Genomic DNA, 456,501 nt, shown 5'->3' on the forward strand with positions numbered 1-456,501 from the left:
TCGGTGAGTCAGGGCCGAGGTCGACGCGCTCCATCCGACCTGGCACCTGAGCAGACGACAATCCATGCGCAACCTCGTCGAAGGAGAGCCCTGCGGCTTCCAGCATTGCCAGGGCCATGACCGCGTTGCGGACGTTGAACTCACCGGGCAGGGACAATTCGAGAGTGCGCTCCCCCGACGGGGTCGTGACCTCGAGGACGGCCCCGTGCGGTCCCGGATGCCACGACGTCACCTGATAGTCGGAGGGTTCGTGGATCGACGTCGTCACGGCTGTGACGCCACTGGCCTGCATCCTCTCGACGAGTTGACGTCCGCGCGGGTCGTCAACGTTGATGACGCCGAGCCGGGCCAGGTTCGAGGTGAACAGACGAGCCTTGGCCTCGAAGTAATCATCGAGGGTCTTGTGGAAGTCAAGATGATCGCGACCGAGGTTGGTGAAGGCAGCGACATCGAAACGGGTGGCGTCGACCCGTTGCAGGGCGAGGGCGTGGGAGGAGACCTCCATGACGACGTCGGTCGCTCCCCTCTCAGCCATGGCGCCGAAGAGACCTTGGAGATCCGGAGCTTCCGGGGTCGTCACTGTGGTACGAGCGCTCGGCAACTCGACACCGTCGAGCTGGAATCCAATCGTCCCGATCGTCCCGACGTGGCGTCCAGCAGCTCGCAGACCTGCCTCCACCAGGAAGGCCGTCGTCGTCTTGCCATTGGTACCAGTGACACCGAACATCGTCATGGCATCAGCGGGATGGCCGAAGATCTTGGCAGCCGCGACCGCCATCGCAGCCCGGGGATCCGGGACGACGATGATCGGCACACCGGCATCCGCAGCGAGGGTCGCACCCTCGTCGTCAGTGAGGACTGCCACCGCACCGGACTGTGCTGCCGAGCCAGCGAATCGAGCCCCATGGGCGTGGAGACCGTGCAGACCGACGTACAAGTCGCCGTGACGTACCTGACGGGAGTCCAGGGTGATCCCGCTGATCGCAGGACCGTTCTCATCAGCCCGACACCCGTCGAGCTCGGCCACCAGATCACCCCACGCAATGGAATTCACCTCCGAGGGCCGCAGGGCGGTGTCTGCAGGTGATGTGGGGGTGGGAGTGGGTTCAGGGCTCACGGCTGGTACTCCAAGGGTTCCTTGCGCGCTTTGTCGGTGGACGGTTGCACACCGTAGCGCGGCAGGGCGACGGACATCAGTTGCCGCGCCGCCGGCTGCGCCACCTCCGTACCTGTGTGTCCGTTGGTGGGCTGGTTGATGACGACATAGGTGAGAATACGCGGCTTCTCGATGGGAGCGACGGCGATGAATGAGGAGATGTAACCGCGATAGCAGTGGCATTGCGGGTCAACACGTTGCGCAGTACCCGTCTTTCCCCCCATTCGGTAATCCGGGATCGGTCGGTCCTTGGCCGTCGAGACGACGTTCTCCATCATGTCGCGGACCTGCTCGGAAGCCTGCTGGGAGATCACTCGGCGGGTCGTCGTGTCGGGGATCTCAGCAGGTTCACCGTGACCGTCGACAGCTGATTTGATGATCGTCGGGGAGTGGTATACACCACCGTTGACGATGCCAGCCACCGCAGCAGCCTCCTGGATCGCGGTCACCGACAACCCCTGGCCAAAGGCCACCTGGTCACGGGTGTAGTCGGGCATGTCCGGTTTGGGAATCTGGCCGTGGGCCTCGCCGGGAAGACCGATCCCGGTAGGTGCCCCTAGGCCGAAGGACTTGAGGTAGGAGGCCATGGTCCCCTTGTCGAGGTTTCGGGCGAAGAGGGTCGTCCCGATGTTCGAGGAGTGCACGAAAACACCGCGAGCGGTCAGGTGCTCGGTGCCGTGGGGCTCGGCATCCGTGATCTTGCCGCCCCCGGAGGACAAGGCCGGAGGAACGACGATGTGGGTATCGGGAGTGAGGACTCCCTGGTCGGTGAGGGCGGCCATCGTCAGTACCTTCTGGACCGACCCCGGCTCGTAGGCATCCTGGATGGTCCGATTGCGGGTCTGGCTCTCCTTGGCCTTCCCCGGCTTGTTCGAGTCGAAGGTGGGCATCGACACCATGGCGAGTACCTCGCCATTCGTCACGTCCATCATGATGATCTCGCCACTCTTGGCCTTGGCGTTCTTGATGGCCGTGCCCAGTGCCTGCTGGGCCATGAGCTGCAGCTGTGCGTCAAGGGTCAGGGCGTAACTGGTGCCATTGACGGCAGGAACGAGGGTGTTGGATCCCAGCGGGATGCGTCCCCACGTCGAAGCTTCGTAGGACTCCTTTCCGGGCACACCTGCCAAGGCCTTGTCGTGGCTGTGTTCGAAGCCGCCAGCGCCCTTGCCCTCGGCATTGACGAATCCGACGACATTGGACGCCACCTTCCCGGAGGGATAGGTGCGGATCGGGTCATTCGAGCTGAAGATCCCGTACCATTCCCCCTCCTTCATGTCCTTCTTGATGAGGTCGAAGGTGTAGCTGTCGACGTGGTGACGCACCACCGAGTAGCGGCTGAGATTGCCCTTGGAGTCGGTGGCCGTGAGAGCCTTGCGGTAATCCTCCGGACGTCCGCCGAGGTGCTTGGCCAGGATCTTGGCAATCGCCTTGGGGGCTGCAGCGGCTTTCTCCCGCTGGGTACGACTCATGGTGACCCGCTCGTCAACGCCATTGCGCGAGATCATGCGAGGGTCGACGAATACCAACACGGCCGGCTGAGTCTGCGCCATGACGGTGCCATTGCGATCAGTGAGCCGTCCGCGGTCGGGCTGCAGGTCGTATGTGTACTTCATCCGCGCGGCCGCCGAGGCCGCGTACGCAGGAGCCTCGATGGCCTGCAACTGCAGAGCGCGGCTGGCCAGACCGATCGCGAGCACGAGGAATGCCGCCATGATGATCGTCAGACGGCCTCGTTGGGAGGCCATCCGTGGGGCTGGCCTCGCGCTCGACGCAGGACGACCCGGACGGTAACCGGGGCGCAATGGCGCGGATCCACGCCCGGACGCAGGCGGTCGGGCGGAACCGGGACGCCGGGTCGGATCCGTGGAACGCCGGGAATCGCTCACGGCTGACCCAGCTCTGGCTTGGCCGTCTCACCGATGAGTCCTGGTGCTTCCTTGCCGTCAACCCTCGTCTGGGTTCCCATCACCTTGCCAGTGCGCAGGTCGATGTAAGAGCCGTAGGGATTCGGCCTCATGCCGAGCTTCTTGGCCTCTTCCTGCAGGTTCTGCGGTCCTCGCAAGTGGTCGACCTCAGCCCCGAGCACGGCCTGCTGGTGCTGCAGGACGTTGAGATTGCGCGTCTCCTGGGCAATCTGCATGGACTGTGCCTGGATTGTGGTGTTGAGCACCAGGAGACCGGCCAACCCGGCAGCCAGCATGACGACGATGAGGATGGCGAAGCCGAGCCGTCCCATCCTCTGCTGCTGAACCCGCCGTGGCAGGGCCCGCAGCACCGGACGTAACGGGGCGGTACGCGCTGCGGCAACCTTGGCCGGGTGGGGACGCGGTGCTGGTTCGGCGCTCATCGGCTCTCCTTCGTCGCATGCTGAGAACTGACGGATCCAGGGCGGATCCGCTCGATGATCCGCAACCGTGCTGACGCGGATCGTGGATTCGTGGACACCTCATCGGCGTCAGGACGTTCAGCTCCTCGAGTGACAGGGCTGAACTTGGCTGCCATTGATTCTGGAACCATCGGCAGACCCGCTGGAGCGGTGTCGGCGCAAGCGTCCCGGAAGACTTCCTTGACTGGCCGATCCTCCAGGGAGTGGTAGGCGAGAACTGCCATCCGGCCGCCGACGGCGAGCCGGTCGAGTGCTCGGGGAAGTACCGCTGGAAGGGTCTCCATCTCGCGGTTGACGGCAATACGCAGTGCCTGAAAGGTGCGCTTGGCGGGATGCCCCGAACGCTTGTGCCGAACAGCGGCGGGGATCGCCTCGAAGATGATGTCGACGAGGCGTCCGGAGGTCTCAATGGGTTGACGATCCCGCTCTGCGACGATGGCCCGCACGATGCGATCGGCGAACTTCTCCTCGCCGTACTCGCGCAGGATCCGCACCAGGTCGCCTGGGGCGGACGCGTTGACGATCTCGGCGGCAGTACGTCCACCAGACTGGTCCATGCGCATGTCCAGCCGGGAATCGACGGAGTATGAGAACCCGCGGCCCACCTCGTCAATCTGCAAGGAGGACAGCCCCAGATCGAGCAGCACCGAATTCACGTTTCCCAACCCAAGGTCATCGAGGACATCGGGGAGCTCGTCATGGACGGCATGGACGAGATGGACGCGATCCCCGAACGACTCGAGTCGCGCACCCGCCATGGCCAGGGCCTGCTTATCCCGGTCGATACCGACGAGCTGTACGCGAGGGAACCGGTTCAGAACAGCTTCGGCGTGACCTCCCATACCAAGGGTGCCATCAAGGTGAACGGGGTTCTCGCCCTCGAGGGCCGGGGAGAGAAGGTCGAGAATGCGGGTGCGCATGACAGGGATGTGAACGGCATCGCCGGCAATGGCATCGGTCGCCATGAGCATCCCCTCCCCGGCATGGTCTGCCAGCAACGTCTTCGACCGGTGTCGACGACCCGTGGTCCGGGGTTCCGTTCCGGCTGAACCACCTGGCACAGGGGAAGTTGTGTCAGGGGGCCCGGTCGGACCGGAGCCGCGGATCACGCGATCACTGTTCGGCGAAGACCTCCTCGTTCATGTCGGCGAAGATCTCCTCCTGGGCTTCGGAGTACTTCTCCCACTCGGTGGCGTCCCACACCTCGACACGGGTGATCGCACCCACCACGACGATCTCCTTGTCGAGACCGGCGTAGCGCCTCAGCATCGACGGAATCATGACCCGCCCTTGCTTGTCCGGAGTGGTGTCGCTGGCACCGGCTGCCAACATGCGCTGGTAGTCACGAACCTTCTTGACACTCACCGAACCCTTAGCGATCTCCCGGGTCGTCTCCACGAAGGTTTCGGTCGGGTAGATCGCCAGACACCTGTCCTGGCCCCTGGTGATGACCAACCCGTCGTCCAACTCGTCGCGGAACTTCGCCGGTAGGAAGAAGCGGCCTTTTTCGTCGAGCTTTGGAGTGTGCGTACCCAGGAACACCGGGCACCTCCTTGCTCCACGATCGGGGCGATCTCCTCCACTTGCCTCCACCATACTCCACAATGCTCCACTAAGTCACCATCCCGACTCCTCGACCTCCACTTCCCACCACTCCCACCGCGTGATGACGCGGTGAAGTGGGTGTCAGAAATGTCAATGTGAGTCCGAGAAGGTCGTTCGCCCCTGTTCGGAGGACCGCGACAGCGAGAGGGGCATCACCGTCAGAAGGCCCGGATAGCATGGGCTCCGGTCACTGCCGTGCACGCAAGGAGGATTCCGTTGAGCCACGAAGAACCGCAGCCGGTCCATCCGGCCCATGCCCAACCCCTCGGCGACGTCGCAGCCCCAACAGCGACGATTGACGACGTGGTGGCCGTCACGAATGCCATCCGCTCGGCTGTGGCCGGGGTCATCGAGGGCAAGGACGGACGCATCGACACCGCCCTCGTGGTGCTGCTCGCCCAAGGCCATCTCCTGGTGGAGGACGTACCCGGCGTCGGCAAGACGATGCTTGCCCGTGCGCTCGGCCGCGCCATTGACTGCACCGTGCACCGCATCCAGTTCACTCCGGACCTGCTGCCCTCCGACATCACCGGCGTCAGCGTCTATGACCAGGAGAAGAGGGAGTTCGTCTTCAAACCCGGCGGAATCTTCGCCAACATCGTCGTCGGTGACGAGATCAACCGGGCCTCCCCCAAGACCCAGTCCGCTCTCCTTGAGGCGATGGCCGAGCGTCAGGTCTCGGCGGATGGTCAGACTCACGTCCTTGACGCCCCCTTCATGGTGGTGGCCACCCAGAACCCCCTCGAGATGGAGGGCACCTACCGCCTGCCGGAGGCTCAGCGAGACCGCTTCATGGCCCGCATCACCATGGGCTACCCGACTCGCCCCGCCGAGCTCGCCATGCTCGAACACCACGGTGCAGCCTCACCTCTCGACGAGGTCACCCCGGTCACCGACGCCGTGACGGTTCGGGGTCTCATCTCGGCTGTTCTCGGAGTCCACGTGGCAACCGACATCCATGAGTACGTCCTGGACATTGTCACTGCGACCCGCAGTCACGAGTCCATTCGGTTGGGGGCGTCTCCACGCGCGGCCCTCCACCTGGTTCGGGCCTGTCGAGCTCGCGCTGCCATGAATGGTCGTGACTACGTCATTCCTGACGACGTCCAGGCCCTCGCCGCCCTGGTCCTGGCTCACCGTCTGGTGCTCTCAGGACGCAGCGGGGCTGCGAGCCACGACACTGCCCGGGCAGCCGAGTCCCTCGTCAACTCGATCATGCGTCAGGTGCCGTTGCCCGAGCGAACCCATCAGGACCGATGAATTCCTCGTCGGCGTCCAACTCCCCTCGCCGCCGGGGGATTCTCACTACACGGGGGCGTGCCGTCGGAATCGTCGGCATCGTCCTGGCGGTCATCGGCTTGAGCATTGATCAACGGGACCTGGTCCGGATCGGCATACTCCTCATCCTGCTGCTCTTGGTCGCCATTGCTGTCGTGGCATGGTTTTGTCCACGGATCCGAACCGCGCGGAGTCTGGCTCCGGTGCAGATACCGTTGGGGTCCGAGACCGTCGAGACGGTGACGGTGGAGCGTCGTGGAGGATTGCCGCTGGGAGCGGCACGATTCACTGACACTCTGCCCGCCGCCCTGGGCCAGGCTCGGTGGTCAGCCGGAATGATTCAGACGCCCGTCGTGCCCACCACTCGTGGCCGATTCACGATCGGGCCCGTCATGATGCGTACCGTCGACCCCTTCGGCATGGCCTGTCGCCACTCCGACCTCGGGGAGACAGCGGAAGTCGTCGTGACACCAAGAATCGTCGATCTGGGCCCTTCTGGAGAGCTCGGTAGCCAGGGCTTCGCCGCCAGATCCTCCGCCGTCAATGCCGGTAGGCGTGGTCCCGACGACGCCATGGTGCGCGATTGGCACACCGGGGACTCGGTGCGACGTATCCACTGGCGATCCACGGCACACCGCGGCGACCTCATGGTTCGTCGTGAGGAACAGGCCTGGAATCCGTCGGTGGTGGTCGTGCTGGACTCCCGTGCTCATCACCACGCCGGCGCCGGCCCCAACGCCTCCTTCGAGTGGGCCGTCAACTCAGTGGCGTCCATAACCACTCGGCTCAAGACGGACGGATACGTCACTCACGTCGTCGATTCGGCCGGTCCTCTCACCGGTAGTCTCCTCGAGGCACTCGTCGACGAACCGCTACGTCCTGACATCACTCTTGATGAGGCGGTCGAATCCTGCCGAGGAATTGACGGCCCAGCCATCGCGATCCTCGGCCGGCTGGAATCGGCTGACATCGCGGATCTCGTGGACCTGAGACGAGACCGCGTTGCTGGACTCGCTCTTGTCCTCGACGCCGACTCCTTCACGGCTCGACGGTTCCGAGGAACCGTCGAGCAGGCCGCGGAACACGAACGAGCCCTGACCGAGCTGTCCGACGCCGGGTGGACGGTTGTCCCCGTCAACTCCCACACCTCCGTCGAGACAGCATGGCGCCAGCTGCTCCACGACGGGAGGACGGCTATCTCATGAGCAATCCACGTCGCGCTGCCCAGCCTGAATCCCGGGTCTCGACATTCCTCGGACCGGTCGAGCAGCCACCCGAGTACTCCCACGGGGTGGCGATCCATCTTGCGGTCGCGCTAGCCATGATTCTGGCAACCCTGTCGCTGTCGGATCTCACCGCCGACCCCTGGTACTGGGTCGGACCGACGGCCATCATCGTCGTCATCGAAGCCGTAGCCCTGCTGTGCCGACGTCATCGTTGGGACCACGCCGAGGTGCAAGGCGTACAAGCCGTCCTCGTTCTCGTCATCGCCGCCGTGATGGGAGGAATCTGCGCATCCACTGCCGGTTCGTCAGGCAGTTTCCCGTTCAACTTCCTGCATCTCTACCGAGACACCATCACCCTCATCCAGACAACCGACGGCCCGCTGCCCCCGTCGATCGGCGTCATCTGGTTGGTGACGACAGTGGTCGGCGTCCTCACCGTCGTGACGGATCTGCTCACCATCACCTTGGAGAGCCCGGGCTGGTCCCTCGCCCCGCTGTTGGCAACACACCTCCCCGCTGTCCTGACAGCCACCAGCGATGCCCCGTGGTGGAGTTTCACCCTGGTCGCAGCCGGCTGGCTCCTCATCCTCGCCGTCGATCACGCACTGCGCGACGGCGGCCGACTGACCGGACCGTCAGCGGTCATCGTCGGAGCCATCACCATCGCCCTCGCGACGGTTCTCGCGACCATCGCCCCGGTGTGGGGCCACGTCGACCTGGCTCGCCCGTCAGGAGCCTCCTCGGCCCCGGTGCACATGAGTGATCCCACCATCGATCTGCGCCGAAACCTCCACAACAAGTCAACGGCGTCGGTGATCGACTACATCACCAACAGTCGTGACGGCGAGTACCTGCGCATGACCTCTCTGCCCAAGATGACGGATCGAGGGTGGGGACTCGTCCCGGTCAACCTGGAGCACTCTGCTCCCGGAAAGGTTCCGGGACTGACCGGTCATTCGCAGACCCGCACCGTCGACGTCACCGTCAACGGCTTCTCATCGCAGTACCTTCCGGCTCCTTACGGTCCGATCGATGCTGACGTCGACCAGACCTGGGCCTGGGACCCCGACAGTCTGACGATCGTCTCGACCTCTGCCGATCGCGACCACGCGACTGACGACATGCAGTACAGCATCTCCGCCCAGGAGCCGGACCCTGATCCAGCGACCTTCGACGAGGCGAAGGCCGGCATTCCTGACGGCACGGTCTACACCGATGTCCCAGACGCAGCGCCTACTGACATCAAGGAGCTGACACACCGAATCGTCAGGGGGAAGACCGCCCCGGTGGCCAAGGCCATCACCATCCAGAACTGGTTACGTGACGACTCCCGGTTCCATTACGACATCAACGCCCCCGAGGGCAACGGCTTCCAGGTGCTCGAGACCTTCTTGCTGCGGACCCACCGGGGATACTGCATTCACTTCGCCGCGTCGATGGCTCTCATGGCCCGCATCGAGGGGATTCCATCACGGGTTTCCATCGGATTCCTCCCCGGGAGTCACAAGGGCGACAGCTGGAAGGTGCGTGCCAACCAGATGCACGCGTGGCCGGAACTGTACTTCCAGGACTACGGATGGGTGAGGTTCGAGCCGACTGCCGCGGTGGCCCCGGCACCGGCCTGGACCCGTAAGGCCGCAGCCACACAGTCTCCCACTCCGACCCCGTCGACCAGCCCGACTCCCTCGGCCCAGTCATCCGCATCGACGTCATCGACGCCGCCTCCCACGGCGTCCAGCACCCCGACAGCGTCGAGCAGCCCGATTCCCGTCAGCAGCACTGAACACGGCGGCGTTAACTGGCCGCTCCTCCTCGGAGCGCTGATCGTTTTGCTCCTGCTCGTCCTGCCGATGCTCACCCGCATCCTCATCTCGCGGCGCCGAATCTCGAGCGGGTCGGCAGCCGACACCTGGCAGGAGCTACGCGGACTGTGGATTGACCATGGATTGCCCTGGCCCGACGGCACGCCTCGCCACCAGGCGACCGCCTTGACCCAGGACATGGACGAGTCCACTGCACAGGCGGTGAATCGGCTGGCCTTGGCCGAGGAAAGGGACCGCTGGTCGGGCAGGGAAGGTCGTTACGACTCGATGGCTTCCGACCTCATGACGGCCAAGGACTGGCTCGGAAAGATGCACACCCCCAAACCACACTGGTTGGCTGTCTGGATGCCGACATCCCTCTTCATGAGGTGAGAATCACCACGACTGACGACCGTGTCTCATCGCGACTGACGTCGACGCCACCTCTCCTCCATCCGAGCGGTGAAGGAGTCAGGATTGCTCTCACGGCCCCCACCACGCGGCCGAATTCCATTGCTGCCCGGCATCGTGCCTTGGCCCGTGGACAGCAGCACTCCGACCGCAACGGCCATGATCACGAAACCGACGACGGCGAGGAGGCCACTGCTCATCACGACCCCGCCGACGACCCCTGCCAGACCCAGCACCATCATGCCTGAGCCAAGGAGGATCTGACGGCGACGGGCTTGACGATGCCGTCTCCGCCGCTGCTCCAGGGCATCCCCGGCGGGATGGGGACGACGGGTCGCCGAGGCCTTCCGCGAGAACGATCGGGCAAAGTCAGGGTCGTCGGTGGACAGATATTCCTCGAGCTCGGCAAGGCGCCGCTGCTCCTCTGCTGACAAGGGCATCTCGAACTCCTACCTGACCGGCCACGGAGCTTGCGGGGTGAACTCCGTCGTACGTCACCAAGTCTACTTCCTCAGTTCTGGCTGCGGGCAAGCACGCGGTCCCGCGTCATGCCATACTTCCAAGCATGACCACGCTTCGACGTACACCACTGGCGGCCGTATACGAGAGTCTCGGAGCATCCTTCACCGATTTCGCGGGCTGGGACATGCCCGTGCGGTACTCCTCAGACCTGGCTGAACACCACGCCGTCCGCAAGAATGCCGGCATCTTCGACCTGTCTCACATGGGCGAGATCAGAGTCTCCGGGCCCGATGCCGGGGCAGCTCTCGACTACGCCCTGGCAGGCAAACTCTCAGCCGTCGCGGAGGGCCGCGCGAAGTACTCCCTCATGCTCACCGAGGACGGGGGCGTCGTCGATGACCTCGTGACCTACCACCTGCCTGACGGTGATTATCTCGTCGTTGCCAACGCTGCCAACACCGAAACCGATCTGACCGAGTTCTCCAAGAGGTGTGCCAGCTTCGACGTCACCGTCTCCGACGAGTCAGCTCAGACGGCCCTCGTCGCAGTGCAGGGACCCAAGGCCGTCGAGATCGTGCTGGCGGCCCTGGCGAAGGCCGACACCACCCTCGATTCCGACGAGGTCCGCGACGTCAAGTACTATCGCTGCCTGACCGGACAGCTTGACGGCTCCCCCACGCTCGTCGCCCGTACTGGATACACCGGTGAGGACGGTTACGAGCTCTACGTACCGGCCGAGGCCGCCGAACACCTCTGGAATCTTCTCATGGAGGCCGGCGGCGATGACCTCACCCCGTGTGGGCTCGCCTGTCGCGACACCCTGCGTCTGGAAGCCGGCATGCCCCTCTACGGGCATGAGCTGGGAACCGACATCCATCCCTCCCAGGTCGGCCTTGGGCGAGTCGTCAACTTCAAGAAGGAGGGTGACTTCGTCGGTCGCTCTGCCCTCGAGAACCGCGAGACGACTGATGACCGTGTTCTCGTCGGTCTGGCTGGCGAGGGACGGCGCGCGGCGCGCGCTGGCTACGCCGTCATGAATGAGGGCAAGGAGGTCGGGTCCATCACCTCCGGCATCCTCTCCCCCACCCTGGGCCACCCGATCGCAATGGCTTTCGTAGATCCCGGTGCCGCCGCGGTTGGCACTTCGCTCAGCGTCGACGTGCGAGGCAAGGCCCTCGACGTCACCGTCGTCGAGCTGCCCTTCTACAAGCGTTCCTGACACCGTCCACCAACCCGCCCCCAGACAACCCCTTAGGAGCAGACATGGAACTGTCCGATCTCAAGTACTCCGCCGAGCACGAGTGGGTCGCCGTTGACGGCGACACCGTAACCGTCGGCATCACCGACTACGCCGCCGAGGCCTTGGGCGACGTCGTCTTCGTCGACATTCCCGAGGCCGGCAACGAGGTCCAGGCCGGATCGGCCATCGGCGAGGTCGAGTCCACCAAATCGGTATCAGACCTCTTCAGCCCGGTGTCCGGTACCGTCTCCGAGGTCAACGAGGCCATCTCCGAGTCGCCCGAACTCGTCAACTCTGACCCCTTCGGCCAAGGATGGCTGTTCAAGGTCTCCGGCGGACAGCTCGCCGATGACCTCATGGACCGCGACGCCTACCTCAAGCTCACCACCAAGTGATGACGATGACAGACCACGCTGGGGATCGGCGCGGCCTCGAGGGGCCGCGCCCCTTCTCGAGCCGCCACGTCGGATCCGTTGTCGAGGACCTGCGTCACATCGCCGAGACGGTCGGTGTGACCAGCTGCGAACAGATCGTTCGCGACGCCATCCCGGCTTCCGTCCTCAACTCCGACAGGAATGGCTCCTCCGTCCACACCCCGAGCCTGCCGCCCTCCGCCGATGAGGCAACCGCCCGGGCCGAGCTCGTTGACATCGCAAAGGGTAACCGTGTCACCCGCGTCCTCATCGGACGTGGCTACTACGGAACCCTGACCCCGCCGGTCATCCGTCGAAACATCCTGGAGAACCCCTCCTGGTACACCGCCTACACCCCGTACCAGCCGGAAATCTCCCAGGGCCGTCTCGAGGTCCTGACGATCTACCAGCAGCTCATCACAGATCTCACCGGTCTGGCTCTGGCGAACTCCTCTTTGCTCGACGAGGCCACTGCGGCCTCCGAGGGAATGCTGTTGGCCCGCCGCGCGTCCCGCAAGGTGAAGTCCAACCGTTTCCTCGTCCACACCCACGTCTTCGACCAGGTTCGAGACGTCGTCCTCGGGCATGCTGAGGCGGCTGGCATTGAGGTCGTCGAGACGGACTTGCGCAACCCGGAGTCCTGGCGACCCGAGGTCGAGGCTGGCTGTTTTGGCGTGCTGGCCCCCTACCCGGACAGCACTGGTGCGCTGTGGAACCCCTCCGAGGTTTTCGAGGCCGTCCATCAGGCTGGCGGTATCGCCATCGCCGAGTGCGACGTGCTCGCTCTGACCCTCATGACCCCGCCCGGAGAACTCGGCGCAGACGTCGCCATCGGCTCTTCACAGCGCTTCGGCGTTCCGATGGGCAATGGCGGACCGCATGCGGCATACATGTCGGTGCGCGCCGGTCTGGAGCGTCAGATCCCCGGACGTTTGGTGGGTGTTTCCACAGACGCCGACGGCAATCCTGCCTACCGTCTGGCCCTCCAGACTCGCGAGCAGCACATCCGTCGCGACAAGGCCACCAGCAATATCTGTACCGCTCAGGTGCTCCTTGCCGTCACCGCTGCCGCCTTCGCCATTTGGCACGGGCCGAAGGGGCTCACCCGGATCGCCATGCAGGTACGCGATCGCGCTCACCAGCTCGCCTCCGCCCTGCGCGCCGGTGGCCTCGACGTCTCCGATGATCTGTTCTTCGACACCATCCGCATCACCGCCACGGGCGGCGCCAAGGAGCTGTGGCACAGGGCCCGCGAAGGCGGGTACACCCTGGATCTCGTCGACGGGGACACCCTCCAGATCGCCGTGGACGAGACGGTGACCCCTGACGAACTGCGCGAACTCGCCCAGCTACTGGGCGGCGACAGCGAGAGCCTCACGTCTCCGACTGACGAAGTTTGGCCGGAGGATCTGCGCCGCACGACCGATTTCATGACGCACCCGGTGTTCTCGAGCTACCACACCGAGACTGCCATGATGCGTTATCTCAAGAGGTTGGCGGACCGTGACTACGGCTTGGACCGCGGCATGATTCCGCTCGGCTCGTGCACCATGAAGCTCAACGCGGCAGCCGAGATGGAGGCCATGACCTGGCAGGAATTCGGCCAGATGCACCCCTTCGCCCCGGTGGAGGATCAGGCCGGAAGCCTGAGGCTCATCAGGGACCTCGAGATCTGGCTCGCCGAGCTCACCGGCTACGACACCGTCTCCCTGCAGCCCAATGCGGGTTCCCAAGGGGAGTACACCGGCTTGGCAGCCATCCGCGGCTACCACCTGTCTCGTGGGGACACCGAGCGCACCGTGTGCCTCGTTCCGGCCTCGGCCCACGGCACCAATGCGGCGTCGGCGGCCTTGGCCGGCCTCAAAGTCGTCGTGGTCAAGTCCAATGACGATGGCACCATCGACCGAGACGACTTGGCTGCCAAGATCGCCGAGAATGAGGGTCGCATCGCAGCGATCATGATCACCTACCCCTCGACCCACGGCGTCTACGAGGACGGCGTGCGTCAGGTCTGTGACATGGTCCATGAGGCTGGCGGGCAGGTCTACATCGACGGGGCGAACTTCAACGCCTTGGTCGGATGGGGACAGTTCGGCCACATCGGCGGCGACGTCAGCCACCTCAACCTGCACAAGACCTTCGCCATCCCCCATGGTGGTGGCGGTCCTGGTGTCGGCCCCGTGGCTGCCAAGTCGCACTTGGCCCCCTTCCTGCCTGGGCACCCGCTCAATCCGCGCAACGAGCATCCGCTCAATGGTGGCGGGACGGTCACCCACGACGGTCACGCGGTGTCCGCAGCCCCTTACGGATCGGTGTCCGTGCTGCCCATTTCGTGGGCGTACCTGCGACTCATGGGTCTTGAGGGCCTGCAGTTCGCAACGGAGGTGGCTGTCCTCAACGCCAATTACATTGCGCACCGTATTCAGGACAAGATCCCGGTCCTCTACACCGGTCAGAACGGTTACGTGGCTCATGAGTGCATCCTCGATCTGCGCCCGCTGACGGCCGAGACGGGTATCACCGTTGACGACGTCGCCAAGAGGCTCATCGACTATGGCTTCCACGCCCCGACGATGAGCTTCCCAGTTGCCGGAACCCTCATGGTCGAGCCGACCGAGTCGGAGGACCTCGCCGAGCTGGACCGCTTCTGCGACGCGATGCTAGCGATTGTCGAGGAGGCTCGAATGGTGCAATCAGGTCACTGGCCTGCCGACGACAACCCGCTCGTCAATGCTCCGCATCCGGCCGCCCGCCTAGTGGCCGTCGAGTGGAACCATCCTTACTCTCGCGAGTTGGGCTGCTATCCCGGCATGCGTCTGGGCGTGCAGCGCGATCAGGAACGCGGGCTGGACGTCAGCGCCTTCACCCGGATCCAGGCCAAGTACTGGCCTCCGGTGGGCCGAGTCGACAACACCTACGGAGACCGTCACCTGGTGTGCACCTGTCCGCCTCCCGAGGCATTTGAGGACTGATTCGTTGGAAGACTGATCAGAGTCAGAACTGGCCGGGGCCCGATCCGTGTGGATCGGGCCCCGGCCAGTTGTTCGTCAGGGTGGGGAGCAGCCTCGCGGCTCGGGATGGGTCAGAAAGCTGCCTGCGAGATGACCCTGTCACTCCCCAGGGCGAGGGCGCGGGTGGCACGCTCGGCAGCGTCGAGATCGCTCATCGTGATGGCATCAAGAATGTCACGATGCTGGACCAGGTTGGCGCGATCCTCCTCGGTCAGCTCTCGGTCCTCGTACTGCTCAGCAAGGTAGCTGAGCATCATCGGGACGTGAGCGACATACAACGGATTGCGAGTCGCCGCGAGAAGGCCACGGTGGAAAGCATGGTCGTGATGGGCGAGGCCCTTGGAATCACCATTACGAATGGCCTCTGTCATGCCGGACACGGCGTCCTGCAACAACTTGAGGTCGGCCCCGTCAGCACGTTCGGCCGCGAGTCGAGCCGCAGTGGGTTCCAGCGCAATACGCAGCTCGTTCGTCCAGGTCATCTCCTGCTCACGTTTGTTGCCAGACATGTGCCAGTGCACCACTTTGGGAGACAGCACGTCCCACTGATGGGGTGGCAGCACTGTCACACCAACGTGGCGCCGGGAGCGCACCAGGTTCAAGGACTCGAGAATCTTGACTGCTTCGCGGCAGACGGAACGAGATGCTCCTGACTCCTGCTCGATGTCCTCCAACCGCAGCACGTCACCAGCTTGAAGATCACCGTCGACGATGCGAGCGCCCAAGCGGCTCGCGACCGATGAAGCGAGGAATTCCTGAGGCATGAAAGGAACGATAACGCATGTCTCCCAACACGGCCCGATTCCCCTTGGGAAAGCTCACCAATTGGTATCGACAGTGCCGCGTAACAACGGTTTCATCCCCTCATAGGATGTTTACACCCCGCCGACGCGGGATTTCTTCGAGCTGTGCCTTTCCTGAGATCCTTTGAGGTTTTTCGAGGCAGCGATCACTGCGAACTCATTGCCTGGTGAGCCTCCGCGACGATCTCCCTCATGGCGTCCGCAGCAGCCTCTGGATCATGGGCAGCAACCGCATCCGCAATGTTGCGATGGAATCCAATCGCCTCTTGTCTAGGCTCGAAGGGCATGAGGTGAGTACGTCCTTTCAGGACGGCGGCGACAATATTGACGTGAGAGGCGACGAGCGGATTGTGAGAAGCCTGAAGTAGAGCGGTGTGAAAACCTATGTCGCAGTGCAGATACTCGTCAAGATCACCATCAGCGGCGGCCGCGATCATCCCAGTGACGGCCAGAGACATCGTCGCCGCTTCGTCTCGGGTGGCGCGCTTGGCGGCCAACTCGGCAGCCAGCGGCTCGACGGCCGACCTCAGCTCACTGATCCAGGTGATCTCCTCGTCCCTTCTGGGACCAGCCAGGAACCACTCAATGACGGCGGGGGAACTGACGTCCCACTCTGATTCATCCGTGACGACAATGCCAACCCGTCGCCGGGCACGCACCATGTGAAGAGCCTCGAGAAGCTTGACCGCTTCTCGGGTGACAGACCTGGAAACTCCGAATTCTGCGTCAAGTTCCTCGAGCCTCATCGCTGTTCCAGGAGCGACGTCGCCACTGACGATCCGAGCCCCGATGACGTTCGAGACCGTGATGGCCATAGAGGAATCTGACATGACCATAACCCTAGCGATACCAACCCGCCCACACCTGGCACACAACGACGTCATGACCCTCTTTTCGGGATGTGATTTCAAACCCTAATTCCCTGTACAGATCTGATCTCAACGCGTACACTCGGTCAGGTCAATGACGACTGAGACATCTGGGGAGGACCTTCATGAGTGTCATCCAATCGCGCCACCGCGTGCCACCAACCGTTGTCATGGGTGTGGCTGGAGCTGGCAAGACGGACATCGGCGCCATGCTCGCCCAACGCCTCGACGTGGACTTCATGGACGGCGACGACCTCCATCCTCAGGCCAACATCGACAAGATGGCTTCTGGACACTCCCTCAGCGACGACGACCGGCATCCCTGGTTGGCGAACATCGCAACCTGGCTCGGTGAGCGCACTGATGGCGGGGCCGTCGTGGCGTGCTCGGCCCTCAAGCGCATCTACCGCGATCAGCTCAGGCGTGCCTGCCCGGACCTCGTCTTCGTCCATCTGGCCGGCGATCGCGAGGTCGTCACCGAGCGAGTCAAGGCTCGCGCCGGCCACTTCATGCCAGCCAGCCTCGTTGATTCCCAGTACGCCACCCTCGAGCCCCTTGCCGCTGATGAGGTCGGCATCACCCTCAACTTCAACGCTACCCGAGAGGAACTCACCGACGAGGCAGCCACCTGGTTGGCCAACCTCGACTGACACCACACCCCGGACTCAAGGAGGAGTCAATGCCCGTCATCCTCGAGACAACGGCCGGCGCCGGCCAGTTGATCGCGGCAGCCATCATCGGATTCGCCCTCATCATCACTCTCATCACCAAGTTCGAGCTCCACCCCTTCCTCTCCCTGACGATCGGTGCGCTGACTGTCGGAGCCATCGCCCAGCTCTCCCTCACGGAAATGCTGGAGTCCTACTCCACGGGAGTGGGATCGACGGTCGCGTCGGTCGGCGTTCTCATCGCCCTAGGGGCGATCATCGGTAAATTACTCGCCGACTCCGGTGGCGCTGACGAGATCGTCGACACCTTGGTGTCTAAGGCCTCCGCCGCCACCCTGCCGTGGGCCATGGCCCTCATTGGTGCCGTCATCGGCCTGCCGATGTTCTTCGAGATCGGCCTCGTACTGCTGGTCCCCGTCATCCTGCTGGTGACCCGCCGGTCCAAGTTGCCCCTCATGAAGGTCGCCATCCCGGCCCTAGCAGGCTTGTCGACGATGCACGCCCTCGTTCCGCCGCATCCTGGCCCGCTGGCTGCCATCGGGCTGTTGAAGGCCGACCTCGGCGTGACCCTGGGTCTGGGCGTCCTCATCGCCATCCCGACGGTCGTCGTCGCCGGTCCGCTCTTCTCTCGGCTGGCTGCCCGCTGGGTGCCCGTCGATGCCCCTGACCTCTTCCTCAATTCCGATGAGAACGGACGCTCCGGTATTGCCCCCGGTCACCCGAAATTCTCGGTCACCCTCATGACCGTCTTGTTGCCCGTGATCCTCATGATGGGCAAGGCCCTCGCGGACATCCTTGCCGACAAGAGCACCGTCGTCCGCAACATCCTGGACTTCCTGGGCCAACCGATGTTCGCCCTGCTGCTGACCACCCTGCTGGCGATCTTCACCTTGGGCAAGGCATCCGGGATGGACAAGGAGGCCATCAGCGTCAGCATCGGAGCCTCCCTTCCTCCGATCGCCGGCATCCTCCTCATCGTCGCCGCCGGCGGCGGTTTCAAGCAGATCCTCGTCGACACCGGCATTGCCAAGCTACTGGCCAATGGCATCACCGGATCCTCCGTCTCGCCGCTGCTGATGGCCTGGTTGGTGGCTGTCGTCATTCGGTTGGCGACCGGGTCGGCAACCGTCGCAACCGTCACCGCCGCGGGCATCCTCGAGCCGGTGGCCGCCACCATGCCGTCCACCCATGCCGCCCTGCTGGTGCTCGCCATCGGCTGTGGTTCGGTCTTCTTCTCCCACGTCAATGACGCCGGCTTCTGGCTCATCAAGGAGTACTTCGGCATCTCCGTGGGCGAGAACATCAAGAGCTGGTCCCTCATGGAGACGGTGCTGTCGGTCTGTGGCCTGCTGCTCGTACTGCTGGTCTCCGTCATCATCTGACCACACCTGCGCGACAACACACGACGGCCGGCCCCCAACGCGGGAACCGGCCGCCGTGTCAGTCCTCGAGGACTCACTGCTCCTGATGATCACCCGAGCCGACCTGAGCCTGGTCGACCGCGGCGTCGATGGTGGTCGATCCATGCTTGACCTCCACCTTGCGCGGCTTGGCAGCTTCGGCGACCGGGATCGTCAAGGTCAGCACACCATCGGTGTACTCGGCCGTGATCTGATCAGTGGCCAATCCATGCCCAAGGGTGAGCTGGCGGGCGAAGGTGCCCATGGCGCGCTCTCGGGAGATCCACTGCACCTCCTGGGACACCTTGGCGGCGCGCTCGGCGCGGATGGTCAAGGTGCGATCGTCGACGTCGATGTCAATGGACGCCGGGTCCACTCCCGGAAGGTCCACAGCCACCATGTAGTTGTCGCCGTCTCGGTAAAGATCCATGGGAACCGCCACGGCCGCCGGCGTCCTGGTGACGTCGGAGAGCAGACGATCCATCTCACGGAACGGGTCAAAGGTACGAGCCATGTCAACACTCCTGTGGATTCAGCAGTTTCCTGCATCGACTCAGTCTGAGTCGTGATGACTCAAGTTTAACCATGAGTCACCCCGACTCAACAAGAGGGTTGCGTGTAGTTCGCTCAAGGCTCACATGTCCTGAACTCCGTTGTGCCTTCGATTGATGTGTCGACCGTTGGTGAGGAAGGGAACTGCGACGTCGCAGAACTCGTCCGCCTTGGTGATGTGGGTGCGGTGGCCTCCCTCAATGGTAGTCAATCTGGCATCCGGTAGAGCCTTCGCCACGTCCCGCAGCCTGTCCTGACGCAGGTATGACGACTTCCCTCCCCCGATGATGAGAACCGGCATCGCCATTCGGGCACATCCGTTCCACCACTGCGGATTGGGTTTGAGTAATTCGAGGCTGACCTTCCACACCATCTTGGGATCGAACTTCTTGCGTCCAGCCAGAGCCGCCACCTCCATGATCAGAGCGTCTGCGTATCTCCTCATGGGCGGAGGATCCTGTCGAACCCGTCGCAGCACCGGCATGTCCTCCAGCAGCACGCGATCGAATCGTTCAGGCTGACGTTGGGCAACCATTGACGCCACCAGAGCCCCCAGGGAGTGGCCAACCAGGGCACACCTTTCGATCTTGCGGGCGTCCATCTGCTCGATGATGTCGGTCGCGAAGGCCTCGAGAGGATAGTCAGTTCCCACTCCCCGACGAGTGTCGATGGGTCCGTGGCCCAGCAGGGACAACTGATGGACGGGAACTCTCTCGACGTTGAATGCCAGCACTAACCCGCCCCAGGTGGTTGGCGAACTGGTGATTCCATGGACAGCGACGACAGGAAGATCCGTGTTCACCTCTGGCACGATACCTGCGGCCGGTATTTCGACCCCACAACCACAGGAGGCACAGGCACATGGGAACGGTTCACATCCCCGGGGACGGACTCGTGGCTCTGGCCGCCGCCTTGAGATTGGCCCGGGTCGGACACGACGTCACCGTCGTCACCTCCTCACCGCGGTGGCGAGCTAACGCCGAACGTCCATTGGCGCCCGAGATTGGCGCCACCCTGGAGTTGCCCTCCGCGTGGCGGGACCTCTTCGCAAAATCTGGACGCGCGATGGAGGCAGAACTGGCTGGGATCGACATCGATCTGGTCGAGGAACCTGATCGCCACGTCCTGGCAGGAGATGAGACGGTGACGATGCCGACGGAACGGGGAGCGCAGATCCACACCGTCCGGGACCGTTACGGCGAGTGCACGGCGAACAAATGGCGTGAGGTCCTCGACCACGCCGATGACGTCTGGCAAGCTCGCCGTCGCAACGGAGTCGAGGACGCAGTGACCTCAAGACCCACCCCTCTCCCGGAGCCCATCCATGTCGATCTGTGCTCGCCTCTTGCCGAACTGTCCGCAGATGAGACCCAGCTCGCCGTCATGCGCGTCTTCGGATGCTGGAATCTCGTCGGCCCCCAGGGTCCCACCGACCTTCAGCCCTTGTTGGACCTCCTCGACCAGAGGCTGATCAGACGCGGAGTGAAGATCGATCCGGCCCCGACACCGACCCCGGACGCCATCATCGACACCATCCCCCCACCCCCTCGCCGTTCCTGGTGGCGTCGCGCGCCTCGTCCCTGGTCATCCCCCACCGTCACCGTCACCACCAATGACGAGCAGCCCGCTCACGACAACATGGATCACAGGATGGAGTGGCGGCCCGAGGGACTCGTCGAGACATGGACCTGGTGGGACGGCACCCAAACGCACCGGATCCGCCACGACCACACCCACCCGGTCGCCGACCCTGGCATGGGCACCGTGTGGTCGGCGTGGCGGGATCGTCCCCCCATGGCATGGAGTCTGCACGGATCAGTTCCAACCCTGCCCGCCTCTGCCGCCTCCCATGGCGGCCCGGAACCCTGGGCGCAACTGTTGACCGGGGCTCTGGCGGCCTATCTCACCCACGAACGTCTCACCGGAGAGGACATTCGCCCCACCAACAAGGTCATCGGTGCGGCGGGTCGTCCGCGGCGAGGGCATGGTTCCACCAATGGGGCCTCCGCGCGTAAACTTGCCCGTTAGCCCCGCGACACCGAGTCCGAGGCAGACTCTCGTGAAGGACGACTTTGACCGAACACGGCACTTCGACCACTGATCCTCGCGTTGTGAAAGCTGAGATCGCCAAGGAACAGGCCCATGTCGACCGGGTCCGCGCTCAACTGGAGATCGACGAGAACAAGGCTCGCATGCTGGCCACGGCTGGCCAGGACATGTACCGCTCCGATCGCACCAGTTGGGTCCGCGAAGAGGACGGTACGGCGATGTTCGAACGCGATGCCTTCTCCTACAACGCGGCCAAGAGGTTGGCAATCCTCGATGCCGAACACGAGGGTTTGGTCTTCGGTCGACTTGACCTCGCTGACGATGACGAGGTGCGTCACATTGGGCGCATCGGCGTGCGTGACGCTGATTACGAGCCCCTCGTCATCGACTGGCGCGCCCGCGCCGCCGAGCCCTTTTATCGCGCCACCCCGTCCGATCCGATGGGTGTGATCCGTCGTCGTGTGCTGCGCTGCCGGGACGACAAGGTCCTTGGCATCGAAGACGACCTGCTGGACTCCACCTCGCAGGCCGACCTGCCGATCGTCGGGGAGGGAGCCCTCATGGCCGCCCTCTCACGGGCTCGCGACACCCAGATGCACTCCATCGTCTCGACCATCCAGGCAGAACAGGATGAGGCCATTCGTGCCCCTTACCAGGGCGTGACGACGATCATGGGCGGGCCTGGAACCGGCAAGACGGTCGTCGCCCTGCATCGTGCCGCCTTCCTGCTGTACTCCCATCGAGCCCGGCTGGAGAACGGCGGGGTGCTCGTCATCGGACCGTCCTCGGTCTTCATGAGTTACATCGAGCGGGTGCTCCCCAGTCTCGGCGAGGACTCCGTCACCCTCCGCTCCGTCGGCCAGGTACCCTCTGACATCCTTAGGTTCTCCTCCGATCGCCTCGACGAGCCCCGCACGGCCAACATCAAGGGCAGCCTTGACATGGTCGATGTGCTCACCCGACTGGTCAATCTACCGATGTCGGCCGAACCGGATTCGATGCGCCTTCGAGTCACAGTCAAGGGTGAGGTGCTCACCCTGGGTTCTCACGCCCTGGCCGCCACCCGCCATCACATCCTCAAACGCAACCGATACAACGACGGTCGCGAAGCTGTTGAGGCCTCGCTCAAGGATCAGCTGTGGAACATCCTTCCTGAAGACGTCAGCTCCGCCCATGACCTGAGCAAGGAGCAATTCGACGACCTGGTCTCCTCCCAGGCGTCCTGGCGAATGTTCCTCAATGCCTGGTGGCCGACCCTGTCGGCCACGGACGTCCTAGCCCGGCTGGCTGACCCGGCGGTCGTCAAGGCGGTTGCTCCGGACTGGGATGACGAGACCTGTCAGCTCGTCGTCAACTCCATCCCCACCGAGGTGGACCGGCGTGGACGCCGTGACTGGTCGGTGGCAGACATGGCCCTGCTGGATGAACTGGCCGCTCTGCTGGGTCCAGTTCCGCCCGAGCCTGATGCGGAGGACCCAGTCTTCATCGAGGGCGGGGACGCCGAGGAGCTCGTCACCCTGAGCGACCGCCTCCATGATGCTCGTCAGATCGATGAGGACGAGCCGCGAGACACCTACGCCCACGTCCTCGTCGACGAGGCCCAGGACATCTCGCCGATGCAGTGGCGAATGATTGGGCGACGTGGCCCGCAAGCCTCCTGGACGATCGTCGGGGATCCGGCCCAGTCGGCCTTCCCCCACCCGGAGCAGACCCGGTCTGCCCTCGACGAACTGGTGGGCAATGCTCCCTCACGAACCTTCACGCTGACGAAGAACTACCGATCCCCGGCGGAGGTCTTCGACCTTGCCGCGGAGGTCGTCGTCACCGTCCAGCCCGATGCCGACCTTCCTCAGGCGGTGCGCTCGGTGGGGGTGCAGCCAACCGTGGTGCGTACCGATGCCCTGTGGGCCGAAGTGCGCTCCCAGCTCGACGATATGCTTCAGGAGGTTGACGGGACGATTGGTCTGGTCTGCCCGGCGAGTCTGGTCGACCAGGCTGGCGACCTCGCCACGGATCCACGCATCATCCCGGTGACGACGATGCAGGCCAAGGGACTCGAGTATGACGGCGCAGTCGTCGTCGATCCGGAACGCATCGTCTCCGAGACGGGGAACCCCACGAGCGGCGTCCGGGTGCTCTATGTCGCCCTCACCCGTCCGACCCAGCGTCTGGCAGTCGTCGGGCTCAAGCAGCTGGAGTCGCCTCGAAATCTGCAGGCAGATCAGCCAGTTGCGGCCGACGCCGGGCGAGCATGGTCCGAAGCTCTGTGGTCGCACGAGACCTGTTAAGCGTGTAGTAGTGCAGACCGGGAGCGCCGCTGTCGAGGAGCTCACAGCACATGTCGACGGCGGCCTCCAGACCAATGCGCCGCACGGCTGCCTTGTCCTCCTTGACGGCCTCGATCCTGGCCACCAGCTCAGCCGGGACGTCGGTGCCGGACAATTCGGCGAAGCGACGAATCTGGCCGTACGAGGTGATCGGCATGATTCCCGGGATGATCGGGATGTCACAGCCCATTGCGCGCACCCGATCCACGAGTCGCTGGTAGTGGGAGGGGAGGAAGAACAGCTGGGTGATGGCGAAGGATGCCCCCGCCTCGGCCTTGTCGACGAGGATGCGCGCGTCGAGGTCGATGTCGGCGGACTCCGGATGACCGTCCGGGAAGGCCCCGACTCCGACGCATGCCTCGGGGTGAACCCGTTTGACGAGCCGGACGAGCTCGGTGGCGTTGGGCAGGCCCTCGGGATGGGCGACCCAGGGCTGCCCTGCCCCACCGGGCATGTCTCCTCGGACGGCAAGGATGTGGTTGACCCCCGACTCGGCATAGTCAGCGACCATCTGCTCGAGGTCGGACACCGACTGGACGACACAGGTGAGGTGACCGACGGTTCGCAACCCCGTCGAGACCATGTGCTGGGTGCAGCGGAGAGTGCGATCACGTCGTGACCCGTTTGCCCCATAGGTCACCGAGATGAAGTCAGGAGCCATCGGGACGAGAGCGTCGGTGGCGCTCCAGAGCCGATAGACATCGTCCTCGCTGCGCGGTGGCATGAACTCAAACGAGTGCAGGGGGCGATCCCCCGCGGCCAGCAGGTCGGCAATGGTCGGCTTCTGGGTCTGCATGGCGTCAGGCTAGGCGGCGCGTCCATCCGATGAGCCTCCTGTCCAGCCTGCGGACTCGTCTGCAGCCGTCAGACCGCCCTATGCTGGCTTCATGTTCCCCTTTGACCCGTCCGCTCCGGTCAGCGCCGATTTCCGAGAGTCTGTGAGTGCGAGAATCGCCACCTTCCTCGACGGCGAGAAGGGGGTTGTCGACGCGATCGGTGCCGAGCTGTCCCCTGTTCTTGACGCTGCCCGCGACTATACCGGTGGCGGCAAGAGGCTTCGTCCCGCCTTCTGCTACTGGGGCCATGTGGCTGCCGCAGGACAGCCCGCGGAACCGAGCGGGCTGCTGCAGGCCGCCGCCAGCCTCGAGCTGCTGCACGTGTCGGCCCTGGTGCATGACGACCTCATGGACCACTCCGACACCCGGCGCGGTCTCCCGTCGGTGCATCGTCGCTTCGAGGCTGCTCATGCCGAAGCCAAGGGTGACGGCCCCTCCGAGCAATTCGGGTTCGACATCGCCATCCTGCTCGGTGACCTGCTGCTGATGTGGTCAGCCCAGATGTTCACCTCTGCATCCCTGGAGGCCAGCAAGCTCGTTGCCGCCACGCCTCTCCTGGACGCCATGCGCACCGAGGTCACCTGCGGCCAGGTCCTCGACGTCACCTCCCAGTCAGGAATGGCAGGGGCGGACTCCGAGTCAGCCCTTGATCTCGTCGGCCGGGTCGTGGAGTACAAGTGTGCCTCTTACACCGTGGTGCGTCCTTGCCAGATCGGGGTGGCCCTGGCGGGAGGTTCAGATCGCCTCCAGCAGACGATGGCCGATTTCGGCTCCCCCATCGGGCGGGCCTTCCAGTACCGCGATGACCTGCTCGGCATTTTTGGTGACGCCGTGCTCACCGGCAAGCCGGCCGGGGACGATCTGCGAGAAGGCAAGCGCACGGTACTCGTCGCCCATGCCCTCAACCAGGCTGACGCCAAGGACGCCGCCCGATTGGAAAGATTCCTCGGTCGCCCCGACCTCGACGACTCCGATGTCGCCACCGCCCGCCACATCATTGAGAGCAGCGGGGCCAAGGATGCCGTCGAATCCACCATCGACGAGTGCCACCGACGCGCTGTGGCAGCACTGGATGGCGCTGAGATGGCCGAGGCAGGTAGGACCGCTCTGCGCGAGCTGGCACGCCAGTGCGTCGAGCGTCGCTTCTGAGGTAACTGTCTCAGCCCAGCAAGAAGGCAAAGCCGTCGAGGTCGTCCTCGTCGAGACGTTGCCCGATGACGTCGACCAACCGTCCCCAGTCCTGGGGATTGCCGCGCTGGAAGGGCTGCCAGCCCGTCCACAACACGGCGGTGTCGCCCTCGACATCAGCCAGACAGTCACGCAACGCGTCGAGGTTGTGGCCGTACCAACTCGGAAAGGACAGAGTGTTCCCGAAGCCCGTCAGGACCGCGTCGAGGTCCGCCCCTCCGGCCATGTGGAAGATTCGCCATCCCGCGTTACGCCATACTCGTGCGACCTCGGATAGATCAGAAGCACTTGCCGGGTCGACGAGCATGATCCCGGGCCCAACGGGGCCTCCGGCCAGCGAACCTGCCTGGACGTCATTCTCGGTTGTCATCGGACGATCCTCCGGAACGTTGAGTAGTGGTCGGCGGTCCAGAAGCATGCCGCGTCAGAGCCACAGACGACGCGACGCGGGCCGCGACCGCTGACTCCCGGGGTGACGACGGTGTACTCGTGATACCACCCATCCTCGTGATGGGGCAACGCCCCGCTGTTGTTGTGATAGACGATGCCGTCACGTCGAAATGGGAACAGTCCGCCGGCATCGATGAGATTAAGGGTGTGCTGAGCCTCCGATGGGAGCTGGTCCTCCCTGATGGTGGGAAGACCGTCAGAGGACCGTGCGGTCGCCGAGATGGTCGCCCGCGAAGAGATTGGCGTGGAACTCACCGAAGCTGGACTGGAGGGGGCAGAACAGCCCATGACTACGGCAGACAGCAGAGCGACGAGCCAGACGGACCAACGGCAGGAACGAAGCCCATCCGCAACAGTCATGAGTTCAGCCTAAGGACTCGCCGGGTCATCCTCCGATCCCCTCATGGGGACTGCGCATACACTTCGAGGTGGGCCGCACCCCCTTCTTCCCCGACCGTGCGTGAGGCGTAATCGTGAGCATGACCATGAGCACTGACCCCTTGGTGGGTCACATCCTCGAGGGTCGCTACGAGATCGTGTCCAAAATCGCTCGTGGCGGGATGGCAACCGTTTATCGAGCCCAGGATTTGTGCCTTCCTCGCATTGTCGCGGTCAAGGTCATGCACGAGGGACTCGATGCGGAACTTGCGGAACGATTCGACTCCGAGGCCAAAGCGGCAGCCCGGCTCGTCAACCCTCATGTGGTGTCGGTCTTCGACCAGGGGATGGATGGGGATCGCCCGTTCATCGTCATGGAATACGTGCCTGGGTGCACCTTGCGCCACATCATCACCCAGGAGGCGCCCCTCACCCCAGTGCGGGCCCTTGATCTCCTCGAGCCGGTGGTGTCTGCCTTGGCCAGCGCCCATGAAGACGGGCTGGTGCATCGCGACGTCAAGCCCGAGAACGTCCTCATCTCCGACCGCGGCCAGATCAAGGTCGCTGACTTCGGTCTGGCACGTGCCGTCGGCAACCAGACGATGTCGGCGACCTCCGGGCAGCTGATCGGGACGGTGTCCTACATTCCTCCCGAAAGGGTGACGCGAGGCAGTTCCGACGAACGCTCGGACATCTACTCCGCCGGCATCGTGCTCTTCGAGATGCTCACCGGCCACAAACCCCATACCGGGGACTCCCCCATTCAGGTGGCATGGGCGCACGTCAACAAGGACGTGCCCGCCCCCTCCCAGTACCTGGCCAATGGCACCCGTGCTGAGCGAGACATCGCCTGGCTCATTCCGGGCTACCTCGACGGCTTGGTGCGGGCATGCACATCGCGCGACCCAGCCAAGCGTCCTTCCGATGGACGAGCCCTTCTCGACCTGATGCGTCGTGTTCGCCACACCCTCTCGACGGGGCGAAGTGACGACCCGGCTCTGGCTGCCCTGCAGGCACGCGCATCCCGGCCCAGTGTCGTCATCACCGATCCCGTGGCACATGCTCTCCAGGGATCCACTGATCGTTCCACCCGCCGTCGTGGTGAGCCGATTCACCCCGGGACGTCGTCGGTACCGCCGTGGTCACGCAGCAACGCCACACCGGTGTCCCCGCGCACTCCCGTCTCGACACCGGATTCTCCATCGTCACCGATGGATCGGCGCCCCGCTCCCCAACCAAGCCGGCCCGCCGCACTCGTCAACCGTGGTCGACCGCGTCCTGCACATCGACCAACCAACCAGCCAACCCCGCACTCCCGATTGGCGCAGGACGCCGTCCATCGCCGTCGTCGCGGGGTCATCGCCACCGTCTTCATCGTCCTGGTGGCGGTGCTGTGCGCATATCTGGTCTTCCACTTCGCGTCCTCCCAGTACTCCGCGAGCGGGCTTCCAGGAACAAATTCGGTCGCTCGAACAGCCGTTCACAACGAATCATCCGGAGTGCACACCGTCTCACAAAATATTTGACGTCATTTTGGGTTGCAGAGCGAAGATTATCCCGCGTATCATCTGATTCGTGGTTGGTTTTCGTTCTTCGCGCCTTGCTGTGCCCGCACTTCTTCTCATGGCTGCTCTCTGGGGATCGACCCTGGTCGTCATGAAGGGCGTCTACGCCCACATGAGCCCGGAGAACCTGCTCGCCTGTCGTTTTGCCCTCGCTGCGGCCGCCTTCGGGATTCTCTTTCCCAAGGCTTGGCACACGGACATGCGCACCATCACCAAGGGAGCCGTCCTCGGCGTCCTCTTCGCTTCCGGACAGCTGCTCCAGGCCATCGGACTGAGCAGCACCGAGGCCGCGACGAACGGATTCATCGCCAGCCTGTACGTCGTCTTCACCCCGCTGCTGGCAGCCGTCATCTTCCGCAGGAAGGCGTCCAATGCCGTGTGGGGAGCTGTTGCCCTGGCGACCGTCGGTATGGGAGTGCTGGCCCTTGACCCGTCCTCAATCGGGAGCGGGTTCGGTGGTGTCGGCCAGCTGTTGACCCTGGCGTCCGCCCTGGCCTACGCCGGCCACATCGTAGCGACCGGACGTTTCGCCAATCCGTCCAATGTCGCGTCGCTGGGACTCTACCAGACCATCACTGTCGCCGTCGTCTGTACCATTGCAGCCTTGCCCGGCGGCCTGAGTGCCCCCACTCACATGGAGGATTGGCTCGCCCTGACCTACCTCGCCGTCATCTGCGGCACCCTGACGACCTTCATGCAGAGCTGGGGCCAAGCCCGCGTCGAGTCCACCCGTGCCGCCGTCATCATGTGCACCGAGCCGCTGTGGGGAGCCATCTTCGCCATCGGCCTCGGCGGCGAGACCCTCACCGGTCGTATCACGATCGGCGGTATCGCCATCCTGGCCGCCATGGCCCTCGCCGTCCGCCCGCCTCGTCGGCGTCGCGGTGCACCTCAGCACCACACCGAGCCTCCGGCGTCCCAGGTCGATCCGGCCTGGGCTCCGAGGTTCGGCATGGACCGAATGCTCTGAATCCTTTAAAAATCAGTCCTCGGGAACTTCCCAGGGGTGGCCACCGCGTAGATCGTGGAAGATGGTCGGGACCATCTCCTGGTGACGATCGAAGGCCAGCTGCCAGCCTCGCTCGTTGAGCAAGCCGTCATGGATGAGGAATCCATGACGGGCCCCCACAGACCTTGCGAAGTCGAGGGTCTCCTTCATGGCCGCCCATGGACCATGGGCTGGGCAAGCCAGGACGTCGACTCCTCGCGGAGTCTCGTCCAGCTCGTCACCGGGATGGAAGAGGATCGTGCCGAGTCCCTCACCGATGAGGTACCCGACGTTGCCGATCGGCTCGAGATCCCGATGGATGATCGCGTGATGACCACCCACAGCCTCGATCCTTACCTCACCGAGCTGCAACACGTCACCTGGAGAGATGGGATCGGCGTCAAGGGCAGGGACCTCGTGGCACGCACCCTCCTCAGCACGGACGACGGCCCCGGAGTTGGCGTCGACCAGAGCACCAACGTGATCAGGATCAACGTGATCGGGGTGGCGATGGGTGACGAGGATGGCGTCCAGGCCGGTCAGCCCGTGCCAAGCCTGGCTGAAGTTGCCAGGGTCGACGAGGATCCGCTTCCCGGCTGCTTCGACGAGGATGCAGGAGTGCCCCAGATGCGTGATTCTCATGTCTCTAGTGTCCCGCCGCCACCAGCCGACGGCAACCAGTTCAGCGACATTCGCCGCTGAACTCGCCCACCTGACTCATCACAGATCGATGCCGCGGAACCTCGCCAGCGGGCTGACGGCATTGCGCTTGAGACGACCGTCAGCCAGCCTCTCGGCAATCATGAAAGCCAGTTCCAAGGACTGGTTTCGGTTCAGACGCGGGTCGCACGCGGTTTCGTACCGATTTGCCAGGTCAGCCTCGGCGAGCATGTCGATGCCGCCCAGACACTCCGTGACGTCGTCACCGGTCAACTCGATGTGCACGCCCCCTGGCCAGGTGCCCAGCTCTTCGTGGACGTCGAAGAAGCCATTGACCTCGTCGCAGACATCAGCGAACGACCGCGTCTTGTAACCGTTGTCGGTCTCGAAGGTGTTGCCGTGCATCGGGTCACAGCTCCACACCACCTTGCGGCCGGTGGTCTCGACCGCCTCGATGACCTTCGGCAGGTTGGTGCGTACTGCCTTGCTGCCCATCCGGGTGATGAAGGTGAGACGTCCGGGCTCGTGGTCCGGGTCAAGAGAATCTGCGATGGCGACGGCATCCTCCCATGTCGTCGTCGGGCCGAGCTTGATTCCCAATGGGTTGCGTACATGACGCAGGAACTCGACATGGGCGCCGTCGAGCTGACGGGTCCGCTCGCCGATCCACAGCAGGTGACCCGAGCAGTCGTAGGGCAGCTGGGAGCGTGAGTCGATCCTCGTCATGGCGTGCTCGTAGTCGAGCAGCAGGGCCTCGTGGCTGGCGTAGAAGTCGACGGTGGACAGCTGATCGTCCTCGACTCCACAGGCCATCATGAAGACCAGTGCCCGCTCAATCTCCGATGCCAACGCCTCGTACCGGGCCTCGACGTTGGAGTTACGCACGAAGTCGGCATTCCACGCATGGATGCCACGCAGGTCGGCGAAGCCACCGGTGGCAAACGCCCGCACCAGGTTCAGGGTCGCTGCTGACGCGTTGTACACCCCGACCAGACGTTTGGGATCGTGCACGCGTGCCTCCGGGGTGAACTCAAACCCATTGACGGCGTCACCCCGGTAGCTGGGCAGCGTGAGGCCGCGTCGGGTCTCGGTGTCCTTGGAGCGCGGCTTGGCGTACTGTCCGGCGATCCGGCCAACCTTGACCACCGGGAGCTGACCGGCATAGGTCATGACGACTGCCATGGACAGCAGCACACGGAGTTTTCCTTTGATATTGGCGGCATTGACGCCGGCGAAGGTCTCCGCGCAGTCGCCACCTTGCAGTAGGAAGGCCTCGCGATTGGCAACCGCTGCCAGATGGGCGCGAAGGTCATCGCACTCCCCTGCGAACACCAGTGGAGGCAGAGCGCGAAGCTGTTCGATCACCTCGCCAGTCGCCTGGGGATCGGGGTAACTCGGTTGCTGGACCCGGGGCAGGGCGTTAAGGGCCTCAAGACTGGGAACGCTCTGGGACATGGCCGGGAGTCTACTTCCCCTCACCGCCATCATTGCTTCCGTTCCGCACAGTGAGGGACTTGACAGTCTCACTCAGGCCCGTGCTCGACCCGGCTCTCACCGGCCCGGGTGAATGCCGTGTTCTGCCAACCGATCAGCCAGCGAGGCCTTGCGGGCCTGAAGCTGAGCAGCCAGTCGGGCCTTCTCCTCCTCGCGGGCAAGCTCCTCGGCGTCGCGGGCGTTCTCCTGGCTCAACTGTTCCTCCTCGGCCTGACGGCGCCTCTTGCGATCCCGCCTCAGCTTGTGCATACGTGAGATCCAGATGAGTGGGCGCGGCCGAAGATCTCCCCTCACCGCCGGATGGTCCTGGTAGGTCAGTCCCGTGAGATCACACAAAGCCAGAGCGATGTCGTCGGCAGCCGCTCTCAGGACCGCGTGGGAGTGCGGCGTGGCGGCATGGCGAGACAGGTCGACAGGATCACCGAGGACAAGCCCTCCGTCGGTGACCTGAGCTGGCACGACGAGGGCCCCGGCAGCAAGCGCCAACCGGGCAACCTCGACGTCAACCCGATGGATCTGCCCTGCCCAGCTGTGTACCCCCTCAGGTGCCATGACGACGACGCAACCCTGAGACAGGTGTTCTCGTGCCTCGCCATGGGATTGCTCGCCCCTGGACCGACGCCCGGACATCCGGTGGACCTTGCGTTTCGCTCCTGACAGGCACTGCTCGGCCGTCGCCAGATCTCCGCGACGACGCAGATGAACCGCAACGATCACTGGTTGAGCGGGCAAGGGTTGGCCTGTCACCTCGCCATGGGATCGACGCAACCAGTTCATACCATCAGGCCTTCGCCACGCGGGGCGGCGGCACGGGCTTACCGCCTGGTCGGGGTTTGACGAACTTCGAGACATCCTTGCCCCGGAGATTGCCGTGCTTCACCCGGAAGCCATACACGTCGACATATCCTTGGCCGGTGAGATCGCTGATCGCTCCCATCACCTCGTCGGTAACCCAGCGCAGTACCGCAGTCTCCTCGGTACGATCAGCCAGCACGTCGAAGTGCATGGGCTTGCCGAAGACGACGGTCGGGTGCTCCAGCAACGGGATGCCGAGAACCTTGCGCCTCACCGTGGTACCGCTGATGCCCACCGGCACGACCGGAGCTCCCGAGCCCAGGGTCATCCGGGCAACACCCGTCTTACCCTTGTAGAGTCGGCCATCAGGAGAGCGAGTTCCTTCCGGGAAGATGCCGACCAGGCCGCCCTCGGCGAGTCGGCGTTCCACCGGCCCCATGGCATTGACGCTGGTGCGGCCACCTGAGCGATCCAGCGGCACCTGATCAACCGCGCGCAGGAACCACGCAACCACCTTCGACCAGAATCCGCGGTCCCCGGCAAAGAGCTCCTTCTTGGCCGGGTAGGTGAGTTTCCGATCAATCATGGACGCCACGATGATGGGGTCCAGGGCCGCAATGTGGTTACAGGCCAGGATCACCCCACCCTCGGCGGGTATGTTTTCCTCACCGATGACACGGGGGTGCCACAGGGCTCGCACTCCTGGTCCGAAGAGCGCATACTTGAAGAACTCGTACCACATGGGGCCTCCTCGGCGACCAAGCCTAGCGGCACCTCGAGTTCCCTGACGGGTGGAGGGATAATGGACAGCGACGACAACGATGTCGATGCCGCATTCGAGGAGCTCATTGGTCGCGAATTCGGGGAGGTTGTCACCGCCCCGGGGCGCCCTCCTCCCCAGGACCGACCGGCACGGCGTGCCCCGGCTCCCATTCCCCCGGAGCCGGCACCCGATCCCGATGAGATCGATGGGCCATCACCCGTCGAATCACCATCCCCGACGAGCCCGGTCACAAAGGTCGGACTCATCCTGGTGGCAATCTGCATCGTCACGGTGTTGCTGTCCATGGGAGGGATCAACGTCCCCGATACAGCGCTCATTCTGGCGATGACGTCAGGAGGAGCCGGAGTGAGCCTACTCATCTGGCAAGCCATCACCCGACGGGAACGCGACGACGCCGGCCCGTGGGGCAATCATTCTCGGCTGTAGCCGCTCATCTGTCCCGGACGACGGGCCCGGTAAGGGTCTCAGTGAGACTTTGACGCAGTGTGCGACGTGGTTTGCGGACGGCAGTACGTCGACGCGGCCAGAAACCGCGCGCCAGGCCCGGAGGCTCATTGATGGAGTGCCGGGCGAGATCGGCAGCACCGATCAACCCTGCGTCATTGCCGAAATGAGCCTTTTGGATGTCGGCCATGGGCCGGAAACCGCGACCGGTGAGGGTGCGGGCGTACACCGTGCGGGCAGGCTCGAGCAGCAGGTCCCCGGCAGCACTGACGCCCCCGCCAACGACGAAGAGGTCAGGGTCGAGGGCAGCGGCAAGGTTGGCCATGCCACGACCCAGCCAGATACCGATGTCTGCAATGAGTTCGATGGCCAACCGGTCGCCGTCCACGGCCGCGCGGGTGACATCAGGGCCGACGAGGTTATCAGGATCGCGATCGGTGACATAGGACAACAGATCCTGAACCCCGGGAGCTCCTTCTGCCAGGAGGGCGCGAGCATCCCTCACGAGAGAGTTTCCGGACGCGTACTGCTCCCAGCAGCCACGGTTGCCGCACGGGCACCAGTGACCGTCTGGAACAACCGTCATGTGGCCGAATTCACCGGCCATGCCATAACGACCACGGAACATCCGCCCATTGATGACCAGCGCCCCACCGATGCCGGTTCCCAGGGTGAGACACACCATGACACGCGATCCCTTGCCAGCTCCGAAGCGGAACTCGGCCCAAGCGGCTGCGTTGGCGTCATTGTCGACGAGAACGGGGACGGTGATGCGCTCGGAAAGACGATCTCGCAGCGGCTCGTTACGCCATGCCAAGTGCGGGGAAAATCGCACGAGCGCCTGTTCGGTGTCTATCCACCCCGCAGCTCCGATGCCGACTGCGCATATCGGGAGGTCGTGGGACAGCTCGCGAACTGATTCGACGATCGCGTCCTCGACGGCCTCCGGACTGCGAGAGGGGGTCGGGCACTGGATACGCTGAACGATCTGGCCATTTTCATCCACGACACCAGCGGCGACTTTCGTGCCGCCGATGTCTATACCGACGCTAAGCAAGGAAGGTCAGCCGAAGCGGCGCGCACCCTGGTACGAGGTCTGGTACGTCAGGGTGGAGATCTTGATGCCGGTTCGCGGATTGGATGCGTGAACGAACTTGCCGCCACCGATGTACATGCCGACGTGGGTGATGCCCGGGTAGAAGAAGACGAGGTCACCCGGCTGCAAGTCGGATGTCGCCACTGGGCGACCTGCCGCGTACTGAGCGGCTGCGGTTCGCGGCAGACCGACGCCGGCCTTGCCCCACGCGGCCATCATGAGACCGGAGCAGTCATACCCGGACGGTCCAGTTCCACCCCAGATGTAAGGCTTGCCGAGCTGGGCCATCGCGAAACTGAGAGCGGCCTGAGCACGGGAAGAGACACTTTCCGAAGGAGCGGGGATCGAGACCTGATCACCCTTCGCGTTCTGAGCGGACTGGGGAGTTGACGGGGCAGCAGAACGTCCCGCAGCCCGGGACACGACGTTGGCGGTCGAAGCAGCCGCTTCGGCGGCCTGACGACGCTCGAGCTCGGCACGCTGCTGTGCGGAGAGGCGTTCGACGACCTCCTTGGCCTCTTGCTCCTTCTTCTTGGCGTCAGCCAGCAGCTTGGCCTGCTGGTCACGCTGAGCCTTGATGGTGGCTCGGTCAGCCTGGGCCTGCGACTCCAGGGAAGCCAACCGGGCCTGCTGAGCCTGAAAATCCTGGAACTGTTCAGTGGTGCGATCGGTGACGTTCTGGACGGTTGCCAGCTTGGACAGGAACTGGCCGGAGTCACCACTGGTCACGAGCTGGGTGGTCGTCGAGACGCCGCGACCGCTCTGGTAGTCGCTCAGAGCAACACGACCGAGGGCCTTGCGCATGGTCGCCACCTTGGCAGACTGTGCGCCGAGGTCCTTCTGCGAACGATTGAGATCCTTCTGAGTCTTGTCGAGAGCAGCCTGGGCCTTGGTGTAGTCCTCCTGCACCTTGGCGGTCTGCTCGTCGAGCTGAGCCAGGCGGGTCTTCGCCTGATCGATGGGGTCAGGAGCAGCCTGAGCTCCCAGCTCAACCGATGCCACCGTGCCGAGGATGATTGCTCCCGTCATCGCAGCTACTGCGACGCCCCGTCCACGTCGAGGGGTGCCACCACTCATCTGAGAAGCTCCAAATCTGCGCTCCACTGTCTACCCTTCACCATCACCTGACCAGTCCGACCGCACCATGACGCGGTGGGACCGAATCATCCGTCCAACTGTGATTTGGCCGTCGAGCCCGGACCATCCTTGCCGACTGAGAGAATCTTATGTGGTCCTCAGGAGCTGGGCAACTCCTCAGGGAAAACGCTCACACCAGTGCGCGTCCATCGTCAATATCCGTGCGCGCCACGGCTCTGACACGGCTGTTCTCCATCGGTCTCGCCCATGTCCAACACATCCTGTCACAGGGAGTGTCTACCGTCCCGATCATGAGTGCCGCACCTCTCCAGCCCTCCTTCGACGATCTGGGCACTCCTCTGCCCGACGTCACCTTCTGCGTCGTCGACCTCGAGACCACCGGCACTGGCGACAACGCCCAGATCACCGAGATCGGGGCGGTCAAGGTGTGCGGAGGTCACGTCGAAGGTGAGTTCCAGACCCTCGTCCGCCCGTCCGAGCCAATTCCGGCTTCCGTCCAGGTCCTCACCGGTATCACGGACACCATGGTCCGGCCTGCACCACCACTGGACGCCGTCCTGCCGAGTTGGTCAGAATTCAGTCGGGGCACGGTGCTGGTGGCCCACAACGCCCGCTTCGACGTCGGCTTCCTCAAGCGCGCCTATGCCGAGCATGACTACTCGTGGGAGAACCCTGCTGTCGTGGACACCCTCGCGCTGGCTCGCTCCGTGCTCCCCCGTGACGAGGTTCGCAACTACAGGTTGGGCACCCTGTCCCAGTTGTTTCGGACCACGACGACGCCGTCTCATCGCGCACTGGCTGATGCTCGGGCGACTGTCGACGTCCTGCACGGTCTCATCGAACGAGTGGGAAACCTCGGCGTCACCACCTTGGAAGACCTGCTGGAGATGACTCACCGGGTCCCTCAAGCTCGGCGACGCCGCCGGGTGTGGGCCAAGGGCCTCCCGGAAGGACCTGGCGTGTACTGGTTCTGCCTCGACAAACCAGCGCCCTCCCCGCCCGAGGTACTTTACGTGGGCACGTCGGTCAATATTCGACGACGGGTGTCGCAGTACTTCACAGCCTCCGAGACGCGGCGCCGGATGGACGAGATGGTCCGGGTCGCAACAGGGGTGAAAGCCCGAGAATGCTCGACTCGTCTTGAGGCGGGAGTGCGAGAGCTACGTCTCATTGACGCCCACCGGCCGCGGTACAACCGTCGTTCGCGTCGCCAAGGGTCGGTGTGGTGGGTCACCCTCACTGACGAAGCTCATCCCCGCCCCTCTGTGATGCAACGGGCCCATCGCGGTTCACAGCCGCCGTGGGGACCGTTCACGAGTCGTCGAGCGGCAACTCGCGCCGCCATCGTCCTCGCTGAAGCGTTTGGCCTTCGACAGTGCAGCGGATCACTGTCACGTCATCCTGACGGGTGCCCGTTGGCGGAGATGGGACGGTGCTCAGCCCCTTGCCTGAATCCTGCCACCGACTACTCAGCAATCGTCGACCGCACTCGCACGGCCATGACCTCGGACGTCCGTGATCTCACAGATCGGCTTGCGGAACGAATCGCCCACCTGTCCGACGCCGAGCGCTTCGAGGAGGCCGCAGAATACACCGAGGACGCCCGAGAAGCGCTGAGGGCAACCCGACGACGTGCCCGGTTGACGTCCTTGGCGTCCTGTCGCCAGATCGTGGCGGCTCGGCGGGAAGGCGCTTTCTGGGAGATTCACGTCGTCCGACATGGCCGACTGGCTGGAGCAGGACGATGCAGCACAGGAACCGACCCCATGCCCACCATCGATGCGATCTGCGCAACGGCGGAGAGCGTCGCCCCTCCCCCAGCAGGTCTACCGGCATGCACCATCGAGGAAGCCGAGTTGGTTGCATCATGGTTTGAAGAACCTGGGGTCCGGCTCGTTGACATCACCGGGGAATGGTCATGGCCAGCCCACTGTTGGATGTCCACGGAAGAACTCGCCGTGCGAGTAGCCGCCTCACACCACCCAGGTGACGACGAGGGCGGCGAGACAGACCGCGAGGATTGCCAATCCCGCCCCGAGCTGGCGACGGTGTGAGGACCACCGGGTCTGCAGCCATGCCCAGCCAGACACCGCTCCAACGACAACTGCGCCGATATCGGCGATCCAGGTGTACGACCCAATCACGATGGCCCAGATGATGAACATCGTCAGCAACACAACGTCCGCGCGAACGTCCTGTTTCTGGACGTACTTGACGACCGCCGATGCCGCCATCAAGCCAAACAAGCCACACAGGGATCCTTCGAAGCAGTACGACGCCCCCGCAAGGCTGATCGCCGTCGATCCACCGACCCCACACAGCAGGTACAGGAAGGCGAACTGCACCGAACCGGTCATCGGCTCGATCTGATGGCCGATGAGCACCAGGAGCAAACCGCTCAGGACGGCACCGAAGATGGACGACGTCGTCAAGGAGAAGACCAGCGGCCGCCAGATCTGGAAGTCATAGGCCTTCACGGCTCCAGAGGCCAACATCGACGACAAGGGGGTGAATCGTGCCGCAATAGTCACCAGCACGGTCACGACGGCCAAGGCCAGCGACGCCGGACACAGTGCCGGGGCGGGGCGGACGGGGTGCTCACTCCATCGGTCAGGCATAAATCTCCTCCGGTCCAGAGCCGTCGATGACGGGGAAAAGCGACAGTGGTGGAAATGCCCCGAGGTGCGGCCACCTCGGGGCAGGCACCCTGGTTCTCGCGAACAAGCCCGCGAGGACCAGGGCACAAGGCGTCAGGACAGCTCGACGCTCTCGATGACGACCGGCTCGACCGGACGATCCATACGGCCAGTACGAACCTGAGCGATCTCGTCGACGACCTTGCGGGACTCCTCGTTCGCGACCTCACCGAAGATGGTGTGACGACGGTTCAGGTGCGGGGTCGGGGCGACGGTGATGAAGAACTGGGAACCGTTGGTGCCCGGGCCCGCATTGGCCATGGCCAGCAGGTAGGGCTTGGAGAAGGCGAGCTCGGGGTGGAACTCGTCAGCGAACTGGTAGCCGGGGCCGCCAGTTCCGGTACCGAGGGGGCAACCGCCCTGGATCATGAACCCGTCGATGACACGGTGGAAGGTCAAGCCGTCGTAGAACTTGCCAGTGGTCGGCTGACCAGTGTGCGGGTCGACGTACTCTTTGGTGCCGCCAGCCAGGCCGACGAAATTCTCGACGGTCTTGGGAGCCTGATCGGCAAAGAGATTGAGGACGATGTCGCCGTGGTTGGTGTGCAGAGTCGCGGTAGAGGCCACCTGCCTGCCTTCCTATGAGAAACGATGTGGTCGATTCCAGACTACTGAGTCTCACACTGGACTGACCGGAATTGACCCTCCAGTGAACACCAGGAACTGCGGTTCCCTGGTCTGAGGGCCATTTGATGGATACCGTGGGGAGTGCTCGATCACGAGCTTTATCCCATACGAATTGGAGGAACCGTGTCCTGCAAGAAGAAGGCTTCCCGCAAGACCGCCGCCGCAAGCAGCCCCAGCACGCTCAAGGAGCAGCGTGCACAGGCGCTGGAGATCGCCGCCGCATACCTCACAGCCGCCCAGGACAAGGCTGCTCCGCTGGCCGCGCAGGTCAATGACAAGATCGGGCCGCTGACCGATCAGCTCTCGGACAAGATTGGCCCCATCTCCGAGAAGCTCGGACCCATTTCCGACCAGGCCGTCGAGGCTGGCAAGAAGGCCCTTGACGTCTCGAAGGAGTACACCCAGGAGAAGGTTGTCCCGGCTCTCCACCAGGCTTATGACACCTTCCAGAAAGACGTCCTGCCCGGACTCGAGGAGCGTGCCGAGAAGGTCACTGCCCTGCCCGCCGTCGAGGAGGCCACCCGTCGTGGACAGGCCGCCGTCTCCGCCCTCAAGGGCGAGTCGACTGAGCTGGCCACCAAGGCTGGCATCGAGACGAAGTCGGTCAAGAAGGCCAAGCGCCGCGGCAAGTTCGGCAAGGTGCTCGGCACTCTCGCCATTCTCGGCGGAATCTCAGCTGCTGCCATCGTCGCCAGCCGGCGCTTCATGAGCTCCTCCGACGATGGCTGGACGGCCCATGAGCCCAAGGCCACCTACTCCTGGACTCCAGGAGACAAGGATGAGGTGGCCGACAAGCCCGCTCCGAAGCCGGCCGCCAAAGCCGAGGAGAAGACTCAGGACAAGTCTGCCGAGAAGGCTGGGGCCAGCCACGGTTCCAAGCCGGTTGCCAAGCCCGAGTCAAAGAAGAAGGAGGACAAGTCGGTTCCGGCCGACCCTGTCGCCGCCATGGCTGACGAGGGTGGTCCCGCAGCCGCTGCTCCCGAGACGACCGCTGAGACCACCGTCTTCGTCGACGAGGGCGCTCGCTCTGAGACGACCACCAAGGACGGCGCCACCAAGGCTCCCGAGGAGAGCAAGAAGGACGAGGAGTCTAAGGTCACCTCGTACGTCGGTGAGAACCCGCCGGAAGGCTACGTCATCAAGGGCAATGACCGCTCGATGAAGTACCATGTCCCCGGTTCCGGCGGCTATGACCGCACCATCGCCGACGTGTGGTTCGCCACTGAGGAGGCCGCCCAGGCTGCCGGGTTCACCAAGGCCCAGCGCTGAGTTCTCACTCCACGATTTCAACGGGGCTCGTCACTCGACGGGCCCCGTTGTCGTGTGTATCGAACATTTCGCGGAGGTGAAACGGCTCCACTCACGTGCCCGATTCCCATTTGTGTAATCCAGTGTCGTTGTATGGTCCGCAATGTAACAGTCATGTAACAACACAGTTTTGATGTCACATTGGGCTTCTGTGGTGGCACTTATGCCCATTAGATGAGTGTTCAACACCCCTCGGGGCACCCCACCGACAGAAAGGCCTGTCACATGATTGGACCCGATCTACAGTCCTCGGCAACGTCGACAGCATGGGTCGACGCCCGCTACTTCTCCCTCCACGTCCGTTCCCTCGTTCATGAATGTCGTATCCCATGGCGAGTCATCGCCCTCCTCGCTCACGTCCCAAGCCAGACCGTCCGACGGCTCGCCGGGCAGGGTGACCGGCCCCTGAAACGGATTCGTGTTATCGATGCCATGCGTATCCTCACGGTCAGTGTCGACGATGTCGAGGCAGCACGCGACAGGGTCGTACCAGCCAGAAGTACCCAGACCAGGGCTCTCGCCCTTCAGAAAACTGGTTGTGACGTCGAGGACATCGCCGCCATGCTCGACGTGACGATCCCCCAGGCTCAGGCCCTCCTCGACGGAGAGGAAGACATGTGCACCGAGATGACGCGACTTGGGGGTCGAGCGGCATGCGAGGCCCGTGGTCTACTCGCCACCCCCGAGCCCATCACGTCCTTGTGAGCCATCCTCATGTGGGCCGTCATCGGGATTGCAATCTCCTGCGGGCTCGCGTTGTGGCATCTTCTCGTCACCGTCCCCCGGCTGGCAGAACCAACTGTCGAGGTGGTGGGTGACGAGATCCTGGCCATCAAGCCGCGATATGACTCCCTGGCCACACCGACCCGGACCCTCATCGTCACCGCAACAGCCGCCGTATGCGGATTATCCTCAACCCTTGCTCCACGGTGGAGCTGGGGACCCTGGTGGGTCTGGTCCGGATCGGTCGCGACCCTGGCGGCCGTCGATCAAGCAACCACCTTCCTGCCGGTGAAGTTGTGGCGTCGATGTGTCGCCGAATCAGCAGTCGCACTCGTCGCAGGTCTGGCTGTCACGGATCCACCGTACTTACCAGCCCTGGTCGGGTGCGTTGCCGTGGCAGCGGTATCAACAGGTTTCTTCTGGCTGATGTGGCGGCTGAGCTCCTCCCTTGGGTATGGGGACGTCAGGCTGTCAGCCGGGACGGGGTTTCTCGGTGCGACCACGGGCGCCCTTGCCCCTCACCCAGACATCTTCCAGGCTGGCATGACGACTTTACTTGCCTCAACCGTGCTGGGAGCGGTAATGGCGATCGTGACGACACTCATCCGCCGACGCCGACCCTCACCATGGGGATCAGCATTTGCATACGGCCCGGCCTTGTGGGCCGGGCCGTGGATAGCGCTTGCAATCAGTCTGAGGTAACAGCGATCCAGCGATCGAGGCGACCACTGGCAGCCCCGGAATCAATGGACTGGACCGCACGTTCCAGCTCCTGAGCCAGCTGCGGGACGAGCTCCTCGTCAATCGTCGGCCCGTCATGGGCCAGCAAGGCTACCGCCGCGTTCAGCAGGACGATGTCGCGCACCGGGCCGCGCTCCCCCGCCAAGACCTTGCGAACGACGCCAGCGTTGAACTGTGGATCCCCACCCACCAGGTCAGCCGGAGCAGCCGGAGTCAGGCCCAAGGCGGCCGGATCGATCGCGGTCTCGGCAACCTTGCCGTCGGAGATTACCCAGACCTGCGACGTCGTCGTGGTCGTCAGCTCATCGAGACCATCCTCGCCATGGAAGACCAGTCCGCGAGTGCCTCGCGCCGCCAAGGCGTCGGCGACCAGCGGAGCCATGGCACCATCTGCGATACCGATCGCCGCAGCGTGCGGGCGGGCCGGGTTCGTCAGCGGGCCGAGGAGGTTGAAGGTGGTCTGGATGCCGAGCTCCTTGCGGGCCGGAGCGGCGTGACGCAAGGAAGCGTGGTAGCGCGGGGCGAAGAGGAAGACCAGGCCCACCTCGTCAAGAACATCCGCCTGGCGCTCCGGATCAATGTCGACTCCAACGCCAAGAGCCTCCAAGCAGTCTGCCGTTCCGCAGGCGGAGCTGGCGGCGCGATTGCCGTGCTTGACGACCTTGGCCCCGGCGCCAGCGGCAACGAGGGCCGCCATCGTCGAGATGTTGACAGTATTGGCACGGTCGCCACCGGTACCGACGATGTCAACGGCATCGCGATCCAATTCCACCGGTGTGGCCTGGCCCATCATTCCCTCTGCCATACCCGCGATCTCATCGGCGGTTTCGCCCTTGGCCCGCAGTGCCACTGCGAAGCCCGCAACCTGTACTGGAGTCAGTTCTCCGGACAGGACCCTCTCCATCGCTGCGGCAGCGGTGCCACGATCCATGTCGCGCCTCGCGACCAGATCGGTCAGCAGGTCGGCCCAGGTGAATTCGTCGATGTGATCCTCGGACACAGAACTCCTTCGAGTCAGATGGTCTGTGCGGCGGGCTTCGCAGTCTCGCCACGGGAAACACGAACCACTGACGCCACCGTCTGGGGCAGGGCCACCGGATCGACAGGATGGGTGGCGACGGCGTCAGCATGGGACCAGGACGCCAACCACGCATCGGCGATACGAGCCACCAGGAGGACGACCGGGGGACAATCCTCAACCTCATCCTTAAGCTGATGACACACCCCCATCCCGCCGTACGGAGTCGATTCACCATCAGCGACCAGGACGTCATAGTGACCGCTGCTCACGGCATCGACGACCGAGGCCTGGGTAGCTGTCTCGATGACCTCGGCACGCGGAAGGTCCGAGGCGATCGTCCCGCTCAACGCGACCTTTACCTGCTCACGAACAGTGCGATCATCGGAGTAAACGAGAATCTTGAGAGCGCCCGACGGCTCCCCGTGCTTGTCACCCATGAGCGGCCCTTTCCCTCGACTGTGTGGGACTGACTGAGCTGCCGGCCACCAATAGGCCGGATGCAACATGGGTGATGCTACAGCCTGCGGCGCCTCATTGGGTCTGAGACCATCCTGACTACTGAGACGACCAGTATCACACCTTCGGACAAAGCGCTGCATTTTGCCATCTGACCCCAGAGAATCAACCTCGAATCGAACTGGAACGGCGAAACGACATGACCAATGACACATTTCCGGCCATAATGAGGCCGTGGCCACTTCAGCGCAAACTTCACAACGACCGACGGGCGCCATCCATCCGATCGCGCCGACGCGACTCAACGCGCCGGCAGGTCGTCCCGATGCCCTACCCATGGGTGTCTGGGTGTGGCTGGCGAGCGAGCTCATGTTCTTCGCCGCTCTCTTCGCGGCCTACTTCATGATTCGCCAGACGACGAGCGACTTGGCAACGGCTGGGCAGCAGACCCTCTGGCAGACCGAATCCGGTCACCTGGCCGTCGGTGCCGCCGCCATCAACACCCTCATCCTGGTGGTGTCGTCGGTGACCTGTCAGATGGGTGTTCACGCCGCGGAGCATGGCCAGGTCAAGCGGACCAAGGGCCTCGGCGCCATCACCTCCTGGGGCATGCGCGAGTGGTACACCCTGACCTTCATCATGGGCGCGGTGTTCATCGCTGGACAGGTCGCGGAGTACATCACCCTCATCGGCGAGGGTCACACCATCTCCTCGAGCGTCTATTTCTCGGCCTTCTTCTTGGCAACCGGCTTCCACGGCCTGCACGTGACCGGCGGCCTGGTCCTGTTCCTGTTCACCCTTGCCCGCACCTACATGGCTCGTCGGTTCACCCACGAGCAGGCGGTCACGGCAATGGTCGTTTCCTACTACTGGCACTTCGTTGACGTCGTGTGGATCATCCTGTTTTCGGTGATCTACATCGTGCGCTGACCCCCAACCCGAGAAAGGTGACTGTGGTGATGAGAGTCCTCTCCACGAAACGGCACAGCCGGGCAGCCAAACCCGTGCTGCTGCTCTTGGCCTTGGTCCTGGTGGGGTGTGTGTACGCCTTCGTCAGCCCCTCGGCTTCTGGGCAGGCTGACACCAATGCGTCGACCCAGATGGCCCAGGGCAAGGAGATCTTCCAGCAGAACTGCTCCTCCTGTCATGGCCTCAACGGCGAGGGAACCACCCAGGGGCCGTCCTTGGCCGGTGTCGGCGCGGCTGCGGTCGACTTCCAGATGGGCACCGGCCGCATGCCGATGGCTCGTCCCGAGGCTCAGGCCCCCTCCAAGAACACGAAGTTCACCGATGAGGAAATCGCTTCGGTCGGCGCCTACGTCGCCTCTCTGACCCCCGGTCCGGAGGTCCCCTCCTCCCAGACCCTCAACACCTCGGGATTGAGTGCTGGGGAGCTGGCTCGGGGCGCTGAGCTGTTCAAGACCAACTGCTCAGCCTGCCACAACATTGAGGGACGCGGTGGCGCGCTCCCGGAAGGTGCTTACGCGCCTTCCCTCATGAAGACGTCCGACAAGCACATCTACGAGGCCATGCGCACCGGCCCGCAGCAGATGCCGGTGTTCTCCAAGTCGGTCATCACCGACCAGGACGCCCGCGAGATCATTGGCTACCTCCAGACCGCACACTCTGAGCCCAACAACGGCGGATTCGCCCTCGGCGGCATCGGCCCGGTCACTGAGGGCCTGTTCGGTTGGATCATCGGCATTGGCGGCCTCGTCCTGGTCGCCGGATGGCTGGCACGGAAGGGGGCTCGCGCGAAGTGAGCGACAAGTACACCGAACGCAACGACCTGCCGGTCGAGAACCCGGGCGTCGAGCCCCACGTCGAGCGGTACACCGACGCCAATCCGAAGGCCGGAAACCGGGCCTACCTCCAGGCGATCACCCTGCTGGGACTGGTCCCCGTTCTCGCCATCGCCTTCGTCGTCTTCTACTTCGCGATCCCCCGCGACGCCACCATCGAGACCGGGCCGCTCCACATGAACGCCTCGACCTTCGCGCTGGGTCTGTGTGCCGGCCTCGCGGTGCTGTTCATCGGCATCGCCTGCATCCACTGGGCCAAGCAGATCATGGGCGACGAAGAGATCGTTCAGGAGCGGCACCCGGTCAATTCCGATACCGCTGATCGCGAGGAGTTCGCCAAGCAGTGGCGCATCGGCGCCGAGCAGTCCGGGCTCTCCCGACGCAAGCTCATCGGCAGCGCCCTTGGTGGTGCCATCGGCATCATGGCTGTCCCGGCCATCGTCACCCTTGCTGACCTCGGTCCGAAGCCCGGCCCCGGAATGCGTCGCGCCACCATCGAGCGCACCATCTGGGCCGAGGGCGTCCGACTCGTCAACGACATCACCTTCCAGCCGATCAAGGCCTCCGACCTCGAGATCGGCCAGCTGGTCAACGCGGAGCCCGAGAACCTCAAGGATCTCGAGGGCGCTGAGTTCCAGCGTCAGAAGGCCAAGGCCGCCATCCTCATCGTCAGGATGGATCCTGATTCCATCAAGATCCCCGAGTCCCGCAAGGACTGGCAGGTCGGCGGTATCCTGTCCTATTCCAAGATCTGCACCCACGTCGGTTGCCCCGTCAACCTGTGGGAGCAGCAGACCCACCATCTGCTGTGCCCCTGCCACCAGTCGACCTTCGATCTAGGTGACTCCGGTGTCGTCGTCTTCGGTCCCGCCGGACGCTCGCTGCCGCAGCTGCCCATCACCGTCGACGACAAGGGTTACCTGGTCGCTCGCAGCGACTTCACCGTTCCGGTGGGCCCGTCCTACTTCGAGCGAGATTCTCGTCACGACTACAAGAAGGGTGACAACTGATGGCCCGGCCAACTGGCATCGCCGAGGAATCACCCACCCTGCGCACTGCGACGGCTGACGACAAGCCCTCGGGCCGCGGGATGCGGATCGTCAACTGGCACGACGACCGTTTGGGTCTTGCCAAGATGGGCAAGGAGAACCTGCGCAAGGTCTTCCCTGACCACTGGTCCTTCCTGCTGGGCGAGATTGCTCTCTACTCCTTCGTCGTCCTACTGCTCACGGGTGTCTTCCTCACTATCTGGTTCAAGCCGTCGATGGCCGAGGTCGACTACAACGGTCCGTACCAGTTGCTCAAGGGAACGCCCATGTCGGAGGCGTTCGCCTCCACCCTGGACCTCTCCTTCGAGGTGCGTGGTGGCCTGCTGGTCCGCCAGATCCACCACTGGGCAGCCATCCTCTTCGTGGCAGCAGCCACCGTCCACATGCTGCGCATCTTCTTCACGGGTGCCTTCCGCAAGCCTCGTGAGATCAACTGGCTGATCGGCCTGGGGCTCTTCATGCTGGCCATGGTTGAGGGCTTCGCCGGATACTCGCTGCCTGACGACCTGCTCTCGGGCACCGGTCTCCGCTTCGCCGACGGCCTGATGCGTGCCATCCCGCTGGTGGGCACGTGGGTTGAGTTCTTCGTCTTCAACGGCGAGTTCCCCGGCACCGCGATCGTGCCCCGTCTCTACATGGTGCACATCCTGTTGATCCCGGCCCTGCTGCTGGGCCTGGTGGCCGCACACCTCGCCCTGGTCGTGTACCACAAACACACCCAGTACCCGGGACCCGGACGGACGGAGAAGAACGTCGTGGGCTACCCGCTGTTCCCGGTGTACGCCGCCAAGGCCGGTGGCTTCTTCTTCGTGGTCTTCGGCGTCCTGACCCTCATGGGCACCTTCATGCAGATCAACCCGGTCTGGAAGTTCGGCCCCTACAACCCGGGCGAGGTCACCGCTGGATCCCAGCCTGACTGGTACATGGGTTGGCTCGAGGGCGCTGTCCGTATCACACCGAACTGGGAGTGGCACATCGGTCACACCACCTGGAGCTGGAACATCTTCCTGCCCGGTGTGTGCCTCATGGGCGTGCTGTTCACCCTCTTGGTGGCATGGCCCTTCGTCGAGAAGTGGATCACCGGTGACGAGTCCGAGCATCACCTGCTCGACCGTCCGCGCAACGTCCCGACACGTACCGCCCTCGGTGTTGCTGCCATGAGCTGCTACGCCATGTTCTGGTTGTCGGGTGCCAACGACATCATCGCCACCCACTTCCACCCGTCGCTGAACTCGATCACGTACTTCATGCGTGGTGCGATCTTCATCGTCCCGATCATCACCTACCAGATCACCAAGCGGATCTGCGTGTCCCTGCAGCGTGCTGACCGTCAGCGCCTGCTGCACGGGTCGCCCTCGGGTGAGATCATCCGCGAGCCCGATGGCGCCTTCCACGAGGCTCACGTGCCGGTGAGCGAGGAGGAGGCCTGGACCCTCACCCAGCAGAAGACCTACCCGGTCCTCACCGCTGGTTCCATCGACGACCGCGGCCATCGCGTCAGCAAGAAGCGCGCTCGCTGGATGAAGTGGTTCCTCGGGGACAACGTTCCCAAGGTCACCCGCGAGGAGTTGGAGGCCGCTCGCCACCACACCGAGATCGGTTCCGGTCACTCCGCGGGCAATGCCGAGATCACCAACTGACCCCTTCTGAACCCGTACGAAGGCCCCTCGGTCGAGGGGCCTTCGTCATGCCTGGATACGCAATCTCTGCCAGTTGAGCTCCCACTCCTGCGGATCGGGGGCATGGGCGCGCAGCATATCGACTCCTCCACCCAACCCCTCGTCATCCCAGTGACGGCGAGCCTCTTCCATGAGGTGGTCGGGCAGGGTCCCACGCACATTGGTGACTCGCCACCACTCCACCTCATGACCGTGACCGGCCATGATCGTGCCGACCCGCCGTGGGGAGGTTCCGACGAGCTCGGCAAGGTCAGAGTAGGACACCACCGTTCTCGGCGGCAGGGCTTCCACCGCGGCCAATACGTCATCGACGATCGAGCTCATGACACCAGTGTGCCGCGACCCGTCAGGACATGACTGGAGAATGACGACGTGGGAGAATGGGAACGTGCGTTTTCTCAACGAGCAGCCGAACTACGACCTGACGTACAACGACGTCTTCATGGCCCCGAACCGTTCCTCGGTCGGGTCTCGGATGAATGTCGATCTGACGTCGACCGACGGGCTGGGCACTCCCCTACCCCTCGCTGTGGCCAACATGACCGCAATCTCCGGACGACGGATGGCCGAGACGATCGCCCGCCGCGGCGGCATCGCCATCCTGCCCCAGGACATCCCCGCTGACTTCGTCGCGAGGTCCATACGTCGGGTCAAGGGTGCCCACACCCGCTTCGACACCCCGGTCACCGTCAATCCCACGACGACCGTCGGCGAGGCCATGAATCTGCTCAACAAGCGCGCCCATGGCGTCGTCCTCGTCATCGAGGACCATCGCCCGGTCGGACTGGTCTCCCCTGCCGAGGCGGAGGGCGTCGACCGCTTCGCCCAGTGCCATGAGGTCATGACCACCGACCTCACCTTGGTCGGCCCTGACGCCAGCCCGGACGACGTCTTCCAGGCCCTCGCAGAGCGTCACCAGAAGGTCGCTGTGGCCGTCGACGAGACCGGCGTCCTCGTCGGCATCATGACGTCCCGTGGCGCGCTGCGCACCGAGATCTACCGCCCTGCCGTCGATCCTGACGGTCGCCTCATGATCGGCACTGCCATCGGCATCAACGGCGACGTCGCCGGTCGCGCTCGTAGCGCTCTGGACTCCGGTTCCGACGTCCTCGTCATGGACACCGCTCACGGCCACCAGGACCCCATGATCCGGGCCATTGGCGTGGCGGACAAGGTTCGCACTGCCTTCCAAGAGAAAACCGGACGCCGTATCCCTATCGTGGCTGGCAACATCGTCACCCGGCGCGGCACCCTGGACCTGCTGGAGGCCGGAGCGGACATCATCAAGGTCGGTGTTGGACCGGGCGCCATGTGCACCACCCGTATGCAGACCGGCGTCGGGCGCCCCCAGTTCTCGGCGGTGCTGGAGTGCGCTGAGGCAGCCGCCGAGGCCGACGGGGCCATCTGGGCTGATGGAGGCATCCGTCACCCCCGTGACGTCGCCCTCGCCCTGGCGGCCGGAGCCGGATCGGTCATGATCGGCTCGTGGTTCGCCGGCACCCACGAGTCCACCGGAGCCATGCTCGTCGATCACGATGGCCGCCTGTACAAGGAGTCCTTCGGGATGGCCTCGGCCCGTGCAGTTCGTCACCGCACCCGCCAGCGCAGCGCCTTCGAGAGGGCCCGCGCTGCCCTGTTCGAGGAAGGGATCTCCCAGTCGAAGATGTACCTGGATCCCCAGCGTCCTGGAGTTGAGGACCTCGTCGACTTCATCACCTCCGGAGTGCGATCCTCCTGCACCTACGCCGGCGCGGCCAACCTCGAGGAGTTCCACGAGAAGGCCGTCATCGGCGTGCAGTCCCCCTCGGGATATGAGGAGGGACGTCCCCTGCAGCGCAGCTGGACCTGAGCTGCTGGCGAACTGTCACCGTCGCTCGCCCTGGCCCGACCTTGTCAGTTCTAGGGTGAGAGGCATGACAGCAGATCGAATCCTCATCATTGGTGGCCATGGACACGTCGCCAGGCACTTCGCCCAGCACGCCAGTTCGAAGGGTCGTCACGTCGATTCCGTCATTCGGCGTGAAGACCAAGCTGCTGACGTCGTCAGGTGCGGCGGGAATCCCATCGTCGCTGATGTCACCTGTCTGCGCCCTTCTCAGTGGGACGACCTCGTCAACAGTCACGACGCTGTGGTGTGGTCGGCCGGAGCAGGTGGCAAGGGCAGCCCCGAGGACACCTACGCCGTCGACCGCGATGCCTGCAAGCACCTCGTCGACGCCATTGCGCGTTCCTCCCACGGACCGCGGTTCGTGCTCATCTCGTGGTGCGGCAGCCCCGACCACGGTGTCCCCTCCGACAACGACTTCTTCCCCTATGCCGACGCAAAGGCCGATGCCGACCGCCACACCATGCGCTCGACGGTTCAATGGACCATCCTCGGCCCGGTGACCCTCAGCCACGATCCCGCCACCGGCATCCATGTGTTGGAGGAGGGCGAGGACTACAAGGACGCCACCGTGTCCCGTGAGGCCGTCGCTCAGGCGGCTCTGGCCTGTCTGGACAACGAGACCACGGTTGGCCGGTTCATTCGCTTCCGTAACGGTTCTCGGCCCATTGCAGAGGCCATCTGAGCCAGGACCGCCAGCAGTATCCTCCGACGAAAAAGGCCGGGACCGTCATCATGACGGTCCCGGCCTTCACATTGTCGGTGAGACGCGGTCAGTGCTGGTAGTCCCCGCGGTAGTACTCGAATGCCCAACCCGAAGCAGCCCAGATTCCGATGCCCAGACCGAGCAGCGAGATCCACCACCCGAAGACCGGACCGAGGCACATGATTGCCACGACGAGAGCACACCAGAAGGGCCAGATGCTCTGCGGCGGGAAGAATCCCACTGGTCCAGCCCCGTCGATCACCTCAGCATCCTTCTCGTCGGAAGGACGCGGATTGATCTTCTTGGCGACGACCTGGACGTAGAAGAACACCATCAGGGCCATGGCCCCCGACAGCCCCAGCACCCAGGTGCCGGCGACCTCATGGGCGGTGAACCAGTAGACCGGGGTGACGACGAGGTAGAACAGACCAAGTCCGCCAAAGACCCAACGTTCCGGTTTCATCAGGCATCCTCCTTGCCGGAGTGGACGAGTTCACGCGGGTTAGCTTCCTCGGTCTCGGGAGCCAGGGCGGCCTCCGGATGGTTGATGTCAAAGGCCGGGGAAGTGGAACGAACGCGAATCATCTTGGTGAAGTTGTGGGCAGGCGGCGGACACGAGGTGGCCCACTCGAGGGTACGGCCCCAACCCCACGGATCATCGACCTCGATGTTCGGGTCATGACGGGTGATCCAGACGTTCCAGGCGAATGGCAGCATCGAGATGGCCAGCAGGAAGGCGCCGAAGGTCGACACCTGGTTCAAGAGGGTGAATCCCTCCCAGGAGCCATAGTCAGCGATACGACGCTGCATACCCTCGACACCGAGCCAGTGCTGGACGAGGAAGGTGGTGTGGAATCCGACGAAGAGGGTCCAGAAGTGAATCTTGCCCCAGGTCTCGTTGAGCATGTGCCCGGTGATCTTCGGCCACCAGTAGTAGAAGCCGGCGAACATCGCGAACACCACGGTGCCGAACAGCACGTAGTGGAAGTGGGCCACCACGAAGTAGGTGTCTGAGACGTTGAAGTCCATCGGCGGGCTGGCGAGCATGACGCCGGTCAGACCACCGAAGAGGAAGGTCGTCAGGAAGCCGATGGCGAAGAGCATCGGTGTGTCGAAACTCAACGACCCGCCCCACATCGTGCCAATCCAGTTGAAGAACTTCACGCCCGTCGGAACGGCAATGGTGAAGGTCATGAAGGAGAAGAATGGCAGAGAGACCGCACCGGTCACGAACATGTGGTGGGCCCACACAGACACCGACAGACCGCCGATGGCCAGGGTGGCGAACACCAGACCGACATAACCGAAAACCGGCTTGCGACTGAAGACCGGGAGGACCTCGGTGATGATGCCGAAAAACGGCAGGGCGATGACGTAAACCTCAGGGTGTCCGAAGAACCAGAAGAGGTGCTGCCACAGGATCGGTCCGCCATTCGCAGCATCGAAGATGTGGGCTCCCAGAGCTCGGTCAGCCTCGAGGACGAGCAGACCGGCGGACAGCACCGGGAAGACGACCAAGACCATGATCGAGGTGATGAGGATGTTCCAGGAGAAGATCGGCATCCGGAACATCGTCATACCCGGAGTACGCATGAGGATGATCGTCGTCACGAAGTTGACGGCACCGAGGATGGACGACAGACCCAGCAGGTACAGACCCATGACCCACAGATCACCACCGACTCCCGGGGAGTTGATGGCGTCCGAGAGCGGGGCGTAGGCGAACCAACCGAAGCTGGCAGCGCCACCAGGGGTGAGGAAGCCGCCACAGGCCATCAACGAGCCGAAGAGGTACAGCCAGTACGCGAACTGGTTGATACGGGGGAAGGCGACGTCGGGGGCACCGATCTGGAGAGGCATGAAGAAGTTCGCAAACCCGGAGAACAGCGGGGTGGCGAACATCAACAGCATGATCGTGCCGTGCATCGTGAAGAGCTGGTTGAAAGTCTCCTGGTGCATGAACTGCATGCCGGGATAGGCCAGCTCGGCTCGGATGAGCAGGGCGAGAATGCCACCAAAGGCGAAGAAGAACAGCGACGTGCCGAAGTACAGCCGTCCGATCTTCTTGTGGTCGGTGGTCGTCATGTAATCCCAGACGAGAGCGCCGAAGCTCGTCTTGCGACGCTCCTCGCGTGTCACCGCAGGACGCACCGCGGTTCGCTGGGCGATAGATGCGCTGGTCACTTCTTCTCCCCCTCCTTCGATTCGGCGGTGGTGAGGGCGGCGACGGAATTCGGAGGCTTGATCTCACCGATGTCGCCCTGAGCCTTGAGCTGCCGGAGGTGCTTGTTGTACTCCTCGACCGACACCACATGCACCTTGAAGATCATGTTGGCGTGGTAGGTACCACACAACTCGGCGCACTTGCCGTCGTAAACGCCGATCTTCGTCGGGGTGAGGTCGAACTGGTTGGGATGACCTGGGATGACGTCCATCTTGAAGTAGAAGGCCGGCACCCAGAAGGAGTGGATGACATCGGCGGAATTGAGGTGGAAGCGCACCGACTCGTTCACGGGAAGGTAGAGATCCGGGATCTTCTCGATGGTGCCCACCTCATGGGTGACGGCACCGCCGACATCCGGGTTCTTCTGTTCCATGTAGTTGAACGTCCAGGACCACTTCTGTCCGACGACGTTGACGACATGCTGAGGCTCGGGATTCTTCTCGAGCACCTTGTTCTCGGTACGGACGGTGTAGAAGAACAGCACGCCGATGACGAGGAACGGAACGATGGTGTACAGCACCTCAAGCGGAAGGTGGTACCGCGACTGCCGTGGAATCACCGGATCTCCGTCCTTACGACGGAACTTGAAGGCTGCGTATCCGATGAGGCCCCACACGAACACACCGATGACGAGCGCCGAAACCCATGCACCAATCCACATGTTTCCCATGTGCACGGCACGGTCGGACGCCGGATCGACGAGACCGAGACGAGCTGCACGTCCGGGTCCGGTGTCACCACAGCCGCTCAGTGCCAGTACCGCAATCATTGCGGCACAGGCACCACCGACCTTCCCGGCAACACCGCTGCCACTTCGGGGCACGTCCCGGTCAAGGTCGTGTCGCCAGCTGACTCTGCGTCCCACGGCTCACCCTTCCCCATTGCAAGCCCGGCCCCGACCCGACGGTGGGGACAGGTGACTGTTGTGTCTGTCACACCGAACAATAGCGAAAATAAGGCGCTCCGTCCGCCCAGCAGGACTGACGAAACGCCTCAATGACCCCAGAAGGTCTGTCGGGGAAGTGATCCCGGTAGTCAGAATCGGCTCAGTGGAAGGAATCCCCACAAGCGCAAGTGCTGGTCGCGTTGGGGTTGTCGATGGTGAACCCCTGCTTCTCGATGGTGTCCATGAAGTCGATCGTGGCACCGGCGAGGTAGGGAGCGCTCATTCGGTCGGTCACCACATTGACCCCGCCGTAGGTCTTGACGACGTCACCGTCGAGGTGGCGCTCGTCGAAGAAGAGCTGGTAACGCAGACCCGAGCAACCGCCGGGTTGCACGGCCAAACGCAGGGCGAGGTCGTCGCGTCCCTCCTGATCGAGCAGGGACTTCACCTTGGCCGCAGCGGCATCGGTGAGGACGATTCCATCGGTGGTGGGGGCGTTGACGGTGTCGGTCATGTGGACTCCAAGAACGTGTGATGGACGGTCCCGGGGGATGACCCGGGCGTTCGATCCTGGTGGATCGGGCGGGTATGTCGTCCCGTCGCATCGTCCACTGTATCCGCAGCGCCCCGTCGACATCGAACTGTGCCGATTAAGCGCGCAGCGGAACAGGGGTGCTTCACCTCTGTCAGCCGGGAATGAGACCGTCTCCGGCAGGGTTTTCCGAGAGCCAGACCGAGACCTCCTCGATCGTCGCCGAGACGTCGGGAACGATGAGGTCCGAGTCGACAATGTTGTCGTCGGCAATCGGGGTACCTATCGTGCGGACGGTCGTCACCAGCTCAGAGAGAGCCTCGGTGAGCTCACTCTGCGAGGTGGTCTCGATGGCGTGCTCGACGCGGGAATCAATACGGTTGAGATGGTTCATCTCGGTGTCGGGCACCTGCCACTGGCCCTCACCAACGATACGAATGATCATGACTGGCCCTCCTGACGTCGCACAGCACGCGATCCGGTTTCCGGGTTCATCCCCGTGCCGGAACCGGACTCAAGCTCCGGAGTGGAATTGTCGTGGCCGGTATCCAGCTGTGCCTTGAGGGCCGACAGCTCGGCATCGATGGAATGGTCACTGGCAAGGTTGTCGAGCTCGCGAGTGATGTCGTCGCCATAGCTACGGGTGGGATCCTCGATGGCTCCACTGACCATGAGTTCGTCAACGGCTCCTGCACGGGCCTGAAGCTCCATGGTCTTGTCCTCGGCACGCGTGATCGCCATGCCGATGTCGCCCATCTCCTCGTTCAGACCGGTGAAGGCCTCATTGATACGAGTCTGAGCCTCAGCCGCCGAGTAGGTGGCCTTGATGGTCTCCTTCCTCGTGCGGAAGGCATCCACACGAGCCTGGAGACGCTGGGAACCGCGGATGAGCTTCTCCTCCTCAGCCTGCAAGGTGGCGTGCTGAGTCTGCAGGTCGTTGAGCTGGGCCTGCAGGGTGGCTTTGCGGGTCAGGGCCTCACGAGCCAGATCCTCGCGGCCCTGCTCGAGGGCGCGAGCAGCCGCATTCTGCATCTTGTCGACGTCCGCCTGCAGCTGGTTCATCTGCAGCTCGACTCGCTTGCGGCTCGTGGCGACGTCGGCAACGCCCCTACGCACCTTTTGCAACATGTCGAGCTGACGCTGGTAGGAGTAGTCGAGGGTCTCGCGTGGGTCCTCAACCTTGTCGAGGGCCTTGTTCGCCTTGGAACGGAAAACCGTCGAAAGTCGTGCAAATATGCCAGCCATAGGTGGAGTCGTATCCTTCCCCTTCGGTGCTTGATGACTCCGGGAAGTCGTCAGCATTGCGGTTGCCTGACCATCAGAGTACGGGACCGCGCAACAACAACCCAGAGCAATACCCGTACAATCTTCTCAGCCCAGACAGGGTCGCCCCGGCTGGAACTGGTCACCGTGGGCACGAGTACGACACAAAAGAGGATGGATCGTGGGACTGTTCCGCCCCTACGAGCAGGGAGACAGCAAGAAAGCCGAATCGACGGACGAGACCGTCACGGCAGAGCCGGTGTCCAGCACCGAGTCCTCCCCGTCCTCGGCCACCGCTGCCCCAAGGCCCACCTCTGATGCGGCGAACACCAAGCAGGAGAAGCAGCCCGAGAAGAGGCGTCACGCTGACAAGAGCAACGGCGCTGCCAAGGAACACCGCGCAGCTGCACAGGCAACACCCGCGGCACAGCCCAAGCCTCGCCACATCGCGAAGAAGGGTCCGACCCCGACCCGCGCCAAGGCCGAGGCTGCCCGCCGTGAGCGCCTCAACCCGACCCTGAGCAAGAAGGAAGCCCGAAAGCGCGAGCGTCTGGCCAAGCGAGAGCGTCAGGCCGCCGCCATGGAGGCTGCCGAACGACGACCCGAGCGCGGTTACATCCGCGATTACGTCGACTCGCGCTGGACGTTCAGCGAGTTCATCATGCCGATCTTCCTGGCCGTCATGGTGATCTGGTTGGCCATGCTCTTCATCGCCCCCACCGCGGTCGGCGCCATCAACGCCATGTCCTTGGGCATGCTGATGGTCATGCTGTTGTGGCTGGTCGACTCCTGGCGACTGTGGCACGGGGTCAAGAAGGGCATCCGTGCCCGCTACCCCAACGCTCCTCTGCGCGGTCTGTGGGCCTATCTCAACAACCGGGCGATGACCGTGCGCCGGTGGCGCAACCCGGAACCGCGCATCGAGCGTGGTGAGAAGATCGACTGACACTGATCTCCAGACCAAACTCTGCGTCGTTGCCACGTCCGTATCCCTTCCGTGGCACGGACGTGGTTGTCTTGTAGGTATGAGTTACTCGTGGGTTTTCAAACAGTCTCGCGTCACCGTCAAGGGAGCTGAGCACCTCGGCGAAATTGGCGCTGGCCAGCAGTTCGAATCTCAGGAGGAAGCCGAGGCATGGCTCTCCGAGACCTGGCCCGAGCTGCAGGATGCCGGTGTCGACGAGGTCACTCTCATGCAGGACGAGGATGTCGTTTACGGCCCGATGGGGCTGTCCGAGGAGTGATCCTGGCGGCGGACCTTGACGGTCTGCCAGCTCATCACGACCCCGAAAACCGTTACTGCAACCCCAAGACCTGTGACCGTGGGGCGAGACTGGGCAATGGACTGACGTCGTTGCTCGTATGTCTGCACCGTGTCCGTGCGGGTGGCGGTGTAGGTGGCCTTGTGGCAGGTGTCTCCCGGATGCATCTCGACGCCACGGCACGAGATCGTCGGCGAGGCCATCACGACGATGCCCCACACGAGCAGGGCAATTCCGGCCATGACGGTGACGATGTCCAAGGCCATCCGCAACGTGGAATGGCTGGCACGACGAGAAGGCGCCGTGTCCTGGCTGGCCGGGGTGGTTGAGTTCACGAGCACACCATAACGGCGCGTCATTCGTACCGCACCGTCCCGCGCTCGACGCACCTCGACTAGGCTTCAGACGAGGCGTCGGCCCGAGTCTGACCGGGCCCATCCTGAACCGACCCCCCGAATGAGAGGAATCCTCGTGGCCAAGAGCACCGAGCTACCCATCCGTCCGCGTCCCGATCTCAAGGTCTCCCGCAATGCCAACGGCGCCGACGTCGTGATTGCCGGCCTGGTCGAGGGCTCCCAGGGCCCCGTCGTCCAGGGACTTGCACCGCGAGCCGTGAAGGAGGCCGAGGAGACCTTCGGCGCTTCACTGGCCGAGGTTGCCATTCGCGCTGGCGGCTCGACGAAGCTTGGGTCCACCGCGGTGCTGCCCTGGTCCGGGAACAACCTCGTTCTGGTCGGCTGCGGAGCTGAAGGATTTGACGGTGAGGCCCTACGCAAGGCTGCCGGTGCCGGCGCCCGTGCCGCCGCGGCCCTGTCGCACGGAACCAGCCTCAAGGTCGCCGTCGACATGGGAACCGGCTCGGCTGAGCAGGTTCGTATCGCTGCCGAGGGGGCCCTGCTCGGTTGCTACAAGGTGCCTGTCGTCACCGCGAACCCGGATGTCCCCGAGGTCTCCACCGTGACCATCGTCTCCAATGCTCGTGGCGCCAAGCCCGAGCTCGACAAGGCCCGGATCCTCGCCGATGCCGTCTATACCGCTCGTGACTGGGTGGATGCCCCGGCCAACCTGCTCTACCCGAAGACCTTCGCCGCCTCAGTGCAGTCGTGGTGCAAGGACCTCAAGGACGTCAACGTCGAGGTTCTCGACGAGAAGGCTCTCGTCCGTGGCGGATTCGGGGGCATCCTGGCCGTCGGCGGCGGCTCGGCCCGTTCCCCGCGTCTGGTCCGCGTCGAGTACGCCCCGGAAGGTGCCACCACCACCCTGGCCCTGGTGGGCAAGGGCATCACCTTCGACTCCGGCGGCCTCGACATCAAGACTGCTGCCGGCATGTACACCATGAAGTGCGACATGGGCGGTGCTGCTGCGGTGCTCGCCACCGTGGGCGCGGTCGCGCGTCTGGGCCTCAACGTCCGCGTCATCGCCTACGGCTGCATGGCTGAGAACATGCCGTCCGGATCGGCATGGCGCCCTTCCGACGTCGTCACCATGTATGGCGGCAAGACCGTCGAGAACGGCAACTCCGACGCCGAGGGCCGCATCGTCATGGCTGACGGCCTGGCTCGTGCCTGTGAGGACGAACCGGACTACCTCGTCGACATCTCCACCCTCACCGGCGCCTGCATGGTCGCCCTCGGCAACCACACTGCCGGAGTCATGACCTCCGGAGCACAGGCTGCCGACACCCTGCTGGACGCCTCCGAGGCCGCCGGCGAGGACTTCTGGGAACTTCCCATCACGGACGAGGTCCGCGAGCACCTGCACTCTGACGTCGCCGACGTCAAGTCCTCCGGTGGTCGCGAAGGTGGCGCGATGCTCGCCGCCGCCTTCCTGCAAAGCTTCGTGGCCCCTGGAATCGACTGGGCCCATCTCGACATCGCCGGCCCGGCCTACAACAACGCCACACCGCACGACTACACCCCGATCCAGGGAACCGGATTCGGGGTGCGCACCTTGGTGCAGCTCGCCGCCAATCTGGCTGACTGATCAACTCGATCGTCGGGAGGGCAGGGTCCACAGGCCCTGCCCTCCGCCACGTTCGGATGAGATTTTTCTGACTTCAGAAATGGGACCAACTGCACATTTGCCCATAGTCCGGCTAGGCTTGCAACGAATCCGTCGCGGCTTGCAAAGGAGCTCCAACACATGTCGACCGAAGTCACTCTTCCCGCCCTGGGCGAGTCCGTCACCGAAGGCACCGTGTCCCGCTGGCTCAAGGCCGTCGGAGACACCGTCGAGGCTGACGAGCCCCTACTCGAGGTGTCCACCGACAAGGTAGACACCGAGGTCCCCTCCCCCGCCTCCGGCACCCTGCTCGAGATCAAGGTCCCCGAGGACGAAGACGCCGAGGTCGGCGCCGTGCTGGCCATCATCGGCGACCCCTCCACCGCCGAGTCGACTCCAGCTGAGGCCCCCAGCGGAAATGACGAGACCCCCGAGTCGGAGCCTGAGCCCGAACCCGCCGCCGAGGAGAAGCTTGCTCCGGCTGCTGGTGGTGCGGCCAAGGGCGTTGAGGTCACCCTGCCGGCCCTGGGCGAGTCCGTCACCGAAGGCACCGTGTCCCGCTGGCTCAAGGCCGTCGGAGACACCGTCGAGGCTGACGAGCCCCTACTCGAGGTGTCCACCGACAAGGTAGACACCGAGGTCCCCTCCCCCGCCTCCGGCACCCTGCTCGAGATCAAGGTCCCCGAGGACGAAGACGCCGAGGTCGGCGCCGTGCTGGCCATCATCGGCGACCCCTCCACCGCCGAGTCGGCTCCTGAGCCCGCCGAGAAGGCCGAGCCCGAGCCGGTGAAGAGCAAGGCCGAGAAGGCCCCGGCCCCCGCCCCGGCTGCCCCGAAGCCCCCTGAGGCCCCGATGCCGACTGGCACCAACGAGGTCGCCCCGCGCGCCACCAACCCGTCCTCCGACGTCTATGTCACCCCGCTGGTCCGCAAGCTGGCCAAGGAGAACAACGTAGACCTGTCCACCATCACCGGAACCGGTGTCGGTGGTCGCATCCGCAAGCAGGACGTGCTGGCCGCTGCCAAGTCCGAGGAGGCCCCGGCCCCCGCTCCGGCTCCCTCCGCCACTCCGGCTCCGGCCTCCCCGAAGCCCGCTGGTTCGGCTCGCAAGGCCTCTCAGGAAGTCTCTCCGGAGGCTGCCGCCCTGCGTGGCACCACCGAGAAGATGAGCCGTCTTCGCAAGGTCATCGCCTCCCGCATGGTGGAGTCCCTGCAGGTGTCCGCCCAGCTCACTGCCACCGTCGAGGTGGACATGACCGCCATCTCCCGTATCCGCAAGGCCGAGAAGGCCGCCTTCAAGGCTCGCGAGGGAGTCGGCCTGTCCTACCTGCCGTTCATCACCAAGGCTGTCGTCGAGGCTCTCAAGGCCAACCCGAAGTTCAACGCGAACATTGACACCGAGGCCGGGACGATCACCTACGGCGCCTCCGAGAACATCGGCATCGCCGTCGACACCCCGCGTGGCCTGCTGGTTCCGGTCATCAAGAACGCCGGCGACCTCAACATCGCTGGACTGGCTCACCAGATCGGCGACCTCGCTGCTCGCACCCGTGACAACAAGGTCACTCCCGATGAGCTGGCCGGTGGCACCTTCACCATCACCAACTACGGTTCGGCCGGTGCTCTCTTCGACACCCCGATCGTCAATCAGCCCGAGGTTGCCATCCTCGGCACCGGTGCCCTGGTGAAGCGCCCGGTCGTCGTCACCAACGAGTTCGGTGAGGACACCATCGCCATTCGCGACATGATGTACCTGTCGCTGTCCTACGATCACCGCCTCATCGACGGTGCCGTGGCGGCCCGCTTCCTGTCGGGCATCAAGGCCCGTCTGGAGGAGGGTGACTTCGCCGGAGAGTTCTGATTCGAACCTCATGACGGGGTCCGGTGTGGAATTCCACACCGGACCCCGTCGCGTGTCCGGACTACCATGGGTCAGCGTGACAGACGCCCAGAATCACTCCTGCGATCGCGACGACGCCCAGGCGACCCCACGGCCCACCACACCCCAGGTCGTTGCCGGGGTGGCCCCGAAGGGATGGGTGGACCATCCCGCTGGCTTGGAATTCGAATATCTGGGCATCGCGGACAACCCCCCGGTACGCACCGAGTACAACGAGTGCTGGGCCCACCAGCGTGAGGTCCACGCCGAGGTCTCCAGCCATCAGCGTCCCAGCACGGTCATCTACGTCGAGCACGACCCCGTCTACACCGCCGGGCGACGGACCCGTCCGGAGGCCTACCCCTTCGATGGCACCCCTGTCGTCCCGGTAGATCGTGGCGGTGAGATCACCTGGCACGGTCCGGGACAGCTGGTCGGATACCCCATCGTCTTCCTGCAGCGCGGCATCGGTGTCGTGGACTACGTGCGTCGCGTCGAGGAATCGGTCATCCGCCTCGTCGCCGAGTACGGGTTGAAGGCCGGTCGCGTCCCCGGACGCACCGGAGTCTGGTTCCCCTCCGACGGCGTCGGACCGGAGCGCAAGGTCTGCGCCATCGGTATCCGGGTCTCTCGTCAGACGGCGATGCACGGATTCGCCCTCAACATCGACCCCGACACCGCAGGGTTCGACAACATCATCCCCTGTGGTATCTCCGATGCTGACGTCACCAGCATGGGACGCGAGCTGCGACGCCTGCATGGCCCCGACGCCGAGGTGCCGTCCATGCTGGAGGTGGCGGACAGGCTCGAGCCCATCCTCACCGAGATGATGTCCTTTCAGCCCTACGAGATGAGCCCGGACATCCCGCGTCGGGGGCACCCGGCGTTCCTCCACCCGATGTCGTGAGTCTGTCCGCCATCCCGGCTACAGTTCCCCCTACCCCACCCCAAAGGAGATGTTGGTGACGCATCCCACCCGTGCCCGCGCCACTGGACCGCTGCTGGCGGTCACGGGTGTCGTCATGACCGTCATCGCCGCCGTGACCGGTCGGCTCCGGACCCTGGAGCCTCGTCTGCTGGGTAGGGAAAATCCGGACGTCCTCACCAGCGTCCTCCATGCCGTCGTCGGGACCCTGTTCTGGACAGCTCTGGTGTGGACCCTGGCCGAACTCATTCGCGCCACCCTCTGCTCTCCCCACCGGGATGTCGTCGATCCCACCCATACCCGCGGGCGCCGGGCCTGGCTGGCAGCCCAGATGTGGGCGTTGCTGGCCCTGCTCATGATCCCGCTGGAGTCCGCCGACTCCGCCGGTCTGACCTTCGAACAGACCATCGTCGACCTGCCGACCTACATCACCTCGACCCCCTCTGTGACGGCCTGGCTCGTCGTCGCCGTGCTGGGCCTGGTGGTGGCGCTACTCGCCCTGCTCGCCACGCATCTTGGTGGCCTCGTCATGGCGACGTTGGTGACGGTTCTAGCTGCCCTGCCAATACCGGTGACCGGAGCCATCTCGGTGGGTCTCAACCACGACTTCGCCACCGACTCCGGGGCTCTTGCCGCCATCGGTATGACGATTGCAGCGGCGTGCGTTCTCGTCGAGGTCCTCGATGGGCCTGATTCCGCTGTCACCTGTCGGTTGTCCTGGCTGGAACGCGTCGGGGCCATCATCACCCTTGCCGGCGGAATCGTCGTCACCTGGCAGGGTCAGGCCAGGCATTCCTGGCTGTCGGACCGATGGGGGGTGGCCCGGGTCGTCCTGTTGATCGCATCAACGGTCTGGGTGATCCTCAGCTGGTTGCCTCAATCTCGGGTACGTGGGTGGCTTCGTCTCGGGATGGTCACCATCGTCCTGACCGTCCTGGGAGCCAGCAGCCAGCTGGTGCCCCCGCGCTACCTCATCGGGCAGACCCCCGCCGTCAACTACCTCGGTTACGAACTGCCACCGGCGCCCAGCACTGGTGTCCTGCTGGCCCCGGGCCGTCCCAACATCGGTTTCTGGACCCTGTCGATCCTGGGAATCGCGGGATACCTCTTCGCGGTGAGCATCATCAAGCGCCGCGGCGAAAAATGGTCCGGCGCTCGCATCGGGTCCTGGATCGGGGCATGGGTCGTCGTGATCTACCTGGCCAGCGTTGGCCTGTGGGAGTACTCCTCGATGCAGTTCAGCTGGCACATGTTGGTCCACATGACCTTCAACATGCTGATTCCCGCCTTGCTGGTCCTGGGAGCGCCGGTAACTCTCATGAGGGAGGTCTTCCGTACCGGCGATGGCATCGACGACGGCCTCAACGGCCCCCACGACTGCCTCGTGGCCGCTCTGGAATGGCGTCCCACCAAGATCCTATTCGGCCCATTCGCAGCATGGATTGTCTTCATCGCCAGCTTCTACGTGGTGTACTTCACCCCGATCTTTGGCTACCTGATGCGCTACCACTGGGGACACCAGTGGATGTTGCTGCACTTCCTGATGGCCGGGTTCATGCTCTTCGAGTACGTCATCGGCCTGGACGACCTGCCCGCCTCCCTGCCTCACATCGGTCGGCTGGGCTTCGTCATCACTGCGATGCCCTTCCACTCCTTCTTCGCCGTCATCACGATGAATGCCCACCAGATCATTGGCAAGGACTTCTATCAGGCCCTGTCGATCCCGTGGGTGACCAACCTGCGCGACGACCAGAACCTCGGCGGCCAGATCACCTGGGCAACCGGCGAGATTCCGATGGCCCTGGTGCTCATCGCCCTGTGCGTGCAGTGGTTCGTCTCCGATCGGCGGGACCAGCGCCGGGTCGACGCCTCCGAGGATGCCAGCCTCGACGAGTCCCTCGCCGCCTACAATGCCATGTTGGCTCGGATGGCTGGCCAGGAGATCAAGCCGCAGGACCCGGAGAACCGGTCATGACCGCGGTGACAACCGATGAGCAGGATGACGACGAGCCGGTCCTCCATTCCCCGGTCCAGCTCCAGATCAGCGGGATGACCTGCGCGGCGTGCGCCAACACCATCGAGAAGCGCCTGGCCCGTATTGACGGCGTGCATGCAAGCGTCAACTTCGCCTCCGAGCGAGCGACGGTCACTGGTATCGACGTCGAGGACGCCATCGCGGCCGTCAAGGATGTCGGCTACACCGCCGCTCCGCTGTCTGACGTCGATCTGGCCGTTGAGGCAGAGCGACGCATCACGATGCTGCGACGCCGTCTCATCGTCGCCGTCCTGCTGACGTTGCCCCTCATGGACATCGGGTTGGTACTGGCCCTCGAGCCACAGCTGCGCTTCCCCGCCTGGGACTGGCTGCTCGTCGTGCTCTCCCTGCCAGTGGTGTTCTGGTCGGCGTGGCCCTTTCACAAGGCGACATGGTCAAACCTGCGCCATGGCATGACCTCCATGGACACCCTGGTCTCACTGGGCGTGTTGTCCTCCTTCGGATGGTCCTTCGTCTCCATCCTCATCGGCGCCCAGGACGAGGAGGGGTACTGGCTGGGCTACGGCATCACCCCTGCTGGCGCCGACACCCTCTACCTCGACGTCGCTGCCGGGGTGACCTGTTTCCTGCTGGCCGGGCGCTATTTCGAAGCCCGGGCCAAGAGGTCGGCTCGCTCGGTGCTGACGGCCCTGGGCCAGTTGGCGGCCAGGAATGCGCGCGTGCTGCGCGACGGGGTCGAGACCCTCGTGCCCATCGAGAAGTTGCACAAGAGTGACCTCTTCGTCACCTTGGCTGGTGAAACCCTCGCCGCCGACGGGGAGATCGTCGAAGGGTCGTCGAGTGTTGACACCTCGATGATGACTGGCGAGCCGATGCCGGTCGACACCACCGTCGGATCGACGGTTCTGGGCGGAACGATGAACCTCACCGGACGCATCGTGGCGCGAGCCACCGGCGTGGGAGCCCACAGTCAACTCGCCCAGATGGCGGTCATGGCCGAGGAGGCCCAGGCCCGCAAAGCCAACGTCCAGCGTCTGGTCGACAAGGTCGTCGAGATCTTCGTGCCGGCCGTGCTAGCCGTGGTCGTCCTCACCTTCTTCGGGTGGTGGATCGCCGGGGCAGGCATCCGTCATGCCTTGTCAGCGGCTCTCTCCGTGCTCGTCATCGCCTGTCCCTGCGCCCTGGGTCTGGCCACCCCCACCGCGCTCATGGTCGGGGTGGGACGCGGCGGTCAACTGGGAATCCTCATCAAGGGCCCGGAAGCGCTGGAGGCGTCAGGACGCATCGACACCGTCGTCCTCGACAAGACCGGTACCGTCACCACCGGCGACATGACCCTGACCGAACGGATCGCCGCCGACGGAGAGGACATCGACCGAGCCCACCGCTACGCCGCCGCCCTGGATCAGCACTCCACCCACCCGGTGGCCACGGCCATCGTCGCCGCTGTCGAGGGCACGATTCCGGAGTGCCCCAGCCCGCTCACCGTCGCCGGTCGCGGCTCTGCGGGCGAGGTCGACGGGCACGACGTCATGGTCGGCAATCCCGTCTTCCTCACCGAGGCCGGCATCACCATTCCCGGCGAACTCACCGACGCCGTCGATCAGGCCGCCAGTACTGGTCGTTCCACCGTCCTCGTCGCGATCGATGGCCGGGCCACGGCAGCACTCGTCATTTCCGACACCGTCAAGCCCGAGGCTCCTGCGGTCATCGCTCAGCTCAAGGGGATGGGGCTGCGAACCGTCCTCCTCACCGGTGATTCGAAGGCCGCTGCGGACGCCGTCGCCTCCCAACTCGGTACCGACGAGGTACTCGCAGACGTCCTGCCCACCGAGAAGGCCAAGATCATCGACGAACTACGGGCCGGGGGACGCGTCGTCGCCATGGTCGGGGACGGCATCAACGACGCCGCAGCCCTGGCCAGCTCTGATCTCGGCCTGGCGATGGTCACCGGCACCGACATCGCGATGCGCAGCGCGGACATCATCTGTGTGCGTCACCATCTCGGGGTCGTCCCAGACGCCATCGGGCTGTCACGACGCACTCTGCGCACCATCCGTGGCAACCTCGCATGGGCCTTCATCTACAACATCGCAGCTATCCCGATCGCAGCCGCCGGGCTCCTCAACCCACTGATATCCGGGCTAGCCATGAGCCTGTCGAGCCTCTTCGTCGTCACCCATTCACTGAGACTTCGCAACTTCGGTGCACACAGTTAAACTGACCGACGTGAGTGTCGAAGCAGACGGTAGAAAGCTCCTCCGAGTCGAGGTCAAGAACTCCCAGACCCCCATCGAGGACAAACCCCGCTGGATCCGCACCCGGGCCACGATGGGCCCTGAGTACCGTGACATGCGACGCCGCATGATCGACGGTGATCTTCGCACGGTGTGCCAGGAGGCTGGTTGCCCCAACATCTTCGAGTGCTGGGAGGATCGCGAGGCCACCTTCCTCATCGGCGGTGACCACTGCACCCGTCGGTGCGACTTCTGCCAGATCGAGTCGGCCAAGCCGGAGGACTACGACCGGGACGAACCCCGCCGCGTCGCCGAGTCCGTCAAGCAGATGGGACTGCGCTATGCCACCGTCACCTCGGTCTGCCGTGACGACCTCGAAGACGAGGGAGCCTGGCTGTGCGCCGAGACCATCCGCCAGATCCACCAGGTGAATCCGGGAGTCGGCGTCGAGATGCTGGCTCAGGACTTCTCCGGCAAGCAGGATCTCCTCGACGTCGTCTTCGGGGCACGCCCGGAAGTCTTCGGGCACAACCTCGAGACGGTCCCCCGTATCTTCAAGCGCATCCGCCCCGGATTCCGCTACGACCGTTCGCTGGCCGTCCTCAACTCGGCCCACGAGGCGGGACTCATCACCAAGTCGAACCTCATACTCGGCATGGGAGAGACTCGTGAGGAGATCTCGGAGGCCATGCAGGCCCTGCATGACGCCAACACCGACCTGCTGACGATCACCCAGTACCTTCGTCCGAATGCCTACCTGCACCCCATCGACCGCTGGGTGACCCCGCAGGAGTTCGATGAGCTGGCCGAGGAGGCCCGCGAGATCGGATTCGTCGGTGTCATGAGTGGCCCGCTGGTGCGCTCCTCCTACCGCGCCGGACGTCTCTACCGTCAGGCCATGGAGGCTCGCGGGGAGAAGCCGGTCACCATCGTCACCGGGTACCGAGACGGGGAGAAGCCGGCTCCATTCGCGACCAAGGAATGATCAGGGACACCTGATCAGCTTGACGAGGAGGATTCCAGCGGCGCCCCGAGGTACATACACCGAAACCATGCCAAAGTAGGGCCACCGTCGCGAAACCGGTAGAATGCCGCGGAGTCCGTCCACTAACCTCGTCGGGAGCGTGTCAATGCCCAAGAGCCAGGCAGCCAAGGAACTCGCCGCCAAGCAGAAGGCGCAGGCCAAGGCCGAGAAGGAGCGTCGCAAGAACTCCGACAATCCCAAGGACTGGAGCACCGGCAAGCAGCTCGTCGAGACCTTCAAGCTGACTCGCCAGGTTGATCCCCAGCTCCTCTGGTGGGTCATTGGCGCCTTCGTCCTGGGCGTCGTGGTGTTCACCGTCCTCGGTCTCATCCTGACCGATCTGTGGTGGGCATGGCTCATCGTCGGCATCTTTGCCGGTGCTGCTGCCGCCATGTGGGTGTTCCAGTGGCGCGCCAAGCATTCCATGTACGCCCGGTTCAAGGGCCAGACCGGATCGGCCGAGGTCGCTCTCTCCCTGCTCGACAAGAAGAAGTGGACCTCCACCCCGGCGATTGCCTTCACCCGCCAGCAGGACGTCGTGCACCGCGCCGTCGGACCGGCCGGAATTGTCCTCATCGGCGAGGGACACGGCAACGGTCTGCGCAATCTGCTGGCCACCGAGACCAAGCGTCATGAGCAGGTCGCCTATGGCACTCCGGTGACCTCCATCATCATGGGCGACGGCAAGGGTGAGGTTCCGCTGGAGGACCTCGACAAGCACATCAAGAAGCTGCCCAAGGCTCTCAACACCGCCCAGGTGGACGAGGTCATCAACCGCCTCAAGGCCCTCGACGCGATGCGTCCGAAGGTGCCACTGCCCAAGGGCCCGATGCCCAGCTCCATGAAGGGCGCCCGCGCCGCCATGCGAGGACGCTGAGCCTCCGTTGGCCGGCACAAACCTCGTCAACGCCGATCACATCTCGAAGTCCTGGGGCACTCGGACGGTCCTCTCAGAGGTGTCCCTGGGACTCTTGACGGGAGATGTCATCGGCGTCGTGGGTCGCAACGGGGACGGAAAATCGACCCTCCTGGCCCTTCTCACGGGCTCGTTGGAGCCCGATTCCGGGGTCGTGACGCGCACCAATGGGGTTTCCATCGGGGTACTCGCCCAGGCCGAGACCCCCAAGGGTGACGAGACCGTCCGTGACCTCGTCGTCGGTGGCCGTCCCGATCATGTCTGGGCGGCGGATCGCGAAGCTCGCCCCATCGTCGAGGACATGCTCTCCGACATCGACCTCGATCGCCCCATGACCGATTTGTCCGGTGGTGAACGGCGACGTGCTGCCTTGGTCTCAATCATGCTGGCAGACCATGACCTGCTCGTCCTCGACGAGCCCACCAACCACCTTGACGTGGAGGCCGTCGCTTGGTTGGCAGGCCACCTCCGCCACCTCCAGGAGCGTGGCGTCGCAATGCTCGTCGTCTCCCACGACCGCTGGTTCCTCGACGAGATCTGCACCGACATCTGGGAGGTTCACGACGCCACCGTCGAGGCTTATGAGGGCGGATACTCCGCCTACACCCTCGCCCGGGTGGAACGCGCCCGCATCGCTGCCAGCAACGAGGCCAAGCGTCAGAACCTGGCGCGCAAGGAGTTGGCATGGCTGCGTCGCGGCGCCCCTGCCCGCAGCTCCAAGCCTCGTTACCGCGTCGAGGCCGCGAACGCCCTCATCACCAATGTCCCCGAGCCTCGCGACAAGTTGGAGTTGGCGCGCTTCTCCGCTACCCGTCTGGGCAAGGACGTGCTCGATCTCAAGGACGTCACCGTCACCGTGACCTCCGACGAGCTGGGTGAGCGCACCCTGCTTGACAAGGTGACATGGTCGATCGGCCCAGGTGACCGAATCGGTCTGGTCGGCGTCAATGGTGCCGGCAAGACGACCCTGCTCAATCTCTTCGATGGATCCCGGCAGCCCGACTCGGGCCGCGTTAAGCAGGGAAAGACCCTGCGACTTGCCCATCTGCGTCAGGAGGTTGACGACCTCGACACCACGGTGACGGTGCTGGAGTCAGTCAACGACGTCAAGGCCAGGACGAAACTGGCCACCGGCCGGGACGCCTCCGCCGCGGACCTGCTGGAAGGATTCGGATTCACCGGGCAGAAGCTCGTCACCCGTGTCGGCGATCTTTCCGGTGGGGAGCGTCGTCGTCTGCAGCTGTTGCGCCTCCTCATGGACGAGCCGAACGTGTTGTTGCTAGACGAGCCGACCAACGATCTCGACATCGACACCCTGCGCTTGCTCGAGGACTACCTCGACTCCTGGCCGGGGACGTTGATCGTCGTCTCGCACGACCGGTGGTTCCTGGAGCGGGTCTGCGACGTGGTGTGGGCCCTCGTGGGAGACGGCACGGTTGCCCTCCTGCCAGGAGGCATTTCCCAGTACCTGGAGCACCGTCGCAATCGTGAGACCGGTCCGTCGAAGTCGAGTCGAGTGGGCACCGAGGGGTCCCGGCAGAAGGTCAACACTGCGGCCCTGCGTCAGGCTCGCAAGGACATGGACCGGATTGACCGCCAGATGGGCAAGGTCCGCGACAAACTCGCCTCGTTGCACGAGGAGATGGCTGCCAAGGCCGACGACTACCAGGCCCTCGCCGATTTGCAGATGAAGGCCAATGACCTCGACGAACGGATGTCCGACCTCGAGGAGCAATGGCTGGAGGCCGCCGACATCGTGGAGAATTCGTGACACTGCAAGACGATGACACCAACGTTTCCCGGCCCCGCAGATCCTTGGCCATGCTGTGGCCAACGATTGCTACCCTCGTCATCACGGTCGCGTGGATGCTCATCATTCCCGACCCGATCGACCTCAGGATCTACCGGGACTGCGTGCGAGCGATGCTGCACGACCCGGAGACGCTGTACACCGCCACCTCGGTCATCGGTCTGGGATTCACCTATCCACCCTTCGCCGCGATCGCCCTCATCCCGCTGACCCTCCTGCCGTTGCGCGCCGCGACGATCCTTCACCATGCCGTCAGCGCGACTGCTCTCGTCGTCATGATCGACGTGGTGTGGCGCCGCTGCGGACGTCGACCTTCGGGCATCCTGACGGCTGTCGTCGCCGTGATCCTGGTGGCCAGCGAACCGATCGGCAAGAGCTTTGCCTGCGGCCAGGTCAATCTTCAGCTGGCTCTCCTGGTCGTCCTTGACGTCTTCGTTCTTCCCCGAAAGTGGCGCGGTGTCGGCGTTGGTGTAGCCACCGGGTTCAAGCTCACTCCCGGCATCTTCGCACTCTGGTACCTCGTCACCGGCCAGTTCAAAGCAGCCTTGCGAGCCGCTGGCACCGGAGTGGCAACGATTGCTCTCGGCTTCGCCATCGCACCCACGGCATCGTGGCAGTACTGGACCCATTACATGATCACCCCGAAGCGGCTGGGCGGACTCACCTGGGCCGGCAACCAATCCCTCTCGGGGATGTTGTTGCGACTGGGGCTGGGAGACCTCACGCTGATCTGGCTCGTTCTCGTCGCCGTCTGCTGCCTGTTCGCTGGGATTTCCTCACGTCGGCTGTGGCAGCAGGGCGATGCTGACCAGGTGTGGTCCCTGCTGTGTGCCGGACTCTGCGGATGTCTGGTGAGCCCGGTGTCATGGTCTCATCACTGGGTGTGGGCACCGCTACTCATCGTCGCAGGGTTGGCAGACCGACGCCACGGCCGGCACGTTCTCGCCCTGCTCTGGGCCTTCGCCACCCTGACATGGATGGTCTGGTGGTTCCCAGCAGGTAATGACCTAGAAATTGCTGCGCCGTGGTGGCAGAAAGTCCTCACCGACCCTTACGAGATCCTTGGTATCGGGTCTCTCCTCTCCTTGGCCCGAAACAACCATGCATCCGTCGCACGACATGAGGCGGGCGGACCGTCTCCGGCCCGCCCCATACCCGTAACGTTCAATCACGCCACCGTGAACAACTGATCACCGCTGTTCACCGACGTGCCGGCAGCGGCGACACCACCGAGCTTGTCAGGAGTCGTGTCAAGGATGATGATCGGGCAGACCGCACTGCGACCGCCTTCGGCAATACGGGCAGGGTTCCACGTGATGAGCTTGTCCCCGACGGAAACCTCTGCCCCCTCCTCGGTGTGGAGGGTGAATCCCTCCCCCTTCAGCTGGACGGTGTCGATGCCCAGATGCACCAGCACCCCGAAACCGTCCGCCTGAAGGACGAAGGCATGCGGGTGCAGCTTGACGATGCGTCCCGCCACCGGGGCCACGGCGGTGACATCACCGTCGCCGGTGGGCTGCAGGGCGACGCCGGGGCCCACCAGCCCCTGTGCAAACACCGGATCAGGAACCTCGGACAACGTCATCAGGGTGCCGTCGAGGGGGGAAAGGATCGAGGTCATCAGCGCAGGTCCTCGATGTCCTCGGCGAGGGTGTCAGCCTCGGGGCCGACGACCACCTGGACGGAAGTTCCCTGCTGTACGACGCCGAATGCACCGGCTGCCTTGAGGGCGGCCTCGTCGACGAGGTCGGGGTCGTCAACCTCGACGCGCAGCCGGGTGATGCAGGCCTCGAGGTCGTCAATGTTGTCGTCGCCACCGAGGGCCGCCAGGATCTGTTCTGCCTTGCTCATGATGTCTCCTTGTCCTGGTTCGAGATGAACTCCGCCATGGAGGATCCTCGAACAAATACTGGCCCACCTTCCAAGTGGTCCAGACAACTAACACTGAACTCCATCGGGCCGCCCGGTGTCAAGAGACGGTCAGGGTCAAGAAGCGGTCAGGTCTCGTGATCCTCTCCCCACAAATCCTCCAGGTCGGAGGCGAGCAGGTCCGCATCAGGCCCGACGATCACCTGCACGCTTTGCCCCTGCACCGTCACACCATGGACCCCAGCACGACGCAGAGCCTGCTCATCAACCTGCTCGCAGTTTCGGACCTGGCAGCGCAGGCGGGTCACGCACGGCTCGATCGACACCACGTTGTCGACTCCCCCCAACGCCGCCAAGATGTGTTCAACACGCTTCATCGCGAACCTCCTCGAGGTGGATACAGGGTCCTACGTGGCCCGGAGATCGGCACCCACAGTTTGTAACGGTCTCCCCGGTACCAGGACCGGGAGTACGAGACAGCAAGATCGTCGGCATAGGTACGGCGGTTGATGGCCAGCAGGGGAGATCCCACCGGGATGTGCAACAGCTCACAGATCACCGCATCGCCACTGAGGGCCTCGATGGCATCCTCCCCCCAGGTGGGGACCAGTCCAGCGTCAGCCAAAGCCCCGTAAATGCTCGTGGGTACGCCATTCGCCAGCAGATCCGGCATCACTCGCGTGGAGATCCAAGTCCTTTCGACTGCCATCGGAATCCCGTCGGCCAGCCGCACCCGGTAGATGAAGTGGACGGATTCACCAGGCTCAATCCCCAGCCAGACAGCCACGTCCGGGGTTGCCGGCAGTTCCTCTCCGCGCAGCACCCTGGTATCGGGAATCATCCCACGTTGACGCATCTCCTCGCTGAAGGACGAGATCCGAGACTGGACGTCAACCTTCGGAGCCCGGACATAGGTTCCACTCCCCCGGCGACGTTCCAGCCGTCCGCTACTGACCAGCGAGTCCACCGCCTGGCGGACCGTCATCCGCGAGACTCCGAAACGCTCGGCAAGCTCACGCTCACTGGGAACGACATCCCCGACCGACAGACGGGTGTCGATGAGCTCGACGAGATAGTCCCGCACGGTCACGTACTTCATGCGTGAATTATGCCCCGGGTGCAGGGCTGACCACCGGTTGGGGATCGAACCCGACCGGAATGTTCACGTTCACACATTCTGCGCGCCCTCTTGTGATGGCAGTACCGGTGACCTATACTTCCGCAAGTGGTCCATACCACCCCACGGACCACCTGATGCCGAACCGACGTGGGTGAAGGCGTCGGACATGAGAACTCACTGCGGAGGAACTCCATGGCGAAAGACGCTGTTGCCACCAGCACGAAGAAGAAACGGCAAATACCCGGGTTCTCCCAGATGCAACGCATCGGACGCTCCCTCATGCTGCCCATCGCATCCCTGCCGGTCGCGGCCCTGCTCATGCGATTCGGAGCGGCCGACGTGCTGGGCGCGGACGGCGTGGCCAAGCACGCATCCTGGATGCAGCCAGTCGCTGACGTACTCGCTGGCGCCGGTGGCGCGATCTTCGACAACCTGCCCCTCATCTTCGCCCTCGGCGTGGCCGTCGGTTACGCCAAGAAGGCCGACGGCTCCACCGCACTGGCCGCCCTCATCGGCTATCTCACCTTCACAGGCGCAGGCACCTCCGACAAGACCCAGGGTGGCGTCCTGCACGCACTGGCCCCGTACTTCGCCAAGGACACCGGAGTCATCAACTACGGCGTCCTCGGCGGCATCGTCATCGGCATCATCGCCGCCAAGATGTACGAGAAGTACCGCCGCACCAAGCTGCCGACCTACCTGGCCTTCTTCGGTGGACGTCGCTTCGTGCCGATCGTCACCGCTGCGGCCTCGGTGGTCGCCGGTGTGATCATGGCCCTCATCTACCCTGCCTTCGACTGGCTGTTCAACAAGCAGGTCGGCGGATTCATCATGGCCCACGGGTCGAACCCGGCCACCGGATTCGTCTTCGGCACCATCAACCGTCTGCTCATCCCCTTCGGCCTGCACCACCTGCTCAACTCCTTGCCGTGGTTCCAGCTCGGTAACTGCACCAACGCTGCTGGCGAGACCTTGCACGGCGACATCACCTGCTTCTTCAGCGGCACGGCCGGCACCAATGCCTGGACCGGCTCCTTCATGACCGGCTTCTTCCCGATCATGATGTTTGCCCTGCCCGGTGCTGCCCTGGCCATTTACCACACCGCCAAGCCGGAGCGTAAGAAGATCACCGGTGGCGTCATGCTCTCGGTCAGCCTGACCGCCTTCCTCACCGGTATCACCGAGCCCCTCGAGTACGCCTTCGCTTACGTGGCCTTCCCGCTGTACCTCGTGCACGCCCTGCTCACCGGCTCTTCCCTGGCCCTGTGCAACGCTCTGGGCATCAAGGACGGGTTCGGATTCTCGGCCGGTCTGACCGACTACATCATCAACTTCGGACGAGCTGCTGAGCTGTCCGGCGGTGCAGGAAAGGTCCTGCTGCTCCTCCTCATCGGTCTCGTCTATGCCGTCATCTACTACGTGGTGTTCCGATTCGTCATCACGAAGTGGAACCTGCGCACCCCTGGCCGCGAGGAGGAGGGTGACGAGTCCAACGCCGGGGCCAGCGTCTTCGACGAGGCTCAGCTCGCCGCCAACAAGTCCACCGGCAAGGAGAACGCCCAGAAGGAGGGCCGAGCCTGATCCCGCCCCTCCCCCACCTCATGACGGCGCCCCCGGCACAAGCAAGCCGGGGCGCCGTCCGCAATTGCCCTCAGTCGTTCTGCGGAGCGGGCATCACTCGCCGCAGAACCTGGTCCAGGATGACGCCGATGACAATTGCACCGATGATCCCGACCGTCGCGGCGAGGATGTGGTTGTTGCCCAGGAAACTTGCCGCACCGGCACCAATCCCAGTGGCATATCCAGCCCACAGGACCCCGGCCAACGCGTCGATGGGGAGGAAGACGCGATAGGAAAAGCGAGTGGCCCCCGCCATGGCGTTGACGATGACACGTCCGCCAGGGATGTATCGGGCGACCAGGATGCACAGCGGCCCGCGCACCAGCAACTGGTGAGTGGCCCAGGCGACGGTCTTCTGCCGTTTCGGTCCACCGTTGAAAAGCTTGGTGTGGCCGAGCTGATGCCCAATCCAATATGCGATGTTGTCCCCACACATCGCACCGAGTGCTGCCACCGGGACGATGATCCACCACGGCGGGTGTCCTACTGCTGCCAGGGCGACGACGAGGGATTCGCTGGGGACGGGCGGGAAGAACCCGTCGATGACGCATAGTCCCCCCAACGCCGCAACGACCCAGGGATGGGAGGCATTGGCCGCGATGACGCCGTTGACGCTCGCCATCCATGCGGTCAGATCCATACCTGCCAGTCTTCCACCCAGGCTCAACCGGTCGTCACATGGCTGGAGATCGCCTGTCGGTAGACCGTCTCCAACTGATCGACGACGGGCCCGGCCGCGAATCGGGAGCGAGCCTGCCATGCGATCGCCGCTCGGTCCCACGGCCGACCAAGCACCTGTTGCAGGCCATCTGCCAGCGCGTCGACGTCCCCCACCGGGACGACCATGCCGTTGCTGTCGTCGATGAACTCCTGTGGACCACCACACGCCGTCGTCAGGACTGGTAGGCCTGCCGTCAACGCTTCGGCGCAGACCACCCCGAAGGTCTCGGCGTGGGAGGCCAGGGCGAAGGCGTCGGCACCCGCGAGCTCCTCCGCGATGCGCTCACGCGGCTGGGTACCCAGCAGGACGATATTCGGGTTGTTGGCAGCGATGGTCTCCAACGACCCCCGTTGTGGTCCGTCCCCGATGATGCGCAGCTGAACTCCGGGCACCTGCTCGACGGCATGGGCCAGTTCGACCATTCCCTTGCCTGGGTTGAGGGTGGCGACGCTGACCACCACCGTTCCCTCATGACGGCGGGCAGGACGGTCAAAGAGATCGACGTCGACGATGTTGGGAATCACCGTCGAGGTGATCCCATGCCCTGCCAGCCGCGAACTCAGCCCCTGGGAGACACTGACGACCGCGTCGGCCCTGTCTCCGGCGACCGAGATGTCCTCGGTCAGGCGCCGATCAGGATTCGCCAGGTGGGAGTCATGCTCTGTCCACACCAGTGGCTCCGGAAACTCGGCGCGGGTCGCAGCGGCCGCGAATCGCGCGAAGTGAGCATGGATGACGTCAGGCGTTCCCCACTCGGAGGTCACGGTTCGATGGAGTCGTCGCGCAGCCCAGGCGTGAACACGATGATCAGTCCGCGCGGAAACGGCCCCCACCGGGACATCCAGTCTCACCACCGTGATGCCGTCATCGCGTTCCACGGCGTGCTCGACACGAGTTCCGAACTTCCGCCAGTGCCGGGCCGAGCGTGCGTCGAGGACGGCCAGTACCACCTCATGGGCCTGTTGGCGCAGCGCCACCGCCTGGTCGTACTCGAAGATCCCCCGCAGCGGAGCTTCCGGGCTCGGAGTACCCCGAGACAAAACCATGACGCGCATATCACTCACTTGCGATTGACGACGACGGTGCCCAGTACGAGATCGTCGAGACCTCGCCTTTCTGCACCGATGACGAGGGCCGGAATGACGAGGCACTTCATCGCTGTGCGGGCGGCCGCTCGCCACCATCCGATGGGGCCGAGGCCATCGAGTCGGACCACGGCCACTCGGGCGACGATCTGGCCGAAGGATCCGCCTGCCATCGCGGTGAAGAGGACCGACTCGACGAAGAAGACCGCCATCGGCATCCACATCTTCCAGCCTCCACTGCGGATCACTGCCGGCCCGACGATGGTGCTGGCCAGCACCATGGATGCTCCCCAGTCAATGATGAGAGCACCAATGCGTTTGCCCCAACTCGCCAGCGATCCGCGCCCTTCCGTGGGCAGCCCGATCGAGGTGCCTGGCGCTGCCTCGGTTCCACTCACCCAGGGAATCCTACCGGTAGTACCTGTTACACGCTCGAAACACAACGGTGACGGCTAAGCAACCCGCACGGACTACCGTGAACACATCACCAGCCGTGTTGATGGAGGAAAGATGTTCGAAGGTCCCGACGACCTGCTCGCCTATGTCAAGAAGGAAGGCATCGAGATGATCGATGTCCGCTTCTGCGACCTCATCGGTGTCATGCAGCACTTCACCGTCCCCGCCCGAGAGTTCGACAAGGACCAGTACGAGAACGGTCTGGCCTTCGACGGATCCTCCATCCGGGGCTTCCAGAAGATCAACGAGTCGGACATGGCCCTGCTGCCTGACCCGACGACCGCCTGGATCGACCCGTTCCGCGAGTGCAAGACGCTCATCGTGAACTTCAACGTCCACGACCCGATCACCAAGGAGGCCTACAGCCGCGACCCGCGCAACATCGCACGCAAGGCCGAGGCCTACCTCACCTCCACCGGCATCGGCGACACTGCCTTCTTCGCTCCCGAGGCCGAGTTCTACGTCTTCGACGACATTCGCTTCGACACTCGCCAGAACACCTCGTACTACTCCATCGACTCCGAGGCTGGTGCCTGGAACACCGGACGCACCGAGGACGGCGGCAACCGCGGTTACAAGGTGAAGTACAAGGGCGGTTACTTCCCGGTGGCCCCCACCGACCACTTCGGTGATCTGCGTGACGAGATCGTCACCATCATGGAGGGCCTCGACATGAAGGTCGAGCGGGCCCACCACGAGGTCGGCACCGCTGGCCAGGCCGAGATCAACTGGCGCTTCAATACCTTGTCCCGCGCAGCTGACGACGTCATGAAGTTCAAGTACATCGTCAAGAACGTTGCCTGGCAGCACGGCAAGACAGCGACCTTCATGCCGAAACCGATCTTTGGTGACAACGGTTCGGGCATGCACGTCCACTCCTCGCTGTGGAGGAACGGCGATCCACTCTTCTTTGACGAGTCCGGTTACGCACAGCTGTCCGACATGGCTCGTTACTACATCGGCGGCATCCTCAAGCACGCCCCGTCGCTGCTGGCCTTCACCAACCCGTCGGCCAACTCCTACCATCGTCTCGTTCCTGGCTTCGAGGCCCCGGTCAACCTGGTGTACTCCCAGCGCAACCGCTCCGCCTGCATGCGTATCCCGATCACCGGTCCGAACCCGAAGGCCAAGCGTGTCGAGTTCCGCTGCCCCGATCCCTCGGCCAACCCGTACATGGCCTTCGCTGCCCTGCTGCTCGCTGGCCTGGACGGCATCCAGAACAAGATTGAGCCGCCGGCCCCGGTCGACAAGGACATCTACGAGCTGCCCCCGGAGGAGCACGCCGCCATGGATCACGTTCCTGGCAGCCTCGGAGCCGTCCTCGACCACCTTGAGGACGATCATGAGTTCCTCCTTGCCGGTGACGTGTTCACCCCGGATCTCATCGAGACCTGGATCGAGCTCAAGCGTGGTGACCTGAATGCTCTGCAGCAGCGTCCGCATCCCTACGAGTTCGACCTGTACTACGACATCTGAGTCGATCTGACGTGATTCCGTGGGGGGGACGACTTCGGTCGTCCCCCTCGTCGCGTCGTGGCCAGTCGAGCGAGGAATGCGACGATTGTGTGAACTTGGGGCTGATTCGCCTCAATCCAGCAACCGCACGGCCGCCTCAGGTGTGGGCACGGCGTCAGAACCATCCGGCCCAGTGGAAGATTCGCCGGTCAGTGCATAGGAGCCTCCCAGATCCAGACACCCCTCCAGGGCGGCCGTCGTCGTCCCCTCTGTTGCGACAAGTCGTCGTGCTCCGCGGTGCTCGCAATCGCCATTGCTATGCCAGCTCAATTCCCAGCCGGAGAACCCTCCGGGGGCCAGACGCTTGGGTGTGGCCTTGGGGTCGTAGGGCTTCCAAGTCACCGACACGGGCACCCCAGACTCAGAACTCTGCTGGAGTTTCGGCATGACGGGCACCGTCGTCGTCGACGTGCCGCAGTTGCGGATCATGAGCCGGGCGACGCGTGCCCCCAGCGCTTCCTCGACGTCACCAAACCCCATCGCCACTTTCTCGCCTGGCCGGCACGTCAAGGCGCCCCGACCGCCGCCAACGCTGGTCACTCGCTGTGGGGACGTGCTCGGCTCGGGGCGAGGACGGGGCGTGTACCTCGGCGTCGCGGTCATTGAGGAGGTCGGTACGACAGCCTCGGGCACCGCTGGGATCGGCCGTGAACAACCGGACGCCATCGCTGTGGCTGCAATCGCAGCGGCAACCGCTCGCCGGCTCCTCACCCGAGCCACTGCCATGCCCGGCCGAAAGGTCGACAGGAGAGTCCCCATGATGCCGATGAGGAACGGACGACCATCATTCACGCGGTCCGCCGTCGCGTCCTTGCGGTGACTGGGAAAAGACATCATCCTGACCACACGACCGATCCTTGGATTGGTTTGGGAGATTCCAGCTGTTCGGGATTCTCGGCTTCCCCGGGCTTCGGCGTGGCCGATCGCTTCACCGTGGGGATGAAGCATCCTTCGTCGCTCACGACCCCTCCGGCAATCTCAACCGACATCACTTGAATGTGGGAACCACAACCACCTTGCCCAGGCCATGACAAGGTGACCTTGCGCCCCATTCCGCTGAGCAGTTCTCCCGGGACGACACCGCGCGATTCCCATGCGATCTTGACGGGCGAGCCTGCGGACGTCACCTTGATCGTCGGCACGGCAGGCAGGGTCAACGGTTTCTCGGTGCAGTTCCGGACGATCAGCTCGACAGAGCTACCCGCGTCTCCCGTCTTCATCGAAGACATCTCAAGGACCGGGGTCGACCCCTTGCACGTCGGCATGGCCGGAGTACTGGCACCAGAAGCACCTTTTGACGGTCTCGGCCGCACCGGCTGGGGCGGAACGGAATTGGCGATCGGAGTCGCCCCGGGCTGGTTCGCCATGTCGGCGACGGTCGGAGTCTTCTCGGCGCACCCTGCTGCGGCCACGACGGCAGCCAGGCACACAAACATCGTCACTGGTCGGCGAACAGTCATACCCTCAAGCTACCGTGAACCCATGGCAGCTGATACATCCCACACCGCCATCCCCTCACCCGCCGACGACCTCGTCACCGTCAGTCGGGTTCGCGACATCCTCGATGAGTGGTACCCGCCATCCCTGGCGGAGTCGTGGGATGCCCCGGGTCTGGTGTGCGGTGACCCTGACGACACCGTCAGTCACATCGTGTGCGCTCTGGAAGCCACCGACGACGTCGTCGACGCCGCGATCGCGGCGCACGCGGACATGCTCGTCGTCCACCACCCACTTCTCATGCGTGGGGTCAGCTCGGTGGCAGCTGACACCGCCAAGGGACGCATCATTCACCAGCTCATCCGTCATCGCATTGCCCTCATGAGTGCCCACACCAATGCCGACGCCGCGGTCGGTGGTGTCAATGACGTCCTCGCGAGGCTCCTGGGCGTCGTCGTCGAGCGTCCTCTCGAACCCGTCACCCAAGCCGTGGATCTGTGGGGAGTCCAGGTGCCCCTCGACTCCTCGGAGGCGCTTCGCAATGCCCTCTTCGATGCCGGGGCCGGACGGTTCGACGGTTATGACCAGTGCAGTTTCGAGACCGTCGGGCGCGGCCAGTTCCGGCCTCTCGATGGCTCCCATCCCACCATCGGCACAGCCCATGAGGTGGAGACCGTTGAGGAAGCGCGCATTCACGTCGTCGCCCCGACCTGGGCACGCTCCGCAGTGCGATCGGCTCTCGTCGCCGCCCATCCCTACGAGGTGCCCGCCTACGACGTGACGACCATTGACTCGGGAGCTCGCCCCGGCCCCACCACCCCGGGTATCGGTCGTGTCGGCCATCTCGACGAACCGATGACACTGCGGTCCTTCACCCGGCGAGTCTCCGAACGACTCCCCCGTACCGTCTGGGGAGTGCGGGCTGCTGGCGACCCGGACCAACCGATCAACACCGTCGCGCTGTGCTCCGGAGCCGGAGATTCCCTGCTGGATGCCGCAGCAGCCAGCAACGCCGACGTCTACCTCACCAGTGACCTGCGCCATCATCCTGCCGACGAACATCTTCGGGCCGGCGGACCAGCCCTCGTCGACACGGCTCACTGGGCCTCCGAATCACCCTGGTGTGCTGACGTGGCCCGCCGACTTCACGAGGAACTCGGTCTGCCCTGCCGAGATCTGGGCATCCGAACCGACCCGTGGACCCTCGGAGCTGCAGTGGCACAATAGCAGGACGTGACAAGCACTGATTCCGTGAATTCCGACGACGACCTGCGCCACGACCACGAATTCGTCAACGACACCGAGGCCGTCATCCGTCTGGGATCAATGCTGCTGTCGTCGGGTACCGGGTCCTATCGGGTGAAGAGGGCCATGACGGACACGGGGGATGCCCTCGGCATGGATCGCCTCGACGCCACCGTCGGTCTCACCGAGATCACGGTCACCGCGCACCGGGGCGACAACTTCCGCACCGTGGCCCGGGAGGTGTACCGAGTGCGCGTCGACTCCTCTCGCATCTCCGCTCTCGAGGAGCTTGCCCACAACCTTCCCGAGGGGATGACAGGCCGCGATGTCGAGGCCAGACTCGACAACATCTCCCGGACCGTCCGCCCACAGTGGAAGGAATGGCAGACCATTCTCGCCGGTGGTTTTGCCTGCGCCGGATTCGCCATCCTCAACAAGTTCTCGCTGGCCGACTCACTCGTCGTGCTGCTGGCGGCAAGTGCCGGCCAGTTCGTACGTGGTCGACTCAACCGTCGCTGGCTCAACCAGTTCGGTGTCGCGGCGCTCGCATCTGCAGCGGCCTGTCTCATCTACCTGGTGGTCGCCGACCTCCTTACGAACACTGGGCTTCACACGATCCACGGCCCCGGATACGTGGCCTCCCTGCTCTTCCTGGTACCTGGTTTTCCGATGATCACCTCCATCCTCGACATGGTCCGGATGGACTTCACAGCGGGTCTGAGCCGCGCAATGTACTCGGTTGGTCTCATCCTTGCCGCGACGTTGTCGGCCTGGGTGTTCTCGGTTGCCACCGGACTGTTACCACTACCCGCGCAGACGGTGCTGCCGAATCCCTGGGCGTGGCTGGCTTACGCCGCAGCGACGGCATGTGGGGTCGCCGGATTCGCCATCATCTTCAACTCGTCGCCGCGGATGCTGGCATGGGCGGTCGCTCTGGGAGTGGTGGGAAACCTCTGTCGCCTGGCCCTGGTCGGTGCCAACCTGCCAGCGCAGTTGGCAGCCGGGGTCGGCGGCCTCGCGATCGGATTCCTGGCCAGCCCGTTGTCGGTCAGGACCAAGCTGCCCCGCATCACCCTGACGGTCCCCGCCTGCGTCATCATGGTGCCCGGTGCCTCCATGTACCGCACTGTGTACTGGCTCAACGCCCAGGACATGACGAAGGCGCTGACCTTCGGTGCCGACGCCGTTCTCACCCTGGTCCTCATCGCCTGCGGATTGGCGGTGGCCCGGATGTGCACCGACCCGGCGTGGGCACACAACCTCCCCATCCCCAGCCCACACGCCTTCAAGTTCTCCGAGGAGGACTGATCACTGGTTCCAGAAGACGGCATCGACCACCTTGGAGGCACGTCGCCCGTGCCGCAGATGGTCCTCAATCAACTGCTCAGATGCCCCACGGCCCATCCCGAGGGCCCGGGCAATGACGTCAAGATCAATTGAGTCGGAGGGTATGACGTCACTGGGACGGCCCCGCACCACCATGATCACATTGCGCAGCCGGCTGGCAGCCAACCAGGAATCGCACAGCTCCTGGTGCTGTTCCTCGTCGACGTGATCGGCTGCCAGAGCAGCGTCAAGGGCCTTGATCGTCGAGGTCGTGCGCAGAGCGGGCTCCTTGCCGGCATGCTGCAACTGAATGACCTGGGCAGTCCATTCGATGTCGGACAGGCCTCCGGGCCCGAGCTTGAGATGACGCCTGGGATCGACACCGCGCGGAATTCGCTCGGACTCCATTCGTGCCTTGAGCATGCGGATCTCGGCCAACTGACCAGCCGTCAGGCCGTCGGCCGGGTAGCGCAGGTTGTCGACGCACTCGAGCAACGCAGTCGTCAGGTCTCGATCACCGGCTCCGTGGCTCGCCCGCAAGAGGGCCTGGGACTCCCAGGTGCTCGACCACTTCCCGTAGTACTTGCGATAACTCTCCAGGCTGCGCACCATCGGTCCCGATCGTCCTTCCGGACGCAGGTCGGCATCCAAGATCAGCGCGGGATCGGCACCGTTCCTGCCGAGCAGGTTCCGCAGCTTGGTGACGATGCGCGATGCCTTCTCACCGGCACCTGGTCCGTCACCGACGACGAAGAGACAGTCGGCGTCAGAACCGTAGGACAGCTCCTGGCCGCCCCATCGGCCCATCGCGACGATGCCAATTGGTGGGGCGTCCTCAACACCGCGCGACACTGCGGACAGCGCAGCGTCGATCGTCGCTCCTGTCAGGTCAGTGAGGGCCCGGCCGATGCGCAACGTGTCGGTGACATTGAGGATGTTCGCGACGAGGATCCGGAACAGTTCACGACGCCGCACCGCACGGATCGCCTCGACCGCCTCCTCGACGTCACGGTGCCGCCTGGCAACGGCGTACATCTGGCGAGTGAGGTCATCGCGGTCCAGCGGAGTCAGATCGTCGTCGACGAGGACCTGGACGGTCTCGGGGGCTCGGGTGAGGACGTCTACGGCATATCTCGACGTCGACAGCACCGTTGCCAGCCGCTGAGCCATGGTCCCCTCGTCACGCATCGCGCGCAGGTACCAAGGAGATTCCCCCAATGCCTCGGAGACCTGGCGGAAGGCCAGCAAACCATTGTCGGGGCTGGGGCCGTCGGCCAGCCAGGCGAGCATGGCCGGCATGAGAGCGGTCTGGATACGCACTGCTCGGCTGGTACCGCTGGTGAGGGCCTCGATGTGACGCAGGCCGGCGTCCTCGTCGTGGAATCCCAGCGCCCCGAGCCGAACCTTGGCTGCCTCCGGGCCCATCCGCAGGTCCTCGGTGGGGATGCGAGCCACAGCCTCGACCACAGGCGAGTAGAACACCTGGCCATGAGCCCGCAGGACGGCCTTCGAGGTCGCCGTCCACACACCTCGCACCTCGTCGGGGGTGTGCAGGCCCACTGCCCGTGCCAGCCTGCGCAAACCTGGCTCGTCGTCGGGAAGGAGGTGGGTACGACGCAACCGGAACATCTGCACCCGATGTTCCATCACTCGTTGCAGTCGATAGGCCTCCCCGAGACGTTCGGCCGCACCTCGGGAGATGTAACCGCCAGCAGCCAGCGCGCGCAGGGCCGGCAGAGTGGCTCGTACCCGCAGCGACTCGTCCTGGCGTCCGTGGACCAGCTGCAGCAACTGGGCGGTGAACTCGACGTCTCGCAACCCCCCGGCACCCAGCTTGATCTCACGGCCCTTCTCTCTGGTGGCGATGCAGGAGACGACCCGGGTTCGCATGGCGCGGGTTTCCGGGACGAAACCTTCTGCCTCCCCCACCTGCCACACCATGGGTGAGACCATCTCGACAAATCTCTGCCCCAAATCGAGGTCGCCAGCCATCGGACGAGCCTTGAGGAGGGCCTGGAACTCCCAGTTCTTCGCCCACTTCTCGTAGTAGGTGCGCATCGAGTCCATGGTTCGCACCAGTGGTCCGGCATTGCCCTCGGGACGCAGCGCGGCGTCGACCTGCCAGATGGACCCTGCCCCGGAGTGGGCCGAACAGATCCGCGCCACCGAGGCTGCCAATTTCGTGGCGATGTCGACAGCCCGAGCCGCTGAGACGTCTTCCCGGGCCGGCTCGGCGACATGGACGACGTCAACGTCGGAGATGTAGTTGAGTTCCTGAGCCCCGCACTTTCCCATTGCGATGACGGCGAGCCGTGCGTCGGCATGATCCGGACAGTCTGCGCGGGTCAGGGCCAGGGCAGCGGCGACGACGGCGTCGGCAAGGTCTGCCAGTTCTCCCGCGATGTCCTCGACGACCTCGGTCGGGTCGTCCGCCCCGACATCTCGGGAGGCGATCCGCACCAGATGACGCCGATTGGCCAACCTCAGCCGATCCGCTGCCGGACCGGTGGGCCTCTCGGCCACCAGGAACTCACCATCCTCATGAGCTCCGACGACCTCGAGCAGGTCGTCGCGAATCTCGTCACGGCTGCGACGCACGGGATCGTGGGCGATCTCGGCCAGGTCGTCGGGATGGGCAACAAGGTGACGGCCCAACTCGCTGGAAGCGCCCAGGAGCCGAACGAGCCGGCATGCCGAGTCCTCGTCACCGAGGAGATCGACGACGAGCTGGGGGGATCTCTGGGAGAGATCTGCCAAGGTGTCGAGGGCCAGATCAGGGTCACAGGACATTTCCAGGTGATGTTCCCACCCGGTCAGTCGGCTTGGGTCAGCCCCGATCGTCTCTGTAATCCGCTGATGGTGGGCCAGGGACGCTTCAGTGTCCATCACTCCCAGCCGCAGTAGGTCCACCGTGACGCTCGACTTGCGATCCACCGTGACCACCCCCTCGACGGCACATTAGCCGACGAGGGCCACCGACGTGTTGCTCAGTCGTCACGTCGGTGTCGAATGGGTGTACGGTCCCAGCAACTAGCTTCCCCTAGTGTTTTTGAGGTGACGATTATGGCGGCACGCGCAGAACGCGGCGTGAGGCGGTTGGCGACGACATGGGTGGCCACCGCTCGCTCGTTGCTGCCCCCGGCCAGGAACACCACCCTTGGGTCGGCCGATGCACGGTTGTGGGGACGCCACCACATCGCCCACCTCATGGTCATCCTCACCGACACCCTGCAGACCGTCACCGCCCCGACGACGATCAGACCGATGACCCTCGCCAGGGTGATCGATGAGCGCAGCAAGGCGACCGGGACCCTGGCGGCGATCGGCCACGAGGTCATCGCCGATGACACCGCCACCCGTCTGGCCAGCCAGGCGCAGCGTCTCCTCAGCGAGGTCGAGTCGGTCCTGCTGGCCACTCCGGGCCCCTCGGCGACGGTGGAATCCCTCATCGGTCCGGTTCGCATGACTGATCACCTTCGGGCAACCCTGCTCGCCATGGTGGCCATGGGTCTCCACGACGGCGTCGACGTTCCGTCGCCAGCCATCACTGAGAGCTGCCGGACACTGTCGGCCGTCCTTGACGATACCCATGGCGGACGCACCATCGAGCTGCGAGTGCCGCCCGCATGTGCAGTCCAGCTGGCAGCCACCGAGTCGGGACCCAGCCATCACCGTGGCATCCCGCCCAATGTGGCCGAGATGGATCCCGTCACCTTCCTGCAGCTGGCCACCGGCTTCTCCTCCTGGGAGGAGATGCGCGAGGCGGGATGGGTCCAGGCGTCTGGATCCCACGTCGACGACGTCGCCAACCTTCTGCCCGTGGTGGACATGGCAGGGGCCCTCCGCGAGATCCTCGCCGAGGACTGATCAGCTGGACCCGATCACCGCGATCATCGGGCTCGACTCCTTGTGCCCTGGCAAGGACGGCGATGGTGCTTTGGCACAGTCAGCTCGCACCAGTGGTCTCAGGGACTTGGCCGGTCGACCGCTCACAGATGGGGAAGGTAACGATCCAACTCGAACTGGCTGACCTGCCGGTTGTACTCCTCGAACTCCGCCCGCTTGTTGCGTAGGAAGAAGTCGTAGACGTGCTCGCCGAGGGTCTCGGCCACCAGCTCGGACTCCTCCATGCACCGGATGGCGGCACCCAGGCTCTGCGGCAGACGCTTGATACCGAGGGCGTGACGTTCCCGGGCCGACAGCTGCCACACGTCGTCGGAGGCCTCCTCAGGCAGCGGCAGCTCCTTCTCGATGCCGTCCAGACCAGCGGCCAGCACCAAGGAGTAGGCCAGGTATGGATTGGCAGCCGAGTCGATAGAACGCAGTTCCACCCGCGCTGACGAGGCCTTGTCCGGCTTGTACATCGGTATCCGGACAAGGGCCGAGCGGTTGTTGCGACCCCAGCAGATGTAGTTGGGGGCCTCCCCCCCGCCCGAGAGTCGTCGATACGAGTTCACCCACTGGTTCGTGACAGCGGTGATCTCCGGAGCGTGGTGAAGCAGGCCCGCCACGAAGTGCTTGGCCACCGGCGACATGCGAAACTCGTCAGCCACGTCGTAGAAGGCATTGGTGTCGCCCTCGAACAAGGAGACGTGGGCGTGCATTCCCGATCCGGCGTGGTTGGTGAAGGGCTTGGGCATGAAGGTGGCCTTGATGCCCTTGAGGGAGGCAATCTCCCGAATGACCACGCGGAAGGTCATGATGTTGTCGGCCATCGTCAACGCATCGGCGTAACGCAGGTCGATCTCGTGCTGGCCGGGGGCGGCCTCGTGGTGGCTGAACTCCACCGAGATACCCATCTGCTCCAGGACGTTGATGGCGTCACGACGGAAATCGGTACCCGCCCCCAGGGTGGTGTGGTCGAAGTAGCCGCCGTTGTCGAGGGAGACAGGTGCTCCACCGGGCTGGTGCTCCTCCTTGAGCAGGTAGAACTCGATCTCCGGGTGCACGTAGAAGGTGAACCCCATGTCAGCGGCTCGGGCCATCGTCTTCTTGAGGACGTGACGCGGATCTGCTGCCGAGGCCGTGCCGTCGGGATTGGTGATGTCGCAGAACATCCGAGCAGTGCCGGTGCCCGAGCGCCACGGCAGCACCTGGAAGGTGGCCGGGTCCGGATGGGCCACCATGTCTGCCTCGTAGACGCGGGCGTACCCCTCAATAGCCGAACCGTCGAAACCGACGCCTTCGGCAAAAGCACCCTCGACCTCAGCGGGGGCGATGGCGACGGACTTGAGTGATCCCAGGACGTCGGTGAACCACAGCCTCACGAAACGAATATTGCGTTCCTCCATGGAACGCAGGACAAAATCAGTCTGCCTGCTCACCCTTCCAGTGTGCATAGCGCGTGTTTCGAGCGAGTAACAAGCGCCCTGGATCGCCTCGGTAGACTGCGGACATGGCTTCGGGTCCTCAGGCAGGGTGGTATCCAGATCCCGACGACACACCGGACCGCTATCGCTGGTTCGACGGCGAGCGCTGGACGGACCGTACCGTCACCTCCCCAGAGCCCTCTCCACAGCGAGGTGGAAAGGGTCCTCGTGGCAACAACGGCGGCCACGGTTCCGGATGGGTGTGGGCGATCATCGCCGTGGTGCTCGTCGTCGCCGTCATCGCTGCTCTCGGCCTGCGCCAGCGCACCGCATCCGATCACCACGCGGAACCCGATCTCAACTCCTCCTCGCCGACCGTTTCTGCCTGGAACGAGAAATCGAGCACCCCGTCGGCCAGTTCATCGGCCATCAGGTGCCCGCAAGGCCAGCGTCCCGGCAACCTGGACACCGCTGACGACCGGTTGCATGGCGGTGGCGTCTCGGTGGAATCCATTCCCAACTGGCGCCGCCAGAACCTCACCTTGCCGTGGGTGATGGGTCAGTCGGCTCAGATTGACGACGTCTACCCCGGGTGGATGAGTGTGTCAGGAGTGGGTGGTCTTCCGGTCGCGGAAGGATTCTCCGATCCGCAGACCGCGGCATCGATGATGATGTCCTGCTTCGCCAGCTCCGACTATTACATGGGCTACACCGGCGAGAAGGAGATTCGCTCGGAGGCCCTCACCGTTGACGGGCATCCTGCCTGGTGGAAGCGCAGCGAGATCTACGTGACGCTGTCCAACCTGCCGAAGGTGCGTGGCGACGTCGTCGACGTCGTCGTGGTCAACACCGGGCAGACGGATTTCCTCGGGATGTACTTCAACTCCGCCACGATCGGGGACTCAGCACGTCAGACCCTCGTCGACCACGCGCGCGAATCCCTCAAGGTGGGCTGACGGCTCAGTCGTCGTCCTCCTCGTCATTGAAACGAGGATCGTTCTCCCAGAAGTCGTTGCGCGCGGCCACCGTGTCAAGAGCCTCCGCCGCTGACTGAGGAGACGGGTACGGGCCAAGGTGATCGGCCGCCTTGCAGTCATCGGCAGTCTCGACGGTGTGGTGTTTGAGACACCAGAAGTATTCGGTCTTGTCAGCCATGTGATCCCCCTCCGGTATCGTGACTCACATCCTAGATGTCAATGATCGTCCCGTTTTTCCATCCGCGCTGTGAAACCCTGCACCATGACTCTCAAGATCGCCGTCAACTCCGTCATTCGGGGCGCATCCTCCTGGCTCTCCCTCATCGTCGCCTCGGTCGTGCTCATGGTGGTGGTCACCCTGAGCATCGGTTTAATAGTCGCCGGGGTGTCTGCCGGCGGCGACGCGCAGCAGGCCTACGCGTCCATGGGCGGGGTGGCCCTGGGATTCACGGTGCTGACCGGATTCGCCTCCTTCCGGCTGGTCGTAGGCACCTGTGTGCGCCTGCAACGACGTGACGTCGCCTTGTGGCAGATCGTCGGTGTGCTGCCACGAACTGCCCTGTTGATCCTCATTGTCGAAATCCTCCTCGTCACAGCCCTGTCCGCACTGCTTGGGGCGCTTGTCTCGGAGGCCGTGTGGCCGTGGTACGCCGGTTTCGTGGCCACCAGCGGGCTGCCTCCCAGTGATGGGCTGACCCATCCGATTCCCGTCGTGGCGATGATCACGGGAGTCGCGACGACGGCCGTCGTCAGTCTGGTATCTGGTCTGGGTTCGGCACGACAGATCGCACGGGCTGACGTCGTCACTGCAGTCCGTCCATCGGAGACGACACAGTCCTCACCGCGCCACTCCCGCGTCCTCTTCGTGGTCGTCACAGTGCTTCTCATCGCGGGAACCGTGACCCTGTACCTCACCATTGGCCACGTCAGTCCAGTCACCGACGCAGACGACCTCGTCGGAGTCCTCTCCGCGTATCCGGGGATGGGGCTCCTCGTCTGTCTGGTTTTCGCAATGATCTGCGGGCCGGTCGTCCGTGGCCTTGTCGCGCTCATCAGAGCCATTGGCCTCGGCGGCACCCCTGGATTCCTGGCGAGCCGTGAGGCAGCGGCCAGGCCGCGATTGACCCAGGCCCTCGTCATGCCCATCAGTCTGGCAGCAGCCGCAATCGGAATGATGACGAGCTGGATCCACCTGGTGACGACGGTGATGGCAGCCCGCGCTCCCGGATCCGGATCGGTCTCGGCCCCGCCACGCCAGATGGCCTTGTTGCTGGGAGGTCCGGTCATTGTCGCCTGCGTGTGCGCATCCGCCATCGTGCTGGCCACTTCATCACACCGACGCGAGGACAATGCCCTGTTGCTGGTGTCGGGATCGACGCCGGGTCTGGTACGCGCCAAGACCGTTCTGGAGGCCCTGGTGTACGCAGCCGTCTGCCTGGTGTGTTCCTACACCATTGTCACGGTCAACGACCTGGCCATGGTGGCTGCGCTGTCGGCAGGACCGGTCCCCGACGTCAGAGCCACGCCACCTGGGTGGTCGGCCTGTGCAGTGGTCGGCTTTGGGTTCACCCTCACCTTGATCCTCCTTCTCGTCGTCACCCGCAGTGGCATGCGGAAGGATCCCATCACCATCGTCATGGGAGGTCGTTGATGTCGCCGTTGATCAGTGCCGTGGGGGTACGCAAGGGTTTCGGAAAGGGATCCCAACGGATCGAAGTGCTCAGGGGAGTCGATCTCGAGGTTGGTCCTGGCGAGTTCGTCGCCATCGTCGGGTCCTCGGGAGCAGGCAAGTCGACGCTGCTGTATTGCTTGTGCGGTCTCATCGCCGCCGATGGCGGGAGTATCGCCCTGGCCGGCAACGACCTCGGTTCGGCTAGTCGTTCTGAGCTCGCACGGATACGCCGCGATCACGTCGGGGTTGTCTTCCAGGACCTCAACCTCATCAGTTCCCTCAACGTCCGTGACAATGTCCGCCTGCCTGCGCGACTGGCAGGGATGAGGCCGCGCCGACGTGATGTCATGCACGCCCTGGAGACCGTCGGGCTGGCCTCCTGCGCCGACAAGTACCCGAACCACCTGTCCGGCGGACAGCGTCAACGGGTGGCGATAGCGCGGTCCCTGGTCCGGGCTCCCCAGGTACTCTTCGCTGACGAGCCGACCGGGTCTCTCGACGTCGCCTCTCGGGAGACCGTCCTCGATCTGCTTCGCGAGACCGTGACCGACAGCACCTCTTTGGTCATGATCACCCATGATCTGGACATCGCAGCCACCGCAGATCGCGTCATTGTTCTCGCGAATGGCCATCATGACCGGGTCCTGACCCACCCAACCTCCGAGGAACTCTTCGAGACCATGCACTGATCCGAACTGTTGCACATCGGCACACGAACGTGAACCAATCCGGCGTCGTGACACTGACGACCTAGACTAGGCCGACGTGAGTGCCATCAAGCCGTATCCCCAGAGTCCTCGTCGCCACGTCCCCGGCAGCATTGCTCGCCCTCCCTATGTCGGTTTGGGAGACGTCCCGGAGACCTACGATGGCTCCCACGTGCAGACTCCCGAGACGATTGCCGCCATGGAGGAGGCCGGTCGGATCGCGTGCGGTGCCATGCACGCGGCCGGCGAGGCTGTGGCACCTGGGGTCACCACCGACGAGATCGACCGCATCGCTCACGAGTACATGTGCGATCACGGCGCCTACCCGTCGACCCTCGACTATCGCAACTACCCCAAGTCCTGCTGCACCAGCGTCAACGAGGTCATCTGCCACGGCATCCCGGACGCTCGCCCACTGGAGGAGGGCGACATCGTCAAAATCGACGTCACCGCCTACAAGAACGGCGTGCACGGCGACAATTGCTACACCTTCCCGTGCGGAGACGTCGATCAGGAGTCCCTCGACCTCATCAAGCACACCGAGGAGTCCATGAACCGGGCCATCAAGGCCGTCAAGCCTGGTCGTTCGATCTCCATCATCGGACGCATCATCGAGAACTACGCCAAGCGATTCGGGTACGGCGTGGTGCGCGACTACACCGGGCACGGGGTCCACAGTGCCTTCCACTCCGGCCTTGTCGTCTTCCATTACGACGAGCCGCGTTATGACGTCACCCTCGAGGAGGGCATGACGCTGACCATCGAGCCGATGCTCACCCTCGGTGACCAGTCCAATCATCAGTGGGACGACGGCTGGACGGTCCTCACCAACGATGGTTCACGGTGTGCCCAGTTCGAGCAAACCCTCGTCATCGAGAAGGGCGGGGCGCGCATCATCACGACCCTGGACTGACAAGCCTCACCGTTGAGCGGCCGCCCAGGCTCGGCGGGTTCGCTGTATCGCCGGGTCAGGGATGGGACCGGCACTCACCAGAGCACGGGTGTATTCCTCCCGCGGATGCGAAAGCACCTCCGTCGTCGGCCCTTCCTCGACGATGCGACCTTTGCTGAGCACCACTGTTCGGGCTGCGATCTGCTCGATGACCGCCAGATCATGCGAGACGAACAGGCACGCAAACCCCAGTTCAGCTTGCAGACCCGTCAGGAGCCTGAGCACCTTGGTCTGGACCGACACATCGAGCGCGCTGGTGGGTTCATCGGCAACCACCAGCCGGGGGTCCAAGGCCAGGGCACGAGCGATAGCAACCCGCTGACGCTGACCACCGCTCATTTGATGTGGGTAACGATCAGCCATCGATTCCGGCAGCTCCACCTGCTCGAGGAGTTGACGCACCCTGGCGCGCCTCCGCGACGAGTCGAGGGGGGAATGCAGCATCAAGGGTTCAGCAATTGACGCACCGACAGTGCGCCTGGGATTAAGGGCTGAGGCCGGATTCTGATACACGACTCCGGTGTTACGCCGGACGGGGAGCATCGCACGCCGAGAGGCCCCGGCGACCTCGACCCCAGCCACTCGCACCGACCCGGAGGTCACCGGCACCAACCCTGTGAGGGTGCCAGCGATCGTGGATTTCCCCGACCCGGACTCCCCCACGAGTCCCAGAACCTCCCCCGGCGCGATGGCCAAACTCACGCCGCGGACCGCGTGCACAGACTTGCGTCGTCGCGCACGGTGGACGACGTCGAGGTCGGTAACCTCAACTAGTGGTGGGTCCGGCTCTCGGCTCGTCGCGTCAGGGATCGTCGGGCCGACGACCTCAACAGTTCCCGGCCCATCGCTGGTTTCGGACCTAGCGGCGCTCGCTCCGTCGGGATCGGTCTGCGGATCATCGAGTTCTCGTAGTGCATCGAGTTGGGGAACGGCGTCGAGGAGCTGGCGGGTGTAGGAGTGTTGCGGATCGTTGAAGATCGCGTCGACACTGCCCCGCTCGATGATGTGCCCTTTTCTCATGACGGCAACCTCGTCGGCGATGTCGGCCACGACGGCCATGTCATGCGTGATGAGCAGCACCGCCATGCCTTCATCGGTCAGCCGACGCAGAAGGTCGAGAATCCCGGCCTGCACTGTGACATCAAGGGCCGTGGTGGGCTCGTCAGCGATGATCACCTTCGGATTGCAGGCCAAGGCCAGGGCCATGCATGCTCGCTGCAACTGGCCTCCGGACAGCTGATGCGGGTAGGAGGCAGCGATCCGTTCAACGTCCGGCAGCCCGACGCGACCCAGGAGCTCATGTACTCGGTCGCGAATTCGAGAACGCGACCGAGCCTCGTCAGAGTGGGTCCTGATGACTTCACGGATCTGAGCGCCGATGGACAGAAGAGGGTCAAGCGCGCTGGAGGGCTCCTGAAAGATGGTGCCGACCAACCGACCTCGTACACCGTCGAGCACCGACTTATCAGCCCCAACCAGTTCCACGGCTGCCTCGGCGGCGTTTCTGCCCGGTTCATCTCGGCTCAGGAGCACCGATCCCGTCACCGTGGCGGCCTGGGGCAGCAAGCCGAGACCTCCCAGAGCTGTCACGGATTTCCCCGATCCCGACTCGCCCACCAGAGCCAGTACTCGTCCAGACACCAGGTCCAGATTGACTCCCTCCGAGGCCGCCATCGGCGACCCGGGGAATCTCACCGTGACATCTCGCAGGCTCAGGACTGCATCTGGCCGCCGATCCTGCTGTGCGGTCACCGGGGTGGGTGCGTCTGTCCGTCGGGGTTGGCCCCTCACTTCTGCACTCCCACGACGAGGTAGTTCGGGTAAGCCGGGAAGGGATTGACGAAGAAACCGCTCACACCTGATCCGTGCAGGAAGGCATTGCGCCGGAACACCAACGGAACGACGGGAACGTCCTGGGCGATGCGTCGATCAATGTTCGCCCATTTGTCCTTGGCCTCATCCATCGGCAGGGCGGCTGCTTCGGCGAGCATCCGATCCACCTCGGCATTGTGGTAGCGGCCAAGATTGAAGCCGCCTGATCCGATCTCGCTGGAGGCAAAAAGCGGCTGCAAATTGGCATTGGCCGACGGATAGTCGGGATTCCACGAAGCAATGGTCAAGTCGTAGTCGGAACCATCAGACTGGGTAGTTTTCTCAATCCAGGTTTCACTTTCGACGGGATTGATCTTGACGGAAATGTTGACCTTCTGAAGTGCCTGTTGGACGGCTTGAGCGAGCGCCAACGTTCCCTCATCGTTGCTTACCAGCAGTACGAGCTGGCCCACCGCTTTGCCCTTGAGGAGTTCTTGAGCCTTTGCGGTGGATTCAGGGTACAGGTTGTATTCCTGGCGTCCTGGGATGCCAGGAGTGATGTACGTCGTCGCTGGGGCTGCACCGATCTCTCCGCCCAGAGCGGTTGTTGAGGCCTTGCGATCCACCGCATAGGCGATGGCCTGGCGCACCTTGACGTCTTTGACGCGCTCAACGTTGATGGCCAAGTACTGCAGTGGTCCAGCGCTACCGACGGCTAGCCTGGACTTGGCCTGGGGTTGGACGTCACCTGAGGCAATTGGGCAGGGGGCACCATCTCCGCCCCAAATGCGTTGCGGTCATTGCCAGAGTCAGAGATGAGACGTTGAGCAACCACCGGGCTGTCCTGGCCCAAGGAAAACACGATCGTGTCAGGTAGCGCAGTACGCACCTCGTCAGAGGACGGTGTCCATTTCGGGTTGCGCTTGAGGGTTGCGGCCACACCCTGCTTGTATTCAGCCACACGATAAGGCCCAGATGCGACCGGTTTACGGGTGTAGGTCGTGGGGTTGTCACTTGAGGGGAACCGGAGCAAAGGCGGGCATAGAAACGATCCATGGCCAGTCGCCAAATGGAGCTTTTAGATGGAAGACAATCGTCTTGTCGTCTGGCGTCTCAATGGACTTCAAGTGCTTGCCTTTGTATGGGCCGGTATATCCGGAGGTCTCGGCAAGCAGCGTCTTGTGGTATCCGAGTCCGCCGGCCAAGGAGGCTGTGAAGGTGCGTTCGACCCCCTGGCGAATTTGCGTAGATGTGATCGGCGACCCGTCCTCGGCCACCAAACCGTCTTTGAGGGTGAAGGTCCAGGTCCGGCCACCATCCGAGGTTTTTCCGGTGTCGGTAGCGAGGTCGGGGACGACCTTGGCCTCCTTACCCTTGACGATCTGCCAACTGGTGAGACGGCGGTGAACGAGGGCCAACGAGGTGACGGCCATGCCCTGGCTGCGGCCCGGATCCCAGTTGATGTCAGTGTCTGACGCGAGGATCGTCAGCGTCCCGCCCTTGGTAGGCGTGACTGACCCAGCTGTCTGCGCGGAACGCTCATTGGCACCGCATGCGCTCAATGCCGCAACTGCAGTGGTGGCCCCTGCGCCAAGCAGGAAGCCGCGGCGGGACAACGACGAAATGGAGTATGTGCTGGTACCCATGACTTTCATCTTTCTTGTGAGCCGTTTTCAGTGGTGTGTGATGTGACTGTGGTGTGAATATGTGCTGTTGCGCTGCGCGGCGGCGTACCAGCGTCAAACCCGAGGATCGATGGCTGCTACGACGATGTCGGCCAACAGGTTCATTCCGATGATCGCGACTGCGGCCACCAATGTGACGCCCATCACGAGTTGGACATCAGTAGCTCCCACGGCATCCATGAGTAATGCTCCGAGACCCTGGATGGAGAACACTTTCTCGGTGATAACGGCACCGCCCAGCAATCCCCCCAGGTCGAGAGCGAAATAGGTGAGGATCGGCACGGAGATGCTGCGCAGGACGTGGTTTGCCAGGACGCGTCGTTCCGACAGACCCGCAGCACGAGCAGTGCGCACATAATCCTCATCAAGGGTCTCGAGCATTTCACTGCGGACCATCCGCGTATAGACCGCTGCCGAGAGGACGGCGAGCACGGTCCACGGCAGGGCCAGATGCCAGAGCCAGTCGACTGGACTCACAGAGAATGGCACATATCCGGACACCGGAACGATGTCAGCCTTGAATCCCAACAGCAGGATACCGAGCAGACCTACCAGATAGGCCGGTGAGGAAATTCCCAAAACTGTTCCGGTCATGATCGCACGGTCCACGACACCACCTCGATGAAGGGCCGAAATGATGCCGGTACTCACGCCAATAATCATCCACAACACGGCTGCCCCCAAAGCCACCGACATAGTGACTGGCAGCCGGTTTGCAATGAGTTCAGTGACCGGGGTCGACAAGCGGAACGAGTATCCCAGGCAGGGGCAGAACAGTGAATGGCATCAGCACCAGACCCATATGTAGCGCCTGCAACAATCCCAGAAAGATAGTTCCAGAATTGCTGGTACCACGGATCATTCAAACCCATGTAAGAACGTGCAAGGGCGAGATTCTGCGGAGTGCATGGCTTATCACAAGCTAATTGGGCTGGATCAGCAGGGAAGAACTCAAAGATGGCAAAGGTGATGAAGGTAATGACCACGAGCACGACGAGCGTCTGCAGCAGGCGAGAGACAAGGAAACGTAGACGGTTCATCGAGACTCACCTAGCCTCGGGTCAATGGCGTCACGAAGCCCGTCGCCAAAGAGGTTGAAAGCCAGGGTGACGAGGAATAACGCGCCACCGGGAAACAGCAAGTACCAGGGATCCGTGCTCACCCAGGTTACCGCCGAACCTATGGATCGACCCCACGAAGGCGTTGGTGGGGTGACGCCCACTCCCAGGAAAGACAGCGCCGCTTCCGCGCCAATCTTCCCAGGAATGGAGATAGTGGTGAAGATGATAATCGTGGCTACCAGATTGGGCAGCATCTGCCGCACCAAGATGTGCAGATGGCTCGCGCCCATTGCCTGTGACGCACGAATGAAGGTACGCGATCGCAACGACATCGCTTGACTACGCAGCACCCGCGCCGTAGAGGGCCACCCCAACAGACCAATGATGAGGACCATGACGGTCGCTCGTGGAGCGGTGGCCGGAATGACCGCTGAAATCGCGATCATGAACACCAGCTGTGAGAATCCCAGGATGACGTCAGTGCCACGAGACGCCAATCCGTCCCACCAGCCACCGAAGTACCCAGCCGTCACCCCCCACGATGATGGCAATGGCCATCGAAAGGATGGTCGCCCCCATGCCAATGAGGAATGAGGTCCGGGTGCCTTCGACGACGATGGCGAAGAGATCGCGACCGGTCTGAGGCTCGACACCGAAGGGATGGGCCGCGCTGATCCCTCCCATTGCGCCGGAGGGTAACCCGCTCGCGTTCAGGGCAGACAAGTCGTAGCTATAGGGGTCAAGGTCCATAGCCCGATTGATGGGCGTAGCCAGGATGGCTACGAGGATTGTCAGCACGACGACGACTGCGCCGAACATCGCTGACCCATTGTGCCGCAGACGGCTCCACACTCCGCCGGGAACGACCCGTCCGCTATCGGTATCGATGGCAGCCACCGGGGCCGAAGTGGTCTCGTCGCCGATCGAGGAGAGCCTATCGCCCGGCAGAAGATCACCGGCGACAGGGACATCAGGCGCGGCGTCCGTTTCGGACATGCTCACGGATACTCCTTGGTGGTTAGGAAGGGACAGGAACAGACCTGCGTGGGTAAGACATGCGTGGGTTGGAGTCGCGTCTCAGCGACAACAACACATTCGCATGCGCATGGGCCCTCTTCTCCAAGGTTTGATGCAGCCCGCACCTGCGAGCCTTAGCAGAACATACCACATTGTGAGATTGGGTCTCAAATGCCACCTTGTCTGAAGGCGCTCGCGGCCATGACACAGCGACGACGCCACCAGCTAGTTGTCGTTTCCAGTCCCGGAGTGACCCCGCGGTAGCAGAAGATGGTGGGCGTAGCCACGCCAACGGATGCGCCGAGCCAAGGGATAGGCGGCACTATCCTCACTCACCATCCCACGGCCTCGTCGCACGGTTTCACCGCATTGTCGCGCCGCGCGATCGGGCTGAATGACAACTGGAGGTCACCATGGGAACCGTCCCACCTCATCAACAATCAGATATTCCCGAAGGTATGCCAGCCGTCAGTCTGTCTGCCGAAGAGCGGTCACGCCAGCAGCAATGGACGCCACTACGCGTGGTCGTCTGGATTCTCATCTCTGCGATTGCCGGCCTCGGTTGGTGGATGCTAGCCGTGCGACGGGGTGAAACCGTCAACGGCATCTGGTTCGTCTTCGCCGCCGTCGGCTCGTACTTCATCGGCTACCGGTTCTACGCCACGTACATCCAGGACAAACTCGTCCATCCCGACGACGACCGGGCCACCCCGGCCGAGTATGACTACAACGGCCGGGATTTCGTGCCCACGGATCGCCGCATCCTCTACGGCCATCACTTCGCCGCCATCGCGGGCGCCGGCCCTCTCGTCGGGCCGGTGCTGTCGGCTCAGATGGGCTACCTGCCGAGCACGATCTGGATCATCGTGGGCGTCATCCTTGCTGGGGCTGTGCAGGACTACCTCGTCCTCGTCATCTCCATGCGACGGGGCGGACGATCCCTCGGTCAGATGGCCAAGGACGAACTGGGACGCTTCGGTGGCATCGCCGCCCTCGTCGCCACCCTGACGATCATGCTCATCATCGTGGCCATCCTGGCCATGGTCGTCGTCAACTCCCTGGCCGCCTCGTCCTGGGGAGTGTGGAGCGTCGGTCTGACGATTCCGATCGCGCTTCTCATGGGCTTCTACCTGCGTTACCTGCGCCCTGGCAAGGTGCTCGAGGTCTCCCTCATCGGCATCGTCCTGCTGGTGCTGGCCATCGCCTCGGGAGCCTGGATCGAGAACACCGCCATCTCCAGCGCACTCCATCTGAGCAAGCCGTTTCTGGCCTGGGCCATCATCCTTTACGGATTCATCGCCGCAGTGCTTCCCGTCTGGATGCTGCTGGCTCCCCGTGACTACCTGTCAACCTTCATGAAGGTTGGCGTCATCGCGATGCTGGCCGTCTCGATCGTCATCGTCCGTCCGGTCATCACCGTCCCGGCCATGACGGTCTACGCACACACCGGTACCGGTCCGGTCTTCTCCGGAAAGTTGTTCCCCTTCCTCTTCGTGACGATCGCATGTGGCGCCTTGTCGGGATTCCACGCGACGATCTCCTCGGGCACCACCCCGAAGCTCATCGAGAAGGAGTCCCAGGCCCGCCTCATCGGTTACGGCGGCATGCTCATGGAGTCCTTCGTCGCGATCATGGCTCTGGTGGCGGCCCTGTCAGTGGACCGTGGCATCTACTTCGCCATGAACTCCCCCGCCGGGGCGACGGGCAACACCGTCCAGAGCGCAGTGGCCTACGTCAACTCACTCGGTTTGTCCGGTGTGCACACCGATGCCAACGCCCTGACGACGACGGCCAAACTTGTCGGCGAGACGTCGATCATCAGCCGTACCGGTGGCGCACCAACCCTCGCCGTGGGCCTCGCGACGATCATGCATCAGCTCTTCGGTGGTCAGGCCATGATGAGCTTCTGGTACCACTTCGCGATCATGTTCGAGGCACTGTTCATCCTCACCTCGGTCGACGCGGGTACTCGCGTCGCCCGGTTCATGCTCTCGGACGCCCTGGGCAACTTCTGGCCCCGCCTCACGGACCACTCCTGGAAGGTCGGATCCTGGCTCACCACCGCGATCATGGTTGCCGGTTGGGGATCGATTCTGCTCATGGGTGTCAATGACCCGCTGGGCGGCATCAACACCCTCTTCCCGTTGTTCGGCATCGCGAACCAGTTGTTGGCAGCCGTCGCCCTGTCGATCTGCCTGGTGGTCTTCGCCCGAGCCGGTCACAAGTGGCGGTTGCTCATCATCTTCGTGCCGATGCTCTTCACCGCCGTCATCACGGTGTACGGCTCCTGGCTGAAGATCTTCTCCCCCGACCCGAAGATCGGTTACTGGGCCAACCACATGACGTACAAGCGGGCCATCTCCGCTGGCAAGACCTCGCTGGGTCAGGCCAAGGACATTGACGAGATGCACACCGTCGTCGGCAACACCGCCATCCAGGGGACGATGTCGATCATCTTCGTCGTCTGTGCCCTCATCGTCATGATCGCGGCCTGCATCCGCACCGTTCAGGCACTGCGAGGCCACAACATCATCAACACCGAGGATCCGGCCAAGCCGTCGCACCTCTTCGCCCCCAGTGGCCTCATCGCCAGCAAGGCCGAGAAGGACCTTCAGGCCGAGTGGGACGAGTTCTACGAGACTCATCCCGAGCTTGACCTGGAGCACGTTCACCAGGAACGCGCGTGAGCGCCGCACCACGGCATCTGCCCACCGATCCACTGTGGCGACGATGGTGGTCGTCACTGCGGTGGTGGGTGCGCGGCGTCACCGGAGCTGACGCCTACGACAACTACCTCGAGTGGTGTCGACGCACGGGTCATGAGCCGATGCCGGAGAAGGCATTCTGGCGCGACCAGTGCGACCGTCAGGACCGCAATCCCCAGGCACGATGCTGCTGACCCCTATCACCGGGTCTTCCCGTCAGTGACGGGAAGACCCGGTCAGTTCTGACACGATGCGGTCAAGGTTGTCCTCGGTCAACTGAATGCATCTGCCGTCCGGCCAGACCACGATGAGTGGGGCGTGGTTGCACGGATACATGCACCCCGTCACCGTGACGAGAACCTCTGTGTCCAAGGCGTGTGACTGCGCCAGCTTCTCCTGCAGGCGTGCATGCAGGTCGGCGGCGCCGGCTGCGCTGCAGCGAGGTCCTCGGCAGGTGAGCAGATGGTGTCGGAAGGAGGGGAATTCCTGCCAGGCAGGGTTGTGCAACGGCGCTTCGGCCCCGGTCACGATTCGCCACTCGCCGGTGAACTCCTGGTCAGGACGTACAACCCCGACATGCACGACGACGGTGGGTCCGTTCTCATGGACACGGACCCACTGGCCGGCGACGCGACGAAGCCAGGACAGCGGCACCGGTCCGTCATCGCAACTCCATCCGACGAGCTCGACCCGGTCGTCGTCAGCGGCGTCGAGGACATCTACGAGCGCCGGTCCAGGACCCTGCAGACATGCGTTCCGGTCGGCATCCACGTGACGGGCCACCGCTTCTGCGCTGACCGCGTCAGAGGAATCCTCCCAGCGCAGCGAGACCGCGATGCGCGTCGTCATAGCTGCAATCCCCGCCAGGTGAATCCACGTCTGAAATCTGACCAAACCTCGCCGTCGACCCCGAAATGCTCTCGGACGAGGTCAGGAGTCAGTACCTCGGCGGCCGATCCTGCTGCGACCATCCGGCCCGAGTCCAGCACGACGAGGTCATCCGCGTAAGCGGCGGCCAGGTCAAGATCATGGATGACGGTCACCGTTGTCAGACCAAGCCCACGCACTCTCTCCAACAGGTCAATCTGGTGACGCAGGTCGAGATGATTCGTGGGTTCGTCCAGGAGCAGGATCTCAGGATCCTGGGCGAGAGCTCGGGCCAACTGAACACGCTGCCTCTCCCCTCCCGAGAGGGACGACCATGCCCGGTCAGCAAGATCAGCAACTCCGGTTGACGCCATCGCGTTCTCGACGACATCTCCGTCACGCCCTCTTCGGCGACTGAGATTGCCGATCCCCCAGCCTCCCAGATGGGGAATGCGTCCGAGCTGGACGACGTCACGCACCGTCAGTTCCACGTGAGCCGAAGGACTCTGCTCGAGAAGGGCCATCACCCGGGAGCGCTCCTTGGCCCCGATCCCGGAGAGATCACGCTCCCCCAACCACACCCGCCCCGCGCTTGGCTTCCGCAACCCGGCCAGCAGGTGCAACAGGGTCGTCTTCCCGGATCCGTTCAGCCCGATGACCATCGTCATGACCTCTGGCCGAATCTCCACGTCGACCCCGGACAGGATCATCGTCCCGTCGACCGTCCAACCAAGATCCTCAGCTCGCAACGTTGCTGCTGTCCCGGCACTCATGATCGAGACGCCTGTCGACGCAGCAGGACGACCAGCACCGGGGCTCCGACGGCCGCAGTGATGACCCCGACGGGAATCTCGGTGTCAGGGCGCAGGCATCTCGCTGCGGTGTCAGACCACACCATGAGCAGGGCTCCGACGAGGGCCGACACCGGTAGCAGCCGGGCGTGTCGTGGCCCGGTCCAGAACCTCACGATGTGTGGGACCGTCAGCCCGACGAATCCGATGGGACCGACGAAGGCCACGCTGAGAGCGGTCAGCAGGGCGGTGCCAACCATGATCATCCAGCGCACGGTGTTGACCGGTACTCCCAGGGACATCGCGCTGACGTCACCGAAGGCGAAGGCGTCAAGGGTGTGGCACAATGCCATCCCGGCGATGAGGGCCGGAACGGTGGCGACGGCCAGGGTGATCGTCGATCCCCATCTCACACCGGTGAACGACCCGAGGGTCCACGACAGGGCTGATCGAGCGGCGTTCGACTCACCACACACCATGATCATCATGGACACCGCCGCGCCGCACAACTGTCCGACGGCCACCCCGGCCAGGATGGTCCGGCTGGCGGGTAACTCCCCGGACTTGCCAGTGGCCATGGCCAGCACCATGGTCAGGGCCCCGACCGCCCCACCGAAGGAGGCCAGTGTCATGAGGACGGACTGCCCCAGAGTGCTGGAGATTCCGATGATGAGGACGAAGACCGCACCCACCGAGGCTCCACTGGAGATGCCGAGCAGATAGGGATCGGCCAGGTCATTACCGGTCAGGGTCTGCAGTACCGCGCCGCACATCGCCAGCAAAGCGCCGACGGCCATCGATCCGATGACGCGCGGAGCCCGCAGCTGCCACACGATCTGATCATCGAGAACGGTGACGTCGGCGCCCTCGATGAGGCGGAATCGTCGGGCCACCACCCTCGCGACGTCATGGACAGGAACGTGTACCGCCCCGGTCCCGAGCACCACGAGGACACTGCCGACCAAGGCCATGGCGAGGATGCCGGTGATCAGCCAACTACGCTGACGACTCACTTGCCGGTGATCTTCGCCAGACCGTCATTGAGGGTCTTCGCACCGTCCACGAGTTCGGCACCAGGGGTGCTCTGGGAGAACGGCACGGTGACGAATTTGTTCTCCTTGACGGCCTTCATCTGGCTGAGGACGGGGTCCTTCCTCATGTAGTCGATCTTCGACGTCGCCGTGGACCAACTGGCATCGGCGACCACGATGACGTCAGGGTTGGATGCGACGATCTTCTCCCAGGAGCCGTCTGCCCAACCGCCGTCGAGATGGGCGAAGAGGTTCTTGGCACCGACAGCGTCCATGAGGAGCTGGGGTCCGCCATGTCCGGCGCCGATGAACGGGGTCTTGTCTCCCGAGTCGAACCAGACGATCGACGTCCCGGTGCCGTGCTTGTTCCCGGTGACCTCCTTGAGGGCATCGCGCTGCTCGGAAATGGCCTTGTCAGCCGCATCCTTGACGCCGATGAGAGTCCCCACCTCGGTCATTTCCTTCCAGACATTTTCCCAGGTGGTTTCGGCCGAGGGCGTGCCCTTGGGGCAGCCGAAGGGGCTGATGTAGGTGGCAATTCCCTGTTTCTTCAGCTCATCACGCGTGCCGACGGCCTTGTCCGTGAAAGCGCTGGAATACGAGGACAGCGCCAGATCAGGCTTGGCGGCCAGGAAGGTCTCCTTGGACGGGTACTCCTTGGAGAGCACCTTGACCGAGTCATAGGCCTTCTTCCACTTCGCCGGGATCCCACTGTCAAGGTAGGCGGTGCCGACGAGCTTGGACTCACCGCCGATGGCCAGCACGTCCTCAGTGGCTCCCTGATTGAGGGTCACTGCCCTCGTGGCTGGTTTGTCGAGGGTGACCTGCTGTCCGCAGTTGGTGATGGTGATCGGACCAGAAGCCGACGCTGAGACCGAGGGGGACGACGATGAGGCGGAGTCCTTGGGGGCACCGGCACAGCCGGCGAGCAGGACGGCGGGAACCACCGATGCCACGAGGACGCGGCGAAGGGATGACGGGGTGACGGGCATGAGGAAGCCAGCTTTCTGTGTTCGGCGTGCGCGACCGGGTACCGACAGGACGGCGTCAGGTGGTCTTCGGGCTCGACCTCGTCTCCGTTCCCGGCTCCTTCCCAGTGCTCATGGCACCAGTGGCGTTCGCCGGGGCAGATCAGTCATACCGCTGCGCGTCAGCTCCGGCTTCTCACCGGATTCCAGCGCTGGTGGGGTCACCAGCAACCTGACGTGAGCATGTTAGCATCCCCTTCGTATGTTTTCCTCCAAGGGGTTACCTCACTTGAACAGGTCACCGAAACGCATCGTCGTCTTCCGGTAAACCTTGTTGTAGGCGGCTCGACGTGGATCTCGCAGCCAGCCCATTCCCTTACGGCCGTAACCGGGGATGAGGGTGCGCTTGACGGTCCTCGTGACTCGACCACGCGTCCTGGCCGAGATGGTTCTGGACAGGCTGGGAGTACGAATTCCGAACTTCATGGACCTGATGATAGGAGGGACGAGCCATCCTGTAAGCCGGGTTCTGTGGCCCCTCAGGGCCGGTGATCATCCATCTGTGAACGCCATTGCTGGCATCCTCCAGCCTTTCGGCTGCGCAGCCTACCCGGACGCTCGGGCGAGCAGCCCTCGAACACGTCCGCGACCTCACGGTCTTCTTGGCCTTGCTCCAAGTGGGGTTTGCCGTGCCGTCACCGTCACCGATGACGCGGTGGGCCCTTACCCCGCCGTTTCACCCTCACCGGCCCGAAAGCCGGCAGTTTGTTTTCTGTGGCACTGTCCCGCGGGTCACCCCGGGTGGGCGTTACCCACCACCCTGCTCTGTGGAGCCCGGACTTTCCTCGACAGCTCAAGACTGCCGCGATCACCCGGATGGCTCGTCCGACCGTCGATTCTACGGTCATTGCCGCATCGTCGCCACACGGGCAACGGCGCAATTCTCAGAAGGACTCCTCGGTGCGCACCAAAATCCGGTCGCACTCCTCGCAACGCACGACATCGTCCTCGGCGGCTGCGGCATAGGTGCGCAGGTCGGCCGGATTCGCAGCAATGCCACATCCCTCACACACCCCGTGGACGAGCTTGGCACATCCCATCCCGGTGCGCTCGCGCAGCATCTCGTAGAGCTTGAGGAGATCAGCCGGGACACCACCCGCCTGGGTCTCGCGAGACCGGCACAACTCGACCAGCTCGTCGTCGATCCCCTTGAGACCGGCATCGCGAGACGCGAGGACGGTGCGGATGTGCCCATCCAGCTCGATACGACGACGATCCGCGTCGGAGTGAGCGGCTTCGGCGTCCTCGACGGCCTGCATGGCGTCGAGCTCGGCGTCCTCCAGCAGGCTGATGCGTCGCCCGAGATGCTCGATCTCCTCGGTCAGCCCCTTCAAGGCCTTGTGGTCGGTGACGGAACCGGAATCGACGGTCTTCTGATTGCGATCCATGCGGGCACGGGCCGGCTCGAGGTCACCCTCGATGCGCTCCTGTTCCATCTTGGCGTCCGACAGCGCGGTCGACTTGGCGACGACCTCCTCGGCAAGGGCCCTGCGCTGGACCGCGAGGTCCTTGAGCTCGGCCAGCTCGGGCAGGGTCTGACGACGGTGCTGGGCCCGGGCGATCAGACGGTCAGTCCGTGCAAGATCGAGAAGCTTCCACTGATCCTGTGCCGCGGCTTTCACGCTGACCTCCTGCGTTCCTGGCCCCGTTGAGCAGGCCCTGTTGACATGTGGGGTTCAGCCTACCTCCCGTCGGTAGGGTGATGCGCGTAGACGGCATCCTGCCTGATCGAACACACCGACATCGATCTCGTTCCCCTTCAAGGACATCACTGACGAGTACGCCCATGTCATCGACACCTACACTGGAAGTCACACCATCAACCAACGGAGGTCCCGACACATATGACCGAGACGAGGTCGTCAGATCTGAACGAACAGATGAAGCAGGCCGAGGAACAGAAGGTCCCCAAGCGTCAGACCCCGTTCTCCAAAGCCTTCGTCGAGTTCATCCCCACGGACTGGGCCCCCTACCCCGACGAGCTTCCTGAGCCGCTCGGCTCCGTGCCCTCGGCGACTGCCCACCGTGACGCCCTGGCCTCCCGCTTCGACGGGGACCGACTCGTCATTCCGGCTGGGCATCTCATGCGCCGCAACAACGACTGCGACTACCCCTTCCGTCCCAATACCGCCTTCGCCTACTACTCGGGCCTGGGCACCGACCGGGAACCCAATGCGGTGCTCGTCGTCGACACCACCGCCGAGACCCGCGACGTGCTGTACTTCAAGCCGCGTGCCCCGCGCACGGACCGAGAGTTCTACGCCGACCCGACCTACGGCGAGATGTGGGTCGGCAAGCGTGAGTCCTTGGAGGAGATGTCAGCCATGACAGGGCTCACCTGCCGCGACATCTCTCAGCTCAACAGCGCCTTGGCAGCCGGCGACGTGACGGTTCGTGTCATCCGTGACGCCGACGAGAACGTCACCGCGACCGTCGACTCCCTGCGCCCCGAGGGCTCCGAGGAGGCCGACGAGGAGCTCTACGAGTTTTCCTCAGCCGCGCGTTTCTGCAAGGACGACTGGGAGGTCGAGCAGCTGCGCGACGCCTGCCTCAAGTCCAAGGTCGGCTTCGAGTCCATGATCGCCGAGATCCCGGAGGCCGTGCGCAAGGGACGCGGTGAGCGCTGGATGGAGGGCACCTTCGGACGGGTCGCCCGTCACCTCGGCAATGAGGTCGGCTACGGCTCGATCTGTGCCGCCGGTGACCACGCCAACACCCTGCACTGGGTGCGCAACGACGGGGACCTGCGTCCCGGAGAGCTCATCCTCATCGATGCCGGTGTCGAGGTCGATTCCCTCTACACCGCCGACATCACGCGTACCCTGCCGATCTCGGGCACGTTCTCCCCGGCCCAGCGTCGGGTCTACCAAGCCGTCCTAGAGGCCCAGGACGCCGCCGCTGCCGTCGCCAAGGTCGGACACGACCACGCAGAGATCCACCAGGCGGCCATCCGCGTCATCTGCGAGTACCTGCACGAGTGGGGCATCCTGCCAGTCAGCGTCGAGGAATGCCTCTCCCCGGAGGGCGGCCAGCACCGTCGTTGGATGGTCCACGGCACCTCCCATCACCTCGGCATGGACGTCCACGACTGCAACCAGGCACGTCGTCAGGACTACTCCGGACCGCTCAAGAAGGGCATGTGCGTCTCCGACGAGCCGGGCATCTACTTCAAGGAGACGGACCTCTTGGTCCCCGAGGAGTTCCGTGGCATCGGTGTCCGCATCGAGGACGACCTGTGCATCACTGACGGTGAACCCGAGTGGCTGTCCAAGGACTGCCCACGTCAGATCGACGAGGTCGAGGCCTGGATGGCCGACATCTGGGGACGCACCTCCCACTGATCATCAGCACCCGCTGATCACAAGCACTGCCGATGCGCAGCGCCCGGGGGTTTCAGCCCCTGGCGCTGCGCATCGTCGCCGTCATGGTGAGGCACAGGATGAGGACGGTCGGGACGGCGTGCAGGGTTCCCAGGCCGTGGTTCGACCCATTGACGGCGATGAGGATCCCAGCGACGATCTCGATGACGATGAGCACGGCGCACAGGATGTCCCAACCATTGCGACGCCCCCAGCGAGCCAGCAGGAAGACGATGGCCAGGATCATCCCGATGCCCGCAATGGCCTGCTGAGCCACCCAGCCGGCCAACGGTCCATCGCCGGCACCGCGCACGAACATGGCCCAGCCCATGCAACGGGTGAGCGACCCGGGGCCAGCAACCTGGATGGCGAAGAAGTGACCGACGACGAGGAAGACCACGGCACCGACGCCGAGCTTGGTACGCCCATTCCAGATCCACGGGGAGCGCGACCTACGGGAGACGAAGAAGGCCCGCCACATCGCACCCATCGAGATGATGGCGGCCAGCAGGTCGAAGGACGCCTCGACGGCGTTGATCCCCCACTTGATCGTCATCATGCCGAAGATCCCGGAAGTCAGTGCGCCCAGCAGGGCGACGATCGGCAGGGCGACGAGCAGCTTGTCGGCCCGCCGATACACGATTCCGACAATGACGCTCGCGACCGCGAAGATGCCGACCGAGGCCGAGATGACGCGGTGAATGAACTCCACCCATGGCTGGGTCGCATCCATCGGAGTCAGGCGTCCGACATAGCAGCCGGGCCAGTTCGGGCAGGATGCTGACGCATCGGTGGCACACACCGTTGATCCCAGGGCCAGAGTGACAGTGATGACGACGGCGGTGATCCCGAAGAGGATCGTCACCCCTTTCGGCACGGCGTTTCTGGTGGCGACGGTGTTGGTCATGAAAATCCTCGCTGGTGGTGATTGCCGTCAGTCATGGACCTGGGCTCGAATGGCCACGATCCTGCCACCACCACCGCCCGGACTTGTCGGCGGGTCTACCCGGAGAGGATCAGCCCTGGAAAGCCTTGGCCCTCATGAAGGGCATCTCGGCAACCATCTCACGGGCCTTGGCAGCCACCTTGTGCTCAGCCAGCACCTCGTAATGGGTGGCGACAACCTGCTGGACAGAGTTGAAGTCGCGCTCCCCACCCGACATCGCATACGTGATGGCAGCCGTGATCATGCCGATGATGACGCCCACGAGCAGCCCTGTCAGCAACACCACGAAAATGGCCTCGCCGGTGGTGAAGAACATCATCATGAGGCCGACCAGCAGACCCATGCCGAGTCCGGAGACGGCCCCCTGGCCGAGCACCGAGCCCCAGGTACGACGACCGGTGACTCTCTCCATCGTCTTGAGGTCAGTTCCGACGATGCACAGGTTCTCGACCGGGAACTCCTTGTCGGACAGCTCGTCGACAATCTTCTGGGCCGTCTCGTAATCGTCGACCACAACGACTGACTGCGGGTACTCAAGATTGATCATGGCATCTGCCCTGCCCGGCATCACACTCATCGTCACGGCTACCTCCTTGGTCTGGACCACAGTATACGGACAGCCACCGACAGTCCTCCGTCATCGGTCACGGCATCGTTACTGGCCCTCCGGGTAGATTGTGCGAGGTGAACAGGTCCCAGTCGGTATTCATCTCCCGGATTCGTGGCCTTCCCGTCATGGATGCCAACGGCGATCAGGTCGGCAAGGTCAGGGACGTCGTCGTCCAGATGCGTACCCCCGGCCGCGCCCCACTCGTGCGCGGCCTCGTCGTCGAGCTCTTCGCACGTCGGCGGATATTCGTGCCCATGGTCCGGGTGCACGCCATCGACGCGGTGCAGATCATGATCTCGGGAACCGTCAACACCCAGGTGTTCTCCCGCCGCGTCTCCGAGACCCTCGTCGTCGAGGACCTCTTCGACCGTACCTTCACCCGCGATGGCAAGCAGGTGTGGGTGATGGACGTCTCGATGGCCCCGGTGCGCAGCCGCGAGTGGGAGATCAACGAGGTGGCCCTGGCCGAGTCCGGACGGGGCCGATTCATCCGCAAGACCCCCAGCAACCCGACCATCGTCGACTGGCGCGAAGTACCCTCCCTGGTGCTGGCCTCCCGGCAGTCCACCGAGCGCACCATCGCCGAGATGCACGAGATGAAACCGGCCGACATGGCCCGCGAGTTGCATGACATGAATCCCCATCGTCGCGCCGAGGTGGCCATGGCCCTTGACGACGACCAACTCGCCAACGCCATCGAGGAGCTGCCGGAGGGCGAGCAGGTCTCCCTCATCACCGTCCTCGATCCTGACCGCGCCGCCGACATCCTCGAGGAGATGGACCCCGACGACGCCGCGGACCTCATCAAGGAGTTGCCGGACACCACCGCCCATCAGCTGCTGGCCCGCATGGAGCCTGACGACGCCGCGGACGTCCGATCCCTGATGGCCTATGCCGAGTTCACTGCCGGTGCCATGATGACCCCGGAGCCCGTCATCGTCGCCCCCGATGCCACCGTCGCCGACGCGCTGGCCCTGGTCCGCAACGAGGACATCACCCCTGCCGAGGCCTCCATGGTCTTCGTGTGTCGTCCTCCCACCGAGACCCCGACCGGTCGATACCTGGGAGCGGTGCACGTCCAGCGTCTGCTGCGCGAACCGCCCTCGACGATGGTCTCGGCCATCATCGACACTGATCTCGAGCCCATGCGCACGGACGCCCCGGTGGGTGCGGTGAGCCGCTATTTCGCCACCTACAACCTCGTCGCGGTCCCGGTCGTCAATGAGGCGAACCAGCTCGTCGGGGCGGTGGCCGTTGACGACCTACTCGACCACCTGCTGCCCGCCGACTGGCGGGGCGACCAGATGGACGGCGAACTTCTGGAGGTGAACCATGGCTGACGGCGATCAGAGGATCCACGACGCCGATCGTCTCGACATCCCGGGACCGCGCAAGGCCAGACGCCCCAAGGTGCAGCTGGACTCCGAGAAGTTCGGCCAGTTCGCCGAGGCCACCGCCAGGTTCATGGGAACCGCGAAATTCCTCGCGTACATGACGGTCGTCGTTCTCGCCTGGATCATCTGGAACCTCGTCGCGATCTACAAGCTGCGCTTCGACCCGTACCCGTTCATCCTGCTCAACCTGTTCTTCTCCACCCAGGCCTCCTACTCGGCTCCCCTCATCCTGCTGGCCCAGAACCGTCAGGAAGACCGTGACCGGGTGTCGATGGCCGAGGACCGCCGAGTGGCTGCCCAGTCCCGTGCTGACATGGAGTTCCTGGCCAGGGAGGTCGCCTCCATCCGGATGCAGATGGGTGAACTGGCGACCCGTGACTACCTGCGCTCCGAGCTGCGAGACGAATTGCGCTCCCTTCTGGAGGAGATTGAGGCCTCTCCGGCGCCCTCCGGATCGCGCTGATCGGAGTCGGTTCGCGATCGGCGAGTTGTCCGAGGGGCCCAACGGTGTGTAGACAAGTCAGCATGAGCACCGATAACCCGTTGGTCGAGGCCGTTGCCGAAGCTCTCACGCACGTCAATGACCCCGAGATCAAACGCCCCATCACCGATCTCAACATGGTTGATGAGATCACCGTTGATGACCAGGGACGCGCCTTCGTCCGCGTCCTGCTGACCGTGTCCGGATGCCCCCTCAAGACTGAGTTGCGCGAGCAGGTGACCGAGGCCGTCCGCGGTGTCGATGGGGTCACCAGCGTTTCCGTCGAGCTCGGCACCATGACTGACGAGCAGCGTGATGCCCTCAAGGTGCAGCTGCGCGAGGGCGTCCCCGAACGCGTCATCCCCTTCGCCCAGCCCGGAAACACCACCAAGGTCATCGCGGTGTCCTCCGGCAAGGGTGGCGTCGGCAAGTCCTCGGTGACCGTCAACCTGGCTCTGGCCCTGGCTCAGTTGGGTCGCGAGGTCGGCCTGCTGGACGCTGACATCTACGGCCACTCGGTGCCTGACATGCTCGGCCTGGGTGACGCCCACCCCACTCCCCTCGATGACATGCTGTTGCCGGTCCCTGGTCTGGGCATCAAGTCGATCAGCATCGGCATGATGAAGCCCAACAAGTCCGACGTCATCGCCTGGCGCGGCCCGATCCTCGACCGTGCTCTCACCCAACTGCTGGCTGACGTCCACTGGGGCGACCTCGACTACCTCCTCATCGACCTTCCGCCCGGCACCGGCGACATCGCCATGAGCCTGGGCCAGAAGCTGCCCAACGCCGAGGTCCTCGTCGTCACCACCCCGCAGCAGGCTGCCTCCGAGGTCGCCGAGCGTGCCGGAACGATGGCCGGGATCATGCAGCAGCGTGTCATGGGCGTCGTCGAGAACATGTCGTGGCTGGAGGTCACCGCCCCGAAGTCGGGCGAGACCTTCCGCGTCGACCTCTTCGGCACTGGCGGTGGTCAGAAGGCCGCCGATGCCCTGTCAGAGCGCCTGGGCACCGAGATCCCGCTGCTGGGCCAGATCCCGCTGGACGCCGATCTGCGCAGCGGCGGCGACGAGGGGGACCCCATCGTCCTCGCCCACCCGGAGTCCCCGGCTGCCAAGGCCATCCACGCACTGGCGAGCACCATCGACTCCCGCCCGCGCGGACTGGCCGGGATGAACCTGGGAGTCTCCCCGGTCTGATCAACCATTACGAAGCACTGGTCCCCGGTCAGTACTGACCGGGGACCAGTGCTTCTCTGGATCGTCTGCGAGACGAATCAGGTCGCCTCGGTGTCGAAGGGCACCGGCTGGCTGGAGTCGTGCGCTGACTCCGGACTCGATTCCGACGGCACCTCCGGCAACCCTTCCGAGTTGCGGATGTCTGCCAGGCCCAGGTCGAGGTCGGATCGAACGTCGGACAGGTCAGACTTGATCTCGTCAATGTCATCCTGCAGACCATCCAGGACGTACTTCCGCACGAAGTTCTGCGGCTTGAGGTCCTGGTAGTCGAGATCAGCGAACTGCGGTCCCAGCTCGCTGCGGAGCTGGTCCCTCGTGTTGTTCGCGATGTTCTTGAGGTAGTGATAGACGCGCGCCGCCTTGCGGGCCATCTCGGGCAACTTGTCCGGCCCAAACATGAGCACAGCAATGATGATGAGTACCGCGATTTCCGCTGGACCTGCTGTGGACATGCCCCATATGCTACCCCGGAATTCGGCCTCCCCATGTCACTGCAGGGTTGTCACAGCTGAGTACGATCCAGCAGATCGAAGAAGGGCTCGGTGTGCTCGGGCGTCGGCATGGTTTGCGGAAGACGAACCCCGCCGACGTCAAATCCTTGGTGCGCCAGCCCGGCCTTGACCATGGTGACGCCCTGGGCGGCAAAGACTCCGGTGAGAACCGGCAGGATTTCGCGGTAGATCGCCAGGGCCTCGTCAATCCGCCCTTCGACGTAGGCGTCGATGACCTCATGCATTCGCCTGCCGGTGAAGTGGGTCGACGTCCCGATGAGTCCGACCCCACCGACCGACAACAGGGCCGGTGTGATGGCGTCATCGCCGGAGTAATAGGCCAGGGTGGTGTTGGCCATCACCGTGGCCGACTCGACAACCTGCCCCTTGGCGTCCTTGACGGCCACGATGTTGGGATGGTCGGCCAGCTCGATGAGGGTCTTCGTCTCGATCGGGGTTCCGCTGCGCCCGGGAATGTCGTAGAGCATGATCGGCAGATCGGTGGCATCGGCGACGGTGGTGAAGTGCTCGATCAAGCCAGCCTGAGAGGGCTTGGAGTAGTACGGGGTGACGACCAGCAGTCCGTCCGCCCCGGCATCGGCAGCCTGACGGGCCAGCTCGACGGTGTGGGCGGTGTCATTGGTCCCGACACCGGCGACGATCGCAGCGTCCGACCCGACGGCATCGACGGCGGCCCTGACCATGTCAACCTTCTCGGCATCAGTGGTCGTCGGGGACTCGCCGGTCGTGCCATTGACGACGATGCCGTCATTGCGCTGCTCATCGACGAGTCTGTGCGCCAATTCGCCGGCCCGACGCAGGTCGACCACCCCTTCGGACGTCATCGGAGTCACCATGGCCGTGAGCAAACGGCCGAAAACGGGAGCAGACATGCGAGACCTCCTTGTATACCTGGTGCCCATGGTAGCCACGAGATGCCCTCGGCGGGCTAGGCTGTCCGTGTGAGTCCAGCACAGCCCAGACATCAAGCCCCAGACGCCCGGTCGTGGGAGTACGCCGACGGCTTCGTCGCCCCCTCGCCGGCCCTGCAGGAGGCCCGCGAGGCCGCGCGTGCCGATCAGTGGGAGGTGCTCGGCAACGGCACCACTGCCCTGCTGACCTTCCTGGCACGCACCATGCAGGCCAGCAACGTCGTCACTGTTGGTACTGACGCGGGCGTCTCAGCCCTGGCCCTGTTGGAGGGCATGACCGACAAAGGCGTGCTGACCAGCATCGATCCCGATGCCGAGCGTCAGGCTGCCGCCCGCAAGGTCCTCTCCCTGGCACGAATCCGCTCCAACCGGGTGCGCCTCATCACCGGCACCCCACTGGACGTGCTGCCCAAGCTGCGCGACGACGCCTACGACATGGTCCTCATCAACGGTGACCGGCTGGAGTACGTCGAGTACGTCTCCCAGGCACTGCGTCTGCTGCGTCGGGGCGGAGTCGTCATCGCCAATGCCGCACTGGCCAACAACCACGTCGCGGACCCTGACAACGAGGACGACGACACCCTCATCATCCGCGAGACCCTCGACTCGGTGCTGGAGACCGAGGAGTTCACCCCCGTCCTGCTGCCGGTGGGCGACGGTCTGCTGCTGGCGACGAAGGGCTGATCCCGGCCAGCCACGACGAAGCGGCTCCCCGGTGACCCGGGGAGCCGCTTCGTGCGTCCTGTGAATCGTCCGATCAGTAGGGGACGGTGATTCCCTTGCCGACCACCGTCACACCGCCTGGAGAGACGGTGAATCCGCGAGCGCGGTCGTGGTCGTGGTCGACGCCCACCTGGGCCCCGTCGGGAACGACGACGTTCTTGTCAAGGATGGCGCGGTGGACGGTGGCGTTGGACCCGATCGTCACGTTGTTCATGACGATCGACTCGTCGACACGAGCCCACCTCTCGATGCGGGCGCGCGGACCCAGCACCGTGCGGTAAATGTCAGTTCCGGAGATGATGCACCCGGCCGAGACCAGGGTGTCATCGCAGGAGCCACGCATCACGAACTTGGCGCCAGGAGCCTGTTCCTGCATGGTCCAGATGGGCCAGTCAGAGTTGTACAGGTTGAACTCCGGCTCGACCGACACCAGGTCCATGTGCGCGTCGTGGTAGGCATCGATGGTGCCCACGTCTCGCCAGTAGTCAGCGTCCTTGTCGGTGTTGCCCGGAACCTCGTTGTCGCGGAAGTCGTAGACCTGGGCATCGGAGGCGTTGACGAACCTGGGGATGATGTCGCCGCCCATGTCATGGCGCGAATCGGCAGTGTGGGAGTCGTCGTGCAGGGCCTGTACCAGAGCCTCGCGGCTGAAGATGTAATTACCCATGGAAGCGAAGGACTCGTCCGGAGAATCCGGCAGGCCAGGCGGATCAGCGGGCTTCTCGAGGAACTCGGTGATCTTGTGGTTCTCGTCGGCATCGATGATTCCGAAGGCAGAGGCTTCCTTGCGAGGCACCCGGATCCCGGCGACGGTGCATCCCAGACCGGAATCGATGTGGTACTGCAGCATGGCGTCGACGTCCATCCGATAGATGTTGTCGGCACCAAACACCACGACGTAATCGGGGTTCTGGTCGTTGATGAGGTTGAGGGACTGGTAGATGGCGTCGGCGCTGCCCTGGTACCAACGGGGTCCGAGACGCTGCTGGGCCGGGACCGGGGTCACGTACGACCCCAGCATCGTCGACATCCTCCACGTGATGGAGATGTGACGGTCGAGGGAGTGCGACTTGTACTGGGTCAGCACCGCGATCTGGGTGAGGCCCGAGTTCGCCAAGTTCGACAGCACGAAGTCGATGAGCCGATAGGTACCGCCGAACGGAACGGCTGGTTTGGCACGGTCCATCGTGAGGGGCATGAGGCGTTTGCCCTCGCCGCCAGCGAGGACGATGGACAGAACCTTGGGACGCGTCTTTGCCATGGCCCTCAATCTACCGTCACCGAGCCTCTAAGGGGCGATGATTACGACCCCAAACGGTCACTGTCGTGGAGAGTTTCTGATTCGTTGACGACAAGGCCACCCTATTGACCTGTCGGCGCCGTCTTTGTGGGACGATCAAGCCATGTACGTGTCCGTCATGACCCGCGAATACCCTCCTACCATCTACGGAGGCGCCGGCGTCCACGTCGCGCAACTCGTCCCCCATCTCCGCAACCTCATCGACGTCGATGTGCAGTGCATGGGAGAGCCACGCGAGGGAGCCACCGCCCATGCCGAGAACTACCCGGAGGGCGCCAACGGCGCGCTGCGGGCCTTCGGAGCTGACCTGTCCATGGTCAATGCGATCCCTGACGAGATCGATCTCGTCCATTCCCACACCTGGTACGCCAATCTCGCTGGTCTACTGGCCGGCGTCTTCCATGACGTCCCGCATGTCATCAGCGCCCATTCCCTGGAACCCGACAGGCCGTGGAAGGCCGAACAACTCGGTGGCGGATACCGGCTGTCCTCATGGGCCGAGAAGACGGCCTACGATGCCGCCGACGCCATCATCGCGGTCTCAGATGGTATGCGGAAGGACGTGCTGCGCGCCTACCCGGAACTCGACCCGGACAAGGTACACGTGGTGCGCAACGGCGTGGACACCGGGGAGTTCCACCCCGTCACCGAGACCGACGTCTGCCGCGAGATCGGCATGGATCCGGAGCGCCCGTCGGTGGTCTTCGTGGGACGCATCACCCGTCAGAAGGGTCTGATTCATCTGGTGCGCGCCGCTGCCGACCTCGATCCCGACACTCAGCTCGTCCTGCTGGCAGGAGCGCCGGACACCCCCGAGATCGGTGAGGAGTTCAAGACGGCTTTCGACGAGGTGCGGGCTTCCCGCAAGGCCCCGGTCATCTGGGTTGAGGAGATGCTGCCGCGTCCGTCGGTCCGTCAGGTGCTCTCGGCCGCCACGGTCTTCGCATGTCCCTCGGTCTACGAGCCGCTGGGCATCGTCAATCTCGAGGCCATGGCCTGCGCCACCCCGGTGGTCGCCTCCCGAGTCGGTGGCATTCCGGAGGTCGTCGTCGACGGGACGACTGGCCATCTGGTCGGTGGGGTCCCGACCGACTCCTCGACCCCCGAGCAGGTGGCCGGCTTCGAGTCGGCCTTCGCCGCAGCGATCAACAACCTCACCCGCGATCCGGAGCGCGCCGAGGCCTTCGGAACCGCTGGTCGTCAACGCTGCATCGATGAGTTCTCCTGGGCACGGATCGCCGAGCAGACCGTTGAGGTCTACAAGGCTGCCATCAATCGTCACAACGCCTGAGAGATCCGTATGAATGCAGTCGTGTGAATGCAGTCGTGCCCAGCTCCTCGGAGCCGGGCACGACCGTCTCTCAGCCGTCTGCGTCAGCCAACGACACCCTGGAGGCACTCGAGCAGTTCCTGGGCTTCGTCAGCGTTGAGTTCAACAACCAGCCGACCGCCACCTTCGACTGGAACGCGCATGATGATGCCACGGCCCTCCTTCGTGACCTCCATGGGACCGTCTCCGGTACGGGGCTTCATAGCTGCCATGTCACTCTTCCTCAATCACTGGGCAGTGGTGCAACCCCCATTATTCCGTATCCGGGCCCTTTCCGTCAGTGGTGTACTCCGCAGTGTCCGCGAAATCCTCCTTTTGGGCTGCCTCCAACTGGGCTGCCATACGGTCGAGCAGCTGATCCACCTGGCGCATGGAATAGCCTCTCGGCACCACCGCGAAGTGGGCCGAACGCAGGTCATCGGCGCTCAGATCGCCCTCGGGCAGGTCAGGGACCGGACGATCATCGACGACCGCCGGCACCTGCCCGAACTTGCCAGAAGCTGCCAGCACCGCCAGTCCGATGATGACGATGACAAGCCCACACAACGCCCACACCATCAGTGATCTCCTTCCGAACGCTCACGAAGCCATGACTCCAGCGCTCGGGCGCAATCGTCGAGGCTGGACAACTTGCAACACTCATCGGCCTTGTGGGCGTACATCGCGTCGCCAGGCCCGAAATTGAGGGCTGGACGTCCCATCTCGAAGAACCGAGCCACATCCGTCCAGCCGTATTTCGGCATCGGGGTCGTGCCGACCGATCGGGCGAAGGACCGAGCCAGCGGCTTGTCGAGGCCCGGCCGCGCCGGGGAGGACAGATCGAGGATCTCCATCGTCCAGTCGGCGAACATGGTGCGCATCATCTGTTCGGCCTGCTGAGCGGTCTTGTCAGGGGCGAACCGGTAGTTGATCTGGACCGTGGCAGTTGGGGGGACGACGTTGCCGGCCAGTCCACCCTGCACCATCGTCGCGTTGAGTCCTTCATGGTAGGTCAGCCCATCGACCTCGACGAGGTGGTCGCCGTCAGCCTGCCAGTCCTGCAGGATCTGGAGGATCGGCAACAGGCCATGAATGGCATTGTGGCCAGCCCAGGATCGGGCGGAATGGGCAGCCTGCCCCTCGGTCGTCAGGGTGAACCTCATCGTCCCCTGACAGCCTCCCTCGATGATGGCATCGGTGGGCTCCATGAGGATGGCCAGGTCGCAGTCGAGCAAGCTCTCGTCGTGGGATCGCACCTTGAGCAGCCCGTTGTGTTCGGCGGCGATCTCCTCCGCTTCGTAGAACACCCAGGTGACGTCGCGGCTGGGCGCAGCCAGGGTCGCTGCCAGATGCAGTGCGACGGCCACTCCCCCCTTCATGTCGCAGGTTCCCCTGCCGACCAGGTAGTCACCGTCGTCGCGGGTCTCGACGTGGCTGGGGAGATTGTCAGCCACCGGAACGGTGTCCAGGTGACCAGCGACGAGGACACGGGAATCCCGGCCCAGGTTGGTGGCCGCCACGATCGAGTTTCCGATCCTCGTGACCGTCAGATGGCCACAACCTCGCAGGGACTCCTCGACGGTATCGGCGAGCTGATCCTCATGGAGACTTTCGGAGCGAATGTCCACGATGTCGCGAAACAGGTCATGGAGGTCACCAGCGAGGTCGAGTTGCATGATCTTCACTGTACTGAACCGTCTGGCACCAGGCTCTCGACCACCTCGATGCCGGTTCCACAGGGACTTGGCAGCTGCCCGCAGCAAAGGTCCTGGTCCCCACCTCGACCTGGTCCCTCGACAGGCACGAGGCCGTCACCGACTCATTGGAACCGTTCGTGAGAGCCACCGACGTGGCGTCCCAATCATCGATGGCTGAGCGGTATGGAGTGGGCGAGTCCGGTCGCCAGAGATACCAGGAAGAAAGCCAGGTACGCAATCAGCGCGATGACGGCAACGATGAGGGCGAATCGTCCACGTTGATGACGAATCTCTCGGAGGGCCAGGACATGGGCGGCACGTTTCCACGACCGCTCAACCTAGTGACGGCACCGACACCGTCAGGTCGTCCCAACCTGCAACTAGACTCGTGGTCATGACGCAGACGACGACTTCACAAACCGCCCCGACCGACCGTCAGGCCTGGGGTTGGGGACTGGCCACCGTCCATGAGGACGGCGATGTCCTGGACACCTGGTACCCCGAGCCCAAACTGGGCGCCCCCGATGAATCCGAAGTCCCTGACGACCTGTACCGGGTCACCGAAGCCGGTCGTGACGCCATCCGCAACGTGCACACCGAGGTGGTGCGCACCGTCATCAATCTCGACGAGGCACCAGGTGACGTCCCCGACGCCTACCTGCGTCTGCACCTGCTGTCATCGCGCATGGCTCAGCCCCGCACCATCAACCTCGACGGCATCTTCGGTGTGCTGCCCAACAACGCGTGGACGACCATCGGCCCGATCCGGATGGCCGATCTGGAGAAGGCACGCATGGAGGCGCGCATCGCCCATGCCCCCTTCACCGTCCTGCTCGTCGACAAGTTCCCGCGCATGGTCGACTTCGTCATTCCCACCGGGGTGCGCATTGGTGACGCCGATCGCGTCCGTCTGGGAGCCCATCTGGCCGAGGGAACCACCGTCATGCACGAGGGGTTCGTCAATTTCAATGCCGGCACCCTGGGGCACTCCATGGTCGAGGGACGCATCAGCCAGGGTGTCGTCGTCGGTGACGGCACCGACATCGGCGGCGGCGCCTCCATCATGGGGACCCTGTCAGGAGGCGGCAAGGAGCAGGTGACGATCGGAGAGGGCTGCCTGCTGGGCGCCGAGGCCGGAATCGGGATCTCCCTGGGCGACAACTGCGTCGTCGAGGCGGGCCTCTACGTCACTGCCGGCACCAAGGTGACCCTGCCCGACGGCAAGGTCGTCAAGGCCTCGGAGCTGTCCGGCGCCGACGACATCCTCTACATCCGCGACTCGACGACCGGTGTCGTCAAGGCTCTCGGACGTGGCGACCACAAGATCGAGCTCAACACGGATCTGCACCAGAACTGACATGACGAAGTCCTCATCCCACCGGGCCCGCCCTGCCACCACGCGACGACCCCAGGGTCGACGCAGGCGCCGTTCCACCAATCCCGCCAGGTCGATAGCTGCCCTCGTCGTGGTGTTGGCGATCCTGGCGGGGCTGGGCTGGGGAAGCTACAAGGTGTGGAAGACCGTCGACCCGTTCGGCACCGTCGAGCCGGAGGGTTGCCGGGTGACGGTGTCCGGTCAGTCTTACGACCTCGACCTGGAACAGTCCCAGAACGCCGCCATCATCACTGCCGAGTCGATTCGACGCGGCCTGTCGGCCCATGCAGCCACCGTCGCCCTGGCGACCGCCATGCAGGAGTCGAAGCTGCGCAACATCGACTATGGCGATCGTGACTCCTTGGGTCTCTTCCAGCAGCGCCCCTCCCAGGGATGGGGAACTTCCAAGCAGATCATGGACCCGTGGTACTCCTCCGGGAAGTTCTATGAGGAGCTGGTGAAGTTCGGAAACTGGAAGGACATCAGCGTCAACGACGCCGCCCAGCAGGTGCAGCGCTCCGGATACCCGGAGGCGTACCGCCAGCATGAGCCGCTGGCCCAGGCGTGGGCGTCAGCGCTGACCGGCCACTCCCCCTCGGCCTTGTCGTGTGTCAACAGGTCCTCCGAGACGACCACGATTGACAAGCTCACCCAGACGGTGCGCAAGGGGATGGCCGCCAAGATCTCCATCCAGACCACAGGGGCGACGGCGACCTTCACCGCCACGGACCTGGTCTCGACCCGGGCAGCGGTGGCCTTGACGATGGCGAGCACGAATCTGGGGCCGATCGATCGCGCCACCGTCGCGACGACGAGTTGGAGTGCTGACCCCGAGCACCACGCCTCATGGAGTGCAGCCTCCGGCCCGTCAGCGAGCCCTGCTGCCAGCGGAACAGGCCGAGTCACCGGCACCGTCACCGCCCGCAGCTGACTCTCAGTGAGACTCGGACAGCCTCTCGGCCGCGGTGTTGATCCTCTCGTCAGTGGCCGTCAGTCCAATGCGGACGTGGTCGGAGCCACCGTCGACGTAGAAATCCCCTGGTGAGCAGAGAATGCCCAGATCAGCCAGCCTGTCCAGGGTGGCTCGGCAGTCCTCGCCATGAGTCGCCCACAGGTAGAGAGATCCCTCGGAGTGATCGACCCGGAAACCAGCCTGCTCGAGGGCGGGCTTGAGGACGTCCCGGCGCAGCTGGTAGCGCTTCGCCTGTTCCAACACGTGGGATCGGTCCGACAGAGCAGCCTGCATGGCCTCGGCGACCGGGGCCGGAACCATGAGACCGGAGTGCTTGCGCAAGGTGAGCAACTCTTGGGTGAGGTCGGCGTCACCGACGACGAAGCCCGCACGGTATCCGGCCATGTTCGAGCGCTTGGACATCGACAGACAGGCGAGCAGACCGGTGACGTCACCGCCGTTGACTCTTTCGTCGAGGACGGAGATGGAATTCCTTTCCCAGACGAATTCGCCGTAGCACTCGTCGGAGGCCAGCACGGCTCCGGTGCTGCGAGCTAGTTCAACCCAGGCCTTCATCTCGTCGAGGTCGAGGATGCGACCCGACGGGTTGGCCGGCGAATTGATCCAGATGAGGTCAGGGGTGCCCTTGACCTCATCGGGCTCGTCAACGGCCTGAACGGTGGCACCGGCGAGCTGGGCACCAACCCGGTAGGTCGGGTAGGCGCAGGCTGGAATGACGACCCTCGAGTCCGGGCCCAAGCCAAGCTGGCTGGGCAGCGAGGCCACCAATTCCTTGGTTCCGACGACCGGCAGGACGCTGTTCTCGTCGAGATGTGCCGGCGCACCCCAGACCTGCTTCATGTGGTCCAGGATGCCGGCTCGCAGGGCAGGGGTCCCCCACACCTGCGGGTAACCGTGAGCGTCGCTGAACGCCGTCAGGGCCTCGGTGACGACCTGGGGAGTCGGGTCAACCGGGGTGCCCACCGACAGGTCGACGATGCCACCGGGGTGGGACTGTGCCTTGGCCTTGGCGTCAGCGATGGTGTCCCACGGGAAGGCGGGCAGACTGGCTGAGACGATACGGCGACTCATTCGCCCTGCGGGGGCAGGGCCTCGACGGCCGGGTGGTCCTTGTGGGTCGGGCCGAGGCGGGCGGCACCGCCCGGGGAACCCAGCTCGTTGAAGAACTCGGCGTTGATGTCGAGGAACTTCTCCTGATCGCCGGGCAGGTCATCCTCGTAGTAGATGGCCTCGACGGGGCAGACGGGCTCACATGCACCGCAGTCGACGCACTCCTCAGGATGGATGTAGAGGCTGCGCTCACCCTCGTAGATGCAGTCGACGGGGCACTCCTCGACGCAGGCACGATCCTTGACGTCCACGCAGGGCAGACCGATGACGTAGCTCACGTCTTCTCCTTGTTCCGGCCCTGACAAGGGGCCTGATAGACATTCACCGTCATCATAGTGCCGCGCCATGACATCCGTCTTCGGGGATGCACCGACGCCCATGACCGTCGGACGGTCATGGGCGTCGGAATCAGGGTGTCAGCGTGCCTCAGAGAGCGGCGACCAAGGCATCAACACTGGCCTTGGCATCACCGAAGAGCATCCGGGTGTTGTCGGCGAAGAACAGCGGGTTCTCGACGCCGGCGTAACCGGGCTTCATGGACCGCTTGAAGACGACGACCTCGTGGCCCTCCCACACGTGGAGAACCGGCATGCCCGAGATCGGGGTACCAGGATCCATGGCGGCCGGGTTGACGGTGTCGTTGGCTCCGATGACCAGGACGATGTCGGCGTCTGCGAAGTCGTCGTTGATCTCGTCCATCTCCATGACGATGTCGTAAGGCACATGGGCCTCGGCGAGCAGCACGTTCATGTGGCCGGGCAGACGACCGGCGACCGGGTGGATCGCGAACTTGACGTCCACTCCCTTGTCGCGCAGCTTCTTGGCCAGCTCGGCCACCGGGTACTGGGCCTGGGCCACGGCCATGCCGTATCCGGGAGCGATGATGACCGAGGACGCGTCGGACAGCTGGGAGGCCAGCTCATCAGCCTTGATCTCGGTTATCTCACCGTCCGGACCGTCACCCTCAACGGCCGGGGCATCGCCGAAGCCACCCAGGATGACCGACACGAAGGAGCGGTTCATGGCCTTGCACATGATGTAGGACAGGATGGCGCCGGAGAAGCCCACCAGGGCGCCCGTGACGATGAGCACCGGGATGTGGAGGCTGAATCCGGAGAAGGCGGCTGCCCAACCGGAGTAGCTGTTCAGCATCGAGATGACGACCGGCATGTCAGCACCACCGATGGCAGCAACCAGGTGGAAGCCGAGGAACAGGGAGGCCAGCGTCAGGAGGACCAGCGGCAGCCAGGCGATGCCTCCGGAAACGTTGGAGAACCAGATGCCGCAGCCGATGATAACGACCAACAGGCCGAGGTTGATCCAGTTGCGCCCGGGCAGGGTCAGCGGCTTCGAAGGAACCTTGCCCGACAGCTTGCCCCAGGCCACCAGGGACCCGGTGAAGGTCAGAGCACCGATGAAGATGCCGATCCAGATCTCGGAGAGCTGGAAGGTGCTGGCACCGGTCCCCTCCTCGGCGAAGGCGTTGAAACCGATGAGAACGGCAGCAAGACCGACGAAGGAGTGCAGCTGAGCGATGAGCTCAGGCATCCCGGTCATCTCGACCTTGAGGGCCTTCCACACACCGAAGGCGCCACCGATGAGCATCGGGATGAAGAGCAGGACCATGGACACCGGGGAGTATCCGGGCAGCTTCACCAGGGCGACGATCGTGGCGATGATCGCGATGACCATGCCGAGAATGCCGTAGGCGTTCCCCTTCTTCGAGGTTTCGAACTTGGACAGACCAGCGAGGGCGAAGATGAACAGCAGGCCCGAGATGATGAAGGAGGCGTTGACGAAGTTCACCAACGACCCGGCCATCGGGGCAATGAGAAGTGTTGACGTCATGGATCAGGCCTTCCTGAACATCTTGAGCATGCGCTGGGTGACCGTGAAACCGCCGAAGATGTTGATACTGGCGATGAGCACGGTCAACGCGGCGACGATCCGGATACCCCACGATTCACTGCCGAGCTGGGTGATGGCACCGACGATGATGATGCCGCTGATGGCGTTGGTGACACTCATCAGCGGGGTGTGGAGGGCATGGGTGACGTTCCACACCACGTAGTAGCCGACGACCACGGCGATCGCGAAGGTGCCGAAGAGGGCGACGAACTCCGTCGGGGAGAAGGTCAGCAGGGCGATGAGTGCGATCGACAGCACAGCGACGATGCCGAAGGTCTGGGGCCACGGACGCGGATTCTTCTCGGGGACAACCGGGGTCTCGGTTTCGGCCTTGGCGACCGGCTGGGGAGCAGCAGCGACCTGGACCGGTGGCGGCGGGAACGCCACCTGGCTCTCGTGGCACACCGTCATGGTGCGGATGACCTCGTCGTCGAAGTTGAGGACGAGCTCTCCGTTCTTCTCGGGGGTGGCCAGCTTCAGCAGGTTGACGAGGTTGGTGCCGTAGAGCTGACTGGCCTGACCCGGCAGACGGGACGGCAGGTCGGTGTAGCCGATGATCGTCACGCCGTTGTCGGTGACGTAGGACTCACCTGGACGGGTGAGCTCACAGTTGCCACCACCCAGGGCAGCGAGGTCGACGATGACGCTGCCGGGCTTCATGGCAGCGACCATCTCGGCGGTGATGAGCTTCGGGGACGGCTTGCCCGGGATGGCGGCCGTGGTGATGATGACGTCATCCTTACCCGCCTGCTCCATGTAGAGCTCAGCAGCGCGGGCGTTGTAATCGTCGCTGGCCTCCTTGGCGTAGCCATCGGAGCTGACGCCCTGATCGGAGTCACCGGTGCGCACGTGCAGGAAAGTGGCACCCATCGACTGCACCTGCTCGGCGGTCTCCGGACGGACGTCGGTGGCGTAGACCTCGGCCCCCATCGAGTTGGCGGCACCCAGCGCGGCCAGGCCGGCGACACCGGTACCGATGACGAAGACCTTGGCCGGCGCAACCTTGCCAGCAGCCGTGACCTGGCCGCCAAAGGTTCGACCGTACGCGAATGCAGCCTCCACGACAGCCCGGTAACCCGAGATGTTGGCCATCGAGGACAGAGCATCCATGGACTGAGCACGCGAGATACGCGGAACCATGTCCATACTCAGACCGGTGATGCCGGCGGCAGCCAGTTTCTCGGTGAGGGCAAGATCCTGACGCGGATGAAGGAAAGTGACGAGGACAGCGCCGGAACGCATGAGGGCGATCTGGTCGTCGGTGGGTTCATTGACGGCCAGCACGAGGTCGGCCTTCCACGCCTCCCCCAGTCCGACGATCCTGGCTCCGGCCTCTTCGTACGCGTGGTCAGGCAGAGCGGCGTGTTCGCCAGCTCCGGACTCGACGACCACCTCGTAGCCGAGTTTGAGTAGGGCGGGAACAGTCGTCGGAGTCGCGGCGACCCGATTCTCACCCGGGAGTGACTCCCGTGGGATTCCGATGATCATGATGGTGACTTTACGGCCAAACGTCCCTGACTACGACACCGGGGTTGCACGTTTCCCCACGTCCACCCACATCCATGAGAAAAACGGGACACTACCCGCGGTAACATCCCGCCCCGTCGTGAAACTGGACTCAGTTCCCCTGACGCGGGCCTTGCGGCGGTGTTTCCTCAGCCATCCTTCAACCTCGTTCCTGGTTGTCAGCAATCACCGAGAGCGGGGGCACGCCGGTGACCTTCATGGCGGCGTCCCACTGGGCAAACAGCCAACGGGAATCCCGCTCAAGGCTCGTTACTGTTCCGGTCATGGACGTCATCATCCGAGCGATGCAAGAACAGGATCTGCCGGCGGCAACGCGTGTCCACAATGACCACGCAGTGGGCACCCCGTCCTCATACACCGTGAGCCACTCACAGGTGTCCGACCGCCGTACCTGGTGGCGCAACCTGGTCGACGATGGCAGACCGGTCCTGGTGGCGGAGGTCGACGGGCTTTTCGGCGGATACGCGACCTACCATCACTTCCGAGACGGTGAGGGATACGACGTCACCGCGGAGGTGTCGATCTGGTTGGACACCCCTGCTCGCGGTCGAGGGGTCGGACGCAAACTCATGACCGAACTCATGCGGCAGGCTCGCCGCGACGGTCTGCACAGCCTGGTGTCAGTCATCGACTCCGACAACGTCGGCAGTCTCGGATTCCACTCCGCGATGGGATTCACCGAGGTGGGCCGGCTGCCTCACATCGCACACAAGATGGACAGCTGGCGCACTGCGATCATCATGCAGTTTGTGCTGGGCTGATCAGCCAGCCCCTCGACGGTCACGGGAGCGGGTGGACAGCCCACGCTGACCATGATGGCTCCTCCGGTCGAGTCCGCACCTTCAGCCTGTATTCGAACACAACCGATATGGGATTCACGAGGTCGCTAGTGTTGGCCCATGACCGCCTACCATGCTGACGCCAGTGGCCTTGAGGGCAAGGAAATCCTCACCTGGGAAACCTTCGGTGCCGCCACCGACGAACTCGCCACCCAGATCCACAATTCGGGCTTCGATCCCGAGATCGTGATCGCGGTGGCTCGCGGCGGCATGATCCCGGGCGGAGCCCTCACCTACTCCCTTGGCGTCAAGCTCACTGACGCCATCAACGTCGAGTTCTACACCGATGTCGAGGAGACCCTGCCTGATCCGGTGCTGCTGGCCCCGATGCTCGACACTGATTCCATCCGCGGCAAGCGAATCCTCGTCGTCGACGACGTCGCCGATTCCGGCCGCACCCTGGCACTCGTGCTCAAGCTGCTGCGCGGATTCGGTGCCGACGTTCGCTCGGCTGTGCTCTACGCCAAGCCCACCACTGTCATCAATCCGGACTTCGTCTGGAAGGCCACTGACAAGTGGATCGTGTTCCCGTGGAGTGCGAAGCCTCCCGTCGGTCAGCGCTGACTTACGGCAGCACCGACCCGACCGCGACGACCACGTCGTGGAAGGACACCGCTCCCGGATCGGGCGTGCCCAGGGACTTCTCACCCAACGGGCGGGCTCGACCGACCTTGGCAGTCATCTCAGAGGTTGCCCGAGTCCCTTTCTCCGCGGCCTGGCATGCTGATTCCCACGCCTGTAGCAACGGATCCGCTGACGATTCCAAGGTCGTCACGAAGGGATCCATGGCGTCAACCATGGTCTTGTCGCCGACCGTCGCCCCGCCCAGCCTGGTGACGGCATCGAGGGCAGCGCGGGCAGCCTTCCGAATGGCGTCGTCGCTGGCCGGGTCCTCGTCACCCAGTACCGCACCGAATGCGGTCAGCACCGCTCCCCACAACGCACCTGAGGTACCACCAGCCTGCTCGGACCAGGCTGAACCGGCGGCGTTGAGGGTGGTCGCCGCGCCGGCGCCGTCTCCTCTCACCCGCTTCGCCTCGGCGAGTGCAGCCTGGGATCCACGCGTCATGCCGATGCCATGGTCACCGTCACCTGCCACTGAGTCGAGTCGGCCGAGCTCATTGGCGCGCTCCGACAAGGTCTTCACCACTTCTTCCAACCCCCTGACGACGACGTCGGCAAGGTCCTGGGACGCTTGCGATCCGGTAGCGGCAACCGACACGTGTTCTGCCTCCTGGGGCAGCGGAGTGGTGTCGAGATCGACCTGACCGACAGCCCCACGACGGTAGGCGGGGGTGTCGCACGCAGCCAGCCACAGCGGTTCGATGACCTCGTCGAGCCACACCAGGGTCAGGGAGACGCCTGCCATGTCGAGACTAGTGACGAACTCCCCGACCTGCGGATCGACGATCGTCAGTCCAGCCGCCTCGAGACGACGGCTGATGTCATTCCACAGCACGAAGAGTTCCTCGTACTTGGTGGATCCGAGGCCGTTGACGATCGGGACGACCCGGGTTCCGGGGTTCTCGGGGCGGTCGGCCAGCAAGCCGTCGACGAGCATGGCGGCCACGTCGTCGGCCGTACCGAGTGCCTCGTCATGAATACCCGGCTCACCATGAATACCCATACCGACACCCACTTGTCCCGGCTCGACACGGAACAGCGGCTCGTCAGCTCCCGGCAAGGTACAACCTGCGAAGGCCACTCCGAAGGAGCGGGTACGTTCGTTGACGCGATCGAAGACCTTGACGACCTCGTCGATGTCGCAGCCTTCCTCGCATGCAGCTGCTGTCACCTTGAAGACCGGGAGATCTCCGGCGATGCCACGACGTTTGAGGTGCTCCCCCGGACCAGCCGAGGCGATGTCGTCGGTGACGAGCAGACAGCGGGTGTCGATGCCCTCGCTGCGCAACCGTTGGGCCGCTTGCCCGAAGTGCAGGACGTCGCCGGCATAGTTGCCGAATCCGATGAGGACTCCAGCTCCCCGATCCGCCGCCTTGCAGACTGAATAGGCCTGGGAGGCGGAGGGCGAGGAGAAGATGTTGCCGCAGACGGCACCGTCAGCGAATCCCGGGCCAACCCAGCCGGCGAAAGCCGGGTAGTGACCTGATCCACCGCCCACGACGAGGGCGACCTTGTGATCGGTGCGGGCGGCACGAACGACTCCACCGAACACCGGCCTCAGATGGTTCGGGAAGGCGCTGGCGAGCCCAGCGACTGCCTGGGACGGAAAATCATCCGGGCTGTTCACGAGTCGGGTCATGGCTGGGACTCTCCTGTCATCTCATCATCGTTGATGGTGTTATTCCCACATCCCATGATAATTGATGTCGCCACAGCGCACCCGGCGTGCCGAAAATGGGACACTGGAGCCGACGAAGGAGATCACATGACGCACACCATGTCAGCACTGGTCCTCAACGGCCCCGGAGACGTTCAGCTGGCCGAAAAACCCATTCCCGAGCCGGAGCCCGGCGAAGTGGTCCTGGCCGTCGAGGCGACGACGATTTGCGGCACCGATCTACGGATCATCTCCGGTGAGAAGACCACCGGGGTACACCCCGGCGTCACCCTCGGCCACGAGATCGCCGGACGGATCGCCTCCCTCGGCGAAGGAGTGGAAGGACTGACCGTCGGGCAGCAGGCGACCGTCTCCATCGTCGTCTCTTGCGGCACCTGCCGAGCCTGCCTGGCAGGCCGCGAGCATCTGTGCAGCCATTGCGAGCTCATCGGCTACGGGATTGACGGTGGACTGGCTCCCTGGTTGTGTGTGCCGGCCCGAGCCGTCGCTCACGGCAACGTCATCCCGGTGGCTTCCGAGATGCCGGCCAACCGGCTGGCTCTGGCCGAGCCCCTATCCTGCGTTCTCAACGGGCACCGTCGCCATGGCGGGGTGAATCCTGGGGAGACGGTCGTCATCATCGGCGGCGGGGCCATCGGCCTGCTTCACGCCCAGCTCAACCTGGCGTGCGGAGCCGGACAGGTCATCCTCTGCGAGAAGCACGCCGACCGACGCGACCGGGCCGCTGCGATGGGAGCCGTGACGACCTCCCCCGACCACTTGGTCGAGGTCGTCGCCGAACACACCGACGGTTTCGGTGCCGACCTCGTCATCGTCGCCATCGGACGCAATGAACTGGCCGAGCAGTCCCTCGACCTTGCCGCCCCCGGCGGACGGGTGAGCTGGTTTGCCGGCTTCCCCAAGGGATCGACGGCGACAATCACCCCCAATACTGTGCATTACCAGGAGCTCACCGTCTCGGGAGGATCGAACGCCCGTCGCGCGGAGGTCCACCGGGCAGTCGAGATGCTGGGACACGGGGACATCGACGAAATCCCGATCGTCACCCACACCTTCGGCCTGTCCCAGTGGACCGAGGCCGTCGACGCGGTGCGCAGCCACGCCGGGGTGAAGATCGCGATCGACCCCCGGCGCTGAGCCGCATCACCTCGCAGCTTCACCGGGAGAGGACCCCAGGAGAGAGGCTGGTGCCAGGGTTGCCGAATCGGCGAGCCGTCACCGGGACTGGCTGCTCACGCAGGAAGGGTGCCAGCCCTGAGGCGATTTATGCCCTCCGTTGAGGCTGTGCATTGGCTGTTTCTTTGGTCACCCTGCCTTGTTAATTCACAATACGGAGACGACAATGGTTCTCACTTGCGAACTGGAAAGGGAACACCACATGCATCGTCGCCTTCTGGCCATTGCAACCGTCAGCGCCTGTGCCCTGGGAATGGTTGGTTGCTCCGGCAACTCTGATTCCGGCTCCTCCGCCTCGGGTGCGTCCTCCGCCGCCGCTGCGACGGACAAGGTTGACGTCGTCGCCTCGACCAACGTCTGGGGCTCGGTCGCCGAGGCCATCGGTGGGGACAAGGTCAACGTCCACTCCGTCATCGACAGCCCCGATCAGGACCCGCACGACTACGAGGCCACCGCCAAGGACAAGCTCGCCTTCTCGAAGGCCAAGATCGCCATTGCCAACGGTGGCGGCTACGACGACTGGGCTCCGAAGCTCGTCAAGAGCACCGCTTCCAAGGCCACCCTCATCGACGCCGTCGAGACCTCCGGCCTCAAGAAGCCCGGTCAGGAGGAGTTCAACGAGCACGTCTTCTTCTCGATCGACAGTGCTCGCAAGGTTGCCAAGGTAGTCGAGTCCGATCTGGCCAAGGCCTCCCCGGACAACAAGGCCGCCTTCGAGTCGAACCTCAAGGACTTCGAGTCCAAGCTGGATGACCTCAAGGCCCACGCCGCCAAGGTCGGTGAGAAGCACCCGAACAGCACCGCCATTGCCACCGAGCCGGTGGTCGGCTACCTGCTCGAAGACATGAAGGTCAAGAACATCACCCCTGAGGAGTTCGTCGAGCAGTCCGAGACCGAGGCCGGCCCGTCGACCAAGGTCGTCCACGAGACCACCAAGCTGATCGCTGCCAAGAAGGCCTCCATCCTCCTCGTCAACGGCCAGACCAGTGACGCCGTCACCAAGGAGCTGCAGAAGGCTGCCAAGGGCGCCGGGATCAAGCAGGTCGGCGTGTGGGAAACCTTCCCGAAGGGTGTCGACACCTACCAGGACTTCATCGGCAAGGCCATCACCGACATTGACAATGGCCTGGCCTGACACTTGTGGCCTCACATTGCTCTGACAGCTCCGGGGCGACCACGAGGATCGATCCTGCCAGACTCACCAGCGCCAAGGTCGCCTTCGGGGACCGGGTGCTGTGGTCGGGGCTCGATCTCGTCGTGGAACCCGGCGAGTTCATCGCCGTTCTGGGACCCAACGGGGTGGGAAAGACCACCCTGCTGAGGGTCCTGCTCGGGCAGACTCCGCTGACGGCCGGCACCGCCATGGTGGCCGGCCGGCCGGTGCGTCGTGGCTCGACCCACATCGGTTACATCCCGCAGCAACGCTCCTTGGAGACGACGGCCCCGATTCGCGGCCGCGATCTGGTGGGCATGGGGATCGACGGTCACAAGTGGGGATTCGGCTTGTTCAGCCGCTCTCGACGTCGTCGCATTGACGAGGCCATCGCCTCCGTGGGTGCCACCGCCTTCGCCGACGCCCCGCTGACGATGACCTCCGGTGGTGAGCAGCAGCGCCTGCGCATCGCCCAAGCCCTCGTCACCGACCCTGAGTTGTTGCTGTGCGATGAGCCGTTGTCCAGCCTTGACCTGCGCCACCAGCAGGAGGTCACCAAGCTCATCGACACTGCACGTCGGACCCGAAATCTCGGGGTGCTCTTCGTCACCCACGAAATCAACCCGGTTCTGCCCTATGTCGATCGGGTGGTGTACGTCGCTGGCGGCAAGGTTCGCGTCGGCACCACCGACGAGGTGCTGCGTTCTGAGGTCCTCACCGATCTCTACGGGTCCCCCGTCGAGGTCTTCCGTCATGACGACCGGATCATCGTGCTGGCCGACGACGAGAGACCGTCGCATCTGCACGGCCCGCAGATCGCCGAGGGCGAGGAGATGGTCTGACATGGATTTCTCCACCATCATCAACTTCGACAGCTTCAGCCAGCTCGTTCCCCTGGTCCACGGCTCGATCATTGCCGGAATCATCCTCGGGGTTCTGGCAGGCCTCATCGGACCGATGGTCCATGCCCGCGACCTGGCCTTCGCGATTCACGGCACCTCGGAGCTCTCCTTCGCGGGTGCCGCAGTGGCCCTGTTCTTCGGTGCATCGGTCACCAGAGGGGCCGTCGTCGGATCTCTGGTGGCTGCCCTCATCCTGGGTCTGTTGGGCGTCAAGGCCGCCGAGCGCAACGCCTCCATCGGCATCATGCTGCCCTTCGGCATGGGAATCGGTGTGCTCTTCCTGAGCCTCTACAAGGGAAGATCGTCCAACAAGTTCGGCCTGCTGACCGGACAGATCGTCGCCGTCGACACCACCGAGCTGGGCACGCTGGTCGTCGTCTCGATCTTCGTCGCGGTATGTCTGGCCATCATATGGAGACCACTGTTCTTCGCGTCAGTGGATCCCGAGGCAGCCAAGGCTCGCGGGGTTCCGATGCGGTTCCTCTCAATTGTCTTCATGCTACTTCTCGGTCTGACCACGGCCATGGCTGTGCAGCTCGTCGGCGCCCTGCTGGTGCTGAGCCTGCTCATCACTCCGACGGCCGCCGCCGCCAAGGTGACGGCACATCCGCTGGCCATGTCCCTGCTGTCGATCATCTTCGCGACGGTCTCCGCGGTGGGCGGCATCCTGCTGTCCCTGGGGCCCGGCTTGCCGATCAGCCCCTACGTGACGACGGTGAGCTTCCTCATCTATCTGGTGTGCCTTGTCCTCGGCGCGATTCGTCAGCGCCGCGGTTGGAGCCGTCGGGTCTCCTGAACCGTCATTTCTCGCACAACGTCCTGTCGACGACTGTTGTCGACAGGACGTTGTGCTGTCATCTCGACGTCACCGGGATGTCAACTGGGCACTGTGAACTGGTGCGATACGCCGTTGAGAGGATGATTCATGCATCGCCACCTGACCCGAGGCCTGGCCGCCACCGCCTGTGCCGCTGCCCTGATCTGCCCGCTGGCACCAGGGGTTGCTTCCGCCGGACCGATCACGGACGCCATCGAGGTGTACACCGGAGGGGCTCCGGTGCTGTCCACCGCGCCGAATGGCGTCAAGATCACCGACAGCGGATTCGGTTCGGCCTTTGCCCATCGCAGCGGCGATCCTGACGACGTCTACTACGGTCTGACCGACCGCGGCCCGAACACTGACTCCGATGCCGACAACGAGAAGATCGAGCCGGTCAAGTTCCAGCCCTCGATTGCCAAGTTCCGTCTGGTCAACGGCCACTTGGACCCCGTCAAGAGGATTGGTCTGGTGACCAAGGACGGCACACCGATGAACGGTGCCGTCAATCCGGAGGCCTCCACCGGTGAGACGATCGTCGACATCAACGGCAAAACGATCGCGCCGTCGACGGCCGGCATCGACTCGGAGGGGCTCGTCGTCGCCCCTGACGGCACCTTCTGGGTCTCCGACGAATACGGCCCCTATGTCGTCCATTTCGACGCCCAGGGCCACGAGATCTCCCGCCTCAAGCCCTTCGACGGCACCCTCCCCCGCGAACTGGCCTTCCGCACCCCGAACCGTGGCATGGAAGGGCTCACCCTGACCCCGGACGGAAAGACCTTGGTCGGCATCATGCAGTCGGCGCTGGAGACCCCGGACCTGACGGGCAGCTCCAAGAAGGTCCCCTTCGTGCGCATCGTCACCATCGATGTCGAGAGCGGAAAGACCACCGGCCAGTACCTGTACCAGCTGCGTCTGAGCGAGGCCAAGACGTCGGTCTCCGAGATCACTGCCCTGGGCAACCACACCCTGCTTGTCGACGAGCGCGACGGCGACCCGGGCAAGGACACCTTCAAGCGTCTCTACAAGATCGACCTGTCCAAGGCCACCAACATCAATGACGAGAAGTCCGTGCCGGGAGCGACTTACGACGCCGAGAAAGGCGGTCTGCTCGTCGAGGGCAAATCCCTCGAGGGTCTCGTCTCGGCTGACAAGGCCGCCAAGAATGACGAGACGAAGGCCACCGAGATCCTCACCTCCCACGGCGTCAAACCAGCCATTGGTGAGCTGTACCTCGACGTCACCAAGCTGGTGTGGACCGCTGACCCGTCCGGCAACACCTTCCCCCACGACAAGGTCGAAGGGGTCGCAGTGACCCACGGCGGAGCGACCGTCGCGCTGTCGAACGACTCCGACTTCGGCATCAACGGCATCGTCAAGGGATCCAAGAACCCCTTCCAGCTCGTCTCCAAGCACTTCGGCACGGACGAGTCCCGCCAGGACATCGGCGAGTCACTGAAGGTGCGCATGAACTCCCTGCCCGCCGACCTGCGCGGTCCGGCATACCGTAAAGCTGAGTTCACCGCTGACGGCAATGTCGTGAACGGCAAGAACCTCGAACCTGACACCGGCTACGACGTGGCTGTTGACGGCACCAAGGTCGGTACCTTGATGACCGACGCCAACGGTTCGGGATCTCTCGACGTGTCAGCCCTGGCTGCTGGTGACCACGAGGTGACCCTGTCCTTGGCCGAGTCCACGGTTGCCTCGGTCACGGTGAAGGCGGGCCCGTCAGCCCCGACGACTCCGATCACGCCCGCCCCGAGCGCCGCCTCGTCGAGCCCCGCCGCGCCCAACAGCACTGCGCCCAACACCACTGCAGCTAACGCAACGGCACCGGGCACGTCAGCCTCGACTACCCACGCCGGTAGCGGTCTGCCGCACACCGGAGCCTGATCCCCCACGCCAAGCGCCCGGACGATTCGTCCGGGCGCTTGTTCTTGCGTACCCAAAGGCGCGCCAATTTGTGTTTATGCCCCGTAGTGCATAATTATTTACCTCGCGGTGTCACCCGGCGCCGCAGCAGCGAAGGAACACCACATGAAAACTCTGCGCCACGCCGCCGGTGCCACCCTGGCCGTTGTTGCCCTTGCCGTCAGCGGATGCACCTACGCTTCCGAGGAGTCTGAGACCCCCAAGGCGGACTCCAGCAAGGCCGATACTGCGTCGAATGCCCAGATCATCGACTCCATCAAGACTGACCCCACCATCGCCGCGATGGTTCCCGACGACATCAAGAAATCCGGCACCCTTCGCAACGGCGCAGCCGCCAATTACGCACCCGCCGAGTTCATCGATACTGACGGGTCAACCGTCGTGGGCTACGACGTCGACTACATCACCGCCGTCGGCAAGCTCATGGGGCTCAAGGTGACGACCGCCAATGCGGCCTTCCCCACCCTCATACCAGCGATCGGCTCCAAGTACGACGTCAGCGTCTCCTCCTTCACCACCACCCCGGAGCGTCAGAAGCAGGTCACCATGACCACCTACTTCAAGGCCGGGTTCTCGATGGCCGTCCCGAAGGGAAACCCCAAGAAAGTCTCCCCGGACGACCTGTGCGGACACTCCGTGGCGGTGCAGACCGGTACTGCCCAGGAGACTGCAGCCCAGCAGAAGTTGAAAGAGTGCACCAAGGCCGGCAAGAAACCCATTGACCTGCTGTCCTACGAGTCCCAGTCCGATGCCACGACGAACGTCGTCGGTGGCAAGGCTGACGTCCTCTACGCCGACTCGGTCATCACCGCCTACGCCATCAAGCAGACCTCCCAACTCGAGGCTCTCGGAGGAATTACTGACGCCTCCAAGCTCGGCGTCGTCACCGCCAAGAATGACGGCGGACTCTCGAAGGCCATCCAGGCCGCAACCCAGAAGCTCATCGACGACGGAACCATGAAGAAGCTGCTGGCCTCATGGGGCACCGAGGACGGTCTGGTCAAGACGTCCCAAATCAACCCTGAGTCGTGATCACACCTAACTGAAAGGCATTTACGGTGGCCAACCACCACGCCAACATCCCGAATCGCATCCGGGCCCGCGACGTCGCTCATCCGGGCACCTGGGTTGCGGCTGTCATCGTCGCCCTCCTGGTACTGATGTTCGTCCACGGGCTCGTCACGAACCCCAACTACCAGTGGTCGGTGGTGTGGCTGTACCTGCGTGACGTCAAGATCATCACCGGCATCGGCTACACCATCCTGCTGACCTTCGCAGCGATGCTGCTGGGAACGGCCGTGGCCCTGCTCATGGCCATCATGCGGCAATCGCGCAATCCGGTGCTACGCGGCGTCTCCTGGGCCTACATCTTCGTCTTCCGTGGCGTCCCGGTATACACCCAGTTGGTCTTCTGGGGACTGCTCGCCGTGCTGTACCCCACCCTGTCCTTCGGGGTGCCTTTCGGCGGTCCGCAACTGGCCAGCGTCGAGACCACGAAGGTCGTCACCGCCCTGGCGGCCGCGATCCTCGGCCTGGGCCTCAACGAGGGCGCCTATCTGGCCGAGATCATCCGCTCCGGGCTGGAGTCGGTCGACGCCGGCCAGACCGAGGCGGCGAAGGCCCTGGGCATGAAGCCGTCCCTCATCATGCGCCGCATCATCATCCCCCAGGCCATGAGGGTGATCATTCCGCCGCTGGGCAACGAGACCATCGGCATGCTCAAGACGACCTCCCTCGTGTTGGCCGTGCCCTTCACCCTCGACCTGCAGTACGCCACGAACGCCATCGCCAACCGCATCTACGCGCCGATTCCGCTGCTCATCGTCGCCGCCTTCTGGTACCTCGTCATGACGAGTGTCCTCATGATCGGGCAGCATTTCCTCGAGCAGTACTTTGGACGTGGTTTCAACGGAAAGTCCTCGTCGAAGCGACTGCGACGCCAGGCCGCCATCCAGGCAGCCGGCACCACGCACAAGAACATCGCCCTGGAGGTCGAGCAGTGAGCACATCCGCAGCAGAGTCTGCACGCACCGAGCCGATGGTGCGCATCAAGGGATTGCACAAGGAGTTCGGACCGCTCCACATCCTCAAGGGAATCGACCTCGACGTCGCCCCTGGCGAAGTGTGCGTCCTTCTCGGCCCCTCAGGCTCTGGAAAGTCCACGTTGTTGCGATGCATCAACCAGTTGGAGACCTTCGAGGCCGGTGAGATCTGGGTCGGCGGCGAGCGCGTGGGCTACGAGCACGATCCCTTGCCGGACGGACGCCTCAAGCGGCTTTCCGACAAGGAAATCGCCGCCCAGCGGGCACGAGTCGGCATGGTCTTCCAACGGTTCAATCTCTTTCCTCACATGACCGCCCTGGGCAACGTCATGGAAGCGCCGATCAAGGTATCGGGCTTGTCCAAGGAAGAGGCCGAGCCGCTGGCCGTGTCCTTGTTGGAGCGAGTTGGCATGGCTGACCGCGCCGACCACTACCCCGCCGAACTTTCCGGCGGCCAGCAGCAGCGCGTCGCCATCGCACGTGCGATGGCCATGAAACCCGAACTCATGCTCTTCGACGAGCCAACCTCAGCCCTCGACCCCGAACTCGTCGGGGAGGTGCTCAGCGTCCTCAAGGACCTCGCCCGCGAGGGCATGACGATGATCGTCGTCACCCACGAGATGGGATTTGCCCGCGAGGTCGCCGACCACGTCGTCTTCATGGACGGCGGCGTCGTCGTCGAGGCCGGTTCTCCCGATGACGTCATCAATCACCCGAAGTCGGAGCGGCTGCAGGGATTCATCAACTCCGTGCTGTGAGGTGTCGGGGCCAGGTGCCACACTGACCATGTGCATGACGACCAGATGATCCGGCTCGGCCAGTACCTCAAGTTCGCCAACCTCGCCGACACCGGTGGCCAGGCTCGCGAACTCATCGCGTCGGGGAAGGTCACCGTCAATGGAGAAGCCGAGACCCGACGCGGACGCCAGCTTCACCCCGGCGACGAGGTGACCGTGACCAGCGGCGGCCAGACCGTCACCGAGACTGTCGACCTCACTGAACCCGACGTCCTTTGGTGATCACGCCTCCAACACGGCACGTGGCCCGGACCACATGGTCCGGGCCACGTTCTGTTCTCAGTGGACGCTGAGGATCAGGCGTATCTGGCTGTCTGAACAGCCTTGCGGGCATCGACGATGCCGGTCCCACATCCTGAATAGCAGCGAGCCGGCTTCACCGACTGCTTGAGGATCGACTCAACCTGAGACGGGGTGAGGTTCGGGTTGGTGGACAGCATGAGGGCGGCGATCGCAGCCACGTGCGGGGTGGCCTGCGAGGTGCCCTCCATGTAACCGTAGGCTGGGGACTTCGGGGTCTTCGTGCCACTGTTGACCGTCGACAGGATCAGATCACCGGTGCGGTCGTCGCCACCGGGAGCGGAGACGTCAACGGTCGGACCGTAGTTCGAGAAGTAGGACTGGGCGCCAGTCTGGCCGGTCGCTCCCACGACGATGACGCCACGGCAGTTACCGGGGGTCGAACGGCTGGCATCCATCGACTCGTTACCAGCGGCGACAACGATCGTGGCACCACGAGACCTGGCGTTGTCAATGGCGCGCTGGTAGCTCGTCGGGCAGTAGGAGCTCGGGCCACCCAGGCTCATGTTGATGACCTTGGCCGGGTGGGTGTTGGTGGGAACGCCCGGAACCTGGCCACCCGAGGACCAGGTGATGGCGTCAGCGATGTCGGCGTCAGTTCCACCGCAGTGTCCCAGAGCGCGCACCGGAAGGACCTTGGAGTTAGGGGCGGCACCAGCGATTCCCCTGCCGTTATTCGTCGAAGCCCCGATAATTCCGGCAACGTGGCTGCCGTGCCAGGACGAGTCGCGGGCGCGGGGTCCGCACTGACCGGCGAGGGTCCAGTCGCCTTCGTCGGAAGGATCGTTGTCTCGGCCGTCTCCGTCACCCGCAATGCGACCGTCAGAGATGAAGTCGTAACCCGGCAGGATCTTGCCAGCCAGGTCAGGATGCTGGGTGATGCCGGAGTCGATGACGGCCACCGTCACCCCGGAACCGGTGCTGGTCGACCACGCTCCCGGGGCGTCGATGCCCTTCTCGGAGTTCAGGCCCCACTGACGGTTCCAGTACTCGTCGTTCGGGGCGGACGCCGCTGCAGTGGTGCGAACCTTCTTGCCGGTCTGCTCGTTGATCGTCATGTGGATGACCGGTTCGACGGACGCCACCTCGGGGTTGCTCTCAATCTCCGACATGAAGGCCTTGGCGGACTTCTCGTCGAGACCCTTGGAGACCTGAACCGACATCGAGTCATTGGCTCGAGCCAGGGAAGCCGTCACACGGGCACCACGTGCCTTGGCGGCATGATCGACGACTCCTCGCAGGGACGTCGAGCTCGCCCACATGGCGGAACTGGTACGAGCCGCACGAGACACACCCTGAGCGGAAGTCGAGTTGTCCTTGAAATGGACGACGAAGCCGCTGGTGGTCTGCGCGGATGCGGAAGTGCGCAGCGGTGAGGTGGTGAAACCAGGAGCGGCGTTGCAGGGGACGGCGGCCGCGGCAAGGGATGCGCCAGTGATCGCACAAAGCAGCAAGGTTGACGTACGACGTGATGCCATGTCCATTCCTCTCAGTTTGTTGAAGGTGGAATGAACCTAAGGTGGCAAGGGGTCACTTCCCGGCCACGACCTGGAAACTCTCACATGATGACTGAGAAATCTTCCTGAAACAAAGTCGTCTTAGCTTTTGCCTGGTATGGACCGTCGACCCGGGCATGACAAGGCCGGGAGCGCTTGGCACCCCCGGCCGGTCAATTCTGAGGCGACCTCAAATCACGAAGTGCTGGCCATCTCCCCCTGCGCCCACGGCAGACTGGGGACGGCATGGGCAAAGGCGCGCAGGATCTGCTCGGCGCCTTCCAAGGCGTTGGTGGCCTCGGTACCCAGTCCTGCCTCGATCTGCTCTGCGACCTGCTGGACGGAGGGATCGGTGTCCAAGGACTCGAGGATCTCGTTTCGGACCATGTTCCACAGCCACTCACGCTGCTGCTCGATACGGCGGACCTGCAAGGAGCCGTCCGTCTCGAGGTACGCACGATGGTCGACGATGGCCTGCCAGACGTCGTCGAGCCCCTCCTTGGTGTACGAGGAGCAGGTCAGCACCGGAACACGCCGCTTGTCGGCATCGGAGGAGACGAGCTTCATGGCGATGGACAGGTCACGAGCGGAGACACGCGCGTTGCCGGCATTGTCGCCATCGGCCTTGTTGACCGCAACGACGTCCGCCAGTTCCAGGATGCCCTTCTTGATGCCCTGCAGCTGGTCGCCGGTACCCGCGACGGAGAGCATGAGGAAGGTGTCGACCATGCCTGCCACGGCGACCTCGGACTGTCCGACACCGACGGTCTCGACGAGCACCACGTTGTAACCAGCTGCCTCCATGACGATCATGGCCTCGCGTGTGGCCCGGGCGACGCCACCCAGGTGACCGCCGGAGGGTGACGGGCGCACGAATGCCTCGTCACGGTTGCACAGATCCCCCATGCGGGTGCGGTCACCGAGGATCGAACCGCCGGTGCGAGTCGATGACGGATCGACGGCCAGAACGGCAACCTTGTAGTTGAACTCGTCGATGAGCTTGGTGCCCATGGCATTGATGAAGGTCGACTTACCGGCGCCGGGAACACCCGAAATACCGACACGGATGGCGTCACCAGTGTGAGGAGCCAGCAGGCGCAACATCTCGCGCGCCTTCTCGCGATGTGCCGGTTTGCTCGACTCCACCAGAGTCAGCGCTTTGGCAATGTGCTGGCGGCTCCCGGCCAGGACTTGCTCAACCAGTTCGGGGACGTCGATCGGCATGATCACCATTTCCTTCATCGGGTGGGTACGTCTACCGTACCGCCCACGGACAACGTTCATGGCTGAGGGCTCATACCCAGTGGCTTTCAGGTCCGTATGACGGTGGCCCCTGGAACCTCGCGGGGTTCCAGGGGCCAATCCTTCAGTCTCGTGGACCGATCCAGACTCAGTCGTCGCTGTGAGCGGCGAGGAGCTTCTCCATCAGCTCGATGGCAGCGTCCGGGATGACGGTGCCAGGCGGGTAGATGGCGGCTGCACCGTCATCCTTGAGCTCCTGGAAGTCCTGGGTCGGGATGACGCCACCGACAACGATCATGATGTCGGAGCGGCCGAGCTTGTCCAGTTCCTTGCGCAGGGCCGGCACCAGGGTGAGGTGTCCGGCGGCCAACGAGGAGACACCGACGACGTGGACGTCGCCCTCGACAGCCTGGCGAGCGGTCTCCTCAGGGGTCTGGAACAGCGGGCCGACGTCGACGTCCATGCCGAGGTCCGCGTAGGCGGTCGCGACGACCTTCTGGCCACGGTCGTGACCGTCCTGACCCATCTTCGCGATCATGATGCGAGGACGACGGCCTTCCTTCTCCTCGAACTTCTTGATGAGGTCGTGGACCTTCTTGGTCGACTCGGTGCTACCGGCTGCCTTGCTGTACACGCCCTCAATGGTACGGATCTGAGCGGTGTAGCGCCCGAAGACCTTCTCCATTGCGTCGGACATCTCGCCGACGGAGGCGTTGGCGCGACCGGCGTCGATGCACAGCTTGAGCAGGTTGCGGTCGGGATCGCTCGGGTCCGGGTTGGCAGCAGCCCAGGTGAGCTTCTCCAGAGCAGCCTGGCAGGCCTCCTCGTCACGGTTGGCGCGAAGCTGCTCGAGCTTGGCCTTCTGCTCCTTGAGCACCTGGGTGTTGTCGACCTTGAGGACCTCGAGATCCTCTTCCTCGTCGAGACGGTACTTGTTGACGCCGATGAGGGGCTGACGACCGGAGTCGATACGGGCCTGGGTACGAGCGGCGGCCTCCTCGATACGCATCTTCGGGATGCCCTTCTCGATGGCCTTGGCCATACCGCCGGCCTTCTCGACCTCCTGGATGTGGGCCCAGGCCTTGCGAGCCAGCTCGAGGGTGAGCTTCTCGACGTAGGCGGAACCGCTCCAGGGATCGATGACGCGGCAGGTGCCCGACTCCTGCTGGATGAACAGCTGGGTGTTTCGAGCGATACGAGCGGAGAAGTCTGTCGGCAGGGCGATGGCCTCGTCGAGGGAGTTGGTGTGCAGGGACTGGGTGTGTCCCTGGGTGGCTCCCATGGCCTCCACGCAGGTACGGATGACGTTGTTGTACACGTCCTGAGCGGTCAACGACCAGCCAGAGGTCTGCGAGTGGGTACGCAGGCTCATGGACTTCGGGTTCTTCGGTCCGAACTGGTTGACCAGCTTGGCCCACAGCATGCGGGCCGCGCGCATCTTGGCGACCTCCATGAAGAAGTTGGTGCCAATGGCCCAGAAGAAGGACAGACGCGGTGCGAACTGGTCGACCTTCAGGCCCACCGACTCGCCAGCGCGGATGTAGTCGACACCGTCGGCCAGGGTGTAGGCCATCTCGATGTCGGCGGTCGCGCCGGCCTCCTGCATGTGGTAGCCGGAGATGGAGATGGAGTTCCACTTCGGCATGTTCGCGCTGGTGAAGGCGAAGATGTCGGAGATGATCCGCATCGAGGGCAGCGGCGGGTAGATGTACGTGTTACGAACCATGAACTCCTTGAGGATGTCGTTCTGGATCGTTCCGGCGAGCTGCTCGGGCTTGGCGCCCTGCTCCTCGGCGGTCACGACGTACAGGGCGAGAATCGGCAGCACGGCGCCGTTCATCGTCATGGACACCGACATGCGGTCCAGCGGAATACCCGCGAAGAGCTCACGCATGTCCAGGATGGAGTCCACGGCCACACCGGCCATGCCGACGTCACCGGGAACACGCGGATTGTCGGAGTCGTAACCACGGTGGGTCGGCAGGTCGAAGGCGACCGACAGACCCTTCTGACCAGCGGCCAGGTTACGGCGGTAGAACGCGTTGGACTCCTTGGCGGTGGAGAATCCGGCGTACTGACGAATCGTCCACGGACGGAAGGCGTACATGGTGGCGTACGGGCCGTGAGTGAATGGCGGCAGACCGGCGTAGGTGTCCAGCCAGTCCATGTCGGCGTAGACGTCCTCCGAATACAGGTGGCCAACCGGAATCTGCTCCGGAGTGGTCCAGGGCTCCTGCTCACCAGCGGCGGCGGCCAGCTTGGCGAACTGCTCCTGCGCGTCCGCGGGGACCGGAGAGTCTCCGAGGTTGATGGAATCGAAACGAGGCAGGGTGGTCACTTGGCAACTCCCAACGTGTCCAGAGTGGTGGTCAGGACGTCAACGACGTCCATCCCGAGGTAGATGCGCCCGTCGATGACCTTCTCGGCCTCGGCAGCGTCATCACCGAATTCCTTGAAAGCACCCGACAGGTAGACCAGCTTGGCGCCAGCCTCCTTGAGGGCCTTGGCGACCTCGAGGCCCTGGGCCGCGTAGGTCTTGGCGTTCGAACACAGATCAGCGACCTCAGCACCGGACTCCTTGAAGGCCTTGACGACCTCTTCAGTGGTGCCTCCCTCGCACTCCGGGGTCTCCATGCCGGCGATGTGCCACACCGGGGCGGAGAATCCCTCGCGAGGACCGAAGTCACGACGGGTTCCCAGGCAAGCCAGGAAGACCTTCGGACGCTCGGAGCAGGTGGCGGAACGATCAACGAGGGCCTCGAAGATCTCGGCGTCGCGGCGCCACTCCAGCCCCTTGCGCTCGGCAGTTTCGGGGTACGGCTTGGTCTCGACGGTCTTGGCGTCGAGCAGTGGGAACTCGCTGACGGCCGTGATCGGCTGCTTGCGGGTCGCCAGACGCTTGGCGCGCTCGGCGTTCAGCTCGTCGAGCTCGGCGCGGACGTGGTCGCCGGTCAGGGCGGCGGCCATGCCACCGGCAGCCTCGACAGCCTGGAACTCGGCCCAGGCGGCCTCCTCCAGCTTCTTGGTCAGGGCCTCGACGTAGAAGGAGCCACCAGCCGGGTCATTAGCGCGACCAATGTTGGACTCCTCGGCGAGGATGATGCCGGTGTTGCGGGCGATACGACGCGAGAAGTCGCTCTTCGGCAGGCCGATGGCGGCGTCGAAGGGCAGGGTCGTGACGGCCTCGGCACCACCGACAGCAGCACCGAAGGTCGAGATGGTGCCTCGCAGGATGTTGACGTAGGGATCGTCACGGGTCAGCTCACGCCAGCTGGTGACGGCCTCCTGGCGGGCACCACGCTTGGCGGCCGGCACCTCGAAGACCTCACCGACGCGGTTCCACAGGGTGCGCAGGGCGCGTAGACGGCAGATGGTCAGGAACTGGTCGTGGGTGGCGGACACCCGGAAGTTGATGGCGTCGAACGCCTGCTCGGCGGTCAGTCCCTGCTCCATGAGAGCGCGGATGTACTCGACGCCGGTGGCGATGGCCCAGGCGAGCTCGTGCACGTCGCCGGCACCAGCGTTGTGGTAGATCGTGGCGTCAACGACGAAGGCGCGGGAGTTCTTGTACTTCTCGATCTTCCTGACCCACTCGCCCATGCCGGACAGATCCGGGGTGCCACCGTTGAGGGCGGCGAAACCGATCGGGTCCAGACCGAGGTTGAACGACAGTTTGTCGGGCTCGATCTTGGAATCGGCGTAGACCTTGAGGAGGGCCTCGGCGGCAGCCTCCTGGTCGTCGCGGCTGGAGACCTCGACCTTGGCCAGGTCCAGCAGCACGTCCTTGAGATCGCCGGCAATGTCCTCGGGGTTGATGGCGTCGGCACCGACCCGCAGCCACAGGGACGTCACGCCACGCTCGAGGTCAGCGATGACGGCCTTCTTGGTGAACTCGACGTCGGGATCCTCGTGAAGGGCTCGGACGTCCCACGCGTCCATGCTGCCGTCACGGATCGTCGTGCCGCGGGTAAAGGGCGGTACGCCCGGAGCGCCGAGCTTCTCGGAGGCATCCTGACGCCGGTACATCGGCTCGATCTGGATGCCGTCGACCGTGGTCGGCTCGAGGCGCTTCATTCCCTGCTCGATGTTGAGTTCCTTGCCCTCGGGGCGACCCCGGTTCAAGACTTTGAGGACCGCGTCCTCCCACTGTTCGTGGGTGACCTTCGGGAAGTCCCCGGCCAGGCTCAACTCCTCGGGCATCCTGTCCTCGACGGGCTTGGATGCGAGGTTGTCAGGATCAGTCATTCGTCAGACTCCTGCTCCGCTGTGGATGGTTGGACGACCTCGGCCGGCCCTCGAGACCTCGGACGCTGTGGCACACGCGGAGTGCACCACACGCTCTGGCAGGTATTCGGACTCATGGGCACCTCGTCTGCCGACGAGTCCTACGTCACCGCTTCCCAGACCGAAGCCCAGTGCTTGATCGACGTCCACCCGGTCCGAGAACCAGATGGGCGACGATGGTGATGTCGTTCCCACTCACCGCTGCGGGGCAGTTCCGGAGTTTCACCGGATTCCCTCTTACCGCCTTGAAACCCCGGATGGGATTCCTCGGCACCAGCACCTACGATACTAGGCTGCGCACAATCGCCTTCACGCAGCGGGGGTGCATGTGCACGATTGTGCGAAACGAACGTGAGCGGCCTTTCACCGTGCTTTCCGAACCTGCAAGGTCCGGGGCCGGGCAGCGACGGCATCAATCCAGTCGCGCAGGTGGGCGTGGACATGTCGACGGTTCACCTCATTGAGGATCTCGTGGCGCGCCCCGGGGTAGAGAACGAGGTCCACCTCACGCGAGCCCGAGTCGCGCAACTGACGCGCGACCTGGCGCACTCCCCTGCCGGAGTCCCCCACCGGGTCCTTGGCGCCCGACATCAGCAAAATGGGCAGTGCCGGTGGAGTCGCTCGGAAGATCTCGGTGGAGTTGGCGAGTTCGATGAGTCGGACGAGTTCGCGGTAGAAGGCTGCGGTGCAGACGAAACCGCACAGCGGGTCGTCGTTGTAGGCGTCCACGACGTGAGCGTCTCGGGACAACCAGTCATAGTCGGTGCGGGCCGGCAGGAAGGCTCGGTTGAAGGACCCAAAGGACAGCGTGTTGAGCAGCGGGCTGCGGGAGTCCTCCCCCACCATGAGCACCTGGGCCTGGGCCAGCCCGGTGGCGACAGTGCTCAACGGCCCCAGGGAGGAGCCGGTGCCGATGATGACCAGGCCGGCCATCTCGCGTCCCCGACGAACGGCCAGGACACGGGCAAGGAACGACCCCATCGAGTGTCCGACGAGGAACCACGGCTTCCCCTCCAGCTTGGCCATGAAGTGGTCAGCGACGGCGGACAGGTCGTCGAGCAGCTGGTGGTAGCCACGATCAGACGTGGTTCCGAGTTCTCCTATGGCAGCAGCACGCGGCCCGTGGCCACGGTGGTCGTTCGCCACGACGAGCCAGCCGTCGGCTGCAAGTACCCGGGCGACCTCGTCATAGCGAGCCGCGTACTCGGCCATACCGTGGCAGAACTGCACCAAGCCCTTGATGGGGCGCCCCGACGCAGCCTCGGGACGCCAGACAAGGACGTCGACGTCGGCTCCGTCATCAGCGGTGATGGTGATGGTGTCCATAGTTCCTCCCAGACAGCTCACCCCGGACAAAACCGTTTCAACCATACCGACGTCTTCATCGCGGCTATCACACAGCCTGGCCGCGAGAGAACGTACCGGAGCGCTCACCCGTCGCCCGGACGAGTCTGACACTGCATTGTGCCTTGCCGTAGAGGCGATCAACCCGCCAAGCATCCGCGATGGTCGCACCCCGGCAGGGGCGACCTCGCCAGGGACTGTCTCATGATATGAATGGCCCGGAATGACTTCAGCTTGAGAGTGCTCTCACATTCGAAAGGCACCGCTATTAGTACCGAAGTTGCCCGCAAGGCCGCCGGACGCCTTCACTGGCCGACGCGCATACGTTTCGGACTTACCCTCTCTGACGCGCTGGCGATAGCCGTAGCGCTCATCACAACGATATATATCCGTTGGCCAAGCCCAGACAGCCAGACGATTGCCGGCACCCGGCACATCACCTATTCGGCATTGGCAGTGGTCTTCGGCCTGGTGTGGCTCCTCATTCTTTCAACCAACGACAGCCATCGAATCCGGCTGTTGAGTTCGGGATTACAGGAGTATCAGCTCGTGGCGCGGGGGACTCTGTGGGCCTTCGGTTCTCTGGCAATTTTCAGTTATCTGTTCAAGCTGTCGGTCTCCCGATCCTTGTTCCTCGTCCAGGACCCCGGAAGAGTCGTGCTTTCTTTCTGTGGTGGTGGTGTGGTCAGAGTGTGAGGAGGAGTGTGCAGGTGGCGGGTGGGTCCCAGGCGGCGTGCCGGGTGGCTCTCGCGATGTTCGTGGCCCCGGCTAGGTGGTGGATACTGATGGCCAGATTCCTGATCGTGGCCATCACGTGGGGGCCGATGCGGTGCGGATCTGGCTACGATCCTCGTCGAGCGTGACGTCTCGGACCCAGTGGAGCCGGTTCTCTACACCCCAGTGGCCGCGGGTCCAGGCCGCGATCCGGGCCGCAGAGCCTTCAGGTAGCGTGACCGAGGTGATGAGGTAGACGATCTCGGTGGTCCTCTTCCCGGCCCGGGTGGCCACCCAGCGCCGGTGGACGATCTGCGCGGCGCCGGGGAATCCCAGGCCGGTGGGGGCCTGGAGGACTTTCAGGGTGCGCCGGGTGAGGCGGCCATGGGCCTTCTCCACGTCGACGTGGCCGGCGGGGACCTTCTTCTACGGCTGGCCGGCCAGGTTCTTGTGCAGGGTGGACTGGTTGGATTTGACGGTGAACACGTAGTCGACACCGGCGGCGAGGATCGCGGTAGCACTGGCGGTCTGAGTGTGGAGGGCGTCGGCGGTGATGACTGCACCGGCCGCGCGCTCGCCCAGCGCCTTGATCACGGCGGGCAGCGCCGGTATCTCGGTGGACTTGGCCTCGACCTCCGGTGGGGCCATCACCGTCCCCGACATGTGGTCGAGGCCGGCGACCAGGTGGCGGGCCCGCTCGGTGGCCGAGCGGGAGCCCGGTAGCGTTTTCCCGTCTACGGCGATCACGTGGCGCGCCGGCGAGGGTGGTGCGGGTCCAGGCGTACAGACACAGGTGCCCGTCCAGGGCGGCGGTGATGCGGGCGACGAGTTTCCGCAGGGTGGATTCGCCGGGGGCCGATCTCAGCGCGAATTCGTTCAGGTTCTTGTCGGTGAGTCTGGCTGCCCACTCGCCGGTGGCGGTGAAGCCCCGGCAGCCGGCCATCGCCGCCGAGACAGCGACCAGAAGCACCCCCGGCACGGGGTAACGCTTGCCTCGGGCCTGGCGGGGGTCGGGGACCCTGGACAGATGATCGGCCAGTCGGGCATCAGGTAGGGGCGTGTCAGGAATGGTCCTGGGCGGCGCGGTGGGGGAAGATGGCATCGCAGGCGGGGTCCTCGGGATCGGTAGATTGCATGGCTACTTCCATCCCATCCGGGACGGCCTCGCCCACCCATCTAACACGCTGGACCCGACTCAACCCCTAGCCACAGCACACTCCTACCGACTTTTCCGGGACCCTGCCACCACCATAGCCAGAAATATCGCTAATTCCGTCATCTCCGAATCATCCAAGCAGGTGAAAAGCCTCGAGGGAAAGAACTCTCCAGTACAGGTGGTCATGATGACCCCTGCTGATCTTTCCCAGGCGAAGAAGGCACCCTCGCCAGCGAAGTACATTATCGCGGGCCTCTTGGCAGGAATCATCCTGGGCTACGCCATAGCTCTCATCCGACACCTCGCTGATCGCCGCATTCACACCACAGACGACATTACTGACCGTATCGAAAAACCCATTTTCGCTACTATCCCCACGTCGTCGACCATCGAAACCCTTTCGACTGACTTGACCGATGATTTCAAGGCTGCTGAGGCCATCCGGAAGCTTCGCACGAATCTTCGCTATGCCCTGATTGACAGCACATCGAAAGTCATTCTTGTTACGTCGTCAGTAATGGGTGAGGGAAAGTCATCAGTGGCGGGGAATCTAGCCAAGGTGATGGCCCTCGCAGGAGACGACGTCATCCTCATCGATGCTGATCTACGACGGCCCAAGGTGCAGAAAAACTTCGATCTTGACGACGGTCTGGGGCTTCCAGAAGTCCTCATCGGAGCGGCGCCTCTGGACCAGGCACTGCGAACTACACCGACAACTGATCTGAGTGTTTTGCCCTGTACTGACACTCCTCCGAACCCCTCCGAACTGCTGGGTTCGGAGCACATGTCCGAACTGCTGTCGTTCTTGGCACAAGACCACGTCGTCATCGTGGATGCCCCGCCAGTGCTGCCCGTCACTGACTCCGTGATTCTCTCCCAGTTGGCAGACACCGTCATCGTTGTGGCCCAGGTCGGACACACGACCGTCGACCAGGTTGAAAGCGCAGTTTCCTCCATCGAGAACGCAGGAGGCATGGTCTCGGGCATCGTCCTGAACCGTGCCGACTCCTCAAAACTGTCACATCTGCGATACGGCGAATCGGCGTACGGCTACGGATACACGAAATACGACAGCGACTACTCGTCATCACCCGCCACAGCTTCACAGCCGACACCCCAGAAACAGGAGACGTCAGGGAGTAAGAGCATTCCTCGACGGGCAACCTCCAAACACCACAACGCACACGTCTAAGATGATGGTGGTCCATGTGCGACGGCCAGCATTCACGCCGTCGCACACAGCTACCTGGGAGTGCCCGTGAAAATCGCCGTCGCAGGACTGGGCTATGTCGGCATGGCCAATGCAGTGTTGCTCGCCCAGCACAACCGTGTCGTTGCAGTCGACATCGACGCCGAACGCGTCTCGATGGTCAACAACGGACAGACGACGATCGTCGATCCCCTGATCGCGGAGTACCTGGCTCACCACGACTTGGACCTGCGTGCCACCACTGATCCGCAGGACGCGTACCGGGGTGCGGACTTCGTCATCATCGCCACCCCGACGAACTATGACCCTGACCAGAATTATTTCGACACCTCGAGCGTCGACGGAGTCCTCGACCTGGTACAGGAACTCGCCCCCGAGGCGACGATCGTCATCAAGTCGACAATTCCGGTGGGATTCGTCGAGGGGGTTCGCAAGGAGCGCCCCGGACTCGACGTCATCTTCTCCCCTGAGTTCCTCCGCGAGGGCAAGGCTCTCTACGACAACGTCCATCCGTCACGGATCGTCGTCGGGTCGGACTCGGCCAAGGCCCACCTCTTCGCCGACCTCATGACTGCCGGGGCCGTCGACACCGACATCCCCGTACTCTTCGTCGGGGCCACCGAGGCAGAGGCCATCAAGCTGTTCGCCAACACCTACCTGGCGATGCGGGTCTCCTTCTTCAACGAGCTCGACACCTACGCCTCCCAGCGTGGGCTGTCCACCCGTCAGGTCATCGACGGGGTGTGCCTGGATCCGCGCATCGGCAACCACTACAACAACCCGTCCTTCGGTTACGGCGGTTACTGTCTGCCCAAGGACACCCGTCAGCTACTGGCCAACTACCAGGATGTCCCCCAGACCCTCATCCAAGCCATCGTCGACTCCAACACGGTGCGCAAGGACTTCATCGCCTCCGACATCATCGCCAGGAATCCGAAGCGGGTGGGTATCTTCCGGCTGGTTATGAAGGCCGGCTCGGACAACTTCCGCTCCTCCTCGATCCAAGGGGTCATGAAGCGCATCAAGGCCAAAGGCATCGAGGTCGTCGTCTACGAGCCAACCTTCGAGGGGGATGAGTTCTTCCGCTCGAAGGTCACCAGAGACCTTGACTCCTTCAAGGCTGACTGCGACGTCATCATCGCCAATCGGATGTCCCCCGAGCTGGCTGACGTCGCCGAGAAGGTCTACACCCGAGACCTCTTCGGCGGCGACTGAGTCTCAGGTCGGGCTGGACCAGATGACCTGACCGGCCTCGCGGATGAGGGCCGAGCATCCGTCGCGCACGTCGAGCTCGACGATGAGGGGCTCCACCCCGGGGACACCACTGCGGTAGACGTAGCGCTCGTTGGTCAGGTCGAGGGACTCGGTACGGGCGTCGACGAGCCAGGGGTGACGTCGCCGTAGACCGAGCAGATCCTGGTGAGTACGCAGAGTTTCGGCGCCCAGGTTGGACAGCTCCGCCGGGCTGGCCGGGAACACCGGACGGATGTCGTCGTCGCCCCCGAACCTCTCCTCCTTGATCCCGCGATATGCCAACTCATCCCCGTAGTAGATGAGCGGGACGCCGCCAATGGTGGCCAGCACCGCGGTCGCGACCATCGCACCATCCTGCCCCACCTTCGAGGCGATGCGGGTGACGTCGTGGTTGCCGACGAAGGTCATCGGGGTGAAGGCATCGGAGAACTCGTTGTGACGCCCCAAAGCGTGATCGAGCTCGAAGAAATTACGGGATTCGATGGACGACCAGATTGCCTTCCACAGTTCGTACTGGGTCACCGAGTCCATACCGGAGGCCTTGACGATTCCTGCATAATCGCCGTGGATGACCTCGCCGAAGACCCACACGTCGGGGTGCTCCGCACGCACCGAAGGCAGGACCGCAGCCCAGAACTCCGGATTGACGGAGTAGGCGGCGTCGAGTCGCCAACCGTCGACACCGCGGTCGGACCAGTGGTTCATGACCCGGGTGACGAGGTCACGAACGGCGGGGTCGTCATGGTTGAGGGAGACGAGGTCACCGTGGCCCTCGAAGACGTCGAGCTGACCGTCACGCCAGCGGACCATCCGTCCGGCATCGGTCTCCGGCCCGGCCGCCAGGGCATCCTGCACGACCTGGTTACGACTCGAGACGTGGTTGAACACCCCGTCAAGCAGTACCGAAAGGCCACGGGAGTGAGCGGCATGGACAAGGTGGTCGAAGTCGGTGTCGTCGCCGAGGCGAGGATCGACGGCGAAGTAGTCCAAGGTATCGTAACCATGGCTGGCCGAGGCGAAGATCGGCCCCAGTGCCAGGCCTGAGCACCCGAGGGAAACCGCGTGATCAAGCCAGGCCTCCAGATGTCCGAGGCGATGGCTGACCTCGCCGGATTCGAGCCGCTTGGGAGCTCCCACGAATCCCAGGGGATAGACGTGCCAACCGATGAGATGATCAACCCATCCCGGACGTCGAACCATGATGCCTCCTTTCACCGTCGCCACAGCCGTTCCGCTGCAACCCTTCCATCATGTCAGTCGTGGTCGAGGTTTGCGGTGGAAAGGTCCGCGGTAGAAAGGTCCGCACGAGGCGCCTTGGTGACGAGTTTGTGACCGAGCCACAGTGCCAGGAAGACCGGAATGGTGATGTACGCGACGACCATGCCGGTAACGTCACCGCTGAGAACGGCGTCACGGCCCTGCCCCAGGGTGACGATGACGCACAGGACGCCGGCCACGATTGGCCCGGCCGGGTACCAGCGCGCCCGATATGGCAATTCGGACAAATCATGCCCCTGTGTCAGGAAGGCGCGCCTGAACTGGATGTGACATATCGCAATGCCGATCCAGGCGATGAACCCACACAGTCCGGAGATGTTGACCAACCAGGTGTAGGCCTGGCCAGAACCGACCAAGGACGCGGCGAAGCAGGCTGCACCGACGAGGGTGGTGACGATGAGTGCCGGCACCGGGACACCGCGTCGGTTGGTGGTGCCGAGGATGCTGGGGGCCTTGCCCTCCCGCGCGAGGGCGTAGAGCATCCGGGTGGACGCGTAGAGACCTGAGTTGCCGGCTGAGAGCACCGAGGTGAGGATGACGGCATTCATGACGGCTGCGGCCGCGGCCACTCCGGCTCGCCTCAGGACCAGGGTGAAGGGACTGACGGCGACGTCGGTCACCTCGCCAGCAAGCAGGTTCGGGTCCGTGTAGGGCAACAACAGCCCGATGACCGCGATGGCGCCGATGTAGAAGATCATGATCCGCCAGAAGATCTGCTTGGTGGCCTTGGGAATGGCCGTGTCAGGATCCTTCGACTCCCCCGCCGCGATGCCGATGAGCTCGGTGCCCTGGAATGAGAATCCGGCGATGAGGAAGACCGTCATGATGCCGCCGAAGCCTTTGACGAAGGGAGCATCGCCGTGATGCCAGTTGGAGACCCCCGGGGAGCTGCCCATGATGCCAGCGATCATGAGGATGCCGAGGACCAGGAAGACGAGGACGGCAGCCACCTTGATGATGGCGAACCAGAACTCTCCCTCGCCATAGGCCCGCGCGGACAACACGTTCAGCAAGAACAGTAGGGCCAGGAATCCGGCTGACCATATCCATGACGGCACACTTGGCCACCAGTAGGCCATGACGATCGAGGCGGCAGCGAGCTCAGCGGCCACCGTGATGGCCCAGTTGAACCAATAATTCCAGCCCAGCGCGAAGCCGAAGGACGGGGAGACGAATCTGGTCGCGTAGGTTTCGAAGGCCCCCGGTACCGGGAGATAGGAGCTCATCTCCCCCAGGGACTGCATGAGCAGGAAGACCATGAGTCCCATGGCCAGGTAGGCCACCAGGGCTCCGCCTGGTCCGGCCTGGGAGATGGTGGCGCCGGATGCCACGAAGAGGCCGGTCCCGATGGCACCGCCGATCGCGATCATGTTCATGTGGCGCGAGGAGAGCCCGCGCTTCAATTCGCCGTCCATGGTGGTCCTCAGATAGGAGCGCCCCGCCCTTCTGGACGCGGTTCTGGTCACTCTACCGTCCCAGGACACCCCTCGCCCATACCCCGTATGTCAACCAGGGCAGAAGGCAGGGGCGCCCCGGCATGTCGTCGGAACGCCCCTGGAATGCGCTGTGAATCAGGCCTTCTTGACGGCCTCGAGAGCAGCGTCGTAGTCGGGCTCGGTGGTGATCTCGTCGACCAACTGGGTGTAGGTCACCTTGCCCTCGGCGTCCACGACGATGACGGCGCGAGCCAGCAGGTGCTGCATCGGGCCGTCGGCGAGGGTGACGCCGAGATCCTTGCCGAAGTGGGAGCGGAAGGCCGAGGCGACGACGACGTTCTCGATGCCCTCGGCGCCGCAGAAGCGGGCCTGAGCGAAGGGAAGGTCACGGGAAACGCACAGTACGGTGGTGTCGTCGAGTCCGGCAGCCTTCTCGTTGAAGGTGCGCACGCTCTTCGCGCAGACACCGGTGTCGAGGCTCGGGAAGATGTTGAGGACGAGCTTCTCACCCTTGAGCTCGTCGCTGGTCAGCTCCGACAGATCGGTCTTGACGAGGGTGAATGACGGAAGATCGGATCCAACCTGGGGCAGGTCGGCGACGGTGTTGACGGTTTGTCCCTTGAAAGCAGTAGTGGCCATATTCACACTTTATGCGGATACAGCCTCCAACCACGAGGATCTGGTCGGCTTTCAGTCGCGAGTGAACAGCTTCGAAGCCGCGTCCAGGGCACGCACCTCGTCATGGGACAAGGTCAGATCGGTGGCGGCGAGCAGCGGACCGAGCTGATCCACGGTGCGCGCCGAGGCGATCGGTGCAGTGACACCCTTGGCCATCAGCCACGCCAGCGAGACCGACGTCACCTCGACACCGTGGTCATCGGCGATCTCCCTCAGCTGGTCGAGAACCGTGAAGGCCGCCTTTTCGTGCTCGTCGTCAGGCAGGTACGCCGCCATCATCGATTCCCTGGCAACACCATGGAGGTCGTCACGGGTGGCGTACTTGCCGGTCAGGAAGCCCGATGCCAGCGAGAAGTACGGGAAGAGGGCCAGGTTGTACTCACTGGCCAGCTGGCCGTACCCCTGGGGATCCTCGACGTCGGCGCGGTGCAGCAGGTTGTACTGAGGCTGCAGGGCGATCGGACTCGCCAGCCCCTCGTGCTCGGCCACCTCGAGCCACTTCTGCTCCCGGGTCGCCGAGAAGTTCGACAGACCGACCCAACGCACCTTGCCTGCCTTGACGAGCTTGTCGAAAGCTACGGCCATGTCCTCGATCTGCTGGTTGTCGTCGTAATGGGCGTAGTAGAGATCGATGTGGTCGGTGTGGAGCCGTGCCAGGGAGGCATCGACAGCAGCCGAGATGTTCTCAGCGGACAGCCCCCTGAACTCGGGGTGGGTGGCCACCTTCGTCGCGATGAGGATGTCGTCGCGACGGCCGCCCTTCTCGAGCCATGATCCGATGATCGTCTCCGATTCACCGCCCACATTCCCCTCGGCCCAGTGGGAATAGCCGTCAGCGGTGTCGACCAGCGATCCCCCGGCGCCGAGGAAGGCGTCCAGGATGGCGTGGGAGTCGTGCTCGTCGGCAGTCCAGCCGAAGGTATTGGCTCCCAACACCAGCGGCCTGATGTCCAGATCGGTGCCAGGGATGCGCGTCATGAGGCCTCCTCGTCGGCCCCGGGATCAGGAACGGTCGACCAGATCGATGTCGACCATGATCTCGGTGGCAATGGATTCCAGTTCCGAGCGTAGATCCTCAAGGGTCGTCGCGTTCGTGATCCGGCACTGCACCTCGGCCTCGAAGAGGATGCCGTCACCCATCGGAGCCTCGCGTAGGCCGGTGGACAAGTCGTCGATGGTGACACCGAGACGGGCCATGGTGACCGTCACCCTGTGGATGATGCCGGGATGGTCGTGGCCAACGAGGTGGACCACGAGGACGGCCTCGTCCTCGTCATCCTGTGCGGTCGTGTCGGTGACGGTGACCCGCAGCCCCTTGGCCTCGAGGGTTCCGAGATCGTCCTTGAGAGCCTCGACCTTGAAGTCCTCGATGCCGACGAGGACGATTCCGGCGAAGGCACCGGCAAGCCGTGCCATGCGACTGTCAAGCCAGTTCGCGCCGTGACTGGCAATGATTCCGGACAAGTCGGAGACGAGTCCGGCGCGATCCGCGCCGACCGCGGTGAGCAAGAGCTGAGACATGGCACGAGTCTACGTGACCCGGGTCACCACCGTGCCCGGGTGGTCGCGGTGGGGCCATCAAATTCCGTGAACCCGGCATCGACGACCCTCACTCGAGCGATGTCGGCATCCCAGTGCGCGACGGTCGGGGTGACGACGCGAACACGGAAGCCGTCTCGACGCCAGTTCTCCAGCGCTCGTCGGTCATCGTCAGTGCCGGTGCTCATGGCCTCGTGGGCGAGCTGGGCGGCATGGCCGCATTGGGCGCAGGCCTTGCCGGTCGTCATGTTGGTGCGGGGATTGATCTCGATGGTGACGACGGAATCCGAGGTGGCGGACTGGCCGTCTGCGGGCAGATTCGTGCCGGCGACCTGCAGCTTGTCGATCTGTTTGGGCTGCGGATGGACAGGGGCCGGAACGAAGGCCCGAACCATTGCCGGCCCGGTTCCGGGAGCGGCATCGGCCGGTGGATACTGACTGACGGTGACGCCGTCGAGGGCCTGGGCGTCGTCCCATCTCTTCCCGGAAGCTCGCCGGACGATCTTACGGATGCGCTTGTCGGACCATTGCTGGACGGCGTCGTGCCACGGGCCGCCTGGTGCCGTCCGAGGGTCGTCAAGGAGAGAGACGACGGCGCGGGCAGCCGCCTCGCAGGCATCCACTTCGCGCGCCGGAAAACGTTTGTCACGAAGCAATACCAGCTGCATAGCCCAAGGGTCAGGTTCGCGGTCGGGTGTGGTCACTCGGGGCAGGCTACCCGCCTGCCCCGACGAGACGCGAGGATGGTTCGCTGCGACCGCCGCGCATCTGCAAGACTCGACGACGTGCGGAGCATTATCTGGGACATGGGCGGAACGCTGGTTGACACCTACCCGGAGGTCGATCAGACCCTCGCAGAGGCCGTGTGGCCTGAACCGACCGAGCAGCAGCTCTACGAAGTCGCGCATCTGAGGTCGGAGTCGATAGCTCACGCCATCGAGGTCTTGGCGAAACAATATGACGTCTCTTCCGGACTGCTCGACGACGCCTACACCTTGTTGAAGAAGAAGTGGGCGCACGATCCCGCTCCGCTGATGGCTGGAGCAGCGGAGGTCATGGCGGCCGTGCGGCGCGGTGGTGGCCTCAACCTCGTCGCCACCCATCGTGATCGCGCCAGCGCCGAGAACCTCTTCCACGCCCTGGGAGTACAGGTGGACGACCTCGTGTGCGCCCCTGATGGTTTCGCTCGCAAACCTGACCCCCAGATGAATCTGGTACTCATGGAGCGTCATGGGCTGGATCCGTCCGAGGTCATCGCAGTAGGCGACCGTCCCATCGACATCGACGCCGCGCGAGCCGCAGGAATTGAAGGGCTCCTGCTGTCCGATACACCCCGTGCAAACACCATCACCAAACTGACAGAGTTGCTCAACTGGCTGTAGAAGTGCCCCAGCGAGAGGAATCTGGCTCAGCCGCGAGCAGCCCTTCAGCAGGGAGCCCCGTCTCCGCCATCTGACGGAACGCTCTGGCGAGATCCGGGCCCCACGCACCCGACTTGCACAGAATGAGGACGGTGTCGTCACCGGCAACCGTGCCGAGAATGGCAGAACTACCCGATGTGTCGATGGCAGAACCCAAGTACTGAGCCGCCCCGGGCGGCGTCTTGACGACTACTGCACCGTCGTTGCAGCTCACCTCGGTACACAACGTATGGCATATTTTGGCGAGATGATTCCATGCCGGCAGTCCCGTCGTCACGTCGGACGGATGCTCACCCTCGGGAATGCTGTACTGGAAATTCCCCAGATGATCTCGGCCCCGTACCGCACCCGCATCCTTCAGATCGCGGGACAGCGTGCCCTGGCTGACAACAATTCCCTCACCGGCCAGTCTGCGCGCCAACTCGGCCTGGGACGAGATTTGCTCAGACCGGATCAAAGCTCTGATGCGAGACAGTCGTGCCGTCCGGGACGCGGGAACCGCTGTGTTATCACCACTGGTCAACAATACCGCCTCCTTACACACATCGCCGGCCCAATGCTCATCTCGTCCCATGCCAAACCCCGCCAGAAAACCGTAACCACGTCAACGGCTTTAATCCCAGTATGCCACCATGCTGGCGGGCCCATCGGGGAAGAACTCAGCGAACGATCGCCGTGCCGCAGGTGCCGTCAACAAGACCGCGAATGTCCTCAAGGGAACCAATGACGGCACGTTTCCCGGTCGCCAGGGCGAAGTTGCATGCTGCCCGAACCTTCGGACCCATGGACCCTGCCGCGAACTCCGCGTTAAGGGCATCCTCGGCGCGCATCTCCTTAATGAACGCCTGGCCAGGAGTGCCCCAGCCCTGGTAGACACCATCAACGTCCGTGGCGATGACCAGAAGATCAGCCCCAGCCCGCACCGCCAACTCAGCCGACGCCAAGTCCTTGTCGATAACAGCCTCAACACCATGAAGGCTGCCCTCGTCGTCGAACACGCACGGGACGCCACCGCCACCAGCACACACGACGAGGACACCGGAGTCGACCAGTTGACGGATGGCCTTCTGCTCGACGATGTTGCGAGGCTGCGGCGAAGCCACCACCCGGCGGTAGTACTCACCGTCAGCGGCGATGGACCACCCCTTCTCGACAGCCAACCTCTCTGCGGTCTTCTTGTCGTAGACCGGGCCGATCGGCTTGGTAGGATTGTCGAAGGCAGGATCATCAGCGTCAACGACCGTCATCGTGATCATGGTGACGATCTGCTGCTCCTTGGGCATGACATTACCCAGCTCCTGCTCGATCATGTAGCCGATCATGGCCTGGGACTCAGCCCCCAACACATCCAGCGGATAGATGCCGACTTCCTCGTACGCCGTCGACTGCAAGGCCAGCAGACCCACCTGCGGACCATTACCGTGGGCCACAACAACTTGATGGTCAACGGCGACCTCCTTGATCCGCTCAGCCGCGATCCTCACATTGGCACGCTGATTCCCCGCCGTCATCGGTTGACCGCGTCGCAGCAGAGCGTTGCCGCCCAATGCAACCAAAACTCTCATTGATCTTCCCTCCAGTCACTACCGTCAGGCCAAGGACGCGACCATGACCGCCTTGATGGTGTGCATACGATTCTCAGCCTGATCAAAAGCAATGCACGCCGGGGACTCGAACACCGACTCGGTGACCTCAATACCATTAGCCAACTGCGGGTAGGTCTCGGCGATTTCGGCGCCCACCGTCGTCTCACTGTTATGGAAGGCGGGCAGGCAGTGCATGACCTTGACGCGCGGGTTGTTGGCAGCCGCGACGAGGTCATCGTTGATCTGGAACGGCATGAGGGTGTCGATCCGCTCTCCCCAACTGTCCACCGGCTCGCCCATCGACACCCACACATCCGTGTGAATGAAGTCGACGTCGCGGACGGCTTCCTCAGCAGATGCCGTGACGAGCACCTTGCCGCCAGACTCTTCAGCCCACTTCCGGCACTGCTCGACGAGTTCGGCCTCGGGCTGCAGGCCCTCCGGAGCCCCAATCCTGACGTCCATGCCGAGCTTGGCACCCAGCAACAGCAGGGAACGGCCCATGTTGTTGCGGCCGTCGCCGACGTAGGCGAACGTGATCTGATGGAAGGGCTTGTGAGCGTGCTCCAGCATCGTCAAGGCATCGGCGAGCATCTGAGTAGGGTGGAACTCGTCGGTCAGGCCATTGAAAACCGGGACGCCAGCATACTCGGCCAACTCCTCCACAACCGACTGGTGGAATCCGCGGTACTCGATGCCGTCATACATGCGCCCCAACACTCGAGCAGTGTCCTTCATGGACTCCTTGTGACCGATGTGGGATCCGCTAGGGCCGAGATACGTCACATGCGCACCCTGATCATGGGCCGCCACCTCAAACGCACACCGAGTCCGCGTCGACGCCTTCTCAAAGATCAAAGCAATGTTCCTCCCCTCAAGCATAGGCCGCTCGACCCCGGAATACTTGGCCTCCTTAAGCCGCGCAGCAAGCCGGACAAGGAATTCAATCTCCTCGGTACTGTGATGCGCCAGCGACAACAAATGACGACTCTTCAAATTGAAAGCCATAATGTGATTCTCCTTTCATGGTGCGTCCCGTTGGACGCGTCTCTTGCGTTCTCGTCCGAAAACAGTTCAGTAATCCACCGGATCACGAGTGATCGGGCAGGTCATGCAGTGGCCGCCGCCACGTCCGCGCCCCAGTTCGGCAGCCTGGATCTCGATGACCTCCACACCGGCCTTGGAGAGGCGCGCGTTAGTCTCGGTGTTGCGGTCGTAGCCGATGACGACGCCAGGCTCGAGGGCCACCACGTTGTTGCCGTCGTCCCACTGCTCACGTTGGGCCTCCCAGCAGTCACCACCTGTCTCGACGGTACGCAAACCATCCAGACCGAGGCAGTCGGCAACGACAGCAGTGAAGTGACGGTCGTCGACGCGCACCGAGAAACACGCTTCCTGAGCACTCGGCTCCAGCACCAATGAGGTGATCGTATCGACGACTGGCTTGTAGAGGGTCACCAGATCGGTGTCACAGAAACTGAACACCGTATCGAGGTGCATGGAGGCACGATCCGGGGCCATGGCTGCAACGACAACCTTGCGTGCGGCGTGATGGGCGAACAGAGAACGAGCCACCTGGGTGATCGCCTGCCAGGAGGACCTCTCACCCATTCCGATGAGGACGGTGCCATTGCCGATAGGCATTATGTCCCCGCCCTCGAGGGTGGACATACCGTGATCGCCCTCGGCACAGCCGTACCAGACCTCGAAGTCGCGGGTGGTGAAGGCGGGGTGATGGTTGTAGATGGCGCTGGCCAGGACGGTCTCGTGTTGACGCGCCGGCCAACGCATCGGGTTGAGTGTAACGCCACCGAAGATCCATGCCGTGGTGTCACGAGTGAACTGGGTGTTGGGCAACGGCGGGATCAGAAACTGGTTCTCGTCATGGGCCTTGATGAGCGCCCCCAGGACATGCGTGCGCCTTTCGGCGGGAACTTCCCCGTACACGACTCCGCCGATGAGATGTTCAGCCAAGAGGTCGGAGGGCATGTCATCGAACCAGTCACGAACGTCCCTGTCGACGCCCATCCCCACGGCATTGGGGGACAGCTTGCGATCAAGCACCCACGAGCGCCCCTCAGGGATGTCGAGCACCTCGGACAACAGGGTGTGCATCTCGTGAACGACGACGCCACGCTCCTGCATCTTGGCGACGAAGTTCTGATGATCTTCTTGGGCCTTCTCAACCCACAGGACGTCATCAAAGAGCAGCTCACGACAATTGCTCGGAGTGAGTCGACGATGAGCAAGCCGAGGCTCGCACACCATGACCTCACGAAGCTTACCAACCTCGGACCACGCACCAATTGGAGTCGTCATTGATCAACCTTTCACGACGGAGGACCACGTCCTCCCACTTGGGACAATCAGCTTGGGACAATCAGCACAACATCGCAGGATTGCCATCCAACTTTTCCATTTCAAAACTTTTGGACAATTCACATATGATCGTTCGAGCTGGACACCATCCCTAAGTCAAGGACAATCGTCCGGTGACAATGAAGATTATGGCCATAATCGAAACCGCAACCAGCAAGACGAGGATGACCATCTCGTAGGGTTTGAACATCCGTAGTGCTCTCTGCTCCTTCTTGGCCCAGATGAACACTGCGGCCCCCGGGAGGTAAAGCAGGGCAGCAAGCATGAGGGCATCGGCTCCGGCGGCGACGACAAGCCATATGCCATACAACGTCGCTATACCTGTCACCACGGCATCGCGGCCCCGACGGGATCGTGAGCCGTTCTCGTACGTCTCACCTGTGATTACGAGTTTGAGGGCAAATGCGGCAGACAACAGGTAGGGCACCAGAATCAGGGCGGCAGCCAAGGTTGCCATGGCAAGGTAAGCCCCCTCCCACATCACCGTCAGCAGCAGACAGACCTGGGAGATGACGTTGGTGATCCACAGGGCAGGAGCCGGAGCCCCGCGCTTGTTGATCCGCCCGAACAGTCTCGGCATTGTGCCGTCCTCGCCCGGCACCTGCATGGTCTCGCCACACAGCAGAATCCATGCAAGCAGAGCTCCAAGGAGCGAGATGATGACGCCCACACTGACGAAGATCGAACCCCACGGCCCCACGACCGATGACAGGACATCAGCCATCGAGGTGTCGGGGAGCCCAGCCAGCGTGGCCCGACGCATGATTCCCATGCTCAACAGATTGACGCCGATCAAGAGGAGCAACACCGTGAGGAAGCCAACGATCGTCGCCTTGCCGACATCGGAACGCTTGCGGGCCCGCTTCGAATAGATCGAGGCTCCTTCAATCCCGATGAAGACCCACACCGTGACGAGCATCATGCTCTTGGTCTGACTGAGGACACCTCCCAGACCCAATTTGGTTCCCCAGAAGTCCTCGCTGAACACGCCCACATCGAAGGCGACCGCGCAAACAGCGATGAACGTCACCAACGGAACAATCTTGGCGATCGTGGTGATCGTGTTGACGAAAGCAGCGGTACGAATACCAGAGAGGACGAGAGCATGGGTCAGCCACAGCAGAACCGAAGCCCCCAATATCGCCCAGACAGTGTTCCCGCCCGAGAAGGCCGGCACAAACTTGCCAATGGTCGAGAAGAGCAGCACCAGATATCCGACGTTGCCAATAAGGGCGGAAAGCCAATAGCCCCACGCAGAGTTAAACCCCACGAAATCACCGAAACCCGCCTTGGCGTAAGCATAGATGCCATTGTCAAGATCCGGGCGACGAACCGCCAGTTTCTGGTAGACCATCGCCAGGCAGATCATACCCATCCCGGTAATGATCCAGCCAATGATCATCGCCCCTGGACTCGCGGCAGCGGCAATGTTCTGAGGAAGAGAGAAGATCCCTCCTCCAATCATGGAGCCAACGACAAGTGCCAACATCGCAGGAAGGGACAGCTTTTCAACATCGCCACCGCCCTCTACAGGAGTTCTCTCGCCCGCCGCGTCAGCGACTTGCGCAGCCATTTTATCCTCCATCATCTTTCGCCACATCATCATTGTTGCGACAGCCAGCGGGCGAACCGTCTGGCCATAAATGAAGAGTAAAGAGGATCCACAACGCCGTCAACCATCAACGAATTGACATCACTATACGACATTCACCGCCATTGAATGACTATTCAGACACGGATAAGTATATTTACCCATTTTCGCGGTCAGCCAATCCAGGCCATCAACCCATCTGCGTGTATTATGGATATTCTCATCTATCATTCAATCAATATTCATTTAGATTTGATCCACGCAGCGTCGTGTCCTTCGTGGCGGTGGGATCGATAGATGACATGGGGCCGAGGGAGCGGGCTCAACCTCGTCGCCACCCATCGTGATCGCGCCAGCGCCGAGAACCTCTTCCACGCCCTGGGAGTACAGGTGGACGACCTCGTGTGCGCCCCTGATGGTTTCGCTCGCAAACCTGACCCCCAGATGAATCTGGTACTCATGGAGCGTCATGGGCTGGATCCATCCGAGGTCATCGCAGTAGGCGACCGTCCCATCGACATCGACGCCGCGCGAGCCGCAGGAATTGAAGGGCTCCTGCTGTCCTCCGAGCCTTACCCGAACACTACGACGATCAGTAGCTTGACGGAGTTGCTGGATCGTCTGTGAACGCGAACGGATCACGGTCGGGGTCCGTCTGGACCTCCAGCTCGACCTCTCGAAGCACCCTTTCGGCAGTCTCCTTGCCCTCCAGATGTGCGATGAGGGCTGCGGTCATGTCCATACCTGCAGCAACCCCTGACGAGGTCCACCGGTCACGATCATGCACCCATCGTGCTCGTGGTTCCCACCTGACGTCCCGGCCGTGGGAGGACGCCCATGCGTAGGCCATCTTGTTCGAGGTCGCTCGGTATCCCTCCAGCAGGCCAGCTGCGGCCAACAAGGCAGACCCGGTGCACACCGAGGAAATGATGGATGCGGGAGTGGCCCATCCACGCAGCCGGGTCAGGAAGGAGTGATCGTCAACCAGGGATCGCGTCCCCATTCCACCTGGGATCAGGACGATGTCGTGACCGGCGGAGGCATCCATGTCCTCGGTGGCCATAACCGCCGCTCCCTGACTGCTGCGAACCGGACCAGGTTCGACGGCGCAGAACGTCACCTCGTACCGGTCCGACAACCGACTCCACAGTTCAACCGGGCCGAAGACGTCGAGGAGTTCGAAGCCGTCGAAAAGGAAGACACCAACCTGTCGACTCATGCGATAAGAATATCTTCACCGCAAGCGTGTCTTCGGTGACGTCATCTGTTGCTGAGGATTTCTTCCGCATCAGCGTGCACATCCATGCCGTTCCCAAAGCGGCCATGAGGACCAGTGTGACAGTAGGAAAGACCGGTACCAGCAGCACCTATGCTTGTTCGTAAGCTTCGCCTACGAGAGGATGATGCCATGCGTGTACTCATCATTGGTGGCACTGGAACTATTGGCTCCAAGGCAGCTGCAGCATTTGAGGAGCTAGGCGATGAGGTAATTACCGTCGGTCGTAGCACCGAAGTATCAGTAGATCTTGAAGATCCAGCCTCTATCACTGAGATGTTCAACAAAGTAGGTAGGGTTGATGCTGTTGTGACAACCATGGGATCGGCCCCGTTTGTTTCCATCGAGGATGCCACAGCGGACGATTTCCAGGCGGGAATCAGCAGCAAGATGCTTGCTCAACTCAATGCCGTGACCTATTGCCTCCCGTACCTCAATGACGGTGGCTCGATTACCGTGACGACAGGCATCTTGACCCAACACCCTGTCCCGGGGAGCTTGATTGCTACCGCGGCGAACGCAGGGGTTGAGGGTTTCGTCAGGGCTGCGGTGTCGTCCTTGCCGCGGGGCATCAGGATTAATGCTGTGAGTCCGACGATGCTCGAGGAAGCTCGTGAGGCATTCGGACCCTCTTTTGTCGGCTTTAAGCCAGTGCCTGGCACCGAGGTGGCTCAAGGTTACGTTCGTAGTGCTCATGGAATTGAAAGTGGGCAGATTTTCCAGATCTGGGGTTGAGTCTTTTTACCAACGTTGCCCAAGAACTATTCCACACCACCAGGTGTACTGACCAGAGACGCGATTTGAACCCTTTGCCGGCTCTTCAGGATCCAGGGTGTAGTCGGGGTCTGAATCCTCCGGTCTCCAGGAGGGATCTGGTGATGTAGTGGGTGAGGTTCCGGAAGCCCAGGGCGATGCCGCGGAGGTGTTCGAGTCTGCCGTTGATGGCCTCACTAGGGCCGTTCGAGGTCCCCGGGTGGTCGAAGTAGGTCAGGATGTCGGCGGCCCGTTTCTTCAAGGTGTGGCCCAGGGTGGCCACTTCGGGCAGTGCGGCGGGGACTTTGGTGGCGATCGCGTCGATCAGGTGGGCCATGATCGCCCGACCCTCGGCACGGTTTTCGGCGCGGTAGGCGGCCACGACCTCCTGGTAGACGGCCCAGGTCACCTGGACCGGGGCGTGGGCGTCATCGGCGAGCACAGCGTCGAGGCGGGCGGCCTGCCGGTCGGTGAGCAGGTCCCGGCCCGTGTGCAGGGTCAGCCTGACCCCGAACAGGGGGTCGCCCCTGCGGCCCCGATGGCCCGTGGTGTCCTGCTGGACGCGTTGGCGGGTGACATCGAGCTGGTCGCCGGCGAGCTGGACGACGTGGAAGGGGTCCATCACCTCGACCGCGGCTGGCAGTTCCTCGGCGGCTGCGGTCTTGAAGCCGGTGAACCCGTCCATGGCCACCACCTCGATGCGGTCGCGCCAGGCCTGGTCACGGCCGGCCAGCCAGGTTTTGAAGACCTTCTTGGAGCGGCCCGCCACCATGTCGAGCAGCCGGGAGGCCCCGGTGCCGTCGCGTAGCGGTGTCAGGTCGATGATCACGGTGACGTACTTGTCGCCGCCTCTGGTGTGGCGCCACACGTGCTCGTCGACCCCGATGACCTCCACGCCGTCGAAGCGGTGCGGGTCGTCGATGAGCCGACGGGTGCCCTCGGCCAGCACCGCATCATTGGCGGTGGTCCAGTCCACGCCCAGGGATGCGGCGATCCTCGAGACCGGCAGATGATCGAGTACCAGGCCCTCCAGTGCCCAGGCCAGCCCACCCCGCGACAGTTTCGCCCTCGCCTGGGCGGCAGCACTGGTGTCCTGGCGCCATACCCGCCCGCAGCCGGTGCACCGGTACCGGCGCACCCGCACAGCCAGGATCGTGGGCCGGTGCCCGAAAGGAGTATGGGCCAGGCGCCTGACCACCGTGTCACGAGGGATCCCCTGGCATCCGCACCGGTGGCACCACTCGTCGGTCTCGACGACCCGGCAGGCCAGGACCGCCTCCTCGGCACTGATCAGCTGACCGGTGACCTCCAGACCGAGTTCATCGAGACGGGCAAATGTGGTCAGGTCAGGAGCGCCGAAGGTAGCGTGGTTCATGGAGGACCTTGCGATTCACGAGGACAGATCTAGACACTCCGATCCTCGCGCAGGGTCCTCCCTCCACGCACCCCAGCCCCACAGGGCAACTACAGCAGACTCTCACACAGTCCAGCCACAACTACACCCTCAATCCTGAAGAGCCCCTTTGCCTGCTCGACAAATGCTCTGACAACGAGGCTCGGATTGACGTTGCCCCCGGCAAACTCGGTACGAGCAGGCATCCCGCCCACGGTGCTACCGCACGCCCTCGTCGTGGCCCGGAAACACTTAGCTTCCTGCAGCATCTCGAACGAGTTGTCATCTGGCTCCTTGCCGGCCTTCTCACTGGGGGCGGAACGATCCTGGGGATCTCATCAGAACTGGCCCAGGCTCGGCGATCTGGTCGGCACCTCTAAGAAGGAGACCGATCTTCGTGTCGTGAAGTCCATGGAGCTCAGGGGAGACGTCCTCCTGCTCGGCATGCGGACGCAGGGCCTCCTGCAGAAGGACCAGGCCAGCCCCTCGGTGGCCCTGAGACTTGGGGCACCACGAAGACCGCATTCATTCAGCATGACCATGACACTCACCTTCGTGTCGACGGCAAAGCTGTCGAGATCACGCGCGAGAGCCCCATCCCCGCCAAGGTGACGGTGTCCCCATTCAAGTTCATCAACCACAGCAACGAGAAGTTCTACCGCGGCATTGCGGAAGGTATTGACCCCAACATCAAGGTCGAGTTCGTGTACAAGGACGCCAGCTGACGGGTACTGACGTGGTGGATGGCGGCATCTTGGACGTTGACGTAGCCTTGAAGAATGTTCTGCAAGTGCGCACACAAATCCTCTGACAAGGCCACACACGCTCATCGCACCGCTCGTCTCCTGACGGCGCTGTGTGCTGGAGCGGGAACCTTGCACTTCCTCAAGCCGGAACCTTTCGACAGCATCATTCCGCCTGAAATCCCGGGTGAGCCACGCAACTGGACGTATGGGTCCGGCGCTGCCGAACTGACGACGGCGGCCCTGCTGGCATGTCCGCGGACCCGCCGCCTGGGCGGACGGGCTGCTGCAGCCCTGTTCGTCGCAGTGTTCCCCGGAAATCTGGAGATGGCGCGCCAGTGGCGTGACCGCGAGCCCAAGTGGCAAGTGATCTCCTTGGGCCGACTGCCACTGCAGGCCTTGTTGGTCAAGCAGGCCCGGGAAGTGGCGAAGAACTGCTGAGTTCTCACTCCTGCCATTGATCTCGGGGCCTGGAACATCGATGTCCCGGCCCCCAAGGTCGTTCAGCAGGCCGTCTACTCACAAACCTGAACTCGACCACGTTCCGAGGCCGATTGGCATGATGCAGCAGCCTCGCGATGCCCCGCCCGAGCGCAAATGTGTCCATCTGATCGACACATCGATGGAACGTGTCGAAATTCTTCACTTTCTTCGACACGTTCATTGGATCTGGTTACGCTGTGACCATGTGGAACCACCCTGATCGCCCGTATCAGGATTTGCCTGCGCTCCCACCATCGGGCGTTGTGGAGACGCCGGCGGTGCTCAAGGCGACGATCACGGCCAGTCGCGCGCTGGCACGTCTCGACGGCGCCTACAAGCGTCTCCCTGACCCGACGATGCTCATCAACCTGATCCCGCTCATGGAGGCACAGGCGTCCAGTGAGATCGAGAACATCGTCACGACCAACGATGAACTCTTCAAGGCGGCCAACGGGGCGCTTCCCGACGTCACTCCTCAGGTCAAGGAGGCCCTGCGCTACCGAGAGGCACTCCGTGCAGGCCACGAATCCCTCGCCACTCGCCCCATCACCACCAAGACCGCAGTCGAGGTCTGCTCCCACATTCACGCGCGAACGGCCATCATCCGCAACCAGCCCGGCACCTACATCGGCAATCCCACGACGGGGAACCGGATCTACACCCCGCCCGAAGGCAGGGACGTCATCCTCGACCACCTGTCAGCCTGGGAACGCTTCCTGCACAGCGACCACGGACTGGACCCGCTCGTCGTGATGGCGCTGTCCCACTATCAGTTCGAGGCAATCCACCCCTTCTTCGACGGCAACGGACGCACCGGACGAGTGCTCAACCTACTCATCCTCATCGAGACCGGCCTACTGCAGCTACCCATCCTGTACCTGTCCGGCCACATCATGCGCCACAAGGACACCTATTACGAACAACTGAACGCCGTGACACGCGAAGATGCCTGGGAACCGTGGATCCTGTTCATGCTGGACGGCGTGGAGTCGACAGCACGCTGGACCCTGGACCTAGTCGAGACCACCGACACGATGCGTGCCGCGATGGAAACCGAGATCCGTGCGCTGAATTCGAAGGTTCCGGCTGCCTCGCTCACCCGGCTCTTGTTCTCGCAGCCCTACCTCAGGATCGACAACGTCGTGGAGGCTGGCCTCGCCAAGCGCCAGACTGCTGCCCGGTGGCTCACCGAGATCTCTGACACGGGGCTGGTCGTCAAGGAGAAGGTCGGCCGAAACGTCGTGTTCATCAACACACGCCTGCTCCAGACGCTGTTCCAGACGCCCCTGCCCGACTGGTGCCCCACCGCACCACGGTGGGGCACCCCGAGTCCCTAGGCTCGGACCGGAGGGAGGCACACCGCCCCGTCCGATCGTCACATCCAACACAGCCAGACATTGAAGCGGAACTCCACCACGACAAGGAGTGACTTCTCCTGTCGCAGTAGGCCAAGATCCTCAGTAGAACATCGCGCACGGCGACCGGGATAAGGCGAATCAACTACCGGCTGGCGACGCCGGGGCTGCCTAAGAAGACCGTCATCATGTGCGCCGACAACTCGGTAAGGCACTCTCGAATCTCGCCGGTGCGGTCGAGTTCGCGCATGCGCTCCATCGTCTACAGCAGCGACGCGGCCATGTCCACCTGCTCGGATACCGGATCAACGAAGACGACATCGAGACCGCGCGCCGCCAACCCACTGGCTTGAACACTCGTGGCGCCGCCGATGTCCAAGACTCGGGCCTCGGGCGGAATGAAGCTCAGGTAGCGTCGCCTCGCCTCCAATTCCAGCAGCCCGACGGTGTGGCGGCCCTGCAGCCAGCCCGCCTCGGAGCAGTTCGCGCAAAAGGCGCGAAGCTTGGCGTCAAAGTCTTCTTCCTGAGCCATACAGCCATCCTCATAGACCTGAGAACCAAATACACAGCCAATTTCTTGGCCCCGTGGTCAGCGGGCGGCCTCAGAGCATGTAGACTGAAGTCATTGTTCGACAGTAGGGTTGATTTGCATTACGCAAGACGGGTTCTCACGGATCCGAGCAGTTCCTTCTGGCAAGTGTGAAGAGCAACATCCGGAAGCGGCCGAAAAGCGGTCGCTCCACAAACCGAAGGATTGCAACATGGCAACCGGCACCGTTAAGTGGTTCAACGCCGACAAGGGCTACGGCTTCATCCAGCCCGACGATGGCTCCGCCGACGTCTTCGCTCACTTCTCCGCTATCAACTCCTCGGGCTACCGCTCGCTGGACGAGGGCGACCAGGTTGAGTACGACGTCGAGCAGGGCCCCAAGGGCCCGCAGGCGTCCAACATCACCTTGAACCGCTAATATCACGTGATCTTCGGCGAGGCCGCTGCCCTTCGGGGCGGCGGCCTCGTGCTTTTCCCTCGGCAAGCAGATCGTCAACCGCCGGGACCTCGCGCCCGACCAGAGGCCGATGCGCTCCCTGTGACCAGCGAGTTCGACGAGCGCGCCCGCACCCAGGACGACGCAAGGAGGACCTACGCGCGACCGTGGTCATCATCCCTCAGCCATCCACGAAGTCCTGGAGATCGTGGCCGGCGCCAGGTTCGCCCCAGCCCCGCGTACGACCTGGTGATCACCCGCATGACGATGCACTACGTCGCCGACCTCGAGCACCTCATGGCCAGCGTGCGCACAATGCTCCGCCCGGGCGGCGCCTACCTCGCCATCGATCTGACGGACCGCAGCGCCGACTTCCACGACCACCCGACGCCTCCGGTCTCAATCTCATATTCACAGCAAGGGCGGACAGGTTCAGTTGGCGTCAGGATCAGCCACCACCGTTGACATACTCACTACAAGCAGGCCAGAGGTCCCAAGCCCAGCTCAGACACCATCTAAACGTGAAACGAAACTCAATTACACGTTGAAGCGGAATTCCACCAAGTTCCGAACAGGACCAACGTCTGTTTCCTCGGTGCCGACGGCTTCAGCGTGGGGAACTACGGAGCCACCAACGCCAGGGGCACGACGCCGATTCCATCTGCGCGTCGATATGCGTGGGGTCCCGTGTTGACGATGACAGCATCCAACATCCGATCCCCCGCCCTCTCCCTCAGCCAGCGAAGGTGCTTGCCGTCAGCGTCCTCGACAGTCGCCGCGAGTTTGACCTCAACGGCCAGGAAACGGCCATCCGGCCGAACCACAATCAGGTCAACCTCATGATCCCCATTGCGGGTGCGTAAGTGAAATACCTCGGCTTCGGCGGCTTGCGCCGGAACCCGAAGGCAAAGGGTGGCCAAGGACTCGAACAATGAGCCGAGCAGCCCTCCTGTCGCCGATGCCAACGGCTTGCCCTCACCATCGAGCAGCGCAGCAGCAGTCAGCCCGAGAAGCCGGACGGCGAGCGCAGGATCGGCAAGATGGTGTTTGGGGCTGGCCCCTAACCGCTTCATCAGGCTGCCCGTCGGACTCCACGCGGGGACTGGGTCCAACAGCCACAACGACGCCAAGGCGTCACGGTAGCTGTTGGCAGTGGACCGGGCAGGTTTCTCGCTCTCGCCAGGTGTGGCAGCATCCAGGATCTGGGAGTAGCTGGCGGTCGATGCGGTGGCGGCGGCATAGGCACGCAACCATGCCATCATCGCCTCTGGCCGACGTACCGCCAGTCCCTGCTCAGCAACTTCCCGGTCCACGGCATTGCGGAGGTAGGACTCCAGCTGGAACCGCAACGCACGAGCCCCAAGCCCTCGCAGGCCAGGGAAACCGGAAGCACAGATCTCCTCGACGTAGTCGGCCAAGGCGAAGGTGGTATCCCCGGCAAAGCGCACTTCCCCACCAGACAGGAGTCCGCCGAGACTGACAGTAGGTTCCACCACTCCTCGTTCAGAAAGCGTCATGGGCCGCATCCGCAGCCTTCCGATCCTTCCTGCGCCCGAATGCGCCGTGGCACCGCGTTGAGGGGAAGCACTGCCCGCGAATAGGAAACGCCCGCCGCGAGGATCCTCATCAGCCGTATGCCGCACCACGTCCCACACGGCGGGCAGTTTTTGCCACTCATCCAACAGAACGGGTTCAGGGCGGCGCAGGATGATCGACGGATCGGCTGCAACGGGTTCCGCCTCGGCACGACGATCGAGCTGGACCACGGTGCGTACTCTCTGGCGCGCGGTGGTGGTCTTGCCGACCGCCTTGGGGCCATCCAAGGCGAGAGCGGGAATCTCGCCGAACAGCTCATCCAGCTCGCCATCGACGATACGACGGGTGTATTCCATGGTCATGACCCTACCAGTGCCACTACCTGAATCAGCCACTTAGCCGAGTTAATATCAGTCAATCAGCAGGCTCTAGATCGGTCACTCAGCAGCAATTCTGCCAATCAGACCGCAGGCAGAACCACCGCAAAAGGCACCGCTGTACTTTTGCCCATACAGGCGTTCGCGCAGATGCGCACCCGCTGAGCAGTCCCCCGAAACCCGCGTTTCGTCGCGGCTCGGTTCATTGACCACACAACGGGGAAAGACAAACTGCGTATCAGGGAATTCATCATGACAACGGGACGACCAACGAAGATCGGCTCACACTTTGCACTGTCCGTCGAAGGGCAGGTGCGTGGCCTTGACCATCGACGAACAAGACCACTTCCTGGGCATCGTTCACTGGTCCTTGGAAAACAGACCCGAGCATGGGTACATCGACCCCCTTGGAGTACACCCGTAATCCCAAAGGCAAGGAGTCGGGCGCGCACTCATGGACCATGACCTGGGGATCGAGACGGGCGGAAATGAGTTCCACCCCGCTGCGCTGAGGCTCTACGAGCCATACACTGAAGCAAATCCCCGTGACCGTGTGCTCCGGCAGGATCTGACGCCGACGGGGGTGGACAATGCCCCGACTCACCATCCGGATACCCAAGAAGCAGTAGCGGAACTACACGTTAAACCGGAACTCCACCACGTCACCGTCCTGCATGACGTAGTCCTTGCCTTCCAGGCGCAACTTTCCAGCGGCCTGGGCCTCCTTCTCTCCACCGAACTCGACGAGGTCATCGAAGGACACCACCTGGGCCTTGATGAACCCCTTCTGGAAGTCGGTGTGGATGACGCCGGCAGCCTCGGGAGCAGTGTCACCCTTGCGGATCGTCCAAGCTCGGGACTCCTTGTCCCCAGCAGTCAGGAAGGTCTGCAGACCGAGGGTGTCGAAACCGACACGAGCGAGCTTGTCCAGACCGGGCTCCTCGATACCGGCGTCGGCGAGGAACTCGGCGGCATCCTCGGGCTCCATCTCGGCCAGCTCGGCCTCGAACTCGGCGTCCAGGAAGATCGCCTCGGCGGGAGCAACCAGCTCCTCCATCCTGGCCTGGAAATCGGCGTCACCCAGCTGATCCTGATCGCAGTTGAAGACGTAGATGAAAGGCTTTGTCGTCAACAGGAACAGATCATGCAGCGGCTCTGGATCAAGCCCGGCCGAGAAGATCGTCCTGCCTTCCTCGAGCACCTTCTTGGCCTGCTCCCACGCCTCGGCCTTAGGGCGCGACTCCTTCTTGATCGCGGCTTCCTTCTGCAGCTTGGGCAGCTGCTTCTCCATCGTCTGCAGGTCGGCAAGCACCAGCTCGGTGGTGATGGTCTCGATGTCGTCAGAAGGATCCACGTGACCATTGACGTGGGTGACGTCGTCGTCGTCGAAACACCTCGTCACCTGGCAGATGGCGTCGGCCTCACGAATGTTGAAGAGGAACTCGTTGCCCATCCCCTCGCCCTTGCTGGCGCCCTTGACGATTCCAGCAATGTCGACGAAGGACACCGTCGCCGGAATGGTCTTGGCGGAGTGGAACATCTCCGTCAGCACGTCCAGACGCTTGTCCGGAACCCCGACCACGCCGACATTCGGCTCAATGGTCGCAAACGGATAGTTCGCCGCCAGGACGTCATTCTTGGTCAGCGCGTTGAACAGGGTCGACTTGCCGGCGTTGGGAAGACCGACGATTCCAATCGTAAGTGCCACGTCGAGCCATGGTAGTCGCCGCCTCCGACAAGGGCGACGGCGACACCGCTGGCCTCAGGCTCCCTGCCAGTATGCCGCCAGGGCAGCCGTGATGTACTCCAGGTCCTTGACGCCGGCGAGCTCGCGGGTGGAGTGCATCGACATCAGCGGAACACCGACGTCAACCGTCAGCATGCCGAGCCTCGTCGCCGTCAGCGGGCCAATCGTCGAGCCGCACGGCACCGAATTGTTCGACACGAACTCCTGGGTCGGAACACCAGCCGTCGCACAAGCACGCTTCCACAGCGCCCCGCCGACACCATCAGTGGCGTACCGCTGGTTGGCATTGATCTTGAGCAGCGGGCCCTCGTTGAGCAGCGGGTGGTTGGCCGGATCGAACTTCTCGACGTAATTGGGATGCACGCCGTGGCCGGCATCCGAGGACACGCACGACGACCTCGCGATCATCGCCCGGTAAGCCGCACCCGTCATGCCAAGGCCCTCAGCAATCCGCACCAGGACGTCCTCGAGGAAGGGCCCACAGGCGCCGGATCGAGTCGACGAGCCGACCTCCTCATGATCGAAACACGCCATGAGCGCCACGTCATCAGTGGGCGTGACGTCGACGAAGGCGGCCATCGAGGAGTGCACCGAGGACAGGTTGTCCATGCGCTGGCTGGCCAGGAACTCCCCGTAAGGCCCGATGACGGCCGGGGACTGGGTCAGGTGGGCGAAGACGTCGTGGAAGGCGAGGTCGGAACGCTTGATGCCAGCCTCCGCACACAGCAGGTCCTCGACGTCGAGGTCGGGGCGACCCACCGACAGGATCGGCATGAGGTGACGCTGACGATCCAACGTGAGGTCGTCGTTGACGGTGCGGTCCAGGTGCGGGGCCAACTGGCTGATGCGCAGGATCGGGCCGGTGCTCACGAGATGCACCTGGCCGTCCTTGGTGACGAGACGGCCGGACAGGCCGAGATCACGGTCGAGCCAGGAGTTCAGCAGACCACCGCCGTAGACTTCCATGCCGACCTGCTGCCAGCCCTGATTGGTGACGGTGGCATTCGGCTTGAGCTTGAAGGACGGGGAGTCGGTGTGGGAGCCGACGATCCTGACGCCAACCTTGTCAGTGACCTTCTCCGGGGTGACCCAGGCAATGACCGCTCCGTCACGGACCACGTAGCAACGTCCCTCGACCGACGACCAGGACTCGGTCTCGTCAAGCTTCTGGAACCCGGCCCCGTCAAGCCGTCGCGCCAGCTCGGCGGCCGCATGATACGACGTGGGAGACGCCTCCACGAAGGAGATGATGTCGCGGATGTGATCCGAAGTCGCGGTGTCAACCATGACGACTATTCAACCATCACCCGTTGTTCTCCACGGTGGAACACGACCGTCGTCAACCATGTCGGAGGCGGCTGCGACCCTCGTGCCATGACGAACATCGTTGTCGGGCTCATTGGTCTGGTCATCGGGGTGGGTATCGGATGGCTCATCGCCCAGTTGAGGTCCTCCCAGCGGGTCGCCGAAGCCACCACGACGGCGCAGGTCGCCACCGAGCGTCTGGAAGCTGCCGAGAAAGTCACCGCCGACCGTGACGCCCTGGCCACACAGTTCCGGGCGCTGTCCGCCCAATCCATGGCCGATCAGGACGAACGCGCCACCCGTGCGGCCCAGCGGACGATGAATGACGCCCAACGCCTGCTTGCCCCCGTGTCCCTTGCCTTGGAACGGCTGGACCGGCGGCTGGCCGAGGTGGAACAGGAACGTACAGCCATGACGGCGAGCCTCCGCGAGCAGGTCGCCGGGGTGAGCAACGCCGGGGAGAACCTGCGCAAGGAGACCGCCAGCCTCGTCACCGCCCTACGCAAACCGCAGGTACGCGGTGCCTGGGGTGAGATGCAGTTGCAGCGTACCGCTGAGGTGGCCGGAATGCTGGAACACTGCGATTTCCAGACTCAACAGACGACCACCGCGCAAGGCACTCCTCAGCGTCCTGACATGACGGTGAGACTCTCGGGTGATCGGTGCATCCACATCGACGCCAAGACTCCACTAGCGGCCTTCCTCGACGCCGCCGAGTACGAGGATCCCGAGGAGTACGACGCCCAGATGGCCCGGTTCGCCCGCCACGTGCGAACCCACATCGACCAGTTGTCGGCCAAGGGGTACTGGCGCACGGACCTGGACTCCCCGGAGTTCGTGGTGTGCTTCCTGCCGTCCGATGCCTTCCTCCAGGCCGCCCTGCAGGAAATGCCTGATCTGCACGAGTACGCCAACCGTCGTGGAATCGTGCTCGCCAGCCCGTCAGTTCTCATCCCGATGCTGAGAACGGTCGCCCTGGCATGGCGTCAGGAAGCCGTCGCACGGTCTGCGGCGGAGGTCGCCGCGCTGGGACGCGACCTGCACAAGAGACTCGGAACCCTGGCCGGCAATCTCGACAAGATGGGACGATCCCTCAACTCGACGGTGCGCGCCTACAACACCCTGTTGGGTGGCATGGAGACGAGGGTTCTCGTCCAGGCCCGGCGGTTCGAGGATCTCGGGGTCACCGACGAGGACATTTCCTCACCTGCGCCGATCGAGGAGACAGTACGCCCCCTCACAGCGCCGGAACTGACGGAGCATCAGGGCGAGGACGACTCCCCTGCCTGAGGGGCTCAGCGGGCGGCCGTGCGGCGCTTGCGCAGCTGCGGAGGCAGGGCGAAGGACAGTGACTCCTCGATGAGGGTCTCCTCCTCGGCCTGCGGCCAACCCTTCGAGGTGAGCAGGTCGAGCACCCCCCGGACGAGGGTCTCCGGCACCGACGCACCCGAGGTGACACCGATGCTGTCGACCCCGTCGAGCCAGGACTCCTTGATCTCGCCGGCGTTGTCGACGCGGTAGGACGCCTTGGCCCCCGACTCGAGGGCGACCTCGACCAGGCGGCCGGTGTTCGACGAGTTCTTCGACCCCACCACGATGACGAGGTCGCACTTGGGAGCCATCTGCTTGACGGCATGCTGACGGTTCTGGGTGGCGTAGCAGATGTCGTCGGACGGCGGATTGATGAGCTGCGGGTGCAGCTGACGAATCCGGTCGACGGTCTCCACCGTCTCGTCGACGCTCAGGGTCGTCTGGGACAGCCACGCCACCGGACGATCAGGGTCCAACTGCAGACCGTCGACGTCCTCGGGGGTCTGCACAAGAGTGATGTTCTCGGGAGCCTCACCCGTCGTCCCCTCGACCTCCTCGTGGCCGGCGTGGCCGATGAGCAGGATCTGGGTGTCGTCGTTGGCGAACCTCTTGGCCTCGTGATGCACCTTCGTCACCAGCGGGCAAGTGGCATCAATGGTCCGCAGACCACGGTTGGCCGCCTCGTTCTTGACCTGGGGGGAGACGCCGTGGGCCGAGAAGACCACCAAGGCGTCGTCGGGCACCTCGTCGAGCTCGTCGACGAAGATGGCACCGCGCTCCTCCAAGGTCTCCACGACGTGACGGTTGTGCACGATCTGCTTGCGCACATACACCGGCGCACCGTAGGCCTCCAACGCCTTCTCGACGGTCACGACCGCACGATCAACGCCCGCGCAGTAACCGCGCGGTGCGGCGAGAAACAGCCTCTTGTCAGTGTCAGCCCCCGAAACAGCCATGGCTCCGAGTCTACGGGTACGCCGTCATCTGGCGAATCTCCTCGAGTTCGCCCATCGAGGACTCACCGTAGCCACGTTCACCCAAAATTCTTCGAAGGTGCACATTCACGGCCGTCATCTGCCACTTCGACTTCCTAAGTTCTGAACCATGAGTGATGACACACCCGCATCCGCAAGACTGCGTCGTGGCCTCGCCTCCGCGTGCGTCCTCCTCACCGCAATCGCAACGACCGTCACCTTCACGCCGGCCAACGCAGCCCCGAGCGACGAGAAGGCCGGCCCCACCTCGGGATCTACCGGCCGCACCACTGTCGGTCAGCTTCTGACCCCGGCCGGTCAGCTCACCACCCTCGGTGACCTCCCCCTCAACGAGGTCCTCTCCCCCGATGGCAAGTACCTCGTCATCAGCAACAACGGCCAGGGAACCCAGTCCTTGCAGGTCGTTGAAACTGCTTCCGGCAAGGTCGTACAGACCATCCCCTACAAGTCTCCCGAGAGCCTGTACATGGGCCTGGCCTTCAGCCCTGACGGCAAGCACCTGTTCGCCAGTGCCGCCGGCAACCACAAGATCCGCACGTACCACTTCGACTGCGGCAAGCTCGTGGAGACCACGGCCATCCAGATGCCGGTCATCAGCCCGAAGCGCAAGAAGGTCAACCTCTACCCGGCCGGCCTGGCCGTCACGAAGGACAGCAAGCGCCTCGTCGTGGCAGACCAACTTGCCGATGCGGTCTCGGTCATCGACCTGGCCACCAACAAGGTGCAGACCACCCACATCGGCCACCGTCCGGTCTGGGTCACCCTCTCCAAGGACTCCACCAAGGCCTTCGTCTCTTCCCAGGGCGGGTCGGACGTCGCCGAGGTCGACATCACGAAGTCCCAGCCCTTGGCCACCCACAAGATCGATGTGGGATTCCACCCCAACAAGTCGGTGCTGACGCCTGACGGCAAGACCCTCTACGTCGCCAACGGAGATGCCGACACCATCTCGGTCGTCGACGTGGCCTCCCATCACCAGACGGCCACCATTCCCGTCAACCGCAACGGCTCCAAGCTCGTCGGCGCCAATCCCACCGGCCTGACCCTCTCCAAGGATGGCAAGCGCCTCTACGTCACCAATTCCGGTCACAATGAGGTCGCCGTCATCAACACCGTGACCCACAAAGTCGCCGGAGACATCCCGACCGGCTGGTACCCGACCCAGATTGTCGACCATGACGGCAAACTAAGCATCATCTCGGCCAAGGGGCTGGGCGCCGGCCCGAACAACGGCCCAGGCCACCCGAACCCGACCGACCCCAACGGCACCTCGGAGGACCAGTACTCCGGGTCCATGATCAAGGGCCTTTTCTCGACCATCGCTGAGCCTGACGCCGCCACCCTGGCCAAGCAAACAGCCACCGTCGAGAGGAACAACACCGCCAATGATGCGGCTCGTAGCAGCGTCGTCCCCAACCAGATCGGCACGAAGTCGAGCAAGATCAAGCACGTCATCTACGTCGTTCGCGAGAACCGCACCTTCGATCAGGAGCTGGGCTCCAACGGCCGCGGCAACGGCGATCCCACCCTCAACCTCTTCGGCGAGGAATCAGCCCCGAACACCCGAGCCCTGGCACGTCAGTTCGTCACCTTCGACAACTTCTACGCTGACGCCGAGGTCTCGGCCAACGGCTGGAACTGGGTCTCCCAGGCCAACTCGAACCCTTGGTCGGAGGAGATGTGGCCGTCCAACTACTCCGGACGCGGCGCACCGTACCCCAGCGAACACAATGACCCGGAGGCCCGCGCCAAGGAGCATGACGCCTACTTCTGGGAGCACCTGTCGAAGAACAACATCAGCTTCCGCAACTACGGCTTCTACACCCAGCGTGACAAGAACGGAAAGGCTCACGCGGCCGACAAGGAGGTGCTCGACCCGAACACCGACCATGACTACATCGGCTGGTCCCTCGCCTGCCCTGACTCGGCAAACTCCTTCAAGCCGATGGCCAAGAACTGCGGTCCGAAGTCCCGCGTCGACGAGTGGAAGTCCGACTTCGACAAGCAGGTGGAGAACGGCACCGTTCCGACGGTCCAATTCATCCGGCTGGGCAATGACCACACCCAGGCCACCAAGGTTGGTGCCCCGACCCCGCAGGCCTATGTCGCCGACAACGACCAGGCCGTCGGTCAGCTCGTCGAAGCCGTCTCCAACTCCCCCATCTGGAAGGACACCGCGATCTTCCTCACCGAGGATGACGCCCAGAACGGCCCCGACCATGTCGACGCACACCGCACCATTGGTGAGGTCATCAGCCCGTACACCCGTACCGGCGGGGTCGATTCCACCTTCTACTCGACGGTGTCGATGCTGCGCACCATGGAGGGGATCCTCGGCATCGGGCCGCTGACCCAGTTCGACGCCTTCTCCACCCCGATGTCGGGTGCCTTCACCGACAAGCCCAACTTCAAGCCTTACACGGCTGTTCGTCCCTCCTACGACATGACGAAGGTCAACGGACCTGATGCCCCGTTGGCCAAGGAATCTGGTGAGCAGAGCACCGAGAAGGAGGACACCATTGACGAGCAGGTCTTCAACAAGGCCATTTGGAAGGCCGTCAAGGGTGCCGACTCCAAGATGCCCGAGCCCAAGCACTCCGTCATCCAGTCCGGTCCTCCGGCCTATGACGATGATGACGACGACGAGGGTGAGGAGGTCAAGCCCGGGGACGTCGACCTCGACGAGGTGGGCAGCTACTCGAAGGACTCCCGGGGATTCCCGGTGTGGACTCCGGACGGTGACGACGAGAGGTTCGACCCTGCCAAGGGCATCGACCCCTGCGCTCCGAAGCCTTCGCCGAAGCCGACGCCCACCCCGACTCCCAAGCCTGGCGCCCCTGTCCCGACCACAGCCGCTCCTTCTGCCAGCAACGGTGGGAACAACGGCGGAGGCCACGCTCTGCCACGCACCGGAGCCTGATCAGATGAGTTGATCCCATCCACCCACGTCGTCCGGGCCGTCTGCCATCATGGGAGGCGGCCCGGACAACGTGCGTACAGTGGATCACCATGTCATCAGGCCCAGAAGCCCTCAAGACACGCTGCCGTATGCGATTCCCGTCATACCTGTGTCACCTCTTCGCCGCGGGGTCGAGAGGACACCTCGCGCCCGGTCCACTCCCTGCAGACTGTCGTCCTCCTCGGATACCGTGTCGCCCATGGCAGAGCCGAACACCGCTGACAACCCTCGCTCCCTGGCGTGGGTGGTCAACGCCGTCAAGGGGTGGGTGGAACGCTGCGGGGCCATTTGGGTCCAGGCCCAGGTCATCGAGGTCACCCGTCGTTCCGGCCCCACTCAGTTCCTCACCCTGCGCGACCCCACCGAGGAGATCTCTGCCACCGCGACCTGCCATCGACGTGTCCTCGACGCCGCTGGGCCCATCGAGTCGGGCATGACGGTCACCGCCCTCATCCGCCCAACGGTCTGGTCACGCAGCGGCAGACTCTCCTTCGAGGTCTCCGAGATCACTCCCACCGGCGAGGGCCAGCTGCTCGCTCAGTTGGAGAGACGCAAGCGTCTGTTGGAGGCCGAGGGGCTCTTCGACGTCACCCTTCACAAGCCCATTCCTGCTCTGCCACGCAGTATCGGCCTCATCACGGGAGCCGGCTCGGACGCCGAGCGAGATGTTCAACGTCACGCCACCCTTCGTTGGTCCGCCGCCCGTTTCGTGGTGCGCAACACCTTGGTCCAGGGCCCCATGGCAGCCCAGCAGGTCATCGCAGCCCTGGCCGAGCTCGACGCCAACCCCGCCGTCGACGTCATCGTCATCGCCCGCGGCGGCGGTTCCCTCGAGGACCTCCTCCCCTTCAGCGACGAGGCCCTGGTACGAGCGGTCTACGCCACCAAGACTCCGGTCGTCTCGGCCATCGGCCACGAGCGCGACAACCCCATCCTCGACCTCGTCGCCGACCTGCGAGCCTCCACACCGACAGATGCCGGCAAACTCATCGTCCCGGACGCCGCGGAGGAGTCCCAGGCCATCGAGATGGCAAGAACCCGACTTCGCCAAGCCGTCACGAGGTTTGTCGACGTCGAGGCGGCCCATCTCGCCCAGGTGCGGTCCCGACCGGTGATGGTCAATCCCACGGCCACCCTCGACATCACCACCGAGAAACTCGACTCGGCCCTGCAGCGTCTTCGCCTCGCGACCAATCGAGCCCTGGACGCCGAGAGCCGCGACGTCGATCACATGCTCGAGAGAGTGCGCGCCATGTCTCCCAAGGCCACCTTGGATCGCGGCTACGCCATCCTTGCCGACTCCGAGGGCGACCCCATCACCTCCGTCGATGACACCGATCCGGGAGCGAATCTGTCGGTCTACCTGTCCGACGGCACCCTCGGCGTCACCGTCGATTCCCTCGACCGACGTACCCCCAACCGACCACCGTCCCAGGAGGATTCATGAGCGAGAAGAAGTCCGAGTCGGCACCCGAGAAGCCCACCTCCGAGGAGCCCGAGATCCCATACGAGGCCGCCCGCGACGAACTGGTTGGCATCGTCACCCGACTGGAGTCCGGCGGCATCTCCCTGGCCGAGACCATGAAGCTGTGGGAACGCGGCGAGAAGCTCGCCGACATCTGCCAGACCTGGCTCGACGGGGCTCGCGCCCGTATCGAAGCGGCACGCTCCGAGGCCGAGGACTCCCAGGCATGACGGGGGTCAAGACGTCTTCAGCATCCCCGCATAGTCAGTGAGAATCTGATAGTCAGCATCCGCGACGACGACAACCGCCGAGGAACCGATCTTCGTCACCAGGGCACGGGTGCGGCCGTCCGGGCTGACCATCTTCGTCCAGGTGTACTGACCCGCCTTGACCTTCCCATCCTCGGTGGCTGATCTCGTCACCGAGGCGACGTAAGCCTTGGCAGGCTCGTCGGACTGGTTCACGGCCAGGTAGATGTTCTCGCTGGTGAGGAATCCCAATTCCCACCTGTTCCCCGCGGAGATGGTGTTTCCCACCCATCGATCCCCCTTGTTGGCATACCTCGCCTTGGTGGGCCGCCAGTCCTCGGGCACCTCCTTGGGAGCCAGCACCGGGTACCCGGCATGGGTGCGCGCTGACGTCGCCACGGGCTTCCAGTCAACCTTCTGGATGTTCGGCTCGTCAGGGGTCCTGGTGAAGAACCACACGATGAGCAACACGGGGACGAGGATGACAGCCAAGGACAGGAACATATCCTTGATGCCGGCTCTGGGATTGGGTGCCACGCTCCCGATTGTTGCAGATGCGTCGCGTGGCGTCGCCTCAGCTGATCAACCGACCATGTCCTCCATCAGGCTGGTCACCAGCGCGGCGACGGGCGAACGCTCCGACCTGGTGAGGGTCACGTGGCCGAACAGATCGTGTCCTCGCAGCCTCTCGATGACGGCTGCCACACCGTCATAACGACCTACCCGAAGGTTGTCCCGCTGGGCGACGTCGTGGGTGAGCACCACCCGCGAGTTCTGCCCGATTCGCGAGAGCACCGTCAGCAGCACGTTGCGCTCCAGGGACTGGGCCTCGTCGACGATGACGAAGGCGTCATGGAGGGAACGGCCGCGGATGTGCGTCAGCGGCAGGATCTCCAGCATGCCACGCGACATGACCTCCTCGATGACGTAATTATTCGTCACGCTGGTGAGGGTATCCAGAACCGCCTGACCCCACGGGGCCATCTTCTCCCCCTCGTCACCGGGCAGGTAGCCCAGATCCTGGCCACCGACGGCATACAACGGCCGGAAGACCATGACCTTCTTGTGGAGTTGTCGCTCCAGCACCGCCTCGAGCCCTGCGCACAACGCCAACGCTGACTTTCCGGTACCGGCATGCCCTCCCATGGAGACGATGCCGACTTGAGGGTCCAGCAGCATGTCGAGGGCAACCCGCTGCTCAGCCGAGCGGCCACGGATCCCGAACGCCTCCTGGTCATTGGGGATGAGCCGAGCCGAGGCGTCCGGCATCCGTCGGGCCAGAGCACTGCCGTTCGGGCCGTCCAGCACGAGTCCGGCGTGCACTGGGATCTCGTCGAAGATCGAGTCGACGACGTGTCCCTCCTCGTAGAGGGCCGAGATCATCTCGTCAGGAACCTCGAGATTGACCATGCCGGTCCATCCGCTGTCCGGGACGAGTTCGTGCCGGTACTCCTCGGCTTCCAGGCCGATGGCCGAGGCCTTGACCCGCAACGGCAGGTCCTTCGTCACCAGTACGACGGAGTGCCCGGCCAGCCGGTAGTTCTGGGCAACCGCCAGGATCCGGGTGTCGTTGTCACCGAGACGGAAGCCGTCAGGCAAGCAATTCGGGTCGGAGTGGTTGAGCTCAACGAGCAGTTCGCCTCCCTCATCGTTGACCGGCACCGGCCCGACGAGGCCGCCGTTGTCGAGCCGCAACTTGTCGAGGATGCGCAACGCTGTGCGGGCGAAATGTCCCAATTCTGGATGGTGGCGTTTGCCCTCCAACTCGGTGATGACGACGATCGGCACCACCACGTGATGCTCGGCAAAGTTGAGCAGGGCACGAGGATCCGACAGCAGCACCGATGTGTCGATGACGTAGGTCCGCCTCCCCTCAGGTGCCGCCGGGATCGGGCTGTGGGCTCGCTCGGAGCCTTCTGGACGGACGGACACGAAAACCTCCCGTGACATGAGAGGTCGCATCGAGGAAGGAAACGTCGTCGAGGCGTCGGATGCGGCCCCTCTGACATCAAACCTAGAGCCCGACAGGTGGAACCGGAGTGTGCGATTCGGCCATTCGCCCAGAGTTCACCAGCCGGTCAGATGACGGCAAGACCGATGGCAACCGCATGACAGATCGCGGCCACCGCAGTGCAGCTGTGGAAGACCTCGTGGAAGCCGAACCAGGTGGGTGACGGATTGGGCTTCTGACGGGCGTAGGCGACAGCTCCGACGGTGTAGAACACCCCTCCGACGAGGATCAGGATGACGACTGCTGGCCCTCCCACGCGCCAGAACTGCGGCAGCCACCACAAGGCAGTCCACCCCATGAAGACGTAGAGGATCGTCGAGGCCCATCTGGGCACGCCGTTCCACACGAACCGGAAGGCCACTCCGAGCAGGGCGCAGGCCCAGATGATCGACAGCAGGATCACCCTGGAGGCACCCGTCGTCAGCGAGACGGCCAGCGGGGTGTACGTGCCAGCGATGAACACCGCGATGTTGGCGTGGTCGATGCGGCGCAGGACGTCCTTGATCTTCGCACCCCACGGCACCCGGTGATATATCGCCGAATTGCCAAAGAGCTCCAACCCGGTGAGCATCCAGATCGCGACGGCGAACCGGTTCCCCCACGTCGGCGTGACGATCATGAGACCAACCCCGGCCAGCAAGATCAGCGGTGCCATGACGGTGTGAACCCATCCGCGCAACCTCGGTTTGGGGAGCACAGTGCCGCGGTTCTCGCCGTTGTTGCCTTGACGCGACATAGCCCGCGGTCCTCCTCCTCGACAAAACCTACGGTTCGGTAGGTTCTGCCTCCAGCCTACCCTGCCGACGAGGTCTGCCCGCGACTCGATCTCGGCCTCACCGCGTGAATTGCTGACCGTTTGTACCGAGCACTGACTAATCTGGACCCATGAGCAGCCTGGACAACCGTCTGTCGAAGGTCAGTGAGACCCTCGACCGCATGCACCCGTCCGGACTGCTGTACACCACCTACGAAGCGAGACTGCTCGACCAGCTCGATCGCAGTCGACTGCCCCAGCACGTCGCCGTGCTGGCTGACGGCAACCGTCGTTGGGCTCGTCTCAACGCACCGGGACAGCCCTTGGTGGCCGGTTACGAGGCGGGCGCGGATCGCCTCCGAGAATTCTGCGCCTGGTGCGACGCCGTCGGTATCCCAATCATCACACTGTGGGTGTTGTCGACCGACAACCTGCAACGCGCGGAAACCGGCGAACTTGGACCACTTCTCAAGGTCATCGAGTCCCTCGTCGACTCCCTGGCAGAGAATCCACGCTGGCGGGTCCAGGCCGTCGGAGATCTCGATCTGCTACCCGCCGAGATGGCCGAGTCCCTCTGTCGTGCCGGCCGCAACTCGGCCGACCACGGCGTCATGCATATCAACGTCGCGGTGGCCTATGGCGGTCGTCACGAGCTGCGCGACGCCGTCCGCTCACTACTTGCCGAGGAGGCCGAGAAGGGCACCAGCCTGGCCGATCTCGCGGAGACCCTCGAGATCGACCAGATTGAGGACCACCTCTACACCCGCGGCCAACCCGATCCGGATCTCATCATTCGCACCTCGGGCGAGCAGCGATTGTCGGGCTTCCTCATGTGGCAAAGTGCCCACTCCGAGTTCTACTTCTGCGAGGCATTGTGGCCCGATTTCCGCAAGGTCGACTTCCTGCGAGCCCTCCGCTCCTTCACCCAGCGGGAGCGGCGCTACGGCCGCTGACCTGCCGGGTGCACGATCTCAAGCTCGCCGCCAGAGCGGGTCCTTGAGCTCCAGGTATTCGGTCACCGGCTCGAAGCACACCGTGCCACGGCACACCCAACACATCGGCTGACCGTCGCGCGGGGCGCGATCCTCGAACCATGTACCGAACCCGGATCCCTCACCAACTCGACGCATGATGACCGACCCGGCCGGAGCCATGCGCCACGCTGCTGCGGCCAGATCCGTGGGCTCCTCCTGGGTGTCGGCGATGACGACAGCAGCCGGCTTGAGACCACGACGGTCCTCATCGGCGATGAGGAAGTCGGCCAGTGCCCACCCCGCGAAGCGAGGAGTGGACGCCACCACCGGCAGCAGTGCGCCGGAGGCCTCGTCCGCACGCCTGACGAAGTCGTCACGCTCAGCCATGAGCCCCACCCGACGCAGGGCCATCACCATGGAGGCCGTTGCGCTGGGGCAGGCATCGTCGGTCAGGGTGTGGGCCGTCACCGTAAGCAGGTCCGACCCTTCGGCGTCAAGGAAGCTCCCATCGGGAGCACCGAACCGCGTCACAGCCTGGTCAAGCACCTCGACAGCACGGTCACACCACACCGGCTCCCCCGTGGCACCGGCCAGACCGGCGAAGGACAGGCCAACCCACGCGTAGTCCTCGCAGACCGCCGGGGCTCCCGGATGATCATGGAAGGAGGTGCGCAGCAGGTCACCGTCACTCCAATGGGCCGTCCACAGCGCCTCAGCCAGATCGCGGGCCTGCCTCACCCAGGACCACTCGCGCAGAATCATTCCGGCCTCGACGAGCCCGTCGATGAGCATGGCGTTCCACGCCGTGATGGCCTTCTCGTCGCGAGCAGGAGCGCTACGACGATCACGAGCCTCCAGCAGGGTGTCCATGTCGACGTTGATGCGCTCCCACTCGACCCGTCCGCGCATCTGGAGGGTACCCAGACCGTTCTCGTCGAAGGGCTCCAGATGCACCAGTGGACGCAGCCACTCGGTCTCCTCGGATCCCAGGGCGTCCGTGATGAGATCCTGGTTCCACAGGTAGTAAATCCCCTCCCGGGTGTGGCCGGCTGCGTCGTCGGAGTCGGCATCGAGTCCGGCGGCATACAGGCCGTTCGGCAGCTGCATCTCCCGGTTGAGCCAGGACACCGTGCGACGGGCGGCATGGGAGTAGAGATCTCGACGATCCGGGTCGTGATCGGCTGTACGACGCCAGCACCGAGCCATCGTCCCCAACAGCAGGGCATTGTCGTAAAGCATCTTCTCGAAGTGGGGCACCACCCACTGGGAATCCGTGGAATAACGGTGGAACCCGCCACCGACCTGATCGAAGATGCCGCCACGCACCAGGTGCTCACACGTGTTCTGCGCCATGTCGAGGCTGGTCGGGTCTCCCTTGACCAGCAGGGCGTCCAGCAGGGTGGCGTTAGGGAACTTCGTCGGTCCTCCAAACCCGCCATGCACGATGTCGTAGTCCGCTCCCACGGCGTCAATGAGCTCACCGGCAACCGGACGCGGGGTGTCAGGGGTCTTCTCGATAGGACGCAGATGCTCGACGATGGCCTCGGCCGAGGACACCACCTCATCGCGACGCTCTCGCCATGCGCCGCCAAGAGCCTCGACCAGCTCCACGAAGGCGGGCTGACCACCCCGGCGCACCGGTGGGAAATAGGTGCCGGCGAAGAAGGGCTTGCCGTCAGGAGTCAGGAAGACGGTGTTGGGCCAGCCACCCTGGCCAGTCATCGCCAGGGTCACCTGCATCAGCGCGGTGTCAACCTCTGGACGCTCCTCGCGATCGACCTTGACGGCCACGACATTGGCGTTGACAACCTCAGCCACTTCTGGATCGGAGAAGGACTCGAAAGCCATGACGTGGCACCAGTGGCAGCTCGAGTAGCCCACCGAGACCATGACCGGCACGTCGCGACGACGCGCTTCGGCGAATGCTTCCTCTCCCCACGGGAACCAGTCGACGGGGTTCGCGGCGTGTTGGAGCAGATACGGGCTGGTGGACTCACCAAGGTGGTTGGGCATGGTGGTCAGCCTACGAGCACAACCCCATACTGGGCCAGGCGGACCCTAGGCGGGACGTCAGTGCTTCGCCGAGTTCGTCGTGGACCCCTTGGCATCCTCCTGATGGTTCTCCTTGAGGGCAGGGCCGCAGGGAACCTCGTCGAAGTCGATGCCACGGATGTTGCGTCGGATGCTGATCCACGCGACGACACCGAAGACAGCAAGTGTTAGGCAGCACAAGAAGTTGGCGAGGCCGGTGCTCACGAGCTGGGCTGCAAGAACTGTCATGCTGACAGCCTACGCCCTAGGGCACAATGGGCCACGTGCCAACCCCAACCAGCAGCCAGGATCACGTCCTCACTGATGCGGACCGTGAACGCATCGCGGACCGCTACCCCAAACAGTGTCGAACCCCGTGGGTGATCCTCATCCTGGTGCTGGCTGCCGTCCTCGTCGGATGGACGGTGTGGGCGGGACTCCACCATGCCGAGCAGCCGATCCGGGCGAGCTTGCACGGATACCAAGCGATATCCGACACCCGCGTCGACGTCACGATCAACCTGCATCGGCCCGACCCCTCCGTCAAGGGTTCCTGCGTCCTGGTCGCCACCGGTGCTGACCACGTGCGCGTCGGGGAGACGACGGTGACGTTTCCGACAAGCTCGTCAAAGGACGAGACGATCCACACCAGCGTCAAGACCTTCTCGCGTGCTGTTACCGCTGAGCTGGAGAAGTGCGGACCCGTCGGGTGACAACGCGGTAGGATGAACAAATGCCTGAGTCCCAAGACACTGTGTGGCTGACCCAAGAGGCCTTCGACAAGCTCACCCAAGAGCTCGCGTACCTCAAGGGTGAGGGCCGCACCATCATTTCCAACAAGATTGCCGACGCTCGTTCCGAGGGCGACCTTTCCGAGAACGGCGGCTACCATGCCGCCCGTGAGGAGCAGGGGCAGGCCGAGGCCCGCATCCGTCAGCTGGAGCAGATGCTGCGCAACGCTGAGGTGGGCGAAGCCCCGTCCACTCCGGACGAGGTCGTGCCCGGTTCCAAGGTGACCGTCTGCTACTTCGACGACAAGTCCGACACTGACACCTTCCTGCTGGGATCGCGGCAGGTGATGGGGCTCGACGATTCCGTCGACATCTCCGTCTACTCCCCGCAATCCCCCCTTGGTGGTGCCGTTCTGGGCCATTCCAAGGGAGAATCGACCGAGTACAAGGCTCCCAATGGCAAGACGATCAAGGTGACGATCCTTGACGTCGAGCCGTTCCAGGAGTGACACGCTTCCACAAATGTGATGAGGGCGGGGTGCCATGGCACCCCGCCCTCATCACATTATGTCGCAGGCTCACATCGCGCGAACTGCGATCCTCCCGACCAAGCAGGTGAGGCCAAGACGGGCCGCTCCGTCACCCATGACGTACTCGTCGACATCTCCGCCTTCGGGCCAGGAGATCATGCCGGTCTGGGCCTTGCCACAAACCGAGACGTTGGATCCTTCGGCCAGCTTGACCAGCAGATTGCCCGACTCGACGCGGATCTGGGAGCGACCGCTGTCGATGCATCCGGTGATGGTGCCATTTCCGGCCTGGAAGAGACCGTCCTCCAGCTGGTGGACGCCTTCGATCTCAGTGACGCCAGCGGTGACACGCACCCTCCCGAGGTGCTCCACGCCAGTGGCACGCAACGAGCCACCTGACAGCTCGATGTCGACGGGCAGATCGGGATGCACACGAATCGTCACTTCCCGACCCAGACCAAGATCCTTGACCCCGTCCATGTCGGCCGGGAGTCGGAACCTCTTGAGGACCCCCAGATCAGGGGCGAGGTGACCGTCAACACCGACCTCAACGACTCCTCCGACGCGCCTGCGGGTGTGCTTGCCCTCGATCTGCAGGCCGGAGACCGAGCGGTCCCCGATGAGACGGATGCGACGTCCGGTGCAGTTCAGACGGACGCGATCCAGATCGCTCGCGACGTCGACGTGCTTTTGCGGTTCACTCTCGCCGCTGGCGCGACGCGGTCCGGGCGACATCGTCGAGGCGACTGTCTCACCGACGCTCTCTGCCACCCCGGACACCACGCGCCAGGCCGAGCGGAGCCCCTCCTTGGCTTCTGGAGGGATGGCGAAGCCGGCCAGAAGGCCCTTGTCGCCCCCGGAAGTCTCGTCCTCGGATGCCCCGCGGCGGGGGCCGGTCCCTTCGGCGGGGCCGCTCTGGCTCCCGGGTGCGGGCTGCTCCTGCCCCCGTGCATCAGCGATACGGCGGTTGGCCTCGGCGGTGTCGATCCTCCCGGCAGCAAGGTCCTCGAGGATGGCGGTGATATCAGCGCTCATGACATCAACTTTACGGGTGAACCCAACTCACGCGTGTTCGGCAGCGAGGTCGTCCTGACTTGGAGGAACCTCCTCTGCCGGGGTCTCGGGGCTCAGGGCCTTGATGAAGGCGACGCCGAAAGCGACGATCGGGATGGCGAACAGGGCGCCCACGATACCGGAGATGATGGCGCCGACAGCGATACCAACCAGCACGATGAGCGGGTGGATCGAGACTGCCTTACCCAGCAGGAAGGGTTGCAGGACGTGTCCTTCGATCTGCATGACGGCGACGAAGACGATCAGCATGATGACGGCCTTGAAGAAGCCCAGGGTCACCAGCACCACACCAACCGCGACGACGCCTGCCGTCAGCGCGCCGACGATCGGCACGAACGCGAGGATGAAGGTGAGGGCACCGATCGCGACCGACATGGATGAGCCAATGATGGCCGCGCCGATGCCGGCTCCCAGGCCGTCCACGAAGGCGACGATGACGGCGGCTCGCACATAGGCCACCAGGGCGACCCAGCCGCGCTTGGCAGCGTCAAGGATTTTGGCGCGATGCTCACGTGGGATGAGGACCGCCGACTTCTCAGCCAGTTTGTCTCCCTCGTACACGAAGAAGAAGGTGGCGAAGAGGGCCAGGACGAGCCCCGCTGCGAAACGGCCGATCTGGGTTCCGGCGGCAGCTGCGGTCGAGGCAATGCGTCCCTGGGATCCAGCCATGGCAGCCTCGGCCTTGTGCATGAGGTCATTGAGCTGGGCCTTGTCGGTGTGCAGGGGGCTGTTGGCCAGCCACGCCAGCGCCTGCTTGAAACTGGCAACCGCCTGGTTGCCCAGTTCCCGCCACTGCATCGCGATCTGGGCGCCGACGAGGGTGAATACGCCGCCGACCAGGATGATGAGCAGCAGCAGGCAGATTCCCGAGGCGATGCCACGGTGGATGTGATGGCGCGACAACCAGTTAGCCAGCGGCCACATGGCTGCCGTCAGCATGAGGGCCACCGCGACGGGCACTGACACCTCGGACGCAGCGTGAAGCACCTGGTAAAGCCCGTAGATGAAGGCTGCGATGACGATGAGCCGCCAGCACCATCCAGCCGCAGTACGGACAGCGCTGGGAACGTCTTCGGCGGGGGCGACCGTCGCCGTGATGGGCTGGGGAGTTGATGCTACCTCCTGGTCAGGAGCGGTGTCGATCGCCTCGCCCTCGGCGTCGGCACGCGGGGGAACCGGTGTCGAATCTGTGGTCTTCGTGCCCGAGCCGAATAGCTTCATGGCTTCCTTCCGGAATTGTGGGGCGGGGCCGAGGCCCCGGAACGCGTGTTCACAGGGTAGCGTCTAGCACGTCATCCGTATGTATCCATTTGGAGGTCACCGTGGTAGCTCGTCCCCTTGCCGAACTGACCGCCCCCGACTGGGCAGAGGCATTGGCGGAGGTGGAGCCACGCATCCATGAGATGGGGGACTTCCTGCGAGCCGAGACAGCTGCCGGACGAGGGTTCCTGCCTCACGGGGATCGCATTCTGCGCGCTTTTTCCCGTCCCATGGCGGATGTTCGAGTGCTCATCGTCGGCCAGGACCCTTACCCCACCCCAGGCCACCCCGTGGGCCTGAGTTTCTCGGTGGAGCGCGACGTGCGTCCGTTGCCCCGGTCCTTGCAGAACATCTACGCCGAATTGCAGTCCGACCTGGGAATTTCCCCTTGTGAACATGGCGATCTCACCGGCTGGTTCGAGCAGGGGGTGTTGCTCCTCAACAGGTGCCTCACCGTCCAGCCTGGTCGACCCGCCTCACATCGCGGCAAGGGATGGGAGGAGGTCACCCAGACCGCCATCGAAGCCCTCGTGGCACGTGGCGGCCCGCTGGTGGCCATTCTGTGGGGCCGCGACGCGCAATCCCTGGAACCCATGCTGGGCGGGGTTCCGATCGTCAAGTCCTCACACCCCTCCCCCATGTCAGCCCGATACGGCTTCTTCGGGTCCCGACCCTTCAGCCGCACCAACGACTTGCTGGTACAGCAGGGGGGCGACCCGATTAACTGGGACCTGTCCTCCCACTGATCGGGCCGGCCCCTCATGCCGGATGTGTGTCAGTCCTGCTCGGGATGACGGAACAGGGAGAAGGCCGATGCGGCCAATCCGCCCCACACCGTGACCATGGCGATGATCATCATGACGGTGGCGGATCCACTCATGACAACGCTCCTTCCTGAGATGCCTGGGCATTCGCTCGGGCGAGCTCTTCCTCGTGAGTGAGCTCGTGGTGAATGGCCGAGCGGTTCGGCCACGGGATGAGGGACAGCACGATTGCCAGCACGACGACGAGGATCGACATTCCCCATCCGAAGATTCCAACGAAGTTTCCGGGCATTCCGCCGTAGCCCTTGCTGGAGACGGTGACGATCTCGGTGATCCACAGGCCCAGCAGGACCAACGGGGCGACGACACCGACCAGGGCCATCCACACCTTGTTGACCTTGAACGAGGAGTACTCGTTGAGGTGGTCGCGCAGCACCGGGAGCTTGCGCAGTGCCCAGGTGATGACGAGGCAGGCCAGCAGGGCAACGCCGACGATGCCGATGTTGTTGATGAAGTGGTCGGTGACGTCGAGCAGGTTGAGGCCGGTCGTCGTCGGGAAGAGGATGATCGACGCGACGGCCGTCACTCCACCGACGACCCAGGTTGCGGCAACTCGGTGCATGCCGGTCTTCTCGCGGAAGGCTGCGATGACGACCTCCAGCAGGCTGATCATCGACGTGATGCCGGCAAAAACCAGGGAGACGAAGAAGAGCACGCCCATGATCGGTCCGACAGCACCCGCCTGACTGATGATCTGCGGGAAGGCGATGAAGGCCAGGCCGATACCCGAGCCAGCGACCTCGCTCACCGGCTTGCCGGAAGCAGTTGCCATGAAGCCCAGGGCGGCGAAGACGCCGAGGCCGGCCAGGATCTCGAATGAGGAGTTGGCGAACCCGACGACCAGGCCGGAACCTGTCAGGTCAGACTTCGGCTTGAGGTAGGAGGCATAGGTCACCATGATGCCGAATCCCACTGACAGGGAGAAGAAGATCTGGCCGTAGGCGGCCATCCACACCTGGTAGTTCCCCAACGCATTCCACGCCGGGGTGAACAGGGCGTCAAGGCCAGTCGATGCGCCGTCCAGGGTGAGGGCGACGATGACCAGCGCGATGAACATCACCGCGAGCATCGGCATGAAGACCCACGAGGCGCGGGTGATGCCCTTCTCGACGCCGGTGGCCATGATGGCCAACACGACGAGCCACAGGATCAGCAACGGCCAGAAGACTCCGGGCACGAAGTGGAATTCGACGTCAACGTTGTTGGCCACGTGCAGGAAGCTGCCTGTGAGGAATCCCTCGGGGTCGTCTCCCCATGCCTTCGTCACCGAGAATCCGACATAGCGAATGGCCCAGGCGATGATGGCGGCGTAGTAGATGACGATCACCCAACAGATGAGGGTCTGCCACCATCCGATGGCCTCCGTGTGCTTGTTGAGACGACGCAAGGCCATGGGCGGCGAGCCACGGAACTTGTGTCCGACGGCATAGTCGAGGAAGAGCAGCGGGATACCGGCGGTGAGCAGGGCGATCAGGTAGGGCACGATGAAGGCTCCGCCACCATTGCTGTAGGCGACGTAGGGGAACCTCCAGATATTTCCCAGCCCGACGGCGGAGCCAATCGCAGCAATGAGGAAGGCTCCCCGGCCGGTGAAACTCTCACGCCGCTGGGGCTTTCCAATACTGTTTCCGTCACCTGCAACGGTCGCGCCAGGCTGCGCGGGGTCAGACATGTTGATCCTTTCCACCGGTGAACTTCGACCCCCAGTCTCACATGGTGATGAGGTGGGACCAGATCATGGACCACACATTGAGATAACAGGAATTGATCCGAGCCGATGTCGGTTACACCCGTGTCGACGTCGTGAGGAAAGGGACGCATGAACAAGAACGAGATGGTCTCACCCGACAACGCCCTGCCCGGAGGCCGAACCCCGGTGTTGGAAATGCCGTTCTTCCACCGCGTGACTGGGGACCGGCTGGACCACTCCTTCCCCGGCTCCGAGACGATCTACCTGGCCATGGGGTGTTTCTGGGGAGCCGAGAAGCTGTTCTGGAACAATGACGGGGTGCTGCAAACCGCCGTTGGTTACATGGGCGGTTTCACTCCCAACCCCACCTACCGGGAGGTGTGTACCGGACGCACTGGGCACGCCGAAACCGTCCGGGTCACCTACGACCCGACCAGAATCTCCACCGAGGAGATCCTCACCCTCTTCATGGAGAACCACGACCCCACCCAGGGGATGCGTCAGGGCAACGACGTCGGTACCCAGTACCGCTCGGCGATCTGGTGCACCACCACCGAGCAGTTCATGACGGCCACCACCCTCAGGGGGTCCTTCCAGGCCAACCTGCTCAATGCCGGGTACGGGGAGATCACGACGACGATCTCGATGGCCAACGGCGTGGAGTTCTTCCTGGCTGAGGCCGAGCATCAGCAGTACCTCGAGGACAACCCCTTCGGCTACTGCCCTGTCCACGCAACCGGGGTGTGCCTCGCGCGAGCATGATGGACATGACCACCCCCTGAGGAGGATTGAACACATGAAGTACCGCAAGATTGGACCCTTCCGAACCTCTGCCATCGCTTACGGATCGATGCCGTTGTCGATCGAAGGTCGCCCGGACCGCGAGACCGCGATCAAGGTCCTCCATGACGTCCTGGACGCCGGGTGCACCCACATCGACACCGCATGGGCCTACTACGAGTCTGGCGGCGAGGAGCAGTACGGCGAGAAGCTCGTCGCTGATGCCCTGGAGTCCTGGAATGGTGACCGCTCGACGATCTCGGTGGCCACCAAGGTTGGCCACTTCCGCTGCTTCAACGACACCGGGGAGGCCGTCTGGGACGTCGACGGATCCCCGGAGCGGCTACGCCGTGACGCCAAGCTCTCGGCCGACGCCCTGCACACGGACCAGATCGACCTGCTCTACCTGCACCGTCCCGACCCGAAGGTCGAGTACGTGGAGATGGTGAGGACCCTGGCGGGCATCCTCGACGACGGCTTGGCCCGAACCGCTGGCATCTCGAACGCCAACCCCGACCAGATCCGGCTGGCCCAGAGCATTCTCGGTGATCGTCTGGTGGCCGTGCAGAACCAGTTCTCCCCCGGCTTCCTGTCCTCGCGGCCCGAGGTGGAGCTCTGCGGTGAGCTCGACCTGGCATTCGTCGCGTGGAGCCCGCTTGGCGGTTACCGTCGTCCCCTCGAGGAGGACGCCTTCGCCGCCTTCCAGCGCGTCGCTGATGCCCGTGGAGTCAGTCGGGCCCAAGTCATTCTGGCGTGGGAACTGGCCCAGGGCGATCACGTCATCCCGATCCCGGGATCCCACCGCTCGGAAACGATCCTTGACTCCTTCAAGGCCGTCGATCTTTCCCTGACCGACGAGGAGCTGGCTCGACTTCCCTGACGTCCGCCCTGCGGCAGATGTGCGCATGCACCCGGTAACCGTGACATGATCCCCGGGTGCATGACGACATCGAGGCAAGACGAGGACTGACGACCGGTATCGCCCTCTACCTCATGTGGGGATTCTTCCCCCTCTACTTCCGGTTGCTGGAGCGGTCCGGAGCCTTCGAGATCATTGCCCACCGGGTGGTGTGGTCCTTCGTCTTCTGCTCGATCCTGCTGACCATCAGCAAGGGGTGGCGTGACATCCGTGACCTCGCCCATCAGAGACGCAACCTGTGGGGTCTCGTGCTTGCGGGCCATCTTGTTCTGATCAACTGGACTCTTTACGTCTGGTCCGTCAACGCCGGTCACACCCTGGACGCCGCGATGGGGTACTTCATCAACCCGCTCGTCTCTGCCTTGCTGGGTGTGCTGGTACTGCGGGAACGCCTCAGCCCGACCCAGGGGGTCGCCTTCGGAATCGGCGTCGTGGCCGTCGTCGTCCTCATGCTCGGCCATTCCTCGAAGCCTCTCATCTCGCTGGGTCTGGCTGTGAGCTTCGGGCTCTACGGCCTGGTCAAGAAGGTGCTCGGGGTCAGTGTGAAGCCCCCCGTCGGACTCACTGTCGAGACCTTGGCGACCACTCCTCTGGCCCTGGTGTACATCGGCTGGGGCGCTGCCCATGGAAGGTCCACCTTCACGGGCTCCTACAGCCTGTTACTTGTCAGCGCCGGCATCCTGACCGCTGTTCCGCTGCTGATGTTCGCCTTCGCGGCCTCCCGCATCAGCCTGACGACGCTGGGAATCCTGCAGTACATCTCACCGCTCCTGCAGTTCTTGGTCGGGCTGCTCCTCTTCGGTGAGCAGATGCCATGGCAACGCTGGGCCGGGTTCTCCCTGGTCTGGGTTGCCGTCGTCATGTTCTCAGCAGAAGGGGTCATTCGTGTGGTGCGACGCACTCGATGACGCCGTCACACAATGACAAAGGGGCCACCGGCGAATCCCGGTGGCCCCACACGTCTTCCAGGTCACGCCTCGGCGCGCTCACGCGCCTCTCGCTTGGTCCACTGATACAGAATCGCAATGGCAGCCACGAAGATGATCATGCCGACGATTCCAGCGCCGCTGTCCCACGACTCCGGAGCGATGGCGATGGCGTCCTCGGAACCGGCGGCAGCAATGAGCGCCGCGTAGATGACACCGAAGATGGACTCACCGACGATGAGGCCGGTGGCCAGCAGGACTCCGGTGCGCTTCTTGCCGTCGACATCGCCTCCGGTGTGTGCAGCCCACTTGTCGAACAACCAACCGAGGGCGGCACCGATCGGGATGGTCAGCGACAGGGCCATCGGGAGGTACATGCCCATGCCGACAGCCAGAGGCGGAAGCGAGAACCTCTTGGTGGTGTGGGTGAGGATCTCGTCGACCGTGATGACGCCGACGCCGACCAGTGCGCCGATTCCCATCAGGCCCCAGTCCAGCGAGCCGCCGAAGACGCCGGTGGCCAGCGAGGAGATGAGGGTGGCCTGCGGGGCCTGCAGGGCGTTCGGTCCGGCACCGGGAGCACCCTGGAATCCGAAGGCGGTCTGCATGAGCTGCATGACGGGCGGGATGATCGCCGATCCGAAGACGACACCGATGATGAGGGCAACCTGCTGCTTCCACGGGGTGGATCCGACCAGCTGGCCGGTCTTGAGGTCCTGCAGGTTGTCATTCGAGATCGTGGCGATACCGAAGACGATCGACGCGGTGAACAGGGTGTAGGCCACCAGCTTCACCGTCTCGTCACCACCGACGGCACCGTAGGTGAGCTTGATGAGCAGGGCGGCCACCAGGACGACGAGGATGCCGACCCCGGAGATCGGGCTGTTCGATGCGCCGATGAGGCCAGCCATGTAGCCACAGACGGAGGCAACGGCCAGGCCGACGAGCAGGATGAAGACCAGGCTGACGATGATGACGCCGGTCATGGACTTCGACACCACCATGTCGCGGGCGAAGCCCCACAGCATGAAGCCGATCGGGATCATGGAGAGCAGTACGACGGTGAGGACGACCGACACCGGCAGGTCACGCTCGGTCAGCGGAACCTCGCCACCCTTGTGACGGGTCTTGGAGGACCGGACGGAGTCGCTGATGCCCCTGGTGATGGGGCCGATGACCTTGATGAGGGTCCAGATCGCCGCCACACCGATCGCGCCGGCGCCGACGAAGCGCACGTCGTTGCTGAAGACTTCCTGGATGACGTCGAGGTTGCCGCCAACCTTGCCGGACACTCGCCACGGCAGGATCGCGCCGTAAGAGATGACGATGCCGACGAGCATGGACGCGGCAACAGCGACGCCGACGAGGTGACCGACGCCGATGAGAGCCATCGACATGCTGACGCCGACCATCGAGCCAGAGCTGTCACCCACCTTGAATGGCTTGGTGAGGGCTGACTTGACCAGCTTGAGGTCAGACAGCAGGGCATATCCGGCCGACACCAGGGAGCCGACGATGATGACGCGCAGACCCACCTTGTTGGCCTCGGCCGCACCGGCGGAGTCACCAACCTTGAGGACCTCGGCACCCGCAACGCCCTCCGGGTAGGGAAGGTCGGAGCCGGTGACGAGAGCTCGTCGCAGTGGGATGGAGTACATGACGCCGAGGATGCCGCCAACCAGGCAGATTGCGAGGGTCGTCCAGTACGGGAATCCCTTCCACCAACCCACCATGATGAGGCCGGGCAGAACGAAGATGATGGCCGAAAGGGTTCCGGCGGCGGAGGCAATGGTCTGGACGATGTTGTTCTCTGCGACCGAGTGTCCCTTGAAGTGACGCAAGACGGCCATCGAGATGACCGCTGCCGGAATCGATGTGGCGAAGGTCAGGCCGACCTTGAGCCCGAGGTATACGTTCGCCGCGGTGAACACCAACGTCATGAGGCCGCCGAGGATGATGCCCCGGAGCGTCAATTCACGTATTGATGACCCCGACGGCTGGGCCGGCGCAGATGCGCTCGATAGGTCAGACATGTTCCTCTTCTTCCGTAGATTGACCTGACCACTATGCCACCGTCAGAGCCCGAAAGTATGCAGGCCGCGGCTAGTTACGCCAATTGCCGTCTTCCAGACTTCGGGAACACCCAAAGGCTCAACATGAAATAGACGTAAAGCCCCTCAACACACGCAGCGGTGAAGCGAGCAAGCTCGAAATGGACCCCTATGTGCTCCAAAAGGGATGAGAATCCCAGGGTGAGACAGACGTAATTGGTCACTATCGTGATGACGTAACGACCGCTCTGACGACCCAGATCGCCATGAGACTGAAAATTCAGCCACCTATTGACGAAGAAGGAGTAGATGGCCGACAACCCGTATCCCAGCGATACCGAAATGGGGTACGGCAGTCCGACGCCGCGAAAGAAAACGGCAAGCAGGCTCATGTCGATGAGGAACCCGAGCCCGTTGATGATGCAGTAGCCGATGAAGGTGACGGGGAGCCCTGACAGCGGGAACGGCAAAACGGAGTGGATCGTCAAACACCCTCTGGCAAAGACGCGAGGGGCAGAGCGTCGGGGAATCCTCCTACCCCGGATTCGCTTCACACTCGTCACCACGAATCCATTTTTGCAGCCGGGTCAAGGACCGTCGCCACCGGTCGATACCCTGACGCCATGGCCACAACACGACGCGCAACCACAACAGACCTGCCGTTCATGGTCCATGTGCTGCGGCATGCGGCCGGCGGGGAATCGGAACCACTCGACGTCGAGGAATGCCGAACCAATCCAGCCATCGCCCACTACATCGACGGCTGGACCCCAGACCAGATCGGGATGATCTGCCTCGTCGATGGCTCCCCCATCGGGGCTGCCTGGTTGCGTGACCTACCGGCCTCCGATCCCGGTTATGGTTTCGTCGCCCCGGGTATCCCAGAACTGACCATCGCCATTTCTCCTCAGCAACGCAGCCAGGGCCACGGCGGATATCTCTTGGACAGCCTCCTCGACGAATGCCGGCGTCACGGCATCCGTTCCGTGAGCCTCAACGTCGACACTGCGAATGAGCCAGCCATGGCGATTTATCGCAAGGCTGGATTCGTCGAAGTCTCCAGTGAGAGCAACCACCTGACAATGCTCCATGTCGACGGCAACCCAGCACTATCCCAGCCATACTGAATCAACATCTATCCAACGCAATACCGTCGGTATATCTCAACATTAACCGGCAGTGATACGGGTGTAAAAAAAGCGTGTGGAGACAAGGATCAACCTCGTCTCCACACGCACACACAAAAATATAATTCCGGCAGCGTCCTACTCTCCCACACGATCCCTCGTGCAGTACCATCGGCGCTGGAAGGCTTAACTACCGGGTTCGGTATGGGACCGGGTGTTTCCCTTCCGCTATGGCCACCGGAAAATATGGGGGGCCTGTGAAGGCCTGTATGTTGTGCTCCTCGGGTGGGGGTTGGGAGCCATATAGTGGATGCGAGTCAATACGAAAACGCTTTTGTGTACGCGTGCGAATGTTGTGTAAGTCCTCGGTCTATTAGTACCAGTCAGCTCCACACCTTACGATGCGTCCACGCCTGGCCTATCAACCCGGTCGTCTACCGGAGACCTTACCAGATTCATCTGCAGGAACCCTCATCTTGAAGCGTGCTTCCCGCTTAGATGCTTTCAGCGGTTATCACAACCCGACGTAGCCAACCAGCCATGCCCTTGGCAGAACAACTGGCACACCAGAGGTCAGTCCGTCCCGGTCCTCTCGTACTAAGGACAGCCCTTCTCAAGATTCCTCCGCGCGCAGCGGATAGGGACCGAACTGTCTCACGACGTTCTGAACCCAGCTCGCGTGCCGCTTTAATGGGCGAACAGCCCAACCCTTGGGACCGACTCCAGCCCCAGGATGCGACGAGCCGACATCGAGGTGCCAAACCATGCCGTCGCTATGAGCGCTCGGGCAAGATCAGCCTGTTATCCCCGGGGTACCTTTTATCCGTTGAGTGACGGCGCGTCCACAAGCCACCGTCAGATCACTAGTCCCGACTTTCGTCCCTGCTCGACCTGTCAGTCTCACAGTCAAGCCCCCTTGTGCACTTACACTCAACACCTGATTACCAACCAGGATGAGGGAACCTTTGGGCGCCTCCGTTACCTTTTAGGAGGCGACCGCCCCAGTCAAACTACCCATCAGGCACTGTCCCTGAACCGGATCACGGCCCAAAGTTAGATAACCAGAACGACCAGAGTGGTATTTCAACAATGACTCCACAACCACTAGCGTGGCCACTTCACAGTCTCCCACCTATCCTACACAAGTCGTCCCAATCACCAATACCAAACTATAGTAAAGGTCCCGGGGTCTTTCCGTCCTGCTGCGCGTAACGAGCATCTTTACTCGTACTGCAATTTCACCGAGTTCATGGTGGAGACAGTAGGGAAATCGTTACTCCATTCGTGCAGGTCGGAACTTACCCGACAAGGAATTTCGCTACCTTAGGATGGTTATAGTTACCACCGCCGTTTACTGGGGCTTAAGTTCACCGCTTCGCCAACGCTAACAGTTCCCCTTAACCTTCCAGCACCGGGCAGGAGTCAGTCCGTATACATCGTCTTACGACTTCGCACGGACCTGTGTTTTTGGTAAACAGTCGTTTCCCCCTGGTCTCTGCGCCCCTCACTGCTACCAGCCGTACAGGCCTTGACAGTTCAGGTCCCCCTTATCCCGAAGTTACGGGGGCATTTTGCCGAGTTCCTTCACCATGATGATCTCGATCGCCTCGGTATACTCTACCTATCCACCAGTGTCGGTTTAGGGTACGGGCGGACCAGCCACCTCGCTCACGAAGATTTTCTCGACAGTACAGGATCACTCACTCACCCACACACGTGGGCTCGCCATCATGCCTCAACCATATGCCCAGCGGATTTACCTACCAGACGGTCCACACATTTAGCCCCGGACAACCATCGCCGGGGATGAGCTACCTCCCTGCGTCCCTCCGCAGCTTGCCTACTACATGATCGGTTCACACACTCACCACACCACCACAACATCAAAGACATCACAATGGCAGGCTCGCACGCTTAGCATCACACACCTCGACACGGACGGTGACAAGCCGGTACCAGAATATCAACTGGTTATCCATCGACTACGCCTGTCGGCCTCGCCTTAGGCCCCGACTCACCCAGGGCAGATTAACTTGACCCTGGAACCCTTGGATAATCGGCGGACGGGTTTTTCACCCGTCATTCGCTACTCATGCCTGCATTCTCACTCCCGCACAATCCACCACACGGTCACCCGGCAGCTTCACCTCACACAGGACGCTCCCCTACCCAAACCCGCAAAACGGGTTTGCCACAGCTTCGGCGGATAACTTAAGCCCCGCTACATTGTCGGCGCGGAATCACTTGACCAGTGAGCTATTACGCACTCTTTCAAGGATGGCTGCTTCCAAGCCAACCTCCTGGCTGTCTGCGCAACTCCACATCCTTTTCCACTGAGCTACCACTTAGGGGCCTTAGCTGATGATCTGGGCTGTTTCCCTCTCGACGACGAAGCTTATCCCCCGCCGTCTCACTGCCACGCTCCACTTGCCGGCATTCGGAGTTTGGCTGATTTCGGTAAGCTGATAGGCCCCCTAGACCATCCAGTGCTCTACCTCCGACAAGAACCACGCAACGCTGCACCTAAATGCATTTCGGGGAGAACCAGCTATCACGGTGTTTGATTGGCCTTTCACCCCTATCCACAGCTCATCCCCTCCATTTTCAACTGAAGTGGGTTCGGACCTCCACGACGTCTTACCGACGCTTCATCCTGGCCATGGATAGATCACACCGCTTCGGGTCTAGAACACGCGACTCACGCCCTTATCAGACTCGCTTTCGCTACGACTCCCCCACACAGGTTAACCTCGCCACGCATCACTAACTCGCAGGCTCATTCTTCAAAAGGCACGCCATCACCCCACAAGGCTCTGACGGCTTGTATGCGACCGGTTTCAGGTACTATTTCACTCCCCTCCCGGGGTACTTTTCACCATTCCCTCACGGTACTAATCCACTATCGGTCACCAAGGAGTATTTAGGCTTGACGGGTGGTCCCGCCAGATTCACGCGAAATTCCACGAGTTCCACGCTACTTGGGGCAACCCTCACCAGTGCCACGCTTACAGTTACGGGACTCTCACCCACTCCGGTACGCCTTCCCAGACGCTTCACCTTCACGCAACATTTATCACTGGCCAATCCTGCGGCAGCAGAACCAAAAGGCCCCCACAACCCCGCACATGCAACACCTGCCGGCTTGAACACACACACGGTTTAGCCTCATCCACTTTCGCTCGCCACTACTCACGGAATCACGGTTGTTTTCTCTTCCTACGGGTACTAAGATGTTTCACTTCCCCGCGTTACCTCCCACACCCCTATACATTCAGGGCAGGGTCACCGGACACTACTCCGGACATTCCAGGTTTCCCCATTCGGACACCCCCGGATCACAGCTCGTTTACCAACTCCCCAGGGCTTATCGCAGGTTACAACGTCCTTCATCGGCTCTTGGTGCCAAGGCATCCACCGATCGCACTTAACAACTTGCACAACGCACAAGACACAAAAAATTAAGATGCTCGCATCCACTATACAGTTCTCAACCACCACACGAATCAACACACCACCGTCCACAACAGACAGATGACGCATCACCGCACCAGGCCACCACACACAGTGTGATACCCCAGAACCCCAACAGCATGCCCCCAACCCCATCACAACAACAGGACGCCAATGTTCCACAAGAAGCACGACACCATTACCATCACCCCACACGGGACGACTCGAACAATGCCACAACCAAAACTTGCTCCTTAGAAAGGAGGTGATCCAGCCGCACCTTCCGGTACGGCTACCTTGTTACGACTTAGTCCTAATTACCAGTCCCACCTTCGACGGCTCCCCCACACAGGTTAGGCCACCGGCTTCGGGTGTTACCGACTTTCATGACTTGACGGGCGGTGTGTACAAGCCCCGGGAACGTATTCACCGCAGCGTTGCTGATCTGCGATTACTAGCGACTCCGACTTCATGGGGTCGAGTTGCAGACCCCAATCCGAACTGAGACCGGCTTTCCGAGATTCGCTCACCCTCACAGGCTCGCAACTCTTTGTACCGGCCATTGTAGCATGCGTGAAGCCCTGGACATAAGGGGCATGATGACTTGACGTCATCCCCACCTTCCTCCGAGTTGACCCCGGCGGTCTCCACTGAGTCCCCACCATAACGTGCTGGCAACAGTGAACGAGGGTTGCGCTCGTTGCGGGACTTAACCCAACATCTCACGACACGAGCTGACGACAGCCATGCACCACCTGTGAACCAGCCCCACAAGGAGGCATACCCATCTCTGAGCACTCCCAGTCCATGTCAAACCCAGGTAAGGTTCTTCGCGTTGCATCGAATTAATCCGCATGCTCCGCCGCTTGTGCGGGGCCCCGTCAATTCCTTTGAGTTTTAGCCTTGCGGCCGTACTCCCCAGGCGGGGTACTTAATGCGTTAGCTACGGCACGGAATCCGTGGAATGGACCCCACACCTAGTACCCACCGTTTACAGCGTGGACTACCAGGGTATCTAAGCCTGTTCGCTCCCCACGCTTTCGCTCCTCAGCGTCAGGAAAGGTCCAGAGAACCGCCTTCGCCACTGGTGTTCCTCCTGATATCTGCGCATTCCACCGCTCCACCAGGAATTCCATTCTCCCCTACCTTCCTCAAGTCAACCCGTATCGAAAGCACGCTCAGGGTTAAGCCCCAAGTTTTCACTTCCGACGCAATCAACCACCTACGAGCTCTTTACGCCCAATAAATCCGGACAACGCTCGCACCCTACGTATCACCGCGGCTGCTGGCACGTAGTTAGCCGGTGCTTCTTCTGCAGGTACCGTCACCACAAGCTTCGCCCCTGCTGAAAGCGGTTTACAACCCGAAGGCCGTCATCCCGCACGCGGCGTTGCTGCATCAGGCTTCCGCCCATTGTGCAATATTCCCCACTGCTGCCTCCCGTAGGAGTCTGGGCCGTATCTCAGTCCCAATGTGGCCGGTCGCCCTCTCAGGCCGGCTACCCGTCAAAGCCTTGGTAAGCCACTACCCCACCAACAAGCTGATAAGCCGCGAGTCCATCCAAAACCGCCGAAGCTTTCCAACCCCCACCATGCAGCAAGGATTCCTATCCGGTATTAGCCCCAGTTTCCTGAAGTTATCCCGAAGTCAAGGGCAGGTTACTCACGTGTTACTCACCCGTTCGCCACTCGAGTACCCCCAAAGGGGCCTTTCCGTTCGACTTGCATGTGTTAAGCACGCCGCCAGCGTTCGTCCTGAGCCAGGATCAAACTCTCCAATGAAAAAATATCACCCACCCACACACAACAATGCAGGCAAACGATGTCACAAGAGAATCCAAAACACTAACCCCAAACACTGACCAAAAAAATCAGTCCATGTCCAGAATCACAAAGGAATTCATAAACAAATCCGACACATCCATAAATGCATCAAAAATCATTGACTATCAAAGACACACTGTTGAGTTCTCAAGCATCACACCCACCAGAACAACCCCACCCATCACAAGCAGGACCACCCCAAGGCGACCCGACCAACCCTACCACACCAACCCCAACCCCGCAAAACCCGCAGAATCAGAACCAGCCAGCAAAACCAGCCGAAACCAAACCACCACCCGAAAGCAGCGACCCGATCAACCTTACCAGATCAACCCAGGTTGTCAAATCCAAGAATCAACCCGCGAAACCACCCTCAAGAAAACCATCAGGCAATTCCAGCCCCCTCCTACAAGAAGGGAACCCGCAGAAGCATAAACACTCATCAAACAACCGTCAAATCGTGCCCCCAACAATCCCACAACAAGACCATCAGGACTCCCACCAGCCCACACCCACAAGGCCGTGAACCGAAAGAGAACACTGCCACAACAACACCCACCACGCAAATCGAGACGTACAGACCTGCATCTCGTCCCTCACATGCGTAGTTGTGAGAGGTACTCGCTACCAGTCGTCAGGCCGTCTGCCGCTGCTCATAGACTCACCCCGTGACGTTTCGAGGAAAAGGGTTTCGCCGAGTTGCCAGCGTGATCGCCAGCGCGGTCACGCTATGTCTGTGCGCATCGTGCCACTCGTCGTCCCCCACTGCTCCTTCAGACGAACCCAGCCGTACTGCTCTCGTCCCCTCCTCAAAGGTCACTCCGTCGACATCTCCCCTCGACGGCATCCACACCCGAGCGATCATGGACGAGCTGGTAGCGGCCTCGGACAATGGTCCTGTCACCAAGGTGGACATCACCAAGACGGCCCTGAGCATCACTGTCCAGGCTGGCGGTTCTCCCACGGTGTGGACCTGGCAGAACGGGAAGATCGATTCCTCCGCGACCCAGAGCACGCAGACGGCGTCGCGGCCCTTCCACCCTGACAACTTCGCCGTCGAGAAGATGCCGATGATCCTGCGCAAGGCAGCTGAGATCTCCGGATCTCACATGAACCAGAACTTGCAGATCGTCGAGTACAACGAAGGCACTGTCCTGATGACAGTCTCGACCAAGCCCGAGAGCCGGACGGTCTTCTTCCGACGCGACGGATCAGTCGTCAACCACATCGATTTCGCCACTCCCACCGGTATGACCGAAGCCTTGACCGACGCCGTCTCCGGGGCCAAGGAGGTCGGTCAGATCAGTTACCAGCCCGGCAAGGGAGTCATGGTCGACACCCCCACCGCCACGTCTGGCATCGTCATGCGTCGTACTCGGTCTGCCGACATGCCGGCATGGGCTGTCCAGCGAAGGGGGGATGTCACCGCGACCTTCTCCCCCGCACTCCTCGAACCGGATACCATCGTCGACGTCATGGGGCTGGCAGCAGTCGGAACCGGGGAGAAGCCGTCGGACATGGCATGGACCATCTCCTCGGACAAGAAGCTCGACACCCCCGTCATGCACATCAGCGTCAATGGCGTCTCGACCGCCTTTGACACCAACGGCGTCGACGTCACAGACAAGATCAGGTGACCCCCTCGAAATCCCCTGTGTGATTCAGCTCATCACGGAGCTGGACCGCTTCCTAGGGCCAAGGTGGTTGAATGAAAGTGTGCTCATCACCGCAGTCGGAACGCCAGGCAGTGGGCAGACCCATGCCTTCCGCGTCCGTCACGGTATGAATCCACACGTTGAACTGTGGCATCACGGCCTCGTCATCATGGAGTACTTGTCCGCTGATCGAGTGGACGACGAGATTGTCGTCACGGCCCATGTCGGGCCCAGGACGTCCACGTCCCAGCCGCCCCGCACCCGCGACGGCGTACCTGATTTGTCTGATGATCGCCAGGCCGGCGAATCGGTTCGTCCGTACCAACGCATTGCCGCCTACGCCGTCGTGCGGTCACGTCGAGGATTGCTGGGCACCGAGTGCTCTCCCCGTACCGCCGTCCCAGGTCTGTGGGCCCTGCCCGGCGGTGGTCTGGAACCTGGGGAGTCCCCCGCCCAAGCTGTTACCCGTGAGGTCATGGAGGAGTCCGGCCAGCGAGTCCGCCTCAACCGAATCATCGACTTGCAGTCCGACCACTGGATTGGGCGGTCTCCCTCCGGGGTGTTGGAAGACTTCCACGCACTGCGGATCATCTACTCGGCAACGAGTGAGGACCCGACTGATCCCTATGTCATCGACGTCGGCGGCACCACCCAGTCGGCCCAATGGATTCCTCTGTGGCGATGGCGTCGACTGTCCTGGGGAGCAGCCACCCGGATGTGCCTCGAGACCCATCTGCGCGACGTCCCCAGTACCTGAGCATGACGAAGGGGTCCGGTCATCATGACCGGACCCCTTCTGACGTTCACGTCACTCAGAACGGAAGTAGCTGAGGATCCGCAGAATCTCGGTGTAGAGCCACACCATCGTCACGGCGATGCCGAAGGCAGCTCGCCAAGACTCGGACACGGGAGCCTGGTTGCGCACCCCCTGCTCGGCGTAGTCGAAATCCACCACGAGGTTCATGGCAGCCAACACAACGCCCACGGCGGAGCACAGAATGCCGATGGGACCGAAGCTGGCCAGCCCGAGATGGATCCCGAAGAGCATCAGCACGATGTTGATGAGCATCGCGATGGCAAAGCCGAAGGTCGAGATGATGACGATCTGACGGAATCGCGGCGTCACCTGGATGTTGAAGAACTTGTAGGCGCCCAGGGTCACGCCAGCGGCGGCAAAGGTGCCCAGGACGGCCTGCACGACGATTCCCGGGTACATGGCTTCGAAAATGGCCGACATGGTACCCAGGACAAGGCCTTCGCACAGACAGTAGAAGATGACGCCCCCGACGGGGACCTTGCGGCGAGTACTCACGATCATGGCCGTGATGAATGCGGCGATTGAGCCCACCAACAGGGCAGCACCACTGGCCATGACGTTCGGCCCGATCAAGGTGAAGCTCACGGCACCGATGGCAGCGATGATAAGCAGTACCAAGCCGGTGCGACCCAAGACGTCGTCAAAGGTCATCGCACGCTCAGTGCGCTGCTCGTGCATGTCGTCGTGCGACAGAGCCCCCCACTCGGCACCGGGCTGTCCAGACATGCCGTACTGCGGCCCGTAGCCCTGGCCAGGGTTGGCTGGCTGACCATAGGGATTGCCATGCGGCTGGAAAGCCTCAGCTCGGCTGAAGACCGGGTTGGCCATGGGATCCTCCTGTGAAAATCGTGGTGACCTCTACTGTAAACAACGCCGCGAGGACGTGAAACCTTCCCCGTACTGCGGGACGACATTCGGACCACCCCGACGACTGGGGTCGTACACACCGCATAGCTGGTGCATCTTCGGGTACCCCCGACGGGATTCGAACCCGCACTGGGACGGGTTTAAGCCGTCTGCCTCTGCCGTTGGGCTACGGGGGCCAGGGAGAAGGTCACCTCCCCTGCGCCAGCATCGCCAGCGCCATGCCGTCAAGGATATCGGTCTCCGAGACGACGAGTTCCCCCGCCGTCGTCCGATGACACACCTCGTCGATGATGAGAGCACCGCCGCAGAGAACCTCGGCACGGCGTCGCCTCAATGGCCCCATCTGCTCAACCTCGTCGACCGTCGACGCAAGCAGTGTGTCTGCCAGGCCTGCCACCTGGTCTGCTGTCAACACCGAACGGTGAACCTTGGCTCGGTCGTACTCCGTCAGCCCCTGATTGATCGCCGAAAGACTCGTGACCGTTCCGGCGACCCCGACGACGGTGTGTGCGGTGGCCATGTCGACAGGGCATTCAGTGAGCATCTCCCGGACGTAGGTGCGTGCCTCGTCGATTTGTTCGGCGGTGGGCGGATCGTCGTGCAGGAAGCGTTCTCGCAGCCGCACGGAGCCGATGTTGAGGCTCACCTGGGAGTCGATCTTGGTTTCACGGCCCAGCACCAGCTCTGTGGAGCCGCCACCACAGTCGATGACGAGGACGGGCTCCTCACTCACCTCGATCCCCGACATCGCGCCGGCGAAGGACAGACCTGCCTCCTCGCTGCCCGCGATAACCTCCGCGTCGACACCAAGGGCCTTGCGTACCCCGGCGAAGAACTCATCCCGGTTGGAGACGTCGCGGGCGGCCGAGGTCGCGACGAAGCGAACGTCGTCGCAGTGGTGTTCGGTGATGGCCCGGGCGAAGGTTCGGCAGGCCACGAAGGTACGTTCCAGGGCGTCAGGATGGAAGGCTCCGGTGGTGTCGACCCCCTGGCCGAGTCTGACCAGCTCCAAATCCCTGGCCTGCTCGACGAGATGTCCGTCGGGGCCGGCCGAGGCAATCAGTAGGCGGATGGAATTCGTCCCGCAGTCAATGGCTGCGACGGTGCGATCACCAGTCATGTCGTCCTCCTGTCACTCCGGGTCGTGGTGTTCGGGCGAGCATGGGTTGCACCAGAACTCCCCCAGCTCCTCGACGACTTCGTCACCAAAGGGGTTGACGCCTGGGCCGGCAGCCAGGGCGTGTCCAGCCAGGGCATGAAGGCACTTGACGCGGGTCGGCATGCCGCCGGCGGAGACCCCATCGATCTCGGGGACGGGGTCCAGACCGGCCACCTCGCCAATCCGAGTGCGGTCGGCGAGGTAGGCCTGGTGGGCGCGTCGGTACTGCTCGGCGAGTCCCTCGTCCTCACCAAGTCGTTCGGTCATCTGGGTCATCAGCCCGGAGGACTCGAGGGTGCCGATGAGGGAGGCTGCACGCGGGCAAGTCAGGTAGTAGGTCGTCGGGAAGGGAGTGCCATTGGGCAGCCTGGGCTCGGTCGCAATGACCGCGGGCTTCCCGCAGCCACATCGCCAGGCCACGCCAGCGACGCCTCGTGGCTCGCGACCAAGCTGGTCCCGGACGGCCTGACGGTCGTCCTCGGTGAATTCTTCAAGCATGGTCACCTCATCGATGGGAGGGGCTCGGGGAGGACGACTTCGCCGAGGGAGTAGGTGTGATCATCGCTCTCGGGGTGGCCGTGGGCGGTGCGGGATGGTCAACGTCCTGGATCGATTCGGCGGCTTGCCTCCACCAGTGGACGTCAGCGCTGGCCTCGGTCGCGGGGTCCTTCTCATCCAGTGAGGTCGTCGATCCGATGACCTTGCCGTTCTCCGCGATGACCTGGTAGCCGGTCTCTCCCGGCATCACCCAACCGAGTTGGGCTCTCGCCTGTGCGCGTACATAGTCGGGATCATGCCACCTCCTGACCTCGTCCTGGAGGGTCGAGATGGAGGAACGCGCTTCGGCCTCGTCGTCCTGGATGCGGGAGATCTGGGAGCGCTGGGAGAAGTAAATACCCAAACTGGGCGTGATCATGACGAGCACCAGCAGGACCGCAGCTCCCATGACGACTGCCCGCAGCGTCAGGCCGAATCGACGAGGCTCTTCGTGCTTGGGAGCGTGGTTTCGCGGCGGCTCCGTACGAGTTGTGCGCTCATAGTTACCGCGGTTCCTCGTGCCGGAACGATTCGGGGAGGATGAGCGCGTCCGTCCTCCGTCCGGTCGCTGGGACCGTCCGGACGGGCGATTTCGGTTGCTCGGTGTGCTGGCCATCGTGGTCCATCATGACACGACCGCCCCGGAAACACCGGGCGGTCGTGTCATGTCAGGTGCCGGGATCAGCACCTTGTGACGTCAATCAGGCCTGAAAACACGGGAAGGCAGTAGCACCGGCGGACTCGGCAGGGTCACCCAGCTCCTCATCGATGCGCAGCAACTGGTCGTACTTGGCGATGCGCTGCGCCACGAGGGGGGTTCGACGTCGCGCTCCTGCGCACCCACCCCTGTGCTTCGGGGTCGGATACCGGGAGTCAGGAAGGCCCGCCATCGCCTCCATCATGACGCACACCAGCCGAAACGGGCGACAACCAACCACCCCCGCCCCGAGGAGGTGTCCTCACGGGGCGGGGGCGGTCCGCTGCGACAGGTGCGGCGTTCTCTCAGACCCCAGTGCGGGGAAGTGCGAGACGCATGCCGTGAGTCACACGGTGCGCACTCGTCGGGGCCATCGGCCGGTCGGCCGCCGTCACGGACGACACAGGAACCGAAGAGTGCGTCGCAGACGACACAGGGGCCGGATGCGTGGCCGTCACGGACGGAGCCGAGGGCGAGACCGAGCTGGACGCGCTCGGCCCAGGCGAGACCGGACTCGACACACTCGGCCCAGGCGAGGTGGTCGCCGGGCACGACGGCGTCCGACCAGCGCGGTGGGCGGCGATGGCCTCGTCACCCACGAGGAAGGTGAGGCACTCGGGCCGACTCGAGACCTCGTGGCCTCCCACACGGCTGGTGTAGCTCGCCTTGAGCAGGTAGGCACCCGGCTTGCTGAACGCCCATGAGGCGTGCGCGTGGGTCGGTTCCGGGATCGTCATGGACACTCGACCGTGCCGCGAATCGATGAGGTGGTCAAGACTTCCGGTCAGCGAATCGGCTGTGAAGACGTCGTAGGCACCCCCGGCCGGAAGCACGGCAGGCTCGAGTTTGAGGGTCGCCGGTCCCGCCCCGGTGCCGGCCAAGGCGTTCGTCGACCACCCGGGCCACACGTGGACGTTGTCATTGACCTGCGGCAGCATGTGGACGAGGCCGCCCTTCTTGCCGAGGAAGTCGAACCGCGGGTCAGCCATGAACCCGGCCGTCGGACGGCGTCGACGAGCCGAGTCGGGCACCGCCAGGGCGACCGAACCGATGGACCGGTCCACCGACTGCTTGGCGTGGCTGAGGGTGTCGTCACCCACGACCGCCCCGAGCCGACCGCCGTCAAAGGTCGCCTTGAGGTCGACGTGCCCATGCTCGAGCAGGACCGGCGCGGTGAGCACCGAGGAGGACGCAGAAGTGGACGCAGAGGGTGTCGGAGTCGGGGTGAGGCTCGGAGTCGGGGTCACGGTCGGGGCCGACGTGGGAGTCGCGGTGGGAGTCGCGGTCGCCCCCGCATCACTCATGGGGAGCTCACCGTTGCGATGCAGGGTCAACGAGTCCTTCGGCAACGGCACGGTGACGTCGATCGATCCTCCGGGGGCCTTGACAAGGGCGTGGGGAGCGATCTTGAGCTTGAGGTAGTAACCGCCACAGACGTCACCATCGTTCGAGACCGTCAACTCGCCGTGCTCGTCGGTCACCCCGTACACCTGACAGGTCGAGTACTTCGCGTCCGGCGCATCGTAATAGCCGCCGTCGATGTTCGCCCGGTACCGGGGGTCGGAGAGCTTGATTTTGGTGACGAAGGGCTTGTCGCTGTCCTCGTCGGGCTTGCCGGGAGTGACGTCGACACTCCACTTCACCGCCTTGGTCGGCATGTACTCCTTGAGGTCGAAGGCTGGCGCCGGATCCTGGGAGTGTGGCGTCGGCAGAGTATCCAGGCCCGTGGCCGACGTCGTCGAGGCGGATTTCTGACCAAACTGGTAGGCAAGCTGGCTGGAGGCCCACCGCGGAGCAGTGGACCCTGCGGCCGGCACGAAGACCGCCTGGAACTTGGAGGTTCCCGAACCGATCATCTCGCTCCAGGTGGCACGTCCTCCGTGGACCGGCACCTCGACCAGATGGAACCCGTCGATGAAGAAGGTCACCGTGCCCTCGGCTGCAGTGTCGCCGGCGTCAAAGACGAGGTCGGTGAGCTGGTCGTCGGCGGGCTTGTCACGGCCGGTGTGCGGCTTCATGGTGAAGGTGTACGGAGTGCTCGGCTTGCCCGAGTGCGCTGCGGCGAAGCGGTCCTCGAGCGGCGTCGTCGCCTTATCGGCCGGGCGAGTACCGCCGACCTGCCACACCAGGGTCGAGGTCTTCGAGGCGATGAGACGTCCGTCCTTGCCCCGAGCGGTCGTCCGGTAGTCGACGACGTAGCGACCGGGCTTGGTGAAGGCGGTGACGTTGTGCGTGTGGTTGCCAGGCGTGAGGTATGAGGACCGGTAGCTGGGGTCGTGGCTCGACAGCAGGCGATTCAGCGAGTGGTCCCAAGCGTTGAAGGCCTCCATCCGTCCGGGCCCGGAGAACCCGACGACATCGAGCGAGAAGGACCCGTCACGGAAGGTGTCGGCCGGAATCTTGTCGTCAGCGCCGAATCCGGCCCAGATCGGGGTGTTGTGGTCACCGGCGATGTGAGGGGCTGCGTACCAGCGTCGGCCATGGTCGGACAGGGGCGCGAAGGCCGGGTCATCGGGAACGGTGAACATGAACTTCTGCTCGGGACGCAACAGGGTGCTGTAGCCACGGCCGATCCAGTTGACAGTGCCGTCGAGCGGGACCGCCGTCATGTGCGCTTCGTTCTTGAGGACGAAATGGCCGTCCTCCCAGTACGTCTTGGGGGCGTCGACGTGGGCTTCGGTCGTGACAACCTTGCCGTCGTCGGGTCCGGCATGGCCGGCCGGTGCCCCGGCGAAGAGGACCGCAGCGGCCAAGGCCGCCGACAGCGCTCCGAGGGTGCGAGTGGGGTGCATCAGAGCTCCTTCCTAGTGAGCCCGTACAGGATACCCTAGAATGATTCTCGTTTGCATCTTCGGCGGCTGGCCCGGTCAAGGACATGGCTCGGCCCGGCCCCGTGGGAGCCGGGCCGAGCCGTCGTCAGTCGATCTCAGGCGTTGAAACGCGGGAAGGCAGAAGCGCCGGCGTACTCAGCGGAGTCGCCCAGCTCCTCCTCGATGCGCAGCAACTGGTTGTACTTGGCGATGCGCTCGCCGCGGGCCGGGGCACCGGACTTGATCTGGCCGGTCGACAGAGCGACGGCAAGATCGGCGATGGTGGTGTCCTCGGTCTCACCGGAACGGTGCGACATCATGCAGCGGTAGCCGTTACGGTGGGCCAGCTCGACGGCGTCGATGGTCTCCGAGAGGGAGCCGATCTGGTTGACCTTGACGAGCAGGGCGTTGGCGGCCTTGGTCTCGATGCCCTTGGCGAGGCGCTTCGGGTTGGTGACGAACAGGTCGTCGCCGACGATCTGGATCTTGTCGCCGAGCTTCTTGGTGAACTCGGCCCAGCCGTCCCAGTCCTCCTCGTCCAGCGGATCCTCGATGGAGACCAGCGGGTACTTGGCGACGAGACCCTCGTAGTACTCGATCATCTCGGCGGAGGACTTGGCCTGACCCTCGAAGCTGTATTTGCCGTCCTCGAAGAACTCGGAGGCAGCGACGTCGAGAGCGAGGGCGACATCCTTGCCGGGCTCGAAGCCGGCAGCCTTGATGGCGTCGAGGATGAGGTCCAGAGCGGCAGCGTTGCTGGGCAGGTTCGGGGCGAAGCCACCCTCGTCTCCCAGGCCGGTGGCCAGGCCCTTGTCCTTGAGGACCTTCTTGAGGGAGTGGTAGACGGCAGCACCCCACTCGTAAGCCTGCTTGAAGGACTCAGCGCCGATCGGAGCGATCATGAACTCCTGGATGTCGACGTCGGAGTCGGCGTGAGCGCCACCGTTGAGGATGTTCATCATCGGAACGGGGAGCACGTGGGAGTTCGGTCCGCCCAGGTATTGGTAGAGAGGAAGGTCAGCCGAGTCAGCGGCAGCGTGAGCGGCGGCCAGGGAGACACCGAGGATGGCGTTGGCGCCCAGCTCGCCCTTGTTGTCAGAGCCGTCGAGCTCGATCATGATCTGGTCGATGATGCGCTGCTCGCTGGCGTCGCAGCCGAGCACCTCCTCGGCGATCTTCTCGTTGACGTTCTCAACAGCCTTGAGAACGCCCTTGCCGGAGTAGCGCTCCTTGTCGCCGTCGCGCAGCTCAACGGCCTCGAACTGACCGGTCGACGCGCCGGAGGGAACCGCAGCGCGGGCCTCGGTGCCGTCGTCGAGGATCATCTCGACCTCAACGGTCGGGTTGCCGCGGGAGTCGAGGATCTCACGGGCTTCGATGAATTCGATGGTTGCCATGGACCAACCTTTCAGAGAGGATCTTTGCGTCCACCCCAAAGCGTATCGAAGCCTGCCAACCAGCGGTATTTCAGGGCGCCTCATCACTTGTCGCCGTGGCCGTCAGAGAGTTTTCGGTGATGACGAATTCGTAGGTGACGTCGGCAGGAGCCTCGATCAGCAGGTCGATCTTCTCGTTCTGTGTCCGCTTGCCGTAGCTGAGATGGGCGTAGCCCTCATGGCACGAGGTGGACTTGGCCGAGTCGTCGTTCTCGGTCACCGTGATTTGAGCGTCAGTGGTGTCGCACAGGAAGTAGTAGTCGGTGACAGTCCCGGCCTTGACGGTGATGGCCTGGGAGGTGTTCCCGGTGACGACGCGATCACTGACGATCCCGGTCAGGCCTGGCAGGTATCTGTTCATACCTCCCCTGCGCGGTGTTGCCGCCGCATCAGCGTTCGGATTGATCTCCTCCGGAGTTGGTTTTCGGCCCGAGGAGATCGGGGACACCGTAGATGCAGGAGCTTCCGGCACGTCCGAGACCTCGGTCAGACCAGCGGGGTCATTGTCGCTGCCCTTGCATCCGGTCAATACAGACATGGTGACGACGGCGACGAGCATCGTTGTCAGGGTTCGTCGCATCGTTCACCTCCTCCGTTTCTCGGTCAACGGTAGTGATGGTGGAACCTCAACACCACGTGAGGCCCGGCGTAGAGAGACCATCAGGTCTTGGTGGCCTTCCTGGCGATGCCGATTGTGTAGGTAATCTCGGGGGCGGCGTCGATACTCACGACGATCGTCTGGTCCTTGATGGGCAGAGGCTGCGCGGATCCATCGAGGTCTCCTCTCCTCATCACAAAGGATTTTCCCTCAGGTAATACCGCGTATGGTTCAGTGTCCCTCGGCGTCTCGGATGTCGCTCTCGAGCCTGCGCAATCGATCGCGCAGAGCTTGGTCGGCGTCGACGCCGCTAGCCTGGGCACGGGCGATGAGGGTCAGGAGTTCATCTCCGGTCTGCTCGGCGGTGATGGGTTCCTCATGCAGTTCGACGTCCACGCCCCGGCTGCGAGCCCGTGAGATGACCTTGGCGCTGCGGGCCACGCTCGACAGCGAGTGCGCGATGCCATCGAGGCTGGAGGTGCGTCCCTTGGCCGCTGCCTTGCGTGCCTCCCACGCGGCGTCGAGGTCCTCGGGGACGTCCTCGTCCGAGAAGACATAAGGATGACGGGTCACGAGTTTGGCAACGATCCCACCGACGACTTCGTCAATGTTGAAGACGCCCTCCCCCTCCGCGATGCGCGCGTGAAAGACCACTTGGAGCAATAGGTCGCCCAATTCCTCGACGAGGTCGTCGTCAGTGCCGGCCTCGATGGCATCGACGACCTCTCCGGTCTCCTCGACCAAATAGGTCACGAGGGAGCGATGGGTCTGGCTGCGATCCCACGGGCACTCGTCGCGCAACCTCGCCATGACGGCGACGAGGTCGGAGAAATCAGCCCTCGGCCGGGAGTCGTCCGACGCCATCAGGATCAGGAGCGAGAGGTGAAGGGGTCCGACAGTGAGGAGCTCCCGTGGACCGCAAGGTTCTTGGCGTCCCAGGTGCCCAACCGCGGATTCGTCTTGACCTCGACCGCAGCCAGGTCGGCCATGGCCTTCTTCTCACCCTCGCGGTCGAACAGATGGAACAGGCCGGCGAAGTCACGGACCATCGCATGGCAGACCGGGTCGGAGGTGAGTGCCGTCATGCCATTGCGGGCGATGACCTGGTCACGCTGGGCATTGGAGAGCTTCTCCCCGCTGTTGTCCAGGACCTCCTGGGCGACGGCACCACGAATGACCGTCGAGGAGATGACCTGGCGAGGGGTGAGCTCCGTGCTGGGATTGATGTACTTCGAGCAGTGATCCGCTGCCTCGTCGATCGACTTCATCGACACCGTTGTGTTCCCCACCGTGGCCGCGGTGTTGGGGGAGCTCGCGCACCCGGACAACCCTGCTATACCGAGGAATCCGGTCACTGCGACAGCGACCATGCGGATCGGCATGGGACGCGACAACGCCATGGGGCAACCCTCCTGAATTCGGTGCCGCGCCTTCGGCACGGCGAAGAAGCCTGTCAGCAGCATCCTACGACGGGACTCTCGGCTTCCGCGCCCGACCCGTTAGTGTGGCAACCGACCCGGCGACGACGGCCCCGAGGAACCACGCCGCTCCCACCGGACTCGCGCCAGAGCTGACAACCCAGTTCCACCACGCCTCGTGGCCGTATCCGCGTCCCGTTAGCACTCCAATCAGGAACATACTCACAGCAGGCATCGAGGCAAGCCCCCGCGACATGAAACGCGCACACAATAGGGTCAGTCCCATACCGATCATGACATTGCGCGAGGTCACCAAACCCACCTCGATGAGGCCGGGACACACGATGGTAGCCAGCAGCGGCAAGGCTGCGGCAACCATAAGCCCAACATCGGCCCAACGCACCGGACGCCGAGATCTCAACTCCAACTCGACCGGATTCCTGGCCACTGACCAGCCGTGAGCCACAATGACGACAAGGGAACCGAAGAACACCAGCGGCGCCCGCAGTGCGACCCCTCCGAAGATGACCGGAATATCACGAATCGACCTCCCGGTGAGGACCACCAGGACCGCCATACCGACCGAACACGCCAACACAATTGCGACGCCGCGGTTTTTGCACCACCAAATCATCGCACCTCACCGCCCACCGCCCCGACACCTTCACCGGCACGAGGACAGCCTAGTGGCAACAACGTTCACCGCCTTCGCCTGCTGGGCAGCAGGCTGTGTGAGGACTTCCTGCGCCCAATGCCACTGGTCTGTGGGAATACTCCCATCCCTCACGTCTTTCTCCGATAGCCCCAAGGCTCGTGCACCCGACAACTGCAGCCACGCTCGGTAACGCCCTTGGTCGACCGTGGCCCACGCCGGGGTCTCGACGTTCTCACGTTCCAGACATGGTGCCGTGGCAAGATCACTCGTCAAGGACCCCAGCAGGTCGTCCGGAGCTGGGGATGACCGCCCAAGATAGATGTACTCGATCCGGTCATCGCGCGAACCCGATGATGCGGAATCCGGGAGGCTCGCCTCGGTGATGACCTCGGGCAGTGTAACGCCTGCCTGCCGCCAGACCGGAAACACCGTGGCCACAACGGGCTTGAACCTGGCGGCGGCAGCCTCGTGCTCGGGCCACACACAGACCTTTGCCTTGGCCACCACGTCACAATGTAAACCATGGGTTCGCGGCGCGATGGGGTCGGGGCCCATCCCCCGAACCATGCTGGCACCACCCACCAGGCCACCCGCGACCAGAACGGCCACTAATCCGGCGACCATACGAGGACGGGGACCCATGGCACGACCACGTGTCCACAGCACGAGGAGACTTGCCGCCAGCACACTGGCGAGCACCGTCCACGTCGCCAAAATGGCACGCCACGACAGCGTACTGTTGACGCTGCAACACGAGGGCCAGCCTCCGGTCAAGTGTCGCAGCCACAAGGTCTGGCTGGCTGGAAGCATGATGAGCCACAAGACCGGAACCATGAGACTCAGTGGCACCGACAGCGCGGGACGCACAGCGACTCCGACCGCCATTCCGGCCAAGGCCCACACCCACGCAGTGGCGATGGTCGTCACGATGACGGGCACGGCGTCAATGCTGGTAAACGCCCCATCACGGATGAAGATCACTACGTCCAAGGCGGTGGGAACGACCACCGCAGAGGCCCATGGTGCTGCCATGATGGCGAACCGAGACCGACGCGCTACTCCGGAAAGCACCCCACCGGTTTGGAGCCGATGACCTTCCCAGGCACCGGCAGCACAAGAGAGCGCAGCAACGAGCAGCAGACTGTAGGCGTCGCGGGTGGCCGATGCGAGGGCGTATCCCTTGGCGGCCGGGACGTCGAAGTGTGTCATGGAGATGAGAGCCATGACCGGCGCCAGCCAGATGCCTGGTGAGACCCGGATGCGCGTCAACCAGGTTATGCCCGCACCGATTCGACGAGGCCAAGGTAGGAACGTTCGGCACGGTTGGGACCCGGTTTCGAAAGATTGATGAACTCATCGGGCGTTCCTGTGAAGATGACGCAGCCCTCATTCATGACGACCACATGGTCGTAGAGGTCCTCGATGTCGTCGACCAGATGTGTTGACACGACGACGACCTGGTCTTCAGATGGCACCGATTTGAGGACCTCTCGGAAGGAATGGCGTTGGGCTGGGTCGAGACCTGCGGTTGGCTCATCCAACAGGAGAACCTGCGGGTTCGCCACCAAGGCTTGGGCAAGACCGACACGGCGTAACTGTCCTCCTGATAGGCGCGACACCCGCGAGGACGCCTTGTCAGAGAGGTTGACCGCCGCCAGCACCTCCACAGCTCGGCTCTGCGCATCCCGACGCGACAGGCCCGCTAGCCAGCCGGAATAGGCCACCTGTTCATCGACACGGAGTCCGGGTATCGGTGGTACATCCTGGGGCATGAGTGCGACCTGCGACCACGAGGGCGACACCAGTCCCGGGGAATCAGGCAGGACTACCAGTCCAACAGATGGTTTAAGTATTCCTGCCATGATTCGAAACAGCGTCGACTTCCCAGCACCATTGGGGCCCAGAAGGACGGTTTTCCCACCATGAAACTCACAGTCGAAACCATGGAAAATTTTACCGTGTCGACCATAGGAAAAATAAACTCCTTCGATCTTCACCTCAGATTCCAACAGTCCGCGTTTCATAACATTCGGCCTTGGTGAAACATCAATAACTGATTGCCATCGAGGGGAGCGACACCACCGAGCTGCCATTAATCCCCTTCACCGTCAGGTGATGTTTACCAGCAGGCTGTACCCCCAACCCGTATGAGTAGCTGAATACTTGCGCATTAACACCTTGCTGTAATTCGACCATCGATCCGCATAGGAAAACGAACGCTTTGGCGTCTTGTCAACTCTTTGCACCTTGGGTTGGTGCCTCCTGCACCTCCAACACCCCCCTGACGAGTTCTCCCGCCCAGTTGAGCAGTTCCTGACCCGTCAGAGACTGCCCCCCGATCCGCGCGGTAGTCGGTTTGGGAACCATAACGATACCTGCCGCCTGCTTGACCACTGACCCCGGATACAGCCTCTTGAGTCGCATCACGCGCGACTCCGGCAGATGGACCGGGGAAAAGCGGATGTTGCGGCCGGACGGAACCACCTCATGGACACCTGCCCGACGACACAGCAGGCGGAACCGCGCCACCCCGAGGAGGGCCAGTACCGGCTCGGGCATCGGACCGTAGCGATCGACGAGCTCGGCGGCGATGGCGTCGACCTCCTCGTCTCTGCGCACCTCGGCCAACCTCTTGTACATCTCTAGACGAAGCCGCTCAGTCTCGACATACTCGACTGGCAGGTTGGCGTCAACCGGGAGTTCGATGCGCATTTCGGGTTCGTCGGCGGCACTGGCGTCACCACGGAACTCCGCGACGGCGTCACCCACCAGACGGATGTAGAGATCGAATCCGACGTCAGCGATGTGACCAGACTGCTCGCCGCCCAACAGGTTTCCGGCGCCGCGAATCTCGAGGTCCTTCATGGCGATGGCCATACCGGCCCCCAGATCGGTGTGGGCGGCCATTGTCGCCAGGCGATCGTGGGCGGTCTGGGAGAGCGGCTTGTCAGCCGGGTAGAGGAAGTAGGCATAGCCACGCTCACGGGAACGGCCGACACGCCCGCGCAACTGGTGTAGCTGGGACAGCCCCATGCGGTCCGCGCGGTCGATGAGCAGGGTGTTGGCCGTGGAGATGTCGATACCCGACTCGACGATGGTGGTGCAGACCAGCACATCGGCGCGACGCTCCCAGAAGTCCACCATGATCTGCTCGAGCTGCTTCTCGTTCATCTGGCCGTGGGCGGTGACGATCCGTGCCTCCGGGACGAGTTCGCGCAGTTTGGCCGCCGTCTTCTCGATGGACTGCACCCGGTTGTGGATGTAGAAGACCTGACCCTCACGAGCCAACTCGCGACGGATGGCCGCAACCACCTGACCCTCGTCGTAGGGGCCGGCGAAGGTGAGCACCGGATGACGCTCCTCCGGAGGCGTGGCGATCGTGCTCATCTCACGGATACCGGTCACCGCCATTTCCAGGGTGCGCGGGATCGGGGTGGCGCTCATCGCCAGCACGTCGACGTTAACCCTCATGCGCTTGAGGGCCTCCTTGTGCTCGACACCGAAGCGCTGTTCCTCGTCGACGATGACCAGGCCAAGGTCCTTGAACTCGACTTCCTTGGCCAGCAGACGATGGGTGCCGACGACGACGTCAACCGTGCCGCGCTTGATCCCCTCCAAGGTCTCGCGGGCCTCGGCGTCGGTCTGGAATCGAGACAGGGCTGCGACCTTGACCGGGAACCCTGCGTAGCGCTCGGTGAAGGTCTGGAAGTGCTGCTGCACCAAAAGGGTGGTTGGCACCAGCACGGCCACCTGTTTGCCGTCCTGGACGGCCTTGAAAGCAGCGCGCACCGCGATCTCAGTCTTGCCGTAACCGACGTCGCCACAGACCAGACGGTCCATCGGGACGACCTGTTCCATGTCATGCTTGACGTCGGCGATGGTGGTGAGCTGATCAGGGGTCTCGACGTAGGCGAAAGCGTCCTCCAGCTCCCGCTGCCAGGCGGTGTCGGGGCCGAAGGCGTGGCCCTTGGTGGCCTGCCGGGCAGCGTAGAGCTTGATGAGTTCAGCGGCGATCTCACGGACCGCCTTGCGGGCACGAGACTTGCGCTTGCGCCAGTCGGCGCCACCCATCCGGTCCAGGCTGGGGGCGTCACCACCGACGTAGCGGGTCACCTGGTCCAGGGAGTTGACGGGGACGAAGAGACGGTCGCCGGGCTGACCCTTCTTGGAGGGGGCGTACTCGATGACGAGGTACTCGCGGGTGGCACCACCGACGGTGCGCTGCACCATCTCCACGTATCGGCCCACACCGTGCTGCTCATGGACGACGAGGTCGCCGGACTTGAGCTCAAGCGGCTGGATCTGATTGCGACGGCGTCGGGGCATGCGCCGCTCGCCACTGACGGCTGGGTCCTGGGAGTCAGCGAGGTCTCCGGTGGAGGCCACGAGCAGTTTGAGGGAATCCGCGGCGAAACCATGACGCTGATGCAGCCGGACGACCTGGACGCTTGGCTCGGTGATGTCGGCGTCGACCTCGTCGACCAGCTTGGCCGCGACGTGATGTTCACCGAGCAGCTCCGCCATGCGCTTGGCGATGCCCTCACCCTCGGCGCACAGCACGACCGTCCAGCCCTCACCGAGTCTGGTGGTGAGATCCTTGACGGCCGCCTCCACGTCTCCGCGCCACGGCTCGACGGCCTCCAGATGCGGGTTGACGGTGCGTGGGGCGGTCGTGACGTCGTCGTCGGCAAGGGCATCCGTGGCAGGGGCGTCCAGGGCGAAGGAGGACATCGACCACCACGCCATGCCGCGCTCGAGGCAGTGGGCCCTCACATGGGCCAGGCTGCGGTATCCCGAGGCCGCCAGGTCGATCGGGGCCTGACCACCACCGGCGGCAGCCGCCCACCCGGCTCCCAGGAATTCTTCGGAGGTGCGGACCAGGTCCGCTGCCCGGGAGCGCACCATCTCGGGGTCCGAGAGGACGACCATGGCGTGCTCGGGAAGGACGTCGACGAGCAGCTCCATCTCGTCGACCAGGGCTGGCATGAGGGCTTCCATCCCTTCGACGGCCTGACCATCGGCGATCCGTTCCAGCATGTCCGCCAGTTCGGGGTGGTCCGGTAACAGGGTCCTGGCCCTGGAACGGACCTCGTCGGTGAGGGTGAGCTCACGACACGGAGCGCAGATGAGCTCCCGGTGGGTTTCGTCGGTGGATCGCTGATCGGCCACCGCGAAGGAGGTCATCTCCTCGATCTCGTCACCGAAGAAATCGATACGAACCGGGTGCTCCAGCACCGGCGGGAAGACATCGACGATGCCGCCGCGTACCGCGAATTCGCCTCGGCGTTCCACCATGTCGACCCGGCTGTAGGCGGCATTGACGAGTTCTGCCGCCAGATCGGTGAGATCGTGCTCCTCCCCCACAGCCAGACGGACGGGCTTGATGCGGCCCAGCCCGGCCACCTGGGGCTGAAGCAGGGATCGCACCGGGGCGACGACGACCTGCGGCACCTCTCCTTCTGTGCCGCACAATCGGCGCAACACCTCCATCCGCCGACCAACGGTGTCAGTGCGGGGACTCAACCTCTCGTGGGGCAGCGTCTCCCAGGATGGGTAGTAGCAGACGTCATCGGGGCCGAGCCACGTCTCCAGGGTAGCCACCGACTCCTCAGCCTCCCGGAAGGTGCTCGTCACCAACAGCACCGGCAACCGTCCGGAACCAGTGAGCGCCTGGCTGAGCACAGCAGCCACGGCCGGACGGGCAGACGGAGCCACCTGCAGGTCGAGAGTGGGGGTACGCCGGGTCAGAGCGTCCTCCACGGAATGGGAGAGCACCGGCTCGCGGGAAAGAAGGGAGGTCAATCCGCCAGAAGTCACCGAAATAGGGTACGTGATGGCACCGACGACTACCCGACCGTCACGTTCTGCGCTGGTCTCCCTGACTCGCCAACCCATAGCATGTCGACGTGAGCACCCCACCCATGCAGTACCCACTCGCCCCCAAACCAGTTCGACGCGGCGGAGTCCTGCCGATCGTCATCACCATTCTCGGAGCGTTCGTCATCCTCCTCATGGTGGCCGTCATCGGCGCCGGATCGCCACCATACTTCATCGTCGGCGCGATCCCGTCGACTGCAGCCCTCATCGTGTGCCTGCTGTGCTACCGATGGCTCGACAAGTGGGAGCCAGAACCCGCCCGTCTCACCGTGATGGCATTGATCTGGGGAGGGTCAGCAGCCGTCATCTTCTCCATGCTCGTCGAGGCAGCCGTTCCTGCCAGCGAATTCGGCACCGCCGCCGTCGTCGCGCCACTCGTCGAGGAGTTCGCCAAGGCCTCGGTCTTCGTGCTGCTCGTCACTGGACTGCGCAAGCTGGAGCTCACCTCTCTTACCGACCACATCTTCTACGCCGGGGTGTGCGCCCTGGGCTTCGCCTTCGTGGAGAACCTGGGATATTTCGCGACTGCTGAGGGGACGGGAGACATCGTCGTCATGGCCCTGGTGCGCACCGGGTTCGGTGTCTTCGGCCACCCGCTCTACACCACCGCGACGGCGGTCGGCGTCTGGGCATGGCGCAACAAGGGCGGATTCTGGAGGGTCGTTCTGGGTTATCTCGTCGCCTGCCTGATGCATGGTCTGTGGAACGGCGGTCCGACTCTGGTGGCAAGTGCCATGGGGCTGGGCGTCAACGGCCAGTTGACGGCGATGGTCCTCATCTACGTGGTGCTCTTCGTCCCGGTGTTCATCGGCACCGTCGTCATGACGACTCGTAACCGTCGCAAGGAGTCCGAGGCCGTGCGCTCCCAGCTTCCGCTCATGGTTGAGGCCGGCCTGGTGACTCCCGCCGAGGCGGACATGATCGCAGATCCGGGCAAGCGTCGCGCCGTGCTCGCTGATTCGGGCAAGCACGGCAGGGCTGCGAAGCGCAGTCAGGAACGGACCATCACTGCTGTCACGGAAGCCGCACTCGCGCAGCACCGCATCGCCAAGGGCGAGGGAGGCCCCGAGCTGGTGCGCCGACGTGATCAGCTCTCGGAATGGCTGCGGGCACGCCCCGACAAGTTGGGCCAGCTGCCCTTCATGCCGCAGTTTCCGCAGATCCAGCCTCCGTCGAGCTGGTGAGCGTCAGGAATTGAAACGGTTCTGGGCCACCGTCAGTCCGTGGGTGATGATCGTCTCGACGGCGTCGGCGGCCATGGCCACCTGAACGTCCATGTCAGCGCGCTGCTTGGCGGGAACGCGGGCCAGTACCCAGTCGGCAGGGTCCTGACGGCCCGGAGGACGACCTACACCAACCCGCACCCGAATGAAGTCACCGGTGTGCAGATGGGCTCGAATGGACTTCAACCCGTTGTGTCCGTTGTCCCCGCCTCCGCACTTGAGACGTAGACGGCCAGGGTCGAGATCGATCTCGTCATGGATGACGACGAGGTGATCAGGGGTGATACCTGCGAAGCCCGCGACCTTGCGGACGGCGATCCCCGACTCATTCATGTAGGTACGGCTGCGCATCAAGGTGACGATCTGGGCGTCCGCAGCCGGGACGCCGAGACCAGCCGAGCCGATGCGAGTGCGAGCCAGCTCAGCCCGCTGCCCACGGGCCGACGAGAGCTTCTCGTCGGCCCGACGGCACAACTCGGTGATGACGTCCACCCCGACGTTGTGTCGGGTGCCGTCATAGCGCGGGCCCGGGTTGCCGAGCCCGATCACGAGCCAGGAAGGGCTCACTCGTCCTCGGCCTTCATCTCGGACCCGCCCTCGGCGTCCTCACCCTCGGACTCCTCATCCTCGGCGTGCTCGGTCTCCGGGAAGGCGACGGTGGCAGCGACGGCCTCCGGGTCACCCTTGAAGGTGGTGCCCTCGGGGAGCTTGACGTCGCCGAGGTAGATGGTGGTGCCGGCTTCGAGGCCGGTGACGTCGATCTCGATGAGCTCCGGGATGTTGAGCAGGTCGGCCTCGACCTCGATCTCGTTGAACTCGGTCATGGCGATGGTGCCAGGAGCCGACTCACCGGTGATGCGCAGGGCGACGTTGACGTCAACCTTCTCGCCACGACGCACGGCCAGCAGGTCGACGTGACGGACGAAGCCCTTGAGAACGTCACGCTGGACGTCCTTCGGCAGGGCGAGCACGGGCTCCTTGCCCTCGATCTCGATCGACAGCAGCGGGTTCTCGGTACGCAGCGCGAGGAGGGTGGCGTGGCCCTCGAGGGTCACATGGATCGGGTCGTGGTCGCGACCGTACATGACGGCGGGAACCTTGTCGTCACGACGGATGCGACGAGCAGCGCCCTTACCGAACTCGGTACGCTCTTCGGCCTTGAGGTGAATGATGTCTGCCATGGTAGTTTCTCCTTCTCGTTGACGTGAAACGGCTCGACGAGAGGATGCCCAATCGGGCGGCCAGTCGATCACGGACCTTGCGGTCCCTCGCCAAGCAGGGCCACTGTACGGCACGACGACGTCGTCCCCCAAATGCAAAGCCGCCCACAGCACAAGCGGTGCCATGGGCGGCTGAGCTGTCGTGTCAGCGGAACAGGCTGGTGACCGACCCGTCCTCGAAGACCTCCTGAATCGCCTTCGCGATGAGCGGGGCGATGGACAACACCGTCATCGAGGGGATGTTGATGTCGTCACGGATCCTGAGCGTGTTGGTGACGATGAGCTCCTCGATCGGGGAATTGTTGATGCGCTCAGCAGCCGGATCCGACAGGATCGGGTGAGTGGCGGCCGCGATGACGCGCTTGGCACCGCGCTTCTTGAGGGCCGAGGCAGCCTGGCACATCGTGCCGGCGGTGTCGATCATGTCGTCGACGAGCAGACAGGTCTTGCCCTCGACCTCGCCGACGACCTCATGGGTGGTCGTCTCGTTGGCCTTGTTCGGATCGCGACGCTTGTGGATGATGGCCAGCTGACAACCGATCTTGTCGGTCCACATGTCGGCCAGACGCACACGACCGGCATCCGGGGAGACGACGACCATGTCGGAGCTGTCGTACTTGGAGGCGACGTAGTCGGCGAGCACCGGCAAGGCCCACAGGTGATCGACCGGCCCATCGAAGAACCCCTGGATCTGGGCGGCGTGCAGGTCCACCGACATGATCCGGTCAGCACCGGCAGCCTGGTAGAGGTCGGCCATGAGGCGAGCGGAGATGGGCTCGCGGCCCAGGTGCTTCTTGTCCTGGCGGGCGTAGGGGTAGAACGGGGAAACCACGGTGATGCGCTTGGCCGATGCCCTCTTGAGGGCGTCGATCATGATGAGCTGCTCCATCATGGCCTCGTTCACCGGGGCGCTGTGGGACTGGATGACGAAAGCGTCGCAACCACGCACGGACTCCTGGAACTGCACGTAGATCTCGGAGTTGGCGTAGGTGACCTGACGCGAGGGGACGAGGTCGACGCCGAGTTCGGCGGCGATCTGCTCGGCAAGTTCGGGATAGGCCCGTCCTGAGCAGATCATGAGGTGCTTGTTGTTCGGACGGGTGGTTCCACTCACTGGTCAGCCTCCGGGTTGAGGGTGTCGTCTTGGCTGTCGGACATGACATCCGAGTCGGTGGCGGGAGCGGCGCACTCCCGGGAGAGGACGGATCCGGCAACGACGGAGGATCCTGCGGTCACCTCGGAATCGCCGACGTAGGCCATGTGGGGTATGGCAGCCTCGGTTCCGACGTGGGTGTTCTTGGTCTCGACGAAGGCTCCGACCTTGGCGTCGCGGTCGAGGACGGAGCCGGGGCGGATGTTGGAGAACGGGCCGACGCGCACTCCCTCACCGACGACCGCGAGGGTGATCTCGGACCGAGTGATGGTGGCCCCTTCCCGAATCTCGGAGTCGGTGACGGTGACATCCGGTCCGATGGTGGCTCCGGAGGCGATCGTCGTGGCTCCGCTGAGGAAAACGTCGGGATACAGGGTGACGTCATTGGCGAGATCGACATCCGGCTGGATCCAGGTGGAGGACGGATCGATAACGGTGACCCCGGACCGCATCCATGCGGTGACGATGCGTCGGTTGACCTCGGCATTCATACGGGCCAGCTGTACCCGGTCATTGACTCCCTCGGTCTGCCAGACGTCGTCGGTACGGAAGGCGCCGACGCGACCGCGACCGGGAACCTCGACGGTGCCATCGGCAGCCATGGTGACGACGTCGGTGAGGTAATACTCGCCCTGAGCGTTGTCGTTGGACAGTTTGGAGACGCCGTCACGCAGGGCCTCGGCGTCAAAGACGTATATGCCGGAGTTGATCTCTCGAACGGCCCTCTGAGCCTCGTCGGCGTCCTTGTGCTCGACGATCCCGACGACGGTCTCTCCGTCGCGGAGGATGCGTCCATAGCCAGTGGGATCATCGACCTCGGCAGTGAGGACGGTGACGAGATTGCGACGCTCGCGGTGGACCTCGACCATCTGTTGGAGGGTTTCTCCGGTCAGCATCGGGACGTCACCATAGGTGACGACGACCTCGCCGTGAAGTTGTCCCAGCCCCTCGAGACCACAGGCGACGGCGTGGCCGGTGCCTTTCTGCTCGGCCTGAACAGCGGTGGTGACGTCGGGGGCGTCATCAGCTAGATGGGCCTCTACCTGATCGCGACGATGTCCGACGACCACGACGAGATGCTCTGGGCTGAGTCCGCGTGCCGCTCCAATGGCCCACGACAGCATGGGTCGACCGGCGACCTCGTGGAGCAGCTTGGACTTCGAGGACTTCATGCGGGTACCACCGCCGGCAGCCAGCACGATGACGGCGGCCACTCCGTCGTTCTCGGTTCGGTCAGTGGACGGGCTGGACGTCACGGTGCTCCCCCAGTTCGGATGCGGCATGCAGGGCCAACTGTAGCCGTCACGCGGTCGCACCGCACCGTGAGGAGGTGCGACAGGGTGGATGAGCTCCCCGGGCAGGAGTCGAACCTGCGTCGCTGATCCTGATTCAAAGTCAGGCGGGCCCTGCCGGCAGACCAACCGGGGAACGCTCGGCGAACCGAGTCCCCCCAACCCTAGAGCATGGACCGCGATTCGGCCACGCAACGGGCCTGAGTAGGCTCGATGCCATGACGTCGACGCCCGCATCCCGACCTTCCAGGCACCCCCGGGCCCGGATGACCAGCGGACAGCGCCGCGAGCAGCTCATCAGCGTGGCGCGTCGTCTCTTCGCCGACAACGGCGTCGCGGGCACCTCCGTCGAGGAGATCGCTGCCACCGCAGGAGTTTCGAAACCTGTCGTCTACGAGCACTTCGGGTCCAAGGACGGGCTCTACGCCGTCGTCGTCGATCGGGAGGTGCGCCTGCTGCAGGATTCCCTCAATGCCGCGATGACCCGCCCGAAGCAGGGACCACGTCGCACCCTGGAGTCCGCAGTGCTGGCCTTGCTGGACTACATCGATGATCGCCCCGATGGATTTCGCATCATCTCCCGAGATTCCTCGGTCGGATCAACGACCGGCTCCTACGCTTCGATCCTTTCTGACGTCGCTTCCTGGGCGGAAGGGATTCTCGCCGACAACTTCAACCGTCACGGCTTCGACGCCTCCTTCTCGCCCCTTTATGCCCCGGCACTCACCGGGATGGTGGGCATGGCAGGACAGGCCTGGATCGACACCCGGGAACCGGCCAAGGAGATCGTCGCCGCTCACCTCGTCGACCTGGCCTTCAACGGGCTGGCACGGGTGTCGGAAAATCCGCGTCTCACCCGCCACAGCGAGCGGGAAGAGGATCAGTCCAGCTCTTCCTGACGAGCCAGCACCGCGCGCAGTCCCCGGCCCAGTTGCTCGACGGCCTGCGGGTCCATCGAGTCGAGGAGACGTCCCTCGGATTCCAACAAGGCTGCCAGAGCTCCGTCGACCCGATCTCGTCCAGCATCGGTGAGCTCGACGATGACCCCGCGACCGTCCTTGGGGTGAGGCAGACGACACACCAGGCCACGGTCTGACAGTCTGGTGATCCGATTCGTCATCGTCCCCGAGGCGACCTCAAGCTCGCTGAGGAGCTGCCCGGGGCTGAGTTGGTATGGCTCCCCGGAGCGTCGCAGGGCTGCCAGGACGTCGAATTCCCAGCCCTCCAGGTCCCATTGCGAGAATGCCTTGGAGCGGTCTCGATCAAGGCGACGTGCCAGCCTGGTGACGCGCGACCACACCTCCATCACCTCGACGGGCAGGTCGGGTCGCTCCCTCGCCCATGCCGCGATGATGACATCGACGGCGTCCTTCGGGTCCTGGTGCCGGTGGGAGGTCGTCATGCGAAGCTCCCCACCGGCCCCGGCAACACCTGAGCACCGGAGGCCGGGCCGCGGGCCGTCCTGGTGCGATTGACCTGCGGTAGGGCGGACACGGCGGCGCTGACCTTCTTGGCCCCGGCGGCGTCGCGCACGAGGAAGGCGCAGGTGGGTCCGGAACCCGAGACGAGGGCGGTGAGAGCTCCAGCTTCCTTCCCGACTTCCAGCACCTCGCCGAGTTCGGGACGCAGGTCAACAGCGGGGGCCTGAAGATCATTGCTCATGGTGGCCGCGACCGCGTCGAGATCTCCCCGCGTGAGGGCTGAGATGAGGTCGTTGGGAACTGCCTCGCCCCCGGGGTTCCCGCCCATCTCATCGAAACGTCGGTAGACGGCTGGGGTGGACAGTCCCTGGTTCGAGGTGGCGATGACCCAGTGATGACGGCCACGGCAAATCACCGGAGCCAGACGGTCCCCTCGCCCTCGACCCAGCGCCACCCCGCCTATGAGACAGAAGGGCACGTCAGAGCCTAGCTGCGCGGCCAGCGGCTGCAGACTCTCAGGAGAATCGGGAAGACGACACAGGGCGGCTGCGGCGAGCAGGGCTCCGGCGGCGTCAGCGGACCCACCTGCCATGCCACCGGCGACAGGAATGGACTTGTCGATGTGAATATCGACGCCGTGATCGCGCTCCCCCCGCTCCAGGGCGAATTCCTCACGCACCATCTCCACGGCCCGCCAGGCGAGGTTGGTCTCGTCAGTGGGGACCTGGTCGGCATCCTCTCCCGAGACGGTGAGGGTGATGCGTTTGTCGTCACGACGGGTCACCGTCACTTCGTCGTGAATCCCGATCGCCTCGAAGACCGTTGCCAGCGGGTGGAAACTGTCAGGCGCGAGGCTGCCGACCCCCAACGCCAGATTGACCTTGGCGCTGACCCGCACCGTCACGGTCGTGGGACGGAGCAAGTCGAACGGATCGTCCATCATCATGTGCTTACCGTACCGGCAGAAGTTCACACCTGACCCGGATCGCCGAGGACGCCGGCCTGGGCCAACGCCTCCGCAACACGGGTCAAGTCCACGATGTCAAGGGCCTCTCCGCGCACCGTCGGGTCGATCCCTACAGCGCCGATGAGGTCGGAGGCAGCCGCCGAACCACCACACAGTCCAGCCAGTGCGGATCTCAGCATCTTGCGACGGGACGCGAAGGCCGCGTCAATCACGCGGAAGACCTGGGAGCGAGTGGTCTCAGGGGCTCGTCCGTCGATCTGAGGAGGACGTCTCCTCGTGATCCGGACCAACCCGGAATCCACGTTGGGCACCGGCCAGAAGACCGTCGGGGGGACATTTCCCACCCGGGTCGCCTCGGCATACCAGGCCAGCTTGGCGCTGGGAACCCCGTAGATCTTGGATCCGGGAGCGGCCACCAGACGGTCGGCCACCTCCGACTGCACCATGACGACACCCGTCGACCACTGCGGACAGATCGCCAGCATGTGCAGCAGCACCGGGACAGCGACGTTGTAGGGCAGGTTCGCCACCAGCGCGGTCGGATCGGAGCCGGGGATGGCATCGACGTCGAGGGCGTCGGAGAGGATGACCTCCAGCCTGTCGGCAGCCTCGGGCATCCGCTCGGCCACCGTGTCGGGAAGCTGGGTGGCCAGCACCTCGTCGATCTCGACAGCGACGACCTGGGCGCCGGTCTCAAGCAGGCCGAGGGTCAGTGATCCCAGGCCTGGGCCGACCTCGATGACACGGTCGTCGGGACCCACCTGGGCCAGGGAGACGATACGACGCACCGTGTTGGCGTCGTGGACGAAATTCTGCCCACGGGTCTTCGTCGGTCTCAGGCCGATCTGACCGGCAATGCGTCGGATCGACGCGGGATCGAGCAATCCGGTTTCGGTCACCAGGCACCTCCATAAGCGGAAAAGGCGTTGTCAGTGAGCTGTTGGCAGGCGCGCGTCTCATCCCACCCACGCTGCTGTGCCACGAAACGGGCGGTGTGCGGCAGCAGGTAAGGGCCGTTGCGCTTGCCGCGGCGTGGCACCGGGGTGAGGAACGGCGCGTCGGTCTCGACGAGGATGCGGTCGTCGGGAACGATCGCCAAGGCGTCACGCTGAGGGCCGGCAGAGTTGAAGGTGATCGTCCCGGAGAACGACAGGTATGCCCCGTGGCTCAGGCAGATCCGAGCCAGGTCGGCATCACCGGAATAGCAGTGCATGATGACCCGCTCCGGCCAACCTTCTGAGTCGAGAACGTCGACGACGTCGTCATGGGCCTGTCGGCCCTGGGTCGGACCGTCTCCCTCACCACCGTTGCGGGCATCACGCATGTGGATCGCAAGGGTGAGACCGTGCTCATGGGCCATGGCGATGTGGGCGGCGAAGACCTCTCGTTGGAGGGCTTGCCCCTCGTCGTCGGTCGTGCCGAAGTGGTCGATTCCAGTCTCTCCGATGGCCCGGACATGGTCGCCGGCGCTGGCGAGGTCATCGATGTGTTTGAGGGCAGCGCCGATCTTCTTGCGCCCCAGACGGGCGGCGTCATTGGGATGGATCGCCACCGCCGCAATGACGTTCTTATGGGTTCGCGCCAGTTCCTCGGCGAACTCGGACCCCTCCACGTCGCACCCGATTTGAGCAATGTGGGTCACCCCGACCTCACGGGCGGCGGCCAGGCTGATGGCGGTATCGAGGTGGACGATGTCGGCCACCGTGTCGAGGTGGGTGTGGGAGTCCACCAGAGGGGCGGCCAATGGCTCGGGCAGGGGCGGCAGGCCAGCCTCGGCCAGTACCTCACGGATGGCTTCGTTCACGATTCCTCCTGGTCAGTCGAGGCATTCTGGACGGCGTCGTAGAGCTCGTGTCGGTCGACACCGGTGGCCCGTGCCACCTGGGCGACGGCCTTGGACGGCTTGATGCCGTCGTCGATGAGGTCGGCGACCATCTCGACGGCCTCGTCAAGACTCACGGAGTTCCCCCTGGCTCCCTCGATGACGATGGTGATCTCGCCGCGGGCGTTCTCACGAGCCCATTCAGCCAGCTCTGCCAGACCGCCGCGACGAACCTCCTCGTAGGTCTTCGTCAACTCCCGGCACACCGCAGCGCGTCGGTCGGTGCCAAGGACCTCGGCGGCATCGTCGAGCAGATCGGCGAGCCGATGGGGAGCCTCGTAGAGGACAGTGGTGCGCGGTTCGTCGGCAAGTTCAGCCAGACGACGACGCCTCTCCCCCGACTTGCGCGGCAGGAATCCCTCGAAGCAAAACCGGTCAGTCGGCATTCCCGAGATGGCCAGGGCTGTCGTCACGGCGGTGGGTCCGGGGACCGAGGTGACGACGATGTCGTGCTCAATGGCGGCGGTGACGAGCCGGTATCCCGGGTCGGACACCGAGGGCATCCCCGCATCTGTGGCGACAACGACGTCGTCCCCGTCACGAAGACACTCAATGAGCTCGGAGGTTCGGACCGATTCATTGCCCTCAAAATAGGACACCACCCGGGCAGAGGTCTCGACGTCAAGGCGGCGCAGCAGATCGCGCAGTCGCCGGGTGTCCTCGGCAGCGATGATGCGGGCGTCACGCAAGGTCTCGACGAGGGCAGGTGAGGCGCTACGGCGGTCCCCGATGGGGGTGCCCGCAAGGATGACTCGTCCCGGTTGTGCCTGGTTCACCTGATCATCGTCCCACGCCGGACCGACGGTGACGTCTCCCCGACCCTCTACCATGGCGATGTGGCAGCAGCGAGAAGATCCTTGTCGACCATCGAGCGTCTCGACGACGGTCGAATGACCGATGAGTACACGAGCTGGGTCGTCACGGCCCTCATCACCGCAGTGGCTTTCCTGCTACGGGTGTGGAATGTCGGCTTCCCCAAGAACCTCGTCTTTGACGAGACCTACTACCCCAAGGACGCCTGGACGATGCTCCAGCAGGGGTACGAGGGCACTTGGCCTGACGCAGCGAAAGCCAACGCTGACATCGTCAAAGGACTCACGAACACCTGGACACCCGACGCCGAGTTCGTCGTCCATCCCCCGATGGGAAAGTGGCTCATCGCGATCGGGGAGCAACTGTTCGGTTTCAATTCCTTCGGTTGGCGATTCGCCTCCGTGGTCTTCGGGTCCCTGCTCGTCCTCATGACGATCCGGTTGGCTCGACGTCTTTCCCGGTCCACAATGGTGGGCGCCATTGCCGGCATCCTGCTCACCCTCGACGGCTTGGCCTTCGTCATGAGCCGGATCGGACTGCTCGACATCTTCCAGGCCTTCTTCCTGGTGGCAGGTGTGTCCGCGGTGGCGGCTGACCGGGACTGGTTCCGTCATCATCTGGCAGATCATCTGAGAGCCGTCGGCAAACCCCATCTCGACGGGATCTTCGGTCCAGCCCAGGGGTGGCGTCCGTGGCGTCTGGTGGCTGGAGTCATGTTCGGCCTGGCCTGCGCCACGAAGTGGAATTCCATGTTCGTGCTGGCGACGATGGGCATCATCTCGGTCATCTGGGACTGGTCGGCACGCCGGCTCGCCGGTGCGGGCACGAAGGCCTGGTGGTCCTTCCTGCGCGACGGGGTACCGGCCTTCCTCTACCTGGTCGTCGTGGCCGTGGGCATCTACATCGCCACGTGGGCACGGTGGCTCTCGATCTACCCACACATGGTTCTCGGAAAATCCTGGGCCGGTCCGAACCCTGATCCGGGCCTGTCCAAGGTGATCGGGAAACCCCTGGCCGCGCTGTGGGACTACCACCAGCAGATCTACGACTTCCACACCGGCTCGTACATGATGACGCAGACCCACGTCTACGCCTCGAATCCATCCGGATGGTTGATCAATCAGCGACCGCTCGGAATTGACGCAGTCAACGACATCAAGCCGGGCCAGCAGGGTTGCGAGGCCGTTGGTGACACCTGCCTGCGTGTCATCTCCGCGACCGGCACCCCCGTGCTGTGGTGGTTCGCAGCCATCGCCCTGGTGGCCGCGGTGATCTGGTGGATCTTCGCCCGTGACTGGCGGTTCACCCTGCCGATCGTCGCCATGATGTCGACGTGGATCCCGTGGTTCCGCTACGACGATCGTCCGCTGTTCTTCTTCTATGCCATCTGCATCATCCCATTCACGGTGACAATCCTGGCGATCTGGCTCGGTCAGATCCTCGGGCCGACCAAGGTCACCAGCCGACGCCGCATCGGTGCGATCGTCGTCGGGACCGTCATGGCCTTGGTTGCGGCTGATTTCGCCTTCATCTACCCCGTCCTCACCGACAGTCTCATGACCCGAAAGGCATGGCTGGCACGGATGTGGTTCCGCTCCTGGATCTGAGTCGGCCATTGGACGCCCGGCGGGGTCTGCTCGTCGGACCGATACGCTGAGGGTCCGGAAGGGAACCGACCCGGAAGGACGCCCATGATCTGGAAACTGCACAACGGCGGTGTACTGGAACCAGGTGAGGTGGTGGCTCCCGACGAGAGACTCGGATGGGGACGAACCATCGGGCTGGGAGCCCAGCACGTGGTGGCGATGTTCGGGGCGACCTTCGTCTTCCCCGTCCTCATGGGCCTCAACCCGCAGCTGGCAGTGATGATGTCGGGTATCGCGACCCTCGTCTTCATCTTCGTGACCAAGCATGAGGTGCCGTCCTACCTCGGCTCCTCGGCAGCCTTCCCCGGCGTGGCGGCGGCCATCTACGCATCCGGCGGCAAGCCGAACGACGTCTCGGGCGCACTGTTGTGCGTGGGCCTGACCCTCTTCATCTGCGGCATCATCATCCAGGCAGCTGGTTCGCGGGTGGTGCACAAGGTGCTGCCTCCGACGGTGACTGGCGCCGTCGTCATGCTCATCGGCTTCAACCTCGCTCCGGTGGTTGCCAAGACCTATTGGCCCACCGATCAGTGGACCGCGCTCATCGTCATGTTGCTCGTCATCGCACTGTCGGTGGGACCGCGCGGATTCATCTCCCGCATCGCCATTTTCCTGGCCCTGGTCATCGGTTACGTGTTGTCGTGGATCGAGGATCTGGTGTTCGGTCCGCTGCATCACGCCGATGGCACCGTCGCCCCACGAGTGGACTGGTCAGCCATGCATGACTCAGCATGGATCGGCCTGCCCCCGGTGACGAACCTGGACACCTGGAAGTACCTGCCCCAGGCCCAGAACGGATCCCATTACGCGGCCACCAACGTCGTTGGGTTCCACCTGCCTGCCTTCCACCTGGCCTTCATCCTGTTGGCCCTGCCGGTCGTCATCGCCCTCATCGCCGAGAACACCGGTCACGTCAAGGCCGTTGCCGAGATGACCGGCAAGGACCTTGATCATCAGGTCGGGCGGGCGGTCGCCGCTGACGGTGCGACCTCCATACTGGCCACCTTCCTCGGTGCGGGCCCGACGACGACCTACTCGGAGAACATCGGCGTCATGGCGGCAACGAGGGTGTACTCCACGGCCGCCTATGTGGTGGCTGCGATCGTGGCGATCCTGTTCGGCTTCTCCCCCAAGTTCGGTGCCGTCATCTCGGCGACTCCCGGTGGGGTACTGGGCGGCATCACCGTCGTCCTTTACGGCATGATTGGCCTTCTGGGCGCCAAGATCTGGAAGGAGAACAACGTCGATTTCGGCAATCCGGTGAACCTCGTCCCGGTGGCAGCCGGCATCATTATCGGCGTCGGTGACGTCTCGCTGAAGTTCAGCGACTCCTTCACCCTGGGCGGCATCGCCCTGGGCACCATCGTCACCGTCGGCGTCTATCACCTCGCCAAGTGGCTGGCACCCAACGAGCTGTCCGACGCGGCCGGAGGCACGAACATCATCCTCGACACTCCTGGCATGTACGTTGACGACGACACCCCCGACGACCGTCGTCGTCGCGAGGGAGATCGACGCCGTACGCAGTAGGCTTGCGGCCCAGATGACGGAGGAGGCGATCTATGGCAGCAACACCCCAGCCAAGGAACGGTGCCACGACGAGTGCGCGTACCCATGGTGGCGCATCACCATTGGCAACCAGACCAATCGCCGACACGAAACCCGGCATCGTCGACATCAAGTGGTTCGAGCAGGGAGTCCCGGCCGACCCGGAACACCCGGCTGACGTCGAGACGACGCTGTCCTGGTTGGACGGCCACCCCGAGCGTCTGGGAATCATCGTCGAGCAGAGTCCGAACCGGACCCAGATCAAGCGCCTCGTCGACCTCATGCGCCTCGATCCACTGCTGACCGAGGACTTGGTGGAAGGCCACCAGCGTCCCAAGCTGGAACGCCACGGGGATGCCCTGTTCCTGGTGTTGCACCCGCCGTTCTACATCGACTCGATGGAGGATGTGGCCTTCGTCGAGGCCGAGGTCATCAAGCAGCGCAACTGCGTCGTCGTCATCGTGCAGCGCATCCCTGACGAGTTGTCGAGCCTGAGGTGGACCCCGCGTCTTCCCAGTGACCCGGAGCTGCTGCGCCACGGTCCGGAGTCGGTGCTCTACACCATCCTCGACGGCGTCGTCGACCAGACCTTCCCCGTCATCAGCGGCATCCAGTTCGACATCGAACAGATCGAGAGGCAGGTCTTCAGTGGGGACTCCGCAGCCCCCGAACGTATCTACCGCCTGTCTCGTGAGGCCATCGACCTGCAGCACGCCACCAACCCGCTCATCCCGATCATCGCTGCCCTGCGCGCCGGGTCCGCCAAGCATCAGGTGCCACCCGAGCTGCAGGCCTATCTGGCTGACGTCGCCGACCACCTGGCCCGGATCTCCTCCCAGATCACTGACATTCGAGAACTGCTGACCCAGATCCTGACGGTCAATGCGACGCTGGTCGACCAACGCTCCAACGAGGACGTCAAGATCATCTCCGGATGGGCGGCCATCCTCGTCGTGCCCACCCTCATCGGTTCAATCTACGGCATGAACTTCGACTACATGCCAGAACTGCACTGGAGATACGGATACTTCTACTGTCTGCTCAGCATGGTGGCCAGCGGTGTGATCCTGTACGTGATCTTCCACAAGAAGAACTGGCTGTGATCTGACTTCTGCACGGGGTGTGACAAAGAGGAATGGGTCACACCCGGTGACGGTGAGATCCGACTCATTCGCCTCAACCTGAAGCGCAAAGCACCCACTGATCGGACGGAACTCTTCCCGTGGACTAAGGCACGCTTGAGCTGGAGTGCGCTCTAGATATTAGCGTCAACGCCGTGAGCGAGGACTGGATCAGCATAAGCGCGATGGCCGCCGAATCGGGCCTGAGTATGGACACCCTCCGGTGGTACGAGAAAGAAGGCATGTTGCCGCCCGTGGGGCGAGGCGTCGACGGACGGCGTCGGTACGCCCCGGCTGACCGCAACCTCGTTCTGCTGCTGGCCCGTCTGCGTGAGACCGGCATGACGACCCGCGCGATGAAGGAGTTCGTCGCACTCGTCGGCGAAGGGGCCGCCAGCCACGGCCGTCGGATTGCCCTGCTCACCGAGACCAGAGCCGGTCTGGAGGCGCGTCGCCGCGCACTTGACGACGCTCTCAGGGCACTCGACGCAAAAGTCGCCCACTACCAGGAACTCATCGACGCCGGTCGGGACTGCGACGGGGGCGCTGTCCCCGCCGAATTGCGCGACCGACAACATGACCAGCGACGGTGACCCGTCGATACCCCACTCCGAAAGGAACGCACATGACTCGACACATTCCCGCACTCGACCGTGACACCGCCGCGATCGGCCTTGGCTGCATGGGCATGAGCTGGGCCTACACCACCCCGGAGGACCGCGACGACGCCGACTCGATCGAGGTGATCCGCGCCGCATTGGATCGCGGAATCACACTCCTGGACACCAGCGATGCTTACAGTTCCGGCCACAATGAGACTCTGGTCGGGCGCGCCATTGCAGGGCGTCGCGACGAGGCGATCGTCACCACGAAGGGTGGGCTGGTCTCGTCCTATGTCGACGGGCGACCTCACCTCGAGCGCGACGGGCGGCCGGAACATCTGCGCGCTGCCATCGACGCGAGCCTCGCGCGACTTGGCGTGGAGACCATCGATCTGTACTACCTGCACCGCGTCGACACCGCTGTTCCGTTGGAGGACAGCTGGGGCACGCTCGCCGAGGCCGTCGCGCAGGGTAAAATCCGCGCACTGGGACTCAGCGAAGTGACCACTGACGAAGCCGAACGCGCCCACGCTTATACATCCAGTCGCCGCCATCCAGTCGGAGTTGTCGCTGTGGACCCGTGACGCCCTGGGAGTCGGCACGAACTCTGACGGAACGCCCGCGGGTGACGTCGTCGACTGGGCCGCCGCCCATGACGCGATCTTCGTGCCGTTTTCCCCGCTGGGACGCGGTTTCCTGACCGGCGCATTGGATACGCAGGCGTTGCCCGCCAACGATTTCCGGGCCCGACTGCCTCGGTTCACCGGGTCGGCAGCGAAGGCCAATCAGCGGATCGTCGACGTTGTACGCCACGTCGCGACCCGACACGAGACCACACCTGCAGCGGTGGCCCTTGCGTGGGTGCTGTCCCAAGGCGAGCACGTCATCCCTATTCCCGGCACCACGAAAATTGCTCGACTCGATGAGAATCTCACTGCCGCCGACCTCGTGCTCAGCCCCGATGACCGGCTCTTCGGACTTGAGGTGGGGCGGGTAGTCGTGGCTCGGTGTGGTGAGGGGTCGGGGTCTTCGGCAGGGTCAGCAGCGACCAAACTCGCTGTTCCAAGAAGACCCCGACTGTGTGTGAGCCTACCGACTACTGCCCGCGTTGTGATGCCCTGATCGACCTGTCTGGTCTGCACGTGACCGCCGTCGAGCGCGCCCCGACACGATCACCGTGGAGGTGGAGTCCGCCCCTGGCGAGGGATTCTGTCCCGACTGCGGCGTTCTCGCGCGGTCTCACGGCCGCCGTGCTCGGGTCCTGCACGATGTTCCCTTCGGCGACACGGCGGTCGTGATTGTGTGGCGCACCCGCACGTGGCGTTGCGCCGAACCCTTGTGCGCCAAGGGCTCGTTGACCGAGCAAGACCCGGCGGTCGCCGCGCCCAGGGCCCTGTTGACCCGGCGCGCCATCGGGTGGGTCTTGGCGCAACTGCGCCGAGAGCACGCTTCGGTGCTGGGACTCGCACGCCAGCTCGGCATCGACTGGAAGACCGCGTGGAGGGCGATCAAACCGGTCCTCCAGGCCGCTGACGCCGACCCGTCCCGGTTCACCGGGGTCCGTCGTCTGGGGGTTGATGAACACGTCTGGCATCACAAGAACCCACGAACCCGGGGTCTGAAGATGCTCACCGGCATGGTCGACTTCACCCCCGCCGCTGACGGCACACCCCGAACCCGGCTGCTGGACCTGGTCCCGGGACGCTCGGGAACCGCCTACTCAGCCTGGCTCCAGGAACGCGGCCCTGACTGGTTGCGGCAGGTCGAGGTCGCCTCCCTGGACCCCTTCCGGGGCTACAAGAACGCCATCGACGAGCACCTCGACGACGCGACAGCGGTGCTGGACGCCTTCCACGTCGTCGCCCTCGCCACGAAAGCAGTCGACGAGGTCCGCCGCCGCGTCCAACAAGCCACCCTCGGCCACCGAGGCCGCACCGGCGACCCGCTGTTCGGGATCCAGACGATCCTCAAAGCCTCAGCAGAGAACCTGTCCGACAAGCAGAAACACCGCCTCGCCACAGCGATCGACGCCCACCAAGCGCATGAAGAGGTATTCATTGCCTGGCAAGCCGCGCAACGCGTCCGCGAGGTCTACCACGCAAACTCACCAGCCGAGGGCCGGGCTCTGGCCGAGCACCTCGTCGAGGCTCTGCCGACCTGCCCGATCCCCGAAATCGCGTGTCTGGGCCGGACCCTGAAACAGTGGCGCGACGCGTTCCTGGCCTACTTCGACACCGGGGGCGCGTCCAACGGCCCCACCGAAGCGATAAACGGCCTGATCGAACTCCACCACCGCATCGCCCGCGGCTTCCGCAACCGCGACAACTACCGCCTCCACTGCCTGCTCATCGCCGACGGCCTCGACACGTGACCCCCACCTCAAGTCCGAAGAGACCATTATCTTGACCCCTCGCCCGCAAACACTACCGCCCGTCTGAGCATTGTCGGCTACTTACTGCTCGCACCTGCGCTCGTCACCACAGTGCTCGGCCTCACCCGCGTCGGTACTGCCCCGCACTGGTTTAGTTTCGGGCTCTTCTGCATTGGTGTGCTCTTGCTCGGGGGGTATCTGATCCAGGCAGTGCGAACCACCGAACCACTCATCGATGTGCGCCTTTTCCGCCGCGGCACCTTCACGTCGGCGTGGACAACACTCGCACTCGCGAGCATTGTGTTTTATGGTGGGCTTTTCCTTATCCCCCTGCATTATCAGCAGAACGCTGGCACGTCAGCATTGATCGCCGGCTTGTTGCTGGCAGTGCAGAGCCTCGGCGCGTTTGGGAGCCGTTCGCTCGCACCCACGCTCACAACTCGGTGAGGTACGCGCACCTGCGCATATCTATATATCGGAAGCACCGTGCTCGGCACACTGCCATTTGCGTTCTCAAGCGGCAGCGCGCCACTCTTGCTCGTCTCACAAGTGGCTGGCCTATTGTTGCGGGGCGGCGGGCTCGGAGCGCTCACCGTGCTCTGTATGTCCGCGGCCTACCACCAGCTCGACGCCGACGAGATCGTCCACGCGAGTACTGCTGGACGACTCGCCACCCAGTTCGGTAGTGCGGCTGGCGTCGCGGTTTGTGCGTTACTCGTCGCGGTAACTGACGGAATCCACCCGGTCACCTTCGCCGCGCTCACGGCCGTCACCGCTCTCATGACGGTCACGGCCGTGAGACTGCCGGACGGTGAAGTCGTACGGAACTAGCTCAGGCCCGTAACTTACTTAGCCCCAACGACCTTGACGTGGTCTCCTTCGGACCTCTCCAGCAAGCATTAGAGCGTTTGAAGGCACGACGCTCACCGCTGCCCATGATGGATTATTCACACACTGTTCCGACCACTCCCTCATCTTTGGGGGCAGATGGAGACATCTACAAACCAGCGATCCACGTGGGATGAGGCCCGCGTCGTTGCAGAGAAGAAGTAGAGCGATGCCTACACAGATCGGTCCGGAAGAGGCGGGCGCGTCACGCAGACTGCGTCCCCTGACGGGACGGCAGAAACTCGGGGCCTGGGTCAGCCACCCATACGTTCGTGCAATCGGCGTGCACTGAATCTGTCGGTAACCAGATGCGTGGCGTACCCAGTCCGGAGTGCTGTGTGAAGCGCCTCGGTCTTTCGGCGCCCTCCCGCCACCAGGATGCGAGTTGGTATGAGGCGCAGCTCATCCAGCTGAATGCCGACCGTTCTCGCATCGATCTCCGGACTGCAGGGCTGACCATCAGCATTGATGAAGCGTGAGCATATGTCCCCTATCGCCTGCATGCGCAACCGGTTGAGCTCGTCATCAGTGAAGTAGCCCATGTGCAGCAACAGCGCGTCACGGTCCATCGCTCCCACGGTGAAGACCGCAACATCAGCTTGCTTGCCCAGGTTCAGAATCTGGGCAATGTGGCGTTCCGTCTCGACCAGTTGCTTCACCTGTAGAGAGTCGAAGATCACCGGCAAAGGCAAATAGCGACCATAAGCGTTGAATGCTTCACACACAGCGGCGATAGTCTCGACATCGTTGGTGGGGATGTCCGACTGTGACATCCCTCCCTTGAGTTGGATGACCTCGACACCTCGGCGGTCCTGATGCTCAAGCTGGCGAGCCACTTCAAACATGGTGCCTCCCCAGGACAGTCCGAGGGTCATCCCATCGGCGACGACATCCTCCAGCATGCGGGCGCCGCCCCGTCCCAGGGCCTTGAGCACCTCTGCCTCATCATCGACCGGAGGGACCACCACGTGAACCTCCGTGAGCCCATAGTGGGTCCTCAGTGCGTCGGCGAGCACTGAACTGTCCTCTCGAGGATCATTAATGGAAATAGTGACGAAGCCACGGTCCTTTGCGTGCTGGATGAGCTTCGAGACGGTGGGCCGGGAGATTCCCATCTGGATGCCGATGTCGCTTTGCGATAGGCCGCTCTCGTAGTAGAGGCGGACCACATCGAGGGCTTGGGCGTCTCGCTCGTCCATGCTAAAGATCCTTGCGGTCACGATGCCGGGTGCGGCCAGCGGATTGCTGGCCGCACCAGCGAGACTAGCGCCCACAAACTCGTACTTCGTTACCGCTTGTCCATACTGACCCCCGTCCGTGCGGTGAAATCCTCAGCGGTGGCGTAGGAGAACTGGGTTCCTCTCCGGGTGACGGAGTCGGCAGCGTACGCGTTGGCCATTTCAAGAGCATCGGCAATGGGCCACCTTGAGACAAGAGCATGACTGAAGCAGCCGATGAAGGCGTCTCCTGCGCCGGTTGTGTCTACCGCATCGACGCTGACGGATGGAATCAGCTGGGTCCCCTTCTCGCTGACCCACAACACACCGCGTTCCCCGAGAGTGACAATCACGTTGTGCATACCCTTCGCGACGAGCTCGGTCACGGCCTCGGTGATCTCCTCGAGGGTGTCAACCGGCTTCCCAGTCAACAGCGCCAGCTCCGTCTCGTTTGGAACGAAGTAGTCGACTGAAGCGATCCGCGAGTAGTCGAGGTTGGCAGTCGCCGGAGCGGGGTTCAGCAGGATGGGGATCCCAAGTCCGTGCCCCACCTCAATCGCGTGATACACAGTGTCGAGCGGGATCTCCAACTGCAAAACGATCAGACGGCAGGACTTGATGTCGTCGATAGCCGCGTCGATGTCCTGGGGTGTGAGAAGAGCATTGGCCCCCCTGACGATGAGAATGGAGTTGTGTGACTCCTGGTCGACGAAGATCGGGGCCACCCCGGAGGAAGCCTCGGTCCGCATCACGTGGCGAGTGTCGATGCCGTTGGAAGCAAAGTTGCGAACCGTGTTCTCAGCAAACACATCGTTTCCGACCCTCGTCAGCATCATCACCTGAGACCCCAACCGGGCGGCGGCGACAGCTTGGTTGGCTCCTTTCCCTCCACAGCCCATCTGGAAGTCGGGCGCCTCGAGGGTTTCCCCCAGCACGGGCATCCGGTTGATGTAGGTGATCAGGTCAACCATGTTAGATCCGATGACAGCGATGTCCATGACTACTTGTCCATTCCTGTGTGAACGTGAAAGTGGCGGGTCTCCCCCGCTTCCAAGTTGATGAGGGTGCCTGACGCCTCCGCGGCGTTGCGCCCCTCAGGGCGACATGTTCCGGGAAGCACGAACGCGCACACCCTCTGGTCGGCGTTGTGCAACAGCCAGCGCGTAGCAGTGGTGAACTCTTCGGTCGAAAACTCTGTCACGAAGCGCCCGCCCTCAGGCAAACTCATCTCAAAACGTGCCGTGGAGCCATACTGCGGAAGATCATCGGCGAAATAGACGATCTCGGGGTCGTAACGGCTACCGTCAGCGAGAACTTGAGAATCAACTCCGCCAGCCAGAATCTCCTCGTTAAATGCCAACCAATCCTGCGTGGGTGAAACATGGGCAGGAACACTGCGACGCAGCTGGAAAACGTCACCAATCGACTGGCTCATGCGCGCACCGTCAATCCATGCGTAGTTCATATGGCACATGTACTGCAACGGCATCGGCTGGTAGTGCGACAGGTTGGTCACGCTCAGATCGATGTCGATCATCGTGGCCCCGGCAACAAGCGACACACGAGGAACAGCCTGGTAGTGGTGCCCGAACCCTTGCGCGTATTCACGACGACCACTCACGGCGATGGTGTCACCACTGACCTCCAGCCATCCCTCATCAAAACGAGAACAAGGGAACTCACCGTGCAGAGGATGCGTGTCCTCAGGGGCTGGACAGCCATTGGCGAGCAGTCCTGAGTGGAAGGCGAAGCAGCCATAAGTATTGACGATGACATCCGCGGGCTGAGGCTGGGAGAACATGTTGTCCATCGTGAGTGAGACACCATCGAAGACCACGTCCCAGATGATCTGACCCATGAACGGCAGAACTTCTACGTGCCCACGGGAGTTCGAAACTGTCACAGACGCCACGCCACTTTCGTAACGCTTTGCGGTGACGGTGAACTCATCAGATGACAACAAAACATTGTCATGCCCAGCGGTGAAAAGTGATTCATGCAATGGAATTATGTACATGAGAGACTTCCTTATTCAGATAAATGGTTAGTCGGCCACAGCCGCCGAATCGGAGCGCTGCAGGAGAATGAAGTGCGTCAGCACAGCCGCGAAACAAACCAGCGGCACTACGAAACTGAACGGCATCGACCCAGTCCTATCGGAGACCATGCCTTGGAGGAGTGGAACTACTGCGCCGCCAACGATGGACATGACGATGACAGCGCCGCCAGTTTCGGTATGCCGCTTGTCAGTGATCGCGTCCAAAGTACGGGTGTAGATCGTGGCCCAGCAGGGTCCGAGCAGACCCGAGGTCAGGATTGCTGCCCATACTGCACTCATGTTGGGGACGAGCATCACGTACAGCAGCGCGAGACAGCCCAGCGTCGAGTAGATGATGATCGTTTTATTCGGGCCAATGCGAGCCATGAGAACGTTCGCCAGGAATTTCCCGAGAAAGAATGCAATGAACGCCCATATCATGAAATTAGAAGCAGTTCGTTCGTTCATAGTGTGATCGAGAGACAAAGCCAGGCGAATAGTGAATGACCAGAGCGCCGTCTGCAAACCCACGTAGAGGAATTGAACGAAAATTCCGCGACAGAAAGTCTTATTGCGAACGAGATAACGTAACGTTTCCCCAATGCTAGCGCTGGCCTCTTGATCCTCTCCTGAGTTTGTATGCCTCAAGGGCTTGCAGTGGGGGAACTGGGTGATAGCCACGAGGATCAGCATCACGACGAGGACCATGACGATGTACTTGTAGGGCAGGAGGGTGCGCGCAAGCATCTCCTCAGCAAGGGCCCGTTTCTTCTCCGCGTCTAGTCCGGACATTCGCCCCTGCAAGCGATCCCCTTCGGAGAAAATCAAGTACTTGCCGAGCAGAATGCCGAAGATAGATCCAAGCGGGTAGAAGGTCTGCGAGATGTTCAACCGGAGCGTGGAGGACTTCTTGGGACCGATCATCGATGAATACGTGTTGCAGGACGTCTCGAGGAAGCTGAGACCGACCGCAATGGCAAACAGAGCGACGAGGAACACCGAGTACGTCGCCATGTGCGATGCCGGGAAGAACAGCATGCAGCCGACGATGTACAGCGTCAGGCCAATGAGAATAGAGAGTTTGTAGCTCCACTTTTTGATCACTCGCGATGCAGGAATGGCGATGACAAAATACCCGCCATAAAAGGCGCTCTGGACAAAGGCAGAAGCCGCATCCGAGAGAGTGAAGATCGTCTTGAATTGTGTAATCAGAATGTCATTGAGACTCGCCGCCGCTCCCCATAATGGGAAGCAGATCGATAGAAGGATGTACTGGAAGATCGGCGTTCGATCCAGATAACCGTCATCCTGTTGCACTGCGCTGTGCTTGATGAGCATGTCAGTTGCCTTCCTTGATGATTCTGAGCCCGGCGGAAGCACCGATCCGATTTGCACCAGCTTCAACCATCCGAGTGAAATCCTCGGCTGTGCGAATTCCGCCGGAGGCTTTGACGCCGAAATCTGGCCCCACCGTTTCGCGCATCAAGCGGACGGCGCCTTCCGTCGCGCCGGAGGTGGAGAACCCCGTCGACGTTTTGACGAAGTGAGCGCCCGCAGCCACAGATCGACGGCAGGCCTCAACGATCTCGCCATTGTCCAGCAGGCACGTTTCGAGGATGACCTTGACGAGTGCGCCGTCTGCTGCCTCGACGACGGCACGAATATCATCCTGAACCCCCTCCCAGTCGCCAGCCTTTGCCAGCCCCAGGTTCATGACCATGTCGATCTCGTTCGCGCCGTGTGCCACCGACTCTCGAGTCTCAGCCTCTTTCGTGGCAGTGGTAGTCGCACCTAGCGGAAAGCCAATCACCGTACATACGGCTAGACCAGACCCCTGCAGCGCGTCATGAGCTGTGGGAACCCAATAGGGATTGACACACACGCTGGCAAAGTGGGCCTCTTTGGCCTCCTCGCACAGGCTGAGTACCTGGTCGCGAGTAGCAGTGGGGGCCAGCAGGGTGTGGTCGATGAGATGTGCCTTCGATGGCATGCGTTCTCCTTTGATCGCGTTGACAGGAACCACACAACCACCAATGGGAACATTTGTAAATACCTAAACTTCGCGAACGTTCCCAAAACTCCGTGAAGAAGCAGCCCATGCATGGCGTCATGGTGACAAATCCCTCACCCGCCAATGCCCCGAGGTGAGTCGGCTTCCAGCTCCGAACGGAGTTCACACAGCAACGCCGTCGCCTCAGCAAGCCGGGCGGCGTAACCCTCGGCTATCGCCGTAGGCAGCGGTGCCCGCACGTCCGCTGCTGCCGCAGCGAGAGATGCCCCCTCCTCGGTGAGCGTCAAGATGACCGCACGACCGTCATCTGATGAGGCAGACCGGGTGGCGTAACCAAGATCAACAAGCTGCGACACAAGACGGCTCGGATGCCCCGACTCAGCAACCAAGCAGCCCGCAAGTTCCTTGAGCGACACTGGACCGAGCTCACCGAGGGTCATCAGCGCATCAGCCTGCACGCACGTTAGGGACTGCTCCGGGTTTGGTTGATACTGGCACCTCGGGTCCGTGAGGGCCTGGTGAGAGGATGCATGTCATGCCCAAGCCTCATCCGAAAGGGTTCCGCGATGATGTGATCGCGGTGGCCCGCAAGGGCGAGGCCTCGATCAGCTAGATCGCGAGGGACTTCGGGATCAGCGAGTCTTGTCTGCGCGGCTGGCTGGCCAAGGCCGACCGTGCTGATGCCCCGGCCGGGACCAACCAGTCGGCGGCGCAGTTGCGCCAGGCCACGAAGCGCATTCGGCTGGTGGAGCAGGACAACGAGGTCCTGCGTCGAGGTGCGGCCTATCTGTCCTGCGACATCAACCCACAATGATGTTCCCTTTGGTCACCGACCTGGCCCAGGCCACGGGGTCGATCCGGGTGCCGGTCGCGGTGTCGTGTCGTGTGCTGGGCTTGTCCCGGCAGGCCTACTACCAGTGGCTCGCCTGCCCGGTCTGGCAACGTGACTGCGACGATGCCCACCTGATCAACGCCGCCCTCGAGGTGCATGCCGAAGACCCCGGCCTGGGCTACCGTCTCATCGCTGATGAGCTGCCCGAGATGGGTATCACCGCTGGTGAGAATCGGGTCCATCGCCTGTGCAGACTGCAGCGGATCCGCTCGTTCCACTCGGTCAAGAACGGCTCGTGGAAGAAACCTGGACCGCCGGTGCACGACGACCTGGTGCAGCGCCAGTTCCATGCCGAGGGACCCAACCAGGTGTGGTTGACCGACATCACCGAGCATCACACCAGCGAGGGCACGCTGTACTCGTGTGCGGTCAAGGACGTCTGGTCCAACCGCATCGTCGGCTACTCGATCGACAGCCCCATGAAGAAGCCGATCGCGATCAATGCGCTGCGCATGGCGCTCCAGCGCCGCGGACCTGTGGCTGGGTGCATCGTCCACTCAGACAGGGACAGCCCATTTCGAGCCCACGCATGTGTGGCCGAGTTGACCGCCCATGACCTGCAGGGGTCCATGGGTCCAGTCGCGTCAAGCCCGGACAATGCCGCCATGGAGAGTTTCTTCGCGCTGGTGCACAAGAACGTCCTCAACCGTCATCCCTGGGCTAGCCGCGCTGAGCTACAGCTAGCCATCATCACCTGGATCGAGAAGACCTACCACCGTCGGCGCCGCCAACAACGCCTCGACACACTCACCCCGGTAGAGGCCGAAGCAGTCCATCAGACCACCACCAAGGTCACCTGACCTACCCCTACAAAACTATCAAGCAAACTGGGGGCAGTCCCCCTGCAAACCAGGCGCGAGTACCATGCCCCAGGGCAGCGATGGCCGAACCCAGCTACCAACCTTGCGAACCGCAGATCACCGGGATTGGCGTCGAGGATGGCCCGCACCACCCACGGGTTCCGGCGTGGTTGATCCGATGACAAACCTCGGTAGACTGGGGTCGTGACCATTTGAGCGTTTCCCTGACCTGCGTCCGAGGCCATCTGCCCGGCAGGTTTCGTCACCTCTTCGGGATTTTGCTCATGCCTCACGTACTTGCTTCATCGTCGTTCACTGCCACGGGCTCGCATTTGCGAGTGGACGGTCTCTCATTCTCCTACCCTGATCGGCGAGTACTCACGAATTTGTCGTTCGTCGTACCTGCTGGTGACCGGGTGGGGCTGATCGGGGAAAACGGGTCGGGGAAATCGACCTTGCTCAGGGTGCTCGCCGGATTCTTGGAGCCGACATCGGGAACGGTCGCCGTGAATGCGCCGGATGCCGATGTGCCAGTGATTGGGCTGCTTCATCAGGAGTCCCCGTTCTCCGCAGCTGAGACCATCGAGAATGCCATGGAGACTGCGGTCGCCCCGTCGCGACGCGCAGCCGAAGAGGTCAGCAGGCTCGGTGTCGCGCTTGCGGACAACCCCGATGATCCAGTCACCGCCAACGCCTATGCGTGTGCCCTGGAAACAGCCGAGCGTCTTGGGGTGTGGGAGATCGAGGCGAGGATCTCAGCGATGCTGGCTGGACTCGGGCTCGGGGACATCGACCGCGACCGGTCGATAGGGACGCTCTCCGGTGGGCAGCGAGCTCGGCTCGCTCTGGCGTGGCTACTGCTGAGCGCACCGGATGTGCTGCTGCTGGACGAGCCGACCAACCATCTTGACGATGCCGCGATCGCATATCTCGTCAGCGTGCTCACGGCGTGGCGAGGGCCGTTACTTATTGCCAGTCACGATCGGGCTTTCCTCGATGAGACGGCCACGTCGCTGCTCGACCTCGACCCATCGCCACTCCCGCACGCGGTCGCGGGGCCGCTGGTTGACGACGGCACGGGAACCGGGATCGGCCTCACCCGCTTCACCGGCAGCTACAGCGACTACCTCGCCGCACGAGCTGAAGCACGACAGAGATGGGAACGGCGGTATCGCGATGAACAAGTCGAGCTTTCCCGGCTTCGTGCCGCGGTGAAGGATCAGCAGATGGTGGGACACTCGGATTGGCGCCCGCGTTCCGAGGTGCGCACGGCAAAGAAGTTCTACGCCGACCGCAACGCGCAGGTCATCTCTCGCCGCGTCAACGACGCTCGCGCACGCCTGACGGATCTCGAAAACCGCCAGATCCGAAAGCCGCCACGGGAACTTGAGTTCCAGGGGCTCACGGTTGCCGGCGACCCGCGTACCATCGGCGCCCTCGAACCCGTGCTCACCACCGTCAACGCGGCTCTGAAAGATCGGCTCCCGGCCACGTCGCTCAGCATCAGCCGAGGCGAGAAATGGCTCATCACCGGCCCGAACGGATCAGGGAAATCGACCTTGCTCGGCCTGCTCGCCGCCACGCTGAAACCAAGCAGTGGGCAGGTCACGCGCACCCCGGTGGACCGCGTACAGCTGCTTGCGCAAGAAACCGCTCTACCTGATCCCTACGATCGCGGTCCTGGTCGCACCGTGCTCGACGCTTACACAGATTTGGTCGGTGCGGAACGTGCGGCACGAGTGCCGCTGAGCACCTTCGGGCTGATCGCTAGTCGAGACCACAACCGACGTGTGCAGGAACTCAGCGTCGGCCAACAACGTCGCCTTGCCCTCGCGGTAGTGCTGGCTGACCCGCCAGAGATCCTGCTGCTGGATGAGCCGACCAACCACTTTTCGCTCAGCCTCGTCACCGCACTCGAAGATGCACTCGTCCAATACCCTGGCACCGTCGTCGTTGCCTCACACGACCGGTGGCTGCGCAAACGATGGCAGGGCCAGCGGTTGACACTCCCTGAACCGTGCTGACAAGCGCAGTGCGCCGAATCGAGGCGCAACTGCGCCTGCAGCCAGAACCGAGCACCCGCTGTGCCGTCGCCACCCCAGATGGCGAGGATGGCGCGGCCCCGGTTCACCGTGACGCCCTTCACAGCATGGAACGGGGCGTTACGGACTTGCCCCGTCAGGAACCGTCACCACGATCATGTCGACGATAATCACCGGATAGATCGCATCCAGCGGTCTGCTCGCCCATTGGGTGGGTGCACCGGTGGCCTTCTCCGTGATCTGGCTGATGGTGTGTGGAGGCCGTCGCCCCCACAAACCTCGTCGAAGTGCGCGGCGATCTCACCAGTCATCAACCCGCGCGGTCAACAACAGTACGATCTGATCGATCCCGTCCAGACGGCGCATGCGCTTGAGCACGATCACCTGAGCCCAAGACAGCAACAAGGCCCGAACCGAAACCATCGAGGATGGCGCAAGTTCGGGCCTTGTGGTGGGGTGGAGCATAGGGGATTCGAACCCCTGACCTTCTCATTGCGAACGAGACGCGCTACCAACTGCGCCAATGCCCCCAACAACGCGGTTACGTTACCACATCCGGGCGACCCGCGCCACGGACGTGACTCAGTCGACAAGGACCTCGTCAGCCCCGGATTGTCCCTGTTCGCTGGCGACGTCGTCGAGGACGGCGCGCATGTCCTGAACCATCATCTCGATGTTCGACGGACCCTTCTGCGGTCCACCTGCAATACGACCATCCACACCCAGCAACCACGCCGTCGGGTACCCATGAACCTCGAAGACCAGGTTCGTGGACCCGTCCTTGTCAACCAGGGACAGCGGACGCAGCGACTCCGGCAGTGCCTCGCGAACAGACTCGCTCGTCACCAGGCATCGCACGTCAACCTCGGGCAACAGCATCATCCATCCCGGAGCCTTCGTCATGACTCTCTCGCACGGACCGCAACCGGGAGAGACGAAGATCAGCAGAACCGGGCGCTGCGCCACCAGGCCACGCAGGGTGGTGGTGCGTCCCTCGGCATCCGTCACCGATGCCAGCGGAATCGGCACCGACTCATAGTCGGCGATCTCCTCGGCGTCGTCCTCCTCGGCCACATCATCGACCGGGCGGTAGAGCACCGTCGCGACGACAACGACCGTCAGCACAGCGGCAAGCCACCACCACAGGTCACCGGCTGAGGCCTTGACGATCCTCTCGATGGCCGGACGACGATCGTCAGTGGCCGCGATGAGGGCCAACACCGACGCAGCGACGAGCAAGACGTTGCGGACGATGGTTCGAGCTCCGATGTCACCGGGGGCAAGATCACCGAAACAATGGCAGTCCACCGGATCCGGGATCGTCACGACTGCCCGAATGATGATGACGAGATAGAGGCAGAACAGCGCGACGGCACAGGAGGCGACGATGATGCCGAACACCCCACCGACGATGAGCAGCAGGGCACCAAGCACGATCTCTGCCCACGGCAGCATGGACAGCACTCCCGACGGCAGTTGCGAACCGGGAAGGCCAAGTGCGTCGAGGGCGTCGCCGACAGTGTCACGAGACTGAACCTTGCTGACGCCCGAGACGAGGAGAACGACCGCGGCAAGCACCGCGCACAGCGTCAGACCGGACAACACGGGTGCCATTGTGCCACCTCATCTGGCGACTGTCGGAACCGTGCTCAGGCCGACGCAATTCGGACAATCCCCGATGGCCCCTCATGGACCTCCGAGACAGACTGCTCGTCGTCGGAGGCCTCGACCGGCTTCTCTGCGACGACGGGGGTGTCAACCTGGCCAGGAACCGGGCCGGGAGCGGAGAGGTCGATGGTGCGAACGGTCCGGGCGCTCAACGGCGTCGAGACATAGGTGGGAGCAGTGACGACGACGTCGTCCCACAGCGAGCCCTCCGGGGCCGTCACCGGACGGTCGAGGTCGATGGTCCAGGAAGTGGGCTCGTCGTCGGTGCGAAAGGGCTCCGTCTTCACCTCCAAGACAATGGTCTCCTCGTCCCATCCCCTGTCGATGAGGGCATAACGACGATCAAAACGCTTCGTCATCTCCACCACGGACCACCGCGCCAGGGCGAAGAACCCGACCAGCAGAAGGGCGAAGATCGCCACCAGCCACCACGGAGTGACGTCGGCGATGGCAAGCACCATGAAGAGCACCGTCAAGCTCAACAGCACCAACATCGTCGCCATCCGACGCTTGGCAGCCACCGCCCAGGACCGCCTCAAGTCACGACGGGCGTACGACCTGGTGTACGGGGTGGACAGCTCCACCTCGGGGCCGTCCTCGGTCTTGTCAGGGGTAACTGTGCAAAAGCCTCGGGACACCACGTTCATGGTGTCCGGGAAGTCTTCGTGCCTGTCATCAGACACCTCTTGGGAACGTCGACGATTGACGACCGTGGGGACGAGATAAGCGATCCATCCCACGAGGACGATGGCGATGAGAACAGCTTGGACGGCTTGCACGATTGACACGCTACGGTCTCTCTTCGGCGTGTCGCGTGGACCACACGCGGAGTGTCGGAAAACGAATCACAACCATGTGGTTCAGTCCTCGTCCTCGCTCACCGGCGACCCCGGCAGAAGGTGGTTGGCGAGGTAGTGGCACAGGACGCCATCGGGGTAGTCGTCGGCCAGCAGACGAAACACTCGGTGATCGCGCCATTCACCGTCAATGTGGAGGTAAGCGGGCCTCATACCCTCCTCTGTCATGCCGAGTTTCTCCACCACACGCAAGCTCTTGACGTTCTCAGGACGCACGCAGATCTCGACTCGGTGCAACCCCATCACTTGGAAGACGTAGTCGCATGCCAGGGCCACTGCTGTCGGCGCGACCCCTTTGCCCGCATGGGCGGACGCCACCCAATAGCCCATCGAGCATGACATCGCCGATCCCAAGGAGATCGACGACACCGTCAGCTGACCGATGAGCGGAGTCGTGGCACGGTTGGTGGCCCGATGATCGGGCCATCCGTCGTCCCAACCGATGGCCCACGGCAGACTGCTGCCTTCCTTGGCACGCTTGCGATTCCTGGAGACCATCGCGAGATATCCACCTACGCGCTCGTGGGACCCCGGTGGTTTCGTCGCCTCCCAAGGAGCGAGCCATTCCCAGTCGAGTTCGCGCGTGGTCGTCCATCTCACCTCATCGGCTCGCCGAAGCGGACGCAAAACCACCCCACCGGCCTGCAGGGTCACCGGCCAATGGTGGTGACGTGGCAGCGTCACCCCCCACGGCAGACGAGCTGAGGCCATGGCGTCACCTCAACCGCCAGCACACCAGCGGCATACCGGTCGGAACCGGCTCATCGCCCGCCCCGACGACGGCGATCGCGTCGGCCATCGACAGGTCGATGGCGTGAGTGACATCACCCATTCCCGCTCGCAAGAGGACCGGACGGCCTCCGACTCGGGCCAGACGCACCGGGACGAAGGTGGTGGAGTCCGGGTGACGGGCAATCGGACGATCCGTCTCGGCCCTGAGCACATCGGCCGGCGGCAGGCCCGACAGCTTGCGCAGCAGAGGCTGCACGAACACCATGAACGAGATGAGAGCTGGTCCAGGGCCTGCCGGCAGGACGACCAGGGGGACCAGGCTCGGGTCGATGAGGGCGAATCCCTGATTGGCCCCCGGCTCCATCGCCACCCTGGCGAAGTCAGTACCTCCCATTCGTGGCAGTACCGAGGAGACGGGGTCCTGCTGACCGACAACCATATGATCGCTGGTGGTGAGGACGAGATCCGCACCACGCCCGGCATTGGCGAGCAGCCGTGCCAACTCGCTGTCGCTCGAGGTGTCGCTGGAGATGACGGTGACGTCGACGTCAAGGGCTCGGGTGGCGGACTCGATGGCTGCAGCGGTGGCATCGAGGGAGGCAACCTCTTCGACGCCATTGGCCCGAGCCCGCCTCTCGATCTCCTCGCGCTGGTCCTCATCAGCTCGCACCGCGACGATGACGACTTTGGGCCGCGGCCGTACGAACACCTCGTCGATACCGGCCGAGGCCAGCATCGAGATGATCCCGGGATGCAGGATCGTCCCATTGCGGACCAGAACCTCACCTGATCCGTAGTCCGAACCCGCGAGGCGAGCCCCAGCCCACCTCTTGACCGGAGAGAACAGCACGATGTCACCGTCGGCGTCGAGCAGGTCCAGTGGGAGGACGCAATCGGTGCCCTCCGGCAACAGTGACCCAGCCATGACGCGCACAGCAGTGCCCGGGATCACCGGAGTGGGAGGCCGACGATCGACCTGGATCTCCACGGCACCAGAACGACCTGCCATCCTGGTGGACGCAGAATCGAGGGCATACCCGTCGATGACGGCGGTCGTCACCACCGGGACGTCATGAGGTGCATGGATGTCCTCACACACCGCCAGCCCCACGGCCCGCGGCAAGTCCATGGCGACTGGCGGAACGGCCTGCACGAGGCTGCACAGGTAGTCGCAATGATCGACGACTGACCGACGCCCGGACATGTCCGTCTCGGGCGCTCCCGGCAGACCGAGGGGCTCCACCTCGGGCTCCGGGGCATCGACCTGCTTCTTCCTGTGGAACAACGCCATGGCATCACCCTAGAGGTCATTGCGCTGTCTGGCCGACAGCGACTCGGCCAGGGCGTACCATGAGGGGGGTGATGACGCACCACGGCCTCGCCGATGAGGACCTCTCTGGTCCTCGGCTCGGCAAGGAGGAGCTCCGACGTGGCTGCCATGACCGCCGGGCAGCCGTGGACCATCGGACCCGAATGAGCAGGGACGACCGACGCACCGAGCACGCCATGAGTCGGCTGCTGTGGGCCCACAAGGTCGCCCTCTACCTGTCTCGCGGGGACGAACCGGACACTGTAGGACTGGCAGACACCCTCGTCATGATGGGAAAACAGGTTCTTGCTCCGGTCCTGACGGACGGCCACGGTCACTCCCTGCACGAACCGGCGTGGGCGTGGTACGACGGCAAGAACGTACGTACCGGTCTGTGGCAGATCCCCGAGCCGATCGCTCCTGTGCTGCCAGCCTCGGCCATCACCGTGGCCGAGGTCGTGCTGTGCTCAGCCTTGCTGATCGACCGGGCGGGGTACCGGGTTGGCGTGGGAGGCGGCTGGTACGACCGCGTCCTCACCCAGCGAGCTCCTGGGGTTCCGGTGTGGGCGGTCGTCGATGACGACGAGATCGTCGACGAGGTTCCCCATGATCCATGGGACGAGCCGGTCACCGCTGCTCTCACTCCCACTGGCCTACACCTGCTGGGTCAGTGAATGACGCGGAATTTCTTGGTACCCGGCAGTACGCCTATCATTCGACAGGCGCCTGACACCGATCGGGCCGGAACGAGGAGACCATGCCCACCTACCAATATCGATGCAACGACTGCGGCCATGACCTCGAGGTCGTGCAGAAGTTCAGCGATCCCTCGCTGACCGAATGCCCCACCTGTGAGGGTGAGCTGCGCAAGGTCTTCAACGCAGTGGGCGTGGTCTTCAAGGGGTCGGGCTTCTACTCCACCGACAATCACACCAAGGGAGCCTCCAAGGCGGCTACCGCAGAGAGCTCGACCCCCTCCGATTCCTCCTCGACGAAGTCCGAGCAGTCTTCGTCATCCCCCTCGACGACGAAGACTGCTGACAGCGCGTCCTGAGTGGAGGGTCCGGACAGGACGTGAACTGCCTGTGGACAGAAATTGCCCTGTGGACAACTGAACGATTTCGTCTCCTCCGACGATAACTGTGGGTGTGAGACTGACATCGAAGAACTCCCAGGACCCTCGCCGACCACAATCGACCCTTAAGCACAAGACCACCGCGCGACGTCGTCTGCATGTCCTCGTCGCACGCCATCGACGCGGCCTGGCAGCCCTTCTCGCCGCACTGGCGGTGCTGCTCGTGGCCTCCCCCGGAATCGCCACGACATCCTCCGGACGAGAGGTCATCGTTGCCGCCCGTCCCATCGAGGGCGGACGCACCATTCAACGCTCTGACCTACGTACCGTCCGCGTGGATCCTGCCGTCCTCCCCCATGAAACAGCCACCCTCGCTCAGGTGGAGGGCCGCCAGGCATCGGCTCGCATCACTGAGGGGACGATTCTGACGACGTCCGCCGTGTTGTCCGGCTCCAGCGTCGGATCCGGGAAAGCCCTGGTAGGGATCCATCTTGTCGACTCGTCGATGGTCGGGATGCTGCAGGTGGGCCAGCGGGTGTCCGTCGTCTCCCCCGGCGAGGATGGAACACCGCACGTCCTGACCCGTGGCGCGATCATCCGTAGCCTGCCCACCAGCGGGGGTGGACTCGTGCAAGGCTCCCCGTCCACGGAATTGGTGGTGGTGTCCACCCGATCGGCCGATGCCGCGGCGATCGCCGTGGCAGGCCAAGGACAGCCCCTGGGACTGGTTGTGGAATGAGTTCGCATCCGGCGAAACAGCGTGAACGGTGTTAGCCGCACACCTGATGTCCCATTATAGTTCTCGACGGGCCCGAGGCCATTGGGCACACACCACAACCCGAAAGGAGCCCCGTGAAGGGATTCAAGGACTTCCTGATGCGCGGCAACCTCATCGAGCTCGCCGTGGCATTCATCCTTGGCGGCGCGTTCTCCACCGTCGTCAAGTCGTTCACCACAGTGATCATGGATCTGCTCGGCAGGATCGGCGGCACCCCCAACTTCTCAGGTTGGGTACCCGGTGGGGTCCACGTCGGCGCCTTCATCACCGACGTCATCTCCTTCTTCGTGATGTCCCTCGTCATCTACTTCGGGCTCATCAAGCCCGTGGAGATCGCCACGAAGAAGCTCAAGCACACCGAGGAGGAGCCGGTGGCCGCCCCCACCACCGCCGATCTGCTCATCGAGATCCGCGACGAGCTGCGTTCCCGTCCGGTTCAGTGAGCTGCCTCAGTGCAACACGCTGTGTGGTGGTCGTTCGGCCAACAGACGAGCCTCGTCCGGCCCGATGACCACCGCGCCACGATGCACTGTCGCGCTCAACCCGTCCAGCCCGGCGATCCGACGCGCCTGGGCGAGCACCGCTCCATAGCGGGCGAACTCAAGTCCGGTGGACAGGTCGCCGGGAAGCGGATCGGGCCACGAGCGACCGGCCTGTTGGCATTCAGCACGCCGCTGCGCGAGTCGTCCAGCAGGCCAACCCAACCCGATCAGCCACTCCACCAGGTCGGCTGCCTCCCAACCGGGCTCGTCAGGGGCGGTGAACCGCTGTCCGGTGAGGACTGCGGCCACTGCCTCCCAACACTGCTGATCAGGTGTCACTTCTCACCGGGAATCTCGCCGGTAAGTACGGTGCCGTCAGGGATCGTCTGAGGCTTCTCGGTGCTGAGAGAGACATCTCCCTCGACGACAACCCCCGGTCCGAAAGTCCAGTCTCCCTTGACCGTGAGAGAGGTGGCCCTGCGCAGCGACGGTGGCTCCGGGATGCGGTCGGTGAAGTCACCGACCTTCTTGTAGAACTCCTTGTCAAGGTCAATGGCGCAGGTGTCGTCAGTCATCTTGACCAAGTGAGCGGAGTCGTCGAGATCGTAGACGTCGGAACGCAGCAGCAACAGCTCATTGGTCGTCTTGACCGGCAGGAACCGGGAACGATCCACGCAGATGCAAGTGGCGCCCTCGAAAATCTCGATGGCACCGCCCATGGCCGACTCGATCTGGATGACCGGGGTCGAGGAGGAATCCTTCGGGTCGACGGTCTTCTCGTTACGGATGATCTGCAGCCCCATCACGCCGTGACGCTCGTCGAGGACCTTCTTGAGGGCCTCGAGGTCGAACCACAGGTTGTTGGTGTGGAAGTAGGGATGACGGTTCTCGTCGGTGAAGTACTCCATCTCCTCATCGGCGGTCTGAGCGGTGTCGCGCAGGATGAGCTGACCGTCGGACTTGCGGACGGCCAGGTGTCCACCCTTCTTGTCATTGATGGTGCGACGACACAGCTCAGCGGCGTACGGGGCACCCGAGGCAGCGAACCAGCCAGCCAGACGACCGTCGGGGACCGCTCCCAGGTTGTCGCCGTTGGACACCGAGGCGTACTTGAACCCGGCCGCCAGGAGCTTGTCGAGCACACCGGATCCGAGCAGGGCGGTGTAGAGGTCACCATGGCCCGGCGGGCACCACTCCAAGGAGGGGTCCTTCTCCCACTCGACCGGGGCGAGAGTCTCGGCGTCGAGCTTGGGCTCCTGATTCTGCAGGAAGTCCAGGTCCAATCCCTCGACGGCCAGGTCCGGGTACTTCTCGAGGGCCTTGAGGGTGTCCGCACGGGTGTTGAAGGAGTTCATGAACATCAGCGGCAGACGGGCGCCGAACTCCTTGCGGGCCGACAGCACCTGGGTGGCGATGATGTCGAGGAATGACTTGCCGTCACGCACCTCCAGCAGCGACTTGGCGCGATCGAGCCCCATTGAGGTTCCGAGCCCGCCGTTGAGTTTGATGATGACGGTCTTGTCGAGGGCATCAGCAGCCTGTTCCTCGCTGAGCTCGACGTCGTCGAGCATCGGCGGATCGATCAGCGGGGAGATGGTGTCCTCGCGGATGAGTCCGGTGACACCGGTCTCGAGCTGGTGGTAGTAGGAGGTGAAGACATTGATGGCGACGGGATCGACACCTGCCTCGGTCATCTTCTGGCGTGCAGCTTCAAGTCCTTCTTCGCTCATCCTTGCTCCCCTGCTGGTACTGCTGGTAGACGGACGTTTCCAGTCTATCGAGGAGGGTCTACCGGCACGGTGGAGCATGCCACCCCGTCACCGGTGAGCCACGCAACCAGAACGCGAACCCGGCCCCCAGGGCGACGCTCCGGGGACAGGGTCAAGGTCACTTGACCAGGTTCGTCCACCGTTGCCACGCTGGAGGTGATGGTGCGGGAGCGTCGGTCCACCAGCAGGACATGGACGACTCCCCCGACCCAACCGTGTAGGCCGACGGAAACCGCGTCCCCCACCCAGCTCGCGGAGATGACTTCCCCGGCCCGGCGCGAGTCCAGACGTGCCAGCCCGGACAATCCGATCCCTGTCGTCATGGCCTGCTCGATGGATTGCGGGGAATCCGCTGAATTGAGGGCGTCCAGTGGCATGAGGGGATCGTCGACCGGCCAGTCCCGACCCTGGCCGGGATGATCGTCGAGGACCGCAACTCCCCAGCGATAGGGGTCTCCCTGTACCCCTCCCCACACCGACCAACCAATGCGACTCTTGGCAGTCTGGTCGGAGTCGGTGTCGTAATAGAGGATGTTCACCCCGATGTGGTTGGGGTCGATGGGTGAGGGCAGGATTGACATCGGAATGGCCACCTGGATGTGGCTGCCGTCCGGAATCGGTCGAGCGGTCCATCTCATGCCGGGAGCGGTCTGCCAGGCCGGCCCCTGACGCTGGTCGGCGTCACGCAGAGCCCACGCCCCGACGTCCGAGGTGAAGGGGATGACGGCCGCCTTGAAGGTGGACGAGGTGTTCTCTGAGGTCCCCTGCGGATCAATGTCGATCTCCAGGGAATCCGTACGCCAATGGCCCTTGCAGTCGGCGCTGGCCAACACCGATCCCCGCTTGGGGTCATGAACGGACGCATCGACGTAGAGGTAGTCGTCGTACCAGGCCATCCAGACCTTCCCGGAGACGTCACGCATGGCCGCACACTCGTCGCCTTCCCAGACCCGGGAGATGTCCATGGGCTCGCCTGTAAAGACCTCGGAGTCGAAGGCACCATCGAGTTTGGGAGGACGTGGAGCATGGGGAACACGGGTGGACGGCACCAGCTCGATCCACTGCGGAGTGGACCACTGACCGTCCTGCGACGTCACCGTCAGGGTGTACTCGTAGTCGCCGCCATATTTGCCGGTCTCCAGGGTGGAGTCGGTGTTCGTCAGCTCCACCTCGACCCGGCATGCCTCTCCCGGCGACAACGGACCGTAGCTGATGCGGCTGCAGGCAACATCGAACCCTTCAGGAAGGTCCAGGATGACATCGCCGGACTGCTCCCGGTCGCTGTGATTGGTGACGCCCAACCCCAGCCGCCTCGTCAGCCCTGATCCCAGCGTCACGACCGACCTGACCAGCCCTGAAAGCTGAGGCATCCCGATTGAGTCAACCCACTGTTCATACTGGCTGACCTGGGGCAGGAAATCCTGGTGGGCACTCACTGCTGGCAGGACGACGACTCGCGTGTCGGTGTATCCCACTCCCTGATCGGCACGGATCCGCAGCCCGACCCGAGCTGGCCCCTCAAACGCATTCGTCGGAATCGTCACCCTCACCTCGGTGGTGAACGACGACTCGGGGGAAACCTCATCGATCTCTCCGATCTCCACCTGCCAGCCCTCGGGTGCGACGGTCTCGAGGGTCACTCCGGACAGATCACCGGAAAGGGAAAGACGACCATTGAGTACCTGCCCGACCGTGGCCGTCGCGGAAAGGTCCAGGTCAACCGTCGTTCCCAGCGGCAACCCGCCATCCTGCCGCACTGCTGCACCGGCGAGCACGGCGTCGACGCGAGATGCTTCCGGGGTCCCCATCTGAGGGTGGGGGACCCGGGATGCCACCTGGCTTAGGAAGGTTGAACCGATGAGATGGGGCTGGGTGGGAACATCTCCCAGACATGCCCAGCCCTGGGAGATGAATCTCCGCTGAGCCTGACGCTGATGGTGGGCCCAGGTCACACCGGCATCGTCAGTGGCCCTTCCCACAGCGCGTAAACGGTGCTGGCATCAGCCTGTTCAGGCACCAGGGCTGCGTCCGGACCAGTGGGGCGCCCCCCGCCGAAGGAGTCCAGGAGGAGCCGTGACACCTGCCACGGCTGAAGTCCTTCGACCTCGACCTGGTCGGGCGCGAAGGTGGGATCAGCCGCTGCCAGATAAGCCTCGACGGCCAGCCGACCGGCCATCTGATGGTTGCCGTGTTGTCCCGGCATCGGGGCTGGATTCATGGTGATGATGACCGACGGCTGGGTCGCCCTGACCACCCTGACAAGCCGAGAGAGGGTGTCGAGACGTCCCCACACCCGAGCCGTGAGGGGCGCCGAAACGGTGTAGTAGAAGTCGACCTTGTCGAGGTAGAAGAACCTCTCGACGCCCACCAGGGACAGGGCGCTACGTTCCTCCCTCTCCCGCAGCAGACCCAACAGCGGACCGTCCTCGCTGCCAACGGCATTGCCGCCACCCTCACCACGGGTGATGGACACGACGCCCACCTTCACTCCGCACTCGTGACGCCACCGTCCGAAAGCAGCGAGCAAACCGGACTCGTCGTCAGGATGAGCACCGATGAAGAGGACGTCGAGACGTTCAGGCCTGGGCTGGGTCATCCCCACTCCCATCGCAGGTGGTTGGCGGTCAGGTGTTGATGACCGAGTGTAGCGAGGCCCACCTGCGTGGCCCACGAAGTTGACAGGACATCCCAGTCCACCTGGAAGGCGGGGTTGGCCCTGCCCACCACACCGGACTAGGCTGGTGTGGCCCTTCGTGGGCAGGGCCCCGTAGCTCAGGGGATAGAGCAGTGGTTTCCTAAACCATGTGTCGTAGGTTCGAATCCTATCGGGGCCGCCCTCAGGCGTACCATCGCTTCATCTCGACCTCGATCTCCTCCAGGGAGCGTCCCCTCGTCTCCGGCATCACCTTGACCAGGATGAGCGCGATAACGAGGTTGACAATGCCGTAGGTGAGGTAGGTTCCGGCACCACCAAGCCCTGCCAGCATGGCCGGGAACGTCCAGGTGATCGTCGCGTTCGCCAGCCATCCGCAGAACACCGCGGCACCGTTCATGGCTCCGCGCATCCGGGTCGGGAACATTTCACCGAGCATGGTCCACACCACCGTGCCGTTGGTGGACTGGACGATGAGCATGAAGATGCTCATGAGGACGAGCACGAGGATGGGCGCCCATGCCGGCACACCCTTGCCCACATGCGGAGCAATGGCGAATCCGAAGGTGGCGGCAATCCCGAGCAGACAGACACCGACAGCGGTGACGTCGAAGATCAGAAGGTGCCGACGATCGAACCTCTCGATGAGCCACAGGCCAGCACCGGCGCCGATGACGGACATGACGCCGTTGGCCACCTGGGCAATGATCGAGGCCTGGGTGCTCATCCCTGCGAATTCCAGCACCTTCGGCGCGTAGTACATGACGGTGTTGACACCTGTGGTCTGGTTGACCGCGGCAAGGAAAATTCCGACGAGCAGAAGACGACGCGTCCACCGCGACTCCATGACGACGGCCCACTGCTGGCGATGAGTAAGTCTGCCGCCCTCACCGTTGAGCTCGACCATCTCGGTGACCTCGTCGACGATCGGCTCGTCAGCCCCTTCGACGCGCACCTGTTTCAGACATGCAATCGCCTCCTGCAGCCGACCGTGGCTCAAGTGCCAGCGCGCCGACTCAGGCATCCTCCGCATACCGATCCACAAGGCGACAGCCGGCAGGGTGCACACCACGAGCATCCACCGCCAGGCTCCACCAGATCCGGCGGACACCGACAGCTGCATGACGAAGGCGTGGAAAGCTTCGTCACTCATCGTTCCGCCATGGGACGTCGCCATGGCCTGCAACTTGTCCCAGGAATAGGTTCCGGGAGCGAGCCGACCGGACGGATCCGCCGTCACCGTCAGGGTCGGGCCGCCATGTGCCGCAGAAATGGCGGCATTGACGGAGAAGGCCAGCAGCTGACCGAAGACGATCATGAACTGGTCAAGAGCGACGATGCGGCCACGCATCCGCTTCGGAGAGGTCTCCGACAGATAGACCGGCACCGTTGCCGAGGCCGCGCCAACGGCAAAGCCGAGCACCACCCGGAAGGGGTACATCACCCAGATGCTGGGAGCCACGGCCGTGCCGAGAGCACCAATGATGAACAGGACAGCGAGGGTCAGCAGGTTATGACGGCGTCCCCAGCGATCGCTCATCATGCCGCCGATGAGCCCGCCGAAGGCCGCACCAAGGGTGAGCGTCCCTCCGATGGCACCTTCATGGCCCACCGTCAGAGCCAAACCACCAGCACCATGTGGCAGGTACATGAAGGGTAGGGCGCCAGAGATGACCCCGGTGTCATAGCCGAAGAGCAGTGAGCCCAGGGTGGCGACCGCCGCCACCACACCAATACGGCGTTTCGGGCCTGCTGGTCGCGTCGTCTCGACGAGCTCGGCGACCTCGGTTCTCGATGTCACGGACAACTCCTATGGACGGGATGTCGCACCGACGCACCACTGCGCTCGGCACCGCGACCCGCCCGGCATCCATGACTCAATCACGTATGACGTAAGCAGGGTCGACGGCAGGACGTTACCACCCTGTCGCCGACCCCGTATCCGCACACATTGGCGGGAATGAGAAAACTCGGTGTCAGCCCTGCTTCTGGGCCGCGGCCTGCCTCTTGAGATCCTCGACGTCGATCTCCTTGACCTTCTCGATGAGCTCGTCGAGCTGACGGCCCTGCAGCAGGCCGGACTGACGGAAGACGAGGTAACCATTACGGAAGGCCATGATCGTCGGGATGGAGGTGATCTCCAGACCGGCGGACAGCTCCTGCTGGTCCTCGGTGTCGACCTTGGCGAAGGTCACGTCAGTGTGACGCTCACCGGCGTCCTCGTAAATGGGCGCGAAACGCTGGCACGGCCCGCACCAGGATGCCCAGAAGTCGATGAGGACGACATCGTTCGAATCGATGGTCGAGGAGAAGTTGTCCTTGGTCAATGCGACGGTAGCCACGTTGTACCTCCCGGTAATTGTTTGGGTTCGGTCGACCGCAACGCCGTGGCGCCTCGGCCCATGTGTGGTGCAACAGCATCAGGAGCTGGCGTATTCCCGATGTGCCAATCCGTGATTCACCTCGATGTCGCAGCGCTCGGTGCCATGCCGCCTTGAATGTCACACGGCCTTCAACTCGGCAATCGCCGTCGCTCCCAGATCACGTAGCAGATGGCCGGCACAAATGGGTCGCGCGGCGATGACCGACACCACGCGGGACAGGCCGGGCAGTGCCTCGTCGGAGACGTCGACGTCGTAGCCGGGAGCCAAGGGGTCCAGCATCGGGTTGGACCCGTCCGACCACTGCTCATTGAGCTTGTTCCAGGTCGTCACCCAGGCACTGCCGATCTCACTGCCCGACGGCACCCCGAAGAAATGTCCCACTGGGGCATGATGGCGCAGGGCCACCAGGCCAGATTCCTGGAAGATACGGGCCAGTCGCACCCGAGCGTCCAGGGCCCGGCGGTCCTCCCACGTACCGGCGAGCACCCACTGGCACGGGTGCGGACAGGTGATACCGACGTCAGGACGCTCACCGGCATCAATGGTGGCGTGGTTCATCGCGCACACCCCGAGGGCTTCACCCAATCTGGAATGGAACTTGTCCAGGTAGGAGGTGTAACCCTCCTCGTCACCCTGAGCAGCATGAAGGCTGCGTCGAGCCGTCGCGTTCATGGCCGAGGTGTGGGCGCAGTCCTGGCCGTCGCCTCCCCACTTCTCCCCCACCTTGCCGGGCAACGTGAGCGGGTCCCCGCCGTCTCCCAGTACCGACTGCCAGGCCAGCTGGCCCAGGTATTCCCCCAGGATGTGGCAGGTCACGACGACCTGCTGTGGCTCCTCGCGATGCATCCGGATGTCGAGGACCTCGAGCATGAGCTCGTAGAGGGGCACCAGGTCTCCCAGTGCTCCCCTCTCGGTTGACCGCGGGTGGTGCGGAAAACCCGCGTCAGTGAGCCGGGATCGCAGATCAGCAGGCAGGGGGTCCCCGATCTCCTCGAAATCTTCGGCATCGAGGGCCAGGACTCTGCGGGCCACGGCCGTCACAGCAGCGGCCTGCACCAAGTGAGGATCATCGGATTCGGACGCCCGTGTCATCCGTAACATGGAATCGGCGGTGTCATACCAACCCGCTTCACAGAGCGTCGCGATCTGGTTCAGATCTGGCAGCTGACGGGGCCACAGGGTTTGGGACACACTCATTGCGGCATCGTCACCGCGATTCAGGAGTTCTGGACGACGAACAGACCGGAAAGGACCTCCGGATCGACGACAACCGAACCGTCGGGACCCGTCAGACGGATGCCGTCGACATCATCCTTGACCTCGATGCTCATGCCCGGCAACAGTCCAGCGGCGTAGACGTCGGTGAGGTTGCCCTCGGTGGCCTGGAAGAACTCCGACAACCGGGTGACGGTCACACTGACCGGGCAGCCGGCCTCGGCGATGATCTCGTCAAGAGGCTTGGAGTCGTCGCGGAAACGGGCGGAGTCGTCCGGACGACGACCGATCTGCTCGGGAGGAAGGGGGCAACCGTACGGGGAGACATCGGGGCTGTCGAGGATCTCGGTGAGGCGCTTCTCGACCTCACCGGAGATGACGTGCTCCCAACGGCATGCCTCGTCATGAACCAGGTCGGGGCGAAGACCGATGACCTCGGTGAGCAGGCACTCAGCCAGACGATGCTTGCGCATCACCGTCTCGGCCGCGTCGTGGCCTTCCTGCGTCAGCGAAATCGAGCGGTCAGACTCGACGACCACGAGACCGTCACGCTCCATACGAGCCACGGTCTGGGAGACGGTGGGGCCGGACTGGTGCAGTCGCTCGACGATACGGGCGCGGCGCAGCTCAACACCCTCCTCGAGCAGCTCGTAGAGAGTCCTCAGATACATCTCCGTTGTATCGACGAGCTCACTGCTCACGGTGCACCTCTTCCCCGCCCTCACAGCCGAGGGGCGTCGCTGTCCACCTGCCCATCGGACAGGTTGTCTGACAAAACGGTCGGGGCGTCATTGCTCACGCCCGAGCGACCCCCGTCAGGAAGTTTAGTGCTCAAATACCTGTCATGGTCGTCAGACGGACTCACCGCGACGGATGACGCGGACCAGACGACCCTTCTCGTCGGTGAGACACATGTCAGCCCAGCGCCCCTCCTCCAAGACGCCAACCTCGCTCAGACCGTGGAGTTCAGCCGGTGTGGTAGCCGCCATGACGGCAACTTGCCCCAGCGGCAGTCCCACGACCGAGGTGACGAACTCGACTGCGTGACCCATTGTGAGAGTGGATCCTGCAATCGCTCCCAGCGAACCGTCGGCGGCCAGCAGTCGAGCGCGACCGTCGACAACCTTCACCGGCAGGCTGCCCAGGATGTAGTCGCCGTCAGGTTGACCGGTGGCGCTCATGGCGTCGGTGACCAGGGCGATGCGCTGCGGTCCGGCAGCCAAGATGGCCATCCGAATGACGTCTGGTGCCAGGTGCACGCCATCACAGATGAGCTCGCAGACCACGCGCGGGTCAGTGAGCATCGGCGGGACCGGACCGGGCTTGCGGTGATGGATGGACGGCATCGCGTTGAACAGGTGGGTGATGACATCGGATCCGGCATCGACGGCAGCGCTGGCAGTGGTGTTGTCGCACTCGGTGTGACCGATGGCGGCATGCACCCCCGCCTTGCTGAAGGTCGCGACGGCCTCCAGACCGTGCTCGCGCTCCGGAGCGATCGTCACCATCCTGAGAGCAGACCCTCCTGCCTCGATGAGTCGATCCACCGAGACCGGGTCAGGATCGCACAACAGCTCGACAGCATGGGCACCCTTGCGCGACTCTGCGAGGAAGGGTCCCTCGAGGTGAATGCCGGCGATCTCGTCCTCGTCGATGAGTTGACGGAGTCGTCCGACCTGGTCGACGACGTCGTCAATGGCGGCGGTCACCGTGGAGGCGAAGAGGGTCGTCGAACCCTGGCTGCGGTGGTAGGCCACGGCTCGCACGGCGGCGTCATGGTCGGGATCGGTGAAGTCGGCACCGGCGCCGCCATGGCAGTGGGTGTCGACGTAGCCCGGCAGGATCCACTCGTCGACGAGCTCAGCCTGCGGATCGATACCCTCCCCGACCTTGGCGATGCGTCCGGCCTCGACGGTGATCGTTGCCGGTGAATCACTTCCGTCACGGGCGACGACGTGGTGCGAAGCAATACGGCTGATCATCGATGCCTCCTTGACAGCGGGTTTTCCCACATACTGCCACATGGTCACAGCGTGAACACGAGCTTCGTCAGCACCAAGATCTGCGAGGATAGGACCATGGCTGAGCCAAGGATTCCCAGTGACCTCCTGCCCTCCGACCCCCGTTTCGGGTGTGGCCCGTCCCGGATCCGACGGGAGGTGGTGGCCAGTTTGTCCGAACCGGGATCGGTGATGGGTACCTCCCACCGCCAACCACCTGTCCGCCATGTGGTCGCCGCGATCCGCGAGGAACTCTCCACCCTCTACGACCTTCCGGCCGAATATGAGGTTGCTCTTGGCAACGGCGGAGCCACCCTCTTCTGGGACATGGCGACCGTCTCCCTGGTGGAGAAGTGCGCCGCGACAGGCGTTTACGGCGAGTTCACGAAGAAATTCTCCTCGGTCCTGCAAGGAGCTCCCTTCCTCGCAGATCCGGCAGTTTTCCAGGCCCCGCCCGGCGAGCTCGCCCTGCCGCAAGCTCTGGGAGAGATCGACGCATATGCGTGGGCTCACAACGAGACCTCCACCGGGGTCGTCGCCCCGATCCGTCGACCGGATGAGATTGACGAGAATTCCCTGGTCCTCGTCGATGCCACGTCAGCTGTTGGCGGAGTTGCTGCAGACGTGGCGCAGACTGACGCCTATTACTTCTCACCGCAGAAAAACCTGTCCTCGGACGGCGGGTTGTGGCTCGCAATTCTGTCACCAGCAGCGATCGAACGCTCGGAACGATTGACTACCTCGGCTCGCTGGGTACCGCAGATGCTCGATCTCAGCGTCGCAGTGAAGAACTCCCGGGCAGATCAGACCCTCAACACTCCCGCGCTGGCCACCCTCGTCATGCTGGAGGCGCAGTGCCGCTGGCTGCTGGACAAGGGCGGCATGACGTGGGCGGCATCCCGCACCGCGTCGACCTCAGGAATCCTCTACCGCTGGGCCGAGGACAACCCGTTGACGACCCCTTTCGTCACCGATCCTGCGCTACGTAGCCCGGTGGTGGTGACGATCGACATCGACAAGTCCGTCGACGCCACCCAGCTGTGTGCCCGCGCCCGCGAGAACGGGATCCTCGACATCGAGCCGTATCGCAAGCTGGGCCGCAATCAGATCAGGGTGGCCACCTTCAGCTCAATCGAGCCCGGCGACATCGAGGCGTTGACGGCCTGCCTGGATTGGTTACTGGAGCACCACGACTAACAGTGTCGCCAGGTGGTGTCCTGGGAGCGGTCGTGCACGAAGGTCACGACGCCGGCGCACAGTGCCACCGCGACCGCTCCCAACACCGCGATGAGGGTGCCTGAGCGCGCCTTGGAGGTGGGCTTGCCACTGGCCTGGGTGGCCCCTGCCTTGGCACTCGGAGTCGGCGAGGGGGTCGGCGAGATCGAGGTCAGCGTCGTCGGGAAGTCGATTTCCTGCACCTTGTTGCCGGAGGTCGCGATCTCCAGGGTCTTCTGTGTGGTGTCGGTGGTGATGGTCTGCCCGCCCGAGAACGCCGCGTTGGCGACCGCCTTCCAGGAGTAGGCGTCAACGACCCGAACCTCATGGTCGGTCAGCATGGCCAGCCGTGACCCGTCTGGCAGGAAGGTGGCGTCCTTGACCCCGGCGGGGGCGTCCGCCACCTTTTCGAGCGGGTTGGACTCCGTGCGGCTGACCTGCGGGCCACTACGGTAGATCGCCGAGTGGGGACCGTCAGTGACGATGTAGAAGCTCCCCTTGGGACTGACTGCCATGGCCTTGGCGTCGTGAGCGCCGTCGGGGTAGGTGAACATCCACTCGTAGTAGGTGGATTGATTGGCTGCCGTCGAGGTGGGAGACATCACGCGGATGCCGCGGCGCCTGGTTTTCTTATCACCGATGTCGGCGACGTAGAGCACGCCATTGGCCCACGCCATCGCCTCCACGTCGTGGAAGGCTGGCTCCCACCTCACCCGATGGACTTCCTTGCCCGTCTCGTCGAGGGCAAGCAGGGAGTGGACCGTCGACGGAGAACCATCGGTGACCCAGTAGCAGTCATTGTCGAGGTCGGCAGCCATGCCAACCGGGGTGCCAAGCTTCTTGTCCGTCGTGATGGTGAGATCGACGGCGGCAGCAGGGCCAGCCGACAGTCCCCAGGCGCATCCCAGGGCCACCAGCGCACTCGCGCTGCGGGAACGTCGGGGCCAGGATCGTCGGGTCACAAAAAGACATCCTGCCATGCCGGACCGACCTGTCACAGCAGGGATCCCACCACGACGATCAGTACGAGGATGATGAGAACCCCGCTGATGATGTGTTGCCTGGAGCGTGGATTCATGGATTACACCCTATGTCGACCTCATGGCTAATAATCTGTTGCCATGGGTGGGTTGAGACTCAACGCCATCGCGATCGACGAAGTTCGCGACATGTTTGGGGCTGACGAGGGCCTCTCGACGAAACTGCGTAAGTGGACCGAGGCCACGTTCAGCGTACCCGTCCACCATCATCGTCGATCAGGTTGGCGCAACCCGTTCCACCCACTCCACAAGCCCAATGTCGAGGGACCGATGCTGCCGGTGGGATGGCCAACTCCCAATGATGTCGAGGACTTGGTTCATGGCCGATTCATCGAGCCTGATCGCCTGGGACGGTGCTGGCGACTCGTCAATGAGTGGTTGACCCACCTGTCGTGGGGATGGACCGAGATCCCGATGTCGGTGGCGCGGCTCGATGAGCTTGATTTCGACCTCGCGGCTGTCGGCTTGTCCAGTACCTGTGCCATCAAACGGCTCATGGTAGGGGAACCGCAGATTCCGCTGCGACCGGCACCTGGCATGAGGATCGGTTATGCGCGCACCGGGCAGGTACTGACGACTCGGCTTGGGCTGGCTGATGTCGTCGACAAGATACCGGCCGAGCGGCGAGGTGAGGCTGACGCCATCCTGGAATTCCTCAACTCATATCCGGGATGGATGGACCTCGCCAGCGACCTGGGGCGCCCGGCACCAGACCTCTTGGTGGTCTGGCAACCGGACACCGTCGGTGGGATTCAACCCACCAGCCTCACATCTGGCCAAACAGTCTCATGAGCAGGGACTGGACGAAGTAGACCACAAAGAGGGCCGCAACCACCCACAACAGCGGATGGATCTTGCGTGCCTTGCCAGCGATGGTCTTGGTGATGCAGAACATGATGAGGCCAGCGCCGATGCCCGTCGTGATCGAGTAGGCGAACGGCATGAGCACCATGCCCAGGAAGGCCGGAAGACCTTCCTCGACGTGCTTCCAGTCGATATGGGTGACCTGGGCCATCATGAGGAATCCAACGAAGACCAACACCGGCGCGGCTGCCTCCGAGGGAATGATCGACACAATGGGGGACAGGAACATCGCCAGCAGGAATCCGATACCGGTGACGATGGAGGCGATACCCGTTCGCGCCCCCTCCCCCACGCCAGCGGCCGATTCGACGTAACCGGTGGCCGAGGAGGCCGACCCGAGACCACCAGCGACGGCAGCCAGGGCATCGACGACGAGGATCCCCTTGAGGTGCTCGGGGTTGCCGGTCTCGTCGAGGATGCCGGCATGGTCTCCGATGGCGACAACCGTTCCCATGGTGTCGAAGAAGTCGGCGAGCATGAGGGAGAAGACGACCAGAAGGGTCCCCAGAAACACTCCGACGTGGAAGTGACCGTCAACCAGGAAGCCACCGAACAGGTCGACGTGACCCAGCAGGCTCAGATCGGGCAGGCGGAAGTCCTCCACCCCGGGCAGCCGTGGGACGTTGAGGGCCCAGCCGGTGGGATTCTTCTCGCCCTGCGGTCCCAGGTGAGCGATGGCCTCAATGATGACTCCGAGCAGGGAGGTACCAATGATCGCGATGAGCATGGATCCCTTGACGTGACGCTGGTGCAGCACGACGAGAAGGAGGAATCCGAACAGGCACAGGAAGATCGGCCAGCCTTCCAGGCTGCCGCCGACACCCAAGGTGACGGGGGTGCCGGAGCCGCGACGGATGACGCCCGAGTCCACGAAACCAACGAAGGCGATGAACAGGCCAATTCCGACGCTGATCGCCGAGCGTAGAGAGTTCGGGACGGCCCGGAAGATCATTTCTCGGACGCCGGTGAGGACGAAGACGAGGATGAGGACGCCTTCCCACACCACCAGGCCCATCGCCTGGGACCAGGTCATCGTCGGGGCGACGACGTAGGCAAGCAGGGAGTTGATGCCAAGGCCGGTCGCGATACCCATCGGGAATCGTCCCCAGATACCCATGGCAATCGTCATGATCGCAGCCACGAAGGCGGTGACGGCCATGACCATCATCTTGTTGTCGTCAATGGCAGCCGTGTTGAGGGTGGTGCCGGCGGCGTCGAGGAACTTCGGAGCCCCGTTGAGGAGCTTGCCGTTCTTGTCCGCCGCGGTACCGATGATGAGAGGGTTCAGGGCCAGGATGTAGGCCATCGTGAAGAAGGTGACGAGGCCGCCGCGAATCTCGCGCGATCTCGTCGATCCTCGTTCCGTGAGATGAAACCAATTGTCGAATCTTGCTGATGCGGTGTTGCTGGGCACGGGGGCATTCTAGGGATGACATGTCACGGCCATGTTGCAGGGCATTACGATGGAACCGTGGCGAACCAGCGTGAACACCTGCTAACCCAGGCCAATGTCGCCCCTGTCGACGAGAACGGGGTGACGGTCGGCATCGTGGGAACCATCGCCTTCGCGGTGGCGTCCATCATCTGCTGGATCATGCTCGACCACCTCACCGAGAACGGCTACCGCGACTGGCTCTGGATCTGCCTGACGGGTACTGCTCTGGGGATCGTCGGCACGGCATACTGCTGGCGACGATCCCGCCACTGAACCCCTCCCCGGGGATCACAACTCAGTCGAACAACGAGTCGTCGATCGAGATGGTGTCGAAGACCGGCTCGGGCAGCTCGATACCGCGATGCTTCTCGACGACGTCGGAGTGACCGCCACAGCCATGATCGACGTGGACCACTGAGCCGTCAGAGGGCGAGAACTCGTTGGAACACACCCCGAAGATCCGCCCCAGGGAGTGCTGCAAGCGCACGAAGTAGCCACAGGTGACGCAGCTGGCAGGAGCATGACGACTCATGGCGTTGTCAGGGCCACCCTCACCGGCGAGCCAACGCTCAGCGGTGGAGTCACGGCCCTCTCGCGACAGCAAACGCTCACGGCCCAGCCCCAGCTCAGACGCCACAGCTCGGGTGGTAGCCCACTCAGCCGGATCCTCGTCGGCGGCAAGCTCGCCACCGGTGTAACCAGGCTCCAGGCGCGGATCATTGTCAGCGGTGGGCATGAGGGTGCCGGCGGTGATGTCCCCGGCACGCACTCGGTCGCGCCACGGCACCCATTCGGGGGCCAGCAGGGAGTCGTCGCCCGGAATGAGAACGACCTCATTGACGGTGACGTTGCGTCCGCGCAGGGCACGCGACATCGTGACGGCCCACCGCCATCCTCGGTATCCCGGATGCGGGCATTCGAAGAGATGGGTCAGAACGCGCTCGTCCTCGACGATCGTCCCGACGTGCTCACCGACCCCGAAGTCACCCGCGCGACGCTCGGCCGCTTCCCGAGCCTGGTCAACAGCCTTCGCGATCGTCGCGTCAACCTTGACGGCCCGGGTCGCAGCGCGCGATCTCGACGTCACCTGTGTCATCACAGCTCCAACTCGTCGGCAACAGCACGAAGCATCTTGGCCACCGCGCCGGCGGTGCGCGGATCGGGATGACGTCCGTGCCGGTAGCCATTGCCCATCTTGTCGAGCATCTTGATGAGGTCCTCGCAGATCACCGCCATCTCCTGCGGCTTCTTGCGGCTCGCCTTGGACAGCGAGGCCGGGGTCTCGACGATCTGCAGGGACAGGGCCTGCTCTCCTCGACGTCCCTCAACAACCCCGAAGTCAACCTTCTGACCGGGTTTCAGGGTATTCACCCCTGCGGGCAAGGCGGAAGCGTTGACGTACACGTCGCCGCCACCGTCCTTCGTCAGGAAACCGAACCCCTTGGTGGCGTCGTAGAAACGCACCTTTCCGGTTGGCATCTCTGGCTCACTCCTTCTGGTCATGACGGTCAATGGACCGCCATACAAGGCTACAGCCTTGTCGACGGTCCACCACCCGCGATCTTTCCACAGCCCGACGGGAAGGCTTCCGACGGGCCAGAAGCGTCACACCGACGGGTCTCACATGGCGCCGGAGAGATCACCCCGCTGGCCGTCAGTCCATCGGAAGTAGTCAGCCATCGCCAGCTTGGAGGCTGCGGCCTCGTCGGCGATCACGAGAACATGGGGGTGGAACTGCAGCACCGAGGCCGGGCACATCGCCGAGACCGGACCCTCGACAGCTCCGGCGAGAGCATCGGCCTTGTTGGCTCCGACGGCCAGCAGAACGACATTGCGGGCGTCCCTGATCGTCCCAAGCCCCTGGGTGACGCAGTGACTGGGAACCTTCTCGCCCTCCTCGAAGAACCGAGCATTGTCGGCCTTAGTCCGCTCAGCGAGGGTCTTGACACGAGTCCGCGAGGACAGCGAGCTAGTCGGCTCGTTGAATCCGATGTGACCGTTGGCCCCGATACCGAGGATCTGGACGTCGACGCCGTCGGCCTCCTGGATCGCCTTCTCATAATCCGCGCATGCCGCGTCGAGGTCGTCCGCCATGCCGTCCGGAGTGTGCACGTCGGCCGGGTCCAGACCGAGCTGCTCGGTGACGGTGTGTCGGATGGTGGCGGCGTAGGAGCGCTCGTCGTCGGCGGGAAGACCGACGTATTCGTCCAGGGCGAAGGCGCGCAGACCGGTGAAATCAGCCTTGCCCTCCTGAGCGAGAGCAGCCAGCGAGGAGTAGGTCGTCAGCGGCGTCGACCCGGTGGCCACTCCCAGCACCGGTGTCTTCGCCCGGGCCAGTACCCTGGCAATGCGCTCGGCAGCAATCCGTCCGACGGCCTGCTCGTCGGAGCAGATGATGACCTCCATGTCGGCCCTCCCTCACATGCGCGGCCACGCCGCGCGTCGCTTCGTGTCTAGGTTGAGATTATGGCCCGGTGAGCGTTTCTGAGCGATCACAATCATCTCCTGTGAGCGTTGACCCGCACACACTGAGCGCACCGCTTGGTCGGCCCTACCCCCTACCATGGAGACATGGCACAGAGCACCGTCAGGAGAGCACCCGTTGACGTCGTCGGCTCTCGTCCTGCTCCGAGGGCCTTCCAAGCTCCTCGGGTCGCTCCTCTCGAGGCCCCGAGCCTTCCTGCCAACCCGGCTGCCGGGAAGCCATCAGTCGCTCCCCGTGGTTATCAGGGTGGGGACTACCGCCCGCTGGCCGAGTTGATACCGCGTCGTCGAGGCCGCCGCGAACCCCATGACCCGTTCTCCACCCAGGCAGGACTGACCGGCCCCCGTGTTGAGCATCGAGATCCGCATGAACCCATCCGCACAAGCCGGTTGGCCAGTGGCTCCTCGACCTGGGCAGCTCCGGCGGGAGACCCCGTCTCGACGGTTCCCCCGCCACGTCTCAAGACCGTCCGGATGCCCCGGCGACTTGATCCGCGCATGCCCGCCACCGCCGGCAGCCGGTCCATCATGGACCTGTGTCGAGCGTTGGGATGGCCGTGGGTCGTCGTGCTCGCACTGGGATGCGTGTGGTCCCCACTGTCGATACCGGCTCTGCTCCTCGCATGGTGGTTGGCATGGCGTCACCCATTCGCCGCTGGACGCCTCAGCAAGGCTCTCACCGCTGTGACGGTCGTCGTCATCATCGGTGGCGCGATCGAGTCGCCGGTACGAACCGTGCCGGCCCAGTTCGCATGGATGTCTCGCCTGGGATGCGTCGTGATGCTCGCACTCGGGCTCCTTCTCATTGATCGTCAGCTGACGCCTCGGGATCCGAGGCCACGACGATGAGTGCGGTTGATGAACCGACGACCCTTGCCTCCACGATTCGGGGTCTGGACGCCCAGAGGCTCTCTCGGCTTCTGACCCTGCGCCCCGACCTGGCGAATCCCACTCCACGCGACCTCGCTGAGGTCTCTTCGCGGGCTGGCACCCACGCCTCCATCAATGCCGCCATTTCCAGCCTTGATCGGTGGCGACTGAGCCTGCTGACCGCCCTGGCAGCACTGGGAGACCTCACGCTGGCTGAACTGACTGACGCCATCTGCCAGGGATGGCCGCCCAAGCCCGGCACGATTCGTGCCGATGTCGCGGACGGCGTCTCCGATCTGCTCGACATGGTTCTCGTCCTGGAGGATTCCGGCCACCTGCACGTCATTCAGGTCGTCACCACTCACCTGTCCGGATACCCAGCCGGGTTGGCACCGGTGTCCGTCATGCCCATGGGCTCTGAGGAAGTGGCCGAGAGACTGGCTGCCGCGGGCCCCAAGGCGCACGCCGTGTTGGAGCGTCTGGTGTGGTCCCCCACCGGTCACCTCCCCAATGCTCGACGCACGGTGACGCCCGAGACTGCGACGACCCCCGTCGAGATGGCGCTGGCCCACCGCCTGTTGCGTCCCCTCGACGATGACACCGTCATCCTGCCCCGTGAGGTGGCCCTGCCCCTGCGCGGGAATCGTCTCCTTGCCGAACAGCCCAGCCCCACCCCACCAGCATGGCCCGAGCCGCGTCAGACCGCCCTGGTCAATCGTGCCGGCCTCGGGACGGCGCTGGAGGCCGTCAGCGCGATGTCCGCCCTGCTGGAGGGGGTGGAGCGTCACGACTGTGCCCTGCTGGCCAGTGGCGGCATGGCCAAGCGAGACGCCCGCACCGTGCTGTCGCGGGCGGCCCCGGGGGACGATGGCTGGGTACACCTCGCCGTCGCGGCGGCTGGCGGATTCATCGGTGCCGACGGGCGCGGCTGGCTGCCCACCTCGCTCGCGGACCGCTGGCGCACTGATTCGTTGTGGGGTCAGTGGGTGAGCTTGCGCGATGCCTGGAGACGCATCCCGCAGTTTCCCGGAAGCCTGGACAACACCTTGGATGCCTCGTCGCCGGCAACTGCCCGCGCGTGGCGACGCCTCGTCCACGAGGAACTGAGCACAGCTGAACCCGGCACTCCCGTGAAGGCCGGCCTCGTCGCCGACCGCATCCGATGGCGTCAGCCGGGCACCACAGTCGATGACTCCTTGGTCGAGGCTGTCCTCGACGAATGCCGAGTGCTGGGGATGATCGCTCTGGGAGCGCGCACCGATCTCGTCGATTCCCTCACCTGCGCTGACATGCCGGAACGCACTGACGAGGTGATCCTGCAGTCCGATCTCACCGCCATCGCCCCCGGCCCACTGACCCCCGACACCGCCACCGACCTGGCTCTGCTGGCCGATCGGGAGTCCACTGGGATCGCCGGTGTACGGCGATTCACCCGGACCAGCCTGCGTCGTGCCCTGGACGCCGGGTGGACTGGGGACCGTGTGCGTCAGTGGTGGACGGATCACTCCCTCAGCGATGTTCCCCAAGGTCTGCTGGTCCTCCTCGACGACGTCGTTCGTGATCATGGTCGAGTGTCGGTGGCCGCCGCCGGTGCCCTGTTGGAGATCGACGACCCGGCTGCCGTCGAGGCTATTCTGCGCAGTTCTCTGGCGACTGATCTGGGACTGCGTCGAGTTGGACCGCAGGTGCTGGTGGCCCAGGCAGAACCTGACCAGGTGCTGGCAGGCCTTCGCCAGTTGGGAATGTCCCCCGTGGCCCGCGATTCCCACGGCGACGTCTTCTCGGCTCCCCCTCCCCCTCGCGCCAAGGTCGACGCCCTCACGTCTTCGGCTCCGCAGGCCGATCCGGAGGGCCTTGCCGCGGCACTGCTCAACAACAAGGGCCGTGGGTTCTCGGATCGCCGTCAGCTTCTCGCCCAGCTGCACCAAGCCCAGCAGGAGGGTGCGTGGATGCGGATCGAGCGAGTCATCGACGATGGCACTGCAGTGCGTCAGACGGTGCGGATCATGGCGGTCGCGGCCGGGGCGGTGCGATGCGTCATCCGTGGTGGTGGCGGGGCGGCGGTCGTCCCGGTGTCCCGGATCACCGCCTGCCAACCGGCCTGACGACGTCCCATCGACCCCTCGAAGCAGGAACAAATCCGGGATCAGGGGCGATACTGGAAGTGATGACTTCTCTACCCGGCCCCCTCATTGTCCAATCCGATCGCACCCTCTTGCTGGAGGTGGATCACCCTCTGGCGGACGAGTGCCGTCATGCCATCTCCCCCTTTGCGGAGCTGGAACGGGCTCCCGAACACATCCACACCTACCGACTGACCCCACTGGGTCTGTGGAATGCGATGGCCGCTGGGCACGACGCCGAACAGGTCGTCGACACCCTCATGAGGTACTCCCGTTATCCGGTGGCCTCCGGACTCCTCATCGACGTCACCGAGACGATGTCTCGTTACGGCCGGCTGCGCATCGAGAAGCACCCCACCCTCGGACTCGTCCTGGTGTCGACGGACAAGGCCGTGCTCACCGAGGTGCTGCGATCCAAATCGGTCCGTGGCCTCGTCGGCGACCAGATCGATGATGAGACGGCAGTGGTCCACCCTTCCCAGCGCGGCACCCTCAAACAGGCTCTGCTCAAGTTGGGATGGCCCGCCGAGGACCTTGCTGGATACGTCGACGGCGAGCGCCATGACATCGATCTGACCGAGGACGACTGGAGTCTTCGTCCGTATCAGCGGATGGCTGCCGAGTCCTTCTGGGACGGCGGATCCGGAGTCGTCGTGTTGCCCTGCGGCGCCGGCAAGACCGTTGTCGGGGCGACTGCCATGAGCTTGGCCCGCTGCACGACGCTCATCCTCGTCACCAACACCGTCTCGGCTCGACAGTGGAAGGAGGAGCTCGTCCGTCGCACCACCTTGACCCCCGACGAGATCGGTGAGTACTCCGGTTCACGCAAGCAGGTGCGGCCCGTCACCATCGCCACCTATCAGGTCATCACGACCAAACGTAAGGGTGTGCACCCCAACCTGGAGCTTTTCGAGGCCCGCGACTGGGGCCTGGTCATCTATGACGAGGTTCACCTGCTTCCGGCTCCGGTCTTCCGCATGACGGCCGACCTACAGGCACGCCGTCGGATGGGGTTGACGGCCACTCTGGTGCGCGAGGACGGCCACGAGGACGACGTCTTCACCCTCATCGGGCCCAAGCGCTACGACGCTCCCTGGAAGGAGATCGAGGCCCAGGGCTGGATCGCTCCTGCCGACTGCGTCGAGGTGCGGGTGAGCCTGCCCGAGTCCGACCGGATGACCTGCGCCATGGCAGAACCGGACGTCCGTTACCGGATGGCCGCGACCCTGCCGATCAAGAACCGGGTGGTTGCGGACCTGGTGGCCCGCCATCGTGGCCAGCCCACCCTGGTCATCGGCCAGTACGTGGACCAGCTGGAGGAGCTGGCCGAGGAACTGAGGTGTCCGATCATCACCGGATCCACCACTCCGACCAAGCGTCAGAAGATTTACCAGGATTTCCGCGGAGGGGTTACCGACCTGCTCGTGGTCTCCAAGGTCGCGAACTTCTCCATCGACCTGCCGAGTGCCGAGGTCGCCATTCAAGTGTCGGGGGCATTTGGGTCCCGCCAGGAGGAAGCCCAGCGTCTGGGCCGGCTGCTGCGACCCAAGGATGGGCTCGTGGCCAGGTTCTACGCGGTCGTCTCCCGAGACACCGTCGATGCCGACTTCGCCAGTCACCGTCAACGTTTCCTCGCCGAACAGGGGTACTCGTATCGCATCGTCGATGCGGACGATTTGGACGCACTGGACTGGACAGCGTGAAAATGGATGTGAACGAAACGGGCCGTGGAAGAGGGAGACATAATTGTCTGGGAAGGCGCTATTCTCCAGGCGCACTGCGCTGGGCGGTTTGCTCATAGCTACTGGGGCTGCCATCGGCTTACCGGCAGTCCAGGCCGCGAACCGACCAGATCGCCCGGAGCCGCGCGGGCCCGCTCCGACGAGGGTCGCCAATCCGGCTGCTCCCGGGCCCTACGTCACGTTCGCGTACCAGAACGAGCTCAAGAAATACCTCAACACCCGTGAGGGCGAGCAGTCGATCGCCATGAGGGTGCATGGACAACGCAACATCCACGTTCTCAACCACGGGGCCACGCACTACATCACCGCGTCGATCATCAAGCTGGCAATCATGGAGACGGTCATGATTCAGGCTGCGGGTGAGAAACGTCAGCTTTCCGGAACCGAGAAGGACCTTCTGGTCCCCATGATCGAGAACTCCAGCAACGACGCCGCGACTGCCCTGTGGAACAGGGTTGGTAGGGCCGACGGGGTACGCCGGGCGATGCACCGCATGGGTGCCACTCACACCACCTTCGACTCTGAAGATCACTGGGGATTGACGTCGACGACCGCCCCCGACCAGGTCGTGCTCGCTGACCACATCTTCTGCCCCAACAAGATCATTCCCGAGTCCATGCGGGCCTATGCCAGAGAGCTCATGTCCAGCGTCGCGGAGGACCAGGACTGGGGCATGACGGCGGGGATGAAATCGCCCTACGTCAAGAATGGCTGGCTGCCTCTTGAGGACGGCTGGCACGTCAACTCGGTGGCTTCCACCGGGACGAACGGGTACACCGCTGTTGGACTGACCCATTCGACCACGGCATCCATGGAAGACCTGGTCGAAACCATTGAGGGAATGGCGCGGATCATTGCCCGCCATCAGTCTCCCGGCGTGACGCCTGCTCAGCCGTCGCAGCCCGCCACCCCCGCGCCACAGACTGTCCACGACGACCACGGCCACATACCCTTCCGCGCCCCAGGCACCCGGGACATGTGGATTCAGGCGTTCTGAGTCTCTGCTGTTCTCGTCGGGGTGGGGTCATCCGGCAAGGCGATCAAGGAGGTCGCGCCAGGACCTCACCAAATCGGCGTCGATCCACGCCTTCCAGGATCCCTGGGGCCGGGCCGGGCTGCCAATGTGAAAAGCCTGCACCCCCGCCTGATACAGCCACGGGACGTGCTCCGGACGCAAGCCGCCACCAGCCATGATGAGCTCGGCCACGCGCGGATTGGCCTCGGCTCGGGCGATGAGGTCGTCGAGGCCGTACTCGATCCCGCGCGGTGATCCGGCAGTGAGGACCTGGTCCAGTCCCGGCAGACCCAGCAGCTGCACCCACGCCTTGTCGGGTTCCAGGCTGTTGTCGATGGTTCGGTGGAAGGTCCAGCCCGGCCAGCCCTGCGTCAGCTCGGTGACGGTCTCGACGTCGACCCCGGTGGCCTCGTCGAGGAATCCCAGCACGGGCCCATCAGCACCGAGGTCACGATAAGTACTGACCAAGCCGAGCATCTCGTCACGTCTGCGCGGATCAGCGCGAAATCCACCGTCAAGGCGCAGCATGGGACGCACCGGGATGTCAACGGCACTGAGGGTGCGTGCCAGCACTTCTGGGCTGGGCGCAAGACCGTCGTCGTCCATCGTGCCGACCAATTCGATGCGATCGGCACCTCCCTGTGCTGCCCGCTTGGCGTCGTTCTCGTGCAGACAGATGACCTCGAGCAATGCCATGGCCTAATTCTTGCGCCAATCGCGCCGAATCGTCACGACAAGTCCAGTGATGAGGATGACGAGGACGCCGGTACTGATGATGGATCCTTCCGCCCCGAAGGTTCCTCCGGTGAGCCAGGAATGGGATCCGTCCGTCCTGTCAGCCGTCATCAGGGTGTCTCTGAAACCGAGTCCGGAGACGTCGAATCCCAATACCATTCCCTGCAACCAGTTCCACACGCTGTGAAAACCCATCGCGGCAAGCAGACTTCCTCGCCACACCACCAGCAGACCCAGCATCAGGCCGTATCCTGCGACGTTGATCAGGGCGATCCACGTGGTTCCGGGATTTGCTCCATGGAGGACGGAGAAAACCACAGCCTGTATGGCAAGACCGGCAGGAACCCCCCACGCGGCTGCCACTGACTGCATGAGGTAACCGCGCAACACGACTTCCTCGGCACATCCTTGGACCAAGAACAACAACAGCGAGGCGACGATGAGCACCGTCGCCATGGCATCAGGACGGGCCCACCTCATCCGGACCTGACCGCTGGCCGTCATGACGATGACGTCGACTACAAGGATGACAACCGCGATTGCCACGCCGATCCAGATGTCCCGGGAAGGTCCGCGCAGCCCCAGGCACGTCATCGGGCGCTGCTCGACGAACCTCATCCACAACCACAGCACCGCCCAGACGCCTGCGAATGACGCCAGAAGCAGGATCGTCGAAGTCTGAGCGTCTGGATGACCACCTACCAAGGCCGTGAGCACAAGCGCGAAACCACCCTGCCCCACCCCGAGGATGGTCATTGCCGCCAACAATGACAACAGCGGATGGAAGGTGCCAGCTCCAGCCAGGAAACGATCGACGGGACGACGGTACGTGGGTGTCGGGGGCACCGTCCGAGACTAGTGGATTACCGACACTCGTCGGTAGTGCCATCAGACACCACGAGGGGGCGTCCCGCAGGGACGCCCCCTCGTGGATCGGATGGGCTGGATCACATCATTCCGCCCATGCCACCCATGCCATCCATGTCGCCGCCAGCCGGGGCCTTCACAGGCTCGGGCTTGTCAGCAATGACGGCCTCGGTGGTGAGGAACAGAGCCGCGATGGAGGCGGCGTTCTGCAGGGCCGAACGGGTCACCTTGGCCGGATCGATGATGCCGGTCCTGACCATGTCGACGTACTCGCCAGTGGCAGCGTTGAGGCCCTCTCCAGCAGGCAGGCCGGCGACCTTCTCAGCCACAACTCCACCCTCGAGACCAGCGTTGATGGCGATCTGCTTGAGGGGGGCGGAGCAGGCGGTCCGGACGATCTGGGCGCCGGTGAGCTCGTCACCCTCCAGCCCCTCGATCGTGGCGGCCTTGGAAGCCTGGATGAGGGCGACACCACCACCGGGGATGATGCCCTCCTCGACGGCAGCCTTGGCGTTACGCACGGCGTCCTCGATGCGGTGCTTGCGCTCCTTGAGCTCGACCTCGGTGGCAGCACCCACCTTGATGACGGCGACGCCGCCGGCGAGCTTGGCGAGACGCTCCTGCAACTTCTCGCGGTCGTAGTCGGAGTCGGAGTTCTCGATCTCCTTGCGGATCTGGGCGACGCGTCCAGCGATCTGCTCGGAGTCGCCGGCACCGTCAACGATGGTGGCCTCGTCCTTGGTGACGACAACCTGGCGGGCGTGGCCCAGCAGGTCGAGGGTGACGGTGTCGAGGGACAGGCCGACCTCCTCGGAGATGACCTGACCACCGGTGAGGATGGCGATGTCGTTGAGCATGGCCTTGCGACGGTCGCCGAAGCCCGGGGCCTTGACGGCGACAGACTTGAAGGTGCCGCGGATCTTGTTGACGATGAGGCCAGCCAAGGCCTCTCCCTCAACATCCTCGGCGATGACGAAGAGCGGCTTGCCGGACTGCATGACCTTCTCGAGAATCGGCAGGAGATCCTTCAGCGAGGAGATCTTGGAGTTGACGATGAGGATGTAGGGGTCCTCGAGGACAGCCTCCATGCGCTCGGTGTCGGTGACGAAGTAAGGCGAGATGTAGCCCTTGTCGAAGCGCATGCCCTCGGTGAGCTCGAGCTCCAGGCCGAAGGTGTTGGACTCCTCGACGGTGATGACGCCTTCCTTGCCGACCTTGTCCATGGCCTCGGCGATGATCTCACCGACAGTGGTGTCGGCAGCCGAGATGGAGGCGGTGGAGGCGATCTGGTCCTTGGTCTCGATGTCGATGGCCATCTCGGACAGACGAGCACTGATGGCCTCGACGGCGGTCTCGATGCCCTTCTTCAGGCCCATCGGGTTGGCGCCGGCGGTGACATTGCGCAGGCCCTCACGGACCATGGCCTGGGCGAGGACGGTGGCGGTGGTGGTGCCGTCGCCAGCGACGTCGTCGGTCTTCTTGGCGACCTCCTTGACGAGCTCAGCGCCGATCTTCTCGTACGGATCGTCGAGCTCGATCTCCTTGGCGATGGAGACACCGTCGTTGGTGATGGTGGGAGCGCCCCACGACTTCTCGAGAACGACGTTGCGACCCTTGGGGCCGAGGGTGACCTTGACCGCGTCGGCGAGGGTGTTCATACCCGCCTCGAGCCCGCGGCGGGCCTCGATGTTGAATTCGATGAGCTTTGCCATGTTTGGGGAATTCCTCCGCTCCGGTGGGCCTGGCAGCCCGTGGACGTCAGATGGTGTGGCGGGAGCGACCCCGCGTTGTGTTTCCCCGTGATGCCCGCGACGGACGATCTGGTGATCTCATCACCGGGATGACCACCCTCGTCGGCACTCGCAACACCGATCCGGGCAGTAGCACTCTCGCTTGCCGAGTGCCAATGACATGTTTAGCACTCGCACCCAGTGAGTGCAAAGAGTTGATGAGCGGAAAGTGACTGAATTGTGCTGCCGACGATGGTGTCAGGCAGATTGCGTCGCGTCACCGGGTGGTGATTATGGCGCGCGCCCTAAACTGGCCCTGTGTCAGAATCCCCCACCCCCGAAACCGCGACGTCCAGCGATCTCAGTGCATCGGACCGCGCGATTCTGGATCTCGAGGAGTCCTGGCAGACCGGGAACCCGAGTGTTGACAAGGAGACCGTCATCCGCGAGAGGCTCAACATGTCGTCCCCCCGCTACCACTTACGACTCAACGAGCTGATCGACGATGAGTCGGCCGCGCGATACGCACCCTCCCTCGTCGGGAGGCTGCAACGAGTCCGCAGTCAAAAGCGCAGGGCCCGCAGCGCGCAGCTGCTCGGATGACACACGCGGCGTTGTCAACGATGCGACGCCATTGACGAGAGGCACACTATGAAACGCCTGACCGGTACGGTCCGGACGTACTCCTGGGGCTCCTATGACGCGATCCCTGACATCTTGGGAAAGGAAGCCGACGGCCAACCCTGGGCCGAGTACTGGCTCGGGGCCCACGAAACCTCACCGTCGACCCTTGACGGTGCTCCCCTCACCGAATACCTCGACGCTCATCCCGAGGAGCTGGGTGAGCGCAGCCGTGATGCCTTCGGATCCAGGCTGCCTTTCCTGCTCAAGATCCTCTCGGCTCGCCGCCCACTGAGCCTCCAGGCCCACCCTGACGCCCGTATGGCGCGAAATGGATTCGTACGCGAGAACCAGGCTGGCGTTGACGTCACCGATTCCCAACGCACCTTCGTCGATGACTGGCCCAAGCCGGAAATCCTCGTCGCCATGAGCGACTTCGAGGGACTGTGCGGATTCCGGGATCCGCATGAGACCCGTCAACTCTTCGACGGGCTGGACATTCGCATTCCGGTGGATCCGGTGTTGGGATCGTTGACCGAGCGTTCCGGCCCGGCGGCACTGGCCGAGACCTTCCTCGACTGCCTCGCCGGGGATGACCTGCGCCGGCAGATCGTCACCGAGGTGGTGTCCGGGGCCGTCAACCATGTTGGCGAGGACACCCCGCTGGGTGAGTTCGCACGCACTGCTGTCGAGCTCGACGAGTACTTCCCCGGAGACCCATCGATCCTGGCGGCACTGATGCTCAACCGCATTCATCTCAGGCCCGGAGAGGCATTAGCCGTTCCGCCCGGTCTCATGCATTCCTACTTGTCAGGAACGGGAATCGAGATCATGGCTGATTCCAACAACGTCGTGCGTGGTGGACTCACCGACAAACACATCGACGTCGATTCCCTTATAGAGATCGTGGACTTCCAGACACAGGAACCATGGGTCATGACGGCCGAGGAGGTAGATCCAGGTATGCGGGTCTTCCCGGGCACCGATGAACAGTTCCGGCTGTGGGAACTCGACCTCGACACCACCCGTCCAGCCATCCTGCCGGCCAGCGACTTGGCCCGAATCCTGCTCATCACCGGTGGCTATGCGGTGTGCTCAAGTCCCCAGGGCACTGACGAGATCGTGCGTGGACAGGCCGTCTGGATTCCCGCTGGCGAACAGGTACAGGTGGACGGGAACTGCGACGGGTTCCTCGCTGCTGCCGGGGTGTGACGCTGCCCCGTGTGGAATTCGAGAGCTTGCGAGAGGATGGACCCATGGCACACAAGATGAACGTCGAGAGTTTCAACCTGGACCACACCAAGGTGGCCGCACCGTTTGTCCGCGTGGCGGACGTCAAACACCTGCCCGCCGGCGACACCCTCACCAAGTACGACGTGAGGTTCTGCCAGCCCAACAAGGATCATCTGGAGATGCCTGCGATCCACTCGATCGAGCACTCCTTCGCCGAGTGCGTGCGTAACCATTCAGAGTCCGTCATCGACTTCGGGCCGATGGGATGCCAGACCGGGTTCTACCTCATCATGGTCGGCGAACCGGACGTCCCAGCCACCTGCGAACTCGTCGAGACCACCCTGCGCGACATTCTCGAGCTCGATGCCACCCCCGCCGCCAACGAGGTTCAGTGCGGATGGGGAGCCAGCCACTCGCTCGAGGCTGCCCAAGACGCCGTTCGACGGATGCTGGACCACCGTGACGAATGGGAACAGGTGATGGCCTGAGCGCTCCTGCGATGCTGATTCATCGTCCGGGCTGCGCACCGGATCTCAGCGATAACAGGTCCCCTCGAATTGGGGAGGGATTGGGATCTGCCCATAAGATTGTGGAGCCTCTGACAGGATTCGAACCCGCGACCATCGCTTTACAAGAGCGGCGCTCTACCAACTGAGCTACAGAGGCATGCCGCCTCACGGCGACGTGGGACATTGTGGCACATGTTGCCAGCATGGTGTGACCAGCTAGCACATCGGCTGTGTCGTCAGGACAACATCTCGCAGAGGTACCGACGGGCACCAACCATAGACGGGCCGTACCAGGCCAACTTCTGGCCGTCGATGAGACGGACGTCGAGGTCAGGGAATGAGGCGACGTCGTCGGGCCCGAAATGGTAAGGCTCGTCGGGCAGGATGACGCGGTCTGGACGCGCCGAGACGAGGTCGGCCAGATCAGCGTGGGGATAACGGGACTTCCCCGGCAGGTCGATCAACTCCACGCCGACGTGCCTCAACACGTCGGCAATGTAGGTGTCCTGTCCGACGCAGATCCACGGATCCCGCCACACCGCGACGACGGCACTGCGCACCTCGTCAGTCCAACGCTGGTTCCACTCCTCATCGGCATCGCGCAGCCACTGCGGCCTCTCGACGCCGAACCCCTCCACGAGGAGCCTCGTCAGGCTGGAGATCGCCTCGGATACCGTGTCGATCTGTGTCACCCACACCGGCACGCCGGCCTCCCGCAACAAGGTGACGTCGTACTCGCGGTTCTCCTCCTGGTTGGCCACGACGAGATCCGGCTTGAGGCCGATGATGGCTGCCCGATCAGGGTTCTTCGTCCCCCTGATCCGAGCCACCTCGTGGCCGACAACCTCGTCCAGGTGGGCAGGACGAATGCAGTAGTCGGTGCATCCCACCAGAGTGTGCGGACACGTCACCGCGATGGCCTCGGTGATTGACGGCACCAGGCTCACCACCCGACGGATCTGCCCTGTCACCGGGACGTCGACGCCAAGGTCGTCGATCATGACACCACCGCCACGGCCAGGGCGGAAAGAACCCAGAAGCTCATCTGCGTCACCTCATTGATACTTCCAAACGTGTCGCCCGTCATACCTGACAGACGCTTCACCAAGTGCCGGATCCATCCCCGGGCGATGAGCAAGGCCAACGCTGCGCACATCGCGGCGACCAAGCACCATCGCCACCCTCCGGCGACAAGACCCGTCAAGGCGACGACAGCGCCCAGAGCCGTCAGATTGATCGCGGCTGACCTGGGAGTCGTCACCCCGGCGACGAGGGACCCGAACCCACCCGGACGAGCGCAGGGCACCCCGGTCATCGTCGCGAAGAGAATGGCAGCTCGACCGATGGCCGGCCCGAGCGCAACCACCATCGCCACACGCCACCATGCCCCCGAAACGGTCGTTCCGGCCAGGCTCACCACGGCGGCTGCGTCCACGATCAGTGCCAGGACGATGCTGATGACACCCATCGGACCGATGTCGGACTTCTTCATGATCTCGAGGGCCTTGTCCGGCGCTGTTCGCGACCCCAGACCGTCGGCAGTGTCGGCGACCCCGTCAAGATGGAAGCCTCCGGTTGCACCGGCCAGCCAGCACAGCGCGAGCACCCCGGCCAGCAACGATCCGGCTCCCAGCCCGAGGACCAGGGCGACGATTCCGCCGGCCACCGCTCCCAGACACAGCCCCAGCCAGGGGAATGCCGTGATTGCCCGACGAGCCAGCGAACGGTCGATGTCACTGAGGTACGGCCCCGGGAGGATCGTGAAGAGGGACAGGGCCTCCGCCACGCCACGCAGGGGACCGAGCTTTCCAAGATCCGCATGCCGTTCGTCGCTCATGCCCACCTCTTCGGGACTCCGGCCACACACATCCACACCTCGTCGCAGACCTGTCCAACAGCGGCGTTGAGTCTCCCCAACTCGTCGCGAAAGAGCCGTCCGGCCGGGGTGTCGGGCACAACCCCCATCCCGACCTCGTTGGAGACGAGGATGACGTCGCGACGAGTACGGCGGATGGCGTCGGTCAGCTCATCAACCCGACTTCTCAAGGATTTCTGCCAGGTCCCGTCACCTGGATCAGCAGTCCAGGCTCCCACCTCGTCGAGAATCCGTGTGATCCACACCCCGAGGCAGTCCACCAGCACTGGGGAGTCGTCGTCAGCCAACAGCACCGAGGCGATGTCCTTGGTCTCGACGGTCTGCCACGTTGCCGGACGCCGGGTCCGGTGCAGCCGGATCCGCTCCTCCCACTCGGCATCGTCGGGATTTCGCTCGGAGGTGGCAACGTAGGTGACGCGAGAGCCATGGGGCAACCTCGACTCAGCGAAGGTCGACTTCCCGGATCGCGCACCCCCCAGAACCAGGACTCGACAAGGGGGAGCGCTCGTATCGAGGGCATCGGGAAGATCGGTCTCCCCAGTCACCTTGATGTCGGTGACGTCGGCGTCCTCGAAGGTGGCCATCTCGTTGAGGATGTGGGCGCTGGCCTGGACGATTGGCAGGGTGAGGATGGCCCCCGACCCCTCCCCCAGCCGCATCCCCAGATCCAGCAGGGCCGGAAGACCGAGTGCGCTGGTGGACGCGGTGATTCCCGGCTCGGCGCCGGCATGGCTGGTGATGATGAAGTCGCGTACCTCCGGGCAGATCGCGGTGGCCGTCAGAGCTGCCGAGCAGGCGATGACCCCGTCGATGAGCACCGGGACACGCCGGGAGGCCGCGGCCAGGATGTACCCCGCCATGGCAGCGTGCTCGAAACCTCCCACCTTCGCCAATGCCTCAACCGGGTGGTCGGCGTCGGGCTGGTTGACCTGGAGTGCGCGGGAGACGACACCGATCTTGTGCTGGTGACGACGGTCGTCCGACCCAGCGCCCTTACCCGTCACCTCAGCAGGGGAGCACCCGGTGAAGACGCTGATGAGTGCCGAGGCCGGCGTCGTGTTCGCGATGCCCATCTCGCCAGTGACGAGGATGTCTGCTCCCCCCTCGACAGCCTCCAGGCCGGTCTCGATACCGACCTCAAGGGCCTGGACGGCCTCGTCAGTACTCATGGCTGGGCCCTGGGAGATGTCATCAGTGCCTCGTCGCACGCAACGCTGGCGAATGGGCGCGTCGACCTCGTGGAGGGCACCGACGTCGGTGATCCACAGCTGCGCGCCCATCTGCCGCGACAACACGCTGATCGCTGCCCCGCCGGCCGCCATGTTGACCATCTGCTGGGTGGTGATCTCCTGAGGATCCGGGGAGACTCCCTGGGCCCACACCCCGTGGTCGCCTGCGAACAGCCCGACGACCGGGTGGCTCGGGACAGGGACCGGTACCTGTCCGTACATTCCCGCCAGCCGGATCGAGAGATCCTCCAACAGCCCGAGCGAACCCTCGGGCTTGGTAAGCACCTGCTGACGGGCTCGGGCAGCCTCCAGGGCCTTGGCGTCAGCTCCGCGAATGCCGCGCACTGTGCGGGCAAGCAGGCTCTCAGCGGACACGGATTCAGACAGTCGGGCCATCATGCTCCATCGTCGGGGACGCCGCCGCATCCCCCGGGCCTGTGTCCTCGCAGTCCCGGACGCCACGCACGTGCGTCGCAATGTAGTCCCACCCCGGTCGGGGCAGGTGTGCGCGGTTCTGGTCTGACTTCGCCTCTATAGCGTCACAGTGGCGGGACCGTCCCGGATTCACACCGGTGTTCCACCGCGGTCGAGGATCATTGTCCCACAGCCTGCTTTGATGGAGTCATGGACGTCCTCATTCTTGGCGGCACGACAAAGGCCCGGCAGCTGGCCACTCGACTGGTCGATGACGGGATCGACCTGTGCACATCCCTGGCGGGACGCACGAAGTCCCCACGACCCGTCCCAGGACCGACGAGGCTGGGCGGGTTCGGCGGTGTCGGCGGTCTCAAGGACTTCCTCACCGCCAACGAGGTCAAGGTCATGGTGGACGCCTCGCACCCCTTCGCCGCGACCATGCACGGCCACGCCGCACAGGCGTGTCTCGATCTCAACCTGCCGCTGGCCCGGCTGGCCCCGCCGAGCTGGCGTACCCAACCCGAAGCCGCGACCTGGCACTGGGTGGACGATCACGACGCCGCCGCACGAGTCCTTGCGGACCTGCCTGACGTCGTCCTGCTGACGGTGGGACGCCAACCCATCAGCCATTACCTGTGCCTCGGCCCGCGTCGGGTCATCGTGCGCTGCGTTGACGCTCCCGAGGAGGAGCTTCCCGAGGGCTGGACGGTACTGCAGGAGCGTGGCCCTTTCACCATGGCCCGGGAGCGTGAGATCTTCTCCGAGGGTGTGGCAACCGTCGTCTCGAAGGACTCCGGGGGCACCGAGCTGGACCCCAAGCTCCGCCTGGCAGCCGAGACCGACGTCCAGATCGTCATGGTGTCACGCGGCCCGGCCCCTGGTTGGGGGGACGAGCTCAGCGAGGTCGACGAGGCGGTGCAGTGGATCAACGCCCACCTCGCGACGGTGAAATCTCAGTGATCAGACGGTTCGTGGACCCGGGTCTCGTCGAGGTCCAGGCCCGCGACGTCTCCGACAACGGTGATGGCCGGCGGCTTGATGCCCGCTTCGACCATGTCCTCGGCAGCCTTCTCCAGGGTCGTCGTCAGGGATCGCTGGGTGAACAGTGAGGCATCCGCGACGACGGCGACCGGGGTGTCACCGGCAAGTCCGCCTTCCATGAGGCGTGCAGCGATGTCACCGATGTGAGCCACGCCCATGAGGATGACGAGGGTGGTGCCGGTCTTGGCGATCTGTGCCCAGTCGAGTTCGGACCGGGTGTCGCCGGGGGCGACGTGCCCCGAGACGACGGTGAATCCCTGAACCAGGTGACGGTGGGTCAGTGGGACTCCCATGAGCTCGGGGCCGGCCACGCAGGAAGTGACACCGGGAATGACGCGCACCGGGACGCCGGCAGCGGCGCAGGCCTGCCACTCCTCGCCACCACGTCCGAAGACGAAGGAGTCGCCACCCTTGAGGCGCACCACCTTGCGCCCGGCCCTGGCATGCTCGATGAGCAGCTCATTGATGCGCTCCTGCGGGACGTAGGGCCCGCGCGGCACCTTGCCGACCGGGATCTTCTCGGCGTCCGGATTCTCGTCCATGACGACGACCGGAGCGAGACGGTCGTGGAGGATGACGTCGGCCTGACGCACTGCCTCCAGCCCTGCAATGGTCAGCAGCCCGGGATCACCGGGACCACCTCCGACGAGAGTGACAGTGCCGGGAACGAGTTCTGGGGAGTAGGACATCAGTTTTCCTTGGGTTGGTGTGCTGTCAGATCGGAGATGGCTCGGGCGAGCTCAGCGTGTGTCTTCGTGTCACGGACGGCGACTCTGATCCAGCTGGGGCCGAGACCGGGGAAGGTCTCCCCGCGCCTCACGGCAAACCCACGATCAGCCAGGGGAAGACGCACCGATTCGCCGCTGATTGACGAGGTGTCGACGAGCACGAAGGGAGCCTCGGAATTGACGATGGCCAGACCGAGTTCTCGAAGGCGTCCGACGAGGTCGGCGCGGGCCGCGGGAAGCTCGTCGCGCAGCTGGTTGCGGAACCGAGACGCTTCCTCGGAGGTACAAGCGACCATGGCCGCGACGGCCGGGGTGGACACCGACCACGGGGTCTGGTGAGCCGCCAGACGTGAGATGAGTCGCGGATCCCCGACGACGTATCCGGCACGGACTCCGGCCAGGCCGTAGGTCTTCGTCAGGGAGCGCAGCACCAGCAGGTCGTCCATGTCATTGCCGATGAGGGACTGGGACTCGTCAGTGGCGTCCATGAAGGCTTCGTCGACGACGAGGATCCGACCCGGGCGGCGCAGGGTCAGCAGGTCGGACGCCGGGTGCAGCCGACCGGTGGGGTTCGTGGGATTACCGACGATGACGAGGTCGGCATCCTCCGGGACGAGGGCCGGGTCCAGTGCGAACCCGTCGGAGGCATTGAGGATGACTCGGTCGACGTCTATCCCGGCTGATCTCAGAGCTGCCTCCGGCTCGGTGAACTGAGGATGGATGACCGCGGCGTGGTGCGGCTGCGTGGTCGCAATGAGAGGAAAGGCCTCGGCGGCTCCGGAGGTGGGCAGAACCATGTCGATTCCCACACCTTGCATGGTGGCCAGGGCCTCCCGGGCCGGGGTGGCGTCAGGATAACGCGCCCAGTCGTGCTCGGTGGAGGTGATTGCGTCACGAAGCCACTGCGGTGGCTCGGGGACGCGGACGTTGACGGCCAGGTCAACCAGACCGTCGGCAATGTCGCTGTCCCCGTGGTGATTGAGGTCAGGCTCGGCATCCTGGGCCCCTCTCCCCTCGTGGAACCTCGCCACCTCACGGGCAAACCACGCCGCCTGGGAGGGCTGACCGGCCCAGTGCAGGTGCAGGTAGGAGGCCTGCACGGTGGGACGCCCCAGAGCAGCAGGGTCTCCCAGAGCTCCCTCGGCACGATCGGTGCCGTCGGGCATGGTGATGTGCCACGCCGGGTCGACGTCAGCCAATGGCGTCGTCGTGGTGCGGTGGAATTCGTGGCCGACGACGCTGATGGAGTTGCGGGTGGCGACCCGGTATCCCATCGTCAGTCTCGTCGCCATCGCCGCGTCCATCGGAAGGACGCCGGCCATGTCTCGCCCGTCGAGGTGGCGGCAGAGGTAGAGAAGCCCGGCGCACTCCGCGACGATCGGCATCCCGGCCTCGGCATGGGCGCGGACATCTGCCGCGAGCTCGGTGTTGTCCTCCAAATCCGTGGCGTGCATCTCCGGGAATCCACCGCCCAGGTACAGGCCCTGAATGCCGTCCGGAAGACGTCGATCGGTGAGGGGATCGACGTCAACGACCCGGAACCCGGCCGCCCGCAACATCTCGGTGGTCTCGGGGTAACGGAAGGTGAAGGCTCGCCCCGCGAAGATTCCGACCACCGGCGGCTCGTCGAAGGAATGGCCTTGCCAGCCAGCTGATTGCAGAGCAGCTCGCGGATCCCAAGGCTCGACGTCGAGGTCGGGAGCGGAATCGGCCAGGTCCATGACGGCGTCGAGATCGACGTGTTCGGCGATGAGATCACCCAGGCCGGCGACCTTGGAGGCGGAGTCCTCCCACTCCCCCGCCGGGACCAGACCCAGGTGGCGAGAGGGCACGAAGATCGACTCGGTGCGCGGAATCCGTCCCAGCACCGGGATGCCGAGTCGGTCGAGTCCGCGCACGACCTCGGCACCATGACGAGGAGAGGCGACCCGGTTGAGGATCACACCGGCGATCGTGACATTCGGATCAAACGTCGCCAGACCTGCCACCACTGCGGCGTGGGTGAGGGACGCATGAGCGGTGTCGACGACCACGACCACCGGGGTCTGGGTCGAGGTGGCGATCTCGGCGCTGGACCCGCGTCCGGTCCCGAGCTGGCCGTCGAAGAGGCCCATCACTCCCTCGATGACCGCAATGTCCGCCGCATCGGGGGTGACGAAACCATGGGCCAGCAGCGGGGCCATGAGCTCGTCACCACACATGACGGAGTCCAGGTTGCGGCCCGGACGACCACTGGCCATCGAGTGGTAACCGGGATCGATGTAATCCGGCCCAACCTTGAACGGCGCCACCGTCCGGCCAGTGGCACGCAGGGCTGCCATGAGACCGGTCGCTACGGTCGTCTTGCCGCCTCCCGACGCCGGGGCGGCGATGAGGATTCGTGGAATGCGCATCACCATTCGATCCCCGCCTGACCACGCTGACCGGCGTCGAAGGGGTGCTTGATCTTGGTCATCTCGGTGACGAGATCTGCGGCCTCGACGAGGGCTGCCGGGGCCCGACGGCCGGTGATGACGACGTGCTGGGTGCCGGGTCGGTTGACCAGTGTGTCGACGACCTCGTCGACATCGAGCCATCCCCAGTCCAGCGGGTAGGTGAACTCGTCAAGAAGGTAGAAGTCAAGCGCCTCGCTGGCCAGGAGCTCCGACACGTGTCGCCATCCCTCGCGGGCAGCGGCCTCGGGGTCATCGGCGGCATCGAAGGACCGTGCCCAGGACCATCCGGTCCCCATGACCTCCCATGTGACGGGCCCGCCGACGCCGGTCTCCTCGTGGAGTTTCCCGAGAGCTTGCAGGGCGTCCTGCTCGCCGACATGCCAACGTCCGGACTTCACGAACTGGAAGACGCCGACCCTCCACCCTTGGTTCCAGGCGCGCAGGGCGGTGCCCATCGCCGCTGTCGTCTTGCCCTTGCCCTCGCCGGTGTTCACCGCAAGAACTGGCCGTAACCGTCGCTGTCTGGTGGACAGTCCGTCGTCTGGTGTGGCGCCACTGCGCGCGTGCGGCATGAACGACCTCCTTGCGGGTCCGCGCCCGTCGGGTCACGGGACTTCCGTAACCTGACCCGCAGGATCGACCTGGCTCGCGCTGAGGCGCTCACAGTGGCGGGACCGCTCCGGATTCACACCGGATTCCTCCCCGAGGGCCATAGTCGATTGTGTCACACGGGTCGGGTTGTCCTCACCCGGCACTGCCCTAAGCTTCCCTCATGACCCATGATCCTGACGCCACCCTCCTCGGACGCACGCCTGGCCTCGACGAGACGCACTTCGCTCATGACGGCCTCATCACCAAACATCCGGTGAGGGCCGTCGCTCTGGCAGCGTTGCGACCCATGCCGGGCCAGCTGCTGTGGGACCTCGGCACCGGCGCCGGGTCGATCGGTGTCGAGTGGTGTCGCACTGATCCGACCTGCCGAGCCATCGGGGTGGAGCGCAAGGCAGAACGGGCCGCCAATGCCCGCACGAATGCCGCAGAACTCACTCTGCCCGGCCAGTTCGAGGTCATCGACGCCGACCTCACCAAGGGGCTGCCGGAGGGACTGCCCGACCCGGATGCCATCTTCATCGGCGGCGGGGCGACGGAAACTCTCGTCACCCAGTGTCGACCGCGTCTGCCCATCGGGGGACGGCTCGTCGTCCATGGGGTGACGATGGAGGCCGAGATGCTCGTGGAATCCTTGCACCGGGACCTAGGCGGCGACCTCATGAGGTTCGGCGTCGAGACCGCCGACAGCATCGGCCGACTGCGGGGCTGGAGACCGGCCCGCACCGTCGTGGCGTGGACCTGGCAGCACACTGAGTGACGACGAGCCACCCAGTGTGCACAGTTGTCTGATCCTGGACTCAGCTGATCTGGGAGGCCAGCAGGCAGGCAGCCCGCATCTGCTCGGCGGTGGGGCGCACATGGCGAGACGCCGCCGAGACTCGGATGTAGCCACCGGTCGCCGGGAAGCAGATGAACCGGTCGGTGGGAAAACCAACCCGGGAAGGATCCTCCAGCCCGACATCCGTGCGCATGGTGGTCGAGTTCTGGACGACGGCCTCCCCGGCCGGCGGATTGCCGTCCACCCACACACCTGCCTCAGCCCCGACGAGACTGGCGAGTTTCTGAGCGATGTCGTCATGGCTCAGCCCGCCTGAGCGAGCATCGAGTGCCGAGGCAACATATCCCTGGCGCTGCTCGGCCAGGTCCGAGGCCGTCAGAGCCCAGCGCGAGATACCGGCGATCGCGGCACCGACTGCGAGAAGAACGATCGTCACCTCGATGTCAGGGCGAGAGGCGATCTTCATGCTCCGGTACGGGAATGTCAGGAAGAAGTCGAAACTGAGAGCGCTGACCACGATGACCAGCGCGTCAACGAGCCAGGATCCTCTCAGACAGAAGAAGACGATGACGAGAACGAGTACGAGGGCGGCTGCGGGTGCGACGAAGACGTCGATGAGGGCGCTCAACACCGCGCAGACGGCGATCGGTACGACAACCGCGCCAATGATCAGCGCAGTACTCGACGATGACCTGTTCATGACGACCATCGAACCACCGCAGCGGTCACCCCATCAAACGTGACTCATGTCGCTGGTGTCACGAGGCAACACGGCGTCACCGTGAAGTGCTCGGCGGCCGGTGTGACAGGATCGCGACGACCTCACTCATCGTGCGGGGACGCTCGTCTATGCCAAGGCGTCGGACCAGCTCGAGGGGCCACGGCAAGTGCAGATGAGCCCTCTCCACCATGGTCACATTGGCGAGCAACTCGTCGATCGGCCCCTGCCGCACTCCACCGTCGACGACGATGAGAGCCTCGTCGGCCCAGGCCAGAGCCAGGTCGACGTCATGGGTGGCCATCGCCACAGTCGTACCGTGGTCACGCAGACGGTCCAATGCCTCCAGCATCTTGGTGACGCCAACCGGGTCGAGTCCGGCGGTGGGCTCGTCAAGGAGAAGCAGATCCGGGCGCATGGCGACGGCACCGGCGACAGCAATCCTCTTGCGTTCACCATAGGACAGCTGGTGCGTGGCACGCTCGGCAAGATGGCTGGCCCCGAGCAGCTGCAGGGCCTCGGCGACGCGATCGCGCACCTCCGCCACGTCCAGCCCCATGTTCATCGGGCCGAAGGAGACGTCCTGGCTCACGTCAGCGCTGAAGAGTTGGTCGTCGGGGTCCTGGAGGACGAGCTGAACCGCCCGACGGTGCTCACGAAGCTGGGTGCGCCCGTGACCGAGCACGGTGCCACCCCTCTTGACCTTGCCCTTGACGGGTTTGAGGGAGCCCGACAAGCAACGCATCAGCGTCGTCTTGCCCGATCCGTTTGCTCCCAGAATCGCCACCCGAACTCCAGCACGAAAGGTGACGTTGACGTCGGTGAGCACCATGGGCCGGCCAGGGTGGGTGGCGTACAGGTGCTCGGTCGACAGTAGGACCTCGTCACTCATCTGAAAATCCTTCCGGTCGTCGACCAGCTGATCGCCCAGACTGCGGCGATGACGACGACGACGATGATTTTGAAACGCGCTGATCCGACGCGTTTGACGGGCAGGGTCACCAAGGCGGACTCGAATCCTCGGTTGACCAGGCCGTCGTTGAGGCGGTTGGCCCTTGTCCAGGCGCGAATACCCACCGATCCCAGCAGCGCGGCGGTGTTGTTCATGCGCCGGTTGAACCCGCCAAATCTCCCCTCCGGGGCGTCACCAAGGCGGGCGTGCTGAGCTTCGCTGGCCGTGACCAGGGTGTCGAGCAGCACGAAGATGAGTCGGTAGGTCAAGGAGGCGATCTCGAGCAACGGATCGGGGATGTGGAACTTTCGCATCCAGGTGAGCAGGTCAACCATGGGAGTGGTGACGGCCAGCACCATGAGGGTGAGCGTGCCACAGACGCCGTGCTCCACCAAGGACATTGCCTGGGCGGTGGAGACCGGACCGATACTGAATACCCCGGAATGCCACCAGACCGTTCCCGCCGGGCTGGAACCGAGGCTGATGAGGACGGAGATCCCGCCGAAGAAGAGGAAGACGATCGGGGCAGCCATCGCCTGCCACAGCACTCGCCCCTGGATGCGCGCCGGACCGAGGATGACGATCATGCTGACGATCCCGGCCAACAGCGCCCCCGGCCAGATGCCGGAGCCCACGACCGGGCTGACCAACGACGACGCCTCCATCGACGGGGTGCACAGTGAGGTCAGGAGGAGAGCCGTCGACAGGGCGACTTTCTCCCCGACCGAACGACGCCGCCAGGGAGAGTCCCAGGCGGCGTCGTCGAGAGAGGTGATCGTCATGACTTGGCGGAGGCAGTCGCTTCCGACGAGGTGACGGCGGCCTCGGGCACGTCGTCGACACTGTGCAGATCGGAGGCGTCCTCAGCCTCCTCGCGGCCCTTCTTCTTGCCGGCCATACGGCCCAGGGCGTAGCCAGCAACGCCGGCACCCAGGGCAGCCTGCAGAGCGAACAGGCCGGACTCGACCTCACCGGAGTTCGGCTCGAAGATCGGCTCGATCCATTTCTTGGCACCGGCTTGCTCGGCAGCCTCGGCGGCAGCGTCGTCAGTCCCCCCGAATCCTTCCTCGTCGCCGCTGGTCTTCTTGCCACCGAGGATCATGCTCATGATGAACAGGGCGATCAGAAGGATGATGATGACCGGAGCCACCCACTTGTTGTTTCCGGTCAGCGAGTTGTCCTGACGGACCTTTGCAACGGTGTTCTCAGGCATGGGACACCTCCGGGGTACGAGCGAGGACACCGAGCTGCTGGAGCTGCGGAGCGGCGACCTTGGCGAGGAAACGGAACAGCAGGATGCCAAGCAGACCCTCAGCGATGGCCAGCGGGATCTGGGTCCAGGCGAAGATGGTCAAGAACTTGCCGACGGCTCCCCAGAAGCCACCGGTCGGATCCGGGAAGGCGAAGGCGAGCTGGAAGCTGGTCACAACGTAGGTGATGAAGTCCGCGAAGACCATGCAGAGGAAGATCGCCAATGCGTCCGGACCATGACATTTCTTGGTGAGTTTGTAGAAGGCGTAACCGGCCCACGGTCCGGCGATGCCCATCGAGAACGTGTTGGCGCCCAGGGTCGAGATGCCACCGTGAGCCAGCAGCAGAGCCTGGAAGATCAATACGATCATCCCCAAGAACGCCATGACCGGTGGTTTGAACAGGGCTGCACCGACGCCGGTTCCCGTGGGGTGGGACGACGAGCCGGTGACGCTGGGTAGCTTGATGGCGGAGAGAACGAAGGTAAAGGCGCCGGCAGTCGCGAGCAGGAGCTTGTTCTCGGGATGCTCCTTAACCTCTTTGACGACTCGATAGCCGCCATGGATGACGAATGGCGCAGCAGCTGCATACCACACTGCGCACTGAGCTGGTGAGAGAACGCCCTCAGCAATGTGCATGAGGTGTCATCTCCTTTCTCGGGATTCGCGTCCCGTTCTGGAAAGGCCTGATGCGCGTAGCAGATCTGACTTCCGACCCTCGAGGGATCGTTCACAGTGGCGCGTCCGTGTCGGCATTTCCCGGCTTCAACCACGTCATCAGGGCATTCTTGAGTTGTGTCCTGGACAGTGAAACACAGCTGTCCCGGGGTTGCATCCAAGGATGGCCTAGCAATGGTAACGCACCATGTGCGCGACGTGCAGTGTTAGCATCCCGACGTCATCACACCTTGTCATCGTCAGGAGCACAGCCGTGGCCCACGAGTACGTCAACAACGGATCCGACATCTACCGCGAGTCCTTCCGCATCATCCGATCTGAGGCGGACCTCGATCGCTTCCCCGCCGACGTCGAAGGTGTCGTCGTCCGAATGATTCACGCTGCCGCCGACCCCGCCATCGCCGATGACATCGCTTTCACCCCCGGCGTCGTCACTGCGGCTCGCAAGGCCCTGCGCGCTGGCGCTCCAATCCTGTGTGATTCCTCGATGACCGCCACCGGGATCATCCGGTCTCGTCTCCCCCGTGACAACGAGACGATCTGCTACATCAAGGATCCCCGACTGGCCGACATCGCCAAGGCCAAGAACATGACGAAAACCTGCGCCGCGGTGGACCTGTGGGCCGAGGAGGGCAAGCTCGACGGGGCCATCGTCGCCATCGGCAACGCCCCGACCGCCTTGTACCGGGTGCTCGAGGTGTGCGAGGAGACGGGGGCCCGCCCGGCGGCTGTCGTCGGTATCCCCGTTGGTTTTGTCGGTGCGGCCGAGTCCAAGCAGGCTCTCGTCGATTCCACGCTGGGACTGGACTACCTCACCTTGCTGGGACGACGCGGTGGCTCGGCCATCGCAGTGGCTGCCGTCAACGCCATCGCCTCGACCGACGAACTGACGAACACCCACCGCTGAGGGGTTCACGGCACGTGACCAGAGGGCGTCACCCCCAGAGGGCGTCACCCTCCCAAGTACCCGTCGACACCACCGGGACGACCTGACCCGAGATGACCGACCCCTCATGGGGAACCCTCGGCAGGTTCGCCGGGGCGGCCAGGGTCATCGGGATCGAGGTGTCACCGACGATCCGGTACCAATCGACGTCGGTGAGTTCATTGGTGCGCTTCTCGACCCGCTTGCAGACCATCGTCATCTCGGCGACGGCGCTGACCTCCCCTCGAGTGGCGCGACCGGCATTGATTTCCATCAGCCACGGGCTGATCAGGGTTCCGGCGGCGAACTGCAGATCACCGGTACCGCCCAGAGACCCCTCGTGAGAGCGTCCGTACTCCTCCTCGGACTCAAAGACCCGCAGCATCTGATTGGCGACGGCGCCCACCCGCAGATGCTCGATGAAGCGTGGGGTGTCGTCACCGGGTTCGGGGCACAGCGGTACCTCAACCGGGTCGTCAACATTGGCCAGAAAGCGCGCCAGGTGCTTGCGGTTGGCGGCGGGCAGCTTAAGCACCGACTCCCCGGTGAGCATGGATGCCAAGTTGGCGTGGGAATAGATGTCGACCAGTGCCACCGTCGAGCTGAACCGCACCAGGTCGGCAGGGTGAGTCGTCGGGGCGACGAGGGAGGCCATCGTCTCGATCTCGTCGCGATCCTTCTGCTTCATGAGCGCCAGCCGCGCACCGGACGGATCGGTGTAAGCAGCCAGCAGGTCGAACCCGCCGACGTCCTCCACCCCGACAGCACCAGCCTCAGCCGCGGAATTGACGAGGACGTCGAGATCGGGGGCGTCGAAGCCCAGGGCATGTAGGTCGTGGGAGATCACCCGACGATGATAGGCAGGAAAGCCCTGAACCGTCATCGTCGGGGAATCCCTCCTCGACAGATTCAGCCCTGCAAGGCTCGCAGCACCTCGTCACGCAGCTTGGCGGAGCGACGCGGGGTGCGGTCACCGACCACGCTGACCGTCATGCCACCAGCCCTCTCGGTGGCCGGAGTGAAGGCACTGCCCTTGCGTCCCTTGTCACCACGCACACAGAAGACGCCGCGCTTGTCGGCCTCCTCTGCCACCAAGGCATTCACCTCAGGATCGTTGGTGAGGGCCTGGACGAACCAGACGCCGTCAAGATCCTCGACCTGGAAGGCGCGACGCTCCAGGTCCACCAATCCCTTGCGGGACATCCGCGTGAGCTGGATACCGGAGTTCGGGGCGACGACGTGGACCTCGGCCCCGGCCTCAAGCAGCCTCACGACGCGACGTTCGGCAACGTGCCCGGCACCGACGACCAGAACCTTGCGGCCCTGCAGACGCAGACCCGTCATGTAGACCGGGGCTCCCTCCCCCAGGCCCACCTCGTCAAGGGGTTCTCGGTAGCGATCGACGACGACGTCGGCAACCTCGTCACAGTCACCGATGACCGGGGCGATGCGGATTTCGACTCCGGGATGGCTGGCCTGCCAGGCCTCCACCTGCTCGGTCATCCACACGTGCAGCAGCCCCGGGAAGAGGAAATTACCCTGCACGACGATCTGGTCGGCACCCTGGGCAGCCAGGGCGGAGAGGGCCTCGGGAACCGACGGACGGGTCACCTGGATGAAGGCCGGTTCGACCCGGTCAAGGTCGTTCTCCTCCCAGAACATCCTCGTCAGGGTGTAGTGGGAAGCGTTGGCATCGGACACGAGAGCACCGCGTCCCACCAACACCACGGCCGTGTCGCGGGAACGCCACTCCTCGCGTCCCTCACCGGCAGCGAGGGTCTCGGCGAGACGACGGTTGAGGGCCTTGCGCATCCGCACGTCCGGTAGCAACGGGGCGGAATACATGACGCGTGCGTCCCCACGGCCCTCGTCGATGGCCTCTGGAATGTCCTCCCGGACGTGACCGCCGGTGTTGAACATCAACGGAACGACGACGGCGGCTGCCGGGTCCTCGTCACCGTCAGCGCCCTCGGGAACCTCCGGTGTCTGGGCGACGGCGGCACGGACAGCGTCCGGGATGCCGGGCTCGGCGAGCTCGACGAACCCCAGCTCGACCGGGACGCCAGGCAGTTTGCCGGCGATGCGCTCGGCCAGGGCGCGACACTCGGCCACACCGGACTCGTCACGGGTGCCATGGGCTGCGATGACCAGCGGGGTCCCACTGGCGAGTGGATCGGTCATTTCGACTCCTTCGTCTCGGCGTTCTTCTCGGACCCGGACATGCGGGTCGAGTGGACCGGCGGCTTGGACAGGTAGGTCTTCTCGTCAGCCTTGGGCAGGTCCTTGTGCGTGTAATTCTTGCGAGCCTCACCGGTGACGTGGCCGTCCATCCAGTGGTAGTCACGTGGGGTGACCATGAGGCGTCGTCCGTCTCCGGAGCTCACGTACTTGGTCGTCGTCGAACCCACGACGACAAGGGTCGTCATGCCGACCCATTCGGGCTTGAACTCCTCGAGGGTGGACATGATCACCTCCTGCTGACGACGCTCGGCATGGGAGACGATCGCCACCGGGGTGGACGGCGGACGGTGCTCAGCCATGATCGCCAGGGCGTCGGGGAGCTGGTGGGTTCGGGTACGTGAACGCGGGTTGTAGAAGGTGGTGACGAGATCTCCCTCGGCAGCCGCTCTCACTCTCTTGAGGATGAGATCCCAATCGGTGTGCAGGTCCGAGAGACTGATCGTGGCGTGATCATGGCCCAGCGGAGCACCGAGGATCGCCGAGATGGCGAGCTCGGCGGTGACACCGGGAACGATCTCGACGTCGATGCCATCGGTGCCCATCTCCAGGGTCGGGGAGGCCATGGCATAGATGGCCGGGTCGCCGCCGCACACGAAAGCCACGTTGCGACCGTCGCGGGTCGCGTCAATGGCCGCCTGGGTGCGCTCCTCCTCGGTGCCCATCTTGGTGGCCAGAATTGTGGCACCCGGACGCACCAGGTCGCGGATCTGACGGACGTAGGGGGCATAACCCGCTATGAAGGTGGCATTGCGGATGGCATCGACGGCGCGCGGGGTGAGAAGATCTCGCGAGCCGGGCCCGAGGCCGACGACCGAGAGGTGACCACGAGCCGGGATGCGACCGACGGCGCAGGTGGCCTCGGGAGTCTTGGTCTTGTGGACCAGCAGCTCAGCTCCCTGGCACAGCACGGCAGCCTCGCTGACACTCGGTGTGCCGACCTCGCGGGCAACGACGTCGGAGGGAGTCGGGACGTCCTGGGCGGCCAGCTCCTCCGCGGACTCGGTGCGGTACTCGACGCCGAGCTGGTTCGCCAGCTTCACGAGACCGAGCTCACCGGCCTTGACCTCGTGGGAGACCAGACGAGTGACCGATCCAAGAGCCAGACCGTTGTCAGCGAGGGTCTTCTCGAGAAGCTCTCGCAGCGGTTCGACCTCGGTGCCCTTGTTACATCCCATCCCGACGACCAGGCAGTTCGGGTGCAGGACGACGGTGGGCAGGTCGTCACCGTGGTCAGTCCGAACTCGCTCTGCGACCCGCTCGGAGACGATGATTCGGGCGACCGGAGATTCAGCGTCCTCGGTGACGTTCTTGGGTAGCGGAGGCAGCGGCCAGGGCTGCTCGCGGATGACCAGCACCGGGCGTCCGGCAATGATCGATCCGGTCACTCCGGCGACGTCACCCTCGTAGGCCCAACCGAGCTGGTCGAGGGCCGGGACACCGAGTGAGTCGGTGGCGGTGGACACGACGGCGGTGCCGCCGAGCGCCTCGGCGATGGTGCGGGAGAGTTCGTTGGCCCCACCGACGTGACCACCCACCAGCGGGATAGCGAAACGGCCGGCCTCGTCGACGACGACCACACCCGGGTCGGTCTTCTTGGACTCCAGCAGCGGGGCGATGATGCGCGTCGTGGCACCCAGGGCCAGGTGGGAGACGATGAGGTCGCACTCGCCCCAGGCCGCCGCAAGCCCGGTGCGGGACGGCCCGGCGTACTTCTTGGTCTCGCGCTTGAGCGCGTGGTCGATGGCCTCGGCGTGGGCCGCCGCGGCGTCGGAATTGATGATCTGTCCGATGATCGGGTCACGGTCCGAGCCGTCCGGGCTGGTGTCGGCGCCGGGCTGGGGCCCCTCGGGAGCATTGACGTTGACGTCACCGGCCAGCTCCGGGTTGATGCCCAAGGCCGCCGGGGAGTCCGGATGATGCTCGAGGACCAGCACGACGTTGGGGCTGAGGACGTCCGCGTCAGCAATGACGGCCCTGGCGGCTTGCTCGTCGAGGACACGCACCCGCTGACCCTCCTCACCGATCTTCTCAGCGAGGACGAAGGTCTTGCCGCGACCCGCGAGTCCGTCGACCAGTTCCGCCAGGCCACGGTTGGGGGCTGTCAGCACGCCCACCTTGGGGTGGATCTTGGCAAGCCGGATGGCGGTCTCGATGTCCTTGGAGTGGGAGGAGACGAACTGGGCGTCGTCCCAGGGCAGGGCCACGGCGGCGAAAGCAGCCTGCAAGGAGGTCGGGGCCGTCACGACCTCGACCTCGAGACCGGCCTGGCGGATACGTCGCACCACACCGAAGAAGAGCGGGTCACCGGAAGCGATGACAACGACGTTGGCGTCGTCGGGCAGGGACTGAACCCGCTCGATGGCCGGGCCGATGAGGCCGAGCTTCTGACGCTTCTCGTCAGGAACGTTGAGGGCGTCAAGGTGACGCTGACCTCCGACGACGAGGTCAGCATCGGCGACCTCCTGGCGCAAGGAGTCGGAGATGACACCGAGATATCCGTGGACGCGAATCATGAATTGTCCCTCGTGTTGGAGTTCGTGGGGTCCTGGTCGTAGACGCCGCGAGTGCCGTGGGCCTTGAGGTCAGCGTGGGCCTGGGCGTCAGCTCCGCGGTATTCGTGACGGAAACCGGGATGGTAGAGGTGGCTGCGAGTCTTGATCGGGCCCTCCGCCAGGGCCGGTCCGACGAGGACGACGGCGTGCTTCCACAGCTTGTGGTTGCGCATCGTCTCCGAGAGGTGGGCCAGGTCGCAGCGGAACATGATTTCCTCGGGCCAACTGACCGCGTACCCGATGATGCAGGGGGTCTCGGGCAGGTAGCCTCCCTCCAGCAGGGCCTCCTGAAGAGCCTTGTTACGGGCCGCCGAAAGGTAGATCGCCATCGTCGCACCGTGACGGGCGAAGGAGGCGACGGTCTCCCCGTCGGGCATGGGGGTCCGCCCGCCCTCCAATCGGGTGAGGACGAGTGACTGGGACACCTCTGGGACGGTGATCTCGACGTCCATCCGGGCGGCAGCGGCCGAGAAGGCCGAGATGCCCGGGATGGTCTCGAAGCCGATGCCGATGCGACGACACAGGTCGCGCTGCTCGGCGGTGGCGCCATAGATGGACGGGTCACCGGTGTGGACCCTCGCCACCACCAGCCCCTCGTCACGGGCGCGGGTGTAGAGGGGCTCGAGGTCCTCCAGCGGGATGGAGGCGGAGTCGATGAGCTCGGCTCCCTCCTTGTGACGGGCCACCATGTCGGGGTGGACGAGGCTGGAGGCCCAGATGATGATGTCAGCGGCCTCGATGACACGGGCTCCGCGCAGGCTCACCAGGTCCGGAGCGCCCGGTCCGGCACCGACGAAAACGACCTTGCCTGCTCCCTCGGGGATCTCCCGCCGCGGTACCGGAGGCGGCTCGATGGCGTTGTGGTCCAGATCCTCCAGGGCCCTCTCGGAGGCGTGCTGAATGGGTCGTGCAGCTTGAGGTTCGTTCACAGTTTTCCTCCCGTGATGGTGCGCTCTGGAGTGGTGAGGACGGTCGAGAAGTACGGCAGGGCCTGAGTATCAGCGACCTCACCGAGGGTGACGATCTGCTCGGACTCCAGCGTGACGTCGGTGCCGATGACAGCCTGACGATCCCGCTGCCGCAGCTGCTCGACAACATCTGGGAGTTTGCGTCCACCCTTGTAAATCGCCACTGAGTCGACGAGGTCAAGGACCTGGCCAAGTTTTTCCATCCCGACGGTGGCCGGGACGAGGGCCAAGATCTCCTTGCCCTCCACCAGCGGGCGCCCGGACGCCGCCGACAAGGCCTGCATGGCCGTGATGCCTGGGCTCAGCTCGACGCTGACGTCGGGGAGTCTCTCCTCGACGTTGGCGCGCAGGTAGGTGAAGGTGGAAAAGACCGTAGGATCGCCGACGGTGGCCAGGGCGACGGTGCGAGCCCCTTCGTCGAAGGCCGTGATCGCCGCATCGGCGGATACCTGCCAGGAGGCCCTGCGCTTCTCGCCGACACCAGACTTCTCCCGCATGGAGAAGGGGATGCGCTTGATGCGCTCGACGATCTCCGGGGCGACGGCAGTGATGATGGTCTCGGCACGTCCGGGGCCGTCGGTGGTGGCCTCGGTGTAGGGCACGAGAATGACATCAGCCTCGCGCAGGATGCGCACGGTTCGCAGGGTGACCAGCTCTGGGTCACCCGGCCCCACTCCGACCCCGATGAGGGTTCGCCCCGACTTGTGGTCAGGATGTACAGGGGCATAGGTCATGACGGCCTCCTCAGGTGTCCTCGCCCGATGACGTGCGCAACGAACCGTTCGAGTGTCTGGCTGCCATCACCGCGGCGATGGTCACAGTGGCGGGACCGCGCCGGACTCACACCGGCTTCCTCGAGATCGGTCGTTGTATCGATCCTCCCACATCGTGGCACCACACCACGACACGGCCGGGGTCAGCTCCCGCCTGCCAGGGAGAACAGACGGTCAAGACCGAGATGCTCCTCGACGGCGTCGGCCAGTACGTCGATCATCTGCTCGCGGCGCTGCCCGTACCCGATGGCACCCTCCACCGGGCGCCACGCCGATCCGGCATGCTCAGCAGCCTCGGCCAGCCAGGCACGCCGGAAATCGTCACATTCGAAGGCACCGTGCCACATCGTCCCCCAGACGCTTCCGACGCGGACTCCGTCGAGGAAGGGCTCCCCCGCCGACAGGTCGACGTCCATTCGGCCGTGATGGATCTCGTAGCCGCCGACCTCGGTCCCCCGCCAGGATCCGCTCGGGATGGCCAGGGTCTTGTCAGCATCGAAGGTCACCTCGACCGGCAGCAGCCCGAGTCCCTCGGTTCGCTCGGTCGGCGATTCCTGACCCGCGGGGTCGAGGATGAGGCGGGTGAGCATCTGGTAGCCGCCACAAATGCCCAGCACAGTGCGACTTTGACGGGCACGGCGGGCCACGACCTCAGCGATTCCGGTGGACCTCAGCCACTCCAGATCACGCACGGTGGACCGCGATCCGGGCAGGACGAGCACGTCAGCCAGTTCGCAGGTGTTGGGGTTGGTCGTCACCTGGACGTCGACCCCGGCCTCGGCGGCCATGGCGTCGACATCGGTGGCGTTGGAGATTCTCGGCAGCCGGACGACGGCAACCCGCAGATCGTCGGCTGAACCGGAGTTCCCGTCGTGACGCCAACGTCCCACCTCCAACGCATCCTCACCGTCGAGCCACACCTCGGGGACCCAGGGCAGCACCCCGAAACTCGGCATTCCGGTGCGACGAGTGATCTCCTCCAGACCGGGAGCGAGAACGGACTCATCACCGCGGAATTTGTTGATGACGTACCCGGCCAGCAGGGAACGGTCCGCGTCGTCGAGCAGCGCCCAGGTGCCGAAGAGGCTGGCGAGCACCCCGCCGCGGTCAATATCCCCGACGAGCACCACCGGCAGGTTCTTCTCCCTTGCCAGTCCCATGTTCGTGTAGTCACCCGTACGCAGGTTGATCTCGGCCGGGGAGCCCGCACCCTCGCAGATGACCATGTCGTGGGCGGCGGAGAGCTCGTCGTAGGCGGCCCATGCGGCTTCCGCAAGGTGACGTCGTCCGGTGGCGTACTGGCCTGCTTCCAGCACGCCTCCCGGAGTGCCACGCAGCACGATGAAGGAGCGACGATCGGTGCCAGGTTTGAGCAGCACCGGATTCATGGCTGATTCCGGGGTCACCCTGGCGGCGCTGGCCTGCAAGTACTGCGCCCGGCCGATCTCGGACCCGTCGGGGCAGACCATCGAATTGTTCGACATGTTCTGGGCCTTGTAGGGAACGACGTCGATCCCGCGACGCCACGCGGCCCGGCAGAGGGCGGTAACGACCAGCGACTTCCCGGCGTCAGAAGACGTTCCGGCGACGAGGATTCCACTCATCACTTCTCCTTCGCGCTCGAGTCGGAACGCCGCGGCAGGATGCCGCCGTAGAACCTGAGGTGGGCGATGGCCGCTACGCCGAGGCAGGCGGCAGCCGTCGCCACCCCGGTGACCCCGATGACGAGGTCGGCAGCGTCCGCGACCTTCCGGCTGTCCGGGCGTGCGCCGTCTCCCAGCAGGGGACGATCCTCGTGACGATTGCCGTAGTAGACATTGCGTCCGCCCAGTTGCACCCCGAGGGCGCCCGCCCAGGCCGACTCGCACCATCCCCCGTTCGGACTGGGGTGATGACCATGATCACGCATCATGATCTGCACTGCCCGACGCCAGTCTCCCCCGACGGTGGGCGCCAGCAGGCAGGCGAACAGTCCGGTCAGCCGGGCGGCAGGGAGATCCAGCAGATCGTCAAGGTGGGCGGCAACCTTGCCGAAGTTCTCGTAACGCTCGTTGTGGTGTCCGATCATGGCATCGAGGGTGTTCGCCCCGCGGTGGACCAGCATTCCCGGCACGCCGGCCACGGCTCCCCACCACAGGGATGCCACGGCGGCGTCGGAGGTGTTCTCGGCCATGGACTCCACGGTCGCCCGGGCCAATTCCGGCTCGTCGAGCTGGTCGGCGTCACGGGAGCACAGGTGGGACAGCTGCTCGCGGGCCCCGGCCAGGTCGTCCTCGTCGAGCCGGACGTACATTCGCTGACCTTCGTCAGCCAGCGAGGTCGCCCCGATGACCGCCCAGGTCGTCGCAGCCGTCGTGATCACGCGCAGCATCGGGTGTTTCGCGGTGACCTTCTCGACCCCTGCTCCCAACAGGGCCAGAGGGACAAGACATGCGGCCACATGAGCACCGCCACGCGCGACGGAGTCGGACCAGTCACGCTTCTCGAGGGCAGCGGCGGCATTACCGAAGACCGCCACCGGGTGGTGTTCCTGCGGATCACCGAACAACCGATCGGCGACGACACCTACTCCCAGCCCCACTGCCCGGGCGGCCAACCCGAGCCCACGACGACGGTCACGATGACACAGCATGCCCACACCCTAGAGCAGCGGCCCGGACTGATGAGGAGAGGAGTCGCTGATGAAGGGTCCAGATGGATTGGTACCCGCCCCACGAGAGGACTGACCAGTGCGGCCCAATCCAGCAGGAGCCAACCGACACCTCATGCGGGCTCTGGGTTGACGGCATGTGGTGGCGGGCACCGGGGACCGCACCACACGAGCAGCCACGAGTCGGAGATTTGGTGTTGGTTCGACGCGGGGAGTGGGTGTCGGGCGCTTTCACGGTGCCTCCTTGAACTGCCTGACACGGACCTGGACAATCGGTGGTTCCAAAACCTGGCAGCACTTCCGCCTTTACAGCCAGCCGCGTCTCCTGGCCTCGGCAACTGCCTGGGCTCGATTGACGCTGTTGGTCTTCGCGATCGCTGAGGACACGTGGTTACGGACCGTTCCAGTCGACAGGGAGAGCTTCCTCGCGATGACGGCGATCGGCTCCCCCGACTCCGCCTCCCGCAACACACCTCGCTCCCTCTCCGTCAACGGGTTGTACCCCTCCAGCAGGGACTCTGCGGCCAAGGACGGGTCGATGACGCGGCCTCCCTGATGAACCCTGCGCACTGCCTGGGCCAGTTCGGCGGCCGGGGTGTCCTTGACGACGAATCCAGCCACCCCGGCATCCATCGCCCGGCGCAGGTACCCGGGGCGTCCGAAGGTGGTGACGATGAGAATCTTGACGTCAGCCCCAGCCAAGCGGTCCGCCACCTCGATGCCGTCCATTCCGGGCATCTCGATGTCGAGCAGCAGCACGTCGGGACGGGTCTTCTCAACCGTCAGGACGACCTCGTCGCCACGACTGCATTGGCCGACCACCTCGATGTCGGGTTCCAGGGAGAGCAGAGCGACAAGGGCACCGCGTACCAAGGCCTGATCATCAGCGAGAACGAGTTTGATCGACTCGTCGGTCATGACACCACCACCTTGGTTCCCCGACCATTGTCTCCCGAACCGATGTCCAGGTGCCCACCGACGCCCTCGACACGACGCCTCATCCCCGCCCGGCCGGAACCTTCCTCGGCGTCGCCGACACCGATGCCGTCGTCGATGATGCACATCCGGTCGTCGGACAGATTGATCCAACAGCACCTGGCCTGAGAGTGGCGGATGATGTTGGTGACGGCCTCACGCACCACCCACCCCCACACGGCGTCATGCTCGGACTCGCCGGTCCGCTCGTCGTGGACCCGAAGGGAGATGCCAGCTGTCGTCAGGGCTGTCGCCGCGGTGGCGAGCTGGGAGTCCAGGTCAGCCTCGTTGAGGTCACTGACCAGGCCTCGAACCTGCGCCAAGGCCTCGCGACTCAGGTTGTGCGTGTCCGCTGCCTGTTCCTTGGCGGCCTCCGGGTTGATGTCGATGAGTTTGCCGATGAGTTCGGCTTTCATGGAGATCACCGTCAGGCTCTGGCCGAGAAGGTCATGGACGTCGGAGGCGATCCTCTCCCGCTCGGCATAGGTGGCCTCGATCTTGTGCTGCTTGTTCTGCTCGAGCCGGTTGTTGCTCCACACCCGACTGATACATCCGGCCAGCAGAATCATGGCCATCGACGGCAGCCCGATGAGCCACCACTGTCGCTGGTCGTCGACGATCCGGGCCACCAACAGCGCGGCGACCTCGAGCACGAGGACCATCAGGACTGCGGATGTCGACATTAGGAAGAGGGTGAAGGCCAACGGAAAGGCGAACATCTCGACGGCAGCCGACGGATCGACGAGGGCCACCCCGCCGTTGAGCAGGCATATCACGGCCAGAAATGCCCAGGGCCAGCGAGGCATCCAACGTCGCGAGAGCCAGGTCTCCAGCGTGTCGACCCCCAGCCAGAATCCGAACAGGTAGACCAGCACGAAGAGGCCGATGAGGACGAACCCGGTGACCCGCTGGGACCTCACGAGCTCGGGGTTGGCAGCTATGTGCTCGATGGGATAAGCAAGGAAGATCGTCCAAATCCCGGCATACAAGGTCTGCGTCCCGCGCGCGCCCCATGCCGACAGCGAGCGTCTGGAGCGTTTGCGCATCGGCCTGTTCTCCTCCCAGCTGGCCTCTCAGCGGTCCCTGTGACGGCGGGAGACCAGCCATGCCAACACGACGAAGACAGCAGCCCACGCCACTGCGCTGATGATGGCACGGGAGAGGTCGACCTCGACCGGCCCCTGGGTCGTCATCTCGTATCCTCCCATGATCGGCCACCGCGGCAGCAGGTTGACGCCCCACAGCGGGGTGAAGCGGGAGAGCTTAAGCATGAACCCGCCCAAGGGCATGAAGACATTGCCGAGAAAAGCGAAGGCCAGCACGAAGAAGGACACCAGGGAGGCAGCGTTCTCGTTACGGATAAGTATCGCCATTCCAAGACCGAAGATGGTGTAAGGAACGCAGCACACCCATGCCAGGAGGAAGGTCCACAGCCATCCGATGCCATCGATACGCGCACCCGAGAGGGCGCCGACGAGCAGCACGAGGGCCACCGGCACGGCCGCGACGACCTGGATCGAGACGATCTTGGTGACGAGGTAGTTCCACTGGGTCATCGGGGTGGTCGCCAGCTGCCGTCCCCATCCCGCCTGTTGCTCCAGGGCCGACGACGACCCCAGACCTGAGGCGGCGGTGGCAGTGCCGTAGAGGGCCATCGACGCCATCACTGCGGCATTGACGTTTCCATGTGCCACCGAGATGGTGCCGTAGTCCTGGATTGCACCGAAGAGCACGTACATCGCGACCGGCATGACGAAGGCGAAGATGATGATCGACGGGGTGCGAACCATCCGCCGGATGTCGAGAAGGGAGTAGGTGATGTTCATGAGGCACTCTCCGTCCGGTCGATGCTCTCGCTGGTGAGTGAGAGGAATGCGTCCTCCAGAGTGGTGCGGGCGACCAGCACGTCGTGGGCCTCGGTGTGGTTGAGCAGATGGCGCACCAACTCGTCGGAGTCGTCGGTGGTGAAGGTGACGGTGTCGGACTTGATGTCGTAGTGGTTGACGTGGGGCAGGCGATCGAGGGTCGCGGGATCCACGTCGGGCCAGACGACGGTGACCGTCGAACCGGAGACCGAGGCACGGATCTCAGCGATCGGTCCGTCTGCGATGATGCGGCCGTGGTTGATGAGGATGACCCGGTCGGCGAACTCGTCCGCCTCGGCAATGTAGTGGGTGGCGAAGATGATGGTGCGGCCGTCGTCAGCGGCCTTGTGCATCTGGGCCCAGAAGTGACGCCGTCCATCGACGTCGAGACCCATCGTCGGCTCATCCAGAACCAGGAGATCCGGATCGGGCAGCATCGCCAGGGCGAAGCGCAGCCGCTGTTGCTGACCTCCTGAACACTTTCCGACCTTCCGGGAGGCGAAATCTTCCAGCTCCCAGACCCGCATCTGCTCATCGATCCGGGAGCGCGGGAGCTTGAAGGTCGATCCGATGACTCGCAGGGTCTCGTGGACGGTGAAGTTGTCGAGCAGGCCACGGGTCTGTTGTACCGCCGAGACCCGACCGGATCGGGCCCCCTCCTCGGCGTTCCGGCCCATCAACTCGACGCGGCCGGAGGTCGGGTCGGTGATCCCCAACAACATGTCGATGGTTGTCGTCTTGCCGGCGCCGTTGGGGCCGAGGAAGGCGACGACCTCTCCTTGCTTGATGGTGAAATTGATGTGGTCGACGGCCGTCAGGTGTCCTCCCTTGGCAGGGAAGGCCTTGACGAGATCCTCGACGACCACCGCTGTTTCGTTCATGCCTCCATAACACCCCACCAGGCGTGGTTCCGCCCATGGTCCGGCGTCACGAATTCGCCATGACATTCGTCATGGGGGGTTAGGCTACGGCAATGACTCGAATCGTCCTGGTACGCCACGGCCAGTCCACCTGGAACCTGGAGCACCGCGTCCAGGGGCAGACGATGGAGGTCCCTCTGACCAGGAGAGGCCATCGTCAGGCCGGTGAGGCCGGACGGAAGGTCGCCGTGCTGGTGCCTCGTCACACCGCACTGCTGAGTTCGGACCAGAAACGTGCCCTGCAGACCGCTCAACGTGTGGGTCGCGCGATCGGGTCGACACCTCAGACTGACGCCCGGCTGCGGGAGCAGTACTTGGGTGACATGGAGGGCAAGCTGTCCAGTGAACTGCACGAGATGCCGGTCCCCGAGGATGCCGACATTGCCGAGGTCGGCTGGGGTGGCGGGGAGTCGCTTCTCGACGTCTGGCGACGCTGTCGCGATCTGTTGGACGATCTTGCCCAGAATCCCCCCGAGGCCGTCGTCATGGTCAGTCACGGGGACACCCTGCGCGTCATGCTGTCGGCCCTGTCCGGAGGCACCCACCGTGACTGCGACTACTCCCTCGCGCTGACGAATGGGATCGTCATGTACCGGGATCTCGACCTGCACGAGCTGGTGGAGAGCCTTCCGGACCTGTGAGATTCCGTGCTGGGGAATCTCACAGCCTCACGAGCATCTTCCCGGTGTTGGCACCCTCGAGCATGTCGATGAAGGCCTTGGGCGTCGCGTCGAGGCCATCCCGGTAGGTCTCGTCCCAGTGGATCTCGTCGTTCGCCAACCACTGGGCCATCTTCTGCTGGAACTCCGGACGGACTTCCTCGGCGTACTTGGCGATGACGAAACCCCGCAGTGTCAGCCGCTTGCCGATAGCCAGCCCCAGGTTGCGCGGGGCACACGGCGGCTCGACCGAGTTGTACTGGGAGATCGCCCCGCACATGGCCACGCGACCATCGGTGTTGAGGTGGTTGATGGCGGCCTCCAGGTGGTCTCCACCGACGTTGTCGTAGTAGACGTCGATGCCGTCGGGAGCGACCTGTCCGAGCAGGTCGCTCACCGGACCGTCGTGGTAGTTGAAGGCAGCGTCGAAACCAAGGTCACGCAATCGGGCAACCTTGGCATCGGTGCCGGCAGAGCCGATGACCCGCGTCGCCCCGAGCAGGCCTGCCAACTGGCCGACCATCGAGCCGACGGCCCCGGCGGCACCGGAGACGAAGACGGCATCTCCGGCCTTCATCTCCGCGGCGCGTGTCAGACCCGCGTAAGCGGTGAGGCCGGTCATGCCCAGAACACCGAGGTAGGCCGAGGCGGGTGCGATGTCAACGTCAATGACCCTCGCATCGGAGGCGTCGAGAACCGCGTGTTCACGCCATCCGAGCTGGTGGACGACGTGCCTTCCTTCCGGAATGCCTTCGCTGCGCGACGCGATGACGGTGCCTACCGCTCCACCGTCGAGGGGCTGGCCGACCTGGAATGGTGGCACGTAGGACTTGACGTCGTTCATCCGGCCGCGCATGTACGGGTCGACCGACATCACCTCACTGGCGACGAGGATCTGCCCGTCGGCCAGTTCGGGAAGGGTGATCTCCTCGATGCGGAAATTGTCCTCGGTCGGTGCACCGTGTGGTCGGGATGCGAGGTGGACAGCGCGGGTGGAAGTCAGATGGGTGGTGCTCATGGGAGTGTTCCTCTCTCGACGCCGATCAACATCTCGACCATCGCACGCCTCATGCCACCAGACCAGCGGATTCCGCGGAGGGTGATCGCAGGTCATGCACAATGGGGCCATGGCCGAGATCACGATCCTTCGCACTGACATCACCGCTCTCGACGTCGACGCCGTCGTCAATGCGGCGAACCGTCGGCTGGCTGGTGGCGGAGGGGTCGATGAGGCCATCCACCGGGCTGCAGGGTCTGAGTTGTCGGCGGCTTGTCGCAAACTCCGCGAGACCACCCTGCCCGACGGCCTGCCCACGGGGCAGTCGGTGGCCACCACCGCGGGAAAGATGCCTGCCAAGTGGGTCATCCACACCGTCGGTCCGGTCTGGGCGAAGACCATCGACAAGTCTGACCAACTCGCCTCCTGCTACCGCACGTCCCTGCAGGTGGCTGACGAGATCGGCGCGAGAACCGTTGCCTTCCCGACGATTTCGGCAGGGGTGTACGGCTATCCCATGGATGAGGCCACCCGTATCGCCGTCGAAACATGCAAGCAGACCGACACCTCGGTGGAGACGATCTACCTCGTCGCCTTCAACGCCGAGGCCGAAGCCGGGTACCGCTCCGCCCTCGAAAACGAATGATCGGAATTCTTATCCAGCCAGATCGTTGAGGATTCGCTCCAGCACGACGGCGTGGTTGACCTCGCGGTCGCCGGCACCGAAGAGCAGGATCACCTCGTCGTGGTCGGCGCACTCGTCAACGAATTTCTTCGCTGCTCCCGATTCGTCGAGATCAGCCTCGTAACGGCCTGCGAACTCGTCGAACCGGTCAGCATCGTGGTTCCACCAGGTGCGCAGTTCCGAGGAAGGGGCCAGATCGGTGCGACGCTCATCGAGCTCGGCATCGTCCTTCTTGACCCCTCGCGGCCACATGCGATCAACGAGAACCCGATACCCCTTGGCCGGGCCCGCCTTGAGGTCGTCACGGATATTCACTGCGCGGAAGGTTGTCACGCCTTCCACTGTGTCACGCCGGGGTCAAGCCTTCTTCTTGGACTTGAAGAAGAGGGGGGCGAGGATGACGACGAGCAGGACGATGGCCACCCAGTTCGCAATCTTCGCGTAGTATTTCAGGGCATCAACGATGGGATCACCGACCCCCCACCCCAGTGCGAAGTAGCCCAGGTTCCAGACTGTGGCGGCGACGAAGTCCAGCGCGACGAACCACTTCACCCTCATCCCGGAGGCACCCGTCAGGACGAAGACCACCGGCATGATCGGCAACGGAATCGGCACATAGGCGACGAGAACTCCCAGCCAGCCGAGCTTACGAGCCCATCTCTCCGCCTGGTCGTAACGGCGTCGGGACCGCTCGGATCGTCCGGCCCAGACCTCGATCATCCCCCGGCCCCACAGCTTGCCGGCCCACCAGTAGACCCAGTCAAGTTTGATCGACATGATCGAGCCCAACAGCAACCACCACAGCCAGTGCGGGGCCTGATTGACCGATGCCAGCGCTCCGGTCGCTGCTGCACCGGTACGGGATCCCGTGAGCCCCACGAGGATCGGCGGGTCAAGGCCGAGCAGCCAACCACGCAGCGGGAGCATGGCCAACGAGAAGATGCCGAGGAAGCCGATCCACCCCATGCACCAGTAGTCGGAGCGGCCTGGCTTGTGGTTCCAGGGCATGCCCTCGGCCTTCCACCACTCCTCCTCGTCCTCGGCGGAGTCGTCGCCGACGGCGGACCTCTCCAGTTCATCCTCGACCGCGGCAAGGGCGGTGGCGGCAACGGCGAAGGAATCCTTCTCTCCCGCAGCCGCAGTACTCATCTCGTCCTGCACGCCGTCGAGGATACCCAGTGCAGGTGACAGTCCTGCAGCTGCGATGTCTGCCGAGAGGGGAACGCACTTCTCCTGACCTCGTACGGACGGTAGCGTGACCTCTCAACCGGCGTCACCCACAGCACACGCGAACCGGCCGGGCGGGGAAGGACCGCATGATCCGTTTCGACCACGTCAGCAAGCGTTTCGACGAGGGCACTGTCGCCGTCGAGAATTTTGACCTGGAGGTGGAATCCCACCACCTGGTCGTCTTGCTGGGGTCATCCGGATGCGGAAAGACCACCCTGCTGAGGATGGTCAACCGAATGGTCGATCCGTCCGAGGGCCGAGTACTCATCGACGACACCGACGTCGCCACGGTTGATCCGGTCAAGCTGCGTCGTCAGATCGGATACGTCATGCAATCGGGTGGGTTGCTCCCCCACCGAACCGTGGTCGACAACATCGCCACAGTGCCGCTTCTCTCCGGTGCTTCCCGGAGCGCTGCCCGCTCCCGAGCCATGGATCTGTTGGAAAGGGTCGGCCTGGACTCCTCGTTGGCCCGGCGCTACCCCACCCAGCTGTCCGGCGGTCAGCGCCAGCGGGTCGGAGTGGCCCGGGCACTTGCCGCCAACCCCGACATCCTCCTCATGGACGAACCCTTCGGCGCCGTCGATCCGGTGGTGCGTGCCGAGTTGCAGCAGGGTCTTCTACGTATCCAGAAGGATCTCGCCAAGACGATCGTATTCGTCACCCATGACGTCGACGAGGCCTTCCTGCTCGGCGACGAGGTCCTCGTGCTGAGACGCGGTGCCCAAGTCGCCCAGCGGGGCCGCCCCGACGAGATCCTGCTCCACCCCGTCGACGACTTCGTCTCCTCTTTCATCGGCGGAGATCGTCGCAGTCTCCACGTCGAACGGCGCGACGAGTCGGTCACCGTCGTCGACGCCGGTGGCCGACTCGTCGGTCGTCTCACCGGAACTCCCGAGGAGAACTCGTGAACACCCGGTGGATCGACGAGAACCGGGACCAAATCTGGCAATTGACGAGCCACCATGCCGTGCTCGGCATCATTCCGGTGGTCGTGAGCCTCGTGCTGTCAGTCCCGCTGGGGTGGTGGGCGCACCGTTCTCGGACCGCACGCCGCCTCCTGGTACCCGGCGCCTCCATCCTGTACGCCCTTCCCTCCTTGCCACTGTTCGTCCTGTTGCCGCTCATCCTCGGCACGAAAATCCTCGATCCGATCAATGTCATCGCCGCCCTCACCCTCTACGGCATCGCCCTGTTGGTGAGGACGGCCACCGATGCCTTCGACTCGGTGGGGCGATCGGTACGTCGTGACGCCGTCGCCATGGGTTACTCCAATCCCCAGGTGTTCTGGCGGGTGGCCCTGCCGCTGGCAGTCCCCGCCATCACTGCGGGAATGCGGGTGGTCTCGGCATCCACGTTGTCCTTGGTCAGCGTCGGTGCCCTCATTGGCGTCCCCTCCCTGGGCTACTTCTTCACGGACGGTTATCAGCGTTCCTTCCCGACCGAGATCTGGGTCGGGATCATCGGGACCTTGGTCCTGGCAATCATCTTCGACCTCGTCATCGTCGCGGTCGGCCGTCTCCTCACGCCCTGGCAGCGTCGCAAGGGGGAGTCGGCATGACCCAGATTGCATCTGCTTTCACCTGGTTGGCGACCTCATCGCACTGGAGTGGTCCCGGAGCCATCGGGGTCCGCATCGGCGAGCATCTCTGGTCCACCCTGTTGGCCATCCTCCTCGCCTCGGTCATTGCGATCCCCGCTGGTCTGGCGATTGGCCACACCGGCCGTGGAAGGACCGTCGCAGTGGCCTGTTCGGGGGCTCTACGCGCACTGCCGTCCCTCGGGCTGCTCACCTTGCTGGCCATCTCAACGACGACGGGAATCGAGCATCCCGTCGTCCCGGCCACCATCGTGCTGGCGATCCTGGCGATCCCGCCACTGCTGGCCGGCAGCTACTCCGGGATTGAAGCCGTCGACGACGAGGTGACTGACGGAGCTCGAGCCTGCGGCATGACGGGGATGCAGGTCTTACGCCGCGTCGAGCTGCCGCTGGCTGCTCCCCTGCTGCTGGGAGGGTTGAGGTCAGCCACCCTGCAGGTCATCGCGACGACGACCATCTGCTCCTACCTGGGCATGGGTGGCCTGGGACGTTTCATCCTTGATGGTCTGGCAGTCTCCGATTACCCGCAGATGCTCGCCGGGTCCATCGTCATCATCGTGTTGGCCCTCGCCATCGATGGCCTACTCGCCCTGACAACGCGCCTACTCACCGGTCCGGGTGCGCGACACGCCCTAGCCCTCGCCCCACAGTGATCACCCATCGAATGGAGCAAGAATGACCACGACGACTCGCCGAACACTGCTCGGAGCCGCATTGCTGACCGGCCTGGCGGCGTGTTCCTCCCATGATCCCCTCGACTCGAACGACTCCGGCTCCGGTGGCACAGGTGTGACCGTCGGATCGGCGAATTTCACCGAGTCCGAGATCATCGCCGAGGTCTACGCCCAGGCTCTCGAAAAGGCTGGCGTCAGCGTCAAGCGTCGGATGCAGATCGGCGCCCGCGATGTCTACGTCAAAGCCCTCAAGGACGGCTCGATCGACCTCGTCCCGGAATATTCCGGGAACCTGCTGCAGTTCTTCCAGGGATCCTCGACGGCCTCTGACGAGAAGTCGGTCATGGACGCTCTGCGCAAGGCAGTGCCGTCGGGCATGTCCGTGGGGGAACCGTCAGCAGCCCAGGACGCCGACTCCTGGTGCGTCACCTCCGAGTTCTCCAAGGCCCACAAGGTCACTTCCCTGGCAGATCTGGCCAAGCTGGACGCCGTCAAGGTGGGCGGAAATCCTGAGCTCAAGGAACGTCCCTACGGGCCCAGGGGATTGACGAAGGTGTACGGGGTCCCGGCATCCAGGATCAAGTTCACCGCGCTGTCGGACTCCTCCGGTCCGCTCACCGTCAAGGCGTTGACGTCAGGGACGGTCGACCTCGTAGATCTCTACACGACGACTCCCCGCGATCAAGGAGCAGAACCTCGTCGTCCTGGAGGATCCCAAGCACCTCGTCGTGCCTCAGAACGTCGTCCCGCTGATGAACACAAAGGTTGACGACAAGGCTCGCGACCAACTGGCCAAGGTCTCGAGGGCCCCGACCACCGACGAACTCATCGCCATGAACCAACGAGCCCAGGGGGACGAGAAGGCTTCGGCGTCAACCATTGCCAAGGATTGGTTGGGAAGGAAGGGGCTGGCCTGATCACCAGCCCCTCACCAGAAATCTCAGCCGATCTCCTCGCGAGCCTCCTCGAAGGCCTTGATGGCCCTGTCGAGCTGTTCACGGGTCAGTCCGGCAGACATCTGGGTACGGATGCGGGCCTTGCCTCGGGGCACCACTGGGTAGCTGAAGGCGCGCACGTAGATGCCCTTGGCGAGCATGGCGTCGGCCATCTTCGCGGCCTTGACGGCGTCGCCGATCATGACGGGGCAGATCGGATGATCCGACTCCGGGATGTCGAATCCGCGTGTGGTCATCTCGGCACGGAAGTACGCGGTGTTGTCGCGCAGACGATCCAGCAGGTCCGAGCTCGACTTGAGCAGTTCTAGGGTCGCCAGGGCGGCACCGGCGATGGACGGGGCGAGCGAGTTCGAGAACAGATAGGGGCGTGAGTTCTGACGCAGTATCTCGACGACTTCGCGGTGGGAGCAGGTGTAGCCGCCAGAGGCTCCGCCCAGGGCCTTGCCGAGGGTGCCGGTCAGGACGTCGACACGGTCACGCACTCCCCAGCGCTCGGGCGTGCCGGCACCAGTCTTGCCCACGAATCCGACGGCATGGGAGTCGTCGACCATGACCATCGCACCGTACCTTTCGGCAAGATCACAGATCTGCGGCAGCGGTGCGACGAAACCGTCCATGGAGAAGACGCCATCGGTGGCGACCATGATGTGCTTGCAGCCCTTGGCCTGGGCGTCCTTGAGCTGGGTCTCCAGGTCGGCCATGTCCTGGTTGTGGTAGCGGAAACGCTGTGCCTTGCACAGCCGGACGCCGTCGATGATCGAGGCATGGTTGAGCTCGTCGGAGATGATGGCGTCGTCGGGCCCCAACAGCACCTCGAAGAGACCACCGTTGGCGTCGAAGCAGGACGAGTACAGGATGGTGTCCCAGTTGTCGGGGTCATCGGGGTGCAGGAACTCGGTGATGGCCCGCTCCAGCTTCTGGTGCAGGGTCTGGGTGCCGCAGATGAATCGCACCGAGGCCATGCCGAAGCCCCACTCGTCGAGGGCCTTCTTGGCGGCGTCGACGAGCACCGGTGAGTCAGCCAGACCGAGGTAGTTATTGGCGCACAGGTTGATGACCTCGCGTCCGTCGTCGACGGTGATCTCGCCTGACTGGGGGCTGGTCAACGGGGCCTCGGCCTTGTACAGCCCTTCCTCCTTGAGGGCTGCGATCTTGGCGCTGAGTTCGTCCTTCATGGATCCGTACATGGTGATTGTCCTTCCTTCGTCGATCAGTCGAGGCATTCCCAGTTCATGACGACCTTGCCGCCATGGCCCGAGCCGGCGACGTCGAATGCCTCACGGAATTCCGTGATGGGGAACCTGTCGGTGATGACCCCGGAGATGTCCAGACCGGAGCGGATGAGGGAGGCCATGGTGTACCAGGTCTCGAAGATCTGACGGCCGGTGACTCCCTGGATCGTGATCATGTTGAAGATGATCTTGGACATGTCGAGGGTGATGGCCTTGCTCGGGGTTCCCAGCAGGGCGATACGACCGCCATGGGTCATGTTGTCGATCATGGAGGTCAGGGCGGCACCCGACCCGGACATTTCCAGACCGATGTCGAAGCCCTCCTTCATGTCAAAGCGGTTCCACACCGTCTCCAGACCCTCCCGGGAGACATTGACGGTGTTGTCCAGGCCGAGCCTCTGGGCCAGTTCGAGCCTCTCGTCGGACAGGTCGGTGACGACGACGTTGCGCGCCCCCTGGAACTGGGCGACGAGGGCCGCCATGATCCCGATGGGTCCGGCTCCCGACACGAGGACGTCCTCGGCCAGGCAGGGGAACTGCAGCGCCGTGTGAACGGCATTGCCGAAGGGGTCGAAGATTGCCGCGACATCGGGGTCGAGGTTCGGGATGTGGTGGACCCAGATGTTGCTGGCCGGCATGACGAAGTACTGGCAGTAGGCCCCGTCAACCGCGTATCCGATACCTTGGGTATTGTGGCACAGGTGTCGCTTACCGGCCAGGCAGGCCCGGCAGCGGCCGCAGACGTAGTGGCCCTCACCAGAGACGAGCTGGCCGACCTCCAGATCATTGACCTCGGAACCGAGCTCGACGATCTCACCGCAGAACTCGTGTCCGAGGACCAGCGGGGTGTGCACCGTCTTGGAAGCCCATCCGTCCCACGTGTCGATGTGGACGTCGGTGCCGCAGATCCCACTGCGCAGCACCTTGACGACGACATCGTTCGGGCCCGGGGTCGGGTCGGGAATGTCAATGAGTTCAAGCCCCGGTTCCGGCCGGGTCTTCGCCAAGGCCTTCATGGCCCCTCACCTTTCCGGGGCATGACCCCCTCAACCACATCTTTGTGACGACACAACTGTGCCACTACCCGAACAGTGCTGCACGTCGGGTGGTGAACTCCGGGGCTCAGCCCTTCAAACCCGAGCTGGCCAGCCCTTCGATGACCCTCTTCTGCATCGAGAAGAACAGCAGGAAGATCGGTGCCATGGCCATCACGGAGGCGGCCATCATGAGAGCGAACTCGCTGGAGTGCTGTCCGGCCAAGGTGGCTATACCTACGCTCAACGGCATGGATTCCTCCCGCGTGGTTACGATGAGTGGCCACAGCAGGTCATTCCAGGACCACAACACAGTCGTGATCATGACGGCAAACAAGCCTGGCTTGACGACGGGAACCATGACTCGCCAGAAGGTCTGCCACGGATTGCACCCGTCAAGGCGGGCTGCTTCCTCCAACTCGACGGGCAGGCTCATGAACGACTGCCGCATCAGGAAGACGCCGAAGGCCGAGAAGAAACCTGGCAACACGATGCCCCACGGGGTCTCCAGCAGGCCAAGGTCACGAATGATCTGGTACTGGCCAATGAGATAGGACTGTCCGGGCACCATGAGGATGGCCAGCACGAACCCGAAAAGGATGGACTTGCCTCCGAATTTCATCCGGGCGAAGGCGTATCCACCCATGGCGCACAGGATCAACTGCGCGACGGTTCGCAGGACGGTGATCGTCACCGAGACACCGAACTGCTTGAGGAATGGCAACCTCGTGAAAACGTCGGCATAGTTCTTGAACTGCCACTCGTCCGGGATGAACTTGGGCGGAACGGCCTGAATCTCAGCGTTCGTCGACAAGGACATGAGCACCTGGTAGACGGACGGGAACACCATGAAGATGCCGCCAATGATCAGTAATATGTGGACGCCAACCAGGCCTTTCTGGGAGTTTCGGTCGCCCTTCTTGACGAGCTGGTCGATCTCCTGCTCACTCAAGCCCTCGCCAGCCTGCGTGATCTCAGACATAGTTGACCCACTTCTTCTGACCCAGGAACTGAATGAAGGTGACGATGGCGACCAAGAGGAAGATGACAATGGCGATCGCAGCGCCTACCCCTTGGTCGTTGTTGACAAAGGCCTCCCGGTAGAACAGGGACACCAAGGACCTCGTTCTGGGCTCAGCCGGATTGCCGGTACCGATCATGGCGTATAAGGCATCGAAGAGCTGGAATCCGCTGATCGTCGTCATGATCACCAGGAAGAAGATCGACGGTGACAACAGCGGAACCGTGATCGACCAGAACTGGCGCCATCTCGAGGCACCGTCAATGGATGCGGCCTCGTACAACTCTCGAGGAATCGATTTCAGACCTGCCGACAAGATGATGACGTTGAAACCAATGGATGCCCACAGCCCGAACAGGGCAACCGCGAACAGCGCCCATCCCGGGGTGACGAGCCAATAGGGAGGATTGCTTGCACCAAGTCCACGGAGTATCTGGTTGAGGAGACCGAACTGGCCGTTGTACACGATCTTCCAGACCTGGGCGACAGCCATCGGCATGGCCAGATAAGGCATGAAGTACAGTGCTCGATACAACCCCTTGAACTTCAGGCCTGGCAGTTCAATCATCGACGCGATGATGACCGACAGTGCGATCCCCAGCAGGACGATGAGCGTATACAGCAAAGTGTTGAGCATCGCCGAGCCCAGATCAGGACTCGAGAACAGGTCGTTGTAGTTCTGCAGTCCGACGAACTCGGGATTTCCTCCGAACGCATTGGTCTGCTGCAACGAGGCGACGATGTTCTTGACGATGGGCCAGTAGTAGAACACCGCGATGCCGAGCATGAGTGGACCGATGAAGAGGATGGGCCATGCTCCGACGCTCGTCGGATTTGGTCGTCCGGGCCGGTGGGATCCCGACCCGGAGGGCGAGGCAGCCGCCTGACTGCCTCGCACACCGGGCCGTAGCATCACTTCTCCTTGCTCAGAGCGTTGTTCATGAAGGCTGCCAGCTTCTTGGCAGCCTGAGGCACCGGGGTCTCGCCGGCAAAGGCCGGGTTGAGGAAATCAGCCTCACGGTTGACCCAGGCGTCGGTGTTACGGCTAACCGGGTAGGTCACGGCGTAGCTCGTCGCGGCGGCGACGAACATCTTGCAGTTCCACTTCGGGTAGCTCTTGATCCACGCGTCCTGAGTTCCGTTAAAGGCCGGGATGGCGGTGCCGTTCTTCGCCTCGACCTCCTGGCTCCCTTTGCCTGACATGTGAGCAATGAGGGCTAGGGCTGCTGCCTTGTTCTCGCTCTTGGCGGAGGCAACCCATCCGAGACCGTGGATGATGGTGCCTTTCTTTTCCTTCTTGGGCAGGTCGATGACGTCGTAGTCGTCCTCCTTGCCCTTGAACTCCTCGGCTAGCTCGGAGGCCGTCCAGTCACCGGTCCAGAACATGGCGGACTTGCCGCTCTTGAACATCTGGGACGGCTTGGTGTCAGTGACGACCTTCGGGGAAGCGACCGATCCATCCTTGACCCAGTCGGCCCAGCACTGCAGCCCTTCGATGCTCTTGGAATCGTCGAATCCGGATTTGTTGTCCTTGATGACGTAACCACCGGCCTGGGCGATCGTGTTGTAATAAGTGCCCTGTCCGTCGCCGTTGATGGTGGTCGCACATCCGTAGATGCCCCTGGGTTTGCCCCAGTCGGAGATCTTCTTGGCCTTGTTGTGGAAGTCGTCCCAGGTCCAGTCAGCGGTCGGGAAGTCGACTCCGGCCTCCTTGAAGATCTTCTTGTTGTAGAAGACGCCAATGGTGTCGAAGTCCTTCGGCACTCCGTAATGCTTGCCCTCGTAGGTGTAGAGGTCGACAAGGGCTTTCGGGTAGTCCGACCACTTCACGCCGGCATCCGTGATCTTGTCGATCGGGGCGAGCATACCGTTGGCGGCGTACAGCTGGATGTTGGGACCGTTCATCCAGAACACGTCGGGAAGCTCGTTGCCCTGGGCCTGGGTGCGCAGCTTGTTCCAGTAATCCTTGAACCCGGCCAGGTTCGTCTTGACCTTGATGTTCGGGTACTTTTTGGCGAAGGACTTGAGGTTCTCCTCGATCGTCTTCGTCTGGTTCTTGTCCCAGTAGGCCAGGGTCAGCTCAGCGGACGTGTTCGAGTCGACGCTTGGCGAGACGTCCGTCTTGTCGTTCTTGCTCAACGACGAGCATCCGGCGATGGTCAGGGTGGCGAGGGCCGCCCCTCCCATGATGAAACCTCTGCGATCCATGATTGACCTCTCTGTCTCGTTGTGATCACTTGACCTGGTTGTTGTTGAAGTATTGGACGATCTCCTCGTCCAGCGTCGGCACCTGGCGCGGCGTCGACCCTTGACGCAACGACTCAGTGGCCTCGATCCCCGCTGCGACCGCATACCAGGCGCCCAACGGCGAGGTATCCGTACGGGTTCCGTTCCTCACGAAGTTGAGGAACTCGGTGACGGTCAACACGTCGGCGTCACCGTGTCCATTGGCGTCCCCGATGATCGGGACGGTCTCATCACCGTCGGCGTTGTAGTGGGTTCGCTTGTTCCACAGTCGAATGACACCTCCCTCACCGTCACCGAAGTTCTCGATGCGCCCCTCCGTGCCGATGACGGTGTAGTTGCGCCAGTAGTCCGGGGTGTAGTGGCACTGCTGGTAGGACGCGAAGACGCCGGACTCCATCCGCATGAGCATCATCGAGATGTCCTCGACGTCGATGACCGGGTTGAGTCCCTTCTGGGTCAGCGGAGGCCAGTTGTCGAGGGAGTACCAGTCGCCCATAAGCTGGTCAGAATTGTCGCGACGATCAGTGATCCGGTCGTAGAGGGTGAGCCCGCCCATCCCAACGACGTCAGTGGTGTGGGAATCGGCGAACCAGTGCATGACGTCGATGTCGTGGGCAGCCTTCTGCAGCAGCAGACCCGTGCCATGCTCGCGAGTGGCATGCCAGTCCTTGAAGTAGAAGTCACCGCCCGACCCGACGAAGTGACGACACCAGATGGCCTTGACCTCGCCGATCCGGCCAGAGCGGATGAGGTCGCGCATCGACCGCACGACGTTCATGTGGCGCATGTTGTGACCGACGTAGAGCCTCGTCCCGGTCTCGTAGGCGGTGGTGAGAACCTTGGTCGCCGAATCCATCGTGATGGCCAGGGGCTTCTCCAGGTACACCGGGATCCCGGCCTCCAACAGCTGACAGGTGACCTCGGCGTGGGTGTCGTCAGGGGAGGTGACGAAGGCGACGTCGATTCCCGATGCGATGAGCCCGGCAACCTCAGAGGTGATCGTGATGGAGTCGGGGTCCTTCCCGAGCCGGTCGGCCACCCGCTCGCGGGCCAGGTGATGGGGCTCGCAGACAGCGGTCACGAGGCCATCGTTGCCCTCCAGCTCGGCGTTGAGGACCAGGCGCGAGCGCGCGCCGACGCCGACGACGCCCACCCTCATGCGATCGCCAGTGTGTCCTTCTCGATGGGTTGTCGTCATGACGCTGTGCTGTCCTTTCTCGACTTCGGAAACGACCTTGGCCATGCCACGCAGGGCCACGGGATGCGGGTGTCCGGTACCGAGGGCCTTCCTCGTCACCAGTTCCAGTGCGGTGTTGAGGGCCCCGACGACCGATGCAGCCTGGCCCAATTCCTCGACCTCGGCGGCCATCGCCTCCGAGTCGAGAGGACGCCGAGCCATGAGCCGAGCGATGATGCGGCGAATCACCGTGACCGACGCATTCGTGGGTCCAGACATGACGATGACGTCCGGGTCGATGACGGCTGCGACCGAACCGGTCGTCAGGGCTGCTCGATCGATCCAGTCGTCGTCGGGCATCTCGTCGCCGTCCAGGCGAAGATCGAGCACGTCGCTGATCTCACCGGCGTTCCAGGTGCGTCCGCGATGCAGTTGTCCGTCGAGGATCAGCCCGGTGTGCAGTCCGCGGGTCATCCGTACCAGGAGCATGTCGGCATCGGTGTCGAGGCGGCCGTGCTGACGACGCTGGCAGAACTCGCCATAAGCAGCCATGTTGATGTCGTTGTCGACGGTGGCAGGGACGTCAAGGCGCCGGGAGAGCGTTCGGCCCAAGTCCAACCCGGTCCACTGCGGCACGAGGTCGCTTCGCACTATGCGACCATCGCCGTCGATGACGCCCGTTGTCGAGACCGCCAGGTGCAGCAACGGCCCCTTGTCCCCGCACGCATCTCGCAATGATTCGATCGCGCTCACGACGGTGTCGAGACGGGCTTCGGGTCGGTGCTGGTCGAGCCGAGAACTACGGGCGTCGAGGATCGTCCCGCCGAAAGTGGCCGCCACCAGGAGCATCGAGTCGACGAGGATGTCGGCCCCGATGACGATTCCGACGTCCTCACCCAACGACCACACCGAGGCAGGGCGCCCCAGACCGCCACCATCGGAGGTGCCACGGACCACCCATCCGGACGACTCGAGGTCATTGAGGATTGAGATGACGGTCGGACGTGACAACCCGGTGCTCTCGACGAGATCGGCCGCGCTCATGGCCTCTCCGGCACGCAGTTCGAGCAGGATGTCGTCGGCTCTCTCACTGCGTCGATCATGCTCCGCCACCGTCACCACTCCTTCTCCGCGACCGAGGTCACCGCGGGCCATGCCCTCACGATCCTTGTAAAGGCATATTTCAAAACACGGTTTCAATACTTGTTGGAAAGAGACTGGACCACCGCGGCGAGTTGGTCAAGGGGTTTGTCGGAACTCGTCATCACGATGTCTTGCGGTGGCCCCCTTCAGCGGCGGACAACCCAGTGCCACGCCGTCATTGCGCTTCACTGACATTGCGCCTCGATCTTTGGCAAAATCGATGCCGTGGCAGTCAGTGTTTTCGACATCTTCAAGGTAGGCATCGGCCCATCCAGTTCCCATACCGTCGGCCCCATGCGAGCCGCACAGATCTTCGTGACTGATCTGGCTCAATCACCGGCGTGGCCCGACGTCACCCGGGTGCGCGCCGAACTCTTCGGCTCACTGGGGGCGACCGGACACGGACATGGCTCCGAAGCCGCCGTCCTGTTGGGCCTGGAGGGAGAGGATCCCGCCACCGTCGACACCGACCAGACCCCAGCTCGAGCCGCCACCATCGCCAACAGCGGACGCATCACCCTCGATGCCGTCCATGGTGGTCGGGAGATTTCCTTCGACGTCACGACAGACCTCATCCTGCATCGCAACCGTTCCTTGCCCTTCCACCCTAACGGCATGACGTTCACGGCCTGGTCGGGCCAGGAGGTCGTCGCCGAGCGCACCTTCTACTCCATCGGCGGTGGCTTCGTCGTCGAACACGGTGAGGACGAGCACCCCGCCATCGTCCGCGACTCGGCTCCGGTCCCCTACCCCTTCAAGACCGGCAAGGAACTGCTGGAACAGTGCTCTGATTACCGGATGAGCATCCCCGAGGTCACCATGGCCAATGAGATGACCGTCCGCGACGAGGAACACGTGCGCGGCGAACTCCTGGACATCTGGGCCGTCATGCACGCGTGCGTCGAGCGTGGTTGTTCCCGCTCCGGCGTTCTCCCAGGTGGACTGCACGTGCGTCGCCGTGCCATGAAGATGCACCGCGATCTCGCTACCCGGGAGCGCATCACCCCAGGCAAGCCAGAACCCTTCGGATCGGTCGACTGGCTGACGGTGTGGGCCCTGGCGGTCAATGAGGAGAACGCAGCAGGTGGACGTATCGTCACCGCCCCCACCAACGGTGCGGCCGGCATCGTCCCGTCCTGCCTGCACTTCGCGGTGAAGTTCCTCTCCCCTGGCTCCGACATCGACTCGGGTACTCCCGGAGTCAGCACCGGCGACGACGACCTCATCGTCGACTTCCTGCTGGCCGCCGGCGCCGTCGGCGAGATCTACCAGCAGTCAGCGTCCATCTCTGGGGCTGAGGTCGGCTGCCAGGGCGAGGTCGGCGTGGCATGTTCGATGGCCGCAGCCGGTCTGGCCCAGGTCATGGGCGGGACACCTGCCCAGGTCTGCAACGCGGCCGAGATCGGTCTCGAGCACCACCTTGGTCTCACCTGTGATCCCGTCGGTGGTCTGGTTCAGATTCCGTGTATCGAGCGCAATGCCCTGGGTGCCATTAAGGCCGTGACGGCTGCCCGTCTGGCCATGGCAGGGGACGGCTCCCAGATCGTCAGCTTGGATCAGGTCATGAAAACCATGATGGAGACCGGGCGCGACATGAAGGTGAAATACAAGGAGACGGCGCGAGGTGGCCTCGCGGTGAACATCGTCGAGTGCTGACGACTGCGCACATCGATTCTTGGCGTGCATCCCTAAAATTGTCCAAGAGAAATGAAAACCTCCTAAGAAAACGCGATGCACCGTATCAATAGCTGGGGCCCGCAGTAGCGTGATGGCATCACCCAGCGACCAGATTGAGCAAGGACGATCTTCCGACTCAACCTGATGTCGCGCCCTGCTGGAGAGGAAGGACACGATGCCCAGCAGGCGAAAGACAACAGTTGCGGCCGTAGCGGGGGTGTTGATTATCAGTGCTGCACTAGCACCAAAGACCAACGCATCCCCGCCCCCGAGTGAGATGACACAGCCCGCGAGCACTCAATTAATTGACGCCATGAAAAATGGCTTTCCCTATGTCGTTGATACAACCAACAGAAACATAACCATTGATAAAGCCAAGTTGGTGCTCGGATGAAGAATGAAAAGAACTGGACCATTCTCGCATGGGTTCTGGGAACGGTCGTCATGGTATTGTTTGCGTTGTCCCTCTGGGGCCAAGTTAATGGAATTGGCTCATGCTTGGACAACGGCTCCAGTGAGGCTGTGAAATGTCAAAGAAAATAATGATCATCTTGATTGTCGAAGTCATCCTCTTGGCAGTGATGTGCTGGTGGTACGACGCCACGATCATTGCAGGGCTCAAGTGCAGGGGTCCGCTGTGGGAGCAGCCCTGAACCCCAGCTTGTAGGCCGGTGCGATGACGCCCACCGGTCCGTGGGCCACACCCACACGAAGGGCGGCTCACGGCTCAGCCACAAGGTGCACCAGCCGACAAGGCAAAACACTCCTTTCAGCCAGCCTCTTGCCACCATCGCGGGCAATGTCCCTTATGATCGACACCAGATCCTCGCAATACTCGCGGGGATCCCGGCGGCACCCTTGGTCGTCGGTTTTCCACAACGGATCGTCGGGCACGTACCTGCCCGTGGAAAGGATTAACGGTTATGGCAACCGTGCAGTACAAGGAGGCGACTCGGGTTTACCCGGGCACCGATCGCGCAGCCGTCAGCAAGCTCAACCTGGAGATCGGCGATGGTGAGTTCATGGTCCTCGTCGGACCGTCTGGCTGTGGTAAGTCCACCTCCCTGCGAATGCTGGCCGGCCTCGAAGAGGTCAACGCCGGTTCCATCTGGATCGGAGACCGCGACGTCACCGATCTGCCCCCGAAGGACCGTGACATCGCCATGGTCTTCCAGAACTACGCCCTGTACCCCCACATGACCGTGGCCGACAACATGGGCTTCGCCCTCAAGATGCAGAACGTGCCGAAGGCTGAGCGTCAGCAGCGCGTTCTCGAGGCTGCCAAGCTCCTCGGTCTCGAGGACTTCCTCAACCGCAAGCCGAAGGCTCTCTCCGGTGGCCAGCGTCAGCGTGTCGCCATGGGTCGCGCCATCGTTCGTAACCCTCAGGTCTTCCTCATGGACGAGCCGCTGTCGAACCTCGACGCCAAGCTCCGTGTCCAGACCCGTACCCAGATCGCTGCCCTGCAGCAGCGCCTCGGTGTCACCACCGTCTACGTGACCCACGACCAGGTCGAGGCCATGACGATGGGCGACCGCGTTGCCGTCATGAAGGACGGCATCCTGCAGCAGGTCGACTCCCCGCTGGCCCTCTACGACACCCCGAAGAACCTCTTCGTCGCCGGCTTCATCGGCTCCCCCGCCATGAACCTCATGGAGGGCGATGTCGTCGATGGTGGCGTCAAGCTCGGTGACTACGTCGTTCCGGTTTCCCGCGAGGTCCTGGCCAAGGCCCCGAACGAGACCAAGCTCACCCTCGGCATCCGTCCAGAGGCCTTCACCCTCGCCAGCGAGGGCGTCGGACTCGACGTTGCCGTCGTCGAGGAGCTCGGCGCTGACGCCTACCTCTACGGATCCCTCGTCGGCTCCGGCAAGGAGGCCTCGATCGAGGACGGAGAGGCCCACCAGGTCGTCGCTCGTATCTCGTCGCGTCGTCCTCCGCAGCGCGGCGAGCAGGTGCGCCTGGGTGTCGACCCAGCCGCCGTCCACGTCTTCAGTCAGGAGACCACCGAGCGCATTTCCTGATCCTCGGTTCCCACGAACGCTATGAGGCCCCCGGTTCTTCCGGGGGCCTCGTCGTTTTCTGTGGATCCAGTTCCGGCGCGGTTCCAGCTCGACGTCACTCCTCCATGCGCTCGACTTTGGAGACGACGACATCCACCTTCCCCGGGACGCGTCCGGACTGGGTAATGGCCATGGCAATCCGGCGACGAAGATCTTGGGTGAGCCGCACGATAGGCACCGTCAGATCGACAGTGACCTCAATTCCCACGTCGGTATGCCCATCCTCCTCACTCACTCGGATTGCGCAGCGATCGTCGGATGTGCCGACCCGACGCCACCACGGCCGGACGAGTCGAGTCACGCCGGGGGTGTTGAGAACAGTGGTGACGATGACCCCTTCCAGATCATCACTGGTTTCGTCGCCCGTCAGGACAGTTCCGGAGACGACAACGTCGTTTTCGGGCTCAGACATGGATGTCCTCCACAATGATGTCAATGGCTTCCGGGCGTCCGCCCAGCTGAAGATACATTTCCGACGCCACCTGCTGACGCACATGGTCGGCGCATTCCGGGATCCGAACACCTTGGGCAACCGACAGGTCAATGCGCAGTCTCAACGGGGCATGGGGCACCGAGAAACGGACTCGGCTCAACCTGTCATCTTCGCATTCAGCCAGGGTCTCGCGCACGATGGTGGTCAGCACGGTCTCCCTGACCTCAATGTCGCCACCGTCGTCACTGACGATGCAATGACGCGGCGAGAGATCAGCGCTGTAGGACCTCCACACCGACGACAACTTCGGTGGATCGACGACGACCTTGGTCTTGGCGTCCTCGGCAACCGTGTCGTCACGCAGTTGACCGGCACGAACGGCCACGGTGCGCACCGCCTGGCAGGCTGGGCACTCGGCCTCGTGCTCGGTAGGAGGTTGTGTCGCGTTGTCCCAGACGTGGTTCATGTCCGCGCCACACGCGAGATTCACCTCCATGGTTCCATCTCCTCCGCAATGGTGGCCCTCGCCCGGGCCAAACGGCCACGGACAGTGGACACTGGTAATCCTTCAATTTCAGCAATCTCGGCGTATCCGAGACCGTCGATCTGGGCCATGGCCCAGATACGCCTCTGGTTGTCCGGCAGCCGGTCAACACTCGTCCTCAACGCCTTCATCGCGGCATCCCTGGTGTGTGCCCTTGCTGGGTCCTGAAGGGTGTCGATCCTCACCGGAACTTCTTCCGGTGCCACCGGGTCGGTTGCGCGTCGCCCGGCGGTCCGGATGACTTCCCGGCAACGATTCCGAGCAATGGTGTACATCCACGCCCTGAACCGGGACCTATCGTCGAGATCGGGCAGCTTCTGCCAGGCAGTCAGCAGAACGTCCTGGACGACGTCCTCCGCGTCAATCGTGGCCGGCAGGTGGTTGTGACAGAACCTCAGGAGCGGTCCGCCCCATGACTCAACAACGCGAGCGTATGCCGCAGCATCTCCGCCCTGAGCAGCACTTATGTCCGCAAAAACGATCTCGTCGCCGCCGTCACCTTCGACTCCGCTGACCATGGATTCGACGCTAGCAGCGGTCGAGGACAACTACTGAGTCCTCGACCGCTAGCGCGCAGCTCAGGCGAGCACCTTTCCGTCACGTGTCCGCGGCTTGGCCCGTTCGGGCTTCTCGTTGAGGAAGGTGGGCTTGGGCATCGGATTGGCGGGGAGGTTGTCTCCGGACTCGTCGACATTGGACACTTCGGTCACGCCGACGTGACTCACACCCGTTCCGGTGACGTGTGCCCCCGTCCGCAACTTCGTTCCGAAACGGATCAGCTTGGCATCCAGAGCGGTCTCGACGTCGCGAGCCACCTCGGACTCCAGCCAATTGACGAGCTTTCGCACGTCAGCGCGGTCGTCAAGGTCAATCTGAACCATCATCTCGGGAGCAACATGGGCTCCGAAGAACCTGACATTGGCACTGCTGACCCCGGGGAATTCCTCGATCTGCTCCTCGATGGCTCGTCCCAGAGCATCGGTGGACAGAACCGTGGATCCATGGTTCGTCTCGTGGCTGATGCTGTAGCTGTGAGCGCGATTACTCGACGAGAACTGCCGAAGCAGCCAGATCAGCCCAATCACGGCAGCCAGGACGCCCACGATGAGCAGGGCCCAGGAGGCGTAATCCGTGCGCCATGCCTTCGGCACGTCGGCAATGGGCGCGTCGGGTACAGGTTGCCACCATCCCCACGACGAGGCGACGTCGAACCGCACCAGCATGAACCACGCGACCACCAGCAACAAGATGATCCCGACGACGGCAAGTCGTGTTCTGTTTGCGCGGCCCCTCATCGCAACCTCACTTTCACGTTCAGGGACTGTTCCAGGCCAAGCGAGTCGACGCGATCAGCAATCCTCCTGGTGAGCTGTTCCCGCATCACCTCAGGATCATTGACGTCGGTCTCGACGTCGATCTTGAGCGCATTGCCGCGACGCCTCACCGACGAAGATGCGACACCGTCCTCCTCGTCAAGCCAACGAGAAAGCCAGCCCGCCAGGTCGGAGTTGTCCATGACGATCTCGCGGTCGTCCGGGGCACCTTCAGCCGGCTTGAGGAAGACACCAGAAGTGCGTCCCGGCTTGAAAGCCCAGATCACCAGCAGCAGGGCGATGACGCCGATGACGATGGCAACCGTCAGCGCGGTGTCGTTGAGCCATGAGGCGGTGGTCATGTGACCACGGCCCCAGCCCAACCACTGTGGCAAGGATCCGTGCTGGAGACGGTGAACGGCAGCGATGATGGCCACCACTCCGGCTGCCACCAGCAGGACACCGAGGATCACCACCGGGGTCGTCCGGGAGGGACGACGAACGAGTGGCGGAGACATGTATTGATGACTCATCTCAGTTCAGCTCCTTCGTCGTCGATGCCTTGTTGACAACTCGGCTCACCAGAATGTCGATGGTGCCGATCTCAACCCCGGACAGTTTCGGAACCTGTTCGGTCAAACGGGCTCTCAGGTCGTCGCACTGAGCCTGGATGGGGGCGGGATAGCTGATGGCAACCTCCACCTCGAGATCAGCAGTACGACCGGTGAGAACCGCACTCACCTTCGGGCCTCGGTCGAAGTCGGCACGCGACCCCGATCCGAACAACGACGAGGTGGGAGCCCCAAAACCCTCGCTCTGGGCCGCCACGCGGGCAGCCACCTTCTCGACAACCGCCGTGGACACCGTCAAGGTTCCACGGCCGGCCTTCTCACGGTTGTGGACCGCCAGCGACGGCACCGAACGTACGCGGGTGGTGCCGACAGACATCAACGGTTCCGCTGACTTGGCTTGCCGAAGATGTCGTGCACGTCGAGCTGACCGTCAATGATCCGCCCCACGATCAGGCCGAGCAGGCCCAGTACCAGCACGACGATGGCCTGCCACACGCCAACGCAGACCGCGATGACGCCCAGCAGCAGACCGACGAGTGCTCCGATGCGCGATGCATTCATACTGCGACCTTTCAGGAGAGCTCGGTGTTCTTATGCTGAGGGACAACCTGGGTCTGCTGGTCCTCGTCGTCCTCATCGTCGCCCTGGATGTACACATCGGTGACCTGGACGTTGACCTCGACGACCTCGAGGCCGGTGCCGTACTCGACAGCGTCAATGATGGTCTCGCGGAGCTTGTTGGCGACCTCGACGACCGAGTAGCCGTAATCGATGACGACGGAGAGATCGATGGCGCACTGACGCTCACCCTTCTCAACCTGAACGCCATTGGAGACGTTGGTGGTGGAGCCCGGGATGCGGTCAGTGATGGAGCTCAGCATGCGACGTCCGGTGGAGCCCATGGCGTGAACGCCAGGAACCTCACGGCACGCAATACCGGCGATCTTCTGGACGACCTGCTCGGCAATAAGGGTCGAGCCGTGGTCGGTGTGCAGCGGCGACGGGGCCACGGCCTCCTTGGTGGTGTCCGGCAGATTCTCGGTCTTGGTCTCGTCAGTCTTGACGGAAGCAGTCTTGTTGTCAGCCATGTCGGCTCATCTCCATTCGATCTGTGGCGACTTTCACATGTTCAGATGTTCGGCGAGCCGAATCGTCACGCCGAATCCGAGAATTGGGCGAAAAAAATATCCTGTGCGTCCTCGGCTACCCTCGAAACCACCCGATGACAGGAGGGACCATGCCGACGTCCACCACCATGCAGGGATTGACGACCGGGCTGTGTTCGGATCACGCCCACTCCAGCGTCACCCCTCCCGCCTTCCTCTCCTCGAACTACTTCTACGACACCTTCGGGGAGCGCCCAACCTTCGACTACGGCCGCGGAGGCAACCCCACCCGAGCCCTGCTTGCCGACGCCCTCACGACCCTCGAGGCTGGCACGGGGGCGGTCGTCACCTCGTCGGGAATGTCGGCCATCATGGTGGTGCTGCAGGCCTTCGTGCCGGTTGGCGGCCACGTCATCGCGCCGCACGATTGTTACGGCGGTACCTGGCGCATCCTCGACACCTGGGCCACTGCCGGACGTCTGACGGTCGACTGGGTCGACGAGACCGACCTTGACGCCCTGCGCACCGCCCTGGAATCCCCCACCGACCTACTCCTGGTGGAGACCCCGTCCAACCCACTGCTGCGCATCACCGACATCGCTGCCGCGGCTGAGCTGGCTCATTCCTCGGAGGGCGAGCGCACTGTCGTGGCCGTCGACAACACCTTCTGCTCGCCAATCCTGCAGCAGCCGCTGAATCTCGGGGCAGACCTCGTCATCGCTTCCGACACCAAGTTCCTCAACGGCCACTCCGATGTCATCGGCGGCTCCGTCGTCGCCGCTGTCCCGGAGGACGTCGACCTGATGGCCTTCCACGCCAACATGCTGGGGGTGACGGCATCTCCGCTGGAATCCTGGCTGACGCTGCGTGGCCTCCGCACCCTCAGGGTGAGGATGAAGGCCCACTGCACCAACGCTGCCCGGATGGTCGAAATCCTTTCCTCCCACGCTGCCGTCGCGGCGGTGCACTGGCCTGGGCTGCCCGATCACCCCGGTCACGACCTGGCCGCCCGTCAGCAGAAGGACTTCGGATCCCTGCTCAGCTTTGAGCTGGCCGGCGGACTACCCGCTGTCGAGGCATTCATGACCGGAGTGGAAGGATTCATCCTCGCCGAGTCCCTGGGAGGTGTGGAATCCCTGGTCTGCCATCCTGCGACGATGACCCATGCGGCCATGAGCCAGGAGGCCCGGGACGCCGCTGGGGTCAATGACTCCATGATCCGGATGAGTCCAGGAATCGACCCCGTCGATGACCTCGCCACCTGCCTGAACGAAGCTCTCGACCGAGCCGCTGCCGTCTGAGTCCTCGAGTACTCAATGACCTGCTGACTAGGACCCACGCCCATGAACAGGTCATTGGGGTGGCAGACTGTCCCCCGTGACCCGTTTCCTCAGCGCGAAGCCCGACTCCCGCCTGCTTCCGTTGCCGTGGAGCACACCGCTGGCACAGTGGCCGCAGGAGCTCCTGGTCGCGCTACCCCGAGGCATCTCCCGCCACGTGGTGCGATTCATCACCGTTGGCGACGACGTCTATGCCGCAAAGGAGGTCGTCGAGCACCTGGCGATCCACGAGTACCGGCTGCTGCACGACCTCATGCGTCTGGACACCCCGTCCGTCGAGCCCATCGGAGTCATCACCGACCGTTACTCCACCGATGGGGAACCACTCGAACCGATCATCCTCACCCGCCACCTGCGGTTCTCACTGCCGTACCGGTCCCTGTTCCATTCCGGTGTGCGTCAGGGGACCGTCATGCGGCTGCTCGACGCCCTCGTCGTCCTGTTGGTACGGCTGCACCTGGTGGGATTCCTCTGGGGAGACATCTCGCTGTCGAACGTACTGTTCCGACGCGACGCCGAGGCCTTCGCGGCCTATCTGGTCGACGCCGAGACCGGCGAGCTCCATGACTGCCTCACCACCGGACAGCGGGAACACGATCTGCAGATCGCCCGCACCAACCTTTACGGCGAGTTCCTCGACCTGGAGGAGGGTGACATGCTCGACGCCGCCCTCGATCCGCTGGGCCTGGTGACGACGATCGAGGACCGGTACCACGAGCTGTGGAACGAGCTCACCGCTGCCGAGGAGTACGCCGGCGGTGACTACTCCCAGGTGGAGTCGCGGGTGCGTCGTCTCAATGCCCTGGGTTTCGACGTCGCCGAGTTGGACATCCAGACCTCGTCGGACGGTCAGCGGCTGCGCATCCAGCCCAAGGTCGTCGACGCCGGGCACCACCAGCGCCGTCTGCTGCGTCTGACTGGTCTGGACACCGAGGAGTTCCAGGCGCGACGTCTCCTCAACGACCTCGACACCTTCCGGGCCCGCAATGGCCTGCAGGGAGTTGACGAGGCGGTGGCTGCCCATCGCTGGCTCACCGAGCGCTTCGAGCCCGTCGTCCAGCAGATTCCCCCGGAACTGTCCCGCAAGCGCGAGCTCGCGCAGTTCTACCACGAGGTGCTCGACTACCGCTGGTACGAGTCCCAGCGCCAGCAGCGCGAGGTTCCGCACATCGAGGCGGCCCAGGGATATGTTCGCGACATCCTGGCCCAGCTTCCTGACGAGGCCATAAGTGCGGAATCGGTTGTCTCCGTCGACGGATCGCAACCACGCAGCGGTCACGAGCTGATCAATGTGTACGACCCGTCCCTGGGATATGTCGAGGACGAGGAGGATGACGCCCCCTACGACCCGTGGGAGGCCAATGCCGAATCCGTAGACGTGGAATCGGCCTCTCGTCTCGACATCGACGCCTTGCGCGCCCGCGGGAAGGGCTAGGAAAACCTCGTCACTCCGAGGACTTCGGCGGTATCGGCACCGTGAACGACCCACCCTTGGAAGATCCGCTGCTGAACGATCCCCACTGCGTGGGAGCTGCTGCCACCGAAGGGCCGGCCTCAGGCCGGGTCCTGGGCTCTTCAGCGTCCTTGTCAGGACGCGATCCGGGGACGACCGGCTTGATGGATTCACCCATCGCGGCCTCCAGGGCCCGGGAGATGGGGCTGGACGACGGCTTGTGCTTGCGAATCTCGGCCATGCGGCCATGGTAGGCGATATGTCGGGGTCCCCCGGTAGCCTTGAGGCGTGACGTTCAAGCTCTACAACACCGCTACCCATGGCATCGAGACCTTCGAACCCCTGCACGAGGGTCAGGTGTCGATCTACCACTGTGGCATGACGGTGCAGTCCAGTCCGCACCTGGGCCACATCCGCAAGGAGGTCGTCTTCGACGTCCTGCGGCGCTGGCTGGAGTGTTCTGGCTACCAGGTGACAGTCGTCGCCAACGTCACCGATATTGACGACAAGATCCTCGCCAAGTCCGCTGCTGCCGGCGTGCCCTGGTGGGCCCACGCCTACCACTACGAGAACGAGCTGCACGCGGCCTACAAGGCTCTGGGATGTCGTCCGCCGTCCTACGAGCCGCGCGCCACCGGCCACATCCCGGAGATGATCGAGCTCATCAGAAACCTCATCGAGAAGGGCCACGCCTACCCCGCCCCGGACGGCTCCGGTGACGTCTACTTCGACGTCCGGTCCTGGCCGCGGTACGGGGAGCTGTCCGGGATGCGCGTCGACGAGATGGCCCCGGCCGAGGACTCCGACCCGCGTGGCAAGCGTGACCCACGCGACTTCGCGCTGTGGAAGGGGCACAAGGATGATGAACCGGAGACGGCATCCTGGGCCTCCCCCTGGGGACGTGGTCGCCCCGGTTGGCACCTGGAGTGCTCGGCCATGTCCGGGAAGTACCTGGGTGATGCCTTCGACATCCATGGCGGCGGCATCGACCTGCGATTCCCCCACCACGAGAACGAGTTGGCGCAGTCGGCGGCGACCGGACGTGCGTTTGCCCATTACTGGATGCACAACGCCTGGGTGACGATGTCCGGGGAGAAGATGAGCAAGTCCCTGGGCAATACCGCCCAGGTGACCGAGGTCACCAAGACCTACAGCCCACGAGCCGTCAGGTACTTCCTGCTCGCCCCCCACTACCGCTCCATGATCGAGTTCAGCCCGTCCGACGAGGACACCAAGGGATCCCTCGACGAGGCCACCAAGGCCATCGAGCGCATTGATTCCTTCCTGGATCGCGCCCGCGACCTCGTCGGCGAGGAGGCCGCGCCGTCGAAGGATCTGCCGGAGGCCTTCGTCACAGCGATGGACGATGACCTGGGAACCCCGCAAGCGGTTGCGGCCCTCTTCAGCGAGATCACCGAGGGCAACAAGTCCGTCTCGGCTCGCGATGTCGACGCCACCCGCGAGCACATGGCTCGGGTACGTGCCATGCTCACGGTCTTCGGGCTCGATCCGCAGGCCCCGGAATGGGCGGATACCGCCGGAAACGAGGCCCGTCTCGAACCAGTCGTCGACGGCTTGGTCCAAGCCATGCTTGATCAGCGTGCCGAGGCCCGTTCCCGCAAGGACTGGGCGACTGCCGACGCGATTCGTGACACCTTGACCAACCTCGGACTGACGATCGAGGACACCCCCACCGGCGCCCACTGGTCGCTGAGCTGACGAGGAGACCGACATGGCAGGAAATTCCAGGCGCCGCGGCGCAGGACACAAGGGCAAGAGTTCCGCTTCCGGGTCCGGTGGCCGAGGTCGCAGGGGCCTCAAGGGCCGCGGCCCCACCCCCAAGGCCGAGGATCGCACTTACCACAAGGCGTACAAGGCCAAGCAGGAGAAGCTGGCTCGCGGCGGCAACCGCAAGCCAGCCGAGAAGCAGGCCAAGGGCGCCGGCCCGGAGTGGGTGATCGGTCGTAATCCGGTGCTGGAGGCCCTGCACGCCGGTCTTCCGGTGCGCACCGCCTACGTCGCGGAAGGAGCCGAGCACGACTCCCGGCTGCGAGAGATCCTCTCCTTCGCCGCTGACCACGGCATCGTGTTGATGCAGGCCACTCGTGGTGAGCTCGACCGCATGACGGGTGGGTCCAATCACCAGGGTGTGGCCCTGCGCCTTCCCGAGTACGAGTACGCCACGGTCGACGACATCATCGATGCCGGCGCCCAGGCCTATCGCGGCGGTCTCGTCGTAGCGCTGGACAAGATCACCGATCCACGCAACCTGGGAGCGATCATCCGCTCGGCTGCCGCTTTCGGCGCCCAGGGCGTGCTCATCCCGTCTCGCCGCTCGGCCTCGATGACCGCTGCGGCGTGGAAGACCTCCGCCGGGGCTGCCGCACGCATCCCGGTGGCGATGGCGTCGAACCTCAACCAGGCCCTCGGCAAGTTCGCCGAGGCCGGCTGGATGATCGTCGGGCTGGCTGGCGAGGCCGACTCCGACATCGCTGCCGCTCCCGGTCTGGATGGTCCACTGGTGCTCGTCGTCGGTTCCGAGGGCGAGGGCTTGGCCCGCCTCACCCGGCAGTCCTGTGACGTGCTGGCGTCGATCCCGATCAGTAGTGACGTCGAGTCCCTCAACGCCTCGGTGGCAGCATCGATCGCGCTGTACGAGGCGTCAAGGGTGCGCGGGAGTGCGTCTGAAAGCTGAAGGAGTCAGACGCCATTCCACGGGAAACCGTGGCAAGTCCTCGAGACCATCGGTGCTTCAGGGATAGTTAACTGACAAACCCCCAACGTCGGAGATCACAAGTGAGCAACGAAGCACTCGACAAAGTCCTGGCGAATCTCGTCATCCCGGTGGTCGTCATCCATGACGCCGCCACCACCCCGGCCGTCACCGACGGTCTCGTCGACGGCGGGCTCCCCGTCGCCGAGGTGACCTTCCGCACCGACGCCGCACCCGCCGCCATCGAGTCGATGGCCGAGGACGGGCACGTCATGGTCGGAGCCGGAACCGTCATCAATGCCCGTCAGGTCGACGAGGCGGTGAGCGCGGGAGCGACCTTCGTCGTCTCTCCCGGCCTGTCCCGTGAGGTCGTCGACCGCTGCCGACAGCATGACATCCCGATCCTGCCGGGAGTCATCACCCCCACCGAGATCATGGCCGGTGTCGACATGGGGCTGGACACCTTCAAGTTCTTTCCGGCCGGAAACTTCGGCGGTGCCGCCACGATTGCTTCCCTGGGCGGCCCCTCCCGAACCTACGTTTTGTCCCCACTGGCGGAGTCAAGCCGCACAACCTGGCGGACTTCCTCTCCCGTCCCAACATCCCTGCGGTCGGTGGCACCTGGCTCACCCCGGCCGACGCCGTCGCCGCCCGGGACAGTCAAACCATCGCCAACTTGTCACGCGAGGCCGCCCGCAGTGCCCACAGCATCCTCGAGGAGCAGTCATGAGCATCACACTTCGTGCCGCAGACCAGTGCCGTTACGACATCGTCTCCCTCGGCGAGGTGATGCTCCGCCTCGATCCGGGTGAGCGTCGCATCCGCACCGCCACGTCCTTCGATGTCTGGGAGGGCGGCGGCGAGTACAACGTCGGCCGTGGCCTGTCCCGGGTCTTCGGCAAGCGTGCCGCCGTCATCACCGGTCTCGTCGACGACCCAGTCGGCCACCTCGTCGGCGACCGCATCACCGCCGGCGGAGTCGACGACCAGTTCATCACCTGGGTGCCTTCCGACGGAGTCGGTCGCACGGTGCACACCGGACTCAACTTCACCGAGCGTGGCTTCGGTGTTCGCGGGGCCGTCGGCGTCTCGGACCGCGGCCACACCGCTGCCAGCCAGCTGCGCGCCAAGGACATTGACCTCGACCGCCTCTTCGGGGAATTGGGAGTGCGCTGGCTGCACACCGGCGGCATCTACACCGCCCTGTCGGAGACCAGTGCCCAGACTGCCAAGGCCGTCATGGAGGCCGCCCACGCCAACGGGACGATCATCTCCTACGACCTCAACTACCGGCCCAGCCTGTGGAAGTCGATCGGCGGTCAGGAGGAAGCCCGCCGCGTCAACCGCGAGCTGGCCAGCCTGGTCAACGTCATGATCGGCAACGAGGAGGACTTCACGGCCTGCCTCGGCTTCGAGGTCGAGGGGAACGATGAGAACCTCTCCAACCTCGACGTCGATTCCTACGCCAACATGATCGACAAGGTGGTCGAGGAGTTCTCGAACATCTCCGTCGTCGCCACCACTCTGCGTCAGGTGCGCACTGCCAGCCGCAACGACTGGTCGGCCATCGCGTGGTCGAAGGACACCGGCCTGGTGCGCTCGATCGAACGTCCCGACCTGGAGATCCTCGACCGCGTTGGCGGCGGCGACTCCTTCGCTGCTGGCCTGGTGGCCGGAATCATGGAGACCGGAGACCTGCAGAAGGCCGTCGAGTGGGGGGCTGCCCACGGCGCTCTGGCCATGACCACCCCTGGCGACACCTCCATGGCCACCCGTTCCGAGGTGGAGAACCTCGCTGCCGGAGGTTCTGCCCGAGCGAAGCGCTGAATGGCACCGGGACTCATATCGGACGGCGAGCCCAAGGGGCTCGCCGTTCTTTTTGGCCCCCAGCCACGAGTAGGTCCTGGGACGGGTAGATTCGTGCTCACCATCCCGTCATGACAGGAGCCATCCGTGAGTGAGCCCAGTGCCGTCGATCCCACAGCCCGCGACATCGCCGAGAAGCTGGCCCCGGCTTACCGCACCATGCTCAACGCGATCGCACAAGTTGAGCCCCGGATTGCGGAGGCCACCCGAGCCGAACTGACCGACCAGCGTCATTCCCTCAAGCTCATCGCTTCCGAGAACTACGCATCCCTGCCCGTCCTTGCGACCATGGGTACCTGGTTCTCCGACAAGTACGCCGAGGGTACCGCCGGTCACCGCTTCTACGCCGGCTGCCAGAACGTCGACACCGTTGAGGCGATTGCTGCCGAGCACGCCTGCGCCCTCTTCGGCGCTGAGCATGCCTACGTGCAGCCGCACTCCGGTATTGACGCCAACCTCACTGCCTACTGGACGATCCTCGCCCATCACGTCGAGACCCCAGCCCTCGAGGAGTTCGGAGCGCGCACCGTCAACGACCTCACCCAGGCCGACTGGGACACCCTGCGCCACCGCTTCAACGACCAGCGCGCCATCGGCATGAGCCTGGACACCGGCGGCCACCTCACCCACGGTTTCCGTCCGAACATCTCGGGCAAGATGTTCGACCAGCGCTCCTACGGAACGGACCCGCAGACCGGTCTGCTCGATTACGACAAGGTCGCCGAGCTGGCACGCGAGTTCAGGCCCCTCGTCGTCGTCGCCGGGTACTCCGCCTACCCGCGCCGGGTGAACTTCGCGAAGATGCGCGAGATCGCCGACGAGGTCGGAGCCGTCCTCATGGTCGACATGGCTCACTTCGCCGGCCTGGTGGCCGGCAAGGTATTCACCGGTGACGAGGACCCGGTCCCCCACGCTCAAGTGGTGACGACGACGACCCACAAGTCCCTGCGCGGCCCACGTGGTGGCATGGTGCTGACGACCAAGGAGTATGCCGCCGACGTCGATCGTGGCTGCCCGATGGTCCTCGGTGGCCCGCTCTCCCACGTCATGGCAGCCAAGGCCGTCGCCCTGGCCGAAGCTCGCACCCAGGCGTTCCGCGACTACGCCCAGCGTGTCGCCGACAATGCCAAGGCCCTGGCTGAAGGACTCATGAAGCGCGGCGTCAAACTCGTCACCGACGGCACTGACAACCACATCAACCTGCTCGACGTCACCACGAGCTTCGGACTGACCGGTCGGCAGGCCGAAGCTGCCCTGCTGGATTCCGGCGTCGTGACCAACCGTAACTCCATCCCGGCCGACCCGAATGGCGCCTGGTACACCTCGGGCGTGCGCATCGGCACCCCGGCCCTGACCTCGCGTGGGTTCGGGGCCGATGAGTTCGATCAGGTTGCTGAGCTCATCGTCACCGCTCTAAAGGCCACTACCCCGGTGACGGCTTCCAACGGCAAACCGGGCAAGGCTAAGTACCAGATCGCCGATGGAGTGGCCCAGAAGGTCCATGATGCCGCCGACGAGCTGCTCGGGAGCTTCCCGCTCTATCCGGGGCTGGATCTGGCCTGAGGGTTTTGATGTCCTCTCGCCGGAGTTCTTTTGGCAGAATCCCCCAACGGAGTTTCCACACAATGTGATATTGATCTCTCGACGGCCCGTGTTCCACGAGAAGAACACGGGCCGTCGTTCTTGTCGATGCCTTCTGCCGGAGCAAAAGACATGAGGACACCGGGTTCGTCGGAGATTGAAAGGGCTTGCGACTGCATTGGGAATGTCGATTCCCTCGGCGTGAATCTTGTCCGTGACGCCATGGATCTGGCCGCCATGCAGCCGAAGCTGCGGTAGGCCGTCCGAGATTTCGAACACCGCGTGAAGACTCACGGTGGCGAGTCAAAGGGCTCTCCGAAACTGCCCCCGTGTGGACCAGCCCGGAGGACCGGGAATATCTCTGCGGCGGCGCCCCACCACACGGTTACATTGGCTACTCCACTGCCCGTGCCCTTCTGGCCCGCCTGTGGAGCCACTTCTCCCCAGATGATGAGTGGCCCCGCCCCGACGCTAACATTCCCGTACTGGACCAGACGGTCCTGTCACGAGGAGGTTCTTTATGCAGGAAGGTGATCCCGGCGCCAAGCCAACCGACACCACCGTTGACATGGGTGACGCTGGCTACGACAAGGCCCTGAGGAACAGGCACCTGCAGATGATCGCCATCGGCGGTTCCATCGGCACCGGACTCTTCTTGGGAGCAGGTGGACGTCTGGCCCAGGGAGGTCCTGGGCTGGCCCTCAGCTACGCCGTCTGCGGCATATTCGCCTTCCTCATGGTTCGAGCATTAGGTGAGATGGCCATTCGGCGTCCATCCTCGGGCGCCTTCGTCTCATACGCCCGTGAATTCATGGGAGAGAAGGGCGCTTACGTCACGGGATGGTTCTTCTTCCTCAATTGGTCGGTCACCGTCATGGCAGACATCACCGCGGTGGCCTTGTACCTTCACTACTGGGAAGCGCTACGGCCTGTTCCACAATGGGTTCTCGCGCTCATCGCACTGGCGGTGGTATTCACCCTGAACATGCTCAGCGTCAAAATGTTCGGCGAGGCGGAATTCTGGTTCGCCGCCATCAAGGTGACGGCCATCATCCTGTTCATGATCGCGGCCATCTGGGCCGTCGTCACCGAAGCGCCGGTCGGCCACAACACTGCAGGATTCCACAACATCTCCAGCCATGGCGGGTTCTTCCCCGGCGGCATGACGCCAGTCGTCGCCCTGACCCTTGGCGTGATCTTTGCTTTCGGCGGCACGGAGATGGTCGGCGTCGCCGCCGGCGAGACGAAGGACGCCGAAAAGATCTTGCCCAAGGCGATCAACTCGATGATCTTGCGAATCTTCGTCTTCTACGTCGGCTCGGTCGTCCTCATGGCCCTCGTCCTCCCTTACACCGCCTACTCGGCCAATGAGTCACCGTTCGTGACGTTCTTCACCGGGATCGGTATTCCCCACGCTGGCGACGTCATTCAGATCATCGTGCTCACCGCGGCCCTGAGTTCGCTCAACGCTGGCCTCTACTCCACCGGACGCACGTTGCGGTCCCTCGCGATGGCTGGTGAGGCTCCGAAGATCGCCGCGAAACTCAACCAACATCAGGTTCCTGCTGGCGGGATCATCATCACGGCGTCGCTGGGTCTCATTGGCGTGGCTCTCAGCGCTTTCCTGCCTGAGAGCGCATTCGAAATCGTCATGAACCTGGCCGGCATCGGTATCGCCGGGACGTGGTGTATGGTCCTCCTCACCCATACCCGGTTCCTGCGCCTCGTCAAGAAGGGAGAAGAAGCGCGACCCGAGTACCACATGCCGGGTGCGCCAGTGACGAACTACGTCTCCCTGGCCTTCCTCATCATCGTCGTCCTGTCGAATATAACGACGCACTCGGGCCGCTGGACACTTCTTCTGTTCGCCCTCGTGGTGATAGCGATGGTCATAGGCTGGTATGCCGTGCGAGACAATGTTATGTCTGACAAGACCGTCAAGGACTCCCCAGAGGTTTGAGTCATGCGTACCCACATCCTCTACACCGGGGGGACTCTCGGCATGGTCCCCACCCCGGACGGGCTGGCGCCAGGGGCCGACCTGACGGGATGGCTCGATCAGCTGCTCTCGGGCACAGAACTCGCCGGAACGTTTGAGACCCTGAGCTTTGAGCACCTCATCGACTCGGCCAACGCGACTCCGGCCGACTGGCGTCGAATCGTTGACGATCTGTGGGCACATCGGGAAGAGGCCGACTCCTTCGTCGTCCTGCACGGCACCGACACCCTGGCCTACACCTCGGCCGCGCTGTCCTATGCCCTCAGCAATTTCGGCAAGCCGGTCGTCGTCACCGGGGCACAATACTCGCTGGGAGTCGTCGGGACCGATGCCGCCCCCAACGTCACGGGCGCGCTGAGAGCTGTCACCAGCGGTCGTCTGAGGAGCGTCGCGGTGTTCTTCGGGCACAAATTGCTGCGCGGAAATCGCGTGACCAAGTTTTCGTCGTGGGCCTACAACGGATTCGACTCCCCCGCCGTCCCCCAGCTGGCACGCACCGGAGCACCGTGGCAATGGGTCGAGAACGACTCGACCGGCTGCGGCTGGCTGGATCCGAAGCCGTACCGACGCCACGACGTCCTTGTCGTCGATCTCTCCCCGGGAATCAGCGCTGCACGCCTGCGCGCAGTCCTCGACCCATTGCCCGAGGCCGTCATCCTGCGAGCCTTCGGGGTCGGGAACATCCCCAGTGATGAGCCCGGCCTGGTCGACGCCATCCTTGACGTCATCTCCGCCGGCACCCCCGTCGTCGTCGCTTCCCAGTGCATGCAGGCCGACGTGTTGCTGGGTCGATACCAATCGAGTCATGCCCTCACCGAGGGAGGAGCCATCAGCGCCCACGACATGACCCTCGAAGCTCTCTATGCCAAACTCGTCTTCCTGCTGTCCCAGGGACTGCGTGGTAAGGAGTTGGGACGGTGGGTCGAGACGGACATCGCCGGGGAGATCAGTATGTGAACCGCACTTTCCCACCAACACCACAGACGACTGCACGTTCGTCGCGAATTGATGTGAAATTTCACGCTGTGGCTGGCCAGTGCTCTCCCCGTGAACAATGATGGACCCATCACAGGTGGTAGCGAAGGCATCGTTGCCCTCCACCACCACATTCCACGATGACTGACGAGGCGAACTCATCATCTACGCGAGGAGAGGTGTTGATGGTCATCAACAAGAAGGTTCTGGTCTGCTGCGGCACTGGCATCGCCACCTCCGTCCAGGTGGCCAACAAGTTGCAGCGGATGCTGCGTGATCGAGGTGTGGCCGCGACGATGAAGGAGTGCAAGACGGCCAACGTCCCGGCCCAGGTGGAGACCTTCCAGCCGGACGCCATCGTCGTCACCACTGCGATCAATCCTCCTGACGAGGGGGTCAAGGTGTACCGAGGCACCCCTCTGCTGACCGGGGTGGGTGCCGACGAACTCGCCGACCAGATCGCCGACGACCTCAAGGCGCTGAATGACTGAGCCACGTCTCATCATCGCGAACTTGGGCGTCGAGACGTCCCACGAACTGTTCGCCGCTATCAGTTCCCGGCTTGCCGATGAAGGGCTTGTGAAGGCGTCATTCCTCTCCGCGGCCGAGGCCCGGGAGACCACTTATCCCACTGGGTTGGATTTCGGGCACATACAGGTAGCGATCCCCCACGTCGACCCAGACCATGTCGTCGCTCCCGGTCTCCTCCTGTGCCGCAACGCTCACAAGACCGTGTTTCACGCCATGGACGACCCCGAACGAGCGCTCGACGCCCGGCTGAGCATCTGGCCTCTGGTGACTGCCCCGCACAACCAAGTCCGGATGCTCGGCGCTGTGATCGACCTGCTGCAGGAACCGTCGTCCTGCCAGCTCCTCCTGGACGGCGACGAGGCCGATGTCAGATCTGCTCTGCAGAAGGTGTTGGACTCCATCGAGCCAGCCGACTGACGCTACGTCACCGACGCACACTATGGTGGAAACATGACTGCAAAGCTCATCCTGCTCCGCCACGGCGAGAGCGAGTGGAACTCCAAGAACCTCTTCACCGGCTGGGTGGACGTCGATCTCAACGAGAAGGGCGAGGGCGAGGCCCGTCACGCCGCCGACCTGCTCAAGGAGGAGAACCTCCTTCCTGACGTCGTCCACACCTCTCTGCTGCGTCGCGCCATCCACACCGCCTACCTGGCCCTGGACGGCTGTGATCGTCACTGGATCCCGGTGCGTCGCTCCTGGCGCCTCAACGAGCGTCACTACGGCGCTCTGCAAGGGCTGAACAAGGCCGAGACCAAGGAGAAGTACGGCAACGACCAGTTCATGGCCTGGCGCCGTTCCTACGACGTCCGTCCGCCGGACCTCGAGCATGATGGTGAGTACAGCCAGTTCAATGACCCGCGCTATGCCGACATCCCGGAGGCCGAGCGTCCCGTCGCCGAGTGCCTCAAGGACGTCGTGGCCCGTATGGTGCCGTACTTCACCTCCGACATCGCTGCTGACCTCGCGGCCGGTAAGACGGTGCTGGTGGCTGCCCACGGCAACTCCCTGCGCGCCCTCGTCAAGCACCTCGACGAGATCAGCGACGAGGACATCGCCGGGCTCAACATCCCGACCGGTATCCCGCTGCTCTACGAGCTTGACGATGACCTGAAGCCCGTCACCAAGGGTGGTCGCTACCTCGACCCGGAGGCTGCTGCCGCCGGCGCCAAGGCCGTTGCCAACCAGGGAAGCAAGTGAGTTCGTGACGGCTTTCAAGGCCTGAGACCACATGGAGCGGCGCCCCGGAGCTTATCTCCGGGGCGCCGCTCCATGTGCAGAGGAGAGGGATCAGGCGATCACGCCGAACTCGTAGCCCTCGCTCTTGAGCCACTTGAGAATGGACGGCATGGCTTCGGCCGTCATCTGCTTTCCGTAGGTGTCGTGGTTGAGGATGACGACGACATTCGGGTCCCCGGACTCGTTGATGGTCTTCTTGACCATCTTCAGGTAACCGTCGACGGTCTTGGGACGCTGGACGTCAGCATCGCCGCTCATGGCGTTCCAGTCGATCCAGGCAACGCCGCGCTTGGCCAGAGCCTGGTCAGCCGCCGCGAGCTTGTGCCAGGACATGTGGCCTCCCGGGTAGCGGAAGGCCGAGGAGTAGTAGTTCGATCCCAGGATCGCGCGAGTCTGGGCGGTGGCCCAGTCCCAGTCGCAGCCAATGTGCTTGGCGTCGGCGGCCTGGCCGGGGTAGAGGTAATTGTAGTCGTGCGAGTAGGAGTGTATGGCGAGGGCGTTGCCCATCTTGAGCGAACGGCTGAGCATCTCCTTGTTCACGTCACGCAGCTGCGGGGCGATCATGAAGAAGGTCGCGCGGGCACCGGCCTTCTCGAGGTTGTCGAGCTGCTCACCGGTGAATTTGGTCGTCGGACCGTCGTCGAAGGTCACGAAGACGATCTTCTTGTTCTTGGGCTGAGTGGAGGGCTTCTTCAGCCACTGATTCACAACAGCAGCCGGGTAGGCGTACTTGTCAGCAGCCGTTCCATGGTTCGTGCCGGGCTCCAGACCGTCAATGTCCTTGACGACGGTGCCGGGGGCCTTGAGGGACGAGTAGTTCGACGGGGGCTCCGCGCAATCCGGCTTCGTCACAGCGGCACCGACGCCGAATTTACCGGAAGGCACCGGACCACTCGGCATTCCCGCTGGCGCATTCGCGCCACTCGAGACGCTGGGCTTGGCCCCGGGAGTCTTGGATGCCGGCGCCTTCGAAGACTGGGCCGCGCTGGCAGCCGACTTCGACGGGGAGTTGACAGACTCCGGATCGTTCGTGGCACATCCTGCGATGGCCATCGAAACGGTGGTGACGAGAACAACAGCTCCAGCCATCGTTTTTCTGCGGAAGGCAAAAGCCATGTGACAAGACCTCACTGACAATTATCAGCCGTGTACCACGGCGAGTTGGGCATCTCGATTGTATGTACTGAGTACAAGCGATCCCAATTCGAAACACGGCAACCCCCATTTCGCCGACGGAACACACCGGCGTGGGGGGTCGTGACGTGTCGATATGATCAGTAGGCGCTGGGCCAGTCCTCGCCAGCCGGCGCCTTGCCGGTGACGATGTAGATGACTCGGGAGCCGACGGCGACCGCGTGATCGGCAATGCGTTCGTAGTAGCGACCGAGCAACGCCGTGTCGACCGCGCTCTCGACGCCGTAGGTCCAGTCATCGCCCAGGAGCAGGCGGAACTGGTCGCGCCGCAGCTCATCCATCTTGGAATCCTCGGACGCCAAGAACTCCGCGGCCTGCGCGTCACGATCCGCCAGCGTCTTCTCGGCTTTCGCGATCATGGAATCCGCGATCCTCGACATCTCGACGAACTGATCGGCGACCTGCGGAGGCACGGCGACCTCGGGGAAGCGAAGACGGGCGATCTTCGCGACGTGAGCAGCAAGATCTCCCATGCGGGCCAGCTCGTAGCACATCCGCAGGACCGCGACGACCGTGCGCAGCTCGCCTGCGACCGGAGCCTGACGGGCAAGCAGGTCGAAGCAACGACGCTCGATCTCCTCGTTCAGGGCGTCGACCTTCGAGTCATCGGAGATGACGCGCTCAGCAGTGGTCAGGTCCGCACCAATGAGAGCCTCAGTGGCGTCCTTGACGGCAACCCGAACCAACTCGGCCATCGTCAAGATCCTGCCGCTGGTGGCATTGAGCTCGTCGTGGTAGCTCTCACGCATGCCGGTGTCCTTCCGTAGTGGGGTCTCGTCAAGCCTATCGACCCTGTCGACCGGAACATTTCGCCCGAGTGGCAAGACAGTGAACCTTGGGTGAACGACCAGTGATCACGGCATCACTTTGTGACGTGCGGGTGACGAGGATGACGACCTTCCCCCTATTATGCAAAGCGTGGGCATGGTTCTGGCAGCGATCATTGGTGCAGTTGTCGGCGCCGGATTGACGGTCCTCATCATTCGCGCAGTGGAGTCATTTCGTCACCCCGTTGACACCCTCGCCACCGACATTGAGGCCCTTGAGGTCGATCCAACTCTCGCCCGAGCACTCGACCTGGCCACTGAAGCGGCCGTCATCGTCGGTCCCCATGACGAGGTGCTACACACCACTGTGGGCGCCCGGTCAATGGAACTCGTGCGCGGCTCACGAATCGCCGACGCCGCCCTCCTCAATTTGGTCCGCACCGCACGACGAGAGGACCGCGACATTGTCGACACCATGGAGTTGAAGCGGGCATCCACCGGAGCCAACCTCATCCTCACCGTGCGCGTGGGCCCTCTTGACGGGCACGGCAACGCGATCATCTCTGCGGCGGACAGCTCCCGACACATCAGGCTTGCCGAAACCCGCAGAGACTTCGTCGCCAACGTCTCTCATGAATTGAAGACCCCCATCGGCGCCGTCTCCATCCTCGCCGAAGCCATCGAGGGTGCCGCCGATGACCCAGATGCCGTCCGCCATTTCTCCCAGCGCCTGACCGCGGAGTCAACGAGGCTGTCCGCCCTCGTGACACAGATCATCGACTTGTCCCGATTGCAGGCGGACGAACCCCTGCTTCGCGCCGAACCAGTGTCCGTTGCCGACATCGTCGACGAGGCCGTCTCTCGTCATCGTGAGCTCGCGACCACCCGGGAGGTTTCCCTGGTGGCCCGCTGCGACGACGACCTGTGGGTTCTCGGGGACCAGAGTCAGCTCACCGAGGCCATCGCCAATCTCGTTCAGAATGCGATCGTGTACTCCGAGCCGAAGGCGCGGGTGGCGGTCTCGGCCAGACGAGTCCATGACGTCGACACCGACGTCATCGAGATTGCGGTGGCCGACAACGGAATTGGCATCGGCGAGGCCGACCAGGAACGCATCTTCGAACGGTTCTACCGGGTTGACTACTCCCGATCCCGGGAAAACGGTGGAACCGGCCTGGGGCTGTCGCTGGTCAAGCACACCTGCCAGGCGCACGGGGGATCCGTCGACGTGTGGAGCAAACTGGGCCAGGGGTCCACGTTCACCCTTCGACTACCCACCCTTGACGCCGACCACTACAACGAATCCGATCAGGAGGAGTCATGACCCGCGTGCTCATCATCGAGGACGAGGAGTCCTACCGCGAGGCCACCGCCTTCATGCTGCGCAAGGAGGGATTTGAGGTCGACACCGCGGCCAATGGTGCCGACGGACTGGAAAACTACTCCCGCAATGGCGCCGACATCGTCCTGCTTGACCTCATGATGCCGGGAATCCCGGGGACCGAGGTCTGCCGGCAGCTGCGTCAGCGTGGCAACGTCGGGATCATCATGGTGACGGCCAGGGATTCCGAGATCGACAAGGTCGTCGGTCTGGAACTGGGAGCTGACGACTACGTCACCAAACCCTTCAGCCACCGCGAGCTGGTCGCACGCATCCGCGCCGTCACTCGTCGAGGTGGCCCGGAGATCGAGGTCTCCCCCGACGTCCTCGAGGAGAACGGGGTGCGGATGGACGTCGAGCGCCACGAGGTCAGTGTCGACGGAAAGACCGTGCGCCTCGCCCTCAAGGAGTTCGACCTGCTCGAGGTGCTGCTGCGCAATGCTGGACGTGTCATGACCCGCGCGTCCCTCATCGACCGAGTCTGGGGGGTCGACTACGTCGGCGACACCAAGACCCTAGACGTCCACGTCAAGAGGTTGCGCGCGAAGATCGAGAAGGATCCCTCACATCCGGCACGGATCATCACCGTGCGTGGACTCGGCTACAAGTTCCAGGCCTGACACGGTTTCCACGAAACGACAAGCGCGGCCCCCGGTTTTGACCGGGGCCGCGTCGTGTGTTCAAAGGACCCGTCAGGATTGGGCCGACGGGGACCCCGAAGGAGCGTACTTCTCGAAATCCGGGTGGGTGGACGGCACAACCGGTGCATCCAGGGTGATCGGCGCAGAATTCGCGAACTTGATCGTCACCTTGGCCAACAAGCCGTTCGAGAGTCCCTCAACGGGAGCCTGAAGATCGGACTTGGTGAGATTGACCGAGGTGTGAGCCGGAAGATTGACACCGGCCGAAGTCACGGTGAAGGACTGCCCTGCCAGAGAGTTGTCCGACTTGAGCGGCTGACCAGTGATTCCGACAACCTTATCGTTCTTGCTGGAGATGACGGCGGCGGAGACACGAGCCTGACCGTCACCATTGATGAGCAACAGGTTCTGCACCTTGACGGTGCCGGACTCGCCGCTGACACCGGCCGCAGGGGTGTAACTGGTGAGGACCTTGGGATCGGCGTCACAAGCCGCCAACCCAAGAACCCCGACGGCAGCAAGGACAGCAGTCGTCCGGCGACGGTCGATCATCGTGGAATCTCCTCTTCCGGGGTGCATGATCGCTGCCGAGTTTAGCCGAATTGGCGTCACCGGGGGTGCCGATCGGTTTCAGCGCGATCGGCGAGTGAGCAGACCTCTCGAAAACACTATTTCAGTCGACGGCGTCGAGGACCTCCTTGGAGAACACCCTCGAGGAATTCAAGATCTCGGACATGAGAATGCGGACATTCTCGCCAATGTCGATATTGACCTCATGTGACAATTCCGTAATTCCGGTCACTGCGGTGACTGCGGTGACTGCGTAGATCGCCTCGTCATTGCGAACATTCCCGCGACCGGAGGGCCACGGCGTCAGCGATCGGATCGTTGGTCGGCCCCTTTTCCACGATCATCGCATCTCATCCTCACAGCGAACCGGGACCAGACCATTCCCGCTTCCCAAGGCCAGATCCGAGGGACTTCCGCAATCTCGACGGCCCGACAGCGAGGGCAAACCCTAGCACCATTTCGAACGCCTGCGCGAATTAATAATTGACTTCAACAATCATTATGTGATATAATTAACCTTCGAAAGGGGCCGCACAAATGACTTTCAACGTTGGTGAAACCGTTGTCTACCCGAATCATGGCGCTGCTGTGATCGAGGACGTCGAGACTCGCACTATCAAGGGCGAGGAAAAGCTCTACCTCGTTCTGAGAATTCTTGGACAGAACGATTTGGTTGTGCGAGTGCCAGCCAGCAATCTTGATCTTGTCGGCGTTCGTGACGTCGTCGACGACGAGGGCCTTGAAAAGGTGTTCGAGGTTCTTCGCAAGACCAATGTCGAGGAGCCGTCCAACTGGTCTCGTCGCTACAAGGCCAACCTCGAGAAGCTCCACTCCGGCAACGTCCTCAAGGTCGCCGAGGTTGTTCGCGACTTGTGGCGCCGCGAGCGCGACCGTGGCCTGTCGGCTGGTGAGAAGCGGATGCTCTCGAAGGCTCGTCAAATCCTGGTCTCCGAGCTTGCCCTCGCCAAGAAGGTGGAGGACGACAAGGCCGAGGAGATGCTCGACGAGGTTCTCGCCTCCTGAGGCTGCTCACCCTCATCGTGAAATGGGGGTTCACCAAAAATTTGGTGAACCCCCATTGCTCATGTCCCGAGGTGTGGCCGCAGGATCATGACGACTTCAGCGCGTCTGCAATCTCGTCAGCCAGTTGTCCTTCATCAACGCCGGTCAGGAATGCAACACCGCGAAACATCTTGACATTCTCGTTGGGCTGCTTCACTGCAGTCGTCGAAACGATTGCGTCAGGGGTGAATTCCTCGATGACCCTCGGCACTTCTGCAACGCGACAGTGCTCCATCTTGGCATTGACTCCACGCTCACGCAGCAGCCGCTGAAGCTTGTTGGCGACCTGTACCGACGTCGCGATACCGGTGCCACAGCAGACGAGAATCTTCTTCTCGATCATGGTGACCACCCCTCCCTCAGGGAAACCTCGTTGCCCTTGGATGTGGCCCACCAAGGGATTCCTCCACGATGCTAAACGTATCTCGTCCATGCCCCTTCGGTGGGGGTGGGTCCCGTGGTGATCACGGGTCTTTGAGAAACTGGGCGGGATGGTACCGTGCCGTCAAGGGCACAGCGCCCGTCTCGAGGAGGGTCCGCCATGGCGACTACGTCCAGCACACTGTGGAATGCCGTGGTGCTCCGCGCCGGCAAGGGAGCTCAGGACATGCTGGACACCGGCGTCATCGTCCTATTCGGCGAGCCTGTACCTGATGCTCTGTCCGACATCTGCGTGGTCCACAACCGCGGCGGCCGCTCCCCCATGACGCCCAAGCGCGAAATTGTTCCTGGCGACGTCCTCAACATCGCTGGTACCCGTTACACGATCGATGAGGTCGGAGAGTCAGCCACCTCAAACCTCGGTGACCTCGGCCATGTCGTGTTGTACTTCAACTCCCCCGACCAGTCGCTGCTCGCCGGAGCCATCAAAGTTTCCGGGCCGCAGCCGCAGCTGCCCAACCAGGGCGCGATCCTCACGATCGAGCCTGCCGAGTGACAAGGGCTGACGCGATCGCTGCCACCCCTTCACCGCGGCCGGTGAATCCGAGATGATCGGTCGTCGTCGCGGACACTGACACTGGAGCACCGACGGTCTGCGTCAGTGTGGCTACCGCCTCAGCGCGCCGGGCCGCCATGCGCGGACGCTGCCCCACGATCTGCACGGCTGCGTTCTGGACCGCCCATCCCTCGGCGGTGACGAGCTCAACGACATGGCCCAGTAACGCCACTCCGGCAGCTCCGGCCCATTGCGGGTCCGAGGTTCCGAAGACGGAGCCAACATCCCCCAGGCCGGTCGCGGAGAGCAAGGCATCACAAATGGCGTGGCAGGCGACGTCACCGTCGGAATGGCCAGCCAAACCGACCTTCTCGTCGGGGAAATGAAGGCCAGCAATGTGCATCGGCACGCCTTCACTCAGCTGATGGACATCGGCTCCGATACCGGTCCGGATCTCCATCATTCCTTGCCCCCATGGCCCAACTTGTCGGCAACGTTGCTCGGGGTGACAGCCCGCAACATCCGACCGACTCGACGACCGGAGTGGTGACCGGCTCCAGCCGCAGCCTTGGCCAGGACCTCAGCAATGTCGAGATCGACCGGCTCGGTGATCTTGAGCGCCATTCGGGATCCTTCCACCAAGGTGGCGCGATGGCCGTAACGCTCACAACATGAAATGTCATCGGTGACCGTCCCACCATCGCGAGACAGCTGCTCATGACACTCCGTGATGACGACGCGATCGAATCCTTGCGGGGTCTGGACCGCGCGCAGAGCGGAACGGTCGATGACGCGGGAACCTTCACCGTCGATCTGCCGAATGGTGTCGGTGACCTCGACGACAGGTGTCACCGCGACAGCCCCGGCCTCGACCGCATCAATGACATCCTCGACGATGTATGCGGGAACCAACGGGCGGACGGCGTCATGAATGAGAACAGTGGTGGCCCGGCCGAGATGCTCATCGTCGGCGATGTATCGCAGCCCATTGCGCACCGAATCCTGACGAGTGTCCCCTCCGGTCACGAAGTGAACAGGGATAGGAGAGGCAGCCAAAGCCAGTTGCAGATGGTTGTGCATGCCTTCCTTCACCACCACGACGACCTCATCGCAACCGCCTGCAGCTAGGGATTCCACCGCGACGGCGACGACGGCCTTTCCAGTCAGCGACGTCACCTGCTTGGGAACAGGACCGCCGAACCGTGTCCCCAGGCCGGCTGCGACGACAACGGCGACGACAGGCGGGGTGTGCTCATCAACCATGGTTCGCACTCTATCGGCCCAGACCCACCAGCTCGCGTCCTCCTGTCATCGGATATCGTCGACCCTGACGTTTTCACCCCACCAAGGAGGCACACCATGCCGAGTCGTACCACCACCATTGCAGCCGAGAGCGGCCTGCACGCCCGTCCCGCCGCCATGTTCGTCCAGGCCGCCTCGAAGTCAGGCCTCGCCGTCAAGATCGGCCGTCCTGGCGAGGAGCCGGTGGATGCTCGCTCGATTCTGTCCGTGATGGGTCTTGGCGCCAAGCACGGCGAGACCGTCGAGCTCACCGCCGAGGGCGACAATGCCGATGAGGTGCTCGACGCCCTCGTCGCCAACCTGCAGATCGACCCGGAGGCCTGATACCTATGCGGACCCTCTCGGGGCTCGGGGTCTCGGCCGGAGTCGGACAAGCACATGCCCTTCTCGTCTCCCCCGCCCCAGGACTGCCCACCTCTGACCCCAGTCAGGGCACCGAGGCCGACATGGCCCGAATCGAGTCGGCGCTGAACAAGGTCGCCGATCGTCTCGACGAGCGCTCCATGCACGCCGATCCATCGGCTCTCGCCGTCCTGCAGGCCACCGCGATGATGGCCCGCGACCCGGGACTGCTCACCAGCATCAAGTCCCACCTGACTGACGGACATGGACCTGCCCACGCTCTCTGGGCCGCCTTCGACGACTTCTGCGCCCAACTGGGTGCTGCCGGCGGCTATCTCGCCGAGCGCGTCACCGACCTGCGCAACGTCCGTGACCGCGCCGTCGCGGTCATGCAAGGCCTGCCTGAGCCCGGCGTCCCGTCGTTTGACTCGCCCGTGATCCTCGTCGCCGAGGACCTCGCCCCGGCCGACACCGCGACCCTCAATCCTGATCTGGTCCGCGGCCTCATCACCGCTGCTGGCGGACCGACGAGCCACACCGCAATCCTGGCCTCCCAGATCGGTATCCCGGCCGTGGTCCGATGCAGCGAGGCTCGCGAGATCGAGGACGGCACCCCCCTGGCCCTCGACGGCGTCACCGGAACCGTTCTCGTCGAGCCCGATGAGGCCGCCGTCGCCGAGCTGACCTCACGCGCGAACCGTCGCGCCGAGGTGCTGGCGTCCGCCCCCGAGGGCGACGCCACGCTGTCAGACGGTGAGCGCGTCCTGGTCCTGGCCAACATCGGCAGCCCGTCCGACGCCCCCACGGCGAAGAAGAAGGGCGCCGAGGGAGTTGGTCTGTTCCGCACCGAGTTCCTCTTCCTCGATCGTCAAGATGCTCCGACCGTCAACGAACAGACGGAGGCCTACGCCACCGTGCTCAAGACCTTCGACGAGGGAGCCAAGGTTGTCTTCCGCACCCTCGACGCTGGTGCCGACAAGCCGCTGGCCTTCGCCGACCTCGGCCCGGAGGAGAACCCGGCCTTGGGACGCCGTGGTCTACGCCTGTCCCAGGTGCGCACCGACCTCATCGACGCCCAGCTCGAGGCTCTCGCCAAGGCTGCTGAGCAGACTGGTCGTGACCCCTATGTCATGGCTCCGATGGTCGCCACGAGGGCTGAGGCCGAGTGGTTCTCCTCGCGTGCCCACGCCGCTGGGATCAAGACGGTCGGCATCATGGTCGAGGTACCCTCGACGGCCCTGCGCTCGGCCCAGGTGCTGGAGACGGTGGACTTCGCGTCCATCGGCACCAATGACCTCACCCAGTACGCCATGGCGGCTGACCGCCTGCAGGGCGAGTTGGCCGAGCTCCTGACGCCGTGGCAGCCTGCCGTCATCCAGTTGGTCAAGGCCACTTGTGATGGAGCGGGCGAGCGTCTCATCGGAGTGTGTGGCGAGGCTGCCGGCGACCCCCTGTTGGCTCTGGTTCTCGTCGGCGTTGGCGTGCGTTCATTGTCGATGGCCGCCGGCAAGATCACCGCTGTCAAGGCCACCCTGTCACGCCACAGCCTGGATCAGTGCCGCCAGATCGCCGAGGCCGCGCTGGCTGCGTCCAGCCCCGAGGAGGCCCGCAAGGCTGCTCTGGAGCTGGCAGACCCGAGCGTCGAGGTCCTCGTCAGCTGACGCTGCCTGTTGTCGTGAAACCCCTGTCCCGTTGAACTTGCCCCCAGAAGTTGGCTGAGGAGTCAATTCCTTCTGCTGACGAACAGTTCACGGTGGACAGGGGCTTTCGCATGCCCTTGGCCGGCAGGGACAATGGGGCCATGACAAAGACTGCAGTGGTCACAGGAACAAGTTCGGGAATCGGCGCAGCCACGGCACGCGCCCTGGCCAAGGATGGCTGGCATGTCATCTGTGCGGCTCGCCGCGTCGAGCGCATCGAGCCCCTCGCCGCCGAGATCGGCGGAAAGGCAGTGGTCTGCGATGTCACCAGCGACGAGTCGGTCGCCAATCTCGTCGAGACCACTGGCGGCAAGCTCGACCTCCTCGTCAACAATGCTGGCGGTGCCGTCGGTCAGGAGCCGGTCACCGAGGCTGACCTCGACGCCTGGATGACGATGTATCAAACCAATGTGCTGGGCATGGGACGGGTCACCAAGGCTCTTCTACCGGCTCTTGAGGTCGCTGAGGGAACCATCGTCACGATTACCTCCACCGCTGCCGAATGGGGCTACGAGGGTGGCGCCGGATACTGTGCAGCGAAGTCCGGTGAGCGCGCCGTCGTCGAGGCACTACGGCTGGAGCTGTGTGGCCACCCGGTGCGGGTCTGTGAGGTGAGCCCAGGCATGGTGCACACCGAGGAATTCTCCCTCGTCCGTTTCCACGGCGATCAGGCCATGGCCGACAAGGTCTACCAAGGCGTCGACTGTCCCCTGAGGGCCGAGGACATTGCCGAGTGCGTGCGGTGGATTTCCGGGCTTCCCAGCCACGTCAACATCGACCGCATGATCGTCCGACCTCGCGCTCAGGCTGCCCAGTACAAGGTTGCCCGCAAGTCCTGATTCGGGGGAGAGAGAAAGCGTTCCCTGCCCGTCAGTCGAGCTGCTGAACCTCGGCGGGCAGGTGAATGTTCTCGTCCGGCTCGGCCGTCTCGTCAACGCCTCGCGAGGACACCTTGTCGAAGAGGATCTTGATCGTCTGGATCATGATCTTGACGTCAAGGAGGAGTGAGTACTGCTTGATGTAGATGAGATCGAAGTTGAGCTTGGCGGCGAAGTCCGAGGCGTACTTGCCGTAGACCTGCGCGTACCCCGTGATGCCGGCACGCACGTTGTGGCGCAACTTGTAGTGGGCGTTCTGCTCCTGGAACTGATCGACGAAGAAAGGGCGCTCCGGGCGCGGTCCGACGATAGACATGTCGCCAATGAGCACGTTGATGAGCTGCGGGATCTCGTCGATACGCAGGCTGCGCAGGTACTTGCCGACCGGGGTGACGCGTGGGTCATCGGAGGTGGCCAGCATCGGGCCGGACTCCTTCTCGGCCGTCACTCCCATGGAGCGGAACTTGAGGATCTTGAATTCCTTGCCGTCCTTGGTGATACGGGTCTGACGGTAGAACACCGGGCCGGGAGAGCTGGCCTTCACCAGGATCGCCGTGATGAGCATGAGGGGAGAGAGGATCACCAGGGCGATCAGTGACAGCACGATGTCGAAGAACCGCTTGACGATATCCATTTCTGCCGGAATCTTGAACGGGCTGGCAGCAATAATCGTCTCGTCCTCGATCGACATGATCGTCGGATTGATGAGCATCATGTGCTCGAACGAGGTCGACATGAAGATCTCTTTGTCCTCGCTCAGCAGCAAGTCGTAAATGGCAACTCGTTCGGAAGCAGGAATGTCATCGGAGACATGGGCGGTGTCGAATTCATCAATATGAGTCCGAATCTGCCCCAGGTAGTGACCACGCACCACATGGGTGAGGCGATGACGGGTCGCCTTGTTGGCCATGTAGTTCATGACGGCCCGATTAAGCATCTCCGGCGGACCGAGCAGCATCACTCGTTTAGCCCCTCGCAAGCGGCGATAGGCAACAAACTCGATGCTGCGCCACAGGAACAGCAGAACTATCCCGACCAGCAGGTTGATGAGGAGGACCGAGCGCGGGAAGGCGAACCAGCGCCCGAAGAAGGTCAGCGCCATGATGATGATCGTCACCATGACCTGGTCCACGACAGTGATGATCCCGATGTCAAGGAGCGTCTTGTTGTACAGAACATAAACGCCAGACAGAACGTTGACAATGAGGAATGCGATCACCGACGCCATAAGCGCAGCTTTTCCGTCGTCCAGATTACGCTGCGGAATAACCATCCCGAAACGCATCCAGAACGACAGGAAAATTCCAGCCACGAAGACGATGACGTCAACAAGGACCGTCACCAATTTCTGCGTGCGGTTGAAATAATCCGTCTTCACGTATTTCCTCCTCGACCCTGCTGATCACAGGGGCACGGGCTCACACTACCGGGCGAACATGCAAGCCGACCTCCGGGTCGACAAGTGGTTCCTGACCAGCAGCGATCCCATCAATCTCCATATCCAGGCTCACGTCGACTCCGCGACGCACTAGGGCAAGGCCAATGGGGCCGTCAACATGATGAGTTGCAGACGATCCCATGACGCCGACACGACGCCCACCGGCGTGGACCTCAGAGCCGATCGCCGGGAGCTCGGCGCGGGAACCGTCAAGCTGCAGCAAGGTCAGCCGCCGCGGCGGACGCCCCAGGTTGTACACCCGGGCGACGGTCTCCTGACCGCAGTAACACCCCTTGTCGAGATGGGTGCCGTACAGGCCGATCTCGTTGGGGATGGTGCGCTCGTCCGTGTCGATGCCGATACGAGGAATCCCAGCGGCGATGCGCAGCGCCTCCCATGCCAGCACACCGACCTGCTCGAGCTCGTCGGCGGCGGGAGTACCGGACGGGAGGATGGCTTCGTGTCCACCGGCCACCTCGGAATCAAGGATGACGGCATCCGTCGGCGTCGTAACCCTCGAGGCGAACCAGCGAACGGTCATGTCCGGGCGCAGAGCCACCTCGACGCGCATCATGAAACGCATCGAGTCCAGCCAGGCGACCAGGTCGGCTCCCCGTCCAGGCTCGGTCCAACCCCAGAAGGTTTCGCCGTCGTCGACACCGTGCATGACATGCTCGACGTGACCGGTCGGTGACAGCACCAGACTCGTCGTCGTGAGCCCAGGCTCCAGACCGTCGAGGTATTGGGAGGTCAACGAGTGCAACCATCCCAGTCGGTCAGCTCCGGTGACCGTGAATACCTCACGGTTGGACAGCTCCAACCATCCGCCACCGTCAGTCATCAACCGCTGCTCGGCGACTGGATTGGCAACGTGAGAGACCAGACCGGCGTCGGGTCCGTCGGTCAGCAGCACGGGGGCAGCCATCTCAGGCCCTCTTGAGGCGAGCCCACATGTAAGGCTGCAGCGGAGCTTCCGTGGTCGCACGATCGAAGGTCCACAGCAGGTCTCCCTCGACCTGGCCGTAGAGACGCTGACCACCGGTATAGGGCACCAGGGCGTCCTCGGTGCGGGCGACGGCGTCGGTGACGAGCTCAATCTTGGCTCCGTCGATGTTCCCGGTCCAGACCTCGGCCCAGCCCTCCGGGGCGACCATCAGGACGTCAATCTTGCGGGTGTCGACGTTGGGACGCCAGAAACCGGTCTCCATACGCAGCGGAGCAGCCGGGGTGCCGTCGGGGTTCGTGGTGAAGGTCTGGCAGATGTAGTGCAGGTAATCCCCGCCGTTCTCGGTGAAGTCGACCTGACACCCGAAGCTGAACTCACCGTTCTCGGGGGTGCTGCCGTGTCCTTCACCTTCCCAGTGGCCGATCATCCAGGCCAAGGGCATGAGATCACGATTCAGGTCGTCAGGAATCTGGAAGGGCATGGGTCCTCGTGTCGGGTAGGAGTTTCGTCAGGTACTGAGAGCTGCGGATTCAGCCGCGCCAGGCTGCAACGAGAACTCGCGTCACAGCAACGAGCGGCAACACGGCACCTATCACGGCGACAGTCACCAGAACCACGAGATCAGCTACAGCCACACACTGATTCTACGAGGTTCGCTCCGTAGACTCGATTCCGTGCGAGTCGTCATTCAGAGAGCAAACAGTGCAGAGGCCACCGTCGAGGGTCAAGCGGTCGGAGCCCTGCCCAGTCCCGGACTCGTCGTGCTGGTGGGAGTGACCGGCACCGACACCACTGCCGACGCCGAGAAACTCGCCGAGAAGATCTGGGGTCTGCGCATCCTTGATGACGAGAAGTCAGCCAGCGACATCGATGCTCCGGTCCTTGTCGTCAGCCAGTTCACCCTCTATGCAAGCACGCGGAAGGGGCGTCGGCCGTCGTGGAACGCAGCCGCACCCGGCCCCGTCTCGGAGCCTCTGATCGACCACTTCGTTTCCCACCTGCGCGGGCTGGGTGCGCATGTCGAGACCGGTGTTTTCGGCGCCGACATGAAGGTCAGCCTGGTCAACGACGGCCCGATGACGATCCTCATCGACACCGACGACTGGCGCTGAACCTGCCTGTCAGCCCTCCTCGTAAACCTGGACTGAGGAGATGAGGACGGAATCGCGAGTTGGCTCCCCGAGCAGCCCCGGCTCGGTCGTGGCAATGATGGTCAGAGTGATGTCCCCCTTGACGGCGTGTGGGGAGATCATGACCTTCTGGATCGACTCGTCGTCATCGGTGAAGTCCTGGTCGAACCACGTGCCGTCCGGCAGCGTCCAGCGCACCGTCCGCACCCGCCGGTACTGCGGATACAGGTTGACGTCGCCATAGACCTTGGCATAGCCGTTGATCAATCCGACCCCCACGATCCGGGACGGCCGCGGCATGGTCAGGGTGATCTGTTGACCTTCGCCGGATCCATTGCATCGCCAGGCCGTCTGCGGTTTGTCGTCGACCACGTACTCGGAGTCGTACCTCACCAGGTGATGTTCGGAATCGACGGCCGGATCGGACACGCACGAGGCCGTCGCCTTGAGACCACGAATGGGCCTGCCCGGACCTTGGTAGGGCATCGCTGCCGAGATCGTCGCCGCAGGCGAAGCCTGGGTCGGCGCCACCTTGACCGCGCCGGTACCGTCGCGGGACTGGGTGATGAAGGTGCCCAACACCAAACCGACGACGAGGGCTGCCGCGACCATCAATGTCCAGACGGGGAACCGATGCCGCCGTACAGCTGCGGCCGCTCCGGTGACGCGGGCGTGACCGACGACGACGCTTGGTCCAGTGTCATCGTTGATGACACGAACCGACCCACTTGTCGTCGTGCTGACAGAACTGTCCCCTGTGTCAGCATGCCGAGGAGCTGAATCTGACGACTCGGACGCCAGTTCGGACTCGTCCGCACGGCGAGGCTCATCCGGTCCGGACTCCTCCTCGTCCGGACGGAACCACTCGTCAGGCATCCTCGTCACTCCAGCCATGGTAGTGCTGACATCATGAGACGGCCTAGATGGCCGTGGGATGATGGGGGTGCATCACGGCTCTGGCTCTTAGACGACATGGAGGGCATCCGGATGGCACGACTGTCCCTGCTGGGTCCCCTGGACGCCCCGCTTCCCCAGGCCCTGGAACTGCTTCCACACAGCATCACCCGCTACGACGACATACGGGAATGTCTGTCCCACCTGGAGGGAGTCGACATCGTCCTGGTCGACTGCCATGACGAACCTGCCAAGGCCCGGGAGGCGTGCCTGCGGCTGTCATGTCATGAGAGACGAGTCCCGATCCTCTTGCTGGCTGGCCCGGACACCCTGTCTGTCATCAGTCCCGACTGGGGGATGGACGATTTCCTCTGTGACTCGGCCACCCCACTCGAGGCAGAGACCCGACTGCGCTGCCTGTTCACCGTCCAGGTGACCAACCAGCTTGTCGCGGGACCGTTCACCGTTGACGAGGACGGTTACACCGCCACCGTCGGAGGCAAGGATCTCGACCTCACCTATACCGAGTTCGAGCTCTTGAAATACCTCGTCGGTCACCCCGGGAGAGTGCTCACTCGCGACATCTTGCTGTCGGACGTGTGGGGATACGACTATTACGGCGGCACCCGAACCGTTGACGTACACATCCGTCGTCTGCGAGCCAAGGTCGGCCCGGAGTATGAGGGACACATCCAGACGGTGCGATCTGTCGGGTACCGATTCCAGGCTGAACGCTGAGTTCATTCGCATGTTCTCGGAGCGGACGTCGGGTTGCATCCGCCGTGGACAGCTATCGTCAGATAGACAGCTATCGTCAGATAGATTGTGTCCTGCTACGCCCACCACGTCGCGGGCGGACAGGTCTCCAAGGAGTGTGTCCATGGCCAAGAAGTCCAACCCCGGAGTGTCCCCGACTCCCACCGACGAGCTGCCGGAGGATCGCTACAGCGATCGCGAGCTGTCATGGCTCGCCTTCAACGAGCGGGTGCTGGATCTTGCCCGAGATGCCGAGCGCATTCCACTGTTGGAACGGGCGAAGTTCCTGGCCATCTTCTCGTCCAATCTTGACGAGTTCTTCATGGTGCGCGTCGCTGGCCTCAAACGCCGTATCGACGCCGGAGTCGCCGTCCCATCAGTTGCCGGTCTGCTGCCGCGCGAGCTCCATGACGCGATCCTCGCTCGGACCCACGACCTCGTCGCTGAGCAATCCCGCGTCTTCGCTGAGGAGGTCCGTCCGGGCCTGGCCGCCGAGGGCATCGAGATTCTGCGCTGGTCGGAGCTGACCGACAACGAGAAGGGCCGGATGCGCACCCTCTTCTCGGAGCGGATCTTCCCGATCCTCACCCCGCTGGCCGTCGATCCGTCGCACCCCTTCCCCTACATCCGCGGCCTGTCGATCAACCTGGCCGTCATGCTGGCCAACCCCATCACCGGGGCCGAGCAGTTCGCCCGGGTCAAGGTGCCGTCGGTGCTACCTCGTCTGGTCAACCTGGGTGAAGGACGATTCCTCCCCCTCGAGGAGATCATCAGCCGTCACCTGGACCAGCTGTTCACCGGCATGCATGTGCTGCAGCACACCACCTTCCGCGTCACCCGCAACGAGGACCTCGAGGTCGAGGAGGACGACGCCGAGAACCTGCTCTTCGCCCTCGAGAAGGAGCTGCTGCGCCGCAAGGTGGGACGTCCCCCGGTACGCCTCGAGGTGCAGGACGACATCACCGACGAGATGCTCACCCTGCTCACCCGTGAGCTCGACATCAAGGACAAGGAGGTCTTCCGGCTTCCTTCCCCACTTGACCTCACCGGCCTGTTCTCCCTGGCTGACGTCGACCGTGACGACCTGTCCTACCCGAACTTCCTGCCCATCACCCATCCGCACCTGGCCGAGGTCGAGACGGCTCGCCCGGCAGACATGTTTGCGGCCATTCGTCGTCGTGACGTCCTGGTGCACCACCCGTACGACTCCTTCGCCACCAGCGTGCAGCGGTTCATCGAGCAGGCCGCCCACGATCCCCAGGTCCTGGCCATCAAGCAGACCCTGTACCGCACCTCTGGCGACTCCCCCATCATCGACGCCCTCGTTGACGCCGCTGAGGCCGGCAAGCAGGTGTTGGCCGTCGTGGAGATCAAGGCCAGATTCGACGAGCAGGCCAACATCACCTGGGCGCGGGTACTGGAACGTGCCGGAGTCCACGTCGTCTACGGCATGGTCGGCCTCAAGACCCATTGCAAGCTGGCTATGGCCATCCGTGACGAGGGTGAGGGACTGCGTCGTTACGCCCACATCGGCACTGGCAACTACAACCCCAAGACCGCTCGTCAGTACGAGGACCTGGGACTGCTGACGTCCAATCCGATCATCACCGAGGACGTCGCGAGGCTCTTCAACCACCTGTCCGGGATGACCGCCGAGAAGCGTTACCGCCGACTGCTGGTGGCCCCCGAGAGCATTCGCAGCGGCATCGTCGACGCCATCGAGCACGAAATCGAGAACAAGAAGGCTGGTCTGCCGGCCGGTGTGAAGATCAAGGTCAACTCGATCGTCGACGAGCGCGTCATTGATGCCCTCTACCGGGCCTCTCGCGCCGGGGTACCGGTGGACCTGTGGGTACGCGGCATCTGCGCCATCCGTCCTGGGGTGCCCGGTTTGAGCGAGAACATTCGCGTCGTCTCGGTGTTGGGGCGGTTCCTCGAACACTCTCGTGTCTTCTGGTTCGCCAACGGTGGTCGTCCAATGGTCGCCATTGGGTCGGCCGATCTCATGCACCGCAACCTCGACCGCCGCGTGGAAGCCCTCGTCGGGTTGTCGAACAAGCAACACGTGGCAGAGGTCGAAGAGTTGTTCGAGAGGGCCTTCGACCCGGGGACGGTGTCCTGGCACCTGCAGGACCGCACCTGGACCGAGGTCTCCCGCGGGCCCGACGGCACGATGCTGGCCGACCTTCAGGAAGAACTCATCCGACGAACCCGCGACAGGAGGCGATAAGCCGAGATGGGAGGACACAAGGGGCCCATCCAGGCCGCTGGTGCCGTCGTGTTTCGTGACATCGACGGCACCGAGGGTGCCCGCGAGGTACTCGTCGTCCATCGTCCCGACTATGACGACCTCTCCCTACCCAAGGGAAAGGTCGAGCGGGGAGAGGACCTCCCCCTCACCGCCGTCCGCGAGGTGGCCGAGGAAACCGGAATCGACATTCGGTTGTCGATGCCCCTGCAACCCACCGAGTACACCGTCAAGTACTCCACCGCCAGCGGCAAGCCGAAGAGACGCGCAAAGGTGGTGTCATGGTGGCTCGGGGTTGCCGTCGGCGGATCAATCGAGGAGGCAACCGCCAGCCCGGAAGAGATTGACGGTGCTTTTTGGATGCCCACGGACCAAGCTCTGGAGCAACTCAGTTATCCCACTGACGTCCAAGTCCTCGAGGAGGCCCTCGACATACCGCCGACGTCGACAGTCGTCCTGGTGCGTCATGGCAAGGCCGTCTCTCGCAAGGAGTGGAGTTCTCGCAAGAAGAAGACCACGGACGCCAAGCGTCCGCTGGAAAGGCGTGGCCGTCGTCAGGCCAGAGCGTTGATTGACCTGCTCGGCGCCTTTGGGGTGTCTCACCTTGCCAGCTCGTCGTCCACTCGATGCATGCAAACCCTCAAGCCGTACGCCGAGAACATTGGGGCCGATATCGTCGCGATCGACGCGCTGAGCGAGGAGGCTCACGAGGCCGATCCAGCCAAGACCGTGTCCGCCATGAGAAAAATCGCTGGTCGTGCCCTCTCCGACCCCTCACGTCCAATCGCGGTGTGCGGCCACCGGCCCGTCCTACCGACCATGCAGGACACCCTCGGTGGGGCGAATCGCCCCATGTCAACCGCAGAATGCCTGATCGTTCACCTGGATGAGGCGGGCCACACGATCGGCCAGGAATGGTACTCCTCATAGTACTGACACAGGAGGTCACCTTCGGGGCCCTGAGTGACTTCCTTCAATCAGGATGCCGCCGGTATTCATCTTGCGTTCACCTTGACGCGGTTGTTGCGACATTTTCAAACCCTAGCGTCATCCCTGTACCAAGGACCGCAACGGCGGCTCCAGGAGATCACTCGAAAAGGATGTGCCGTGACGAACCGTCTCGCCAAGATCACTGCCCTGGCTGCTATTAGCGCCATCTCCCTCACCGCTTGTGGCGCCAACGGCGACAAGGGCTCCAGCTCCGCCTCGTCATCCGAGGCCACTTCGGCTGCTGCTTCCGCCGCCAGCTCGGCGAACAACGCTGACGCCGCCTCGTTCAAGCCGGCCTGCCCCGGTGGCAACATCTCCGGCGCTGGCTCCTCGGCTCAGCTGAACGCCATCAACCAGGTCATCTCTGACTACAAGGCCGCTTGCTCCTCGGCCACCATCAACTACTCCCCCACCGGCTCCGGCGCCGGTGTGAAGTCCTTCATCGGCAAGCAGACCGACTGGGCCGGCTCCGACTCCGTCCTCAACAAGGACAAGGGCGAGCCTGACAAGGCCAAGCAGCGCTGCAACGCTGATCCGTGGCACCTCCCGATGGCTGCCGGCCCGATTGCCGTGGTCTACAACGTTGACGGGGCCAAGGATCTGACCCTCTCGACCCCGACCCTCGCCAAGATCTTCTCCGGCGCCATCAAGAAGTGGGACGACCCGGCCATCAAGAAGGAGAATCCCTCCGCCAAGCTGCCCTCCGCCCAAATCGAGGTCTTCTACCGTAAGGACGAGTCGGGCACCACTGACAACTTCACCAAGTTCCTCAACAAGGCCGCTGGTGACATCTGGACCGAGAAGCACTCCAAGACCTGGAAGGGCGCTGGCAAGGGTGCCGACAAGTCGGCCGGCATCGCTCAAGCTGTCAAGGAGACCAAGAACTCGATCTCCTACGACGAGTGGTCCTACGCCACCAAGAACAAGCTCGACATGGCTGCCATCGACAACGGCAACGGCCCGGTCAAGTTGACCGGTGAGTCCGCTGGTAAGGCCATCTCGGCCGCCAAGGTCGCCGGCCAGGGCAACGACCTGCAGCTCGAGCTCCAGTACAAGGACACCCCGGCTGGCGTGTACCCCGCCGTTCTGGTGACCTACGAGATCGCTTGCTCCAAGGGCCAGGATGCCGGCAAGACCGCCCTCCTGAAGGACTTCCTCTCCTTCTACGCCTCCGAGCAGGAGCAGAAGAAGATCCAGGACCTCGGTTACGCTCCGCTGCCTTCCGATGTTGCCTCGAAGGTTCTAACCGCCGCTCAGGCTCTCTCCTGATTGACTTCGCCCGGGTAATTTGGTCCCGGTGCTCTGGGGCGGGAGGACGCACGACGTCCTCCCGCCCCAACCCACGAAAACAACCATGAACGCGACGAAGGAAGCCCATGGCTGAAACCACATCGACGGCGCAGCGGAAGCCAACAGCCGCGTCTCGCATGAAGCCGGTGTCCAGGGTCGGGGACAGGATTTTCGCCGGCGCCTCGTCGGTCATCGCCATTGCGCTGGCCATCATCGTCATCCTGATGTTCATCTTCCTCATCAAGACGGCGGCACCGACCCTGTCGGCCAACACCGACAACTTCTTCACCTCTCGTGCCTGGACGACCGACCAGAATCCGCCGGCCTTTGGTATTCAGGCCTTGCTGTGGACGACGGTCATCTCGTCCCTGCTCGCACTGCTCATCGCAGTTCCCCTCTCGGTAGGCATCGCCCTGTTCATCACCCAACTGGCGCCCAAGAAACTCGCCAGCCCCGTCGCCTTCGTCGTCGATCTGCTGGCCGCTGTGCCCTCGATCGTCTTCGGCCTGTGGGGCGGCATCGTCTTCGGGTCGTCGGGCATCGTCAATGGTCTGCGTCACGTCATCATCGCGGTACTCGGCTGGATCCCGATCTTCTCGGAGGACCCGGCCTGGTCCTCCGCCACCGGCACGGTCTACCTCGCCAGCCTGGTGCTGGCCATCATGATCCTGCCGATCATCACCGCCGTCAGCCGCGACGTCATGACCCAGACCCCGCACGATCAGATCGAGGCTGCGCTGGCCCTGGGGTCGACGCGCTGGGAAGTCATCAAGCTCGCAGTGCTCCCCCACTCCCGCTCCGGAATCATCTCTGGAGCCATGCTCGGTCTGGGACGTGCCCTCGGCGAGACGCTGGCCGTCACCCTGATCCTGCAGACGATCAGCCCCATGGCCCTCAAGCAGAAGCTCAACCTGTCGATCTTCGTCGGCGGCGAGACCTTCGCCTCGAAGATCGCCGGTAACTTCTCCGAGGCCATCAGCGACCCCACCTCGTTGGGTGCCCTGGTGGCGTCGGCCCTGGCCCTGTTCGTCATCACCTTCGTGGTCATGATCGCGGCGAAGGGAGTCAAGCGATGAGCGCCACCACCCCTGATCACATCCCCGCACACTCCGAGGGGGCGCCCGAGGTCGGCAAGCTGGACCTCTCCCGTCCGTCCGGCAAGCGGACCACGAAGAGCGGTTGCGCCTCGGTCTTCATGATCGTCGCCACCCTGCTTGCCGTCATCCCGCTGGTCTGGTTGTTGTTCGCGGCCATCCGACGCGGTATCGGCTCCCTCTTCCATGCCTCCTGGTGGACCCACTCGATGGACCCGGCCTGGGATTTCGTCGAGCAGGGGGCCATCCACGCCCTCGTCGGAACCATCGAGATCGGTCTCATCACCTCGATCATCTCCGTGCCGATCGCTCTGCTGACCGCCATCTTCCTGGTGGAGTACGCGCGGGGCACCAAGATCGCCAAGGTCGTCAGCTTCGCCGTCGACGTCCTGACCGGTGTACCGTCCATCGTCGCGGCCCTGTTCATCTTCGCCATGGTCGTCACCACCCTCGGCGGTACTCAGTCGGCCTGGGCATCCTCCCTGGCCCTCATGATTCTCATGGTGCCGACGGTGCTGCGATCCACCGAGGAGATGCTCAAGCTGGTGCCGGACTCGTTGCGCGAGGCCTCCTTCGCCCTGGGCGTCTCCAAGTGGAAGACAATCATGAAGGTCGTTCTGCCGACCTCGATGACCGGCATTCTCACCGGCGTCGTGCTCGGCCTGGCCCGAGTCATGGGAGAGACGGCACCGCTCATCGTGTTGCTGCAGTTCAACACTGAGTTGACCTTCAACCCGTCGACCCCGAACTTCGCAACCCTGCCAACCGTCATCACGAACGCCTACACCCAGGGCGGCGTGGACACCCCGGTCGTCTGGGGCGCTGCGATCACCCTGATCATCCTCGTCATGGGACTCAACCTCATTGCCCGTGGCATCTCCCGCCGCTACATGCGTCGCATGGGCAAGTGACACGAAAGAGAGCTGAATATGGCAAAGCGGATCGAGGTCAAGGACCTCAACATCTACTACGGCTCCTTCCACGCCGTTGAGTCGGTGAACCTGACCGTCGAGCCCCGTACCGTGACGGCCTTCATCGGCCCGTCCGGCTGTGGCAAGTCGACGGTGCTGCGGACCCTCAACCGCATGCACGAGGTCATCCCCGGTGCCTACTGCACCGGCAAGGTGGAGCTCGACGGCGTCGATCTCTACGGCAAGGGCGTCGACCCGGTGGCCGTGCGACGCAATATCGGCATGGTTTTCCAGCGAGCGAACCCGTTCCCGGCGATGTCGATTCGCGACAACGTCGTGGCCGGTCTGAAGCTCAATGGCGTGCGCGACAACAAGCTGCTCGACGAGGCCTGCGAGAAGTCACTGCGCGGCGCCAACCTGTGGGACGAGGTCAAGGATCGCCTGGAGCGCTCCGGTGCCTCCCTGTCTGGTGGTCAGCAGCAGCGTCTGTGCATCGCCCGCGCCATCGCCGTCGAGCCGGAGGTCCTCCTCATGGACGAGCCCTGCTCGGCCCTGGACCCGATCTCGACCCTGGCCATCGAGGACCTCGTCGGAGAGCTCAAGGAGCGCTTCACCGTGGTCATCGTGACCCACAACATGCAGCAGGCCGCTCGTGTCTCCGACCAGACCGCCTTCTTCAACCTCAAGGCCCAGGGTGAGCCCGGCCGCCTCGTCGAGATCGACCGCACCGACAGGATCTTCTCCAACCCAAAGGAGAAGGCCACCGAGGATTACATCTCCGGTCGTTTCGGCTGAGTCGGCCCACACGTCATCGTGCGGCCCCGGGGTAGACGTCCCCGGGGCCGCGTCGTCTTCTTCCGTTGGCACGGGGTTGTGCACCTGACGTCGCGGTATCCCTGCGTTTGACCGACCTAAAAGTGGATTTGTCCCGCGTCGCAATCTCGTCAATGACCACGGTGTCGACCGACGACACATCGCGGTCATGGGGTATTGGAAACAGGGCAGCGCGGGAAAGTAGGGGGGCCGAATTCCAGTTGTGAGGCACTGCTAAGATGACTGCGTCCGGCGTAGGGAACCCCGTGTGAATCGGGGGCTGACGCGCAGCGGTAAGGCGGACGAACGGGCAGACAAGCCACTGGGTAACCGGGAAGGCACCCGTTCGGTTGAGGCCAAGTCCGAAAACCTCGCGGACCGCATCTGACCGACGGCCGCGCGATTCGGCCCTGACGAGGACGGCTTTCCCTTGGCTCGACCCCTTCACCACCGTACCCCGGCTCGTTTGGCCCTGCTCGTGGCTCTCCTCGTGCTCACGCCGGTACTCTCAATTGCCTTTGGCGCCGCGCCGGTACCCATCGATCAGGTCATGGGAGTACTGGCCGACCATTGTGGCATTCCCATTCACGTGACCTGGGACTCCATTACCGACGCGATTGTCTGGCAGAACCGCATGCCCCGCATCGTCACCGGGCTCGGCGTCGGGGCGACCCTCGGTGTCGCCGGAGTCGCCCTCCAGGCCGTGGTTCGCAACCCCCTCGCTGAACCCTACGTACTCGGCGTGAGCGCGGGAGCCTCGTCGGGAGCTGCCGCGGCGATCATCATCGTCGGCGTCACATCGTCATTCGCAGTAGCCGGGATGGCCTTCCTGGGAGCGCTGCTGTCGACCGCGATCGTGTTGCTCATGGGCGGCGCCCGGAACTCGTCGACGCTGCGTCTCGTCCTCGCCGGCCTCGCGGTGGGATTCATCTTTCAAGCCGTCACCAATTTCATCATCTTCTCCTCCGACTCGGCCGAGACTGCACGCGCGGTGATGTTCTGGACCCTCGGTGATCTGTCTCGAGCCAGCTGGGGGCAGGGATGGACGAGCGTCGTCGTGGCGATCGTGCTCACCGTACTGCTGTGGGCATGTGCCCCATGGCTCGACGCGTTGGCGTCCGGGGATTCCACGGCCACCGCAGTCGGGATCGACCCGGCCGTCATCCGTGTGCTGCTTCTCGTCCCCGTATCGGCTGGGGTGGCCATGGCGGTGGCGATCTCCGGCGGCATCGGTTTCGTCGGACTGGTCATCCCCCACCTCATGCGATCCTTCATCGGTCATGGCCACCGTCGGTTGGTGGTCTCCTCGGCGATGGCCGGAGCCGTCTTCCTGATGTGGGCCGACACCTTCTCACGCACCGTGTTCAGCCCAGCCGAACTGCCCATCGGAGTCATCACGGGTCTGCTCGGCGCGCCGTTCCTCCTCGTGTTGGTGCGACGGGAGGCGATGGCATGATCACCGCCTCCGACTTGATCATTCGCCGGGGACAGCGGGTTGTCCTCGACAGCGTCGATCTTTCAGCGGATCAGGGCATGACGATCGGGGTCGTCGGCCCCAATGGCGCAGGAAAGTCGACCTTGTTGTCTGCGCTGTACCGCAACGTCGCGATTGCCTCCGGACGTGTCACCGTCAACGACCATGACCTCTCAGCCATGAGTCGCCGTGAGATTGCGCGCGAGGTCGCCGTCGTCTCGCAGATTCCCGATCAAGCCCTGCCACTGACAGTCCGCGACACCGTCGCCCTGGGACGACTCCCCCACCGATCCCTCATGGGGTATGGGGACGCGACCGATCGCGACATCGTCGACAATGCCCTGACGAGAACGGACCTGACAGGTCTCGCGGACCGACTCGTCACCCAGTTGTCCGGCGGGGAACGTCAGAGGGTTCTCGTCGCCCGGGCCATCGCCCAGCAGGCCGGCCATCTGCTGCTCGACGAGCCCACCAATCACCTCGACATCGGCCATCAGTTCGCCCTGCTCGACCTCGTCAAGACCATTGACGCCACCACCGTCATCGTGCTCCACGATCTCAACCTGGCAGCTCGAGCATGCGACCAATTGGTGTTGCTTGATCAAGGTCGCCTCGTCGCCTCCGGCCCTTGCGAGGAAGTCCTGCAACCCGACCTGCTGTCACCGATCTACCGAGTCGACGTGGACCGCATTTCCCACAACGGCCACATCCATCTTCTGTTCAATCCACCACGATGAAGGAGAACACCATGTCCATCCTCCGCGCTGGCCGAGCGACTCGCGCAGCAGCGGCAGCCCTCGCGGGACTGTGCGCTCTGCCCATGAGCGCCTGTGCTGGCTCCTCAACCGAGAAGTCTTCTCCGTCAGCCTCGTCGTCCTCAACACCGGCGAGGACAGTCATGAGCTGCACCGAGAAACTCAGCTTCACCGACGCCCCCAAGCGGGTCATCATGCTGGGAGATATCGATGCCTCGACCATGGCGGCACTCGGCGTGCTTGACCACGTGATTGGTCGCGCCGGACACATCAAGGAAGACGCCTTCGACGCCGACACACTGGCCAAGCTCAAGGCCATTCCGCAGGTCGCTTCCCAAGAACTCGACACTGGCGGCGCCAAGGTGTCCACCGAGACCATCCTCAACCAGCATGCGGATCTGGTCATCGGCTACGACACCGGCGTCGACCGCGCAGCTCTGCGCAAGGCCGGAGTCAAGACGTACAGCCCTGACGCCATGTGTCCTGACAAGGCTCCCGCATCACCGGCCACCTTCTCCCTCGTCACCCAGGAGGTGACGAAACTCGGAGACATCTTCAACGTCGCCGACAAGGCCAAGGAGGCCAACAAGAACCTCGAGGGCAAGATCAAGAAGATCGAGTCCCAGGCTGGGTCGGGCACCAAAGACAGTGCGGCTGCCCTGTACGTCACTCCTGGTAGCACCGAGTTCTACACCTACGGATCGTCCAGCATGGTTCAGCCCATCTTGGAGGCGAACGGGTTGAAGAACCTCTATAGCGGCAATTCCAAACGCGTCTTCGATGCGACCATGGAGGATGTGTTGCACAAGAACCCGAAGTGGATCGTGCTACTTGCCGGTACCGGAGATGCCTCGAAGGTTGAGCCAACCTTTCTCGGCTTCAAGGGAGCCAAGGAGCTTGACGCCGTCAGGAATGGCCACGTCGTCGTGCTGCCGTTCTCTCTAACTGACCCGCCGACTCCATCGTCCATCACAGGCGCCGAGATGCTGCACGAGCTGATGGAGAAGAAGTGACCTCACTGACACCACGACAACTTCTACAGGCATGGGACGCCCAGCAGAAGGTGTACATCGAGTTCCGCGAGGAACGCACCCGCTGCATGATGGACGTCCTGGCAGGGCTGGCCAGGGAACTCGACCACCCGTTGCGCGTCCTCGACGTGTGCTGTGGACCTGGATCCTTGTCGAACGCCGTCACGCAGAGATTTGGTGACGCCAGCTGCGTGGGGATCGATCGCGACCCGGTGCTCATGCGGTTGTTCCGCGAGACGACGCCACACCCGGATCGAATTGAGATCGTCGATGTCGACCTACGGGAGCCCGGATGGGCGGCCCGGTGGGCTGAGGAACCCTTTGATGCCGCTGTCAGCGCGACGGCCCTGCACTGGTTCGAACCCGATGAGTTGACGAGGGTGCACCAGGACATCGCCTCAGTGCTGGCCCCTGGCGGGATCCTGCTCAATGCCGATCATCTCTTCTTCGACAAGGCCACTGAGCCTTTCCTGGCTGAATTGGCCCCGGCAGAACGAGACCGCACCGAGGCTCAAATGCGACACGACGGGTCAATGTCCTGGCAGGAATGGTGGGACGCAGCCTTGGCCATGCCTGGATGGGAGTCCGAGGCCGAGGAGTTCCGACGCCGTTGGGCGGACAAGGACATCTCTCGGAAGGTCAGCGCCGAGTTCCATCTCGCCTCGATGCGCGCGGCCGGATTCACCGAGACTGCTCAGGTCTGGCAGTGGTTTGACGATCGAATCTTGTTGGGGCGGATGCCGATGTGACGACTGTGGGCGGGGGCTATTCCCCGCCCACAACTGCCTTCAAGACCAATCGTGTACTGCTTGGCGATGACGCGCCGGTCCAGCTTCACGCGGCTGCGGTTGCAAAGGAACAGCATGCGGCGGTGTGTTAGGCGATTGGACTGTAGTCAGAGAGAATTCGGATTGGCCCGCTCCTCCAAGACCCTTGTGACACCCCCTGACCGCGCCCTAGGCGCACTGGAAGTGTGCGAACAATGGCCCTGCATCAAAAGGCCATGGGCCCGAATGAGGGGCTCCCGATCACTCCGACATCAGGCCTCGCCGTCGAAGAAATCCTCGTCTATCTCGAACATGGTGAACTCGCGGTACTTCTGAACTGCAACGCCGTAGTCCATCATGAGGGAGGTCAGCTTCACTCCATCAATGAGGACGATCCGGCCGTGACGGTACGCCGTGGCAGTTGCCACTGCAGCTGCCACGAAGCGGGATGTCGTGATGAATACCCCCAGCGTGGCCCCATGAGAGTCGAGGGCTCCGATGAAGTTCCTGATCTCCGGGCTACCGACGATGGACGTGTCCGCGTATCTCTTTGCCTGGACGTAGACATTCGTCAGCCCGAGGGCATCCTGGCTGATGATGCCGTCGATACCGCCATCGCCGGACTTCCCCACATGCTTTTTCTCACCATGACTACCGCCGTACCCCATGGCCCACAGCAGCTCGATGACGGCCTTTTCGAAGAACTCAGGTGTGGACTCCTGCAGTCGACGCCGCAGCTTGGTCTCGACCTCTGAGTTGTAACTCGACACCAGCCCCTCGACACCCTCGATGGGGTCAACACTTTCTTCTTCGTCGATTACGGCAACAGCACTACCTACCGTCCTCACTGCGCGACGGTCGCTAATCTCTTGCTGATACCTGACCCAGTCTGGCCACTCGAGCATGTCAGACTCGGAGTAGGAGGACAGGCCTCGAGCATCGACAGTCCTGCCGTTCTCCGTTATGGCATAGGTGCCCCGTCTGGGACGAGTCAGCAGTCCGGCGAGGTTGAGCGCGGAGCAAGCCCATCCGACCCGGTTGTAGTACCTCCTCTGGCCGGACGCCAGAAGCTGCGACCGCGCGGCTTCGCTCAGGCCGGCGGCATCCGCAGCCAATTCCCTGATCTCGAAGGATCGACGAGGAACTCCGTCAGCCAGCACCCGAAGAACTACCGGACGGAATTCATCAATCGTGGGCACCAAATCATCGTCCGTCACTTCACTCATATCTCGTCCATGGCTCGATAGATCGCATTACGAACCGAACGCTATCCCGAAACAGGATCAGCGCGAGGAGAACCCGCGACGATGCTGGCCGGGGAATAACCCCACCCAAAAATCACCCGACGCTGTCAAACTCCTTGTCAAGGCCGAGGAGGGCGTTCTCAACGACCTCAGGCAGGGCTGGGTGGATCCAGTACTGCCCCCGTGCCATCTCACCGACCGTCTGGCCGGCGCTCATCCCCTGAATGCAGGCCTGGATGAGGGTCGACGCCTGCGGACCGATGATGTGGGCACCCAGCAGCGTCCTCGTCCCCGGGTCACCCAACAGCTTGACACAGTGCCCCTCGTCCTCCATCGCCCAGCCATAGGCGACGTCCGCGTACTCCTGAACGTACTTGGTGTACGGTATCTCGGACTGCAACAAACTCTGTTCGCTCGCACCCACCGAGGCGACCTGCGGATTCGAGAACACCGCATGAGGCACGAATCGATGATCAGAACTGGCCAGGTCGTCAGGGTGTAGCAGATTGTGGCGCACCACTCGGGCCTCGTGGTTGGCGACGTGCTTGAGCTCCCAGTGCGAGCAGACGTCGCCGAGGGCCCAGATGTGTTCAACATTGGTTCGCTGGTGCTCATCGACGACCACGAATCCGTCGTCGTCGACGTCAACCCCGGCAGCCGGAAGGTTGAGACGGTCACCGTTGGGCACCCGACCCATGGCATTGAGGACGACGTCGGCCGGATAGTCGTAGTCGACCCCGTCACCGTCAACCGTCAGGACCACGAGGTGACCACCCGGATCACGATCGATGCCCACCAATCCCTCGGACATCCGCAGCCTCACGCGGTGACCAATCTGGTCGGTGAACCGCTGCGAAATCTCCTGGTCCTCATGACGCAGCATCCTCCCGGACCGATTGATGACGGTGACGCTGGATCCCAGCGCGGAGAAGATGTGGGCGAACTCAGCGGCAATGAATCCACCACCGAGAATCACCAGACGGTGGGGCAACTCCTCCAACCTCATGATGGTGTCGGAGGTGTGGATCGACCCCGCCAGGCTCGGGCCGTCGAGACCGAGGACATCAGGGACACGCGGGCGCGACCCTGCCGCCAGGACGATCTGGTCAGCAGTGATGCGAGTGTCCCCGACCTCGATGGTGTGGGGATCGACGAACTTCGCCTCGTCGGTGTAGACGTCGATGTTCTCCAGCCCCTGGCGGTACTCGAGCCCACCTCGAGAAATGGGATCAATGCGTCCGAAGATTCGGTCACGGATGGAGGTGAAGGATGCCCCGCAGAACTGCAGATTGACCCCCAGCTTGGCTGCCTCGGACGGCGAGGTCGCAAGGTCCGCCGGGAGCACGAACATTTTCGTCGGTATGCAGCCGACATTGAGGCAGGTGCCCCCGAAGGTGCCCGAGTCGATGATGGCGGCGCGTCGGTCGGCAAATTCCTCGTCCAGGATCGTGTTTCCCGAGCCCGAACCAATGACGACGATGTCGTAGTGCTCCATGAGCCTAGTTTGTCATCCCGAGCTATGACAGATCGCCCCAACCCGCCGCCGGCGTCGCATGACAGCCTCACGGATCCCTGATTCTCGCATCTGGCATGTATGGTGATCGCCAGACCGCACCCAGGATCCGCCGGATTCACCGGACCATCCCCCGCGGTCCCGTCCCCTCGGGGACATGTTCGTAGAACCCACCCCAGGGCTGCCCACTGACTCCCCTGTAGGTCCGGTGACATGCCGCGATTCGGCACGATGCCGGATCCCAACCCAGGAGCGGAATGTTCACCCTCACCTCAACGCCCGTCACCTTCGTCGGGCTCCTCATCCTCTTTGCATGGTCACTCGTGTGGTCGGTGCGGGACGCCATCAAGGCGCCCACCGTCGTCACGAAGATCTCCACATGGGTCCACGTCGTGATGGCGGTCACCATGATCCTCATGGTGCCCAAGTCATGGTGGAAACCTCTCGTCTCCGCCATTGGCGGACCAACCACTCCGATCGTCGTCTTCGCCATCTGTACGGCCTGGATGGTCTTCATGGCCGCCTGGCGATCCTCGTGGTCGTCATGGGGTCATGCCGCCATGTTCGCCGCGATGGTCTGGCACCTCGCCGCGATGCGCAAGATGTCCTCCCTCATGACGGCGTCCAAGCACTCCGGCATGGGAACCATGAATCATGGCGGAATGGACCACGGCATGAACCATGGCGGTATGGGTCACGGTATGAACGGCGGCATGGACCATGGAATGCAGACGACCATGAATGCCGCGATGCATGACTTCGCCGTCGTCGGGATCCCTCTCATGGTCGCCCTGCTGGCCCTGGCCATTGCCGGCCTGTGGCGAGCCATCAGCGGCGAGGCCGAGAACCCACGTAAGGTTCCCACCTGCCATGTGGTGGCCACCGAACCACTGGCGATTCGCCTCTCCGGCCTGGGTGATTTCGCGATGGCCTTCGGTATGTTCTGGATGAGCACCGGTCTGCTCACACCGATCATGCCGTTCATGGAGCATCTGCACCCCTGAGCAGCGTCTCAGGATATGGGCCGGCGTTTCATCTTTCTGATCATTGCTAGCGTCACACCCATGATGAACGGTTGGAGTCTCATTACCCGGCGCGCGGTCTGACCACGCACCGGAATCCAACAGCGCGCCCTCCTTCCACTTCCGGATGGAGGGCGTCGTCATGTGTACGCAATTGCCGAGGGGGAAACACGATGCCCACGCTGAGATCTGCCACCAGCACCACCGGACGCGCCATGGCTGGAGCCCGTGCTCTCTGGCGTGCCACCGGTACCAAGGACGATGAATTCGGACATCCCATCGTGGCGATCGCGAACTCCTTCACCCAGTTCGTCCCCGGACACGTCGGACTGCGTGACGTCGGCAAGATCGTCGCCGAGCAGGTCCGCGCCGCCGGTGGCGTCCCCAAGGAGTTCAATACCATTGCCGTCGATGACGGCATCGCCATGGGCCACGACGGCATGCTCTACTCCCTGCCCAGCCGTGAGCTCATCGCCGACTCCGTGGAGTACATGGTCAACGCTCACTGTGCCGACGCCCTCGTGTGCATCTCCAACTGCGACAAGATCACCCCCGGCATGTTGATGGCCGCCATGCGCCTCAACATCCCGACCATCTTCGTCTCCGGTGGCCCGATGGAGGCTGGGAAGGCCACATTGACCGACGGGGAGCACAAGCTCGACCTCATCGACGCCATGATCGCCGCCGGTGACGAGACCGCGGCCGACTCCGACGTCGAGATCATGGAGGCCAATGCCTGCCCGACCTGCGGGTCGTGTTCAGGCATGTTCACTGCCAACTCGATGAACTGCCTGACGGAGGCCCTCGGCCTCTCCCTGCCCGGCAACGGTTCCCTGCTGGCCACCCACTCGGATCGTCGCAAACTCTTCGAGACGGCCGGACGCACCGTCGTCTCCCTGGCCAAGTGCTGGTACGACGAGGACGACGCCTCCGTCCTCCCACGTTCCATCGCCACCAAGGCGGCGTTCCACAACGCCATGAGCCTTGACATCGCGATGGGAGGTTCGACGAACACCGTCCTGCACCTGCTGGCGGCCGCCCAAGAAGGCGAGGTCGACTTCACCATGGCTGACATCGACTCCCTGTCGCGCAAGGTTCCCCACCTGTGCAAGGTGGCGCCGTCGACCACCGTGTTCCACGTGGAGGACGTCCACCGCGCCGGCGGTGTGCTCAGCATTCTCGCCGAGCTGGATCGTGGCGGCCTGCTCGACACCGCCACCTCGACGGTGTGGTCCCCCGACGGCAACCCGACGACGATGGCCGTCGAGATTGCCAGTCACGACCTCATGTCCGACCCCGGCGAGGACGTCCGCACGCTCTACGCGGCCGCCCCGGGTGGGGTGCGCACCACCGAGATGTTTTCCCAGTCCTCGCGCTGGGCGAGCCTCGACACCGACCGTACGAACGGCTGCATCCGCGACATCGAGCACGCCTACTCCGCCGACGGCGGCCTGGCAGTGCTGTTCGGCAACATCGCCGAGCGCGGCTGCATCGTCAAGACCGCCGGCGTCGACGAGTCAATCCTCACCTTCTCCGGGCCTGCCGTCGTCTACGAGTCCCAGGACGACGCCGTCACCGGCATCCTGGGCAAGGAGGTCAAGGCCGGGGACGTCGTCATCATCCGCCACGAGGGCCCCAAGGGCGGCCCCGGTATGCAGGAGATGTTGTACCCGACGAGCTACCTGAAGTCGATGCACCTGGGCAGGGAGTGCGCCCTGCTCACCGACGGCCGGTTCTCCGGTGGCACGTCGGGCCTGTCGATCGGTCACGTCTCCCCCGAGGCCGCCTCCGGTGGTCTCATCGGCCTGGCCCGCGACGGGGACACCATCAGCATCGACATCCCCAACCGCACCATCAGCCTTGACGTCGATGACTCCGAGCTGGCCCGTCGTCGCGAGGAGGAGGAAGCCCGCGGAACCGACGCCTGGACGCCACACGCTGCCCGTTCGCGTCACGTTTCCACCGCCCTGAGCGCCTACGGGATGCTCGCCTCCTCCGCCGATCGCGGTGGAGTACGCGACCTGTCCCAGGTCCGTCCGGTGGCTGACTGAGGGGATCGCCAATGTCCGTCAGGAGTGACCAGGAATACCTGCGAGCCGTCCTGCGAGCACCGGTCTACGAGGTGGCCGAGAAGACCCCGCTCGAACCGATGCCCAACGTTTCCAAACGCCTCGACAACACCGTGCTGGTGAAGAGGGAGGACCGTCAGGCAGTCCACTCCTTCAAGATCCGCGGCGCCTACAACCGGATGCGCAACCTCACCGAGGGGGAGCGTCACGCCGGGGTGGTGACGGCTTCGGCCGGCAACCACGCCCAGGGCGTCGCCCTCTCGGGTGCCCGGCTCGCGGTCAAGGCCAAGATCGTCATGCCGAGACCCACTCCGACGATCAAGGTTGACGCGGTGCGCCAGCTCGGCGGCGAGGTGGTCCTGGCCGGGGATTCCTTCGACGAGGCCAAGGCCCACGCCCTCGAACTGGCCGAGAACGAGGGACTGACCTACGTCGCCCCCTTCGACGACCCGATGGTCATCGCTGGCCAGGGAACCATCGGCCTGGAGCTCATCCAGGAGGCGGCGGACGTCAACCGGATCTTCGTACCGGTCGGTGGTGGTGGTCTTGCCGCGGGGATCACCGTCCTCGTCAAGCAGCTCATGCCCCAGGTCAAGATCATCGGCGTGGAGCCGGCTGAGTCGGCTTGTCTGGCAGCCGCAATGGAGGCCGGTGAACCCGTCACCCTGGATCGGGTCTCGCTGTTCGCCGAGGGGGTCGCCGTTGCCCGGATCGGTGACGAGACCTTCCGCATCCTCAAGAACCATCTCGACGACGTCGTCACCGTCGACTCCGACGAAATCAGTGCTGCCGTCAAGGACCTCTTCGACGACGTGCGTGCCGTCGCCGAGCCGGCCGGTGCCGTCGCGCTGGCCGGGCTCAAGAAGTACGTCCGCGCCCACGACGTCCACGGAGAGCAGCTCGCCGCCGTCCTCAGCGGGGCGAACCTCAACTTCGGGTCGCTGCGTCACATCGCAGAACGCGCCGAGATCGGTGGGCGTCGCGAGGGGATGTTCGGAGTCATCATCGACGAGCGTCCGGGAGCCTTCCTGGACTTCTGCCGACTGTTGGGTGACCGCATGGTCACCGAGTTCAATTATCGACTTGCTGACGACGACTCCGCTGCCATCTTCGTCGGCGTGCAGTTGGCCCATCGCGACGAACGCTCCGAGATCGTCGAGATCTTGAGCAGTGCCGGGCACCTCGTCGTCGATCTGTCCGACGACGAGGCGGCCAAGACCCATGTCCGTTACATGGTCGGTGGGCACCCGTCACGTTCCGTCGGGGAGAAGGTCGTCTCCTTCGTCTTCCCCGAGTCGCCGGGAGCGCTGACCCACTTCCTCACCACCCTGGGCACCCGGTGGAACATCTCCCTGTTCCACTACCGTTCCTTCGCAATGGACACCGGTCGGGTGCTGGCCGGGTTCGAGGGTGCGGCTGACGACCCGGACCTGCCGACTCACCTCGACGACATCGGGTACCCGTGGAATGACGTCTCGGACTCCCCCTCGTATCAGATGTTCCTCCGGGAGCGTTGAGAGCTACGTGGAAGACTTGTGACATGACTGAGAAGGATGCGACTCGCGACGAACGCCCGTGGGCACTGGTGAGCGGGGCCAGTGGTGGCCTGGGGCAGGCATTCAGCCGTCACCTGGCCAGCTGCGGAACCAATCTCGTCCTGACCGGACGCCGTCAAGACGTCCTCGACGACCTTGCCACCAAACTCACCACCCGATACGGGATCCGCACCATCGTCCGTCCCTGCGACATCGCCTCGGCATCCGAGCGGTTGACCCTGGTGGAGGACATCGCCGGGCGCGGCATCATCATCGACACCCTCGTCAACAACGCTGGGTTCGGTGCAGCTGGCCGGATCGCCGAGACCGACCCGGTTCGTCAGACCTCCCAGGTAGAGGTCAACTGTGAGGCCGTCGTCCACCTGTGCGGTCTGCTGCTGCCGGGCATGATCGCGGCCAAGCAGGGGTCGATCATCAATGTCGCCTCCACCGCTGCCTTCCAGCCCATCCCCCAGTTCGCCACCTATGCGGCGTCGAAGTCCTTCGTGCTGTCCTTCACGAAGGCGCTGTGGGCCGAGACCAATGGCACCGGGGTGCGGGTCACGGCGGTCTGTCCTGACCCGACGGAGACCGGATTCTTCGACGTCGCCGGTGTGCCGAGGATGGGAGCTGGAACGCGTCGTCAGCCCGACGATGTGGTGCGTACTGCCTTCGACGCTCTGGCCCGTCATCGTCCCTACGCCATCGACGGATTCATCAACCGCGCCGTCGCACGGTTGGCTCCACACCTGCCACCGCGTCTGGTGATGACTGAGGCGGAGAAATACCTCAAGATCTGACGACTACTTCGCCGTCACAACCTTCTCGTCAGCGATGCGGTTTCCTTCCCGGATCACCACGTCATACTCCCCCTTGGGTATGGTGACGGTGGCGCTCCACGGGCGCCACCTGTCACCGTCAGTGGCCGAGATGTTGATCTGCCCGCTGGTGACCATCTGATTGCCCTGGGGGGACCTCACTTCGTACGTCATGACGGAAACCGTCGGCTGGGCGAGACCGCTGATGGTGATCTTGCCGGACGGCACATCAGCACCGGCCTGTGGCGTGTCAACCCATACCCGGGCGCACTGAGCAAGACCTTCGTCGACGAAATCCGTGGCGGGCTTGCCAATGATCGGTAGGTTCGGCGAACCATCAACGAGGATTCGCACCGATTTGTCACCGGTGCGGTCACCGACGGCCGCCGTGGCGGTCACGACGAGCTGCTGGATGGCCCTTTGCACCTGTTCACCATTCTTGAACTGGCTGAAGGCGGACGCCGACAGGTCGATGGTGATGCGTTTTCCCTTGACCGATGCCCGGTTCACCTGGCCAGCTGCCCACCCGGATGTGTAATTCGGGTCGAGGGGCGCGACGTTGAGAACCGCCCCAACTGCCGTTCCCAACAGGTCGCCGAGGGTCGGCAGGTCACGCAGCTCACGGTGGATGAGCCCGTCGTCACGACCCAGGTAGAAGACATCCAACCCAGTCTGAACGGTCGGCAGGGACTGGTCGCTGGCCTGCGGAGTTCGGGCAGCAGGTGCCGCTTCCGAATCGCTCGTCGTCGAACTGTGATTCGAGCCCAGCAGGGGGGACAGAATGCCAAGCCCCAGTGCCACCAGACAGGCCAGGGCGACGATCCAGTTGGCGGGAAGGCCACGACGCGGTCTCCGGGAAATCTGAGAGGTGATGGCGTCATAGCCGGAGTTCGGACGGATCGACTCCATGATGGTTTCCAGGGCCGAGCGCACGACCGCCTCGACCCTGGGATCGGCGTGGCCGGGATTCGTGTGGGAATCAGGACGCAACGTCTCACCGATGGCAGTCAGACCCTTCGTCTCGTTGTTGTGAACGCCATTGACGCTCATGCCCAGGGTCTCGGCGATCTCGTCGTCTGACAGATCTGCTGTCGCGAATTTGAGGACCAGCACCTCACGCTGTCGGGCCGGCAGCCCCCGCAGACACCAGTACGCCAACTCGTCGGGGGCTTGGGGAGGAGTTGTGTCTCGTTCTGCCGGTTGTCGGCCCCTGGCCTTGTTCACGACGGCGGTGCGCAGATACGACACGGCATGCTGATGGGAATGCAACCGCGGATCGCGCCGGTAACTGGTGACAAAGGCTGCGATGACGGCAGCCTCGGCCACCCGCTGGTCTGCCAGCAACAGGGTGGCCAACCTGACGAAGGCGTCCCACTCCTCTTGGTAGAGCTGGGGAAGCCAATCATCATGGGATTCGGAGAAGGAACCCTTCATGTCAGATGCCGGCATACGAATGCAAGCCGTTGAAGATCAGGTTGACGCCGATGAAGTTGAACCAGAAACAGGCCACACCGATGATCGCGATGATGGCAGCCGGGCGTCCGCGCCATCCGGCTGTGGAGCGGGCGTGCAGGTAGGCCGCGTAGACCACCCAGGTCACCAGGGACCAGGTCTCCTTGGGGTCCCATCCCCAGAACCGACCCCATGCGTAGTCAGCCCAGATTGAGCCCGCCGCGATGGTGAAGGTCCAGATCGGAAAGCCGATGGCATGTGCACGGTAGGCCAGGGTGTCCATGGACTCCGGGGAAGGAAGCTTGGCGAGCAATCCCCTGACGGGAATTCCAGTCCGCTCAGCCTTCGCCCGGGCGTTCATCGAGATGAGATACATGATCGAGGCAATGGCACCGACGTTGAGCGCAGCAGCAGCAATACAAGCCGCGACAATGTGGATGACGAACCACACCGAGTGCAGGGCCGGGACCAGCGGCGCGACGGCCACGTAGAACACGGTGGCCGCCAGACCATTACCAACGGCCAGCAACAGGGTGACGGCAATGCCCATCCACCTGACCTGGCGGACGGCGACGAGGACGAGGTACGCGATGACGACGAAGAGCAGCGCCGAGGTGACGAACTCGTACATGTTGCCCCAGGGCAGCCGATGTGCCGCGATACCACGGCAGACGACGCCGATGGTCGCGCAGATGGCACCCAGGACGGTGAGGTTGAGGCCCATCCTCCCCCACGTCTCGGATCTCAGCCGCGCCTTGTGGCTGGGGTGCTCGACCCCGCGAACACTGGCCCATTCCACGACGTGAGTCAGGAAGGCAAGCATGTAGAGCACCGCCGCGGTGACGATACCGACGGCCGACAGATTCTCCACACTCACGACTGGGCCTCCTTGATGTCGCCTGACATGCTATCTCCGTGTACCGCAGCCAGCAGAGAGTTTACATCGTCCACCGCACCGGATCGGGAGTCACTGCGGTCCAGGCCACCGATCTCCACCTTCAAGCCCTCCTCGATGGGCGTCATTCTCATCCACACCCGTCGCGACCGTGAGAACAGACTCAAGCACAGACCGGCCACTGAGAGCAGCACGGACAGGAAGGTCAGCGGTAGACCAGGGGTCTGGGACACCTGGATCTTGGCCCAGCGCTGCCAGCCGTTGAACTGGATCGATCCTCTGCCGTCGGGCAGCTTGTATCCCTGCCCCGGCGACAGCACGAATCGGGACTTCTCCTTGCCGTTCGTCACCTGGGTCATGCCGGTCGTGTCAAGGGTGTAGATGTTCGACGGAACACCCGTCTCGCCGGCCGGTTTGCCGTACCAGGCGGTCAGGTACAGCTGCGGGTTGAGGGCATCTGGGAAGAGGGAGGTCGGGCCACCAGCCGTGATCGTGCCGGTCGGTAGGAAGAATCCCTGGAAGGCCAGACGATCCGGGCGGGCGTCGGGGGCCTTGATGACACCAACGGACTTGAAGTTGCCGTCCTGAGGCAGGAAGACCACAGGACCCGAATAGGCGACCTTGCCATTTCCGTCGCGGACGAGAACGTCTGCGGCGTAGCCATGGCCCAGCAGATGGACCTTGGTCGAGCCGATCCGCAGCGGGTGATTGACCTGCAAGTCTCGAGTCTCGGTCGTGCCGTCCACGGTGAGGTCGACGGTGGCGTCGAAGCTGCGAGCAGCACCACGCTGAACCGTGCCGGTCTCGAAGGAGGCTGTGAACTTGCGCAGCTTCATGGAGAACGGGGCCAGATCGTCGGTGTCGACCATCGACCCTGCCTTGAACTCGTCGTACTGGGTGATGTTGTTGGAGAATCCCTGACCCTCGACGACAACCGAGGTTCCCTTGAATCCCCACAGGGTGTTCCAACCGACACCAACGAGCAGGAGAACCAGAAAGACGTGGAAGATCAGGTTGCCCGTCTCGCGGTGGCGTCCGGCCTCGGCACGAATGGAGCCATCGTCGTCAACGACGAACCGGTACCGTCGGACTTTCAACCACTCCCGGGCTCGCTTGTCGACCTCCTCGGCCGAGTCAGAGGTGGTCGTCGAGGCATGGGCTGCCAACCGGTCCAGCCTGGCGGGCACGCGAGGAGGCTGCCGGCGCAAGGCCTTCACGTGACTGATGATGCGCGGAATGATGCAGCCGATGAGGCTGATGAACAGCAGCAGGTAGATCGCCGAGAACCACACCGAGGTGTAGACGTGGTACATCCCCAGCGGCCGGTAGATGCGATCCAGGGTGGGGTGGTTGGCGGCAAAGTCGGAGACCTTGATCGCGCTGTTTGCGGTCTGCGGCACCATCGACCCCGGGATGGCTGCCAGGGCCAGCAGGAACAGCAGGATGAGGGCCGTCCTCATGCTCGTCAGCTGACCCCACAACCACCGCATGGATGCGCCGAAACCGAGTCCGCCGCTCCCACGAGCCGGGGTCGAGCTCCTCGGATCCGTCACTTTCGCGTCCTTCACGGAATCACCCATCAGATCACCGCCCCGAACTTGGCCGCCCAGGTTCTCAGCATCGCCATTATCGACTCCCACCACCCGGTGACCAACAGCACGCCTATGGCCATCATGAGCACTCCTCCGACACGCTGCACGACGTGTTGGTGGGCACGTACCGCGTCGACCGTGCGACCGATCCACACCAGAGCCGCAGCGGCAGCGATGAACGGGATACCCAGCCCCAACGAATAACAGGTGGCCAGTACTGCCCCACGAACAGCGGATCCTTGGGTCAATGACAGTCCGTAGACCACCGAGAGGGCCGGTCCGATGCACGGGGTCCAGCCCAGCCCGAAGACGACTCCCAGGATCGGCGCAGCAGCCAGTCCCGCTCGGGGAAGGCGATGGATTCGCAGTTCGCGTCGTCCCAGCGGTACAAGGCCGGCGAACATGGCGCCAAGCAGGATCGTCAAAGCTCCGACGATGATCTCAATGGTCCGCCGATGACCCATGAGTGCCCGGCCGAGGGTACCAATGACCGTGCCGGTCGCGACGAAGACAACCGTGAAACCGATGACAAAGAGAATCGTGCCCACCACGGTGCGGGCCCGACGTCGGCCCTCGATGACGTCGGCCGCGCCCAAACCCGTCACATAGCTGAGGTAGCCGGGGACGAGGGGCAGGACGCACGGTGAGAAGAAGGACAACACACCAGCGAAGACCGCCACCGGGATCGCTCCGGCCATCGATCCCGTCAGTGCCTCAGCGGCCCAGGACCCCAGGTCAAGGGGTGTCACTGGCTCTCCTTGGCAACGTCATTGATCGCCTGGACGAGGGTGGCGGTGCTCACCTCTCCCAGGAATCGAGCGGCTGCACGGCCCTTGCGGTCGATGACGAGGGTGGACGGGATGGCTTTGGGAGGCAGCTCGCTGAACTTGAGAAGCATCGCCCCGTCCGGGTCGTAGAAGCTCGGGTACGTGATGTCGAAAGCTCGGGAGAAGGCCTGGGCCGGACCTGGATCCAGGTCTCGGGTGTTGATGCCGTAGAAGACGGCGACATCCTTGGTGCGACCGGTAGCCTTCACCAGGGCTGGGGCCTCGTGACGGCAAGGGGCGCACCATGATCCCCACACGTTGAGGACGATGACCTTGCCCTTGGCGTCAGCGGTGCTGATCTCCTTGCCGTCCAGGTTCTTGCCGGTGAGGACGGGGGCAGGCTCACGTTTGTCGGCCGGAACCCTCGACCAGGATCCGTCACCGGCCGCAAATCCCTTGTCGTCACTGGCTGAGGTCGACGAGCACGCCGAGACCCCGGTCACCATGAGGGTTGTCACCGCGAGGACGGTGATGAGCCGAGTCCTCACTCCCGTGCACCACCTGCGGAGATGTTGGCCCGACGGTCCTTGGCCGGGATGAGGTCGCGGGCCGGTTCGCAGTAATCGACGCGCACGATGCGACCGTCGAGCACACCGAAACTCGTCACGGAGGCGAGGGTGCACTGACGGGAACGCGGATCGTGGGGAAGATGTCGCCCCTCAGCTGCGCAACGGGCAATCCAGATCGGCAGCTGATGGGAGACGACGAGGGCCTGTCCGCCCTCAGGAATCTCCTCGGCGGCACGCATGATCGCCCGGGTCATTCGCTCGGCGATCTCGACGTAGGGCTCTCCCCAGCTCGGGGTGAACGGGTTCGACAGATGACGCCAGTTACGAGGATTGCGCAAAGCCTTGTTGCCCTTGCCGAAGACCTGCCCCTCGAAGACATTGGCCGCCTCGATGACGTCGGAATCGACACGCACCTCGAGCTCCGGGTGCACAGCGGCGATGGGGGCCATCGTCTCCCGGGCGCGCTCCAGCGGGGAGCTCACCAGGGCGGACAACTCAACACCAGCGAAATGCTCGGCAGCACGAGCGGCCATTCGTCGTCCCAGTGGTGACAGGTGGTATCCAGGCATACACCCGTACAAGACCCCGGTCGGGTTGTCGACCTCACCATGACGCAGCAGGTGGACGGTCGTCGTGGCACCCATCGTCTCCCCTTCCGATACCTCGCGGACCGCAGAGCCCGCCTCTGCCCATGACCCTACGTCATAGGGCTGTGTCAGCGTCAGCGTGATGGGTGACGGCCCCGACGCTTGCGCTGGGAAGGCCGAACGACCGGCAGGCCCTTGGCGACCATGTCGTCACGACGCTTCGCGGCGAAATCGGCGAGGGCGTCAGCAAGGCTCAACGCAGTCGGCTCCGGGGCGATGACGTCGACCGTCAGACCGTGCTCCCGGCAGGTCTCGGCAGTGCGCATGCCCACGGCAGCGACGACGGTGTGCTTGTGCGGCTTGCCGGCGATACCGACGAGGTTGCGCACAGTCGTCGAGGAGGTGAAGACGACGGCGTCGAACTTGCCGGTCTTGATGGCCTCGCGGGTCTCGGCTGGCGGCGGAGCGGCACGAACGGTGCGGTATCCGACGACATCCTCGACCTCCCAGCCCAGTTCGGACAGGTCGGCCGACAGGGACTCGGTGGCAATGTCGGCACGCGGCACGAAGACTCGGTTGATGGGGTCAAGGGCCTCGTCGAAGGCCGGGAACACTGCGGCCAGGGCGCGGGTGGACTGCTCCCCGGACGGCACCAGGTCAGGTCGCACTCCCCACTCGGCCAGAGCGTTGATCGTCGACTCGAAGATGGCTGCGATGCGCAGACCCGAGTAAGCGCGGGCGTCCAAACCGATCTGCTCCAGCTTCTCGGAGACGGCCCGCACGGCATTGGCGGAGGTGAAGACAACCCACTCGTAGCGTCCCTCGACGAGACCGCGAATGGCCTTGTCCATTTGCTGCGGGGTACGCGGAGGTTCCATCGAGATCGTCGGGACGTCGAGGGAGTGAGCGCCGTAGCTCTGCAGACGCGAGGGCAGGGTCGCGGAGTGGTCGCGGGTGCGCGGGATGAGGATCCTCCAGCCGAACAGCGGCTTGGACTCGTACCAGTCAAGCTGTTCGCGCTCCGGAGCCTCGACGACCTTGCCGATGGCAATGTGAATCAGCTCGGCGTCGGCCAGCCGAGCGGACTTGGCGGTCTGCGGCAGCTCGCCGAGGGTGGTGGTGTGGGTGGTCTGCTGGGTCGTTGCGCCGTGGCAGATGAGGGCTGCCGGCTCGTCCTCGTTGCGGCCAGAGGCAACCGCATGCTTGACGACCTCCTTAACCCGGCCAGCCGAAGTGTTGACGACGACGAGTCCGTTGGCCGACCAGGTCGATCCCCTGCCCGCGATGTCTCGCTGACAGGCGGCGTCACCGATGAGCTGGACGTCATGGCCATGGAGGGCCAGACCGGCGTACTCCGGAACTGCCGTCATCCCGGTGACACCGGGAACGACGTCGACGTCGTGGTCGGCGCGGGCCACGGCAGCGGCCTCGGCACCGATGTCGCCATCGAGGAAGGGGTCCCCGCTAACGAGACGGACGACCTCAAGTCCCTGGGAGGCTGCATCAATGATCGTGGCGGTGACGTCGGCGCAGTGTTCCGCGACCTTGACCGGGGTGGGTGCGCCCGTTCCGGGCTGGCTGGGCAGGACGGCTGCCTCTTCGTCGGGGCTACCAGCCGAGACGATCCTGACGTCGGAGTGGAGCTCCAGGAAGTCGCTGCCGAGCAGAATGCGGTGTCCTGGGCACGAAATGACGATGACCTGAGCGCGATTGATGGCGTCAACGGCCCCCAGGGTCAACAAATTCGGATCTCCTGGGCCAGTACCCACGAACTGCACCCTGGCCTGGGCCGACGCGGTGCCCAGATCACCGGCCGGCTGTGGCGTCGGCTGGAGAGCCTCGTCAGTCATCTGGAGTCCTTCCGGTGTCTGCCGCCATGCCGGGCGGTGTGCTCCAACATTGGGCATTGAAGTCAATAGTGCTGGTCTGCGGGGCAACGTGCAAACCTGCCCGCCCGCTGGACGTTCCGACTGTCAGGGCAGCACCGCCGGAAGAGTGGGGCCATCACACAAGGCCGACATGAAGGTGTCGGCGTCAAGGGTCCAGTAGGCAATAAGGGTGCCGTCGACGAAGGTGACCGGGACGTGGTCGCCCCAGCGGGAGCGCAGGTCCTCATCGGTGTCGACGTCGACGATCGTCGGCTCAGGCACGAGATCGCAGTGATCCTTTCTCATCTGTGCAACGAGTTCGATGACCTCATCGCACAGATGACACCCCTGGCGGGTGACAACAACGACGCGCCCCTCGACCGGCGGGTCGAGGGGCCGTGATTCACCGCTGCGAGGGGCAGTCGTGTCATGCCGATGTCGTCGCCACATGCACAACCGCCCGAAGCGTCACTTGCCGGCGCGACGACGCTGAATACGCGTCTTCTTGAGCAGCTTGCGGTGCTTCTTCTTCGCCATGCGCTTGCGACGCTTCTTGATCACGGATCCCACGGTCAACCTCTTTCGTTGGAACTGGAAGTTTGGTGCACCCGGGTGGGTGCGAAGTTCTCGGCCCACCGACAAGGCGGACAAAGGATTACTTTACGCTGTGATCTGCAATCGAGCCAAAAACGCCGCGCTGACCCGTCAGGACACGCCCGCCGCACGGTCTCGACATGCCGTCATCGCATCGGCGAAAGTGGCGCGCAGCCCCCCGGCTTCCAACTCAGCCAGGGCCGCCGCGGTGGTCCCGCCGGGGCTCGTCACCTCGGAACGCAGCACTGCCGGGTGCTCATCTCCGGCCAACAGCTCGGCCGAGCCGGCCAGGGTGGCGACGGTGAGCTGGCTCGCCTGGTCGCGCGGCAGTCCCATGGCGACAGCAGCGTCAATCATTGCCTCGGCCACCAGGAAGACGTAGGCCGGGCCGGAGCCCGACACGGCCGTGGCGGCATCATGCAGTTTCTCGGGCACCTCGACGACCCTCCCGACCGTACCCAAGATCTCGACGACCTTCTCGCCGGCCTCCTCAGCACCTGGCGCCGGGCTGACGATGAACGCGCCCTTGCCCACTCGGACGGGGGTGTTGGGCATGACGCGGACGACATTGCCCTGCCAGGCAGCGAGCAACTTCTCGGTGGTGACACCGGCGGCGATGGAGATGATGATCGCGTCATCCTTGAGGGAATCCGCGACCTCCTCCAGCACTCCGGCGGCCGCATAGGGCTTGACGCCGAGAATGATGAGGTCAGCGTCACGGGCAGCCTCGGCGTTGTCCGCCGTGGTCTTCACGCCCAGAGTCCTGGCGATCTCGTCGCGGTGGGACTCCGAGCGCGCCGTCGCCACGACATCGTCAGCCTTGACCGTGTCGGCGTCGATGAGCCCACCGATGAGGGCTCCAGCCATCGTCCCGCAGCCCAGAACCGCAACCTTCCCGCTCATTCGGCAGCCACCAGTTCGGCCAGTTGCACGGCATTGAGGGCGGCACCTTTTCGCAGGTTGTCCGCGGAACAGAAGAACACCAGCCCCTTGCCTGCCGGGGCGGACTGATCAGGGCGGATACGCCCGACCAGGGACGGATCGGTTCCGGCGGCAGAGCGAGGATCCGGGACGTCGACGACCTTGACACCCGGAGCCTTCACCAACAGCTCGGTAGCCTTCTCGGGGCTCAGATCGTCACGGAATTCCGCGTGCACCACCAGCCCGTGGCCGCTGTACACCGGCACCCGCACGCAGGTTCCGGCGACCAGCAGATCCGGGATGTGGAGGATCTTGCGCGACTCGTTGCGCAGCTTCTGCTCCTCGTCGGTCTCGCCGGTGCCGTCATCAACGAGGTTGCCAGCGACCGGGACGGCGTTGAAGGCGATCGGCGCGACGTAGGGCCCGAAATCATCGACCGGTACTCCCCGTCCGTCCAGGGCCAGGGCAGAGGGGCCGTCGATGGCTGCGGTCTGCTCGGTGAGGGCGCGCACTCCGGCGACGCCCGATCCGGAGACCGCCTGATAGGTGGCCACGACGAGACGGGTCAGTCCGGCAGCGTCATGAAGCGGCTTGAGCACCGGCATGGCCGCCATCGTCGTGCAGTTCGGGTTGGCGATGATCCCCTTGGGACGCTTGGCGATGTCCTCGGGGTTGACCTCGCTGACGACCAACGGGACGTCAGGGTCGCGTCGCCAGGCCGAGGAGTTGTCGATGACGACGGCCCCGGCAGCAGCCACTTTGGGAGCGAACTCGCGAGAGGTACCGCCACCCGCGGAGAAGATCGCGATGTCAAGGCCTGAGAAATCAGCCGTCGCAGTGTCCTCGACGACGACCTCACCGTCTTCCCATGGCAACTTCTGGCCGGCCGAACGGGCAGAGGCGAAGAACCTCACCTTGTCAGCGGGGAAATGACGCTCCGCCAGCAAGGTGCGCATGACCCGACCGACCTGTCCAGTGGCTCCGAAGACTCCAAGCTTCATGCCGCCCATGGTAGGGGCATGTCACGACAGGTCCGCGCAGTGTCCGAATGGACTCACAACCAACTGACGTGACCGACCAGATAGGCGTATCCGATGAAGGAGACGGTGTCGAGGAAGACGTGGGCCACGATGAGGGGCAGAAGTCGACGTCTCTTGGAGAAGACCCATCCCAGGAAAAGACCCATGATGATGTTGCCGAGGAAACCACCCCAGCCCTGGTACAGGTGGTAGGTGCCGCGAATGACGGCTGAGACGACGATGACCATCGTCGTCGACCACCCGATCTGACGCCACCGCGTGAACAGGTAGCCGACCATGACGGTCTCCTCCAGGACCGCATTCATGAGGGCCAGACCAATGAGTACCGGAACCATCCACCACACATGCTGCAGTTGGGAGGCCTGAACCGTCGTGTTCAGCCCCAGTGCGCGAGCGGCGAGGTAGAAACCAAGCCCGGGAATGCCAATGATGACGGCCAGGATCGCTCCGGCGCCGACATCCTGTCCCCACCCCGGCCCTTGCAGACCGAGGGCGTGACGAACACCCTTGCGAGGGGGCTTGACCTGGGCGAGCAGGAGCAGAGCCAGCAGGGCCGGTGCGACACCGAAGACGATGTCAGACAACTGGTAGAGCAGATCAAGCCAGGGACGCCCGGGGGTCACCGAGGAGTTGAGCTTCGAGGCCTGTTGATCCATCGGCACACCGCGGGTGAGTCTCTCGATCATTCGCAGAATCGAGTACCACGCGGACTGCCCCAGGCTGACGGCCAGGAGGAAGATCGTCTCCCACAGCAGGCGCCGATCCGCCAAGTGGTCCCCCATGATTCCCCGGCGAGGGGTCTCGTCCAGGCACCGGCGAGGGGGGACGGTGCCCCTGCCATTCCACATCGTCAACGCCTCTCCACCAGCGACCTTCCGAACAGCCAAATATTGCCCGGTCTCTCGACGATCCGTCGAGTGCAGTACCGGTACCAATCACGGCCATAGGGCAGATAAACCCTCACCCGGTGGCCAATGTCCACCAGCCTGCGCTGCTCGAGAGGACGAATTCCTTGCAGCATCTGAAATTCCAGGGACCGATCCAGACTCGCCATGAGCTGCTCGCCCAGGGCGACGAAGACCGGATCATGGCTGGCCAGCATCACCGTCGAGGGGCCGGTCATGAGGGCACGCAGGCATGCCGCCATCCTCAGATCGACGTCATGGGGATGGATCAGGGTGACCGAACGAGGGCCGGTGTAGGAACCCTTGCACAGCCTGATGCGCCTCCCCGGAGCGGCCAGTTCCCTCACCTGGGTGAGGGAATCGTGGCGGGCCGCCTGAATGACGATGCCGGTGTTCTCGTAGTCCTCCAGCAGGTCCATGCCGATGCGGTGGGAACGATCATGGATGTCCGGGCCCTCGTCGTCCACCGTCACGGCGACGTGGTTGTCGCGAGCGATATCGCAGATCTGCCTGGCGTTTTCCCGGGCGAGCTCGTCGTCAACTCGCAGTCCAAGAGCCGCGAGGCTGATGGAGACCTCGCTGTGGCCACCAAACGCCGGATCGGCACCGAGCCTCTCGATCACTTCGCACAGCCCGACCGTCGCCCGGCGAGCCTGGGCGACGTCGACGGCGGCGGGGTCGAGGGGATGCAGGCTGACGTCCAGACCCTTGAACACCTGGTCGGCAGCCTTCTCGATGGCTGTCCCGACGTCCTCACCAGCGACATAGGTCGCGGCGATCTCACGGGCCAGCCGTGACTGGGAAACCTCGTCGGCAATGGTCGGATCCATCGCCAGTTGCATCGCGAGACGTCGACCCGATGCAAGCAGGGCCCCGCCACGGAAATCGTGTCGATTCTCGGTCACTGATGGGCCTCCTGCCGCGCCTCGGTGTCACGACGCGCGAAGATGCCACGGTCAACGGCCATACGGGTCTGCATCAGGACTTCGGAGAGTGCCTCGAACCGGGCACCTTGCCCAGCCCCCTGGCCGGAGAGCTTACGGGTGTTGACCTCGAGGACGATGTCACCGTTGAACCCGCCAGCCACGGCACGCTCGACGACCTCCCAGGCATGCTGATTCCCCCGGCCGGGCAGAAGATGCTCGTCCTTGAAGGTGCCCGAACCGTCGGTGAGGTGGATGTGACGCAGTCGCGGCCCCCACAGGTCCACGAGCTTTCGCGAGTCCATCTGGGCCGTGGCGGCGTGGGAAAGGTCCAGGACGAGGTGGTCGTAGCTGAGTTTGGTGGGGTCGAATCCCGGCAGGTATGCGGCGAAACGACCCGCTGGGGTACGCCACGGGTACATGTTCTCCACGGCAAAAACCAGTGGGGCGTATTTCTCGTTGAGCTCGGCGATGCCTTCCTCGAACCGGCTCGCATAGTCGCGCTGCCAGCGGAAGGGCGGATGGACGACGATGAGCTTGGAGTCAAGTCGTCCTGCAGCCTCGGCGGCCTTGTCCAGCTTGCCCCAGGAGTCGCCGCCCCACACATTCGGGGTGACGAGCAGGCATGGCGCGTGAATCGACCACACCTTGACGTCGTGTTCTGCCGACAACTCGACGATTCGGTCGACATCAGCGGCAACCGGGTCGATGCCGACCATGAGTTCCACGCCGTCATAACCAATGGCCTTGGCGCGGGCGAAGGCATCGGCCGTCGACTCGGGATAGACCGAGGTCGTCGACAACGTCACCCGAGGAGCACTGGAAGCAACCATGGTCGAGGGTTTGTCAGGTCCGGCACTGTCAGGCACATGCTCAACCTACCTTGTCGGGGTCGACGGCGTGTCACGAGCCAAAGAATGCGCACCCTGTCTACATCCCCTCAAAGCCTCGTTTAGACCCGCTTCATTGCAGCCAACCAGGGGTCGGATTTCATCATGGGAAGGACAAAGGGGACAATACTGCCATGCACGTCGACCATCTCATGTTCGCCGCTGGCCCTGCAGGTCTCGATGAGGATGCCGCTCGCCTCGGCGAAATCCTGGGGGCCTCATTCATCAACGGCGGAGTCCATCCGAGCTTTGGAACCCGCAACCGCATTCTGCCGCTGGTCGGGCCGCGTTACATCGAGGTTGTGGAGGTGCTGGACCACCCCGCAGCCGAGAAGGCCGTCTTCGGTCAGGCCGTGCGCGCACGTCAGGAACAGGGCGGCGGATGGATGGGGTGGGCCGTCTCCGTCGACGATCTCGCCCCCTACGAGAAGCGCCTCGAGCGTGAGTCAGTGCCCGGCAACCGCACCTTCCCCGATGGTCGCCACCTCGAGTGGCGCCAGATCGGCATCAAGGGCCTGATGGCTGACCCGCAGCTTCCCTTCTTCATCAAGTGGACCTCCCCAGCCGAACTGCTGCCCTCCAGTCTGAGCGGCAACGTCACCCTCGCCTCGGTCGAGGTGTCCGGATCACGCCAGCGCGTCGAGAACTGGCTGGGAGAGACCATTCCCGACGAGGTCGAGGGCATCACCTTCGACTTCACCAGCCCGAATGGCCACCCCGGCATCGACGCCGTGACCTTCGACACCCCGTCCCACGGACGAGTTCGCATCTGACGTCAAAAAACTGACAGACCCTCCCGGTAGCGTAAGAGACGAAGTCACTACCGGGAGGTTGTCGTGTCCAGGAAACCCGAACCCATGACGAACCCGATCACGAATCGGGGAACGGCTTTCACCCGCGCCGAACGGCTGGAGCACGGGATGATCGGACGGCTTCCGGCAGCCGTCGAGACTCTCGAGCAGCAGGCCCAGCGCTGCTACCGCCAGCTCCAGGGATTCGACCGCAACATTGACCGTTACGTCTTCCTGGAAGAACTCCAGAACCGTAACGAGACCCTTTACTACAAGCTGCTGGTCGATCACCTCGTCGAGTTGCTGCCGGTGATCTACGACCCCACCGTCGGCGAGGCCATCAAGAAGTGGAGTCACGCCTACCGACGCTCCCGCGCGGTCTACCTGTCCGTCGACCACATCGAGGATGTCCGCCCCTCCTTCGAGACCCTCGAGTTGGGACCTGACGACGTCGACCTCCTCGTTGTCTCCGACTCCGAGCAGATACTCGGAATTGGGGACTGGGGAGTCAACGGGACCGACATCTCGATAGGCAAGCTCGCTCTCTACACGGCAGCCGCGGGCATCCGTCCGGAGCGCACCATCGCCGTCAACCTCGACGTCGGCACCGACAACGCATACCTGCTCAACGACCCGTCGTACCTCGGCAATCGTCATGCCCGAGTGCGCGGGGAGCGCTATGACAAACTCATCCACGAGTACCTCGAGGTCGCCAGCGAGCTGTACCCGCACGCCCTGCTGCACTTCGAGGACTTCGGGGCCTCCAACGCCCGTCGGATTCTGGTGCAGAATGCCGGGAGCCATCGCATCTTCAATGACGACATGCAGGGTACGGCAGCCATCGTCCTGGCAGCCGTGATCTCCGGTCTCAAGGTCACCCGACAGACCTTCGCCAGTCAACGTCTGCTGGTGTACGGGGCAGGTACCGCCGGTACCGGAATTGCCGACCAGATCCGGGAGGCCATGGTCAGTGACGGCCTGGGTCAGCAGGAGGCGATCGATCGAATCTGGCTCATCGACCGCAATGGACTGGTCACCGACGACATGGAGAATCTGCCCGATTACCAGGAGCCTTACGCCAAGCCAGCCGATAAGACGCGTCGTTGGGCTCATTCAAACGGGCGTATCGGTCTGATGGAGACGGTCCGGCAGGTTCACCCGACGATCCTCATCGGCACCTCCACCGACCACGACGCCTTCACCCAGCAGGTCGTCGAGGAGATGTGCAAGGGGGTCGAGCGTCCCATCATCCTGCCGTTGTCGAACCCCACCGAGAAGATCGAGGCGGTGCCGGCAGACGTCATCTCATGGTCGGGGGGAAAGGCCCTGGTCTCCACCGGCATCCCGATTGAACCCTTCGAATACGGCGGTGTGCGCTATGAGATCGGACAGGGCAACAATGCCCTCCTCTACCCGGGCCTGGGACTGGGGGTCATCGTCTCGGGAGCCGAGCGAGTGAGCGCCGGCATGATCCTCGCCGCGGCCGAGGCCGTCGCCTCCCAGGTGGACCCGCGTCCGGCGGGAGCATCCCTTCTCCCCGCCGTGGAGAATCTGCGGGCTTCCTCGGCGACGGTCGCAGTGGCGGTCGTCCAGGCCGCGATCGAGGAGGGAATCGCCACGAAACATCCCGACAACGTCGTGCAGGCAGTTCAGGACGCCATGTGGTGGCCGCACTACCCGCCGGTGGCCTGAGGAGAACACCACCATCGTCGAACCTGTCGGCCCCTGCTGACAGGGTATGAGCCATGGCGAAGAAGACGCAGGCTCCGACATGGGTGTGCACCGAGTGCGGCTGGACGACGTCCAAGTGGGTCGGTCGCTGCGGGGAGTGCCAGACCTGGGGTTCGGTGGTCGAGAGGGGAGCACCGAAGCTCACTGCGGTTGCCTCGTCGACACCCACCTCCAAGGCCGTGCCCATCGGCGAGGTGAGCGAGCAGGCCGCCAACCGTCACCTCACCGGGATCAGCGAGTTGGACCGGGTACTCGGAGGTGGTCTGGTGCCCGGAGCCGTCGTGCTGCTCGCCGGAGAACCAGGAGTTGGAAAATCGACCCTGCTCCTCGACGTCGCTGCCAAATGGGCCAAGGCCGGACGACGCACCCTCTACGTCACAGGTGAGGAGTCGGCGGCACAGGTGAGACTGCGGGCGGGTCGTACGAATTCACTTGCTGACGAACTCTATCTGGCCTCCGAGACCGACCTGGGGACGGTACTGGGACACATCGAGCAGACCGAGCCCTCCCTCATGGTGCTGGACTCGGTTCAGACGGTGGGGACGAGTCAGGCTGACGGCTCCCCCGGCGGGGTCTCCCAGGTGAGGGAGGTCACCGGTGCGCTGGTACGGGTGGCCAAGCGGCGTGGCATGGCCGTCATCATCGTCGGTCACGTCACCAAGGAGGGGTCGATCGCCGGTCCACGAACCATGGAGCACCTGGTCGACGTCGTCCTCAACTTCGAGGGTGACCGTCACTCCGGATTCCGCATGGTTCGAGCCGCCAAGAACCGTTACGGCCCGGCCGACGAGGTGGGCTGCTTCGAGATGACCGACAGCGGAATCATGGAGGTACCCGATCCGTCGGGACTGTTCACCTCGGACAATGCCGATCCCCAACCGGGCACCTGCGTGACGGTGACGATGGAGGGTCGCCGTCCCCTGCTCTCGGAGGTGCAGGCGCTGGTGGCCCCATCGGCATCCGAGAAGTACCCGCGGCGCACCACCCATGGGGTCGAGGGCAGCAGGGTCGCCATGATTCTGGCCGTCCTGGAACGCAAGGCAGGCATGCCACTAAGCAACCGGGACGTCTACGTCTCGACGGTGGGTGGGGCCAGGGTGTCGGACCCGTCGGCCGATCTGGCGATCGCGGTGGCAGCGGCCTCGGCTGTTCTCGACGCCAACTTCCCGACGCGAGTCGTGGCCCTGGGAGAGGTCGGACTCGCCGGTGATCTGCGACGTGTCCCTGGCTTGGAAAGACGCGTGGGAGAGGCAGCACGCCTGGGCTTCGATCTCGCCGTCGTGCCACGCAACTCCCGCGAGGCGCACACCAAGGTTCCGACCATGCACGGACTCCATGTCATCGAGGTCGGCAGTGTGGCCGAGGCACTGTCGGTGCTCAACCTGCGTCGGCAGCGCAAGGCGGGCCAGTCATGACGAGCACATCCGAGGTGAGAACTTCGGTGGGTAGAACTAAAGTCGTCTCATGACCGACGCCCAGCCAACCCCCGAGAACGACCGGGAGACGGAGGCCGCACGGGTCCGTCACCTGATGGCCCTGCTTGCCCCCGGCACACCTATCCGGGAGGGACTCAACCGGATCATCAATGGACGTACCGGTGGCCTCATCGTGCTCGGTAATGGTCCGGAGATCGATGAGGTGTGTTCCGGCGGTTTTCCGCTCGACGTCCGGCTCACTCCGCAGGCCCTTCGCGAGCTGTCGAAGATGGACGGCGGGCTGGTCGTCTCGAGCGACCACGAGCGAATCACCGCGGCTGCGGTCCACTTCGTCCCGAATGGCAACCTGCCGACGATGGAGACCGGTACCCGTCACCGCACCGCTGACCGCCTCTCCCAACAAACTGGCACACCGGTGGTCGTCGTCTCGGCGTCGATGTCGGTGATGTCCCTGTTCCTCAATGGCCGCCGTTACCCGATTGAGAGGCCGGAGCAGCTACTGGCTCGCGCCAACCAGGCACTGGCAACCCTGTCGAGTTACCGTGCTCGTCTGGTTGAGGAAGCTGACAACCTCACCATGTTGGAGGTCCGCGACCAGGTCCAAGTCCGTGACGTCGCAGCCGTCGCCCAGCGCGTCGAGATGTGGCGTCGGATCGACGCCGAGGTCCGCGGTTATGTCTCCGCACTCGGTGTCGAGGGTCGCCTAGTCCAGTTGCAGCGCAACGAGCTGTCCCTCGGGGTGGAGGACCTGGGACGTCTGCTCACCGAGGATTACCGGCCGGACTCCGTCGCCCCGGGCGAGTTCTCCCTGTCCGGTCTGCAGAAGCTTCCCTGGGAGGACCTTCTTGACGTCGCCAAGGTGGCTGGGGCCATCGATCTCGATCCTGTCGAGTACCCCCTCGACGCTCCCATGCAGCCACGCGGACACCGTCAGCTGGCATCGATCACCGATTTGTCGTCCCGGGCGATTCAAGCGATCATCGATCACTTCTCGAACCTACAGACCCTGGTGTCGGCCTCCACGTCAGAACTTGGCGACGTCAAGGGAGTGGGGCTGAAGCGGGCCCGCGAGATCCGGCAGGGTCTGGAGTCAATCTTCGAGAACGACCAGCGCACCCATCACTTCCACTGACAACGACTTCGGCTCCCAGCTCGCGAGCTGGGAGCCGAAACATGTCATGGGGGCATGAAAGGGTGTGTGCTGGAGGGTCACTCACTCATCTGCATGATGAACCGATCGCTCGAACCGCCATCAATGTCGACGGTGGCGATGTAGTAGCCACTCCCCAGGTTTTCCTTCGACAGCTTGCACTTGTCGGTGGACCGTTTGGTCGGCCAGGAGACCTTATAGGTCCAAGGATCCTTGGACCTGATCTCACGGATGCCCTTTGGCCCCCAGGAGCCGCAGTCCTCGGTCGACCAGATGCGGTCCGATCCGGAGGTGACGGTGAGGGTCTGCTTCACCTTCTGGGTGTCCCAGCGGCAGTCAGACGAGCTCTTCACCTCCACGGTGAAGGTCTCGGTGTCACCCACCTTGGGCTTCTTGCTGTCTCCCGTGACCTTGACCGTCAGCTGGGACCCTTCGCAGAGTTCGCCAGCGGGCGATGCGGATGGAGATGACGACGCTGATGCGGACGACGTCGCCGGCGGAGATTTCGAGGAGGAAGCGGACTTGCCGGAACTGGCCGAACCCGAGGGAGTCGGAGTCTCCGGGCCCCAGGCGGTGTCAGTCCATGACGGGTTCGGGGTGAAGGACGACGCCGCCGGCGCCGCCGACTTCTTCGAACCGCTCATGAGCTTGGAAACACCCGTGACCACCAGGGCAACGACAATCACCACTGCGATGAGCAGGACCAGACGCCGCACCCAGTAGGTCTGCGGCGATTCCGGTCCCACCGGGTCGGTCAGGCCACGCAAGGGCGCCATCAAGCTCTCATCTGACGGTCGGCCCAGGTCACCGGGGAGACGCGCTCGCCAGTGAAGAAGGGGGTGTCAACGTCAACGTGACGACGAGCCTCGACGTAGCGCAGGTCCTTCATGACGTCGACGACGCGAGCGAGGTCGTCACCCTCCAGGGCGAGAATCCACTCATAGTCCCCCAGGGCGAAGGCGGCCAAGGTGGACGCCTTGACGTCGGAGTTGGCGGCGCCGACCATGCCGTGCTCGCGCAGCATGCGGGAACGGTCAGCAGCCGGAAGCAGGTACCACCCCTTGGAACGGATGAAGGGATAGAAGGCAGCCCAGCGCCGCGGGGCGACTCCGGCGAAGCAGGAGGGCAGGTGAGATTTGTTGAACTCTGCCGGACGGTGAACGCCCACATTCGACCACACCGGATCGAGATGGCGTCCCAGACCGGATCCGCGGAACCGATGGTAGGCGTCCTGCAGGGACGTCGGATTGTCGCTCAACCACCACACCAGCAGGTCGGCGTCCGCGCGCAGACCCGACAGGTCATACCAGCCACGGGTCTCGACGCCGGACTGTCCGACCCACTCGTCGGAGCCCTCGATGAGCTGACGGCGCTCCACATCGTCAGCGGGAAGCGGGGTGGCAACGCTGAATACCGAGTACATCGCCCACTTGCTGGAGGCATTGACCTCCTCCGGGACGACGGCGTAATCACGCGGATCTGTCGGTGCGGTGTAGGAACCGGCGGGGGCCTCGTCGTCGCGAGGTCCCTCAATCACTGAGTTGCTGCTCGAATGGTCAGTCATGGGGATCTCCTTGGTCAGAAGGTCGTAGGGGGAAGGAGCTTCTGGCTCCGGTCCGACAGCCTCAGGGATGGCGTCAGATCCAGGAACGGTAGCAGGTCTGGGATCGGACAGGACCTCAGGTTCTGGGTGCGCGGCCTCCGCTGCCGTTGCCGTGCCAGTCGATGCCACGGCTGCGACCACCGGCTCGGAAGCCTGCGTCTCGTCAGGCGCAACGACATCACTTCCGGAGATGGCCGGAATGTCCTTGGCATCCACGCAGCGTCGGCAGCATCCGGGGGCACAGGGGGTGGGCCAGGAGGTCGGATTTCCGCCCTCTCCTCGGGCAGCCGCTGCCTGGGTCATGATCAGGCCCACCACGTCGGCGACGAGGGCCGGATGAGCGCCAGCGGTCGCAGCACGAGCAAAGGCCAGCCCGATGTCAGCCGCCGTCTCAGCTGCCTCGTGATCGAGGTCATTGACGACCTCCATGTGATCAGCGACGAAACCGATCGGCGCAACCACGACGGACTTGATCCCCTGCTCCGGAAGGGTGCGCAGGTGGTCATTGATGTCCGGCTCCAGCCAGGGGTCAGTAGGGCGCCCCGACCGCGAGCAATATGCCAGATCCCACTGCGGCATGTTGCCGAAGGCATGACGCACCTGATCAGCAATCTTCTCGCACACCGCCTTGTGCTGGGAGATGTAATCAGTCCCTGGCCGCCCAGCCCCCGACGCCTCCTGCATGGGGTCGGGGATGGAGTGGGTGACGAACACGACTCGGGTGGCATCGAGCGGGGTCGGCGGGATGCGCATGAAGGACTGCATGAGGGCTTCCGCATTGGCGCGAATGAAACCGGGGGCCTCGTTGAAGGGAGGCACCTTGTCGATCTGCATGTCCGTGATGTCGGCCTTGTCGAGGGCCGCAGCAATCTCCTCGCGGTACTGACGGCAACCGGAGTAGCAGGCATATGCGGAGGTGACGACGGCAAGCACTCGACGCACACCATGCTGGTGCATCTCGGGCAGGACGTCATCAAGGAACGGCGAGCCGTTGCGGTTCCCCAGCAGGATCGGGATCCGGACTCCATGCTGGTGAAGCTCATTCTTCAAGGCATTGACGAAGGCGTCCGTCGCCGCGTTGATGGGGCTCACCCCACCGAACCGGTCATAGTGGTGAGCGACCTCGGCCAATCGCTCATCCGGAATGCGACCGTTGGAAACCCTCCTCAGGAAGGGCATAACCTCCTTGGGGGACCGCGGCCCACCGAAAGATGCGACGAGCACCGCGTCGTAAGGAGCCAACGGATCCTTGGGGGCTGCATACGGGTTGACGGTCACGAATTCTTCTCCTCACCTCGGGGCGCCGCATCCGCGGCAAGGTCCTCCACCCGCAGGCCGGTCACCGGGCAGGCCATGCAGTCAGCGTTCGTGAAGGTTGACATGTCGATGACGGGTGCGGCGATCTCGACGTCGATTCCCAACACGTCCGACAACGAGTTGAGCCAGCGATCCCCCAGACCCTTCTCAGAGGCCATCCTGGCTCGTGCCGAGGGGATGTGCGCCATGGACGCGGCAAGCCGACGCAAAGAAGCTGCCACCTCGTCGACCGGCACCGATCCCTCTTGAGGCAGGCGCTCAAGCTCGGCGGTGACGAGATCTGAGATGACATCGCGCAGGGCGACAACGGCCGGAGCCATCCGACGACGCTCGAGGTCGATGGCAAGGTGCCGGACCCCGACAGCGACGATGTGCTCGGCGGCGGCGCGTTCGGCCTCAGCAGAGGCGGGAACGGCATGACGAATGGTCTCCAGGTCGATGACCTCAACCCCAGCGGGTACCGGATCCTCGACGTCACCGCTGACGGCCAGATCAAGGACCAGCAGGTCTCGTCCGGCGCGAGCATCCACTGCACGTCGGGCGGCCGGTGCGGAGAGGGCGGGCACGCCCGAGCCACGGCAGGTGACGACGAGGTCAGCCTGTGCCAACGCGGCATCCAGATCGACGGCCTCGGTCACACGGTGCCGGCGAGCGAATCCGGCGGCACGGCCGGAGGCCGAATGGACCTGGATCTCAGTCACGCCGCGGGAGTTCAGCTGGGCGCACGATGCTCCGGCGTAGGAACCGGTTCCCATGACGAGGACGCAAGCCCCGTCGAGGTCCATCTGCTGGGAGACGAGGTCCAGGCCAACGGCCACCACGGTGCGCCCCTCGGCAGCCAGTGCCGTCTCAGTGGCGACATGGCGGGAGGTCTTGAGCGCCTCCTCGACGACGTGGCCGATGATGTACGAAACCGTCTGTTCCTTGCGCGCCTCATTCAAAGCACGCTTCATCTGTCCGGCGACCTCGCGCTCACCGACAACCATCGACTCCAGGCCAGCAGCCACCCGGAACACCCGCCAGACGGCGTCGTTCTCACAGAAGATCTGGGCCGAGTCAGCCAACACCGTCGCCCCCTGGTCGGCGAGACAGGCGCGCAGCGCGGTCTCGTCGAATCCTTGAGCGGCAGAGTCGGGAGAAGTCTCCACGATCAGGCACACTCGGTTGCACGTTGACAACACGAGAGCGCCACGGATCTGGGGATGGTCAGTCAGTGCCAGGCCGAGCCCATCGACCTGCGCGGCAGCCTCGGAAACGACGCCGAGTCCTTGCTCGGCATGATCCACGGTCAAGACACACAATCCCACGAAACGCTATTGAACCATGCGGTTCCGACGAACCCCAGTAGCCGCGAACCTTTCGTCGCACTCGACAACTGCCCCATGAACGGCCTCTCGACGAAGTGAGGCACAATCGAGGTGATGACTGAAACCACCACCTCCACAGCCGATTCACCGCTTCTGCAGGCCATGACCGGGCATCACCCTGCCGTCACCCCGGTTTGGTTCATGCGTCAGGCGGGCCGTTCACTCCCGGAGTACCGCAAGGCCCGCGAGGGCACGACGATGCTCGACTCCTGCCTCAACCCGCAGCTGGCAGCTGAGATCACCTGCCAGCCCGTGCGACGTCACCATGTCGATGGGGCCGTCCTCTACTCCGACATCATGGTGCCGTTGGCCCTGGCTAAGATCGGGGTGCGGATCGAGCCGGGAGTCGGACCGGTTCTCGACGAGCCTGTTCGCACCGCGGACGACGTCGACCGGATAACCCAGCGCGAGCCCGGTGATGCCTCTGCCATCGAAGAGGCTGCCCGCCTGGTGGCGGAAGAACTCGGTGACACCACGCCACTGATTGGTTTCGCCGGCGCCCCGTTCACGATTGCCGCCTACCTGGTGGAGGGCGGGCCCTCCCGTGACCACCTGGCCGCCCGCGCGATGATGCACTCGGATCCGCAAGCCTGGGCCAGGCTCATGGAATGGGTGGCCGACCTGGACGCCGCATTCCTGGCCGCCCAGTTGCGCGGTGGGGCTCGTGCCGTCCAGCTCTTCGACTCCTGGGCCGGGTCGCTGAGCGCCGTCGACTACCGCGCCAGCGTCGCCCCCTTCTCCCAGCGTGCTCTCGCCGACCTCGACCCGAACACCCCTGTGGTGCACTTCGGCGTCAATGCCAGCCATCTGCTCTCCGAGCTGGCCCAGGTGGCCGCGACGGCGTCCCGGTACCCGGTCCTCGGCGTCGACCACCGCATCAGTCTCGACGAGGCCTGCGCCACCCTGATGGTCTCCGGGATGGACATGCCGGTACAGGGCAACATCGACCCGGCCCTGCTCCTCGCCGGTTGGGAACCGCTGGAGAGCGCCACCCGCGAAGTCGTCGCGGCTGGACGTCAGGCCCCCGGCCACGTCGTCAACCTGGGCCATGGTGTGCCCGCCGACACCGACCCCGACGTGCTGACGCGACTGGTGGAGCTGGTGCACTCACTGTGAACCACAATTCCGAGGACGTGACGATGAACACCCTTGATCCGCACACCGTGGACGCCGTCGTCATCGGCGGTGGCATGGCCGGACTCGTTGCGGCCTGGCAGCTCACCCAGGAAGGGCTACGCCCCGTGCTGGTGGAATCCCGCGGGTACACCGGGGGCCTGGTGGCTGGGTCGACATTGGCGGGGATCAGCTATGACATCGGCGCCGAGGGGTGGGCCATTCGTCTTCCCGACACCGCCGAGCTGGCCGAGGAACTGGGGGTGACCGTCGAGAAACCGAGGACCGCCCCGTCCTGGGTGTACTTCGACGACGCCTGCTTCGCGATGCCCGGCAATGCCATCCTGGGCATTCCTGCCGATCTGTCGGACCCGGCGGTCGTCATTGCGCTGGGAGCCAAGGAGGCCGCCCGCGCCGCCGCACTCGACCGCGCCCCAATGCCCGACGAACTCCCCCGGGATCTGGGAACCCTGGTGGAGTCACGAATGGGACCGAAGGTGCTGAGGCGACTCGTCACCCCGATCGCCGGTGGTATCCATGCCGCCGATCCGCACCTGCTCTCGGCCGACGTCGTCTCCCCCGGTCTGCGGGCTGCCGCCCAGTCCACCGGGTCCTTGGCTGCCGGCGTGGCCCTGTGCCGTTCCCGGATGCCGGAAGGGCCGGTCGTCGCCTCGGTGGCTGGCGGCATGTTCACCATGCCGGCCGAGCTGCGTCGTCAGGCCGAGGAGGCCGGTGCGAGGATCATGACCCGGGTGGGGGCTCGAAAGCTGACCTGCCATGGTGACCAGTGGCTCGTCGAGACCGCCGACACCTCGCGCAACCCGAATCCGTCCTTGCCTCCTGTCCCTGACGGCGAGGTGCGCACCTTCCTGACCCCGCGGGTCGTCGTCGCCTGTTCTGCCGGTCCTGCCACCGACCTGCTGAGCAGTGTCATCGACGTCTCCGGACCCGAGATGATTCCCGGTGCGCCCATTGGCCACGTCAATCTGGCCCTGCAGGCTCCGGAGCTGGACGACAGCCCGCGTGGAAACGGCATGCTGGTGGCTCCCGGGACGACGAGCGTCAAGGCGAAGGCCCTGACACACATGTCTGCCAAGTGGCCGAGCCTGGGGCAGTCCTGCCCCGACGGACTGCACCTGCTACGGGTCTCCTACGGGCGATCCGGGGAGACGGATGTCGAGCTCAGCGTCGAGCGGGCGCTGGAGGATGCCTCGATCCTGCTCGGTGTGGAATTGTCGTCCAATCAGGTGGTGGACTCCCAGATCATCCACTGGACGGGGTCTCTGGCCCCGACGACTCCGGAGACCAGGGCGTGGCGTGACGGTCTGCACCGCCAGCTCGAGGAGTTGAACCGGTCCGGACGAGGCCGCATCGGTCTGGTCGGGGCATGGGCGTCGGGTTCCGGCATCGCCGCTCTGGTGCCTCAAGCCCGCCACACGGCCCGTCAACTGGTCTGAGAGCAAGGGAAAAGGCGTCGGAACCGAGTGCCACAATGGAGGACATGTCTTCAATCCGTCTGGGAACCCGTGCCAGCACCCTGGCAACCACTCAATCCGAGATGGTCGCAGAGCTGCTGAGATCACAGGGGCTCGACGTCGATCTGGCGACGATCACTACCCACGGTGACACCTCGACGGCCTCCCTGGCGTCGATGGGTGGCATCGGGGTGTTCGCCTCGGCGATCCGCACTGCCCTGCTGGAGGGCTCGGCCGACATCGCCGTCCACTCCTTCAAGGACCTGCCGACCGGACGCCCGCTCGGACTGGCGATTGGTGCCGTCCCTGTCCGCGAGGATCCGCGCGACGCCCTGGTGGCTCGTGACGGTCTCACCCTCGACGATTTGCCGCAGGGGGCCAGCGTCGGAACCGGTTCGCCGCGGCGAGTGGCCCAACTGTTGGCGGTGCGACCGGACCTGACGATCGTCGACATCCGCGGCAACGTCGACACCCGTCTGGGCCGGGTCAAGGGTCTGGGTCACTACGCCGAAGACAGCGGCAAGGAGGACCTCGACGCCGTCGTGCTGGCTGCCTCAGGACTTGCTCGTCTGGGGCACAGTGACGTCATCACCGAGCTTCTCGACCCGTCGGTCGTGCTGCCGGCTCCGGCCCAGGGAGCCCTGGCCGTCGAGTGTCGGACCGCCGATGTGCATCACGGCAAGCTCGCCAAGGCCCTCGCCAGGATCGACGACTACGGCACGCGGCTGTCGGCCACCGCCGAGCGAGCCGTGCTGTCCCATCTGGAGGCCGGGTGCGCCGCCCCGATCGGCGCGTTGGCCCATCTCGCGCCGACCCCCGGAATGTCCCCAGACGTGTTGACCCTGGACGTGGTTGTGGCTGCGGTCAACGGGTCGCGCACCATTCGGGAACAGGTGAGCGTCGAATTGCCTAAGGAGGTCGAGCCGGCACTGGCCGCGGCGCATACCCTGGGAGTGACGGCCGCCGAGGAGCTGCTGGACGACGGCGCCGCCGATGTTGCAGACCTCAAGGCCACAGGAAGCACTCGATGACCACGAACCCTGCTGATCTCATCAAACCCCCAGTCCTCGTCCCCCGTGACGACTCCCACGACAAGTTCGTGACGACCTTGAAGCAGGCCGGTTACGGGGTCATCCACAAGGCGCTGACCCGGACCGTCGAGCTCCCGGACGCCGATAGGCTCTCCGAGGCCGACCTGTGGCAGGCTGACTGGCTGGTCGTCACCTCGAAGACCACCGTCGGGCTGCTGCCCGATCCACTGCCGAACCCTGACATCAAGGTGGCAGCCGTGGGCGCGGCCACCGCGAGGACCCTGGAGAAGCGCAGTACTGGCGTCGACTTCGTGCCGGAGGACCACAGTGGGGCCGGTCTGGTCGCCGAATGGCCGGGTGGTGCCGCGAACGTCCTGCTCCCGGTCTCGAAACTGGCCGCCGACACCGTCCCCGAGGGACTGACGAGGGCCGGTTGCACCGTCAATCGGCTCGAGGTGTACACCACCGCTGCCGTTGACGAACTGCCCCAAGTGATCGCTCAGTCCTGGCCGTCGGTCGAGTTCGTCGTCGTCACCGCATCCTCGGTGGGACGTGCTCTGGTCGACCTCGTCGAACCGTTGGGATGGCGCCGTCAGAAGCTCGTCGCACTGGGCAACCCCACCGCAAAGACACTTGAGGAGCTCGACCACCCGGCAGACGCGGTGGCCTCCTCCCCTGCCCCGGAGGCCGTCCTCGAGGCGATCGAGTCCCTGGTCGCCTGATCGACGACCTGTTTGAGAAGGAAGATGATCATGAACCTGTACCTGCCTGATTCCAGCGATCCCCGCATGGCCGGCGTCAAGCCGCTGCCCGAGGGCCTTCGCCCGGTTTCCCGCCCGCGTCGGCTGCGTACCACCGCTGCGATGCGGCGGATGGTTGCCGAGACCCGCGTCGCCCCGGCCCAGTTGATGCTGCCCGTCTTCGTCAAGGAGGGCATCGACTCTCCCGTCGAGATCACCAGCCTGCCCGGCCAGTACCAGCACTCCACCGAGTCGATCAAGGAACTCGCCACCCAGGCAGCCGAGGCCGGTATCAGTGGCATCGACCTGTTCGGCATTCCCGAGCACAAGGACGAGATCGGATCCCAGGCCTGGGATCCCAAGGGCATCCTCAATGCCAGTGTCTCCGCGGTGCGCGAAGCCGTTGGTGACGACCTCGTCATCTGCGCCGATACCTGTCTGGACGAGTTCACCGATCATGGCCACTGCGGGGCCCTGACCCCCGACGGCCGGGTCCACAACGACTCCACCCTGCCGCTCTACGCCGCGATGGCGGTCTCCCAGGCTCGGGCTGGAGCCCACATGGTGTCCCCGTCGGGAATGATGGACGGTCAGATCTCCGTCATCCGCGACGCCCTGGACCGCGAGGGGTTCACCGACGTGTCGATCATGGCCTACTCGGCCAAGTACGCATCCGCCTTCTTCGGGCCCTTCCGCGACGCCGTGGACTGCTCCCTCAAGGGTGACCGCAAGTCCTACCAGCAGGATCCGTCGAACCGTCGTGAAGGCATGCGCGAGACCCTGCTCGACCTGGCCGAGGGGGCCGACCTCGTCATGGTCAAGCCCGCCTCCCACTACCTCGACGTCCTGGCCGACATAGCCGAGATCTCCCAGGTGCCGGTTGCCGCCTACCAGGTCTCCGGCGAGTACGCGATGCTCGAGGCCGCTGCCGCCAACGGTTGGATCGACCGTCGCCGCTGCATCAACGAATCCCTGACCTCGATCGTGCGCGCGGGTGCCGATCTCGTCCTGACCTACTGGGCCATCGAGGCCGCACAAATGTTCCGCGAGGCCTTCTGATCCTTGGTAATCAAGCCCGCCACAAGCCCAAACACCGGAAGGAAGAAATGACCTCCAACGCCGAACTGTTCTCCGCCGCCCAGGCCGTCATTCCCGGCGGGGTGGATTCCCCGGTGCGGGCCTACGGATCGGTGGGCGGGGTTCCCCGCTTCATCGAGAGGGCCCAGGGTCCGTGGATCTGGGACGCCGAAGGCACCCGATACGTGGACCTGGTGTGCACCTGGGGTCCGGCCCTGTTGGGGCATGCCCATCCCGAGGTCGTCTCTGCCGTGCAGGAGGCCGCGTCGAAGGGATTGTCCTTCGGAGCTCCGACCCGCACCGAGACCGAGCTGGCCGACGCGATCATCGAGCGGATGACCCCGGTCGAGAAGGTGCGCTTCGTCTCTACCGGCACTGAGGCGACGATGACGGCAGTTCGACTGGCCCGTGGCGCCACCGGACGCGACGTCATCATCAAGTTCGCCGGAAATTACCACGGTCACTCCGACGCCCTGCTCGCCGCTGCCGGTTCCGGCGTGGCCACTGCTGGTCTGCCGGGTTCGGCTGGTGTCCCGGCCGCCTCGACGGCCGACACCATCGTCGTCGACTACAACGACGTCACGGCCCTGGAGGAAGTGTTCTCCGAGCGGGGCGACCAGATCGCCGCAGTGATCGTCGAGTCCTGCCCGGCCAACATGGGCGTCGTTCCGCCCGAGCCCGGCTTCAATGCCGCGATCCGTCGACTCACCAAGGAGCACGGTACCCTCATGATCACCGACGAGGTGCTCACCGGATTCCGGTGCAGCGCATCGGGCTTCTGGGGTCTGCAGCAGCGCTCCGGCGAGGACTTTGCGCCCGACATCTTCACCTTCGGCAAGGTCGTCGGCGGCGGCATGCCGCTGGCTGCCCTGGGCGGACGCGCCGAGATCATGGACCTGCTGGCACCGACCGGCCCCGTCTACCAGGCCGGGACCCTGTCGGGTAACCCGCTGGCCACCGTCGCCGGGGTCAAAACCTTGCACCTGGCTGACGCCGGTGTGTACCAGCGTCTCGACTCCCGCTCCGAACAGTGGCGAGGTGAGTTGGCTTCCGCTCTCGACGCGGCTGGTGTCTCATACCGTCTGCAGAACGCCGGGAACCTCTTCAGCGTCTTCCTCGGGGTCGAGGAGCCGGTGCGCAACTACGACGATTCCAAGGCCCAGAACGCCGAGGCCTACACCGCCTTCTTCCACGCCATGCTGGAGGCTGGGATCAACCTGCCGCCATCGTGCTTCGAGGCTTGGTTCCTCTCCGACGCCCATGACGACGAGACCTTCGAGGTCTTCCGCAAGGCCCTCCCGAAGGCCGCCGAAGCAGCGGCCAAGGTCATCGGCTGAGATCGGAAGATTAGTGCCTGAGATCGGGCTGACCCCGCAGGCCGTCGAGGCCGTCTGCGACTGGTTTGGCGTCCACGGACGAGACCTTCCGTGGCGTCGACCGGAGACCTCCCCGTGGGGAGTGCTCGTCAGCGAGGTGATGAGCCAGCAGACCCCGGTGACGCGTGTCGTCGGTCCGTGGCATGAGTGGATGAATCGGTGGCCGACGCCGGACGATCTGGCCGAGGAGGAGTCGGGGGTCGCCGTCGCCACGTGGGGACGTTTGGGATATCCGCGCCGTGCCCTGCGTCTGCATGCCTGCGCGGTTGCCATCGCCACCGAGCACGATGGGATCGTGCCCAGCAGCTACGACGAGCTCATCGCCCTGCCTGGGATCGGCGACTACACCGCTGCCGCAGTGGTGTCCTTCGCCTTCGGAGGACGCGCAACGGTATTGGACACCAATGTGCGTCGTGTCATCGCACGGGCGGAGTCCGGGATCGCGAACTGTCCGGCCTCAGTGACGAAGGCCGAGCGAGTCGTCGCCGACGCTCTGGTTCCCGGGGAAGAAGCCGAGGCCGCAAAATGGGCGGTGGCCGCCATGGAGCTGGGAGCGCTGGTGTGCACAGCTCGTTCACCACAGTGCGAGATCTGCCCGATCAGTGCCCGGTGCCGGTGGGTGGCTGACGGCAAACCCGACAACGCCCCGGCCCGTCGCGGACAGCCGTGGAAAGGCACGGATCGTCAGTGTCGGGGGGTGATCATGGACGTCGTGCGCAACAGCCCGCACGGAGTAGAGGTTCAGTTGGCTCTTTCTGCCTGGCCCGAACCCGATCAGGCATCGAGGTGCCTCGAGTCCTTGCTTCATGACGGTCTGGTGCATCGCCGTGGGGAGCTGGTGACGCTGTGAAGACGATCGCAGGAAGCGTTGCCGCTGCCCAGGTCATTGCCGGACACATCGGCGCCACGTCAGGGCGGCCAGTTGTTCTCATCGATGGCGGTTCGGGGTCAGGGAAGACGACCCTTGCCGACCGCGTCGCCGAGTTGAGCCCGGATGCCCAGCTCGTCCATGGCGACGACCTCTACCCCGGCTGGACCGGGCTGTCAGCAGTGTGGGACTTGGGCGAGCTCGTCATCAGGAACCGCTACCAACGCTGGGACTGGTACCGGGATCGCTTTGCCGAGGAAGTCAGCCTCGACGCTTATCGTCCCCTTGTGATCGAAGGTTGTGGGGTTCTCACGGCAACGAATGCCAAGCATGCCTCGATGGCTGTGTGGTGTTCCTGCCCCTACGACGCACGCCGCGATCGTGCCCTCGGACGTGACGAGTTCTTCGTCGACTCGTGGGCCATGTGGGCCGTCCAGGAGAGGCTGCACCAGGTTCGTCACCACCCTGAGCACCTCGCTGACGTCGTGGTGGACCTGACCCTCCTCAACCAGTGACGCACCCCGCCCAGCAGCGCTCTACCAGGGCTGTGCTAGGGTTCCTGCAACATTTCATGGATCTCAGGCTTGTGACTTTCGGCAATACCTGATCCACCGGGGGGCACGAGTGCGTCCACCCCGGTATTCCACGTTGCCGGAGGTGCTCATGAATCCATTGGTGCAGTCCTTGGAAAAGGGACTCGTCGTCTCCTGCCAGGCATTACCTGGCGAACCCATGTATTCCGAGAACGGTGGCATCATGCCTCTGTTCGCAACTGCGGCTGCGCAGAGCGGGGCCATCAGCATTCGCGCCAACTCGGTTCGCGACATCAAGGAGATCCGAGCAGTCGTCCCATTGCCGGTGATCGGCCTGCTCAAGAGGGAATACGACGGTTACGAGCCCTACATCACCCCGACCCTTGACGACGTCGAGGCGGTCCTGTACGCCGGAGCCGACATCATCGCCTTCGACGCCACCGACCGCATCCATCCAAATGATGTCTCCACGCCCGACCTCATCGCTCAGATTCGCAAAGCCCATCCCACCGCCGTCCTGATGGCCGACATCTCCACCTATGACGAAGCAGTCACGGCCGCGAAGTGCGGAGTCGACCTGGTCGGAACCACCCTCTCCGGTTACACCGCCGCCTCTGCGAACTCACCAGTACCCAACCTCGAGCTGGTGCGTCGTCTGGCTGCGGACCTGTCCATCCCCGTCATCGCGGAGGGCAACATCTCAACCCCTGACCTGGCGGTCGACGCCCTCAACTGCGGAGCCCACGCCGTCGTCGTCGGGGGTGCAATCACCCGTCCTGCCCAGATCTGTACCCGATTCGTCGACGCGATTCGCGCTCGCGCCGCCCAAACCCCCTCGGAGAACTGACATGTTCAAGACCCTGCAGAAGATCGGCAAGGCCTTCATGCTGCCGATCGCCATCCTCCCAGCGGCTGGCCTGTTGCTGGGCATTGGTGGTGCGTTGTCCAACCCCACCACCGTCAAGAGCTACCCCGCTCTCGGCAATCCGATTCTCCAGGACATCTTCCAGGTGATGAGCGCAGCTGGAAGTGTCATCTTCGAGAACCTCGCTCTGCTGCTGTCGATCGGTCTGTGTATCGGCCTGGCGAAACGTGACAAGGGAACTGCCGCGCTCGCGGGCATCACCGGCTTCCTCGTCATGACAGCCACCACCAAGGCGCTCGTTTCGCTCTCGAGCAACCCCGACCGGACGATTGACACCGGCGTCATCGGTTCACTCGTCATCGGTGCCGTCGCCGTGTGGCTCCACAACCGTTACCACAACATTGAGCTGCCAGCCTTCCTCGGCTTCTTCGGCGGCTCGCGCTTCGTCCCGATCGTCACAGCCTTCGCCGGAATCATCATTGGCGCATTTTTCTTCCTGGCATGGCCGCCGGTCCAGGCCGGAATGGTGTCGGCCGGCACCGCGATCGCCGGATGGGGGGTCATCGGCACCTTCTTCTACGGCTTCCTGATGCGTCTGGCAGGCGCCGTTGGTCTGCACCACATGATTTACCCGATGTTCTGGTACACCCCTCTGGGTGGTTCTGAGGTCGTCGCCGGGCAGACTGCCGTCGGTGCCCAGAAGATCTTCTTCGCTCAGCTTGCTGACACGAACCACGTCGGGCTGTTCACCCATTCGACCAAGTACTTCGCAGGTCGCTTCGCGACCATGATGTTCGGTCTGCCGGGCGCGTGTCTGGCGATGTGGCAGTGTGTGCCGAAGGGACGTCGCGCCAAGTACACCGGCCTGTTCGCCTCGGTGGCCTTCACCTCCTTCCTGACGGGAATCACCGAGCCGATCGAGTACATGTTCCTCTTCGTGGCTCCCCTGCTCTACGTGTTCCACTCCGTCCTGGATGGCATCTCTTTCCTCGTCGCCGACCTCATGAACATCCGCATCGGCAACACCTTCTCCGGTGGCGCAATCGACTACCTGCTGTTCGGCGTCCTGCAGGGTGAGTCCAAGACACACTGGTTGTACGTCCTGCCGATCGGAGCCATCTGGTTCGCCCTCTACTACTTCTCGTTCATGTTCTTCGTCAAGAAGTTCAAGATCGCAACCCCGGGGCACCTCGAGGACACCATGGCTGCGGCCGCGCCGAACGGTGGCAAGTCCAAGGAGAAGCCCGCTGAGAAGTCCGAACGACGAAATGACGGTATTGAGGAGGGAGCGACGCAGATCATCGCCGCCCTGGGTGGCCCTGAGAACATCGAGGATGTCGATGCATGCATCACCCGCCTGCGCGTCTCGGTGAAGGCGGCTGACCAAGTCGACAAGGCCAAGCTCAAGAACTTGGGAGCGACCGAGGTCTTCGAGGTCGGCGGCGGCGTCCAAGCCGTCTATGGTGCGAAGGCCGTCCTCTACAAGAACGCCATCAACGCCCAGCTCGGAATCGACGACTGAAAGGCATCGACATGTCCCTCTTCCACAAACGCCACAAGGACGAAACCCTGAAGGTCGCAGTGCCCGTCTCGGGAGCCATTCTGGACATCACGAACGTTCCAGACCCAGTCTTCGCCGGCCAGCACATGGGCCCCGGGTTCGCGGTTGACCCGACCTCGGGAGAGTTCACCTCTCCCATCGACGGCGAGGTCACCCTGGTGGCCCCGACCCTGCACGCCGTCGGTCTCAAGGCTGGCAATGGCGCCGAGATCCTCGTGCACATCGGCATCGACACCGTCGAGCTCAAGGGCGACGGGTTCACCGTCCATGTCCATGAGGGCGATACCGTCAGCGTTGGCGACCCGCTCCTGACCGTCGACCTCGACGCCGTCACGCCGCGGGTGCCGTCGATGATCTCTCCCGTGGTCATCACGAATGCGTCCGACTTCACCGTCTCCGAGTGCAGCGACGATCCGGCGGCGGTGCTGACTGTCACCGCAGGATGACGCAGTGCTTCCTCCGGAGCATCCCCTGACCGAGCTCGGCCCCGAGCAGGTCGTCGTCAAGAAGGTCTACAACAACAACGTCCTTCTCGGCGTCGACCGCTCCGGCACGGAGATGGTCGTCAATGCCCGCAGTATCGGTTTTGGCCGACACCGCGGGGAGATCGTCGACGCCTCATCGGCCCAGCGGTACCTGGCGGAGGGCACCTACCGGACGGCCGCGATCGCCTCACTCCTTTCCAATGCCACTCGCACCCAGGTACGGGTGGCGCAGGCGATCGTCGAGCTGGCTCAGGAAGAACTGGGGATGTCGAACTCCCAGCGCATGATGCTGCCGGTACTCGATCACCTCGTCGCGGCGGCGTATCGAGCTGAGCAGGGGGTCGTCATCGACTTTCCCCTGACCTGGGAGGTTCAGCAGCTGTACCCCGACGAGGCGAGTCTGGGCCACCGGGCCGTCGAGATCGTCGACGGTACTCTCGGCATCCACCTGCAACCCGAGGAGTGGGTGGCATTTGCGCTGCATTTCATCAACCGTCAGTGGGATGGCAAGGGTGTGTCGCGCACCGTGACGATGACTCAGGCGATCTCGGAGGTCTTCACCGAGCTCGAGGAGCTCTGGCAGGTCAAGATCGACCGGTCGTCCATGAGTGCCTCACGATTCGTCACGCATCTTCGTTATCTGTTCGCTCGGGCTGCGGATAACAAGCAGCTCTCCCACATTGACCTGGACATCATGGGTCTCATGTCGGACCGCTATCCGGCAGCCACCTCGGCGGCCCTCACGGTGGCCAAACGTATCTCGACGGCGGTTGGCGACGAGCTGACGAAGGCCGAGATCAACTACATCGCGCTGCACACCAGCCGTCTCTACGGCGAGGTGATGGGTGTGGAGGATTGACCCCCTGGCCACCAGCTCACCCAACTGACCTACTCGATTAGCTCAGAGCAGGTAGTACTTCAGCAGCACCAAGATCACGAGAACGACCAGCAACACTGCCATCCTCGGCCAGGTCTGCGGGGACTTGCCAGCCTGAACGCGCTTGGGATCTTCGAAGAAGATGACTCCACACGCCAGTCCGACGATGAATCCGCCGAGATGGGCCTGCCATGCGATCCCGGAGATGAAGAAGAGCAGTGCCGCATTGATGGCCAGCACGATCCATAGGTCGCGGGTCGACGCCCCGAGCCTGCGCTGCACGATGAGCAGCACTCCGAACAGGCCGAAGATCGCGCCGGATGCGCCGACGACGCCGTCATTCATGTTCGGCAGGAATCTCCCATCACCATGTGGGGAGGCCATCAGGCAGAACAACACTCCTCCGCCCAGACCGGACATCAGGTAGGCGGCGAGAAACCGGGCTCGTCCCAGGAAGGGCTCCAGCGACCGCCCCAAGGCCCACAGGGCGTACATGTTGAAGCCGATGTGGAGGATGCTCAGCGCGTGCCCGAACATCGATGTGACGAATCGCCAGGGCTCGTGGAACCCCTGGATGGGTGCCAGGACGACGGCGTCGCGAATCTGAGGGCTGACCCACTCCCCGGCCCACATCAGGAAACAGATACCGATGAGGGTCCACGTCACCGCCGGGACGTCACTGCGCCGCTTCACGCGGGCAACAGGCCTGGGAGCTGCCTGCTGGTACGACGCCGAGGGCGCTTCCCACGAGGGATCGACCTCCGCCGAGCGATATGGCTCGGACCCTGGTCTCGACGTCCTTTCTGCGTGCCCGGAATCTGGCTGCGGAGGCGCCCAGGAGGGTTCGTCATGTTTCGACTCGTCCTCCCATGAACCCCACTCGTCGGGGCGGGAAAAGTTGTCGGGACGTTGGTGGTTCTGGCTCATCGGCGTCCTGCAAGTGCTGAGGTGATTGACTCGGTGATGGAGGTGTCGCGGAACTCGAATCCGTGATCAAGGAGTTTGGCGGGTTTGACCCTCTGCCCGAAGCACAGCGCCTCATCGACGAGCTGGGACCCGAAGATCATCTTCGCCGCCGGGGTCGGGAAAGGCAGCGCTGACGGCCGGTGCATCGCCTTGGCCAGGGTTTTCGTGAACTCGGCATTGGTGCATGGATTCGGTCCGACGAGGTTGACCGGTCCACTGATGGAATCGTCAGTGAGGATCCGCACCATGGCCGACACATGGTCATGGAGGCTGATCCACGACATGTACTGGCTGCCGTCACCGATCGTGCCGCCCAATCCGAGCCGGAAGAGCGGGCGCTCCTTGCCGAGGATGCCGCCGAACGAGCTCATGACGTGACCGGTACGCAGGGTTGCCACGCGCACTCCCTCGGGAGCGGCGCACGCGGCTGCTTCCCACCGCTGGCAGACCTCGGCCAGGAACCCTTCGCCGGCGGGGTCATTCTCGTCGAGCCATTCATCACCACGAGGGCCGTAATAGCCAACGGCCGATCCGTTGATGAAAATCCGGCAGCGTGGCGAGGATGCCAGGGCTCGCACGATGAGACGGGTGGAGTCGATACGAGATGCCAAGATGCGGGTCTTGCGTTCGTCGGTCCAGCGTCCCCCGGCGATGGGGGCTCCAGCCAGATTCACCACGGCGTCGACATCGTCGAGGAATGGCGGGGCGATGGACAAGGTGTCGAGATCCCACCTGCGGTCAGAGGATTGGATGGCTTCATGACGTGTCAGTGTGACGACGTCATGCCCCTCCTTGCGCAGCCGCTGAACCAGCGCTGTGCCGATGAGACCGGCAAACCCTCCGATGGCAATCTTCATGTGGTCATCCTACGGGGCGAGCGAAAGGCACCCCGACGCCGTCCACCTGCCTCACACAGGATTGTCGTCAGGAATTGTGCTGAGATGACCGCTGGAAGTTCGCGAAGAAGGCGCAGACGATGACGCAGATCGTGCCGGCGATGATGGTGATGAACATCGACTCGCCGAGCCCTCGCCCCAGGTCATGACGAGCCATGATTCGAGCATCCATCATCATGGCGATGAGGGCCGAGCCAAGGGCCGAACCGACCTGACGAGTCGCGTTGAAGACTCCTGAACCGGCTCCGGCGTCAGCCTGACCGAGATTGTCAGTGCCCACCAGCGAGATCGGGCTCCACATCATGGCCGAACCGATACCGGTGACGACCGACAGCAGCAGGAAGACCCACACCCCAGTTGACGGCACCATGAACAGCCACCATCCGATCGAGGCAATCACGTAGAGAGCCACGCCGATGGTGGCCATTCGCCCCGACGAGCGGCGCTGGAGCACCCGTCCAACCACCGGAGACAGCGCACCAGAGAAGACGGCGGTGGGTATGAGCAGCAGGGCGGCGATCGTCGGGGACTTGCCACGCACGTTCTGCAGGTACACAGTGGTCGGCATGAAGTAGGCAGTCACGAGCATGCCGACCAGGAAGATCGCGATATTGGCGAGGGTGAAGTTGCGCTTGGTGAACAGACGCAGCGGAACCAGTGGTTCGAAGTCGCTGGCGTGAGCGTGCAGATGGGCCTGCGCCCATTCGGTCTGGGAGACCACGAAGAGCACCATGAAAACCACGCCGAGGATGACGAGCAGGGGTACGGAAATGATGCCGGTGATCGTCCCCCAGTTGTACTGCTCGCCCTCCTGAATACCGAAAACGAGCAAGGTCATGCCGATACCCGACAGGATGACGCCCAACCAGTCAAAGGCGTGACCATGAGTCTCCAGGGCAGGGACGTTTCGGATGGCCAGCCACAGCCCGATGATGGTGATCGGAACGTTGACGAAGAAGATCCACTCCCAGCCCAGGGTGTCGACGAGAATGCCGCCGAGGACCGGGCCGACGAAGCTGGCCACACCTGCCGTGGCTCCCCACAGGCCCATGGCGGCGCCGCGCTTCTCCGGTGGGAAGAGTCGGGTGATCATCGACAGGGACTGCGGGGTCATGAGGGCAGCACCGATTCCCTGAACCGCACGAGCGGCGATGAGAGCCTCGATCGTCGGGGAGAGACCACAAGCCAGCGAGGAAACTCCGAAGACGATCATGCCAATGAGGTACATGCGACGCGGGCCCCACCGGTCACCCATACGTCCGGTGATCAGCAGCGGGACGGCGTAGGTGAGCAGATAGACACTGGTGATCCACACGCCATGGTTGAGGTCGGCGTTGAGGGCGCGGATGGTCGCTGGCAGAGCGGTCGTGACGATCGACGTGTCAACGAGGATCATGAAGAAGCCAACGAGGAGGGCCCACAGAGCCCTCCATGCCTGCTTCTCGGTGACGACATTTCCATCTCGGTCCCGGGCAAGGCGATCGACGTCCACGCCTGACGATTGCTCGGACGACAAGGGGTCTCCTAGGGGACGAAGGGGTTAGGCCAAGGGCCGATGATACCCCGGCAGATCGCCCCGGAAACGCGTCATCTCCACGGGTGTGATGACATCAGGAACCTCACGACAGTCCCGGCACGGGCTTGGGCAAGACGGTCGGCGTCGTCAGGATCGACGACCCCAATAACCGGGTACCCGCCCGTCGTCGGTTGGTCGGGGCCGAAGACCAAGGGCACTCCCGAGGTGGGCACCTGGATCGCTCCTCGCACCACCGGCTCACTCGTCAACTCCCCCGTCACTGCTCGCTCCAGGGACGGCCCTTCCAGTCGCGTCCCGACGCGGTCGCTCGCCTCGCCGACTCGCCATGCCGTCTCCTCAAGGGCGCGGCGGCCGGCGTCGGTGAACCAGTCGTCGCGCGGGCCCCATACGCCGTGGAGGATGAGTTCTTGTGGCGCCGGACCGACGTTGACGGGCTTCGTGGCGATGACTCCGGCTGGCCCGTCCCCGATGGTGACGACGTCCCCCGTCTTGAGCGGGGCTGGCCCCATCCCTCGGGTCGGATCAGCCGAGACACTGGCGAAGGTCGGCGTCGCACTGATGCCCCCGGTGACGGACAGATAGCTCCGCAATCCCGTTTCCGGCGCACCGACCGTCAGCGTCTGGCCATCAGTGACGAGAAATCCACAGCCGGCCGGACGTGGTGATCCATCCAGATCAATCTCGACGTCTGCCCCTGTCACAGCAACAAGAACAGGCCCTCCGACGCACTTCAGACGCACTGGACCGAGCAGAACTTCCAGGCACCCGAGACCGGCTGCGTTACCGACGAGACGAGCTCCCTCCCGATAGGCGCGACGATCCCACGCCCCGCAGCCGCTGATCCCCAGATCGGCCCATCCGCGACGTCCAGCATCCTCGACGAGGGTTCTGGGCCCGGCCATCTCCACGACGAAGTGAGTCATGAGGTCACCGCCTCGAACTTGATGACGGCACCCGGCAACAGCAGGGCCGGCGGGTCAGCGTTCTCGTCCCACAGCGTCACCTCAGTCGTCCCGATGATCTGCCAACCGCCCGGGGACGCTTGCGGGTAAGCCCCGGTGAATCCGTCGGCCAGGGCGATACTGCCCGGTGGGATCCGGGTTCGAGGGCTGGATCGACGCGGAATCCGGTAGGGCCAGTCCGCCCCGGACATGTACCCGAATCCGGGCATGAATCCTGCGAACTCCACCGTCCACAGCTGGTCGCTGTGGTGCTTCACCAGCTCGTCGGTCGTCATGTCGAGCAGATCTGCCACGTCCGACAGATCGAGTCCGTCGTAGCGCACGGGCACCGGGAGGGGCTCCCGCGATCCCTCCTCGACAGCGTCCAATCCCCCGGCGAGCAGGTCTTGGACATGGGCGACGGCTCCCGGCAACAGATCAGCAGACTCCACCTGGACGAGCACCGTCGTCTGGGCCGGTACGAGATCCACCGTCCCTTCAGCCGGGTGGTCACTCAGGGCGCGATGCAGACGCCGACGCTGACCGGCGTCGTCCAGTTCGACGAGAACCGCCGCCCGCCCGGCCGGCCGCAGTCTCATGCGACAGCCCGCAGCTCGACGCCGGCAGCAGCGAGACGATCGCGCACCGCCGTGGCCATCGCGACAGCACCCGGGGTGTCACCGTGGACGCACACCGAATCGGCCTGGATGCTCACCTCGGTGCCATCGATGGCGGTCACCACCCCCTGGGTCACGAGCTTGACGACCCGCTCGGCGACCTCGTCGGGGTCGTGCAACACCGATCCCTCCTGGCTACGCGACACCAGGGTGCCGTCCGGGTTATAGGCGCGATCAGCAAAGGCCTCACGCAGGGCTCGCACTCCCTGCTGCTCAGCAAGGTCGAGGACGAGGGCGCCGGGCAGACCGAGGATGGCCACGTCAGAATCCGTGGCGGAATTGACGGCGACGATCGCCTCGACGACAGCTCTGGCCTGTGCCTCGTGGTGGACGATCGTGTTGTACAAGGCGCCATGAGGCTTGACGTAGCGCACCGACGCGCCGTGAACCGCGGCAACCCCGCGCAGCGCCGACAGCTGGTAAATGACCTCGTCACGCAGTCGTGCAGGGTCTACGTCGACGAAGTTGCGACCGAACCCGGCGAGGTCCCGGTACGAGACATGGGCCCCCACGCACACCCCGCGTTCTGCGGCGGCCTTGCAGGTGCGTCCCATGACGACGGCGTCGCCGGCATGGAACCCGCAGGCCACATTCGCCGAGGTGACGATTCCCAGCAGGGACTCGTCGTCACCCATCTTCCACGACCCGAAGGACTCCCCCATGTCTGCATTGAGATCAACAGTTGCCATGACCCAAGATTGCCGCAATCTGCCTGGTCGTCGTGACAGATCCGGCAATGGAGACGTGAAATACTCCCGACACACTCTCTAGAGTGACGCGACAAAATCCCCAGAAACACCCAGGAGAGGAGCGCACCATGTGGGTTCTGCTTGCCGTGGCGATCGTCGTCGTCGGCTTCGCGCTGCGGCTCAACGCCATGCTCGTGGTCGCGGTCGCCGGTATCACTGCCGGCCTCATTGCCGGCATGTCGCCGGTCAAGATCATCGAGACCTTCGGTACCGGATTTGCCAGTTCTCGATCCGTGACGGTCTTCATCGTCGTGCTGCCCGTCATCGGATTGCTCGAACGCCACGGCCTCATGCAACAGGCCGGCCGCCTGATGTCGAAGATGAAGTCCATGACAGCTGGGAAGCTCCTCGCCGTCTACCTCGCCATTCGCCAGATCACCGCTGCACTGGGGTTGTCATCCATCGGCGGGCCCGCCCAGGCGGTGCGTCCCCTCGTCGTGCCGATGGCGGAGGCTGCCGCCCGACGCAATCACCCTCGCTACACCCGCAAGATGCGGGAGAAACTGCGCTCCTATGCCTCCTCGGCGGACACCATTGGACTGTTCTTCGGTGAGGACGTCTTCATCGCCATCGGGTCGATCCTGCTCATCACCGGCTTCGTCGATGCCACCTACAACCTCAAGCTCGAAGCCCTCCAGATCGCCCTGTGGGCCATCCCGACGGCTATCTGCGCCTTCCTCATCCATGCCCCACGGATGTGGCTGCTGGATCGCAAGCTCGCCAAGATGGCCGCCGAGGGAGGGGACGACGTCGACGTCGACACCACTCCTGAGCCTGGTCACACCGTCAGCCTGCCTTCGGGCGGCAATCCTGAGCAGGGGGTCCGCGAATGATCAAGGTGGAATGGTTCTACTGGCTGTGCGGAGTCCTCTTCCTCATCATCGCCGTCATCCGGATGCGTGATCGCGATGACAGGAAGCGCTCCGGATCAGCAGCCTTCTGGGCGGTCCTGGCCTTCTGCTTCGGCTACGGCACCTTCGTCGTCAACAAGACAGCACCGGCCCTCGTGGAGGGCGTCGCCGTCCTCCTCCTGGTCGTGCTGGCGGCATGCGGTTTTCCGGGCCGCGGCTCCAACGAGACCACTACTGACGCCGAGCGGGAGGAGCTCTCCGAGAGGTTCGGCAACAAGCTGTTCGTGCCTGCCCTCATCATTCCGATCGTCGCCGCGGTCTTCGCGGTGGCCGGCATGCGTGACCTGTCCTTCGGCGGAAATCCGGTGTTGGAGACCGGCATGGCGACCATCATCGGCCTAGGAGCTGCTTCGCTGATCTCCCTCGTCGTCGCCATGATCATGTTCAAGGTGCGCTCCCCCATGGTGCCCTTCAAAGAAGGCGACCGGCTGCTCGGCCACATCGGCTGGGCAGCGATCCTGCCTCAGTTCCTGGCGACCCTGGGCACCCTATTCAGCAATGCCGGCGTCGGTGACGCAGTGGGACGTATCACGTCGTGGATCCTGCCGTCCGGAAGTCTGTTCGCAGCGGTCTGTGTTTACTGCATCGGCATGGCCTTGTTCACCCTCATCATGGGCAACGCCTTCGCGGCCTTCCCGGTGATGACGGCTGCCGTCGGGTGGCCGCTACTCATCCAGCACTTCGACGGCAACATGGCTGCCATCTTCGCCATCGGTATGTTGGCCGGATTCTGCGGCACCTTGTGCACCCCGATGGCCGCGAACTTCAATCTGGTCCCGGCAGCTCTGCTTGAGCTTGATGACAGTTATGGTCCTATCAAGGCGCAGATCCCCACCGCTGTTCCACTGCTGTTCTGCAACATTCTCATCATGTATCTGTGCTGCTTCCCAGGAGGTTTGCTGTGAACGTTGACGATTACGCCCAAGGATGGGCCACGACGATCATTGACGGCCTGAATCGGCCATTCCCATGGGGTTCAGCCCACCAGTCTCAGGGGCCAGACGACGTCGACGTCACACCATGGCGTCTACACCCGTGTTTTCATGGCTGTCTGGACTGGCATTCCTCGGCACACATGCAGTGGTCGGCCCTCACCTTGCTCGAGCACGCAAACCAGTCGATCGATTGCGCAACCATTGACGAGCTGGTTGGCCTTATCAATGCGCGTCTGACCAATGAGAATGCTCAGATGGAGGCGGAGTACCTGCGGGTTCATCGCGGGTACGAGCGTCCTTATGGCTGGGGATGGGCTGCGCTGTTGTCCGCCAAGTGTTCAGCGCTGGCCACCATGACGAGCAATTCGCCGGAGTGGGCGTCCGCGACTCGGATCTTCGGAGGCCAGATCTTCGACAACCTGCTGGCATGGCTGCCGACGATGACCTTCCCCGTCCGCACCGGAACCCACGACAACACCGCTTTCGGCATTGGCCTGTGCCTCGATGCCGCCCAGTCCCTGGGACGTAGCGACGTCGTCGACGCCATCGTCGAGCACTCCCACCGTTTCTTCGACGCCGACACCGACTACCCGTCGTCCTGGGAGCCCAGCGGCAATGACTTCTTGTCGGCGGCATTGAGCGAAGCCCACCTCATGGCACGGGTCTACCGGGCCGAAGGTCGCTCCGATGAGTTTGGCACTTGGCTGCATACCTTCCTACCGCGTCTGGGACAGTCTGACGACAACCTGTTGGACGTCGCCGAGGTGACCGACGGCACCGACGGCAAGCTCGCCCATCTGTACGGGCTGAGCCTGTCGCGGGCCTGGCAGCTGCGGGTGCTGACACCATGGCTCGACGACGACGCTCGTCGCCGCATCGAGGTGGCCACTGATCGTCAGATCAGCGAGGTGGCCTCCCAAATCACTGACGGCGACTTCATGGCCACCCATTGGCTGGTGTCCTTCGCCCTCCAGGCGGTACTCGCCAAGCTCTGAGACCCACACACGACACTGCGGCCCGGCGCATCGAGCGCCGGGCCACAGTGTCGTGCTCAAGTGATCAGCCCTGCTGACCGTTGTTGTCCCCTGCCGACGAGGTGAGCTCCTCAGGGATCTCATCCGGAAGCTCGGAGCGCTCCGTGCCCTTGAACACGAACGGCTCCTCGGAACCCTCCGGGGCGGCGTCGACAACCACGATCTGACCGGGCTTGACCTCGCCGAAGAGGATCTTCTCGGCCAGGACGTCCTCGATGTCGCGCTGGATGGTGCGACGCAGTGGACGGGCACCCAACAGCGGGTCGAAGCCACGTTTGGACAGCAGCTCCTTGGCGGCCGGGGTGACCTCGATGCCCATGTCCTTGTCGCCCAGACGCTCCTCCAGCTGGTCCACCATGAGGTCGACGATCCGCAGGATGTCGGACTGGGTGAGCTGGTGGAAGACGATGATCTCGTCGAGACGGTTGAGGAACTCGGGGCGGAAGTGTCCCTTGAGCTCCTCGGTGACCTTGGCCTTCATCTTCTCGTAACTGGACTCGGCGTCGTTGGCCTTGGAGAAGCCAAGGTTGACCGACTTGGAGATGTCACGGGTACCGAGGTTGGTCGTCAGCACGATGACGGTGTTCTTGAAGTCCACCACACGACCCTGGGCGTCGGTGAGACGTCCCTCGTCGAGGATCTGCAACAGGGAGTTGAAGATGTCGGGGTGGGCCTTCTCGATCTCGTCGAAGAGGATGACGCTGAATGGCTTACGGCGCACCTTCTCGGTGAGCTGGCCACCCTCCTCATAACCGACGAATCCCGGCGGGGAACCGAACATCCGGGATGCGGTGTGCTTCTCGGAGTACTCGCTCATGTCCAGGGTGATAAGGGCATCCTCGTCACCGAAGAGGAACTCGGTGAGCGCCTTGGTGAGCTCGGTCTTACCGACACCGGACGGGCCGGCGAAGATGAACGAACCAGCCGGACGCTTCGGATCCTTGAGGCCGGCGCGGGTACGACGGATGGAGCGGCACAGCGCCTTGACGGCGTCCTCCTGGCCGACGTAACGCTTGCCGATCTCGTCCTCCATGTGAAGCAGTCGCTGGGACTCCTCCTCGGTGAGCTTGAAGACCGGGATGCCGGTGGCTCCGGAGAGCACCTCGGCGATCTCGTCAGGACCGACGACGGCCGGAACCGACTCGTCGCCCTGCTTCCACTCCTCCTCCTTGGCCTCACGCTCGGCGAGTAGCTTCTTCTCGTCGTCGCGCAGCCCGGCAGCACGTTCGAAGTCCTGGGCGTCGATGGCGGCTTCCTTCTCCACGCGCACGTGGGCGATCCGCTCGTCGAACTCGCGCAGATCCGGCGGGGCCGTCATACGGCGGATGTTCATCCGGGCGCCAGCCTCGTCGATGAGATCAATGGCCTTGTCAGGCAGGAAGCGGTCCTGGATGTAACGGGCCGCAAGGTTGGCCGCCGAGGTGATGGCCTCGTCAGTGATGGTGATCTTGTGGTGAGCCTCGTAGCGGTCGCGCAGCCCCTTGAGGATCTCGATGGCCAGCGGGATCGACGGCTCAGCCACCTGGATCGGCTGGAAACGACGCTCCAGGGCGGCGTCCTTCTCGATGTACTTGCGGTACTCGTCGAGGGTCGTCGCACCGATGGTCTGCAGCTCACCGCGGGCCAGCATCGGCTTCAGCATGCTGGCGGCGTCGATGGCGCCTTCGGCAGCGCCAGCACCGACGAGAGTGTGGATCTCGTCGATGAACAGGATGATGTCACCGCGGTTCTTGATCTCCTTGAGGACCTTCTTCATCCTCTCCTCGAAATCGCCGCGGTAACGCGATCCAGCGACCATGGAGCCGAGGTCCAGGGAGTAGATCTTCTTGTCGCGCAGGGTCTCGGGGACATCTCCACGCACAATGGCCTGGGCCAGACCCTCCACGCAGGCGGACTTGCCGACGCCAGGCTCACCGATGAGAACCGGGTTGTTCTTGGTACGGCGGCTCAACACCACCATGACCCGCTCGATCTCCTTCTCGCGTCCGATGACCGGGTCGAGCTCGCCGTCACGGGCGGCGTCGGTGAGGTTACGACCGAACTGATCGAGGATCGTCGCCGAGGACTGCTGCGGGCCGGCCTCAGGCGCGCCCGAGGTGGCAGCCTGACGCTCGTCACCCTGGTAGCCCTGCAGCAACTGCAGGACGCTGTTGCGCACCGTGTTGAGATCAGCGCCAAGGCGGATCAGCACCTGCGCGGCGACGCCTTCTCCCTCACGGATGAGGCCGAGCAGGATGTGCTCGGTACCGATGTAGGAGTGATTCATCTGGAGGGCCTCGCGCAAACTCAGCTCAAGGACTTTCTTGGCGCGCGGGGTGAAGGGGATGTGGCCAGTCGGTGTCGAGGTGCCGTGACCGATGATCTCCTCCACCTGGGCACGGACTGCCTCCAGGGAAATGTCAAGGGACTCGAGGGCCTTGGCGGCAACGCCCTCGCCCTCGCTGATGAGCCCGAGCAGCAGGTGCTCGGTACCGATGTAATTGTGGTTCAGGGCCTTGGCCTCATCCTGGGCCAGGACGACGACCCGGCGGGCCCGATCGGTGAACCGTTCGAACATGAACTCTCCTCGTATGTGGAGCAGACCAACCACCGGAAAACACCGGTGTACGGATCCACTCGCGGTCGCGTGAAACTTTCATGCAACCAACCGACAGCACTGGACCGCCGGCCTGTGTGGTCAGTCTAATAACCGCTGACGACAGATCTGAGATACCCACTTACGCCGCTGGCACAACCCGGGTGGAACAGCGCGACGCCGGAGCCTTCCTGCTCCGGCGTCGCCACCGACACGCCCTGTCAAGGATCACATGAGTGGGATCAGTGAGCGCGATCGTAGGCCTCACGAATCTCGTTGGCGACGCGTCCGCGCTCCGAGACCTCGTAACCCTGCTCCTTGGCCCACTGACGAACCTCGTTGGCAGTCGGGCCTCCGGTGGGCCGACGACCACGGGTACGGCGACCACCGGTGCGACGAGCATTGGCGGTCCACCTGGACAGATCATCGCGCAGCTTGGAGGCGTTCTCCGCGGACAGGTCAATCACATAGCTGACACCATCAAGGGCGAAATTGACAGATTCCTCGGCAGGGCTTCCGTCCACATCGTCGACAAGATCAACACGCACACGCTGTGCCATGGTATTCCTTTCAGACTTGCGCCGTAGTTACAACTTCGGCTTTCAACTGACAGTTTATGTTCATGACACAGAAAATCACAAGGCGACTTCTGTTCCTCTTTCATCGAAAGGTTGCCCTGAAGGTGCATCTGGGCTCGCAATGGGGCATCCTCGACGTGTGTTCAGTTCCACGCGAAAGATCTTGTTCGTCGTCGGAGCGATGATGTTGGCAACCCCTGCAGAAACTCCAGATGGCGAATATGAGGTGATCCGGCTTGATCTCGGGCGGCTGCACCCGACGAGGCCAGGCCTGGTCCGTATCGCCACAACTGTCGAGGACGATCTCATCACCTCGGCACAGGTAAATGTCGGCAACCTTCATCGCGGGGATGAAAAACTCTTCGAGGTTCGTGATTACCGACAGATCCCCATGCTTGCATCACGCCATGACTGGACGGCACCTTTCATCGGTGAGACCGGTGCAGCACATGTCATCGAAGAGGCGATGGGCATTACTGTGCCGACTCGGGTGACATGGATACGAACCTTGCTCGCAGAGTTCAGCAGAATCACCTCACACCTCACATTTTTGTCATGGGTGGGTCATCACTGTGACGACCCAGACCTCGAGAATGAGATGGCTTCCACGATTGAAAAATCACGAACGATCTGGCAGTCGTGTTCAGGAAATCGAATTCATCCCATGATCACGCGAATCGGAGGGCTTGAGATCCATCCGGAGCAGGAGTGGTGCCCCGGATTACGGGAATGGCTCGACGAGGCAGACGCCCTCCTCCCCCGGCTGCGTGCCGACCTCGAGGCCGCCGAGGGGATTCGCGAGGTCGCCGTCATTCCCACAGAGATGGTCGACGCCTACGGCCTCTCCGGTCCTGTCTCACGGACGAGCGGCGTCGACATGGACATTCGCAAGGGTTTGCCGGTTTACGACGAGCTGAGCTGGCCTGAGACGGCTGCAGAGCCCCTGGGAGACGCCTACTCCCGGCTGGCAGCCCTGTGCGACGACGTGACGGTGTCGTCAAGCCTGTGCCGTCAGGTCCTGGATCGACTGCCGACTCTCGACGGGCCGCTGGAGACGCGCCTGCCGACGGCCATCAGGGTTCCCCGTGGACGCACCTGGACAGCCATGGAGGCCCCTTGGGGACGAGCCGGGTACCTGCTGGAATCTCGCGGCGGCACGACGCCGTGGAGGATGGCGCTGCGCACTCCCACCTTTGCCAACGTCCAGGCCCTGGAAGCCATTCTGCCCGGTACACGGACAGACGATGTCGAGGCCGCCATCGCGTCACTGGGATGGACCTTGGGAGATCTGGACAAGTGAGGACGGGGGCACCGCCCATAGCCCCCTCAGGCGAACAAGCGTGGGACCCAGCCATGTGGCTGGGCCCCACGTGAGGTCTTCGGCGGCTGAGTGTCAGGCCTGGCGGCGAGCCACGCGAGTCTCGTCAGACAGACGAGGGAAGGCGACGCGAGAGAGATCAGCGATGGTCGCGTCGTTGCCGCGCTCCCAGATCTCGTCAGCGGTGGGGACGCCCGCATCGGTGACGGTGCGCAGGGTCCCCAGGCGCCCTGAACGGCCGTCAGCCAGCAGGGCGTCAAGCTCAGTCTCCAGCTCGGTGATACGCATTTCGAGGGAGGCGACCCTCTTGTTACCGACCGTGACCTTGTACTGCAGAGCAGCCTTGTCGCCACGGAGGGTCGACAACTCGCTCTCGGCGCGATCCAGCTTGGCGCGGGTGTCGGCGAGGGTCTTCGAGATGGAGCCGACACGACGCGAGAAGGTGTCGATCATCTCCATGGACTCAGCATGGTGACGCTTTTCCTGCTCGGATGCAGCGTGACGAAGTTCCTTGATGGCGTCGTAATGCATCTGGCGAATGGCATCGACCTGACGCCAAGCCATGAAGACCGAGACCCACGCTCCGACAAGGGCCACGAGCACGCCGGCCCGGACCGCCCAGATGGAGGGAATCAGTCCACACGCAATGGCGACAACCGTTGCCGCGATAAGAAGGACGAGCACACCCTTGCGCTCGTCAGTGTCCTTTTCAACCCGTTTGAGATCATGCACGCCGCTCACGCGATCAATCATATCGTGTGAGGCGTTCACAAGTACAGTCCGTTGAGCTTCGCGTCAAGCACTGAACTCTGGCGAGTCGCGATATTGTGGTCGCTGTCACCCCTTGGAGTGCTCGTCCGGATCCTCCGGGCCCTTCGGCACCTTGCAGGCGTTCTCGAGAAACCACCCGGCCCATGCCATGACCGCGCAGGTGATGGCTGTCACCGCCCCGACGATGGTCCGCTGCCGGGGATAGGGGATGTTGAGGTGCCAGACGTAGGTGAGGACGTACACGATGCACGCCCCGACGAGAGCAGCACCCGACAAGGCGATGGCCTTTCCCAGCGCCAGTGACACGAGGCCTTGGTTCGCCTCGACCTCCCGCTTGGGGTCGACGACCTTGGCGCGAAAGGCCCTGGCATATCCCCATGTCGCGACGGCAACGACAAGGATGACCACCGGGAGCGACCAGGGCAGGATCGGCGCGGTGTTGTCACTGACCTTGTAGATACTCAGCGTGAACCATCCCAGGGCAGCTCCGCAGAGGGCTGCCACGATGATGACCTTCCAGTCGGTCGGAGCGAGATTGCCGTGGGGATCATCGCCGTCGTCGGGGCGTCGATCGTCATCCCAGTCCGGTGGCAGGCTCCGTGTCATAGATCCTCCTCGTCGTGCCTCTCGTCCCATCCTCTCGCAACAGTGACACCGGCCACGTCGATCTGGCGCGGATACGGCTTGACGGCGTTGGCTACGTCGTCGGCGTCGAAGCGGGCCAGCAGATCGACAACCCCTCCATACCCGGGCAATTCGGCATCAGGGTCGACGTCGGACCACGGCACCAGGACGAAGGCGCGCTCGTGGGCGCGCGGGTGCGGCAGAGTGAGATCGTCGGTGGAGACGGTCTCGCCCCCGACGGCGATGAGGTCGACGTCGAGGGTGCGCGGACCATTCCGAATGGTGCGCTCACGGCCATGGACCTCCTCGATGACGCGGGCACGTTCCAGCAGGACGGACGGGGGTAGCTCTGCGGTTGCGACGACGACGACGTTGAGGAAGTCGTCCTGCTGCACTCCCCCGACAGGGGCAGTGACGTAGACCGGTGAGACGACGACGTCGTGAAGGCCGGGGGTTTCGGAGATGAGGCGGACGGCGTCTCGCAGATGAGCAAAGGGGTTTCCCATGTTGGAACCCAGGCTGAATACGGTTTTCACTCGGCATCCTTTCGGCACATGACGGCCACGTCGCCAAGGACAATGCCCACGGGGGCATGTGGCTTGTGAACAGTTACCTGGACGGATCGAACGCGCGGGCTCATCCCGAGAACGGTGTCGGCAATTCTGCCAGCCAGGGTTTCGATGAGATTCACCGGTTCCCCTGCGAGAACGTTGAGCACCTGCTGTGCGACTGTCGCATAATTGACGGCTTTGGTGATGTCGTCAGAGTCGGTGTCCATGTCGACGTCAAGGGTGACGTCAGCGCTGAAGAGCTGGCCGAGCTCACGCTCGCTGGGGAGGACGCCGTGGTGAGCGTGGGCGCGTATACCCGTCAGGGTGATCTGTCCGTCGGTCATGGCGGAAGGTTACCCGTCCGCCACAATCGACTTTGTCGACGACGGGTGAGGGAGCGGTGAAGCCTCAGCCGAGGAGGCGGGCGACGGTCTCCATGGCGTCGCGGTTGGCACGGACCTCGTGGGTGCGCACGCACCAGGCGTGGTGGAGGGCGAAGTAGGTCGACAGGGCCGTGGTGCTGGCGTCGCGTTCCAGAGCAGGTCGGTCCTCGCCATTGTCAGCGAGGAGTTCACCGAGGAAGCGCTTGCGGCTGACCCCCCACAGCACGCGCAGGTCGTCGAAGCCTTCCTGGAAAGCGTCGACGGCGTCGACGAGCTGCCAGTTTTGCTCGGCCGTCTTGGAGAAGCCGATGCCCGGGTCGACGATGATGCGTTCGCGGTCGATGCCGGCGGCGATGGCGGCGTCAACCTGCTGGGAGGTTTCGCTGATGACATCCCGGACGACGTCGTCGTAAACAGTGAGGTCCTGCATCGTCACCGACTGGCCACGCCAGTGCATGAGCACGTAGTCACAGCCGAGTTCGGCGACGACCGGGAGCATCTGCGGGTCGGCCAGGCCCCCGGAGACGTCATTGACGATGGTGGCCCCCGCCTCGACGACGACCCGGGCCACGCTGGCACGCATGGTGTCGACGGACACCGTGGCCCCCTGCTCGACGGCTGCGCGCACGACCGGCAGCACCCGGGCCAGTTCGTCGGCCTCGCTGGTGCGTTCGGTGCCCGGACGCGTGGACTCACCACCGATGTCGAGGATGTCAGCCCCCTCGGCGAGCAGGTCGACGCAGTGGCCAATCGCGACCTGAGGATCGGCCCACAGCCCCCCGTCCGAGAACGAGTCCGGGGTGACGTTGACCACCCCCATCACGAGGGTCCGAGCAGGCTGGGGCGCGGTGGCAGCGGGGTCGACGACGATCATGCTCGGAGTGTAGACCGGTAGGGCACGACGAGCACCGAGTCAGGGTTGCCGACGATCCGCGAGCAACCGCTCACACAGCCGCCACAGGTACCCGGTGGCCATTGACACACAGACCGCGAGCGGGAACATCGGAGCAAGCACTCCGACGAGAGTCGGGTCAAGCGGACTCATCCCAATACGCTGCCACGCATATCCCGCCAACCCGACCAGAGCCAACAGAATGGCACCACAGGACCACCACACGGTCGTCACAGCGCGCGAGTTAGCCCAGCGGTGCGACAGCACGACGGCCGCAATGACACCCAACAGCGCCTGGCCCAATCATGGATGCTCGACGAGCGCGCGGCTCCACACCACGACGACATCAGCAATAGCAGCCCCGACGATCGTCAGCAACACGCCGAGGCCCACTTCGAGGCCGCGCGACCGTGGCGTCGGCACGGACGCGGTAGTGGACGACGCGTCAGGCCACGCCGTCCGAACACGCTTCACTGCTTGAACACCATGGTTGACGCAATCTTGTCGACGATGCTCGAATCGTCGTCAACAGGAAGATTCAAGCTCACCACAGCCGTTTTCCCGACAGAGGCCGCAGCCGACGCGATGAGCCACCAGCCTGCCATCTTCTGCCCATCCTGGGTGAACTCGAACGGACACTTGGCCGCTTTGGCAGCACCTTGGACGGTCAAGTCTTGGTGACCGCGCGAGTGGTAGCCCTCCAAGGCACCGGCAGCCATCACATCGAGTTTTCCATATGCGAGGACGGGGTCTGCGTTGTTGCTGTAATTGCCGGCGATGAGCATCGATCGCTTGTCATCGGTGAACATCTTGGTGAAAACCTTGCTCGTCGACGGCTTCTCCACCCATTCCTTGGGATGGCGCACCGTGATCGGTCCCACCTGCTCCGACACCCAACTCGGGTCCACCTCATCACCACTTCCATCCCCAGCAGAACACCCGACAATCCCGGAACCGAAGACGACAACCCCCAACCCGAGAACCGCCCGGCGCGACATGCCCTCACTCGCACTCAGCATGCACAGATCCTCACTCACTTACATCCGAAGACCGGCTCGGGAACCCGCTTACCGTTCTCCAGCGGCCAGTACATCTGGGGGCAGTCCCCTGCCGCGAGAATGGCGAGGACACGTGTACCCACGACAGGTATCCCATGACCAGACCGATCGACGCGGAGAGTTTGACGTCCCCCATTCCCATTCCCGTCCCTCTGCCAATGATGCCGAGCAGGAGGAAGACGGCGAAAACGATCACCGAAGCGCCAACAGCACGCCCCAGGGCTCCCCACCGTGAGGTCAGCGCGGCAAGAATGCCCAGACACACCGTCAGGCCGGCCAGCATGGGTAACGTCACGACGTCCGGAAGTCGGTGGACATCGACATCCACGACGCAACAAGCGACCATCGGCGCCACCCAGGCCAGCAGGATCGCCATGAGCAGCGGGGAGTTTCGCCACGAGACTGCGATGCCGAGGCAGGCAACAAAAGCCCATATGAACGCCCACCCCCGACGGCGCGCCGGGCGGTCACGTTCGTCTGTCCGCCGGTATCTCTCGGGGGTCGCGAGAGCGACGATCAGCACTCCCTCGACCACACCGGCGGCCGAACCGACACCCAACGCAAGCGGTATGCCCATCATTGTTCCCGTCGATATCAGGGAGAGATCTCACCCTCAGCGAGTGACGGGAATCTCGGCGGACGGATTCTTGTCACCGACGGTCGCCTTGACCTTTGTCACCGAGGACGGCAGCACAGGGTAGGAACCCTCCATGACGTAGTGGGTTGTCCCGTCGATCTCGCCCCCTTCGGATCCGGCCACTTCGATTTCTGTGGAATTCATCTGGAAAGCATTGACGCTGTACTTGGTCGAGCCCGCGACCAATGACGGGTACATCTCCGGCACGCTCGGGGCCAGCCCCCGGGACGTCGATGGACTCGTCACCCAGAAACGCATCACCGTTCCCGTCTTTCCGGCCGTCACCGACGCGATGTGGAATGTAAACAGTTGGTTCGACAGCGAAGGAATGTGCGCGGCAAAGCTGCCGACCTCTTTGAGCGGCCCAGCCTCGCGGGCCTTTGCCACCACTGCCGCACCTGCGGCCGACTGCCGGGAGGATGCAGCACTCGAATCGAAGGAGGACGGGCTCGATGGCGACGAACTCGAAGCCTGCGATGGCTGGGCGCCCGTACTTGTGGTCACCGATGCCGACGGAACAGACGCTGGCTCATCGCTCCCCCCGCATGCGGTGAGGCTGCCGGCTGCACACGCGAGCGCCGTCGCGATCAACACATATCTACGCATGGTCATCCTTTCGCCACCGTGATGGTCACGCGCCGGTTCAGACGTCGGCCCTCCTCGGTGTCATTGCTCGCCACCGGATCGGCCTCGCCCTTACCGGCGGTTGCAATCTTCGTACCGGACGGAAGTTTCGGCCCCAGGACCTTCGCAACGGCCGCAGCCCGACGCTTGGACAGATCGAGGCCGTGTTCCTTGGTGCCCAGATTGTCGGTGTAGCCGGTCACAGTCACTGCGCCCGACGGTTTCATCGCCGCCAGTTGCTTCGCCGCCCGGTCGATAACTTTCAGACCTTCGGGCCGCACCACGTCAGAATCCTTGGCGAACAGTACCGATGCGTCCAGATCAAGGTTCTTCACCGTTCCGGCATCCCGTTCGCGGGTGGCACCGGAAACCTCGCCAACCGTGGTGACCAGCGGTTTGACGAAAGAGCCGACATCAACCCCTTGGAGCTCACTGCCGTCGACCACCGGCCAAGCCGCGCCGAGCGGAAGGCCGTCCGTCCATCGAGACGTCGCCTCCTGCCTGGTCACGGTCGGCGTCAGCGCACCGTCCTCAACCGGCACGCCATGGAAAACGCGGTTGCCCGCCGCAACATCAACGCTCGTCGTACCGGCGTCCAGCGGCGGAGTGCTGAACCAACCGACAATCGACTGGCCACGCTTCGCCATCGCCGGCGACTCATTCCACCACGCGCTTGAACACTGCGCGCATCGGTTCGATTCAGTCATCGACAGATACAGCTTGCGGTCAGGAACATCGATGATCGCGCCGTCACTCGAGACGGTGTGCGAGCCGTAGTGTCCATTGGCCGGTAGCGCACCCAAGTAGTCGAGGCTGCTGTCGGCAGACGCATCAGCGGGAACCGTGACCGAGTAGTACACGACAGTCGACGTCTTGAGCCGCCGGACAGCGTGCAGTGCAAGCACTGGTTCCGCACCACTGGCACGAGCCTGCGCGCTCTTGGACGACAGCGTCACCGCGTCAACGATGGGTACCGAATTCCGAGAGTTGTCATCGGCTCTCGCTGTGGTCAGCGTCGGCGCCAGCGCCACAGCGGCGGCGCAGAAAAGCCCCGCTGTTCTCACGTGCCAGTTATGCATGACCTGAGGTTATCCCGCACTGGCTCACAACTGCCCTTGAACCCCGACGGTCAGACCCCGATACCGTCTGCGAACGCGCCCTTGGGAGCCCGACGATGCCCTCACCCCCGCGCGATGAGCCCCATCGCCTCCGCCCGGGTGGCGGGGTTGCGCAACATCCCGCGAACGGCGGAGGTCACCGTCCGCGACCCCGGTTTGTGGACGCCGCGCATCGTCATGCACATGTGCTCGCACTCCACGACGACGATCACGCCGCGCGCATCAAGGTGCTCGACCATGGCGTCGGCCACCTGGGTGGTGAGACGCTCCTGCACCTGGGGACGGCGGGCGTAGACGTCGACCAGCCGCGCGATCTTGCTCAGACCCGTCACGCGCCCGTCCTTGGCGGGGATGTATCCCACGTGGGCGACGCCGACAAACGGCAGCAGGTGGTGCTCGCAGAACGACTGCACCTCGATGTCGCGGACGAGCACCAGCTCGTCGTGGGACATGTCGAAGGTGGTGGCGAGAATCTGCGCGGGATCCTGGTACAGACCCCCGAGCAGCTCCCCGGCGGCGCGCGCCACCCGAACAGGCGTGTCACGCAGCCCCTCCCGGTCGGGGTCCTCGCCGACAGCCAGGAGGAACTCGCGCACCGCGGCCTGGGCCCGGACGACGTCGACGCAACGTTCTGAGGCGATCTCGGGCTCCAAGGGAATCTCAAGCTCTGACGGGGTCTCGTTCACCCGACAGATCCTAGAGGACCGCACGCCTGCGGCAACCGCGTGTCCGGGGTCGGCAGAAGTGCTGGAAGCCGTCAGCGGGGCTCGCCAGCGTCGATCAGGGCAGTGGGATCGCCGTCATTGAGCAGCGCGACGTGGTCACGGGACCAAGCGATGCGCACCTCGACGAAGGTCTTCGCCACGACATACAGCAGCAACACCCCGAGGATGGCCAGATTGCCCTGCTGGAGCAGCCCGTGCACCCCACCCAGTTTGTCCGCCCCGAAGAAACCAAATCCAAACGCGGCCATGATGAATAGGTGCTGGACCATGACCCTACGATTCGCGTCGTGTGCGGCCCGCACGTCCTTGGCCCAGCGCACTTCCGGGTCCGAGAGCGAGTCGTTGAACTCCTCGGCAACATGTCGGAACGCCGCCGTCGCCAGAGGAACCCAGAACGCAACCAGCGTGAAACTCACCCCGGTGAGCGCTGCCAGTACACCTGCGAATGTCAGGTGAACAACGCAGAAGAAAAGGTTGAGCAGCAGAAATGTCGCCGGAGAGGCGGTGGCATCAAGAGCCACGCCATCGCCACGGTCCGAGTCAGTGGAAGCCGTCCCCGCGGACGGATCTGACGGGATAGACCGTCCAGTGCGTCGTGATATGCGATGGACACGCGCATTGGCGAGCGTGGCACCAATGACGAACATGACATTCTCAGCCCACCCCAGCAACAGAATGTTGCCCACGGGCCAGTGCCACAGAATCACGCCGACAAGGGTGAGCAGGTTGTACCCGACGATGATGGCGTACGTCGTACCAGCTTTAGAAGTCATCACGCCCTCCCCGCATCGACGGCCGCGTCACCGCACAGAGTAGAGACTCCGAGGTTCGCAGTGCGCACCGGGACCCGCGGGGCCAGGCGCAATCAGGTGTGCGGCGGCCCCCACGGGTTGCCACCCTCGGGTGGCTGGGGACTCGGACCGGGGTTCCCACCCATGGGCGGCTCCCAGTCCGGCGGGGGCGTCCACCCACCCGTCGGCGAGTCGGTGCCCGGCGCGCCCGGGGTGGGGGACGGGGGTAGTTCGCCGCGCCTGGGCGACGGAGTCACGGGGGCGTCCTCGTCAACACCTTCCACCTGCGGCGGGGTGATCGGGGGCTTGTCGGACGGGATGCGCCGGTCCGAACCGGTGAACGCGCCACGCTCCGGCCAGTGCTTGAGCGGCTCGAAGATCTTGGCGACCTCGGCCTTGGACAGCGTCTCCTTGAGGAAGAGCTGCCGGACGAGCTCGTCGAGCACCTCACGGTTGGCCACGAGGCAGTCGAACGCCTCCTGGTGGGCGTTCTCCAGCAACTCGCGCACCTCGTCGTCCACGGTCTTGGCCGTCTGCTCGGAGTAGTCGCGCTGTTGCCCAGTCGTCATGCCGAGGAATGGCTCGCTGTCCCCTGACCCCAGTTGCACCGTGCCGACGCGAGCCGACAAACCGTACTGAGTGACGAGAGCGCGAGCCACCTTCGTGGCCTTCTCGATGTCGTTGGAGGCACCCGTCGACGGGTCGTGGAAGATGAGCTCCTCGGCCGCACGACCACCCATCATGTACGCCATCGAATCCAGCAATTCGCTGCGCGTCTGGGAGTACTTGTCGGAGTCGGGCATGACCATCGTGTATCCCAGCGCCCGACCACGCGGCAGGATCGTGATCTTCTGCACCGGGTCGGTGCCCGGCATGGCCGCTGCCACCAGAGCGTGACCACCTTCGTGGTACGCAGTTACCAAGCGCTCGTGCTCGTTCATGAGCCGCGTCTTCTTCTGCGGGCCAGCAATGACGCGGTCAATCGCCTCGTCGAGCTCGGCGTTGCCAATCACCGGCAGGTCGGCACGAGCCGTCAGCAAGGCAGCTTCGTTGAGGACGTTGGCAAGGTCAGCGCCTGTCATGCCGGGGGTGCGACGAGCAATCGACGCCAGGTCGACATTGTCCGCCATCGGTTTGCCATGGGCATGGACCTGGAGAATCTTGAGGCGGCCGTCGAGGTCCGGGGCCTCCACCGCGATCTGACGGTCGAAACGACCGGGACGCAGCAAGGCCGGGTCGAGGACGTCGGGACGGTTCGTTGCGGCAATGAGGATGACGCCACCGTGGACATCGAAGCCGTCCATCTCGACGAGCAACTGGTTCAACGTCTGCTCACGTTCGTCGTGGCCGCCGCCCATACCAGCACCACGGTGCCGGCCGACAGCGTCAATCTCATCGATGAAGATGATCGCCGGAGCGGCCTCCTTGGCCTGCTCGAAGAGGTCGCGGACCCGGGAGGCGCCGACGCCGACGAACATCTCGACGAAGTCCGAACCCGAAATCGAGAAGAAGGGCACTCCAGCCTCACCGGCCACGGCACGAGCCAGCAGCGTCTTACCGGTACCAGGAGGGCCATACAGCAGGACACCCTTGGGAATCTTGGCACCGACCCGCTGGAACTTCGCCGGCTCAGCGAGGAACTCACGGATCTCCTGCAGCTCGTCGATCGCCTCCTGGCAGCCCGCGACATCAGCGAAAGTCGACTTGGGGGTGTCCTTACTGCCCACCTTGGCCTTGGACTTGCCGAACCCCATGACGCCGCCACGGCCGCCCATGCCTTGTGCTGCGTTCATAGCCCACAAGAAGAACAGCAGGATGATGACGAAAGGCAGGAAGTTGATGAGCAGAGCCTTCCAGATGCTCTGCCCAGGGTTCTCCCCCTGCCACGACTTCAGCGTCTTGTCCTGGACCCGGTCGTTGAGCTTGTCAACGAGTTGGTCAGACTGGTTACCAACCCAGTACGAGCGGTACTTCTTGTCGTCGTTCTCAGTGATCTTGATGACCTGATCGCCGTCAGTCAGTGTGACGCCATCCAACTTCTTGTCACTGTTGATGATGCTGACGGCCTCAGACGTCGGAATGTCCTTGTACCCGTTCCCCGACCCGGTGAACTGCAGGAACACAATGATCAATCCGATGCACAACAGGATCCAGATCAGAGGACCTTTGAAGATGCGGGACACGTTTTTCATGTACTACCTAGGGGCATGGGTGGGTGGGACTCAAGGCGTCACGATACCAGCGCATGACAACATCGCAGTGTTGACGAACGCTGTACCGCATCGCGACCATCCCAACCCGATGGCGGTCCGCCCTTCGACGTCGACCCCTCAGGAGTTGTAGACGTGCGGCGCCAGCGTCGCCACATCCGTGAGGTTGCGGTACTTGTCGGCGTAATCCAGGCCGTATCCGACGACGAACTCGTTGGGAATGTCGAAACCGACGTACTTGACATCCAGCGGGCAGGTCACGGCCTCCGGCTTGCGGAACATCGCCATGATCTCGATGGAGTTGGGGTTGCGGCTGCGCAGGTTCTGCACCAGGTAGCTCAGCGTCAGGCCGGTGTCGATGATGTCCTCGACGATGAGGATGTCGCGGCCCTCGATGTCCTTGGTGAGGTCCTTGAGGATGCGCACCACGCCGCTGGACTTCGTACCGGCACCGTAGGACGACACGGCCATCCAGTCCATGGACATGTGGGACTTCATCGCGCGGCACAAGTCCGCCATGGTCATGACAGCACCGTTGAGCACACCAACCATGAGGATTTCCCGCCCCGCATAGTCGGCGTCGATCTGGGCAGCGACCTCGCGGACACGAGAGGCCACCTGCTCATCGGTGTACAGAACGCGGTCGAAATCTTCGGGAATGTCAGAAGCTCGCACGGATCCAGCTTACCGATCCCGGATCTGCCGTAGGCGCTGGGTGAGGTACAGGGTCCCACGCCTCATCTCGACGCGACCGCCAGGAACGTCCACCCCAGCGCCTCCGGGACCGTCCAGAAGACCCAGGACGGCGTCGACGTGAACCATTGTCGCCTCGGGCAGCCACTTCTTGACGACCCGTCGGGCCAACCCGGATTCCACACCTCGCAGCCCGGGCAGAACGTCGTCCGTCACCTCGTGGTCTCGTGCCCACTGGTCAGCCACAGCCGTGACGACGGCGTCTTCTCCGGCCAACAGGGACGCGCTGCGGGCCAGGGATTCCGCCACCCCCGATCCGAGGACGTCCTCGAGAACCGGCATGAGCTCGGTGCGCACCCTGGAGCGCAGGAATCGCGAGTCACTGTTGTGGGGATCATGCCATGTCTCGACGTCCCATTCCTGGCATGCCTGCAGGGTCTGGGCCCGACGCACCCCCAACAGCGGGTGCCAGAACTGGCCTGCCCGCGGCCGAATACCGGCGAGCGACGTCGCCCCGGAGCCACGGGCCAGGGACAGCAAGACCTGTTCGGCCTGGTCGTCGAGGGTGTGACCGAGCAGGATCGGCGTCTTCCCGGCGACGTCAACCAGCGCTGCTCGACGAGCGGTTCGAGCCGCCGACTCCGGGCCGTCAGGGTCATTCGGATCGATCTCGACGCGACGCACACAGGCGTCCATCCCACGGTCGGTTAGCAGGTCTCGAGTACGCGCTGCCACCTCGTCCGACCCATCCTGCAGCTGATGGTCGACGATGACGACCATCACCTCGGCTCCACGGCGTCGAGATGCCCACTCCGACCCCAACGCCAGGGCGAGGGAGTCCGGCCCGCCAGAACACCCGACGACGAACCGGTCAATTCCGCGGACCGCATGCTCGACGGCCTGGGCAACCGTCAGGGCTGCCGGACCCAGTTCACGTCGTGCCATCAGCGGGTGCAGCCGCACCCGGCCAGGTTGCCGTAGACGACGTCAAGCCAGGATCGAGCGGAGCCATCGGTCTGGTTGACGATGAAGGAGGTCACGAGGATGCGCCCGTCGGCGTCACGCAGCCATCCCGACATCGAGATAACCCCTTGCAGGCTGCCGGTCTTGGCGTGGACCACGCCACGCGCCGCTGCCGTGCTCGGCTCGGAGAAGCGCTTGTGCAAGGTTCCCGAGACCCGACTGACGGGAACCGCATTGGCTACCGGCTGCAGCTTCGGTGTCGTCAAAACCTTTTGCCAGGCGTGGGAAAGCATGGCCGCCGTGATCCGGTTGCCTCGGGACAGGCCCGACCCATCCTGAACGACAGCGCCGTCCTGCCAGGCGCCCATGTTCTTGAGATGCTCCTCGAGGGCCTGGGAAGCACCGGCGAAAGACCCCGGTCTTCCACTCGCCAGAGCCATCTGACGGCTCAGTACCTCGGCGGCGGAGTTGTCGGACTCCTCCAAGGTGCGGGTGACGAGGTCCTCCACCGGAATCGACTGCACGGCAGCAATCTGCTTGTCGGACTCGCCCGCCTTGTGTCGAACCACCGATCCCGTGACCGTGATACCGGCGCTGCGGAGCTGTCCGACGAAGGTATTCGTCGCCAAGACCGCAGGAGTCTTGCTTCGATTCCACGGATTGTTGTTGATCATTCCTTCGTCAACCCACAGCGAGGTGATCGGGGTGACCTCATCGGAGTAGTTGTCGATCGGCCATGCACTGTTCCACGTGGGACCGGAGAACAGGGTGTCGTCAAATCTGACGGTGACCGACCTCGTGCCAGCCTCCTTGAGGGCCGCCGCGGTGCGCTTGGCAAGCTGCTCCGTCGACGGGTACTCAGGATGCTTGTCGGAGGCCGAGGAACGCAGGTAGGGATCGCCACCGCCGACCAGGGTCAACGCCGACCCGTCAGCGACAACCTTCGTCGTGTAGCGGTGCCCGGCATCCGTGCAATCCAGCAGCGCAACCGCGGTCATCACCTTGAGGTTCGAAGCAGGGGTCAACAGGGTGCTCTGCCCGGATTGATAGAGGGTTTCACCAGTCGCAGCATCCATGATGTCGGCACCAAGCACGCCCGGGGCCGCACCGGCAGCTTTCACACGATTGGCCACGCTTGCTGCCAGTGGCTTGGTTGACGGAGTATTCGGGGCCACCGCAGCGACGACCCCCCGACCCGGCTGCACCGCAGGTGCGGTGTTCCCGTGACGACGGGTCAGCAGTCCACGCTCGGCCTCGTTCGTCGACGTACCGGTTCGCAGAGAACTGACGACCACCACGAGCACGACAATGCCGGTCACGGCGACACCGACAAGGACTGGAACCCATGCCGGCATACGGCGTCGCGGCTCGGGCACAGCACGTTTCGGGTTACGTTGATCTGGGTGTGGCACGAAAAATCCCTCCTGCAAACGGATACAGTGTCGATCATCACCGTGTCTAATACAAGAAGAGGGGCCCCTCGTGACTGACGATTTCACCAACCCATTCCAGGGAGAACAGCCCGATAGCTTGCACTTTGATGTGACGATCGAGATTCCGCGTGGCACCAAGAACAAGTACGAGATGGATCACGAGACCGGTCGTATCCGTCTTGACCGTACGTTGTTCACCTCTACGCAGTACCCGTACGACTACGGATACATCGAGGGGACCCTCGGAGAGGACGGCGATCCGCTGGATGCCTTGGTCCTTCTCACCGAGCCCACCTTCCCCGGTTGCCTCATCGAGTGCCGCGCACTGGCCATGTTCCAGATGCAGGACGAGATGGGCGGCGACGACAAGGTGCTGTGCGTCCCCGCTGACGACCCCCGTCGTGCCAACCTCATCGACCTTGACGACGTCGGCAGCATGACCCTCATGGAGATCGAGCACTTCTTCACCGTCTACAAGGACCTCGAGCCCGGGAAGTCGGTCGAGGGCGCCACCTGGACCGGCCGCGAAGAGGCCGAGGCCGAGATCAAGGCCTCGATCGAGCGCGCCAAGGGCACCTCCTACGAGCACCTGCAGGTCAACCTGGCCTGACGGCTCGGCCTCGTCTCCCGACACCGCCCCGATACCGGGAGACGAGGTTCACCAACACACCGCAATCGGCGGTCGCGACGCAGCGGTCGCCGATTGCTGTTTCCTCGGCATGTCGGACGGGTCATGACACAATGTCAGCCATGTCCGAGACCCTCGTCCTGCTCGCCCCTGCCGCCAACCACGTCTATGCCGGGCAGGCAGGGCGTCTGTGCGCTGCGGAGTTGGCCCTCACCTGTCCGAATGCCACGACGGTCTCACCGGTGACGGTGGCTGGGGTCGAGTACCTCACCGTCAATGGCGACGAGCCCCTCGGACCTGCGGACTTGGCTGCGTTGGCGCGGTCCTCGGCAGCTCTCGCCTGCTTCGAACGTCATGGCGACCTGTTGGCTCCCCTGGAACTGCCGCGAGTCGACGTAGTCGATGAGGATCTTGTCACCATCCCCAAGTACCGGGGCAAGACCAATGAGCAATTCACCCGGCTGCTGCTCAACCTCACGATCGCCAGCCTCGACGGCCGCTGCGCGACTCGTCGCGACGAGGGCCAGAGACTGGCCATTCTCGATCCGTTGGCCGGGCGTGGTACCACCCTGGAGTGCGCATGGATGGCGGGTCATGACGGATTCGGGGTGGAACAGGACGCCAAAGCCGTCGAGGCGATGGCCGCCCACGTCACCACTTGGCTGCGTCGCAAGCGTCTCAAGCACAGCTGCGGCACCCATCCGGTGCGCCGCGACGGCCACTCCATCGGCAAGCGGTTTGACGCCGAGGTGCGGCTCCCAGGAGCCGAGCCCCTGACGATGGGGGTGTTCACGGGGGACGCCGTCGACTCGGCGAACCTGTGGGGACGCAAGACCTTCGACGCCGTCGTCACCGACGCCCCTTACGGCGTCGTGCACGGATCCCACAGCGGGTCATCGCGACGTCGCTCCCCCGCTGATCTGCTGCGCGAAGCCGTTCCGGTGTGGGCTGGCCAGTTGCGCCACGGCGGTGCGCTGGGAATGTCGTGGAACACCCTTGGCCTGTCCCGTGAGGATCTTGTGGCGATCCTGTCCGACGCAGGCCTGACTACCCTCGATGACAACCCCTGGCGTCAGTTCAGCCACCGCGTCGACTCGTCGATCCACCGCGACCTCGTCATCGCTGTCAAGAGCTGAGCAAAGGCTCAGCAGAAGAGCTGGGCCAGCACACCGAGCTGGTTCCAGCGCTGCACGTCCTCCCCGGCCGAATGCCCTGCGAAGGGATAGACGGCAATCTGCTTGTCCGCAACCATCCCGTCGCCCCAGGCGTTGTAAGCCGCCCACACCGACGACGGCGGCACCAACTGGTCCATCATCGCCACGGAGAACCAGGTGGCAGTACGGGCGCGACGGGCGAAATGCAGACCGTCGAAGTAACCCAGCGTCTGGAAGGCCTTGCCACACAGGGATGGATGAGCCGCCAGGTACTTGACGACCTCGAGATACGGACCAGCCGTGGCGATGTCACAGCTGCGCCTCATGTGACACAGGAAGGGGGCATCGACGAAGGCACCAGCCAGCTTGATGCCACGCATGGCTGCCAACCCGCACACCGCTATCGTCTGACCAGCGCCCTGGGAGTGACCGTGGACGACAATTCTGGTGGGATCGACGATCTTCATCTCCCGAGCGGTCTGCAGGCACCGGAAGGCGTCGGTGAACAACCGGCGGTAGTAGTGGCCATGCGGGTCCGACAGGGATTGGGTCATGAATCCGGGAGCACCGGAGCCCTCGTGGACGTCCGGGGAGTTCTCGGTCAGAGCGGGGTGGCCCCATCCCTGACCGCGCGGATCGACGACGATGTGCGCGTACCCGGCTGCCGCGAAGGCCGACCCGATCGGGACCCCACGCGAACCCGAATAGCCGAGGTATTCGATGACCAGGGGCAATGGCCCATTCGCCCCGGCTGGGGCATGCAACCAACCGCTCACCCGGGAGCCTTGATATCCCGCCCATGACAGATCCCAGGTGTCGATGAGGGCCTGGCGATTGTCGAACGGAGCTGCCGTCAGATCGAGTGGGACGTCGGCGTGCTCGTCGAGGGTTTCGGCCCAGAAGGAGTCGAAACCGTCGGGTTCAGGAACGACCGGGCGGTAGTTGCGCGCCTCGTCAATGCCCATGTCCGTGAGCGGCATGTCAACATCGTAGAACCTCCTCGGCCACGGGGTGCAACGATGGAACCATGCACACCCTGTTCCTCATGAGACATGCCCAGCCTGCATCCCACGCCGCCGGGGGTGACCGGGAGCGTCCGCTCACCGACCTGGGACGCCGCCAGGCCCGCGAGGTCGGAATGCGTCTTGGACTGCGCAATGTCGGCCATGCGCTGGTCTCCGACGCCCTCCGCACCCGACAGACCTGGGACTGCCTGCAGCTGGATTGCCCCGCGGAATTCATGCGAGCCCTGTATTACTGCGGCACCGACACTATGCGTCAGCGCATCGGGGAGATCGACGATGACATCGACAACCTGCTCGTCATCGCCCATGCCCCCACGGTCCCCGGTCTGGCGACGCAGCTGGCCGCGATGAGCGGGGCCGAGGAAAAGGTCGGCTGCTGGTATCCGCCAGCAACCCTCACCGAGGTCGAGGTCGACGGCACCTGGGCCGATCTGACCGATGAGTACTTCGACAAGGTGCGCCTCGTCGGGGTCCAGCGGCCGATGTGACGAGCCGCCTTGGTCCTCGCTCAACGCAGGATGTGAACCTCGGCAGCGACGCCGCCGGTGCAGGTGGTGTACGTCTCCTCCGTCCTGCACTTCATGGTGTAGTCCTTGCCGGTGACCGGGCTGTGGGCGTTCACCTCGTAGCCGCCCTGGGCGTCGTCGGGAATTGCATTGGCGACTTCGAGCGCGAACGGGCATGACGTCGTGCCCACGGCACCGACCGTCGAGGAGCAGACAGTGTCACCGTCAGGAAGCTTGTCGGCAACCCGGCGAGCACTCGACGTCGGGGATTCCGGGGTGGAAGGAGCCGAACTAGCCGCGGGCGCAGGCGAGGACTCGAGGAAGCTTGGGGTGGCGCCAATGGATGTCGCGCCCTCGTGAGGTTCCTCCGAGGCGGGGGGCTCCTGCGAGGTGGACTGCTCGGCATGAGCGCTGGCCGACGGCGTCGACACCGGAATGGGTTCCCCGCTTGAGCGCCCCTTTCGACCACCGGCGAAGAGTAAGATCGCACCCAGGATGACGAGCACGAGTAGCCCGATCACCAAGCCGATGAGCACGTTCCGGTGGCGGGACGAGTCATCCGGAGGCTGCGGGTGTGACGTGGCAGGGGCAGACGGCGGCGGGGGTGGGGTGAAGACAGGATTATCCGGAACCGTCGCCATCGCGCGAGTCCGCTCTGCCTCGGGGTCACGGAACCAGTCGTCGGGCAGCTGTGAATCCCCGGCCTCCTGACCCTGGCCTTGCGGAGGCTGCTGCTGACCCGACCAGGGCTGGCTGATGCTCCACTGTTGGGTCGGCGTGGAATCCTGTCGCTGCCACTGCTGGGTTGGTGTCACGTCCTGCTGATCTCGAGGCTTCGGCGGGGTCTGCACCCGAGGAATCTCCCTCGTCGGAGCTTCATCAGCGCCCACGGGGCTCTGCACGACCGTCTCGTCGAAGGAGCCAGGGTCTGTCATGCGCACGGCACCGGGCAGGTGCAGGTCCAGCCCACACTGTCTGCAGGTGGCATCGTGCGCACCCACCTGGGTGCCGCATCGCGCACAAAACATAGTCTCATCTCCGTCCATGAGTGGCGCATCAAGGATATGGCATGCTTTCACGGTCTCCGCGTCACGTTCCTGTCACCGACGTAACACCGTCGTCACACAAGAGCGCGATTCTTCACATGTCAGTAACGCCGACCAAACGGTTCCGCAACGCTGCCAGATGACGATTGACACCATGACACCACTGTTTGAGATCGATGCCGGCGACACCGCGTGGGTGCTCGCCAGCGCGTCCTTGGTGCTGTTCATGACACCGATGCTCGCCTTCTTCTACGGCGGTATGGTGCGGGCCAAGGGCGTGCTCAACATGCTCATGATGAACGTCGTTGCGATGGGGACCATCGGCGTCCTCTGGGTGGTCTGCGGTTACTCGATGGCCTTCGGTGACCCGCAATGGGGAGGCCTCATCGGCAACCCCGCCCAGTACTTCGAACTCCACGGGGTCATGGGAACCGAGGTCGGAACCATTCCCGGATTCGTCTTCGTCGCCTTCCAGTCCGCCTTCGCCATCATCGCAACTGCCCTCGTCTGCGGCGCCGTCTGCGCCCTGGCCGTCAGCCTGAAATACCGCTTCAGTTACGACGACTCCCTCGACGTCGTCGGCGTCCACATGGTCGGTGGCTTCCTGGGCACCGTCCTCATCGGATTCCTCGCGGACCCGCATGCCATGGCTGAAGGCGCCTCCGCCTCCTTAGAGGCCAATGGAGCCGGCCTGTTCCTCGGTGGTAACGGCAAGCTGCCGGGGTCCAGGTCATCTGTGCCCTCGCGATGATGGCCTACTCCTTCGTCGTCAGCGGCCTCATCGGTCTGGTCATCAAGAAGACGATGGGCATCCGTGTTTCCACCGCTGAGGAGCTGCGCGGCATCGACCTGGTCGAGCACGCCGAGTCCGGGTACGACTTCTCCAGCGTCCGCTACTCCTCCTTGGTGCTACCCAAGGCACACGCCCACCACGAGGACGCCCCTCGCCCGGACGGCAAGCCCGCCCGCGCCACCGACACCACCGCCGACAAGGAAGAGATCTCGGCATGAAGCTCATCACCGCCATTATCCAGCCGTCGGCACTTGACACCGTCCGGCTCGAACTCGCGAAAGCCGGAGTCTCTGGTCTGACGATTTCCGAGGCAGCCGGCTACGCCCGCCAGAAGGGTCACACTGAGGTCTACCGAGGCGCCGAGTTCACCATCGACTTCCTCGAGAAGGTCCGCGTCGAGGTACTGTGCACCGACGAGGAGTTCGAGAACGTCGTTGAGACGATCTGTGACGCGGCTCGTACCGGGGAGATCGGTGACGGAAAGGTGTGGGCCAGCGAGGTCCAGGACGTCATTCGGATCCGCACTAGGGAACGAGGCCCTGCCGCCATCTGATTCGTAACCCAGACTGGAACAACGGCTCGATTTCGAGCAGTACCCGCTGCGCCGTCCTTCTGAGGGCGGCGCAGGGCTGGTCCGGTCACGGTCTGGCCTTGTCAGACCTCATTTCGGCAGCTGATGACGTCGACGCGGAGAACACCATCACCGCTGCTGACCTCGTGGCAAGGTCCGCCGCCGAGGTCAGCGTCTGACGGATCAGAGCAGGTCGACAGCCTCCTGAGCCGCGCGAGCACCGGCTCGCAGCGCACCTTCCATGTAACCGTTGAAGGAGGAGGCGTACTCGGCGCCGGCGAAGAGCACCCTGCCCAACGGCTGGGCGAGGATCGGGCCGGTGGCAGTCCAGAGGCTGGGAGCGAAGTGGGCGCCATGACAGCCACCGGTGTAGGGCTCGGAGAGCCAGTCGCGGTCGAGGTATTCGATCGGAGAGCTGGGAGCCTCACCGAAGGCGGACTCGACGACCTCCTCGAAGGCACGCTGACGCAGGCTCATCGAGAGTTTGCCGTAGCCCGACGCTTCGGTGCCCTCGAAGAAGCCCATCAGGACTCCCCTGCCGGTCTCGTCGTCGGAGGTGTCGAAGATGACGCGGACGGCACCCTCGTCGGCACCCATCTGGCCGGAGGCTCCAGAGGTGCGCCACCACGGGCTGTCGTAGACGAGGTAGGCCTTGATGACATTGCCTGCGGGTACCTTCTCGGCCATCTCGAGACGCTCTGCCGGAAGAGCAGGATCGAACTCGATCTCCTTGAGAAGACGCGGAGGGACGGTGACGATGACGCTGCGCCCCTGGTACTCGGTGCCGATGGACGTCGCGACGGTGACGGTGCCGCCGTCTGCGTGGATGGAGCGGACCGGGCAGGAGAGCTTGAGGTCATCGCCGAGACGCTGCGCGAGGTTGCGAGCGACCTGGGCGACACCGCCCTTGACGCGCTGCTGCTTGAGCCCACCGTTGACGGCGACGAGGGATTCCAGGTCCACCCCGGAGTTGGCCTTCGTCAGCCCATCAAGAAGTGTGGTGCCGTCGGGAGAGACCCCGAAGGCACGCCGGAAAAGATTGGTGATGTATTCACGTCCGGCGTCGGTACGCACATTCGAGACCACCCACTGACTCAGGGACTGATTCAGCCACGTACCGTTCGCCGTCGTCCAACCCTTGTTGTTGGCGACCCGATCGGCCAGACGGCGGAACCTCAGCAGGCCCTGACCGAGGTCAGACAGTTCGAAGGGGCTGAGGGTGTGGGCAGAGCTGGAGGAATTGGTGACGTGGGAGACCCGTCCGCGAGCCTTGACGACGACGTCGCCCTCGGTGGAGTCGACCAGTTCAAGGCCTTGGGAGGCGATGAGGGAGCGAAGTTCTTCATGGCCCTCACTGACCCATTGGCCGCCCAACTCGATGACCTGCCCATTGGACAACTCCGCGTTCTCGAGGCGCCCACCCACTCGGGAGCGAGCCTCCAGAACCACCACCGAGTGCCCTGCGGATGCGAGTTCTTCGGCGGCCGTCAGTCCGGCGAGGCCTGCGCCGATAATGATGCTGTCGTACATGCGTCCCCTTGCAATTCCGCTGGACGGCCGAACCGAGGAGTCAGGCCGCAACCTACGAATCGTGGTGCCTCGATCGTACCGGGCCACCCTGACGCATTGCGCGTCGACCCTGTTCGATACCCCGGTTCGCCCTTCCTGAGCTGGCGAACGCGAATTGGAGTTGAGCGGCGGGGATGATCCGTGACGTCTGCGCAGGAAATGCGCCACAGTTCCTCGGTGGCAACCATCTACACCCACGCCGACTTCGGCGATCGTCATGGCCGTGGCGCATTGGTGTGAGTTCTCCTCGTTCGGGATGGTCATCACGACCCTCGTCGGTCTGGGTTCCCAGCACTGGCACAGCCTGGTCGTTGGGTATTGTCCCAGACTGTCGGAGTGGACCCTGCAGTTGTCGTCCTCACAAGGTGCAGAACATGGTGCGGGCACGTCAGGAGGCCCAGGACGGCACTGCCGGCGATCCACTGGGTAAGCCGGCATCAGTTCCACTGACACCTACAGGAGAGCCATGACCCTCGATCGCACCATCGCCCACGCCACACCGCTCGACAACGCCGATCTCATCGACGCCTGGCTCGCGGCCATCCCCGTCAACGCCAACCGTCAGCGCGTCTCCGACCTGCTCAACGAGACCTTGCGCACCCACCCGAATCTCGTCCTGGTGTGGAAATGGAATATGCCGATGCTCACTGATCATGGCTCGTTCATCGCGAGCTGGAGTGCCTCGGCCAAGCACCTAGCCCTGGCCTTCGAGGCAGCGACCCTTGATGCCTTCACGGAACGAATCATCGACGAGGGCTACACCAGGTCCAAGAAGATGTGGCAGGTGAGGTGGGATCAGCCGGTTCCATGGCCACTCATCGACGACATGCTCGGGCACGCCATCGAGGTCAAGAAGGACTGCACGACCTTCTGGGCGAGGTGAGGGGACTTTTCACAAGGCCGTGTCGACCGTGTTGAGACCCAAGTCGTGCCAGGCGGTCAGGAGAGCTCGGTCGCCAGGTACGGCGACCGAGTCGTCCTCACAGACACTCAGTGCGGCAGCACAGTGGACGGAGTCATATCCGCGCAGCCGCTGCTCCCTCGCGATAGTGCACGCCACTTCGAGTAGAGGATCACTGATCTTGACGACGTGTCGACATAGGCAATCATCGTCGCTGCAGTTCGACGAGATCGCTCACCATCGCTCCGGCGTCCACCGGATGTGGGAGACGAGGCTTCCCGACCCGACAGGGCGTGACCAAAACCGTCGGCAATCATGATTTCCAACTTGGGATACTGCTCGACGGGGACCAGTCGGGCGACTGGCTTCCCGTGGTCAGTCGCTGCGATCGTCTGACCGTTCCTGACCTGCGCAACGTGTTTGTTCAAACTGTCACGTGGTTCTCTAATACGGCTCTTCAGGATTGAGGGTGTAGTTGTGGCTGGACTGTGTGAGAGTCTGCTGTAGTTGCCCTGTGGGGCTGGGGTGCGTGGAGGGAGGACCCTGCGCGAGGATCGGAGTGTCTAGATCTGTCCTCGTGAATCGCAAGGTCCTCCATGAACCACGCTACCTTCGGCGCTCCTGACCTGACCACATTTGCCCGTCTCGATGAACTCGGTCTGGAGGTCACCGGTCAGCTGATCAGTGCCGAGGAGGCGGTCCTGGCCTGCCGGGTCGTCGAGACCGACGAGTGGTGCCACCGGTGCGGATGCCAGGGGATCCCTCGTGACACGGTGGTCAGGCGCCTGGCCCATACTCCTTTCGGGCACCGGCCCACGATCCTGGCTGTGCGGGTGCGCCGGTACCGGTGCACCGGCTGCGGGCGGGTATGGCGCCAGGACACCAGTGCTGCCGCCCAGGCGAGGGCGAAACTGTCGCGGGGTGGGCTGGCCTGGGCACTGGAGGGCCTGGTACTCGATCATCTGCCGGTCTCGAGGATCGCCGCATCCCTGGGCGTGGACTGGACCACCGCCAATGATGCGGTGCTGGCCGAGGGCACCCGTCGGCTCATCGACGACCCGCACCGCTTCGACGGCGTGGAGGTCATCGGGGTCGACGAGCACGTGTGGCGCCACACCAGAGGCGGCGACAAGTACGTCACCGTGATCATCGACCTGACACCGCTACGCGACGGCACCGGGGCCTCCCGGCTGCTCGACATGGTGGCGGGCCGCTCCAAGAAGGTCTTCAAAACCTGGCTGGCCGGCCGTGACCAGGCCTGGCGCGACCGCATCGAGGTGGTGGCCATGGACGGGTTCACCGGCTTCAAGACCGCAGCCGCCGAGGAACTGCCAGCCGCGGTCGAGGTGATGGACCCCTTCCACGTCGTCCAGCTCGCCGGCGACCAGCTCGATGTCACCCGCCAACGCGTCCAGCAGGACACCACGGGCCATCGGGGCCGCAGGGGCGACCCCCTGTTCGGGGTCAGGCTGACCCTGCACACGGGCCGGGACCTGCTCACCGACCGGCAGGCCGCCCGCCTCGACGCTGTGCTCGCCGATGACGCCCACGCCCCGGTCCAGGTGACCTGGGCCGTCTACCAGGAGGTCGTGGCCGCCTACCGCGCCGAAAACCGTGCCGAGGGTCGGGCGATCATGGCCCACCTGATCGACGCGATCGCCACCAAAGTCCCCGCCGCACTGCCCGAAGTGGCCACCCTGGGCCACACCTTGAAGAAACGGGCCGCCGACATCCTGACCTACTTCGACCACCCGGGGACCTCGAACGGCCCTAGTGAGGCCATCAACGGCAGACTCGAACACCTCCGCGGCATCGCCCTGGGCTTCCGGAACCTCACCCACTACATCACCAGATCCCTCCTGGAGACCGGAGGATTCAGACCCCGACTACACCCTGGATCCTGAAGAGCCGGGAAAGGGTTCTTCCCGCTTCGTTCAAACAGCTGGCGTGAGAAGGTATTCCTGTTACGTTGACGCGAAAGGGTGTGTGCGGCTGGGTCGGGCCTAGTACTCCCCGTTGGCTTGCCCAGCCGGTTCCTGATTCTGAGCGTATCCGTGGCCAACGGTTGGAAGCGTTGCGTGAGGCTCGCTTAGACGACCCGCAGGTTGGTCGCCGGTATTTGCGTGGTGAGGCGGAAGCTGTGGGTGTGGTGATGTGTGAGCGCACTGCCTAGAGTATCTGTTCCCTGCATCAGTGGTGGTCTTCTTATGGGACCAAACGAGGCAGAGACGCCAAGCGTCCTGGGCCTGCTGTCCGTGATGATCTGCTTTCACGTTGACACCCGCAGTAGGACTCGCCATGATTCGACCGCTGCTGCAAGCCGTACCAACCAGGTGGGCCCGCCGAGATCACCGAACATCCCACCCAGGAAGGCAAACTCTAGATTTACCCTCCTGATGAAGGGGACATTGCGACGATCCGCTGACAGAAACGATCATATCTAACGGAAGGACTGCCTAGAGAAATCGAGTAACAAGATCCCAGGTCTTTCGAATTCAGGCGTGATGAGTCTGCACTTGATCCTAGACGAAGCGGAGGTTTTCTTAAACGGTCTGGTCGGTGCCGTCTTTGAAGTGGATGTCGATGGTGCCGCCGGTGTGGATGGTGGCGTGGTCGATGAGGGCGTTCCAGGCGTCGTCGGTGTAGGTCAGGTTGGGGTGGTTGGTGCGGTAGGCGTGGGCTTGTTTGATGCGGTGGCGCTTTTCGTGATTCTGGCGGATCTGTGTCTCTAGGTCGCTGAAGCGCTGGGTGTAGTGCTCGTAGTCGGTTTGGAGTTGGTCGAAGGTGTGTTGGTAGGTGTCTTGGTCTTGGGCGTGGGTGGCGTTGGTGGTGATGAGCTGGTTGAGCCTGGCTAATACTGCGTCCCGGGCGAGAGCTTCTCGTGCGAGTTGTTCTTCTAGCTCGGTGGTGTCGCAGGTGTGGGTGATGATCGCGTCGAGAACTTCTTGGCTGGGCGGTGGGGCGAGTGTGGCGAGGGCTTGGGTGAATGCGTCACGGATCTGGTCTTCACTCAAATGGGGTGTGGTGCAGGCGGTGGATCGTTCGTATTTGCTGTTGCACCTCCAGATGTGGCGGCGGTGTTTGCTGGTGGAGTGCCAGGTTTTACGCCCGTACCATCCCCCACACTTAATCCGAGACGCGAAGGGATGAGTACTGGAGGAGCCGGGTTTGGCTCTCCTGGCGAGCTCGGCTTGCACCAAGTCCCACGTAGCCGGCTCGATGATCGGCTCGTGGTTACCGCTCACGTAGTACTGGGGCACCTCGCCTTCATTGGTCTTGGTGGTTTTGGTGAGAAAGTCGGTGGTGAAGGTTTTCTGTAGTAGGGCGTCGCCTTTGTATTTCTCGTTGGTTAGGATCGAGCGGATCGTGGTGGTTGACCAGCGGGTTTTACCCCTTGGAGTGGGCACGCCCTCACCGGTGAGGGTCGCGGCGATGGTTTTCGGGGACTGACCTGACAGGTAATCAGCGTAGATGCGTCGCACGATCGGAGCTTGAGTCTCGTCAATAGCGAGGTTTCCGTCTTTGCCTTTCTTGTCGCCCAGCAGGGAGGCGTAGGGCACCATGACTTTCCCATCAGCGAAGCGTTTACGGTGTCCCCAGGTGACATTCTCTGAAATGCTGCGGGATTCTTCTTGGGCGAGGCTACTCATGATGGTGATGAGCAGTTCGCCTTTAGAGTCCAGGGTCCAAATGTTTTCTTTCTCAAAGAACACTTCGACGCCTGCTTCTTTGAGCTGGCGCACATGCGTGAGCGTGTCGACGGTGTTGCGGGCGAAACGCGAGACACTCTTGGTGAGGATCAAGTCGATATTGCCGCTCAGGGCGTCGGTGATCATTTGCTGGAACCCTGCCCGGTGTTTCGTGGAGGTACCCGAGATGCCCTCATCAGTGTAGACACGTACTAGTTGCCAGCCGGTGTGGGTGGTGATGTGGCGGGTGTAGTAATCCACCTGGGCGGCGTAAGAGGATTGCTGTTCTTCCATGTCGGTAGACACGCGCGCGTAGGCAGCCACCCGCTTCACCACCTGCCGGGCACTGGCACCTAGATTGCCGTGGGTGAGGGGTTTAGTGGCGGGGATCGTAGTGACTTTCGGACTCATCTGGCGTGTCCTTTCTCATCCAACCAGACCGTGCGGGTGATGCCCTCTAAGAGATGAATGTCGAGCCGGTCAGGAAAAGCCTCAATCGCCTCGACATGGGTCATAACCGTGTGTGGGTCGAAAACCTCCAGACCAAGGAGGCAAGTCATAATGGTTTCGAGCATGGTCTCGCGCAGGTTATGCCCCCTACACGGGTTGCCGTTGCCCTTGCACGCGCTCCAGCAACGCCAGTAGCGTTCCTTACCCCCGGCTGTGGTGCGAGATTTACGTTGGTAGTGTTTACCACACCCCGCGCAGGTGATGCGCGCGGTGACGCAACCGGTGTTAATGGTGGGGATAGCGGCCAATCCGCCTTGTTTACGCCTGGCGATCTCAGCTTGAGCCGCTTCGAATAGCTCACCTGTAATGATGGCCAGATGGGAATCTTCTACCAGGTATTTGGGTAGTTGCCCGGTGTTGCGGTGGGGGTTGTTTTGCCCGATACGGCTCGAGTAGTACTTTTGTAACACCATCATCCCGGTGTAGCGCTCGTTACGCAGAGCCCTACGGATGAGGTTGGGTTCGATGCGTTTACCGAATCTGGATCGGTAGCCTTTCTGGTTAAGACGGGCAGCGATTGTCTCAGGGGAGATGCCTTCTTGGGTGAACCACTCATAGGCTAACCGGATCGCTTCGGCTTCTTCTGGCTGGATTACAAACTGCCCATCTTCCCACCGGTAACCATAAATCAACGTCGAGTTGGGGATCCCCTGAGTGAACCGAC

At 63.8% G+C, this 456,501-nt stretch carries 443 protein-coding genes, 5 tRNA genes, 3 rRNA genes, 1 other RNA gene, 11 pseudogenes and 5 riboswitches (2 of these 468 cut by a window edge); of the genes and pseudogenes, 195 read left to right on the plus strand and 268 right to left on the minus strand.

What is annotated here, in order from left to right; translation table 11 throughout:
• The 5 genes from PALO_RS07095 to mraZ all read right to left on the minus strand — a co-directional run.
• Positions 1-1,117: the 5' portion of a UDP-N-acetylmuramoyl-L-alanyl-D-glutamate--2,6-diaminopimelate ligase gene (locus tag PALO_RS07095; RefSeq protein WP_015582997.1), read on the minus strand. It extends 473 nt beyond the left edge of the window; 1,117 of the gene's 1,590 nt are visible here — the first part of the coding sequence; the start codon lies at positions 1,115-1,117; its stop codon lies off the left edge, out of view.
• Positions 1,114-2,901 (minus strand): peptidoglycan D,D-transpeptidase FtsI family protein, encoded by a 1,788-nt coding sequence (locus PALO_RS07100; RefSeq protein WP_015582998.1) that lies wholly within the window; start codon positions 2,899-2,901, stop codon positions 1,114-1,116. Before PALO_RS07100 ends, PALO_RS07095 begins: the two co-directional genes overlap by 4 nt.
• A gap of 137 nt (positions 2,902-3,038) precedes the next feature.
• Positions 3,039-3,392 carry a cell division protein FtsL gene (ftsL, locus tag PALO_RS07105; protein ID WP_036976532.1) on the minus strand — a complete coding sequence of 118 codons (354 nt, stop codon included), beginning with the start codon at positions 3,390-3,392 and terminating at the stop codon, positions 3,039-3,041.
• Between the two features lie 107 nt (positions 3,393-3,499).
• Complete coding sequence (gene rsmH, locus PALO_RS07110) at positions 3,500-4,513, minus strand: 16S rRNA (cytosine(1402)-N(4))-methyltransferase RsmH (RefSeq protein ID WP_015583000.1); 1,014 nt, start codon at positions 4,511-4,513, stop codon at positions 3,500-3,502.
• A gap of 142 nt (positions 4,514-4,655) precedes the next feature.
• Complete coding sequence (mraZ, locus tag PALO_RS07115) at positions 4,656-5,084, minus strand: division/cell wall cluster transcriptional repressor MraZ (RefSeq protein WP_015583001.1); 429 nt, start codon at positions 5,082-5,084, stop codon at positions 4,656-4,658.
• A 279-nt stretch (positions 5,085-5,363) separates the two neighbouring features.
• On the opposite strand from mraZ, the gene PALO_RS07120 reads away from it, so the two are divergent.
• Genes PALO_RS07120 through PALO_RS07130 form a run of 3 tightly spaced genes read left to right on the plus strand, consistent with a single transcriptional unit; the run spans position 5,364 to position 9,846 of the window.
• The gene (locus tag PALO_RS07120; protein WP_015583002.1) at positions 5,364-6,407 is read left to right on the plus strand and encodes an AAA family ATPase; all 1,044 of its coding nucleotides are present in this window, start codon (positions 5,364-5,366) and stop codon (positions 6,405-6,407) included.
• On the plus strand, positions 6,404-7,630 hold the full coding sequence (locus tag PALO_RS07125; RefSeq protein ID WP_015583003.1) for a DUF58 domain-containing protein: 1,227 nt from the start codon (positions 6,404-6,406) through the stop codon (positions 7,628-7,630). Before PALO_RS07120 ends, PALO_RS07125 begins: the two co-directional genes overlap by 4 nt.
• A complete protein-coding gene (locus tag PALO_RS07130) occupies positions 7,627-9,846 on the plus strand; it encodes a transglutaminase TgpA family protein (protein ID WP_015583004.1) in 2,220 nt (739 codons plus the stop codon). The genes PALO_RS07125 and PALO_RS07130 overlap by 4 nt, the downstream gene beginning before the upstream one ends.
• Before the next feature lie 26 nt (positions 9,847-9,872).
• Here the strand turns inward: PALO_RS07130 and PALO_RS07135 are convergent, their stop codons facing one another.
• Entirely contained in the window at positions 9,873-10,304 is a 432-nt protein-coding gene (locus tag PALO_RS07135; protein WP_015583005.1) for a DUF3040 domain-containing protein, read from the minus strand.
• A 125-nt stretch (positions 10,305-10,429) separates the two neighbouring features.
• On the opposite strand from PALO_RS07135, the gene gcvT reads away from it, so the two are divergent.
• The 3 genes from gcvT to gcvP are packed head-to-tail and all read left to right on the plus strand — an operon-like array spanning position 10,430 to position 14,951.
• The gene (gene gcvT / locus PALO_RS07140) at positions 10,430-11,545 is read left to right on the plus strand and encodes a glycine cleavage system aminomethyltransferase GcvT (RefSeq protein ID WP_015583006.1); all 1,116 of its coding nucleotides are present in this window, start codon (positions 10,430-10,432) and stop codon (positions 11,543-11,545) included.
• 44 nt (positions 11,546-11,589) lie between these two features.
• Positions 11,590-11,961: a glycine cleavage system protein GcvH gene (gene gcvH, locus PALO_RS07145; RefSeq protein WP_004811817.1), complete on the plus strand. Its 372-nt coding sequence runs from the start codon at positions 11,590-11,592 to the stop codon at positions 11,959-11,961.
• The gene (gcvP, locus tag PALO_RS07150) at positions 11,961-14,951 is read left to right on the plus strand and encodes an aminomethyl-transferring glycine dehydrogenase (protein ID WP_041710074.1); all 2,991 of its coding nucleotides are present in this window, start codon (positions 11,961-11,963) and stop codon (positions 14,949-14,951) included. The genes gcvH and gcvP overlap by 1 nt, the downstream gene beginning before the upstream one ends.
• Positions 14,952-15,061: 110 nt before the next feature.
• Here gcvP and PALO_RS07155 read toward each other — a convergent pair whose 3' ends face one another.
• Together PALO_RS07155 and PALO_RS07160 are read right to left on the minus strand one after the other, a co-directional pair.
• Positions 15,062-15,754 (minus strand): FadR/GntR family transcriptional regulator, encoded by a 693-nt coding sequence (locus PALO_RS07155; protein WP_015583008.1) that lies wholly within the window; start codon positions 15,752-15,754, stop codon positions 15,062-15,064.
• Between the two features lie 185 nt (positions 15,755-15,939).
• Positions 15,940-16,629 carry a FadR/GntR family transcriptional regulator gene (locus tag PALO_RS07160; protein WP_041710076.1) on the minus strand — a complete coding sequence of 230 codons (690 nt, stop codon included), beginning with the start codon at positions 16,627-16,629 and terminating at the stop codon, positions 15,940-15,942.
• Positions 16,630-16,787: 158 nt separating this feature from the next.
• On the opposite strand from PALO_RS07160, the gene PALO_RS07165 reads away from it, so the two are divergent.
• Together PALO_RS07165 and PALO_RS07170 are read left to right on the plus strand one after the other, a co-directional pair.
• Positions 16,788-17,312 (plus strand): gluconokinase, encoded by a 525-nt coding sequence (locus PALO_RS07165; protein WP_015583010.1) that lies wholly within the window; start codon positions 16,788-16,790, stop codon positions 17,310-17,312.
• Positions 17,313-17,341: 29 nt separating this feature from the next.
• Positions 17,342-18,712: a GntT/GntP/DsdX family permease gene (locus tag PALO_RS07170; RefSeq protein WP_015583011.1), complete on the plus strand. Its 1,371-nt coding sequence runs from the start codon at positions 17,342-17,344 to the stop codon at positions 18,710-18,712.
• A gap of 73 nt (positions 18,713-18,785) precedes the next feature.
• Here PALO_RS07170 and PALO_RS07175 read toward each other — a convergent pair whose 3' ends face one another.
• On the minus strand, positions 18,786-19,244 hold the full coding sequence (locus tag PALO_RS07175) for an Hsp20/alpha crystallin family protein (protein WP_015583012.1): 459 nt from the start codon (positions 19,242-19,244) through the stop codon (positions 18,786-18,788).
• Between the two features lie 120 nt (positions 19,245-19,364).
• Entirely contained in the window at positions 19,365-20,093 is a 729-nt protein-coding gene (locus tag PALO_RS07180) for an alpha/beta fold hydrolase (RefSeq protein ID WP_041710077.1), read from the minus strand.
• Between the two features lie 50 nt (positions 20,094-20,143).
• On the opposite strand from PALO_RS07180, the gene PALO_RS07185 reads away from it, so the two are divergent.
• Together PALO_RS07185 and PALO_RS07190 are read left to right on the plus strand one after the other, a co-directional pair.
• On the plus strand, positions 20,144-21,310 hold the full coding sequence (locus PALO_RS07185; protein WP_015583014.1) for a hypothetical protein: 1,167 nt from the start codon (positions 20,144-20,146) through the stop codon (positions 21,308-21,310).
• Positions 21,311-21,393: 83 nt separating this feature from the next.
• On the plus strand, positions 21,394-23,619 hold the full coding sequence (locus tag PALO_RS07190) for a HelD family protein (RefSeq protein WP_187290315.1): 2,226 nt from the start codon (positions 21,394-21,396) through the stop codon (positions 23,617-23,619).
• Here PALO_RS07190 and metF read toward each other — a convergent pair.
• Positions 23,516-24,454, minus strand: coding sequence for a methylenetetrahydrofolate reductase [NAD(P)H] (gene metF, locus PALO_RS07195; protein WP_015583016.1), 939 nt, complete (start codon positions 24,452-24,454; stop codon positions 23,516-23,518). The genes PALO_RS07190 and metF overlap by 104 nt on opposite strands.
• 91 nt (positions 24,455-24,545) lie before the next feature.
• Between metF and PALO_RS07200 the strand changes: the two genes are divergently transcribed.
• Complete coding sequence (locus tag PALO_RS07200) at positions 24,546-25,643, plus strand: polyprenyl synthetase family protein (RefSeq protein WP_015583017.1); 1,098 nt, start codon at positions 24,546-24,548, stop codon at positions 25,641-25,643.
• 10 nt (positions 25,644-25,653) lie between these two features.
• On the opposite strand, the gene PALO_RS07205 is transcribed toward PALO_RS07200, so the two are convergent.
• Together PALO_RS07205 and PALO_RS07210 are read right to left on the minus strand one after the other, a co-directional pair.
• A complete protein-coding gene (locus PALO_RS07205) occupies positions 25,654-26,052 on the minus strand; it encodes a barstar family protein (protein WP_015583018.1) in 399 nt (132 codons plus the stop codon).
• A complete protein-coding gene (locus PALO_RS07210; RefSeq protein WP_015583019.1) occupies positions 26,049-26,492 on the minus strand; it encodes a guanyl-specific ribonuclease in 444 nt (147 codons plus the stop codon). The genes PALO_RS07205 and PALO_RS07210 overlap by 4 nt, the downstream gene beginning before the upstream one ends.
• A 119-nt stretch (positions 26,493-26,611) precedes the next feature.
• Here PALO_RS07210 and PALO_RS07215 point away from each other — a divergent pair, with 119 nt between their 5' ends.
• Positions 26,612-28,036, plus strand: coding sequence for a protein kinase domain-containing protein (locus tag PALO_RS07215; protein ID WP_015583020.1), 1,425 nt, complete (start codon positions 26,612-26,614; stop codon positions 28,034-28,036).
• 49 nt (positions 28,037-28,085) lie between these two features.
• A complete protein-coding gene (locus tag PALO_RS07220) occupies positions 28,086-29,045 on the plus strand; it encodes a DMT family transporter (protein ID WP_015583021.1) in 960 nt (319 codons plus the stop codon).
• A gap of 12 nt (positions 29,046-29,057) precedes the next feature.
• Here PALO_RS07220 and PALO_RS07225 read toward each other — a convergent pair whose 3' ends face one another.
• The 4 genes from PALO_RS07225 to PALO_RS07240 form a co-directional block, all read right to left on the minus strand.
• The gene (locus tag PALO_RS07225; RefSeq protein ID WP_015583022.1) at positions 29,058-29,705 is read right to left on the minus strand and encodes an MBL fold metallo-hydrolase; all 648 of its coding nucleotides are present in this window, start codon (positions 29,703-29,705) and stop codon (positions 29,058-29,060) included.
• 78 nt (positions 29,706-29,783) lie between these two features.
• Entirely contained in the window at positions 29,784-31,202 is a 1,419-nt protein-coding gene (locus PALO_RS07230; protein ID WP_187290316.1) for a class II 3-deoxy-7-phosphoheptulonate synthase, read from the minus strand.
• A 72-nt stretch (positions 31,203-31,274) separates the two neighbouring features.
• Positions 31,275-31,847, minus strand: a complete 573-nt coding sequence (locus PALO_RS07235; RefSeq protein WP_174266676.1) for a 1-acyl-sn-glycerol-3-phosphate acyltransferase — start codon at positions 31,845-31,847, stop codon at positions 31,275-31,277.
• Positions 31,848-31,998: 151 nt separating this feature from the next.
• Positions 31,999-32,754 carry a lysophospholipid acyltransferase family protein gene (locus PALO_RS07240; protein WP_015583024.1) on the minus strand — a complete coding sequence of 252 codons (756 nt, stop codon included), beginning with the start codon at positions 32,752-32,754 and terminating at the stop codon, positions 31,999-32,001.
• A 60-nt stretch (positions 32,755-32,814) separates the two neighbouring features.
• Between PALO_RS07240 and PALO_RS07245 the strand changes: the two genes are divergently transcribed.
• The gene (locus tag PALO_RS07245) at positions 32,815-33,222 is read left to right on the plus strand and encodes a hypothetical protein (RefSeq protein WP_015583025.1); all 408 of its coding nucleotides are present in this window, start codon (positions 32,815-32,817) and stop codon (positions 33,220-33,222) included.
• 4 nt (positions 33,223-33,226) lie between these two features.
• On the opposite strand, the gene PALO_RS07250 is transcribed toward PALO_RS07245, so the two are convergent.
• A complete protein-coding gene (locus PALO_RS07250; RefSeq protein WP_004811845.1) occupies positions 33,227-34,297 on the minus strand; it encodes an ROK family glucokinase in 1,071 nt (356 codons plus the stop codon).
• A 6-nt stretch (positions 34,298-34,303) separates the two neighbouring features.
• Entirely contained in the window at positions 34,304-35,413 is a 1,110-nt protein-coding gene (locus PALO_RS07255; protein ID WP_023032513.1) for a C40 family peptidase, read from the minus strand.
• A 311-nt stretch (positions 35,414-35,724) separates the two neighbouring features.
• On the opposite strand from PALO_RS07255, the gene PALO_RS07260 reads away from it, so the two are divergent.
• On the plus strand, positions 35,725-37,488 hold the full coding sequence (locus PALO_RS07260; RefSeq protein WP_187290317.1) for a DEDD exonuclease domain-containing protein: 1,764 nt from the start codon (positions 35,725-35,727) through the stop codon (positions 37,486-37,488).
• On the opposite strand, the gene PALO_RS07265 is transcribed toward PALO_RS07260, so the two are convergent.
• Together PALO_RS07265 and PALO_RS07270 are read right to left on the minus strand one after the other, a co-directional pair.
• The gene (locus PALO_RS07265; RefSeq protein WP_036902339.1) at positions 37,408-37,986 is read right to left on the minus strand and encodes a rhomboid family intramembrane serine protease; all 579 of its coding nucleotides are present in this window, start codon (positions 37,984-37,986) and stop codon (positions 37,408-37,410) included. The genes PALO_RS07260 and PALO_RS07265 overlap by 81 nt on opposite strands.
• A gap of 198 nt (positions 37,987-38,184) precedes the next feature.
• Positions 38,185-38,697 (minus strand): peptidylprolyl isomerase, encoded by a 513-nt coding sequence (locus tag PALO_RS07270; RefSeq protein WP_004811849.1) that lies wholly within the window; start codon positions 38,695-38,697, stop codon positions 38,185-38,187.
• A 183-nt stretch (positions 38,698-38,880) separates the two neighbouring features.
• Between PALO_RS07270 and PALO_RS07275 the strand changes: the two genes are divergently transcribed.
• The 3 genes from PALO_RS07275 to PALO_RS07285 all read left to right on the plus strand — a co-directional run bounded on the left by PALO_RS07275 (position 38,881) and on the right by PALO_RS07285 (position 41,490).
• On the plus strand, positions 38,881-40,026 hold the full coding sequence (locus PALO_RS07275; RefSeq protein WP_015583029.1) for a sunset domain-containing protein: 1,146 nt from the start codon (positions 38,881-38,883) through the stop codon (positions 40,024-40,026).
• A gap of 264 nt (positions 40,027-40,290) precedes the next feature.
• Entirely contained in the window at positions 40,291-40,770 is a 480-nt protein-coding gene (locus PALO_RS07280; protein ID WP_015583030.1) for a hypothetical protein, read from the plus strand.
• 9 nt (positions 40,771-40,779) lie between these two features.
• Entirely contained in the window at positions 40,780-41,490 is a 711-nt protein-coding gene (locus PALO_RS07285) for an A24 family peptidase (protein WP_015583031.1), read from the plus strand.
• Here the strand turns inward: PALO_RS07285 and trpD are convergent.
• Complete coding sequence (gene trpD, locus PALO_RS07290) at positions 41,477-42,529, minus strand: anthranilate phosphoribosyltransferase (protein ID WP_004811853.1); 1,053 nt, start codon at positions 42,527-42,529, stop codon at positions 41,477-41,479. The genes PALO_RS07285 and trpD overlap by 14 nt on opposite strands.
• A gap of 14 nt (positions 42,530-42,543) precedes the next feature.
• The gene (locus tag PALO_RS07295) at positions 42,544-43,056 is read right to left on the minus strand and encodes a response regulator transcription factor (RefSeq protein ID WP_373430828.1); all 513 of its coding nucleotides are present in this window, start codon (positions 43,054-43,056) and stop codon (positions 42,544-42,546) included.
• 184 nt (positions 43,057-43,240) lie between these two features.
• Here PALO_RS07295 and ctaE point away from each other — a divergent pair, with 184 nt between their 5' ends.
• Genes ctaE through qcrB form a run of 4 tightly spaced genes read left to right on the plus strand, consistent with a single transcriptional unit; the run spans position 43,241 to position 47,497 of the window.
• Positions 43,241-43,936, plus strand: a complete 696-nt coding sequence (gene ctaE / locus PALO_RS07300; protein WP_431831029.1) for an aa3-type cytochrome oxidase subunit III — start codon at positions 43,241-43,243, stop codon at positions 43,934-43,936.
• A 29-nt stretch (positions 43,937-43,965) separates the two neighbouring features.
• On the plus strand, positions 43,966-44,769 hold the full coding sequence (gene qcrC / locus PALO_RS07305) for a cytochrome bc1 complex diheme cytochrome c subunit (RefSeq protein ID WP_015583034.1): 804 nt from the start codon (positions 43,966-43,968) through the stop codon (positions 44,767-44,769).
• Complete coding sequence (qcrA, locus tag PALO_RS07310) at positions 44,736-45,818, plus strand: cytochrome bc1 complex Rieske iron-sulfur subunit (protein WP_041710081.1); 1,083 nt, start codon at positions 44,736-44,738, stop codon at positions 45,816-45,818. The genes qcrC and qcrA overlap by 34 nt, the downstream gene beginning before the upstream one ends.
• Positions 45,818-47,497, plus strand: a complete 1,680-nt coding sequence (gene qcrB, locus PALO_RS07315) for a cytochrome bc1 complex cytochrome b subunit (RefSeq protein ID WP_015583036.1) — start codon at positions 45,818-45,820, stop codon at positions 47,495-47,497. The genes qcrA and qcrB overlap by 1 nt, the downstream gene beginning before the upstream one ends.
• 45 nt (positions 47,498-47,542) lie before the next feature.
• Here the strand turns inward: qcrB and PALO_RS07320 are convergent, their stop codons facing one another.
• Positions 47,543-47,860 carry an MGMT family protein gene (locus tag PALO_RS07320; RefSeq protein WP_004811859.1) on the minus strand — a complete coding sequence of 106 codons (318 nt, stop codon included), beginning with the start codon at positions 47,858-47,860 and terminating at the stop codon, positions 47,543-47,545.
• Positions 47,861-47,900: 40 nt separating this feature from the next.
• On the opposite strand from PALO_RS07320, the gene PALO_RS07325 reads away from it, so the two are divergent.
• The gene (locus tag PALO_RS07325) at positions 47,901-49,385 is read left to right on the plus strand and encodes a GuaB1 family IMP dehydrogenase-related protein (protein ID WP_004811860.1); all 1,485 of its coding nucleotides are present in this window, start codon (positions 47,901-47,903) and stop codon (positions 49,383-49,385) included.
• Between the two features lie 64 nt (positions 49,386-49,449).
• Entirely contained in the window at positions 49,450-50,106 is a 657-nt protein-coding gene (locus PALO_RS07330; RefSeq protein ID WP_015583038.1) for an NAD(P)H-binding protein, read from the plus strand.
• Positions 50,107-50,194: 88 nt separating this feature from the next.
• On the opposite strand, the gene PALO_RS07335 is transcribed toward PALO_RS07330, so the two are convergent.
• From PALO_RS07335 to PALO_RS07360, 6 genes are all read right to left on the minus strand, one after another.
• Entirely contained in the window at positions 50,195-50,590 is a 396-nt protein-coding gene (locus PALO_RS07335) for a cytochrome c oxidase subunit 4 (RefSeq protein ID WP_015583039.1), read from the minus strand.
• On the minus strand, positions 50,590-52,311 hold the full coding sequence (ctaD, locus tag PALO_RS07340) for an aa3-type cytochrome oxidase subunit I (protein WP_004811863.1): 1,722 nt from the start codon (positions 52,309-52,311) through the stop codon (positions 50,590-50,592). The genes PALO_RS07335 and ctaD overlap by 1 nt, the downstream gene beginning before the upstream one ends.
• Complete coding sequence (gene ctaC, locus PALO_RS07345; RefSeq protein ID WP_435380245.1) at positions 52,308-53,216, minus strand: aa3-type cytochrome oxidase subunit II; 909 nt, start codon at positions 53,214-53,216, stop codon at positions 52,308-52,310. The genes ctaD and ctaC overlap by 4 nt, the downstream gene beginning before the upstream one ends.
• Before the next feature lie 181 nt (positions 53,217-53,397).
• Positions 53,398-53,751: an iron-sulfur cluster insertion protein ErpA gene (gene erpA, locus PALO_RS07350; protein ID WP_004811865.1), complete on the minus strand. Its 354-nt coding sequence runs from the start codon at positions 53,749-53,751 to the stop codon at positions 53,398-53,400.
• Positions 53,752-53,923: 172 nt separating this feature from the next.
• Positions 53,924-54,214 carry a PspA-associated protein PspAA gene (pspAA, locus tag PALO_RS07355; protein ID WP_004811866.1) on the minus strand — a complete coding sequence of 97 codons (291 nt, stop codon included), beginning with the start codon at positions 54,212-54,214 and terminating at the stop codon, positions 53,924-53,926.
• Positions 54,211-55,014 (minus strand): PspA/IM30 family protein, encoded by an 804-nt coding sequence (locus PALO_RS07360; protein WP_015583041.1) that lies wholly within the window; start codon positions 55,012-55,014, stop codon positions 54,211-54,213. The genes pspAA and PALO_RS07360 overlap by 4 nt, the downstream gene beginning before the upstream one ends.
• 199 nt (positions 55,015-55,213) lie before the next feature.
• Between PALO_RS07360 and PALO_RS07365 the strand changes: the two genes are divergently transcribed.
• Together PALO_RS07365 and PALO_RS07370 are read left to right on the plus strand one after the other, a co-directional pair.
• Positions 55,214-55,978, plus strand: a complete 765-nt coding sequence (locus tag PALO_RS07365; protein WP_015583042.1) for a DUF3043 domain-containing protein — start codon at positions 55,214-55,216, stop codon at positions 55,976-55,978.
• A gap of 79 nt (positions 55,979-56,057) precedes the next feature.
• Positions 56,058-56,276 (plus strand): hypothetical protein, encoded by a 219-nt coding sequence (locus PALO_RS07370; protein ID WP_004811869.1) that lies wholly within the window; start codon positions 56,058-56,060, stop codon positions 56,274-56,276.
• On the opposite strand, the pseudogene PALO_RS07375 reads toward PALO_RS07370, so the two are convergent.
• Positions 56,246-56,730 (minus strand): annotated as a pseudogene (locus PALO_RS07375) (hypothetical protein); the annotation flags it as partial. The gene PALO_RS07370 and the pseudogene PALO_RS07375 overlap by 31 nt on opposite strands.
• 20 nt (positions 56,731-56,750) lie before the next feature.
• On the opposite strand from PALO_RS07375, the gene PALO_RS07380 reads away from it, so the two are divergent.
• The 9 genes from PALO_RS07380 to PALO_RS07420 all read left to right on the plus strand — a co-directional run bounded on the left by PALO_RS07380 (position 56,751) and on the right by PALO_RS07420 (position 70,271).
• On the plus strand, positions 56,751-58,277 hold the full coding sequence (locus PALO_RS07380; RefSeq protein ID WP_004811871.1) for a leucyl aminopeptidase: 1,527 nt from the start codon (positions 56,751-56,753) through the stop codon (positions 58,275-58,277).
• A 159-nt stretch (positions 58,278-58,436) separates the two neighbouring features.
• Positions 58,437-60,155, plus strand: coding sequence for a 2-oxoglutarate dehydrogenase, E2 component, dihydrolipoamide succinyltransferase (gene sucB, locus PALO_RS07385; RefSeq protein ID WP_015583045.1), 1,719 nt, complete (start codon positions 58,437-58,439; stop codon positions 60,153-60,155).
• A 160-nt stretch (positions 60,156-60,315) separates the two neighbouring features.
• Positions 60,316-61,080 carry a lipoyl(octanoyl) transferase LipB gene (gene lipB / locus PALO_RS07390; protein ID WP_174266677.1) on the plus strand — a complete coding sequence of 255 codons (765 nt, stop codon included), beginning with the start codon at positions 60,316-60,318 and terminating at the stop codon, positions 61,078-61,080.
• Between the two features lie 49 nt (positions 61,081-61,129).
• Positions 61,130-63,073, plus strand: a complete 1,944-nt coding sequence (locus PALO_RS07395) for a cytochrome c oxidase assembly protein (RefSeq protein WP_041710084.1) — start codon at positions 61,130-61,132, stop codon at positions 63,071-63,073.
• Positions 63,070-65,313, plus strand: a complete 2,244-nt coding sequence (locus tag PALO_RS07400; RefSeq protein ID WP_015583048.1) for a heavy metal translocating P-type ATPase — start codon at positions 63,070-63,072, stop codon at positions 65,311-65,313. The genes PALO_RS07395 and PALO_RS07400 overlap by 4 nt, the downstream gene beginning before the upstream one ends.
• Before the next feature lie 10 nt (positions 65,314-65,323).
• Positions 65,324-66,316 (plus strand): lipoyl synthase, encoded by a 993-nt coding sequence (locus tag PALO_RS07405; protein WP_015583049.1) that lies wholly within the window; start codon positions 65,324-65,326, stop codon positions 66,314-66,316.
• Positions 66,317-66,461: 145 nt separating this feature from the next.
• A complete protein-coding gene (locus PALO_RS07410) occupies positions 66,462-67,232 on the plus strand; it encodes a DUF4191 domain-containing protein (RefSeq protein ID WP_004811878.1) in 771 nt (256 codons plus the stop codon).
• Positions 67,233-67,239: 7 nt separating this feature from the next.
• Positions 67,240-69,042, plus strand: coding sequence for an ABC-F family ATP-binding cassette domain-containing protein (locus PALO_RS07415; protein WP_015583050.1), 1,803 nt, complete (start codon positions 67,240-67,242; stop codon positions 69,040-69,042).
• Positions 69,043-69,146: 104 nt separating this feature from the next.
• Positions 69,147-70,271, plus strand: a complete 1,125-nt coding sequence (locus PALO_RS07420; RefSeq protein WP_238137857.1) for a glycosyltransferase 87 family protein — start codon at positions 69,147-69,149, stop codon at positions 70,269-70,271.
• Here PALO_RS07420 and PALO_RS07425 read toward each other — a convergent pair.
• From PALO_RS07425 to PALO_RS07440, 4 genes are all read right to left on the minus strand, one after another.
• Complete coding sequence (locus PALO_RS07425) at positions 70,250-70,702, minus strand: PTS sugar transporter subunit IIA (RefSeq protein ID WP_015583052.1); 453 nt, start codon at positions 70,700-70,702, stop codon at positions 70,250-70,252. The two genes, PALO_RS07420 and PALO_RS07425, sit on opposite strands and share 22 nt — an antisense overlap.
• Positions 70,702-70,932, minus strand: coding sequence for a PTS sugar transporter subunit IIB (locus PALO_RS07430; protein ID WP_004811882.1), 231 nt, complete (start codon positions 70,930-70,932; stop codon positions 70,702-70,704). The genes PALO_RS07425 and PALO_RS07430 overlap by 1 nt, the downstream gene beginning before the upstream one ends.
• Before the next feature lie 146 nt (positions 70,933-71,078).
• The gene (locus tag PALO_RS07435) at positions 71,079-71,327 is read right to left on the minus strand and encodes a PTS sugar transporter subunit IIB (RefSeq protein ID WP_004811883.1); all 249 of its coding nucleotides are present in this window, start codon (positions 71,325-71,327) and stop codon (positions 71,079-71,081) included.
• The gene (locus PALO_RS07440; protein WP_004811884.1) at positions 71,324-72,049 is read right to left on the minus strand and encodes a GntR family transcriptional regulator; all 726 of its coding nucleotides are present in this window, start codon (positions 72,047-72,049) and stop codon (positions 71,324-71,326) included. Before PALO_RS07440 ends, PALO_RS07435 begins: the two co-directional genes overlap by 4 nt.
• Positions 72,050-72,262: 213 nt before the next feature.
• Between PALO_RS07440 and PALO_RS07445 the strand changes: the two genes are divergently transcribed.
• Positions 72,263-73,651 carry a PTS transporter subunit EIIC gene (locus PALO_RS07445; protein ID WP_015583053.1) on the plus strand — a complete coding sequence of 463 codons (1,389 nt, stop codon included), beginning with the start codon at positions 72,263-72,265 and terminating at the stop codon, positions 73,649-73,651.
• Between the two features lie 70 nt (positions 73,652-73,721).
• On the opposite strand, the gene PALO_RS07450 is transcribed toward PALO_RS07445, so the two are convergent.
• From PALO_RS07450 to PALO_RS07460, 3 genes are read right to left on the minus strand one after another with little or no spacing between them, the layout of a single operon-like run.
• Positions 73,722-74,330 carry a DedA family protein gene (locus tag PALO_RS07450; RefSeq protein ID WP_015583054.1) on the minus strand — a complete coding sequence of 203 codons (609 nt, stop codon included), beginning with the start codon at positions 74,328-74,330 and terminating at the stop codon, positions 73,722-73,724.
• Positions 74,331-74,353: 23 nt separating this feature from the next.
• A complete protein-coding gene (locus PALO_RS07455) occupies positions 74,354-75,466 on the minus strand; it encodes a glycosyltransferase (RefSeq protein ID WP_015583055.1) in 1,113 nt (370 codons plus the stop codon).
• Between the two features lie 5 nt (positions 75,467-75,471).
• Positions 75,472-75,894 carry an RDD family protein gene (locus PALO_RS07460; protein ID WP_015583056.1) on the minus strand — a complete coding sequence of 141 codons (423 nt, stop codon included), beginning with the start codon at positions 75,892-75,894 and terminating at the stop codon, positions 75,472-75,474.
• A 112-nt stretch (positions 75,895-76,006) separates the two neighbouring features.
• Between PALO_RS07460 and glnA (PALO_RS07465) the strand changes: the two genes are divergently transcribed.
• The gene (gene glnA, locus PALO_RS07465; protein WP_004811889.1) at positions 76,007-77,428 is read left to right on the plus strand and encodes a type I glutamate--ammonia ligase; all 1,422 of its coding nucleotides are present in this window, start codon (positions 76,007-76,009) and stop codon (positions 77,426-77,428) included.
• Between the two features lie 111 nt (positions 77,429-77,539).
• On the opposite strand, the gene PALO_RS07470 is transcribed toward glnA (PALO_RS07465), so the two are convergent.
• A complete protein-coding gene (locus tag PALO_RS07470; RefSeq protein ID WP_015583057.1) occupies positions 77,540-77,947 on the minus strand; it encodes a hypothetical protein in 408 nt (135 codons plus the stop codon).
• A gap of 100 nt (positions 77,948-78,047) precedes the next feature.
• Here PALO_RS07470 and PALO_RS12505 point away from each other — a divergent pair, with 100 nt between their 5' ends.
• Positions 78,048-78,287 (plus strand): hypothetical protein, encoded by a 240-nt coding sequence (locus tag PALO_RS12505; protein WP_015583058.1) that lies wholly within the window; start codon positions 78,048-78,050, stop codon positions 78,285-78,287.
• Positions 78,288-78,300: 13 nt separating this feature from the next.
• Here the strand turns inward: PALO_RS12505 and PALO_RS07475 are convergent, their stop codons facing one another.
• Entirely contained in the window at positions 78,301-78,927 is a 627-nt protein-coding gene (locus PALO_RS07475; RefSeq protein ID WP_231097285.1) for a hypothetical protein, read from the minus strand.
• A 22-nt stretch (positions 78,928-78,949) separates the two neighbouring features.
• On the opposite strand from PALO_RS07475, the gene PALO_RS07480 reads away from it, so the two are divergent.
• A complete protein-coding gene (locus PALO_RS07480) occupies positions 78,950-80,131 on the plus strand; it encodes a Nif3-like dinuclear metal center hexameric protein (protein WP_015583060.1) in 1,182 nt (393 codons plus the stop codon).
• Positions 80,132-80,230: 99 nt separating this feature from the next.
• Positions 80,231-81,457 (plus strand): threonine/serine exporter family protein, encoded by a 1,227-nt coding sequence (locus PALO_RS07485; RefSeq protein ID WP_036902330.1) that lies wholly within the window; start codon positions 80,231-80,233, stop codon positions 81,455-81,457.
• Here PALO_RS07485 and PALO_RS07490 read toward each other — a convergent pair whose 3' ends face one another.
• Positions 81,458-84,409 (minus strand): bifunctional [glutamine synthetase] adenylyltransferase/[glutamine synthetase]-adenylyl-L-tyrosine phosphorylase, encoded by a 2,952-nt coding sequence (locus tag PALO_RS07490; RefSeq protein ID WP_015583061.1) that lies wholly within the window; start codon positions 84,407-84,409, stop codon positions 81,458-81,460. It abuts the gene before it with no gap.
• Positions 84,410-84,538: 129 nt separating this feature from the next.
• Between PALO_RS07490 and PALO_RS07495 the strand changes: the two genes are divergently transcribed.
• Positions 84,539-85,342: a sterol carrier family protein gene (locus PALO_RS07495; RefSeq protein WP_015583062.1), complete on the plus strand. Its 804-nt coding sequence runs from the start codon at positions 84,539-84,541 to the stop codon at positions 85,340-85,342.
• A gap of 122 nt (positions 85,343-85,464) precedes the next feature.
• Here the strand turns inward: PALO_RS07495 and glnA (PALO_RS07500) are convergent, their stop codons facing one another.
• On the minus strand, positions 85,465-86,766 hold the full coding sequence (gene glnA / locus PALO_RS07500) for a type I glutamate--ammonia ligase (protein WP_036902328.1): 1,302 nt from the start codon (positions 86,764-86,766) through the stop codon (positions 85,465-85,467).
• Between the two features lie 104 nt (positions 86,767-86,870).
• Between glnA (PALO_RS07500) and PALO_RS12875 the strand changes: the two are divergent.
• Together PALO_RS12875 and PALO_RS12880 are read left to right on the plus strand one after the other, a co-directional pair.
• Positions 86,871-86,942 (plus strand): annotated as a pseudogene (locus PALO_RS12875) (hypothetical protein); the annotation flags it as partial.
• A gap of 396 nt (positions 86,943-87,338) precedes the next feature.
• Positions 87,339-87,740 carry a hypothetical protein gene (locus tag PALO_RS12880; RefSeq protein WP_041710285.1) on the plus strand — a complete coding sequence of 134 codons (402 nt, stop codon included), beginning with the start codon at positions 87,339-87,341 and terminating at the stop codon, positions 87,738-87,740.
• A gap of 4 nt (positions 87,741-87,744) precedes the next feature.
• Here the strand turns inward: PALO_RS12880 and PALO_RS07510 are convergent, their stop codons facing one another.
• Positions 87,745-87,939 carry a hypothetical protein gene (locus PALO_RS07510; RefSeq protein WP_004811898.1) on the minus strand — a complete coding sequence of 65 codons (195 nt, stop codon included), beginning with the start codon at positions 87,937-87,939 and terminating at the stop codon, positions 87,745-87,747.
• Positions 87,940-88,008: 69 nt separating this feature from the next.
• Here PALO_RS07510 and PALO_RS07515 point away from each other — a divergent pair, with 69 nt between their 5' ends.
• The 3 genes from PALO_RS07515 to map all read left to right on the plus strand — a co-directional run bounded on the left by PALO_RS07515 (position 88,009) and on the right by map (position 91,053).
• Positions 88,009-89,412: an FtsX-like permease family protein gene (locus PALO_RS07515; protein ID WP_238137849.1), complete on the plus strand. Its 1,404-nt coding sequence runs from the start codon at positions 88,009-88,011 to the stop codon at positions 89,410-89,412.
• Positions 89,412-90,122: an ABC transporter ATP-binding protein gene (locus tag PALO_RS07520; protein ID WP_015583066.1), complete on the plus strand. Its 711-nt coding sequence runs from the start codon at positions 89,412-89,414 to the stop codon at positions 90,120-90,122. The genes PALO_RS07515 and PALO_RS07520 overlap by 1 nt, the downstream gene beginning before the upstream one ends.
• 190 nt (positions 90,123-90,312) lie before the next feature.
• Positions 90,313-91,053 carry a type I methionyl aminopeptidase gene (gene map / locus PALO_RS07525; protein ID WP_272946588.1) on the plus strand — a complete coding sequence of 247 codons (741 nt, stop codon included), beginning with the start codon at positions 90,313-90,315 and terminating at the stop codon, positions 91,051-91,053.
• 6 nt (positions 91,054-91,059) lie between these two features.
• Here map and PALO_RS07530 read toward each other — a convergent pair whose 3' ends face one another.
• From PALO_RS07530 to PALO_RS12595, 7 genes and pseudogenes are all read right to left on the minus strand, one after another.
• Entirely contained in the window at positions 91,060-92,787 is a 1,728-nt protein-coding gene (locus PALO_RS07530; RefSeq protein WP_244834288.1) for a dipeptide ABC transporter ATP-binding protein, read from the minus strand.
• 92 nt (positions 92,788-92,879) lie between these two features.
• Positions 92,880-93,692 carry an ABC transporter substrate-binding protein gene (locus tag PALO_RS13010; RefSeq protein ID WP_334333938.1) on the minus strand — a complete coding sequence of 271 codons (813 nt, stop codon included), beginning with the start codon at positions 93,690-93,692 and terminating at the stop codon, positions 92,880-92,882.
• Positions 93,620-94,559: pseudogene (locus PALO_RS13020) on the minus strand (ABC transporter substrate-binding protein). The gene PALO_RS13010 and the pseudogene PALO_RS13020 overlap by 73 nt, the downstream one beginning before the upstream one ends.
• A gap of 84 nt (positions 94,560-94,643) precedes the next feature.
• The gene (locus tag PALO_RS12890; RefSeq protein ID WP_238137855.1) at positions 94,644-95,183 is read right to left on the minus strand and encodes an ABC transporter permease; all 540 of its coding nucleotides are present in this window, start codon (positions 95,181-95,183) and stop codon (positions 94,644-94,646) included.
• A gap of 65 nt (positions 95,184-95,248) precedes the next feature.
• Entirely contained in the window at positions 95,249-95,629 is a 381-nt protein-coding gene (locus tag PALO_RS12895) for a hypothetical protein (protein ID WP_244834290.1), read from the minus strand.
• On the minus strand, positions 95,626-96,183 hold the full coding sequence (locus tag PALO_RS12590; RefSeq protein WP_201764009.1) for an ABC transporter permease: 558 nt from the start codon (positions 96,181-96,183) through the stop codon (positions 95,626-95,628). Before PALO_RS12590 ends, PALO_RS12895 begins: the two co-directional genes overlap by 4 nt.
• A complete protein-coding gene (locus PALO_RS12595) occupies positions 96,128-96,646 on the minus strand; it encodes a hypothetical protein (RefSeq protein WP_231097299.1) in 519 nt (172 codons plus the stop codon). The genes PALO_RS12590 and PALO_RS12595 overlap by 56 nt, the downstream gene beginning before the upstream one ends.
• Positions 96,647-97,080: 434 nt before the next feature.
• Between PALO_RS12595 and PALO_RS07550 the strand changes: the two genes are divergently transcribed.
• Positions 97,081-99,354: a carbon starvation CstA family protein gene (locus PALO_RS07550; RefSeq protein ID WP_023032489.1), complete on the plus strand. Its 2,274-nt coding sequence runs from the start codon at positions 97,081-97,083 to the stop codon at positions 99,352-99,354.
• Positions 99,351-99,566 (plus strand): YbdD/YjiX family protein, encoded by a 216-nt coding sequence (locus PALO_RS07555; RefSeq protein WP_015583071.1) that lies wholly within the window; start codon positions 99,351-99,353, stop codon positions 99,564-99,566. Before PALO_RS07550 ends, PALO_RS07555 begins: the two co-directional genes overlap by 4 nt.
• 22 nt (positions 99,567-99,588) lie before the next feature.
• Here PALO_RS07555 and PALO_RS07560 read toward each other — a convergent pair whose 3' ends face one another.
• The 7 genes from PALO_RS07560 to PALO_RS07585 form a co-directional block, all read right to left on the minus strand.
• Positions 99,589-100,221, minus strand: a complete 633-nt coding sequence (locus PALO_RS07560; protein WP_015583072.1) for a (2Fe-2S) ferredoxin domain-containing protein — start codon at positions 100,219-100,221, stop codon at positions 99,589-99,591.
• Positions 100,218-101,012, minus strand: coding sequence for an ABC transporter ATP-binding protein (locus PALO_RS07565; RefSeq protein WP_041710091.1), 795 nt, complete (start codon positions 101,010-101,012; stop codon positions 100,218-100,220). The genes PALO_RS07560 and PALO_RS07565 overlap by 4 nt, the downstream gene beginning before the upstream one ends.
• Entirely contained in the window at positions 101,009-102,043 is a 1,035-nt protein-coding gene (locus PALO_RS07570; protein ID WP_004811912.1) for a FecCD family ABC transporter permease, read from the minus strand. Before PALO_RS07570 ends, PALO_RS07565 begins: the two co-directional genes overlap by 4 nt.
• Positions 102,040-103,053: an ABC transporter substrate-binding protein gene (locus PALO_RS07575; RefSeq protein ID WP_015583074.1), complete on the minus strand. Its 1,014-nt coding sequence runs from the start codon at positions 103,051-103,053 to the stop codon at positions 102,040-102,042. Before PALO_RS07575 ends, PALO_RS07570 begins: the two co-directional genes overlap by 4 nt.
• A gap of 41 nt (positions 103,054-103,094) precedes the next feature.
• Positions 103,095-103,280, minus strand: a riboswitch (cobalamin riboswitch).
• A gap of 34 nt (positions 103,281-103,314) precedes the next feature.
• Positions 103,315-103,515, minus strand: a complete 201-nt coding sequence (locus tag PALO_RS07580) for a hypothetical protein (protein WP_004811914.1) — start codon at positions 103,513-103,515, stop codon at positions 103,315-103,317.
• A gap of 16 nt (positions 103,516-103,531) precedes the next feature.
• An RNA gene (rnpB, locus tag PALO_RS11635) (RNase P RNA component class A) lies at positions 103,532-103,913 on the minus strand.
• Between the two features lie 60 nt (positions 103,914-103,973).
• Complete coding sequence (locus PALO_RS07585) at positions 103,974-104,711, minus strand: zinc ribbon domain-containing protein (RefSeq protein ID WP_015583075.1); 738 nt, start codon at positions 104,709-104,711, stop codon at positions 103,974-103,976.
• A 222-nt stretch (positions 104,712-104,933) separates the two neighbouring features.
• Between PALO_RS07585 and PALO_RS07590 the strand changes: the two genes are divergently transcribed.
• Entirely contained in the window at positions 104,934-106,430 is a 1,497-nt protein-coding gene (locus PALO_RS07590) for an aminopeptidase P family protein (RefSeq protein ID WP_015583076.1), read from the plus strand.
• Between the two features lie 52 nt (positions 106,431-106,482).
• On the opposite strand, the gene PALO_RS07595 is transcribed toward PALO_RS07590, so the two are convergent.
• Both PALO_RS07595 and PALO_RS07600 read right to left on the minus strand, forming a co-directional pair.
• A complete protein-coding gene (locus tag PALO_RS07595) occupies positions 106,483-107,355 on the minus strand; it encodes a COX15/CtaA family protein (protein WP_015583077.1) in 873 nt (290 codons plus the stop codon).
• A 109-nt stretch (positions 107,356-107,464) separates the two neighbouring features.
• Positions 107,465-107,971, minus strand: coding sequence for a YflT domain-containing protein (locus PALO_RS07600; protein WP_171048598.1), 507 nt, complete (start codon positions 107,969-107,971; stop codon positions 107,465-107,467).
• A gap of 107 nt (positions 107,972-108,078) precedes the next feature.
• Here PALO_RS07600 and PALO_RS07605 point away from each other — a divergent pair, with 107 nt between their 5' ends.
• From PALO_RS07605 to PALO_RS07615, 3 genes are all read left to right on the plus strand, one after another.
• Positions 108,079-109,344 carry a magnesium transporter MgtE N-terminal domain-containing protein gene (locus PALO_RS07605; RefSeq protein ID WP_004811920.1) on the plus strand — a complete coding sequence of 422 codons (1,266 nt, stop codon included), beginning with the start codon at positions 108,079-108,081 and terminating at the stop codon, positions 109,342-109,344.
• Positions 109,337-109,861 (plus strand): DUF1003 domain-containing protein, encoded by a 525-nt coding sequence (locus PALO_RS07610; protein WP_004811921.1) that lies wholly within the window; start codon positions 109,337-109,339, stop codon positions 109,859-109,861. Before PALO_RS07605 ends, PALO_RS07610 begins: the two co-directional genes overlap by 8 nt.
• A gap of 62 nt (positions 109,862-109,923) precedes the next feature.
• Positions 109,924-111,078, plus strand: a complete 1,155-nt coding sequence (locus tag PALO_RS07615) for an Mrp/NBP35 family ATP-binding protein (protein WP_015583079.1) — start codon at positions 109,924-109,926, stop codon at positions 111,076-111,078.
• 77 nt (positions 111,079-111,155) lie between these two features.
• On the opposite strand, the gene PALO_RS07620 is transcribed toward PALO_RS07615, so the two are convergent.
• Positions 111,156-111,569, minus strand: coding sequence for a sec-independent translocase (locus PALO_RS07620; protein ID WP_004811923.1), 414 nt, complete (start codon positions 111,567-111,569; stop codon positions 111,156-111,158).
• A 50-nt stretch (positions 111,570-111,619) separates the two neighbouring features.
• Complete coding sequence (gene dapA / locus PALO_RS07625) at positions 111,620-112,501, minus strand: 4-hydroxy-tetrahydrodipicolinate synthase (protein WP_004811924.1); 882 nt, start codon at positions 112,499-112,501, stop codon at positions 111,620-111,622.
• A gap of 69 nt (positions 112,502-112,570) precedes the next feature.
• Here dapA and PALO_RS07630 point away from each other — a divergent pair, with 69 nt between their 5' ends.
• On the plus strand, positions 112,571-113,224 hold the full coding sequence (locus tag PALO_RS07630; protein WP_004811925.1) for an O-methyltransferase: 654 nt from the start codon (positions 112,571-112,573) through the stop codon (positions 113,222-113,224).
• Between the two features lie 73 nt (positions 113,225-113,297).
• On the opposite strand, the gene glgC is transcribed toward PALO_RS07630, so the two are convergent.
• Positions 113,298-114,524 carry a glucose-1-phosphate adenylyltransferase gene (glgC, locus tag PALO_RS07635; RefSeq protein WP_015583080.1) on the minus strand — a complete coding sequence of 409 codons (1,227 nt, stop codon included), beginning with the start codon at positions 114,522-114,524 and terminating at the stop codon, positions 113,298-113,300.
• A 142-nt stretch (positions 114,525-114,666) separates the two neighbouring features.
• On the opposite strand from glgC, the gene glgA reads away from it, so the two are divergent.
• The gene (gene glgA, locus PALO_RS07640) at positions 114,667-115,854 is read left to right on the plus strand and encodes a glycogen synthase (protein ID WP_015583081.1); all 1,188 of its coding nucleotides are present in this window, start codon (positions 114,667-114,669) and stop codon (positions 115,852-115,854) included.
• An 83-nt stretch (positions 115,855-115,937) separates the two neighbouring features.
• Here glgA and PALO_RS11680 read toward each other — a convergent pair whose 3' ends face one another.
• From PALO_RS11680 to dapE, 3 genes are read right to left on the minus strand one after another with little or no spacing between them, the layout of a single operon-like run.
• Positions 115,938-116,105 (minus strand): DUF3117 domain-containing protein, encoded by a 168-nt coding sequence (locus tag PALO_RS11680; RefSeq protein WP_004811928.1) that lies wholly within the window; start codon positions 116,103-116,105, stop codon positions 115,938-115,940.
• Positions 116,106-116,145: 40 nt separating this feature from the next.
• Positions 116,146-116,451 (minus strand): DivIVA domain-containing protein, encoded by a 306-nt coding sequence (locus PALO_RS07645; protein WP_004811929.1) that lies wholly within the window; start codon positions 116,449-116,451, stop codon positions 116,146-116,148.
• Positions 116,451-117,548, minus strand: coding sequence for a succinyl-diaminopimelate desuccinylase (dapE, locus tag PALO_RS07650; RefSeq protein WP_023032483.1), 1,098 nt, complete (start codon positions 117,546-117,548; stop codon positions 116,451-116,453). The genes PALO_RS07645 and dapE overlap by 1 nt, the downstream gene beginning before the upstream one ends.
• Positions 117,549-117,963: 415 nt before the next feature.
• On the opposite strand from dapE, the gene dapD reads away from it, so the two are divergent.
• Positions 117,964-118,926, plus strand: a complete 963-nt coding sequence (dapD, locus tag PALO_RS07655; RefSeq protein ID WP_015583082.1) for a 2,3,4,5-tetrahydropyridine-2,6-dicarboxylate N-succinyltransferase — start codon at positions 117,964-117,966, stop codon at positions 118,924-118,926.
• A gap of 1 nt (position 118,927) precedes the next feature.
• Positions 118,928-119,875, plus strand: a complete 948-nt coding sequence (locus PALO_RS07660; RefSeq protein WP_023033345.1) for a hypothetical protein — start codon at positions 118,928-118,930, stop codon at positions 119,873-119,875.
• Positions 119,876-119,878: 3 nt separating this feature from the next.
• On the opposite strand, the gene dapC is transcribed toward PALO_RS07660, so the two are convergent.
• The 5 genes from dapC to PALO_RS13025 form a co-directional block, all read right to left on the minus strand.
• Positions 119,879-120,988, minus strand: a complete 1,110-nt coding sequence (gene dapC, locus PALO_RS07665; protein ID WP_015583084.1) for a succinyldiaminopimelate transaminase — start codon at positions 120,986-120,988, stop codon at positions 119,879-119,881.
• Positions 120,985-121,305, minus strand: a complete 321-nt coding sequence (gene fdxA / locus PALO_RS07670) for a ferredoxin (protein ID WP_015583085.1) — start codon at positions 121,303-121,305, stop codon at positions 120,985-120,987. The genes dapC and fdxA overlap by 4 nt, the downstream gene beginning before the upstream one ends.
• Before the next feature lie 148 nt (positions 121,306-121,453).
• Positions 121,454-122,875, minus strand: coding sequence for an NAD(P)(+) transhydrogenase (Re/Si-specific) subunit beta (locus PALO_RS07675; RefSeq protein ID WP_004811937.1), 1,422 nt, complete (start codon positions 122,873-122,875; stop codon positions 121,454-121,456).
• A 3-nt stretch (positions 122,876-122,878) separates the two neighbouring features.
• The gene (locus PALO_RS07680) at positions 122,879-124,423 is read right to left on the minus strand and encodes a Re/Si-specific NAD(P)(+) transhydrogenase subunit alpha (protein WP_015583087.1); all 1,545 of its coding nucleotides are present in this window, start codon (positions 124,421-124,423) and stop codon (positions 122,879-122,881) included.
• A 178-nt stretch (positions 124,424-124,601) separates the two neighbouring features.
• Positions 124,602-124,727: a hypothetical protein gene (locus tag PALO_RS13025; RefSeq protein WP_259902970.1), complete on the minus strand. Its 126-nt coding sequence runs from the start codon at positions 124,725-124,727 to the stop codon at positions 124,602-124,604.
• Between PALO_RS13025 and PALO_RS07685 the strand changes: the two genes are divergently transcribed.
• Both PALO_RS07685 and PALO_RS07690 read left to right on the plus strand, forming a co-directional pair.
• On the plus strand, positions 124,726-125,223 hold the full coding sequence (locus PALO_RS07685) for a GNAT family N-acetyltransferase (RefSeq protein ID WP_004811940.1): 498 nt from the start codon (positions 124,726-124,728) through the stop codon (positions 125,221-125,223). The two genes, PALO_RS13025 and PALO_RS07685, sit on opposite strands and share 2 nt — an antisense overlap.
• A 138-nt stretch (positions 125,224-125,361) precedes the next feature.
• The gene (locus PALO_RS07690; RefSeq protein ID WP_004811941.1) at positions 125,362-125,865 is read left to right on the plus strand and encodes a phosphoribosyltransferase; all 504 of its coding nucleotides are present in this window, start codon (positions 125,362-125,364) and stop codon (positions 125,863-125,865) included.
• 1 nt (position 125,866) lies between these two features.
• On the opposite strand, the gene PALO_RS07695 is transcribed toward PALO_RS07690, so the two are convergent.
• The gene (locus PALO_RS07695; protein ID WP_015583088.1) at positions 125,867-127,564 is read right to left on the minus strand and encodes a dihydroxyacetone kinase family protein; all 1,698 of its coding nucleotides are present in this window, start codon (positions 127,562-127,564) and stop codon (positions 125,867-125,869) included.
• 126 nt (positions 127,565-127,690) lie between these two features.
• Here PALO_RS07695 and PALO_RS07700 point away from each other — a divergent pair, with 126 nt between their 5' ends.
• The 9 genes and pseudogenes from PALO_RS07700 to PALO_RS07740 all read left to right on the plus strand — a co-directional run bounded on the left by PALO_RS07700 (position 127,691) and on the right by PALO_RS07740 (position 136,650).
• Positions 127,691-128,740, plus strand: coding sequence for an alcohol dehydrogenase catalytic domain-containing protein (locus tag PALO_RS07700; RefSeq protein ID WP_015583089.1), 1,050 nt, complete (start codon positions 127,691-127,693; stop codon positions 128,738-128,740).
• Between the two features lie 241 nt (positions 128,741-128,981).
• Positions 128,982-129,914 (plus strand): metal ABC transporter solute-binding protein, Zn/Mn family, encoded by a 933-nt coding sequence (locus tag PALO_RS07705; RefSeq protein WP_015583090.1) that lies wholly within the window; start codon positions 128,982-128,984, stop codon positions 129,912-129,914.
• Positions 129,915-129,919: 5 nt separating this feature from the next.
• Entirely contained in the window at positions 129,920-130,774 is an 855-nt protein-coding gene (locus tag PALO_RS07710; RefSeq protein WP_015583091.1) for a metal ABC transporter ATP-binding protein, read from the plus strand.
• Position 130,775: 1 nt separating this feature from the next.
• A complete protein-coding gene (locus tag PALO_RS07715) occupies positions 130,776-131,630 on the plus strand; it encodes a metal ABC transporter permease (protein WP_015583092.1) in 855 nt (284 codons plus the stop codon).
• Positions 131,631-131,759: 129 nt separating this feature from the next.
• Positions 131,760-132,725, plus strand: a pseudogene (locus PALO_RS07720) (esterase-like activity of phytase family protein); the annotation flags it as partial.
• A 969-nt stretch (positions 132,726-133,694) separates the two neighbouring features.
• On the plus strand, positions 133,695-134,621 hold the full coding sequence (locus PALO_RS07725) for an ABC transporter substrate-binding protein (protein ID WP_015583094.1): 927 nt from the start codon (positions 133,695-133,697) through the stop codon (positions 134,619-134,621).
• Positions 134,622-134,869: 248 nt separating this feature from the next.
• A complete protein-coding gene (locus PALO_RS07730; RefSeq protein WP_231097300.1) occupies positions 134,870-135,592 on the plus strand; it encodes an amino acid ABC transporter permease in 723 nt (240 codons plus the stop codon).
• Positions 135,593-135,627: 35 nt separating this feature from the next.
• Entirely contained in the window at positions 135,628-136,389 is a 762-nt protein-coding gene (locus tag PALO_RS07735) for an amino acid ABC transporter ATP-binding protein (protein ID WP_036902312.1), read from the plus strand.
• 45 nt (positions 136,390-136,434) lie between these two features.
• Positions 136,435-136,650 carry an RNA-binding S4 domain-containing protein gene (locus PALO_RS07740; RefSeq protein WP_041710095.1) on the plus strand — a complete coding sequence of 72 codons (216 nt, stop codon included), beginning with the start codon at positions 136,435-136,437 and terminating at the stop codon, positions 136,648-136,650.
• Between the two features lie 74 nt (positions 136,651-136,724).
• On the opposite strand, the gene PALO_RS07745 is transcribed toward PALO_RS07740, so the two are convergent.
• The 5 genes from PALO_RS07745 to PALO_RS07770 form a co-directional block, all read right to left on the minus strand.
• Positions 136,725-138,206 (minus strand): S8 family peptidase, encoded by a 1,482-nt coding sequence (locus tag PALO_RS07745; RefSeq protein ID WP_015583098.1) that lies wholly within the window; start codon positions 138,204-138,206, stop codon positions 136,725-136,727.
• A 213-nt stretch (positions 138,207-138,419) separates the two neighbouring features.
• Entirely contained in the window at positions 138,420-139,466 is a 1,047-nt protein-coding gene (meaB, locus tag PALO_RS07750) for a methylmalonyl Co-A mutase-associated GTPase MeaB (protein WP_036901685.1), read from the minus strand.
• A gap of 148 nt (positions 139,467-139,614) precedes the next feature.
• Positions 139,615-141,804 carry a methylmalonyl-CoA mutase gene (gene scpA, locus PALO_RS07755; protein WP_015583100.1) on the minus strand — a complete coding sequence of 730 codons (2,190 nt, stop codon included), beginning with the start codon at positions 141,802-141,804 and terminating at the stop codon, positions 139,615-139,617.
• Positions 141,801-143,711: a methylmalonyl-CoA mutase small subunit gene (mutA, locus tag PALO_RS07760; RefSeq protein WP_015583101.1), complete on the minus strand. Its 1,911-nt coding sequence runs from the start codon at positions 143,709-143,711 to the stop codon at positions 141,801-141,803. Before mutA ends, scpA begins: the two co-directional genes overlap by 4 nt.
• Before the next feature lie 80 nt (positions 143,712-143,791).
• Positions 143,792-144,043, minus strand: a riboswitch (cobalamin riboswitch).
• A 70-nt stretch (positions 144,044-144,113) separates the two neighbouring features.
• Positions 144,114-145,076 (minus strand): alpha/beta fold hydrolase, encoded by a 963-nt coding sequence (locus PALO_RS07770; RefSeq protein WP_015583103.1) that lies wholly within the window; start codon positions 145,074-145,076, stop codon positions 144,114-144,116.
• Positions 145,077-145,307: 231 nt separating this feature from the next.
• Between PALO_RS07770 and PALO_RS07775 the strand changes: the two genes are divergently transcribed.
• Positions 145,308-145,790 (plus strand): hypothetical protein, encoded by a 483-nt coding sequence (locus tag PALO_RS07775; protein ID WP_015583104.1) that lies wholly within the window; start codon positions 145,308-145,310, stop codon positions 145,788-145,790.
• Between the two features lie 114 nt (positions 145,791-145,904).
• On the opposite strand, the pseudogene PALO_RS12900 reads toward PALO_RS07775, so the two are convergent.
• A pseudogene (locus tag PALO_RS12900) lies at positions 145,905-146,555 on the minus strand (ISAs1 family transposase).
• Positions 146,556-146,628: 73 nt separating this feature from the next.
• Positions 146,629-146,910, minus strand: a pseudogene (locus tag PALO_RS12905) (transposase family protein); the annotation flags it as partial.
• Between PALO_RS12905 and PALO_RS07790 the strand changes: the two are divergent.
• Positions 146,876-148,156, plus strand: coding sequence for a tyrosine-protein kinase domain-containing protein (locus PALO_RS07790; RefSeq protein WP_015583107.1), 1,281 nt, complete (start codon positions 146,876-146,878; stop codon positions 148,154-148,156). The pseudogene PALO_RS12905 and the gene PALO_RS07790 overlap by 35 nt on opposite strands.
• Positions 148,157-148,222: 66 nt before the next feature.
• Complete coding sequence (locus PALO_RS07795; RefSeq protein WP_015583108.1) at positions 148,223-149,389, plus strand: nucleotide sugar dehydrogenase; 1,167 nt, start codon at positions 148,223-148,225, stop codon at positions 149,387-149,389.
• 3 nt (positions 149,390-149,392) lie between these two features.
• Here the strand turns inward: PALO_RS07795 and PALO_RS07800 are convergent, their stop codons facing one another.
• The 6 genes from PALO_RS07800 to PALO_RS07825 form a co-directional block, all read right to left on the minus strand.
• Positions 149,393-150,628, minus strand: coding sequence for an alpha-amylase family protein (locus PALO_RS07800; RefSeq protein ID WP_015583109.1), 1,236 nt, complete (start codon positions 150,626-150,628; stop codon positions 149,393-149,395).
• A 53-nt stretch (positions 150,629-150,681) separates the two neighbouring features.
• Positions 150,682-152,121, minus strand: a complete 1,440-nt coding sequence (locus tag PALO_RS07805) for an amino acid permease (protein WP_015583110.1) — start codon at positions 152,119-152,121, stop codon at positions 150,682-150,684.
• Between the two features lie 156 nt (positions 152,122-152,277).
• Positions 152,278-152,781: a thiol peroxidase gene (gene tpx, locus PALO_RS07810; RefSeq protein ID WP_004811970.1), complete on the minus strand. Its 504-nt coding sequence runs from the start codon at positions 152,779-152,781 to the stop codon at positions 152,278-152,280.
• Between the two features lie 51 nt (positions 152,782-152,832).
• Complete coding sequence (locus tag PALO_RS07815) at positions 152,833-153,798, minus strand: aldo/keto reductase (RefSeq protein ID WP_015583111.1); 966 nt, start codon at positions 153,796-153,798, stop codon at positions 152,833-152,835.
• A 24-nt stretch (positions 153,799-153,822) separates the two neighbouring features.
• Positions 153,823-154,341: a glycine cleavage system transcriptional repressor gene (locus PALO_RS07820; RefSeq protein WP_004811972.1), complete on the minus strand. Its 519-nt coding sequence runs from the start codon at positions 154,339-154,341 to the stop codon at positions 153,823-153,825.
• A gap of 23 nt (positions 154,342-154,364) precedes the next feature.
• Positions 154,365-155,027 carry a peptidyl-tRNA hydrolase gene (locus PALO_RS07825; protein WP_015583112.1) on the minus strand — a complete coding sequence of 221 codons (663 nt, stop codon included), beginning with the start codon at positions 155,025-155,027 and terminating at the stop codon, positions 154,365-154,367.
• 75 nt (positions 155,028-155,102) lie between these two features.
• On the opposite strand from PALO_RS07825, the gene PALO_RS07830 reads away from it, so the two are divergent.
• On the plus strand, positions 155,103-155,741 hold the full coding sequence (locus PALO_RS07830) for an HAD-IA family hydrolase (protein ID WP_023032463.1): 639 nt from the start codon (positions 155,103-155,105) through the stop codon (positions 155,739-155,741).
• On the opposite strand, the gene PALO_RS07835 is transcribed toward PALO_RS07830, so the two are convergent.
• The 5 genes from PALO_RS07835 to PALO_RS07855 all read right to left on the minus strand — a co-directional run bounded on the left by PALO_RS07835 (position 155,728) and on the right by PALO_RS07855 (position 161,318).
• Positions 155,728-156,324 carry an arginine repressor gene (locus PALO_RS07835; protein ID WP_373430835.1) on the minus strand — a complete coding sequence of 199 codons (597 nt, stop codon included), beginning with the start codon at positions 156,322-156,324 and terminating at the stop codon, positions 155,728-155,730. The genes PALO_RS07830 and PALO_RS07835 overlap by 14 nt on opposite strands.
• A 115-nt stretch (positions 156,325-156,439) precedes the next feature.
• Complete coding sequence (gene arcC, locus PALO_RS07840) at positions 156,440-157,345, minus strand: carbamate kinase (RefSeq protein ID WP_015583115.1); 906 nt, start codon at positions 157,343-157,345, stop codon at positions 156,440-156,442.
• 24 nt (positions 157,346-157,369) lie between these two features.
• Positions 157,370-158,374 carry an ornithine carbamoyltransferase gene (locus PALO_RS07845; protein WP_015582000.1) on the minus strand — a complete coding sequence of 335 codons (1,005 nt, stop codon included), beginning with the start codon at positions 158,372-158,374 and terminating at the stop codon, positions 157,370-157,372.
• 66 nt (positions 158,375-158,440) lie between these two features.
• Complete coding sequence (locus PALO_RS07850; RefSeq protein ID WP_015583116.1) at positions 158,441-159,685, minus strand: arginine deiminase; 1,245 nt, start codon at positions 159,683-159,685, stop codon at positions 158,441-158,443.
• A 151-nt stretch (positions 159,686-159,836) separates the two neighbouring features.
• Positions 159,837-161,318, minus strand: a complete 1,482-nt coding sequence (locus PALO_RS07855) for a basic amino acid/polyamine antiporter (protein WP_015583117.1) — start codon at positions 161,316-161,318, stop codon at positions 159,837-159,839.
• 315 nt (positions 161,319-161,633) lie between these two features.
• Between PALO_RS07855 and PALO_RS07860 the strand changes: the two genes are divergently transcribed.
• A complete protein-coding gene (locus PALO_RS07860; protein ID WP_015583118.1) occupies positions 161,634-161,963 on the plus strand; it encodes an HAD family hydrolase in 330 nt (109 codons plus the stop codon).
• On the opposite strand, the gene PALO_RS07865 is transcribed toward PALO_RS07860, so the two are convergent.
• Positions 161,929-162,555, minus strand: a complete 627-nt coding sequence (locus PALO_RS07865) for a DJ-1/PfpI family protein (RefSeq protein ID WP_015583119.1) — start codon at positions 162,553-162,555, stop codon at positions 161,929-161,931. The genes PALO_RS07860 and PALO_RS07865 overlap by 35 nt on opposite strands.
• Before the next feature lie 189 nt (positions 162,556-162,744).
• Between PALO_RS07865 and PALO_RS07870 the strand changes: the two genes are divergently transcribed.
• On the plus strand, positions 162,745-163,347 hold the full coding sequence (locus PALO_RS07870) for a short chain dehydrogenase (RefSeq protein WP_015583120.1): 603 nt from the start codon (positions 162,745-162,747) through the stop codon (positions 163,345-163,347).
• 85 nt (positions 163,348-163,432) lie between these two features.
• Here the strand turns inward: PALO_RS07870 and PALO_RS07875 are convergent, their stop codons facing one another.
• On the minus strand, positions 163,433-164,740 hold the full coding sequence (locus tag PALO_RS07875) for an ISL3 family transposase (protein ID WP_015582132.1): 1,308 nt from the start codon (positions 164,738-164,740) through the stop codon (positions 163,433-163,435).
• Positions 164,741-165,537: 797 nt separating this feature from the next.
• On the opposite strand from PALO_RS07875, the gene PALO_RS07890 reads away from it, so the two are divergent.
• Both PALO_RS07890 and PALO_RS07895 read left to right on the plus strand, forming a co-directional pair.
• Positions 165,538-165,942, plus strand: coding sequence for a DoxX family protein (locus tag PALO_RS07890; protein WP_004811980.1), 405 nt, complete (start codon positions 165,538-165,540; stop codon positions 165,940-165,942).
• Between the two features lie 305 nt (positions 165,943-166,247).
• Positions 166,248-167,321, plus strand: coding sequence for a Fic family protein (locus PALO_RS07895; RefSeq protein WP_238137882.1), 1,074 nt, complete (start codon positions 166,248-166,250; stop codon positions 167,319-167,321).
• A gap of 280 nt (positions 167,322-167,601) precedes the next feature.
• On the opposite strand, the gene PALO_RS07900 is transcribed toward PALO_RS07895, so the two are convergent.
• The gene (locus PALO_RS07900; RefSeq protein ID WP_015583124.1) at positions 167,602-167,871 is read right to left on the minus strand and encodes a class I SAM-dependent methyltransferase; all 270 of its coding nucleotides are present in this window, start codon (positions 167,869-167,871) and stop codon (positions 167,602-167,604) included.
• Positions 167,872-168,100: 229 nt separating this feature from the next.
• Here PALO_RS07900 and PALO_RS07905 point away from each other — a divergent pair, with 229 nt between their 5' ends.
• Together PALO_RS07905 and PALO_RS07910 are read left to right on the plus strand one after the other, a co-directional pair.
• Entirely contained in the window at positions 168,101-168,307 is a 207-nt protein-coding gene (locus PALO_RS07905; protein ID WP_004811983.1) for a cold-shock protein, read from the plus strand.
• Positions 168,308-168,586: 279 nt separating this feature from the next.
• On the plus strand, positions 168,587-168,790 hold the full coding sequence (locus PALO_RS07910; RefSeq protein ID WP_015583125.1) for a class I SAM-dependent methyltransferase: 204 nt from the start codon (positions 168,587-168,589) through the stop codon (positions 168,788-168,790).
• A 155-nt stretch (positions 168,791-168,945) separates the two neighbouring features.
• On the opposite strand, the gene PALO_RS07915 is transcribed toward PALO_RS07910, so the two are convergent.
• From PALO_RS07915 to PALO_RS07925, 3 genes are all read right to left on the minus strand, one after another.
• Positions 168,946-170,223: an ATP-binding protein gene (locus PALO_RS07915; protein ID WP_015583126.1), complete on the minus strand. Its 1,278-nt coding sequence runs from the start codon at positions 170,221-170,223 to the stop codon at positions 168,946-168,948.
• A gap of 649 nt (positions 170,224-170,872) precedes the next feature.
• On the minus strand, positions 170,873-171,946 hold the full coding sequence (ychF, locus tag PALO_RS07920) for a redox-regulated ATPase YchF (protein ID WP_015583127.1): 1,074 nt from the start codon (positions 171,944-171,946) through the stop codon (positions 170,873-170,875).
• Positions 171,947-172,000: 54 nt separating this feature from the next.
• Positions 172,001-173,272 (minus strand): M18 family aminopeptidase, encoded by a 1,272-nt coding sequence (locus PALO_RS07925; RefSeq protein ID WP_015583128.1) that lies wholly within the window; start codon positions 173,270-173,272, stop codon positions 172,001-172,003.
• A gap of 87 nt (positions 173,273-173,359) precedes the next feature.
• Here PALO_RS07925 and PALO_RS07930 point away from each other — a divergent pair, with 87 nt between their 5' ends.
• The gene (locus PALO_RS07930) at positions 173,360-174,580 is read left to right on the plus strand and encodes a DNA recombination protein RmuC (RefSeq protein ID WP_015583129.1); all 1,221 of its coding nucleotides are present in this window, start codon (positions 173,360-173,362) and stop codon (positions 174,578-174,580) included.
• A 5-nt stretch (positions 174,581-174,585) separates the two neighbouring features.
• Here the strand turns inward: PALO_RS07930 and PALO_RS07935 are convergent, their stop codons facing one another.
• Positions 174,586-175,557, minus strand: coding sequence for a 4-hydroxy-3-methylbut-2-enyl diphosphate reductase (locus PALO_RS07935; RefSeq protein WP_015583130.1), 972 nt, complete (start codon positions 175,555-175,557; stop codon positions 174,586-174,588).
• A 148-nt stretch (positions 175,558-175,705) separates the two neighbouring features.
• Here PALO_RS07935 and PALO_RS07940 point away from each other — a divergent pair, with 148 nt between their 5' ends.
• From PALO_RS07940 to PALO_RS07950, 3 genes are all read left to right on the plus strand, one after another.
• Positions 175,706-178,516, plus strand: a complete 2,811-nt coding sequence (locus PALO_RS07940; RefSeq protein ID WP_015583131.1) for a bifunctional YncE/alkaline phosphatase family protein — start codon at positions 175,706-175,708, stop codon at positions 178,514-178,516.
• Positions 178,517-178,754: 238 nt separating this feature from the next.
• Entirely contained in the window at positions 178,755-180,002 is a 1,248-nt protein-coding gene (gene xseA, locus PALO_RS07945) for an exodeoxyribonuclease VII large subunit (RefSeq protein WP_015583132.1), read from the plus strand.
• On the plus strand, positions 179,999-180,250 hold the full coding sequence (locus tag PALO_RS07950) for an exodeoxyribonuclease VII small subunit (RefSeq protein WP_004812011.1): 252 nt from the start codon (positions 179,999-180,001) through the stop codon (positions 180,248-180,250). Before xseA ends, PALO_RS07950 begins: the two co-directional genes overlap by 4 nt.
• A 6-nt stretch (positions 180,251-180,256) precedes the next feature.
• Here the strand turns inward: PALO_RS07950 and PALO_RS07955 are convergent, their stop codons facing one another.
• The 3 genes from PALO_RS07955 to trhA all read right to left on the minus strand — a co-directional run bounded on the left by PALO_RS07955 (position 180,257) and on the right by trhA (position 183,015).
• Positions 180,257-180,772, minus strand: coding sequence for a DUF4245 domain-containing protein (locus tag PALO_RS07955; protein ID WP_041710099.1), 516 nt, complete (start codon positions 180,770-180,772; stop codon positions 180,257-180,259).
• Between the two features lie 78 nt (positions 180,773-180,850).
• Positions 180,851-182,230: an RNA 5'-3' helicase PhoH2 gene (phoH2, locus tag PALO_RS07960; RefSeq protein WP_015583134.1), complete on the minus strand. Its 1,380-nt coding sequence runs from the start codon at positions 182,228-182,230 to the stop codon at positions 180,851-180,853.
• Positions 182,231-182,346: 116 nt separating this feature from the next.
• The gene (gene trhA / locus PALO_RS07965; protein WP_004812014.1) at positions 182,347-183,015 is read right to left on the minus strand and encodes a PAQR family membrane homeostasis protein TrhA; all 669 of its coding nucleotides are present in this window, start codon (positions 183,013-183,015) and stop codon (positions 182,347-182,349) included.
• A 149-nt stretch (positions 183,016-183,164) separates the two neighbouring features.
• Here trhA and uppS point away from each other — a divergent pair, with 149 nt between their 5' ends.
• On the plus strand, positions 183,165-183,986 hold the full coding sequence (uppS, locus tag PALO_RS07970) for a polyprenyl diphosphate synthase (RefSeq protein ID WP_015583135.1): 822 nt from the start codon (positions 183,165-183,167) through the stop codon (positions 183,984-183,986).
• Positions 183,987-184,004: 18 nt separating this feature from the next.
• On the opposite strand, the gene PALO_RS07975 is transcribed toward uppS, so the two are convergent.
• Entirely contained in the window at positions 184,005-186,020 is a 2,016-nt protein-coding gene (locus PALO_RS07975; RefSeq protein ID WP_015583136.1) for a thioredoxin domain-containing protein, read from the minus strand.
• 57 nt (positions 186,021-186,077) lie between these two features.
• The gene (locus PALO_RS07980) at positions 186,078-186,287 is read right to left on the minus strand and encodes a hypothetical protein (RefSeq protein ID WP_004812017.1); all 210 of its coding nucleotides are present in this window, start codon (positions 186,285-186,287) and stop codon (positions 186,078-186,080) included.
• 26 nt (positions 186,288-186,313) lie between these two features.
• On the opposite strand from PALO_RS07980, the gene PALO_RS07985 reads away from it, so the two are divergent.
• A complete protein-coding gene (locus PALO_RS07985; protein WP_015583138.1) occupies positions 186,314-186,751 on the plus strand; it encodes a DUF4307 domain-containing protein in 438 nt (145 codons plus the stop codon).
• A gap of 20 nt (positions 186,752-186,771) precedes the next feature.
• Positions 186,772-187,278, plus strand: coding sequence for a transcription elongation factor GreA (gene greA / locus PALO_RS07990; protein WP_004812019.1), 507 nt, complete (start codon positions 186,772-186,774; stop codon positions 187,276-187,278).
• Positions 187,279-187,347: 69 nt separating this feature from the next.
• Here the strand turns inward: greA and PALO_RS13090 are convergent, their stop codons facing one another.
• Both PALO_RS13090 and PALO_RS08000 read right to left on the minus strand, forming a co-directional pair.
• Complete coding sequence (locus PALO_RS13090) at positions 187,348-188,334, minus strand: hypothetical protein (protein ID WP_015583139.1); 987 nt, start codon at positions 188,332-188,334, stop codon at positions 187,348-187,350.
• A 27-nt stretch (positions 188,335-188,361) separates the two neighbouring features.
• Positions 188,362-189,594 carry an AI-2E family transporter gene (locus PALO_RS08000; protein WP_015583140.1) on the minus strand — a complete coding sequence of 411 codons (1,233 nt, stop codon included), beginning with the start codon at positions 189,592-189,594 and terminating at the stop codon, positions 188,362-188,364.
• Positions 189,595-189,695: 101 nt separating this feature from the next.
• Here PALO_RS08000 and PALO_RS08005 point away from each other — a divergent pair, with 101 nt between their 5' ends.
• The gene (locus PALO_RS08005) at positions 189,696-190,379 is read left to right on the plus strand and encodes a uracil-DNA glycosylase (RefSeq protein WP_015583141.1); all 684 of its coding nucleotides are present in this window, start codon (positions 189,696-189,698) and stop codon (positions 190,377-190,379) included.
• A 29-nt stretch (positions 190,380-190,408) separates the two neighbouring features.
• Here PALO_RS08005 and PALO_RS12045 read toward each other — a convergent pair whose 3' ends face one another.
• Positions 190,409-190,513, minus strand: a complete 105-nt coding sequence (locus PALO_RS12045) for a methionine/alanine import family NSS transporter small subunit (RefSeq protein ID WP_015583142.1) — start codon at positions 190,511-190,513, stop codon at positions 190,409-190,411.
• Positions 190,510-192,129, minus strand: a complete 1,620-nt coding sequence (locus tag PALO_RS08010) for a sodium-dependent transporter (protein ID WP_004812023.1) — start codon at positions 192,127-192,129, stop codon at positions 190,510-190,512. Before PALO_RS08010 ends, PALO_RS12045 begins: the two co-directional genes overlap by 4 nt.
• Before the next feature lie 147 nt (positions 192,130-192,276).
• Here PALO_RS08010 and msrA point away from each other — a divergent pair, with 147 nt between their 5' ends.
• Genes msrA through rarD form a run of 3 tightly spaced genes read left to right on the plus strand, consistent with a single transcriptional unit; the run spans position 192,277 to position 194,754 of the window.
• The gene (msrA, locus tag PALO_RS08015) at positions 192,277-192,909 is read left to right on the plus strand and encodes a peptide-methionine (S)-S-oxide reductase MsrA (RefSeq protein WP_015583143.1); all 633 of its coding nucleotides are present in this window, start codon (positions 192,277-192,279) and stop codon (positions 192,907-192,909) included.
• A 34-nt stretch (positions 192,910-192,943) separates the two neighbouring features.
• Complete coding sequence (locus tag PALO_RS08020; protein ID WP_004812025.1) at positions 192,944-193,807, plus strand: aldo/keto reductase; 864 nt, start codon at positions 192,944-192,946, stop codon at positions 193,805-193,807.
• Positions 193,808-193,863: 56 nt separating this feature from the next.
• Positions 193,864-194,754, plus strand: coding sequence for an EamA family transporter RarD (rarD, locus tag PALO_RS08025; protein ID WP_015583144.1), 891 nt, complete (start codon positions 193,864-193,866; stop codon positions 194,752-194,754).
• 62 nt (positions 194,755-194,816) lie between these two features.
• Here rarD and PALO_RS08030 read toward each other — a convergent pair whose 3' ends face one another.
• Both PALO_RS08030 and PALO_RS08035 read right to left on the minus strand, forming a co-directional pair.
• A complete protein-coding gene (locus tag PALO_RS08030; protein WP_177166515.1) occupies positions 194,817-196,745 on the minus strand; it encodes an OPT family oligopeptide transporter in 1,929 nt (642 codons plus the stop codon).
• Between the two features lie 134 nt (positions 196,746-196,879).
• Complete coding sequence (locus PALO_RS08035) at positions 196,880-197,311, minus strand: GtrA family protein (RefSeq protein WP_041710293.1); 432 nt, start codon at positions 197,309-197,311, stop codon at positions 196,880-196,882.
• A 135-nt stretch (positions 197,312-197,446) separates the two neighbouring features.
• Here PALO_RS08035 and PALO_RS08040 point away from each other — a divergent pair, with 135 nt between their 5' ends.
• Positions 197,447-197,950 carry a GNAT family N-acetyltransferase gene (locus PALO_RS08040; RefSeq protein ID WP_036901668.1) on the plus strand — a complete coding sequence of 168 codons (504 nt, stop codon included), beginning with the start codon at positions 197,447-197,449 and terminating at the stop codon, positions 197,948-197,950.
• Between the two features lie 125 nt (positions 197,951-198,075).
• On the opposite strand, the gene rrf is transcribed toward PALO_RS08040, so the two are convergent.
• The 3 genes from rrf to PALO_RS08055 form a co-directional block, all read right to left on the minus strand.
• Positions 198,076-198,192, minus strand: a 5S ribosomal RNA gene (rrf, locus tag PALO_RS08045).
• A gap of 111 nt (positions 198,193-198,303) precedes the next feature.
• Positions 198,304-201,388 (minus strand): 23S ribosomal RNA (locus PALO_RS08050).
• A gap of 270 nt (positions 201,389-201,658) precedes the next feature.
• Positions 201,659-203,181, minus strand: a 16S ribosomal RNA gene (locus PALO_RS08055).
• The 16S, 23S and 5S rRNA genes sit together here, the layout of an rRNA operon.
• Before the next feature lie 905 nt (positions 203,182-204,086).
• Here PALO_RS08055 and PALO_RS08060 point away from each other — a divergent pair.
• A complete protein-coding gene (locus tag PALO_RS08060) occupies positions 204,087-204,860 on the plus strand; it encodes a hypothetical protein (RefSeq protein ID WP_015583148.1) in 774 nt (257 codons plus the stop codon).
• A 145-nt stretch (positions 204,861-205,005) separates the two neighbouring features.
• Positions 205,006-205,635: an NUDIX hydrolase gene (locus tag PALO_RS12050; protein WP_174266666.1), complete on the plus strand. Its 630-nt coding sequence runs from the start codon at positions 205,006-205,008 to the stop codon at positions 205,633-205,635.
• Between the two features lie 51 nt (positions 205,636-205,686).
• On the opposite strand, the gene PALO_RS08070 is transcribed toward PALO_RS12050, so the two are convergent.
• The 16 genes and pseudogenes from PALO_RS08070 to mfd all read right to left on the minus strand — a co-directional run bounded on the left by PALO_RS08070 (position 205,687) and on the right by mfd (position 221,767).
• Entirely contained in the window at positions 205,687-206,523 is an 837-nt protein-coding gene (locus PALO_RS08070) for a Bax inhibitor-1/YccA family protein (RefSeq protein WP_015583150.1), read from the minus strand.
• Positions 206,524-206,665: 142 nt separating this feature from the next.
• A tRNA-Leu gene (locus tag PALO_RS08075) sits at positions 206,666-206,738 on the minus strand.
• A gap of 11 nt (positions 206,739-206,749) precedes the next feature.
• Positions 206,750-207,682, minus strand: coding sequence for a Ppx/GppA phosphatase family protein (locus PALO_RS08080; RefSeq protein WP_015583151.1), 933 nt, complete (start codon positions 207,680-207,682; stop codon positions 206,750-206,752).
• Between the two features lie 12 nt (positions 207,683-207,694).
• Positions 207,695-208,219, minus strand: coding sequence for a DUF501 domain-containing protein (locus PALO_RS08085; RefSeq protein ID WP_004810899.1), 525 nt, complete (start codon positions 208,217-208,219; stop codon positions 207,695-207,697).
• 7 nt (positions 208,220-208,226) lie between these two features.
• On the minus strand, positions 208,227-208,667 hold the full coding sequence (locus PALO_RS08090) for an FtsB family cell division protein (protein WP_015583152.1): 441 nt from the start codon (positions 208,665-208,667) through the stop codon (positions 208,227-208,229).
• Positions 208,668-208,959: 292 nt separating this feature from the next.
• Positions 208,960-209,073: pseudogene (locus PALO_RS12910) on the minus strand (hypothetical protein); the annotation flags it as partial.
• Between the two features lie 187 nt (positions 209,074-209,260).
• On the minus strand, positions 209,261-211,747 hold the full coding sequence (locus tag PALO_RS08105; protein ID WP_015583154.1) for a choice-of-anchor M domain-containing protein: 2,487 nt from the start codon (positions 211,745-211,747) through the stop codon (positions 209,261-209,263).
• Between the two features lie 134 nt (positions 211,748-211,881).
• Entirely contained in the window at positions 211,882-213,162 is a 1,281-nt protein-coding gene (gene eno / locus PALO_RS08110) for a phosphopyruvate hydratase (protein WP_004810888.1), read from the minus strand.
• A 70-nt stretch (positions 213,163-213,232) separates the two neighbouring features.
• Positions 213,233-213,781 carry a hypothetical protein gene (locus tag PALO_RS08115; RefSeq protein ID WP_004810887.1) on the minus strand — a complete coding sequence of 183 codons (549 nt, stop codon included), beginning with the start codon at positions 213,779-213,781 and terminating at the stop codon, positions 213,233-213,235.
• 80 nt (positions 213,782-213,861) lie between these two features.
• Positions 213,862-213,993 (minus strand): hypothetical protein, encoded by a 132-nt coding sequence (locus PALO_RS13030; RefSeq protein ID WP_004810885.1) that lies wholly within the window; start codon positions 213,991-213,993, stop codon positions 213,862-213,864.
• A 37-nt stretch (positions 213,994-214,030) separates the two neighbouring features.
• Positions 214,031-214,663 carry a nucleoside triphosphate pyrophosphohydrolase gene (locus PALO_RS08120; RefSeq protein WP_015583155.1) on the minus strand — a complete coding sequence of 211 codons (633 nt, stop codon included), beginning with the start codon at positions 214,661-214,663 and terminating at the stop codon, positions 214,031-214,033.
• Positions 214,664-214,668: 5 nt separating this feature from the next.
• Positions 214,669-215,199: a hypothetical protein gene (locus PALO_RS08125; RefSeq protein ID WP_015583156.1), complete on the minus strand. Its 531-nt coding sequence runs from the start codon at positions 215,197-215,199 to the stop codon at positions 214,669-214,671.
• Positions 215,200-215,263: 64 nt separating this feature from the next.
• Positions 215,264-215,851, minus strand: a complete 588-nt coding sequence (locus PALO_RS08130) for a hypothetical protein (RefSeq protein WP_015583157.1) — start codon at positions 215,849-215,851, stop codon at positions 215,264-215,266.
• A 30-nt stretch (positions 215,852-215,881) separates the two neighbouring features.
• Positions 215,882-217,096 (minus strand): DUF7224 domain-containing protein, encoded by a 1,215-nt coding sequence (locus PALO_RS08135; RefSeq protein ID WP_015583158.1) that lies wholly within the window; start codon positions 217,094-217,096, stop codon positions 215,882-215,884.
• Positions 217,097-217,146: 50 nt separating this feature from the next.
• Positions 217,147-217,896 carry an ATP-binding cassette domain-containing protein gene (locus PALO_RS08140; RefSeq protein ID WP_290126332.1) on the minus strand — a complete coding sequence of 250 codons (750 nt, stop codon included), beginning with the start codon at positions 217,894-217,896 and terminating at the stop codon, positions 217,147-217,149.
• Positions 217,897-218,104: 208 nt separating this feature from the next.
• Complete coding sequence (gene mfd / locus PALO_RS08145; RefSeq protein WP_015583160.1) at positions 218,105-221,767, minus strand: transcription-repair coupling factor; 3,663 nt, start codon at positions 221,765-221,767, stop codon at positions 218,105-218,107.
• A gap of 26 nt (positions 221,768-221,793) precedes the next feature.
• Between mfd and PALO_RS08150 the strand changes: the two genes are divergently transcribed.
• The gene (locus tag PALO_RS08150; protein ID WP_004810872.1) at positions 221,794-222,933 is read left to right on the plus strand and encodes a PrsW family intramembrane metalloprotease; all 1,140 of its coding nucleotides are present in this window, start codon (positions 221,794-221,796) and stop codon (positions 222,931-222,933) included.
• A gap of 3 nt (positions 222,934-222,936) precedes the next feature.
• On the opposite strand, the gene pth is transcribed toward PALO_RS08150, so the two are convergent.
• From pth to PALO_RS08175, 5 genes are all read right to left on the minus strand, one after another.
• The gene (pth, locus tag PALO_RS08155; protein WP_015583161.1) at positions 222,937-223,539 is read right to left on the minus strand and encodes an aminoacyl-tRNA hydrolase; all 603 of its coding nucleotides are present in this window, start codon (positions 223,537-223,539) and stop codon (positions 222,937-222,939) included.
• On the minus strand, positions 223,536-224,153 hold the full coding sequence (locus PALO_RS08160) for a 50S ribosomal protein L25/general stress protein Ctc (RefSeq protein WP_015583162.1): 618 nt from the start codon (positions 224,151-224,153) through the stop codon (positions 223,536-223,538). The genes pth and PALO_RS08160 overlap by 4 nt, the downstream gene beginning before the upstream one ends.
• Before the next feature lie 184 nt (positions 224,154-224,337).
• A complete protein-coding gene (locus tag PALO_RS08165) occupies positions 224,338-225,306 on the minus strand; it encodes a ribose-phosphate diphosphokinase (protein WP_015583163.1) in 969 nt (322 codons plus the stop codon).
• Positions 225,303-226,601, minus strand: a complete 1,299-nt coding sequence (gene glmU, locus PALO_RS08170) for a bifunctional UDP-N-acetylglucosamine diphosphorylase/glucosamine-1-phosphate N-acetyltransferase GlmU (RefSeq protein WP_015583164.1) — start codon at positions 226,599-226,601, stop codon at positions 225,303-225,305. The genes PALO_RS08165 and glmU overlap by 4 nt, the downstream gene beginning before the upstream one ends.
• Before the next feature lie 93 nt (positions 226,602-226,694).
• A tRNA-Gln gene (locus PALO_RS08175) sits at positions 226,695-226,773 on the minus strand.
• A 130-nt stretch (positions 226,774-226,903) separates the two neighbouring features.
• On the opposite strand from PALO_RS08175, the gene PALO_RS08180 reads away from it, so the two are divergent.
• A complete protein-coding gene (locus tag PALO_RS08180; protein ID WP_015583165.1) occupies positions 226,904-227,536 on the plus strand; it encodes a TetR/AcrR family transcriptional regulator in 633 nt (210 codons plus the stop codon).
• Here the strand turns inward: PALO_RS08180 and PALO_RS08185 are convergent.
• From PALO_RS08185 to rsmI, 5 genes are read right to left on the minus strand one after another with little or no spacing between them, the layout of a single operon-like run.
• The gene (locus PALO_RS08185; RefSeq protein ID WP_004810861.1) at positions 227,518-228,039 is read right to left on the minus strand and encodes a MarR family winged helix-turn-helix transcriptional regulator; all 522 of its coding nucleotides are present in this window, start codon (positions 228,037-228,039) and stop codon (positions 227,518-227,520) included. The genes PALO_RS08180 and PALO_RS08185 overlap by 19 nt on opposite strands.
• Positions 228,036-229,004: a 4-(cytidine 5'-diphospho)-2-C-methyl-D-erythritol kinase gene (locus tag PALO_RS08190; RefSeq protein ID WP_177166428.1), complete on the minus strand. Its 969-nt coding sequence runs from the start codon at positions 229,002-229,004 to the stop codon at positions 228,036-228,038. The genes PALO_RS08185 and PALO_RS08190 overlap by 4 nt, the downstream gene beginning before the upstream one ends.
• A 23-nt stretch (positions 229,005-229,027) precedes the next feature.
• The gene (gene rsmA / locus PALO_RS08195) at positions 229,028-229,924 is read right to left on the minus strand and encodes a 16S rRNA (adenine(1518)-N(6)/adenine(1519)-N(6))-dimethyltransferase RsmA (protein ID WP_015583167.1); all 897 of its coding nucleotides are present in this window, start codon (positions 229,922-229,924) and stop codon (positions 229,028-229,030) included.
• On the minus strand, positions 229,921-230,829 hold the full coding sequence (locus tag PALO_RS08200) for a TatD family hydrolase (protein ID WP_004810854.1): 909 nt from the start codon (positions 230,827-230,829) through the stop codon (positions 229,921-229,923). Before PALO_RS08200 ends, rsmA begins: the two co-directional genes overlap by 4 nt.
• Complete coding sequence (gene rsmI / locus PALO_RS08205) at positions 230,826-231,683, minus strand: 16S rRNA (cytidine(1402)-2'-O)-methyltransferase (protein WP_015583168.1); 858 nt, start codon at positions 231,681-231,683, stop codon at positions 230,826-230,828. The genes PALO_RS08200 and rsmI overlap by 4 nt, the downstream gene beginning before the upstream one ends.
• 114 nt (positions 231,684-231,797) lie before the next feature.
• Between rsmI and PALO_RS08210 the strand changes: the two genes are divergently transcribed.
• The 9 genes from PALO_RS08210 (at position 231,798) to PALO_RS08245 (ending at position 239,839) form a co-directional block, all read left to right on the plus strand.
• Positions 231,798-233,327, plus strand: a complete 1,530-nt coding sequence (locus PALO_RS08210; protein ID WP_041710299.1) for a dolichyl-phosphate-mannose--protein mannosyltransferase — start codon at positions 231,798-231,800, stop codon at positions 233,325-233,327.
• Between the two features lie 84 nt (positions 233,328-233,411).
• Complete coding sequence (locus PALO_RS08215) at positions 233,412-234,896, plus strand: uracil-xanthine permease family protein (RefSeq protein ID WP_015583170.1); 1,485 nt, start codon at positions 233,412-233,414, stop codon at positions 234,894-234,896.
• 101 nt (positions 234,897-234,997) lie between these two features.
• Positions 234,998-236,017: a magnesium and cobalt transport protein CorA gene (locus tag PALO_RS08220; protein ID WP_015583171.1), complete on the plus strand. Its 1,020-nt coding sequence runs from the start codon at positions 234,998-235,000 to the stop codon at positions 236,015-236,017.
• Between the two features lie 173 nt (positions 236,018-236,190).
• On the plus strand, positions 236,191-236,628 hold the full coding sequence (locus PALO_RS08225; protein WP_196767615.1) for a MerR family transcriptional regulator: 438 nt from the start codon (positions 236,191-236,193) through the stop codon (positions 236,626-236,628).
• 32 nt (positions 236,629-236,660) lie between these two features.
• A complete protein-coding gene (locus tag PALO_RS13035; protein WP_071161829.1) occupies positions 236,661-237,221 on the plus strand; it encodes an aldo/keto reductase in 561 nt (186 codons plus the stop codon).
• Positions 237,202-237,759: an aldo/keto reductase gene (locus PALO_RS13040; RefSeq protein ID WP_071161830.1), complete on the plus strand. Its 558-nt coding sequence runs from the start codon at positions 237,202-237,204 to the stop codon at positions 237,757-237,759. Before PALO_RS13035 ends, PALO_RS13040 begins: the two co-directional genes overlap by 20 nt.
• Before the next feature lie 55 nt (positions 237,760-237,814).
• Positions 237,815-239,008, plus strand: coding sequence for an ISL3 family transposase (locus PALO_RS08235; RefSeq protein ID WP_015583173.1), 1,194 nt, complete (start codon positions 237,815-237,817; stop codon positions 239,006-239,008).
• A gap of 111 nt (positions 239,009-239,119) precedes the next feature.
• Positions 239,120-239,455 (plus strand): hypothetical protein, encoded by a 336-nt coding sequence (locus tag PALO_RS08240; RefSeq protein ID WP_041710106.1) that lies wholly within the window; start codon positions 239,120-239,122, stop codon positions 239,453-239,455.
• 156 nt (positions 239,456-239,611) lie between these two features.
• Positions 239,612-239,839 carry a hypothetical protein gene (locus PALO_RS08245; RefSeq protein ID WP_144010484.1) on the plus strand — a complete coding sequence of 76 codons (228 nt, stop codon included), beginning with the start codon at positions 239,612-239,614 and terminating at the stop codon, positions 239,837-239,839.
• A gap of 311 nt (positions 239,840-240,150) precedes the next feature.
• Here the strand turns inward: PALO_RS08245 and PALO_RS08250 are convergent, their stop codons facing one another.
• The 6 genes from PALO_RS08250 to PALO_RS13160 form a co-directional block, all read right to left on the minus strand.
• The gene (locus tag PALO_RS08250) at positions 240,151-241,095 is read right to left on the minus strand and encodes a sugar-binding transcriptional regulator (protein ID WP_015583174.1); all 945 of its coding nucleotides are present in this window, start codon (positions 241,093-241,095) and stop codon (positions 240,151-240,153) included.
• An 89-nt stretch (positions 241,096-241,184) separates the two neighbouring features.
• Positions 241,185-242,111, minus strand: coding sequence for a ribokinase (rbsK, locus tag PALO_RS08255; protein ID WP_015583175.1), 927 nt, complete (start codon positions 242,109-242,111; stop codon positions 241,185-241,187).
• 2 nt (positions 242,112-242,113) lie between these two features.
• A complete protein-coding gene (locus PALO_RS08260; RefSeq protein ID WP_015583176.1) occupies positions 242,114-243,130 on the minus strand; it encodes an aldose 1-epimerase family protein in 1,017 nt (338 codons plus the stop codon).
• Positions 243,131-243,157: 27 nt separating this feature from the next.
• Positions 243,158-244,489: an L-fucose:H+ symporter permease gene (fucP, locus tag PALO_RS08265; RefSeq protein ID WP_015583177.1), complete on the minus strand. Its 1,332-nt coding sequence runs from the start codon at positions 244,487-244,489 to the stop codon at positions 243,158-243,160.
• Position 244,490: 1 nt separating this feature from the next.
• Positions 244,491-245,141: a deoxyribose-phosphate aldolase gene (gene deoC, locus PALO_RS08270; RefSeq protein WP_015583178.1), complete on the minus strand. Its 651-nt coding sequence runs from the start codon at positions 245,139-245,141 to the stop codon at positions 244,491-244,493.
• A gap of 134 nt (positions 245,142-245,275) precedes the next feature.
• Positions 245,276-245,620, minus strand: coding sequence for a winged helix DNA-binding protein (locus PALO_RS13160; RefSeq protein WP_015583179.1), 345 nt, complete (start codon positions 245,618-245,620; stop codon positions 245,276-245,278).
• Between the two features lie 77 nt (positions 245,621-245,697).
• On the opposite strand from PALO_RS13160, the pseudogene PALO_RS08285 reads away from it, so the two are divergent.
• Positions 245,698-246,854 (plus strand): annotated as a pseudogene (locus PALO_RS08285) (IS3 family transposase).
• A 284-nt stretch (positions 246,855-247,138) separates the two neighbouring features.
• A complete protein-coding gene (locus PALO_RS08290; protein WP_051048713.1) occupies positions 247,139-248,878 on the plus strand; it encodes an ABC-F family ATP-binding cassette domain-containing protein in 1,740 nt (579 codons plus the stop codon).
• A 138-nt stretch (positions 248,879-249,016) separates the two neighbouring features.
• Here the strand turns inward: PALO_RS08290 and PALO_RS13165 are convergent, their stop codons facing one another.
• The 6 genes from PALO_RS13165 to PALO_RS08315 all read right to left on the minus strand — a co-directional run bounded on the left by PALO_RS13165 (position 249,017) and on the right by PALO_RS08315 (position 253,444).
• A complete protein-coding gene (locus PALO_RS13165) occupies positions 249,017-249,172 on the minus strand; it encodes a transposase (protein ID WP_144010458.1) in 156 nt (51 codons plus the stop codon).
• Positions 249,173-249,353: 181 nt separating this feature from the next.
• Positions 249,354-249,426 (minus strand) — tRNA-Ala (locus tag PALO_RS08295).
• Positions 249,427-249,478: 52 nt separating this feature from the next.
• A complete protein-coding gene (locus tag PALO_RS08300) occupies positions 249,479-250,510 on the minus strand; it encodes a TlpA family protein disulfide reductase (protein ID WP_015583183.1) in 1,032 nt (343 codons plus the stop codon).
• A 35-nt stretch (positions 250,511-250,545) separates the two neighbouring features.
• On the minus strand, positions 250,546-251,343 hold the full coding sequence (locus PALO_RS08305; RefSeq protein ID WP_187290318.1) for a hypothetical protein: 798 nt from the start codon (positions 251,341-251,343) through the stop codon (positions 250,546-250,548).
• Between the two features lie 81 nt (positions 251,344-251,424).
• Complete coding sequence (locus PALO_RS08310; protein ID WP_171023519.1) at positions 251,425-252,069, minus strand: GNAT family N-acetyltransferase; 645 nt, start codon at positions 252,067-252,069, stop codon at positions 251,425-251,427.
• 67 nt (positions 252,070-252,136) lie between these two features.
• A complete protein-coding gene (locus PALO_RS08315) occupies positions 252,137-253,444 on the minus strand; it encodes a MoeA family protein (protein ID WP_015583186.1) in 1,308 nt (435 codons plus the stop codon).
• A gap of 71 nt (positions 253,445-253,515) precedes the next feature.
• Here PALO_RS08315 and PALO_RS08320 point away from each other — a divergent pair, with 71 nt between their 5' ends.
• The 4 genes from PALO_RS08320 to mscL all read left to right on the plus strand — a co-directional run bounded on the left by PALO_RS08320 (position 253,516) and on the right by mscL (position 255,758).
• Positions 253,516-254,136 (plus strand): 5-formyltetrahydrofolate cyclo-ligase, encoded by a 621-nt coding sequence (locus tag PALO_RS08320; RefSeq protein WP_015583187.1) that lies wholly within the window; start codon positions 253,516-253,518, stop codon positions 254,134-254,136.
• A gap of 83 nt (positions 254,137-254,219) precedes the next feature.
• On the plus strand, positions 254,220-254,516 hold the full coding sequence (locus PALO_RS08325) for an FmdB family zinc ribbon protein (protein ID WP_015583188.1): 297 nt from the start codon (positions 254,220-254,222) through the stop codon (positions 254,514-254,516).
• A gap of 175 nt (positions 254,517-254,691) precedes the next feature.
• Positions 254,692-255,276, plus strand: coding sequence for an SAF domain-containing protein (locus PALO_RS08330; RefSeq protein WP_306425505.1), 585 nt, complete (start codon positions 254,692-254,694; stop codon positions 255,274-255,276).
• 113 nt (positions 255,277-255,389) lie between these two features.
• Positions 255,390-255,758, plus strand: a complete 369-nt coding sequence (mscL, locus tag PALO_RS08335) for a large conductance mechanosensitive channel protein MscL (protein ID WP_004810819.1) — start codon at positions 255,390-255,392, stop codon at positions 255,756-255,758.
• Between the two features lie 6 nt (positions 255,759-255,764).
• Here the strand turns inward: mscL and PALO_RS08340 are convergent, their stop codons facing one another.
• From PALO_RS08340 to PALO_RS11590, 4 genes are read right to left on the minus strand one after another with little or no spacing between them, the layout of a single operon-like run.
• A complete protein-coding gene (locus PALO_RS08340; RefSeq protein ID WP_004810817.1) occupies positions 255,765-256,136 on the minus strand; it encodes a hypothetical protein in 372 nt (123 codons plus the stop codon).
• Complete coding sequence (locus PALO_RS08345) at positions 256,133-257,527, minus strand: UTP--glucose-1-phosphate uridylyltransferase (protein ID WP_015583191.1); 1,395 nt, start codon at positions 257,525-257,527, stop codon at positions 256,133-256,135. Before PALO_RS08345 ends, PALO_RS08340 begins: the two co-directional genes overlap by 4 nt.
• 44 nt (positions 257,528-257,571) lie before the next feature.
• Entirely contained in the window at positions 257,572-259,518 is a 1,947-nt protein-coding gene (locus PALO_RS08350; RefSeq protein WP_023033325.1) for a sugar-binding protein, read from the minus strand.
• A complete protein-coding gene (locus PALO_RS11590; protein ID WP_023033324.1) occupies positions 259,515-260,162 on the minus strand; it encodes a PIG-L family deacetylase in 648 nt (215 codons plus the stop codon). Before PALO_RS11590 ends, PALO_RS08350 begins: the two co-directional genes overlap by 4 nt.
• Positions 260,163-260,327: 165 nt before the next feature.
• Here PALO_RS11590 and PALO_RS08355 point away from each other — a divergent pair.
• Positions 260,328-260,400: transfer RNA gene (locus tag PALO_RS08355), tRNA-Arg, on the plus strand.
• 3 nt (positions 260,401-260,403) lie between these two features.
• On the opposite strand, the gene PALO_RS08360 is transcribed toward PALO_RS08355, so the two are convergent.
• The 5 genes from PALO_RS08360 to PALO_RS08380 form a co-directional block, all read right to left on the minus strand.
• Positions 260,404-262,020 (minus strand): MFS transporter, encoded by a 1,617-nt coding sequence (locus PALO_RS08360; RefSeq protein ID WP_015583192.1) that lies wholly within the window; start codon positions 262,018-262,020, stop codon positions 260,404-260,406.
• Between the two features lie 175 nt (positions 262,021-262,195).
• On the minus strand, positions 262,196-262,579 hold the full coding sequence (gene trxA, locus PALO_RS08365) for a thioredoxin (RefSeq protein ID WP_171023509.1): 384 nt from the start codon (positions 262,577-262,579) through the stop codon (positions 262,196-262,198).
• 141 nt (positions 262,580-262,720) lie between these two features.
• A complete protein-coding gene (locus PALO_RS08370; RefSeq protein ID WP_021108337.1) occupies positions 262,721-263,800 on the minus strand; it encodes a hypothetical protein in 1,080 nt (359 codons plus the stop codon).
• A 20-nt stretch (positions 263,801-263,820) separates the two neighbouring features.
• Entirely contained in the window at positions 263,821-264,543 is a 723-nt protein-coding gene (locus PALO_RS08375; RefSeq protein WP_004810805.1) for a metal-dependent transcriptional regulator, read from the minus strand.
• Between the two features lie 126 nt (positions 264,544-264,669).
• On the minus strand, positions 264,670-265,800 hold the full coding sequence (locus tag PALO_RS08380; protein ID WP_015583196.1) for an N-acetylglucosamine-6-phosphate deacetylase: 1,131 nt from the start codon (positions 265,798-265,800) through the stop codon (positions 264,670-264,672).
• Between the two features lie 96 nt (positions 265,801-265,896).
• Here PALO_RS08380 and serC point away from each other — a divergent pair, with 96 nt between their 5' ends.
• The gene (gene serC, locus PALO_RS08385) at positions 265,897-267,015 is read left to right on the plus strand and encodes a phosphoserine transaminase (protein WP_015583197.1); all 1,119 of its coding nucleotides are present in this window, start codon (positions 265,897-265,899) and stop codon (positions 267,013-267,015) included.
• Here serC and PALO_RS08390 read toward each other — a convergent pair.
• A complete protein-coding gene (locus PALO_RS08390; RefSeq protein WP_041710307.1) occupies positions 267,012-267,851 on the minus strand; it encodes a hypothetical protein in 840 nt (279 codons plus the stop codon). The two genes, serC and PALO_RS08390, sit on opposite strands and share 4 nt — an antisense overlap.
• A gap of 303 nt (positions 267,852-268,154) precedes the next feature.
• Here PALO_RS08390 and PALO_RS08395 point away from each other — a divergent pair, with 303 nt between their 5' ends.
• Positions 268,155-268,865 (plus strand): hypothetical protein, encoded by a 711-nt coding sequence (locus PALO_RS08395; RefSeq protein WP_015583199.1) that lies wholly within the window; start codon positions 268,155-268,157, stop codon positions 268,863-268,865.
• Here PALO_RS08395 and PALO_RS08400 read toward each other — a convergent pair.
• Positions 268,840-270,273 carry an NCS2 family permease gene (locus PALO_RS08400; RefSeq protein WP_326998039.1) on the minus strand — a complete coding sequence of 478 codons (1,434 nt, stop codon included), beginning with the start codon at positions 270,271-270,273 and terminating at the stop codon, positions 268,840-268,842. The genes PALO_RS08395 and PALO_RS08400 overlap by 26 nt on opposite strands.
• A gap of 93 nt (positions 270,274-270,366) precedes the next feature.
• Here PALO_RS08400 and PALO_RS08405 point away from each other — a divergent pair, with 93 nt between their 5' ends.
• Entirely contained in the window at positions 270,367-270,645 is a 279-nt protein-coding gene (locus PALO_RS08405) for a DUF2530 domain-containing protein (protein WP_023032405.1), read from the plus strand.
• Between the two features lie 22 nt (positions 270,646-270,667).
• Here PALO_RS08405 and PALO_RS08410 read toward each other — a convergent pair whose 3' ends face one another.
• From PALO_RS08410 to nagB, 3 genes are all read right to left on the minus strand, one after another.
• Entirely contained in the window at positions 270,668-271,468 is an 801-nt protein-coding gene (locus tag PALO_RS08410; RefSeq protein WP_015583201.1) for a DUF3027 domain-containing protein, read from the minus strand.
• Positions 271,468-271,851, minus strand: a complete 384-nt coding sequence (locus PALO_RS08415; protein WP_015583202.1) for a cold-shock protein — start codon at positions 271,849-271,851, stop codon at positions 271,468-271,470. The genes PALO_RS08410 and PALO_RS08415 overlap by 1 nt, the downstream gene beginning before the upstream one ends.
• A 141-nt stretch (positions 271,852-271,992) precedes the next feature.
• Positions 271,993-272,778, minus strand: coding sequence for a glucosamine-6-phosphate deaminase (gene nagB / locus PALO_RS08420; RefSeq protein WP_015583203.1), 786 nt, complete (start codon positions 272,776-272,778; stop codon positions 271,993-271,995).
• 165 nt (positions 272,779-272,943) lie between these two features.
• Between nagB and PALO_RS13095 the strand changes: the two genes are divergently transcribed.
• The 4 genes from PALO_RS13095 to PALO_RS08440 all read left to right on the plus strand — a co-directional run bounded on the left by PALO_RS13095 (position 272,944) and on the right by PALO_RS08440 (position 278,588).
• Positions 272,944-273,705, plus strand: a complete 762-nt coding sequence (locus PALO_RS13095; RefSeq protein WP_015583204.1) for a hypothetical protein — start codon at positions 272,944-272,946, stop codon at positions 273,703-273,705.
• Positions 273,702-275,831, plus strand: coding sequence for a helicase-associated domain-containing protein (locus PALO_RS08430; RefSeq protein ID WP_015583205.1), 2,130 nt, complete (start codon positions 273,702-273,704; stop codon positions 275,829-275,831). The genes PALO_RS13095 and PALO_RS08430 overlap by 4 nt, the downstream gene beginning before the upstream one ends.
• Before the next feature lie 62 nt (positions 275,832-275,893).
• On the plus strand, positions 275,894-277,552 hold the full coding sequence (locus PALO_RS08435; protein WP_015583206.1) for a DNA repair helicase XPB: 1,659 nt from the start codon (positions 275,894-275,896) through the stop codon (positions 277,550-277,552).
• 43 nt (positions 277,553-277,595) lie between these two features.
• The gene (locus PALO_RS08440; protein ID WP_023033322.1) at positions 277,596-278,588 is read left to right on the plus strand and encodes a serine hydrolase; all 993 of its coding nucleotides are present in this window, start codon (positions 277,596-277,598) and stop codon (positions 278,586-278,588) included.
• A 27-nt stretch (positions 278,589-278,615) separates the two neighbouring features.
• Here the strand turns inward: PALO_RS08440 and PALO_RS08445 are convergent, their stop codons facing one another.
• The 3 genes from PALO_RS08445 to groL form a co-directional block, all read right to left on the minus strand.
• Positions 278,616-279,302 carry a copper homeostasis protein CutC gene (locus PALO_RS08445; RefSeq protein WP_015583208.1) on the minus strand — a complete coding sequence of 229 codons (687 nt, stop codon included), beginning with the start codon at positions 279,300-279,302 and terminating at the stop codon, positions 278,616-278,618.
• 3 nt (positions 279,303-279,305) lie between these two features.
• Positions 279,306-280,097: a CPBP family intramembrane glutamic endopeptidase gene (locus PALO_RS08450; RefSeq protein WP_021108332.1), complete on the minus strand. Its 792-nt coding sequence runs from the start codon at positions 280,095-280,097 to the stop codon at positions 279,306-279,308.
• A gap of 191 nt (positions 280,098-280,288) precedes the next feature.
• Positions 280,289-281,920 carry a chaperonin GroEL gene (groL, locus tag PALO_RS08455; protein WP_015583210.1) on the minus strand — a complete coding sequence of 544 codons (1,632 nt, stop codon included), beginning with the start codon at positions 281,918-281,920 and terminating at the stop codon, positions 280,289-280,291.
• A gap of 336 nt (positions 281,921-282,256) precedes the next feature.
• On the opposite strand from groL, the gene PALO_RS08460 reads away from it, so the two are divergent.
• Genes PALO_RS08460 through PALO_RS08470 form a run of 3 tightly spaced genes read left to right on the plus strand, consistent with a single transcriptional unit; the run spans position 282,257 to position 284,280 of the window.
• Positions 282,257-282,541 carry a DUF3263 domain-containing protein gene (locus PALO_RS08460; RefSeq protein WP_004810762.1) on the plus strand — a complete coding sequence of 95 codons (285 nt, stop codon included), beginning with the start codon at positions 282,257-282,259 and terminating at the stop codon, positions 282,539-282,541.
• 48 nt (positions 282,542-282,589) lie between these two features.
• Positions 282,590-283,771: a mannose-6-phosphate isomerase, class I gene (manA, locus tag PALO_RS08465; RefSeq protein WP_015583211.1), complete on the plus strand. Its 1,182-nt coding sequence runs from the start codon at positions 282,590-282,592 to the stop codon at positions 283,769-283,771.
• 26 nt (positions 283,772-283,797) lie between these two features.
• Positions 283,798-284,280, plus strand: coding sequence for an S-ribosylhomocysteine lyase (locus PALO_RS08470; RefSeq protein WP_177166392.1), 483 nt, complete (start codon positions 283,798-283,800; stop codon positions 284,278-284,280).
• 102 nt (positions 284,281-284,382) lie between these two features.
• Here the strand turns inward: PALO_RS08470 and PALO_RS08475 are convergent.
• From PALO_RS08475 to cobT, 4 genes are all read right to left on the minus strand, one after another.
• Positions 284,383-284,458 (minus strand) — tRNA-Thr (locus PALO_RS08475).
• A gap of 79 nt (positions 284,459-284,537) precedes the next feature.
• On the minus strand, positions 284,538-285,302 hold the full coding sequence (locus PALO_RS08480; RefSeq protein ID WP_015583213.1) for a helical backbone metal receptor: 765 nt from the start codon (positions 285,300-285,302) through the stop codon (positions 284,538-284,540).
• Positions 285,299-286,138, minus strand: coding sequence for an adenosylcobinamide-GDP ribazoletransferase (locus PALO_RS08485; RefSeq protein WP_015583214.1), 840 nt, complete (start codon positions 286,136-286,138; stop codon positions 285,299-285,301). Before PALO_RS08485 ends, PALO_RS08480 begins: the two co-directional genes overlap by 4 nt.
• Positions 286,135-287,805: a nicotinate-nucleotide--dimethylbenzimidazole phosphoribosyltransferase gene (gene cobT, locus PALO_RS08490; protein ID WP_004810751.1), complete on the minus strand. Its 1,671-nt coding sequence runs from the start codon at positions 287,803-287,805 to the stop codon at positions 286,135-286,137. Before cobT ends, PALO_RS08485 begins: the two co-directional genes overlap by 4 nt.
• 225 nt (positions 287,806-288,030) lie before the next feature.
• On the opposite strand from cobT, the gene PALO_RS08495 reads away from it, so the two are divergent.
• On the plus strand, positions 288,031-288,783 hold the full coding sequence (locus PALO_RS08495; protein ID WP_015583215.1) for a cobalt-precorrin-6A reductase: 753 nt from the start codon (positions 288,031-288,033) through the stop codon (positions 288,781-288,783).
• On the opposite strand, the gene cobA is transcribed toward PALO_RS08495, so the two are convergent.
• The 3 genes from cobA to cobO are packed head-to-tail and all read right to left on the minus strand — an operon-like array spanning position 288,777 to position 292,599.
• Complete coding sequence (cobA, locus tag PALO_RS08500) at positions 288,777-289,553, minus strand: uroporphyrinogen-III C-methyltransferase (protein WP_015583216.1); 777 nt, start codon at positions 289,551-289,553, stop codon at positions 288,777-288,779. The two genes, PALO_RS08495 and cobA, sit on opposite strands and share 7 nt — an antisense overlap.
• Complete coding sequence (gene cobBC / locus PALO_RS08505; RefSeq protein WP_036909858.1) at positions 289,553-291,985, minus strand: bifunctional hydrogenobyrinic acid a,c-diamide synthase/histidinol phosphate aminotransferase CobBC; 2,433 nt, start codon at positions 291,983-291,985, stop codon at positions 289,553-289,555. The genes cobA and cobBC overlap by 1 nt, the downstream gene beginning before the upstream one ends.
• Positions 291,985-292,599, minus strand: a complete 615-nt coding sequence (gene cobO / locus PALO_RS08510; RefSeq protein ID WP_015583218.1) for a cob(I)yrinic acid a,c-diamide adenosyltransferase — start codon at positions 292,597-292,599, stop codon at positions 291,985-291,987. Before cobO ends, cobBC begins: the two co-directional genes overlap by 1 nt.
• 40 nt (positions 292,600-292,639) lie before the next feature.
• Positions 292,640-292,776, minus strand: a riboswitch (cobalamin riboswitch).
• Between the two features lie 23 nt (positions 292,777-292,799).
• On the opposite strand from cobO, the gene cbiT reads away from it, so the two are divergent.
• Positions 292,800-293,396 carry a precorrin-6Y C5,15-methyltransferase (decarboxylating) subunit CbiT gene (cbiT, locus tag PALO_RS08515; RefSeq protein ID WP_015583219.1) on the plus strand — a complete coding sequence of 199 codons (597 nt, stop codon included), beginning with the start codon at positions 292,800-292,802 and terminating at the stop codon, positions 293,394-293,396.
• Positions 293,397-293,436: 40 nt separating this feature from the next.
• Here the strand turns inward: cbiT and PALO_RS08520 are convergent, their stop codons facing one another.
• The 5 genes from PALO_RS08520 to PALO_RS08540 all read right to left on the minus strand — a co-directional run bounded on the left by PALO_RS08520 (position 293,437) and on the right by PALO_RS08540 (position 296,976).
• Positions 293,437-294,126: a DUF4118 domain-containing protein gene (locus tag PALO_RS08520; RefSeq protein WP_015583220.1), complete on the minus strand. Its 690-nt coding sequence runs from the start codon at positions 294,124-294,126 to the stop codon at positions 293,437-293,439.
• Positions 294,127-294,193: 67 nt separating this feature from the next.
• A complete protein-coding gene (locus tag PALO_RS08525; RefSeq protein ID WP_004810733.1) occupies positions 294,194-295,027 on the minus strand; it encodes an energy-coupling factor ABC transporter ATP-binding protein in 834 nt (277 codons plus the stop codon).
• A complete protein-coding gene (gene cbiQ / locus PALO_RS08530) occupies positions 295,024-295,869 on the minus strand; it encodes a cobalt ECF transporter T component CbiQ (protein ID WP_015583221.1) in 846 nt (281 codons plus the stop codon). Before cbiQ ends, PALO_RS08525 begins: the two co-directional genes overlap by 4 nt.
• A complete protein-coding gene (locus PALO_RS08535) occupies positions 295,866-296,300 on the minus strand; it encodes an energy-coupling factor ABC transporter substrate-binding protein (protein ID WP_015583222.1) in 435 nt (144 codons plus the stop codon). The genes cbiQ and PALO_RS08535 overlap by 4 nt, the downstream gene beginning before the upstream one ends.
• Positions 296,293-296,976, minus strand: coding sequence for an energy-coupling factor ABC transporter permease (locus PALO_RS08540; RefSeq protein ID WP_004810728.1), 684 nt, complete (start codon positions 296,974-296,976; stop codon positions 296,293-296,295). The genes PALO_RS08535 and PALO_RS08540 overlap by 8 nt, the downstream gene beginning before the upstream one ends.
• 292 nt (positions 296,977-297,268) lie before the next feature.
• Here PALO_RS08540 and PALO_RS08545 point away from each other — a divergent pair, with 292 nt between their 5' ends.
• Positions 297,269-297,922 (plus strand): precorrin-8X methylmutase, encoded by a 654-nt coding sequence (locus PALO_RS08545; protein ID WP_015583223.1) that lies wholly within the window; start codon positions 297,269-297,271, stop codon positions 297,920-297,922.
• A gap of 28 nt (positions 297,923-297,950) precedes the next feature.
• On the opposite strand, the gene PALO_RS08550 is transcribed toward PALO_RS08545, so the two are convergent.
• The 11 genes from PALO_RS08550 to PALO_RS08600 all read right to left on the minus strand — a co-directional run bounded on the left by PALO_RS08550 (position 297,951) and on the right by PALO_RS08600 (position 310,845).
• Complete coding sequence (locus PALO_RS08550) at positions 297,951-298,787, minus strand: VOC family protein (protein ID WP_036910013.1); 837 nt, start codon at positions 298,785-298,787, stop codon at positions 297,951-297,953.
• Positions 298,788-298,849: 62 nt separating this feature from the next.
• Positions 298,850-300,121 carry a CbiX/SirB N-terminal domain-containing protein gene (locus PALO_RS08555; RefSeq protein ID WP_015583224.1) on the minus strand — a complete coding sequence of 424 codons (1,272 nt, stop codon included), beginning with the start codon at positions 300,119-300,121 and terminating at the stop codon, positions 298,850-298,852.
• Entirely contained in the window at positions 300,118-302,694 is a 2,577-nt protein-coding gene (gene cobJ, locus PALO_RS08560) for a precorrin-3B C(17)-methyltransferase (RefSeq protein ID WP_015583225.1), read from the minus strand. Before cobJ ends, PALO_RS08555 begins: the two co-directional genes overlap by 4 nt.
• Positions 302,691-303,662 (minus strand): precorrin-4 C(11)-methyltransferase, encoded by a 972-nt coding sequence (cobM, locus tag PALO_RS08565; protein WP_004810718.1) that lies wholly within the window; start codon positions 303,660-303,662, stop codon positions 302,691-302,693. Before cobM ends, cobJ begins: the two co-directional genes overlap by 4 nt.
• Complete coding sequence (gene cobI / locus PALO_RS08570; protein WP_015583226.1) at positions 303,659-304,435, minus strand: precorrin-2 C(20)-methyltransferase; 777 nt, start codon at positions 304,433-304,435, stop codon at positions 303,659-303,661. Before cobI ends, cobM begins: the two co-directional genes overlap by 4 nt.
• Positions 304,436-304,485: 50 nt before the next feature.
• Positions 304,486-304,557, minus strand: a riboswitch (cobalamin riboswitch).
• Between the two features lie 60 nt (positions 304,558-304,617).
• Positions 304,618-306,078 (minus strand): cobyric acid synthase, encoded by a 1,461-nt coding sequence (locus PALO_RS08575; RefSeq protein WP_015583227.1) that lies wholly within the window; start codon positions 306,076-306,078, stop codon positions 304,618-304,620.
• The gene (cbiB, locus tag PALO_RS08580) at positions 306,078-307,106 is read right to left on the minus strand and encodes an adenosylcobinamide-phosphate synthase CbiB (RefSeq protein ID WP_015583228.1); all 1,029 of its coding nucleotides are present in this window, start codon (positions 307,104-307,106) and stop codon (positions 306,078-306,080) included. Before cbiB ends, PALO_RS08575 begins: the two co-directional genes overlap by 1 nt.
• A gap of 324 nt (positions 307,107-307,430) precedes the next feature.
• Complete coding sequence (locus PALO_RS08585; protein ID WP_004810706.1) at positions 307,431-308,042, minus strand: response regulator transcription factor; 612 nt, start codon at positions 308,040-308,042, stop codon at positions 307,431-307,433.
• Positions 308,039-309,145 carry a sensor histidine kinase gene (locus PALO_RS08590; protein ID WP_004810704.1) on the minus strand — a complete coding sequence of 369 codons (1,107 nt, stop codon included), beginning with the start codon at positions 309,143-309,145 and terminating at the stop codon, positions 308,039-308,041. Before PALO_RS08590 ends, PALO_RS08585 begins: the two co-directional genes overlap by 4 nt.
• Positions 309,146-309,172: 27 nt before the next feature.
• A complete protein-coding gene (locus tag PALO_RS08595; RefSeq protein ID WP_004810702.1) occupies positions 309,173-309,925 on the minus strand; it encodes an ABC transporter permease in 753 nt (250 codons plus the stop codon).
• Entirely contained in the window at positions 309,922-310,845 is a 924-nt protein-coding gene (locus PALO_RS08600; RefSeq protein ID WP_004810699.1) for an ABC transporter ATP-binding protein, read from the minus strand. The genes PALO_RS08595 and PALO_RS08600 overlap by 4 nt, the downstream gene beginning before the upstream one ends.
• A gap of 92 nt (positions 310,846-310,937) precedes the next feature.
• On the opposite strand from PALO_RS08600, the gene PALO_RS08605 reads away from it, so the two are divergent.
• On the plus strand, positions 310,938-311,525 hold the full coding sequence (locus tag PALO_RS08605) for a histidine phosphatase family protein (protein WP_004810696.1): 588 nt from the start codon (positions 310,938-310,940) through the stop codon (positions 311,523-311,525).
• A gap of 19 nt (positions 311,526-311,544) precedes the next feature.
• Here the strand turns inward: PALO_RS08605 and PALO_RS08610 are convergent, their stop codons facing one another.
• The gene (locus tag PALO_RS08610) at positions 311,545-312,561 is read right to left on the minus strand and encodes an NADP-dependent oxidoreductase (RefSeq protein WP_015583229.1); all 1,017 of its coding nucleotides are present in this window, start codon (positions 312,559-312,561) and stop codon (positions 311,545-311,547) included.
• Between the two features lie 109 nt (positions 312,562-312,670).
• Between PALO_RS08610 and PALO_RS08615 the strand changes: the two genes are divergently transcribed.
• Positions 312,671-313,186 (plus strand): O-acetyl-ADP-ribose deacetylase, encoded by a 516-nt coding sequence (locus PALO_RS08615; RefSeq protein ID WP_015583230.1) that lies wholly within the window; start codon positions 312,671-312,673, stop codon positions 313,184-313,186.
• 9 nt (positions 313,187-313,195) lie between these two features.
• Here the strand turns inward: PALO_RS08615 and PALO_RS08620 are convergent, their stop codons facing one another.
• Together PALO_RS08620 and PALO_RS08625 are read right to left on the minus strand one after the other, a co-directional pair.
• A complete protein-coding gene (locus tag PALO_RS08620) occupies positions 313,196-313,558 on the minus strand; it encodes a DUF488 domain-containing protein (RefSeq protein ID WP_016667025.1) in 363 nt (120 codons plus the stop codon).
• Between the two features lie 24 nt (positions 313,559-313,582).
• Positions 313,583-314,416, minus strand: coding sequence for a DedA family protein (locus PALO_RS08625; protein WP_036901647.1), 834 nt, complete (start codon positions 314,414-314,416; stop codon positions 313,583-313,585).
• Positions 314,417-314,541: 125 nt separating this feature from the next.
• Between PALO_RS08625 and PALO_RS08630 the strand changes: the two genes are divergently transcribed.
• The 4 genes and pseudogenes from PALO_RS08630 to PALO_RS08645 all read left to right on the plus strand — a co-directional run bounded on the left by PALO_RS08630 (position 314,542) and on the right by PALO_RS08645 (position 317,646).
• On the plus strand, positions 314,542-315,366 hold the full coding sequence (locus PALO_RS08630) for an ABC transporter ATP-binding protein (protein ID WP_015583233.1): 825 nt from the start codon (positions 314,542-314,544) through the stop codon (positions 315,364-315,366).
• The gene (locus PALO_RS08635) at positions 315,363-316,016 is read left to right on the plus strand and encodes an ABC transporter permease (protein WP_015583234.1); all 654 of its coding nucleotides are present in this window, start codon (positions 315,363-315,365) and stop codon (positions 316,014-316,016) included. Before PALO_RS08630 ends, PALO_RS08635 begins: the two co-directional genes overlap by 4 nt.
• A complete protein-coding gene (locus PALO_RS08640; RefSeq protein ID WP_015583235.1) occupies positions 316,013-316,708 on the plus strand; it encodes an ABC transporter permease in 696 nt (231 codons plus the stop codon). The genes PALO_RS08635 and PALO_RS08640 overlap by 4 nt, the downstream gene beginning before the upstream one ends.
• A gap of 22 nt (positions 316,709-316,730) precedes the next feature.
• A pseudogene (locus tag PALO_RS08645) lies at positions 316,731-317,646 on the plus strand (ABC transporter substrate-binding protein).
• A 23-nt stretch (positions 317,647-317,669) separates the two neighbouring features.
• Here the strand turns inward: PALO_RS08645 and PALO_RS08650 are convergent.
• The 6 genes from PALO_RS08650 to PALO_RS08675 form a co-directional block, all read right to left on the minus strand.
• Entirely contained in the window at positions 317,670-318,860 is a 1,191-nt protein-coding gene (locus tag PALO_RS08650; protein ID WP_036902253.1) for a glycine C-acetyltransferase, read from the minus strand.
• A 35-nt stretch (positions 318,861-318,895) separates the two neighbouring features.
• Positions 318,896-319,933 (minus strand): L-threonine 3-dehydrogenase, encoded by a 1,038-nt coding sequence (tdh, locus tag PALO_RS08655; protein WP_015583237.1) that lies wholly within the window; start codon positions 319,931-319,933, stop codon positions 318,896-318,898.
• Between the two features lie 106 nt (positions 319,934-320,039).
• Positions 320,040-320,933 (minus strand): carbohydrate ABC transporter permease, encoded by an 894-nt coding sequence (locus tag PALO_RS08660; protein WP_015583238.1) that lies wholly within the window; start codon positions 320,931-320,933, stop codon positions 320,040-320,042.
• On the minus strand, positions 320,926-321,885 hold the full coding sequence (locus PALO_RS08665; RefSeq protein WP_015583239.1) for a carbohydrate ABC transporter permease: 960 nt from the start codon (positions 321,883-321,885) through the stop codon (positions 320,926-320,928). The genes PALO_RS08660 and PALO_RS08665 overlap by 8 nt, the downstream gene beginning before the upstream one ends.
• Positions 321,885-323,180: an ABC transporter substrate-binding protein gene (locus PALO_RS08670; protein ID WP_015583240.1), complete on the minus strand. Its 1,296-nt coding sequence runs from the start codon at positions 323,178-323,180 to the stop codon at positions 321,885-321,887. Before PALO_RS08670 ends, PALO_RS08665 begins: the two co-directional genes overlap by 1 nt.
• A gap of 25 nt (positions 323,181-323,205) precedes the next feature.
• Positions 323,206-325,551 carry an ROK family protein gene (locus tag PALO_RS08675; RefSeq protein ID WP_015583241.1) on the minus strand — a complete coding sequence of 782 codons (2,346 nt, stop codon included), beginning with the start codon at positions 325,549-325,551 and terminating at the stop codon, positions 323,206-323,208.
• 213 nt (positions 325,552-325,764) lie between these two features.
• Between PALO_RS08675 and PALO_RS08680 the strand changes: the two genes are divergently transcribed.
• Together PALO_RS08680 and PALO_RS08685 are read left to right on the plus strand one after the other, a co-directional pair.
• Positions 325,765-327,195 (plus strand): L-serine ammonia-lyase, encoded by a 1,431-nt coding sequence (locus PALO_RS08680; protein WP_004810661.1) that lies wholly within the window; start codon positions 325,765-325,767, stop codon positions 327,193-327,195.
• A gap of 944 nt (positions 327,196-328,139) precedes the next feature.
• Entirely contained in the window at positions 328,140-329,240 is a 1,101-nt protein-coding gene (locus PALO_RS08685) for an ABC transporter ATP-binding protein (RefSeq protein ID WP_004810655.1), read from the plus strand.
• 94 nt (positions 329,241-329,334) lie between these two features.
• On the opposite strand, the gene PALO_RS08690 is transcribed toward PALO_RS08685, so the two are convergent.
• The 8 genes from PALO_RS08690 to PALO_RS08725 are packed head-to-tail and all read right to left on the minus strand — an operon-like array spanning position 329,335 to position 333,229.
• The gene (locus PALO_RS08690) at positions 329,335-329,691 is read right to left on the minus strand and encodes a hypothetical protein (RefSeq protein WP_015583242.1); all 357 of its coding nucleotides are present in this window, start codon (positions 329,689-329,691) and stop codon (positions 329,335-329,337) included.
• Complete coding sequence (locus tag PALO_RS08695; protein ID WP_015583243.1) at positions 329,684-330,208, minus strand: Asp23/Gls24 family envelope stress response protein; 525 nt, start codon at positions 330,206-330,208, stop codon at positions 329,684-329,686. The genes PALO_RS08690 and PALO_RS08695 overlap by 8 nt, the downstream gene beginning before the upstream one ends.
• Positions 330,199-330,774, minus strand: coding sequence for an RNA polymerase sigma factor (locus PALO_RS08700; protein ID WP_015583244.1), 576 nt, complete (start codon positions 330,772-330,774; stop codon positions 330,199-330,201). Before PALO_RS08700 ends, PALO_RS08695 begins: the two co-directional genes overlap by 10 nt.
• A gap of 60 nt (positions 330,775-330,834) precedes the next feature.
• Positions 330,835-331,551, minus strand: coding sequence for an alkaline shock response membrane anchor protein AmaP (gene amaP, locus PALO_RS08705; protein ID WP_015583245.1), 717 nt, complete (start codon positions 331,549-331,551; stop codon positions 330,835-330,837).
• Positions 331,548-332,102 (minus strand): DUF6286 domain-containing protein, encoded by a 555-nt coding sequence (locus PALO_RS08710; protein WP_015583246.1) that lies wholly within the window; start codon positions 332,100-332,102, stop codon positions 331,548-331,550. Before PALO_RS08710 ends, amaP begins: the two co-directional genes overlap by 4 nt.
• A gap of 1 nt (position 332,103) precedes the next feature.
• Complete coding sequence (locus PALO_RS08715; RefSeq protein WP_015583247.1) at positions 332,104-332,517, minus strand: Asp23/Gls24 family envelope stress response protein; 414 nt, start codon at positions 332,515-332,517, stop codon at positions 332,104-332,106.
• The gene (locus tag PALO_RS08720) at positions 332,517-332,702 is read right to left on the minus strand and encodes a DUF2273 domain-containing protein (protein ID WP_004810640.1); all 186 of its coding nucleotides are present in this window, start codon (positions 332,700-332,702) and stop codon (positions 332,517-332,519) included. Before PALO_RS08720 ends, PALO_RS08715 begins: the two co-directional genes overlap by 1 nt.
• An 11-nt stretch (positions 332,703-332,713) precedes the next feature.
• Positions 332,714-333,229 (minus strand): Asp23/Gls24 family envelope stress response protein, encoded by a 516-nt coding sequence (locus tag PALO_RS08725; RefSeq protein ID WP_004810639.1) that lies wholly within the window; start codon positions 333,227-333,229, stop codon positions 332,714-332,716.
• Between the two features lie 149 nt (positions 333,230-333,378).
• Here PALO_RS08725 and PALO_RS08730 point away from each other — a divergent pair, with 149 nt between their 5' ends.
• Together PALO_RS08730 and PALO_RS08735 are read left to right on the plus strand one after the other, a co-directional pair.
• The gene (locus PALO_RS08730) at positions 333,379-334,548 is read left to right on the plus strand and encodes a trans-sulfuration enzyme family protein (RefSeq protein ID WP_015583248.1); all 1,170 of its coding nucleotides are present in this window, start codon (positions 333,379-333,381) and stop codon (positions 334,546-334,548) included.
• A gap of 76 nt (positions 334,549-334,624) precedes the next feature.
• Positions 334,625-336,022, plus strand: coding sequence for a DUF4032 domain-containing protein (locus tag PALO_RS08735; RefSeq protein ID WP_015583249.1), 1,398 nt, complete (start codon positions 334,625-334,627; stop codon positions 336,020-336,022).
• Between the two features lie 10 nt (positions 336,023-336,032).
• Here PALO_RS08735 and PALO_RS08740 read toward each other — a convergent pair whose 3' ends face one another.
• Positions 336,033-336,281, minus strand: coding sequence for a hypothetical protein (locus PALO_RS08740; protein ID WP_004810633.1), 249 nt, complete (start codon positions 336,279-336,281; stop codon positions 336,033-336,035).
• A 47-nt stretch (positions 336,282-336,328) separates the two neighbouring features.
• Between PALO_RS08740 and cysS the strand changes: the two genes are divergently transcribed.
• The 10 genes and pseudogenes from cysS to PALO_RS08790 all read left to right on the plus strand — a co-directional run bounded on the left by cysS (position 336,329) and on the right by PALO_RS08790 (position 346,905).
• Positions 336,329-337,759, plus strand: coding sequence for a cysteine--tRNA ligase (gene cysS, locus PALO_RS08745; RefSeq protein ID WP_015583250.1), 1,431 nt, complete (start codon positions 336,329-336,331; stop codon positions 337,757-337,759).
• Positions 337,760-337,772: 13 nt separating this feature from the next.
• The gene (gene rlmB / locus PALO_RS08750) at positions 337,773-338,735 is read left to right on the plus strand and encodes a 23S rRNA (guanosine(2251)-2'-O)-methyltransferase RlmB (protein WP_004810631.1); all 963 of its coding nucleotides are present in this window, start codon (positions 337,773-337,775) and stop codon (positions 338,733-338,735) included.
• A 101-nt stretch (positions 338,736-338,836) separates the two neighbouring features.
• A pseudogene (gene eda / locus PALO_RS12070) lies at positions 338,837-339,483 on the plus strand (bifunctional 4-hydroxy-2-oxoglutarate aldolase/2-dehydro-3-deoxy-phosphogluconate aldolase).
• A complete protein-coding gene (locus tag PALO_RS08760; RefSeq protein ID WP_015583252.1) occupies positions 339,480-340,580 on the plus strand; it encodes a sugar kinase in 1,101 nt (366 codons plus the stop codon). The pseudogene eda and the gene PALO_RS08760 overlap by 4 nt, the downstream one beginning before the upstream one ends.
• Positions 340,581-340,706: 126 nt before the next feature.
• Positions 340,707-342,182 carry a glycine hydroxymethyltransferase gene (locus PALO_RS08765; RefSeq protein WP_004810625.1) on the plus strand — a complete coding sequence of 492 codons (1,476 nt, stop codon included), beginning with the start codon at positions 340,707-340,709 and terminating at the stop codon, positions 342,180-342,182.
• Positions 342,183-342,720: 538 nt separating this feature from the next.
• Positions 342,721-344,160, plus strand: a complete 1,440-nt coding sequence (locus PALO_RS08770) for an amino acid permease (protein ID WP_004810622.1) — start codon at positions 342,721-342,723, stop codon at positions 344,158-344,160.
• 3 nt (positions 344,161-344,163) lie between these two features.
• Complete coding sequence (locus tag PALO_RS08775) at positions 344,164-345,156, plus strand: asparaginase (RefSeq protein ID WP_015583253.1); 993 nt, start codon at positions 344,164-344,166, stop codon at positions 345,154-345,156.
• Between the two features lie 203 nt (positions 345,157-345,359).
• Positions 345,360-345,665 (plus strand): PTS sugar transporter subunit IIB, encoded by a 306-nt coding sequence (locus PALO_RS08780; RefSeq protein WP_015583254.1) that lies wholly within the window; start codon positions 345,360-345,362, stop codon positions 345,663-345,665.
• Entirely contained in the window at positions 345,658-346,122 is a 465-nt protein-coding gene (locus PALO_RS08785; RefSeq protein ID WP_004810617.1) for a PTS sugar transporter subunit IIA, read from the plus strand. Before PALO_RS08780 ends, PALO_RS08785 begins: the two co-directional genes overlap by 8 nt.
• A gap of 33 nt (positions 346,123-346,155) precedes the next feature.
• Entirely contained in the window at positions 346,156-346,905 is a 750-nt protein-coding gene (locus tag PALO_RS08790; protein WP_004810615.1) for a phosphoglyceromutase, read from the plus strand.
• A 90-nt stretch (positions 346,906-346,995) separates the two neighbouring features.
• Here PALO_RS08790 and PALO_RS08795 read toward each other — a convergent pair whose 3' ends face one another.
• Entirely contained in the window at positions 346,996-347,829 is an 834-nt protein-coding gene (locus tag PALO_RS08795) for a polysaccharide deacetylase family protein (RefSeq protein ID WP_187290350.1), read from the minus strand.
• Between the two features lie 46 nt (positions 347,830-347,875).
• Here PALO_RS08795 and PALO_RS12075 point away from each other — a divergent pair, with 46 nt between their 5' ends.
• Entirely contained in the window at positions 347,876-348,064 is a 189-nt protein-coding gene (locus PALO_RS12075) for a hypothetical protein (RefSeq protein WP_095666469.1), read from the plus strand.
• A gap of 154 nt (positions 348,065-348,218) precedes the next feature.
• On the opposite strand, the gene phoU is transcribed toward PALO_RS12075, so the two are convergent.
• Complete coding sequence (gene phoU, locus PALO_RS08800; protein ID WP_004810611.1) at positions 348,219-348,887, minus strand: phosphate signaling complex protein PhoU; 669 nt, start codon at positions 348,885-348,887, stop codon at positions 348,219-348,221.
• Positions 348,888-349,047: 160 nt separating this feature from the next.
• On the opposite strand from phoU, the gene PALO_RS08805 reads away from it, so the two are divergent.
• Positions 349,048-350,229, plus strand: a complete 1,182-nt coding sequence (locus PALO_RS08805; RefSeq protein ID WP_015583256.1) for a sensor histidine kinase — start codon at positions 349,048-349,050, stop codon at positions 350,227-350,229.
• The gene (locus PALO_RS08810; protein WP_004810606.1) at positions 350,226-350,906 is read left to right on the plus strand and encodes a response regulator transcription factor; all 681 of its coding nucleotides are present in this window, start codon (positions 350,226-350,228) and stop codon (positions 350,904-350,906) included. The genes PALO_RS08805 and PALO_RS08810 overlap by 4 nt, the downstream gene beginning before the upstream one ends.
• Before the next feature lie 72 nt (positions 350,907-350,978).
• Here PALO_RS08810 and PALO_RS08815 read toward each other — a convergent pair.
• Both PALO_RS08815 and PALO_RS13045 read right to left on the minus strand, forming a co-directional pair.
• Positions 350,979-351,567: pseudogene (locus tag PALO_RS08815) on the minus strand (hypothetical protein).
• 33 nt (positions 351,568-351,600) lie between these two features.
• Positions 351,601-351,729 (minus strand): hypothetical protein, encoded by a 129-nt coding sequence (locus tag PALO_RS13045; protein WP_004810602.1) that lies wholly within the window; start codon positions 351,727-351,729, stop codon positions 351,601-351,603.
• 305 nt (positions 351,730-352,034) lie between these two features.
• Here PALO_RS13045 and PALO_RS08820 point away from each other — a divergent pair, with 305 nt between their 5' ends.
• Positions 352,035-352,520: a CarD family transcriptional regulator gene (locus tag PALO_RS08820; RefSeq protein WP_004810600.1), complete on the plus strand. Its 486-nt coding sequence runs from the start codon at positions 352,035-352,037 to the stop codon at positions 352,518-352,520.
• A gap of 85 nt (positions 352,521-352,605) precedes the next feature.
• Here the strand turns inward: PALO_RS08820 and PALO_RS08825 are convergent, their stop codons facing one another.
• Positions 352,606-352,902, minus strand: coding sequence for a PTS sugar transporter subunit IIB (locus tag PALO_RS08825; protein ID WP_015583258.1), 297 nt, complete (start codon positions 352,900-352,902; stop codon positions 352,606-352,608).
• 198 nt (positions 352,903-353,100) lie between these two features.
• On the opposite strand from PALO_RS08825, the gene PALO_RS08830 reads away from it, so the two are divergent.
• The gene (locus tag PALO_RS08830) at positions 353,101-353,496 is read left to right on the plus strand and encodes a PTS glucitol/sorbitol transporter subunit IIA (RefSeq protein ID WP_004810597.1); all 396 of its coding nucleotides are present in this window, start codon (positions 353,101-353,103) and stop codon (positions 353,494-353,496) included.
• On the opposite strand, the gene ispF is transcribed toward PALO_RS08830, so the two are convergent.
• Both ispF and ispD read right to left on the minus strand, forming a co-directional pair.
• Positions 353,474-353,956 carry a 2-C-methyl-D-erythritol 2,4-cyclodiphosphate synthase gene (ispF, locus tag PALO_RS08835; RefSeq protein WP_015583259.1) on the minus strand — a complete coding sequence of 161 codons (483 nt, stop codon included), beginning with the start codon at positions 353,954-353,956 and terminating at the stop codon, positions 353,474-353,476. The genes PALO_RS08830 and ispF overlap by 23 nt on opposite strands.
• Positions 353,956-354,759 carry a 2-C-methyl-D-erythritol 4-phosphate cytidylyltransferase gene (gene ispD, locus PALO_RS08840; RefSeq protein WP_015583260.1) on the minus strand — a complete coding sequence of 268 codons (804 nt, stop codon included), beginning with the start codon at positions 354,757-354,759 and terminating at the stop codon, positions 353,956-353,958. The genes ispF and ispD overlap by 1 nt, the downstream gene beginning before the upstream one ends.
• Positions 354,760-354,855: 96 nt before the next feature.
• Here ispD and PALO_RS08845 point away from each other — a divergent pair, with 96 nt between their 5' ends.
• From PALO_RS08845 to PALO_RS08855, 3 genes are all read left to right on the plus strand, one after another.
• Positions 354,856-355,122 carry an HPr family phosphocarrier protein gene (locus PALO_RS08845; RefSeq protein ID WP_004810592.1) on the plus strand — a complete coding sequence of 89 codons (267 nt, stop codon included), beginning with the start codon at positions 354,856-354,858 and terminating at the stop codon, positions 355,120-355,122.
• A gap of 5 nt (positions 355,123-355,127) precedes the next feature.
• Positions 355,128-356,801, plus strand: coding sequence for a phosphoenolpyruvate--protein phosphotransferase (ptsP, locus tag PALO_RS08850; protein ID WP_004810590.1), 1,674 nt, complete (start codon positions 355,128-355,130; stop codon positions 356,799-356,801).
• A gap of 140 nt (positions 356,802-356,941) precedes the next feature.
• A complete protein-coding gene (locus PALO_RS08855) occupies positions 356,942-357,679 on the plus strand; it encodes an SDR family NAD(P)-dependent oxidoreductase (protein ID WP_004810588.1) in 738 nt (245 codons plus the stop codon).
• A 31-nt stretch (positions 357,680-357,710) separates the two neighbouring features.
• On the opposite strand, the gene PALO_RS08860 is transcribed toward PALO_RS08855, so the two are convergent.
• From PALO_RS08860 to PALO_RS08870, 3 genes are read right to left on the minus strand one after another with little or no spacing between them, the layout of a single operon-like run.
• Entirely contained in the window at positions 357,711-359,096 is a 1,386-nt protein-coding gene (locus PALO_RS08860) for a sugar transferase (RefSeq protein ID WP_015583261.1), read from the minus strand.
• Positions 359,097-359,136: 40 nt separating this feature from the next.
• A complete protein-coding gene (ygfZ, locus tag PALO_RS08865; RefSeq protein ID WP_015583262.1) occupies positions 359,137-360,081 on the minus strand; it encodes a CAF17-like 4Fe-4S cluster assembly/insertion protein YgfZ in 945 nt (314 codons plus the stop codon).
• A 1-nt stretch (position 360,082) separates the two neighbouring features.
• Positions 360,083-360,583 carry a nitrobindin family protein gene (locus PALO_RS08870; RefSeq protein ID WP_004810582.1) on the minus strand — a complete coding sequence of 167 codons (501 nt, stop codon included), beginning with the start codon at positions 360,581-360,583 and terminating at the stop codon, positions 360,083-360,085.
• Positions 360,584-360,776: 193 nt separating this feature from the next.
• Between PALO_RS08870 and dtd the strand changes: the two genes are divergently transcribed.
• Positions 360,777-361,214 (plus strand): D-aminoacyl-tRNA deacylase, encoded by a 438-nt coding sequence (gene dtd, locus PALO_RS08875; RefSeq protein WP_015583263.1) that lies wholly within the window; start codon positions 360,777-360,779, stop codon positions 361,212-361,214.
• A gap of 9 nt (positions 361,215-361,223) precedes the next feature.
• Here dtd and PALO_RS08880 read toward each other — a convergent pair whose 3' ends face one another.
• Positions 361,224-362,108, minus strand: coding sequence for an NADase-type glycan-binding domain-containing protein (locus PALO_RS08880; RefSeq protein WP_015583264.1), 885 nt, complete (start codon positions 362,106-362,108; stop codon positions 361,224-361,226).
• A 111-nt stretch (positions 362,109-362,219) separates the two neighbouring features.
• Between PALO_RS08880 and PALO_RS08885 the strand changes: the two genes are divergently transcribed.
• The 9 genes from PALO_RS08885 to PALO_RS08925 all read left to right on the plus strand — a co-directional run bounded on the left by PALO_RS08885 (position 362,220) and on the right by PALO_RS08925 (position 372,439).
• Complete coding sequence (locus tag PALO_RS08885; RefSeq protein ID WP_015583265.1) at positions 362,220-362,864, plus strand: winged helix-turn-helix transcriptional regulator; 645 nt, start codon at positions 362,220-362,222, stop codon at positions 362,862-362,864.
• A gap of 142 nt (positions 362,865-363,006) precedes the next feature.
• A complete protein-coding gene (locus PALO_RS08890) occupies positions 363,007-365,112 on the plus strand; it encodes an RNA degradosome polyphosphate kinase (protein WP_004810574.1) in 2,106 nt (701 codons plus the stop codon).
• Between the two features lie 6 nt (positions 365,113-365,118).
• Positions 365,119-366,060: an NUDIX hydrolase gene (locus PALO_RS08895; RefSeq protein ID WP_015583266.1), complete on the plus strand. Its 942-nt coding sequence runs from the start codon at positions 365,119-365,121 to the stop codon at positions 366,058-366,060.
• A 177-nt stretch (positions 366,061-366,237) separates the two neighbouring features.
• A complete protein-coding gene (pstS, locus tag PALO_RS08900) occupies positions 366,238-367,389 on the plus strand; it encodes a phosphate ABC transporter substrate-binding protein PstS (RefSeq protein WP_015583267.1) in 1,152 nt (383 codons plus the stop codon).
• Between the two features lie 107 nt (positions 367,390-367,496).
• Entirely contained in the window at positions 367,497-368,486 is a 990-nt protein-coding gene (gene pstC / locus PALO_RS08905; protein ID WP_015583268.1) for a phosphate ABC transporter permease subunit PstC, read from the plus strand.
• Positions 368,483-369,415, plus strand: a complete 933-nt coding sequence (pstA, locus tag PALO_RS08910; RefSeq protein WP_015583269.1) for a phosphate ABC transporter permease PstA — start codon at positions 368,483-368,485, stop codon at positions 369,413-369,415. Before pstC ends, pstA begins: the two co-directional genes overlap by 4 nt.
• A gap of 18 nt (positions 369,416-369,433) precedes the next feature.
• Entirely contained in the window at positions 369,434-370,210 is a 777-nt protein-coding gene (pstB, locus tag PALO_RS08915) for a phosphate ABC transporter ATP-binding protein PstB (protein ID WP_004810563.1), read from the plus strand.
• A gap of 274 nt (positions 370,211-370,484) precedes the next feature.
• Positions 370,485-370,600: riboswitch (cobalamin riboswitch) on the plus strand.
• A gap of 58 nt (positions 370,601-370,658) precedes the next feature.
• A complete protein-coding gene (locus tag PALO_RS08920) occupies positions 370,659-371,684 on the plus strand; it encodes a FecCD family ABC transporter permease (protein WP_015583270.1) in 1,026 nt (341 codons plus the stop codon).
• A complete protein-coding gene (locus PALO_RS08925; protein WP_015583271.1) occupies positions 371,681-372,439 on the plus strand; it encodes an ABC transporter ATP-binding protein in 759 nt (252 codons plus the stop codon). The genes PALO_RS08920 and PALO_RS08925 overlap by 4 nt, the downstream gene beginning before the upstream one ends.
• On the opposite strand, the gene PALO_RS12920 is transcribed toward PALO_RS08925, so the two are convergent.
• Positions 372,423-372,653 carry a hypothetical protein gene (locus tag PALO_RS12920; RefSeq protein ID WP_036910021.1) on the minus strand — a complete coding sequence of 77 codons (231 nt, stop codon included), beginning with the start codon at positions 372,651-372,653 and terminating at the stop codon, positions 372,423-372,425. The genes PALO_RS08925 and PALO_RS12920 overlap by 17 nt on opposite strands.
• 25 nt (positions 372,654-372,678) lie before the next feature.
• Here PALO_RS12920 and PALO_RS08935 point away from each other — a divergent pair, with 25 nt between their 5' ends.
• Together PALO_RS08935 and PALO_RS08940 are read left to right on the plus strand one after the other, a co-directional pair.
• Positions 372,679-373,470 (plus strand): ABC transporter substrate-binding protein, encoded by a 792-nt coding sequence (locus PALO_RS08935; protein ID WP_474064597.1) that lies wholly within the window; start codon positions 372,679-372,681, stop codon positions 373,468-373,470.
• A complete protein-coding gene (locus tag PALO_RS08940; RefSeq protein WP_015583273.1) occupies positions 373,467-374,237 on the plus strand; it encodes a class I SAM-dependent methyltransferase in 771 nt (256 codons plus the stop codon). Before PALO_RS08935 ends, PALO_RS08940 begins: the two co-directional genes overlap by 4 nt.
• Positions 374,238-374,527: 290 nt before the next feature.
• Here PALO_RS08940 and PALO_RS08945 read toward each other — a convergent pair whose 3' ends face one another.
• Positions 374,528-375,481 carry a restriction endonuclease gene (locus PALO_RS08945; RefSeq protein WP_015583274.1) on the minus strand — a complete coding sequence of 318 codons (954 nt, stop codon included), beginning with the start codon at positions 375,479-375,481 and terminating at the stop codon, positions 374,528-374,530.
• 112 nt (positions 375,482-375,593) lie between these two features.
• Positions 375,594-376,994: a mycothione reductase gene (locus tag PALO_RS08950; protein WP_015583275.1), complete on the minus strand. Its 1,401-nt coding sequence runs from the start codon at positions 376,992-376,994 to the stop codon at positions 375,594-375,596.
• A gap of 578 nt (positions 376,995-377,572) precedes the next feature.
• Here PALO_RS08950 and PALO_RS12525 point away from each other — a divergent pair.
• The 4 genes from PALO_RS12525 (at position 377,573) to PALO_RS08970 (ending at position 382,438) form a co-directional block, all read left to right on the plus strand.
• Positions 377,573-378,016: a hypothetical protein gene (locus tag PALO_RS12525; protein WP_050796917.1), complete on the plus strand. Its 444-nt coding sequence runs from the start codon at positions 377,573-377,575 to the stop codon at positions 378,014-378,016.
• 191 nt (positions 378,017-378,207) lie between these two features.
• Positions 378,208-380,085 carry a dihydroxy-acid dehydratase gene (gene ilvD / locus PALO_RS08960; RefSeq protein WP_015583277.1) on the plus strand — a complete coding sequence of 626 codons (1,878 nt, stop codon included), beginning with the start codon at positions 378,208-378,210 and terminating at the stop codon, positions 380,083-380,085.
• A gap of 11 nt (positions 380,086-380,096) precedes the next feature.
• Positions 380,097-381,620: a threonine ammonia-lyase, biosynthetic gene (gene ilvA, locus PALO_RS08965; RefSeq protein ID WP_004810545.1), complete on the plus strand. Its 1,524-nt coding sequence runs from the start codon at positions 380,097-380,099 to the stop codon at positions 381,618-381,620.
• A 23-nt stretch (positions 381,621-381,643) separates the two neighbouring features.
• Positions 381,644-382,438 (plus strand): SDR family NAD(P)-dependent oxidoreductase, encoded by a 795-nt coding sequence (locus tag PALO_RS08970; protein ID WP_015583278.1) that lies wholly within the window; start codon positions 381,644-381,646, stop codon positions 382,436-382,438.
• 3 nt (positions 382,439-382,441) lie between these two features.
• Here the strand turns inward: PALO_RS08970 and PALO_RS08975 are convergent, their stop codons facing one another.
• The 14 genes from PALO_RS08975 to PALO_RS09035 all read right to left on the minus strand — a co-directional run bounded on the left by PALO_RS08975 (position 382,442) and on the right by PALO_RS09035 (position 395,378).
• Positions 382,442-383,905 carry a GerMN domain-containing protein gene (locus PALO_RS08975; protein ID WP_015583279.1) on the minus strand — a complete coding sequence of 488 codons (1,464 nt, stop codon included), beginning with the start codon at positions 383,903-383,905 and terminating at the stop codon, positions 382,442-382,444.
• Positions 383,892-384,785, minus strand: a complete 894-nt coding sequence (gene ccsB / locus PALO_RS08980) for a c-type cytochrome biogenesis protein CcsB (RefSeq protein ID WP_015583280.1) — start codon at positions 384,783-384,785, stop codon at positions 383,892-383,894. Before ccsB ends, PALO_RS08975 begins: the two co-directional genes overlap by 14 nt.
• On the minus strand, positions 384,782-386,383 hold the full coding sequence (gene resB, locus PALO_RS08985; RefSeq protein WP_021108296.1) for a cytochrome c biogenesis protein ResB: 1,602 nt from the start codon (positions 386,381-386,383) through the stop codon (positions 384,782-384,784). Before resB ends, ccsB begins: the two co-directional genes overlap by 4 nt.
• Positions 386,383-387,093 (minus strand): cytochrome c biogenesis CcdA family protein, encoded by a 711-nt coding sequence (locus tag PALO_RS08990; RefSeq protein WP_051048757.1) that lies wholly within the window; start codon positions 387,091-387,093, stop codon positions 386,383-386,385. Before PALO_RS08990 ends, resB begins: the two co-directional genes overlap by 1 nt.
• Before the next feature lie 47 nt (positions 387,094-387,140).
• Positions 387,141-387,710, minus strand: a complete 570-nt coding sequence (locus tag PALO_RS08995; protein WP_004810534.1) for a TlpA family protein disulfide reductase — start codon at positions 387,708-387,710, stop codon at positions 387,141-387,143.
• Positions 387,707-388,375: a histidine phosphatase family protein gene (locus PALO_RS09000; RefSeq protein WP_004810532.1), complete on the minus strand. Its 669-nt coding sequence runs from the start codon at positions 388,373-388,375 to the stop codon at positions 387,707-387,709. The genes PALO_RS08995 and PALO_RS09000 overlap by 4 nt, the downstream gene beginning before the upstream one ends.
• Positions 388,376-388,452: 77 nt before the next feature.
• A complete protein-coding gene (locus tag PALO_RS09005) occupies positions 388,453-390,168 on the minus strand; it encodes a bifunctional uroporphyrinogen-III C-methyltransferase/uroporphyrinogen-III synthase (protein WP_015583283.1) in 1,716 nt (571 codons plus the stop codon).
• Positions 390,169-390,291: 123 nt separating this feature from the next.
• Complete coding sequence (locus PALO_RS09010) at positions 390,292-390,636, minus strand: glutaredoxin family protein (RefSeq protein ID WP_015583284.1); 345 nt, start codon at positions 390,634-390,636, stop codon at positions 390,292-390,294.
• Between the two features lie 18 nt (positions 390,637-390,654).
• Entirely contained in the window at positions 390,655-390,756 is a 102-nt protein-coding gene (locus PALO_RS12090) for a 30S ribosomal protein bS22 (protein WP_002550589.1), read from the minus strand.
• A 135-nt stretch (positions 390,757-390,891) separates the two neighbouring features.
• Positions 390,892-391,683, minus strand: a complete 792-nt coding sequence (proC, locus tag PALO_RS09015; protein ID WP_015583285.1) for a pyrroline-5-carboxylate reductase — start codon at positions 391,681-391,683, stop codon at positions 390,892-390,894.
• Complete coding sequence (locus PALO_RS09020; RefSeq protein ID WP_004810524.1) at positions 391,680-392,711, minus strand: aspartate-semialdehyde dehydrogenase; 1,032 nt, start codon at positions 392,709-392,711, stop codon at positions 391,680-391,682. Before PALO_RS09020 ends, proC begins: the two co-directional genes overlap by 4 nt.
• A 44-nt stretch (positions 392,712-392,755) precedes the next feature.
• Positions 392,756-393,526: a CPBP family intramembrane glutamic endopeptidase gene (locus PALO_RS09025; protein WP_201764015.1), complete on the minus strand. Its 771-nt coding sequence runs from the start codon at positions 393,524-393,526 to the stop codon at positions 392,756-392,758.
• A 65-nt stretch (positions 393,527-393,591) separates the two neighbouring features.
• Positions 393,592-394,488: a proline dehydrogenase family protein gene (locus PALO_RS09030; protein WP_036910023.1), complete on the minus strand. Its 897-nt coding sequence runs from the start codon at positions 394,486-394,488 to the stop codon at positions 393,592-393,594.
• 59 nt (positions 394,489-394,547) lie between these two features.
• Positions 394,548-395,378, minus strand: coding sequence for a sugar phosphate isomerase/epimerase family protein (locus PALO_RS09035; protein WP_036910025.1), 831 nt, complete (start codon positions 395,376-395,378; stop codon positions 394,548-394,550).
• A gap of 215 nt (positions 395,379-395,593) precedes the next feature.
• Between PALO_RS09035 and PALO_RS09040 the strand changes: the two genes are divergently transcribed.
• The 4 genes from PALO_RS09040 (at position 395,594) to disA (ending at position 400,549) form a co-directional block, all read left to right on the plus strand.
• A complete protein-coding gene (locus PALO_RS09040) occupies positions 395,594-396,232 on the plus strand; it encodes a VOC family protein (protein ID WP_004810516.1) in 639 nt (212 codons plus the stop codon).
• A gap of 63 nt (positions 396,233-396,295) precedes the next feature.
• On the plus strand, positions 396,296-397,942 hold the full coding sequence (locus PALO_RS09045; protein WP_023033311.1) for an NAD-dependent malic enzyme: 1,647 nt from the start codon (positions 396,296-396,298) through the stop codon (positions 397,940-397,942).
• A 53-nt stretch (positions 397,943-397,995) separates the two neighbouring features.
• On the plus strand, positions 397,996-399,396 hold the full coding sequence (radA, locus tag PALO_RS09050; protein ID WP_004810510.1) for a DNA repair protein RadA: 1,401 nt from the start codon (positions 397,996-397,998) through the stop codon (positions 399,394-399,396).
• A gap of 49 nt (positions 399,397-399,445) precedes the next feature.
• Positions 399,446-400,549 (plus strand): DNA integrity scanning diadenylate cyclase DisA, encoded by a 1,104-nt coding sequence (gene disA, locus PALO_RS09055; protein WP_015583289.1) that lies wholly within the window; start codon positions 399,446-399,448, stop codon positions 400,547-400,549.
• 77 nt (positions 400,550-400,626) lie between these two features.
• Here disA and PALO_RS12530 read toward each other — a convergent pair whose 3' ends face one another.
• The 3 genes from PALO_RS12530 to PALO_RS09070 all read right to left on the minus strand — a co-directional run bounded on the left by PALO_RS12530 (position 400,627) and on the right by PALO_RS09070 (position 404,779).
• Positions 400,627-400,989 carry a hypothetical protein gene (locus PALO_RS12530; protein WP_174266663.1) on the minus strand — a complete coding sequence of 121 codons (363 nt, stop codon included), beginning with the start codon at positions 400,987-400,989 and terminating at the stop codon, positions 400,627-400,629.
• A 353-nt stretch (positions 400,990-401,342) separates the two neighbouring features.
• Positions 401,343-403,394, minus strand: coding sequence for a hydrogen peroxide-dependent heme synthase (gene hemQ / locus PALO_RS09065; protein WP_268744093.1), 2,052 nt, complete (start codon positions 403,392-403,394; stop codon positions 401,343-401,345).
• Between the two features lie 50 nt (positions 403,395-403,444).
• Entirely contained in the window at positions 403,445-404,779 is a 1,335-nt protein-coding gene (locus PALO_RS09070) for a glutamyl-tRNA reductase (protein WP_036901630.1), read from the minus strand.
• Positions 404,780-404,908: 129 nt separating this feature from the next.
• On the opposite strand from PALO_RS09070, the gene hemE reads away from it, so the two are divergent.
• From hemE to PALO_RS09130, 12 genes are all read left to right on the plus strand, one after another.
• Positions 404,909-405,970 (plus strand): uroporphyrinogen decarboxylase, encoded by a 1,062-nt coding sequence (gene hemE / locus PALO_RS09075; RefSeq protein ID WP_015583292.1) that lies wholly within the window; start codon positions 404,909-404,911, stop codon positions 405,968-405,970.
• A gap of 23 nt (positions 405,971-405,993) precedes the next feature.
• Positions 405,994-407,424, plus strand: a complete 1,431-nt coding sequence (locus PALO_RS09080) for a protoporphyrinogen/coproporphyrinogen oxidase (protein WP_023033309.1) — start codon at positions 405,994-405,996, stop codon at positions 407,422-407,424.
• 44 nt (positions 407,425-407,468) lie between these two features.
• On the plus strand, positions 407,469-408,473 hold the full coding sequence (hemC, locus tag PALO_RS09085) for a hydroxymethylbilane synthase (RefSeq protein WP_015583293.1): 1,005 nt from the start codon (positions 407,469-407,471) through the stop codon (positions 408,471-408,473).
• On the plus strand, positions 408,470-409,195 hold the full coding sequence (locus PALO_RS09090) for a uroporphyrinogen-III synthase (RefSeq protein WP_015583294.1): 726 nt from the start codon (positions 408,470-408,472) through the stop codon (positions 409,193-409,195). The genes hemC and PALO_RS09090 overlap by 4 nt, the downstream gene beginning before the upstream one ends.
• 30 nt (positions 409,196-409,225) lie before the next feature.
• On the plus strand, positions 409,226-410,272 hold the full coding sequence (hemB, locus tag PALO_RS09095; RefSeq protein WP_015583295.1) for a porphobilinogen synthase: 1,047 nt from the start codon (positions 409,226-409,228) through the stop codon (positions 410,270-410,272).
• 47 nt (positions 410,273-410,319) lie between these two features.
• Positions 410,320-411,627: a glutamate-1-semialdehyde 2,1-aminomutase gene (gene hemL, locus PALO_RS09100; RefSeq protein ID WP_015583296.1), complete on the plus strand. Its 1,308-nt coding sequence runs from the start codon at positions 410,320-410,322 to the stop codon at positions 411,625-411,627.
• Between the two features lie 13 nt (positions 411,628-411,640).
• The gene (locus PALO_RS09105; protein WP_004810487.1) at positions 411,641-412,516 is read left to right on the plus strand and encodes an HhH-GPD family protein; all 876 of its coding nucleotides are present in this window, start codon (positions 411,641-411,643) and stop codon (positions 412,514-412,516) included.
• A 5-nt stretch (positions 412,517-412,521) separates the two neighbouring features.
• A complete protein-coding gene (locus tag PALO_RS09110) occupies positions 412,522-413,049 on the plus strand; it encodes a nucleoside/nucleotide kinase family protein (RefSeq protein WP_231097146.1) in 528 nt (175 codons plus the stop codon).
• Between the two features lie 148 nt (positions 413,050-413,197).
• The gene (locus PALO_RS09115) at positions 413,198-413,914 is read left to right on the plus strand and encodes an N-acetylmannosamine-6-phosphate 2-epimerase (RefSeq protein WP_015583298.1); all 717 of its coding nucleotides are present in this window, start codon (positions 413,198-413,200) and stop codon (positions 413,912-413,914) included.
• A gap of 1 nt (position 413,915) precedes the next feature.
• Positions 413,916-415,454 (plus strand): PTS transporter subunit EIIC, encoded by a 1,539-nt coding sequence (locus tag PALO_RS09120; RefSeq protein WP_015583299.1) that lies wholly within the window; start codon positions 413,916-413,918, stop codon positions 415,452-415,454.
• An 11-nt stretch (positions 415,455-415,465) separates the two neighbouring features.
• Complete coding sequence (locus PALO_RS09125; RefSeq protein WP_015583300.1) at positions 415,466-415,939, plus strand: PTS sugar transporter subunit IIA; 474 nt, start codon at positions 415,466-415,468, stop codon at positions 415,937-415,939.
• 4 nt (positions 415,940-415,943) lie between these two features.
• The gene (locus PALO_RS09130; RefSeq protein ID WP_015583301.1) at positions 415,944-416,837 is read left to right on the plus strand and encodes a PRD domain-containing protein; all 894 of its coding nucleotides are present in this window, start codon (positions 415,944-415,946) and stop codon (positions 416,835-416,837) included.
• Positions 416,838-416,879: 42 nt separating this feature from the next.
• Here PALO_RS09130 and PALO_RS09135 read toward each other — a convergent pair whose 3' ends face one another.
• From PALO_RS09135 to PALO_RS09160, 6 genes are all read right to left on the minus strand, one after another.
• Entirely contained in the window at positions 416,880-417,782 is a 903-nt protein-coding gene (locus PALO_RS09135; RefSeq protein WP_041710124.1) for a rhomboid family intramembrane serine protease, read from the minus strand.
• Positions 417,779-418,678, minus strand: coding sequence for a TIGR01777 family oxidoreductase (locus PALO_RS09140; RefSeq protein ID WP_015583303.1), 900 nt, complete (start codon positions 418,676-418,678; stop codon positions 417,779-417,781). Before PALO_RS09140 ends, PALO_RS09135 begins: the two co-directional genes overlap by 4 nt.
• Positions 418,679-418,745: 67 nt before the next feature.
• The gene (locus PALO_RS09145; RefSeq protein WP_015583304.1) at positions 418,746-420,233 is read right to left on the minus strand and encodes a DHA2 family efflux MFS transporter permease subunit; all 1,488 of its coding nucleotides are present in this window, start codon (positions 420,231-420,233) and stop codon (positions 418,746-418,748) included.
• 71 nt (positions 420,234-420,304) lie between these two features.
• Positions 420,305-421,177 carry a 5-oxoprolinase subunit C family protein gene (locus PALO_RS09150; protein ID WP_015583305.1) on the minus strand — a complete coding sequence of 291 codons (873 nt, stop codon included), beginning with the start codon at positions 421,175-421,177 and terminating at the stop codon, positions 420,305-420,307.
• Positions 421,174-421,794, minus strand: a complete 621-nt coding sequence (locus tag PALO_RS09155; RefSeq protein ID WP_015583306.1) for a 5-oxoprolinase subunit B family protein — start codon at positions 421,792-421,794, stop codon at positions 421,174-421,176. The genes PALO_RS09150 and PALO_RS09155 overlap by 4 nt, the downstream gene beginning before the upstream one ends.
• Positions 421,791-422,561, minus strand: a complete 771-nt coding sequence (locus tag PALO_RS09160; protein ID WP_015583307.1) for a LamB/YcsF family protein — start codon at positions 422,559-422,561, stop codon at positions 421,791-421,793. The genes PALO_RS09155 and PALO_RS09160 overlap by 4 nt, the downstream gene beginning before the upstream one ends.
• A gap of 128 nt (positions 422,562-422,689) precedes the next feature.
• Between PALO_RS09160 and PALO_RS09165 the strand changes: the two genes are divergently transcribed.
• Genes PALO_RS09165 through PALO_RS09175 form a run of 3 tightly spaced genes read left to right on the plus strand, consistent with a single transcriptional unit; the run spans position 422,690 to position 425,462 of the window.
• Positions 422,690-423,454 (plus strand): DUF969 domain-containing protein, encoded by a 765-nt coding sequence (locus tag PALO_RS09165; RefSeq protein WP_004810459.1) that lies wholly within the window; start codon positions 422,690-422,692, stop codon positions 423,452-423,454.
• Positions 423,451-424,437 carry a DUF979 domain-containing protein gene (locus PALO_RS09170; protein WP_004810456.1) on the plus strand — a complete coding sequence of 329 codons (987 nt, stop codon included), beginning with the start codon at positions 423,451-423,453 and terminating at the stop codon, positions 424,435-424,437. Before PALO_RS09165 ends, PALO_RS09170 begins: the two co-directional genes overlap by 4 nt.
• Positions 424,434-425,462, plus strand: coding sequence for a DUF2891 family protein (locus tag PALO_RS09175; protein ID WP_015583308.1), 1,029 nt, complete (start codon positions 424,434-424,436; stop codon positions 425,460-425,462). Before PALO_RS09170 ends, PALO_RS09175 begins: the two co-directional genes overlap by 4 nt.
• Before the next feature lie 64 nt (positions 425,463-425,526).
• On the opposite strand, the gene PALO_RS09180 is transcribed toward PALO_RS09175, so the two are convergent.
• Together PALO_RS09180 and PALO_RS09185 are read right to left on the minus strand one after the other, a co-directional pair.
• Positions 425,527-428,058 (minus strand): ATP-dependent Clp protease ATP-binding subunit, encoded by a 2,532-nt coding sequence (locus PALO_RS09180; protein WP_004810452.1) that lies wholly within the window; start codon positions 428,056-428,058, stop codon positions 425,527-425,529.
• Positions 428,059-428,318: 260 nt separating this feature from the next.
• Positions 428,319-428,636: a histone-like nucleoid-structuring protein Lsr2 gene (locus PALO_RS09185; protein WP_004810449.1), complete on the minus strand. Its 318-nt coding sequence runs from the start codon at positions 428,634-428,636 to the stop codon at positions 428,319-428,321.
• A gap of 139 nt (positions 428,637-428,775) precedes the next feature.
• Here PALO_RS09185 and PALO_RS09190 point away from each other — a divergent pair, with 139 nt between their 5' ends.
• Positions 428,776-429,954 carry an NADH-quinone oxidoreductase subunit D-related protein gene (locus tag PALO_RS09190; RefSeq protein ID WP_015583309.1) on the plus strand — a complete coding sequence of 393 codons (1,179 nt, stop codon included), beginning with the start codon at positions 428,776-428,778 and terminating at the stop codon, positions 429,952-429,954.
• 93 nt (positions 429,955-430,047) lie between these two features.
• Here PALO_RS09190 and PALO_RS09195 read toward each other — a convergent pair whose 3' ends face one another.
• The 9 genes from PALO_RS09195 to PALO_RS12535 all read right to left on the minus strand — a co-directional run bounded on the left by PALO_RS09195 (position 430,048) and on the right by PALO_RS12535 (position 435,032).
• Positions 430,048-430,725, minus strand: a complete 678-nt coding sequence (locus tag PALO_RS09195; RefSeq protein WP_004810446.1) for a hypothetical protein — start codon at positions 430,723-430,725, stop codon at positions 430,048-430,050.
• Positions 430,726-430,809: 84 nt separating this feature from the next.
• Positions 430,810-431,349: a DUF3180 domain-containing protein gene (locus PALO_RS09200; protein WP_015583310.1), complete on the minus strand. Its 540-nt coding sequence runs from the start codon at positions 431,347-431,349 to the stop codon at positions 430,810-430,812.
• A complete protein-coding gene (gene folK, locus PALO_RS09205) occupies positions 431,346-431,903 on the minus strand; it encodes a 2-amino-4-hydroxy-6-hydroxymethyldihydropteridine diphosphokinase (RefSeq protein WP_015583311.1) in 558 nt (185 codons plus the stop codon). The genes PALO_RS09200 and folK overlap by 4 nt, the downstream gene beginning before the upstream one ends.
• The gene (gene folB, locus PALO_RS09210; RefSeq protein WP_015583312.1) at positions 431,900-432,262 is read right to left on the minus strand and encodes a dihydroneopterin aldolase; all 363 of its coding nucleotides are present in this window, start codon (positions 432,260-432,262) and stop codon (positions 431,900-431,902) included. Before folB ends, folK begins: the two co-directional genes overlap by 4 nt.
• Positions 432,263-432,326: 64 nt before the next feature.
• On the minus strand, positions 432,327-433,175 hold the full coding sequence (gene folP / locus PALO_RS09215; protein WP_015583313.1) for a dihydropteroate synthase: 849 nt from the start codon (positions 433,173-433,175) through the stop codon (positions 432,327-432,329).
• 39 nt (positions 433,176-433,214) lie between these two features.
• Positions 433,215-433,496: a hypothetical protein gene (locus tag PALO_RS09220; RefSeq protein WP_238137847.1), complete on the minus strand. Its 282-nt coding sequence runs from the start codon at positions 433,494-433,496 to the stop codon at positions 433,215-433,217.
• Between the two features lie 167 nt (positions 433,497-433,663).
• Complete coding sequence (locus PALO_RS09225; RefSeq protein ID WP_015583315.1) at positions 433,664-434,212, minus strand: hypothetical protein; 549 nt, start codon at positions 434,210-434,212, stop codon at positions 433,664-433,666.
• Positions 434,213-434,222: 10 nt separating this feature from the next.
• Positions 434,223-434,831 carry a prepilin peptidase gene (locus PALO_RS09230; RefSeq protein WP_015583316.1) on the minus strand — a complete coding sequence of 203 codons (609 nt, stop codon included), beginning with the start codon at positions 434,829-434,831 and terminating at the stop codon, positions 434,223-434,225.
• A gap of 33 nt (positions 434,832-434,864) precedes the next feature.
• A complete protein-coding gene (locus PALO_RS12535; RefSeq protein ID WP_155756683.1) occupies positions 434,865-435,032 on the minus strand; it encodes a hypothetical protein in 168 nt (55 codons plus the stop codon).
• Here PALO_RS12535 and PALO_RS12100 point away from each other — a divergent pair.
• On the plus strand, positions 435,022-435,516 hold the full coding sequence (locus PALO_RS12100) for a hypothetical protein (RefSeq protein ID WP_051048715.1): 495 nt from the start codon (positions 435,022-435,024) through the stop codon (positions 435,514-435,516). The two genes, PALO_RS12535 and PALO_RS12100, sit on opposite strands and share 11 nt — an antisense overlap.
• Here PALO_RS12100 and PALO_RS09240 read toward each other — a convergent pair.
• From PALO_RS09240 to dacB, 7 genes are all read right to left on the minus strand, one after another.
• Positions 435,497-436,591, minus strand: a complete 1,095-nt coding sequence (locus PALO_RS09240; RefSeq protein ID WP_041710127.1) for an OmpA family protein — start codon at positions 436,589-436,591, stop codon at positions 435,497-435,499. The two genes, PALO_RS12100 and PALO_RS09240, sit on opposite strands and share 20 nt — an antisense overlap.
• A gap of 101 nt (positions 436,592-436,692) precedes the next feature.
• Positions 436,693-437,271 carry a GTP cyclohydrolase I FolE gene (gene folE, locus PALO_RS09245; RefSeq protein ID WP_041710313.1) on the minus strand — a complete coding sequence of 193 codons (579 nt, stop codon included), beginning with the start codon at positions 437,269-437,271 and terminating at the stop codon, positions 436,693-436,695.
• A gap of 116 nt (positions 437,272-437,387) precedes the next feature.
• A complete protein-coding gene (locus tag PALO_RS09250; protein WP_015583321.1) occupies positions 437,388-438,128 on the minus strand; it encodes a DUF6498-containing protein in 741 nt (246 codons plus the stop codon).
• Between the two features lie 92 nt (positions 438,129-438,220).
• Entirely contained in the window at positions 438,221-440,338 is a 2,118-nt protein-coding gene (gene ftsH, locus PALO_RS09255) for an ATP-dependent zinc metalloprotease FtsH (RefSeq protein ID WP_041710128.1), read from the minus strand.
• Positions 440,339-440,476: 138 nt separating this feature from the next.
• Positions 440,477-441,031 carry a hypoxanthine phosphoribosyltransferase gene (hpt, locus tag PALO_RS09260; protein WP_004810421.1) on the minus strand — a complete coding sequence of 185 codons (555 nt, stop codon included), beginning with the start codon at positions 441,029-441,031 and terminating at the stop codon, positions 440,477-440,479.
• Positions 441,032-441,040: 9 nt separating this feature from the next.
• Complete coding sequence (gene tilS / locus PALO_RS09265; protein WP_015583323.1) at positions 441,041-441,994, minus strand: tRNA lysidine(34) synthetase TilS; 954 nt, start codon at positions 441,992-441,994, stop codon at positions 441,041-441,043.
• Positions 441,994-443,367 (minus strand): D-alanyl-D-alanine carboxypeptidase/D-alanyl-D-alanine endopeptidase, encoded by a 1,374-nt coding sequence (dacB, locus tag PALO_RS09270; RefSeq protein ID WP_015583324.1) that lies wholly within the window; start codon positions 443,365-443,367, stop codon positions 441,994-441,996. Before dacB ends, tilS begins: the two co-directional genes overlap by 1 nt.
• A 127-nt stretch (positions 443,368-443,494) precedes the next feature.
• Between dacB and PALO_RS09275 the strand changes: the two genes are divergently transcribed.
• A complete protein-coding gene (locus PALO_RS09275) occupies positions 443,495-444,055 on the plus strand; it encodes an inorganic diphosphatase (RefSeq protein WP_004810415.1) in 561 nt (186 codons plus the stop codon).
• Between the two features lie 140 nt (positions 444,056-444,195).
• Positions 444,196-445,209 (plus strand): TRM11 family SAM-dependent methyltransferase, encoded by a 1,014-nt coding sequence (locus PALO_RS09280; RefSeq protein ID WP_041710315.1) that lies wholly within the window; start codon positions 444,196-444,198, stop codon positions 445,207-445,209.
• A gap of 8 nt (positions 445,210-445,217) precedes the next feature.
• Here the strand turns inward: PALO_RS09280 and PALO_RS09285 are convergent, their stop codons facing one another.
• Positions 445,218-446,207, minus strand: coding sequence for an acetylxylan esterase (locus PALO_RS09285; RefSeq protein ID WP_015583326.1), 990 nt, complete (start codon positions 446,205-446,207; stop codon positions 445,218-445,220).
• Between the two features lie 47 nt (positions 446,208-446,254).
• Here PALO_RS09285 and PALO_RS09290 point away from each other — a divergent pair, with 47 nt between their 5' ends.
• Positions 446,255-446,740 (plus strand): SixA phosphatase family protein, encoded by a 486-nt coding sequence (locus PALO_RS09290; RefSeq protein WP_015583327.1) that lies wholly within the window; start codon positions 446,255-446,257, stop codon positions 446,738-446,740.
• A 20-nt stretch (positions 446,741-446,760) separates the two neighbouring features.
• Here PALO_RS09290 and PALO_RS09295 read toward each other — a convergent pair whose 3' ends face one another.
• Positions 446,761-447,693 (minus strand): hypothetical protein, encoded by a 933-nt coding sequence (locus PALO_RS09295; RefSeq protein ID WP_041710317.1) that lies wholly within the window; start codon positions 447,691-447,693, stop codon positions 446,761-446,763.
• Between the two features lie 265 nt (positions 447,694-447,958).
• Here PALO_RS09295 and PALO_RS13050 point away from each other — a divergent pair, with 265 nt between their 5' ends.
• Genes PALO_RS13050 through PALO_RS09310 form a run of 3 tightly spaced genes read left to right on the plus strand, consistent with a single transcriptional unit; the run spans position 447,959 to position 449,150 of the window.
• Entirely contained in the window at positions 447,959-448,555 is a 597-nt protein-coding gene (locus PALO_RS13050; protein ID WP_051048716.1) for an ammonium transporter, read from the plus strand.
• A complete protein-coding gene (locus tag PALO_RS13055) occupies positions 448,552-448,815 on the plus strand; it encodes an ammonium transporter (RefSeq protein WP_015583330.1) in 264 nt (87 codons plus the stop codon). The genes PALO_RS13050 and PALO_RS13055 overlap by 4 nt, the downstream gene beginning before the upstream one ends.
• Positions 448,812-449,150 (plus strand): P-II family nitrogen regulator, encoded by a 339-nt coding sequence (locus PALO_RS09310; RefSeq protein ID WP_015583331.1) that lies wholly within the window; start codon positions 448,812-448,814, stop codon positions 449,148-449,150. The genes PALO_RS13055 and PALO_RS09310 overlap by 4 nt, the downstream gene beginning before the upstream one ends.
• A 201-nt stretch (positions 449,151-449,351) precedes the next feature.
• Here PALO_RS09310 and PALO_RS09315 read toward each other — a convergent pair whose 3' ends face one another.
• Positions 449,352-450,698, minus strand: a complete 1,347-nt coding sequence (locus PALO_RS09315; protein ID WP_015583332.1) for a flavin monoamine oxidase family protein — start codon at positions 450,696-450,698, stop codon at positions 449,352-449,354.
• Between the two features lie 505 nt (positions 450,699-451,203).
• On the opposite strand from PALO_RS09315, the gene PALO_RS09320 reads away from it, so the two are divergent.
• Positions 451,204-451,620, plus strand: coding sequence for an iron chaperone (locus PALO_RS09320; RefSeq protein WP_015583333.1), 417 nt, complete (start codon positions 451,204-451,206; stop codon positions 451,618-451,620).
• A 9-nt stretch (positions 451,621-451,629) separates the two neighbouring features.
• Here the strand turns inward: PALO_RS09320 and PALO_RS12110 are convergent, their stop codons facing one another.
• On the minus strand, positions 451,630-451,797 hold the full coding sequence (locus PALO_RS12110; RefSeq protein ID WP_015583334.1) for a PIN domain-containing protein: 168 nt from the start codon (positions 451,795-451,797) through the stop codon (positions 451,630-451,632).
• A complete protein-coding gene (locus PALO_RS13170) occupies positions 451,728-452,066 on the minus strand; it encodes a type II toxin-antitoxin system Phd/YefM family antitoxin (RefSeq protein WP_201764011.1) in 339 nt (112 codons plus the stop codon). Before PALO_RS13170 ends, PALO_RS12110 begins: the two co-directional genes overlap by 70 nt.
• Before the next feature lie 168 nt (positions 452,067-452,234).
• On the opposite strand from PALO_RS13170, the gene PALO_RS09325 reads away from it, so the two are divergent.
• A complete protein-coding gene (locus PALO_RS09325) occupies positions 452,235-453,542 on the plus strand; it encodes an ISL3 family transposase (protein ID WP_015582132.1) in 1,308 nt (435 codons plus the stop codon).
• A gap of 639 nt (positions 453,543-454,181) precedes the next feature.
• Here the strand turns inward: PALO_RS09325 and PALO_RS09330 are convergent.
• Together PALO_RS09330 and PALO_RS09335 are read right to left on the minus strand one after the other, a co-directional pair.
• The gene (locus PALO_RS09330) at positions 454,182-455,738 is read right to left on the minus strand and encodes a recombinase family protein (protein ID WP_015583335.1); all 1,557 of its coding nucleotides are present in this window, start codon (positions 455,736-455,738) and stop codon (positions 454,182-454,184) included.
• On the minus strand, positions 455,735-456,501 hold the 3' portion of the coding sequence (locus PALO_RS09335) for a recombinase family protein (protein ID WP_238137877.1). The gene runs 493 nt beyond the window's last position; only the last 767 of its 1,260 coding nucleotides appear in the window; the start codon falls outside the window, past its right edge; the stop codon is at positions 455,735-455,737. The genes PALO_RS09330 and PALO_RS09335 overlap by 4 nt, the downstream gene beginning before the upstream one ends.

This window comes from Cutibacterium avidum 44067 (assembly GCF_000367205.1).
Classification (GTDB): Bacteria; Actinomycetota; Actinomycetes; order Propionibacteriales; family Propionibacteriaceae; genus Cutibacterium; species Cutibacterium avidum.

Bases quoted from the DNA above. Each gene is read 5' to 3' on its own strand.
- PALO_RS07100 (WP_015582998.1), bottom strand. From the start codon at position 2,901: ATGGCCTCCCAACGAGGCCGTCTGACGATCATCATGGCGGCATTCCTC.
- ftsL (WP_036976532.1), bottom strand. From the start codon at position 3,392: ATGGGACGGCTCGGCTTCGCCATCCTCATCGTCGTCATGCTGGCTGCC.
- rsmH (WP_015583000.1), bottom strand. From the start codon at position 4,513: ATGCTCATGGCGACCGATGCCATTGCCGGCGATGCCGTTCACATCCCT.
- PALO_RS07125 (WP_015583003.1), top strand. From the start codon at position 6,404: ATGAATTCCTCGTCGGCGTCCAACTCCCCTCGCCGCCGGGGGATTCTC.
- PALO_RS07130 (WP_015583004.1), top strand. From the start codon at position 7,627: ATGAGCAATCCACGTCGCGCTGCCCAGCCTGAATCCCGGGTCTCGACA.
- PALO_RS07135 (WP_015583005.1), bottom strand. From the start codon at position 10,304: ATGCCCTTGTCAGCAGAGGAGCAGCGGCGCCTTGCCGAGCTCGAGGAA.
- gcvT (WP_015583006.1), top strand. From the start codon at position 10,430: ATGACCACGCTTCGACGTACACCACTGGCGGCCGTATACGAGAGTCTC.
- gcvH (WP_004811817.1), top strand. From the start codon at position 11,590: ATGGAACTGTCCGATCTCAAGTACTCCGCCGAGCACGAGTGGGTCGCC.
- gcvP (WP_041710074.1), top strand. From the start codon at position 11,961: ATGACGATGACAGACCACGCTGGGGATCGGCGCGGCCTCGAGGGGCCG.
- PALO_RS07155 (WP_015583008.1), bottom strand. From the start codon at position 15,754: ATGCCTCAGGAATTCCTCGCTTCATCGGTCGCGAGCCGCTTGGGCGCT.
- PALO_RS07160 (WP_041710076.1), bottom strand. From the start codon at position 16,629: ATGGTCATGTCAGATTCCTCTATGGCCATCACGGTCTCGAACGTCATC.
- PALO_RS07165 (WP_015583010.1), top strand. From the start codon at position 16,788: ATGAGTGTCATCCAATCGCGCCACCGCGTGCCACCAACCGTTGTCATG.
- PALO_RS07170 (WP_015583011.1), top strand. From the start codon at position 17,342: ATGCCCGTCATCCTCGAGACAACGGCCGGCGCCGGCCAGTTGATCGCG.
- PALO_RS07175 (WP_015583012.1), bottom strand. From the start codon at position 19,244: ATGGCTCGTACCTTTGACCCGTTCCGTGAGATGGATCGTCTGCTCTCC.
- PALO_RS07185 (WP_015583014.1), top strand. From the start codon at position 20,144: ATGGGAACGGTTCACATCCCCGGGGACGGACTCGTGGCTCTGGCCGCC.
- metF (WP_015583016.1), bottom strand. From the start codon at position 24,454: ATGCAGACCCAGAAGCCGACCATTGCCGACCTGCTGGCCGCGGGGGAT.
- PALO_RS07200 (WP_015583017.1), top strand. From the start codon at position 24,546: ATGTTCCCCTTTGACCCGTCCGCTCCGGTCAGCGCCGATTTCCGAGAG.
- PALO_RS07205 (WP_015583018.1), bottom strand. From the start codon at position 26,052: ATGACAACCGAGAATGACGTCCAGGCAGGTTCGCTGGCCGGAGGCCCC.
- PALO_RS07210 (WP_015583019.1), bottom strand. From the start codon at position 26,492: ATGACTGTTGCGGATGGGCTTCGTTCCTGCCGTTGGTCCGTCTGGCTC.
- PALO_RS07215 (WP_015583020.1), top strand. From the start codon at position 26,612: ATGACCATGAGCACTGACCCCTTGGTGGGTCACATCCTCGAGGGTCGC.
- PALO_RS07225 (WP_015583022.1), bottom strand. From the start codon at position 29,705: ATGAGAATCACGCATCTGGGGCACTCCTGCATCCTCGTCGAAGCAGCC.
- PALO_RS07235 (WP_174266676.1), bottom strand. From the start codon at position 31,847: ATGTCCGGGCGTCGGTCCAGGGGCGAGCAATCCCATGGCGAGGCACGA.
- PALO_RS07240 (WP_015583024.1), bottom strand. From the start codon at position 32,754: ATGTGGTACGAGTTCTTCAAGTATGCGCTCTTCGGACCAGGAGTGCGA.
- PALO_RS07245 (WP_015583025.1), top strand. From the start codon at position 32,815: ATGGACAGCGACGACAACGATGTCGATGCCGCATTCGAGGAGCTCATT.
- PALO_RS07255 (WP_023032513.1), bottom strand. From the start codon at position 35,413: ATGAGTGGTGGCACCCCTCGACGTGGACGGGGCGTCGCAGTAGCTGCG.
- PALO_RS07260 (WP_187290317.1), top strand. From the start codon at position 35,725: ATGAGTGCCGCACCTCTCCAGCCCTCCTTCGACGATCTGGGCACTCCT.
- PALO_RS07280 (WP_015583030.1), top strand. From the start codon at position 40,291: ATGATTGGACCCGATCTACAGTCCTCGGCAACGTCGACAGCATGGGTC.
- PALO_RS07285 (WP_015583031.1), top strand. From the start codon at position 40,780: ATGTGGGCCGTCATCGGGATTGCAATCTCCTGCGGGCTCGCGTTGTGG.
- PALO_RS07295 (WP_373430828.1), bottom strand. From the start codon at position 43,056: ATGTTGCATCCGGCCTATTGGTGGCCGGCAGCTCAGTCAGTCCCACAC.
- qcrC (WP_015583034.1), top strand. From the start codon at position 43,966: ATGAGAGTCCTCTCCACGAAACGGCACAGCCGGGCAGCCAAACCCGTG.
- qcrA (WP_041710081.1), top strand. From the start codon at position 44,736: ATGGCTGGCACGGAAGGGGGCTCGCGCGAAGTGAGCGACAAGTACACC.
- qcrB (WP_015583036.1), top strand. From the start codon at position 45,818: ATGGCCCGGCCAACTGGCATCGCCGAGGAATCACCCACCCTGCGCACT.
- PALO_RS07320 (WP_004811859.1), bottom strand. From the start codon at position 47,860: ATGAGCTCGATCGTCGATGACGTATTGGCCGCGGTGGAAGCCCTGCCG.
- PALO_RS07325 (WP_004811860.1), top strand. From the start codon at position 47,901: ATGACGACGTGGGAGAATGGGAACGTGCGTTTTCTCAACGAGCAGCCG.
- PALO_RS07330 (WP_015583038.1), top strand. From the start codon at position 49,450: ATGACAGCAGATCGAATCCTCATCATTGGTGGCCATGGACACGTCGCC.
- PALO_RS07335 (WP_015583039.1), bottom strand. From the start codon at position 50,590: ATGAAACCGGAACGTTGGGTCTTTGGCGGACTTGGTCTGTTCTACCTC.
- erpA (WP_004811865.1), bottom strand. From the start codon at position 53,751: ATGACCGACACCGTCAACGCCCCCACCACCGATGGAATCGTCCTCACC.
- pspAA (WP_004811866.1), bottom strand. From the start codon at position 54,214: ATGATCATTCGTATCGTTGGTGAGGGCCAGTGGCAGGTGCCCGACACC.
- PALO_RS07360 (WP_015583041.1), bottom strand. From the start codon at position 55,014: ATGGCTGGCATATTTGCACGACTTTCGACGGTTTTCCGTTCCAAGGCG.
- PALO_RS07370 (WP_004811869.1), top strand. From the start codon at position 56,058: ATGAGTTACTCGTGGGTTTTCAAACAGTCTCGCGTCACCGTCAAGGGA.
- PALO_RS07380 (WP_004811871.1), top strand. From the start codon at position 56,751: ATGAGAGGAATCCTCGTGGCCAAGAGCACCGAGCTACCCATCCGTCCG.
- sucB (WP_015583045.1), top strand. From the start codon at position 58,437: ATGTCGACCGAAGTCACTCTTCCCGCCCTGGGCGAGTCCGTCACCGAA.
- PALO_RS07395 (WP_041710084.1), top strand. From the start codon at position 61,130: ATGTTGGTGACGCATCCCACCCGTGCCCGCGCCACTGGACCGCTGCTG.
- PALO_RS07400 (WP_015583048.1), top strand. From the start codon at position 63,070: ATGACCGCGGTGACAACCGATGAGCAGGATGACGACGAGCCGGTCCTC.
- PALO_RS07410 (WP_004811878.1), top strand. From the start codon at position 66,462: ATGCCCAAGAGCCAGGCAGCCAAGGAACTCGCCGCCAAGCAGAAGGCG.
- PALO_RS07425 (WP_015583052.1), bottom strand. From the start codon at position 70,702: ATGACCTCGATCCTTTCCCCCCTCGACGGCACCCTGATGACGTTGTCC.
- PALO_RS07430 (WP_004811882.1), bottom strand. From the start codon at position 70,932: ATGAGCAAGGCAGAACAGATCCTGGCGGCCCTCGGTGGCGACGACAAC.
- PALO_RS07435 (WP_004811883.1), bottom strand. From the start codon at position 71,327: ATGAAGCGTGTTGAACACATCTTGGCGGCGTTGGGGGGAGTCGACAAC.
- PALO_RS07440 (WP_004811884.1), bottom strand. From the start codon at position 72,049: ATGAAGTACGTGACCGTGCGGGACTATCTCGTCGAGCTCATCGACACC.
- PALO_RS07445 (WP_015583053.1), top strand. From the start codon at position 72,263: ATGGCGAAAGACGCTGTTGCCACCAGCACGAAGAAGAAACGGCAAATA.
- PALO_RS07450 (WP_015583054.1), bottom strand. From the start codon at position 74,330: ATGGATCTGACCGCATGGATGGCGAGCGTCAACGGCGTCATCGCGGCC.
- PALO_RS07455 (WP_015583055.1), bottom strand. From the start codon at position 75,466: ATGCGCGTCATGGTTTTGTCTCGGGGTACTCCGAGCCCGGAAGCTCCG.
- glnA (WP_004811889.1), top strand. From the start codon at position 76,007: ATGTTCGAAGGTCCCGACGACCTGCTCGCCTATGTCAAGAAGGAAGGC.
- PALO_RS07470 (WP_015583057.1), bottom strand. From the start codon at position 77,947: ATGGGGTTTGGTGACGTCGAGGAAGCGCTGGGGGCACGCGTCGCCCGG.
- PALO_RS07475 (WP_231097285.1), bottom strand. From the start codon at position 78,927: ATGACTGTTCGCCGACCAGTGACGATGTTTGTGTGCCTGGCTGCCGTC.
- PALO_RS07480 (WP_015583060.1), top strand. From the start codon at position 78,950: ATGGCAGCTGATACATCCCACACCGCCATCCCCTCACCCGCCGACGAC.
- PALO_RS07485 (WP_036902330.1), top strand. From the start codon at position 80,231: ATGCTGCTGTCGTCGGGTACCGGGTCCTATCGGGTGAAGAGGGCCATG.
- PALO_RS07495 (WP_015583062.1), top strand. From the start codon at position 84,539: ATGGCGGCACGCGCAGAACGCGGCGTGAGGCGGTTGGCGACGACATGG.
- glnA (WP_036902328.1), bottom strand. From the start codon at position 86,766: ATGGAGGAACGCAATATTCGTTTCGTGAGGCTGTGGTTCACCGACGTC.
- PALO_RS12880 (WP_041710285.1), top strand. From the start codon at position 87,339: ATGGGTCAGTCGGCTCAGATTGACGACGTCTACCCCGGGTGGATGAGT.
- PALO_RS07510 (WP_004811898.1), bottom strand. From the start codon at position 87,939: ATGGCTGACAAGACCGAATACTTCTGGTGTCTCAAACACCACACCGTC.
- PALO_RS07520 (WP_015583066.1), top strand. From the start codon at position 89,412: ATGTCGCCGTTGATCAGTGCCGTGGGGGTACGCAAGGGTTTCGGAAAG.
- PALO_RS12890 (WP_238137855.1), bottom strand. From the start codon at position 95,183: ATGACCGGAACAGTTTTGGGAATTTCCTCACCGGCCTATCTGGTAGGT.
- PALO_RS12895 (WP_244834290.1), bottom strand. From the start codon at position 95,629: ATGAACCGTCTACGTTTCCTTGTCTCTCGCCTGCTGCAGACGCTCGTC.
- PALO_RS12595 (WP_231097299.1), bottom strand. From the start codon at position 96,646: ATGTCCGAAACGGACGCCGCGCCTGATGTCCCTGTCGCCGGTGATCTT.
- PALO_RS07550 (WP_023032489.1), top strand. From the start codon at position 97,081: ATGGGAACCGTCCCACCTCATCAACAATCAGATATTCCCGAAGGTATG.
- PALO_RS07560 (WP_015583072.1), bottom strand. From the start codon at position 100,221: ATGACGACGCGCATCGCGGTCTCGCTGCGCTGGGAGGATTCCTCTGAC.
- PALO_RS07565 (WP_041710091.1), bottom strand. From the start codon at position 101,012: ATGAGTGCCGGGACAGCAGCAACGTTGCGAGCTGAGGATCTTGGTTGG.
- PALO_RS07575 (WP_015583074.1), bottom strand. From the start codon at position 103,053: ATGCCCGTCACCCCGTCATCCCTTCGCCGCGTCCTCGTGGCATCGGTG.
- PALO_RS07580 (WP_004811914.1), bottom strand. From the start codon at position 103,515: ATGAAGTTCGGAATTCGTACTCCCAGCCTGTCCAGAACCATCTCGGCC.
- PALO_RS07590 (WP_015583076.1), top strand. From the start codon at position 104,934: ATGACCGAGACGAGGTCGTCAGATCTGAACGAACAGATGAAGCAGGCC.
- PALO_RS07595 (WP_015583077.1), bottom strand. From the start codon at position 107,355: ATGACCAACACCGTCGCCACCAGAAACGCCGTGCCGAAAGGGGTGACG.
- PALO_RS07600 (WP_171048598.1), bottom strand. From the start codon at position 107,971: ATGAGTGTGATGCCGGGCAGGGCAGATGCCATGATCAATCTTGAGTAC.
- PALO_RS07610 (WP_004811921.1), top strand. From the start codon at position 109,337: ATGGCTGACGGCGATCAGAGGATCCACGACGCCGATCGTCTCGACATC.
- PALO_RS07615 (WP_015583079.1), top strand. From the start codon at position 109,924: ATGAGCACCGATAACCCGTTGGTCGAGGCCGTTGCCGAAGCTCTCACG.
- PALO_RS07620 (WP_004811923.1), bottom strand. From the start codon at position 111,569: ATGTCCACAGCAGGTCCAGCGGAAATCGCGGTACTCATCATCATTGCT.
- dapA (WP_004811924.1), bottom strand. From the start codon at position 112,501: ATGTCTGCTCCCGTTTTCGGCCGTTTGCTCACGGCCATGGTGACTCCG.
- glgC (WP_015583080.1), bottom strand. From the start codon at position 114,524: ATGGCAAAGACGCGTCCCAAGGTTCTGTCCATCGTCCTCGCTGGCGGC.
- glgA (WP_015583081.1), top strand. From the start codon at position 114,667: ATGTACGTGTCCGTCATGACCCGCGAATACCCTCCTACCATCTACGGA.
- PALO_RS11680 (WP_004811928.1), bottom strand. From the start codon at position 116,105: ATGGCAGCTATGAAGCCCCGTACCGGAGACGGTCCCATGGAGGTCACG.
- PALO_RS07645 (WP_004811929.1), bottom strand. From the start codon at position 116,451: ATGGTGTGGGCGTTGTGTGGGCTTGTCATCGTCATCATCGGACTGGCG.
- dapE (WP_023032483.1), bottom strand. From the start codon at position 117,548: ATGCAACTCGACCTCGCTGGTGACCTCCATGACCTGTTTCGCGACATC.
- dapD (WP_015583082.1), top strand. From the start codon at position 117,964: ATGACGCAGACGACGACTTCACAAACCGCCCCGACCGACCGTCAGGCC.
- PALO_RS07660 (WP_023033345.1), top strand. From the start codon at position 118,928: ATGACGAAGTCCTCATCCCACCGGGCCCGCCCTGCCACCACGCGACGA.
- dapC (WP_015583084.1), bottom strand. From the start codon at position 120,988: ATGAGTCGCCGTATCGTCTCAGCCAGTCTGCCCGCCTTCCCGTGGGAC.
- PALO_RS07675 (WP_004811937.1), bottom strand. From the start codon at position 122,875: ATGACGTCAACACTTCTCATTGCCCCGATGGCCGGGTCGTTGGTGAAC.
- PALO_RS07680 (WP_015583087.1), bottom strand. From the start codon at position 124,423: ATGATCATCGGAATCCCACGGGAGTCACTCCCGGGTGAGAATCGGGTC.
- PALO_RS07685 (WP_004811940.1), top strand. From the start codon at position 124,726: ATGGACGTCATCATCCGAGCGATGCAAGAACAGGATCTGCCGGCGGCA.
- PALO_RS13025 (WP_259902970.1), bottom strand. From the start codon at position 124,727: ATGACCGGAACAGTAACGAGCCTTGAGCGGGATTCCCGTTGGCTGTTT.
- PALO_RS07690 (WP_004811941.1), top strand. From the start codon at position 125,362: ATGACCGCCTACCATGCTGACGCCAGTGGCCTTGAGGGCAAGGAAATC.
- PALO_RS07695 (WP_015583088.1), bottom strand. From the start codon at position 127,564: ATGACCCGACTCGTGAACAGCCCGGATGATTTTCCGTCCCAGGCAGTC.
- PALO_RS07700 (WP_015583089.1), top strand. From the start codon at position 127,691: ATGACGCACACCATGTCAGCACTGGTCCTCAACGGCCCCGGAGACGTT.
- PALO_RS07705 (WP_015583090.1), top strand. From the start codon at position 128,982: ATGCATCGTCGCCTTCTGGCCATTGCAACCGTCAGCGCCTGTGCCCTG.
- PALO_RS07715 (WP_015583092.1), top strand. From the start codon at position 130,776: ATGGATTTCTCCACCATCATCAACTTCGACAGCTTCAGCCAGCTCGTT.
- PALO_RS07725 (WP_015583094.1), top strand. From the start codon at position 133,695: ATGAAAACTCTGCGCCACGCCGCCGGTGCCACCCTGGCCGTTGTTGCC.
- PALO_RS07730 (WP_231097300.1), top strand. From the start codon at position 134,870: ATGCTGCTGGGAACGGCCGTGGCCCTGCTCATGGCCATCATGCGGCAA.
- PALO_RS07735 (WP_036902312.1), top strand. From the start codon at position 135,628: ATGGTGCGCATCAAGGGATTGCACAAGGAGTTCGGACCGCTCCACATC.
- PALO_RS07740 (WP_041710095.1), top strand. From the start codon at position 136,435: ATGATCCGGCTCGGCCAGTACCTCAAGTTCGCCAACCTCGCCGACACC.
- PALO_RS07745 (WP_015583098.1), bottom strand. From the start codon at position 138,206: ATGGCATCACGTCGTACGTCAACCTTGCTGCTTTGTGCGATCACTGGC.
- meaB (WP_036901685.1), bottom strand. From the start codon at position 139,466: ATGAAGGAAATGGTGATCATGCCGATCGACGTCCCCGAACTGGTTGAG.
- mutA (WP_015583101.1), bottom strand. From the start codon at position 143,711: ATGACTGATCCTGACAACCTCGCATCCAAGCCCGTCGAGGACAGGATG.
- PALO_RS07770 (WP_015583103.1), bottom strand. From the start codon at position 145,076: ATGGACACCATCACCATCACCGCTGATGACGGAGCCGACGTCGACGTC.
- PALO_RS07775 (WP_015583104.1), top strand. From the start codon at position 145,308: ATGGCCCGGAATGACTTCAGCTTGAGAGTGCTCTCACATTCGAAAGGC.
- PALO_RS07790 (WP_015583107.1), top strand. From the start codon at position 146,876: ATGGTCCTGGGCGGCGCGGTGGGGGAAGATGGCATCGCAGGCGGGGTC.
- PALO_RS07800 (WP_015583109.1), bottom strand. From the start codon at position 150,628: ATGGTTCGACGTCCGGGATGGGTTGATCATCTCATCGGTTGGCACGTC.
- PALO_RS07805 (WP_015583110.1), bottom strand. From the start codon at position 152,121: ATGGACGGCGAATTGAAGCGCGGGCTCTCCTCGCGCCACATGAACATG.
- tpx (WP_004811970.1), bottom strand. From the start codon at position 152,781: ATGGCCACTACTGCTTTCAAGGGACAAACCGTCAACACCGTCGCCGAC.
- PALO_RS07815 (WP_015583111.1), bottom strand. From the start codon at position 153,798: ATGACGCGCATCCCTGGCACCGATCTGGACATCAGGCCGCTGGTGTTG.
- PALO_RS07820 (WP_004811972.1), bottom strand. From the start codon at position 154,341: ATGTCTCAGCTCTTGCTCACCGCGGTCGGCGCGGATCGCGCCGGACTC.
- PALO_RS07825 (WP_015583112.1), bottom strand. From the start codon at position 155,027: ATGCAGCTGGTATTGCTTCGTGACAAACGTTTTCCGGCGCGCGAAGTG.
- PALO_RS07830 (WP_023032463.1), top strand. From the start codon at position 155,103: ATGGTTCGCTGCGACCGCCGCGCATCTGCAAGACTCGACGACGTGCGG.
- arcC (WP_015583115.1), bottom strand. From the start codon at position 157,345: ATGAGAGTTTTGGTTGCATTGGGCGGCAACGCTCTGCTGCGACGCGGT.
- PALO_RS07845 (WP_015582000.1), bottom strand. From the start codon at position 158,374: ATGGCTTTCAATTTGAAGAGTCGTCATTTGTTGTCGCTGGCGCATCAC.
- PALO_RS07850 (WP_015583116.1), bottom strand. From the start codon at position 159,685: ATGACGACTCCAATTGGTGCGTGGTCCGAGGTTGGTAAGCTTCGTGAG.
- PALO_RS07855 (WP_015583117.1), bottom strand. From the start codon at position 161,318: ATGGCTGCGCAAGTCGCTGACGCGGCGGGCGAGAGAACTCCTGTAGAG.
- PALO_RS07860 (WP_015583118.1), top strand. From the start codon at position 161,634: ATGACATGGGGCCGAGGGAGCGGGCTCAACCTCGTCGCCACCCATCGT.
- PALO_RS07865 (WP_015583119.1), bottom strand. From the start codon at position 162,555: ATGAGTCGACAGGTTGGTGTCTTCCTTTTCGACGGCTTCGAACTCCTC.
- PALO_RS07870 (WP_015583120.1), top strand. From the start codon at position 162,745: ATGCGTGTACTCATCATTGGTGGCACTGGAACTATTGGCTCCAAGGCA.
- PALO_RS07875 (WP_015582132.1), bottom strand. From the start codon at position 164,740: ATGAACCACGCTACCTTCGGCGCTCCTGACCTGACCACATTTGCCCGT.
- PALO_RS07890 (WP_004811980.1), top strand. From the start codon at position 165,538: ATGTTCTGCAAGTGCGCACACAAATCCTCTGACAAGGCCACACACGCT.
- PALO_RS07900 (WP_015583124.1), bottom strand. From the start codon at position 167,871: ATGGCTCAGGAAGAAGACTTTGACGCCAAGCTTCGCGCCTTTTGCGCG.
- PALO_RS07905 (WP_004811983.1), top strand. From the start codon at position 168,101: ATGGCAACCGGCACCGTTAAGTGGTTCAACGCCGACAAGGGCTACGGC.
- PALO_RS07910 (WP_015583125.1), top strand. From the start codon at position 168,587: ATGACGATGCACTACGTCGCCGACCTCGAGCACCTCATGGCCAGCGTG.
- PALO_RS07915 (WP_015583126.1), bottom strand. From the start codon at position 170,223: ATGACCATGGAATACACCCGTCGTATCGTCGATGGCGAGCTGGATGAG.
- PALO_RS07925 (WP_015583128.1), bottom strand. From the start codon at position 173,272: ATGGTTGACACCGCGACTTCGGATCACATCCGCGACATCATCTCCTTC.
- PALO_RS07930 (WP_015583129.1), top strand. From the start codon at position 173,360: ATGACGAACATCGTTGTCGGGCTCATTGGTCTGGTCATCGGGGTGGGT.
- PALO_RS07935 (WP_015583130.1), bottom strand. From the start codon at position 175,557: ATGGCTGTTTCGGGGGCTGACACTGACAAGAGGCTGTTTCTCGCCGCA.
- PALO_RS07940 (WP_015583131.1), top strand. From the start codon at position 175,706: ATGAGTGATGACACACCCGCATCCGCAAGACTGCGTCGTGGCCTCGCC.
- xseA (WP_015583132.1), top strand. From the start codon at position 178,755: ATGGCAGAGCCGAACACCGCTGACAACCCTCGCTCCCTGGCGTGGGTG.
- PALO_RS07950 (WP_004812011.1), top strand. From the start codon at position 179,999: ATGAGCGAGAAGAAGTCCGAGTCGGCACCCGAGAAGCCCACCTCCGAG.
- PALO_RS07955 (WP_041710099.1), bottom strand. From the start codon at position 180,772: ATGTTCCTGTCCTTGGCTGTCATCCTCGTCCCCGTGTTGCTCATCGTG.
- phoH2 (WP_015583134.1), bottom strand. From the start codon at position 182,230: ATGCGACCTCTCATGTCACGGGAGGTTTTCGTGTCCGTCCGTCCAGAA.
- trhA (WP_004812014.1), bottom strand. From the start codon at position 183,015: ATGTCGCGTCAAGGCAACAACGGCGAGAACCGCGGCACTGTGCTCCCC.
- uppS (WP_015583135.1), top strand. From the start codon at position 183,165: ATGAGCAGCCTGGACAACCGTCTGTCGAAGGTCAGTGAGACCCTCGAC.
- PALO_RS07975 (WP_015583136.1), bottom strand. From the start codon at position 186,020: ATGCCCAACCACCTTGGTGAGTCCACCAGCCCGTATCTGCTCCAACAC.
- PALO_RS07980 (WP_004812017.1), bottom strand. From the start codon at position 186,287: ATGACAGTTCTTGCAGCCCAGCTCGTGAGCACCGGCCTCGCCAACTTC.
- PALO_RS07985 (WP_015583138.1), top strand. From the start codon at position 186,314: ATGGGCCACGTGCCAACCCCAACCAGCAGCCAGGATCACGTCCTCACT.
- greA (WP_004812019.1), top strand. From the start codon at position 186,772: ATGCCTGAGTCCCAAGACACTGTGTGGCTGACCCAAGAGGCCTTCGAC.
- PALO_RS13090 (WP_015583139.1), bottom strand. From the start codon at position 188,334: ATGAGCGCTGATATCACCGCCATCCTCGAGGACCTTGCTGCCGGGAGG.
- PALO_RS08000 (WP_015583140.1), bottom strand. From the start codon at position 189,594: ATGAAGCTATTCGGCTCGGGCACGAAGACCACAGATTCGACACCGGTT.
- PALO_RS12045 (WP_015583142.1), bottom strand. From the start codon at position 190,513: ATGAGTGGATCCGCCACCGTCATGATGATCATCGCCATGGTCACGGTG.
- PALO_RS08010 (WP_004812023.1), bottom strand. From the start codon at position 192,129: ATGTCTGACCCCGCGCAGCCTGGCGCGACCGTTGCAGGTGACGGAAAC.
- msrA (WP_015583143.1), top strand. From the start codon at position 192,277: ATGAACAAGAACGAGATGGTCTCACCCGACAACGCCCTGCCCGGAGGC.
- PALO_RS08020 (WP_004812025.1), top strand. From the start codon at position 192,944: ATGAAGTACCGCAAGATTGGACCCTTCCGAACCTCTGCCATCGCTTAC.
- PALO_RS08040 (WP_036901668.1), top strand. From the start codon at position 197,447: ATGGCCACAACACGACGCGCAACCACAACAGACCTGCCGTTCATGGTC.
- PALO_RS08060 (WP_015583148.1), top strand. From the start codon at position 204,087: ATGGACGAGCTGGTAGCGGCCTCGGACAATGGTCCTGTCACCAAGGTG.
- PALO_RS12050 (WP_174266666.1), top strand. From the start codon at position 205,006: ATGAATCCACACGTTGAACTGTGGCATCACGGCCTCGTCATCATGGAG.
- PALO_RS08070 (WP_015583150.1), bottom strand. From the start codon at position 206,523: ATGGCCAACCCGGTCTTCAGCCGAGCTGAGGCTTTCCAGCCGCATGGC.
- PALO_RS08080 (WP_015583151.1), bottom strand. From the start codon at position 207,682: ATGACTGGTGATCGCACCGTCGCAGCCATTGACTGCGGGACGAATTCC.
- PALO_RS08085 (WP_004810899.1), bottom strand. From the start codon at position 208,219: ATGCTTGAAGAATTCACCGAGGACGACCGTCAGGCCGTCCGGGACCAG.
- PALO_RS08090 (WP_015583152.1), bottom strand. From the start codon at position 208,667: ATGGGAGCTGCGGTCCTGCTGGTGCTCGTCATGATCACGCCCAGTTTG.
- PALO_RS08105 (WP_015583154.1), bottom strand. From the start codon at position 211,747: ATGCACCCCACTCGCACCCTCGGAGCGCTGTCGGCGGCCTTGGCCGCT.
- eno (WP_004810888.1), bottom strand. From the start codon at position 213,162: ATGGCAACCATCGAATTCATCGAAGCCCGTGAGATCCTCGACTCCCGC.
- PALO_RS08115 (WP_004810887.1), bottom strand. From the start codon at position 213,781: ATGCGACGAACCCTGACAACGATGCTCGTCGCCGTCGTCACCATGTCT.
- PALO_RS13030 (WP_004810885.1), bottom strand. From the start codon at position 213,993: ATGAGGAGAGGAGACCTCGATGGATCCGCGCAGCCTCTGCCCATCAAG.
- PALO_RS08120 (WP_015583155.1), bottom strand. From the start codon at position 214,663: ATGGCGTCGGACGACTCCCGGCCGAGGGCTGATTTCTCCGACCTCGTC.
- PALO_RS08125 (WP_015583156.1), bottom strand. From the start codon at position 215,199: ATGGCGTTGTCGCGTCCCATGCCGATCCGCATGGTCGCTGTCGCAGTG.
- PALO_RS08130 (WP_015583157.1), bottom strand. From the start codon at position 215,851: ATGATTTGGTGGTGCAAAAACCGCGGCGTCGCAATTGTGTTGGCGTGT.
- PALO_RS08135 (WP_015583158.1), bottom strand. From the start codon at position 217,096: ATGGCTCTCATCTCCATGACACACTTCGACGTCCCGGCCGCCAAGGGA.
- PALO_RS08140 (WP_290126332.1), bottom strand. From the start codon at position 217,896: ATGAAACGCGGACTGTTGGAATCTGAGGTGAAGATCGAAGGAGTTTAT.
- mfd (WP_015583160.1), bottom strand. From the start codon at position 221,767: ATGGGTTGGCGAGTCAGGGAGACCAGCGCAGAACGTGACGGTCGGGTA.
- PALO_RS08150 (WP_004810872.1), top strand. From the start codon at position 221,794: ATGCAGTACCCACTCGCCCCCAAACCAGTTCGACGCGGCGGAGTCCTG.
- PALO_RS08160 (WP_015583162.1), bottom strand. From the start codon at position 224,153: ATGGCAGACATCATTCACCTCAAGGCCGAAGAGCGTACCGAGTTCGGT.
- PALO_RS08180 (WP_015583165.1), top strand. From the start codon at position 226,904: ATGACCAGCGGACAGCGCCGCGAGCAGCTCATCAGCGTGGCGCGTCGT.
- PALO_RS08185 (WP_004810861.1), bottom strand. From the start codon at position 228,039: ATGACGACCTCCCACCGGCACCAGGACCCGAAGGACGCCGTCGATGTC.
- PALO_RS08190 (WP_177166428.1), bottom strand. From the start codon at position 229,004: ATGATGATGGACGATCCGTTCGACTTGCTCCGTCCCACGACCGTGACG.
- PALO_RS08210 (WP_041710299.1), top strand. From the start codon at position 231,798: ATGACCGATGAGTACACGAGCTGGGTCGTCACGGCCCTCATCACCGCA.
- PALO_RS08215 (WP_015583170.1), top strand. From the start codon at position 233,412: ATGATCTGGAAACTGCACAACGGCGGTGTACTGGAACCAGGTGAGGTG.
- PALO_RS13035 (WP_071161829.1), top strand. From the start codon at position 236,661: ATGACTCGACACATTCCCGCACTCGACCGTGACACCGCCGCGATCGGC.
- PALO_RS08245 (WP_144010484.1), top strand. From the start codon at position 239,612: ATGTCCGCGGCCTACCACCAGCTCGACGCCGACGAGATCGTCCACGCG.
- PALO_RS08250 (WP_015583174.1), bottom strand. From the start codon at position 241,095: ATGGACGAGCGAGACGCCCAAGCCCTCGATGTGGTCCGCCTCTACTAC.
- rbsK (WP_015583175.1), bottom strand. From the start codon at position 242,111: ATGGACATCGCTGTCATCGGATCTAACATGGTTGACCTGATCACCTAC.
- PALO_RS08260 (WP_015583176.1), bottom strand. From the start codon at position 243,130: ATGTACATAATTCCATTGCATGAATCACTTTTCACCGCTGGGCATGAC.
- fucP (WP_015583177.1), bottom strand. From the start codon at position 244,489: ATGCTCATCAAGCACAGCGCAGTGCAACAGGATGACGGTTATCTGGAT.
- deoC (WP_015583178.1), bottom strand. From the start codon at position 245,141: ATGCCATCGAAGGCACATCTCATCGACCACACCCTGCTGGCCCCCACT.
- PALO_RS08290 (WP_051048713.1), top strand. From the start codon at position 247,139: ATGCCTCACGTACTTGCTTCATCGTCGTTCACTGCCACGGGCTCGCAT.
- PALO_RS08300 (WP_015583183.1), bottom strand. From the start codon at position 250,510: ATGGCACCCGTGTTGTCCGGTCTGACGCTGTGCGCGGTGCTTGCCGCG.
- PALO_RS08315 (WP_015583186.1), bottom strand. From the start codon at position 253,444: ATGGCGTTGTTCCACAGGAAGAAGCAGGTCGATGCCCCGGAGCCCGAG.
- PALO_RS08320 (WP_015583187.1), top strand. From the start codon at position 253,516: ATGACGCACCACGGCCTCGCCGATGAGGACCTCTCTGGTCCTCGGCTC.
- PALO_RS08325 (WP_015583188.1), top strand. From the start codon at position 254,220: ATGCCCACCTACCAATATCGATGCAACGACTGCGGCCATGACCTCGAG.
- PALO_RS08345 (WP_015583191.1), bottom strand. From the start codon at position 257,527: ATGAGCGAAGAAGGACTTGAAGCTGCACGCCAGAAGATGACCGAGGCA.
- PALO_RS11590 (WP_023033324.1), bottom strand. From the start codon at position 260,162: ATGACCCAGCCCAGGCCTGAACGTCTCGACGTCCTCTTCATCGGTGCT.
- PALO_RS08370 (WP_021108337.1), bottom strand. From the start codon at position 263,800: ATGAGTGTGTCCCAAACCCTGTGGCCCCGTCAGCTGCCAGATCTGAAC.
- PALO_RS08380 (WP_015583196.1), bottom strand. From the start codon at position 265,800: ATGATCAGCCGTATTGCTTCGCACCACGTCGTCGCCCGTGACGGAAGT.
- serC (WP_015583197.1), top strand. From the start codon at position 265,897: ATGGCTGAGCCAAGGATTCCCAGTGACCTCCTGCCCTCCGACCCCCGT.
- PALO_RS08390 (WP_041710307.1), bottom strand. From the start codon at position 267,851: ATGGCTGCCGACCTCGACAATGACTGCTACTGGGTCACCGATGGTTCT.
- PALO_RS08395 (WP_015583199.1), top strand. From the start codon at position 268,155: ATGGGTGGGTTGAGACTCAACGCCATCGCGATCGACGAAGTTCGCGAC.
- PALO_RS08405 (WP_023032405.1), top strand. From the start codon at position 270,367: ATGACATGTCACGGCCATGTTGCAGGGCATTACGATGGAACCGTGGCG.
- PALO_RS08410 (WP_015583201.1), bottom strand. From the start codon at position 271,468: ATGACACAGGTGACGTCGAGATCGCGCGCTGCGACCCGGGCCGTCAAG.
- PALO_RS08415 (WP_015583202.1), bottom strand. From the start codon at position 271,851: ATGCCAACCGGAAAGGTGCGTTTCTACGACGCCACCAAGGGGTTCGGT.
- nagB (WP_015583203.1), bottom strand. From the start codon at position 272,778: ATGGAGGTCATCATCTGCTCCGACGAGCAGGCCGTCGGACGGATTGCT.
- PALO_RS13095 (WP_015583204.1), top strand. From the start codon at position 272,944: ATGGCACAGAGCACCGTCAGGAGAGCACCCGTTGACGTCGTCGGCTCT.
- PALO_RS08430 (WP_015583205.1), top strand. From the start codon at position 273,702: ATGAGTGCGGTTGATGAACCGACGACCCTTGCCTCCACGATTCGGGGT.
- PALO_RS08435 (WP_015583206.1), top strand. From the start codon at position 275,894: ATGACTTCTCTACCCGGCCCCCTCATTGTCCAATCCGATCGCACCCTC.
- PALO_RS08445 (WP_015583208.1), bottom strand. From the start codon at position 279,302: ATGGCATTGCTCGAGGTCATCTGTCTGCACGAGAACGACGCCAAGCGG.
- PALO_RS08450 (WP_021108332.1), bottom strand. From the start codon at position 280,097: ATGACCATCCTCGGGGTGGGGCAGGGTGGTTTCGCGCTTGTGCTCACG.
- groL (WP_015583210.1), bottom strand. From the start codon at position 281,920: ATGGCAAAGCTCATCGAATTCAACATCGAGGCCCGCCGCGGGCTCGAG.
- manA (WP_015583211.1), top strand. From the start codon at position 282,590: ATGAAACGCCTGACCGGTACGGTCCGGACGTACTCCTGGGGCTCCTAT.
- PALO_RS08480 (WP_015583213.1), bottom strand. From the start codon at position 285,302: ATGATCGACGACCTTGGCGTCGACGTCCCGGTGACAGGGCAGATCCGT.
- PALO_RS08485 (WP_015583214.1), bottom strand. From the start codon at position 286,138: ATGAGCGACGAACGGCATGCGGATCTTGGAAAGCTCGGTCCCCTGCGT.
- cobT (WP_004810751.1), bottom strand. From the start codon at position 287,805: ATGATGGCCCGACTGTCTGAATCCGTGTCCGCTGAGAGCCTGCTTGCC.
- PALO_RS08495 (WP_015583215.1), top strand. From the start codon at position 288,031: ATGGACGTCCTCATTCTTGGCGGCACGACAAAGGCCCGGCAGCTGGCC.
- cobA (WP_015583216.1), bottom strand. From the start codon at position 289,553: ATGTCCTACTCCCCAGAACTCGTTCCCGGCACTGTCACTCTCGTCGGA.
- cobBC (WP_036909858.1), bottom strand. From the start codon at position 291,985: ATGCGCATTCCACGAATCCTCATCGCCGCCCCGGCGTCGGGAGGCGGC.
- cobO (WP_015583218.1), bottom strand. From the start codon at position 292,599: ATGCCGCACGCGCGCAGTGGCGCCACACCAGACGACGGACTGTCCACC.
- cbiT (WP_015583219.1), top strand. From the start codon at position 292,800: ATGACCCATGATCCTGACGCCACCCTCCTCGGACGCACGCCTGGCCTC.
- PALO_RS08520 (WP_015583220.1), bottom strand. From the start codon at position 294,126: ATGGTCGTCATGAACAGGTCATCGTCGAGTACTGCGCTGATCATTGGC.
- PALO_RS08525 (WP_004810733.1), bottom strand. From the start codon at position 295,027: ATGAGTGACGAGGTCCTACTGTCGACCGAGCACCTGTACGCCACCCAC.
- cbiQ (WP_015583221.1), bottom strand. From the start codon at position 295,869: ATGACGATCACCTCTCTCGACGACGCCGCCTGGGACTCTCCCTGGCGG.
- PALO_RS08535 (WP_015583222.1), bottom strand. From the start codon at position 296,300: ATGCCTGAGAACACCGTTGCAAAGGTCCGTCAGGACAACTCGCTGACC.
- PALO_RS08540 (WP_004810728.1), bottom strand. From the start codon at position 296,976: ATGCACATTGCTGAGGGCGTTCTCTCACCAGCTCAGTGCGCAGTGTGG.
- PALO_RS08555 (WP_015583224.1), bottom strand. From the start codon at position 300,121: ATGACCGATCCACTCGCCAGTGGGACCCCGCTGGTCATCGCAGCCCAT.
- cobJ (WP_015583225.1), bottom strand. From the start codon at position 302,694: ATGATTCGCGTCCACGGATATCTCGGTGTCATCTCCGACTCCTTGCGC.
- cobI (WP_015583226.1), bottom strand. From the start codon at position 304,435: ATGACCTATGCCCCTGTACATCCTGACCACAAGTCGGGGCGAACCCTC.
- PALO_RS08575 (WP_015583227.1), bottom strand. From the start codon at position 306,078: ATGAGTGGAATCCTCGTCGCCGGAACGTCTTCTGACGCCGGGAAGTCG.
- cbiB (WP_015583228.1), bottom strand. From the start codon at position 307,106: ATGCTGTGTCATCGTGACCGTCGTCGTGGGCTCGGGTTGGCCGCCCGG.
- PALO_RS08585 (WP_004810706.1), bottom strand. From the start codon at position 308,042: ATGACCGACGAGTCGATCAAACTCGTTCTCGCTGATGATCAGGCCTTG.
- PALO_RS08590 (WP_004810704.1), bottom strand. From the start codon at position 309,145: ATGCGCAAACGCTCCAGACGCTCGCTGTCGGCATGGGGCGCGCGCGGG.
- PALO_RS08595 (WP_004810702.1), bottom strand. From the start codon at position 309,925: ATGAACATCACCTACTCCCTTCTCGACATCCGGCGGATGGTTCGCACC.
- PALO_RS08600 (WP_004810699.1), bottom strand. From the start codon at position 310,845: ATGAACGAAACAGCGGTGGTCGTCGAGGATCTCGTCAAGGCCTTCCCT.
- PALO_RS08605 (WP_004810696.1), top strand. From the start codon at position 310,938: ATGACTCGAATCGTCCTGGTACGCCACGGCCAGTCCACCTGGAACCTG.
- PALO_RS08610 (WP_015583229.1), bottom strand. From the start codon at position 312,561: ATGAGCACCACCCATCTGACTTCCACCCGCGCTGTCCACCTCGCATCC.
- PALO_RS08615 (WP_015583230.1), top strand. From the start codon at position 312,671: ATGGCCGAGATCACGATCCTTCGCACTGACATCACCGCTCTCGACGTC.
- PALO_RS08630 (WP_015583233.1), top strand. From the start codon at position 314,542: ATGATCCGTTTCGACCACGTCAGCAAGCGTTTCGACGAGGGCACTGTC.
- PALO_RS08640 (WP_015583235.1), top strand. From the start codon at position 316,013: ATGACCCAGATTGCATCTGCTTTCACCTGGTTGGCGACCTCATCGCAC.
- PALO_RS08650 (WP_036902253.1), bottom strand. From the start codon at position 318,860: ATGAAGGACGAACTCAGCGCCAAGATCGCAGCCCTCAAGGAGGAAGGG.
- tdh (WP_015583237.1), bottom strand. From the start codon at position 319,933: ATGAAGGCCTTGGCGAAGACCCGGCCGGAACCGGGGCTTGAACTCATT.
- PALO_RS08660 (WP_015583238.1), bottom strand. From the start codon at position 320,933: ATGTCTGAGATCACGCAGGCTGGCGAGGGCTTGAGTGAGCAGGAGATC.
- PALO_RS08665 (WP_015583239.1), bottom strand. From the start codon at position 321,885: ATGCTACGGCCCGGTGTGCGAGGCAGTCAGGCGGCTGCCTCGCCCTCC.
- PALO_RS08670 (WP_015583240.1), bottom strand. From the start codon at position 323,180: ATGGATCGCAGAGGTTTCATCATGGGAGGGGCGGCCCTCGCCACCCTG.
- PALO_RS08675 (WP_015583241.1), bottom strand. From the start codon at position 325,551: ATGGCCCGCGGTGACCTCGGTCGCGGAGAAGGAGTGGTGACGGTGGCG.
- PALO_RS08685 (WP_004810655.1), top strand. From the start codon at position 328,140: ATGGCAACCGTGCAGTACAAGGAGGCGACTCGGGTTTACCCGGGCACC.
- PALO_RS08690 (WP_015583242.1), bottom strand. From the start codon at position 329,691: ATGTCTGAGCCCGAAAACGACGTTGTCGTCTCCGGAACTGTCCTGACG.
- PALO_RS08695 (WP_015583243.1), bottom strand. From the start codon at position 330,208: ATGGAGGTGAATCTCGCGTGTGGCGCGGACATGAACCACGTCTGGGAC.
- PALO_RS08700 (WP_015583244.1), bottom strand. From the start codon at position 330,774: ATGGTCAGCGGAGTCGAAGGTGACGGCGGCGACGAGATCGTTTTTGCG.
- amaP (WP_015583245.1), bottom strand. From the start codon at position 331,551: ATGAGGGGCCGCGCAAACAGAACACGACTTGCCGTCGTCGGGATCATC.
- PALO_RS08710 (WP_015583246.1), bottom strand. From the start codon at position 332,102: ATGAGTCATCAATACATGTCTCCGCCACTCGTTCGTCGTCCCTCCCGG.
- PALO_RS08715 (WP_015583247.1), bottom strand. From the start codon at position 332,517: ATGTCTGTCGGCACCACCCGCGTACGTTCGGTGCCGTCGCTGGCGGTC.
- PALO_RS08720 (WP_004810640.1), bottom strand. From the start codon at position 332,702: ATGAATGCATCGCGCATCGGAGCACTCGTCGGTCTGCTGCTGGGCGTC.
- PALO_RS08725 (WP_004810639.1), bottom strand. From the start codon at position 333,229: ATGGCTGACAACAAGACTGCTTCCGTCAAGACTGACGAGACCAAGACC.
- PALO_RS08730 (WP_015583248.1), top strand. From the start codon at position 333,379: ATGCCGACGTCCACCACCATGCAGGGATTGACGACCGGGCTGTGTTCG.
- PALO_RS08740 (WP_004810633.1), bottom strand. From the start codon at position 336,281: ATGGCCGAGATTCGCAAGCACAAGCCGTCGTCCAGCCCCATCTCCCGG.
- rlmB (WP_004810631.1), top strand. From the start codon at position 337,773: ATGGCAGGAAATTCCAGGCGCCGCGGCGCAGGACACAAGGGCAAGAGT.
- PALO_RS08760 (WP_015583252.1), top strand. From the start codon at position 339,480: ATGAGCATCACACTTCGTGCCGCAGACCAGTGCCGTTACGACATCGTC.
- PALO_RS08770 (WP_004810622.1), top strand. From the start codon at position 342,721: ATGCAGGAAGGTGATCCCGGCGCCAAGCCAACCGACACCACCGTTGAC.
- PALO_RS08775 (WP_015583253.1), top strand. From the start codon at position 344,164: ATGCGTACCCACATCCTCTACACCGGGGGGACTCTCGGCATGGTCCCC.
- PALO_RS08780 (WP_015583254.1), top strand. From the start codon at position 345,360: ATGGTCATCAACAAGAAGGTTCTGGTCTGCTGCGGCACTGGCATCGCC.
- PALO_RS08785 (WP_004810617.1), top strand. From the start codon at position 345,658: ATGACTGAGCCACGTCTCATCATCGCGAACTTGGGCGTCGAGACGTCC.
- PALO_RS08790 (WP_004810615.1), top strand. From the start codon at position 346,156: ATGACTGCAAAGCTCATCCTGCTCCGCCACGGCGAGAGCGAGTGGAAC.
- phoU (WP_004810611.1), bottom strand. From the start codon at position 348,887: ATGCGTGAGAGCTACCACGACGAGCTCAATGCCACCAGCGGCAGGATC.
- PALO_RS08805 (WP_015583256.1), top strand. From the start codon at position 349,048: ATGCAAAGCGTGGGCATGGTTCTGGCAGCGATCATTGGTGCAGTTGTC.
- PALO_RS08810 (WP_004810606.1), top strand. From the start codon at position 350,226: ATGACCCGCGTGCTCATCATCGAGGACGAGGAGTCCTACCGCGAGGCC.
- PALO_RS08820 (WP_004810600.1), top strand. From the start codon at position 352,035: ATGACTTTCAACGTTGGTGAAACCGTTGTCTACCCGAATCATGGCGCT.
- PALO_RS08825 (WP_015583258.1), bottom strand. From the start codon at position 352,902: ATGATCGAGAAGAAGATTCTCGTCTGCTGTGGCACCGGTATCGCGACG.
- PALO_RS08830 (WP_004810597.1), top strand. From the start codon at position 353,101: ATGGCGACTACGTCCAGCACACTGTGGAATGCCGTGGTGCTCCGCGCC.
- ispF (WP_015583259.1), bottom strand. From the start codon at position 353,956: ATGGAGATCCGGACCGGTATCGGAGCCGATGTCCATCAGCTGAGTGAA.
- ispD (WP_015583260.1), bottom strand. From the start codon at position 354,759: ATGGTTGATGAGCACACCCCGCCTGTCGTCGCCGTTGTCGTCGCAGCC.
- PALO_RS08845 (WP_004810592.1), top strand. From the start codon at position 354,856: ATGCCGAGTCGTACCACCACCATTGCAGCCGAGAGCGGCCTGCACGCC.
- ptsP (WP_004810590.1), top strand. From the start codon at position 355,128: ATGCGGACCCTCTCGGGGCTCGGGGTCTCGGCCGGAGTCGGACAAGCA.
- PALO_RS08855 (WP_004810588.1), top strand. From the start codon at position 356,942: ATGACAAAGACTGCAGTGGTCACAGGAACAAGTTCGGGAATCGGCGCA.
- ygfZ (WP_015583262.1), bottom strand. From the start codon at position 360,081: ATGGCTGCCCCCGTGCTGCTGACCGACGGACCCGACGCCGGTCTGGTC.
- PALO_RS08870 (WP_004810582.1), bottom strand. From the start codon at position 360,583: ATGCCCTTCCAGATTCCTGACGACCTGAATCGTGATCTCATGCCCTTG.
- PALO_RS08880 (WP_015583264.1), bottom strand. From the start codon at position 362,108: ATGCCTGACGAGTGGTTCCGTCCGGACGAGGAGGAGTCCGGACCGGAT.
- PALO_RS08885 (WP_015583265.1), top strand. From the start codon at position 362,220: ATGGCACGACTGTCCCTGCTGGGTCCCCTGGACGCCCCGCTTCCCCAG.
- PALO_RS08890 (WP_004810574.1), top strand. From the start codon at position 363,007: ATGGCCAAGAAGTCCAACCCCGGAGTGTCCCCGACTCCCACCGACGAG.
- PALO_RS08895 (WP_015583266.1), top strand. From the start codon at position 365,119: ATGGGAGGACACAAGGGGCCCATCCAGGCCGCTGGTGCCGTCGTGTTT.
- pstC (WP_015583268.1), top strand. From the start codon at position 367,497: ATGGCTGAAACCACATCGACGGCGCAGCGGAAGCCAACAGCCGCGTCT.
- pstA (WP_015583269.1), top strand. From the start codon at position 368,483: ATGAGCGCCACCACCCCTGATCACATCCCCGCACACTCCGAGGGGGCG.
- pstB (WP_004810563.1), top strand. From the start codon at position 369,434: ATGGCAAAGCGGATCGAGGTCAAGGACCTCAACATCTACTACGGCTCC.
- PALO_RS08925 (WP_015583271.1), top strand. From the start codon at position 371,681: ATGATCACCGCCTCCGACTTGATCATTCGCCGGGGACAGCGGGTTGTC.
- PALO_RS12920 (WP_036910021.1), bottom strand. From the start codon at position 372,653: ATGATGACCCGCTTGGGGGCGTCGGTGAAGCTGAGTTTCTCGGTGCAG.
- PALO_RS08935 (WP_474064597.1), top strand. From the start codon at position 372,679: ATGGCGGCACTCGGCGTGCTTGACCACGTGATTGGTCGCGCCGGACAC.
- PALO_RS08945 (WP_015583274.1), bottom strand. From the start codon at position 375,481: ATGAGTGAAGTGACGGACGATGATTTGGTGCCCACGATTGATGAATTC.
- PALO_RS08950 (WP_015583275.1), bottom strand. From the start codon at position 376,994: ATGGAGCACTACGACATCGTCGTCATTGGTTCGGGCTCGGGAAACACG.
- PALO_RS12525 (WP_050796917.1), top strand. From the start codon at position 377,573: ATGTTCGCCGCGATGGTCTGGCACCTCGCCGCGATGCGCAAGATGTCC.
- ilvD (WP_015583277.1), top strand. From the start codon at position 378,208: ATGCCCACGCTGAGATCTGCCACCAGCACCACCGGACGCGCCATGGCT.
- ilvA (WP_004810545.1), top strand. From the start codon at position 380,097: ATGTCCGTCAGGAGTGACCAGGAATACCTGCGAGCCGTCCTGCGAGCA.
- PALO_RS08970 (WP_015583278.1), top strand. From the start codon at position 381,644: ATGACTGAGAAGGATGCGACTCGCGACGAACGCCCGTGGGCACTGGTG.
- PALO_RS08975 (WP_015583279.1), bottom strand. From the start codon at position 383,905: ATGCCGGCATCTGACATGAAGGGTTCCTTCTCCGAATCCCATGATGAT.
- resB (WP_021108296.1), bottom strand. From the start codon at position 386,383: ATGGGTGATTCCGTGAAGGACGCGAAAGTGACGGATCCGAGGAGCTCG.
- PALO_RS08990 (WP_051048757.1), bottom strand. From the start codon at position 387,093: ATGGCCGGAGCGATCCCGGTGGCGGTCTTCGCTGGTGTGTTGTCCTTC.
- PALO_RS09000 (WP_004810532.1), bottom strand. From the start codon at position 388,375: ATGGGTGCCACGACGACCGTCCACCTGCTGCGTCATGGTGAGGTCGAC.
- PALO_RS09005 (WP_015583283.1), bottom strand. From the start codon at position 390,168: ATGACTGACGAGGCTCTCCAGCCGACGCCACAGCCGGCCGGTGATCTG.
- PALO_RS09010 (WP_015583284.1), bottom strand. From the start codon at position 390,636: ATGTGGCGACGACATCGGCATGACACGACTGCCCCTCGCAGCGGTGAA.
- proC (WP_015583285.1), bottom strand. From the start codon at position 391,683: ATGAGCGGGAAGGTTGCGGTTCTGGGCTGCGGGACGATGGCTGGAGCC.
- PALO_RS09020 (WP_004810524.1), bottom strand. From the start codon at position 392,711: ATGGGCGGCATGAAGCTTGGAGTCTTCGGAGCCACTGGACAGGTCGGT.
- PALO_RS09030 (WP_036910023.1), bottom strand. From the start codon at position 394,488: ATGCAACTGGCGATGGATCCGACCATTGCCGACGAGGTTTCCCAGTCA.
- PALO_RS09040 (WP_004810516.1), top strand. From the start codon at position 395,594: ATGCACGTCGACCATCTCATGTTCGCCGCTGGCCCTGCAGGTCTCGAT.
- radA (WP_004810510.1), top strand. From the start codon at position 397,996: ATGGCGAAGAAGACGCAGGCTCCGACATGGGTGTGCACCGAGTGCGGC.
- disA (WP_015583289.1), top strand. From the start codon at position 399,446: ATGACCGACGCCCAGCCAACCCCCGAGAACGACCGGGAGACGGAGGCC.
- hemE (WP_015583292.1), top strand. From the start codon at position 404,909: ATGACTGAAACCACCACCTCCACAGCCGATTCACCGCTTCTGCAGGCC.
- PALO_RS09080 (WP_023033309.1), top strand. From the start codon at position 405,994: ATGAACACCCTTGATCCGCACACCGTGGACGCCGTCGTCATCGGCGGT.
- hemC (WP_015583293.1), top strand. From the start codon at position 407,469: ATGTCTTCAATCCGTCTGGGAACCCGTGCCAGCACCCTGGCAACCACT.
- PALO_RS09090 (WP_015583294.1), top strand. From the start codon at position 408,470: ATGACCACGAACCCTGCTGATCTCATCAAACCCCCAGTCCTCGTCCCC.
- hemB (WP_015583295.1), top strand. From the start codon at position 409,226: ATGAACCTGTACCTGCCTGATTCCAGCGATCCCCGCATGGCCGGCGTC.
- hemL (WP_015583296.1), top strand. From the start codon at position 410,320: ATGACCTCCAACGCCGAACTGTTCTCCGCCGCCCAGGCCGTCATTCCC.
- PALO_RS09115 (WP_015583298.1), top strand. From the start codon at position 413,198: ATGAATCCATTGGTGCAGTCCTTGGAAAAGGGACTCGTCGTCTCCTGC.
- PALO_RS09120 (WP_015583299.1), top strand. From the start codon at position 413,916: ATGTTCAAGACCCTGCAGAAGATCGGCAAGGCCTTCATGCTGCCGATC.
- PALO_RS09125 (WP_015583300.1), top strand. From the start codon at position 415,466: ATGTCCCTCTTCCACAAACGCCACAAGGACGAAACCCTGAAGGTCGCA.
- PALO_RS09135 (WP_041710124.1), bottom strand. From the start codon at position 417,782: ATGAGCCAGAACCACCAACGTCCCGACAACTTTTCCCGCCCCGACGAG.
- PALO_RS09140 (WP_015583303.1), bottom strand. From the start codon at position 418,678: ATGAAGATTGCCATCGGAGGGTTTGCCGGTCTCATCGGCACAGCGCTG.
- PALO_RS09150 (WP_015583305.1), bottom strand. From the start codon at position 421,177: ATGACTCACTTCGTCGTGGAGATGGCCGGGCCCAGAACCCTCGTCGAG.
- PALO_RS09155 (WP_015583306.1), bottom strand. From the start codon at position 421,794: ATGAGACTGCGGCCGGCCGGGCGGGCGGCGGTTCTCGTCGAACTGGAC.
- PALO_RS09160 (WP_015583307.1), bottom strand. From the start codon at position 422,561: ATGGCAACTGTTGATCTCAATGCAGACATGGGGGAGTCCTTCGGGTCG.
- PALO_RS09165 (WP_004810459.1), top strand. From the start codon at position 422,690: ATGTGGGTTCTGCTTGCCGTGGCGATCGTCGTCGTCGGCTTCGCGCTG.
- PALO_RS09170 (WP_004810456.1), top strand. From the start codon at position 423,451: ATGATCAAGGTGGAATGGTTCTACTGGCTGTGCGGAGTCCTCTTCCTC.
- PALO_RS09180 (WP_004810452.1), bottom strand. From the start codon at position 428,058: ATGTTCGAACGGTTCACCGATCGGGCCCGCCGGGTCGTCGTCCTGGCC.
- PALO_RS09185 (WP_004810449.1), bottom strand. From the start codon at position 428,636: ATGGCACAGCGTGTGCGTGTTGATCTTGTCGACGATGTGGACGGAAGC.
- PALO_RS09190 (WP_015583309.1), top strand. From the start codon at position 428,776: ATGGGGCATCCTCGACGTGTGTTCAGTTCCACGCGAAAGATCTTGTTC.
- PALO_RS09195 (WP_004810446.1), bottom strand. From the start codon at position 430,725: ATGATTGATCGCGTGAGCGGCGTGCATGATCTCAAACGGGTTGAAAAG.
- PALO_RS09200 (WP_015583310.1), bottom strand. From the start codon at position 431,349: ATGACACGGAGCCTGCCACCGGACTGGGATGACGATCGACGCCCCGAC.
- folB (WP_015583312.1), bottom strand. From the start codon at position 432,262: ATGACCGACGGACAGATCACCCTGACGGGTATACGCGCCCACGCTCAC.
- folP (WP_015583313.1), bottom strand. From the start codon at position 433,175: ATGATCGTCGTCGACCCCGCTGCCACCGCGCCCCAGCCTGCTCGGACC.
- PALO_RS09225 (WP_015583315.1), bottom strand. From the start codon at position 434,212: ATGCTGAGTGCGAGTGAGGGCATGTCGCGCCGGGCGGTTCTCGGGTTG.
- PALO_RS09230 (WP_015583316.1), bottom strand. From the start codon at position 434,831: ATGATGGGCATACCGCTTGCGTTGGGTGTCGGTTCGGCCGCCGGTGTG.
- PALO_RS12535 (WP_155756683.1), bottom strand. From the start codon at position 435,032: ATGAATTCCACAGAAATCGAAGTGGCCGGATCCGAAGGGGGCGAGATC.
- PALO_RS09240 (WP_041710127.1), bottom strand. From the start codon at position 436,591: ATGCATAACTGGCACGTGAGAACAGCGGGGCTTTTCTGCGCCGCCGCT.
- PALO_RS09250 (WP_015583321.1), bottom strand. From the start codon at position 438,128: ATGACTTCTAAAGCTGGTACGACGTACGCCATCATCGTCGGGTACAAC.
- ftsH (WP_041710128.1), bottom strand. From the start codon at position 440,338: ATGAAAAACGTGTCCCGCATCTTCAAAGGTCCTCTGATCTGGATCCTG.
- tilS (WP_015583323.1), bottom strand. From the start codon at position 441,994: ATGGCACGACGTGAACTGGGTCCGGCAGCCCTGACGGTTGCCCAGGCC.
- dacB (WP_015583324.1), bottom strand. From the start codon at position 443,367: ATGCCGGCATGGGTTCCAGTCCTTGTCGGTGTCGCCGTGACCGGCATT.
- PALO_RS09280 (WP_041710315.1), top strand. From the start codon at position 444,196: ATGTCCGAGACCCTCGTCCTGCTCGCCCCTGCCGCCAACCACGTCTAT.
- PALO_RS09285 (WP_015583326.1), bottom strand. From the start codon at position 446,207: ATGCCGCTCACGGACATGGGCATTGACGAGGCGCGCAACTACCGCCCG.
- PALO_RS09290 (WP_015583327.1), top strand. From the start codon at position 446,255: ATGCACACCCTGTTCCTCATGAGACATGCCCAGCCTGCATCCCACGCC.
- PALO_RS09295 (WP_041710317.1), bottom strand. From the start codon at position 447,693: ATGACAGACCCTGGCTCCTTCGACGAGACGGTCGTGCAGAGCCCCGTG.
- PALO_RS13050 (WP_051048716.1), top strand. From the start codon at position 447,959: ATGACACCACTGTTTGAGATCGATGCCGGCGACACCGCGTGGGTGCTC.
- PALO_RS13055 (WP_015583330.1), top strand. From the start codon at position 448,552: ATGATGGCCTACTCCTTCGTCGTCAGCGGCCTCATCGGTCTGGTCATC.
- PALO_RS09310 (WP_015583331.1), top strand. From the start codon at position 448,812: ATGAAGCTCATCACCGCCATTATCCAGCCGTCGGCACTTGACACCGTC.
- PALO_RS09315 (WP_015583332.1), bottom strand. From the start codon at position 450,698: ATGTACGACAGCATCATTATCGGCGCAGGCCTCGCCGGACTGACGGCC.
- PALO_RS09320 (WP_015583333.1), top strand. From the start codon at position 451,204: ATGACCCTCGATCGCACCATCGCCCACGCCACACCGCTCGACAACGCC.
- PALO_RS09325 (WP_015582132.1), top strand. From the start codon at position 452,235: ATGAACCACGCTACCTTCGGCGCTCCTGACCTGACCACATTTGCCCGT.
- PALO_RS09330 (WP_015583335.1), bottom strand. From the start codon at position 455,738: ATGAGTCCGAAAGTCACTACGATCCCCGCCACTAAACCCCTCACCCAC.